Origin of the sequence: Streptomyces sp. NPDC059201 (assembly GCF_042754585.1) — a bacterium.
Classification (GTDB): Bacteria; Actinomycetota; Actinomycetes; order Streptomycetales; family Streptomycetaceae; genus Streptomyces.
The window spans coordinates 1-431030 of sequence record NZ_JBHZBB010000008.1 but is presented as its reverse complement, the minus strand read 5'-3'; the positions used below and the strand labels follow the sequence as shown (position 1 = coordinate 431030).

Here is a 431030-nt window from a genome sequence, read left to right as displayed (position 1 = left end):
GGCCCCCTCCCGCGCGGGAGGGGGCCTCTTGGCGTTGCTCTGCGGGCGTACGGCCCTACTCGTCGTCGTCGTCCTCGTCGTCGAGGCGGGCCAGCCAGGTCGCGAGGCGCTCGACCGGCACCTCGAAGTCGGGGTTGAGATCGACGAAGGTCCGCAGCTGCTCGGCGAGCCACTCGAAGGTGACCTCCTCCTCGCCGCGCCGCTTCTCCAGTTCCTCGATGCCACGGTCGGTGAAGTACATGCGATCCAGGATAGGCCCGCCCGGACAGGCCGGAGGCCCGGCACCCCACCAGGGGTGCCGGGCCTCCGGACGAGCCGCCGAGGTCAGGCGTCGAAGACCTCTTCGACCAGCTGCTGCTGCTCCGCCTGGTGACGCTTGGCCGAGCCGACCGCCGGGGACGAGGAGTGGCGGCGGGAGATCCGGCGCAGGCGCTCGCCCGCCGGGATGTCCGCGCCGACCGCCAGGTCGAGGTGGTCGATCAGGTTGAGCGCGATGAACGGCCACGCACCCTGGTTCGCCGGCTCCTCCTGCGCCCAGATGTACTTCGCCGCGTTCGGGTACTTGGCGATCTCGGCCTGGAGCTCGGCACCCGGCAGCGGGTACAGGCGCTCCAGACGGATGATCGCGGTCTCCGTGTCGCCGCGCTTCTGACGCTCGGCCTCCAGGTCGTAGTAGACCTTGCCGGCGCAGAAGACGACCTTGCGCACGTTGGCCGGGTCGACCGTCGCGTCGCCGATCACCGGGCGGAAGCCGCCGGTGGTGAACTCCTCCACCTTGGACGCCGCGGCCTTCAGACGCAGCATCGACTTCGGGGTGAAGACGATGAGCGGCTTGTGGTGCGGGTTGTGCACCTGCCAGCGCAGGAGGTGGAAGTAGTTCGACGGCAGCGTCGGCATGGCGACCGTCATGTTGTCCTGGGCGCACATCTGGAGGAAGCGCTCCGGGCGGGCGGACGAGTGGTCCGGGCCCTGGCCCTCGTAGCCGTGCGGCAGGAGCAGGGTGACGCCGGAGGTCTGGCCCCACTTCTGCTCGGCCGAGGAGATGAACTCGTCGACGACGGTCTGCGCGCCGTTGACGAAGTCACCGAACTGGGCCTCCCAGACGACCAGGGAGCTGGGACGGGCCAGCGAGTAGCCGTACTCGAAGCCCATCGCCGCGTACTCGCTGAGCAGCGAGTCGTACACGTTGAAGTGGGCCTGGTCCTCGGCCAGGTAGAGCAGCGGGGTGTAGTCCTCGCCGGTCTCCTGGTCGACCAGGACCGCGTGGCGCTGGCCGAAGGTGCCGCGGCGGGTGTCCTGGCCCGACAGGCGGACCGGGGTGCCCTCCATCAGCAGGGAGCCGATGGCGAGGGTCTCGCCGAAGCCCCAGTCGATGGTGCCGTCGTCGATGGAGGCGGCGCGGCGCTGCATCTGCGGCATCAGGCGGGAGTGGACCGTGATCCGCTCCGGCACGTTGACCTGCGACTCGGCGATCCGCTTCACGACCTCCTGGGAGATCGCGGTGATCACCGGGACCGGGAACTCGGCCTGCGGGTCCGGGACGTGCGTCGGCGCCGGCGCGGAGGTGGCCTCGCGGACCTCCGCGAACACCTGCTCCAGCTGGCCCTGGAAGTCCTGGAGCGACTGCTCCGCCTCCTCCAGGGTGATGTCGCCGCGACCGATGAGCGACTCGGTGTACAGCTTGCGCACCGAACGCTTCTTGTCGATCAGGTTGTACATCTGCGGGTTGGTGAACGACGGGTTGTCGCCCTCGTTGTGACCGCGGCGGCGGTAACAGATGAGGTCGATCACGACGTCCTTGTTGAACGTCTGGCGGAACTCGAAGGCGAGCCGCGCGACGCGGACCACGGCCTCCGGGTCGTCGCCGTTCACGTGGAAGATCGGCGCCTCGATCATGCGGGCCACGTCGGTGGCGTACATGGAGGAGCGGGACGACTCGGGAGCCGCCGTGAAGCCGACCTGGTTGTTGATGACGATGTGGACCGTGCCGCCGGTGCGGTAGCCGCGCAGCTGCGACATGTTCAGGGTCTCGGCCACCACGCCCTGGCCCGCGAAGGCCGCGTCGCCGTGGAGGGCCACCGGCAGGACGGTGAAGTCCGTGCCGCCCTTGTTGATGACGTCCTGCTTGGCGCGGACGACACCCTCCAGGACCGGGTCGACCGCCTCCAGGTGGGAGGGGTTGGCGACCAGGGAGACCTTGATCTGCTCGCCGTCGAGACCGGTGAAGGTGCCCTCGGCGCCCAGGTGGTACTTGACGTCGCCGGAGCCGTGCATCGACTTCGGGTCGAGGTTGCCCTCGAACTCGCGGAAGATCTGCGCGTACGACTTGCCCACGATGTTCGCGAGGACGTTCAGGCGGCCGCGGTGGGCCATGCCGATGACGACCTCGTCCAGGCGGGACTCGGCGGCGGAGTCGATGACCGCGTCGAGCAGCGGGATGACGGACTCGCCGCCCTCCAGGGAGAAGCGCTTCTGGCCGACGTACTTCGTCTGGAGGAAGGTCTCGAACGCCTCGGCCGAGTTCAGGCGGCGGAGGATGCGGAGCTGCTCCTCGCGCTCCACGCGCGCGTGGGGACGCTCGACGCGGTCCTGGATCCACTTGCGCTGCTTCGGGTCCTGGATGTGCATGAACTCGATGCCGGTGGTGCGGCAGTACGAGTCGCGGAGCACGCCGAGGATGTCGCGGAGCTTCATCATCGACTTGCCGGCGAAGCCGCCGACCGCGAACTCCCGCTCCAGGTCCCACAGGGTGAGGCCGTGCTCGGTGATGTCCAGGTCGGGGTGCTTGCGCTGCTTGTACTCCAGCGGGTCGGTGTCGGCCATGACGTGGCCGCGGACCCGGTAGGAGTGGATCAGCTCGAAGACGCGGGCGGCCTTGGTGACGTCGTCGTCGTGCGAGGCGTCGATGTCCTTGAGCCAGCGGACCGGCTCGTAGGGGATCCGCAGCGACTTGAAGATGTCGTCGTAGAAGCCCTGCTCGCCGAGGAGGGAGTTGGCGACGACGCGCAGGAACTCGCCGGAGGCGGCGCCCTGGATGACCCGGTGGTCGTAGGTCGACGTCAGGGTCATGACCTTGGAGATGCCGAGCTTGTTCAGGGTGTCCTGGGAGGTGCCCTGGAACTCCGCCGGGTAGTCCATCGAGCCGACGCCCATGATGACGGACTGTCCGGGCATCAGACGCGGCACGGAGTGGACGGTGCCGAGGCCGCCGGGGTTGGTCAGGGAGACCGTGACGCCGGTGAAGTCCTCCATCGTCAGCTTGCCCACGCGGGCGCGCTTGACGATGTCCTCGTACGCCTGCCAGAACTCGAAGAAGTTGAGCGTCTCGGCCTTCTTGATGCCCGCGACGACGAGCTGGCGGTCGCCGTTCGGCTTCACCAGGTCGATGGCGAGACCGAAGTTCACGTGCTCCGGCTTGACCAGGGTCGGCTTGCCGTCCTTCTCCGCGAAGGAGTAGTTCATCGACGGCATGGCCTTGATCGCCTGCACCATGGCGTAGCCGATGAGGTGGGTGAAGGAGATCTTCCCGCCCCGGGCGCGCTTCAGGTGGTTGTTGATGACGATCCGGTTGTCGAAGAGCAGCTTCACCGGGACGGCGCGGACGGACGTGGCCGTCGGCATCTCCAGCGAGGCGTTCATGTTCTTCGCGACGGCGGCGGCCGGGCCGCGGAGCGTGATCAGCTCGGGACCGGCGGGCGCCTCGGCGGCCGGAGCGGCCTTGGCGGGCGCCGGAGTGGCCGGGGCGGCCTTGGCGGGCGCCGGGGCGGCCTGGGCGGGCGCCGGAGCGGCGGCGGCCGGGGCCGGCTTCACGGCGGCCGGAGCGGCCGCGGCGGGCTGCGCCGGGGCCGCGGCGGGGGCCTGAGCCGGAGCGGGCACGGCGGCGGCCGGAGCGGCCGGAGCGGCAGGTGTGGCCTGTGCGGGGCCCGCCTGCTGCGCCGACGGCGCGGCCTTCGTGGTGGCGGCCGGGGCGGACGGGGTCTCCGCCGCACCCGGCTTGTAGTCGGCGAAGAAGTCCCACCAGGCACGATCGACCGAATTCGGGTCCTGGAGGTACTGCTGGTAGATCTCGTCGACGAGCCACTCATTGGCACCGAAGGCGGCTGCGGGGCTCACGCCACGCCCGTCTTGGTCGGCCGGGGAGCTCGGGGTACTGGGGGACTGAGACGACACGGCGGCAACCGCCCTCTTCCGCTTCGCAAGGTGATGGACAGCGGAAATAAAGGCTACGCCTGTCCGGCCGGGACGTGCAGGCCGGGCACTCCAACGTCGCGCAAGTCACACTTGACGGGGTGTTTCGGCGCCGTGAATGGCGGGAAACAAGCGTGGTTCCACACCTGTGAGGGTACGGAAAAGCGCGGGCTACGGCCCTCTTCGGCCGCACCCTGACCACGTCCTGCCACTGATCACGCAGAACGTTCGCTTCCGGTTCGAACCCTACGTCAATCGCGCAGGGGAAGGCTGCCCGGAAGAGTGACCCGGATGCGGCACCCGCGTGAAGATTCGGCCACGCCGATCCCGCCACCGTGCAGATCCACCGCCCAGCGCGCGATCGCCAGACCGAGCCCCGTGCCCCCGTCGCTCCCCGGACGCTGCCGGTCCGGACCCGTACCCCGGTTGAACCGCTCGAAGACCTGGTCGCGCTCCGCCTCCGGGATGCCCGGACCCTCGTCCTCGACCACCAGCTCCAGCGACTCCGGGTACGGGCCGCGCCGGGCCCGTACCGTCACGCGCCCGTGCGGCGGGGAGTGCTTCACCGCGTTGTCGATCAGGTTCGCCATCACCTGGTGCAGCCGCTCCACGTCCGCGTACGCCGTCAGGTCGGACGGCGACACGTCCAGATGCAGATGCACGTCCGTACGCCGGTGCAGACCGGACGTCGACGGCAGACCGCGCTGCGCGGCGGCCAGATTCGCCTCCCGCAGCACCCCGGACAGATAGGGCCACACCTCGAAACGGCGCGCCCGCAGCTGTACGACACCGTTGTCGAGCCGCGACAGGTCGAGCAGCGTCTCCACCAGCCGGCCCAGTCGCTCCGTCTGCTTCAGCGCCGAACGCATCGTCTCCGGATCGGCCTGGGAGACCCCGTCGACCACGTTCTCCAGCACCGCGCGCAGCGCCGCGATCGGCGTCCGCAGCTCGTGCGAGACATTGGCGACCAGCTCCTTGCGGTGCCGGTCCACCGCCTCCAGGTCGTCCGCCATCCGGTTGATCGTCGAGGCCAGGTCGCCCAGCTCGTCGCGCCGGTCCGCGCCCCGCACCCGCCGCGAGAAGTCACCGCGCGAGATCGACCCCGCCACCGTGTTCATCTCGTCCAGCGGCGCCGTCAGCGACTGCGCCACGAACTGCGTGATCAGCAGCGTCGCGATCATCGCGAAGATCGTGATGTACCGGAACTCGGTGGACGTCCGGATCGCCACCAGCGCCAGGCAGGAGGTCAGCAGCACCGCGCCGACGACCAGCGCGCCCAGCTTCGTCTTGATCGAGATCACGATCCGGCGCCGGGTCCGTCCGGTGCGCCGCCCCGGCCGGCTCACGACGCCGGGGTCTCCAGCGCGTACCCGACCCCGTGCACCGTACGGATCCGCTCGGCGCCGATCTTCCGGCGCAGCGCCTTGATGTGGCTGTCCACGGTCCGCGTACCGGAGGCGTCCGCCCAGTCCCACACCTCCGCCAGCAACTGCTCACGGGAGAGCACCGCGCGCGGGGTGCCGGCCAGACAGACCAGCAGGTCGAACTCGGTCGGCGTCAGGTGCACGTCCTCCGCCCGCACCCGGACCCGGCGCTGCGCGTGGTCGATCTCCAGCTCGCCCAGGCGCAGGATCCCGCTGCGCGGGGTCACCGCGGCGAGCGCCGCCCGCTCCACCCGGCGCAGCAGCACGTGCACGCGGGCGGCCAGCTCGCGCATGGAGAAAGGCTTTGTCATGTAGTCGTCGGCGCCGACCCCCAGACCGACCAGCATGTCGGTCTCGTCGTCCCGCGCCGTGAGCATCAGCACCGGCACCGGGCGCTGCGCCTGCACGCGCCGGCAGACCTCCAGCCCGTCGAAACCGGGCAGCATCACGTCGAGGACCATCAGGTCCGGCTGCCACGCCTCCGCGGCGTCCACGGCCGCCGGTCCGTCGGTCGCCGTCTGCACGAGGAAGCCCTCCGCGCGCAGCCGGGCGGAGATCGCCTCCACGATCGTCGGGTCGTCCTCGACGACCAGGACGCGCCGCTGGGCCCCCGGAGTCGCCGCCGCACCGTGGTGAGTGGTGTGTGTCTGCTCCATTGCCCCGCCTCGCGTCGCCGATGTCGGTGCAGCAGCCTAGAGGTACCCGCGCCGTCCCGGCTACGCAGGACGGATGCCGAGGTGGACCACGTCCGGGACGCCCCGGGCAACCGGGACCTCTTCCGTCCGTACCCCGCTGAATCCGGCATTCCGCAATGACTCTTCGAAATCGCCGGACGGCCGCGCCGACCACACGGCGAGCACCCCGCCGGGGTTCAGACGGGCCGCGCAGGACGCCAACCCCCTTGGCCCGTAAAGGGATTCGTTGTCCTCGGTGACCGTCCAGTCCGGGCCGTTGTCGATGTCCAGACAGAGAGCGTCGTACGTGTCGGGGGAGGTCTCCAGATGCGCCACGAGGTCCGTGTGCAGGATCACGGTCCGTTCGTCGGCGAGGGCGCGTCCGGAGAGCGAGGCGAGCGGCCCGCTCCGGTGCCAGTCGATGATCGCCTCCTCGCGCTCGACCACCGCGATCCGCCCCCAGCGGGGGTCGGCTGCGGCGTGCAGGAGCGAGAAGCCGACGCCGAGCCCGCCGATCAGGACGGCGGCGCCGGCCCGCGCCCGCTCGGGCAGCGCCTCCATCGCCGCGTCCACGAGCAGCCGCTCGGAGCGCCCGTCGGAGGTGTCCATCAGGAAGGTCCCGTTGGCGATGATCTCGAAGTCGGTACGGTCCCCGGCATCCCGACGTCTCAGCACGACCTCGCCGTACGGGCCCTCGCGGCGGTCGAGGGTGACGGGGCTGCCGGCGGTGATGCTGGCGGGGCTGTCCATGGGCGGTCACTCCGTGTCTCGTCGTGCGCTACGCGGTGTACCGGCCATCCTCGCGGAGCGGGGACGGCCGGGACAAACACGTTTCGCGGTCAGAGGGTGACGCAGAGGTCCCGCCGCCGGGCGGTCACGCGCGCGGCGCCTCGCGCTCCACGTACCGCTGGACCGCCTTCAGCTCCCGCCGGGCGTCGACCGGACTGCCGTAGGTGCGGTCCCAGGTGATCGGGGCGATGGTGACGTGCCCCTTGGTGAGCAGCCAGGTGGAGTCGGCGTCCCTGCGGTTCTCGACGCACTCGCCCGTGCTCTTGCCGTCCGCGCTCGCGTCGCCCGTGCACAGGCCGAGGGCGATGTCGAAGGTGTCGCCGGAGCCGCGCTGCTCGTACGCGTGGAAGGCGACGGCCCCGTCGCCGACCCGGGTCCAGACCGGGGCCTTCGCCTTCTGGCCGGCGCTCACGTCCGGGTAGTCGACCTTGAGGGCGAAGGCGGAGGTCAGCAGCCCGCGCGCGGTGAGGCCCGCGACGAGGCGGGCACCGAACTCGGCGTGCGCGCGGTAGTTCTCGCGCGGGAAGTACAGCTGGCTCGCATCCCCGGAGGAGGAGAAGGCGATCGCCGGGACGTCCTGGTCGATCGCGGCGACGGCTGCGCCGACGGTGCCGGAGTCGTTGACGTTGGCGGAGACGTTCGGGCCCGAGTTGATGCCGCTGAGGACCAGGTCGGGGGCGCCCCGCCAGCCCACCTTCGCCGCCAGCCCGCCGCGCAGGGCCAGCTTCACGGTGTCCGCCGGGGTCGCGCTGGGCGAGTCGGGCGCGCAGGCGCCCTCGGCGACGCACACGCCGAAGACCGCGCCCTTGGACGGCGCGCCGGCGCAGTCGTTCTCGTAACCGGCGGGCAGGGCGGTACGGCGCTGAGCGGTGAGGGCCCCGCCGTTGGTCACGGCCGTGCCCTTCCCGGACTGCACCTGCCAGGGGGCCATCACCACGACGTCCGCCCCCGCGGCGCACATCGCACGGCGGAGCTCGTACAGCCCGAGCCCGTCGGAGTTGCTCGCCTTCGCGGCTCTCATGGAGTCGTCGTTGGAGATGAGGATCCGCAACCCGGCAAGCGGGCGCGAGTGCTGGGGCTGGTGGTGGGACTGGGGCTGAGGCTGGGGCTTCGCCCGGTCCGCCGCGGGGGTGGTCGCGAAGGCGGTGGCGCCCAGGCCGGCGAGTACGGCTGCTGCTGCGGTCAGCGCGAGGGTACGGCGCATGGCGGTGCGTCCTTTCATGGGCATGACAGGTTGGTGGCGGTGCCGATGTGGTGGATCCGGGGCCCGGCCCCCCACGGGCGGGCCCCGGATCGCGTGCGGGGCCGTCAGGTCCCCGCGGTCTGTGGCTGGATCCGGCAGGTTGGATCCAGAAGGTTGGATCCAGGCTTTCGGGCCTGGGATCCAATGGCTGGTTCTCTCGGGTCAGAGCTCCAGGCCGTGCCCATGCGCGAAGACCGGATCCACCGTGTCGTTCGGCACGTCGGGCCGCGCCGCGCGGACCGCGTCCATCGAGCGCGGGAGTTCGAAGGGGAGGCGGCCTTCCGCGCGGGCGCGGCCGAACGCGACATCGAGGAGGGCGGCGTCGCTCGCGCCGTAGTCGGCGAGGAGGGCGGCGGCTTGGGTGGCGATCTCGGGGAGGACGGCGGGGCGTTCCAGGTTGACGCAGACGACGGTGGGGACTGTGGCCAGCAGGGCGAGGATGCGGCCGAGTTCCGGTTCCTCGAAGGCGAGGGTGCCGGAGTGGAAGAAGGACTCGAAGCGGCCGGGGCGGTCCTCGTAGGGGGTGCGGAGGCGGAGGACGGCGAGGTCGGCCTCTTCCGGGGCGGCGACGACCTCGCCGTACGCCGCCGCGATCTCGGGGTCGACGCCCTCGACGTACAGCCGGGGGCGGCCGGAGAGCGGCAGGGGGCCGCTGGTGAGGACGGTCAGCGAGCGGCGCTGCGCGGCGGCGCCGGCGGCGGTGAAGTCGGTGCGGCCGACGGTCTCGGCGGCCTCGTCGGGGTCGACGTACCGCCGCTCGTCGAAGAGGCCGAGCAGGAACTTCTCGCGCAGCAGGCGGCGTACGGAGGCGTCGACGCGGGCCTCGGGGATCCGGCCGGAGGCCATCAGCTCCACGATCACCTCGGGGCACTGCTCGCCGCCGAACTGGTCCACGCCCGCGTCCAGCGCCTTCGCGGTCCGTTCGGCGACGCTCAGGTGCTCGACGCCCCAGGCGCGGGCCTCGTGCGGCTCGCCGAAGATCACCGAGTCGGTGAGGAGGCCCCAGTCGGCGCAGACGATCCCGCCGAAGCCGAGTTCCTCGCGGAGCAGGCCGGTGATGACGCCCTTGTTGAAGCCGAATCCGACCTCCTCCCAGTCGGTGCCGATCGGCTGTCCGTAGTACGGCATCATCTGCGAGCAGCCGGCGGCGATCGCGGCCCTGAAGGGCTCCAGGTGCAGGTCGCGCAGGCCGCCCGGGTAGACCTGCTCCTTGCCGTGCGGGAAGTGCGGGTCCTCGCCGTCCTTCTGCGGGCCGCCGCCCGGGAAGTGCTTGACCATCGCGGCCACCGAGTCCGGGCCGAGCGTCTCGCCCTGGAGGCCGCGGACGTACGCCTCCACCAGCTCGCCGGTCAGCTTGGCGTCGGAGCCGAAGGTGCCGGACTGGCGGGACCAGCGGGGCTCGGTCGCGAGGTCGATCTGCGGGTGGAGCGCGGTGCGGAAGCCGACGGAGAGGTACTCGCGGCGGACGGTGTCGGCGAAGCGGAAGACCAGCTCCGGATCGCGGACGGCGGCGAGGCCGAGGGCCTCGGGCCAGGCGGAGAAGGCGCCGGAGTTGAAGGAGGCGCCGATGTTGTCGGTGAAGGCGTGGCGCGGGTCGGTGGAGAGGCTGACCGGGATGCCGAGCCGGGTGCCGGCCGCGAGCTCCTGGATCGCGTTGTGCCACTGGGCCATCTCGCGGGCGCCGTGGCTGCCGAGGAGGTTGAAGTGGGTGAGGCCGCGTCCGGCGATGAGTTCCGGGGTGGTGAACCGGGAGAGCGCGGCGTCGGGCTCGGTGACGGGGGTGCCGTCCGGGTTCATCGTCAGGATCGTGTGGAAGAGCTGTCCGGCCTTCTCCTCCGGAGTCATCCGGGCGAGGAGGTCCTCGACGCGCTCGTCCACGGGGCGACCGGCGTCCTGATAGGGGTGCATCGCGTCCGTACCTGACCTTTCGTGACCGAGCGGACGGGTTCACGGGGTCGGCGTACCGCGCTCCCGGGGCCCGTGCGGGGCTCCGCCGGGTGCGGCGCCGCTCTCGACGGGGCTCAGGCTAAGCGCGAAAACCGAGTGGGTACTAGGTTTGTCATATGTGAGCTGGATCACAGGGTGAGGGGGTGGGTTACGCGGCGCGGCTAAGGTGGCCGCATGCCGGAGAAGAAGGTCACCGCGACCGCCAAAAGCGCAGGTCGCGGCAGCTATGCCGTCGGTGACGCCCGCCGTCGGCTGATCCTGGACACCGCCGTCGAGCACTTCGGGAAGTGGGGGTTCCACGCCTCCTCCCTCGCCCGCATCGCCCACGACTGCGGCATCACCCAGGGCGGCCTGCTGCACCACTTCCGCAGCAAGGAGGACCTCCTCCTCTCGGTCCTGGCGCAGAGCGAGGAGCATGACGTCGAGCGCCTCTTCAGCACCGAGCTGGAGTCGTACGCGGCGTTCCTCGACGCGCTGGTCCGGCTGATCGAGGACAACACCCGGCGCCCCGGCATCGTCCGCATGTTCAACGTCCTCGTCGGCGAGTCCGGGAACGTCGGCCACCCCGCCCACGCGTACTTCAAGGAGCGGTACGCGCGCGTGCTCGCCCACAGCGTCGACCGCCTGGAGGACGCCGTCCGGCGCGGCGAACTCCGCCCTGGCCTCGACTGCCAGGGCATCGCCCAGGAGTACCTCGCCGTCATGGACGGCCTCCAGATCCAGTGGGCCCTGGCCCCGGACTCCATGGACATGCCCACCCGCGTACGGGCCTACCTGCAACGCCAGTACGAGTCGATCCGCGCGACGGCGGACTAGCCCGCGCCCGCCGGCCCGCCGTTCACGGGGAGGTCGGGGGGCCGCCCTCGGGGAGGGCGTCGAAGACGCGTTGGAGGGCGGCGGGGCGTTCGCCGTCGTCGGCGATCACGACGCGGTCGTCGTACGTCACGGAGTACTGGAAGCCGTCGGCGACGGGCCGGCCGGACGGCCGGTCGGGCACGCGCGCGTAGGCGGGGTCCGTGAGGGCCGCGCGGAGTTCGGCCAGCGCTTCGGGGGTCATCCGCCCGTCGCGCGGTTCCTTGTTCCGGGACCGGAGGGTCCAGGACCCGTCCTCGCGGACGACGAGCCGGTTGTCCACCCCGGCGAAGCCCCCGCTCACCCCCACCTCCACCAGTACGGCCCCGGCCCGGGGCTCCGTGGTCGCCGTGCCGTGCGTCCCCGTGGCCCCGCCGCCCCGATCCGCCGAACCCGGCACACCGGCCTCGGCGCACCCGCCGACCCCCAGGACCACCGCCACCGCCACGGCCGGCACCGCACCCCACACCCGCCCGCGCCCGCGCGCCACACCACTCTCCATGCCCCCGAGCATGCCCACCCCCAGCCCCCTGCGCAGCCGGAACGCGCCAGGCCGCGCACGGCTCCACGGGTGATCGCTCACAGCGAACACCCCCCGGGGAACATTCACGCGCTCACATGCATTGAGTCGGCATAGCTCAACTTGACTGCCGAAGGGGAGATCATGGCTTCTGAGTCCGAGGTGTCCGTGCCGCTGACGGTGCCTGTGCTGCCGCTCGATGACGAGGTCGTGCTGCCTGGAATGGTGGTGCCGCTGGATCTGTCGGACAACGATGTGCGGGCCGCTGTGGAGGCGGCTCAGGCGGCTGCTCGTGGGGGGAGTGGGAAGCCGCGGGTGTTGTTGGTGCCGCGGGTGGACGGGACGTACGCGGGGATCGGGGTGCTCGGGATCGTCGAGCAGGTCGGGCGGCTGTCGGACGGGGATCCCGGCGCGCTGATCCGGGGTATCGGGCGCGTGCGCATCGGGGCCGGGACGACCGGGCCCGGCGGGGCGCTCTGGGTCGAGGGGAGCGTCGTCGAGGAGACCGTGCCCGATCCGCTGCCCGGCTCCGTGGCCGAGCTGGTCAAGGAGTACAAGGCGCTCGCCACCAGCTGGCTGAAGAAGCGCGGCGCCTGGCAGGTCGTCGACCGCGTCCAGCAGATCGACGGCGTCGGCGCGCTCGCCGACAACTCCGGGTACTCGCCCTTCCTCGGCGTCGAGCAGAAGGTCGCGCTCCTGGAGACCGCCGACCCCGTCGCCCGCCTCAGGCTCGCCACCGCCCAGCTCCGCGAGCACCTCGCCGAGCAGGACGTCGCCGAGACCATCGCCAAGGACGTCCAGGAGGGCGTCGACAAGCAGCAGCGCGAGTTCCTGCTGCGCCGCCAGCTCGAAGCCGTACGCAAGGAGCTGCGCGAGCTCAACGGCGAGAAGGACGGCGAGGAGTCCGACGACTACCGCGCGCGCGTGGAGGCCGCCGACCTGCCCGAGAGCGTCCGCGAGGCCGCGCTCAAGGAGGTCGACAAGCTGGAGCGGTCCAGCGACCAGTCGCCCGAGGGCTCCTGGATCCGGACCTGGCTCGACACCGTCCTCGAACTGCCGTGGAACGAGCGGACCGAGGACCGGTACGACATCCAGGACGCCCGCGCCGTCCTGGACGCCGAGCACGCCGGCCTTGAGGACGTGAAGGAGCGCATCACCGAGTACCTCGCCGTGCGCAAGCGGCGCTCCGAGCGCGGGCTCGGCGTCGTCGGCGGGCGGCGCGGCGGCGCCGTGCTCGCGCTCGTCGGCCCGCCCGGCGTCGGCAAGACCTCAGTCGCCGAGTCCGTCGCCCACGCGATGGGTCGGAAGTTCGTGCGCGTCGCCCTCGGCGGCGTACGCGACGAGGCCGAGATCCGCGGCCACCGGAGGACGTACGTCGGCGCCCTGCCCGGCCGGATCGTGCGGGCGGTCAAGGAGGCCGGGTCCATGAACCCCGTCGTCCTCCTCGACGAGATCGACAAGGTCGGTTCCGACTTCCGCGGCGACCCCGCCGCGGCCCTGCTCGAAGTTCTCGACCCGGCGCAGAACCACACCTTCCGCGACCACTACCTGGAGGTCGAACTCGACCTCTCCGACGTCGTGTTCCTCGCCACCGCCAACGTGCTCGAAGCCATCCCCGAGGCCCTGCTCGACCGCATGGAGCTGGTCCGCCTCGACGGCTACACCGAGGACGAGAAGGTCGTCATCGCCCGCGACCACCTGCTGCCCCGGCAGCTTGAGCGGGCCGGGCTGGAGCCCGGCGAGGTCGTCCTGGAGGAGGCGTCGCTGCGGAAGCTGGCGGGCGAGTACACCCGCGAGGCGGGCGTCCGCACCCTGGAGCGGGCCGTCGCCCGGCTGCTCCGCAAGATCGCGGCCCAGCACGAACTCGGCGACCGCGAGCTGCCGTTCACGATCACGCCCGAGGACCTGCGGGCCCTCATCGGACGCCCGCACCACGTGCCCGAGTCCGCGCAGGACCCGGCCGAGCGGCGTACCGCGGTCCCCGGCGTGGCCACCGGCCTCGCGGTGACCGGCGCGGGCGGCGACGTCCTCTTCGTGGAGGCGTCCCTCGCCGACCCGGAGACCGGCGCCGCCGGGCTGACCCTCACCGGCCAGCTGGGCGACGTGATGAAGGAGTCCGCGCAGATCGCGCTCTCCTTCCTCCGCTCGCACGGCGCGGAGCTGGAGCTGCCCGTCACCGGTCTGAAGGACCGGGGCGTGCACATCCACTTCCCGGCGGGCGCGGTCCCGAAGGACGGCCCGAGCGCGGGCATCACCATGACGACCGCGCTGGCCTCGCTGCTCAGCGGCCGGCTGGTCCGCACCGACGTGGCCATGACCGGCGAGGTCTCCCTCACCGGCCGGGTCCTGCCCATCGGCGGCCTGAAGCAGAAGCTGCTCGCCGCCCACCGGGCCGGCATCACCACCGTCGTCATCCCCAAGCGGAACGAGGCCGACCTGGACGACGTCCCCGCCGAGGTCCTGGAGAAGCTGGAGGTCCACCCGGTGACCGACGTCCGCCAGGTCCTGGAGATCGCCCTGGCCCCGGCGGAGGTCCCGGTCGCCGTGGCGGCCTGAGACCCGACGCCGCGGACACGAGGAGGGGCGCCCCCGGTACGGAGCCGGGGGCGCCCCTCCCGCATGCCTAGAGCGGAGTCGTACGGCGCACGGCGTCGACGATGACCGAGGTCAGGGAGGGGTCGCCGGTGTGGGCGGCCCGTTGGAGGTCCGCGCCGGTGCCGCGGGCCAGGAGCCGCTTGACGCCCGCCTCCGCGCGCTCCCGGTCGCCCGCGTCCTCCAGGGCGGGGCGCACGTGGTCGAGCAGGGCGTACAGCACCTCGCCGGCGGGGAGGGGCCGCCAGCTCCGCGGGTCGAGCAGTTCGCCGCCGAGCCCGTACCGGCTGGCCCGCCAGGCGGCCAGCCGCAGCACGACCGTCGAGACCGGGTCGGGGAGCCGGCCCAGCCGCCACTCCCGCGCCGCAGTCTCCACCAGCGCGCGGCTCAGCACCGCGAGCAGGACCGTGTCCTCCAGGTCCAGGCAGACGTCGCCGACCCGGATCTCCACCGTCGGGTAGCGGCGGGAGAGCCGGGCGTCGAAGTAGACCATGTGGTCGTCGACCAGCACGTCGCTGGCGAGCATCTCGTCCGTGGTCCGCTCGTACGCCTCCACGTCCCCGTACAGCTCGCTCGGGCCGGACATCGGCCAGCGCTGCCACAGCTGGTGGCGCCAGCTCGCGTAACCGGTGTCGACGCCCTGGAAATAGGGGGAGTTGGCGCTGAGCGCGAGGAGTGGCGCCAGCCAGGGCCGTATCCGGTCCAGGACGCCCACGCCCTCCTCGGGCGAGGAGAGGTGGACGTGGACGTGGCAGGCGCAGGCGAACTCCTCGTCGACGAGGTGGGCGTACCGGTCGTGGATCCGCCGGTAGCGGTCGTCGGGGGTGAGCAGCGGACCGAAGTCCACGGGCGCGGTCGCGAGCGCCGCGACCGCCACTCCGGCCTCCTGGGCCGCCGCGGCGGCGGCGAGCCTGGCCCGGCGCAGCTGGTCGGCGAGCTGGGAGGTGGTGGCGCAGGGGGCGGTGCCGATCTCCAGCTGTTCGGAGTACAACTCGGGCTTCGCCGGTTCCGGACCCTCGGTGCGCGGCCCGGCGTCGGCGTGCCAGGCGGCGATCTCGGTGACGGTGCCGGCGAGGGGCTGGGGGAGTCCGGTCTCGGGATCGACCAGGAGGAGCTCCTCCTCCACCCCGAACGTGCGCAGCCCTTCACCGCGGTGGTATTCCCACCGCTGCTGGTTCCGCATGGAGCGCTCTCCTTCACGGGCGGACGGTGTGCGCTGACGGCCGTTCGAACAGAGCTTTCACGAAGGCTGTCCACGAACGTCCCGGCTTCCACCCGTCCCCGCACAGATGGCGTGAAATCGCCCCCCGGACCGGAGTCCGGGGGGCGAGGCGGGCGGGAGGGGAGGGACGGGTTCCCTGGGGGCCGCCGGAGGGGTGAGCGGGGCCCCGCCCCGTCCCTCCTCCTCCCGCCCGGGCCTTCGGCGCCTAGGAGGCGGAGGAGGCGGAGGAGCCGCGGCGGCGGCCGCCCAGGAGCAGGCTGCCCGCGCCGAAGACGGCGAGCGCGCCCGCGCCGGCGAGGGCCAGCGGCAGCGGGGAGTCGGGCGCCTGGGTGGCCTCGGCGGAGAGCGCGGGCGGCTGCTCGTCGCCGCCGTGGCCCGCGTGGCTCACGGTGGACAGCTCGGCGCCGGCGGCCAGTTCGGCCTCGGTGGGTGCCTCGGCCTTCGCGGTGCCGGAGCGGGCGGCCGCAGCGGCCGTGCCGAAGGTGACGTCCGAACAGCTGTAGAACGCCTCGGGGCTGTCGTTGCGCTGCCACACCATGTAGACGAGGTGGCGGCCGGAGCGGGCCGGGAGGTTGCCGGTGAAGGCGTAGTAGCCGTCGGTGGCGGTGCGGGTGGTGTTGTAGACCGCGACCGGGGTGGTGTCGAGGTCGGACCACTTCAGCGGCTGCGTGGGGTCGAAGCCCGCCTTGGTGACGTACATCGTCATCGTGCCGGAGTGGGCGGCGGTGGCGCGGATCTTGAAGTCGAAGGCGCCGGCGGTGACGGCGGTGGCGGGCCAGTCGGTACGCGCCCAGTCCAGGGCCCGGTACTTGGCGCGGTTCGCCGAGCAGAGCTTGCCGTCGGGGATGACGGCTTTGTGGTTGCCGTCGGCGTTGGCGATGTTGACCTCGTTCCAGTCGTAGAGCGGCTGGGTGCCGGAGTCGGCGACGAGGTCCTTGCACACCTGCGAGTCGGGGCTCTCGGGGCCCTCGGCGTAACAGGCGGCGATCCGGCTCACGGGGTTGAAGACGGCTCCGTGGGCGGCGGCGGTGGTGGGGGTGAGGCCGACGAGGGCGGCGGCGGCGGACAGGGCGGCGACGCCGGCGGCGGTACGGCGGGAGGACGGCATGCGGGGGCTCTCTCTCGTGCGTGGGGGAGTACGGAACGAGCAACGCGCGCGGGGCACACGGAAGTTGAATTCCGTGCGACCGGGGTAGAGACTCGCATTGGTCCATACCAATGGGCAAGGGGGTGGGCGGAAAAAGCCCCTGAGCAGGCGATGTCACGCGCAACGGCGGCTCCCTGGTGCCGCCACACCCTGGAAGCCGCCGTTCGATGGAGCCGGTCTGTCGTAGCCGGCGCGTCAGCCGTTGGCGAGCGCCTGCACCCGCGAGAGGTCGCCGTTGAAGCGGTTGTGGTCGCCGACCGTGGGGCCGGACGAGGTGTACTGCCACATCGTGTAGTACGGCCAGCCGGCGGGGAGTTCGCCGACCTCGGCCGCGTACCGCGCGATCCACAGCGGGTTGGTGGCGGCGAAGCCGGAGTAGTTGCCGGTGCACTGCGTCCACCAGCTGGTCGCCGTGTAGATGACGGCGTCCCGGCCGGTGCGGGCCTTGTACCGGTTGAGGAAGTCGCGGATCCAGGTGACCATCCCGGACTGGGTCTTGCCGTAGCAGGTGGCGCCGTACGGGTTCCACTCGATGTCGAGGACGCCGGGGAGGGTGCGGCCGTCCTTGGACCAGCCGCCGCCGTTGTTGACGAAGTAGTCGGCCTGGGCGGCGCCGGTCGTCGTGTCCGGGGTGGCGAAGTGGTACGTGCCCCGGATCATGCCGACGTTGTACGAGCCGTTGTACTGCTGCGTGAAGTACGTGTTCTTGTAGTACGTGCCTTCCGTCGCCTTGACGTAGGCCCACTTGACGCCGCTGTTCCACAGGGTGGACCAGGCGACGTTGCCCTGGTGGCTGGCGACGTCGACGCCCTCCGTCTGGGCGGCGAGCGCGGAGGCGCCGCCGGGGGCGGCCGCGCCCCGGCCGTCGTGCTTGAGGACGCCCATGCCCATGTGGGCGGTGCCGCGCGCGGGGGTGGCGGCGGCGGTGCGGGCGCCGGGGTCGGCGGCGCCGGCCTGGCCGGCGAGGGGGAGGACGAGGGCGGCGGCCGCGAGGCCGGCGAGCAGAGAGGTGGGGACGGATCTGCGCACACGCATGGCGTGACTCCCGAAGGGTCGTGGGGGTGGTGTGGACATGTCAGTCACGTGCTCGTCGGCGACTCTACGCACGTAGACCGGGAGGGTGGAAGAGGGACCGGGTTCCGCCGTTGGTCTACTCCTGCGAAATACTGAAGGAGCTGCGGCGATGCCCGCCGGGGCGGGAAACTTTCAACCGAAGAAACACGCGTGGGAGGTGGGACGTGCGCACAGGCGGTACGCCCGGCAGGAACGACACCGCCCCCGGGGACACCCCGGAGGACGCGACGGGCGTCGCGCCGACAGGAGGCGCCGGCCCCCAGGGCCCCGCGCCCGCTTCGGACGGGCCGGCCCCCGGCGCCGCTTCGGACGAGCCGGCCCCCCTGCCCGACGCCACCCCTTCAGGGAGGGCCCCCGCCGAGCGGGAGTTCCTGGCGCTGGAGCGGGAGTTGGCCGTGTTCCTGCGGCGGGCCCGGGCGCAGTCGGGGGAGATGGCCCGGGAGGTGCACCCGGAGTTGGAGCCCGCCGCCTACGGGCTGTTCGTGCGGCTCGACGACGCCGGGCCGCAGCGGGCCACCGAGCTCTCCGCCTATTTCGGGGTCGGGAAGGCCACGATGAGCCGTCAGTTGCGGGCGCTCGAACAGCTCGGGCTGGTCGCGCGCGATCCCGATCCCGCCGACGGACGCGCCTCCCTCGTCCGGCTGACCGACGAGGGGCGCGACCGGTTCCGGCGCGTCCGGGACGCCCGCCGGGAGCGGTACGTGCGCAAGCTCGCCGACTGGGACCGCGCCGAGGTCGCCGAACTGGCCCGGCTGCTCAACCACTTCAACCAGCGCTCCGAGGGCTGAGCCCGCCGGGCGCGCCCTCAGAGCTCCACGTACACGGCCGTCGCGTCGTCGTGGAGCTTCCCGCGCCGCTCCTCACCCGCCGCCGCTGCCGTCGTCTCCAGGGTCCTGACCCGCTGGAGCAGCCCCGCCGGGCCCTCCTTCGCCAGGACGCCGGCGCACTCCGTCCAGTCGCCGGCGCCGAAGCGCTCCACCCAGCGGCCGGCCCCGTCGGTGAGCGCCGCCAGCGCCCGTACCTCCTCCAGCGGAGTCCTGCCGGTCACCGCCCGCTCCGCCACCGAGGGGTCCGCCGCCGCCGTGAAGAAGCCGCCCTCCCGGTTCCGCAGCCGGTCCGCCGCCTCGTGCGAGCGGAGCGCCTCGCGCGGGATCCGGTCCAGCCGGTCGTCCCGTACCGCCCGGACCGCGCCGTCCGGCGCCCGGAGCAGCAGGACCGAGTCGGAGAGGACGAGGTGGTCGACCGCGGTCGCGTCCCAGCGGGCGAGGACCACCGTCGCCTGCGGCGTACGCACGTGAGAAAGGTCACAGGTGTGCGCGTGGAGCTCCGCGGTGCGCCGGATGGCGAGCGACAGGATCTCGGACAGCGTCAGATCGGCCCGGGAAGCGGACAGTTCGGTCAAAGCGCCACCGAGCCGCGCGGTGAACCACGGCACCGTGTGCACACAACCGACATCGGCCGCGGGTGGCGTGACGCCGTCCAGGAGGACGAGCGTCCCCCCTTCGCCGGAGGCGGGCAGAGCAGCGGCGGCCCAGTCCTCGTTGGGGCGTTCGGGGCTGCCGGGAAGGGTGGCGACTTCACTGCGCATGATGTCCAGTGTGCCCGGCTCGCGCGGGGTCTTCACAACCCCTGCAAAGGGCCGAAAATGGCCTGTACCAACCGGCCATCACCCCTGCGTGGGCCGGAATCGCCGGCTCCGGCGAGCTGCGGGCGGGCATCCTGCCAAAGCCCGCCCCGAAGATCCAGCCGGGCCCCCTGACGGGCCCTCCGCGGCGCCCGCCGGAAGTTGTTCGCCAACTCAGGAGTGTTGTTCACTCGTTCGGGTGGCGGAGCGGCCGATGCCCGTCCCCTGCCGAGAAGCGCTGGAATGGTCGGAAGCCGTACCAGGGGTGGGGGCGGAACCTCGTGACCGGCCGTCACCTCTGCTGTGTGGGCGGACGAGTCAAGAATGCGAGCACCGGTGCAGAAGAAGCGGCCTCGGAGCATGAACGGCGCGCGGAGCCAGACCCCCGGTGAGCCGCCGACCCCCGGCACCGCGCCGACCCCCGGCATCGCGCCGAGCACGGGAAGCACGCCCCCCGCCGGCACCGGCGCGCCCGCGGCGACCCCCGGAGGCCGTAACAAGCGCGTCCGCAACCGCCTCGTCGCCGGTGTCGCCCTCGTCGGCGTCATCGTGGTCGGCGCGGGCACCCCCGCCGTCCTCACCGCCTCCACCGAGCTGAACGAGTCCCGGCGCCTGGTCACCCTCGCCGAGCTCGACCGGCAGGCCGTCACCCTCGCGCACTCCCTCTCCGACGAGCGCGACGAGGTCGTCGCCTTCGTCGCCGCGGGCCGCGAGGAGCAGACCGGCCCCAAGAAGGAGCGGCGGGTGATCACCCCCGCCCGGTCGGCCCGCGTCGACCGCCAGATCGACGAGATCCGCCCCGCCGCCTCCGACGCGCTCCGCCGCGAGCTCGCCGGCGTCGCCTCCGTCCGCCGCGCCGCCGTCACCGGCGAGGGCACCGCCCTGGAGGCCCACAAGGCGTACAGCGACGTCATCGCCACCCTCCAGAAGCTCGCCGACGACCTCGCCGAGCGGACCCCGCCGCGCGCCGCCGACCCCGGCCTCACCGGCACCACCCGGGCCCCCGCCGACCTCGGCCGCGCCGTCGAGCAGGCGTCCGCCACCCGCGGCCTGCTCCTCGCCGCGCTCGCCGTCCCACAGCCCGAGCCCAGCGGCGAGCTCCGCTACGACGAGAACACCGGCACCTACGTCGCCGAGGAGCCCGAGGGCGCCGAGGAGGCCGAGCGCGCCCGCGACCAGCTCAGCGCCGCCGCCCAGCAGGCCCGGGTGCGCGAGCTGGCCGCCCTCGGCGACTTCGACCGGTCCGCGGGCCCCGCCGCCCGCGACTCCCTCGCCGGGACGGTGACGGGCCCCGAGGTCAAGACCGCCGAGCAGGCCCTCGGCCGGCTCACCGACCAGCCCACCCTCTCCGAGGGCGAGACCCGCACCTCCCCGTCCGGCCTGGACTCCGCGCTCTCCGCCCGCATCGAGCAGATGCGCGGCGTCGAGTCCGCCCTCGCCGCCAAGCGGGTCGAGCGGCTCACCGCCCTGCGCGACGACGACGTCACCGCCCTCGAACTGCGCCTCGCCCTCCTCGGCGGCTGCCTGCTGCTCGCCGTCGGCGTCTCGACCTACGTCGCCCGCAGCCTGACCCGCCCGCTCGCCGTCCTCCGCATCGGCGCCGCGCGGCTCGCCGGCGCACCGGACCCGGCCGCCGAGGAAGCCGTCCGCTTCACCGGGCGCAACGACGAGTTCGCCCAGGTCGTCCGCTCCCTCAACACCCTCCACGGACAGCTCGCCGCCCTCGCCGCCCACACCGGCCGGCTCACCGGCGAGCGCGCAGGACTGGTCGCCGCCCAGGAGACCGCCGAGGCCGAGCTCGCCGCCCAGCGGGCCGACCTCCAGGGCCGGATCGCCCTCCTCACCGCCGACTTCGAGCGGCTGCGCAGCACGGTCCACCACACCTTCGTCAACCTCTCGCTGCGCAGCCTCGGCCTCGTCGACCGCCAGCTCGGCGTCATCGAGAAGCTGGAGGAGCGCGAGCAGGACCCGGACCGCCTCGCCACCCTCTTCAAGCTCGACCACATGGCGACCGTCATGCGCCGCCACAGCGAGAACCTGCTGGTCCTCGCCGGCCACGAGCACGTCCACGGCCACACCGGCCCGGTCCCGCTGGTCGACGTGCTGCGCGCCGCCGTCAGCGAGATCGAGCGGTACGAGCGGGTCACCATCCAGTCGCTGCCGCCGCACGCCCAGCTCGCCGGCTTCGCCGCGGACGACCTGAGCCACCTCGTCGCCGAACTCCTGGAGAACGCGACCTCGTTCTCCCCGCCGGACGCCGAGGTCCAGCTCTCCGGCTGGCTCCTGGAGACCGGCGAGATCATGCTCTCCGTCCAGGACTCCGGCATAGGGATCCCCGAGCACCGGCGCGCCGACCTCAACGCGCGCCTCGCCGCCGCCGACCCGGAGGCGTTCGAGGGCGAGGGGCTCGGCATGCGGGTCGTCGCGCTGCTCGCCGCCCGCCACGGCGTCGGCGTCGAGCTGCGCGAGCAGAAGCCGGGCGGGACCGCCGCGGTCGTGGTGCTGCCGCTCCCGCTGCTGCCGACCGCGCCGTCCGCCGCCGTCCCCGATCCGGTACGGGTCGCGGGCACCGGGTCCGTGCCCGTCCTCCACCTCCCCGGCTCCGAGGCCGAGGCCAACTCCAACGCCCTCCCCTCCCGCACCCGCGACCCCCTCGTGGACGCGGCGGAGCGCGCCTTCCGCGCGGCGGAACACCCGACCCCGGCCCCGGCGGCGCCGGTCCCGGCGGAAGCCACGTACGAGCCCGCGGAAGCGGCGTACGAGCCGGCGGAAGCGGCGTACGAGCCGGCGGAGACGGCGTACGAGCCGACCGCAGCCGAATACGAGCCCGTCGCACCCGCCTACGAGCCCGCAGAGGCCGCGTACGAGCCGACCGCAGCCGCGTACGAGCCCACCGAGCCGCCGTACCAGCCCGCCGAGTCCGTCTCCGAGACCACGCTCCAGGTGCGGCTGCCCGACCCGGCGCCCGAGCCGGACAGTCACGAGCGGGCCGCCGAGCCGGTGATCGCGGTCGTGCCGGAGCAGGGCGGGCCGGCCGACGAGGCGCAGGTGCCCGGGCCGCGCCCCGCGCAGTGGGAGCGGGTGACCGACAAGGGCCTGCCCAAGCGGACCCCCCAGGTGGTCCGCGCCCCCGCGGCGCCGACCGCCCCCCGCCGGGGCGCGGTCGACGCCGAGGCACTCCGCCGCCGCCTGGGCGGCTTCCAGCAGGGCGCCGTGGCCGGGCGCCGGGACGTCGAGGCGGAGATGGCGGGGACGGCGGAGATAGCGGCTGAGAGCACCACGCGTACAGAGGAGATGACGGGGGACACAGTCGAGGAGGCACGCAGTTGACCGCCACGGGAACGAGCACGACGAGCACCACCAGCACGTACGGACAGAGCACGGAGGCCCGCAACCTGCAATGGCTGCTGGGCAACCTCGTGGAGGAGGTGCCGGGCGTCCGCTCGGTCGCCGTCGTCTCCTCCGACGGGCTCCTGCTGCTCTCCTCCGACCCCGACGAGCGGCCGGACGACGTCGCCGACGGGCACGCCCGCCCCCGGGGCCCGCGCGGCTCCAGCGCCGACCTGGCCACCATCGTCTCCGGCATCGGCAGCCTCACCATCGGCGCCGCCCGGCTCATGGACGGCGGCGGCGTGAAGCAGACCATGGTCGCCATGGAGGAGGGCAGCGTCTTCGTCATGTCGATCAGCGACGGCTCGCTGCTCGGCGTGCACGCCACCCCCGACTGCGACATGAGCGTCATCGCCTACCACATGGCGCTCTTCGTCGGCCGCGCCGGACACGTCCTCACCCCCGAGGTCCGCAGCGAACTGCGCAAGTCGATGGAGAGCTACCGGTGACCTCGCTGTCCGCCGCCGCCCACCGGCTGCCGGTACGGGGCGAAGGGCGGCGCCCCGCGCGCGTGCGCCCGTACTCGCTGACCGGAGGCCGCACCCGGTTCGGGCACGTGCTGCTCGTCGAGACCTTCGTGGCCGCCCTGGAGGCGCCGCTCGCCCGCAAGGTCCTCACGGACGGCGGCCCCGGCGCCCGCGGGCTCATGCCCGAGATGCGCGCCATCGTCGAGATATGCCGCCGCATGCGGACGGTGGCGGAGATCTCGGCCCTCCTCAAGATGCCGTTGGGTGTCGTCCGGGTGCTGCTCAGCGACCTGGCCGACCAGGGAAAGATCCGTGTGTACGGGACCGGTCACGACACCGGCCAGCCCGACCGCGCGCTCCTCGAAAGGGTGCTGAGTGGACTCCGTCGTCTCTGACGCCACCGCCGTCGACACCGCCGTCGACACCCCCGCCGCCTCCCCGGCGCAGACCGTCCCCACCGCGACGATCCCCGCCCAGCCCGGGCATACGGACGGGGAACCCGATCCCGAGGACGGCGCGCAGGACTGGCAGCTCGACCACTCCCGCGCCCCGATCGCCACGAAGATCGTGGTCGCGGGCGGCTTCGGCGTCGGCAAGACCACCTTCGTCCGCGCGGTCTCGGAGATCACCCCGCTCCAGACCGAGGCGCTGATGACCCGGGCCAGCGAGGAGACCGACGACCTCACCGCCACCCCGGACAAGATCACCACCACCGTGGCGATGGACTTCGGCCGGATCACGCTCGACAACGACCTGGTCCTGTACGTCTTCGGTACGCCGGGACAGCAGCGCTTCTGGTTCATGTGGGACGACCTGGTGCGCGGCGCGATCGGGGCGATCGTGCTCGCCGACACCCGGCGCCTCACCGACTGCTTCCCCGCCCTCGACTACTTCGAGAGCTGCGGTCTGCCGTACGTCGTCGCCGTCAACCACTTCGAGGGCACCGAGCGGTTCGAACCGGAGGACGTCAGGGAGGCCCTGACGATAGCCCCCGAGGTCCCCGTGGTGATCATGGACGCGCGCAAGCGCTACAGCGTCGTCGAGACGCTGCTCGCCATGGTCGAGCACGCGCTCTCCGCCACCCCCGAATAGCTCGCCCGTACAGAACGTTTCGCCAGGAGCACCGCCCATGCGGAAGATACTCATAGTCGGCGCCGGACAGTCCGGCCTCCAGCTCGCCCTCGGCCTCCAGTCCCAGGGGTACGAGGTCACCCTCATGTCGAACCGGACGGCGGACGAGATCCGCTCCGGACGCGTCATGTCCACGCAGTGCATGTTCGACACCGCGCTCCAGCACGAGCGCGACCTCGGCCTGAACTTCTGGGAGTCCCAGGCCCCGAGGATCCAGGGCCTCGGCGTCTCGGTCGCCGGCCCCGACTCCGCCCGCGTCATCGACTGGGTCGGCAGGCTCGACGGGTACGCCCAGTCCATCGACCAGCGTGTGAAGATGGCCGGCTGGATGGAGACCTTCGCCCAGCGCGGCGGACAGCTCGTCATCCACGGCGCGGCCGTCGGCGACCTCGACTTCTTCGCCCGCCGCTACGACCTCGTGCTCGTCGCCGCCGGCAAGGGCGAGCTGGTCTCCATGTTCGGCCGGGACGCCGACCGCTCCCCGCACACCGAGCCGCAGCGCGCGCTCGCCGTCGCGTACGTGCACGGGCTCGGCCCGCGCCCCGAGCACCCCGAGTTCGACGCGGTGCGCTGCAACCTCGTGCCCGGCGTCGGCGAGCTCTTCGTCATGCCGACCCTCACCACCGGCGGCCGCGCCGACATCCTCTTCTGGGAGGGCATACCCGGCGGCCCGCTCGACGTCTTCCAGGGCGTCAAGGACCCCTCCGACCACCTGGCGCTGACGCTGGAGCTCATGGAGAAGTTCACGCCCTGGGAGTACGCGCGCGCCACCAAGGTCGAACTCACCGACGCCGGCGGCACCCTCGCGGGCCGCTACGCGCCGACCGTCCGCAACCCCGTCGGCCACCTCCCCGGCGGCGGCCTCGTCCTCGGCGTCGCGGACGTCGTCGTCGCCAACGACCCGATCACCGGGCAGGGTTCGAACTCCGCCTCCAAGTGCGCCGCCGCGTACCTCGCGGCGATCGTCGAGCACGGCGACCGGCCCTTCGACGAGGCGTGGATGCGCTCCGCCTTCGACCGCTACTGGCGGACGGCCGAGCCCGTCACCAAGTGGACCCACGCGATGCTGGCGCCGCCGCCGGAGCACGTCCTCCAGCTGATCGGCGCGGCGGGCGAGCTCCAGCCGATCGCCGACCGCTTCGCCAACGGCTTCGACGACCCGGCCGACTTCGAGGAGTTCTTCTTCGACCCGGAGAAGGCGTCCGCCTACCTGGCCTCGGTCGCCGGAGCCTGACCGCCGCGGTCGTACCCCTCGTCCGAGCCCTCCCGCGCGTCCTCCGGGAGGACGGGCGGGGTGTACGACTCCAGGGCGGTGCCGCCGGGATCCGGCCGTACGGCCCCGAGCAGCGGGTTCGCCGCGACGGGGGAGACCTTCACCCGGCCGCCGGGGCGCGGCGCCTGCACGACGAGGCCCTCGCCCAGGTAGAGCGCGACATGGGTGGCGCCCGGGAAGTACACCACCAGGTCCCCGGGCCGCAGTTCGTCCAGCGGCACCCGGGGCAGCTCCGCCCACTGCTCCTGGCTGGTGCGCGGGATCGCGCGGCCGGCCGCCGCCCACGCCCGCTGCGTGAGGCCCGAGCAGTCGTAGGTGTCCGGCCCCTCCGCGCCCCACTCGTACGCCTTCCCGAGCTCGCCGACCGCGAAGCGCAGCGCCCGCGCGCCCGCGTCCGAGGGGGTCCGGGTGTGGTCGAGGACGCCGGAGTCGAGGAGTTCGCGCTGGGCGCCCGCGGTCTGGGTCCGCTCCAGTTCGGTGAGGCGCGTGAGCTGTTCGGGGGTGAGCGAGGCGAGCAGCCCCTCGACCTCCGCGAGCTTCTTCCGTACCTCGTCCCGCCGGGTCCGCTGCGTGGCGGCGAGGGTCTTCTGCTTGTCGAGCGCGGTGCGGGAGGCGGCGGCCAGCGCGGCGGCGCGGCGTTCGGCGGCCTGGAGCCGGGGGACGGCGGAGGCCCGGTCGCGGGCCGTCCGGTCCAGCAGACGGCCCGCGTCGAGGGCCGACTGGGGGTCGGGCGCGAAGAGCAGCCGCAGCGGCGAGGCGTAGGAGGTCCGCCCCTGGTACTGCTCCCGGGCCAGCCGCCCCGCCTCGGCCCGCCCGCGCGCCAGCTCCTCCCGGGCGGTCCTCAGATCCGCCGCGACCCGCCGGGTGTCGGCCCCCTGGAGCCGTACCGCCTCCTCGGCGGCGTTGAACCGCTCGGTCGCCTCCCCCGCCTCCCGGTAGAGCGTGCGCAGCCGCGTGAGCAGCGCCGCCACGGAGTCCCCACCGGCAGGGGGCAGCGCGGCGGCGTCGTCGGTACCGGCGTCCGGGGTTACGCCCTCCGGGTCCGCCGCAGCCTGGTCCGCCGCGTCCGAGGCTTCGGCGTCCGGGTCCACCGGGCCCACCGGTTCCGCCGTCGGGTCCGCCCAGGCGATGGGGGCGGATTCGGCGGGCGGGTCCGCCGGGGGTTCGGGCGGGGGCGGCGCGGCCAGTGCCGTGCCGGTCAGGGCCGTCAGGGCGGCCAGGGCTCCCGTACAGACCGTGCGCAGCAGCCTTCGCGACACGTCACCACCACCTCCAGAGCGGGCTCCGGAGGCATCATGGCGCGTCATTTCATCCGATTACCGTACGGAGTAGGGCGCGCCCCTCCGGCTCACTCGTTCGGCCCACCCTCGGGCCGCGCGCTCGGCTTGGACCACGGCCACTTCAGCTCGCGCCGCTCGCGGCCCTCGGGGGCGTACGCGTAGATCCAGCCCTGCTGGATGCGCAGCCGCTTGGAGTGGCCGGCGGGTTCGCGGCGGTACGTGTAGAGCGTCGGGGGCCGGCCGTCGTGGGCCGGCACCGGCACCTCGTACCACTTCGGGGGGTGGCCGGTCGGGCCGAGCAGGATGGGCAGCACCCTCCCGTCGAGAGGGCCGCCGCGGAAGGGGGTGTTCTCGCTTCTCACCCCACCAGTCTCACAGCAGGTGGGCCGCCTCGCCGAGGAGGGGCGCCAGGCGGCGGGCGAGAGCGGCGACGGGCCCGTCGGCGCGCTCCTGGGCGAGCAGCCGCCGGACGACCGCCGCGGTCTCCGGGTCGCTCGCGGAGCTCGCCGCCAGCAGGGCGACGAGGTGGTCGACCAGCCAGTCGCGCAGCTCGCCCGCGTCCGGCCGCTTGTCCTCGTCGAGCCAGATGAGGGAGGCCGCCTCGACGGCCGCGATCCAGGTGCGGACCAGCATCCCGAGCCGCCCGCCCGGCCGCCCGGCGCCGAGGTGCAGGAAGATCTGCTCGGCCGCGGCCCGCCGCACCTCGTCCACGATGGACGTGGTGTTGGAGGTCTCGACGACGCTCCCGCCGCGCAGCAGCGCGCTGAAGCCCGCGTCGTGGCCGTCCACGAAGGCGAGGTAGCGGTCGAGGACCCGGCCGAGCCGCTCGGTGGGCGGCCCGTCCTCGGGCTCCGCGAAGCAGCGGTTCAGGGCGTCGGCGGAGGAGCGCAGGGCGGCCTCGTACAACTGCTGCTTGCCGCCGGGGAAGTAGCGGTAGACCAGCGGCCGCGAGACCCCGGCCGCCTCGGCGACGTCGTCGAGCGAGACGTCCTCGGGGGCCCGGTGCGCGAAGAGCCCCAGCGCGGCCTCCAGGAGCTGGCCGCGCCGCTCCTCGACGCTGAGCCGGCGGTACGCGGGGGAGGCGGCGCTCGTCATGTCCGCAGCGTAACCCCGGTACCGCCGCCTCCGGACCCCCGTCCCGGAGCCGCCGGGCGCGCTCGCGCCGGCGGCCCGCCGCGCGCTCAGGCCAGCAGCCCGGACGAGCGCCAGAGCCGGCGTCCCGGGCCCCGCAGCACGCCGATGTCGTCGAGGAAGTCCGTCAGACGCTTGGCGCCCGCCTGCATGACCTCCCGCCGGTGGCCGCTCGCCCGCACCTCGGTGACCGCCTGCCGCCGGTCCAGGCCCACCGCGTCGTACACCGCGGGGTTGACGAAGCAGGTGGAGAAGACCCGGGCCGCCTCGCCGCAGCTGATCCGGGTGAACTCCCGCTCCCAGCGCGGCGCCGTCACCATCTGGCGGCGCAGCTCCTCGCGGGCGTACCGCACGTGCCGGGCCTCCTCCACCACGTGGATCCGGGTGACCCCGCGGACCAGCGTCTGGACCCGCTCGTCCGGGAAGGTCAGCCGCTGCATCCAGTCGAGGATCTCCTCGCCGAGGAGGGTGGAGGCGAAGGAGCCCGGGGTGGTGGAGACGGTCTTCAGGACGCGGGCGAGGTTGTGGTAGATCCGCGGCACCGGGTAGTCGCCGGTGCCGCTCTTGGTGATCATCCGGGCGAACATCATGGAGTGCCGGCACTCGTCCGCGATCTCGGTGAGCGCGTACCGCACGTGCTGGCTGGTCAGCGACTTGTCGTAGATGTGCCGGACGAGCAGCTGCATGAGGATGATCTCGAACCAGATGCCCAGCGAGGCGAGCGAGGCGGCCTCGTGGCGGGAGAGGTCGATCCGCTGTTCCTCGGACATCTTCCGCCACAGCGGGGTCCCGTAGAGGGAGACCAGCTCCGGCGGCCAGTACCACTTGCCGTCCTCGAAGGGCGCGTCCCAGTCGAGCTCGGTGTCGGGGTCGTACGCGTGCTTGCGGGAGGACTCCAGGAGCCGTCGGGCGAGCAGCTCGCGGTCGCGGAGCGGTCCGAGAGCGTCCCGCAACTGGGTGAAGTCGGGCTCGGTGAAGGGACTCATGGCGGGGACACCTCACTGGCGGCGCACTCGGGTTACCGTCGGTCACTCGCTATCAGACTGCCCGTCAGCAAGCCCGTCAATCCCTCCTGCGCGACTTGTTGACGCTTCGTACAGCAACGTGTGAGCCTGCTGGCGGCGGCAGGACGCCGGTGGCCGGAAGGAGTGGTCGATGTCGACGCACGAGCTCTACGTGAACCCCCCGTCCGGACCCGGCCGGGAGATCCCGGCGACCGGGGACGCCCGCTTCTCCTGGGAGTACGACATGGCCGGCTCCGGCCGTGAGCGGCTCCTCGCCCTCTACCAGAAGGGCAAGGACAAGCAGTGGGACGGCGCCCGGCGCATCGACTGGGACCTGGAGGTCGACCCGTACGACCCGCTCGGCACCCCCGACGAGGCGCTCGCCCTCCACGGCACCCGCCACTGGGCCAAGCTCACCGAGAAGGACAAGGGCGAGCTGCGCCGCCACTACGCCTCCTGGAACTTCAGCCAGTTCCTCCACGGCGAGCAGGGCGCCATGGTCTGCGCCGCCCGGATCGTCGAGTCCGCGCCCGACCTGGACGCCAAGTTCTACTCCGCCACCCAGACCATGGACGAGGCACGGCACGCCGAGATCTACGGCCGCTTCCTCCACGAGAAGATCGGGATGTTGTATCCGATCAACGACAGCCTCCAGTCGCTCCTCGACGACACCCTGCGCGACTCCCGCTGGGACATGCCCTACCTCGGCATGCAGGTGCTCATCGAGGGCCTCGCCCTCGCCGCCTTCGGCATGATCCGCGACACCACCGACAAGCCGCTGCCGAAGCAGATCCTCGCGTACGTCATGCAGGACGAGGCCCGGCACGTGGCCTTCGGCCGGATGGCCCTGCGCGACCACTACCGGCAGCTCACCGACGCCGAACTGCGCGAGCGCGAGGAGTTCGTCATCGAGGGCTGCTACCTGATGCGCGACCGGCTGCGCGGGGTCGAGGTCCTGGAGAACTTCGGCGTCCCGAGGAAGGAGGCGGAGGAGTTCAGCGAGCGGAACGAATTCCTCCACCTCTTCCGCAAACTGCTCTTCAGCCGCATAGTCCCCTGCGTCAAGGACATCGGCCTGTGGGGCGAACGCCTCCAGAAGGCGTACCTGGACATGGGCGTCTTCGACCTCGGCGACTCCAACCTCGACCTCCTCATGACCCAGGACGAGGAGATCGCGGAGCGGCTGGACGCCGAGCGCTTCGCGGCGGAGGAGCGGGAGCGGGTCGCCGAGGTGGCACAGGCGATCGCCGACGGCACGGGGGAGTAGCTCCAGGCCGGGCGTCGGCCCCGGCCCCGGCCCCGGCTCCGGCTCAGTCCAGCGGCGTGACGGTGAAGTGGCGCAGTTCGAGCGGGCCGAGGAGGTAGTCCTCCTCGCCCGGCAGCGTCACGGGCTCGTCGCGCCAGTTCTCCCCGGCGTACGCCACCAGGTCCTCCTCGGACCGCCAGCGGCTCACGTACAGCAGCGAGTGCGGCGGGGCGACGAGCACCTCGTGGCCGACCATGCCGGGGTTGCGGGCCGGGAAGTCCCGTACCGCGGCGACGATCAACTCCCGGAACGCGTCGAAGCGTTCGGGACGGACGCGGGCCTCGCTCACTCGGACGATCACGCCCGGCACCCTCTCACGGCACCGCGCGCGCCGTCACCCCCGCGCGGGGCGCGCCGTCACCCCCGCCGCCGGGCGGCCGCCGGGCGGGCCGACGGGCCGGGGCGGCGTCGCCTTCGGAGCCTCGGACCCCTTCGGAGCCTCGGACCCCTTCGGAGCCCGTCCGCCGCGCGGACCCGGCGCGCCGGACGCGCGGGCCTCCGCCTCCAGCCGCAGCGCCTCCCGCATCACGTCCCGGGCGATCGGCGCCGCGCTGCCGCCCCCGCTGATGTCCGTACGGGCCGCCTCGGCGTCCTCCACGACCACCGCCACCGCGACGGCCGGCCGCGCCGTGTCCTCGGCCTGCGCCCAGGCGATGAACCAGGCGTACGGGGTCCCCTTGTTGCCGAGGCCGTGCTGCGCGGTGCCCGTCTTGCCGCCGACCCGCGCCCCGGGGATCGCCGCGTTCGTGCCCGTCCCGTCCTCCACCGCCTTCACCATCAGCCGCTGGAGCTGGAGGGCGGTCGACGGGCTCATCGCCTGCCGGTAGCTGCGGCGCGGGGTGCGGTCCACCGTCGTCCCGCCGGAGGTCGTCGTCCGGTCCACCAGGTACGGCTGCGCGATCTCCCCGGTGTTGGCGACCGCCGCCGCCACCATCGCCATCTGGAGCGGGGTCGCCGTGGTGTTGAACTGCCCGATCGACGACTGCGCCAGCTGGTCGGGGCTCATGTCGCGGTCGAAGTTGGACTTCGCCACCCAGGACGGCACCCGCAGCGTGGTGTCGTCGAAGCCGAACCGTTCCGCCGCCTCGACCATCCCCTCCAGGCCGACGTCCACGCCCAGCCCGGCCATCACCGTGTTGCAGGACCACTGGAGGGCGTACGCGAGCGAGGCGTCCTCGCAGCCGCGCGCCGCGTTCGGCAGCACCTGCCGGGTGCCGGGCAGCACGAAGGGGTCGGGCGTGTCCGTGGGCGCGTCCACGTCCCGCACCACCCCCGCGTCCAGCGCCGCCGCCGCCGTCACGATCTTGAAGGTGGAGCCGGGCGGATAGGTCTGCCGCAGCGCCCGGTTGAGCATCGGCTGGTTCGGCGAGGTGGTCAGCCGGGTCCAGGCGTCCTTCACGTCCGCGCCGGTGCCGGAGAGCACGCCGGGCTCGTACGAGGGGGAGGAGACCAGCGCCAGGATGCGGCCGCTCGACGGTTCGAGCGCCACGACCGCGCCGCGCTTCCCGTCGAGCCCGCGGTAGGCCGCCTCCTGCATCGGCGCGCGGATCGTCGTCACCACGTCGCCGCCGGGGGAGCGGCTGCGGGTGAGGTCGTTCCACAGTGGCAGCGGCGCCAGCATCGGGTCCTCGCCGGAGAGGACCGAGTCCCCCGCGTGCTCGACCATCGTCGTGCCGTACGTCTGGGAGGCGTAGCCGGTCACCGGCGCGTACAGCGGGCCCCGGCGGTAGGTCCGCTCCCAGCGGAGCTGCTGCCCGCTGTCGCGGGAGCCGGTCACCGGCTTCCCGTCGACGACGATGTCGCCGCGCGGCTCGGACCAGCGGGCGATGGCGCTGCGCCGGTTGGCCGGGTTCGCGTCCAGCGCGTCGGCCTCGACCAGCATCACCCGGGCCGCGTTGACCAGCAGCGCGATCAGCAGGAGGAGGCAGAGCGCGGCGGCCCGCCGGATGTACCGGATCACCGGCCCGCCTCCACCCGCGCGAGTTCGCCGGTCTCCGCGTCCTCCGGTTGCGGCGCCCGCGCCGAGTCGCTGACCCGGACGAGCAGGGCGACGATCACCCAGTTGGTCACCACCGACGAACCGCCCTGCGCCAGGAACGGCATCGCCATGCCCGTCAGCGGGATCAGCCCCATCACCCCGCCCGCGATCACGAAGACCTGGAGGGCCACGATCGAGGCGAGCCCGACGGCGAGCAGCCGTCCGAAGGGGTCCCGCAGGGCGAGCCCCGCCCGGTAGCCGCGCGCCACGAAGAGCGCGTACAGCAGGAAGAGCGCGGTGAGCCCGACGAGCCCCAGCTCCTCGCCGGCCGTCGCCAGGATGAAGTCCGACTTGGCGGCGAAGCCGATGAGGACCGACTGCCCGAGCCCGAGCCCGGTGCCGAGCATCCCGCCGGCGGCGAAGGCGAAGAGCGACTGCGCGAGCTGGCCGGGCCCGTCGCCGGCCCGGATGGAGGCGTACGGATCGAGCCAGTCCTCGACCCGGCTGTGCACGTGCGGCTCGACGGAACCGATGAGGAAGGCCCCGGCGGCGGCGAGCAGCAGCCCGATCGCGATCCAGCCGGTGCGGCCGGTCGCCACGTACAGCATGATCACGAAGAGGCCGAAGAAGAGCAGCGAGGTGCCGAGGTCCCGCTCCAGGACGAGGACGAGGACGCTCAGCAGCCAGATCGCCACGATCGGCCCGAGCACCCGCCAGGTCGGGAACTGGAACCTCCAGATCCGGCGCCCGGCGTACGCGAGCGCGCTGAGGTTGGCGGAGAGGTACGCCGCGAAGAAGACCGCGAGCAGGATCTTCGCGAACTCGCCCGGCTGGAAGGAGAGCCCGCCGAGCCGGATCCAGATCCGGGCCCCGTTCACCGCCGGGAAGAAGATCGGCAGGATCATCAGCCCCAGCGCGGTCGCCACGGAGACGTACGCGTACCCCTGGAGGACGCGGTGGTCGCGCAGCAGGAGCACGACCACGATGAAGAGCGCGACCCCGAGCGTCGACCACACCAGCTGGGGGGCCGCCGCCTGGTCGCGGGGGGTCTCCAGGTCGAGCCGGTAGATCAGCACCAGACCGAGCCCGTTGAGCAGGACGGCGATCGGGAGCAGGAGGGGGTCCGCGTAGGGGGCCCGGAACCGCACGACGAGGTGGGCGAGGAGCGCGAGGAGGCCGAGCCCCGCGCCGTACCGGGCGGCGTCCGGCGGCACGGCCCCGTCGTGGGCGAAGCCCACCTCGGCGTAGCCGCAGACGGAGATCAGGACGGCGCCGAGGAGCAGCACCAGTTCCACCCCGCGCCGCTTCGGGACCCGGACACCGGGCGGCGGCGCGTCCGGGGGCGCGTCCGTGGTCCTGGGTGCGGTCATGGTCGGCAACGTAGCAAGCCGTATGCCGTATGTCCCTTTTGTGTGACGGTGTGCCGTGAGGGTGGTTCATCCCTCCCGGGCGTCGCCGTCGAACCGCACGTACTCCGGCAGCCGCACGCGGGCCTCGGCGCCGCCCTCGGGTCCCTGTCCCTGGGTGAACTCCAGCTCGGCGCCGATCACCTCCGCCTGGCCGACCGCGATGGTCAGGCCCAGGCCGTGCCCCTTGCCGCCGCTCTCGGTGCGGAAGCGCTGCGGGCCCGAGGTGAGCAGGTACGCGGGGTAGCCCGGCCCGTGGTCCCGTACCGTCACCGTCGCCCCGTCCACGGTGACGACCACCGGCGGTCGGCCGTGCCGGTGGGCGTTGGCGACCAGGTTCCCCAGCACCCGTTCGAGCCGCCGCCGGTCCGTCTCGACCGACGCGTCCCGCACGATCCGGACCTCCGTCTCCGTGCCCGAGGCGCGCACCACCCGCCGGACGAGCGGCCCGAGTTCGTGCACCGCCAGGTCGACGGTTTCGTTGCGGGCATCGAGCCGGGAGATCTCCAGGAGGTCCTCGGTCAGCCCCCGCATGGCCACCACCCGGTCCCGTACGAGCTCCGCCGGGCGCCCCTCCGGCAGGAGTTCGGCGGCGGCGGAGAGGCCGGTCAGCGGGGTACGCAGCTCATGGGCCACGTCCGCGGTGAACCGCTGCTCGTTCTGGAGCTTGCGCTGGAGCGAGGAGGCCATCGTGTCCAGCGCCCCGGAGACCGTCGCCACCTCGTCCTGCGGCCGCCGGGGGTCCTTGGTCCTGGGGTCGTCCACGCGCGCGTCCAGGTCCCCCGCGGTGATCCGGCGGGCGACCTGCGCGGTGGCGTGGAGCCGCCGGGTGACGCGGGTGACGGCCACGACGCCGACGGCCAGGGTCGCCGCGATCGCGAGGATCGAGGAGCCGACGATCGACCGGTCCAGGGCGTCGATGGTGCCCGCGCCCAGGCTGTGGTCGACGCGGACGGCGAGGGCGTGCCCGTCCGCCGGGCCCGCCGCCCACATGGTGGGCCGGTCCTCGTGGTCGGCGATCATCGTCCCGCGTTCGCCCCGCGCGGTCAGCCGCCGCAGCTGGTCCGGCAGCCCGTCGGGGTCGAGCCCGGCGAATGGCGGCAGCGGCTCGCCCGCCTCGTACGACCGGGTGACGTCGGCGAGCCGGGACAGCGCCTTCTCCCGGGCGTCGCGCACGGTCTGCGCGGTCACGGAGACGTGCACGAGCGTGCCGAGCAGGGCGGCCAGCGCGCAGCACATCACGGCGATGAAGACCGCCGCCTTCCAGGTGAGCGTCGCGGTCCAGGCGGGCGCGCGGGGCCGGCGAGAGCGGCGCGCGGTCACGAGGTGGGCCCCGTGCGCGGGGAGCCCGTGGGGGAGACGCCCGTCGGAGGGGATTTCGGCGGGGGCGGGAACGGCCGCGGGGACGCCGGGGGAGGGGAGTCCGGCGGAGCGCCCGGTGGCGGCTGTACGGGCACGATCTCGTCGCGCGCCGGAAGCATGCTGTGCTGCCGCTCGTCCCACGACCAGGCGGTGCGGTACTCGTACCCGGGGATGCCCGCCGAGGCGGCCCGCACGACCAGGTCCCGCCCGGCCAGCTCGACGCTGACGACCTGGTCGACGGTGGACATGACCCGGGTGAGCCCGCCCTCCTCGGCGAGGTACACCCGCACGGCGAGCTGCTGCTCGGGCAGCCGGATCCCGACGATCAGCTCGTCCCGGCCGTTCCCCGTGAGGTCCCGGTAGTACGGCGAGAGCACCGGGCACTTCCCGGGCGCGGTGTCGCAGGCGAGCACCGCGCGCGCGGTCCCGTCGTCCATCCCGTCGCCCCCGGTGTACGTGTCGGGATGCGCGGCCACCTCGGCCCGGACCACCGCGACCGGATCCACGGTCCGCACGTCGTGGCCCCGCACGGTGATGCCCGGCACCCGCTCGGTGTCGGTCTCCCCGTAGTCGACCGGCGGATCCGAGGCGGGCGGCAGATCGGGCCACAGGCGTACGGGCCCCACCGCCGCCTCCACCCGCCCGTCGCTCTTGAGCCCGCCCTCGCTCCCGCACCCGGCGAGGAGCGGAAGCGCGCCCAGCGCGAGGGCCGCGGCGAGCCGGACGGTACGGGGTCTCACGCTGCTCCTCGGATGCTGACCGGTTGTGGCGTATTGGTCAGAACAGTAAGCGAAATCCCGTATGGGTTGATTATCTGAATTGCCGTTCAGTGGGTGGGCGGCGCGGCGCGCTCCAGTGGGCGGAACGGCGGGCTCTAGAGAGTTCTCAGCTCCATCCGGGCCAGAGCCGCCCGGCACAGGGTCAGCAGCTTCTCGTCCTGGTGGATGTCGTGGCTGCCGGAGGCGCCCTCGCGGGCGTTGTGCCGGCGGCGCCGGGTCAGCTCGGTCAGGATCGTCAGCTGCGCCTCCGCCGCCGCCGGACCCATCTCCGCGAGACAGCCGGCGATCTCCACGCGCGCGTGCCGGTTCTCCTCCCAGGCGGCGAGCAGCACCGGCAGCGTCCGGTCCGTCTCCCCGGACACCCGCCACAGCGCCGCCGCGCACCGCACCCGCTCCCACAGGTCCCGAGACGTGAGCCCCGGCCGCAGCGCCCGGGCCGCCCCGGCCGCCGCCGGGCCGATCGCGCCCAGCGCCTGGGCCGCCGCGCACCGGTCGGCGCCCGAGGAGCCGGGCCGCAGCCACCGCACCAGGGCCGGCACCACCGCGTCCGCGTCGCCCTCGACCGTCCACAGGGCGCGCGCCGCCGTCGTCGAGACCGTCGCCGTGCCCGCGCCGAGCAGCTCCCGCAGATCCGGTACGGCCTCCAGAGCGGCGGGCCCGAAGGCGCCGAGGGTCCGCGCCGCGGCCTCCCGCACCCACGCGCGCCGGTGCTCCGGCGCGCCCCGCAGCACCCGCAGCACCTCCGGCAGCGCCTGCGCGCCGCGCACCGCCGCCAGCGCGTACAGCAGCGGGGACGCCCGGTCGTACAGGTCCTCGTCCAGCTCCACCGCCGCGAGCCGCCGCCGCAGCAGCGGGGCGAGTCCGGTCGCGGCCGGGCCGAGCCCGTCGACCGCGTACAGCAGCTCGCGCCGCACCTCGCCCGGACCCTCCAGGGCCCGCGCGAGCAGCGGCACGGCGCGGGCGTCACCGCTCCGCGCCAGCGCGAGCAGCGCCCCGTCGTGCCCGGTCCGGCCCGTCAGGTCCCCCAGCCCGCCGGACACCGCCGACGCCCCGCCAGGACCCCCGGCGAGGACGGCCGCCAGCGCGTCGGCCGCCGGGGCGCCCAGCTCGAAGAGGCGCTCCAGGAAGGAGGTCGCGGCGTCCCGGAGCCGGGCGTCGGGATCGGCCAGCTGCGCGCCGACGAGCCGTACGACCTCCTCGTACCGCCCCCGCCAGAGCCGTATCAGCCCTCCGCACAGCCAGATCGCGTCCGAGCGCTGACCGGGGTCGGGGCTGCGCAGCTGCGCCAGGATCAGCGCGATCCGGTCGTCCACCCGGTCGTCCAGCGCCCCGTGCAGGGTCCGCAGCAGCTCCTCCGTCCACGGCGTCCGCCGCCCCGCCACATGCTCTTCGAGCAGCTCGCGCACCTGCCCGACGAGCGTCACCGGCATCCGCGCGGCCCCCGGCTCGCCGCCTCCGTCCTCCGGCTCGGGCCGCGGCGTCGTCCGGATCTCCTCCAGGAGCTCCGTCACCCACCGCACGATGTCCTCCGGGATCCGCCCCGGCGAACAGCGCGCGAGCTGCGCCAGCGCCGCCAGCCGCAGCCCCGGGTCCTGCGCCGCGCGCGCCAGCCAGGCCAGCCAGTCGACGGTCTCCGCGCGCAGCGAGGCGTGCCGGAGCGCGATCCGCCCCACCGCCGCGACCAGCGCCAGCCGCACCTCCGTGTCCGGCTCCACGGTCAGCCGCTCCCGCAGCAGCGTCAGCACGCGCGCGGGGTCCGGGTGCAGCGACGCCAGCGCCACCGGCGCGGCCAGCCGCACCTCGGTGTCGGGGCCGTCGACCAGACCGAGGAAGACGTCGGCCCCGGCGGCGACGGCGGCGGCCGCCATCGCGAAGTTCGCGGCCGGGACGAAGTCGGCGTCGTCCGGGTCCGGCCCGGCCGGCCCGTCGAGGTCGTCGTCCTCGTCGTCCAGCTCGATCCCGCCGATGCTGGTGAGCAGTTCGACGATCCCGCCGCGGTCCTGGACGGCGGGGTCGGCGACGAGCTCCAGGAGGAAGGGGATGCACGCGAGCGTGGAGTCGTACACGTCGCCCTGGTGGTGGACCGCGCCGTACATGCCGTCGAGGGCGGCCTCCCGCTCGGACGGGTCGGCCGAGGCGAGTCCGCGCAGCAGCGCCGGCACGTCGTCCGCGGGGCCGTAAGCGTGCCCCAACGAGGCCCAGTCGACCTCCTCGATCCCCGTCAGCATTGGCCAGGCCACCTTCCCCGTGAGCGCTTACCAGGCAGCAAGTGTGCACCAACGAAAGCCCATCGACCCCGAACCCGCACCACCCACCGCGCCACCACCCCACGTTGCGCTCGGTTTGCGCCATGTACGGGCTGTGGACAGGACGTTGCGCACGGTACGGACGCGACGGGGGGACGCGTACGCGTACGCGCGCGTGGGGGGTTGGGGGGAAGGTGAACACGGCGCGCGCGTGGGCGTGGGCGTGGGCGAACCACGGAACCCGCACGCGCGCGTGGTGGAGAAGGCGGACACGGCACCCGCGCGGGCGGACCACCGAACCCGCACGCGCGCGTGCTGGGGAAGGCGAACACGGCACCCGCACAAGCGTGGACGAGCAGCGTGCCGGCCGCGCGGGCGTGGCCGTGAAACGGCGGGCGGCCCACGCGCGCGGGAGCACGGCGCGGCTACGCGCGCGTGCACGGAGTGCCGCGGCGACCACGCGCGCGCGGCGAGCCGGGACGACTACCCGCACGCGTGCGGGTAATGCCGAACACGGCATTCGCACGCACGCGTGCGCATGGGGGAGGCACGGCACCCGCGCACGCGAGGGGGGTAGCGTGCCGGCCGCGCGCGGGAGCACGGCGCGGCTACACGCGCGTGCACGGGGTACGGCGGCGACCACGTATGCGTGGGGAGCCGGGATGGCCACGCGCGCGTGCAGGTAATGGCGAAACGTCGTTCGCACGTGCGCGTGCGCATGGGGGAGCACGGCGCCCGCGCACGCGTGGGGGAGTAGCGTGCCGGCCGCGCGCGGGAGCGCGGCGCGGCTACGCGGGCGTGCACGGAGTCCGCGGCGACCACGCGTGCGTGGGGAGCCGGGACGACTACGCGCGCGTGCGGGTAAGGGCGCACACGGCATTCGCACGCGTGCGTGCGTGTGGGGGACCTCGGCACCCGCACGCGCGTGGAGAGCAGCGTGCCGGCTGCGCGCGGGAGCACGGCGCGGCTACGCGCGCGTGCACGGAGTGTCGCGGCGCCCACGCGTGCGTGGTGAGCCGGGACGGCCACGCGCGCGTGCGGGAGGGCAGCGCGACCACGTGCGTGGGGAGCCGGGACGGCCTCGCGCGCGGGGAGCTGGGACGATCACGCACGGCACGGGCCACGCGCGCGTGCGGGAGCACGGCAAGGCCACGCGCGTGGGCGGGCACGGCACGGCCGGCGACGGGCGGAAGCTCACACCGCCTCCACCGGACCGAGGCTCACACCGCCTCCACCGGGCCAAGGCTCACACCGCTTCCACCGGACCGAGGCTCACACCGCCTCCACCGGGCGGCGGGTGCCTACACCCCCTCCCCCCGGAACCGGACGAAGGAGGCGGCGCCGTGCCTACCCGCGACCTGGCGCAGTTCCACTCGGGGCGGTCGGGCGATCCGCAGTACCGGGCCGTGTTCGGGGTCGGTGTCCGGGGTCAGGGCGCCGTCCGTCACGGCGACTTGCTCGGCGATCTGGCGGGCCTGGACCGGGGTGAGTCGGGGGGTGGTCGTCAGGGTCGTTCCGTCCGGCAGCCGGACCAGCAGGGTCCGGGGGCGGGCGGCGGGACCGACGAGTCCGATCAGCTCCGCGTCGACGGTCTCGGAGTGCCGGACCTTCCGCCAGGCCCAGGTGGAGCCGGAGCGGTACGCCGAGTCCAGCGCCTTGGCGACGATCCCCTCCACCCCCGCGTCCCGCAGATCGCGGAACCACGCGCGCGCGGTCTCCTCGTCCCGCGTGGCCAGCACCCGCTGGAGCGGAGGGCCCGCCTCGCTCAGGGCCGTACCGAGCAGCTCCCACCGGTCGCGCAGCGGCAGCGCCCGTACGTCACGGCCGGGCACGGCGAGCAGGTCGAAGGCGATGTACGAGACCGGCACCCCGGCCCGCACCCGGTCGGCGTGCGAGCGCAGCAGGTCGGTGAAGCTGAGCCGCCCCTCGCGGTACGCGCACAGCTCGCCGTCCAGCACGATCCCGGGCGGCAGCCGCCCGGCCAGCGCCGCCGCGATGTCCGGGAACTCGGGGGAGAGGTCGCGCCGGGACCGCGACTGGAGCACCACCCGCCCGCCCTCCAGGACGAAGGCGAGCGCGCGGAAGCCGTCGAGCTTGAGGGAGTACTGGAGCTCCCGCGGCGGCGGCGCCTGCGCGGGGATCTCGTCCGCGTTCCGCGGCCGCATGACCTCCACCGGCGGCCCCAGGACGACCCCGGTGCCGGAGCCCGCGCCCCCGCCCGGCCCGCCGCTCACGGCACCTCCCCGGCGCGTCCCGGGTCGAACAGGGGCCCCAGCAGCTCCCCGTACCGCTCCAGACGTGGCGCGATGTCGCCCATCACGAAGGCGAGGTCGGCGGGGTCCGCGCACGCCTCGACCTCCTCCCAGGTGACCGGCGCGGAGACGGCGGGCCGCGCGCGGGCGCGGAGGGTGTAGGGGGTGGCGGTGGTCTTGGCGGCGGCGTTCTGGCTGTGGTCGACGAAGACCTTCCCGGCGCGCAGGGCCTTCGCCATCCGGTGGGTGACGAGCCGCGGCAGCTCCGCCTCCGCCGCGACGGCGAGCCGCTTCGCGTACGCGGAGACCCGCTCGGACGGCGTCGGCGCGACGGGGACCAGCAGATGGAGCCCCTTGGCGCCGGAGGTCTTGGCGAAGGCGTCCAGCCCGTCCTCGGCGAGCCGCTCCCTCAGGTGGAGCGCGACCCGGCAGCACTCGACGACCGTCGCCGGCGGCCCCGGGTCGAGGTCGAGGACGAGCCGGTCGGCGACGGCGGGGGCGGCGGCCGTCCACTGCGGGGTGTGGAACTCCACGACCAGGTTCGACGCCCACACCAGCGACGGCAGGTCCTGGACCATCACCTGCCGGGCCCGCGGGTCCTCGGTGCGCGGCACCGGCGTGGTGGCCACCCAGGCGGGCGTACCGGGCGGCGGATTCTTCGTGAAGAAGAGCTGCCCGCCGGGCCCGTCCGGATACCGCAGGAAGGAGACGGGCCGGTCGCGCAGATGCGGCAGGATCGCGGCCTCGACGGTGGCGTAGTAGTGCAGCAGCTCGCCCTTGGTGGTGCCCGTGGCGGGGTGGATGACCTTGCCGAGGTTACTGAGCGTGATGCGCCGCCCCGCCACCTCTGTGATGGGCGTCATACGATGAGATTCCCACGTTTCCCGCCGAACCGGTACGAAGGGAATGAACCGTGCGATCGATCTGGAACGGCGCCATATCCTTCGGCCTGGTCAGCATCCCGATCAAGCTCGTGAACGCCACCGAGAGCCGGTCCGTCTCCTTCCGGCAGATCCACGTCGAGGACGGCGGCCGGATCCGCTACCGGAAGGTCTGCGAACTGGACGGCGAGGAGGTCGCGCAGGCCGAGATCGGGAAGGCGTACGAGGACGCCGACGGGACCATGATCCCGATCACCGACGAGGACCTGGCCGCGCTGCCGCTGCCCACGGCCAAGACCATCGAGATCGTCGCCTTCGTCCCGGCGGGGGACATCGACCCACTCCAGATGGACGCCGCGTACTACCTCTCGGCCAACGGGGTGCCGGCCGCCAAGCCGTACACCCTCCTCCGCGAGGCCCTCAAGCGCAGCGACAAGGTCGCGGTGGCGAAGTACGCCCTGCGGGGCCGTGAACGCCTGGGCATGCTCCGCGTCGTCGACGACGTCATCGCCATGCACGGTCTGCTCTGGCCCGACGAGATCCGCGCCCCCGAGGGCATGGCCCCCGAGACCCCGGTGACCGTCCGTGACGCCGAACTCGACCTGGCGGACGCCCTGATGGCCACCCTCGGCGAGGTCGACATCGAGACCCTCCACGACGACTACCGCGAGGCGGTCGAGGAGATGATCGCGGCGAAGGCGGCCGGCGGCGAGGGCGTGGCACCCCCGGAGCCCGGCGAGGAGGGCGGCGGCGGCCAGGTGATCGACCTGATGGCGGCCCTGGAGAAGAGCGTCCGCGAGGCGAAGGAGGCCCGCGGCGAGCCCGCGGAGGTCACGGACATCACGAGCCGCCCGCCGAGGAAGTCGACGCCCGCGAAGAAGACGACGGCCGCGAAGAAGGCTCCGGCGGCGAAGAGGACTCCCGCCAAGAAGACTCCGGCAAAGGCGACATCGGAGAAGAAAGCGGCGGCCGCGACAAAGGAGACGACAGCGAAGAAGTCGGCGGCCAAGAAGGCGACTCCGAAGAAGCGCACGGCCTGACCGCCCTGGTGGTCTGCGTCACTGCCCGCGCGGGGGTGCGCGCCGGGGCGACGCGAGCGGCCGGGGGGCATGCTGGTCCGGACCAAGACGGGCAAGGTGGGGGAAGACGCCGCCCGTACCAGCGAAGAGACGTGCCGTCGGCTCCCCACGGCGCGGCGGCCGGGCCGGTGAACGGGGTGTGAAGGGGCGGCGGATGGCGGTCCAACGCCGGGCATCGGCGCGGGGGGCGTAGGTGGCGCTTGGGATATATTCGCCGACCAGCACCAGAGTGGGTGTGCCGGGAGGGGAGAGAGCGTCAAGTGCAGCTCGTAGATGTAGCCCAAAGGACGCCGGCGGCGCCCGCGCCACCCGGCGTACCCGCCTCGGCGGGCGCGCCCAAGCACGGGGGGATGCGGCTGGACATCCAAGGGCTCCGCGCCGTCGCGGTGGGCCTGGTGGTGCTGTCGCACTCGGGCATCAGCCGCCTGGCCGGAGGCTACGTCGGCGTGGACGTGTTCTTCGTCATCTCCGGCTTCCTCATCACCTCGCTGATGCTGCGCGAGGTCGAGTCCACCGGCCGAATATCGCTGGGCCGGTTCTACTCCCGCCGCGCGCTGCGCCTGCTCCCCGCGTCCACCGTGGTGGTCCTCGCGACCCTCGCCGGCGCCTGGCTCTTCCTCGGACCGCTGCGCTTCGTCGAGTACACGAAGGACGCCTTCGCGAGCGCCCTCTACTTCGTGAACCTGCACCTGGCGGACGCCGGTACCCAGTACCTCAACGCCGACGCCCCGCCCTCCCCCTTCCAGCACTTCTGGTCGCTGGCCGTGGAGGAGCAGTTCTACCTGGTGTGGCCGCTGCTGATGCTGCTGGTCGTGCGGCTGACCGCCCGCCGCAGGGCCGTCCTCGCCGTCCTGCTCACGGCGATTTGCGCAGGATCGTTCCTCCTCAACCTGGACTGGATCGAGACCTCTTCCTCCTGGGCGTACTTCGGTTCCCCCGCCCGCGCCTGGGAGCTCGGGATCGGCGCGCTGCTCGCGCTCGCGGCCACCCGGTTCACCCGCCTGCCCGGCCCCGTGGCCGCGCTGCTCGGCTGGGCGGGCCTGGCGGCGATCGCGTACGGCGCGCTGGCCTTCGACGAGGCCACGCCGTTCCCCGGCTGGTACGCCGTGGTGCCGGTCTTCGGCGCCGCCGCCGTGCTGGCGGCGGGCATGAAGGACGGCGGGCCGCGCTACGGCGCCGGCGCGCTGCTGGGCCTGCGGCCCATGGTGTGGATCGGCGGGCTCTCGTACAGCTGGTACCTCTGGCACTGGCCGCTCATGGTGCTCCTGCCGGCGGAGCTCGGCGAGAACCGGATCCTGGTCAAGCTCCTCGCGGCGGTCCTCGCGCTGAACCTGGCCTGGCTGACCCTGAAGTTCGTCGAGGACCCGGTGCGGTTCCACCGCGCCTTCAAGGGCCCCTCGTGGCGCGGTCTGACGCTCGGCCTCGGGCTGACGGCGGGATCGGCGGCCATCGCCCTGGTGGCCGCGCAGATCCCGCTCAAGGTCGCCACCGGCCCCGAAGGCGCCCAGCTGGCGTCGGCGGTCTCCACGGCGGAGCAGCCGGACCGGGCGCTGGCCGAACTGCTGGACGCCGCGCCCAACAAGCTCCCCGCCAACCTCCAGCCGCGGATCGACCAGATCACGGTCACGCCGAACACGCCGTTCGTGGACGGCTGCCACGCCTCGCCCGACACGGTGGCGCTGAAGACGCCCTGTGAGTACGGCGACAAGAACGGCGACCGGCTGGTCGTCCTCTTCGGCGACTCGCACATCACGCAGTGGTTCCCCGCGGTGGACGCGCTCGCCAAGAAGAACCAGTGGCGGCTCGTGTCCCTCACCAAGGCGCACTGCAAGCCGGCGAAGGTCACCACGGTCCACGCCGGCCGCGGCGGCCCGTACAAGCAGTGCGACGAGTGGCGCGCCAAGGCCGTCGAGTACATCGACTCCCTCCAGCCCGACGTGGTGCTCACCTCGTTCGCGGTGCACAACCCGCTCGCCGACAGCAAGCTGGACCCCCGGAAGGAGTGGTCCCGCGGGCTCGTCGAGGGCTACCGGGACCTGGAGAAGAGCGGCGCGCGGGTGGCGGCGCTGACCGACACCCCGTACCTGCCGCAGCACGCCCTCGACTGCGTCATCGCCAACCCGCTGAACCTGCGCGCCTGTGGCCGTACGACCAAGAACGCGGACGCGGCCCCCCTCGTCACCCAGGCCGTCCGCGACGCGGGCAAGAAGACCGGCGTCGAGGTCATCGAGACGCGCCCCTGGCTCTGCTCCTCGAACGGCAACTGCCCCGTGGTGGCCGGCGACACCCTCGTCTACCGGGACCGCCACCACATCTCCGAGGCATTCGCCGTCAAGACGGCCCCGGTCCTGGAACAGACCCTCAAGGCCCGCTTCGGCACCGAACTGGGCCTGGACGACTGACACACCAGTCACGCTGACGAAACGCCCTCGGCCCGGCCTCCCGCCGCCCGAGGGCGTTTCGCCATCCCCGCACGCACCTCTCCCGGCACATACGAGAAAGGACCTGACCAGCGTCTCCGCTGATCAGGTCCTCTTTCCGGAAAGTGCCCCCGGCAGGATTCGAACCTGCGCACACGGCTCCGGAGGCCGTTGCTCTATCCCCTGAGCTACGGGGGCGTTGTCGCGTTTTTCGGCGACGGGTAGAACCCTACCAGTTGTCGTGGGGTGCCTGTGAACAGGTATTTCCGGGGCGTCACCAGGGGGGTGTTCGCTCGCACGGGTCGGAAGTGGGCAAAACCCGGACGCAGCCCCTCGGGGCGGCCTACTCTCGTTCACGTGTCAGGCGTGTCCGGGCGGGTGCTCGTTGTCGACGACAACAAGGTCATCCGGCAGTTGATCAGGGTCAATCTCGAACTTGAGGGGTTCGAGGTCGTGACCGCGGCCGATGGTGCCGAATGTCTGGACGTCGTGCACCGCGTGCGGCCCGACGTCGTCACCCTCGACGTCGTCATGCCGCGGCTCGACGGGATCAAGACCGCCCAGCGCCTCCGCGAGGATCCGCGCACGCGGCACCTGCCCGTGGCGATCATCAGCGCCTGCGGCGAGGGCGAGGCGGCCCCGGCGGCGGACGCGTTCCTCGCCAAGCCCTTCGAGCCCGCGGAGCTCGTACGGGTCGTCCGGCAACTGCTGCACCGGGAACCCCGCCCGCGCCGCCAGGCCGGCGGACCCGACGCGGGAGAGGAGCCGTCCGCAGGCGACAGCACCCAGGACAGACCCCCCGCAGGAACCATCCGCCCCACACGCTGAGCCCCGCCCCGGCTCCCCTGCCCCGGCCGGCACCCCCGCCCTCACCAGGAGATTCCTCGCCCAGGGCCTCCCAGGTGCCCGGATGGCGAAACCGGTTCGCGTTCGGACCCCCCTCCTCCCCTAGGCTGGGACCGTGACCCCCGCGGACCTCTCCCTCACCGTGCAGCACGCCGTGCGCCGTGCGGTCGACGACGGTGCGCTGCGGGTCGACGTCCCCCCGCGCGTGAAGGTCGAGAAGGCCCGGCCCGGAGGGGTGGGGGAGTACGCCAGCAATGTGGCGCTCTCGCTCGCCCGGCCCAGCGGGCGCCCCGCGCTCGACGTCGCCACCGTGCTGAAGGCGCGGCTCGACGGCGCCGCCGGGATCCTCGCCGTGGACATCACCGGGCCCGGGTTCCTGAACTTCACCCTCCGGCCGGAGGGTGACGCGCGGCTCGTGGAGGCCGTACGGGCCGCCGGCCTCGCCTACGGGCGCGGCGACGCCCTCGCAGGGCAGACCGTGCGGTTCGAGCCGCAGGCCGAGGCCCGCGCCGCCGTCGTCGTCGACTGTGTGACCGGGCTGCTGCGCGGACAGGGCGCCGACGCTGGCGTCGGCGCCGGCGGCGAGCGGCCGTACGTCCACCCCGGCGCCGACGAGACCGCCCGGCTCGGCACCGACGCCGCCCGGTGGCGGCTGCTGCGCGCCGCGCCCCACGACCGGCCCCTCGACGGGCCCCCGCTCCTCGTACGGCACGAGCGCAACCCGCTCTTCCGCGTCCAGTACGCCCACTCCCGCGCCCGGCGGCTCCTCGCCAACGGGGCACAGCTCGGTGTCCCACCCGTGTACGAGACCGACGTCGAAGGACAGGACCCGCTGGCCGCGCTGCTCCGCGACCACCCCGACGTCCTGCTCGCCGCCGCCCGCCACCGCGCCCCCGACCGGGTCGCACGGCACCTCGAAGCCGTCGCCGACGCGCTGCTCGGCTTCCAGCACACCGTCCTGCCGCTCGGCGACGAGAAACCCTCGGCCGCCCACCGCTCCCGGCTCGCGCTCGCCGAAGCCGCCGGGACGGTGCTCGCCGGTGGCCTCTCCGTGCTCGGCATCAGCGCACCCGACCGGATCTGAAAGAGCTGACCTGACATGAGCCGTTCCGCCCACCCCGCCGGCCCCCGCCACGCCGACGTGCTGCCCGAGGGCCACTACACCGCTCCGCCCACCGACCTGAACACCCTCGACCCCAAGGTCTGGGCGCGGACCGTGGAGCGCGACGAGCAGGGCGTCGCGACCATCGGCGGACTGCGCGTCACCGACCTCGCCGAGGAGTTCGGGACCCCCGCCTACTTCCTCGACGAGACCGACTTCCGCGCCCGCTGCCGCGCCTGGGCCGAGGCGTTCGGCGCCGACGCCGACGTCTTCTACGCCGGCAAGGCGTTCCTCTCCCGGGCCATCGTCCGCTGGCTGCACGAGGAGGGGCTCAACCTCGACGTCTGCTCCGGCGGCGAGCTCGCCACCGCCCTCTCCGCCGGGATGCCCGCCGAGCGGATCGCCTTCCACGGCAACAACAAGAGCGAGGACGAGATCCGGCGGGCCGTCGAGGCCGGCGTCGGACGGATCGTCCTCGACTCCTTCCAGGAGATCGTCCGCGTCGCCCACGTCGCCCAGTCCCTCGGCAAGCGGCAGCGCGTCCAGATCCGCGTGACCGTCGGCGTCGAGGCCCACACCCACGAGTTCATCGCCACCGCGCACGAGGACCAGAAGTTCGGCATCGCGCTCGCCGGCGGGCAGGCCGCCGAGGCCGTGCGCCGGGCGCTCAAGCTCGACGGCCTGGAGCTCATCGGCATCCACTCGCACATCGGCTCGCAGATCTTCGACATGGCCGGCTTCGAGGTCTCCGCCCGCCGCGTCGTCCAGCTCCTCGCCGAGGTGCGCGACGAGCACGGCGTCGAGCTGCCCGAGATCGACCTCGGCGGCGGCCTCGGCATCGCGTACACCTCCGAGGACGACCCGCGCGAGCCGCACGAGATCGCCAAGGCGCTCGGCGAGATCGTCACCCGCGAGTGCGAGGCCGCCGGGCTCCGCACCCCCCGGATCTCCGTCGAGCCGGGCCGCGCCATCGTCGGCCCCACCGCCTTCACCCTCTACCGGGTCGGCACGATCAAGCCCCTGGAGGGGCTGCGCACGTACGTGAGCGTCGACGGCGGCATGTCGGACAACATCCGCACCGCCCTCTACGACGCCGAGTACAGCGTCGCCGTCGTCTCCCGCGTCAGCGACGCCGAGCCGATGCTCTCCCGCGTCGTCGGCAAGCACTGCGAGAGCGGCGACATCATCGTCCGCGACGCCTTCCTCCCCGCCGACCTGGCCCCCGGCGACCTGCTCGCCGTGCCCGCCACCGGCGCCTACTGCCGCTCCATGGCGAGCAACTACAACCACGCCCTCCGGCCGCCCGTCGTGGCGGTCCGCGACGGCGAAGCAAGGGTCGTCGTCCGGCGCGAGACGGAGGAAGATCTCCTGCGTCTCGACGTCGGCTGATGAAATAGTCGGGTGGTGGAATGAATGTCTCAGGATCCGGACGGAGGGCTGAATCCGCCGTCCGGTGAGTGAGACTTGTCCCCACCCCCCGTGAAAACCGTAGAGATACGAATCAGAAGTACGAGAAACGAGGTCGGATGATGCGTACGCGTCCGCTGAAGGTGGCGCTGCTGGGCTGTGGAGTTGTCGGCTCCGAGGTGGCGCGCATCATGACGACGCACGCCGACGACCTCGCCGCGCGCATCGGCGCGCCGGTCGAGCTCGCCGGCGTCGCCGTCCGCCGGCCCGACAAGGTCCGCGGCGGCATCGACCCCGCTCTGATCACCACCGACGCCACCGCCCTGGTCAAACGCGGTGACATCGACGTCGTCGTCGAGGTGATCGGCGGGATCGAGCCCGCCCGCACCCTCATCACCACCGCCTTCGAGCACGGCGCCTCCGTGGTCTCCGCCAACAAGGCGCTGCTCGCCCAGGACGGCGCGACCCTCTACGCCGCCGCCGAGCAGCACGGGCAGGACCTGTACTACGAGGCCGCCGTCGCCGGCGCCATCCCGCTGATCCGCCCGCTGCGCGAGTCCCTCGCCGGCGACAAGATCAACCGTGTGATGGGCATCGTCAACGGCACCACGAACTTCATCCTCGACAAGATGGACTCGACCGGCGCCGGCTACCAGGAGGCCCTGGACGAGGCCACCGCGCTCGGTTACGCCGAGGCCGACCCCACCGCCGACGTCGAGGGCTTCGACGCCGCCGCCAAGGCCGCCATCCTCGCCGGGATCGCCTTCCACACGCGCGTGCGCCTCGACGACGTCTACCGCGAGGGCATGACCGAGGTCACCGCCGCCGACTTCGCCTCCGCCCGGCAGATGGGCTGCACCATCAAGCTGCTCGCCATCTGCGAGCGGGCCGCCGACGGCGAGTCCGTCACCGCGCGCGTGCACCCGGCGATGATCCCGCTGAACCACCCGCTGGCCTCCGTCCGCGAGGCGTACAACGCGGTCTTCGTCGAGGCGGAGGCCGCCGGGCAGCTCATGTTCTACGGCCCCGGCGCCGGCGGTGCGCCGACCGCCTCGGCCGTTCTCGGCGACGTCGTCGCCGTCTGCCGCAACCGTCTCAACGAGGCGACGGGCCCCGGCGAGTCCGCGTACACCCAGCTGCCCGTGAGCCCCATGGGCGACGTGGTGACGCGGTACCACATCAGTCTCGACGTGGCCGACAAGCCGGGCGTCCTCGCCCAGGTCGCGACGGTCTTCGCCGAGCACGGCGTCTCGATCGACACCGTGCGCCAGCACGGCCGACCGGACGGAGACGGCGAGGCATCCCTCGTCGTCGTCACCCACCGCGCGCCCGACGCCGCCCTCTCCGGGACCGTCGAGGCGCTGCGCAAGCTCGACACCGTGCGCGGTGTCGCCAGCATCATGCGTGTTGAAGGGGAGTAAGGACCCATGACCAACAAGGGCACCCACCAGTGGCGCGGCATCATCGAGGAGTACCGGGACCGCCTTCCGGTCACGGACACGACGCCGGTCGTCACGCTCCGTGAGGGCGGCACGCCGCTCGTCCCCGCTCAGGTCCTCTCCGAGCGCACGGGCTGCGAGGTGCACCTCAAGGTCGAGGGCGCCAACCCCACCGGCTCCTTCAAGGACCGGGGCATGACCATGGCCATCACCAAGGCCAAGGAGGAGGGCGCGCAGGCCGTCATCTGCGCCTCCACCGGCAACACCTCCGCCTCCGCCGCCGCGTACGCGGTGCGCGCCGGGATGGTCTCCGCCGTGCTGGTGCCCCGGGGCAAGATCGCGCTCGGCAAGATGGGCCAGGCCCTCGTGCACGGCGCGAAGATCCTCCAGGTGGACGGCAACTTCGACGACTGCCTGACGCTGGCCCGCTCGCTCTCCGAGAACTACCCGGTGGCGCTGGTCAATTCGGTCAACCCGGTCCGCATCGAGGGCCAGAAGACCGCCGCGTTCGAGATCGTGGACATGCTGGGCGACGCGCCCGACATCCACGTGCTGCCCGTCGGCAACGCCGGCAACATCACGGCCTACTGGAAGGGCTACAGCGAGTACGCCGCCGACTCCATGTCCACCCTCCGGCCGCGCATGTGGGGCTTCCAGGCGTCCGGTTCGGCCCCGCTGGTGCGCGGCGAGGTCGTCAAGGACCCGTCGACCATCGCCACCGCGATCCGCATCGGCAACCCGGCCTCCTGGCAGTACGCGATCGCCGCGCGCGACGAGTCGGGCGGCTTCATCGACGAGGTGACGGACCGTGAGATCCTGCGCGCCTACCGCCTGTTGGCCGCGCAGGAGGGCGTCTTCGTGGAGCCCGCCTCGGCCGCCTCGGTCGCCGGTCTGCTGAAGGCCGCCGAGCAGGGCAAGGTCGACCCGGGCCAGCGGATCGTCTGCACCGTGACCGGCAACGGCCTGAAGGACCCCGACTGGGCCGTCGCCGGCGCCCCGCAGCCGGTCACCGTCCCGGTGGACGCCGCGGCCGCCGCGGAGCGCCTCGGACTGGCCTGATCCCGATGCCCCGGACGGGGGAGCGGATGCTCGGGAACGAGCGGAAACTCCCCCGACGGAGTGAAGCCCCTGGTCGAAACCCGATCAGGAACGTACATAGGCGCACAGGTTGGCGCGCGACACGCATCGTGCGCCTCCCGTGCGCCCTATGTCGCCACAGAACCTTCCTTCGATAGGCTGTACCGAACCCGCCCCGACGCATATGCGTGGTGTCGTTGCCGTTGTCGCCTCCGCGCGGCCGAAGCGGCCGAAACGGTACTCCGGGTTCCCCAGCACTTCTCTTGAACACCCCGTTGCCGCAGTCAAGGAGAGTCATCGAGCGATGGCCGGTCCCGCGTTCCGCGCCGCCGCCGTAAGGGTGCGCGTCCCCGCCACCAGCGCCAACCTCGGCCCGGGCTTCGACGCCTTCGGCCTGTCGCTGGGCCTCTACGACGACGTCGTCGTCCGGGTCGCCGACTCGGGGCTGCACGTCGACATCGCCGGAGAGGGCGCCGAGACGCTCCCGCGCGACGAGAAGCACCTGCTCGTACGCTCCCTGCGCACGGCCTTCGACCTGCTCGGCGGGCAGCCGCGCGGCCTTGAGGTCGTCTGCGCCAACCGCATCCCGCACGGCCGCGGCCTCGGCTCCTCCTCCGCCGCCATCTGCGCCGGCATCGTCGCCGCCCGCGCCGTGACCATAGGCGGGGACGCCAAGCTCGACGAGGCCGCCCTGCTGGAGCTGGCCACCGAGATCGAGGGGCACCCCGACAACGTCGCCGCCTGTCTGCTCGGCGGCTTCACCCTCGCGTGGACCGAGGCCGGCGCCGCGCGGGCGATCAGGATGGACCCCTCGGATTCCATCGTTCCGGTGGTCTTCGTGCCCGGCAAGCCGGTGCTGACCGAGACCGCCCGGGGCCTGCTGCCGCGCACCGTCCCGCACGTGGACGCCGCCGCCAACGCCGGTCGCGCCGCCCTCCTCGTCGAGGCCCTGACCCGCCGCCCCGAGCTGCTGCTCGCGGCCACCGAGGACCGGCTGCACCAGGAGTACCGGGCCCCCGCGATGCCGGAGAGCATCGCCCTCGTGAACCGGCTGCGGGCCGACGGTGTGCCCGCGGTCATCTCCGGCGCGGGCCCCACGGTCCTCGCGCTGGCCGACAACGGGACGGCCGACAAGGTCGCCCTGCTCGCGGGCGAGGGCTGGGCCGCCAACCGGCTCGACCTCGACGCGACCGGAGCGAGCGTGCTGCCGCTGGCGCCCTGAGGGCGCGGCGGCGGACGCCGTACGGGACGCCGGGCAGCGTCCTGAACACGCGATTGCCGGTGAGTGAGAGGGGGAATGTTTGTTGGAGCCGGTAGTGTTAACCTCAAGTCTGCACCCGACCTCTTTGTGGAGCGGTGCGGAGTGTCCCCTCAGGGACCACCCATTCTTCCGGGAGCCTCCCCAACTGCCTGAGCAGCCTGCCTGAGCAGTTTCGAGCACGCTCCGGAACCGGCACGACACCCCTCGCTCATCACATGCGAGGGCCGAGCAGGGGGCGCTCGGGCCGGACCCACAGCACGTTTCTCTCCTCTCGCCGCATCCCGGCGGGACCACCGCCCCGGACACGGTCCCTCAACCAGGACCCTGCCGGACAGCACAACCGGTCGCCGAGCCACAGGGCCGACGTCCGCTCCAGGGAAGGACCCTTCGTGAGCGACACCACCGATCTGATGGGCGTGCCTGCCGACAGCACTGTCGACGCCGCCGCGCCCGCCGCAGGTGCTGCCAGTGGTGGCACCGCACGGCGCCGCCGCTCCGGCACCGGCCTCGAGGGCATGGTCCTGGCCGAGCTGCAGCAGGTCGCGTCCGGCCTCGGCATCAGGGGCACCGCGCGGATGCGTAAGAGCCAGCTGATCGAGGTCATCAAGGAGGCGCAGGCCGGCGGCGGTGCCGCGGCCCCCGCCAAGGCCGAGGCCGCCGCCGAGACCAAGCCGAAGCGCCGCGCCACCTCCAAGGCCCGTACGGGCGAGACCGCCGAGGCCGCCGAGCCGAAGGCGGAGAAGGCCGAGCAGGCCCCCGCCCAGCAGCAGATTGACATCCCGGGCCAGCCGTCGAAGTCGCCCGGCGCCGAGCAGGCCGACGAGCAGCCGGCCGGCGAGCGCCGCCGCCGCCGCGCCACCGCCCCCGCCGGTTCGCCGGAGGGCGCCGAGGGCGCGCAGGCCGTCAAGGCCGAGGCCCGTACCGAGGCCAAGGGCGAGCAGCAGGGCGACAAGGCCGAGGCCGCCGTGGACGGCGCCGAGGGCCGCACCCGCCGTGACCGCCGGGACCGTCGCGACCGCCAGCGCGAGCGCGGCAAGGGCGACGACCAGCAGCAGGGCGGCGGCCAGCGCAAGGACCAGCAGCGCCAGGGCCAGGGTCAGGGCCAGGGCCAGGGCCAGGGTCAGAGCCAGGGTCAGGGTCAGCAGCAGGGCCAGGGTCCGCAGGGCGGCCAGGGTCCGCAGGGCGGTCTCGACGACGACGACTTCGACGGCGGGCGCCGCGGGCGTCGCGGGCGTTACCGCGACCGCCGCGGGCGCCGCGGGCGTGACGAGTTCGCCGCCGGCGAGCCGCAGGTCTCCGACGACGACGTCCTGATCCCCGTCGCGGGCATCCTCGACATCCTCGACAACTACGCGTTCATCCGGACCTCCGGCTACCTGCCCGGTCCGAACGACGTGTACGTCTCCCTCGCCCAGGTCCGCAAGAGCGGTCTGCGCAAGGGCGACCACCTCACCGGCGCGGTCCGCCAGCCGAAGGAGGGCGAGCGCCGCGAGAAGTTCAACGCGCTGGTCCGCCTGGACTCCACCAACGGCATGGCGCCGGACTCCGGCCGCGGCCGCCCCGAGTTCAACAAGCTGACCCCGCTCTACCCCCAGGACCGGCTCCGCCTGGAGTCCGACCCGGGCGTGCTGACCACCCGGATCATCGACCTCGTGTCGCCGATCGGCAAGGGCCAGCGCGGTCTGATCGTGGCCCCGCCGAAGACCGGCAAGACCATGATCATGCAGGCGATCGCCAACGCGATCACCCACAACAACCCCGAGTGCCACCTGATGGTCGTCCTGGTCGACGAGCGTCCGGAAGAGGTCACCGACATGCAGCGGTCGGTGAAGGGCGAGGTCATCTCCTCGACCTTCGACCGCCCGGCCGAGGACCACACCACCGTCGCCGAGCTGGCCATCGAGCGCGCCAAGCGCCTCGTCGAGCTGGGTCACGACGTGGTCGTCCTGCTGGACTCCATCACCCGCCTGGGCCGCGCGTACAACCTCGCGGCGCCCGCCTCCGGCCGCATCCTGTCCGGTGGTGTCGACTCGACCGCGCTCTACCCGCCGAAGCGCTTCTTCGGTGCCGCGCGCAACATCGAGGACGGCGGCTCGCTGACCATCCTGGCCACCGCGCTGGTCGACACCGGCTCGCGCATGGACGAGGTGATCTTCGAGGAGTTCAAGGGCACCGGCAACATGGAGCTCAAGCTCGACCGGAAGCTCGCCGACAAGCGGATCTTCCCGGCCGTCGACGTCGACGCCTCGGGCACCCGCAAGGAGGAGATCCTCCTCGGCAGCGACGAGCTCGCCATCACCTGGAAGCTCCGCCGCGTCCTGCACGCGCTCGACCAGCAGCAGGCGATCGAGCTGCTCCTGGACAAGCTCAAGCAGACGAAGTCGAACGGCGAGTTCCTGCTGCAGATCCAGAAGACGACGCCGGGCGGCAACAACGACTGACGTCGTCGGTGACGCGGGGAGACCCGCGTCACACCCCCGGTGACGGCCCCAGGGCCGTGATCCGTTCGTGACCTGCGCAAACACCGTGCCCACCACTCCCCGAGTGGTGGGCACGGTGCGTTTCCGACCGTCGACCCACCGAAACCTCACAGGTCCGCATGCAACCCTTTTGGGCGCTTCACCGTCACATCAGGTGAACCAGAGGCCCGAGGGAAGACGATGACCGAGCAGAAGAGCAGCGGGCGCGCACGCGGCGCCACCGGACGCCGCCGCAAACCGCCCGCCAAGCGCCGCCGCCGCGTCGGCATAGCCGTGTCCGGCGCCGCCGCCGTGCTCGTGCTGGCCGGCTCCGGACTCGGTTACGTGTTCCTCAAGCTCGACGGCAACCTCCAGGGCGTCGACATCAACGCCCAGCTGGGCACCGACCGCCCCAAGAACGTCGACAACGGCTCGATGGACATCCTCGTCCTCGGCTCCGACTCCCGCTCCGGCGACAACGGCGCCTACGGCAAGGACGAGGGCGGCGCCCGCTCCGACACCGCGATGGTCCTCCACGTCTACGAGGGCCACAAGAAGGCGAGCGTCGTCTCCATCCCGCGCGACACCCTCGTCGACCGCCCCGCCTGCACCGACGGGCAGGGCACCGAGGTCGCCGCCGAGACCCGCGCGATGTTCAACACCGCGTACGAGGTCGGCGGCCCCGCCTGCGCCGTCAAGACCGTCGAGGCCATGTCCGGCATCCGCATGGACCACTACATCGAGGTCGACTTCACCGGCTTCAAGAAGCTCATCGACACCCTCGGCGGCGTCGAGATCACCACCACCCAGGCCATCAAGGACTCCAAGAGCCACCTCGACCTGGAACCCGGCACCCACACCCTCGACGGCGAGCAGTCCCTCGCCCTCGTCCGCACCCGCAAGAGCGTCGGCGACGGCAGCGACCTCGGCCGCATCCAGCTCCAGCAGGCGTTCATGAAGGCGTTCATCGAGCAGATCAAGGACGTCGGCGCGGGGACCAACCCCAAGAAGCTCCTCGACCTCGCCGATGCCGCCACCAAGGCCATCACCCCGGACTCCGAGCTCGACTCCGTCCAGGAGCTCATGGGCTTCGCGCAGGGCCTCACCGGCATCTCCGCCCAGAACGTCCACATGGTGACCCTCCCCGTCCAGTACGACCCCCAGGACCCCAACCGGGTCGTCCCCGTCGAGGCGAAGGCGAAGCAGGTCTGGAAGGCCCTGGAGGGCGACCGGCCGATCCCCGCCGCCGCCACCGAGGACAACGCCACGGGCAAGGCCGACGGCGTCCTGAAGTAGTCACGCCAGGCCGCCACCGGGCCACGGACGGGTCCCGGAACGGGCCCAGAACGGGCCCGGACGGCCCCGGGGAATACCTGCGGCCCCACCCCGGTTTGGGGAGATGCGGCCGGTCCTGGCAGACTGGTACGTCGGCCCCGGTTCACGTCCGCCGCAACCCGCGGCGACGACCCGGCGCCCTCCCGGAACTAGGAGACACCCTTGAAGCGCGAGATCCACCCCGAGTACGTCGAGACCCAGGTCAGCTGCACCTGTGGCGCGTCGTTCACCACCCGCAGCACCCTGACCGAGGGCACCATCCGTGCCGAGGTCTGCTCCGAGTGCCACCCGTTCTACACGGGCAAGCAGAAGATCCTCGACACCGGCGGCCGCGTGGCCCGCTTCGAGGCCCGCTTCGGCAAGGCCGCCGGCTCCGCCAAGAAGTAGCGAGCCCCCGCGCCGGTCATCGGCCGCCCCCGCGCGGGGGCGGCCGGGACCGGCGCTTTGGCGTCCCCGTAGCAACAGACGAAACCAGGAGCCCCCGAATGTTCGAGGCGGTCGAGGAACTGGTCGGCGAGCACGCCGACCTGGAGAAGAAGCTCGCAGACCCGTCGGTCCACGCCGACCAGGCCAACGCGCGCAAGCTGAACAAGCGCTACGCCGAGCTGACCCCGATCGTCGGCACGTACCGCTCCTGGAAGCAGACCGGGGACGACATCGAGACCGCGCGCGAGTTCGCGCACGACGATCCCGACTTCGCGGCCGAGGTCAAGGAGCTGGAGAAGCAGCGCGAGGAGCTCACCGAGAAGCTCCGCCTCCTGCTGGTCCCGCGCGACCCCAGCGACGACAAGGACGTCATCCTGGAGATCAAGGCCGGCGCCGGCGGCGACGAGTCCGCCCTCTTCGCCGGAGACCTGCTCCGCATGTACCTCCGCTACGCCGAGCGCGTCGGCTGGAAGACCGAGATCATCGACGCCACCGAGTCCGAGCTCGGCGGCTACAAGGACGTCCAGGTCGCCGTGAAGACCAAGGGCGGCAACGGCGCCACCGAGCCCGGCCAGGGCGTCTGGGCCCGCCTCAAGTACGAGGGCGGCGTCCACCGCGTGCAGCGCGTGCCCGCCACCGAGTCCGCCGGCCGCATCCACACCTCCGCCGCGGGCGTGCTCGTCACCCCGGAGGCCGAGGAGGTCGACGTCGAGATCCACGCCAACGACCTGCGCATCGACGTCTACCGCTCCTCCGGCCCCGGCGGCCAGTCGGTCAACACCACCGACTCCGCGGTCCGCATCACCCACCTGCCGACCGGCATCGTCGCCTCCTGCCAGAACGAGAAGAGCCAGCTCCAGAACAAGGAGCAGGCCATGCGCATCCTGCGCTCCCGGCTCCTCGCCGCCGCCCAGGAGAAGGCCGAGGCCGAGGCGGCCGACGCCCGCCGCAGCCAGGTCCGCACGGTCGACCGCTCCGAGAAGATCCGCACGTACAACTTCCCGGAGAACCGCCTCTCCGACCACCGCGTCGGCTTCAAGGCGTACAACCTCGACCAGGTCCTCGACGGCGAGCTCGACGCCGTCATCCAGGCATGCGTCGACGCCGACTCGGCGGCCAAGCTCGCCGCGACCTGAGGCGCGTCCGCGCTCCGGCACCCTCTCCAGCCCCACCCCGCACCACGGAGGACCAGCGTGCAGTCACTTTCTGGGGGGCGACCCCCAGGCCCCCGAAGTCTGCTGCTTGCCGAGGTGGCCCAGGCCACCCAGCGGCTGGCCGACGCCGGCGTTCCCTCGCCGCGTTTCGACGCCGAGGAGCTCGCCGCGTTCGTGCACGGCGTCAAGCGGGGGGAGCTGCACAACGTCAAGGACGCCGACTTCGACGCCCGCTACTGGGAGGCCATCGCGCGCCGCGAGGCGCGCGAACCGCTCCAGCACATCACCGGCCGGGCGTTCTTCCGCTACCTGGAGCTCCAGGTCGGCCCCGGCGTCTTCGTGCCCCGCCCGGAGACCGAGTCCGTGGTCGGCTGGGCCATAGACGCCGTCCGCGCGATGGACGTCGTCGAGCCGCTCATCGTCGACCTCTGCACCGGCTCCGGCGCCATCGCCCTCGCGATGGCCCAGGAGGTGCCCCGCTCGCGCGTCCACGCCGTCGAGCTCTCCGACGACGCGCTCGTCTGGACCCGGAAGAACGCCGAGGGCTCCCGCGTCACCGTCCACCAGGGCGACGCGCTCACCGCGCTCCCGGAGCTCAACGGCCAGGTCGACCTCGTCATCTCCAACCCGCCGTACATCCCCCTCACCGAGTGGGAGTACGTCGCCCCCGAGGCCCGCGACCACGACCCCGGGATGGCGCTCTTCTCCGGCGAGGACGGCCTCGACACCATCCGCGGCATCGAGCGCACCGCCCACCGGCTGCTGCGCCCCGGCGGCCTCGTCGTCATCGAGCACGCGGACACCCAGGGCGGCCAGGTGCCGTGGATCTTCAACGAGGAGGCCGGCTGGGCGGACGCCGCCGACCACCCCGACCTGAACAACCGGCCGCGCTTCGCGACCGCCCGCAAGGCGATGCCATGAGCCGGCACCGCACCACCACCGAGGAGGAGCGCGACTGATGGCACGCCGATACGACTGCAACGAGTCGACCGATCGCGCGACCGGCCTGCGCGAAGCCGCGTCGGCCGTCCGCCGCGGCGAACTCGTCGTGCTCCCCACTGACACCGTGTACGGGATCGGCGCCGACGCCTTCTCCAGCGAGGCCGTCGCGGACCTGCTCGCCGCCAAGGGCCGGGGCCGCACCATGCCCACCCCCGTCCTCATCGGCTCCCCCAACACGCTGCACGGCCTCGTCACCGACTTCTCCGAGCACGCATGGGAGCTCGTCGACGCCTTCTGGCCCGGCGCGCTCACCCTGGTCGCCCGCCACCAGCCGTCCCTCCAGTGGGACCTCGGCGACACCCGCGGCACCGTCGCCATCCGCATGCCGCTGCACCCGGTCGCCATCGAGCTGCTCACCGAGGTCGGCCCGATGGCGGTCACCTCGGCCAACACCATCGGGCTCCCCGCGCCGGAGGACTGCGACGCCGCCCAGCAGATGCTCGGCGACGCCGTCTCCGTCTACCTCGACGGCGGTCCCACGCCCGGCATCGTCCCCTCCTCCATCGTCGACGTCACGGGCAAGGTCCCGGTGCTGCTGCGCGAGGGCGCGCTGTCACCGGAGGAGCTCCGCAAGGTCGTACCCGACCTCGAGGTGGCCAGTTGACCGCCCCTGAGGGGCGTGGCATAGCGGGGTACGAGCACGTCGGAACCTTCCGCATCCTCCACGTCAGCACCGGCAACGTCTGCCGCTCGCCCATCACCGAGCGGCTGACCCGCCACGCCCTGGGCGAGCGGCTCGGCGAGGGGCTCGGCCGGGGCCTCATCGTGGAGAGCGCCGGCACCTGGGGCCACGAGGGCGCCCCCATGGAGACCAACGCGGAGCTGGTCCTCGCCGACTTCGGCGCCGACCACAGCGGCTTCGTCGGGCGCGAGCTCCTCGACGAGCACGTCATCCGCGCCGACCTCGTCCTCACCGCGACCCGCGACCACCGCGCGCAGGTCATCTCGATGGGCCACTCGGCCGGACTGCGCACCTTCACCCTGAAGGAGTTCACCCGCCTGGTCCGCGCCATCGACCCCGCCACCCTCCCGGACCCCCGCGACGGCGTGGTCGAACGCGCACGATCCCTGGTCCGCGCCGCCGCCGCTCTACGCGGGTGGCTCCTCGCCCCCTCCGCCGAAGCGGACGAGGTCAACGACCCCTACGGCGCCCCCATCACCGTCTTCCGCTCCATCGGCGAAGAAATCCAAGAGGCCCTGGACCCCGTCGTCACCGCCCTGACGGGCGTCTCCACGCCGCGCTGAGTCAGCGCGGCGTTCCGGGGGGCGCGTGGGGGTGGGCGCGCCTACATTGGTGCTACGTCCCTCCAGGCACGGAGTCAGCCATGTCGGTCAGCGCGCCACCCGAAGAGGTTCTCGACGTCCTGCGGCGGCAGGATCCGGAGATCGCCGACGTGCTGTTGGGGGAGGCGCGGCGGCAGGCCGAGACGCTCCAGTTGATCGCGGCGGAGAACTTCACCTCGCGCGCGGTGCTGGCGACGCTCGGCTCGCAGCTCGCCAACAAGTACGCCGAGGGGTATCCGGGCGCCCGCCACCACGGCGGCTGCGAGTACGCCGACGCCGCCGAGCGCATCGCCGTGGAACGGGCCACCTCGCTCTTCGGAGCCGATCATGCGAACCTCCAGCCCCACTCGGGCTCCTCGGCCGTCCTGGCGGCGTACGCGGCCCTTCTGAGGCCCGGTGACACGGTCCTCGCCATGGGCCTCGACCACGGCGGGCACCTCACGCACGGTTCGCCGGCGAACTTCTCCGGCCGCTGGTTCGACTTCGTCCCGTACGGCGTCGACGCCGAGACCGGCCTCATCGACTACGAGCAGCTCGCCGCCCTCGCCCGCCACCACCGCCCGACGGCGATCGTCTGCGGCTCCATCTCCTACCCCCGCCACCCCGACTACGCGCTCTTCCGGGCCGTCGCCGACGAGGTGGGCGCCTATCTCATCGCCGACGCCGCCCACCCCATCGGGCTCGTCGCCGGCGGCGCGGCGCCGAACCCGGTCCCGTACGCCGACGTCGTCTGCGCGACCACCCACAAGGTGCTGCGCGGCCCGCGCGGCGGGATGGTGCTGTGCACGGCGGAGCTGGCCGAACGGGTCGACCGCGCGGTCTTCCCGTTCACCCAGGGCGGCGCCCAGATGCACACCATCGCGGCGAAGGCCGTCGCCCTGGGGGAGGCGTCCACCCCGGCGTTCACCGCGTACGCCCATCGTGTGGTGGAACACGCGCGCGTGCTCGCCGCCGCGCTCTCCGCCGAGGGCTTCGCGCTGACCACCGGCGGCACCGACACCCACCTCATCACCGCCGACCCCTCGCCGCTGGGCGTCGACGGGCGCACCGCGCGGGCCCGCCTCTCCGCGGCCGGCATGGTCCTGGACACCTGCGCCCTGCCGTACGGGGACGGACGCGGCATCCGGCTCGGCACCGCCGCGGTCACGACGCAGGGGATGGGCGCCCCGGAGATGGCCAGGATCGCCGCGCTGTTCACCGTCGCGCTACGGGACGAACCGGAGGAGACGGCTCGGGTACGGGCCGAGGTACGGGAGCTGACCAGGAGTTTTCCCCCGTATGGCGGGTGAGCCGGAAGGGCCCGCAACCGTTCCGGGACCCCTGGTGTCTCCAACCACATGGACGGCACGGCTAGGGTGTGGGGCTGAGATGGCCAGCGATTCCTGTGGGGACAGCCCGTGCGTGATTACCTGCTGACGCTCTGTGTCACGGCCGCGGTGACCTATCTGCTGACCGGTCCGGTGCGGAAGTTCGCCATCGCGACCGGCGCGATGCCGGAGATCCGCGCGCGTGACGTACACCGAGAACCGACTCCGCGGCTCGGTGGCATCGCCATGTTCTTCGGGCTGTGCGCGGGCCTGCTCGTCGCCGACCACCTCCAGAACCTCAACAGCGTCTTCGAGCAGTCGAACGAGCCGCGGGCGCTGCTCTCCGGCGCCGCGCTGATCTGGCTGATCGGCGTCCTGGACGACAAGTTCGAGCTGGACGCGCTGATCAAGCTGGGCGCCCAGATGATCTCGGCCGGCGTGATGGTCGCGCAGGGTCTGACGATCCTGTGGCTGCCGATCCCCGGCGTCGGCACGGTCGCGCTGACCCAGTGGCAGGGCACCCTGCTGACGGTCGCCCTCGTCGTCCTCACCATCAACGCGGTCAACTTCGTGGACGGTCTCGACGGCCTCGCCGCGGGCATGGTCTGCATCGCCACCGGCGCCTTCTTCCTGTACGCGTACCGCCTCTGGTACGGCTACACGATCGAGGCGGCGGCCCCCGCGACCCTCTTCGCCGCGATCCTCATGGGCATGTGCCTGGGCTTCCTGCCGCACAACATGCACCCGGCGCGGATCTTCATGGGCGACTCGGGCTCGATGCTGATCGGCCTGATCCTGGCCGCCTCCGCCATCTCCATCACCGGCCAGGTGGACCCGGACACCCTGAAGATCTTCGAGGGTTCGACCCGGCAGGCGACCCACGCGGCCCTGCCCGTCTTCATCCCGCTGATCCTGCCGCTGACCATCATCGCGATCCCGATGACCGACCTGGTCCTGGCGATCGTGCGGCGCACCTGGAAGGGCCAGTCGCCCTTCGCCGCCGACCGCGGCCACCTGCACCACCGGCTCCTGGAGATCGGCCACTCGCACAGCCGGGCCGTGCTGATCATGTACTTCTGGTCGGCGCTGATCGCCTTCGGCACGCTCGCGTACTCGGTCCACTCGACGTCCATGTGGATCGTGCTGACCGTCACCGTGCTGAGCGCCATCGGTCTGGTGCTGCTCCTGCTGCCGCGCTTCTCGCCGCGGGCGCCCCGCTGGGCGGAGGCCGTCGTCCCGCCGCGCTACCGGCGCCGCAAGCCGGTCCCCGAACCGGAGCCGGAGCACGAGGCGACGGCGGACGGGGCGGACGAGCGGGTTCCGGTGCCGGCCGGGCTGCACGGCTCGACGGCCATCGGTCACCGTTCGCGCTTCTCCGACCGGCGGAAGGCCGGAACGCCGAGTTGACGCTCCGTCGGCTCTGCACCCACTCGCCGCCGACGAAAGCCCCAGCAAAGCCCAATACCAGACAAGGTGCCCCGCTGTCGCGCGCAATCGCGCGTTGTAACCCTCATGTGTGACAGTTGGCACACCCTGTGGGTAAAGACCTATTCAAATAGTTTGTGATACGGTTCACGAGACCCGGCGACAGTGCCGAAAGACCGTAGTGCGACGGTCTGTTGGCCCCGAGACCCACCTCGGACCGGGCATACGCTCGTCCCTGACGACACCATCGCCCCCTCCATCAAGCGGAGACACCGCCATGCCTTCCACCGACGCACGCCTTCTTCTCTCGGCCGTCGTACCCACTGCCGCCGTCGGCGCCATCGCCACGGTGATCAGCGGCATCGTCGCCGGCGGGAAGGGGGCTATCGGCGCCGTGCTCGGCACCCTGGTCGTGCTCCTCTTCATGGGCATCGGGATGCTGGTGCTACAGCGGACGGCAAAGAAACTTCCGCAGCTGTTCCAGGCCATGGGGCTCTTGCTCTACACGACCCAGCTGCTGGTTCTCTTCGTGTTCCTGGCCTTGCTGAAGGGCACCACGGTGTTCGACTTCAAGGCCTTCGCCTTCACGCTGCTCGCGGCGACCGTGGTGTGGGTCGCGGCTCAGGCCCGTGCCTACATGAAGGCCAAGATCACGTACGTCGAGCCCGAGAAAACGGGTTCGAAGTCGTGAAGGGTAGGGCCGGGATAAAGGCGCGTTCGGCTTCCTGCTATCGTCCGGTGCCAACTGCGGCATTGCGGGCGCGGGCATCCGAAGCGGCGCCTGTCCCAGCGCGAGGCTCGATGCCGAACCGCCGCCCCCTTATCCGTAAGACCACCAGTCCAGTGCCGACCCGCGGCTGTGCGCCGCGCCGACACAACGAGGTTGCCGTACCTATGCGCCACGCTGAAGGAGCCCGCGGTGAGTGCTGACCAGACGCTTGCCTTCGACCCGGATTGCCACATCTTCACCGGATGCGGCTTCCCGGCTCCGGGCCTGCACACGTTCATCTACGAGCCGATCGCGACGTGGGGCGGCTTCGAGCTGACCAAGCCCATGCTGCTCGCGGTCCTGAGCTCCGTCGTGGTGGTCGGTTTCTTCTGGGCGGCCTTCCGCAAGCCGAAGCTGGTCCCCGGCAAGATGCAGATGATCGGCGAGGCCGGGTACGACTTCGTGCGCCGCGGCATCGTCTACGAGATCATCGGCAAGAAGGACGGCGAGAAGTACGTCCCCTTCATGGTCTCCATGTTCTTCCTCGTCTGGATGATGAACCTCTGGTCGATCATCCCGCTGGCCCAGTTCCCGGTCACCTCGCTGATCGCCTTCCCGGCGGCCCTGGCGCTGATCGTGTACGTCGTCTGGGTCTCGCTGACCTTCAAGAAGCACGGCTTCGTCGGCGGCTGGAAGAACATCGTCGGCTGGGACAAGTCCCTCGGCCCGATCCTGCCGCTGGTCGTCGTCCTCGAGTTCTTCTCGAACCTGATCATCCGGCCCTTCACGCACGCGGTCCGACTGTTCGCGAACATGTTCGCCGGTCACCTGCTGATCGTGATGTTCTCGCTGGCCTCCTGGTACCTGCTCAACGGCATCGGCATCGTGTACGCCGGCACGTCCTTCGTGATGGTCCTCGTGATGACCGCCTTCGAGCTCTTCATCCAGGCCGTCCAGGCGTACGTCTTCGTCCTCCTGGCCTGCAGCTACATCCAGGGCGCGCTCTCCGAGCACCACTGAGCCCCCTGACACGGACCAGCTCCACCACCCACCCCGCAGTCTCCGGTGGCCAACCCCCACCGGGTCCTTGAAAGAGAAGGAAGAACCGGCATGTCCGCTCTCCAGACCCTTGCTGCTGTCGAAGGCAACGTCGCCGCCATCGGTTACGGCCTCGCCGCGATCGGCCCCGGCGTCGGCGTCGGCATCATCTTCGGTAACGGCACCCAGGCCCTCGCCCGTCAGCCCGAGGCGGCCGGCCTGATCCGTACCAACCAGATCATGGGTTTCGCCTTCTGTGAGGCGCTCGCCCTCATCGGCATCGTCATGGGCTTCGTCTACTAAGCCTGCTTCTCGACGACAGCCACATTTTCACGGAAGGCACTGATGTGAACGCTCTGCTTCTTGCGGCCGAGGGGGAGCCCATGCCCCCCCTCCTCCCGCATCTTGACGAGCTCGTCATCGGCCTGATCGCCTTCGTCATCGTCTTCGGCTTCCTCGCCAAGAAGCTCCTCCCGAACATCAACAAGGTTCTGGTCGAGCGCCGCGAGGCCATCGAGGGTGGCATCGAGAAGGCCGAGTCGGCCCAGATCGAGGCTCAGAGTGTGCTGGAGCAGTACAAGGCACAGCTTGCCGAGGCCCGCCACGAGGCCGCGCGTCTCCGCCAGGAGGCGACGGAGCAGGGCACCGCGATCATCCAGGAGATGAAGGCGGAGGGTCAGCGCCAGCGCGAGGAGATCATCGCCGCCGGTCACTCGCAGATCGAGGCCGACCGCAAGGCCGCGACCTCCTCGCTGCGCCAGGACGTCGGCAAGCTCGCCACCGACCTGGCCGGCAAGCTGGTCGGCGAGTCCCTCGAGGACACCGCCCGCCAGAGCCGCACGATCGACCGCTTCCTCGACGAGCTCGAGGAGAAGGCTGAGGCCGTCCGATGAACGGAGCGAGCCGTGAGGCACTGGCCGCCGCCCGCGAGTCCCTCGACGCGCTGACCGACAACACCTCGGTCGACGCGGCGAAGCTGGCGGACGAGCTGGCCGCAGTAACCGCCCTGCTCGACCGTGAGGTGTCGCTGCGCCGGGTCCTGACCGATCCCGCGCAGTCGGGTGAGGCCAAGGCCGCGCTCGCGCAGCGACTCCTGAGCGGTCAGGTGGGCGGGGAGACCGTCGATCTGGTCTCCGGCATGGTCCGGTCCCGCTGGTCGCGCTCGCGCGACCTGGTCGACTCGGCCGAGGAGCTGGCGAACACCGCCGACCTCACCGCGGCCCAGAAGGCGGGAGCCCTCGACGACGTCGAGGACGAGCTGTTCCGGTTCGGCCGGATCGTGTCCTCCAGCACCGAGCTCCGCTCGGCGCTGACGGACAAGACCGCCAAGGCCACCGCCAAGGGCGAGCTGCTCCGCAGCCTGCTCGGCGGGAAGGCCCACGCCACCACCGAGCGCCTGGTCGTCCGTCTGGTGACCCAGCCCCGGGGACGTAGCCTGGAAGCGGGACTCGAGTCCCTGTCCAAGCTCGCCGCGGCGCGCCGGGACCGGATGGTCGCCGTCGTCACCTCGGCGGTACCGCTGTCCGACCAGCAGAAGCAGCGCCTCGGCGCCGCGCTGGCGAAGCTGTACGGCCGCCAGATGCACCTGAACCTGGACGTGGACCCCGCGGTCCTCGGCGGGATCTCGGTGCGGGTCGGCGACGAGATCATCGACGGCACGGTCTCCGAGCGCCTCGGCGAGGCGAAGCGGCGGCTGGCCGGCTGACGGCGGCAGCCGCCGACAGCAACACAACACGCATCACAGCGGCCCGGTTGGGCCGTGCAGAGATTGCAGAAGATTCCTGGGGGTCGGCCCCCAGACCCCTTAAGAAACTTCGGGCCCAACAAGGAGAGCAGGGAACCCAGATGGCGGAGCTCACGATCCGGCCGGAGGAGATCCGGGACGCACTGGAGACCTTCGTCCAGTCGTACCAGCCGGACGCGGCCTCGCGCGAGGAGGTCGGCACGGTCAGCCTGGCCGGTGACGGCATCGCGAAGGTCGAGGGTCTTCCCTCGGCCATGGCGAACGAGCTGCTGAAGTTCGAGGACGGCACCCTCGGCCTCGCGCTGAACCTCGAAGAGCGCGAGATCGGCGCGATCGTCCTCGGCGAGTTCAGCGGTATCGAGGAGGGTCAGGCGGTCACCCGTACCGGCGAGGTCCTCTCGGTCGGCGTCGGCGAGGGTTACCTGGGTCGCGTCGTCGACCCGCTCGGCAACCCGATCGACGGTCTCGGCGAGATCGCGACCGAGGGCCGCCGCGCCCTCGAGCTGCAGGCCCCGGGCGTGATGGCCCGTAAGTCGGTGCACGAGCCGATGGAGACCGGCTACAAGGCCGTCGACGCCATGACCCCGGTCGGCCGCGGTCAGCGTCAGCTGATCATCGGCGACCGCCAGACGGGCAAGACCGCCCTGGCCGTCGACACGATCATCAACCAGCGCGACAACTGGCGCTCGGGCGACGTGAACAAGCAGGTCCGCTGCATCTACGTCGCCATCGGCCAGAAGGGCTCCACCATCGCGTCCGTGCGCGGTGCCCTGGAGGAGGCCGGCGCGCTCGAGTACACGACGATCGTCGCGGCCCCGGCGTCCGACCCGGCCGGCTTCAAGTACCTCGCCCCGTACACCGGCTCGGCCATCGGCCAGCACTGGATGTACGAGGGCAAGCACGTCCTCATCATCTTCGACGACCTGTCGAAGCAGGCCGACGCCTACCGCGCCGTGTCGCTGCTGCTGCGCCGCCCGCCGGGCCGTGAGGCGTACCCGGGTGACGTCTTCTACCTGCACTCCCGTCTCCTGGAGCGTTGCGCCAAGCTCTCGGACGAGCTGGGTGCCGGTTCGATGACCGGTCTGCCGATCGTCGAGACGAAGGCGAACGACGTCTCGGCGTTCATCCCGACCAACGTCATCTCCATCACCGACGGCCAGTGCTTCCTGGAGTCCGACCTGTTCAACGCCGGCCAGCGTCCGGCCCTGAACGTCGGTATCTCGGTCTCCCGTGTCGGTGGCTCCGCCCAGCACCCGGCCATGAAGCAGATCGCCGGTCGCCTCCGCGTGGACCTCGCCCAGTTCCGTGAGCTGGAGGCGTTCGCGGCCTTCGGTTCCGACCTGGACGCGGCCTCGAAGGCGCAGCTGGAGCGCGGTCAGCGGATGGTCGAGCTGCTCAAGCAGGCTCAGTACCAGCCGATGCCCACGGAGAACCAGGTCGTCTCGGTCTGGGCCGGCACCACGGGCAAGATGGACGACGTCCCGGTCGCCGACATCCGTCGCTTCGAGGCCGAGCTCCTGGCGTACCTCCGCCAGAACCACTCGGGTCTCATGACCTCCATCCGCGAGGGCAAGAAGATGTCGGACGACACCCTGACGGCCGTCGCCGACGCCATCGCGGAGTTCAAGAAGCAGTTCGAGACGTCTGACGGCAAGCTGCTCGGCGACGACGCCCCGGCCGCCGTCAACGTCTCGAAGTGACGACGGAAGGGACCTGACTCATGGGAGCGCAGCTCCGGGTCTACAAGCGTCGCATCAAATCCGTCACCGCGACGAAGAAGATCACCAAGGCGATGGAGATGATCGCCGCCTCGCGCGTGGTCAAGGCTCAGCGCAAGGTGCAGTCGTCGACCCCGTACGCCACCGAGCTCACCCGCGCGGTGACCGCGGTGGCCACGGGCGCCAACGACAAGCACCCGCTGACCACCGAGGCCGAGAACCCGACCCGTGCCGCGGTTCTGCTCCTCTCGAGCGACCGCGGTCTGGCCGGCGCCTTCAACTCCAACGCCATCAAGGCGGCGGAGCAGCTCATCAAGCGGCTGGAGAGCGAGAGCAAGGAGGTCGACGTCTACGTCGTCGGCCGCCGCGGCATCGCGCACTTCAACTTCCGTGAGCGCAAGCTGGCCGACACGTGGGCCGGCTTCACGGACGAGCCGACGTACGCGGACGCCAAGAAGATCGGCGAGCCGCTGATCGAGGCGATCGAGAAGGCCACGGCCGAGGGTGGTGTGGACGAGCTCCACATCGTCTACACCGAGTTCGTCTCGATGATGACGCAGACGGCGGTCGAGGCCCGGCTGCTGCCCCTCAGCCTCGACGAGGTGGCGAAGGAGGCGGGCGAGCAGGACACGCTCCGTCCGCTGTACGACTTCGAGCCGTCGGCGGAGGACGTCCTGGACGCCCTTCTGCCGCGCTACGTCGAGAGCCGCATCTACAACGCGCTGCTCCAGTCGTCGGCGTCGAAGCACGCCGCGACGCGGCGTGCGATGAAGTCGGCGACCGACAACGCGGGAGACTTGATCAACAACCTCTCCCGACTTGCCAACGCGGCCCGCCAGGCCGAAATCACCCAGGAAATCAGCGAGATCGTCGGTGGCACCGCAGCCCTGGCCGACGCGACCGCGGGGAGTGACAAGTAATGACGACCACTGTTGAGACGGCCGCCGCCACGGGCCGCGTCGCCCGGGTCATCGGCCCGGTCGTCGACGTGGAGTTCCCCGTCGACGCGATGCCGGAGATCTACAACGCCCTGCACGTCCAGGTCGCCGACCCGGCCGAGGAGGGCGCGCTCAAGACGCTGACCCTCGAGGTCGCGCAGCACCTGGGTGACGGCGTCGTCCGCACCATCTCGATGCAGCCCACCGACGGTCTGGTCCGCCAGGCCCCCGTGGTCGACACCGGCGACGGCATCACCGTGCCCGTCGGCGACGTCACCAAGGGCCGCGTGTTCAACACGCTGGGTCAGATCCTGAACGAGCCCGAGGCGGAGTCGGAGGTCGGCGAGCGCTGGTCCATCCACCGCAAGGCCCCGGCGTTCGCGGACCTCGAGTCGAAGACCGAGATGTTCGAGACCGGCCTGAAGGTCGTCGACCTTCTCACCCCGTACGTCAAGGGTGGAAAGATCGGTCTGTTCGGTGGCGCCGGTGTCGGCAAGACCGTTCTGATCCAGGAAATGATCATGCGTGTGGCCAAGCTGCACGAGGGCGTTTCCGTCTTCGCCGGCGTCGGCGAGCGCACCCGTGAGGGCAACGACCTCATCGCGGAGATGGAAGAGTCCGGCGTTCTGGACAAGACCGCGCTGGTCTTCGGCCAGATGGACGAGCCCCCGGGCACCCGTCTCCGTGTGGCCCTCGCCGGTCTGACCATGGCGGAGTACTTCCGCGATGTGCAGAAGCAGGACGTGCTGTTCTTCATCGACAACATCTTCCGCTTCACCCAGGCCGGTTCCGAGGTGTCGACCCTGCTCGGCCGTATGCCCTCCGCGGTGGGTTACCAGCCGAACCTGGCCGACGAGATGGGTCTCCTCCAGGAGCGCATCACCTCGACCCGTGGTCACTCGATCACCTCGATGCAGGCGATCTACGTCCCCGCCGACGACCTCACCGACCCGGCGCCGGCGACCACCTTCGCCCACCTCGACGCGACGACGGTTCTCTCCCGTCCGATCTCCGAGAAGGGCATCTACCCGGCCGTGGACCCGCTGGACTCCACGTCCCGGATCCTGGACCCGCGCTACATCGCGCAGGACCACTACGACGCCGCCATGCGCGTCAAGGGCATCCTGCAGAAGTACAAGGACCTCCAGGACATCATCGCGATCCTCGGTATCGACGAGCTGAGCGAGGAAGACAAGCTCGTCGTGCACCGTGCGCGTCGTGTCGAGCGCTTCCTGTCGCAGAACACCCACGCCGCCAAGCAGTTCACCGGTGTGGACGGTTCGGACGTCCCGCTCGACGAGTCGATCGCCGCGTTCAACGCGATCTGCGACGGAGAGTTCGACCACTTCCCGGAGCAGGCGTTCTTCATGTGTGGTGGTCTTGAGGACCTCAAGAAGAACGCCAAGGAGCTCGGCGTCTCCTGAGCCCCGTGCTCACCCGAGGGGGGCGGGAGCCGTTCCCGCCCTCCTCTCCACGCCCCTTAGAATTGATCCCAACACCCGGCAGCACCGCCGGGTGGTGACCCGAGGAGCCACCCTTGGCTGCTGAGCTGCACGTCGAGCTGGTCGCCGCGGACCGGAGTGTCTGGTCCGGCGAGGCCACCCTGGTCATCGCGCGTACCACCTCCGGCGACATCGGCGTCATGCCCGGTCACCAGCCGCTGCTCGGTGTGCTGGAGTCGGGCCCGGTGACGATCCGCACGAGCGAGGGCGCCACCGTCGTGGCCGCCGTCCACGGCGGTTTCATCTCCTTCGCCGACGACAAGCTGTCGCTGCTGGCGGAGATCGCCGAGCTGGCGGACGAGATCGACGCCCAGCGCGCCGAGCGCGCGCTGGAGCGTGCCAAGTCGGACGAGGACGCCGCCGCCGAGCGGCGCGCCGAGGTCCGGCTGCGCGCGGTAGCGGTCCGCTAGCGGACCCGCGACCGAAGAGTAGTGCCCTCAGCCGCGGCACGGCTGGAATGTTCCAGACCGTGCCGCGGCTGAGGCGATGCAGATGCAGGTTGTATTCGGTTCGGCCGGCGGCGCCGGTCACGGGACGCAGCGAGGAGGTCGGTGGAGATGTTCCTCGCGTTGCTCGTGTGCGGCCTGGTCGTCGCACTGGTGGTGATCGGGCTCTTCGTCTTCGGACTGCGCCGCAGACTGATCCAGCGGGCCGGCGGCACCTTCGACTGTTCGCTGCGCTGGGACGTCCCGGAGGAGCCGGACCTGTCCGGCAAGGGCTGGGTGTACGGGGTCGCCCGCTACAGCGGCGACGAGATCGCCTGGTTCCGGGTCTTCTCGTACGCGCCCCGCCCGCGCCGTTTCCTGGAGCGCTCGGCCATCGTCGCCCTGGAGCGCCGGATGCCGGAGGGCGAGGAGGAGCTGGCGCTGCTCTCGGACTCGGTGATCCAGCCCTGCATGTACAACGGCGTCCGGCTGGAGCTCGCGATGAGCGAGGACGCCCGCACCGGCTTCATGGCCTGGCTGGAGGCGGCGCCGCCCGGGCAGAGGGTCAACGTGGCCTGAGTCTTTTTAGGCGAGAAGCGGGGGACGGTGTGCTGCACCGTCCCCCGCTTCGTCGTACCCGGAGTGCTAGCTCAGGCCGGTGTTGATGGCCGTCACGAGCTCGCCGTTGGTGGTGTCACCGCTGAACTCCCAGAAGAAGGCTCCGCCGAGGCCCTGGTTCTTGGCCCAGCTCATCTTGGAGTTGACGGTGGCGGGGGTGTCGTAGCTCCACCAGTTGGTGCCGCAGTGGGCGTAGGCGGTGCCGGCGATGGTGCCGTTGGCCGGGCAGGAGCTCTTGAGGACCTTGTAGTCCTCGATGCCCTGCTCGTAGGTGCCCTGGGCCGGTCCGGTGGCCGTGCCGCCGGGGGCGGACTGGGTGACGCCGGTCCAGCCGCGTCCGTAGAAGCCGATGCCGAGCAGCAGCTTGTTGGCCGGGACGCCCTTGGCCTTGAACTTGGCGATCGCCTCGGCGGAGTTGAAGCCCGCCTGCGGGATGCCGGCGTACGAGGTCAGCGGGGAGTGCGGGGCCGTCGGGCCCTTCGCCGCCCAGGCGCCGAAGAAGTCGTACGTCATCACGTTCAGCCAGTCGTAGTACGGCGCGGCGCCCGCGTAGTCGGCGGCGTCGATCTTGCCGCCGGCGGAGGCGTCGGCCGTGACGGCCGCGGTGACCAGGTTGTTCGTGCCGAACTTGGCGCGCATGGCCTGCATCATGTTCTTGAAGGACGCGGCGCCGCTGGTGTCACAGGTGAGACCGCAGGCGTTCGGGTACTCCCAGTCCAGGTCGATGCCGTCGAAGACGTCGGCCCAGCGCGGGTCCTCGACCAGGTCGTAGCAGGACTGCGCGAACGCGGCCGGGTTCTGGACGGCCTGGCCGAAGCCGCCGGACCAGGTCCAGCCGCCGAAGGACCAGAGGACCTTGATGTTCGGGTACGCCTTCTTCAGCTTGCGCAGCTGGTTGAAGTTGCCGCGCAGCGGCTGGTCCCAGGTGTCGGCGACGCCGTCGACGGACTGGTCGGCGGTGTACGCCTTGTCGTAGTCGGCGTAGGCGTCACCGATGGTGCACTTGCCGCCCTGCACGTTGCCGAAGGCGTAGTTGATGTGGGTGATCTTGGACGCGGAGCCCGAGGTCACGATGTTCTTCACGTGGTAGTTGCGCCCGTAGACGCCCCAGTTGGTGAAGTAGCCCAGCTTGACGGCCTTCGGCGGCGGCGGGGTGTCGCCACCCGTGGTGCGCACCGGGGTCGGGCCGGCGGCGGGGCCGGTCTGGTCGATGCTGTCGCGGGCGACGACGGTGTAGGTGTAGTCGGTGCCCGCGGTGAGGCCCTGGTCGGTGTAGTTCAGGGCGGTGGTGGTGGTGACCTTGGTGCCGTCGCGCAGGACGTCGTAGTTCTTGACGGCGACGTCGTCCTGGGCCGCGCCCCAGGTGAGCTTCACCGAGGTGTTGGTGATGTCCGAGGCGACCGGGGTGCCGGGTGCCGAGGGCGGGTTGTCACCGGGCGGGGTGGAGCCGTCGCAGGAGGCGCCGTTGATCTTACAGCCGGTGGGGGCGCCGGATCCGGCGCCGTTGTAGCCGAAGGAGACCGAGGCGCCGGGCGCCAGGGTGCCGTTCCAGCCGACGTTCTTGGCGGTCCAGTGGTTGCCGCTGTTGGTGACGGTGGCGTCCCACGCGGAGGTGACCCTGGTGCCGGTGGGGTAGTCCCACTCCAGGGTCCACGAGGTGATGGTGGTGGTGCCGGTGTTCTTGACGGTCCAGTTGGCGCCGAAGCCGCTGCCCCAGTCCTGGGTCTTGGTGTAGGTCGCGGTCGCCGAGGTGGCCGCCTCGGCGGGGGAGGCGAGCCCGACCATGGCGGCGAGCGGGAGGGCCAGAGCGGTGAGGGCCGCGGCGGCCCGTGCTCTGAATCCTCTTCGGCGCGTCGGTGCTTGAGTGCTCAACGGTGCTCCTCAAGTTGCGGACGTTCTGGGTGGGGGTGGTCCGAGAGAGTTGCGCGCGCCCCGCGAGCGTAGGAAGGTCTGGACCAATCGTCAAGAGGTCCAGACCAACGTCGGCGCCGTTTCTCAGACGCCCAACTCCTGCGCCAGTACGGCCGCTTGGACCCGGCTGCGCAGCCCGAGCTTCCCCAGCACCTTGCTGACGTGCGTCTTCACCGTCGCCTCCGCCATGTCGAGACGTACCGCGATCTCCGCGTTCGACAGCCCCGTCCCCAGCGCCGACAGCACCTCGCGCTCGCGCGGCGTCAGGCCGTCGAGGACCGCGGGATCCCTGCGTACCGGCGGGGAGGGGGCAGCGAACTCCGCGATCAGCCGCCGGGTCACCGCCGGCGCGATCAGCCCCTCGCCCCGCGCCACCGTCCGCACCGCCTCGATCAGCTCCCGCGCCTCCGCGTTCTTCAGCAGGAAGCCCGACGCCCCCGCGCGCAGCGCCCCGAAGACGTACTCGTCCAGGTCGAAGGTGGTCAGCACCAGCACGTCCGCCAGCCCCTCCGCCACCACAAGACGGGTCGCCGTCACCCCGTCCATCCGGGGCATCTGCACGTCCATCAGCACCAGGTCCGGCCGCAGCTCCCGGGCCAGCTCCACCGCCCGCTCGCCGTCCTCCGCCTCCCCGACGACCTCGATGTCCGGCGCGCTGCCCAGGATCAGCACCAGCCCGGCCCGTACCGCGCTCTGGTCCTCGGCCACCACCACCCGCACCGTCATGCCCGCTCCTCCTCGCTCGCTCCCACGGGCAGCTCCGCCCGCACCCGCCACACCTTGCCGTCCCCGTCCGCCGTCACCGGACCGGCCTCCAGGGACCCGTCGAGCAGCGCCACCCGCTCCCGCATCCCCACCAGACCCGCCCCCGAGCCCGGCGCGCGCGGCCCCGGCGCCTGCCCGTACGGACTCGTCACCGTCACCCGCAGCGCCCCGTCCTCCCGCGCCAGCGCCACCCGCACCTCGCCCGGCGCCGCGTGCTTCAGCGCGTTCGTCAGCGCCTCCTGCACGATCCGGTACGCGGCCAGCTCCACCGGCGCCGGCAGCCCGGGGCCCTCCCGCCGGGCGTCCTCCAGGACGAAGCGAAGCCCGCTCGCCGCACCGTTCGTCCGCGCCTGCGCCACCAGCGCGTCCAGCCCCGCGAGCGTCGCCGTCGCGGCCGGCTCGGTCTCCGCGCCGCTCTCCCGCAGCAGCCCGATCAGCCGCCGCATCTCCGCGAGCCCCGCCACGCTGTTCTCCCGGATCACGGTCAGCGCCTGCCGGGTGGTGCCGGGGTCGTCCAGCGAGAGCGCGGCCGTCGAGTGGATCGCGATCGCCGAGAGGTGGTTCGCCACCACGTCGTGCAGCTCCCGCGCCATCCGCGCCCGCTCCGCGACCACCGCCTGCGCCCGGTCCATCTCGGCCAGCAGCGCGGTCTGTTCGGCGCGCAGCCGGGCGGCCTCCGCCGCCTCCCGGTGGTTGCGGACGATCGAGCCGGTGACGGCGGGCAGGAAGGAGATGATGCCCGTGATCACGCCGACGAGCAGCGCGATGGCGTTCTGCCACCAGACCAGGAAGGCCACCGTGGTGCCGACGGTGATCAGGGCGGTGACGTACGGGATGCGGCGCGCCTGCGCCGGGGTGCCGTAGACGACCGCCGCGTAGACGACGTCCGTGAACATCAGCACGGTGGCCAGGTTCCCGTTGGTGAACTGGTCGGCGACGATGGCCGCCGTGCCCACGAGCAGGGCGGTCTGCGGCGCGGCGCGGCGCAGCGCCTCCGCCGCGGCCATCGCCGCCAGCGGTACGAGCGCCGCCCAGCGCTGGTCGAAGATCCGGTCGCCCGTCGTGTAGAGCCCGTACGACCAGAGCAGCACGCCGACGGAGAGCCCGGCGAAGGCGATGAGCACGTCGTGGCGGTGCGGGCGGGGGAGGGTCACGTACCCATCCAACACGCCCTTCGGCCCCCGGACCTCGGCGTCGGGGCCGATCCGGGGCCGCCCGCGCCTCCGTCGAACGATGTAGACGCGTTTCCTCTCCGGCGACGACGAACCGGGCGCGCCCGCACGGGAGGCTGGGAGGGACCGTCGGGGGAAGCGAAAGGGGAACCGCCGTGATCGTCACGACGATCGTGATCTGCGAGGTGGGGTTCTGGGTCCTGCTGGCCGCCGGGCTCGGCGCCCGCTACGTGCTGCGCATGCCCAGGCTGGGGATGGGGCTGCTGCTGTGCGAGCCGTTCCTGGAGGTGCTGCTCCTCGTCGTCACCGCGATCGACCTCAAGAACGGCGCCGAGCCCGCCTGGAAGCACGGGCTCGCCGCGATCTACATCGGCTACACCGTCGGTCACGGCCACCGGACCGTGAAGTGGCTCGACGGGCACGCCGCCCACCGCTTCGGCGGCGCCCCGCCGCCCCCGAAGCCGCCCCGCTACGGCATGGGCCGCGCCCGGCACGAGGCGCAGATCTGGCTCGGCTCCGTCGTGGCCGCCTCCGTCACCGCCGCCCTGCTGCTCGCCGCGATCTGGTACGTCGGCGACGCCGGCGACACCTCGAAGCTGAAGGACACGATCGGCGGCGTCTGGCGGATCGTCGGCATCCACGGCCTGATCGTGCTCAGCTACGCCGTCTGGCCGAAGAAGGCCCCCGAGCCCGCCCCGGCGAAGGACACCTCAGCGCTCGCCCCCCGGGACCCAGAGCACGTCCCCGACCTCCCGGTTCGCGACCCGCGCAAGGATGAAGAGCAGGTCTGAGAGGCGGTTGAGGTAGGTGGCCGTGAGGGGGTTCATCGTCTCGGCGTGGACCTCCAGGGCCGACCACGTCGAGCGCTCGGCGCGGCGGACCACCGTGCACGCCTGGTGCAGCAGTGCCGCGCCGGGCGTGCCGCCCGGAAGGATGAAGGAGCGCAGCTTCTCCAGCTCCTCCAGGAAGCGGTCGCAGTCCGCCTCCAGCTTGTCGATGTACGCCTGCTCGACCCGCAGCGGCGGGTACTCGGGGTTCTCCACGACCGGGGTGGCGAGGTCGGCGCCCACGTCGAAGAGGTCGTTCTGGACCCGGGTGAGGACCGCGACGACCTCCTCCTCCAGATGCCCGAGCGCCAGCGCGGTGCCGATGACCGCGTTGGCCTCGTTGGCGTCCGCGTAGGCCGCGATCCGGAGGTCGGTTTTGGCGGTGCGGCTCATGTCGCCCAGGGCCGTCGTGCCCTGGTCGCCGGTGCGGGTGTAGATGCGCGTCAGATTGACCATGCACCCCAGCCTAGTGACGCCCCCGCCCGCCGCACCTGTCGTGAGTGTGACGTCCGTCAAAGACAGCGTGACGCGCATTACTTCGCGGTCACATGGCGCCCCCGGCCCGCTAATCTCCGCCGGAGAGCCAGAAGTGAACAGGTGTTAAGGGGTGGAATTCGTGGCCGGAAAGCTCGCCGTCATCGGGGCCGGACTCATGGGAGCCGGCATCGCTCAGGTCTCGGCCCAGGCCGGCTGGGACGTGGTCCTGCGCGACGTCACCGACGCCGCCCTGACCCGCGGCACCGACGGCATCAGGTCCTCGTACGAGAAGTTCGTCGCGAAGGGCAAGCTGGAGGCCGCCGACGCGGAGGCCGCCCTCGGCCGCATCACCGCCACCACCGACCTCGACGCGGTCGCCGACGCCGACATCGTCGTCGAGGCCGTCTTCGAGAAGATCGAGGTCAAGCACGAGATCTTCCGCGCCCTCGACAAGATCGCCAAGGACGGCGCGGTCCTCGCCTCCAACACCTCCGCCATCCCGATCACCAAGATCGCCGCAGTGACCGAGCGCCCCGAGGCCGTCGTCGGCGTCCACTTCTTCTCGCCCGTCCCGATGATGCAGCTCGTCGAGCTCGTCCGCGGCTACAAGACGAGCGACGAGACCCTCGCGGCCGCCCGCTCCTTCGCCGAGTCCGTCGGCAAGACCTGCATCGTCGTCAACCGCGACGTCGCCGGCTTCGTCACCACCCGGCTGATCTCCGCCCTCGTCGTCGAGGCCGCCAAGCTGTACGAGTCGGGCGTCGCCACCGCCGAGGACATCGATCTCGCGTGCCGGCTGGGCTTCGGCCACGCCATGGGCCCGCTGGCCACCACCGACCTCACCGGCGTCGACATCCTGGTCAACGCCACCGGCAACATCTATGCCGAGACCCAGGACGAGAAGTTCGCGCCGCCGGAGCTGATGCGCCGGATGGTGGACGCGGGTGACATCGGCCGCAAGAGCGGGCAGGGCTTCTACAAGTACTGAGCGCCGCCCGCCACACCACCTCACTCCATGGAGTGAATTCAGGTATCGGTTCGACGACAAGGCGCAACGTATCTGCCGAGGCAGCAGTCAGTTGTTGCGAAGACGGAGCATTTCCCGGGGAGCGACTATGCACATCAGGGGCGACCATGCCGAGCTGGTCGTCGGGGGCCGCCTCGACGTCCGGAGCGCGGCGGACGCCCGTACGGTCCTGCACTCGGCCGTCGACGACGGCGTCGGCGATCTCGTGCTCGACCTGACCGGACTCGACTCCTGGGACGCGACCGGACTCGGCGTGATCATGGGCGCGCACCGGCGGGCCGGCCGGTGCGGCCGCCGGCTCGTCCTGCGCGGGGTGCCGCCGCAGATGCAGCGGCTCCTCGTCGCCACCCGCCTCCACCGCATCCTCGCCATCGAGGGCGGCCTCGCCGCGGAGTCCCTGCCCCGCGTCTGATGAACGGGACGCGGGGCCAGGGTCCGCGGCCGGGGCTCGCGGCCAGGGCTCGCGGCCGGGGGCTCGCGGGCCGCGGCCCCCGGTGAACAGGCCCCCGCAGTGTGTGAAGCCCCCGTGTGAACCAGGCGTCACGCTCAATCCTCACAAGACCGTGACGTCTTGGTCTCCACGGCACCCCGCCTGTTCCCGGGCGTCCGGCGACCGTCTAGGGTTCGGTCGCCCGCACCCGCAGACGGACCCACCCGGCGGGCTCCGCACCACCGCTCTTGGGGGCTTTGACCATGGACCCGATACACCGGGGGCCGGACGAGTCCGGTCACGACGCCGCGGCCGAGGACGCCCGCCCCGCGCAGCCCGCCGCCCTGCCCGAGCGCGCCGCCGCGGCCCCCGTCCGCGCCCGCGTCACCCGGATCGTCTCCGGCGGGCTGCTCCTCACCGTCAACCCCGTCGACGGCAGCGAGATCGAGCCATGCCCGCCCGGCGAGGAGCCCCCGGCCGCCCGCCGCCGCACCCCCGAGGAACGCGCCGAGGCCGGCCGCACCGCCGCCGCGCCCGCGCCGCCCGGCCCCGCCGCCCCCGCACTGCCCCTCCTCGAACGCGACCAGCAGCGCGCCCGCCTCACCGAGACGCTGACCCGAGGCCGCTCCGCCCGCCTCACAGGCCCCGACGGCTCCGGCCGCACGGCCCTCCTCGACGCCGTCGCCGCCGACTGCGCCTCCCTCGCCCCCGACGGCGTCGTCCGCCTCTCCGGCCACCACCGCACCACCGGCGAACTCCTCCACGAGCTCCGCGCCGCCGTCCTGCACGCCCCCCGCCACCGGCCCGACCGCGAGGGCCTGCGGGCCGGCCTCGCCACCGTCGGCGCCGTCGTGGTCGTCGACGACCTGGAGTTCGGCGGCGCCGCCCTCGACGAACTCCTCGCCGCCGCCCCCGAGTGCGCCTTCCTCCTCGCCGCCGCCCCCGGCGCCCCCGCGCCCTCCGCCGAGGCCCAGATCGAGGAGGTCGCCCTCCCGGGCCTCGGCCGCGCCGCCTCCCTCGCCCTCCTGGAGGCCGCCGTCGGCCGCCGCCTCACCGATGAGGAGGCCAACTGGGCCGGCGACCTCTGGTTCGAGTCCGAGGGCCTGCCGCTCCGCTTCGTGCAGGCGGGCGCCCTGCTCCGGCAGCGCGACCGGCTGCGCGTCACCCCCGCCGAGTTCGACGCCTTCGGCGCCCTGGAGGAGGCGTTCGGCCCGACCGGTACGGCGCCGGGAGCGGGCCCCGCCGACGCCGTACCCGGACTCGACCCGTACGAGGACCCCGACGTCGAGCTCCACGAGGTGCCGCTGCCCAGCCTCGGCGAGGGCGCCGCACCCGCCGCGCTGCTCGCCTCCCGGCTCAGCCGCTCCGCCCAGACCACCCTCCGCTTCGCCGTCGCCCTCGGCGGAGAGGTCCCGCACCACGCCCACCTCCCGGCGCTCGTCGGCGACACCCACGCCGACGCCGCCCTCGGCGAGCTCCGCGCCTGCGGCCTCCTCACCCCCGCCGGCACCCGGCACCGGCTCGCCGGCGGCGTCCTCACCCAGCTCCTCGCCCACGGCTACGGCCAGGACGCCCCCGACCGCGTCCACACCGCCGCCCAGCACTACGCCTGGTGGGCCGGCCACCCCTCGGTGGGCCCCGAGCGGGCCGCCGCCGAGTCCGACGCCCTGCTCGCCGCCCTCGGCGGCCTCGTCGCCGTCCTCGCGAGCGGCGACACCGGCGGTGCGCACGACGGTGACACCGGGGCCGTGGCCGAGCGCCGGGCCACCGCCGTCGCCCTCGCCCGGGCCGCCGCCCCCGCCTTCGCCGCCGGCCTCCACTGGGGCGCCTGGGAGCGCGCCCTGCGCGCCGGCCAGGAGGCCGCCCGGCTCGCCGGGGACGTCGCGGAGGAGGCGTACTTCCACCACGAGCTCGGCGTCCTCGCCGTCTGCGCCGGCAACCTCGCCCGCGCCCGCGCGGAGCTGGAGGCGTCGATCGGCCTGCGCGGCGTCCTCGCCGACAAGCGCGGCACGGTCGCCGGCCGCCGGGCGCTCGCCCTCGTCGCCGACCTCACCCGCGAGCAGGAGCCCCCGACGGCCCTGCTGCCGTCCCGTACCGACTCCCCGCCGCGCGGCCTGCCCGTGGCCCTCCCCGTCGCCCCCGCCGCCCTCACGGCCCCCGCCGAGCCGCCGACCGAGGTCCTGCCGCCGGTCCCCGGTCCGACTCTCGCGCCGCCCGGCTTCCCGGTCTTCCCCGACGTCGCCGACGAGGGCCCCACGGTCGTCTCCCGCCGGGCCGCACCCCCGGAGGACCGGCCGCGCCGGAGCCTCAAGGCGGGCATCCTCAACGGCACCCGCCGCAACCTCGCCGCCGTCGGCGCCGGCACGCTCCTCGTCGCCGTCCTCGGCACCGTCGTCACCCTCGGCGCCACCTCCGGCACCGACGACACGCCCACCTCCGGCACCGTCAGCACCGACAGCACCGCCGACCAGGGCGCCGAGGAGCTGCCGGAGACCGACGACGAGGCGCCCGCCGAGGGCGAGTCCGGCGACCCGACCACGACGGGTACGCCGACCACCTCCGGTTCGCCCGGCCCCACCACCTCCGGCGCGACCCCGACGGCGACCGGCACGGACCCGACGACCACCGGCTCCCCGTCCACCACCACGCCCGGCGAACCGGACCCGTCGACGACGAGTGCGCCGGGCGCGACGGACGACACGACGACGCGTCCCGGACGGCCGACGAGCACCGGGCCCACGAAGACCTCCCGGCCCCCGACGGGACCGTCGGGCACCACTCCGCCGTCCTCGACGACCCCGCCCGCCACGCAGTCCACCCCGCCGTCCTCGACGACCCCGCCGGCCACTCCGTCCACCACGCCGGCGACGACCCCGCCGTCCTCCCCGCCGGCGAGCGAAACCGCCACCGGAGAGGCCCCCGGCGCCGGCGCCTCCTCGACCCTCGACGAGGCCCCCACCGCCACGGGGAGCTGAGACCCCGCGAAAAGGGACGGCCCCGGGCGCTCGGTGCGCCCGGGGCCGTCCCCTTCGCCGTGCTTTCCGGCCGTCCGGTTCAGAACAGCCGCAGCTTGTCGTCCTCGATGCCGCGCAGGGCGTTGTAGTCGAGCACCACGCAGTCGATCCCGCGGTCCGTCGCCAGGACCCGCGCCTGCGGCTTGATCTCCTGGGCCGCGAAGATGCCCTTCACCGGGGCGAGGTGCGGGTCACGGTTGAGCAGCTCCAGGTAGCGGGTCAGCTGCTCGACGCCGTCGATCTCGCCGCGCCGCTTGATCTCGACGGCGACCGTGGCGCCGTCCGCGTCCCGGCAGAGGATGTCGACGGGGCCGATGGCCGTCGGGTACTCGCGGCGGACCAGCGTCCAGCCCTCGCCCAGCGTCTCGATGCGGTCGGCCAGCAGCTCCTGGAGGTGGGCCTCGACGCCGTCCTTGATGAGACCCGGGTCCACACCCAGCTCGTGGGACGAGTCGTGGAGGATCTCCTCCATCGTGATGATCAGTTTCTCGCCCGCTTTGTTGATCACGGTCCAGATGCCGGCCTCACCGTCGGCCCCCTCCTTCAGGGTGCACGGCGGCGACATCCAGTTGAGCGGTTTGTACGCCCGGTCGTCCGCGTGGATGGAGACACTGCCGTCGGCCTTGATCAGGATCAGACGGTGTGCGGAGGGCAGATGGGCCGTGAGCCGGCCCGCGTAGTCCACGGAGCAGCGGGCAATGACGAGACGCATGGTCGGCAACGCTACAAGAGGAGCGCCCTTCTACGCGATTCGGGCACCGGCGTGAGCCGAACACCCGTCGGTTATCGGCCTGTTGTGTGCCCAATCGCCTGGTGCGGGCAGGACCGCGCGCTTACCGTGGAAGCTGGAGGTCGTCGTCCGTGCACGCTGCGTGGCGTACGGCGGCCCTCGTCCCTGCCCGCACAGGCCCCGCTCCGCGGGGTCGCGAGAGGAGAACCCATGTCGCTCGACGTCTCACCGGCACTGTTGGAACAGGCCGAGCGAGGCGAGGTCGACGAAGCCGCCTTCGTCGACTGCGTCCGGACCTCCCTGCCCTTCGCGTGGGAGATGATCAGTTCTCTGGTGGCCCAGCTGGAGGTGGAAGGCGGAGAGTTCGCCGACAACCAGACGCCGCCGCCCAATGAGCAGGCACGCGGTCAGCTGCTGCGCGCGCTGGCGAGCGACGCGATCCGCGGTGCGCTCCAGCGCCACTTCGGGGTGCGTCTGGCCTTCCAGAACTGCCACCGGGTGGCGGTCTTCCCGCTGGACCCGGCGGTGGACGAGCGGCTCGCCCGCTTCACCTCGATACGGGGCCAGCTGCTCAACCAGTCGCCGGAACTGCGCGACTGCTGAGGTCCCACCGCTGTCACCGGGACCCGCCGGCACCCGCCGGGACCCGACGGGACCTGAACGCCGCCGCTCCGCGCCGCGGGAGCCGCGATCGGTGCGTGTCGACGCGCACCGGTCGCGGGGACGCCGGGGCGGCGGCGGGTCCCTGTCCTCAGCCCAGCCGGGGGAGGACCTCGGTGCCGAGGCGCCGCAGGTTCTCCTCGGTCCCGGCGAGGTCGCCGGAGCCCTCGGCGAGCAGGGCGAAGCGGGTGATGCCGGTGCGCTCGGCGGTCGCCGCCAGCCGGTCCGCCGCGAGCGCCGGGGTGCCGACCGGGTGCAGCGAGCAGAGCAGCTCGGTGTACGCCACCGGGTCCCGCATCGCGCGGTGCCGGCCGTCCACCGTCACATGCGCGTCCAGGCCCTGCTTCAGCCAGCCCGGCATCGACTTCACCAGGGTCTCGGCCGCCTCCCGGGCGCGGTCCGCGAGCTGCACCACGCCCGCGGACACATGGCCGGCGCCGATCCGGGCGATCTCGTCCGGGTCCCGTCCGGCCTCCCGCGCGCAGCGGGCCCAGGCCGCGACCATCTCCGCCTTGTCCTCGTCGCCGCAGTGCATCCCGAGGAGCATCGGCAGGCCACGCTCGGCCGCGAGCCGCACGCTCTTCGGCGAGGTGCAGGCCACGACCACCTCCGGCGACGGATCGCCGCCGATCAGCTCGCCGGCCCGGGGCACCACCGGCACCTCACGGAAGGAGAATCGTTCGCCCTCGGCACCCACACGGGCCTCGGTGAGCCACCGCAGCAACAGGTCGAGCGCCTCCGGGAAGCCGCGCTCGTACGCCTCCAAACCCGCGCCGAACACCTCAAGGTCCACCCACGGCCCGCCGCGTCCCACCCCGAGGGTGAATCTGCCGCCCGAGGCCACGTGCAGCAGCGCCGCCTGCTCGCCGAGGGCGACCGGGTGGACGGTCGGCAGCACGCTCACCGCCGTCCCCACCCGCAGCCGCCGGGTGCGGCCCAGCAGCAGCGCCGCCAGCGTCACCGCCGACGGGCACACTCCGTACGGTACGAAATGGTGCTCGGCCAGCCAGACCGAGTCCAGGCCCGCCTCCTCGGCCACCTCGGCGGTCCGCACCGCCCGGTGCAGCGCCTCTCCCTGCCCCTGGCCCGGAAACTGAGCCGCCAGAACGAACGTTCCTACGCGCATCGCCTTCTGCCTCCTCGCGGCCGACGCGTTCCTTCCCCTCGTACCGGCAACAACGCCTGACACGTGCCAAAGGCAACGGCCTTGTATGAAGTTCTTGCGATTTTCGGTCCGGGGGCTCGGATCGGGGCCCCGGACACCTGGTCGCGGCCCGTACGCTGGAGGGAACGGTCCGTGTTTCCCGACCCCGTGAGGTGTGCTGTGTCCCCGCGTCACCACCGCTCCCGCCGCGGCGCCAAGCCCGAGGCGCAGGACGACCGCGACGACCGGTACGGCGGCTCGCAGGCCACCGAGACCTGGCAGGGCGAGGAGTGGTACGTCCGCCTCGTCGCCGGCGCCAGCTCCCCGGGCAAGCGCTACCGCTGCCCCGGCTGCGACCAGGAGATCCCCGGCGGCGCCCCGCACGTCGTCGCCTGGCCCGAGTACGGCGGCGTCGACGACCGCCGCCACTGGCACAAGGCGTGCTGGAACGCGAAGGACCGCCGCACCTCCCGGGTGCAGCGGTCCCGCAACGCTCCGAAGTACTGAGACCGGCGGCTCAGACGTCCCGGCGGTTCAGCAGCGCGTACGCGCCGCCCATCACCACGACCGCGACGCCCACCAGCGTGAAGAGGGCCTCCCAGCCCGCCGGGCCGTTCTCGCCGAACGGCGGCCGCTCGCTGTACAGCGCGATCATCTGCGAGGGCACCGAGTAGGTGAACAGCGCCTCCTGGAGCCCCTTCAGCGCCGGCGCGAACATGAACAGCGCCGCCACCAGCGGCAGCAGCAGCACACCGATCATCACCGTGATGGCCCCGGCCGAGTGCCGCACCAGCGCGCCGACGCCCATCGACAGCAGGCCGAGCACCGCGAGGAACCCGGCCGCGCCGACCGTGGCCCGCGCCCACTCCGCGCCCGAAGGCTCCGCCGCGTCCACCATCGCCACCTGCGCGGTCGCCACCACGAACGCGACCACCAGGGTCACCGTGAAGACCAGCAGGAAGAAGACGATCGCCTTCGCCGTCAGCACCCGGGCCCGGCTCGGGCACGCCGTCAGCGTGGTCCGGATCATGCCCGTGCCGTACTCGGACGAGATCGTCAGCACGCCCAGCGTGATCACGCAGATCGACGCCGGCAGCATCCCGAAGAAGCCCAGCGGCAGCGCCGACTCCTCGCCCATGCTGCCGCCCTCGCCGGCGGCGATCGCGGCCACGCCGAGGCCGATCACCAGCATCAGCAGGATCATCGTCCCCAGCGTCCACATCGTCGAGCGCACCGAGCGGATCTTCGTCCACTCCGAGGCGAGCGCGTCGCCGAGGTGCGCCCGGCGGACCGGGATGGGGGAGACGTAGCCGTACGTCTGCTGAGGCGTCGGGGTCGGCGTCGGGGCGGTCATCGGGCGTCCTTGGTGGTGTCGCTCGGCTGCGGGGTGCCCGGCGCGGCCGGGGCCGCGGGGGGCTGCGGGGCGGCGTAGGGGTTCTGTCCGGGCGGCGGAGGCGCGTACCAGCCCTGCTGCGGCACGTCCGCCGGGGCCACCGGCTGCGGCGGCAGGCCGTACCCCGGCTGGCCGGGTCCCGGCGGGGCCTGGAGGTGCGCCAGCTTGTCGTCGCTGGAGCGGTAGTCCACCGCGCCCTGCGTCAGCCGCATGTACGCCTCCTCCAGCGACGCCTGGTGCGGGGACAGCTCCCAGAGCCGTACGTCCGCCTCGTGCGCCAGGTCGCTGATCCTCGGCAGCGGCAGGCCGGTGACGCGCAGCGCCCCGTCCGGCTCGGAGAGGACCTGGCCGCCGGCCTCGGCGAGCACGCCCGACAGCTTGTCCCGCAGTCCGGGCTCGGTGTCCGGGGTGCGGACCCGGGCGAAGTCCGCCGAGTTCGCCGAGATGAACTGCTTCACCGGCATGTCGGCGAGGAGCTGCCCGCGGCCGATCACGATCAGGTGGTCGGCCGTCAGCGCCATCTCGCTCATGAGGTGGCTGGAGACGAAGACCGTGCGGCCCTCGGAGGCCAGCTTCTTCATCAGGTTGCGGACCCAGAGGATGCCCTCGGGGTCGAGGCCGTTGACCGGCTCGTCGAAGAGCAGCACCTGCGGGTCGCCGAGCAGGGCCGCCGCGATGCCGAGCCGCTGGCCCATGCCGAGCGAGAAGCCCTTGGAACGGCGCTTCGCCACGTCCTGGAGACCCACCACGCTCAGCACCTCGTCCACCCGGCGGGCCGGGATGCCGGCCAGCTGGGCCAGCGAGAGGAGGTGGTTGCGGGCGCTGCGGCCGCCGTGCACGGCCTTGGCGTCGAGCAGGGCGCCCACCTGCCGGGGCGCGTTCGGCAGTTGCCGGAAGGGGTGGCCGCCGATCGTCACCTGGCCGGCCGTGGGCGCGTCCAGGCCCAGGATCATGCGCATGGTGGTCGACTTGCCGGAGCCGTTCGGGCCCAGGAAACCGGTGACGACACCCGGCCTCACCTGGAAGGAAAGGTTGTACACGGCCGTCTTGGCGCCGTAGCGCTTCGTCAGGCCGACTGCCTCGATCATTCTCCAGCCCCATCGACAGGTCGGTGGTGTGCGATCGGGGCATGGCGGCGCGTGACCGCGAGGCCCCCGTACGAGTCAGGAGCTTATCCAGCCGTTGACGGTTCCCGCGCCGGAGATACGAGACCGAAGCGAAACCTCCGGGGGAAATCCGGGACGCCCCGGACCCCGCCTCAGGGGGTCCGGGGCGTCCCGGGTCCGCAGAGGACCGGGGTCAGGCGTCCCGCCGCTTCAGCACCAGGTAGCCGCCGAGCAGGGCGGCCGCCACCCACAACAGCATGATCCCGAGCCCGCCCCAGGGCCCGTACGGCGCCTTCTCCGAGCCCAGCGCGTCCGGCACCACCTGCATGATCTTGGAGCCCGCCTGGTCGGGGAAGTACTTGGCGACCTCCTTCGCCTTCGGCACCGCCGACAGGATCTGGGAGATCAGGAAGAAGAACGGCACCAGGATGCCCAGCGACAGCATCGAGGAGCGGAGCATCGCCGCCACGCCCATCGAGAACAGCGCGATCAGCCCCATGTAGAGCCCGCCGCCGACCACCGCCCGCAGCACGTTGTCCGCGCCGATCGTCGTCCGGTGCTCGCCCAGCAGCGCCTGCCCGAGGAAGAACGACAGGAAGCTCGTCACCAGACCGACGATCAGGGCGAGCGCCCCGGCCACCGCCACCTTGGAGAAGAGGAACGTCGCCCGCTGGGGGACGGCCGCGAGCGAGGTGCGGATCATGCCCGAGGAGTACTCGGTCCCCACCACCAGCACGCCGAAGACCACCATCGCCAGCTGCCCCAGCACCATCCCGGAGAAGCTCACGAAGGTCGGGTCGAAGGTCGCCTGCTCCAGGTCGTTGAGGTCGTCGAAACTCGACTTCAGGAGCGCCGAGAGCGCCGCGCCCATCGCCACCGTCACGAACAGCGCGCTCGCCAGGGTCCAGAGCGTCGACGAGACCGTCCGGATCTTCGTCCACTCGGACCGGAGGACCGCGGGTACCGCCGCCATCGTCAGACCCCCTCGCCGCTCGGACCGGCCCCCGGGCCCTGTGCGGGCCCCCAGCCGGAGTTCGCGCCCCACACGGGGCCGGGCGCGGCCGGTTCGCCGCCGTGCACGTCGGTGCCGTGCGCGTGGTACTCCACCGCGCCCGCCGTCATCTGCATGAACGCCTCCTCCAGGGAGGCGCGCTGGGCGCTCAGCTCGTGCAGCGTCAACTGGTTCGCCGCCGCCAGCTCGCCCAGCTTCTCGGTCGTGGCCCCGTCCACCTCCAGGGTTCCGTTTCCGGCCTCGACCACCACGAATCCGTCGGCGTGGAGCACGTCCCGCAGCCGTTCCTGCTGCGGAGAGCGCAGCCGGACGAAACTCCGCGAATTCTGCTGGATGAAATCCGCCATCGACATGTCGGCCAGCAACTTTCCCTGCCCGATGACGATCAGATGGTCTGCCGTCAGCGCCATTTCACTCATGAGATGACTGGAGACGAAGATCGTCCGCCCTTCCGAGGCCAGCGACTTCATCAGATTGCGGATCCAGTGAATTCCCTCAGGGTCCAGACCATTGACGGGTTCGTCGAACATCAGGATCTCCGGATCGCCGAGCAGCGCCGACGCGATCCCGAGCCGCTGCCCCATACCGAGCGAGAAACCCTTCGACTTCTTCCGCGCCACCGCCGTCAGACCCACCAGGTCCAGCACCTCGCCCACCCGGCGCTCCGGGATCCGGTTCGACTGCGCCAGACACAGCAGGTTGTTGTACGCCGACCGGCCCCCGTGCATCGCCTTGGCGTCGAGCAGCGCCCCGATGTACTTCAGCGGCTCGTCCAGCTCGCGGTAGTGCCGGCCGTCGATCCGTACCGTCCCGCTCGTCGGGTTGTCCAGATCGAGCATCATCCGCATCGTGGTCGACTTCCCCGCCCCGTTGGGCCCCAGGAAGCCGGTGATCATGCCCGGCCTGACCTGGAAGGAGAGATGATCGACCGCCGTCTTCGTCCCGTACCGTTTCGTCAGCCCGTCAAGCTCGATCATGCGTACCAAGCTAAAGGCGCGCGAAACCCCCCGCCACCGGAGTGACGGGGGGTCCGGAACGCACGCGCTACCGGCTCGGCCGGGGCTTACCGGGTCTGCTGGGCCGGCACGCCCGCGGAGCGGTCCTCGTCCAGCGGGGAGCCGGCCGCGGCCACCGCGGCACCGGTCAGCGTCGCCAGCATCTCGCGGACGTTGGTCAGCTGCGCGTTGATGGAGTCGCGGCGGTTCGTCAGCGCCGCGAGCTCGCGCTCCGATTCCGAACGGATCCGGTCGGCCTTGGCGTTCGCGTCGGCCACGATGTCCTCGGCCTGGCGCTGCGCGGTCTCCACCGTCTGGCGGGCCCGGCGCTCGGCGTCCGTACGGAGCTTCTCGGCCTCCAGGCGGAGCTGCTCGGCGCGGTGCTCGATCTCGGCGAGGCGCTTCTCGGCCTTGGCCTGACGGGAGGCCAGGTCGCGCTCGGACTGCTCGCGGCGCTTGGCCAGGTTGGTCTCGAAGTCCGCGGCGGCCTGGGCGGCCTTGGCGCGGGTCTCCTCGAAGAGGGCGTCCGCCTCCTCGCGCTTCGACTGCGCGTCCTTCTGCGCCTCGGCACGCAGCGAGTTGGCCTCGCCCTGCGCCTTCTCGACGATCCGGACGCCCTCGTCCTCGGCCTTGGACTTGCGCTCGGCCGCGAACGACTCCGCGTCGTTGCGCACCTGCTGGGCGGCCGACTCGGCCAGCTCGCGGTGCTGCTCGGCGGCGCGGCGGGCCTCCTCGCGCAGGTCCTTCGCCTCCTCCTCGGCGAGACGGAGGATCTTCTCGACACGCGCGCCGAGACCGGCGTACGACGGCTCCGCGTCACTCACCTGCGCCTGGGCGTTCTGCGTCTCGAGGTGGAGCTCCTCGATGCGCTTCTCCAGGGAGGTGATCCGGGCCAGAGCACTGTCTCGGTCGGCGACGAGCTTGGTAATGCGGTCGTCCACCTGACCGCGGTCGTAACCACGCCGCACGAGCTCGAAGCCGAAGGGGGAGGATGTGTCGCTCATGGGGTTCCTGTCGAATGAGACCGGTGAGGTGTTAGAGGGAATCCTAGGGGCCGAAGCGGCGTGTCATCGAGCGTATGCCCGTTTGATCTGGAGAATGTCCAGCCTTTTGAGTGGCTAGCCGTCCTGGGACTTGCCACTCGAACGAGTGGAACCCGAGGAAGCGCCCGCCTTGAGTCCGTCCTTCGTCCCCGCCGACGGAGTCTCGAAAGACTCCAACGCCTCCAGCACGTCCTGGACACGGGAGATCTCGGCATTGATGTCGGTACGACGCCGGGTCAGGACCTCCAGCTCGCGCCGGCCCTCGTCGACCAGCCGCTCCGCCTCGGCCTCCGCCTCCGCCTTGATCCGCTCGGCCTCGGTCACCAGCGAACTCTTCTTCTGCTCGGCCTCCTTGAGGAGCGCCTCGGCCTTCCGGACGGCGGCGATCCGGACCTTGCTCGCCTCCGAACTCGCCTCCGAGACCATCTCCCTGGCCTTCTCCTCGGCCTCGACGCGCTGCTCCTCGGCGGCCTTCACCAGCTTGTCGACGCGCTCGCCGGCCGTCTTCATCTGCTCGGCCGACTCGCGCCGCGCCCGCTCGTGCAGCTCCTCGATCTCGCCCTCGATCCGGCCGCGCAGCTCCTCCGCCCGCTCCCTTATGTCGGTCGCGTCCTTCCGCGCCCCGACCAGGAGCTCGTCCGCGTCGGTCCGCGCCTTCTCCACCAGCGCGTTGCCGTCCACGGTCGCCTCGGCGACGATCCGGTCGGCCTCCTTGCGGGCCGCGCCGACCATCGTGTCCGCCTGCGTCTCCGCCTCGGTGGTGGCGCGCAGCGCCTCCTCCTGGGCCTTGCCGATCAGCTGGTCCGCCTGCTCGGCCGCGTCCGCGCGCTTCTTCGCGCCGGCGTCGCGGGCCTCGTCCAGGGTCCGGTCGGCCTCCGCGCGGGCCTCCGAGCGCATCTGCTCGGCCGCGGCCTCCGCCCGCTCCTCGACCCGCGCCGACTCCGTACGGATCCGCTCGGCGTCCTGACGGGCCGTCTCCAGGTCCGCCGCGCCCTCGGCGCGCAGCCGCTCGGCCTCGCCGGCCGCGTCCGCGAGGGTCCGCTCCGCCTCGGTCCGGGCGTCGGCGGTCACCGACTCGGCCAGCTCGATCGCCTCGTCGGTGATCCGGCCGGACTCCGTGGTCGCCTCGCCCACCAGGGCGTCGGCCTGCTCGGCCGCGTCCTGGCGCCGCTTGTCGGCGGCCTGGCGGGCCTCGTCCAGGATCTGCTCGGCGTCGGCCAGGGCCGCCGTCCGCAGCGCCTGGGCGTGCGCCTCGCCGTCCGTCTTGACCTGCTCCGCCTCGGTCCGCAGCCGGGCCGCGTCCCGCTCGGTCGTCTCCCGCAGCTCGGCCGACTCGGCCGCGATCCGCCCCGCCTCCGAGGTCGCCTCGCCGACCAGACTGTCCGCCTGCTCCGCCGCGTCCTGACGCCGCTTGTCGGCGGCCTTCCGGGCCTCGTCGAGGACCTGCTCGGCCTCGGTCGCGATCCGCCCGGCCTCCGTCGTGGCTTCGCCGATGAGGGTGTCGGCTTGTTCGGCGGCGTCCTGGCGGCGCTTGTCGGCGGCCTGGCGGGCTTCGTCGAGGACGTGCTCGGCTTCGGTGGCGATGCGTTCGGCTTCGGTGGTGGCTTCGCCGATGAGGGTGTCGGCCTGTTCCGCCGCGTCCTGGCGGCGCTTGTCGGCGGCCTGGCGGGCCTCGTCGAGGACCTGTTCGGCCTCGGTGGCGATCCGGCCGGCTTCCGTGTTCGCCTCGCCGACGACGCCCTCGGCCTTCTCGGCCGCCTCCGAACGGATCCGGTTGGCGTCGTTGCGGGCGTCGGCCCGGGTGCGGGACGCGTCCTGCTCGGCCGACGCCAGCGCGTCCGTCGCCTCGGTGCGCACCCGCTGCGCGTACTCGGCGGTGTCCGTACGGAGCTTCTCCGCCTCCGCGATCGCGTCCCCGACCGTCCGCTCGGCCAGCGCCTTCGCCGCCTCGGACTCCTCCTGGGCACGCGCCCGCGTGCGGGTCGCGTCCTCCGAGGCCCGCTCCCGCTCCTCGTACGCGTCGGTGCGGACCCGGTCCGCCTCCTCCTGCGCCTCGGTGCGCGTCCGCTCCGCCGCGTGCTCCGCGGCCGAGCGCAGCCCGGCGATCTCCTCCTCGGCCTGCTCGCGCAGCCCCGCGACCGAGTCGCGGACCTCCTGCGCGGCTCGCGAGGCGGCGCCGACCATCTCGGTCGCCCGCGCGTCCGCCTCCTCGACCAGGCGCTGCGCCTCGGCCTGCGCCTCCTCCACCCGCTTGCGGGCGGCGGCCAGCAGCTCCTCGGACTGCTCGCGGGCGTGCTCCCGCTCGCGGCCGGCCTCGGACCGCGCCGACTCCAGCGTCTCCTCGGCCTCCCGGCGGCGCCGGACGGCCTCCTCCTGCGCGGCGGCCAGCGCCTCGGCGGCCTCGGCGGCGACCCGCTCGGCGGCGGCCGCGGCCTCGGCGCGCACCCGGCCGGCGGTCTCCTGGGCCTCCGACCGCAGCCGCTCGGCCTCGGTCTCCGCCTCGGAGGTGAGCCGCTGCGCGGTGGACTCGGCCTCCGCGCGGGCCGTGGAGGCGTCCGACGCGGCCTCGGTCCGCAGCCGCTCGGCCTCGGTCTCGGCCTGCTCCCGCAGCGTCCGGATCCGCTCGGCGCCCTCGGCCCGCAGCCGCTCGGTCTCCTCGGCGGCCTCGCGCCGGATCCGCTCGCCCTCGGCACGCGCGTCGGTCAGCTCCTGACCGGCCGCGGCCACCTTCGCCTCGGCGTCGGTGTGCAGCCGGGTCAGCTCCTCCGCGGCCTCGGCCCGGCGGGCCTCGGCGGCCCGCTCGGCATCCGCGCGCAGCCCGTCGGCAGCCTTCTCGGCGGCCTCACGTACCGACTCGGCCTGCTCCTCGGACTCGGCCCGCAGCCGCTCGGCCTCGGCGCGGGTCCGCTCCAGGGTCTCCTCGGCCTGGGTCCGGAGCGTCTGGGCGCGCTCCATCGCCTCCGACTTGACCTTCTCGCTCTCCGCGCCCGCGTTGCTGCGCAGCTCGTCGGCGTCGGCCTTCGCCTTGGCCAGCAGCTCCTCGGCGGTCTTCGCCGCCTCCTCGATCTGCTGGACGGCCTCGCGGCGGGCCTCGCCGCGGATCCGCTCGCCCTCGGCGACGGCCTCGGCGCGCAGCTGCTCGGCCTCGCCGCGCAGCCGCCGGGCCTCCTCCTGGAGCTCGACCGTCTTGGCCCGGTACTCCTTGGTGTCGTCCTTCGCCGAACCGAGCAGCTCGTCGGCCTGCTCCTCGGCGCGGGCCCGCAGCCGGTCGGCCTCGGTCTCGGCCTCGCGGCGGACCCGCTCGGCCTCCTCGGACGCCTTGCGGGTGGTCTCGGCGGCCTCCTCGGACGCCTTGCTGAGGACCTCCTCGGCGCTGCGGGCGGCCTTCGCGAGCGCGGCGGCGGAGTCCTCGGCCGCCGAGGTGCGGGCCTTCTCGGTGGCCTCCGCGACCAGCTTCTCGGAGCGGGCGGTCGCCTCGCGCAGCTGCTCCTCGGCCTCGGCCTTGAGCGCCTCCGCCTTCTCGGTGGCCTCGCCGACCAGCCGGGCGATCTCCGACTTGGCGGTACGGGTGCGCTGCTCGTTGACGGAGTCGGCGGAGGCCAGCGTCTTCGCGGCGGCCTCCTTGGCCTCCGCGAGGGCCTTGTCGGCCTCGGCGCGGGCCTGCCGCAGCTTCTCGTCGGCCTCCTGGATCCGCTGCTCGGCGGCGCGGGAGAGCTCGGTGGCCTGGCGGCGGGCCTGGTCGGTCTCGGCGACGGCGGTGGTACGCAGCTGCTCGGCGTGGCCGGTGGCCTCCTGGGCCTGCGTGGAGGCGGCCGTCATCAGCCGCTCGGCGTCCTTGCGGGCGCGCAGCAGAATCGCTTCGGCCTCGGCGCGGGCGGCCTCGGCCTCGGCGCCGACGCGGCGGCCGGTCTCCTCGGAGACGCGGGTGGCCTCGGTGCGGGCGGCGGTGAGCGACTGCTCGGCCTCGGCGCGGGCCTCGTCCATCAGGCGGCGGGCCTGGGACTCGGTGCGGGCGCGCAGCTGCTCGGCCCAGGCCACGTTCTCGTTGACGTGCGCCTCGACGGTCTGGCGGCGCTCGTTCAGCTCCTGGTCGAGCTGCTGGCGGCGCTGGACGGCCTCGTTGTGCAGCTCGGCCTGGAGCCGGGCCTGGTGCTCGGCGTGTTCCTGGAGGATCCGCTGGGTCTGCGCCCGGGCCTCGCGCAGCTCGCGCTCGGCGTCCTGGCGGAGCTGCTCGGCCTGCGCCTGCGCGTTCCGCAGCAGCTGTTCGGCCTGGTAGCCGATGTCCGCGCTGTCGTAGGCGGGACGGGACGCGATGGTGCGCCGCGCCTCGTGGAGCTTGGCACGCAAGACCTCGACCTGGTAACCGAGGTCCTCGGCGTGCTGGACGGCCTTCTCGCGTTCCTTCTTCAGCCGGTCCATCTCGGCTTCGAACCGCGAGAGATGGTCGTCTTCAGCTCGGTGGCTCTCCTGGCGTTCGTAGCCCCGCACTGCGCGGTCCATCCTTCCCCGAGCTCTGCGAGCAGGGGAGACCCCAACCTGGTCGCAACATTCCGACGAGACCGTTCACCCGACAGAACGGCCCCCCGGGGAATCGTGGCAGATCGGACGACCCCGACATCCCGACTACGGCGCCGCGCGAAGCGGCCCCGACCGGCCCCGGCCCGGAGTCGCCCACTCTACCGGGCCGGGAATACGGAGGTCAGTGCTCCGCTGAGGAGTGGTCAGCGGAAGGCCGCGCGGAGGTGACGAGTTCGGTCAGGACGCCGTGGCAGTCCTTGGGGTGGAGGAAGGTGATCCGGGAGCCCATGGAGCCGGTCCGGGGCTCGTCGTAGAGGACCCGGACGCCCTTGCCGCGGATGGCCTCGGCGTCACCGTCGACGTCCGCCGTGCCGAAGGCGATGTGGTGGACGCCCTCGCCGTTCTTGGCCAGCCACTTGCCGACCGCGGAGTCCTCGCGGGTGGGCTCCAGGAGCTGGAGGTAGGAGGCGCCGCCGTCGTCGGTGGCGTTGATCCGGAGCATGGCCTCGCGGACGCCCTGCTCCTCGTTGACCTCGGAGTGGTAGACCTCGAAGCCGTACGTGGCACGGTAGAACTCGACGGTCCTGTCCAGGTCGAAGCAGGCGATCCCGATGTGGTCGATACGCGTCAGCATGGCTCCAGTGCACCGCCGCCGGGATGGTTACGCAACGTGCGCGCCGTCACACCGGCAGGCCGGTGACCTCGCGCCGCACCGCTCAGTACATTGGCGGTAAACCCTCGTTCACTCCTCATCCCAAGGGGCCGTGCCTCATGTCTGGAACGACCGGTACCACCTCAGTGATCGTCGCGGGCGCCCGCACGCCCATGGGTCGCCTGCTCGGCTCGCTCAAGTCCTTCTCCGGCGCCGACCTGGGCGGTTTCGCCATCAAGGCCGCCCTGGACCGGGCCGGGATCGGCGGCGACCAGGTGCAGTACGTGATCATGGGCCAGGTGCTCCAGGCGGGCGCCGGGCAGATCCCCGCCCGCCAGGCCGCCGTCAAGGCCGGCATCCCGATGCACGTCCCCGCCCTCACCATCAACAAGGTCTGTCTGTCGGGCCTGGACGCCATCGCGCTGGCCGACCAGCTGATCCGCGCCGGTGAGTTCGACATCGTGGTCGCCGGCGGCCAGGAGTCGATGACCAACGCCCCGCACCTGCTGCCGAAGTCCCGCGAGGGCTTCAAGTACGGCGCGATCGAGATGCTCGACGCGATGGCGTACGACGGTCTGACCGACGCCTTCGAGTCCATCGCGATGGGCGAGTCGACCGAGAAGCACAACACCCGCCTCGGCATCCAGCGCCCCGAGCAGGACGAGATCGCCGCGCTGTCGCACCAGCGCGCCGCCGCCGCACAGAAGAACGGCATCTTCGAGGCCGAGATCACCCCGATCGAGATCCCGCAGCGCAAGGGCGACCCGGTGATCTTCGCCAAGGACGAGGGCGTCCGCGCCGAGACCACCGTCGAGTCCCTCGGCAAGCTCCGTCCCGCCTTTGCCAAGGACGGCACCATCACCGCCGGCACCTCCTCGCAGATCTCCGACGGCGCCGCCGCCGTCGTCGTGATGAGCAAGGCCAAGGCGGAGGAGCTGGGCCTGGAGTGGATCGCCGAGATCGGCGCCCACGGCAACGTGGCCGGCCCGGACAACTCGCTCCAGTCGCAGCCGTCCAACGCCATCCAGCACGCCCTCAAGAAGGACGGACTGACCGTCGACGACCTCGATCTGATCGAGATCAACGAGGCGTTCGCCGCGGTCGCCGTACAGTCCATGAAGGACCTCGGCGTTTCCCCGGAAAAGGTGAACGTCAACGGCGGCGCCATCGCGCTCGGCCACCCGATCGGCATGTCCGGCGCCCGCGTGGTGCTCCACCTCGCGCTGGAGCTGAAGCGGCGGGGCGGCGGCGTCGGCGCGGCGGCGCTGTGCGGTGGCGGCGGTCAGGGCGACGCCCTGATCATCCGCGTCGCCGGCAAGTAAGCCCCAGCAGGAGCCCGCAGGAGAACCAGGAGAACGCAGCATGGTGGACGTCCCCGAACTGGTCGCCCAGGCACGGGAGGGCCGGCCGCGGGCCGTGGCCCGGCTGATCTCGCTCGTGGAGGGGGCGTCCCCGCAGCTGCGCGAGGTGATGGCGGCGCTGGCCCCGCTCACCGGCAACGCCTACGTGGTGGGCCTGACCGGTTCGCCGGGCGTCGGCAAGTCCACGTCGACCTCGGCGCTGGTGACCGCGTACCGCAGGGCCGGGAAGCGGGTCGGCGTGCTCGCCGTCGACCCGTCCTCGCCGTTCAGCGGCGGCGCGCTCCTCGGCGACCGGGTGCGGATGTCGGAGCACGCCTCCGACCCGGGCGTCTACATCCGCTCGATGGCCACCCGCGGGCACCTGGGCGGGCTCGCCTGGTCCGCCCCGCAGGCCATCCGCGTCCTCGACGCGGCCGGCTGCGACGTGATCCTGGTGGAGACCGTCGGCGTCGGGCAGTCCGAGGTGGAGATCGCCGGGCAGGCCGACACGTCGGTGGTGCTGCTCGCGCCGGGCATGGGCGATGGGATCCAGGCCGCGAAGGCGGGCATCCTGGAGATCGGCGACGTGTACGTGGTCAACAAGGCGGACCGGGACGGCGCCGACGCCACCGCCCGCGAGCTGAACCACATGCTGGGCCTCGGCGAGGCGCGCGGGCCCGGCGACTGGCGGCCGCCGATCGTGAAGACGGTCGCGGCGCGCGGCGAGGGCGTCGACGAGGTCGTGGAGGCCCTGGAGAAGCACCGGGCCTGGATGGAGGAGCACGGGGTCCTGGCGGAGCGCAGGAAGGCCCGGGCGGCCCGCGAGGTGGAGACCATCACCATCACGGCGCTGCGCGAGCGGATCGGCGATCTGCACGGGGACCGGCGGCTCGACGCGCTGGCCGAGCGCATCACGACCGGCGCGCTCGACCCGTACGCAGCCTCCGACGAACTCCTGGCAAGCCTGACCGGCAACTGAGCCTGTCCGGCGACCGGGTTGGCGGTGAGCGTGTCCGGCAACTGAGCCGGCGGCGAGCCTGGCCGGCGACCGGGCCGGCAACTGAGCCTGTCCGACGCCCGGGCGGGCAGTGAGCCTGACCGGCAACCGAGCTGACGACGAGGCTGCCCGGCGACCGGGTCGGCGGCGAGTCTGACCGGCAACTGAGCCGGCGGTGAGCCGCCCGGCGATCGGGCCGGTAGTGACGGGAAAGGGCCTCCCCGCTTGGCGGGGAGGCCCTTTCCCGTACACCGGGCACATCTGTCAGGTCACGGCTTGCCGCGCTTGCCGCGCAGCCGCTCGGCGACCGGCTTCAGCGACTCGTGGAGGTCGCCGAGCGCCTCCGGGGTGATCCGGTCGATGAAGTGGTCGCGGACGGACTCCACGTGGTGCGGGGCGACCTTGCGCATGGTCTCCATGCCCTGGTCGGTGAGGACCGCGTAGAGGCCGCGCCGGTCGGACTCGCAGTTGACCCGCTCGACCAGCCCGGCGTTCTCCATGCGGGTGATCTGGTGCGAGAGGCGGCTCTTGGACTGGAGCGTGGCGGTCGCGAGGTCGCTCATGCGGAGCCGGCGCTCGGCGGACTCCGAGAGGTTGACGAGGATCTCGTAGTCGTTCATCGTCAGACCGAAGGGCTGGAGGTCGCGCTCCAGCTGGTGCGTCAGCATTCTCTGGACGTCGAGGAAGGTGCGCCACGCGCACTGCTCGGCGTCGGTGAGCCAGGGGATGGCCGTCTCGGTGTCCATGAGTGGATTCTACCTAAGAAGTTGAATACTTGACGAAATCTGCGGGGTGACGCTCGGCACCCGCCGGGCCGGCCGCACGCCCCGCGCGGCCGTTCGACGCGTCACGCTCCGCAGACTACCGCTCACAGCCCGAAGCGCCGCTGCAAGTCCCCGAGCTGGCCGGGAAGGCGCGGTACCGCACCCTGCGCCGCCTGGCCGGAACCATGCGATCCGTGCGAGCCGTGCGCCCCGTGCCCGCCCGGGACCCCCGCCTGGGCCGGCGGCCCGCCGATGTCCCGCTCCGCCATCAGCAGCTCCGTCGACTGGAGCAGCACCGTGCCCGCGCCGACGAACTCGAACTGGTGCTCCTCGCCGGAGGAGCCGCCGATGCCGGTCAGGGCCCGTACGCCGCCCATCACGCCCGTCAGGTACCCGTGGTCGTAATGGTGGCAGGGGGAGGGGCAGTCCGCCCAGCCGACCAGCGCCTGCGGGTCCACCCGCAGCGGCGGCTCCATGAAGACCACGGGCCCGTTCGACGCCGCCACGAACTTGCCCGTGCCGATCAGCGTCACGAAGCCCGGCACGATCGACTGCTTCAGCGCCAGCGTCGGCTGGTAGGCCAGCAGGTTCCCGGAGCGGATCGTCAGATTGCCCTGGTCGAGGTCGTACGCGTTCACGTCGAAGGCCCGGTCCGCGAGCAGCATCTTGCCCTGGCCCTCGGCCACCACCCAGTCGCTCGCGTGCAGCGGCGAGTGGAAGGCGGTCCGCACCAGCCGGTCGAGCCGCCCGTGCCCGATGCCGTTGAACTCGATCCGCCCGTAGTAGGCGATCATCTTGCCCTTCTGAAGGAACCACTGGGAGCCCTTGAGCTCCACGCAGAAGGTGTACGCGTTGACGTTGTCGTCCGACGGCAGGGTGTGCGGATCGTGGATGACAGGGGTGCTCACAGCTTCTCCTCCGACGCCTGGACGTACACCGCACCGCTGCCGCTCAGCTCCAGCTGGAACGCCTCGCCGGAGCCTCGGCCCACCATGTCCCGCCAGCCCAGCGCGGTCGAGAGCTTGTTGCGGACGTCGCCGTGGTGGGCCACGTACGCCTGCGGGTCGACGTGGACGGGGCGGCCCGGGGTGATCGGCAGTTCGATGACCCCGCCGTGCGCCATGACCGCGACCGAGCCGTGGCCCTTGAGGGTCGTGGTGAACAGGCCCTGGCCGGTCACCTGGCCGCGGACCAGGCCCATGACCCCGCCCTGCGAGCCCATGAACATCGTGCCCTGCTCCAGGGTGCCGTCGAAGGCGAGCAGCCGGTCCGCCTCCACGTAGAGGGTGTCGCCGGTCAGCGCGATCACCTGGATGTGGTGGCCGCCGTGCCCGAACATCACCGTGCCGTTGCCCTCGACGCTCATCAGCGGCGTCGCCTCGCCGGCCACCCGGCGGCCGATCATCGACATCAGGCCGCCCTGGCCGCCCGCGATGTTCGGCGTGAACGTGACGTCCCCGCGGTACGCGAGCATGGCGCCGCGCTGGCTGTAGAGCCGCTGCCCGGGGATCACCGTCGCCTCGATCATCTTCGAGTTCAGTTCTCGGAACGCCATCACACGTCACCCCCGACGGTGTTCCGCTCACTCGGCTGCACGTACACGAGCCCGTCGCCCTCGAAGCGGATCTGGAACGCCTCGCCGCCGCCCTCGCCGAGCAGGGTGCGGAAGGTCACACCCGACTGGAAGTGCTGCTGGAGGTTGCCCTGGTGGGCGACGTACGCGCCGGGGTCGACCGACAGCGGGTACTGCGGGGTCACCCGGAGCACCGTCGCCGGGCCGTCGGACATGATCGCCGCCTGCCCGGTGCCCTCCACCGTGGTGGTGAAGAGGCCGTTGCCGGACGCGCCGCCGCGCAGACCGGTGAAGGTGGTGCCGGTGCGCAGCCCCGCGTCGGCGCAGAGCAGGTTGCTCGCCTCCACCCACAGCTTCTCGCCGTGCAGGTGGACGAGGTTGATCTCGGAGGCCCGGTCGGCGAACCAGCAGGTCCCCTGGCCCTTGACCTCCATCACCTCCATCTGTTCGCCCGTCAGCCGGCGGGTGACCATGCCGCGCAGGCCCTCCCCGCCGCCGCTCATCTTCTTGAACGCCATCTGCCCGTCGTAGGCGACCATCGAGCCGTTCTTCGCCTTGACGGCGTCGCCGGTCATCGTCACGGCGAGCACCCTGCTGCCCTGGAGTCGGAACGTAGCCACGGGCTGAAGGTAGCGGGGACCCGGATAAAGAGACTGCAAAGTCGGCGTGCACAATGGATTCCGCCCACCCTTGTGCATCCGTTCACAAGATCGTGTCCGGCAGCTCGCACATCGGCTCGAACGAAGGTGACCCCTCCGTGGACCTCAAGACCGCTTCCTCGCTCCACCGCCTCCGGCTCGTCTCCGCGCCCGAGGCCGTCTCGTTCCTGCTCCTGCTGGTCTGCTCGGTGCTCAAGCGGACCACGGACTTCAACGCGGTGCCGGTGATGGGTGCCGTCCACGGTGTGCTCTTCGTCCTCTACGTGCTCTTCTGGCTGGACGCCTGGAACCGCACCAAGTGGAGCTTCGGCACCGCCGCCGTCTACTTCCTCCTCTCGGTCGTGCCCTTCGGCGGCTTCTTCGCCGACCGCAAGCTGAAGCGCGAGGCCGAGGCCGCCGTCATCGCCTCCCGCGCCCGCGCCGAGGCCGGCGAGAGCGCGGTGAAGGCGTGATCGTCGCGTTCTCGGTCACCCCGCTCGGCGTGGGGGAGGAGGTCGGCGCGTACGTCGCCGACGCCGTTCGCGTGGTCCGCGAGTCCGGCCTGCCGAACCGCACCGACGCCATGTTCACGTCCATCGAGGGGGAGTGGGACGAGGTCATGGACGTCGTGAAGCGAGCCGTCGCCGCCGTCGAGGCCCGCGCCCCCCGCGTCTCCGTCGTCCTCAAGGCCGACATCCGCCCCGGCGTCACCGACGGCCTCACCGCCAAGATCGACACAGTCGAACGCCACCTCGCCCCCTGACCCCACCCACCCCGAAGCCCCTGGCCCTTGGCCGGGGGCTTCTTGGTGTGGGGTGGAGGCGTCGCCGCGCGTGCCGTGTGCGGGGCGGATGTTCTCGGCGGACGTCGTCCACTCGACGCCTGACGTGGGCCGGATGTAGGCGACTCGGACGACGCGGCCGTTGTCGTGGATCTCTTGGAGCACGGCGGTCAACTCCCCTTCGCCGCGCGAGGCGACATCGCGGACCAGGGTGTTCAGCAGGGGGTGCTGTTCGTATCCGTCGGTGCCGGCGGCGGTCACGTGTCCGCCGCCTGATCGCGGGTGGCGTCGAGGCGGCGCATGAACCGCTCCCAGCCGTCCGCCGCGCGGAGGCGCAGGGCGCGGCTCGGAGAGCCGGGGTGGGACTCCGCGCGTGTGAGGGGGCGGTGGGGGGTGGGTTTCGGGTGCTGTGGGCCGGGCGTGGACATGGATGGTCACTCCTCTCGGCGCGACGGGCCGCACTCCGCGTGCGCGCTCCGCCGAAACCCAGACTGGACCGGTGGACCGGTCCAGTCAATCGGTCTGTCCCATCGGGTAGTTGTCCGTCCGCTCCCAGACTCCTTCCGCTGTCACCCCTTCTTCGCAGACCAGGGGCCTGTCTGTGACGTCGTAGGCCGTGTGCAGCACCACCGCCACGGCGCACGGTCGTTTCACCCGAAGGTGTTCCGCTTCGGCGCTGGTGGCCAGGCGGACCGTCGTGATGTCCGTGCCCCGTGCGGGGGCGCGACCGGTCGTGCGCCGGATGTAGTGGGTGGTTCCCTCGGCGATCGGTCCCCCTTGGTGGAGGCGAGGGCAGGAATCCGCGACGTCCGGGGGAAACCATGCCGTCGTGTACGAGTGCGGCCTGTCCTCCAGCAGGGTCAATCGCACGCGGTGCAGCGCTCGGGCGCCACTCTCCAGCCCCAGGGCTTCGGCGATGTGGGAGGGCGGGATCAGCATCTCCGGGACACCGAGACGCCTGAACGGCATCCCGCCCTGGACGCGGCTGGTCCCGGCCCCGCGCCCACCGGCCGGCCGGGCCACGGGTGTCTCCACCACGGAGAAGCCGCGCCCCTGATGGGGTGTGACCAGACCGTCGGCGCGCAGTACCTCCATGGCCTTGATCGCGGTGGCCCGCGAGACGCCCCACTGCTCGCACAGATCGCGGCTGGACGGCAGGAGGGAGCCCGGCGGGAACTCGTCGTCCGCGATGCGGCGGCGCAGGCTTTCGGTGATCTGCTCGTACTTCAGGAGAGGCATGTACGTTCCTCGGCGTAGGAGATGACCGGTTGACCGGTCAGGCTAAGGGGGTGTGACCACGCCTGGCCAGCAGTCACAATCGCATCCATGCGCACACCCCCTGTAGCTCCCGAGGTCATCGCTTTCTACAGCGAGACCATCAACGAGTCCGAGCGACTGAGCAGCAGCGCCGACGGAGTGCTGGAGATGGTCCGCACGCGGGAACTGCTGCGGCGCCACCTGCCGCCCGCGCCCGCCCGGATCATCGACATCGGCGGCGGCCCGGGCGTGCACGCCCGATGGCTGATCGAGGACGGGTACGCGGTCGATCTCGTCGATCCCGTGCCGCGCCACGTCGAGGAGGCGGCGGCATCGGGCGTCCGGGCCGAACTCGGCGACGCCCGCGCGCTGGACGCGGCCGACGCCTCGTACGACGTGGGTCTCGTCCTCGGCCCGCTGTACCACCTGCTCGACCGCGAGGACCGGCTTCGCGCGCTGCGCGAGGCGGCCCGGGTCGTCCGCCCGGGCGGCATCGTCGCGGCCGCGGCCATCGGCCGCTACGCCTCGGTCTTCGAGCACGTGGCCACCACCCTGCTCACCGTCGACCGGGTGCGCGAGGCTGTGGCCGACATCCTGGTGACGGGCGTGCACGCCCCCGGCCGCAAGGGCTTCACCAGCTCGTACTTCCACACGGGGGAGGGGCTGGCCGCGGAGATGGGAGAGGCCGGTCTGACGGATTCCGTGGTGTATGGGATCGAAGGACCGGTGTGGTCGGCCCTCAAGGCCACCGAGCAGTACACCAAGGAAAGCCTGATCGACTCGCCCATGTTCCAGGCGGCGCTCACCGCCGCCCGCCTCGCGGAACCGCATCCGGACCTCCTCGCGGCGAGCTCGCACATGCTCGCGGTCGCGCGCGTGTAGCGCCGGGTGGGAGGAGGGGGGTGGGTGGGTGGCTGCGACCGGGGGCTTCTTGGTGTGGGGTGGGGCTTTGAGGGAGTGATCTCTATCGGTTAACGTCCTCCTTGAGCAGTTGCTCAAGACGGGGGACGGCCGTGGGGGACCATGGCGCGTTCCCCTTTTCCGGCCGTTGCCGGTACCGGTGTCTCCGCGGGGGAGCGCCACCGGTGCCGGCGGCGGCCGGAGGTGCGCCGGGGTGGGATCCGTACGCGGGAGGGGCGGGCGTGGGGCGGGAAGCGAAGGCGCCGGGGGTGCGGGACGCCAAGGGGCGGGAGACCCGCGAGAAGCTGCTCGACGGAGCCCTGCGCTCGCTCGTCGAGCACGGGATCGCCGGGACCTCGGCCCGGTCCGTCGCGGCCGCCGCGGGGGTCAACCAGGCCCTCGTCTTCTATCACTTCGGCTCCGTCGACGAGCTGCTCGCCGCCGCCTGCCGGCGCGGCGCCGAACAGCGGGTGGCCCGCCACCGCGACCGGCTCCGGGCCGCCACCAGCCTGAACGAGCTGCTCGCCTTCGGGCGCCTGATGCACGACGAGGAGCGGGACGCCGGGCACGTCGCCGTCCTCGCCCAGCTGCTGGCCGGCGCCCAGTCCCACCCCCGGCTCGCCCCCGCCACCGCCGCCGGGCTCGACCTGTGGATCGAGGAGATCGAGGGGGTGCTCCGGCGGGTCCTCGCCGGCACCCCGCTGGAGGGCTTCACCGACCCGGCCGGGCTGGCCCGGGCCGTCGCCGCCTCCTTCGTCGGGCTCGAACTCTACGAGGGCGTCGACCCCGAGGGCGCCGACGCGGCCCTCACCGCGCTGGAGCAGCTCGGGGCCCTGCTCGCCGCCGTCGAGGAGCTGAACCCGGTGGCGCGGAAGGCGGTCACGTACACGCTGCGTCGATCGGGTGGACGCGGGCGCTAGAACACCCTCACTCGGAGTACTCCAGTCGACACGCCGGACGAAGTCCCTTTTCGTGGGGATATCGACCCGATCGACGACAGCTGGAGGCACCGTGCGGCCGGGAGGCTACGACTACGACACCTACAGCCGACTCGCCGGTCCCCTCACGGAACCGGACACGGCGACCTACGAGGTGCGGTACACGAGTCTGCTCTCGAAGGAGCCGCACCGAATACGAGCCGTCCTCCTCATGGCCCTCGCACCGCTGCTCTCCGCGGTGCTGCTGGCCTACCTGGTCTGGCCCAGCCACTGGACCGTCCGCGAGGGCGACGACTCCTGGCGGGTGCCGTACGACACCGTGATGCTCGTGTCGATCGGCCTCATCTGCCTCTTCATGCTGGTGAACGTCTCCTCGATCGCCCACGCCACCATGGTCGCCCGCGACCCCGTGCCGGTGTACCCCGAGAAGGGCACCCGGGTCGCGTTCCTCACCACCTACGTGCCCGGCAAGGAACCCCTCACCATGGTCCGCGCGACCCTGGAGGCCGCCGTCCGCATGCGGCACGAGGGCACCCTGCACGTGTGGCTCCTCGACGAGGGCGACAGCGACGAGGCCAAGGCCCTCTGCGCCGAACTCGGCGTCCGCCACTTCACCCGCGCCGGCGTCCCCGAGTGGAACCGCGCCAAGGGCCCGCACAAGGCGAAGACCAAGCACGGCAACTACAACGCCTGGCTCGCCATGCACGGCGACGCCTACGACTGCTTCGCCTCGGTCGACACCGACCACGTCCCGCTCCCCAACTTCCTTGAGCGGATGCTTGGTTACTTCCGCGACCCCGACGTCGCCTTCGTCGTCGGCCCGCAGGTCTACGGCAACTACACCGGAGCCGTCACCAAGGCCGCCGAGTCCCAGCAGTTCCTCTTCCACGCCCTCATCCAGCGCGCCGGGAACCGCTACCGCGCCCCCATGTTCGTCGGCACCAACAACGTCGTCCGGATATCCGCCCTCAAGCAGATCGGCGGCCTGTACGACTCCATCACCGAGGACATGGCCACCGGCTTCGAGCTGCACCGCCGCCGGAACCCGGCCACCGGCCGCCGCTGGCGCTCCGTCTACACCCCCGACGTCCTCGCCGTCGGCGAGGGACCGGAGTCCTGGACCGACTTCTTCACCCAGCAGCTCCGCTGGTCCCGCGGCACCTACGAGACGGTCATCAAGCAGTTCTGGAAGGCGCCGTTCTCCATGCCGCCCGGCCGCCTCCTCAACTACACGCTCATGCTCGTCTACTACCCCATGACGGCCGTCAACTGGCTCCTCGGCATCCTCAGTTGCGTCCTCTACCTGTGGCTCGGCGCCTCCGGCACCCAGGTCTCCTCCCAGGTCTGGCTCATGATCTACAGCGATGCCGTCGCCCTCCAGATCGGCCTCTACCTCTGGAACCGCCGCCACAACGTCTCCCCGCACGAGCCCGAAGGCTCCGGCGGCCTCGCCGGCATGGTGATGTCCGCGCTCTCCGCGCCCATCTACCTCAGGTCCCTCGCCTCCGCGCTGCTGCGCACCCGCGGCCGCTTCGTCGTCACCCCCAAGGGCGGCGCCGCCAGCCCCGACCGGCTCCTCACCTTCCGCATCCACCTCTACTGGGCGGCCGTCCTCGTCGCCTCCCTGGTGGCCTCGGTCCACTTCGACCACACCCACGCGGCCATGCGCACCTGGGCGTTCCTCGCCCTCCTCATCGCGCTCGCCCCGGTCACCGTCTGGTCCTGGACCTCCCTGCGCGACCGGCGCGCCCGCGCCGTCCGCGAACGGGCCCGCGCCCGGACCCGCGACCGCCGGCTCGCCATCGCCCGGAAGGGGATCGAGGTGCGCACCGTACCGCCGCTGCCGCAGTTCCCGCCCCTGCCCCCGCACCCGCCCGCGACCACCGCGCCCACGACGACCGGAGGGAACTGATCCATGGCATACCGGCCGTCCAAGAAGTTCAAGAAGACCCTGCTCGGCAGCGGCGCCGTCCTCGTCCTCGCGGCGCTGAACGCCCCCGCCGCCGTCACCTTCGCCTCGGAGAAGTACCACGCCTACAAGATCGCCCAGCCCGGCTACAAGAAGAGGTACGGCTCCTGGGGCGGCGTCTCCGTCCCCGACGGGACGCGGATCAACGCGATCCACGCCGCCCTCCTGCACACCGGCAAGGTGCTGCTGATCGCCGGCTCCGGCAACAACCAGAAGAACTTCGACGCCGGGACCTTCGACACCGTCCTGTGGGACCCGGTGAAGAACACCTTCAAGAAGATCCCCACCCCCGAGGACTTCTTCTGCGCCGGCCACAGCCAACTGCCCGACGGGCGGCTCCTGGTGGCCGGCGGCACCGCCCGCTACGAGGTCCTGGACGGCGGGGTGAAGAAGGCCGGCGGCGGCATGCGGGTCAAGAACGAGAGCCCCGACAAGGCCGTGACGCTGAAGAAGGGCACCGTCTTCCGCTCCCCGTCCGGGGTCGAGTACGTCACCACCACCGACGTCACCGTCCCCAAGGCGAAGCGCGAGTTCGAGATCTCGTACTTCAAGAGCGGCCAGATGAAGCCGTGGAAGACCAAGGTGACCGCGGCGGAGGCGCGGGTCTTCGTCGAGGCCGTCGAGGAGGGCCCGCAGGGCCTCACCACCGAGGCCGCGCAGTACGAGGTCGTCGGACTGAAGGGGAAGGCCGCCGACGACGTCTACGGCCTCGCCCAGAAGCTCACCACCGAGAAGCAGGACTTCCAGGGCATCAAGGCCGCCTACGAGTTCGACCCCAAGGCGGAGAAGTACATCCCGGTCGCCCCCATGAAGGACGCCCGCTGGTACCCCACCCTGGTCGGCCTGGAGGACGGCAAGGTCCTCGCCGTCTCCGGGCTCAACGACGTCGGCGACGTCGTCCCCGGCGACAACGAGATCTACGACCCGAAGACCAAGAAGTGGACCAAGGGCCCCTTCCGCTACTTCCCCACCTACCCCTCCCTCTTCCTCACCAAGGGCGGCAAGCTCCTCTACACCGGCTCCAACGCCGGCTACGGGCCGGCCGAGAAGGGCCGCGCGCCGGGCCTGTGGGACCTGAAGACCAACACCTTCACCCCCCTGCCCGGCCTCACCGACCCCGACCAGCTGGAGACCTCCGCCTCCCTGATCCTGCCGCCCGCGCAGGCCCAGAAGGTCATGGTCCTCGGCGGCGGCGGGGTCGGCGAGTCCCCCAAGTCCACCGCCCGCACCTCCATCATCGACCTCACCACCGACAGCCCGACCTTCCAGGACGGGCCCTCGCTCCCGCAGGGCACCCGCTACCTCAGCAGCGTCCTGCTCCCCGACGACACCGTCTTCACCACCGGCGGCTCCCGCGACTACCGCGGCCGCAGCGGCAGCGACATCCTCAAGGCGCAGTTCTACGACCCCGCCACCAACGCCTTCGCGGCGGCGGCCGACCCCACCGTCGGCCGCAACTACCACTCGGAGGCGCTGCTGCTGCCCGACGGACGGGTCGCCACCTTCGGCTCCGACCCGCTCTTCGACGACAAGGACAACACCAAGCTCGGCACCTTCGAGCAGCGCATCGAGGTCTTCACCCCGCCCTACCTCCACAAGGCCGGCGACGACCGGCCGGCCCTCGGCGAGGGCCCCCGGGAGCTCGACCGGAACGGCCGCGCCACCTTCAAGACCAAGGACGCCGGCCGGATCGCCAAGGCACGGCTGATGCGGCCCAGCGCGGTCACCCACACCACCGACGTCGAACAGCGCTCGGTGGAACTGGGCCTGACGAAGGGCGAGGACGGTCTCACGGTCACCGTGGACGCCCCCGAGGACCGCACCCTCGTCCCGCCCGGCTGGTACATGCTCTTCGTCACCGACGAGGCCGGCATCCCCTCCGAGGCGAAGTGGGTCCAGGTCATGGGGGAGGACCCGAAGGAGAAGACAGGGACTAACGAGAGCGACTGAGCGGGTTCAGGCGTCGGCGCGGCGGGCCAGGCCCAGCGCGTACTCAGGCCACCAGGTCCCCGCGGCCGGGCCGCCCCGGCACTGCCCGTCCGAGTCCCCGGGACGCTTGATCCACAGGTACGCGTCCACCAGCGCGTCCCCGGTCCGGTCCGTCGGCGGCACGCCGAGCGACCGGCCCGGGGGATTGCACCACGCCTCCGCCCCGTCGCCCGGGAGGGGTCCCGCGCCGTTCCGGCTGGTGTCGACCGTGAAGTGCATCCCGCCGAGCAACCCGGACAGGGTCGCCCCGAAGTCCCGTACCGCCGCCGTCGTCTGGAAGTTCGACACATTGAGCGAGAAGCCGTCCGCGCGGGCGATCCCGGCCCGCCGCAGCGGCTCCACCAGCTTCCCCGGATCGTCGATCCACGCCGGGTTCCCCGCGTCCAGGTAGACCCGGGTCCCCGGCTGCCGCTTCAGCCGCTCGATCGCCTCGGCGAGCAGCGCCGACCGCTCCTGGTGGTACTGCCCCGGCGTGCAGCCGTCCACCATGTGCGGCACCGCGTCCGGCTCCAGGACCACCACCGCGGAGGCGTCCCCGATCGCCGAGGCGAAGGAGTCCACCCACGTCCGGTACGCCTGCCCGTCCCGCGCGCCGCCCGCCGAGTACAGGCCGCAGTCGCGGTGCGGGATGTTGTACGCCACGAAGACCGCCGTCCGGTCCTCGGCCGTCGCCCCGCGCACCGCCCGCCGGATCTCCGGCACCGGGTCGTCCCCGGCCGGCCAGTCCGCGACCGGCTGCTCCGAGATCCGCTTCAGCACCCGGGCGTCGTCGGCGCGGCCCTGCGCCTCGTACTGCTTCACCTGCCGGGCCGCGTCGCTCTCCGGGTCCACCCAGAACGGCGAGCCGCCGGTCGGCGCCGGGGCCTCGCCCTTCGTCGCGGCCGGCGGACCGACGGGGGAGGGCGCGGGCTCGTCGGAGGAGCAGCCGCTCGCGGTCAGCAGCAGCGCGCTGAGGAGGGCGAGCGTGGTGGTGGCGGTGGTGCGGCGGGACATCCGGGCCCTCAGGGTCGGCGGCAAGGGGAGTGCGGGCGTGGGTCCGCCCGCAGGGAAATCGGACAGACCGCGCCATCGTGACATGTCGGTCACCCGGCGTCCGGCTGCGACACCGCGATCCCCAGCGGCGTCCGCTCGTACAGCACCTGGTGGCCGTAACGCCGCGAGGTCAGCAGCCCCGCCTCCCGCAGCACCGACAGATGCGCGGAGACCGACGAGGGCGCCCGGCCGAGGAGATGCGCCAGCGCCGTCGTCCCCATCGGCTCGACGAGGGCGCACAGCACGTCCGCCCGCACCGGCCCGAGGAGCCGCGCGAGCGCCTCGGGCGTGCGCTCCCGCGCCTCCGTCCACAGCCCGCCGATCCCGCGCACCGGATACACCACCGTCGGCTGCCACGGCTCCTCGAAGCCGCTCACCACCTCCGGCCAGATGAACACCGACGGCATCAGCACCAGCCCCTGACCGCCCAGCGCCCGCACGTGCTCCCCGCGATAGCCGCGCACCTGGAGGACGGACGCCTCCGGATCCCAGGAGAACGACGGGTGCAGTTCGCCGAGCAGCCGCTCCAGACCGCCCTCCGCCAGCCGCCGCGAGTGGTACGCGACATCCGCTTCGAGCAGCGCCCGCAGCCGGGGCCACTCGGGCGCGACCAGCGCCTCCCAGGCCGCCCGGAGCAGCTCCGCCAGCCGCTCCACCGCCCCCGCAGGATCGGCGAGCAGCCGCCGCCCCTCCGCGCTCTCCGAGGCCCCCGGCGTGCACGCCAGCGCCCGCGCGAGATCCGGCCCGACCAGAGCCGGATCGATCGCCCGTACGGCCGCGAGCTCGTCCTCGAAGGACGCGGCGGGCCCGAGCGGAGGCGGGTACAGGAAGTCCGGCGAGTGCCCCCGCTCCGGCATCAGCAGCTGGAGCGGCGCCAGCTCCAGCTCCCGCGCGGCCCCGGCGATCCGCCGCAGCCACGGCAGGTGGTACCCCTGCTGCCGGGGCCGCGCCAGCACCCGTACCGCCGACTGCGTCTCCCACAACGGCGACACCGCGAACCGGATCCGCAGCGCGTCGGCCTCCCCGAAGAGCAGGTGATACGGCACGGAGCCCCCTGGGCGAGACGGAAGATTCGGCTGGAGCCGAAAGTCTAGAGGCGGCCGCCTCCCGGCCCGCAGGCTGCCGCCATGTCCCTGACCGACACCCCTCCCACCACACCGCTGCCCGACACCCCACCCCCGCCCGGGTACCTCGCCGTCTTCCGCGTCCGTGAGTTCCGGTGGGTGTTCGGGGCGCATCTGCTCTCCCTCCTCGGGCTCGTCGTCAGCGAGATCGCGCTCACCGTCCTCGTCTACGACCTCACCCGCTCCCCGCTCCTCTCCTCCCTCACCTTCGCCCTCGGCTTCCTCCCCTACCTCCTCGGCGGCACCCTCCTCGCCGGGCTCGCCGACCGGCACCCGCCCCGCCGGGTCCTCGTCGTCTGCGACCTGATCTGCGCCGGAGCCGTCGCGCTCATGGTCCTGCCCGCGACCCCCGTCGCCGGACTCCTCGTCCTGCGCTGCGCCGTCGCCGCCGTCGCCCCCGTCTTCCAGGGGACCCGGATGGCGACCCTCGCCGACATCCTCGGCGAGGGCGACCTCTTCGTCCTCGGCCGCTCGCTCCTGCGGATCGTCTCCCAGTCCGCCCTCCTCGCCGGGTTCGGCGTCGGCGGCGTCCTGCTCACCGTCGTCCCCGCCCGCGGCGCCATCGCCCTCACCGCCGGCACCTTCCTCCTCTCCGCCCTGCTGCTGCGCCTCGGCACCGCCCGCCGCCCCGCCCGCGCCGCCGCCGGGCGCGAAGGGCTCGGCGCCACCTGGTCCCTGCTGCGCGACCGCCGGATCCGCGGCCTGATGCTGCTCTTCTGGGTGCCGCCGCTCTTCGTCGTCGTCCCCGAGGCCCTCGCCGCGCCCTACGCCGACGAGCTCGGCGTCTCCACCGCCGCCCTCGGCCTCCTCATGTGCGCGATGCCGGTCGGCACCATCGCCGGCGAACTCCTCGCCGGCGCCGTCCTGCGCCCCGCCACCCGCGTCCGGCTCGTCGCCCCCCTCCTCCTCGCCGGCTTCCTCCCCTTCCTCCTGTACGCGCTCCGCCCCGGCCCCGCCCTCGCGGCGCTCGCCCTCGTGCTGGCCGGCGCCGCCGGCGCGTACACCCTCGGGCTCGACGCCCGGTTCGTCGCCGCCGTCCCCGAGGAGCGCCGGGGGAGGGCCATGACCCTGATGACGGCGGGCATGATGACCGTCCAGGGCCTCGGCATGGCCGGTGCCGGACTCGTCGCGGAGTTCGTCCCGGTCCACCTCGTCGTCGCCGGGGCGGGCCTGCTGGCGACGCTGATCATCGCCGGACTCCTGGCGACCGAAGGGCGAGACGGGGCTGACCGCCATATGACCAGTCGGTAAGGTCGACGCGTGCCGAAGCCGCTCAGTCTCCCGTTCGATCCCATCGCCCGAGCCGACGAACTCTGGCAGAAGCGCTGGGGTCCGGTCCCCTCGATGGCCGCGATCACCTCGATCATGCGCGCCCACCAGATCCTGCTGGCCGAGGTCGACGCGGTGGTCAAGCCGTACGGGCTGACCTTCGCCCGCTACGAGGCGCTGGTGCTGCTCACCTTCTCCAAGGAGGGCGAGCTGACCATGTCGAAGATCGGCGAGCGGCTGATGGTCCACCCCACCTCGGTGACGAACACGGTGGACCGCCTGGTGCGGTCGGGCCTCGTCGCCAAGCGCCCCAACCCCAACGACGGGCGCGGCACCCTCGCCTCCATCACGGAGAAGGGCCGCGAGGTGGTCGAGGCGGCCACCCGCGACCTGATGGAGATGGAGTTCGGCCTCGGCGCGTACGACTCCGAGGAGTGCGCCGAGATCTTCGCCCTCCTCCGCCCCCTCCGGGTCGCGGCACACGACTTCGACGAGGGCTGACCCCAGCGAAGATCGCCCCGGAACGTGCGGTTACGCTCGACGGCATGAAATCCAGCGTGCTGACCCGCTACCGCGTCATGGCGTACGTGACCGCCGTCATGCTGCTCGTGCTCTGCGGCTGCATGGTCGCCAAGTACGGCTTCGACACCGGCGAGGACCTGACCTTCGCGGTCTCCCAGACCCATGGTGTGCTCTACATCATCTACCTCGTCTTCGCCTTCGACCTGGGCTCCAAGGCCCGCTGGTCGTTCGGCAAGATCGTGTGGCTGCTCCTCTCCGGCACGATCCCCTTCGCCGCCTTCTTCGTCGAGCGCAAGGTCGTCGCCGAGGTGAAGCCGCTGGTCAGCGGCGCGCAGCCGGTGCCCGTACGAGCCTGACACCCACCCCCGTACAAGCGTGCGGGGGTTTGTCATCGACATTTACTAGGACGTCCTAGTAAATTCGAAGGCATGGACGCTGACGCGATCGAGGAAGGCCGCCGTCGCTGGCAGGCCCGTTACGACAAGGCCCGCAAGCGCGAGGCGGACTTCACCACGCTCTCCGGGGACCCGGTCGAGCCGGTCTACGGGCCCCGGCCCGGGGACACCTACGAGGGGTTCAAGCGCATCGGCTGGCCGGGCGAGTACCCCTTCACCCGGGGGCTCCACCCCACCGGCTACCGGGGCCGCACCTGGACCATCCGCCAGTTCGCCGGCTTCGGCAACGCCGAGCAGACCAACGAGCGGTACAAGATGATCCTCGCCGCCGGCGGCGGCGGGCTCTCGGTCGCCTTCGACATGCCCACCCTCATGGGCCGCGACTCCGACGACCCCCGCTCCCTCGGCGAGGTCGGCCACTGCGGCGTCGCCATCGACTCCGCCGCCGACATGGAGGTCCTCTTCAAGGACATCCCGCTCGGCGACGTCACCACGTCGATGACGATCTCCGGCCCCGCCGTCCCCGTCTTCTGCATGTACCTCGTCGCCGCCGAGCGCCAGGGCGTCGACCCCGCCGTCCTCAACGGCACGCTCCAGACCGACATCTTCAAGGAGTACATCGCGCAGAAGGAGTGGCTCTTCCCGCCCGAGCCGCACCTGCGCCTCATCGGCGACCTGATGGAGCACTGCGCGGCCGGCATCCCCGCGTACAAGCCGCTCTCCGTCTCCGGCTACCACATCCGCGAGGCCGGGGCGACGGCCGCGCAGGAGCTGGCGTACACCCTCGCCGACGGCTTCGGCTACGTCGAGCTCGGCCTCTCCCGCGGCCTCGACGTGGACGTCTTCGCCCCCGGCCTCTCCTTCTTCTTCGACGCGCACCTCGACTTCTTCGAGGAGATCGCCAAGTTCCGCGCCGCCCGCCGGATCTGGGCCCGCTGGATGAAGGAGGTGTACGGCGCCGAGACCGACAAGGCGCAGTGGCTCCGCTTCCACACCCAGACCGCCGGTGTCTCGCTCACCGCCCAGCAGCCGTACAACAACGTCGTGCGGACCGCGGTCGAGGCCCTCTCCGCCGTCCTCGGCGGCACCAACTCCCTCCACACCAACGCCCTCGACGAGACCCTCGCGCTCCCCAGCGCGCAGGCCGCCGAGATCGCCCTGCGCACCCAGCAGGTGCTGATGGAGGAGACCGGCGTGGCCAACGTCGCCGACCCGCTGGGCGGCTCCTGGTACGTCGAGCAGCTCACCGACCGCATCGAGGCCGACGCCGAGAAGATCTTCGAGCAGATCAAGGAGCGCGGCCTGCGCGCCCACCCGGACGGCAAGCACCCGATCGGGCCGATCACCTCCGGCATCCTGCGCGGCATCGAGGACGGCTGGTTCACCGGCGAGATCGCCGAGTCCGCCTTCCGCTACCAGCAGTCCCTGGAGAAGGGCGAGAAGCGCGTCGTCGGCGTCAACGTCCACCACGGCTCCGTCACCGGCGACCTGGAGATCCTGCGGGTCAGCCACGAGGTCGAGTGGGAGCAGGTCCGGGTCCTCGGCGAGCGCAAGGGCCGCCGCGACGAGGCGAAGGTCCGCGCCTCCCTCGACGCCATGCTGGCGGCCTCCCGGGACGGCTCCAACATGATCCCGCCGATGCTCGACGCCGTCCGCGCCGAGGCCACCCTCGGCGAGATCTGCGACGTGCTCCGCGAGGAGTGGGGCGTGTACGTGGAGCCCGCGGGCTTCTGATCCCCGCTGGGGACATGACGGCTGGGGACATGACGGACTGAGGGCCGGTACGGGGACTCCCGTACCGGCCCTCGGTCGTGTCTCTCCGCGCGGTCAGCCGAGGGCCGCCAGGGCGCCCAGGCCGCCGACCAGGAGGGCCGAGAGGCGGGCGACCCAGGCCGTGTCGACCGGCTCGGCGCTGACCAGGGCGCGGTGCACCACGGCGCCCGCGACGACGTCGAAGATGAGGTCGTCGGTGGCGTCCACGGCCACCGGGTCGCGCTCCGCGGGCAGTTCGCCGCGCTCCTGCGCCCGCCGGCGGCCGTCGAGGACCAGCCGCTTCTGGCGCTCCACGATCGAGGTGCGGATCCGCTCGCGCAGCGGGGCGTCGCGGGTCGACTCGGCGACCACGGCCATCAGCGCCGTCTTGGTCTCGGGGCGCTCCAGGAGGGCCGCGAACTGGAGGACGACGTGCTCGATGTCGGCCTGGAGGGAACCCAGGTCGGGCAGTTCGAGTTCATCGAAGAGGACGGCGACGGCGTCGACGACGAGTTCGTTCTTGTTGGCCCAGCGGCGGTACAGCGTGGTCTTGGCGACTCCGGCCCGGGTGGCGACGTCGCCCATCGTGAGCTTGGACCAGCCCAGCTCCACCAGGGCCGCGCGGGTCGCCTCCAGGATGGCCGCGTCGGCCTCGGTGGAGCGGGGGCGGCCGGTGCGGGTGGTGCGTGAGGTGGGGTGGCCGGACTTGCATGACATGGACGACGACCATACCCGCCGGTAGGTACGGCGCCAGAGGCGCGTGATGTGAGGCAGTTCACGCCGGAGGGCTTCCCTTCGCCCCGGGCCCCGCCCTTACGCTACGACCCGTAGCGAAAGGCAATGAGCGGCCTGAGCGACAACCATGCAGGACGCCGGGTGGGGACCCGGCGAGCGGTGGGCGCCCTCGGCGGAGGGCGCTGTTCAGCCATGGCTTACCGGATCCGCGCGCGGAAGGGGGAGGATGTACTCATGCAGCCCCGAAACATGTCCATGAGCGGCGTCGTCGACCTCGCCGCGGTGAAGGCGGCCGGAGAGGCCAAGGCGAAGGCGGAGCAGGCGCGCGCCGAGGCCGCCCGGCACGGCGGGCCCGCGGCGGTGCCGCCCTCCGCCCTGGTGATCGACGTCGACGAGGCGGGCTTCGAGCGCGATGTGCTCCAGCGTTCCGCCGAGGTCCCGGTCGTCCTCGACTTCTGGGCCGAGTGGTGCGAGCCCTGCAAGCAGCTGGGCCCGCTCCTGGAGCGGCTGGCCGTGGAGTACGACGGCCGCTTCCTGCTCGCGAAGATCGACGTCGACGCCAACCAGATGCTGATGCAGCAGTTCGGCATCCAGGGAATTCCGGCCGTTTTCGCGGTCGTCGCCGGTCAGGCGCTGCCCCTCTTCCAGGGTGCGGTGCCCGAGGCGCAGATCCGCGAGACCCTCGACCAGCTGATCCAGGTCGGCGAGGAGCGCTTCGGCCTCACCGGTCTCGCCGTGGACCGGGACGCGGACGGCTCCGAGCCCGCCGCCCGCCCGGCCGCCGGCCCGTACGACGCCCTCCTGGAGGCGGCCATGTCCGCGCTCGACGCGGGCGACCTGGGCGGTGCGGTCCGGGCGTACCAGAACGTGCTGGCCGACGACCCCGAGCACCCCGAGGCCAAGCTGGGCCTCGCCCAGGCCGAACTGCTCACGCGGGTGCAGGGCATGGACCCGCAGCTGGTGCGGAAGAACGCGGCGGACAACCCGGCGGACGTCACCGCGCAGATCGCCGCCGCCGACCTGGACCTGGTGGGCGGTCATGTGCAGGACGCCTTCGGGCGCCTCGTGGAGACCGTGCGCCGGACCTTCGGCGACGACCGGGACACGGCGCGGCTGAAGCTCCTGGAGCTGTTCGAGGTGATCGGCCCGGAGGACCCGCGGGTGATCGCGGCCCGGCAGGCGCTCGCGCGCGTCCTTTTCTGAGCCCCGAATTCCCGGCCCTGCGCTAAGCGCCTGCTCAGGGCGGGGCAGGGTCCCGGAATGCCTGGCGATTTGGCGACACGGTGACAAGTGGCGGCCGCGCTTTACCAAATCTTGACAAACGCGGCCGCTGTTACTTGCAGTAAATCGAACCCGTGAATCTGTCCGGGTTCACCCTCCTATAAGAGGATTTTCCGCACCAGGTGACTCCACCCTGTGTGCCCGGTCGGCGGCATCGCGCCATGGCGCGGTCACGCATCCGTTACTAGCGAGTAATGAACCCCTTGTGCGGGCGCCGCGAATGGACCACGATCGGCCACGCTCGGTCCGAACCGCACGCCCCGGCCACCGCCTGGGAGCGCGGCGAGGGTCCCCACCGGGCGGGCCGGCGGCCTCAGGCGGCCGGCCGATCGGACAGGGGGGTTCCTGCTCCCACCGGGCAGGACCTGTCCACCGGGCCGTGCGCACGCGCGGCACATGGTTGTCGCTCGGGGGTGATCGCCGGTGAGCCGGACGCGCGTCGCGCCTTCTGCTGCCTCGGCGCTCTCCTTCCCGAGGACGTAGCTCTTCTCCCATCCCAGGCCGGGCCCCGGGCCCTCCTGGAGATGTACGTCCGAGAAGGAGGATTCTCATGAAGTCCCAGGTTCGTGGCGGGACCAGATGGAAGCGGTTCGCCGTCGTCATGGTTCCGAGCGTGGCCGCCACGGCCGCGATCGGTGTCGGCCTGGCCCAGGGCGCGCTCGCCGCGTCGTTCAGCATCTCCGGCCAGGAGTTCAAGGTCCGTGCGGAAAGCCTCGTCGGTGAGGGCTTCGTCCAGTACGGCAGCGTCGCCTCCGGCAAGACGCTGGAGGGCGAGTCGTTCGCCGCTCCGGTCGCCGTTTCGGGCTTCAACAAGGCCTGGATCACCAAGATGTGCCAGTCGGTCGTCACGCCGAAGATCCCGTTCGTCGGTGACGTGACGCTCCAGCTGAACGCGGGCACCCAGGCCGGCAAGCCGGTGTACGCCGAGGGCCTGTACCTCGACGTCTCCTCGCTGAAGGCCGACGCCGAGTTCGAGAACATCGACATCGGCGTCGCGGCGGGCTCCGCCGACAAGAACGCCAAGGGCGAGGTCCTTCCGGGGCGCCCGGGCATCCAGCCCGAGACCAGGGCCAACCTGAACGGCTTCGCGCAGCGCGCCAAGACCGCCAAGCTCAGCAACGTCGAGCAGAAGGCGTGGGCGACCACCGCCGCGACCTTCAAGCTCCCCAACCTGAGCCTGTCCCTGCACCGGGGCACCTCGGCGGAGTGCTTCAAGGACTGATCCGGTCCCTCAGGGTGCGGGCCGTTCCGGCGGCCCGCACTCGCACCGGGGTCCGGCCCCGGTCTCTTCACCTTTTCTCAGCAATACCGCTTCCAGGGAGCTGTTTCCATGAGCGCCGAGACCCTTGCCTCCCGCGAAGTCCCCAAGAAGGAGAACCGGTTCAAGGTCTGGAGGCAGACCCGGCCCTTCTGGGCGGGACTGTTCACCATGATCGGCGGCCTGCCGATCGCCTACCTTCCCTACGGCGACGTGCGGCTCGGCAACGTCACCCTCGCCATGGCCACGACCGCCGGAGCGGGCGCGCTGATCATCGGCGTCCTGCTCGTCACCCTCGGCCTCACGATGTGGTTCCAGCCCATCGTCCGGGTCTTCGCGGGTGTCGCGGCGATCGTCCTGGCGCTGGTGTCCATCCCCGTGTCGAACTTCGGCGGACTGGTCGTCGGCTTCCTCTTCGCCCTCATCGGCGGCGCCCTGTCGGCGTCCTGGGCCCCCGCGCCCGAGATCGAGGAGACCGAGGAGACGCCGGGGACGGCGGAGGCGGAGCACGACGGCGGGCCGGAGGTCTTCGCGGAGACCGGCTCCGAGGCCGAGACCCGGGCCGTCGCGGCGGCCGGGGTGCCCGAGCAGCGCGAGACCGCCGGACCGGCGACCGAGACGACGATCGACGCCAAGGGCGGGAGGAACAGTGCGGGGTGACGAGACCCAGCAGGGCCTCGGCAGGAGCGGGCCGCGCCACGCGGCCCCTCGCAAGACGCTGCTGAACAGGATCCAGGGCCCCGCGGGCAAGGCGATGGCGCTCGCGGCCATGCCGACCGCGGTGTTCGTGGGCATGGGCCTCGCGCCCAGCCCCGCACTGGCCGACGAGAAGGACATCCCCTTCGCGCCCGGCCCCTGTGTGACCCGCTCCGACGAGCCGGTGGCGGAGGAGACGACGGCCACGCCCACGGCGAAGGCCACCGAGACCGCGAAGCCGGAGCCGACGGCTACGGCCACGGTCACGAAGCCGGTGGAGCCGACGGCCACCGCGTCCGCGACGGCGACCCCGTCCGCGACCGCGACCGCCACGCCCACCGCCACGGCGACCCCGGAGCCGACGGCGACGACGTCCGAATCCGCCGCCACCCAGGGCGGGGCGCAGGCTGCGGCACCCGCCGCCGACACCGCCCCGAAGGCCACGCCCACGCCCACGAAGTCGGTCAACCCGCTCGACCCGCTGGGCGTCGGCGACACCCTGAAGGACTTCTTCGACGGGCTCGCCCCGAAGAAGGAGCCCACGGCGACCCCGTCCGCCACCGCGACGACGGCCGCCCCGCAGCAGAAGGCGGCCACGCCGGACGAGACCCCGTCCACCCAGGCACCGGCGCCCGAGGCGACGTCCGAGCCCACGAGCGAGCCGAAGAAGACGGAGGCCAAGGCGACGGAGGAGCTCGCGCCCGCCGCCGCCAAGGCCAAGGCCGCCATCGAGAAGGCCGCGGAGAAGGCCGGCGCGAAGGTCGAGGAGCTCCCCGAGAGCGCCCAGGGCCTGGACGCCAAGAAGGACACGGACATACCCGAGGGCGCCAAGCCGCGCTTCCCGTGCCCCGAACCGGACGCGGAGGCCCTCGCCGCCGCCGACCTGGAGCCCGGCATCCCGCTCCTGCCGGACGACCCGTGGCGCCTCAGCACCTCCCTGCTCACCCTCAAGGGGCTGAAGTACCACGGCATCGTGGAGGTGAAGACCTCCAGCGGGCAGATCAAGAAGGTCCTCAAGTTCACGGCCAAGGACGGCGTGGACATCAAGGACCTGCACCAGACGACCGTCCACTCGGAGGGCCGCACGGCGCACGTCCGCTCGAACAGGGGCTCGACCTCGACGATCCGGAACGGCACGGTGACCATGTACACCGAGTCGATCAAGGGCAACCTCTTCGGGATCATCCCCATCGAGTTCACCCCGAACTCCCCGCCGCCCCTCGACGTGCCGCTCGCCATCTTCTCGAACTGCACGGTCGTCCAGGCCGGCCAGTTCGGCGGCACCCTCAAGATCCCCGGCCTCCGCAACACCATCGAACCCAGCTGACCCGACCTCGGCTGAGCACGACGGCCTCCCTCTCCCCGACCGGGAGGGGAGGCCGTCGTCGTGTCACGCCGTCAGCCGAGCGCCTCGGCGGCGGCGCGCCGGATCCGCTTCGTCCGCCCGGCTTCCGCCAGCCCCGCGCTCGGCGCGCGGCACCCGCTCCAGGACCTCTCCGACGACGGCCGACGCGAGCGCGGCATCGGGCTCCGCCGCGACCGCGGCCAGCAGACTTCTCGACGAGGGTGGTCGGCAACGGCCGGTGGGCCGCACCCCTCATCGGGGTGCGGCCCACCGGCCGTTCTGTCTGTCCGCGGGGGCGCGTCAGTCGCGCTCGCCGCCGCCCAGGTGGTGGACGCGGACCATGTTCGTGGTGCCGGGGACGCCGGGGGGCGAGCCGGCGGTGATGACCATGGTGTCGCCCTCGTTGTGGCGCTGGAGCTTGAGGAGCTCGGCGTCGACGAGGTCGACCATCGCGTCGGTGTTGTCGACGTGCGGGACGACGAAGGACTCGACGCCCCAGCTCAGGGTGAGCTGGTTGCGGGTGTTCTCGTCCGTGGTGAAGGCGAGGATCGGCTGCTGGACCCGGTAGCGGGAGAGGCGGCGGGCCGTGTCACCGGACTGGGTGAAGGCGATCAGCGCCTTGCCGCCGAGGAAGTCGGCGATCTCGCAGGCCGCGCGGGCGACGGAGCCGCCCTGGGTGCGCGGCTTCTTGCCGGGGACCAGGGGCTGGAGGCCCTTGGAGAGCAGCTCCTGCTCGGCCGCGACGACGATCTTCGACATCGTCTTCACGGTCTCGATCGGGTAGGCGCCGACCGAGGACTCGGCGGAGAGCATGACCGCGTCCGCGCCGTCCAGGATCGCGTTGGCGACGTCGCTCGCCTCGGCGCGGGTCGGACGGGAGTTGGTGATCATCGACTCCATCATCTGGGTGGCGACGATGACGGGCTTGGCGTTGCGGCGGCACATCTCGACGAGGCGCTTCTGCACCATCGGGACCCGCTCCAGCGGGTACTCGACGGCGAGGTCGCCACGGGCGACCATGACCGCGTCGAAGGCGGCGACGACGCCTTCCATGTTCTCGACGGCCTGCGGCTTCTCGACCTTGGCGATGACCGGGACCCGGCGGCCCTCCTCGTCCATCACCTTGTGGACGTCCTTGACGTCGTTGGCGTCGCGGACGAAGGAGAGGGCGACCATGTCGCAGCCCATGCGGAGCGCGAAGCGGAGGTCGTCGACGTCCTTCTCCGACAGCGCGGGGACGTTGACGGCCGCGCCGGGCAGGTTGATGCCCTTGTGGTCGGAGATGACACCGCCCTCGATGACCACGGTCTTGACCCGGGGGCCGTCGACCTCGACGACCCGCAGCTCGACGTTGCCGTCGTTGATGAGGACCTGGTCGCCCTTGGAGACGTCGCCGGGCAGACCCTTGTAGGTGGTGCCGCAGATGGACTTGTCGCCGGGGACGTCCTCGGTGGTGATGGTGAACTCGTCACCGCGCACCAGCTCGACCGGGCCCTCGGCGAAGGTCTCCAGGCGGATCTTGGGGCCCTGGAGGTCGGCGAGGACGCCGACGGCGTGCCCGGTGTCCGCGGAGACCTGCCGGACGCGGTCGTACCGCTCCTGGTGTTCTGCCTGGGAGCCGTGGCTGAAGTTGAATCGGGCCACGTTCATACCGGCCTCGATGAGAGCCTTCAGCTGCTCATACGAGTCGACGGCGGGGCCCAGCGTGCAGACGATTTTGGAACGGCGCATGAGGCGGATCCTATCGGTTTGTTTCACTGCGGAATATTCCGGCTGGCGGAAAGTACAAATGGGCGGGGGCCCGCTCAGGCGTTTGTCGTTCGAGTAACTTTTCCGACCGGACTTCCAACCGGACTTCCGACCGGACTTTCACCCGGACTCGCACCCGGCCTTTCACCCGTCAGATCGAAGGTCTGGCGGGCGATCTCCAGCTCCTCGTCGGTCGGTACGACGGCCACCGCGACCCGCGCGTACTCGGGGGAGACGACCCGCGGTTCGTCCGACCGTACGGCGTTGAGGTCGGCGTCCACCGCGAGGCCCAGCTCCTCCAGGCCGGCGATCGCCGCCTCCCGTACCGGCGCCGCGTTCTCGCCCACGCCGGCGGTGAAGACGACGGCGTCCACCCGGCCGAGGACCGCGTAATACGCGCCGATGTATTTCTTCAGGCGGTGGATGTAGATGTCGAAGGCGAGCGCGGCCCGCTCGTCGCCCTCGTCGATCCGGCGCCGGATCTCGCGCATGTCGTTGTCGCCGCAGAGCCCGACCAGGCCGGACTTCTTGTTGAGCAGGACGTCGATCTCGTCGGCGGTCATGCCCGCCACCCGCTTGAGGTGGAAGGTGACGGCCGGGTCGATGTCGCCGGAGCGGGTGCCCATGACCAGGCCCTCCAGCGGGGTCAGGCCCATGGAGGTGTCCACGCAGCGTCCGCCGCGGACCGCCGAGGCGGAGGCGCCGTTGCCGAGGTGGAGCACGATCACGTTCACCTCCTCCGGCTCCTTGCCGAGCAGCTTCGCCGCCGCCCGGGAGACGTACGCGTGCGAGGTGCCGTGGAAGCCGTAGCGGCGGATCCGGTGCGCGTCGGCGGTCTCCACGTCGATCGCGTACCGTGCCGCCGCCTCCGGCATCGTGGTGTGGAAGGCGGTGTCGAAGACGGCGACCTGCGGCAGGTCGGGGCGCATCGCCATGGCCGTACGGATGCCGAGCAGGTTCGCCGGGTTGTGCAGCGGCGCCACCGGCACCAGGCGCTCGATCTCCGCGACGACCTCGTCGTCGATGACGGTCGGCTCGGTGAAGCGCAGCCCGCCGTGCACCACCCGGTGCCCGATCGCGGCCAGCTCGGGGGAGTCGAGCCCGAGGCCGTCGGCCGCCAGCTCCGCGGCGACCGCCTTGAGGGCCGCCGCGTGGTCGGGGATCGGGCCGGTCCGCTCGCGCTTCGCGCCGCCGCCGCCCTGGAGCGGGGTGTGGGCGAGCCGGGAGGTGTCCTCGCCGATCCGTTCCACCAGGCCGAGGGCGAGCCGGCTGCCGTCGCTCATGTCGAGCAGCTGGTACTTCACCGACGAGGAGCCGGAGTTGAGGACGAGGACGCGGCTGGGGGCTCCGGCGGGTACCGGGAGGGGGGTCGTCATGCGGTGGGCTCCTGGGCGTCTGCGGCCCCGGCGGGGACCTGGGACTGGATCGCGGTGATGGCGACCGTGTTGACGATGTCGCTGACGAGGGCGCCGCGCGAGAGGTCGTTGACCGGCTTGCGCAGGCCCTGGAGGACCGGGCCGACGGCGACGGCGCCGGCCGAGCGCTGGACCGCTTTATAGGTGTTGTTCCCCGTGTTGAGGTCGGGGAAGATCAGCACGGTCGCCTGGCCGGCCACCTCGGAGCCGGGCAGCTTGGTCGCCGCCACGGAGGGCTCCACGGCCGCGTCGTACTGGATCGGGCCCTCGATCCGCAGCGCCGGGTGCGCGTCGCGGACCAGCTTGGTCGCCTCGCGCACCTTGTCGACGTCCGCGCCCGAGCCGGAGGTGCCGGTCGAGTACGAGAGCATCGCGATCCGCGGCTCGACGCCGAAGCGGGCGGCGGTGGCCGCCGACTGCACGGCGATGTCCGCGAGCTGCTCGGCGTCCGGGTCCGGGTTGACCGCGCAGTCGCCGTACACGAGCACCTTGTCGGCGAGGCACATGAAGAAGACCGAGGAGACGATCGAGGCGTCCGGCTTGGTCTTGATGATCTCGAAGGCGGGGCGGATGGTCGCGGCGGTGGAGTGGACCGAGCCGGAGACCATGCCGTCGGCCAGGCCCTCCTGCACCATCAGGGTGCCGAAGTAGTTCACGTCGGCGACGACGTCGTACGCCAGCTCCACGGTGACGCCCTTGTGGGCCCGCAGCGCCGCGTACTTCTCGGCGAAGGCGTCCCGCAGCTCGGAGGTCTGCGGGTCGATCAGCTGGGTCCCGCGCAGGTCGACGCTGAGGTCGGCCGCCTTCTTGCGGATCGCCTCGACGTCGCCGAGCAGGGTGAGGTCGCAGACGTCCCGGCGCAGCAGCACGTCGGCGGCGCGCAGCACCCGCTCCTCGCTGCCCTCGGGGAGCACCACCCGGCGCCGGTCGGCGCGCGCCTGCTCAAGCAGCTCGTGCTCGAACATCATGGGGGTGACCCGGCCGCTGGGCGCCACCGAGATCCGCTTGAGCAGGTCGGCGGTGTCCACGTGCCGCTCGAAGAGGCCGAGCGCGGTCTCCGCCTTGCGCGGGGTGGCCGCGTTCAGCTTGCCCTCCAGGGCGAAGAGTTCGGCGGCGGTCGGGAAGCTGTTGCCGGGGACGGAGATCACCGGGGTGCCGGGCGCGAGCCGGGCCGCCAGGGTGAGGATCGCGTCGCTGGGCCGCTCGTCCAGGGTGAGCAGGACGCCGGCGATCGGAGGCGTACCGGCCGAATGGGCGGCGAGCGCGCCGACGACCAGGTCGGCGCGGTCCCCGGGGGTGACGACCAGGCAGCCGGGGGTCAGCGCGTTGAGGAAGTTCGGCAGCATCGCGCCGCCGAAGACGAAGTCCAGGGCGTCGCGGGCCAGCCCGGCGTCGTCGCCGAGGACGACGCTCGCGCCGAGCGCGTGGGTGATCTGGGCGACGGTCGGGGCGGCGAGCGCGGGCTCGTCCGGGAGGACGTAGCAGGGGACGGGGAGGCGGGCGGCGAGCCGCTCGGCGATGACCTCGCGGTCCTCGGCCGTCACCCGGTTGACGACCATCGCGAGGACGTCGCAGCCGAGGCCGTCGTAGGCGCGGAAGGCGTTGCGCGCCTCGGCGCGGACGGACTCGGCCTCCTGGCCCTTGCCGCCGACGACCGGGATGACGGAGGCGCCGAACTCGTTCGCCAGACGGGCGTTGAGCGCCAGCTCGTCGGGGACCTGGGTGCCGGCGAAGTCCGTACCGAGGACGAGGACGACCTCGTAGTCGCGGGCGACCGCGTGGAAGCGGTCGACGAGCCGGGAGAGGAGTTCGTCGGTGCCCTGCTCGGCCTGGAGCGCGGACGCCTCGTGGTAGTCCATGCCGTAGACCGTCGACGGGTCCTGGGTGAGCCGGTAGCGGGTGCGCAGGAGGTCGAAGAGGCGGTCGGGGCCGTCGTGCACCAGTGGACGGAACACCCCCACCCGGTCCACCTGTCGGGTGAGGAGTTCCATGACTCCCAGCTCGACGACCTGGCGGCCGTCCCCGCGGTCGATCCCGGTCACGTACACACTGCGCGTCACGCCGTGGTCTCCTGTCCAGTCCTGCGGAAGGGGCCCGTCCCGTGGAGGGGCCGTCCTGCGCGAGGGCCCGGCCCGTCCTCGGGGCCCGGCCCTCGCCTGCGTCAACCCCCGGTGCTGGAAAGGCACCGATAGGGTGGCATTACCCCCTTGACAATACCTCTGCACCTGGGTAGGCCGCCCGCTGTACGAAGGCCCCTCTCCGGGGGACGAAAGACCCCCGGACGGACCCGTTCCCGGCACGCGCGGAGCGGCGGCGAACGGCCGCGAGGCACCGGTCGTGTGAGAATCGAATCGGCTCAAACTGACCGCGACCGAGCAGGAGACACAGCACGATGCGCATCGGAGTTCTCACCGCAGGCGGCGACTGCCCCGGCCTGAACGCAGTGATCCGGTCGGTCGTGCACCGGGCCGTGACCAACTACGGGGACGAGGTCATCGGCTTCGAGGACGGCTACGCCGGACTCCTCGACGGGCGCTACCGCACCCTCGACCTCAACGCCGTCAGCGGCATCCTCGCCCGCGGCGGCACCATCCTCGGCTCCTCCCGCCTGGAGCGCGACCGCTTCGCCGCGGCCTGCGACAACGCCAAGGAACTCGTCGAGAAGAGCGGCTTCGACGCCCTCATCCCGATCGGCGGCGAGGGCACCCTGACGGCCGCCCGGATGCTGTCCGACGCGGGCGTGCCCGTCGTCGGCGTCCCCAAGACCATCGACAACGACATCTCCTCCACCGACCGCACCTTCGGTTTCGACACCGCCGTCGGCGTCGCCACCGAGGCGATGGACCGGCTGAAGACCACCGCCGAGTCCCACCAGCGGGTCATGGTCGTCGAGGTGATGGGCCGTCACGCCGGCTGGATCGCGCTGGAGTCCGGCATGGCCGGCGGCGCCCACGGCATCTGCCTGCCCGAGCGCCCCTTCCACCCCGCCGACCTGGTCAAGATGGTCGAGGAGCGCTTCGCCCGCGGCAAGAAGTTCGCCGTCATCTGCGTCGCCGAGGGCGCCCACCCCGCCGAGGGCACGATGGACTACGGCAAGGGCGCGATCGACCAGTTCGGCCACGAGCGCTTCCAGGGCATCGGCACCGCCCTCGCCTACGAGCTGGAGCGGCGCCTCGGCAAGGAGGCCCGCCCGGTCATCCTCGGCCACGTCCAGCGCGGCGGCACCCCCACCGCGTACGACCGCGTCCTCGCCACCCGCTTCGGCTGGCACGCGGTCGAGGCCGTGCACCGCGGCGAGTTCGGCAACATGACCGCGCTGCGCGGCACCGACGTGAAGATGGTGCCGCTCGCCGAGGCCGTCACCCGGCTCAAGACGGTCCCGGAGGACCGCATCCGCGAGGCCGAGTCGGTCTTCTGACCGCCGGTACGCACCCCAGGACGGAGGTCCCGCGCGGCGGGACCTCCGTCCTGTCTTTTCCGGGACCTACAGCCCGACCGCCGCCCAGAAGTGCTCGTTGACCGCCTCCAGGTACGCCCGGCCCTCGTCGCCCGTCGCCCCCGAGGCGCCCCAGCTGGACGTCGCCGCCATATGGGCGTGGTACTCCGTGTGCAGCCGCGCCAGCGCCGGCTCCACGATCCGCTTCGGCAGCGGCAGCATCCGTACCGCCGGCTTCACGTACGCCTGCCAGCGGGTCGTCGCCGCGTCCCGCAGCAGCTCCGCGAGCCGCTCGTCACCGCCGGTCGCGGTGATCAGGGCCCGCGGGCCGAGCCCCAGCGCCTCGGCGAGCGCGGCCGTCTGCCGCTCGGTGCCCTTCCAGCCGCCCTCGTCCTCCATCCGGGCGTACGCGGGCGCCGCGACGCCCACCCGCCGGGCCAGCTCCTCCACGGACAGCCCCCGCGCCATCCGGTGCTCCCGCAGCGTGGAGGCGACGGCGATCAGGTCGGCGGGGGAGCACCACAGGACACCGGCGAGGGCGGTCAGCTCCTGCTCGCTCGGCACGAGGGTGCCGCGCTCCCAGGCGGCGACGGTGTCGGGGGTGACGGGGAGGCCGTACTGGGCCCGCAGGCCGTACGCGACATGACCCGGCGCCATGCCGAGCCCCTGGCGCAGGCGGCGCGCGGCCGGGGCGTCGAAGGGGGGAGAGGGACGGTGCACGTCGCCAAGGTAGGCGCCCGGGGCAACGACTGGCTACGGTGCGTTCATCCGAGGCCACGGCCTGTAGGAACATGGGAACCAACCGGTAATCGGCGCGTGACGTCCGGTGAGCGGTACGCGCTCCGTCTCAGCGGCTCCCGCGCCAGCGGTACTGGAGCTCCGGGCGGCCGATCTGTCCGTACTGCGGAGCCCGCGCCGCCCGGTCCTCGGTGACCAGGTGCTCCAGATAGCGGCGGGCGGTGATCCGCGAGATCCCCACCGCCAGGCCCGCCTCGGCCGCCGTCAGCCCGACCGGCGCCTCGCGCAGGGTGCGGGTGACGGCCTCCAGGGTCGGGCCGCTCAGCCCCTTCGGCAGGGTCGCGGGGTGCGGGGCGCGCAGCGCGGCGAGCGCCCGGTCGACCTCGTCCTGCCCGGACGCCTCCCCGGCCGCGCCCCGGAACTCCGCGTACCGCGTCAGCCGGTCCCGGAGCGTGGCGAAGGCGAAGGGCTTGAGCACGTACTGGACGACCCCGAGCGACACCCCCTCGCGCACCACCGCCAGATCGCGCGCCGAGGTCACGGCGATGACGTCCGCCCCGTGCCCGGCGGCCCGCAGCGCCCGCAGCAGCGCCAGCCCGTGCCCGTCCGGCAGATAGAGGTCGAGCAGGATCAGGTCGACCGGCACGCGGTCGAGCTGCCGCACCGCCGCGGCGCGCGAGTGCGCCACCCCCACCACCCGGAACCCCTCCACCCGCCCCGCGTACAACGCGTGCGCGTCGGCGGCGACAGGATCGTCCTCGACCACCAACACCCGAATCTCCTGCACCCCGCTCACCGGGCACCTCCGCCGGCCCGGCGCACGGCACCGTCGTCGGCGCGGGTGGCCGGCTCGGCGTCCGGACCGGCGTCCGGGCCGTGGCACGGCCGGGCCGGGAGCGCGGTGGTCGCACCCGGCCGGTCGTCGGCGTGCCGTGGCCGTGGGGGTACGCCGCTGGTGCCCGGGTCCGCGTCCCGGGGGAGGTGGGCCGGGGCGTCGCCCGGCGTCGGCGCCTGGGGTGTCAGCGGTACCCGGACCGTGAAGCGGGCGCCGCCCTCGGGGGTCTCGGTGACGGTGAGGGTGCCGGAGGCGCGGGTGACGGCCTGGCGGACCAGGGCCAGGCCCAGGCCGCGGCCCGGGCCGCGGGTGGACCAGCCCCGGCCGAGGACCGCGTCCCGGTCGGCGGGGCGGACGCCGGGCCCGCTGTCGTCGACCCGGAGCAGCAGCTCCCCGTCGCCCGCGCGGGCCGCGACGGTGACCGTCACGCGCGCGTGCGGGGTGCCGCCCGCCGCCTCCACCGCGTTGTCCACGAGATTGCCCAGGACCGTGACGAGGTCCCTCGGCGCCAGGGACGGCGGGAGCAGCCCGTCGTCGATCCGGCTGTCCTCGGTGAGCACCAGCTCCACGCCCCGCTCGTTGGCCTGCGCCGCCTTGCCGAGCAGCAGCGCCGCGAGGACCGGCTCGCCGACCGCGTCCACCACCCGGTCCGTGAGCGCCTGCGCCAGCTCCAGCTCGGCCGTCGCGAACTCCACCGCCTCGGCCACGCGCCCGAGTTCGATGAGCGACACCACCGTGTGCAGCCGGTTGGCCGCCTCGTGGGCCTGCGAGCGCAGCGCCTCCGTGAAGCCGCGCTCCGAGTCCAGCTCCCCGGAGAGCGACTGGAGTTCGGTGCGGTCCCGGAGGGTCACCACCGTGCCGCGCCGCTCCCCGCCCACCACCGGGCGGGTGTTGACGACGAGGACCCGGTCGTCGGTCAGGTGCGTCTCGTCCACCCGGGGCTCCGAGGAGAGCAGCGCCCCGGTGAGCCCCGCCGGCAGCCCGAGCTCCGCCGCGGGCCGTCCGATCACCCCCTCGTCCAGGCCCAGCAGTTCGCGCGCCCCGTCGTTGATGAGCGCGATCCTGCGCCGCCCGTCGAGCATGACCAGCCCCTCCCGCACGGCGTGCAGCGCCGCCTCGTGGTAGTCGTGCATCCGGCTCAGCTCGGCGGCGTTCATCCCGTGGGTGTGCCGCCGCAGCCGGGCGTTGATGACGTACGTCCCCGCTCCGCCGAGCGCGAGCGCCGCGCCCGCCATCCCGAGCAGCGCGGCGACCTGCTCCCGTACCTGCGCGCTGATCCGCTCGATGGTGATGCCCGCGCTGACCAGGGCGATCACCCGCCCGTCGGCGAGGACCGGCGTGATCGTCCGCACGGACGGGCCGAGGGTGCCGAGGTGGGTCTCGGAGAAGGTCTCGCCGCGCAGCGCCGGTTCGATGTGGCCGAGGTAGTGCGCGCCGATCCGGTCGGGTTCCGGGTGGGTCCACCGCGTGCCGTCCGGCGCCATGATCACGATGAAGGCCACGTCCGCCCGCCGGCGCAGCTCCTCCGCGTACGGCTGGAGCGCGACGGACGGATCGGCGGCCTGGGCCGCGGCCACCACGGACGGCGACCCGGCGACGGCCGTCGCGGTCGCGGTGGACTGGCGCCGCGCGGTCTCCTCCGCCTGGCCCTGGTCGGTGAGGTACGCGAAGACCGCGCAGCCCGCCACGACCGCGGCCATCAGCACGACCTGCATCGCGAAGAGCTGGCCCGCCAGGCTGCGGGGCCGTGGCCGGGGGAGGGGGCGGAGGAGCGGGAGGCGCATGCGAGCAAGTGTGCACGCCGGGATTTGCTCCGAGGCATTGCGTTCCCGAATCGTGCCCTTCCCCCGAACCGTCCCCAGGCCCCCTGGGGAGGGCCTGTGACGTTTCGGTCGTGAACGAAACGCACGTAACCGTGACCCCGGTCACAGGCTGATGGATAGTCGCGGAGTCCACCGGGACGTGGACACCCATCAGCGCGAGGAGGACCCCGTGGCCGCACGCCGGGACCGTACCCACTATCTGTATCTGGCCGTGATCGGCGCCGTCCTGCTCGGCATCGGCGTCGGTTTCCTCGCCCCGGGCGTGGCCGTCGAGCTGAAGCCGCTGGGCACCGGCTTCGTGAACCTGATCAAGATGATGATCTCGCCGATCATCTTCTGCACGATCGTCCTGGGCGTCGGCTCGGTCCGCAAGGCCGCCAAGGTCGGCGCCGTCGGCGGTCTCGCCCTCGGCTACTTCCTCGTGATGTCGACCGTCGCACTCGCGATCGGCCTCCTCGTCGGCAACCTCCTGGAGCCCGGCTCCGGCCTCCACCTCACCAAGGAGCTGGCCGAGGCCGGAGCCCAGCAGGCGGAGGGCGCGAGCGAGGGCACCGCCGACTTCCTGCTCGGGATCATCCCGACCACGCTCGTCTCCGCCTTCACCGAGGGCGAGGTCCTCCAGACCCTCCTCGTCGCCCTCCTCGCGGGCTTCGCGCTCCAGGCCATGGGTTCGGCGGGCGAGCCGGTGCTGCGCGGCATCGGGCACATCCAGCGGCTGGTCTTCCGCATCCTCTCCATGATCATGTGGGCGGCCCCGGTGGGCGCCTTCGGCGCCATCGCCGCCGTCGTCGGCGCGACCGGGCTCGACGCCCTGAAGTCGCTCGCCGTCATCATGATCGGCTTCTATCTGACCTGCGCGCTCTTCGTCTTCGTCGTCCTCGGCGCGCTGCTCCGGCTGGTCGCCGGGGTCAGCATCTGGGCGCTTCTGAAGTACCTGGGCCGCGAGTTCCTGCTGATCCTGTCGACCTCGTCCTCCGAGTCGGCGCTGCCCCGCCTGATCGCGAAGATGGAGCACCTGGGCGTCTCGAAGCCGGTCGTCGGCATCACCGTCCCCACCGGCTACTCCTTCAACCTCGACGGCACCGCCATCTACCTCACGATGGCCTCGCTCTTCGTCGCCGAGGCGATGGGCGACCCGCTCTCGATCGGCGAGCAGATCTCCCTCCTCGTCTTCATGATCATCGCCTCGAAGGGTGCCGCCGGCGTCACCGGCGCGGGCCTCGCCACCCTCGCGGGCGGCCTCCAGTCGCACCGCCCCGACCTGGTCGACGGCGTCGGCCTCATCGTCGGCATCGACCGCTTCATGAGCGAGGCGCGCGCCCTCACCAACTTCGCGGGCAACGCCGTCGCCACCGTCCTCGTCGGCACCTGGACGAAGGAGATCGACCGGACACGGGTGACCGAGGTCCTGGCGGGGAAGTTCCCCTTCGACGAGAAGACGTTCGTGGACGACCACGCCGGCCACGCTCCGGCGGCCGACGACCCCACCGCCGTGCCGGACCAGCGTGACCAGGGCGAGGAGCGCGCCCGCGCCGGCGTCTGACCGTCGTGAACCTCCTCCCGGGACCCGGGCCTTGAGCCGGATCCGGGCACCGGGAGGATCCCGCTCCGTGCGCGAAAGGCCCTTGACACCGTCAAGGGCCTTCGCGTGAGATGGGGCCACTCACGTCGCGTGTCGGTCCGCGCTCGAAAGCGGAGACATGGAGGCAAGAGGACAGTAGGGACGGCAGTTGCCTCTCGACTTCAACGTCCAGATCATCGAAGAATTCCGCACCAACGCCGGACGCCTCGGCGGCCCCTTCGAGGGATGGGTGCTCCTTCTCCTCACCACCACCGGCGCCAGGTCCGGCGCAGAACACACCACCCCGCTCGGCTTCGTCGAGGACGGCGACCGCCTCCTCGTCGTCGGCTCGGCCGGCGGCTCCGACCGCCACCCGGACTGGTACCGCAACGTCCTGGCCCACCCCACCGTGACCGTCGAGGTGGGCGAGGACCGCTGGCAGGCCACCGCCGTCGCCGCGACCGGCGCCGAGCGGGACGCGCTCTTCGCGAAGGTCGTCGCCGCCGCCCCCGGATACGCCGACTACCAGAAGGCCACCACCCGGGTCCTGCCCGTCGTGGTCCTCCACCGGATCCCGGTCTCCGACTACGCCCCGCCGAACCGGCTCGACGCCCTCGCCGACGAGCTGGTCAAGATCCACGACTGGCTGCGCGGCGAGCTCGCCGCCCTCGCCGACGGCCTCGCGGCGCCGGGCGCGGCCGAACTCACGGTGGAGCTCCGCCGCCACTGCCTCACCTTCTGCGCGGGCCTCGCCCACCACCACGGAGGCGAGGGCGCGGGCCTCTTCCCGTACCTGGCACGGGAGTTCCCCGAGAAGGCGGAGGTCTTCGAGCGGCTGCGGGCCGAGCACGAGACCGTCGCCCGCGCCCTGGAGGAGCTGCGCGGGCTGCTCGCCCGGGTCGACGAGACCGGGCCGGAGGAACTGCGCCCCGAGTTCGACCGGCTGCGGTCGGAGCTGGAGACGCACTTCGCGTACGAGGAGGCGGAGATCGTGCCCCTCCTCAAGGCGGCCGGCTGAGGTTCCGTACCCCGCCGTCTTGCCTTGACGTCGGCGTCAACGCGTACGTTCGTCGTCATGCGCATCGGAGAGCTGGCCGAGCGGGCCGGGACGACCACGCGGACCCTGCGGTACTACGAGTCCCGTGGTCTCCTGCCCGCCCGGCGCACCGAACAGGGGCACCGCACCTACGACGAGAGCGACCTGCGGCTGCTGCGGGAGATCCGGACCCTCCAGGACTTCGGGTTCGAGCTGGAGGAGACCCGGCCGTTCGTCGACTGCCTGCGGGCGGGGCATCCGGCGGGGGACTCCTGTCCCGCGTCGGTCGCGGTCTACCGCCGCAAGCTCGACGAGCTGGACGCGCTGCTCGGCCGCCTCCAGGAGGTACGCGACCAGGTGGCCGTCCAGCTGCTGAGGGCCGAGGCGGACCTGCCCGCGGGCCCGGCCCCGCGGTGCGAGCTCGGCACGGAGACGGCAGCGAGCACGGAGACGACAGCGAGCACGGAGGAGTGACGGAGATGACGGAGATGACGACGAATCCCACGGTGACCGAGACGAGCGACGCGGAGTTCGCGGCGGACGTCCTGGCGGCCGGGCCCCCGGTCCTGGTGCAGTTCACGGCCACCTGGTGCGGCCCCTGCCGCCAGCTGAAGCCGGTGCTCGCCGCGCTCGCGGCGGAGGAGGAGGGACGGCTGCGCGTGGTCGAGATCGACGTCGACCGCAACCCCGAGACCACCGCCCGCTACGGCGTCCTGGCCACCCCCACCCTGATGGTCTTCCAGGGCGGCGAGCCGGTGAAGTCCCTGGTCGGGGCGCGCCCGAAGCGGAAGCTCCGGCAGGAGCTGGAAGACGTCCTGGACTGAGCCGGGGCCCGGATCCCGTGCCAGACTCGGCCCCATGAACCATGATCACGACGAGACGGGGCTGACCGTCGGGGGCCGCGACCCGGACCTGACGAAACTCCTGGACCGGGGCCTCGACGCGTACAACTTCGCGGCCACCCGGACCACCGCCGAGGACCAGGGCGAGCTGTCCGTGCGCGCGGTCGACCCGGCGACGGGCGAGACCGTCGGCGGGCTGACCGCCTGGACCTGGGCCGGACTGCTCGGCATCGACATGCTGTGGGTGCGCGAGGACCACCGCCAGGGCGGCTGGGGGAGCCGGCTGCTGCGCGCGGCCGAGGCGGAGGCCCGCCGGCGCGGCTGCGACCGCGCCGTCGTCTCCTCCTTCACCTTCCAGGCCCCGGACTTCTACCGGCGGCACGGGTACGTGGAGACCGGCCGCACGCTCGGCATCCCGGGCGGCGCGGAGGACGTCCACTTCCACAAGAGCCTCACCCCGGACGCCAAGGCCCTCAGCCCGGACACCTAGAGCCTCACCCCGGGCGCCCCGTAGGGGGAGGGTCGGATCCCTCCCGAGGGGTCCGGCCCTTTCGCGAGGGGTCCGGCCCTCCGTGGTGCTTGACCTTCCCCGGGGTGTTGGCGATACGATACGTCTCGTCTTGTTGAGCCGACGGGAGGAGATCCGCATGACGCGGGAACGGTATGTGGACGTGGAGCCGGGCGTACGGCTCTGGACCGAGGAGTACGGCGACCCCGGCCGGCCCCCGCTGCTCCTGGTCATGGGCGCGCTGGCCTCGGGCCTCGCCTGGCCCGACGGGCTGGTGGCGCTGCTCGCCGAGCGCCACCGGGTGATCCGCTACGACCACCGGGACACCGGCCGCTCCACCTGGGCCTTCGACGAGAAGCCCTACCCGCTCTCCCGGCTCGCCGAGGACGCCGTCGCGGTCCTCGACGCGTACGGGATCGAGCGGGCCCACGTCGTCGGCATGTCCCTCGGCGGACTGCTCACCCAGCTCCTGGTCGCCGACCACCCGGACCGGCTGCTCGGCGCCACGGTCATCGGCACCGCCGCGCTCAGCACCACCCCGTACGTCCGCCCCGACGGCACCCGCGTCCCGGCCGAGGAGCTGCCCGGGCCCGCGAAGCACCTCCTGGAGTTCTGGTCCCGCCCCGAGGAGGACCGCGACCTGGAGGCGGAGCTGGACCACCGGGTCGCGCACTGGCGGGCCCTCGCCGGCGACGCGCTGCCCTTCGACGCGGACTGGTTCCGTGAGCGGGAGCGCGCGATCGTCGCCCACACCGGACACCACACGCCCGGCACCGCGCACGCCCGCGCCGACGCCTCCGGGCTCCTCCGCACCGACGAACTGGCCGCCACCGAGGTCCCCGTCCTGGTGATCGCCGCCCCGGCCGAGCCGGTCGCCCCGCCCCCGCACGCCGAGCACCTCGCCCAGGTGATCCGCGGCGCCCGCCTCGTGGAGATCCCCGGCATGGGCCACGCCCTGCCCCCGCGGGTGCACGCCCCGCTGGCGGAGGCGATCCTCCGCCACACGAAGTCCCAGGGGGCCTGACGGGCGCACAAAAATACCCCGGCTGAATTGACAGTCGGGGTGGTGCGGCGCCTATATTAGTGAATTCCGTGTGCGTAGTCGGACTTTACGTCCGACGAATTCACGGAGCATTTCACTAAAGGCACTGTATCGCGCTGGGAGTCGAATTGTCAACCGAGCCAATTCGGGACGAGCAGAAATTCATCACCTCGCTCTACGCGCGGCTCGACGACCTGAGGGACCGGGCCGAGGCCGCCGTCGGGGACGCGCTCAAGGCCCCCGGGACCGGGAGCGCGCAGTCGCGCCTGGAGCGGGACATCATGGTCGCCGAGCAGTCGGGGCTGCTCGCCGCGTTCAACGCCGGCGAGACCGGGCTCTGCTTCGGGCGGCTCGTCTTCCAGGACGGCCGCGACCACCACATCGGGCGCATCGGGCTGCGCGAGGACGACCCGAAGCGGACCCCGCTCGTCGTCGACTGGCGCGCCGAGATCGCCCGCCCCTTCTACCTCGCCACCGGCCACGAGCCCATGGGCCTCACCCGCCGCCGGCACATCACCACCCAGGGACGCGAGGTCGTCTCGCTCCACGACGAGGTCCTGGACCTCGCCGACCGCAGCCGCTCCGGGCACGAGGGCCGCGACGCCGACGAGGTGCTGCTCGCCGCGCTCGACGCCGCCCGCACCGGCCGGATGCACGACATCGTGCAGACCATCCAGGCCGAGCAGGACGCCATCATCCGCTCCCCGCACGCCGGCGTCCTCGTCGTCGAGGGCGGCCCCGGCACCGGCAAGACCGCCGTCGCCCTGCACCGGGCGGCGTACCTGCTCTACGCCCACCGCGAGCAGCTCGCCAAGCGGGCCGTCCTCATCGTCGGCCCCAACCCGGCCTTCCTCGGCTACATCGGCAACGTGCTGCCCTCGCTCGGCGAGACCGGCGTCCTCCTCGCCACCCCCGGCGAGCTGTACCCGGGCGTTCGCGCCGGCGGTACGGACACCCCGCGCTCCGCCGCCGTGAAGGGCGACGTCCGGATGGCCGCCGCTCTCGCGGAGGCCGTACGCGACCGGCAGCAGGTCCCCGAGCGCGGGGCGCCGCTCGTCGTCCCGCACGAGGACGGCGACCTCGTCCTCGACTGGGACATGGCCCTGGAGGCCCGCCACAAGGCCCGCGAGACCTTCCTCCCGCACAACCTCGCCCGCCCCTACTTCGCCTTCCGGATCCTCGACGCGCTCGCCGCGCAGCTCGCCGACCGGATCGGCGCCGACCCCTACGGCGGCCCGAACTTCCTGGGCCCCGACGACATCGCCCTGCTCGCCAAGGGCGTCGCCGCCAACCCCGACGTGCACGCCGCCATCGACGACCTCTGGCCCGAGCTCACCCCCGAGGAGTTCCTCACCGGCTACCTCGCCGAACCCACCCACCTCCCCGAGGAGGACGCCGCCGCGATCCGCCGCGACGGCGGCGCGTGGACCCCGGGCGACGTACCCCTCCTCGACGAGGCCGCCGAGCTCCTCGGCCACGACGACTCCGCCGCCCGCGCCGCGCAGGAGGCCGAGCGGCAGCGCCAGGTGCAGTACGCGCAGGGCGTCCTCGACGTCTCCTTCGCCTCCCGCACCTACGAGTTCGAGGACAAGGAGGAGCTCGACGAGGACGCCTCCGAGGTGCTGTCCGCGCACGACATCATCGACGCCGAGCGGTTCGCCGAGCGGCAGGAGGAGGCCGACCACCGCACCGCCGCCGAGCGGGCCGCCGCCGACCGCACCTGGGCCTTCGGCCACATCATCGTCGACGAGGCGCAGGAGCTGTCCGCGATGCAGTGGCGCCTCCTGATGCGCCGCAGCCCCACCCGCTCCATGACCCTCGTCGGCGACCCCGCCCAGACCGGCGACCCGGCCGGCGTCGGCGCCTGGGAGCGGATCCTCACCCCGTACGTGGAGGACCGCTGGCAGCACGTGAGGCTCGCGGTCAACTACCGCACGCCCGCCGAGATCATGGCGGTCGCCGCCGCCGTGCGCCGCGCGGACGACCCCTCCTTCGAGCCGCCCGGCTCCGTCCGCTCCACCGGCGTCGAGCCCTGGGACCGGACCGTCGAGGACCCGGTGAAGGAGACCGCCGACGCCGTCGCGGCCGAGCGGGGCGCCGAGGGCCGGCTCGCCGTGATCGCCCCGGCGGAGCTGCTCCCCGCCCTCGTCGAGGCCCTCCCCGACGCCGCGTACGGCCCGAAGCCCGACCTGACGCGCCCGGTGGTCCTCCTCGACCCCCGGCAGGCGAAGGGCCTGGAGTTCGACACCGTCCTCGTCGTCGACCCGGACGGCATCCGGGCCGGCGCCACGCACGGGACGAACGACCTGTACGTGGCGCTGACCCGGGCCACCCAGCGGCTCGGAATCGTCAGACGGGCCTGAACACGGTCACGCGGCGCTGAACACGCTCACGCGGGCCTGAGCCAGACCGTCGCGAGCGGCGGCAGCGTCATCCGGACGCTCGCCGCCCGGCCGTGCCACGGCACCGACTCGGTCTTCACCGGGTCGGTGCCGGTCAGGTCCGAGCCGCCGTACCGCGCCGCGTCCGTGTTCAGCACCTCGCCCCACGCGGCGAAGGAGTCCGGCACGCCGAGCCGGTAGTCGTGCCGGACGACGGGGGAGAAGTTGCAGACGGCGAGGAGCGGCGAGCCGAAGCCGTCGTAGCGCAGGAAGGCGAGGACGTTGTCGTCGGCCGCGTCCCCCACCACCCACTCGAAGCCCTCCGGCGCGGTGTCCCGCTCCCACAGCGAGGGCGTCGCCGTGTAGACCCGGTTCAGGTCCCGCACCAGGTCCTTCACGCCCCGGTGGTCGGCCTCGGCGCCGTACTCCGGGTCGAGCAGCCACCACTCCGGGCCGTGGTCCGCCGACCACTCCGCGCCCTGCGCGAACTCCTGCCCCATGAACAGGAGTTGCTTGCCGGGGTGGGCCCACATGAAGCCGAGGTAGGCGCGGTGGTTGGCGCGCCGCTGCCACCAGTCGCCGGGCATCTTCGACACCAGCGCCCGCTTGCCGTGCACGACCTCGTCGTGCGAGATCGGCAGGATGTAGTTCTCGCTGTACGCGTACACCATCGAGAAGGTCATCTCGTGGTGGTGGTACTTGCGGTGCACGGCCTCCTTCTCCATGTACTGGAGCGAGTCGTGCATCCAGCCCATGTTCCACTTCATGCCGAAGCCGAGCCCGCCGTGACCGCCCGGGCCGACCAGGTCCGTCGCCCGCGTCACCCCGTCCCAGGCCGTCGACTCCTCGGCGAAGGTGACGATGCCGGGGCAGCGGCGGTAGACGGTGGCGTTCATCTCCTGGAGGAAGGCGACCGCGTCCAGGTTCTCCCGGCCGCCGTACTCGTTCGGCAGCCACTCGCCGTACTCGCGTGAGTAGTCGAGGTAGAGCATCGAGGCGACCGCGTCCACGCGCAGGCCGTCGACGTGGAACTCCTGGCACCAGTAGACGGCGTTGGCGACGAGGAAGTTGCGCACCTCCGTGCGGCCGTAGTCGAACTCCAGCGTGCCCCAGTCCGGGTGGTGCGAGCGGCGCGGGTCCGCGTGCTCGTAGAGCGGGCGCCCGTCGAACTCGGCCAGCGCCCAGTCGTCCTTCGGGAAGTGCGCCGGCACCCAGTCCATCAGGACGCCGATCCCGGCCCGGTGCAGCGCGTCCACCAGGAACTTGAAGTCGTCCGGGGTGCCCAGGCGGGCGGTCGGCGCGTAGAAGCCGGTGACCTGGTAGCCCCAGGAGCCGCCGAAGGGGTGCTCGGTGACCGGCATGAACTCCACGTGGGTGAAGCCGAGTTCGCTCACGTACTCGGGCAGCTCGTCGGCCAGTTGGCGGTAGGTCAGCCCCGGGCGCCAGGAGGGCAGGTGGAGCTCGTACACGGAGATCGGCGCCTCGTGCGGCGGGCGGGCGCCGCGCCGGGCCATCCACTCCTGGTCGCTCCAGGCGTAGTGCGACTCGGTGACGATGGAGGCGGTGTCCGGCGGGCACTCTGTGCGGCGGGCCATCGGGTCGGCGCGGACGGTGTGCGAGCCGTCGGGGTGGGTGATGTCGTACTTGTAGACCGCGCCCTCCCCGATGCCGGGGACGAACAGCTCCCACACGCCGGTCGAGCCGAGGGAGCGCATGGGCAGGCCGGTGCCGTCCCAGTGGGTGAAGTCACCGGTGACGCGGACGCCGCGGGCGTTCGGCGCCCAGACGGCGAAGCGGGTGCCGGCCACGCCGCCGTGGGTCATCGCGCGGGAGCCGAGTGCCGTCCACAGCTCCTCGTGCCGGCCCTCGCCGATCAGGTGCAGGTCGAGCTCGCCGAGGGAGGGGAGGTGGCGGTACGGGTCCTGTACGGAGATCTCGCTGCCCTCGTACCGCACGCGGAGCTCGTACGCGGGGACCTTGCGGAGCAGCGGGACGAGCGCGGAGAACAGTCCGTCGCCGTCGTCGAACAGCTCGACCTCGCGGCCCTTCGGCAGGACGGCCGTGACGCCCTGCGCCCAGGGGCGCAGGGCGCGGATGACGAGGCCGCCCTTCACCGGGTGGGCGCCGAGGAGGGCGTGCGGGTCGTGATGCTCTCCGGCCAGCAGCCGCGCGCGGTCGCCGGGGTCGAGGGGGGGCGCCGTGCGGGGCGTCTTGGCGGTCACCGGAAGCCTCCTGAAACGTAGAAAAGGGTACGAACAAGGCAACTCCCCCGCCCCCCACCAGGAAACTCCGCCGAACGGGCCATGTCCCCCATACGGCGCCCCCTGCGGGACCCGGGCCCCCCTGAGGGCCCGCCCCGTGCGGGCCCCGCGCTGTGGGCCCCGCCCCCGCCCGTGTGGGCAGGCGTCCCGCAGGGCGGGACGGGTGGGCACACGGGACGGCGCCCCGTGCCGGGCCAAGGCTTTCCGCGCCCGAACCCGCACCCGAAGGCCGGTGCACAAGTGGTGCGGGTCCAGGCACGGAAGCGGAGGCACCCGCGCAGGGTGCCGTTCCGTTGTGCCCACCCGTTCCGCCCCAGCGGAACGATTGCCCACAACGAAACGGCGGCGGAGCGAGGGGTGGGCACCGCCTCAGCGGGACGGTTGCCCGCAACGGAACGGCGGGGGAGCGGGGGGTGGGCGCCGCCCCAGCGGGACGGGTGTCCGGGGCAGGGCGGCGGCGGAGCGGGGGTCAATGGGGGGTGGATAGGCGGTGGATGGCGGACATGGGGACGGGGAGCCAGTCGGGGCGGTGGCGGGCTTCGTACACGACCTCGTAGACCGCCTTGTCCGTCTCGTAGGCGCGGAGCAGCGCCGGGTCCGTCCGCGGATCCGCGCCCGCGACCTCCGCGTACCCCGTGCAGTACGCCGCCCTGCACCGCGCAGCCCACTCCGCGTTCCAGGGCCGGTGCGTCCGGGCCGCGTAGTCGAAGGAGCGCAGCATGCCGGCGACGTCGCGGACGGTCGGCTGCGGGCGCCGCCGCTCGTCGAGCGGCTTCGCCGGCTCGCCCTCGAAGTCGATGACGGCCCACGCCCCGTCGGACCCCCGCAGCGTCTGCCCGAGGTGCAGGTCGCCGTGGATGCGCTGCACCGCGCCCGCCCCCTCCGCTTCGCCGGCCGCCGCGAAGACGGCCCGGAGCCCGGGGACGAACGGCAGCAGCGCGGGGACCGCCTGCGCGGCGGCGTGCAGCCGCCGGTCCATCGCGGCCGCCAGTCCCTCGGTCTCGGCGCGCTCCAGCCGCTGGGTGGGCAGGGCCTCGGCGAGCGCCAGGTGGACCTCCGCGGTGGCCCGCCCCAGCGCCCGCGCCTCCGCGGCGAACTCCCGCCCCGCCGCCAGCGCGTCGAGCGCGAGCCGCCAGCCGTCCCGGGAGTCGCGGAGGTACGGCTGGAGGACGCCCAGCGTCGCCGCCCCCGACTCGAACCAGGCCACCGGCGCCGGGACGCGGGCGCAGCCGGCCCGGTCGAGCGCGAGCGGCAGTTCGAGGTCGGGGTTGGCGCCGGGACTGACCCGGCGGAAGATCTTCAGGATGTACGAGTCGCCGAACACCAGCGAGGAGTTGGACTGTTCGGCGTCCAGGACCCGCGGCGCGAGCGCCCCCGGCAGCGGCCGGGTCGCGTGGAAGCGGAGCGGCCCGGTGCGGCCGGGGCTGCGCAGCCGCTCGTACAGGAGACCGGCGAGGCGCGGATCGCGCAGTCCCTCGTAGACGGCGCGCCCGGCCAGCGGGCCCTGCCGGACGCGCCCGATGAGCGCGGGGGCGAGACGCGGCGGCAGCTGGGACCGTACGCCGAGCAGGAGTTGGTAGCAGTCGGCGGGTTCGCCGGGCGGCCGGCCCGGCTGTTCGACCCGCAGGAGGAGATGGAGGAGTCCGGGCCCGGCGCCGTCCAGGGGCAGCAGCTCGGTGGCCGCGTCCAGCGTGAATCCGGTGACCCGGCGGCCCTTGCCCGCGAACCAGCGCTGCCGGGGCAGCCATTCGTGGAGCAGGGGTGCGAGGCACGGAAGGAGGGCGTCCGGCGCCCGGGTGGTGGATGCGGTCTCCGGCATGGCATCGCGTCCTTTCCCCGGGGCGCGCAGTTGGCTGTCGTAGGCATTCAAATGCGCAGATTGTCCCGGATGGCGGCTGGGGCTGTCCGGATGTGCGGGACGTGTCGGAAAGGGAAGATCCGTATGGATGGACCCGGATGGGGCTGAATCGTGTGTGGGACACAGTTCCCAGAGTGGGGCGGCGGAAACCGCCCCACCCCGGCGGAGGCCGAAACGGCCGCCCGTCAACTCCGCTTCATGCGGAACCAGTAGAAGCCGTGGCCCGCCAGCGTCAGCAGGTACGGCAGCTCGCCGACCGCCGGGAACTCCACCCCGCCGATCAGCTCGACCGGCCGCATCCCGGCGAAACGCCGCAGGTCCAGCTCGGTCGGCTGGGCGTGCCGCGAGAAGTTGTTCACGCAGAGGACGAGATCGTCACCGTCCTCCCTCAGGAAGGCGAGCACCGCCGCGTTGGAGGACGGGAGTTCGGTGTACGTCCCCGTCCCGAAGGCACGGTTCTGCTTGCGGATCTCGATCATCCGCTTCGTCCAGTGCAGCAGCGAGGACGGCGAGGCCATCCCCGCCTCCACGTTGGTCACCTGGTAGCCGTGGACCGGGTCCATGATGGTCGGCAGGTAGAGCCGCCCCGGGTCGCAGGAGGAGAAGCCCGCGTTCCGGTCCGGGGTCCACTGCATCGGGGTCCGCACCCCGTCCCGGTCGCCGAGCCAGATGTTGTCGCCCATGCCGATCTCGTCGCCGTAGTACAGCACCGGGGAGCCCGGCAGCGAGAAGAGCAGGGCGGTGAACAGCTCCATCTGGTTGCGGTCGTTGTCGAGGAGCGGGGCGAGCCGGCGCCGGATGCCGATGTTGGCCCGCATGCGCGGGTCCTTGGCGTACTCGGCGTACATGTAGTCGCGCTCCTCGTCCGTGACCATCTCGAGCGTGAGCTCGTCGTGGTTGCGGAGGAAGATGCCCCACTGGCAGCCGGAGGGGATCTGCGGGGTCTTCGCCAGGATCTCCGAGACCGGGTACCGGGACTCGCGGCGCACGGCCATGAAGATCCGCGGCATGACCGGGAAGTGGAAGGCCATGTGGCACTCGTCGCCGCCGGAGCGGAAGTCGCCGAAGTAGTCGACGACGTCCTCGGGCCACTGGTTGGCCTCGGCCAGCAGCACCGTGTCCGGGTAGTGGGCGTCGATCTCCTTGCGGACCTGCTTGAGGAAGGTGTGGGTGGCCGGCAGGTTCTCGCAGTTGGTGCCCTCCTGCTGGTACAGGTACGGCACCGCGTCGAGCCGGAAGCCGTCGATGCCCAGGTCCAGCCAGAACTTCAGCGCCGACAGGATCTCCTCCTGGACCGCCGGGTTCTCGTAGTTGAGGTCCGGCTGGTGCGAGAAGAAGCGGTGCCAGTAGTACTGCTTGCGGACCGGGTCGAAGGTCCAGTTGGAGGTCTCGGTGTCGACGAAGATGATCCGGGCGTCGGCGTACTGCTTGTCGTCGTCGGCCCAGACGTAGTAGTCGCCGTACGGTCCTTCCGGGTCGCGCCGCGACTCCTGGAACCACGGGTGCTGGTCGCTGGTGTGGTTCATGACGAAGTCGATGATCACGCGCATCCCGCGCTGGTGCGCCGCGTCCACGAACTCGACGAAGTCGGCGAGGTCGCCGAACTCGGGGAGGACCGAGGTGTAGTCGGCGACGTCGTAGCCGCCGTCGCGCAGCGGGGACTTGAAGAACGGCGGCAGCCACAGGCAGTCCACGCCGAGCCACTGGAGGTAGTCCAGCCGGGACGTGATGCCCTTCAGGTCGCCGACGCCGTCGCCGTTGCTGTCCTGGAAGGACCGGACGAGGACCTCGTAGAAGACCGCCCGCTTGAACCAGTCGGGATCGCGGTCCTTGGCGGGGGTGTCCTCGAAGGTGTCGGGGACGGGATCGTTGACAGTCATGAGGTGGGTGACCCTCCGGTCTGCGGGGACGGTCGCAGGACGAGCACGTGCGCGGGCGTGACGCCCGGTTCCAGGCGCACGTAGGCGTTCCTGCCCCAGTGATAGGTGTCGCCGGTGAGCTCGTCGCGCACCGGCACGGTCTCGTGCCAGCCGAGGCCGAGTACCGGCATGTTCAACGAGACCGTCGCCTCCTGGGTGTGGTGCGGGTCGAGGTTGACGACCACCAGAACGGTGTTCGAACCCGACCTCTTCGAGTAGGCGATCACCCGCGGGTTGTCCGTCTCGTGGAAGGACAGGTTCCGCAGCCGCCGGAGCGCCGGGTGACGGCGCCGGATCCGGTTCAGGGAGGTGATCAGCGGAGTGATCGTCGCGCCCGACCGCTCCAGCGACTCCCAGTCGCGCGGCCGGAGTTGGTACTTCTCCGAGTCCAGGTACTCCTCGCTGCCCTCGCGCAGCGGGGTGTTCTCGCACAGCTCGTACCCGGCGTAGATCCCCCAGGTCGGGGAGAGCGTCGCCGCGAGCACCGCCCGCGCCTCGAAGGCCGGCCGGCCGCCCTCCTGGAGGTAGGCGTGCAGGATGTCCGGGGTGTTCACGAAGAGGTTGGGCCGCATCTGCGCCGCCACGTCCCCGGACAGCTCGGTCAGGTACTCGGTCAGCTCGTCCTTCGTGTTCCGCCAGGTGAAGTACGTGTACGACTGCTGGAAGCCGATCGCGCCGAGCGTCCGCATCATCGCGGGCCGGGTGAACGCCTCCGCCAGGAAGATCACGTCCGGGTCCCGGCCGTTGACCTCCCCGATGACCCGCTCCCAGAACACCACCGGCTTGGTGTGCGGGTTGTCCACCCGGAAGATCCGCACCCCGTGGTCCATCCAGTGGCGCATGACCCGCACGGTCTCCGCCACGATGCCGTCCATGTCGACGTCGAACGCGATGGGGAAGATGTCCTGGTACTTCTTCGGCGGGTTCTCCGCGTAGGCGATCGAGCCGTCCGGGCGGTGGTGGAACCACTCCGGGTGCTTCTCCACCCACGGGTGGTCGGGCGAGCACTGGAGCGCGAAGTCCAGCGCGATCTCCAGGCGCAGTTCACGGGCGCGGGCCACGAAGGCGTCGAAGTCCTCGATGGTGCCCAGGTCCGGGTGGATCGCGTCGTGCCCGCCCTCCGGCGAGCCGATCGCCCACGGCACGCCGACATCGCCCGGAGCCGCCGACAGCGCGTTGTTGGGGCCCTTGCGGTGGGTCTCGCCGATCGGGTGGATCGGCGGCAGGTAGACCACGTCGAAGCCCATCGCCGCGATGGCCGGAAGCCGTTCGGCCGCGGTGCGGAAGTTCCCGGGCACCGTACGGCCCTTGACCTTCCGCACGCCCTCCGAACGCGGGAAGAACTCGTACCAGGAGCCGTACAGGGCGCGCTCCCGCTCCACCCGGAGCGGGAACACCGGGGAGGCGGAGACCAGTTCGCGCAGCGGATGCCGGTCCAGGGCCCCGGTCACCTGCGGGGCGAGCGCGGCGGCCAGCCGCGCGGCGGCGGGCCGGGACTCGTCGCGCAGCGCGTCGGCCGCCGCGAGCACCGCCTCGCGCCCGCCGCCCTTCTTCGGGACGCCCTTGGCGGCCCGCTCGTGCAGCTCCGCGCCCTCGGCCAGGACGAGTTCGGAGTCGATCCCGGCCGGGATCTTGATCTTCGCCGCGTGGCGCCAGGTCGCCAGCGGGTCGCTCCACGCCTCGACGGTGTACGTCCAGAGGCCCTCGGCGTCCGGGGTGACCTCGGCGCCCCAGCGGTCGGAGCCCTCGGCCAGCTCGCGCATCGGGGTCCACGGACCGGTCCGGCCGGTGGGGCCGGTGAGCACGACATTGGCGGCGACCGCGTCGTGGCCCTCGCGGAAGACGGTCGCCGAGATCTCGAAGGTCTCGCCGGCCACCGCCTTCGCGGGGCGCCGGCCGCAGTCGACCAGCGGGCGGACGTCCAGTACGGGAATGCGTCCCATGAGCGGATTCACAGCATCACCTGATGGTTTGCGGGGGTGCGGGTGGTGGTGCGCTCTTTCTAGCCGCGCCGGAGGCCGGGGGGAGGACGGCATCGCCGCGCCCCTCCGCGTTCACTCGGATGGCGGGCCCACAGGGATGAAGACGGGTACGGGGAGGACGGATTCGGGGGGGTACCCGGGGAGCCTTCCCCAGGTTCTCGGGTGGGCAATCCGGCCCTTTGTTAACTACTAGGGCGTAGGGGGTCGGGCAAGGTCGCGCGCAGGACAAGAAACCCGCCGCCCGTAGTGGGGCGAACCGGATACCCCGCCCTTCCTCGCTACGCTGACGCTCCGTCGTCACCGGGTGCGGAAGACGGGAGACGCTGATGGGTTGGGACGCGGGTGCGGGCGCCGGAGGCCGCGGCGCTCGGGCCGTGCTTCACCACGTGCTGGCCGGGCGGTGCCGGCTCGCCGTGCCGGGGGTCCGGGTCCTCGAACTCGCCGCCGGGGACCTCGCGCTGCTGCCGGCCGGCGGACGGCACCGGCTCGCCGCGGGACCCGACGCCTCGGGCACCCCGCCTCCCGCCGGGTCCCCGCCCCCGTCCGGACCTCCCGCCGTCGTGGTCGAGCTCGGCGGGGCTGGGGCCGGGTCCGGGGCCGGGGTCCGGGTGCTGACCGTCCGGAGCGGGTACGGGCAGCGGGGCGTCGTCCCGCTCGTCGCCGCGCTGCCGCGCGCCCTCCGCCTCGAACGGGAACGGGTCGAGGCGGCGCCCCTGCTCCACGACACCCTCGCGCTGCTCGCCGCGCCCGGACGGCGGACCGGGCCCGGCGACGGGCTGCTCGCGCTCCGCGTCCTGGAGACCGCCCTCGCCCTCGCCGTACCGCCCCGGCCGCCGGACGGCCCGTACCCCGACCCCGGCATCGGCCGCGCCCTCGCCGCCATCGAGACCCGCTACGCCGAGCCGTGGACCGTGGTGACCCTGGCCCGCGAGGCCGGGATGTCCCGCTCCGCCTTCACCGCCGCCTTCCGCGAGGCCGTCGGCACGCCCCCGGCCCGCCATCTGACGGCCCGGCGGATACGGGAGGCGGCCCGGCTGCTCGCCGGGACCGGGCTCCCCCAGTCGGCCGTACCCGCCCGCGTCGGCTACCGCAGCCGGGTCGGCTTCCACCTCGCCTTCCGCACCACCTACGGGACGACCCCGGGGGAGTACCGGGCCGCCGCGCCCCGCAGGGCGTGAACCGGGCGCCGGTCCCAGCGCCGGTCCGGGCGGCCGATCTGATGTAATCGTCCCGGCGTCCAGGGGATGCGGCGCCGGGGACGGGGGCGGTCTTGCAAGCGCTGGACGGGTCGGATCCGCGACAGGTGGGGCGGTACCGGATTCTCGCGCGCCTGGGCGCGGGCGGGATGGGCCGGGTCTATCTGGGGCGGTCCACCAGCGGCCGGATGGTCGCCGTCAAGGTGGTGCGCGCCGAACTCGCGGAAGACCCCGAGTTCCAGCGGCGGTTCGTCCGCGAGGTGGACGCCGCCCGGAGGGTCACCGGCTTCTTCACCGCCGCCGTGGTCGACGCCGACCCCCTCGGCTCGCCTCCCTGGCTCGCCACCGCCTACGTCCCCGGGCTGCCCCTGGAGACGGCGGTGCGCACCCACGGGGCGTGGCCCCGGCGCTCGCTGCTCTACCTGGGCGCGGGCCTGGTCGAGGCCCTGGAGGCCATCCACGGCACGGGGCTGATCCATCGTGACCTGAAGCCGTCGAACGTGCTGATCGCCGCCGACGGGCCCCGGGTGATCGACTTCGGCATCTCGCTGATCGCCGAGTCGCACGTCCTGACGCAGGCGGGGATGGTGATCGGCACCCCCGGCTTCATGTCGCCCGAGCAGGTGGCGGGAAGCGCCGTCGGCCCGGCGAGCGACGTGTTCTCGCTGGGCGCGGTGCTGGCCTTCACGGCCACCGGGGTCGGACCGTTCGGGACCGGCTCCGCGCACTCGGTGAACTTCCGCGCCGTGTACGGGGAACCCGACCTGCGCCTGCTGCCGCCCGGGGTGGAGTTCATCGCCCGCTGCCTGGAGAAGGACCCCGCCCGGCGGCCCACCGTGCCGCAGCTGCTGGCGGAGTTCGCGGGACCGCTCGGCGAGGGGAGCGGCCACACCTACGGGGGAGGGCCGGCGAACGAGACCCACTGGCTGCCGGAGGCGGTGGCGACGGCCCTCGGCGACGCGGTGGGAGCCGTCGGTCCGCAGGCCGGTGCCGGTCCCGCGCCGATACCCACCCCCACCCCGACCCCCACCACCCCCGCCACCCCCACCACCCCCGCCTCCGCGCCCGACCCCCGCGTCCCCCTCGCGAAGGGCCCCGCCGTACCGCCCGCGATGCCGGCCACGCCGCCGCCCGCGATGCCGTCGACGCCCCCCGCCGGCAACCCGTACGCCGTCAACCCGTACGCGACCACGCCCCCCGCCCCGTACCCCGCCGGTCCCGGCGCCGGCGGTCCGGCCCGCGCGCCCCGCCGCCCCCGGGGCCGCAAGCTCGTGGCGATCGCCCTCGGCGTCGCCCTGGTGGCGGGAGGCGGCGTCACCGCCGTGATCCTCTCCCAGAAGGACGACCCGTCCGGGAAGCAGGGGAAGGGGCAGCAGGGTCAAGGGCAGCAGGGCCAGGGCCAGGGGAAGGGCCAGGGCTCCCCGCAGACCGGCCGGGGCTTCAACGCCGCCGTCGGCAAGGTGGTCAACCCCTCCGACAAGAAGGGCGGCACCCTCCGCCTGGCGAGCGCGGTGGACGCCGATTCCTGGGATCCGGCCCGCTCCTACTCGGGGTGGGTCTGGAACATCCAGCGGCTCTACACCCGCACGCTGATGACCTACTCCGCCGAACCGGGCCAGAACGGCCTCTCGGTGGTCCCGGACCTGGCCGCGGCGCAGCCCGAGGTGTCCGCGGACGGCCGGACCTACACGTTCCGCCTGAGGCCCGGCCTCACGTTCGAGGACGGCTCGCCGATCACCGCCGCGAACGTCAAGTACGGCATCGAGCGGATCTTCGCCCCGGAGATCGTCGGCGGACCCACGTACCTCGTCGACGCCCTCGACCAGAAGCAGAACTACCCGGGCCCGTACAAGGACACGGGGTCGTCGGGCCTGCGGTCCGTCGAGGCCCCGGACGACCTCACGCTGATCTTCCGGCTGGCCGAGGCCGACTCCCGGTTCCCGTACCTGCTCACCATGGGCGCCACGGCCCCCGTGCCGCGGCAGTTCGACTCCGCGGCCCGTTACGAGAACAGGCCCCTCTCCTCGGGCCCGTACAAGTTCTCCTCGTACCAGCCGGACCGGTCGCTGGTCCTCGTCCGCAACGAGAAGTGGGACCCCGCCACCGACCCGCTCCGCAAGGCCCTGCCGGACCGCGTCGAGCTGAGCATCCTGTCCGACAAGTCCCAGGTGGACGAGCAGCTCCTCGCGGGCACCGCCGACCTGGACGCCTCCCAGGTCGGCCTGGATCAGGCGACCGCCGCCCGGGTGCTGGCGGACCCGAAGCTCAAGGCCGACGTGGACAACCCGTACAGCGGGTACCTCCGGATGGCCGCGATGATCTCCGACACCGCCCCGCTGAACAACGTGAACTGCCGCAAGGCGGTGGTGTACGCGGCCGGCACCAAGGCCCTGCGTCTCGCGCGCGGCGGGGATCCGTTCTCCTCGCCGCAGGGCAGCATGCTGCCCCCGACGGTCCGGGGCGCCGACTCCTACGACCCCTTCGGCCTGACCGGGGGCGAGCCCCGGCGGGAGGAGGCCCGGGAGGCGCTGCGGGCGTGCGGCAAGCCCGGCGGCTTCACGACGAAGATCGCCGTGAACAGCGCGAACCCCAAGGACGTCGACGCGGTCACCGTCCTCCAGAACGACCTGAAGGCCGTCGGCATCACCCTGGACATGGAGCGGTTCGACAACGTCACGGCCTACTTCTCCGCCCTGGCTTCTCCCGGGATCCTGAAGGAGAAGGGGATCGGCATGCTGATGCTGGGGTGGGGGGCCGACTTCCCCACCGGCGCGGGCTTCCTCCAGCCCCTCGCCGACAGCGCCCTGAGCAGGACCGAGGGCAACAGCAACTACGCCCGGGTGAACGACCCCCGGATCGACGAACTGTTCGACCAGGCGTCGGCCGAGACCGACGACGCCGAGGCGACCCGCATCTACCAGGAGATCAACCACCGGGTCACCGACGGGGCCTACTACCTGCCGTTCAGCGCCGAGAAGGTCGTCAACCACCGCAACCCGAGGCTGACCAACGTCTACGTCCACGAGGCGTTCAACCTGGTCGACGTGCAGGCCCTGGGGGTCGGCGAAGCGCCCTGACGGGCCCGGGTCCGCCCCGGACGCGCCCCCTGACGCCCCGTCCGTGCCCCCGGGCGCCCCGCCCGCACCCGGATCCAGGCCCTACGCTCGGTGCGGCACGCCGGACGCACAGCGTGGTGCGTCCGCTCCGTACCGTCACCGGCCTGCGAAGGTGGGACACGTGAAGGCAATCCGTCGATTCACCGTGCGTCCTGTCCTCCCCGACACCCTCCGACCCCTCGCCGGCCTGGCGAGCAACCTGCGCTGGTCCTGGCACGAACCGACCCGCGCCCTCTTCGACTCCCTCGCCCCCGAGGGGCTCGCGGGCGCCGATCCCGTCCGCGTCCTCGGCGCCCTGGAGGCCCCGCGGCTCGCCGCGCTCGCCGCCGACCGCGACTTCCTCGCCCGGCTCGGGGCCGCCGCCGAGGACCTCGACGCCTATCTGCGCGGGCCCCGCTGGTACCAGGAGCGCGGTTCCGGCGACGGCCCCGCCGCCCTCGCCTACTTCTCGCCCGAGTTCGGCGTCGCCGCCGCCCTGCCCCAGTACTCCGGAGGGCTCGGCATCCTCGCCGGCGACCACCTCAAGTCCGCCAGCGACCTCGGCGTCCCCCTGATCGGCGTCGGACTCCTCTACCGCCACGGCTACTTCCGGCAGTCCCTCGGCCGCGACGGCTGGCAGCAGGAGCAGTACCCCGTCCTCGACCCCGGCGAGCTGCCCGTCACCCTCCTCCGCGAGCCCGACGGCGCCCCCGCCCGGATCACCCTCGCCCTCCCCGGCGGGCGCAGCCTCCACGCGCAGCTGTGGATCGCCCAGGTCGGGCGCGTACCGCTGCTCATGCTCGACTCGGACGTCGAGGAGAACGACCCCGGCGAGCGGTCCGTCACCGACCGGCTGTACGGCGGCGGCAGCGAGCACCGGCTCCTCCAGGAGATGCTGCTCGGCATCGGCGGCGTCCGCGCGGTCCGGACGTACACCCGGCTCACCGGCCACCCCGCACCCGAGGTCTTCCACACCAACGAGGGCCACGCCGGCTTCCTCGGCCTCGAACGGATCCGTGAACTCCAGGGCGAGGGGCTGGACTTCGAGGCCGCCCTGGAGACCGTCCGGGCCGGCACCGTCTTCACCACCCACACCCCCGTCCCCGCCGGCATCGACCGCTTCGACCGCGAGCTGGTCGCCCGCCACCTCGGCGACGACGGCGCCCTGCCCGGACTCGACACCGGCCGGATCCTCGCCCTCGGCGACGAGACCCCGCTCGGCGGCGAGGCCCGCCTCTTCAACATGGCCGCCATGGGCCTGCGGCTCGCCCAGCGGGCCAACGGCGTCTCCACCCTCCACGGCGCCGTCAGCCGCGCCATGTTCGCCGGACTCTGGCCCGGCTTCGACGCCGAGGAGGTGCCCATCACCTCCATCACCAACGGCGTCCACGCCCCCACCTGGACCGCGCCCGAGGTCGGCCGCCTCGGCCCCGACCCGAGCGACCGCGAGCTGTGGGAGCTGCGCCGCACCCTGCGCACCCGGCTCGTCGCCGACGTCCGCGACCGGCTGCGCGCCTCCTGGCGGCAGCGCGGCGCCGGCGCCGCCGAACTCGGCTGGACCGACACCGTCCTCGACCCCGAGGTCCTCACCATCGGCTTCGCCCGCCGGGTCCCCTCGTACAAGCGGCTCACGCTGATGCTCCGCGACAAGGACCGGCTGCGCGCCCTGCTGCTCCACCCCGAGCGGCCGGTGCAGCTGGTCGTCGCCGGCAAGGCCCACCCGGCCGACGACGGCGGCAAGAAGCTCGTCCAGGAGCTGGTCCGCTTCGCCGACGACCCCCGGGTCCGGCACCGGATCGTCTTCCTGCCCGACTACGGCATGGAGATGGCCCGCGGCCTCTACCCCGGCTGCGACGTCTGGCTCAACAACCCGCTGCGCCCGCTGGAGGCGTGCGGCACCAGCGGCATGAAGGCGGCGCTCAACGGCTGTCTCAACCTCTCCGTCCTCGACGGCTGGTGGGACGAGTGGTACGAGCCCGAGTTCGGCTGGGCCATCCCGACGGCCGACGGCGCCGCCGCGGCCGACGAGGAGCGCCGCGACGACCTGGAGGCGGCCGCGCTCTACGAGCTGATCGAGCGCCGGGTCGCGCCCCGTTTCTACGACCGCGGCGCCGACGGTGTCCCCGCCGCCTGGACCGCCATGGTCCGCCGCACCCTCTCCGACCTCGGCCCCCGGGTGCTCGCCGACCGGATGGTCAGGGAGTACGTCGAGCGGCTGTACGTCCCCGCCGCCGGGGCCCGCCGGGCGCTGACCCCGGACCGGGCCCGGGAGCTCGCCGCCTGGAAGGCGCGGGTCCGGGCGGCCTGGCCGGGGGTCTCGGTGGACCACGTGGAGATCGGCGACGACCTCGCCGAGGCGGGCGCCGAGCTGGGCGCGACCCCGGTCGTCCGGGTCCGGGTCGCGCTCGGCGGTCTCGCCCCGGACGACGTCGAGGTGCAGGCGGTCACCGGCCGGGTCGGCGCCGACGACACCCTCACCGGCACCCGCACCGTGACGCTCAAGCCGGCCGGCGGACCGGACCTGGAGGGCCGCCAGCCGTACGCGGGCACCCTGGAGCTCGACCGCACCGGCCCCTTCGGCTGCACCGTCCGCGTCCTCCCCGCCCACCCCCTCCTCGCCCACCCCGCCGAGCCGGGCCTCGTCGCCCTCCCGGAGGACCCGGGCGGCGAGGGCGCGGGCGTGCTCCTGCGGTAGCGGCCGCTCCCGGCAGGACCGTGTCGTCGGCCTAGGCTGGAGCGCATGATCAGGGTGCTGCTGGCCGACGACGAGGCGATGATCCGTGCCGGGGTGCGGGCCATCCTCACCACCGACCCGGGGATCGAGGTGGTCGCCGAGGCGGGCGACGGGCAGGAGGCGGTGGAGCTGGCCCGGCTCCACCGGCCCGACGTCGCCCTCCTCGACATCCGGATGCCCCGCCTCGACGGGCTCGCCGCCGCCGACGCGCTCCGCCGGATCCTCCCGGACACGGCCGTCGTCATGCTCACCACCTTCTCCGAGGACGACTACATCGCCCGCGCCCTCGGCGGCGGCGTCGGCGGCTTCCTCCTCAAGTCCGGCGACCCGCGCGAACTGATCGCCGGGGTCCGCGCGGTCGCCGCGGGCGGCGCCGCCCTCTCGCCCACCGTCGCCCGCCGCGTCATCGACACCCTCGGCGGCGAACGGCTCACCCGCGCCGCCGCCGCCCGCGCCCGCCTGGCCCCCCTCACCGGCCGCGAACGCGAGGTCGTCTCCCTGCTCGCCGCCGGCTGCTCCAACCAGGAGATCGCCGCCCGCATGTACGTGGTGGAGGGCACCGTCAAAGCCCACGTCAGCGCGGTCCTCTCCCGCCTGGGCCTGCGCAACCGGGTCCAACTCGCCGTCCTCGCCCACGAGGCGGGCCTCGCGGGCGACGCGCACGGGCCGGAGACGGGGCAGGACGGCGGGCCCGGTGCCTGAGACGTCGGTGGTGCGGCGGCGGGTGTTCGATCTGGCGCTGTGGGCGCTGCTCTCGGTGCCGGTGCTGTTGCGGTCGGATCCGAACGACGGGGGCTCCTGGTTCCAGGTCGCCGCCGGGGTGACCGTGCTCGGGGGGTGCGTCGCCGTCAGCCGGCGGTGGCCGCTGCTGCCGCTGGCCGTGACCGTCGCCGCGAGCCTGCCCGCCTCCCTGGAGCTGTTCACGCCCTCGTACAGCCTCGCGCTCGTCGCGTTCGGCTATCTCGCCGGGCGGCGGCAGGACCACACGCGCGGGTCGCTCTGGCTGTTCGGGGCGGTGGCCGCGGTGGGGCTGCTGCTCACCCGGCTGACCGGGACCTCCCTCGGTCCTTGGTTCACCCTCCTCCTCGCGCTCGCGCTGGCGATCGTGGCGCCCTGGCTGGTCGGCCGGTACGTCCGCCAGTACGACCGGCTGGTGCGCAGCGGCTGGGAGCTGGCCGACCGGATGGAGCGGGAGCACGCGGCCGTCGCCGACCGGGAGCGGCTGCGGGAGCGGTCGCGGATCGCCGGTGACATGCACGACTCCCTCGGCCACGACCTGGCGCTGATCGCGGTGCGGGCGGGCGCCCTGGAGGTCGATCCGGGCCTCGGCGCCGCGCAGCAGCGGGCGGCGGGCGAGCTGCGCAGGGCGGCGGCGGAGGCGACCGAGCGGCTGCGGGACGTCATCGGGGTGCTGCGGGAGGAGGGCGACGGCGCCCCGACCGCCCCGCCGGGCGAGACGGTCGGCGACCTGGTGGACCGGGCGCGGGCCTCGGGCCTGGACGTGACGCTGTCCGGCGCCCCGCCCGCGCTGCCGGGGATGGCGGACCGGGCGCTGCACCGGGTGGTGCAGGAGGGGCTGACGAACGCGGCGAAGCACGCCCCTAGCGCCGCCGTCACGGTCGACGTCCGGGAGTCCGGGCCGCGCGTGACGGTACGGGTGGAGAGCGGGCCGGGCGCCGGGTCGGGGCCGCCCGCCTCCGGGGGCTCCGGCCTGGTCGGCCTGGACGAGCGGGTCCGGCTGGCCGGCGGCACCCTGGCGCACGGCCCGGTGCGCGGCGGCGGTTTCGCGCTGACGGCGGTGCTGCCCCGGCGGGCTCCGGCGGCGGTGCCGGCCGCGCCGACCTCGGCCCGCGAGCTGGACCGGGCCCGCCGCAGGGTCCGCAAGGACCTGGTGCGGGCGATCTGGATCCCGCTGGCGCTGCTGGCCGCGCTCGCGGTGCTGACGGCGGGCGTCGCGGTGTGGTCGCAGTCCCGCTCGTACCTGGAGCCCGACAACTACGCGCGGCTGCTGGTCGGCCAGGCGTACGCGGAGATCGTGGAGGACCTGCCCGACCACGCCCTGGAGACCAGGCCGGCGGGGCTGCCGGCGGAGCCGGGCGGGGTGGACGAGTGCCGGTACTACCGGGCGACGGTGTTCGCGGAACTCCCGGTCTACCGGCTGTGCTTCACGGCGGGCCGGCTGACCGCGAAGGACGAGCTGCGGTGAACGGGCGGATGCCCGGAGGGATGGGTCCCTCCGGGCGTCCGTCGTGGGTGCTTCGGGCTCTCGCCTCCCGGGTTACGGGAAGGTCAGCTTGAAGCCGTTGATGTAGCCGGTGTCGGCGCCGGCCTTGTCCTGGACACGGAGCTTCCAGGCGCCGTTGGCGACCTCGGAGGAGGCGTTCACGGTGTAGGTCTGGACGATGTTGTCGGTGCCGCCGCCGGTGCGGTTGTGGAGGTTGTAGACCGAGCCGTCGGGAGCGACCAGGTCGACGACGAGGTCGCCCTTGTAGGTGTGGACGATGTCCACGCCGACGGAGAGGTTGCTCGGCGCGTTGCCGGTGACGCCGGTGACGTTCACGGTCGAGGTGACCGCGGCGCCGGGGGAGTCCGGGATGGAGACGTCGGCGGTGTTCTCGAAGACCTTGCCGCCGGGGTTGCCGCCACCGGGGCGGGAGCCGACGGCGACGGCGGCCCAGGCGTGCTCGACGGCCGCGACCTCGGGGCTGTTCGCGCCGTAGAGCTCGGTGGCGACGGCGACCGTGCCGGTGCGGGCGCCCGCGTAGTTGGTGGACGCGGTCCACTTGGTGGTGAGCGCCTTGAACCAGATCAGCGACGCCTTGTCACGGCCGATGCCGGTGACGGGCAGGCCGTCGGAGGTCGGCGAGTCGTAGGTGACGCCGTTGATCGTCTTGACGCCGCTGCCCTCGGAGAGCAGGTAGTAGAAGTGGTTGGCCGGGCCCGAGGAGTAGTGGACGTCGACGTTGCCGATGCCGGAGTACCAGTAGTCCTTGGAGGAGCCGTCCTTGCTCGGCTTGTCCATGTACCGCAGCGGGGTGCCGTTGCCGCGGATGTCGATCTTCTCGCCGACGAGGTAGTCGCCCTGGTCCTGGGCGTTGTTGCCGTAGAATTCGACGGCCGCCGCGAAGATGTCCGAGGTGGCCTCGTTGAGGCCGCCGGACTCGCCGCTGTAGACCAGCTTGGCGGTGACCGAGGTCAGGCCGTGGGTCATCTCGTGCGCGGCCACGTCGATGGAGGTCAGCGGCTTGGTGTTGCCCGCGCCGTCGCCGTACGTCATGCAGAAGCAGGAGTCCTGCCAGAAGGCGTTGACGTAGGCGTTGCCGTAGTGGACGCGGGAGTACGCGCCGACGCCGTCGCCGCGGATGCCGCTGCGGCCGTGCACGTTCTTGTAGTAGTCCCAGGTGAGCGCGGCGCCGTAGTGGGCGTCGGCGCCGGCCGTCTCCAGGTTCTGCGGGGTGCCGTCGCCCCAGACGTCGTCCGCGCCGGAGAAGAGGGTGCCGGTGCCGGAGGTGCCCCGGTTGAGGTTGTACGTCTTGTGGTTGCCGCGGCCCGTGTCGGTCAGCGTGTACGAGGGCGCGGTGCCGAGCGTGACCTGGCCGCTGTACTGCGTGTTGCCCGTGCCGGTGTGCACGGCCTGCCACTCGTACAGCTTCGCGCCGGTCTTGGCGTTGGTGACGACGTGCAGCTCGTTCGGGGTGCCGTCGTGCTGGAGGCCGCCGACGACGGTCTCGTACGCGAGGACGGGGGCGCCGCTCTGGCCCATCCAGACGACCTTGCGCGGGGCGCGCTCGCTCTTGGTGGCCTTGGAGCCCTCGGCGGCGGCGAGGCCGACGGCCTGCTTCTCCGCGGCGGCGGGGGCGACGGTGGCCGAGAGGTCGACGTTCTTCAGCTCCGACCGGGAGGACTTGCTGACCCCGGTGGTGGCCCCGGTGCCGGTCGCGGCGACGATCAGGTCGCCGCCGAGGACGGGGAGTCCGGCGTAGGTGCGCTCGTAGCGCGTGTGGGTGGTGCCGTCGCGGTCCTGGACCACGTCGCGGACGACCAGCTTCTCCTGGGCGCCGAGTCCCAGCGCCTTGGCCGTGTCGGCCTTGTCGGCGTCGGCGGCCTTGATCAGCGCGGTGCGCTCGGCGGGGGAGAGGTCGGCGGGGAGCTTGCCGGGGTTGACCTTCCCGGTGGCCTGGGCCGCGGGGGCGGCCGCCCCGGTGATGTCGGCGGAGGCGCTGCCGGCCTGGACGCCGACGGCGAGCATGGCGGCGGCGGCGACGAGCGCGCCGGTCGCGGTGGCACGGCGGCTGGGCGTGGATCTCACGCGAACTCCTTTTGCGAGGGGGGTACCGGACCACTGGGTGGGCGGGCCGGGCGGAGCAAGCAGAGCGGTGACACACGATCGGGTGAGGCGGCGAACACGGTTGCGAGGAACCGGGGGAGAGACTGGCAGCTACCGCCGGTATCTGTCAGGGGCGCGTCAACAACTTGGCCGGAAGTCGTCCGCTGCGCGTACGGCCGTGTTCGTTAACCGGACGTTTCATCGATCATGAGGAGCCGGTCGTCCCACGTTCTCCGTGCGGGAATCCCCCCGTGCCCGGAGATCCGGACGCCGGCCCTCCGCCGCCCGTCCCGCCCCTCGGACACCAGCCGCCTTTACCTACCCGTTGGCCGAAAACCCACGGCGTGAAGCACACGTTCCGCTCGGCGGCGCTTCCCGCCCGCCCGCTCGGCGCCGCATCCGATCTGCCCGCTCGGACGCCCTCCGGCCCCGCCCCCGCCGGCCGTCACCCCGCCAAGGAGTCGCGCCAGGCGCGGTGGAGACCCGCGTAGCGGCCTTCGCCGCCGACGAGTTCGGCGGGGGTGCCGTCCTCGACCACGCGGCCCGCCTCCATCACCAGGACGCGGTCCGCGACCTCGACCGTGGAGAGGCGGTGGGCGATGACCACGGCCGTACGGCCCGCCAGGACCGTGTCCATCGCGTGCTGCACCGCCCGCTCGCCCGGGACGTCCAGGGAGCTCGTCGCCTCGTCCAGGATGAGGACCGCCGGGTCCGCCAGGAGCGCGCGGGCGAAGGCCACCAACTGGCGCTGACCGGCCGAGATACGGCCACCCCGCTTGCGTACGTCCGTGTCGTAGCCGTCCGGGAGACCGGCGATGAACTCGTGCGCGCCGATCGCCTTCGCCGCCTGCTCGATCTCCTCGCGGCTCGCCTCCGGACGCCCGATCGCGATGTTCTCCGCGACCGTCCCGGAGAACAGGAACGCCTCCTGCGTCACCATCACCACCCCACGCCGCAGCTCCGGCGTCGCCAGCTCCCGCAGGTCGACGCCGTCGAGCAGCACCCGGCCCTCCGTCGGGTCGTAGAAGCGGGCCAGCAGCTTCGCCAGCGTCGACTTGCCCGCGCCCGTCGCGCCGACCACGGCCACCGTCTGGCCGGCCGGGATCCGCAGGTCGAAGCGGGGCAGCACCTCGCCGCCCGTCCGGTACGCGAACCGCACCCCGTCGAAGACGACCTCCCGGCCCGGCGCCGCCCCGGCCCGCTCCGGCAGCCCGCGCGGAGCCTCCGCCTCCGGCACGCCCGGCTCCTGCGCCAGCAGGCCCGCGATCTTGGCCAGCGACGCCGCCGCCGACTCGTACGAGTTGAGGAACATCCCCAGCCGGTCGATCGGGTCGTACAGCCGCCGCACGTACAGCACCGCCGCCGCGAGCACACCGAGCTCCAGCGAACCGTCCGCCACCCGGTACGCGCCCCACAGGCACATTCCGGCCACCGCCGTGTTCGCCACCAGCCGCGACCCCACCACATAGCGGGCCATCTCCAGGAGCGCGTCGCCGTTGCTCCGCTCGTGCCGGTGGTTCAGCGCCCCGAACTCCGCCTCGTTCACCCGCTCCCGGCGGAACGCCCGCACCGGCCGGATCCCGTTCATCGTCTCCGCGAACTTCACGATCACCCCGGCGATCGCCGTCGACCGCTCCGCGAAGACCGCGCCCGCCCGCCGCCGGTACATCCGCACCAGCAGGTACAGCGGCCCGAACGAGGCCACCGCCACCGCCCCGATCCCCAGGTCCAGCCAGAGCAGCACCAGCGAGATCGACACGAACGACAGCACCACCCCGATCAGTTCCTGGAGCCCCTCCGACAGCAGCTCCCGCAGCGACTCCACGTCCGTCGTCGACCGCGAGATCAGCCGCCCCGAGGTGTACCGCTCGTGGAAGTCCACGCTCAGCACCTGCGCGTGCCGGAAGATCCGCCCCCGCAGGTCGAGCAGCACGTCCTGGTTGATCCGCGCCGCGCCCCGCACGAACACGTACTGGAGCGCCCCCGCGCCCACCGCGCACAGCAGATAGCCGACCGCCACCGCCACCAGCGGCCCGTGGTCCCCGGCCCGGAAGGCCGGCACCCCCCGGTCGATCGCGTACGCCACGAGCAGCGGGCCCGCCTGGACCGCCGCCTCCTTCAGCAGCAGCACCAGCGCCGCCACCGCCACCCGGAACCGGTGCGCGGCCAGCAGCGAGCGCAGCAGCGCCCCGGTCGCCCCGCGCGGCGCCGGCAGGTCGTCCCGGTCGAACGGATCGCCCGGCCCGGACCCCTCCTCCCCGGCCGCCCGGACGTCCTTCTCCTCCGGCTGCGCGAGCGTGGTCTCCGTCATCGCTGCCCGTCCCCCGTCTCCACGGCCGTCCCGCCCTCGCCCTCGCCCGCGCCCGACATCAGCCAGGCGTACTCGGTACTGCTCCGCAGCAGCTCCTGATGGGTGCCGACCGCCGCGATCCGGCCGCCCGACAGCAGCGCCACCCGGTCGGCCAGCATCACCGTCGACGGCCGGTGCGCCACGACCAGCGCCGTCGTCTCCCTCAGCACCTCGCGCAGGGCCGCCTCCACCCGCGCCTCGGTGTGCACGTCCAGCGCCGACAGGGGATCGTCGAGCACCAGGAAGCGCGGCCGTCCGACGACCGCGCGGGCCAGCGCGAGCCGCTGCCGCTGCCCGCCCGACAGGCTCAGCCCCTGCTCGCCGACCTGCGTCCCGGCCCCCTCGGGCAGCCGCCCGACGAAACCGTCCGCCTGCGCGATCCCGAGCGCCCGGTCCAGCTCCGCCGGTCCCGCCGCCGCGCCCGCGCCCATCAGCACGTTCTCGCCGACGCTCGCCGAGAAGAGGGTCGGCTCCTCGAAGGCCACCGACACCAGCGTCCGCAGCCGCTCCCGCCCCATCAGGGCGATGTCCTCGCCGTCCAGCAGGATCCGCCCGCCGCCCGCCTCGTGCAGCCGGGGCACGAGCGCGGTCAGCGTGGTCTTGCCGGAGCCGGTGGCCCCGACCAGCGCCAGCGTCTCGCCCGGCCGTACGTGCAGGTCGATGCCGTCGAGGACGGGCGGGGCGCCGTCGGGCGCGTCCGGGAAGCGGAAGGACACGCCCTCGAAGCGCAGCCCGTCGGCGGCCCCCTTCCCCGCCGCCGGAGCGACCGGATCCCGCTCCTCCTCCGAGTCCATCACCTCGAAGTACCGTTCCGTCGCCGTCACCGCCTCCTGGCTCATCGCCAGCAGGAAGCCGATCGAGTCCACGGGCCAGCGCAGCGCCAGCGCCGTCGACAGGAAGGCCACCAGGGTGCCCGCCGAGAGCCCGCCGTCCGCGACCCGCACGGTGCCGAGCACCAGCGCCGCCCCGATCGCCAGCTCCGGCAGGATCGTGATCAGCGCCCAGATCATGGCCAGCAGCCGCGCCTTCGACAGCTCCGTGGAGCGCAGCAGCTCCGCGAGCCGGCGGAAGGACTCCGCCTGGCTGCGGTGCCGCCCGAAGCCCTTGACGATCCGGATGCCGAGGACGCTCTCCTCCACCACCGTCGTCAGATCGCCCACCTGGTCCTGAGCCCGCCGAGCCACCACCCCGTACCGCCGCTCGAAGTACGAGCAGAGCACCATCACCGGCACCACCGGCGTCAGCAGCACCAGCCCGAGCGACCAGTCCTGGGCGAGCAGCAGCGCACAGCCCGCCACGATCGTCACCGCGTTGACCAGCAGGAAGGTCAGCGGGAAGGCCAGGAACATCCGGACGATCATGAGGTCGGTGGTGCCGCGCGAGAGCAGCTGCCCCGACGCCCACCGGTCGTGGAAGGCGATCGGCAGCCGCTGGAGCCGGCCGTACAGGTCCTCCCGCATCCGCGCCTCGACCGACGACAGCGGCCGGGCCACCAGCCACCGCCGCAGCCCGAAGAGGACCGCCTCGGTGATCCCGAGCAGCAGCAGATAGAGCGCCCCCAGCCACACTCCGCCGGGGTCCCGGTCCGCGACCGGACCGTCCACCAGCCACTTCAGGACCAGCGGGATCACCAGGGACAGACAGGAGGCGACGATGGCGACGGCGGCGGCGGTGAAGAACCGCGCGCGCACCGGACGGACGTACGGCCAGAGCCGCAGCAGCACCCGCACCGCCGAACGGCGGGCGGGGTGGTCCTCGGGGGTGGCAGGTTTCTCGGGCATCAGGTCCGACCATACGAGTCACCACTGACACGTCTCACCCGATTTTCGGACACCCGGTCCCGGAGACGGCCACCCCTCCCCTCTCATCTCCCGCCCCGCTGTGGCACGTTGGACGCGTCACAGGCCGGATCGGGCCGTCCCCGGGGGGAGTCATGAAGGTCCACCACATCACCACCGCCCACCTGGCGCGGCGCGAACGCTTCGGGCACTGGCACGACATGACGGCCGCCACGCTCATCCCCACCGCCATGAGCAGCGACCACGCCGACGACTTCCACGCCGAGGCGGCCACCGTCGACCTCGGCGCCGCCCAGGTGATGGCCCTCCGCTACCCGCCCCTCATCACCCGCCGCACCCCGCGCCTCATCCGCCGCGCCGACCCCGGCTACCTCATGGTCTCGCTCACCCTCAGCGGCGAGATGGCCCTCTCCCAGGCCGGCCGCCGCCACGTCTACCGGACGGGGGACCTCACCGTGTACGACTCGTCCCACCCCTTCCACGGCGAGACCCGCCTCCCCGGCGCGGCCCGCACCGAACGGCTCGACCACATCGTGGCCCAGTTCCCCCGCGAGCTGCTGCCGCTGCCCGCCCGCGCCGCCGAACGGCTCCTCGCCCTGCCGATGCCCGGCGACTCCGGCTTCGCCGCGCTCCTCTCCGACGTGCTGCGCCGGATCGCCGCCGACCCCGGCGCCTTCCGCCCCGAGGACGGGCCGCGGCTGACCACGGTCCTCCTCGACCTGCTGGCCGGCGCCGGCGAGGCACGCCTCGACGCCGAGGGCGCCGCCTCGCCCGAGAGCCGTCGCCACGCCCTGCGGCTGAGCACCCAGGACTTCGCCCTGCGCCGGCTCGGCGACCCCGGACTCGGCCCCGAGCCGATCGCCGCCGCCCACCACATCTCGGTGCGCTACCTGCACCGCATCTACCAGGACGAGGGCCTCACCGTCGCCGGCTGGATCCGCGCGCAGCGCCTGGCCCGCGCCGCCCGCGACCTGGCCGACCCGGCGCTGCGGGGGATCCCCGTCCACGAGATCGCCGCCCGCTGGGGCTTCCGCCACCCGGCCGCCTTCAGCCGCGCCTTCCGCGCCGCGCACGGCCGCAGCCCCCGCGAGCACCGGGAGTGCGCTCAGCGTCAATGAGCCGTGCGCCCGGGGCCAACGACACCGGCCGCCGGACGGCCCGACACTGTTCGCACGCGCGGGGCCGTCCACGGGGGAGCGGGAGCCGACGTCCCCGCGCGCGGGTGTACCGGGTGGGTCGCGCCCCGGCCCACCAGGGGGAAGCACCCCCCTCCGCCCGGCCACCGCCGTCGCGCCGCGGTGGCCGGGCGGAGCCGCCCGCCACGGCTCCGCCTCACTCCGTCACCCTCAGCAGCACCACCGACCGCGCCCCCACCGGCAGCACCGCCCCGCCCGGGTGGAGCGTGGCCGGGGGCGCGCTCTGGTCGTCGAGGGCGGTGTCCAGGACGCGTTCGTACGTCTGGGCCCAGGGCGCCCCGGGGAGCCGGAAGTCCAGCGGGGCGGGGCCCGCGTGGAGCACGGCGAGGAAGCTGTCGTCGAGGACCTGCTCGCCGCGCTCGTCCCGGCCCGGTATGTCGCGGCCCGACAGGTAGAGGGCGAGCGTGGCGGAGGGGGCGTACCAGTCCCGCTCGGTCATCTCCGTGCCGTCGGGGCCGAACCAGGCGAGGTCCCGCAGCCCGTCCGCGCCCTGCGGCCGGCCGGAGAAGAAGGCGCGGCGGCGCAGCACCGGATGGCGGTGGCGCAGGGCGAGCAGCCGCCTCGTCAGGGCGAGGAGCTGGGCGCGGCCCGGGTCCTCGGGCAGCGACCAGTCGAGCCAGCTGATCTCGTTGTCCTGGCAGTACGCGTTGTTGTTGCCGCCCTGGGTGCGGCCCATCTCGTCGCCCGCGACGAGCATCGGCACACCGGTGGAGAGCAGCAGCGTGGTGAGCAGGTTGCGGAGCTGCCGCAGCCGGAGCGCGCCGGTCTCCGGGTCGTCGGTCTCGCCCTCGGTGCCGCAGTTCCAGGAGCGGTTGTCGTGGGTGCCGTCCCGGTTGCCCTCGCCGTTGGCCTCGTTGTGCTTGCGTTCGTACGTGACGAGGTCGCGCAGGGTGAAGCCGTCGTGGGCGGTGACGAAGTTGACGGAGGCGTACGGCCGCCGGCCGCCCCAGGCGTAGAGGTCGCTGGAGCCGGAGAGCCGGTAGCCGAGGTCGCGGACGTCGGGCAGGGCGCCGCGCCAGAAGTCCCGTACGGCGTCCCGGTAGCGGTCGTTCCACTCGGTCCACAGCGGCGGGAAGGCGCCGACCTGGTAGCCGCCGTTGCCGACGTCCCAGGGTTCGGCGATGAGCTTGACCCGGCGCAGCACGGGGTCCTGGGCGATGACGGCGAGGAACGGGGAGAGCATGTCGACGTCGTGCATCGAGCGGGCGAGGGCCGCCGCCAGGTCGAAGCGGAAGCCGTCGACGCCCATCTCGGTGACCCAGTAGCGCAGGGAGTCGGTGATGAGCCGGAGCACCTGGGGCTGGACGACGTGGAGGGTGTTGCCGCAGCCGGTGTAGTCGGCGTACCGGCGGGCGTCGGACTGGAGCCGGTAGTAGCCGCGGTTGTCGATGCCCTTGAGGGACAGGGTCGGGCCGAGCTCGCCGGCCTCGGCGGTGTGGTTGTAGACGACGTCGAGGATGACCTCGATGCCGGCCGCGTGCAGCGCCCGTACCATCCGCTTGAACTCGCCGACCTGCTGTCCGGCGGTGCCGGAGGAGGAGTAGCCGGCGTGCGGGGCGAAGTAGCCGATCGAGTTGTAGCCCCAGTAGTTGGTGAGGCCGCGGCGCAGCAGGTGGTCCTCGTGGGCGAACTGGTGGACGGGCAGTAGTTCGACGGCCGTCACCCCGAGGCGGACGAGGTGGTCGATGGCGGCCGGGTGGGCGAGCCCCGCGTAGGTGCCCCGCAGGTGCTCGGGGATGCCGGGGTGCCGGGCGGTGAAGCCCTTGACGTGGACCTCGTAGATGACGGAGTCCTGCCAGGGCGTCTTGGGCCTGCGGTCGTCGGACCAGTCGTCGTCGTCCAGGACGACGACGCCCTTGGGGACGTGCGGGGCGGAGTCCCGCTCGTCGCGGACGGTGTCGGCGACGTGCTGCTGGGGCCAGTCCCTGACGTGCCCGTAGACCTCGGGCGGCAGCCGGAAGTCGCCGTCCACGGCGCGCGCGTACGGGTCGAGGAGGAGCTTCGCCGGGTTCCAGCGGGCGCCGGTCCACGGGTCCCAGCGGCCGTGCGCCCGGTAGCCGTACCGCTGCCCGGGTCCGACGCCGGGCACGAAGCCGTGCCAGATCTCGTGGGTGAGCTCGGTCAGCGGCAGCCGGGTCTCGGTGCCGTCCGGCGCGAAGAGGCAGAGCTCCACGGCCTCCGCGCCGCCCGCCCAGAGGGCGAAGTTGGTGCCCCGGGTCCCGTCCGGCCCGGTCCGGCAGCGGGCCCCGAGGGGGGTGGGTGCCCCCGGCCACACCGGGGGCGCGGTCCGTTCCGGGGCATGCTCCGGTACCGCCTGCTGTTCGGCTGCGCTCGACACCGCCCTGGCCTCCCGCGGCTCCGGCGGGGCCCGCGTACCGGGGCCGGGGCGTCCCGGCCCCGGCCCCGCGCGTCCTCCCGCACCCTCGTGTACTCCCGGTCGTCCTTCCTGTTCTGCCCGCAGCGCCGTCCCCCCAACATGGCCCGCACGGACGTTTCCCCTGGAGGGGGGTCGTCGTTGGGCCACGCGTGACACGTGTATGGGAACGGGCCGGGCAACTCCTCGCGGTGGCGGGGCTCCTCGTGGGTCTCGCCGGCTGCACCGGATCGGACGGGGAAGGAGGCGTCGGCCTGGGACTTCCGGGCAAGGCGAGGGCCCCCGGGGACGTGATCCGGGTCAGCCCGGAGGACGGCGCCCGGGCGGTGCCCCCGGAGGGTCCGCTGGAGGTACGGGTGGACAGCGGGCGGCTCGAACGGGTGAGCGTGACCCAGGTGGCGGACGGGCGCCGTTCGGCCGTGCCCGGCGCGATCGGGGCCGACGGGCTGCGCTGGCGGCCCGCCGAGGGCAGCCGGCTCGCGCTCGCCGCGAAGTACAGCGTGGACGCGGTGGCGCTCGACGCGCACGGGCGGCGCTCGGCCCGGCACACCACCTTCACCACGGTCGTGCCGGAGAGCCGGTTCATCGGCTACTTCACTCCGGAGAACCGTTCCACTGTCGGCGCCGGCATGATCGTCTCCTTCGGCTTCAACCGCCCGATCGAGAACCGGGCCGAGGTGGAGCGGGCCATCCGGGTCACCGCCGACCCGCCGGTGGAGATCTCCGGCCACTGGTTCGGCAAGGAGCGGCTGGACTTCCGCCCCGCCGAGTACTGGGCGGCGGGCACGAAGGTGAAGGTCGAGCTCGGTCTGCGGGACGTCGAGGGCGCCCCCGGCGTCTACGGCATCCAGCGCAAGACGGTCGGCTTCACCGTCGGCCGCTCCCAGGTCTCACTGGTCGACGCCGCCGCCCACACCATGGAGGTGCGGCGCGACGGGCGGGTCCTCGCCACCCTGCCGATCACCGCGGGCGCGCCGAAGACCACCACGTACAACGGGAAGATGGTGGTGACCGAGCTGTACGACGTGACCCGGATGAACGGCGCCACGGTCGGCTTCGGCGGCGAGTACGACATCAAGGACGTGCCGCACGCGATGCGGCTGACCGAGTCGGGGACCTTCATCCACGGCAACTACTGGGCCGATCCGGCCACGTTCGGCTCGGCCAACGTCAGCCACGGCTGCGTGGGACTGCGGGACGTGAAGGGCGGCGGCGCCGACACCCCGGGGGGCTGGTTCTTCGACCGGAGCCTGATCGGCGACGTCGTCGAGGTGGTCAACTCGAAGGACCGGAAGGTCGCCCCGGACAACGGTCTGGGCGGCTGGAACCTCGACTGGAAGAGCTGGACGGCGGGTTCCGCGCTCCGCTGACCGGGCCCCCTCGCCCCACCGCTCCTCGGGCCGGGCACCGGGCCGGACGCGCGCGGCCCCCCGCGCGCCTCCGGTACCGCCCCGACTGGGACTGAACGGTGACATTCACGTGGAACTTTCGTGTCTTCCGGTGTGATTATCTAGCGCCGTGCGCGGGACGTGCGTACAGGGGGTGGGGCCCGGCCGGTAGCCGGGTCGTGCGAGGGGAGAAGACCATAGTGAACGGGCAGCCGATATCGGGGAAGTCGGCGCGGCGCAGGGGCGTGCGCCTCGGAGCCCTCGCCACGGGGGCGTTGCTGCTGGTCCTGACCGCCTGCGGCGGCGAGGAGCCGTCCAAGACCGCTCCCGGCCAGGGGGGCGGGCAGGGCACGGGGACCGCGGCGCCCGACAACGCCGCCTCGCAGGCGGTCGTGACGATCCTGCCGAAGGACGGCGCCGACTCGGTCGCCACCAGCGGCGGCCTCAAGGTCACCGCGGCGCAGGGCAAGCTGACCACCGTGACCGTCGCCGACTCCAAGGGGACCGCGGTCGAGGGGAAGATCTCGGCGGACGGGGCCAGCTGGGAGCCGGTGGCCCACCTGTCGGCCGGCACGCAGTACAAGGTCCACGCGATCGCGAAGGACGCCGAGGGCCGCGAGTCGGCGAAGGACACCACCTTCACCACGCTGGTCCCGAAGAACACCTTCATCGGCCACTACACGCCGGAGGCCGACACGACCGTCGGCGTCGGCATGCCGGTCTCCATCAACTTCACCCGGGGCATCACCGACCCCGAGGCCGTGGAGAAGGCCATCAAGGTGACGGCCGAGCCGGCCGTCGAGATCGAGGGCCACTGGTTCGGCAACGACCGCCTCGACTTCCGTCCCGAGGAGTACTGGAAGGCCGGGACCAAGGTCACCGTCGAGCTGAACCTGGACGGCGTCGAGGGCCGCCCGGGCGTCTACGGCAAGCAGAAGAAGTCGTACTCCTTCACCATCGGCCGCCGTCAGGTCTCCACGGTCGACGCCAGCGCCAAGACGATGAAGGTCGAGCGCGACGGGCAGATCATCAAGACCCTGCCGATCACCGCGGGCGCGCCGTCCACGACCACGTACAACGGCCAGATGGTCATCAGCGAGAAGTACAAGGTGACCCGCATGAACGGGGCCACCGTCGGCTTCGGCGGCGAGTACGACATCAAGGACGTGCCGCACGCGATGCGCCTGTCCACCTCCGGCACCTTCGTGCACGGCAACTACTGGGCCCCGAAGAGCACCTTCGGCTCGCAGAACGTCAGCCACGGCTGCGTCGGCCTCTCGGACACCCGGGGCGCGGGCGACAGCTCGACCCCGGCCGCCTGGTTCTACGACCGCTCGCTCATCGGTGACGTCATCATCGTGAAGAACTCCAAGGACAAGCAGATCAAGCCGGAGAACGGCCTGAACGGCTGGAACATGTCCTGGTCGGAGTGGACCGCCTAGGTCTCCCCGGTCTCCTTCGTACGGCGGGCCCGGTGCTGTGAGCAACAGCACCGGGCCCGCCGTCGTTAACGCCGATTAACCTCTTCCCCATGACTGTGAACCTCGAAGTCGCCGACGGCGTCGGCACGATCCGCCTCGACCGTCCCCCGATGAACGCCCTGGACGTCGCCACCCAGGACCGGCTGCGCGAGCTGGCCCGGGAGGCCACCGACCGCGCCGACGTGCGGGCCGTGGTCCTCTACGGCGGCGAGAAGGTCTTCGCGGCCGGCGCGGACATCAAGGAGATGCAGGTCATGGACCACGTGGCCATGGTCGAGCGGTCGCGCGCGCTCCAGGACTCCTTCACCGCCGTCGCCCGCATCCCCAAGCCGGTCGTCGCCGCGATCACCGGGTACGCCCTCGGCGGCGGCTGCGAGCTCGCCCTCTGCGCCGACTACCGGATCGCCGCCGACAACGCGAAGCTGGGCCAGCCCGAGATCCTGCTCGGTCTGATCCCCGGCGCCGGCGGCACCCAGCGGCTCTCCCGCCTGGTCGGCCCCTCCAAGGCCAAGGACCTCATCTTCACCGGCCGGATGGTGAAGGCCGACGAGGCCCTGACCCTCGGCCTGGTCGACCGGGTCGTCCCGGCCGCCGAGGTGTACGAGCAGGCGCACGCCTGGGCCGCGAAGCTCGCCCAGGGCCCGGCGGTGGCGCTGCGCGCCGCCAAGGAGGCGATCGACCAGGGTCTGGAGGCCGACATCGACACCGGCCTCGCCCTCGAACGCACCTGGTTCTCCGCGCTGTTCGCCACCGCCGACCGCGAGACCGGCATGCGCAGCTTCGTCGAAGAGGGCCCGGGCAAGGCCAAGTTCGCCTGACCGCCGCCGAGTACAGCGCACGGGCGCGGCCGATCCGACGGATCGTCATGCCCGATCCGACGGATCGTCACGGCGACGCGCCGTCCCGCGGGGGCCATTCCACCGGAACGGCCCCCGCGGCTCGTCCCCGGCGTCCATGATGGGGGGCATGGCGGGCCTGGAGAGCAGGGAACAACCACGGCAGGGCGGCGTGCCCGCCGCCCGGTGGACGGCGACCCTGGAGGACGAGGAGGCCCTCGCGGCGATGGCCCGGTACGGCAACCCGGCGGAGGTCGACGTGCGCCTGCCGTCGCTGCCGGAGTCGGCCAGGATCGCCCGGCGGATGACCCAGTACGTGGTGCTGCGGCAGTGGGGGCTCGGCCCGACCCTCGCCGAGCACGCGGTCCTGCTCGTCTCCGAACTGGTGGGCAACGCGGTCCGGCACACCGGCGCCCGGGTCTTCGTGCTGCGCGCCCAGCGGCGCCCCGGCCGGGTCCGGATCGAGGTGCGCGACCCCTCGCGCGGACTGCCCTGTCTGATGCCGGTGGGCGAGCTGGACGTCAGCGGCCGGGGCCTCTTCCTCGTGGACAAGCTCTCCGACCGCTGGGGCGCGGACCTCGGGCCGCGCGGCAAGACGACCTGGTTCGAGATGCGCGTCACCGACCGCTGAACGCACGGAAGCCCCCGTACGCCGTGGTGGGGCTGAGGGGGCTTCCGTGTGATGCGCCGTGGACGGGGGGGTGTTATCCACGGCCGCTAGGACGACCTGGCCCGGGTCAATGGGGGTCGTGCCACCGACTATGGCAGACGGCACCCCACACCGCCAAACGCCCTTATCGTTATCAATCTGGACATAACGGCACGTTTTAACAGTGAATCGTTGGTGACGTGCAGCACCCACCTTGAAAACCATGAATGACTATGCGGTTCATCGATTGTTTCCCTCGATCATCCACATAGTGGACAGCTCTCCAGTGGCTCAGAGCGCGGTGAGCAGCGCCTCCGACGCCACCGGCCGGTACCCCGCCGCCTGGAAGGTCCGCACGCTCCGCGCGTTGCCCGGCGACTGCTGCGCCCACACCACGGCGTCCGGCGTCAGATGGCGCGCCGCCACCGCCAGCGCCCGGCCCAGACCCCGGTGCCGCACCTCCTCGTCCACCTCGATCGCCGCCTCCAGACGCCCCGCGACCCCGCGCCCCAGGATCAGCACCCCGCCGTCCGCCGCCCACACCCGTACCTCGTCCCGGTACTTCAGCGCCCGCGCCACCCGCGGGTGCTCCGGGTCCTCGATCTCCCGCAGCTCCACCGGCGGCGGGCCCGGCAGGGCGTCCGCGACCGTCAACAGGTCGACGGTGTTCATCCGCCGGCCGGTCCGCGCCATCAGCCGCACCAGGAAGCCCGGGTTCATGCTCGCCGCGAGCGGATCGCTCCCGGTCGCGGCCAGTTCGGCCCGTACCCACTCCGGATCGACGTCGGCGAAGACCACCGAGTGGGCCGTGAAGGCCAGCACCCCGGCGTCCCTCCCGTCCGGCTGCGGGACCACCGTCGTCCCGCCGTCCATGGCGGGGAACTCCCCGCGCGCCGCCGCCTCCAGGATCCGCCTCACGTCACCGCTCATACCGCCATCATCGGACACCGCCCGGCCAGCTAATCTGACCCCCGTCAGATCAGCACCGAGAAGGGGCGGAAGCAGTGGCGGACATCGAGTCGGCACGCACGGCATTCAACCGGTACGACGTGGACGGGGACGGCTTCATCACCGCCGCGGAGTACAAGAGCGTCATGGCCCAGCTGGGCGACTTCAACGTCACCGAGACGGTGGCCGAGGCCCTCATCAAGCAGCGCGACGACAACGGCGACGGCCGCCTGTCGTGGGACGAGTTCTGGTCCCACCTCAGCAAGGCGTGACCCGGACCTGACCGGTCGCGGGACCGGGACCGGGCGGCGTTCACCCTGAGTTGCCGCCCGTCCCGGGCTCGGTGACGATCGTCCGGTGACGCTTCCCGGACCCCTCGGCACCCCGAGCCGTCTGACCGCCGCGGCCCTCGCCGCCGCCGTCCTCGGCGTCCTCGCCGTCGCCGTCCTCGGCGCCGGCCTGGCCCGGACGGGCACCGGCGAACTGGAGATACCCGCGGCCGGCGCGACCACGGCGCTGCGGATCCTGCTCCTCGCCGGCCTCGCCGTCGCCGCCGGCGAACTCGCGGGCACCCGGCTCGCCGCCCAAGGCCCCCTGCCGCGCTCCCTGGCCGCCCCCGGCGCCCTGCTCGCCGCCGCCGCCTCCGCCGGCCTCCTGCTCCTCCTCGCCGCCGTCAGCGGCCTCAGCCTCCCGGTCGTCTACGGGCTCCGCGAAGGGCGGCTGCTGCTCGTCACCGCCAACGCCTGCCTGCTCGCCGCCGTCTGCGCCGCCTCCCGGCGCCCCGGACTCGCCGCCCTCCCGGTCGCCGCCGCGATCGTCGCCGAGGCCCTGCGCGCCCACCCCGAGACCGCCGGCTTCGGCTTCGGCACCGGACTCACCGTCGTCCACCTCACCGCCGCCTCGCTCTGGACCGGAACCCTGCTGTACGTCCTCCGGGTGCTCAGGCTGCGCGGCGGCGGGCGCGAGGTCTTCCTGCGGTACGCCCGGATGGCCGCCTGCGTCTACGCGGCCCTCGCCGTCACCGGCACCGTCTCCACGCTGCGCCGGCTCCCCCTGGACACCGTGCTCACCACCGCGTACGGCAGGGTCCTGCTGGTGAAGCTCGCCCTCTTCGGCGGCGCCAGCCTGCTGGCCCTGGTGGCCCGCTCCCGGCTGATGTCCGGCATCGACGCCCGGCCCCCGGCCCGGGTGGAACTCGCCGTGCTGGCCGTGATCGTGGCGCTCTCCGCGCTGCTCACGGTCGTGCCGGACCCGCACTGGCTGCGGTTCTGACCGGCCGGGTGGGGCCGGGTCGGGCGGGTCGGTCGGGTCAGGTCAGGTCGGGTCAGTCGCGCGCCACGAGCAGGGCGGTGCCCCACAGTGCCAGGGCCGCGGGAAGGCCCACCGCGGCCCGTACGGTCTCCGCCGACAGCCCGGCGGCCAGCAGGGCGGCGCCGACCACCGCCAGGGCCGTCAGGGCCGCCGCCGCCCAGCCGTACTGCCGCTGGTCGTAGAGCCGGGCCAGCGGGAAGAAGTGCAGGCCGACGACGAGACAGACGCCGACCGGGATCCACTCCTGGTGCCCGGCCGCGTTCGCGCCCGCGATCACGCCGACGATCGCGACCACCTCGGCCGCGTTCACGATCCCGATCCCGCGGTTCCACCGCTCCGGCAGCCGCACCGGCCGGGTCACCTCACCGGCCGTCCCCCGGAAGCCGGCCACCAGCGTCGCGCCCGCCAGCAGGGCCCCGACCACCCCGGCGACCAGGACCCCGGGCCCCGGTAGCCCGGACCCGCCCGCGAGCGCCCACACCACCCCGAAGACGCTGAGCACGACGACCCCGCGGCGGCGCAGGGTGCGGGTGAGGGCGAGACATTCGGCATCCACGGTCATGGTCATGACCGGACCCTACCGACGGGAACCGGCCGGGTCCGGGGTTTCCGGACATCCGTACGAGCATTGGCCTAGACCTATTGCCGGGAGGGGGTGACGCCGATACGTTTCCCCCCGGCTGCGCAGCCGCACCGCACCGCACGGCACTCCCACGCACCACATCGCATCGTTCATTCAGGAGGACATGCCATGTACCGACGCGTCGCAGCCGCCCTCGCCACCGCGGCCACCGCCGGAGCCCTCGCCCTCGGCACGGCCGCCACGGCCGAGGCCGCGGGACCCGGCTTCTACGCCCGCAGCCACCACTCCTCGTACGCCGAGTGCCAGGCCGCCGGCCGGGCCGGCGAGGCGTTCTGGGGCAAGATCTACCTCTGCGAGCCCTTCACCGCCACCCGCCCGGACGTCATCGTCCTCTGGGTCCGCTACTGACCCCTGACCGCTGACCCCTGACGGCCGAACGACGAACGGCCGGACCCGTGGGGGCGGGCCCGGCCGTTCATCACGCACGCACGCGCGCGCGTGCTCAGCACTCGATGATGTTCACCGCGAGGCCGCCGCGGGCGGTCTCCTTGTACTTGACGCTCATGTCGGCGCCCGTCTCCTTCATGGTCTTGATGACCTTGTCGAGGGAGACCAGGTGGCTGCCGTCGCCGCGCATCGACATCTTCGCCGCCGTGACGGCCTTGACCGCCGCCATGCCGTTGCGCTCGATGCAGGGGATCTGGACCAGGCCGCCGACCGGGTCGCAGGTCAGGCCCAGGTTGTGCTCCATGCCGATCTCGGCCGCGTTCTCCACCTGCTCGGGGGAGCCGCCCAGGACCTCGGCCAGCGCGCCCGCCGCCATCGAGCAGGCCGAGCCGACCTCGCCCTGGCAGCCGACCTCGGCGCCGGAGATCGAGGCGTTCTCCTTGAAGAGCATGCCGACCGCGCCGGCCGCCAGCAGGAAGCGCACGATCCCGTCCTCGTCGGCACCCGGGACGAAGTTCATGTAGTAGTGCAGGACCGCCGGGATGATGCCGGCCGCGCCGTTCGTCGGGGCGGTGACCACCCGGCCGCCCGCCGCGTTCTCCTCGTTCACCGCCATCGCGTAGAGAGTGATCCACTCCATCGCGTGCATGGCCGGGTCGCCCTCGGAGCGCAGCTTGCGGGCCAGGGTCGCCGCGCGGCGGCGGACCTTCAGACCGCCGGGCAGGATGCCCTCGCGGGCCATGCCGCGCGAGACGCACGCCTGCATGACCCGCCAGATCTCCAGGAGACCCGCGCGGATCTCCTCCTCGGTGCGCCAGGACCGCTCGTTCTCCAGCATCAGCGAGGAGATCGACAGGCCGGTCTCCTTGGTGAGGCGGAGCAGCTCGTCGCCGGTGCGGAAGGGGTACTTCAGGACGGTGTCGTCCGGGATGATCGGGTTCTCGCCGGCCACCGCGTCCTCGTCCACGACGAAGCCGCCGCCGACGGAGTAGTACGTCTTCTCCAGGACGAGCCCGCCCTCGGCGTCGTACGCGAAGATCGTCATCCCGTTGGCGTGGTACGGGAGCGCCTTGCGGCGGTGCAGGATCAGGTCGTCGTCGAAGGAGAACGGGATCTCGCGCGCGCCGAGCAGGTTGATCCGCCCGCTCGCCTTGATCCGCTCGACCTCGTCGTCCGCCGTCTCGACGTCGACCGTGCGGGGCGAGCTGCCCTCCAGGCCGAGCAGCACCGCCTTCGGGGTGCCGTGCCCGTGGCCGGTCGCGCCGAGGGAGCCGTACAGCTCCGCCCGGACCGAGGCGACGCCGTCGAGCAGCCCCTCGTTCTTCAGCCGGCGGGCGAACATCCGGGCCGCGCGCATCGGGCCCACGGTGTGGGAGCTGGACGGGCCGATGCCGACCGAGAAGAGGTCGAAGACCGAGATGGCCACGGGAGGACTCCTTGTGGGGCTAGACGCCGTTGTCTGCCGGGGTGGAGCAGAAAAGCGTTGAAGACATGGGGCGGGGCACCGCGCTCACTGTCCAGTGTGCGCGGTGCCCCGGTACTTCCGTGAGGGACGGGTCCCCGAACGAAAGCGTACGAAATTACTTCAGGCCGGGGTACAGCGGGTGCTTGTCGGCCAGAGCGGTCACGCGGGCCTTCAGCGACTCGGCCTTGTCCGCGTCGAAGCCGGGCTTCAGCGTCTCGGCGATGATGTCGGCGACCTCGGTGAAGTCCTCGGCCGTGAAGCCGCGGGTGGCGAGGGCCGGCGTGCCGATGCGCAGACCGGAGGTGACCATCGGCGGGCGCGGGTCGTTCGGAACGGCGTTCCGGTTGACCGTGATGCCGACCTCGTGGAGACGGTCCTCGGCCTGCTGGCCGTCGAGCTCGGAGTTACGCAGGTCCACCAGGACCAGGTGCACGTCCGTGCCGCCGGAGAGGACGGAGACGCCGTGGGCCGTGACGTCGTCCTGGACCAGGCGCTCGGCCAGGATCCGGGCGCCGTCCAGGGTGCGCTGCTGGCGCTCCTTGAACTCCTCCGAGGCCGCGATCTTGAAGGAGACGGCCTTGGCCGCGATCACGTGCTCCAGCGGGCCGCCCTGGAAGCCGGGGAAGACCGAGGAGTTCAGCTTCTTGGCGAATTCCTTCTTCGCCAGGATGATGCCGCCGCGCGGGCCGCCGAGCGTCTTGTGCGTGGTGGAGGTCACCACGTCCGCGTACGCGACGGGGTTCGGGTGGAGACCCGCCGCGACCAGTCCGGCGAAGTGGGCCATGTCGACCCACAGGTACGCCTCGACCTCGTCGGCGATCCGGCGGAACTCCGCGAAGTCCAGCTGACGCGGGTACGCCGACCAGCCGGCGATGATCACCTTCGGGCGGTGCTCCTTGGCGAGGCGCTCGACCTCGGCCATGTCGACCAGGCCGGCCTCGTCCACGTGGTACGCGACCACGTTGAACTGCTTGCCCGAGAAGTTCAGGCGCATGCCGTGGGTGAGGTGGCCGCCGTGCGCCAGGTCGAGACCGAGGATCGTGTCGCCCGGCTGGGCGATCGCGAAGAGCGCGGCCTGGTTGGCGGAGGCGCCGGAGTGCGGCTGCACGTTGGCGTACTCGGCGCCGAACAGGTCCTTGATCCGGTCGATCGCGATCTGCTCGGCCACGTCGACGTGCTCGCAGCCGCCGTAGTAGCGGCGGCCCGGGTAGCCCTCGGCGTACTTGTTGGTGAGGACGGAGCCCTGGGCCTCCATGACCGCGACCGGAGCGAAGTTCTCCGACGCGATCATCTCGAGGGTGGACTGCTGGCGGTGGAGCTCGGCGTCGACGGCGGCGGCGACGTCCGGGTCCAGCTCGTGGAGGGGAGTGTTCAGAAGCGACATGAAGCGATCCCTAGGGGGTCTCGGTCAGCCTGCGGTGAAGGCGGTGTACTCGTCGGCGGTGAGCAGGGCGTCCGGCTCGCCCGTGATGCGCACCTTGAACAGCCAGCCGCCCTCGAAGGGGGCGGAGTTCACCAGCGAGGGGTCGTCGACGACGTCCTGGTTGGCCTCGACGATCTCGCCCGTCACCGGGGCGTAGAGGTCGCTGACGGACTTGGTCGACTCCAGCTCGCCACAGGACTCGCCCGCGGTCACGGTCGCGCCGACCTCGGGGAGCTGCACGTAGACGACGTCACCGAGGGCGTTGGCCGCGTGCTCCGTGATGCCGACCGTGGCGACGCCGTCCTCGACGGCCGACAGCCACTCGTGCTCCTTGCTGTAGCGAAGCTGCTGGGGGTTGCTCATGGCCTGATTCTCCTGGATCGGGGGAGTGCGGATGTACGTGGGTCTTGCGGGGTGAGACGTGTCCTGAGACGAATGCGTCACGTCCGGAGCGGGTCCGGAGCGGGCGGACGCCTACTTCTGACGCTTGTAGAACGGCAGCGCCACGACCTTGTACGGCTCGTGGGTACCGCGGATGTCCACCCCTACACCCTCGGTGCCGGGGGCGGCGTGCGCCGCGTCGACGTACGCCATCGCGATCGGCTCGCCGAGCGTCGGGGAGGGGGCGCCGGAGGTGACCTCGCCGACGACCTCGCCGCCGGCGACGACGGCCATGCCGGCGCGCGGGACGCGGCGGCCCTCGGCGATCAGGCCGACCAGCTTGCGCGGCGGGGCGGACTCGGCGCGCTCGGCCGCGGCCTCCAGGGCCTTGCGGCCCACGAAGTCGCCCGGCTTCTCGAACTTCACGACCCGGCCGAGACCGGCGTCGAAGGGGGTGAGGGCGGTGGTCAGCTCGTGCCCGTACAGCGGCATGCCCGCCTCCAGGCGGAGCGTGTCACGGCAGGAGAGGCCGCAGGGGATCAGGCCGACGCCCGCGCCCGCCTCGGTCAGCGCCTTCCAGACGCCTTCGGCGTGCTCCGGCTTCAGGAACAGCTCGAAGCCGTCCTCGCCGGTGTAGCCGGTGCGGGCGATGAGCGCCGGGACGCCGGCGACGGTGCCCGGGAGGCCCGCGTAGTACTTCAGGCCGTCCAGGTCGGCGTCGGTGAGGGACTTCAGGATGCCGGGGGACTCCGGGCCCTGGACGGCGATCAGGGCGTACGCGTCGCGGTCGTCGCGGACCTCGGCGTCGAAGCCGCCGGCGCGGGCCAGCAGGGCGTCCAGGACGATCTGGGCGTTGGAGGCGTTGGCGACGACCATGTACTCGGTCTCGCCCAGGCGGTAGACGATCAGGTCGTCGAGGATCCCGCCGTCCTCCTGGCAGATCATCGTGTACCGGGCGCGCCCGTTGCCCACCGTGGAGATGTTGCCGACGAGGGCGAAGTCGAGCAGGTCGACGGCCTGCGGGCCGGTGACGGTGATCTCGCCCATGTGGGAGAGGTCGAAGAGCCCGGCCCGGGTGCGGACGGCGTTGTGCTCGTCGCGCTCGCTGGTGTAGCGCAGCGGCATGTCCCAGCCGGCGAAGTCGGTCATGGTCGCGCCCAGCGAACGATGCAGGGCATCGAGGGCGGTCAGACGGGGGGTGGTGCTCATGATGGACGTGGCTCCCGGGTCCCGAAGGCGGAAAACATGACAGGCAAGGACGTTCCTCCCCATCTGTCATGGAACCTGAGAGGTTCACCGGGGGCATCCCCGGCTTGCACCTTGGGTGGGGACACGACAGGTGTCCCGCTTTTCAGATCTGCCTCATCCACGCGGTACGGGGCCTGAGAGATTCAAGGGAGGGTCTTGCTCCTTCGGCGCCCGGACGGCCGTGGCCGGTCCGGAACTCTCCCGCGCGGATTCGAGCGGCCGGTATGCGGTTGTAAGGCGCTGCGCGCGCCTGGCGCGCACATCATCGCACGCGGTGTCGGCGCCGCAAATCACTTGTCTCGGATTACCGTTTCTTTACACTTCGTGGGCAAGGGTCTCCGTGAGGTCTCCCGGTACGTCCCCCGGGGACCCGACAGGGGGAGCAGCGATGAGGATCCAGCACACCGGCGTCTTCGCGACCGACGCCGCCATACCCGCGCAGCGGGCCCGCGCCCGGACCCGCAGGCGCGGGCGCGTCGTGCGGGACCTGCGCGAGCGGGGCGGGCGCGGTCCGCGCGCCCTCGCCTTCGCGGCCGGTGACGTCGTGGTCGTGTCCGGGCTGCCCGGCAGCGGCAAGTCGACGCTGCTGCGGCGGGCCGCCGAGGGCCGGGGCATCGACTCGCAGGACGCGCGGGAGCGCTGGGAGGCCCGGATGCCGTCCTTCCTGCCGTACGCGCTCTACCGTCCGCTGGTCCGGATCGCGCACTACGCCGGTCTCCACCGGGCCCTGCGCTCCGGCGCGGGGGTCGTCGTCCACGACTGCGGCACCCAGTCCTGGGTCCGCGGCTGGCTCGCCCGCTCCGCCGCCCGCCGCGGCCGCGCCCTCCACCTCGTCCTCCTGGACGTGGACGCGGACACGGCCATGGACGGCCAGCGCGAGCGGGGCCGAGGCGTCTCCGCGTACGCCTTCGCCCGCCACCGCAGAGCCGTGGCCCGCCTCGTCACGGCGGTGGAATCCGGCCGCCTCCCCCGGGGCTGCGCCTCCGCCACCCTCCTGGACCGCCCCGCCGCGACCACCCTGCGCCGCATCACCTTCCGAGAGACCGCCTGAGGCCCGCGCAGGGCCCGGGAGGCCCCCGCGTCCGGCCTGAGGCTGCCGGGGGCCGCCAGAGGCCCCCGGGGGCTTCCCCGGGGGCCGCAGGTGCGGGTTCTGGTCACGGGTGGGGTGGGGCGGCGTTAGGGTGCTGCGGGGCGGCCGGGAGCAGGGCCGTACGAGACAGGGGACGGAAGCACCGTGGACGTGACGTGGCCGGGCAACGAGCTGGAGGAGGCGCTGGCCGCCGCGCTCGGGGAGCCCGCGGCCGGGGGCCGGCTCATCGAGGTGCTCGGCCGCAGCCCCGTCTGGGTCCCGCTGCCCAACGGCGGCGGCCCCGACAGCCCCGACCTGGACCTCGCCACGATGGAGATCGGCGGCGCCGCGTACGTCCCCGTCTTCAGCTCCCAGGAGCAGTTCCTCGCCTGCGTCGGCGACCACATGTCCTTCACCGTCGCCCCCGCCCGTGACTTCGCCCGCGGCCTGCCCCCGCAGCTCGGCATCGCCGTGAACCCCGGCGGCATTGTCGGCGTCCCGCTGCCCCCGCCCGCCGTCGCCGAGCTCTGCCGGGCCGGCCGCACCGCCCTCGACGGGCCCGCGAGCGGCGGCCGGGTCCGGCTCTTCGAGCCCGACTGGCAGGACGACCCGGTCGACTTCCTCGCCGCCGCCTCCGCCGAGTTCGACGCCACCGGCGTCGTCGCCACCGCCCGCCGTGCCCTCGCCAGCGTCGAGGGCACCGAACCGGCCCTCTTCATCGGCGTCCAGCTCACCGGCTGGGACGGCGTCGACCGCAACGCCCCGCTGGACGCCCTCGGCCGCGCGCTCGGCCGCGTCGAGGTCGCCTGGCCGGTCAACCTGATCCTCCTCGACATGGCCGCCGACCCCGTCGGAGACTGGATGCTGGAGCGGGTGCGCCCCTTCTTCCAGCGCGCCACCGGATGACCCCCGGCCCTGTCTAAGCTGGACCGACCGAGACCGAAGCACCGAGCCGAGCCGTACGAGACAGAGGGGCGGGACCCAGGGTGAGCGCGTCAGGCAGCGCCGCGACCGGACAGGTCGAGCACATGCTGCGCCAGGTGGCGCCCGGACGCTACGACGCGTACGAGGGCCTGCTGCACGCGCTGGCCGACGGCGAGCTGTACATGCTGCTCTGGCAGGGCAGCCAGGGCTCCTCGGACGCCCAGTACGGCAACATGGAGGTCGACGGGCTCGGTTACGCGCCCTGCGTCACCTCCGCCGGCGAACTCGCCGCCTCCGGCTGGCACCGCGCCCACGAGCGCGTCACCGGCCGCGAGATCGCACGCGCCCTCTACCCCGAGCGCTGGGGCGTCTGGCTCAACCCGCACGCCCCCGGCGGCGGCGTCGGCATCCCCTGGGCCGACCTGCGCCGGATCGCCACCGGCCTCGACCGGATGCCCGCCGGTCCGCTCCGGGTCTCCGAACCCGCCCTGGAGATCCCGCAGTTCTACGCCCAGCTCACCCAGAACGCGCACCGGACCCCGGCCGTCCGCTCGCTGCGCCGCGGCTGGGTGCAGCCCGCGCTGGGGACCCCGTACCTGGTCATCGGCCTTGACCTGTACGACGGTTCGGCCGCGGCGGTGGACGAGGTGCGGGCGATGATGCGCCAGTCGATCGGCACCGTGCCCGAGGGACTGCCCGTCTCGACGGTCGCGCTGTCCGACTCGTACGACCCCGTCGCGCTCTGGCTGCGGGCCCACGCCCGGCCCTTCTACGACCGCGACGCGCACGCGGCGCCGTCCCACCATGCGGGATCCCCCCGTCCGGGATACGGCTACCCGCCCGCACAGCACCGCTGAGCCCCGCTTCGTCCCCTTTCCCCGCCCTGGCCGAAATACCTTGCCAGGGCGGGGTTTTGCGTCCGCTTGAGCCCGCTCCCGCCGCCGATGTCCGGCATCGGACCGTTTTGGTGAGTGTCCGGGTCTCAGGTTGGTATCACCGCTATGCGGACTGTTCTCTGCCGCGTCACTCGCCAGTAGCGTTCGGCCGGTCAAGACCACACATGGCGACCCAGGGGTGGACCCATGCGCATACTCAATTCCCGGTCGACCCGGGCTCTGACGGCGGCCCTCACGGTCGGCCTCATCGCCACGGGCTGCGCGAGCGACCGGGACAAGGACGAGAACAAGTCCGGAGCCAAGGACACCTTCGTGTTCGGCGCCCCGGGCGACCCGGCCTCCCTCGACCCGGCCCTCGCGAGCGACGGCGAGACCTTCCGGGTCACCCGCCAGGCGTTCGAGGCGCTCCTGGAGCACGAGCCCGGCGGCAGCCAGCTGGTGGGCGGGCTCGCCGAGAAGTGGTCGAGCAACCCCGAGGGCACCGTCTGGACCTTCAACCTCCGCAAGGGCGTGAAGTTCCACGACGGCGAAGCCTTCAACGCGGCGGCGGTCTGCGCCAATTACGACTACTGGTTCAACTGGAAGGGCACCTACCAGTCGAGCGCGGTCTCGTACTACTGGCAGACCATCATGGGCGGCTTCAAGGCCAACGAGGACAAGGAGACGCCCAAGGCGAACTACAAGTCCTGCACGGCCAAGGACGAGTCCACCGCCGTCATCGAGGTCTTCGAGCCCTCCGCCAACCTGCCCGGCGGCTTCTCCCTGAACGCCCTCGCGATCCACTCGCCCAAGGCGATCCAGGAGTACGGGAAGCAGCAGGCCACCGAGGCCGGGGACGCCATCACGTACCCCAAGTACAGCCAGGAGGCCGGCACGGTCGCCGGCACCGGCCCGTACAAGATCACGAAGTGGAACAAGGGCAACAAGGAAGTCGCCCTGGAGCGCTTCGACGACTACTGGGGCGACAAGGCCAAGGTGAAGAACCTGGTCTTCCGCACGATCGACACCGAGGAGGGCCGCCGCCAGGCGCTCCAGGCCGGTGACATCGACGGATACGACCTCGTCGCGCCCGCCGACATCAAGACCCTTGAGGGCGCGGGCTTCCAGGTCCCGACCCGTGACGTCTTCAACCTGCTCTACCTCGGTATGACGCAGGAGGCCAACCCGGCGCTGAAGAAGCCCGAGGTCCGCCAGGCCATCGCGCACGCCGTCGACCGCGAGAACATCGTCAAGACCCAGCTGCCCGAGGGCGGCAAGGTCGCGACCCAGTTCATGCCCGACACGGTCGCCGGCTACTCGGAGAACGTGAAGAAGTACCCCTTCGACACCGCCAAGGCCAAGCAGCTCCTCGCCGGCGCCGGCGCGAGCAACCTCGCGGTCGACTTCTGCTACCCGACCGAGGTCACCCGCCCGTACATGCCCGCCCCGCAGGACATCTTCGAGCTGGTCAAGGCCGACCTGGAGAAGGCCGGCATCAAGGTCACCCCGAAGCCGAAGAAGTGGAACCCGGACTACGTCGACGCCGTGGAGAAGGGCGGCTGCGCCCTCCACATGCTCGGCTGGACCGGTGACTTCAACGACGGCTACAACTTCATCGGCACCTGGTTCGCCGGGTACGACAAGCAGTGGGGCTTCAAGGACGACAAGGTCTTCAACGCGGTGAAGGCCGGCTCGCTCCAGGGCGACCCGTCCAAGCGCACGGACCTCTACAAGGCCGCCAACGAGGCGATCATGGCGTACCTGCCCGGTCTCCCGCTGACCTCCTCCCCGCCGGCCATCGCGTTCGGCAAGAACGTGGTCCCGCCGAAGGTCTCCCCGCTGACGCAGGAGAACTTCGCCGAGGTCTCCTTCAAGTAACACCCCCGTAAGCGGTCCGCCCGGTCACGCGCTCCTGCCGTGACCGGGCGTCCGCGCATCCACCCTCCACACGCAAGAAAGGGGCACGCGGGGTGTTGCGACTCGTCGTACGACGACTTCTCCAGCTCATACCCACCCTGCTCGGCCTGTCGGTTCTGCTGTTCATCTGGCTGAACCGACTGCCCGGCGGACCCGCCTCAGCGATCCTGGGCGAGCGGGCGACCGAAGCCGATGTGGCGCGCATCAACCGCGCGCTGGGACTCGACCAGCCGATCTACGTCCAGTACGGACGCTTCCTCAAGCGCCTTCTCGACCTCGACCTCGGCACCTCGGTGCAGACCGGCCAGCCCGTCTGGGACGAGTTCGTCCTGCGCTTCCCCGCGACGGTCGAACTCAGCCTCGCGGCCATGTTCATCGCCATCGCCGTGGGCATCCCGCTCGGCTACCTCGCCGCCCGCAAGCGCGGCGGCTGGATCGACGTGGCCTCCGTCTCCGGCTCCCTCGTCGGCATCTGCATCCCGGTCTTCTTCCTGGCGCAGCTGCTCAAGGGCGCCTTCGGTGACATCTTCGGCACCTTCGGCCGCCAGTCCACCGGCATCGACGCCACCAGCGTCACCGGCTTCGCCGTCCTCGACGGCGTGCTCACCGGCGAGTTCGACGCCGCCTGGGACGCGCTGATGCACCTCGTGCTGCCCGGCATCGCCCTGGCCACCATCCCGCTCGCGGTCATCGTCCGCATGACCCGCGCCAGCGTCCTGGAGGTGCTCGGCGAGGACTACATCCGCACCGCCGAGTCCAAGGGCCTGGAGCGCCGGGTCGTCCGCGTCCGCCACATCCTGCGCAACGCGATGCTCCCCGTCGTCACCGCCGTCGGCCTGCTCACCGGCAGCCTGCTCTCCGGCGCGGTGCTCACCGAGTCCGTCTTCACCTTCGGCGGCATCGGCTCCTTCATCCGGACCGCCATCGACGCCCGTGACTACCCGGTGCTGGTCGGCTTCATCATGTTCATCGCCGTGATCTACGTGGTGATCAACATGCTCGTCGACCTCGCGTACAGCGTCATCGACCCGAGGGTGCGGGTGCACTGATGAGTCTGATCACCACCACTTCCAAGATCGACCGGCTCGCCCAGCTCACGGCGAAGACCGAGACCGCCAGCGGCGCCAGCCTCTGGCGCGAGGCGCTGCGCCGGCTGCGCGCCAGCAAGATGGCCATCATCGGCGGCGTGATCATCGCCGGGTTCGTCCTGCTGGCGATCATCGGCCCGTGGATCGCCCCGTACGGCCCCGCCGAGCAGACCTGGCGCGGCGAGGTCTTCTCCAACCGCGGCGAGTTCGTCGGCGCGCGCGCCGGGAACTGGTTCGGCCTCGACCACCTCGGCCGCGACCTGTTCTCCCGGATGCTCGTGGGCGCCCGCCAGACGCTGCTCGTCGGCGTCGTCTCCATGCTCATCGGTCTGCTGATCGGCGCCGTGGTCGGCATCCTGTCGGGCGCCTGCGCGACCCTCGGCGGCAAGGCCGGACGGCGGATCGACGACGCGATCATGCGCGTCACCGACATCCTGCTCGCGCTGCCGTCCCTGCTCCTCGCCGTCTCCGTCGCCGCCGTGCTGGGCCAGTCCCTCACCACCGTGATGATCGCCGTCGGCGTGGTGCAGATCCCGGTCTTCGCCCGTCTGCTGCGCGGCTCGATGCTCGCCCAGGGCAACAGCGACTACGTCCTCGCGGCCCGCTCGCTCGGCATCCGCAAGCGGCGGATCGTCTTCACCCAGATCCTGCCGAACTCGCTGAGCCCGGTGATCGTCCAGGCGACGCTCAGCCTCGCCACCGCCATCATCGAGGCCGCCGCCCTCTCCTACCTCGGACTCGGCAACCCCGACCCCGCGGTGCCGGAGTGGGGCGTCATGCTCTCCGCGGCCCAGCGCTTCTTCGACAACGAGCCGATGATGTCCATGTACCCGGCGGTCGGCATCGTCATCACCGCCCTCGGCTTCACCCTGCTCGGCGAGGCCATGCGCGAAGCCCTCGACCCGAAGCTGCGAGGCTGACCATGCCACTGCTCACCGTGGACGAACTCACCGTCACCTTCGGCGGCCGCGGCCGCAAGGACGTCCGGGCGGTCAACGGCGTCTCCTTCAGCGTCGACCAGGGCCAGGTCGTCGGCCTCGTCGGCGAGTCGGGGTGCGGCAAGTCCGTGACCTCGCTCGCCCTCATGGGGCTGCTGCCCGCCAAGGGCGTCACCCTCGGCGGCCGCGCCGACCTCGACGGCACGGACCTGCTGAAGCTGTCCCCGTCCAAGATGCGCGACCTGCGCGGACGCGACATGGCGATGATCTTCCAGGACCCGCTGTCCTCGCTGAACCCGGTCATCCCCATCGGCGTCCAGGTCACCGAGATCCTCCAGCGCCACCGCGGGCTGAAGGGCGAGGCCGCCCGCAAGGAGGCCGCGCACCTGCTCGACCGGGTCGGCATCCCCGACCCGGACCGGCGCCTCAAGGAGTACCCGCACCAGCTCTCCGGCGGCATGCGGCAGCGCGCGCTCATCGCCATGGCGGTGGCCTGCGCCCCCCGCCTGCTCATCGCCGACGAGCCGACCACCGCGCTCGACGTCACCATCCAGGCTCAGATCCTCGAACTCCTCAAGGAACTGGTCGACCAGGAGGGCACCGCGCTGCTGATGATCACCCACGACCTGGGTGTCGTCGCCGGCCTCTGCGACCAGGTGAACGTCCTCTACGCCGGCAAGGTCGTCGAATCGGCGGGCCGCCGCGAGCTGTTCGCCCACCCGACGCACCCGTACACCCACGGCCTGTTCGGCTCCATCCCCCGGCTCGACGCCCCGCGCGGCGAACCGCTCCACCCGATCCGCGGGTCCATCAACGACCAGATCGCCTGGGCCGACGGCTGCGCCTTCGCCCCCCGCTGCGACCGGTACGAGATGGAGTGCCTCACCGGCACGCCCGAACTGACCGAACCGCGCGCGGCCGGCCACCGCGCCCGCTGCGCGAACCCGGTCCTCGCCACGACGGAGGTACCGGCATGAGCCTGCTCGAACTCGACGGCGTGAAGGTCCACTTCCCCGTCAAGAAGGGCATCCTCTTCGACCGCACGGTCGGCCACGTCTACGCCGTGGACGGCATCTCGCTCAAGGTCGAGGCGGGCCAGACGTACGGCCTGGTCGGCGAGTCGGGCTGCGGCAAGACCACCCTCGGGCGGGCCGTGCTGCGGCTCGTCGACGTCACCGACGGCTCCGTCGTCCTCGACGGCACCGACGTGGCCAAGCTGCCCGAGAAGGAGCTGCGGACCTTCCGCCGCCGCCTCCAGATGGTCTTCCAGGACCCGCTGGGCAGCCTCAACCCGCGCCAGAACATCGAGTCGATCCTCAGCGAGGGCATGGCCGCGCACGGCATCGGCGCGAACCAGGACGAGCGGCGGGAGAGGATCCGGGAGATCCTCGCCAAGGTGGGCCTGCCCGCCAACTCGCTCTCCCGCTACCCGCACGAGTTCTCCGGCGGCCAGCGCCAGCGCATCGGCATCGCCCGCGCGCTGGTCCTCGAACCCGACCTGATCATCTGCGACGAGCCGGTCTCCGCGCTCGACGTCTCCATCCAGGCCCAGGTCATCAACCTGCTCGAAGAGCTCCAGGAGTCGATGGGCCTGACCTACCTGGTCATCGCCCACGACCTCGCCGTCGTCCGGCACATCTCGGACGTCATCGGCGTGATGTACCTCGGCTCCCTGGTCGAGGAGGCGCCGAGCGACACGCTGTACGAGGAGCCGCTGCACCCGTACACCCGGGCGCTCATGTCCGCGGTGCCGGTGCCGGACCCCGAGGTCGAGGAGCGCCGCGAGCGGATCCTCCTCCACGGCGACCTGCCCTCCCCGGCGAACCCGCCGGCCGGCTGCCGCTTCCACACCCGCTGCCCCTGGGCGCAGGACCGCTGCGGCACGGAGCGCCCGGAGCTCACGGACGCGGGCGGCGGGCACAAGGTGGCCTGCCACTTCACCCGCGAGATCCAGGACGGCACGCTCCGCCCGGCGGGCGACACCGACGCGGTCGTGATCCCGGCCCAGGCGGAGGCGCCGGAGGCGGAGGCCGCTTCCGACGGGACCTCTGGGGACTCCTCCGAAGGCACCTCCAAGGACGCCTCCGAGGACGCCTCCGAGGACAAGTAGGACATCCGGAGAGGGCCCGGTCGCCGTGTGGCGGCCGGGCCCTTTCCGAACACACGGCACAATTGGCCGGTGCTCCACGATCTGTTCAGCCCGTCGGTCCAACACACGCTCGACCTCGTCGGCATCTTCGTCTTCGCCATCTCCGGCGCCCTCCTCGCCGTCCGCAAGAACTTCGACGTCTTCGGCATGGCGGTGCTCGCCGAGGTCACCGCGCTCGGCGGCGGTCTCCTGCGCGACCTGATCATCGGGGCCGTACCCCCGGCCGCCTTCACCGACCTCGGCTACTTCCTCATGCCGCTGGTCGCCACCGTGCTCGTCTTCTTCCTCCACCCGGAGGTGGAGCGGACCCAGACCGCGGTGAACGTCTTCGACGCGGCCGGCCTCGGCCTCTTCTGCGTGACCGGGACGACGAAGGCGTACGACTACGGGCTCGGCCTCACCTCCTCGGCGGCGCTCGGCCTCGCCACGGCCGTCGGCGGCGGCGTGCTGCGCGACGTCCTCGCCAACGAGGTGCCCTCGCTGCTCCGCTGGGACCGCGACCTCTACGCGGTGCCCGCGATCGTCGGCTCGGCCATGGTCGTGCTGTTCATCCGCTACGACATCCTGAACGCCTACACCAGCGGCGCCGCCGTGCTCACCGCCTTCCTTCTGCGGCTGCTCGCCATGCGCTACCACTGGCGGGCCCCGCGCGCGTGGAACCGCCGTTCGTCGGCCCGCGAGGAGCCCGAAAAAGCTACCGCTCAGTAGTTTCCTGCGGTACCGTCGGCCGTATGAGCACGAGCACCGAGACGAGCCCCGAGACGAGCATCGAGACGAGCACCGCCGCCGAGACCGCGGCGCTCAGCGAGTTCGACCGGGACACCGCCGTCACCCTCCGCGAGCCCGGTGTGTACGACGCCGACCTCTCGGCCGGCTGGACGATCATCCATGCCGTCAACGGCGGCTACCTCCTCGCCCTCCTCGGCCGCGCGCTCGGCGACCACCTGCCGCACCCCGACCCGTTCACCATCTCGGCGCACTACCTCACGCCGTCGGCGCCGGGCCCCGCGGTCATCAGGACGGAGACCGTCCGCACCGGCCGGACCCTCTCCACCGGCACCGCCTCCCTCTACCAGTACGCCGAGGACGGCACCGAGGTCGAGCGGATCCGCGTCCTCGCCTCCTACGGCGACCTGGGCGCCCTCGCGGACGACGTGCGCACCACCGCCGTACCGCCCGCCTTCGCCCCGATCGACCAGTGCTTCAGCGCCTCCGACGGCCCGGCCCCGCCGATCCCCGGCTCCTCCGCCATCACCGACCGGCTCGACCTGCGCCTCGACCCCGCCTGCGTCGGCTGGGCGATCGGCGCGCCCTCCGGCAAGGGCGAGATGCGCGCCTGGTTCGGCCTCGCCGACGGCCGCGAGCCCGACCCGCTCTCGCTGCTGCTCGCCGTCGACGCCCTGCCGCCGACCTCCTTCGAGCTGGGCCTCAAGGGCTGGACCCCGACCGTGGAGCTCACCACCCACGTCCGCTGCCGCCCCGCCCCCGGCCCGCTGCGGGTCTCCATCACCACCCGCAACCTCGCCGGCGGCTTCCTGGAGGAGGACGCCGAGGTCTGGGACAGCGCCGGACGGCTCGTGGCCCAGTCCCGCCAGCTCGCCCGCGCCCCGCGCGACTGACCCGGTCCGGCCTGCGCTCCACTCCCGCTCCACCCCCCGCTCCACCCCCTGACCCGCCCCCTGGCCCACCCCCGGTATGGCCTGAACGGGGCGGTCGCCGGGGGTCGGGTCCGGCCTCGTCGAGGAAGGCCGCACCCGGGCTCGTAGAATCGACCCACCATGGCTTACCTCGACCACGCCGCGACCACGCCCATGCTTCCCGAGGCGATCGAGGCGATGACCGCCCAGCTCGCCGTCACGGGCAACGCCTCGTCCCTGCACGCCGCGGGGCGCCGCGCCCGGCGGACCGTCGAGGAGGGCCGCGAGACCCTCGCCGCCGCGCTCGGCGCCCGGCCCAGCGAGGTGGTGTTCACCTCCGGCGGCACCGAGGCCGACAACCTCGCGGTGAAGGGCCTGTACTGGTCCCGCCGCGCCGCCGACCCGCGCCGCACCCGCGTCCTCGCCAGCCCCGTCGAGCACCACGCCGTCCTCGACGCCGTCGACTGGCTCGCCACCCACGAGGGCGCCGACGTCGAGTACCTGCCGGTCGACGCGTACGGCCGGGTCCACCCCGAGGCGCTGCGCGAGGCCCTCGCCCGCGACCCGGAGTCCGTCGCCCTCGCCACGGTGATGTGGGCCAACAACGAGATCGGCACCGTCATGCCGGTCCGCGCGCTCGCCGACACCGCCGCCGAGTTCGGCGTCCCGCTGCACGCCGACGCCGTCCAGGCGGTAGGGCAGCTCCCGGTCGACTTCGCCGCCTCCGGCCTCGCCGCCATGACCGTCTCCGGTCACAAGATCGGCGGCCCGTACGGCATCGGCGCCCTGCTCCTCGGCCGCGAGCACACGCCCGTGCCCGTCCTCCACGGCGGCGGACAGGAGCGCCACGTCCGCTCCGGCACCCTCGACGTCCCCGCCGTCGCCGCCTTCGCCACCGCCGCCCGGCTCGCCGCCGACGGGCAGGAGACCTTCGCCCGCGAGGTCGGCGCCCTGCGCGACGCGCTCGTCACCACCGTCCGTACCGCCGTCCCCGACGCGATCCTCGGCGGCGACCCGGACGACCGGCTCCCGGCCAACGCCCACTTCACCTTCCCCGGCTGCGAGGGCGACTCCCTGCTCCTCCTCCTCGACGCCGCCGGCATCGCCTGCTCCACCGGCTCCGCCTGCACCGCGGGCATCGCCCAGCCCAGCCACGTCCTGCTCGCCACCGGCACCGACCCCGACCTGGCCCGCGGCACCCTGCGCTTCTCCCTCGGCCACACCTCCACCGAGGACGACGTGAAGGCCGTCGCCGAGGCCATCGGCCCCGCCGTGGAGCGCGCCAGGACCGCCGGTCTCAGCTGAGCCAGGCGGGTCCGGTCTGGCGGGGCTCACACAGGGCTCACGCGGGGCTTACGCAGGGCTCACCCCGGGGCTCACGCCGGGAGCTTCGTCCGCTCCCGGCGGACCAGCTCCAGATACCGGTCCCAGTCCCAGTGCGGGCCGGGATCGGTGTGGTCGGTGCCCTCGACCTCCGCGTGCTCGACGAGGTGCTCCCGGTCCACCGGTATCCCGTGCCGGGCGCAGATGTCCGCCGTCAGCCGGGCCGACGCCTCGTACATGGCCTTCGTGAAGTCCTGCGGCCGGTCCACGAAGCCCTCGTGCTCGATGCCGATGCTCCGCTCGTTCATCTCCCGGTTCCCGGCGTGGTACGCCACGTCGAGCTCCCGCACCATCTGCGCGACCCGCCCGTCCTTGCCGACCACGTAGTGCGTGGCGGCCTCGTGCAGCGGGTTCCTGAAGACCTTCAGCGCGGTGGAGTAACTGCCCTGCACGACGTGGATCACCACCCGGTCGATCCGGTAGTCGTCCGGCCGGTTCGCCCGCCGCGAGTTCGCCTGGTGCGCCGCCGTCCACGCGGCCGCTCGGTAGTCCAGCTCCCCGTCCACCCGCGGCTTCTCCATCCACGGCAGCCGCCACCAGGCCCGCGCCAGCTCCTCGCGGGCCAGCACCGCCGTGCCGACCACGGCCGCCCCGCCGCCGAGCAGGACGGCACGCCGCCCGACCCCCCGCTTCTTCCCGTTCTCGCTCCCCATGCCCACCAGAACGCTCGGTCCAGGCCAGACGGTTCCCGCCGACCCGTACCCTGGTAGGGCTATGACTCAGACCCCGCCCCAGAGCCCCCGCACCGGTCCCCTCCGGGTCCTCGCCGCCATGTCCGGCGGGGTGGACTCCGCCGTCGCCGCCGCCCGTGCCGTCGAGGCCGGGCACGACGTGACCGGAGTGCACCTCGCGCTCTCCGCGAACCCGCAGTCCTTCCGCACCGGAGCCCGCGGCTGCTGCACCATCGAGGACTCGCGCGACGCGCGCCGGGCCGCCGACGTCATCGGCATCCCCTTCTACGTGTGGGACCTCGCCGAGCGCTTCCGGGCCGACGTCGTCGACGACTTCGTCGCGGAGTACGAGGCCGGCCGTACGCCCAACCCGTGCCTGCGCTGCAACGAGAAGATCAAGTTCGCCGCGCTGCTCGACAAGGCGCTCGCCCTCGGCTTCGACGCGGTCTGCACCGGCCACTACGCCACCGTGGTGCTGAACGGGGACGGCACCCGCGAGCTGCACCGCGCCTCCGACATGGCGAAGGACCAGTCGTACGTGCTCGGCGTCCTGGACGAGCAGCAGCTCGCCCACGCGATGTTCCCGCTCGGCGACACCCTCACCACCAAGGACGAGATCCGGGCCGAGGCCGAGCGGCGCGGCCTCGCCGTCGCCAAGAAGCCCGACAGCCACGACATCTGCTTCATCGCCGACGGCGACACCCAGGGCTTCCTCGCCTCCCGCCTGGGCCGCGCGGAGGGCGACATCGTCGACGAGTCGGGGACGAAGCTGGGCACCCACGAGGGCGCGTACGGCTACACCATCGGCCAGCGCAAGGGCCTGCGCATCGGCCACCCGGCCGCCGACGGCAAGCCCCGCTACGTCCTCGACATCTCGCCCGTGGACAACACGGTCACCGTCGGCCCCGCCGAGTCCCTCGACGTCACCGCCCTCACCGCGATCAAGCCCCGCTGGTGCGGCACCGCCCCCGAGGGCCCCGGCCGCTACACCGCCCAGCTCCGCGCCCACGGCGGCGAGACCGAGGTGAGCGCGACCCTGGAGGACGGCGAGCTGAAGGTCGCCTTCGACGAGCCCGTCAGGGGAGTCGCCCCCGGCCAGGCCATCGTCCTCTACGACGGCACCCGCGTGGTCGGCTCGGCCACCATCGCGACGACGGTACGGCGCACGGCGGCGACCCCCGCGTAGCGGGGGCCGTCCGGCTCACGCGACGTCGGACGACTCCGCCACGAACTCCGCGAGCACCGGCGCCAGCACATGCGGCGCCACCTCGTGGGTCTGCCCCGTGAGGGTCCGGTGCCGGGCCCGGGGCAGCAGCGCAGACAGCTCCCGGGCCGCCCGGCGCACCGGCGCGGGGCTGGCGCCCCCGTCGACCACCAGCACGCGCGCGTGGACCTCGGGAAGGGCCACGAGAGCGTCGTACGCCGGCTCGAAGACCGACACCGCCGCCACCGGCAGCCCCGCCGCCGCGGCCGCGAGCGCCAGCGCGCCGCCCGCCCCGTTGCCGTGCACCGCCGCGCCGGGCCCGGCCGCCGCCAGCACCGCCGCCAGGTCCTCCAGCTCCCGCTCGGGCGCGCGGTCGCGGCCGCGCCCCCGGCGGTCGTACACGAGCACGGGGAAGTCCCGCGCCAGCAGCCGCGCCAGCGGCACCTCCCCGGCCCCCGGCCCCGGCTCCCCGCCCACCAGCACCACCGCGGGCCCGTCCCCGGCCCCGTACCGCCCGTACGCGATCGTCGTCCCGTCCCGCGACACGACCGTCCTCACCTCGTCCATGGCAGGGCAGACCGGCGCCCCCGCCGGAACTCATCGCCGCGCCCCGGGATTTCCCCAAGAATCTTGGAACCCGCAGCTCAGCGAGGTCCGAAAAGCCCCGTGGCCTACGGTGGCGGCATGAACATCTGCGTCTTCCTCTCCGCCGCCGACCTCGACGAGCGCTACACCGCCCCCGCCCGCGAGTTCGCCGGCCTCCTCGGCAAGGCCGGCCACACCCTCGTCTGGGGCGGCTCCGACACCGGCCTGATGAAGGTCGTCGCGGACGGCGTCCAGGAGGCCGGCGGCCGCCTCGTCGGCGTCTCCGTCGACTTCCTCGCCGCCAAGGCCCGCCCGAACGCCGACGAGATGACCATCGCCGGCGACCTCGCCGAGCGGAAGGCCCTCCTCCTCGCCAAGTCCGACGCGATCGTCGTCATGGTCGGCGGCACCGGCACCCTCGACGAGGCCACCGAGATCCTGGAACTGAAGAAGCACGCCAAGCACACCAAGCCCGTCGTCCTCCTCAACACCGCCGGCTTCTACGACGGCCTCAAGACCCAGTTCCAGCGCATGGAGAACGAAGGCTTCCTCCCCCGCCCCCTCACCGACCTCGCCTTCTTCGCCGAGGACGGGCCGACGGCACTGGCGTACCTGGAGTCGCAGCTGAGGGGCTGAGTTCCTGACTCCTCTTCGCGATTGCGTACTCATGGCCGGGCTCCGCTAATGTCGTCGGGCGCACACGACACGCAACGGGGATCGGGGGATCTTGGTGGGCCCAACGCAGCGCTGGCAGGACATCTTCGGGGCGGCCGGAGACGACACCCGGATGAATCTGGCCTCCACGGATCCGGGCTCCGGCCCCTCGGGCACGACCGGCTCGGGCAACCTCAAGCACAGCGACGGCCCCTGGACCAGCGCCTCCGGTACGGCGGGCGCCGTGCGGACCAGCACCGAGACGAGCCGCTCCGCCCTCGGCCCCGGCCACGAGGGTGTGTCGTCCGGAGCCGCCGGCCTCTCCGCGCTCGCCGCGCTCACCGCCGTACGACGCTCCTGGGAGGACCGCCTCGCGTCCGTACGCGACGAATGCGAGGCGCTTCAGGGGACATTGCTCGCGGTCGCGAAGGAAATGGGCGAGACCGACGCGTCGGTGAAAAGCTCCCTCGCCTCCATCGACACCAAGCCCGGCGAGGAGAAGCGATGACCGGCGCCACCCTCACCTGGCAGCAGCTGCGCGACCTGAAGACCTCCGAGCTCACCGAGGCGGGCGACGCCTGGCACCAGGTCTCGAACCGCTCCGACGCCGACCGGACCCGGGTCGACCGGGCCATGTCCGCGAAGCTCCGCGAGACGCAGGAGAGCCAGTCGGCGGAGGCGGCCCTCGGCCGGCTCAAGCGCCTCAGCCGCAACTTCCAGTATCTGCACAGCGAGTGCGGCCTCGTCCGGACGACGCTCAACGGCCTCGCCGCCGACATCGCGGAGCCGCAGATCCAGCTGAAGAACGCCCTTGCCGACGCCGCCGCCCAGGGGCTCACCGTCCACGAGGACGGCTCCGTGAGCTTCCCGGCCGCTCAGGTCACCGACCTGGCCGGAACGGCGAAGGACGCCCCCGGCGGCACCGTCCGGGGCAGCGCCCGGCTCCCCCTCGAAGCACCACCGCTCGGCAGCCCCCAGGGCGGCTTCCCCGGGTTCCTGCCGCTCAACCCGAACCAGGCGAAGGCCCAGGCCGTGGCGGACCGCATCGCGCGCGCCGTGCGGGCCGCCGGCGAGGTCGACGCCCGGTACGCCAGGACCCTCACCGGCCTGAAGGCGGAGAAGGGCCTCGAGGTCACCGAGGCCACCCTGAAGGACGTCCGCCAGGACACCGCCGACGTGCGCGGCACGGCCGGCATGTACCTCGGCGAGGACGTCCCGGCCGACAAGAGCCCCGCCGAGCGCAAGAAGTGGTGGGACGGCCTGACGGACGAGCAGCGCGAGGAGTACCTGGAGGTCGCCCCGGACCTGGTCGGCGGCCTCGACGGCATCCCGGCCACGGCCCGGGACGAGGCCAACCGCACCTACCTGCCGATCCTCATGGACGAGCTGGCCCGGGAGGGCGGCGACGACGCGAAGACGAAGCTGGACGCCCTGCGCGGCATCCAGGAGAAGCTGAACGCGCCGAGCGACCCGCCGATGTTCCTCCTGGGTATCGGCGACGAGGGCAACGGCCGCGCGATCGTCTCGTACGGCAACCCGGACACGTCGAGGAACGTCTCGGCGTACGTACCGGGCCTTGGAACGAAGCTCGACGGGGAGTTCGTCGACGACACGATGAAGCGGGCGCAGGACACGGCCATGGGTGCCCGGCGCCACGACCCGTCCAGTGCCTCCATCATCTGGCTCGGGTACGACGCACCGCAGCACGTGGACGTCATGACGAAGGGCGACGCCCAGCGGGGCGCCCCGGCGTACAACGAGTTCATGGCGGGGCTCTCGGCGACGAACCAGAACGCGGATCCCCATGTGACGGCGATCGGTCACTCGTACGGTTCGCTCACCGTGGGAACGGCCGCCCAGCAGTCCGGCGGCATCCCCGGTGCGGACGACATCATCCTCCTCGGCAGCCCCGGCGTGGACGCGCAGAAAGCCGAGGAGCTCGGGGTCGGCAAGGACCACGTCTTCGTCGGCGCCGCCGACAACGACCCGGTCACCCACCTGCCGAGCAAGGACGAGGCGCGCTGGGCGGCCCGCTGGGCGTCCTGCTGACCCGCGACCTCTTCGACCTCGGCAACGACGACGTGTACTTCGGCAAGGACCCGGCGAGCGAGGCCTTCCACGCCCGTCGCTTCAAGGTCGACGACGGGCCGGCGATGATCCGGGAGGGGGGCGGCTTCGACGCCCACTCCCAGTACTTCACGCCGGAGGTGGATCCCGAGTCGGCCAAGAACATCGCACGGATCGTCGCCGGCCAACCCGACTTGATCACGACGGAGGAGCACCGATGAGGCGAATGGGACGGGCGGTACGGGGCGCCGCCTCCGTCCTCCTGGCGGGCGCGGTGCTCGCGGGATGCGGAACGCCGGACGGCGGAGGAGCGAAGTTGGACATGAACATGCAGGATGCGGCGAACAGCGCGGACGCGATGCTCGACGCGACGCTGAAGGCCGTCGTGCCCGAGGTCCAGTGGGCCCACGACACGACCACGTCCGGGAGCTGCACGGTGACCCGGCGGCGCACCGTGACGACCATCGTCTCAGAGCAGCGGCGCGGCAGCTTCCTGGGCGTGATCGAACGCTTCTGGAAGAAGAGCGGGTACGAGATCACCGGCGTGAACCCCCACAAGGAGGCGCCGGCCATCTTCGCCAGGACGTCCGACGGCTTCATGCTCTCCGTGGAGGTCGCCTACAAGGGCCAGGTGTTCCTCGACGTCACCACCCCGTGCGTCGAGAAGTCCGACGTCGCCGCATCGACCACCGAGCCCAACGGGCCCGCGTACCCCCTCGGCGAGATCCCCACCCCCCACGTCCGCTCCGACTTCTGGTCCGCCACGACGCCCGCCCCCACCCCCTCCTCCTGAGCGCGGGTGGGAGCATGGGCCCATGGCTACTCATGTGATCACCGGGGCCGGTTCCGGCATCGGCGCCGCCGTCGCGCGGCGGTTGCACGCGCGCGGGGACGAGCTCGTGCTGCACGCGCGCGACGCGGGGCGGGCGAAGGAGCTGGCGGCGGAGTTTCCCGGCGCGCGGACGCTCGTGGGGGACCTCGCCGAGCCGGGCAGGATCTCCTGGGCGTTCTCGCACCAGAGCCTGCCCGAGCGGATCGACTCGCTGCTGCACATCGCCGGCGTCGTCGACCTCGGCACCGTGGGGGAGCTGACCCCCAAGGCGTGGCTCCACCAGCTGAACGTCAACCTGATCGCCCCCGCCGAGCTCACCCGGCACTTCCTGCCGCAGCTCCGCCTCACCCAGGGGCACGTCGTCTTCGTGAACTCGGGCGCCGGACTGAACGCGCACGCCGAGTGGAGCGCGTACGCCGCCTCCAAGCACGGCCTGAAGGCCCTCGCGGACTCGCTGCGCCACGAGGAGCACGCCCACGGCGTCCGGGTCACCTCCGTCTACCCCGGGCGCACCGCCAGCCCCATGCAGGCCAAGGTGCACCAGCAGGAGGGCAAGGAGTACGACCCCGCGCGCTGGATCGACCCCGAGTCCGTGGCGACCACCATCGTGATGGCGCTCGACCTGCCGCGCGACGCCGAGGTCAACGACCTGACGGTCCGTCCGGGGCGATGACGATGAACGACAGCGCCCAGTGGGGCCCGGCGACCGGCGTCGGCTCCCTGCCCGGCGGCGACGCCCGCGAGGCCGCCAAGACCGTCACCGGCTCCTTCGAGGACTTCCCCTTCCTCGCCGAACTCCCCGCCCGCGGCCCCGGCGCCGACATGATCGGCCGCACCCTCGGGATGCTCGTCGACCTGTACGCGCACGTGGAGCCCAGCGGCTGGCGGATCAGCGACCGGCCCGGCCGCGACACCCGCCGCGCCCGCTCCTGGCTCGGCGAGGACCTCGACGCCCTGGAGGAGTTCACCCAGGGGTACGAGGGCCCGCTCAAGGTCCAGGCGGTCGGCCCGTGGACCCTCGCCGCCGCCCTCGAACTCCGCGGCGGGGAGGCGGCCCTGGGCGACCTCGGAGCCTGCCGGGACCTCGCCGCCTCCCTCGCCGAGGGCCTGCGTGAACACCTCGCCGACCTCGCCAAGCGCGTGCCCGGCGCCCGGATCGTGCTCCAGCTCGACGAGCCCTCGCTCACCGCCGTCCTCCTCGGCCAGGTCCGCACCGCCAGCGGCTACCGCACCCACCGGGCCGTCGACCGGCAGGTCGTCGAGGCCACCCTGCGGGACGTCATCGCCGCCCACGACGGGCCCGTGACCGTCCACTCCTGCGCCCCCGGCGTGCCCTTCGCCCTGCTCCGCAGGGCCGGTGTCGCCGGCGTCTCGTTCGACTTCGGGCTGCTCACCGAACGTGACGAGGAGCCCCTCGGCGAGGCCGTGGAGGCCGGCACGAAGCTCTTCGCCGGTGTGGTGCCCTCCACCGACACGGCATTGTCCGACCCGGGCGGTAGCGTCATGGGTGTCAGGACGCTGTGGCGCAGGCTGGGGCTGAATCCGGGGACTCTCGCCGAGTCCGTGGTCGTCACCCCCACGTGCGGGCTGGCGGGCGCCTCGCCCGCGTACGCCCGGGCGGCGCTCGCCCACTGCGCCCGGGCGGCGAGATCGCTCGCGGACAACCCAGAGTGACCGGGTTCTGAAGGCACGGGAGGACGGACGAAGGTGGCAGTCGAACAGGGGGCCCTGCCCGGTGAAGAGGCGGTCGTGCCCTCCGAGGCACGCGAGAAGCACGCCGAACTGGCCGAGCAGGTCGAGGAGCACCGCTTCCGGTACTACGTGAAGGACCAGCCGGTCGTCAGCGACGCGGAGTTCGACCAACTCCTGCGCGCCCTGGAGGCGCTGGAGGACGAGTACCCCGAGCTGCGCACGCCCGACTCGCCGACCCAGAAAGTGGCCGGGCAGTACGCGACCGAGTTCACCGCCGTCGAGCACCGCGAGCGCATGCTCTCGCTGGACAACGCCTTCGACGACGAGGAGCTGGCGACCTGGGCCGAGCGCGTCGGCCGGGACGTCGGCACCCCCGACTTCCACTTCCTGTGCGAGCTCAAGGTCGACGGCCTCGCCGTCAACCTCACCTACGAGCACGGCCGGCTCACCCGCGCCGCCACCCGCGGCGACGGGCGCACCGGCGAGGACATCACGCCCAACGTGCGCACGATCACCGACGTCCCCGAGCGCCTCCGGGGCGACCGGATCCCGGAGCTCGTCGAGATCCGGGGCGAGGTCTACTTCCCCATGGAGGGGTTCGAGGCGCTCAACGCCCGCCTGGTCGAGGCCGGCGACAAGCCCTTCGCCAACCCGCGCAACGCGGCGGCCGGCTCGCTGCGCCAGAAGGACCCGAAGGTCACCGCCACCCGCCCGCTCCACATGGTGGTCCACGGCATCGGCGCCCGCGCGGGCTTCGAGATCTCCCGCCTCTCGGAGGCGTACGGGCTGCTGCGCGAGTGGGGCCTGCCCACCTCCGGGCACAACAAGGTGGTCGCCACCCTCCCCGAGGTCCGCGAGTTCATCGCGTACTACGGCGAGAACCGGCACTCCGTCGCCCACGAGATCGACGGCGTCGTCGTCAAGCTCGACGAGATCCCCCTCCAGGGCCGGCTCGGCTCCACCGCGCGCGCCCCGCGCTGGGCCATCGCCTGGAAGTACGCGCCGGAGGAGGTCAACACCAAGCTGGTCGACATCAAGGTCGGCGTCGGCCGCACCGGGCGCGTCACCCCGTACGCGCAGGTGGAGCCCGTCACCGTGGCCGGCTCCGAGGTCGAGTTCGCCACCCTCCACAACCAGGAGGTGGTGAAGGCCAAGGGCGTCCTCATCGGCGACACCGTCGTGCTCCGCAAGGCGGGCGACGTCATCCCCGAGATCCTCGGCCCGGTCGTCGACCTGCGGGACGGCACCGAGCGGGAGTTCGTGATGCCGGCCGAGTGCCCCGAGTGCGGCACGGCGCTGAAGCCGATGAAGGAGGGCGACATCGACCTCCGCTGTCCGAACGCCCGGACCTGCCCGGCCCAGCTCCGCGAGCGCCTCTTCTTCCTCGCCGGCCGCCAGTGCCTGGACATCGAGAGCTTCGGCGCGGTCGCCGCCGCCGCCCTCACCCGCCCCCTGGAGCCCGCCGAGCCGCCCCTCACCGACGAGGGCGACCTCTTCGACCTCACCATCGAGCAACTGCTGCCCATCAAGGCGTACGTGCTCGACGCCGACAGCGGACTGCCCAAGCGGGACCCGAAGACCGGCGAGGAGAAGATCGTCACCGTCTTCGCCAACCAGAAGGGCGAGCCGAAGAAGAACGCGCTCGCCATGCTGGAGAACATCGCGGCGGCGAAGACGCGTCCACTCGCCCGCTTCATCAACGGCCTCTCCATCCGCCACGTCGGCCCCGTCGCCGCCGAGGCGCTCGCCCGCGAGTTCCGCTCCCTGGACCGGATCGAGCAGGCCACCGAGGAGGAGCTGGCCGCGGTCGACGGCGTCGGCGGCATCATCGCCGCCGCCGTGAAGCAGTGGTTCGCCGAGGAGTGGCACCGCGAGATCGTGCGGAAGTGGCGCGCCGCCGGCGTCACCCTGGAGGACGAGGGCGCCGGGGAGGACGAGGGACCGCGCCCCCTGGAGGGACTGACGGTCGTCGTGACCGGCACCCTGGAGCACTTCACCAGGGATGGCGCAAAAGAATCGCTCCAGAGCCGCGGAGCGAAGGTCACCGGTTCCGTTTCGAAGAAGACGAGCTTCGTCGTCGTGGGGGAGAACCCGGGCTCCAAGTACGACAAGGCCATGCAGCTGAAGGTTCCGGTTCTGGACGAGGAAGGCTTCAAGATCCTGCTCGAACAGGGTCCCGAGGCCGCTCGCGAAGCCGCACAGCCGATCGAGGAGTAACCGCCGGTCACCCCTCTCCGGGCCCTGGAAGCTCACCCGTTCGGCGCATACCAGATCGTTACGGGTGGCCAGGTCGCATTCGGGCAAGAGAGGGAGAGCGCTGCCCCTCGGCGCCCTCGGCGGCCTAGTGTGGTGACCGTGCGTCTTGTCCCGCACCGCCGCGCGAGGGTTCTGCGCGGCCGTGCGACCGGACGAACGGCCCCGCGCCCCGCGCCCCGCCCCGAAGCCGGCGGGCGCACCAGCGGTGGCCGGACGCCACCCGGGCCGCCTCGCGGCGGCCCATCGGACAGCGACGGCACCGCCGCCTGTGAGAGGGACGGGAATGGAACCGACCGAGAGTGCCGCCCCGGTGCCACGGCCGCGCGGCCGGGTGCTCCCCGCGGGCTTCACCGGCCTGCCCGCCGCCGTGGTGGGCACCGCCGCCGCCGTGCTCGTCACCGGGCTCCAGCGGGCCCTGACGACCGGCCACCCGCTTTTCCCGAGCGGGGTCGCCGGCTGGTCCCTCGCCCTCCTCACCGGCCTCATCGTCGGCCACCTCGTCGCGCTCGGGCGCGAGCGCTGGTGGGGCGGCACCGGCTCCGGCGCCGCCCTCACCCTCGCCGTTCTCCTCCTGTACGGCTGGGTCCCCGCCGGACTCGTCTCGCTCACCGTCGTCGTCCTCGTCAGCGCCGCCCGCCGGCACCGATGGCGGCAGGGCCTGCTGCACGGCGCGGCCGACATCCTCGGCGTCGGCGCCGCCGCCCTCGTCCTCGCCCTCTTCGGCGACGTCCCCAGCGTCGACGACCCCTGGCACCCGCTCGACTGGGGGATCACCGACGTCCCGGAGATCGTCCTCGCCGCCGGCGCCTACCTCCTCGCGACCCGCCTGCTGCTGTGGTACACCCTCGCCCCGCCCGGCCGGGGCCTGCCCACCGTCGCCCGCACCGCCCTGCTCCGGCAGGGGCTCGTCGCCGTCGCCCTGCTCGGCATCGCCCCGCTGATCTGCGTCGTCGCCGCCGCCTTCCCGGTCCTGCTGCCGCTCTTCGCGATCCCGCTGATCGCCCTCGACTCCACGCTCTGGATCGCCCGCGCCCGCGCCGAGGAACAGCTCCGCGACCCGCTCACCGGCCTCCCCAACCGCCAGTGGCTCCTGGAGCGCACCTGGACCGCGCTGGAGGACGCCGAGGGCGAGCGGGCCCGCGCCGCCCTCGTCCTCATCGACCTCGACCGCTTCCGCTCGGTCAACGACACCCTCGGCCACCTCGCCGGCGACCGGCTCCTCCTCCAGATCGCCGACCGGCTCCGCCTCGCCCTGCCCCGCGGCGCCGAGGCCGCCCGGCTCGGCGGCGACGAGTTCGCCGTCCTGCTGCCCGTCGCCGACTCCACGACCAGCGCCCAGCGGGTCGCCCGCCACCTCGTCGCCGAACTCTCCTCCCCGCTCGACCTCGACGGACTCACCCTCGTCCTGGAGGCCAGCGCCGGCGTCGCCGTCTACCCCGACCACGCGGGCGACGCCGAGGGCCTGCTGCGCCGCGCCGACGTCGCCATGTACCAGGCCAAGCGCGACCGCACCGGCGTCGAGGTGTACGAGTCCAAGCGCGACTCCAACACCCCCGACCGCCTCGGCCTCCTGGGCGACCTGCGCCGCGCCCTGGACGCCGGCGAGGTCGAACTCCACTACCAGCCGAAGGTCCGTTTCGACGGCCAGGTCGCCGGTCTCGAAGCCCTCGTCCGCTGGGTCCATCCGGAGCGAGGAAAGGTTCCCCCGGACGAGTTCATCGCCATCGCCGAGTCCTCCGGCCTGATGCCGCACCTCACCGAGTACGTCCTGGAGACCGCCCTCGCCCAGGTCGCCCGCTGGCGCGCCCAGGGCCTGGAGGTGCCCGTCGCGGTCAACGTCTCGCCGCGCGACGTGCACACCCCCGGCTTCGCCGGCGCCGTCGCCGCCCGCCTGGCCCGCCACGGCGTCCCGGCCGGCTCCCTCCAGCTGGAGATAACGGAACACGTCCTCCTCGAGGACCCCCAGCGCGCCGCCGACACGCTCAACGGCCTCACCGGCCACGGCGTGAAGATGTCCCTGGACGACTTCGGCACCGGCTACTCCTCCCTCGTCCACCTGCGCCGCCTCCCGGTCAGCGAGCTGAAGATCGACCGCTCCTTCGTCGCCCGGCTCGCCGTCGACACCGAGGACGCCGAGATCGTCCGCTGCACCGTCGACCTCGCCCACTCCCTCGGCCTCCTCGTCGTCGCCGAGGGCGTCGAGGACGACGAGACCTGGGAGCGGCTGCGGGACCTGGGCTGCGACGCCGTCCAGGGCTGGCTGGTCTCGGCCGCGATGCCGCCCGCCGAGACGACGGCCTGGCTGCGCGCCCGCGGCGAGCACGGCTGGCGCCGGGCCGTCGAGACGGCCGAGGCGCCCGCGATCGAGCTCGACCCGGCCCCCGGACACGTCGTGCAGTGACCCCGGCGGGCCACCGAGACCCCCGAGAACCCCCTGAGCGGACCCTTCGGGGTCCGCTCAGGGGGTTCTCCGGGGCTGTTCAGGGGCGACCGTTTCACGGGCAGTGGTGCCGTCCCCATAGGATTGGCCCCACATCATCAGACTCACCCCAGAGGATCGCTGCATGCCTGGCATCACGCGCGAGGAGGTCGCACACCTCGCTCGGCTGGCGCGTCTGGAACTCGCCGACGAGGAACTCGACCACTTCGCCGGTCAGCTCGACGACATCATCGGCGCGGTCGCCCGCGTCTCCGAGGTCGCCGAGCAGGACGTACCGCCGACCTCCCACCCGCTGCCGCTGACGAACGTCATGCGCGCGGACGAGGTCCGTCCTTCGCTCACCCCCGCGCAGGCGCTCTCCGGCGCCCCCGCCCAGGAACAGCAGCGTTTCAAGGTGCCGCAGATCCTGGGGGAGGACTGACCATGACGGACATCATCAAGCTCACCGCCGCCGAGATCGCCGCGAGGATCGCCTCGGGCGAGCTCACCGCGGTCGAGGTCACCGAGGCCCACCTGGCCCGTATCGACGCCGTCGACGAGAAGGTCCACGCCTTCCTGCACGTCGACCGCGAGGGCGCGCTCGCGCAGGCCCGCGCCGTCGACGAGAAGCGCGCCCGCGGCGAGAAGCTCGGCCCGCTGGCCGGCGTCCCGCTCGCGCTCAAGGACATCTTCACGACCCGGGGCGTGCCCACCACGGTCGGTTCGAAGATGCTCGAGGGCTGGATCCCGCCGTACGACGCGACCCTGGTCAAGCGGCTCAAGGCCGCCGACGTGGTCATCCTCGGCAAGACCAACATGGACGAGTTCGCCATGGGCTCCTCCACCGAGAACAGCGCCTACGGCCCGACCGGCAACCCCTGGGACCTCACCCGGATCCCCGGCGGCTCCGGCGGCGGCTCGTCGGCCGCCCTCGCGGCGTACCAGGCCCCGCTGGCCATCGGCACGGACACCGGCGGTTCCATCCGCCAGCCCGCCGCCGTCACCGGCACGGTCGGCGTCAAGCCGACCTACGGCGCGGTCTCCCGCTACGGCATGGTGGCCTTCTCCTCCTCCCTCGACCAGGGCGGCCCCTGTGCCCGCACGGTCCTGGACGCGGCCCTGCTGCACGAGGCGATCGCCGGCCACGACCCGCTCGACTCCACCTCCGCCGACCTGCCCGTGCCGCCCGTGGTCGAGGCCGCGCGCAACGGCTCGGTGGCCGGGATGCGCGTCGGCGTCGTCAAGCAGTTCCGCGGCGAGGGCTACCAGGCCGGCGTCATGCAGCGCTTCGACGAGTCCGTCGAGCTGCTGAAGGAGCTCGGCGCCGAGATCGTCGAGCTGGACTGCCCCAGCTTCGACCTGGCCCTTTCGGCGTACTACCTGATCGCGCCGTCCGAGTGCTCGTCCAACCTGGCCCGTTTCGACGGTCTGCGGTACGGCCTCCGGGCCGGCGACGACGGCACCCGGTCCGCCGAGGACGTCACCGCCCTGACCCGCGAGGCCGGCTTCGGCCCCGAGGTGAAGCGCCGCATCATCCTCGGCACCTACGCGCTCAGCTCCGGCTACTACGACGCGTGGTTCGGCTCGGCCCAGAAGGTCCGCACCCTCATCACCCGCGAGTTCGAGAAGGCGTTCGAGCAGGTCGACGTGATCGTCTCCCCGACGACCCCGACCACCGCCTTCCCGATCGGCGAGCGCGCCGACGACCCGATGGCGATGTACCTCGCGGACCTGTGCACCATCCCGACCAACCTGGCCGGAAACGCCGCCATGTCGCTGCCCTGCGGCCTGGCGCCGGAGGACGGTCTCCCGGTCGGGTTGCAGATCATCGCCCCCGCCATGCAGGACGACCGGCTCTACAAGGTCGGTGCCGCCGTCGAGGCCGCCTTCGTGGAAAAGTGGGGCCACCCGCTGCTTGAGGAGGCTCCGTCGCTGTGAGTGCCATGGCAAAGAAGGCCAAGAACTTCAAGAAGTCGAAGACCGGCATCTACGTCTCGCTCGCGACCACCGCGTTCGGTGCCGTCAGCGTCGCCAAGCAGGCCAAGCTGGCCCGTAACGACAACGACGTCCTGCGGCTGATCGACTCCGCCGTGTCCGCCGCCGCCATCGTCACCGGCCTCGCGATCCTGTACCGCGAGCTGAAGCGCCTCGGCGACGACGACGTCCTGCTGGGCTGAAGGGGAAAGTTCCACCGTGACTGTCACTGAACTGCTGTCGTACGAGGCGGCGCTCGCCTCGTTCGACCCCGTCATGGGCCTGGAGGTCCATGTCGAGCTCGGCACGCGGACCAAGATGTTCTGCGGCTGCTCGACCGAGCTGGGCGCCGAGCCCAACGCGCAGACCTGCCCGACCTGTCTCGGCCTGCCCGGCGCGCTGCCGGTGGTCAACGAGATCGGCGTCGAGTCCGCGATCAAGATCGGCCTCGCGCTGCACTGCGAGATCGCCGAGTGGTGCCGCTTCGCCCGGAAGAACTACTTCTATCCGGACATGCCGAAGAACTTCCAGACCTCCCAGTACGACGAGCCCATCGCCTTCAACGGCTACCTGGACGTCCAGCTGGAGGACGGCGAGGTCTTCCGCGTGGAGATCGAGCGCGCCCACATGGAGGAGGACACCGGCAAGTCCACCCACATCGGTGGCGCGACCGGCCGCATCCACGGCGCCTCGCACTCGCTGCTCGACTACAACCGGGCCGGCATCCCGCTGATCGAGATCGTCACCAAGCCGATCGTCGGCGCCGGCGAGCGGGCCCCCGAGGTCGCCAAGGCTTACGTGGCCGAGCTGCGCGAGGTCATCCGGTCCCTGGGCGTCTCCGACGCGCGCATGGACAAGGGCCAGATGCGCTGCGACGTCAACCTGTCGCTGATGCCGAAGGGTTCCGAGACCTTCGGCACCCGCTCGGAGACGAAGAACGTGAACTCGCTCCGCTCGGTCGAGCGGGCGGCGCGCTTCGAGATCCAGCGCCACGCGGCGGTCCTGGAGTCCGGCGGCACGATCGTGCAGGAGACCCGTCACTTCCACGAGGACGACGGCTCCACCACCTCGGGCCGCATCAAGGACAACGCCGAGGACTACCGCTACTTCCCGGAGCCGGACCTCGTCCCGATCGCCCCGGCCCGTGAGTGGGTCGAGGAGCTGCGGAAGGGGCTGCCCGAGCTGCCGCGCGTGCGCCGTACCCGGCTGCGCGAGGAGTGGGGCGTCACCGAGGTCGAGATGCAGGCCATCCTCAACGCGGAGGCGGTCGACCCGATCGTCGCCACGATCGAGGCGGGCGCGGACGCGGCCTCGGCCCGCAAGTGGTGGATGGGCGAGCTGGCCCGCAACGCCAACGAGAAGGGCGTCTCCCTGGAGGAGCTGCCCATCACCCCGGCGGACGTGGCCCGGGTCTCGGCCCTGGTGGCCGGCGGCGACCTCAACGACAAGCTGGCGCGCCAGGTCATCGAGGGCGTCCTCGCCGGCGAGGGCGCTCCGGACGAGGTCGTCGAGAAGCGCGGTCTGAAGGTCGTCTCCGACGACGGCGCGCTCGGCGCGGCCGTCGACGAGGCCATCGCGGGCAACGCGGCCATCGCCGACAAGATCCGCGGCGGCAAGGTCGCGGCGGTCGGCGCCCTGGTCGGCGCGGTCATGAAGGCCACCCGTGGCCAGGCCGACGCGGCGAAGGTCAAGGACCTCATCCTGGAGCGGCTGGGCGTCAGCGAGGGCTGATCCCCCGCTCGTGCACGTACGAGAGCGGCCCCGCACCGGGACTCCGGTGCGGGGCCGCTCTCGTCGCCGCGTACGGGCTACCGCTTGAGCACGGGGGCGGCGATGACCACGAGCGCCTCCTGCGAGAAGGAGCAGGTGTCCTCGACGCGGATCCGCAGACGCAGGGCGCCCTTGACCGAGATGCTCTTGACGACCGGCTTGCCGAGCGACACCGCCTGGGCGAAGGGGGCGGGCTGGTCGTCGACCGAGATGGAGATCCGCGCCTCCTCGGTCGGCGAGTCGTCGTCGATGCCGGCGGTGAACTCCAGCGTCTCCCAGGCCCGGCCGAGGTTGAACTCCATGTACGACTCGTCGGAACACCCGGTCACGAAGGCGGAGCCGTAGTCCCTCGCGTTGAGCGTGGCGGAGGAGGTCACGGTGAACCCGTCGAGCCCGTCGACCGGCGTCAGGCTGGTCAGGTCGGCCTGCTTGCTGTCGGGCACGGAACCGGGATCGAGCGACGGGCTGCCGCTCGCGGGCGGCTCGGTGGTCGCCTCCGCCGTCGGCTCCTCCGTGGTCGGCTCCTCGGAGGGCGTCTCGCTGGGCGCCTCGGTGGTCGGCTCCTCGGTGGGGGCGTCGGTGGTCGCCGAGGCCGAGGCGGTGGTGGGGGAGCCGGCCTGGTTGTTCTTGGCGTCCTTGGCGTCGCGGTCCCCGAGCAGCCGGATCCCGACGACGGCGAGGACGGCGACCAGGAGGACACCGGCGACGGCCCCGATCAGCGGCCCCTTGCGGCGCTTGCGCGGCGCGGGCCGCGGCGACCGCTGGGGCCCGGTCGGCCCGCCACCGTGCCCGCCGTGGCCCCCGTAGCCCGGTCCGCCGTACGTCGGCATCCCGGCGCTCGGCGGTCCGTACGGGCCCTGGCCGGCGTCGTAGCCGAGCGGGGCGGCCGGGATCGGGGTGGGCGCCCCGAAACCGGCCGGGGCGGGGGCAGACGCCTCAACGGGTGCGGGCGCGGGAACCGGCGGCTGCGTCGGCGGGGGCGTAGGCGCGGCGTCCTGGGGCGCGGCGGCCGGCGCCTCGGCGGGCGGCTGCGACGGGGGCGCCACCGGCGGTGCGACCGGCAGCGGAGGCACCACGGCGGGGGCGTCGGCCGGGCGGGGCGGGACCGCGTCCTGCGGACCGGCGGGGCGGGAGGTGGTCGTGGTGGACACCACCCCGTGCCGGACCTCCTTGACCCACGACGACAGCAGCAGCGGCCGCTTGTCCGCGTCGGCCGAGGCGATGGCGAGTACGCGCTTGCGCTGCTCCTCCGGCAGCCCGGCGATCTGTGGCACCGTGGCGAACGCGACCGCGAGCTGCTCGGGCGTGGCCGGCGGGGACTGGCCGCTCAGCAGGAAGTAGGCGATGGCCCCGAAGGCGTACCGGTCGGTGGCCGGGGTCCGCTTGCCCTCGAAGATCTCCGGCGCCGCGTAGCCGGGGGTGAACCACACCTCGGCGGTCTGGTGGTCGGCGGTCAGCTTGGAGAGGCCGAAGTCGACGAGGGTCGCCTGACCGTGCTCGTCGACCATCACGTTGCCCGGCGAGAGGTCGCCGTGGACGACGGTCCGGCCGGACGGCGTGGCCTTGCCGGAGTGCAGCCAGTCGAGGACGTCGGCAAGCTGCTCCAGCGTCCGCATGACCTCGCGCCGCTCGGCCGGGGTGGCCAGGGTCCGCTCGGCGCGCCAGTCGCGCAGGTCGAGGCCGTCGACGTGGTTCATGACGAGGACCAGGGCCCGCCCGGTGAGCGTGCCGGACTCGCCGGGCGCGTGGATGGGCGACCCCTGGAAGTGCTCCCGCACCCCGACGACCCCGGGCCGGCTGACGAACCGCAGCAGCTCCGCCTGCTCGTTCCACTTCCGGCTGACCCGCTCGAAGAACTCGGGCGTGATCGTCGTCTTCGAGTCGAGGACCTTCACGACGACCGGCTCGGTCCCACCCGCGAGCTCGATCTCCGCGAGATACAACACCGCCTCACCACCACGCCCGATGGAGCGGAGCAACCGGTAGCGATCCGGCGCGGAGTCAGGTCCGATGTGGTGTGCCGACTTGCTCAACGTTCCCCCAGGGCACAGTGAATGACAGAAGGTCAGCTTGCCGCTCGGGAGGAGGCGTGGTCAACCGAACGACCCGCCCGCGGACCGAACTGGAACGCGTCCGTTTCCGGAGCGTGGCGCGCGGTCCCGGCGCCTGTGCCGCGACGCGTCCGGGTCGCCCGCCGAGCGCTCGACCCGCCGTGCGGTGGTGCCCCGCCGGCGCCTCCGTGATCTGTGAGTATCGACACGAAACGGGCAAACGATCACGTTTGGCTGCGACAGTGGGCCGCGAGCACCGATCCAGGCAGGGAGCACGTTCTTTGGCAGCCATCGCACGGTGGTTCATCAGGCACCGCCTCGTCGCCGTTCTCCTGTGGGTCCTCGCGCTGGTCGGGGTCGGCGGCGCCGCCCTCTTCGCCGGTAGCGCGTACTCCAATGACTACGAGGTGCCCGGCACCGAGTCGGGGCGGGCCACCGCGCTGCTCGACCGCGGGTTCCAGGGGCTCGGCGGCGACACCGACACCATCGTCTGGCACACCGAGCGCGGCAGCGTCCGCGCCGACGCCGTCCAGGACCGCGTCGCGCCGATGCTGGAGAAGGTCTCCGCGCTCCCCGGCGTCGCCGCGGTCACCTCCCCGTACGGGGACGGCGCCGCGCCCGGTCAGGTCAGCGAGGACGGGCACACCGCGTACGCGACCGTCACCTTCCGCGAGCAGGCCGACGACATCCCCGTCTCCCAGGCGCGGGCGCTCGTCGACACCGCGAAGGCCGCCGGGGCCGAAGGGCTCCAGGTGGAGCTCGGCGGCAGCGCCGTCGCCCTCACCGAGGCGCCCGGCGGGCACATCGCCGAGGCCGTCGGCGTGGCCGTCGCCGCCGTCGTCCTCTTCCTCGCCTTCGGCTCCCTCGCCGCCTCCCTGCTGCCCATCGCCACCGCCCTGGTCAGCGTCGGCATCGCCTACTCCGGGATCGTGCTCCTCGGCCACCTGATGACGGTCGCCGACTTCGCCCCCATGCTCGGCATGCTCATCGGCCTCGGCGTCGGCATCGACTACGCGCTCTTCATCGTCACCCGGCACCGCAAGGGCCTGAAACGCGGCCTGGGCGTCGCCGAGGCCGCCGAGACCGCCGTCGCCACCACCGGCAGGGCCGTCGTCTTCGCCGGCGCGACCGTCTGCATCGCCCTCCTCGGCATGCTCATCCTCCGGCTGAGCTTCCTCAACGGCGTCGCCATCGCCGCCTCCCTCACCGTCGTCCTCACCGTCGCCGCCTCCGTCACCCTGCTGCCCGCGCTGCTCTCCCTCATCGGCATGCGCGCCCTCTCCCGGCGCGAGCGGCGGGCGCTCGCCGAGCACGGCCCGCAGCCCGAGCTGCCCACCGGCTTCGCCGCGCGCTGGTCCGCCTTCGTCGAGCGCCACCCCAAGCTCCTCGGGGGCGTCGCCGCCGTCGTCATGGTCGTCCTCGCGCTGCCCACGCTCTCGCTCCACCTCGGCACCTCCGACCAGGGCAACAACCCGGCCTCCGCCACCACCCGGCAGGCGTACGACCTCCTCGCCGACGGTTTCGGCCCCGGCGTCAACGGCCCCCTCACCCTGGTCGCCGGTCTCGACGGCGCCGACGACCGGGTCGCCCTCGACCAGCTCCCGGACGCGCTCTCCGCCGCCAAGGGCGTCTCCTCGGTCTCCCCGGTCACGTACAACGGCTCCGGCGACACCGCCTTCCTCACCGTCGTCCCCGACTCCTCCCCGCAGTCGAAGGCCACCAGCGAGCTCGTCGACCGGCTCCGCCACGACGTGATCCCGGCCGCCGAGGCCGGCACCTCCCTCGACGTCCACGTCGGCGGCATCACCGCCTCGTACGACGACTTCGCCGAGATCATCGTCGGCAAGCTGCCGCTCTTCGTCGGCGTCGTCGTCGCCCTCGGCTGTCTGCTCCTGCTGCTCGCGTTCCGGTCCATCGGCATCCCGCTCAAGGCCGCCGCCATGAACATCGCCGCCGTCGCCGCAGCCTTCGGCATCGTCGTCGCGATCTTCCAGTGGGGCTGGGGCAGCGAACTCCTCGGCCTCGGCAGCTCCGGCCCGATCGAGCCCTTCCTCCCTGTGATCATGGTCTCGGTCCTCTTCGGCCTCTCCATGGACTACCAGGTCTTCCTGGTCAGCCGGATGTACGAGGAGTGGCTGGAGACCGGCGACAACCGGCGGGCGGTCCGGGTCGGCCTCGCCGAGACCAGCCGCGTGATCAACTCCGCCGCGGTCATCATGATCTCGGTCTTCCTCGCCTTCGTCCTCTCCGGCGACCGGGTCATCGCGATGTTCGGCATCGCCCTCGCCGCCGCCGTCGCCCTCGACGCCTTCGTCCTGCGCACCCTCCTCGTCCCCGCCCTCATGCACATGCTCGGCGGAGCCAACTGGTGGCTGCCCCGGAGCCTCGACCGGATCCTGCCCCGGATCAGCATCGAACCGCCGGAGTCCCGGGTCGCCGCGGACGCCCGTGCGAAGATCCCCGGACAGCGCGTGACCGTACCGACCACGGAGGAACACGAGGATGTTCGCGATATCGCTGGGTGACGACGGCGCCGAGCTCAGGCCGCTGGAGCCCTGGCAGGCGGAGGAGTTCCTCGCCCACATGGACCGCGGCCGCGCCTTCGTCGGCGAGCACATCGGCCTCGCCGACGTCGTCCACGACCTCGACTCCGCCCGCGCCTTCCTCCGCGGCTACGCCGAGAAGACCGCGAACGACGCCGGACGCCTCTACGGCATCTGGGCCGACGGCACCCTCGTCGGCGGCGTCATGTTCCGCACCATGGACGTGGCCGCCGGAAACGCCGAGGTCGGCTGCTGGCTGGAGCCCGCCGCCGCCGGCCGGGGCCTGGTCACCCGCGCCTGCCGGACCCTCATCGACTGGGCCGTCGAGCGGCGCGGGATCCACCGCGTCGAATGGTTCGCCTCCACGAGGAACGCGCCCAGCATCGCCGTCGCCCGCCGCCTCGGCATGACCAGGGAAGGCGTCCTCCGCGAGAACTACACCCACCGCGGCACCCGCACCGACACCGAGATCTGGGCCGTCCTCGCCCCCGAATGGCGCGCCGCGAAACCCGCCTAGGCCCCCGCCCACCCCGTACGCACCACCCCCGGGCGCCCTAAGGCACCCCCGGGCCCTCCCTAAGGCCCCCCGCACCCCGAACATGCGGCACTCGCCCGATGCCCCGGCACCGGCTGGGCGGGGAAGGTAGAGGCATCGCAAGGAGCGATACCGACACCACCGCCCAGGGAGCACCCCATGTTCGCGTACGAACTCCACCGCACCGCCCACGCCGAGCTGGTCCGCGAGGCCGCCGCCCAGCGCCTCGGCCGCGAGGCCGCCCGCGCCGCCAAGGCCGCCCGCCGGGCCGGACGCCAGGAACCGGAGGGGCGGGTGAGCGCCGGCAAGGACCACTACGCCACGGTCGCGTGACCCCCGTATGAACGACCCGCGGGGCGCCTGTGCGATGCTCGGCGCCGTGGAGACCAGGTCCGTCAGTCCCGTCTTCGTCGGCCGCGCCGGCGAACTCACCGCCCTCACCGAGGCGCTCTCCCGCGCGACCGCGGGAGAGCCCCAGGCGCTGCTCGTCGCCGGTGAGGCCGGTGTCGGCAAGACCCGGCTCATCGAGGAGTTCCGCGACGCGGCCTGCGCCACCGGGGCCGTCGTCGCCCTCGGCGGCTGCGTGGAGCTCGGCGCCGACGGACTCCCCTTCGCCCCCTTCTCCGCCGCCCTGCGCACCCTCCGCCGCCGCCTCCCCGACGAGCTGACCGCCGCCGCCGACGGGCACGAGAGCGAGCTCGCCCGCCTCCTCCCCGAACTCGGCGAACCCGGCGGCCCCGACGCCGGGGACGAGGACGCCACCGCCCGCCTCTTCGAGCTCACCGTCCGCCTCCTGGAGCGGCTCGCCGCCGACCGCACCCTCGTCCTCGTCCTCGAGGACCTCCACTGGGCCGACACCTCCACCCGCCACCTCCTCACCTACCTGCTGCGCACCCTGCGCCGCGGCCGGATCGTGGTCGTCGCCACCTACCGCGCCGACGACATCCACCGCCGCCACCCGCTGCGCCCCCTCCTCGCCGAACTCGACCGGATGCGCACCATCCGCCGCATCGAGCTCTCCCGCTTCACCCGCACCGAGGTGCACCGCCAGCTCACCGGCATCCTGGCCGCCGAGCCCGCCCCCGGCCTCGTCGACGAGATCTTCGACCGCTCCGACGGCAACGCCTTCTTCGTCGAGGAACTCGTCGCCTCCCGCTCCTGCGGCGACGGCACCGGCCCGCTCAGCGACTCCCTCCGCGACCTGCTCCTGGTCCGCGTCGAGGCCCTCCCCGAGGACAGCCAGCGCGTCGCCCGGATCGTCGCCGAGGGCGGCTCCACCGTCGAGTACGGCCTCCTCGCCGCCGTCTCCCGCCTCTCCGAGGACGACCTCATCGAGGCCCTGCGCGCCGCCGTCGGCGCCAACATCCTCCTCGCCGTCCCCGACGGCGACGGCTACCGCTTCCGCCACTCCCTCGTCCGCGAGGCCGTCAGCGACGACCTGCTGCCCGGCGAACGCTCCCGCCTCAACCGCCGCTACGCCGAGGCCCTGGAAGCCGACCCCGGCCTGGTCCGCCCCGACGAGCGGGCCACCCGCCTCGCCACGTACTGGTACCACGCCCACGACCCGGCCAAGGCCCTCCCCGCCGTCCTCGACGCCTCCGTCGCCACCCGCAAGCGCCACGCCTACGCCGAACAGCTCCGCCTCCTCGAACGGGCCATGGAACTCTGGGACGAGGCCCCCGCCGACGTCCGCGCCGGACTGCGCCCCATCGACTACGCCGACTCCTACCCGGCCTGCGGCTGCGACCCCGAGACCACCCCGCTGCGCCAGCTCGACCTGCTCGCCGAGGCCGCCGTCGCCGCCCGCCTCTGCGGCGAACGCGAACGCGCCGTCAAGATCGGCAAGATGGCGCTCCGCCTTCTCGACGGCGACGACGAGCACGACCCCCTGCGCGCCGCCTGGTTCTGGACCGAGCAGGGCCGGCTCCAGTCCAACCTCGGCCGCGGCGACGGCTGGGCCGAGATCTCCCGAGCCCAGGAACTCGTCAAGGGCCTGCCGCCCTCCGCCGTCCACGCCACCGTCCTCGCCGGAGCCGCCGGCTGGGGCATGCTCCGCAACCCCGGCCCCGACTCCCTCGCCGCCGCCGAACGCGCCGTCGAGTACGCCCGCCTGGTCGAGGCCGAGGGGACCGAACTCAACGCCCGGCTCACCCTCGGCACCATCATGGTCGCCGCCGGCGACCGCGAGGCCGGTCTCGCCGAGATGCACGCGGTCCGTGAACGGACCACCGCTCTCGGGCAGTTCCACGAGGCGGCACGCGCCCACATCAACATCGTCTCCGCCCTGGAGTCCCTCGGCCGCTCCGCCGAGGCCGTGGCGCTCTCCGACGCCGGCCTCGAACTCACCCGCACCCGCGGCCTGGTCGAGTCCGCCGGCTGGATCCGCGGCAACAAGGCCGAGTCCCTCCACTCCCTCGGCCGCTGGGACGAGGCCCGCGCCGAGGCCGAACGCCTCCTCTCCTCCGCCACCAGCGCCAAGCCCCGCGGCTCCGCCCACCTCCGGCTCGCCCAGATCGCCGTCGCCCGCGGCGAGACCGCCACCGCCGCCCGCCACCTCGACGACGCCCGCGCCGTCTACGGCACCCGCGACCCCATCCCGCAGTACACCCTCCCCCTGACCGGCATCGCCACCGCCGCGGCCGCCGCCGAGGGACGCCTGGCCGACGTCCGCGCCCGCCTCGCGGCCGCCGCCGACGCCGGATTCCCGCCCGGCACCCACCGCTACGGCTGGCCCCTCGTCCTCGCCGCCGTCACCGCCGAGGCCGACAGCCGCGGCCTGCCCGCCGCCGAGGAGGGCCGCGCCGAGGCGCTCGCCGTCATCCGGCGCTGCGTCCGCGCCCTCGCCGCCCCCGCCCCGGTCTGGGCCGCCCACTCGACCCAGGTCGCCGAGGAACTCGCCCGCGCCGAGGGCCGCGAGACCTCCGCCCGCTGGGCCGAGGCCGTCGAGGCGTGGACCCCGCTCGACCAGCCCTACCCGCTGGCCCGCGCCCGCCACCGGCTCGCCGACGTCCTCCTCACCGAGGGCGGCCGGCGCGAGGAGGCCACGGCCCTGCTCCGGCAGGCCCACGCCACCGCCGTCGCCCTCGGCGCCCGCCCGCTCCGCGAGGACGTCGAACTCCTCGCCGCCCGCGCCCGCATCCCCCTCACCGCCGACCCCGCCCCCGGCACCCCGGAGATGGAGCCCGAGGCCGACGCCTTCGGCCTGACCCCCCGCGAACAGGACGTCCTGCGCCTGGTCGCGGCCGGCCGCACCAACCGGCAGATCGCCGAGGAGCTGTTCATCTCACCGAAGACGGCCAGCGTCCACGTCTCCAACATCCTCGCCAAACTCGGCGTCTCCGGCCGAGGCGAAGCCGCCGCCCTGGCCCACCGCCTCCACCTGATCGACACCCCCCGCTGACCCCGGGCCGTCATCTCACGTCGAGCCGCAGGATCCGGTCGTCCCCCGCCTCGGGGGTGCCCCGGGAGTCGGTCTCGCTCGTCACCAGCCACAGCCGCCCGGCCCCGTCCGCGAGGACCGTGCGCAGGCGCCCGTACTCGCCGCTCAGGAACGCCTCCGGCTCGCCGGAGAGCTCCGGGCCCGAGAGCGGGATCCGCCACAGGCGCTCGCCCCGCAGGCCCGCCATCCACACCGCGCCCCGCGCGTAGGCGATGCCGCTCGGCGACGCCTCCGAGGTCGGCCACTGCGCCACCGGGTCCACGAACCCCGCCTTCCCGGCCTTGCCCTCGACCTCCGGCCAGCCGTAGTTCCGCCCCGGCTCGACCAGGTTCAGCTCGTCCCACTCGTTCTGCCCGAACTCGGCCGCCCACAGGCGCCCTTCGGCGTCCCAGGCGATCCCCTGCACGTTCCGGTGCCCGTACGAATAGACCACCGAGCCCTCGAAGGGATTGCCCGGCGCCGGCTTCCCCTCCGGCGTCATCCGCAGGATTTTCCCGCCCAGCGACCCCTTGTCCTGCGCGAGCCCCGTCTCGCCCCTCTCGCCCGTCCCGGCGTACAGCATCCCGTCCGGTCCGAAGGCGATCCGCCCGCCGTTGTGGACCGTGCCCTTGGGGATGCCCGTGAGCACCGGCCGCGGTGCCCCCAGCCGGTCGCCGTCCCCGCCGCCGTACCGCATCCGCACGATCCGGTTGTCCGACTCGGCGGTCAGGTACGCGTACACCCACCCGTCGCGCACGGCCAGGCCCATCAGCCCGCCCTCGCCGCCCGGCACCACGCCCGGCACCTCGCCCAGCGAGGTCTTCGCCCCGGTCCGCCCGTCCACCCGGGTGACCGTCCGCTCGTCCCGCGAGGACACCAGCAGATCGCCGCCCGGCAGCGCGGCGAGCCCCCAGGGCGAGCGCAGCCCCTCGGTGAGCGTCCCCGCCACCGCCACCCGTCCCTCCCCGGCAGGATCCGGAGGCGCGGGCGAGCCCGGCGCGGACGCCCCGGGCGCCGACGAGCCGGGCGGTGGCGAGGTGCCCTGGCCCCCGGTGTCACCGCCCGAGGAACAGCCCGCCGCGAAGACCAGCGCGGCGGCGCACCCCAGGGCTTTCAGAACAACAGGACGGCTCATGATCCGGTCCCTCCGACGGTACGAGCGTTCGAGCGGCATCCCTTCCACTCTTGATACACCGCTCGCCCCGATCACGTTCCCGCCTCCGGCGCCTTTTCTCGATCTCTCTTACCCCGCCCGAGGAAACCGCAGGTCAGAGGCGTGTCAGTCCCAGGACTCGCGCGGCGCGGGCAGCGTCGCGAGCTCCGCCAGGTCGCCGGCCGTGAGCCGCAGCCCGGCCGCTCCGGCGTTCTCCAGCGCCCACCGCTCCCGCTTCGTCCCCGGCACCGGCACCACGTGCCGCCCCTGGGCGAGCACCCACGCCAGCGCCACCTGCGCCGCGGTCACCCCGTCGCCGTGGCGCGCGGCCACCCGCCGCAGCCCGGCCACCAGCGGCTGGTTCGCCGCCATCATCTCGGCGGTGAAGCGCGGGTGCCGGGCCCGCGGGTCGTCCGCCTCGAAGCCGCCGCCGGGCGTCAGCGTCCCGGTCAGGAAACCGCTGCCCAGCGGCATCGCCGCGAGCAGCCCGACGCCGCGCGCCACGCACCAGGGCAGCAGCCGCGCCAGCGCCTCCGGGGCCCACACCGACAGCTCGGCCTGCACCGCCGCCACCGGGAACACCTGCTGCACCCGCGACAACTGACGGATCGTTCCCTCGTACAGATCGCCCGTCCGCGAACGCCGGGTCCGCCGCACCCCGACGGCGCTCAGCCCGAGCGCCCGGACCTTGCCCGCGGCCACCAGCCCCGCCATCGCGCCCCACGTCTCCTCCACCGGGACCTCCGGGTCCGCGCGATGGAGGAGGTACAGGTCGAGGACGTCCGTCTGGAGGCGCCGCAGCGAGGCGTCGCAGGCCCTCCGCACGTACTCCGGGCGCCCGTTGGTGACCACGTGCCCGTCGCCGACGAGCAGCCCGCACTTCGTCGACACGAAGACGTCCGCCCGGCGCTCCTTCAGCACCCGCCCCAGCAGCAGTTCATTGGTGAACGGCCCGTACATGTCGGCGGTGTCGAGCAGGCTCACCCCGGCGTCGAGCGCCGCGTGCACGGCCCGCAGCGAGAGGGATCCCCGCTGTTCCGAGCGGCTGTAGGCCCAGCTCATCGGCATGCAGCCGAGGCCGATGGCCCCCACGTCGAGCGCCGTCGCCCCGATAGTCCTGCGCTCCACGTGCCGCTACCCCTCCTTGTGCCGCCCCCCAAAGTAACCAATGGCGTCCGGGATTCTTCGCATAGCCTCCCGGTCATGACACTCGCACCCACCACCGCTGACGTGTGGCTTCCGATCCCCGCCGACGAGATCGACGGGCTGCCCGACCCGGGCGCGTCGGGACTGAACTACCGTTTCTGGGACGGCGGAGCCGACTTCCCGGCCGATCCCGCCGACTGCGGCTTCTACGTCGTCCCGTACATGAAGGGCTCCGAGATCGCGGTCCGGCCGCTCGCCGCGATGACCTCGGTGCGCGTCGTCCAGACCCTCTCGGCCGGCATCGACCACGTCGTCCCCGGGCTCGGCGCGCTCGGCCCCGGCGTCTCGGTCTGCAACGCCAAGGGCGTCCACGAGGCCAGCACCGCCGAACTCACCCTCGCCCTCGTCCTGGCCTCCCTGCGCGGCATCCCGGGCTTCGTGCGCGGCCAGGACGCCGAGGAGTGGCGGGACGGCTTCTACCCGGCGCTCGCCGACAAGTCCGTCCTGATCGTCGGATACGGATCCATCGGCTCGGCGATCGAGGACCGGCTCGCACCCTTCGAGTGCGCGCGGGTGGCGCGCGTCGCACGCTCCGCGCGCACCACGCCCCGCGGCCCCGTGCACGCCCTGGCCGAGCTGCCCGCCCTGCTCCCCGAGGCCGACGTGGTGATCCTCTCCACTCCGCTCACGCCGGGGACCCGGCACCTGGCCGACGCGGGGTTCCTCGCCCGCATGAAGGACGGGGCGCTGCTCGTCAACGTCGCCCGGGGTCCGGTCGTCGACACGAACGCCCTGCTCAAGGAGGTCGAGAGCGGTCGGATCACGGCGGCGCTCGACGTGACCGACCCGGAACCGCTGCCGTCCGGGCACCCGCTGTGGCACGCTCCCGGTGTGCTGCTCACGCCCCATGTCGGGGGTTCCACTTCGGCGTTCATGCCGAGGGCGAAGCGGCTGATCGCGGGGCAGGTGGGACGGTTCGCGGCGGGGGAGGAGCTCGCGAACGTCCTCCGCACCACCTGAGGCCCGTCCGGCCGTGTGCGCCCCCGTCGCGCGCCGCCCGCAAGCCCCCTGACCGTCACGGAGAGTACTGCGACCCTGTCCCTGAGTGACGGTCCTGGTGTATCGTCCCGGATCGGGGGACTGCGTCGTGTACGGGCTGACGCTGGGGAGCGAAGTGACGGGTCATCAGATTCCGAGGGGGGTGACGGGTGATGCACGGCCGACGGACCGACGGTCCGGCGCGGCGACGCCGCCGCCGGAGCATCTCCCGCGCCTCGCTGCCGGTCTCGCGCGGTCGGTGCCGGACCAGGCCGCGCCGCACCGCGCGGAGTGCCTGGACGGCACAGCGCCGCCCACCGACACCACGGCCCTACCCCGCGCCTCGGAGCCAGGCACCGACCGCGGTACCGCCCGCGGCGCCGAGTCGCCGCGGGCGGCCGGTGCGGTCCCGTCCCGGCGGCCCCGTGTGCCCGTCCCGGAGCCGTACGGCCGCCCCTCAGGCGTGCGCGGCGCGGCTCCCGCACGCCCCGGGGCCGACGCGCCGGCACCTCTTCCCGCTCCCCCCGCTCCCGCTCCCCTCGGTCCGCACGCCTTCGGTGGGGCGGACGGTGAGGGCGGGGGGTTCGGGCACGACGAGGGGCGGGAGGACACGGTGAGCGGCACCGGCGCGACCGCGGTGCTGCGGCGCGGGCCCGCACCGGCAGGCCCCGGCCTCCCCGGACCCGAGCGATCCGCGCCCGGCTCGGACCGGCCGGCCTCCTGGGCCGGCTCGCTCCTCGCGCAGATCGCCCTCGCCCTCGTCTGCGCCGGCTACACCACCGGCGCCGCCCTCGGCTGGGGCTCCCCCCGGCTCGCCCTGTTCATGGGGGACTTCGGCCTGAGCGCCGCCGCCTTCACCGCCGCCGTCTCCTGCTTCCTGCACGCCAGGACCGAGTACGGCGGCACCCGCCCCGCCTGGCTCCTCTTCGCCTTCTCGTCCTTCATGGCCGGCGCGGGGAACGCTGTCTGGGGCTGGTACGAGGTCGTGCTCGGGCAGGAGGTCCCGGAGTCCTCGGTCGCCGACCTGTTCTTCTTACTCTTCGCCCCGCCCGCCATCGTCGGCCTGCTCGTCCTCGCCAAGAAGCCCGTCACCCGGGCGGGGTGGGTCTGCCTCGGGCTCGACGCCTGGCTGATCGCCGGGTCCCTGCTGACCCTCACCTGGAGCCTGGCGCTCGCCCACACCACCCATTTCCAGGCAGAGTCCGTGGCGCAGGCCGCGCTCTCGCTCGCGTACCCCCTGCTCGACATCGTGCTCGTGAGCATGGTCCTCGCGCTCCACTTCCGCCGCTCCCAGGCCAACCGCTCCGCGGTCAACACCGCCATCGCCGCCCTCGCCCTCACCGTGCTCTGCGACGCCCTCTTCACCTCGCCCCTGCTGCGCGCCAACTACGTCTCGGGCCAGCTGCTCGACGCCGGCTGGTTCGCCGGCTCCCTGCTGCTCGCGTACGCCCCCTGGGGCGTCCACCGCCCGCCGGAGGTGGCCACGGCCGGCGGCCCCGGGCTGCCCGGCAGGCCCATCGCCGGCTCGCTCGCCGCCCTCACCCCGTACCTCGCCGCCGCCGTCTGCACCCTCGGCATCCTGTACAACGTGGTCGAGGGCCGCCGGGTCGACCGCGTCGTCGTCCTCACCGGCTGCGGCGTCGTCCTCGCCCTCGTCGTCCGCCAGGGCATCATGCTGATCGACAACATCGCCCTCACCCACGAACTGGCCCAGAAGGAGAACCACTTCAGGTCGCTCGTGCAGGGCTCCAGCGACGTCATCATGATCGCCGCGCCCAGCGGCGTCCTGCGGTACGTCAGTCCCGCCGCCACCGGCGTGTACGGCCGCGACGCCGAGGAGCTGATCGGCTCCGAACTGGCCGCGCTCATCCACCCCGAGGACCTCGGCGCCGTCGTCCACGAGGTGCGCCGCTTCCTCGCCGCCTCGCCCGCCGAGGAGCCCACCACCCGCATCGAGTGCCGCTTCCGCTCCGGCACCGGGGCCTGGCTCAACGTCGAGTCCACCGTCAACCGGCACCAGGGCGGCCTGATCTTCAACAGCCGCGACGTGACCGAACGGGTCCGGCTCCAGGCCCAGTTGCAGCACAACGCCGAGCACGACCCGCTCACCGACCTGCCCAACCGCGCGCTCTTCACCCGCCGCGTCGGACAGGCCCTCGGCGGCCGCCGCTCCTCCGACCTGGGCACCGCCGTGCTCTTCATCGACCTCGACGGCTTCAAGGCGGTCAACGACCGGCTCGGCCACCAGGCCGGGGACGACCTCCTGATCCAGGCCGCCCGCCGCCTCCAGGAGGCCGTACGGGCCGGGGACACCGCCGCCCGGCTCGGCGGCGACGAGTTCGCCGCCCTCATCCTCGGCGACGGCCTGCACGACCGCGCCGCCCGCGAGGCCCAGGTCCAGGAGATCGCCGACCGGCTCCGGCTCACCCTCTCCCGCCCCTACCGCGTCGACGGCGGCAGCGAGGTCCGGGTCGCCGCCTCCATCGGTGTCGCCTTCGCCGAGCCCGGCATCGGCGCCGGCGACCTCCTGCGCAACGCCGACCTCGCCATGTACCGCGCCAAGGCCGGCGGCAAGGACCGCGTCGAGCTGTACGTGCCCCAGATGCAGGCCGAGGTGGTCCGGCGCACCGAGCTCGCCGCGCGGCTGCGCAGCGCGCTCCACGACGGCGAGTTCGCCCTCCTCCACCAGCCGGTGGTGGACCTGGCCACCGGCCGGGTCTCCGGCGTCAGCGCGCAGGCCCGCTGGCGCTCCGCCCAGGGCATCCTCTTCACCCCCGCGGAGTACCTGCGGGTCACCGACGACGGCGAGCGCACCGCCGAGCTGGGCCGCTGGCTCCTGGAGCAGGCCGTCGAGCAGGCCGCCGAGCGGGCCGGCAGCGGCCACCGCACCCCGGTCTCCGTGCGGCTCTCCGCCCGCCGCCTCCTCGACCGCTCGATGCCCCTCGGCTCCGTCGAGGGGCTGCTGGCCCGCCACGGGCTGCCGTCCGGCTCGCTCGTCGTCGAGCTGGCCGACACCGACCACAGGACCCCCCTGGACGAGCTGGAGCAGCGCCTGGTCGCCCTGCGCCGGCTCGGCGTGCGGATCGCCCTCGACGGCTTCGGCAGCGGACACGTCGCCGTCCACGCCCTCAGACGCCTCCCGGTCGACATACTGAAACTGGACAGGGCACTCGTCGAAGGCGTGGTCGAATCCGCCCGGCTCCGGAAGATCACCAGTGGGGTGCTCCGCATCGCCGGCGAGCTGGGCATGCAGACCGTCGCCGACGGCGTGGACGTCCCCGAGCAGGTGCTGGCCCTGCGCGCCATGGGCTGCCGCCACGCACAGGGCATGGCGTTCTCGGGCCCGCTCGACGAGTACCGGCTCCGCCGGGCCCTCGTCCGGGGCGCGTACCCGCTGCCCGGAACCGTCTCCGTACCGGCCGGGACGGGCCGGGAGACACGGCGGAATCCGTCCCCCGATCAGCTCACATGATGAGACGCGCGTCCCACCCACTTGACAGTGGTGTGGCCCGGGAGGGAGGGTCAGTGCCATGCGCACCCGAATTCTCGTACTTGGAAAGCGCGTCGGCTGAAGCCAGGCCCCCGAAGGCCGGCTGAGAACCACCCGACGCGCTCCCCTCGCTTGCCTTCCGGCACGAGGGGTTTTTTGTTGCACTGGTTCTCTCGGAATACGACGCAAACCCTCGTAAAACACCCCGCAAAAAAACCCTCTGCTTCGAGAAGAGATGCTGATGACCGAGCAGGCCACCGGGCACCATCCGCAGCCGCGGCCCCGCAGCGGCGCGACGCCCGCCCCCACCGTCGAGCACGTCACGGGCGCGCAGTCCCTCATCCGCTCTCTCGAAGAGGTGGGTGCGGACACCGTCTTCGGTATCCCGGGCGGCTGCATCCTGCCCGCGTACGACCCGATGATGGACTCCAAGAAGGTCCGCCACGTCCTGGTCCGCCACGAGCAGGGCGCCGGCCACGCGGCCACCGGCTACGCCCAGGCCACCGGCAGGGTCGGCGTCTGCATGGCGACCTCCGGTCCCGGCGCGACCAACCTGGTCACCCCGATCGCCGACGCGCACATGGACTCGGTCCCGCTGGTCGCGATCACCGGGCAGGTCGCCTCCAAGGCGATCGGCACCGACGCCTTCCAGGAGGCGGACATCGTCGGCATCACCATGCCGGTCACCAAGCACAACTTCCTGGTCACCAAGGCCGAGGACATCGCGAAGACCATCGCCGAGGCGTTCCACATCGCCTCCACCGGCCGCCCCGGCCCGGTCCTGGTCGACATCGCCAAGGACGCCCTCCAGGCGAAGACCACCTTCTCCTGGCCGCCGCAGACCGACCTGCCCGGCTACCGCCCGGTGACCAAGCCGCACGCCAAGCAGATCCGGGAGGCGGCGAAGCTCATCGCCGCGGCCAAGCGCCCGGTCCTCTACGTCGGCGGCGGTGTCATCAAGTCGGGTGCGACGGCCGAGCTGAAGATCCTGGCCGAGCTCACCGGCGCCCCGGTCACCACCACCCTGATGGCCCTCGGCGCCTTCCCGGACAGCCACCCGCTGCACGTCGGCATGCCCGGCATGCACGGCTCCGTCACCGCCGTCACCGCGCTCCAGAAGTCCGACCTGATCGTCGCCCTCGGCGCCCGCTTCGACGACCGCGTCACCGGCAAGCTCGACAGCTTCGCCCCGTACGCCAAGATCGTCCACGCGGACATCGACCCGGCCGAGATCGGCAAGAACCGCGCGGCCGACGTCCCGATCGTCGGTGACGCCCGCGAGGTCATCGCCGACCTGGTCCAGGCCGTCCAGGCCGAGCACAGCGAGGGCAACCAGGGCGACTACTCCGCCTGGTGGTCCGACCTGAACCGCTGGCGCGAGACCTACCCGCTCGGCTACGACCTGCCGGAGGACGGCAGCCTCTCCCCGCAGCAGGTCATCCAGCGCATCGGCAAGCTCGCCCCCGAGGGCACGATCTTCACCGCGGGCGTCGGTCAGCACCAGATGTGGGCCGCCCACTTCATCGACTACGAGAAGCCCGCCACCTGGCTGAACTCCGGCGGCCTGGGGACGATGGGTTACGCCGTCCCGGCCGCCATGGGCGCCAAGGCCGGCGCGCCCGACCGCACGGTCTGGGCGATCGACGGCGACGGCTGCTTCCAGATGACCAATCAGGAGCTCACCACCTGTGCCCTGAACAACATCCCGATCAAGGTCGCCATCATCAACAACGGCGCCCTCGGGATGGTCCGCCAGTGGCAGACCCTGTTCTACAACCAGCGCTACTCCAACACCGTCCTGCACTCCGGCCCGGACGACGTCAACCCGGAGGCCAAGGGCACCCGCGTCCCGGACTTCGTGAAGCTGTCCGAGGCCATGGGCTGCGTCGCCCTGCGCTGCGAGTCCCCGGACGACCTCGACAAGGTCATCGCCGAGGCCAACGCCATCAACGACCGTCCGGTCGTCATCGACTTCATCGTCCACGAGGACGCCCAGGTCTGGCCCATGGTCGCCGCCGGCACCTCCAACGACGAGGTCATGGCCGCCCGGGGCGTCCGCCCCGACTTCGGCGACGGCGAAGACGACTGAGCAGCGACGCGTCACAGGGAAGAGGCCCACACACCATGTCCAAGCACACCCTCTCCGTCCTCGTCGAGAACACGCCCGGCATCCTCGCCCGGATCGCCGCCCTGTTCTCCCGTCGCGGATTCAACATCGACTCCCTCGCCGTCGGCGTCACCGAGCACCCCGACATCAGCCGCATCACCATCGTGGTCAACGTCGAGTCGCTGCCCCTGGAGCAGGTCACCAAGCAGCTCAACAAGCTGGTCAACGTCCTGAAGATCGTCGAACTCGAGCCCAGCGCCGCGATCCAGCGCGAGCTCGTCCTGGTGAAGGTCCGCGCCGACAACGAGACCCGCTCCCAGATCGTCGAGATCGTCAAGCTCTTCCGCGCCAAGACCGTCGACGTCTCGCCCGAGGCCGTCACCATCGAGGCCACCGGTTCGAGCGACAAGCTGGACGCCATGCTCAAGATGCTGGAGCAGTTCGGCATCAAGGAGCTCGTCCAGTCGGGCACCATCGCCATAGGGCGTGGCGCCCGGTCCATCACGGACCGGTCCCTGCGGGCACTCGACCGCAGCGCGTGACGCTCCGCACCGTCCACGGGGGCTGACCGCCGGTCCATCCGGCGGTCCGCCTGACGAGACCCCTCAACCTTCCTTCCGCTCCCCGCCGTACGGTGGGACGCAACACCAGCACCTCAAGGAGATTCCCAGTGGCCGAGCTGTTCTACGACGCCGACGCCGACCTCTCGATCATCCAGGGCCGCAAGGTCGCCGTGATCGGTTACGGCAGCCAGGGCCACGCCCACGCGCTGTCGCTCCGCGACTCGGGCGTCGACGTCCGCGTCGGTCTCCACGAGGGCTCGAAGTCCAAGGCCAAGGCCGAGGAGCAGGGCCTGCGCGTGGTCACCCCCGCCGAGGCGGCGGCCGAGGCCGACCTCATCATGATCCTGATCCCGGACCCGATCCAGGCCAAGGTCTACGAGGAGTCCATCGCCCCGAACCTGAAGGACGGCGACGCGCTGTTCTTCGCCCACGGCTTCAACGTCCGCTTCGGCTTCATCAAGCCCCCGGCCGGCGTCGACGTCGCCCTGGTCGCCCCGAAGGGCCCGGGCCACCTGGTCCGCCGCCAGTACGAGGAGGGCCGCGGCGTCCCCGCGATCGCCGCCGTCGAGCAGGACGCCACCGGCAACGCCTTCGCGCTCGCCCTCTCCTACGCCAAGGCGATCGGCGGCACCCGCGCCGGCGTCATCAAGACCACCTTCACCGAGGAGACCGAGACCGACCTCTTCGGCGAGCAGGCCGTTCTCTGCGGTGGCGCGTCCGCGCTCGTCAAGGCCGGTTTCGAGACCCTGGTCGAGGCCGGCTACCAGCCGGAGATCGCGTACTTCGAGTGCCTCCACGAGCTGAAGCTGATCGTGGACCTCATGTACGAGGGCGGCCTGGAGAAGATGCGCTGGTCCGTCTCCGAGACCGCCGAGTGGGGCGACTACATCACCGGCCCGCGCGTCATCACCGCCGACACCAAGGCCGAGATGAAGAAGGTCCTCACGGAGATCCAGGACGGCACCTTCGCCAAGAACTGGATGGACGAGTACCACGGCGGTCTGAAGAAGTACAACGAGTACAAGACCCAGGACGAGCAGCACCTCCTGGAGACCACCGGCAAGGAGCTGCGCAAGCTCATGAGCTGGGTGAACGACGAGGAGGCGTAAGCCCCTCGGGACGGGGCCGGACACTCTGTCCGGCCCCGTCCCGCTTCATTGGACACCCCGTCCAACACGGACGGGTGATCCTTCCAACGAGGCGTACGACGTGCGCCGATGCGGCACTACACTGCTCAACAACATCGCGTCTGGCCCACAGCGTCGTGCGCTTTCACGCGGCAAGCCCCCTCCACCGCCTGCGGCCGTCGGGACGGCCGTCCGCACTGCCTCTGTGAGGACTCACGTGAGCTCGAAACCTGTCGTACTCATCGCTGAAGAGCTGTCGCCCGCCACCGTCGACGCCCTGGGCCCGGACTTCGAGATCCGGCACTGCAACGGCGCCGACCGCGCCGAGCTGATCCCCGCGATCGCCGATGTCGACGCCATCCTCGTCCGCTCGGCCACCAAGGTCGACGCTGAGGCCATCGCCGCCGCGCAGAAGCTGCGGGTCGTCGCCCGCGCCGGCGTCGGCCTGGACAACGTGGACGTCTCCGCCGCCACCAAGGCGGGCGTGATGGTCGTGAACGCCCCGACCTCCAACATCGTCACCGCCGCCGAGCTCGCGTGCGGTCTGCTGGTCGCCACCGCGCGCAACATCCCGCAGGCCAACACCGCGCTCAAGAACGGCGAGTGGAAGCGGAACAAGTACACGGGCGTCGAGCTCAGCGAGAAGACCCTCGGCGTCGTCGGCCTCGGCCGCATCGGCGTCCTGGTCGCCCAGCGGATGTCCGCCTTCGGCATGAAGATCGTCGCGTACGACCCCTACGTGCAGCCCGCCCGCGCCGCCCAGATGGGGGTGAAGCTGCTGGCCCTGGACGAGCTCCTGGAGGTCGCCGACTTCATCACCGTCCACCTGCCGAAGACCCCGGAGACCCTCGGTCTCATCGGTGACGAGGCGCTGCACCGGGTCAAGCCGAGCGTCCGGATCGTCAACGCCGCGCGTGGCGGGATCGTCGACGAGGCCGCGCTGTACTCGGCCCTCAAGGAGGGCCGCGTCGCCGGCGCCGGCCTCGACGTGTACGCGAAGGAGCCCTGCACGGACTCCCCGCTCTTCGAGCTCGACCAGGTCGTCTGCACCCCGCACCTCGGCGCCTCCACCGACGAGGCCCAGGAGAAGGCCGGCATCGCCGTCGCCCGCTCCGTGCGCCTCGCCCTCGCCGGCGAGCTCGTCCCGGACGCGGTCAACGTCCAGGGCGGCGTCATCGCCGAGGACGTCAAGCCGGGTCTGCCGCTCGCCGAGAAGCTCGGCCGGATCTTCACCGCCCTCGCGGGCGAGGTCGCGGCCCGCCTCGACGTCGAGGTGTACGGCGAGATCACCCAGCACGACGTCAAGGTGCTCGAACTCTCCGCGCTCAAGGGCGTGTTCGAGGACGTGGTCGACGAGACCGTGTCGTACGTGAACGCGCCGCTGTTCGCGCAGGAGCGCGGTGTCGAGGTCCGCCTCACCACCAGCTCCGAGTCGCCCGACCACCGCAACATGGTCACCGTGCGCGGCACGCTCTCCAGCGGCGAGGAGGTCTCGGTCTCCGGCACCCTGGCCGGCCCCAAGCACCTCCAGAAGATCGTCGCCGTCGGCGAGTACGACGTGGACCTCGCGCTCGCCGACCACATGGTCGTGCTGCGTTACGAGGACCGTCCCGGCGTCGTCGGCACCGTCGGCCGGATCCTCGGCGAGGCCGGTCTGAACATCGCGGGCATGCAGGTCTCCCGCACGGAGGAGGGCGGCGAGGCGCTCGTCGTGCTCACCGTCGACGACACCGTCCCCGCGGCCGTGATCGCCGAGATCTCCTCGGAGATCGGCGCCACCTCGGCCCGCTCGGTCAACCTGATCTGACCCTTCCCCGGCAGGGTTTCCCGTACCCGGCCGCTGGACACCGTCCCGGACGGCTGCCCAGCGGCCGGGTACGTCGCTGTTACGGGCGCTGCCGAGGGTGCTGTTGCGGCTCTTCGCGGCTCAGAGTCGGGCCGCCTTCAGGGCCATGTGGAGCAGGAGGCGGTCCTCGCCGGTGTCCAGGTCGAGGCCGGTGAGTTGTTCGACTCGGGAGAGGCGGTAGTAGAGGGTCTGGCGGTGGATGCCCAGGGCTGCCGCCGTGCGGCCCGCCTGGCCCGCGTGGTCGAGGAACACCTCGGCCGTGCGGGCCAGTTCCGTGTGCGCGGGGCCCAGGAGCGCGCGGACCGCCGGGTCCGGTTCGGCCGGCGGGAGGGCGGTGAGCAGGCGGTACGGGCCGAGGTCGGACCAGCGGGCGAGCGGGGCGAGCCGGGGCTGGGCGTGCGCGGCGCGGGCCGCGCCGGTCGCCTCGTGCCAGCACCGGTCCAGCTCGCCGAGGCCGCGCCGGGGGGCGGCGATCCCGGCGACGGCCGCCGCGCCCGCCGGTCCGCGGAGCTGTTCGGCGGCGGTCGTGGCGGGGGAGAGGTTGTCGGCGGAGCGGAGCCGCACCAGGAGGGCCAGCGCCCGCTGCGGGGCGGGACCGGGGGCGTAACCCCCGTCGGGCGCCGGTGCGGGTCCCGGGCCGCCGTTCTCGGCGCGGCGCCTCGGCGCGGCGGTTCCGGTGGGGGCCGGGGTGATGGCGGGGCCGTGCCACGGGAGGGTGCAGACGGCGGCCGTGCCGGGGACCGTGCGGGGGGAGGGGGAGTCCTCGCCGGTCCAGGGGGCCAGGCAGATCAGGGCGTGGAGGCCGTCCGCGTCGGGGCCCAGGGCCGTACGGAGGGCGGCGACGGCCATGTCGTACTGCCAGCCGCGCTCCGCCGTCAGGACGGTGCGCAGCTCGCGGGAGAGGTCGGCGCCGGCGCGCTCCTCGTCGGCGAGGAGCTCGCCGATCCGGGCGGCCACCTCCATCGCGGCCGTCAGCCGCTCGTGCGAGGGGCCCGGCTCGGCGTCCAGGAGCCAGACGTAGCCGAGGACGACACCCCGATGGCGTACCGGAAGACAGATCCGGTCCCGGAAGACGCCCGCGTCCGGCGCGGCCGGGATGCGGACGGGGCCGGTGGCCCGGGTGATGCCGAAGCCCTCGAACCAGGCGCGGACCGCCGGGGTCGACCTCCGGGTCAGGATCGAGCGGGTGCGGACCGGGTCCATGGCGCTGTCGTCGTCGCTGTCGTGCGCCCCGAAGGCGATCAGCCCGAAGTCGCGGTTCTCCAGCGTCGCCGGGGCGCCGAGCAGCGCCGAGATCTCGTCCACCAGATCCTGGTAATCGCCCTTCACGGGCCCCATTCTCGCACCCGTCACCCGCTCTTTCAGACAGATGTCTGAGGGCGCGCTCACGGATGCGTGACAGCTGTAGATGGCGCAGGATCGGAGCGATCCATAGGTTTCACGGTGGTTCTCCGTGCTGTTCCCGGTTCGTACCCGTACCGCCGGTAATGGCCCTGTTCTTCCTCGCCCCTTTGGAGGTGCCCCGTGCTGGGTCCCGTGATCCTCGCCGCGTCGCGCAGCGACAAGATGCGCCGTCTCGTGTCGGCCGCGCCCGGGACCAAGCAGGTCGTGGCGCGCTTCATCGCCGGCGAGATCGTGGACGACGTCGTGCCGATCGTCCAGGAGCTGACCGACCGCGGCCTGGAGGTCACCCTCGACGTCGTCGGGGAGGACATCACCACCGTCGAGCAGTCCTACGCCGCCCGTGACGCCTACCTGGAGCTGATCGGCCGCCTCAAGGAGCTGGGCCTCGGCGAGCGCGCCGAGATGTCCGTCAAGCTGTCGATGTTCGGGCAGTCCCTGGAGAACGGCCACGAGCTGGCCCTCGCCAACGTGCGCCCGGTCGTCGCGGCCGCCGCCGAGATCGGCACCACCGTCACCCTGGACGCCGAGGACCACACCACCCTCGACTCGATGTTCGCCATCCACGAGGAGCTGCGGAAGGACCACCCGCAGACCGGCTGTGTCATCCAGGCGTACCTCTTCCGCACCGAGGCCGACGCGCGCCGCCTCGCCGCGAACGGCTCCCGCGTCCGGATCGTGAAGGGCGCCTACAAGGAGCCCGCCGAGGTCGCCATCCAGGACAAGCCCGAGATCGACAAGGCGTACGTCCGGATCATGAAGATCCTGATGGACGGCGAGGGCTACCCGATGATCGGCTCGCACGACCCGCGCCTCATCGCCATCGGCCAGGAGCTGGCCCGCCGCGCCGGGCGCAAGCTGGACGAGTACGAGTTCCAGATGCTGTACGGCATCCGCTCCGAGGAGCAGAACCGCCTCGCCGCCGAGGGCCACCGCATGCGCGTCTACACGGCCTACGGCACCGACTGGTACGGCTACTTCATGCGCCGTCTCGCGGAGAAGCCGGCCAACCTGCTCTTCTTCGTCCGCTCCATCCTGACCAAGGGCTGAGCCCACTACCCCTCTTTGAAGGAGTTCCGAGACTCATGGACGCTGTGACCCAGGTCCCCACTCCCGTCAACGAGCCGGTGCACGGCTACGCCCCCGGTTCGCCCGAGCGCGCCCGGCTGGAGGCCAAGCTCAAGGAGCTGGCCGACAACCCGCGCGAGCTGCCGATGACCATCGGCGGCGTGAAGCGCATGGGCGGCGGCGAGGAGTTCAAGGTCGTCCAGCCGCACAACCACAGGGCCGTCATCGGCACCTTCCGCGGTGCCACCGAGGCCGACGCCCAGGAGGCGATCGACGCGGCCCTGGCCGCCGCCCCGGCCTGGCGCGCGATGTCCTTCGACGACCGCGCCGCGATCATCCTGCGCGCCGCCGAGCTGCTCGCCGGCCCCTGGCGCGAGACGCTGGCCGCGTCCACCATGCTCGGCCAGTCGAAGACCGCCCAGCAGGCCGAGATCGACACCCCGTGCGAGCTCGTCGACTTCTGGCGCTTCAACGTCGCGTACGCCCGCCAGATCCTGGCCGAGCAGCCGCCGGCGAACTCCCCGGGCGTGTGGAACCGACTGGACCACCGCCCGCTGGAGGGCTTCGTCTACGCGATCACGCCGTTCAACTTCACGGCCATCGCGGGCAACCTGCCCACCGCCCCCGCCCTCATGGGCAACGTGGTGGTCTGGAAGCCGTCCCCGACGCAGACCCACTCCGCCGTGCTCCTCATGGAGCTCCTGGAGGAGGCCGGCCTGCCGAAGGGCGTCATCAACCTGGTGACCGGCGACGGCATCGCCGTCTCCGAGGTGGCCCTGAACCACCGCGACCTGGCCGGCATCCACTTCACCGGCTCGACCAAGACCTTCCAGCACCTGTGGAAGACGGTCGGCACCAACATCGAGAAGTACCGCTCCTACCCGCGGATCGTCGGCGAGACCGGCGGCAAGGACTTCGTCGTCGCCCACCCCAGCGCCGACCGCGCGATCCTGAAGACCGCGCTGACCCGTGGCTCCTTCGAGTTCCAGGGCCAGAAGTGCTCCGCGTCCTCGCGCGCCTACGTCCCGGCCTCCATCTGGAACGACGGCTTCAAGGAGGAGTTCGCGGCCGAGGTCGACGGCATCAAGATGGGTGACGTCACCGACCTGTCGAACTTCATCGGTGCCGTCATCGACGACCGCTCGTTCGCGAAGAACAAGGCGGCGATCGACCGTGCGTCCTCCGACCCGAGCTGCACGATCGTCGCCGGCGGCACCTACGACGACTCGGAGGGCTACTTCGTCCGCCCGACCGTCATCGCCTGCACCGACCCGGAGAACGAGGTCTTCAAGGCCGAGTACTTCGGCCCGATCCTCGCCGTCCACGTCTACGAGGACGACCAGTACGACGCCATGCTGGAGCAGATGGAGTCGGTGTCGGACTACGCGCTGACCGGTGCGGTCATCTCCAACGACCGCGCCGCCGCCGCGTACACGATGGAGAAGCTCCGCTTCGCCGCGGGCAACTTCTACATCAACGACAAGTCGACCGGCGCCGTCGTCGGCCAGCAGCCCTTCGGCGGCGGCCGCGCCTCGGGTACGAACGACAAGGCCGGCGCCCCGCAGAACCTGATGCGCTGGACGCTGACCCGCGCCATCAAGGAGACGCTGGTCCCGCCGACCGAGTACGGCTACCCGCACATGGGCTGAGGCCCGCCCGCCGCGTGAGCGGCCCCTGATCACCGCCCCCCTCCCCGGTCCCCCCAGGCCGGGGTCGGGGGCGGTATTCATGTGCGGGCCCGGGGGAGCCGGTGGCAGGGTGGGCGGATGACCGTGAGGACCGCGCCCACCCATTCCCTCGGCGCGGAGCGGCTGACGGCCGCCCGCGCCCTGCTCGACGCCGCCTTCGACGGCGACTTCTCCGCGGAGGACTGGGACCACACCCTCGGCGGCGTCCACGCCTGGATCGAGGACGAGGCGGGGCTCGTCGCGCACGGGGCCGTCGTCCAGCGGCGGGTGCTGCACCGCGGACGCTCGTACCGGATCGGGTACGTCGAAGGGGTCGCCGTCCGGGCCGACGCCCGCCGCCGCGGCCTCGGCGGCGCGGTCATGGACGCCCTGGAGCGGGTCATCGACGCCACCCACGCCTTCGGCGCGCTCTCCGCCTCCGACGAGGGCGCCGCCCTCTACCGGGCGCGCGGCTGGCGGGTCTGGGGCGGGCGGATCGAGGTGCTGGGCCCCGGCGGGGTCGTACGGCTCCCGGAGGAGGAGGGCGGCGTCTTCGTCCGCCCCGCGGGCGCCCTCACCCTTCCGGACCCCGCCGCCCCCCTCGTCGTCGACTGGCGGGACGGCGACGTGCTCTGACGGCGACGGGGCTCTGACGGCGACGTGCTGTGACGCGACGTGCTGTGACGGCGCGGGGGACCGGGGGAGAGCCACTGTCTCAGATAGTAGGAAGTCCGAGTAATTGTGGAGACAGATGCGGGTCGCTGGCCTAGCTTTGTAGAAGCCGAACGTCTCGCTACATCAGCGAATGGCGGTCGAGAGCGCGACGCCCTGTGCAGGCAACCCCTGTGGCGGCGCTCCCCGCCCCTTTCAGGCGCCTTCGATCACTGATCTCCCGATCGCAGCTGATCTCCGCACGTCCGGATCACCACTGATCTCAAGGAGTCGACCCCTCATGGCCGCTCAGACCACCCCCCGCGTCCGCCACTCCGCCGCCCGTCCCAGCGACGAGGCCCGGCAGAACGCCGCCGCCGCCCTCCAGCGCGCCCTCGACCGCCGTGACAACGGCGGCTCCACCGGCCACTGACCAGCCCGACGCCTGTCCGTTCGTCCACATGGTGGACGATGCGTGTCAGACGATGGGACGAAGAGTAGGGTGCCGCCATGTCTCACAGCATCAATCTCGCAGTCATTCCCGGCGACGGCATCGGCCAGGAGGTCGTGGCCCAGGGCCTCAAGGTCCTCGCGGCCGTGCTTCCCCAGGACGTGAAGCTGGAGACCGAGGAGTACGACTTCGGCGCCCGGCGCTACCACGCCACCGGTGAGACCCTCACCGACGCCGACCTGGACTCCCTCAAGAAGCACGACGCCATCCTGCTCGGCGCGATCGGCGACCCCTCGGTGCCGTCCGGCGTCCTGGAGCGCGGCTTCCTGCTGAAGCTGCGCTTCGCCTTCGACCACCACGTGAACCTGCGCCCCTCGAAGCTGCTCCCCGGCGTCTCGACCCCGCTCGCCGGCCAGCCCGCGATCGACTTCGTCGTCGTCCGCGAGGGCACCGAGGGCCCGTACACGGGCAACGGCGGCACCATCCGCAAGGGCACCCCGCACGAGGTCGCCACCGAGGTCTCCGTCAACACCGCCTTCGGTGTCGAGCGCGTGGTCCGGGACGCCTTCGCCCGCGCCCAGGCCCGCCCGCGCAAGAAGCTGACGCTGGTGCACAAGAACAACGTGCTGACCTTCGCCGGCCACCTCTGGACCGACACCTTCAACAAGGTCGCCCAGGAGTTCCCCGAGGTCACCACCGACTACCTGCACGTCGACGCCGCGACGATCTTCCTCGTCACCGACCCGGCCCGCTTCGACGTCATCGTCACCGACAACCTCTTCGGCGACATCATCACCGACCTCGCCGCGGCCGTCTCCGGCGGCATCGGCGTCGCCGCCTCGGGCAACATCAACCCGAGCCGCGACTTCCCGTCCATGTTCGAGCCGGTCCACGGCTCCGCTCCGGACATCGCGGGCCAGGGCAAGGCCGACCCCACGGCCACCGTCCTCTCCGTCGCCCTCCTGCTGCGCCACCTCGGCCACGAGGCCGAGGCCGCCCGGGTCGAGGCGGCCGTCGAGGCCGACCTCACCGAGCGCGGCGACGCCGTCCGCACGACGGACCAGATCGGCGACGCGCTCGCCGCGCGAGTAGCGAGCTGACCCGCGCGCCACTGACACCACACAGCAGCCGCCGGGTCACCCACGCACCCGGCGGCTGTTTCCTGTGCGGTCGCGGGGTGTCACCATCGAACCCTGGACCGCTCACCCGTTTCGTACCCCGGTTCCCACGCGCGATAATCAGACGTGGGCCGCGGCGTGCGGGAAAGCTCGGACGTCCTAGCAGTACTGCGAGGCGGGCGTGGGCGCGGTCCGACACACACAACCGGTGAAGGACTAGCACCCATGACGACCATCGAGCTCAAGCCCTCCTCCAGCCCGCTGTCCGACGCGGAGCGCGCGGCGATCCTGGCGAATCCGGGATTCGGCCGCCACTTCACCGACCACATGGTCACCATCCGCTGGACCGAGGGCCGCGGCTGGCACGACGGCCAGCTCGTGCCGTACGGCCCGCTCTCCCTCGACCCGGCCACCAACGTCCTGCACTACGCGCAGGAGATCTTCGAGGGCCTGAAGGCGTACCGCCGCCCCGACGGCTCGGTCGCCTCCTTCCGCCCCGACGCCAACGCCCGGCGCTTCCAGTCCTCGGCGCACCGCCTCGGCATGCCGGAGCTCCCGGTCGAGACCTTCATCGAGGCGTGCGACGCCCTGGTCCGCCAGGACGAGGCGTGGGTCCCCGCGCACGGCGGCGAGGACTCGCTCTACCTCCGCCCGTTCATGATCGCGACCGAGGTCGGCCTGGGTGTCCGCCCGGCCAACGAGTACCTCTTCGTCGTCATCGCCTCCCCGGCCGGCCCGTACTTCTCCGGCGGCGTCAAGCCCGTCTCCATCTGGGCCTCCGAGGACCGCGTCCGCGCCGTCCCCGGCGGCATGGGCGACGCCAAGACCGGCGGCAACTACGCGGCCTCCCTGCTCGCGCAGGCCGAGGCGGCGGAGAAGGGCTGCGACCAGGTCTGCTACCTCGACGCGGTCGAGCACAAGTGGGTCGAGGAGCTCGGCGGCATGAACCTGTACTTCGTGTACGGCGACAGGATCGTCACGCCGACCCTCACCGGCTCGCTGCTCGCCGGCATCACCCGCGACTCCCTCCTCAAGGTCGCCCGGGACCTCGGCTACACGTCCGAGGAGGCCCGTGTCTCCATCGACCAGTGGCAGGCCGACACCGAGAACGGCACCCTCACCGAGGTCTTCGCCTGCGGCACCGCCGCCGTCATCACCCCCGTCGGCACGGTGAAGTCCGCGCGCGGCGAGTGGCGGCAGTCGGGCGGCGAGCCCGGCGAGGTCACCATGAAGCTGCGCGACGCGCTGCTCGCGATCCAGACCGGCAAGGCCGAGGACACCCACGGCTGGATGCACGAGCTGGGGAAGTGACCCGCTAGCCGGTTCCTCGAAGGCGCCCGGGACGGTCTCCGTCCCGGGCGCTCTTTTCTTGCCCATTTTGAGCGGCGCTCAATGTGACCTCCGCCCGGTCTGTCGGCCGCTGCTTGGAAGCGTTCTGTCCAGCATTTAGAGTGGCACTCAAACAGGAGCTGAACCGTCTCTGCCTCCCCCGAACCGCTAGGACGTACCGCCATGACCTACCGCATGCCCGCCGAGTGGACCCCGCACGAGCGGACCTGGATGGCCTGGCCCAGCCCCAACCCCACCTTCACCGACGAGGAGGAGCTGACCGGGGCGCGCCGGGCGTGGGCCTCCGTCGCCCGCACCGTCCGCCGCTTCGAGCCGGTGACCATGGTGGTCGCGCCCGGCGACGCGGAGGGCGCCCGCGCCCTCCTCGGCGACGACATCGACCTGGTCGAGCGCGAGCTCGACGACGCGTGGATGCGCGACATCGGCCCCACCTTCGTCACCGACGGCACCTCCCTCGCCGCCGTGGACTGGGTGTTCAACGGCTGGGGCGCCCAGGACTGGGCCCGCTGGGAGCACGACTCCAAGATCGCCCGCCATGTCGCGGACGTCGCCGAGGTGCCCGTACTGAACAGCGAGCTGGTCAACGAGGGCGGCGGCATCCACGTCGACGGCGAGGGCACCGTCCTCCTCACCGACACCGTGCAGCTCGGCTCCGGCCGCAACCCCGAGTGGAGCCGCGAGGAGGTCGAGCGGGAGATCCACGCCAAGCTCGGCACCACCAAGGCGATCTGGCTCCCGCACGGCCTCGCCGGCGACTACGGCATGTACGGCACCCAGGGCCACGTCGACATCGTCGCCGCCTTCGCCCGCCCCGGCACCGTCCTCGTCCACAGCCAGCAGGACCCGAACCACCCCGACTACGGCCGCTCCCGGCTGTACGTCGACATCCTCCGCGCCCAGACCGACGCCCAGGGCCGCCCCCTGGAGGTCATCGAGGTCCCCGCCCCCACCGTCCTCAAGGACGAGGAGGGCGACTGGGTCGACTACTCGTACATCAACCACTACCTCTGCAACGGCGCCGTCGTCCTCTGCGCCTTCGACGACCCGCACGACGAGCTCGCCGCCGAGATCTTCCGCCGCCTCTTCCCGGAGCGCGAGGTCGTCCTGGTCGACGCCCGCACGATCTTCGCCGCCGGGGGCGGCATCCACTGCATCACCCAGCAGCAGCCGGCGGTGTAGAACGTACGAGTGAGTCAGAGCAGCAACCCGCCCGCCGCCCCCCGCCGTCGCAACCAGGCCGCGCCGCCGCGGGAGGACGTCTTCGCGGCGGCCATGGACACCGTGGCCGAGCGCGGTCTCGACGGGCTGACCATGGCCGGTCTCGGGCGGCAGGTGGGAATGAGCAGCGGGCACCTCCTCTACTACTTCCGCACCAAGGACGAGCTGCTGCTCCAGACCCTGGAATGGAGCGAGGGCCGGCTCGGCGCCGAGCGGCGGGCCCTGCTCTCACTGCCGGGCAGCGCGCGGGAACGGCTCGAAGGCTTCGTCGACGTGTACGTCCCCGACGGGCCGCGCGACCCGCACTGGACGCTCTGGCTGGAGGTCTGGAACCGGTCCCAGAACGCCGCAGAGGACGCCCGCGCCCGCCAGGCCGCCATCGAGGGGGCCTGGCACCGGGACCTCGTCGCGATCCTCGCCCAGGGCGTCTCGCGCGGCGAGTTCCGGCCCGTCGACCCCGACCGCTTCGCCACCCGGATGCGCGCCCTCCTGGACGGCTACAGCGTGCACGTCGCGGTCGGTCTGCCCGGCACCGGGCGGAGCGAAGTCCTCGCCCAGGTACGGGAGTTCATCGACGAAACCCTGATCCCGCGAACGTAACGCACGTAAGTACTCCCGATCGTTGTGCCCTGCACCCTTGTTGGGCGGCGGGTCCCTCCGGCACGGTTCCGGGCCATGGGACGAGATCACTGGAAGAAGATCTGGGTCGGGTCGGCCGGGAACATGGTCGAGTGGTTCGACTGGTTCGTGTACGCGAGCTTCGCCGTGTACTTCGCGGGAGCCTTCTTCCCCGAGGGCAACGACACCGCCAAACTCATGAACACCGCCGGCATCTTCGCCGTCGGCTTCTTCATGCGCCCGGTCGGCGGCTGGCTCCTCGGCCGGGTCGGCGACCGGAAGGGCCGCAAGGCCGCGCTCACCCTCACCGTCACCCTCATGTCCGCCTCCGCGCTGCTCATCGCCGTCGCCCCCACCTACTCCGTCGCGGGCTACGGCGGCGCCGCCGTCCTCCTCGTCGCCCGCCTCCTCCAGGGCCTCTCCGTCGGCGGCGAGTACGCGGCCAGCGCCACCTACCTCACCGAGGCGTCCGCCCCCGGCCGGCGCGGCCTCGCCTCCAGCTTCCAGTACGTCTCCATGACCGCCGGACAGGTCTTCGGCCTCGGCCTGCTGCTGGTCCTCCAGCACACGATGTCCACCGAGGCGCTGCACGCCTGGGGCTGGCGCGTCCCCTTCGTGATCGGCGCCCTCGGCGCCGCCGTCGTCTTCTACCTGCGCCGGAACATGCTGGAGACCGAGGTGTACGAGGAGACCGCCGACGCCGGTGTCGCCCCCGGCCGGCAGGGCACCCTGCGCGCGCTCTGGGACCACCGCCGCGAGGCGTTCCTCGTCGTCGCCCTCACCATGGGCGGCACGGTGGCCTACTACACGTACACCACGTACCTCACCAAATACCTCTCCAACAGCGCGGGCCTGCCCAAGCAGACCGCCACCCTCGTCTCCTTCTGCGCCCTCATCGTCTTCGCCTGCCTCCAGCCGCTCGCCGGCGCGCTCTCCGACCGGATCGGCCGCCGCCCCCTCCTCATCACCTTCGCCGTCGGCTCCACCCTCCTCACCGTGCCGATCCTGACCATGCTCAAGCGCGCCGACTCCTTCTGGCCCGCCCTCGGCCTCTCCCTCCTCGCACTGCTCGTCGTCACCGGCTACACCTCGATCAATGCCTGCGTGAAGGCCGAACTGTTCCCCACCGGCATCCGCGCCCTCGGCGTCGCCCTGCCGTACGCCATCGCCAACGCGCTCTTCGGCGGCACCGCCGAGTACGTGGCCCTCTGGTTCAAGAACGCCGGGATCGAGTCCGGCTTCGCCTGGTACGTGGCCGGCTGCGCGGCCGTCTCCCTGGTCGTCTACCTGGCCATGCGCGAGACCCGCGACATCGACCTCGCCCGGGTGGGCACCGCCGAGGGGACCGGCGCCGCGCCCGGCCCCGTACCGCCCGCCCGGAAGACCGGTGCCGCCGTGGATTCCGCATCGTGAGATCCGCGTCCTGAACCGCGCGGGCCTGTGGCAGACTGCGGGCGTGCTTGCTACCACGATGATTATCGGCAGCGGCGCGCCGGTCCGCAGTGACCGCTGAACCCCGGGACTCCACCCCCGCGGCAGCGGCCATCGTGCCCCAGACCCGCGCGCAGACCTCTCGCACCCGCGAGGGGTTTTTTCGTTTTCCGGCCCCACCCATGCCGGAGGCGGAGGGCGCGTGAGAATGGGGGCAAGTGGATCCAGACCTTCCGGAGCCACATCCGACAGGAGCCAACACAGTCATGACCACCGAGAACGGCGAGAGCACCCGTCCGGGCGCCGGCCCGGCCGACGACAGCTTCCACGTCTTCGACACGACGCTCCGCGACGGAGCCCAGCGTGAGGGCATCAACCTCACCGTCGCGGACAAGCTGACCATCGCCCGGCACCTCGACGACTTCGGCGTCGGCTTCATCGAAGGCGGCTGGCCCGGCGCCAACCCGCGGGACACCGAGTTCTTCGCCCGCGCCCGCCAGGAGATCAGCTTCAGGAACGCGCAGCTCGTCGCCTTCGGCGCCACCCGCCGGGCCGGCGGCAGCGCCGCCGACGACCCGCAGGTCAGGGCGCTCCTCGACTCCGGCGCCCCGGTGATCACCCTGGTGGCCAAGTCCCACGACCGGCACGTCGAACTGGCCCTGCGCACCACCCTCGACGAGAACCTGGAGATGGTCCGCGACACCGTCTCCTTCCTGACCTCCCAGGGCCGCCGCGTCTTCGTCGACTGCGAGCACTTCTTCGACGGCTACAAGGCGAACCCCGCCTACGCCAAGGCCGTGGTCCGCGCCGCGCACGAGGCCGGCGCCGACGTCGTCATCCTCTGCGACACCAACGGCGGCATGCTCCCCGCCCAGGTCCAGGCCGTCGTCGGCACCGTCATCGCCGACACCGGCGCCCGGCTCGGCATCCACGCCCAGGACGACACCGGCTGCGCCGTCGCCAACACCCTCGCCGCCGTCGACGCGGGCGCCACCCACGTGCAGTGCACCGCCAACGGCTACGGCGAGCGGGTCGGCAACGCCAACCTCTTCCCCGTCGTCGCCGCCCTGGAACTCAAGTACGACAAGCGCGTACTGCCCGAGGGCGCCCTCGCCGAGATGACCCGCATCTCGCACGCCATCGCCGAGGTCGTCAACCTCACGCCCTCCACCCACCAGCCGTACGTGGGCGTCTCCGCCTTCGCCCACAAGGCCGGCCTGCACGCCTCCGCCATCAAGGTCGACCCCGACCTCTACCAGCACATCGACCCCGAGCGGGTCGGCAACACCATGCGGATGCTCGTCTCCGACATGGCCGGCCGCGCCTCCATCGAGCTCAAGGGCAAGGAGCTCGGCGTCGACCTCGGTGACGACCGCGCGCTGGTCGCCCGGGTCGTCGAGCGGGTCAAGGAGCGCGAGCTCCAGGGCTACACCTACGAGGCCGCCGACGCCTCCTTCGAGCTGCTGCTCCGCGCCGAGGCCGAGGGCCGGGCCCGCCGCTACTTCCGCACCGAGTCCTGGCGGGCGATCACCGAGAACCGCCCCGACGGCACCCACGCCAACGAGGCCACCGTCAAGCTCTGGGCCAAGGGCGAGCGGATGCTCGCCACCGCTGAGGGCAACGGCCCGGTCAACGCCCTCGACCGCGCCCTGCGCGTCGCCCTGGAGCGGATCTACCCGCAGCTCGCCAAGTTCGAGCTGGTCGACTACAAGGTCCGCATCCTCGAAGGCCGGCACGGCACCGAGTCCACCACCCGCGTCCTCGTCACCACGAGCGACGGCAACACCGAGTGGGCCACCGTCGGCGTCGGCGAGAACGTGATCGCCGCCTCCTGGCAGGCCATCGAGGACGCCTTCACCTACGGGCTGCTGCGCGCCGGGGTCGACCCCGCGGAGTAAACGATCTCCGCCCGATATGTCTAGTTCTCGCCCATTCGGGTAAGTGCGAACCATGAGGACCAGGGAGATTTCGGTGTGGTCGGCCCTCGCCGGGCTGATCCTCCTGCTGCTTCTGGCCCTGGCACCCGCGGCGGCGGGAGCCAGGGCCGCGGGCGTCTCGGACGCGGCCGCGGCCCTGCGCCAAGGCCCGGTCTACGTCGACCCGGGCGCAGCCGACCAGCTCTCGGCGGGCGAGGCCGCCGCCCTTGCGCAGAAGATCGAGGACGCGGACAAGCCCCTCTTCGTGGCCGTCCTGCCGGAGGGCGCGGAGTACCCGCCGCAGGGGCTCATCGACAACCTGCGCGCCCAGACCGGCATCGCCGGGGTGTACGCGGTGGCGCTCGGCGACGGCTTCGACGCGGGCTCCGATCCCTCCGTGATGCCGCCGACGGCCGTCCAGAACATCGCCGACTCGGTCCGGCAGCCAGGCGCCGACGCCGCCACCGAACTGAACGCCTTCGCCGACCAGGTCCTCCCCGCGATGCGCGGCGCCGCACCCGAGGCATGGCCCGGCGGCGGCTCCGACTCCGGGGTCCCGGTCGCCGGCCTCGTCACCCTCGGCGCGGTGGCCGCCGTCGGCGGCGCGGGCGCCTACGCCGTGGTGCGGAGCAGGCGGAAGAAGAGGGAGGCGGAGGAGCGGGCGGCCGTGGAGAAGCTCCGGGTCGTCGTCGACGAGGACATCACCGCCTTCGGCGAGGAGCTGGAGCGGCTCGACTTCCACCCCGCGGAGGCCGGCGCGAACGAGGCGATGCGCGCCGACTACGAACAGGCCCTCGACTCCTACGACCGCGCGAAGACACGGATGGGCGCGGTGGAGCGCCCGCACGAGGTCCGCGGGGTCACCCAGGCGCTGGAGGACGGGCGCTACTCCCTGGCGGTGCTCGACGCCCGCCGCGGCTCCCGCGCGCTGCCCGAGCGCCGGCCCCCGTGCTTCTTCGACCCGCGCCACGGCCCGTCCATCGAGGACCGCACCTGGACCCCGGCCGGCGGTGCCTCCCGCGAGGTCCCGGTCTGCGCCGCCGACGCGGCCCGCCTGGACGACGGCCAGGACCCGCTCGCCCGTACGGTCGAGACCGACGCCGGTCGCCGCCCCTACTGGGAGGCGGGCCCGGCCTACGGCCCCTGGGCGGGCGGCTACTTCGGCGGCGGGCTGCTGCCCGGCCTGCTCGTGGGCACCATGCTCGGCTCGGCCCTCGCCACCCCCGCGTACGCCTCCGAGTACGGCGGCGGCGACTTTTCGGGCGGCGATTTCTCCTCCGGGGACTTCTCCTCCGGTGACTACGGCGGCGGAGACTTCGGCGGCGGAGGCGGCTTCGACGGCGGCGGAGGCTTCTGACCGCCGTCAGGCCGTGAGAGCGCACCGACCGCCGTCAGACCAGGGGCTTCACCGACATCAGCAGGTGTCGGTGGCGGCCGTCCTCGCCGTCGGCCAGGAGGGCGCGCTGGCCGGGACCCAGCAGGTGGAGGCGTACGTCCTCGGCGGTGAACCGGGACAGGGCGTCCAGCAGATAGCCCGGGTTGAAGGCGACCGTCATCGCCTCGGCGCCGTCGAGGACCGCGGGCAGCCGCTGGGAGGCCACGTCGTCCTCGTACCCCGCGCGCAGCCGGAGCGTCGTCCCCTCGAAGGCCAGCTGGACCGGGCTGTCGCCCTCGGCGACCACCGCGACCCGCCGCACGGCCTCGACCAGCGCGGCCCGGCCGGTGACCGCGACCGCGTGGTCGCCGAGGGCGAACAGCTTGTCGTGGCGGGGGAGCCGGCCGTCGAGCAGCCGGGCGGTGGTGCGCACCCCGGCCCGCTCGAAGCCGATGGAGTGCGCGTCGAGCCCGATCCGGGCCCGGCCGCCGCCCGCGAAGGACCTGGCGGTCTCGGCGAGGCGGCGGGCCGGCACGACCACGTCGGCGGGTCCGGCGGCGGCCGCCCCGAACTCCGGGTACCACTCCAGGGTGCGGACCGCGTACCGGTAGCGGTCGGTGGCGGCCAGCGTCATCAGGGGGCCGTCCAGCGCGAGCCGTATCCCGGTGAGGACCGGCAGCGAGTCGTCCCGCCCGGCCGCCGCCGTGACCTGGCCGACCGCCTCCGCGAAGGCGGCCCCGTCGACCTCTCCGAGGACCGGCGGCAGCGCCGGGGCGGCCGGATAGGAGTCGAGCGGCAGCAGCGAGAGGCCGAAGCGGACCTCGCCGGAGGTGACCGAGAGCCGGGCGCCCTCCACGGCCAGCTCGGTCCGCCCCGGCGGCAGCACCTTGCAGATGTCGAGCAGCCGCCGGCCGAGCACCAGCGCGCGGCCCGGGGCGACGGTCGCGGCCTCGACCTCCACGCGCGCGGACGCCTCGTGGTCGAGCCCGAAGACGCTCAGCCCGCCGTCCTCGCCGGCCTCCAGGAGCAGTCCGCCGAGGACGGGCATGGGGGAGCGGGCGGGCAGCACGCGCGCGGCCCACGCGACGGCTTCGGTCAGCACGGCACTGTCGATGTGGATCTCCATGCCGCCGACGCTAACGGCCGCCTCTGACAACGCTCCTGACCAGCGATGGGAAGACCCTGGAATGCCGAGCGCCCGCCTCCGCCGTGGGGGCGGAGTGCGGGCGCGCTCGTGTCCGGGTTCTACCGGGAAGGGGTCAGGCGGCGTTCTTGATCGCGGAGATGTCGAAGTTCAGCTTCACCTTGTCGCTGACCATGACACCGCCGGTCTCCAGGGCCGCGTTCCAGGTGAGGCCCCACTCGGAGCGCAGGATCTCGGCGGAGCCCTCGAAGCCGACGCGCTCGTTGCCGTAGACGTCCGTCGCGGTGCCGTTGAACTCCAGGTCGATGGAGAGCGGCTTGGTGACGTCCTTGATGGTCAGGTCGCCGGTGATCCGGTACTTGTCGCCGCCCAGCTGCGCCGCCTCGGTGGAGCGGAAGCTCATCAGCGGGAACTGCTCGGCGTCGAAGAAGTCGCCGCTGCGCAGGTGGCCGTCGCGGTCGCCGATGCCGGTGTCGATGGAGGCGATCCTGACGTCGATCGCGGCGGTGGAGGCGCCCGGGTTCGAGCCGTCGAGCTTCAGCGCGCCCTCGTGCTCGCCGAAGGTGCCGCGGACGTTGGTGACCATCGCGTGGCGGACGGTGAAGCCGATGCTGCTGTGCGCCGGGTCGATGGTGTAGTCGCCGGTCAGGGCGGCGAGGGCCGGGTCGACCGGGAGGGTGGCGGTGGTGGTGGCGGACTCGGTGTTCTTGCGGCCGAAGAGACCCATGGCGTGCTCCTTGTCGGGGGTGTTCGTCGAGGTGTTGTTGAACCTTCAACGAGAACGACTGTAACCCCATTCCGTTCAACTTTCAACATCTAGGGAAACCGTTCATCCGGACGGCCCACCCGGACGGCCCCACTCCGACCCCGACGCCCTCTGGCGGACGCGCGTAGAACTACGGCACCATCTCCCTGCGCGACGAGCACCACCTGCACAGCCGTCCCCACCCGTCACGGTCATCCGCAGGAGGCAACCCCCGTGAAACTCCGCTCCGTCCTCACCGCAGTCGCCCTCGTCCTCGGCGCCCTCTTCGCCCCGGGATTCGGCGCCCTCACCTCCGGCGGCGAGGCCCACGCCGTCACCAAGATCAGCCACGCCAGTGCGACCTCCAGGTTCAGCTCCTCCGGCATCACCTGGTCCTCGTCCGGCGGCTGCTCGAACCGCTCCAGCCCCACCTGTACGTCCTTCGAGCAGCTCAACCTCGCCACCGCCCAGGGCGCCCAGACCCTCAAGAGCGCCAGCGGCTGCGCCCTCAACATCACCGGCGGCACCGAGACCGGCCACGCGGGCGGCACCTACTCGCACTGGAACGGCTACAAGCTGGACTTCTCCAAGGGCACCTGCGTCACCAACTACGTGGAGAACACGTTCACCTACATCGGCGTACGCGGGGACGGGGCGCCGCAGTGGCGCTCCGGCGCCGGTAACGTCTACGCCGACGAGGGCAACCACTGGGACGTGACCTTCTACAACTGCGGCGGCTGCTGAACCGCACACCGCCACGGCGCGCGGGTCCCCTCACCTCGGGGGCCCGCGCCCTGTCGTTTGTGGAACCCCTACAAGCAAAGGGGGTTCCCGGCTGTTGACTCGCTCCGGCCGGTCCACGGTTCTGTACGTCCTCGCCAGGAATCGACACGCGAGACTGTACGGAGTCGACGGCGGGGTTTCCTTGGTCGAGTTCGTAGGGTCGGTACATGACCCTTGTCGACGAGATCCCGAGCGAGCCCACCGACGCACGTGGCCGCGTCGCCGAACTGCACGTCCTGCGCGAGCAGGCGTTGGCCGGCCCCAGCGAGCGCGCGACCGAGGCCCAGCACGCGAAGGGCAAGCTGACCGCGCGCGAGCGCATCGAGCTGCTCCTCGACCCGGGTTCCTTCAACGAGGTCGAGCAGCTCCGCCGGCACCGCGCCCAGGGCTTCGGCCTGGAGGCCAGGAAGCCGTACACCGACGGTGTCATCACCGGCTGGGGCACGGTCGAGGGCCGCACGGTCTTCGTCTACGCGCACGACTTCCGGATCTTCGGCGGCGCCCTCGGCGAGGCCCACGCCACCAAGATCCACAAGATCATGGACATGGCCATCGCGGCCGGTGCCCCGCTGGTCTCCCTGAACGACGGCGCCGGAGCCCGTATCCAGGAGGGCGTCTCCGCCCTCGCCGGCTACGGCGGCATCTTCCAGCGCAACACCAAGGCGTCCGGCGTCATCCCGCAGATCAGCGTGATGCTCGGCCCGTGCGCCGGCGGCGCCGCCTACAGCCCCGCCCTCACCGACTTCGTCTTCATGGTCCGCGAGACCTCGCAGATGTTCATCACCGGCCCGGACGTCGTCAAGGCGGTCACCGGCGAGGAGATCAGCCAGAACGGCCTCGGCGGCGCCGACGTGCACGCCGAGACCTCCGGCGTCGCGCACTTCGCGTACGACGACGAGGAGACCTGCATCGCGGAGGTCCGCTACCTCCTGTCGATGCTCCCGCAGAACAACCGCGAGAACCCGCCGACCGTCGCCTCCGAGGACCCGGCCGACCGCCGCTCCGACGTCCTGCTCGACCTCGTGCCCGCCGACGGCAACCGCCCGTACGACATGCACAAGGTCATCGAGGAGCTCGTCGACGACGGCGACTACCTGGAGATCCACGAGCGCTGGGCGCGCAACATCATCTGCGCCCTCGCCCGCCTCGACGGGCAGGTCGTCGGCATCGTCGCCAACCAGCCGCAGTCCCTCGCCGGCGTCCTCGACATCGAGGCGTCCGAGAAGGCCGCCCGCTTCGTGCAGATGTGCGACGCCTTCAACATCCCGATCATCACCCTTCTGGACGTCCCCGGCTTCCTGCCCGGCGTCGACCAGGAGCACGGTGGAATCATCCGCCACGGCGCGAAGCTGCTCTACGCGTACTGCAACGCGACCGTGCCCCGGATCTCCCTGATCCTGCGCAAGGCGTACGGCGGCGCTTACATCGTCATGGACTCCCAGTCCATCGGCGCCGACCTGACGTACGCCTGGCCCACCAACGAAATCGCGGTCATGGGCGCCGAGGGCGCCGCCAACGTGATCTTCCGCAAGCAGATCGCCGAGGCCGAGGACCCGGAGGCCATGCGCACCCGCATGGTCAAGGAGTACAAGGCCGAGCTGATGCACCCGTACTACGCGGCCGAGCGCGGTCTCGTCGATGACGTCATCGACCCCGCCGACACCCGCCAGGTGCTCATCCGGTCCCTCGCGATGCTCCGCACCAAGCACGCCGACCTGCCGTCCCGCAAGCACGGCAACCCGCCTCAGTAAGACTCGCAAAAGGAGTCCACCGAAGTGACCACGCCTGCCACAGCCAACCTTCTCCGCGTCGAGAAGGGCCACGCCGACCCCGAGGAGCTGGCCGCCATCACCGCGGTCCTGCTCGCCCGCGCCGCCGCGCAGCCCGAGCCCGCCGTCGCCGGCCACGGCCGCACCACCGCCGGCTGGCGCCGTCTGGAGCGCGAGAACGGCTTCCGCGCCCCGCACAGCTGGCGCTGACGCCCCGGACGCCCGGGAGACCGGACAGACGGAAAAGGGCCCCCGCTCCTGAGAGGAGCGGGGGCCCTTCCGTGTGGCGGTGCTGCCGACGAGCCCGTCGGGACGGTTACCGCAGGCGGGCCATGAGCGCGTGCTCGACGAGGGTGATGAGCGCGCTCTTGGCGTCCGCGCGGTGGCGGGCGTCGGTCGTGATGATCGGGGTGTCCGGACCGATCTGGAGGGCCTCGCGGACCTCCTCCGGGTTGTAGGGCTGGTTCCCGTCGAAGCCGTTGAGGGCGATGACGAACGGGAGGCCCGAGTTCTCGAAGTAGTCGACCGCGGGGAAGCAGTCGGCGAGACGGCGGGTGTCGACGAGGACGACGGCGCCGATCGCGCCGCGCACCAGGTCGTCCCACATGAACCAGAAGCGGTCCTGACCGGGGGTGCCGAACAGGTACAGGATCAGGTCCTGGTCCAGCGTGATGCGGCCGAAGTCCATGGCGACGGTCGTCGTCGTCTTGTCGCCGGTGTGGGTGAGGTCGTCGATGCCCGCGGACGCGGACGTCATGACGGCCTCGGTACGCAGCGGATTGATCTCCGAGACGGCGCCGACGAACGTGGTCTTGCCCACGCCGAAGCCACCCGCCACCACGATCTTCGCGCTGGTGGTTGAACGGGCCGCGCCGCCGCTAGAGCTTGCGAAGTCCACTGAGCACCCTTTCGAGCAGTGTCACGTCTGGCTGACCGCCGGCGGCCTCGTCGCCGCCGGGCTGGTGAATGGCGACAAGTCCGGCCTCGGCCAGGTCGGCGACGAGGATCCGGGCAACGCCGAGGGGGATGGAGAGGAGCGCCGAGATCTCCGCGACCGACTTGATCTCGAAGCACAGCCGGCAGATCCGCTGGTGCTCGGGCAACTGCCCCTGCAACCGGGACGGATCGGCCGTGGTGCTGACCAGCGCCTCGATGGCGAGCTGGTAGCGCGGCCGGGTCCGGCCGCCGGTCATCGCGTACGGACGCACGAGGGGGTTGTGCCCGCCGCCGGAGCTCGACGAGCCCGCCGCACGCGGGACCACCGGCTGCGCCTGCGGCTGTCCGTAGGACGGGGGGACACCCTGTCTGCTGGGTGCGGAAGGGAAGTTGTAGCGGTTCTGCGCGGTGTCGCCCAGCGGCGCCTGATGCGCGTCGAATCCGTTGTAGGGGTTCGCCCCCGGGGGTGTTCCCACGTCTCCTCCTCCGACTGCCTCGCGGTCCATGTCCCTTGGAGCCGCGTCACCGCACCCTAACGGTGCGGTGACGAGATACGCACTGTGTGTCTGTTAGTTGAGAAGACTTCCCTGGAGCTCCGCCCGCAGGTCCGGGGTGAGGACGGAGCCCGCGCGGTCCACCAGCAGGGCCATCTCGTAGCCCACGAGACCGATGTCGGACTCGGGGTGGGCGAGGACGGCCAGCGAGGAGCCGTCCGAGACCGACATGATGAAGAGGAAGCCGCGCTCCATCTCCACCACGGTCTGGTTGACCGCGCCGCCCTCGAAGATCCGGGACGCGCCCGCGGTCAGCGAGGTCAGCCCGGAGGCCACCGCCGCCAGCTGGTCGGCACGGTCCCGGGGGAATCCCTCGGACATGGCCAGCAGGAGTCCGTCGGCGGAGACCACCACCGTGTGGGACACCCCGGGGGTGTTGTCCACGAAGTTGGTGATCAACCAGTTCAGATTCTGCGCCGCCTGGCTCATCGGGCTCACACTAACGCTCCTGGTTGTAGGTACTACCCGGGCCGAAGCCCGATCCGTTCGTGTCCGACCCCGCGGTACGTCCCTGCTGGACACCGCGGCGCAGGTTGCTCAACCTGCCCCGGACGTCCTCGGGCGCGCGGGAGACCTGGGGGCCGCCCTGCGGGGTCTGCTCCGCGGTGCCCTCGACCAGGTTGGCCTTGGGGACGCGCCGGGGGAGACCGGACGGAGTGACCCCGCCCGCCTTCGGCTCGCGGAGCTTCTTGGCCTGCTCCCAGCGCTCGTCGTTGGCCGAGCGCCAGTCGTCGGAGCCTTCGTTCTGCTGCTGCTCGTCCTGCCCCACCGGCTGGGCGGGCTGGGCCGGCGGCGCGGGCCGCTGCGCCTGGGGCTGCGGGGCGCCGCCGCCGCGGCGCGGCAGACCGGCGTCGGTCAGTCCGCTGCCGGTGCCCGGCGCGGGGCTGGGAGCCGGGGCCGGACGGTCGAAGCCTACGCGCTCGTGGCCCTGTTCGGGAGCGGCCTGGGAAGATTCCGATTCCGGCTGGTAGCCCTGGTCGAAAGCGCCCTGGTAGGAGCTCTGCGCGGGCCACTCGCCCTGGTGGGACTGGGGTTCGAACGCCTGGTCGTACCCGTCCGGGGTCGCGCCCTGGGTGCCGTACGCGGCTTCCGCATACGCCTGCTGCGGGTACGCGTCGGCCTGCTGGCCGTACCCCTCGTAGCCCTGCTGCTGCGGGTAGCCGTAGCCGTCCTGCGGCTGCTGCTCGTAGCCCTGCGCGTACTCCTGGGTCTGACCCTGGTCGTACCCCCGGCCGTACTCCTGACCCTGGACCTGCTGGGCCTGGATCTGCTCGTACGCCTGCGGGTACTCCTGGCCGTAGCCCTGCTCCTGGCCGTACTCGGAGCCGTACACCTGGCCCTGCTCGGACTCGTCGCCGTAGGGCGCGCCGTCCGGGCTCTGCACCTGGGCCTCCAGCGCGGCGCGGCGCTCCTCGCGGATCAGTGAGCGGTTGACCGGGTCCAGCTGCTGGCCCTCGCCCTGCTGCTCGTAGCGCGAGTCGTCGAAGCCGAGCTCGGCCGCGGTCCGCATCGGGGCCACCGCGGGCTCGAAGCCGCCCTGCTGCTGGTGCGGGATGATCTGGGAGACCGTGAAGTCGTCCTGCGCGGGCTGCTCGCCACCGCCACCGTGGGTGATGGCGTCGGGGAGCATGACCAGCGAGGTGGTGCCGGCCTGCTCGCCCGAGGGGCGGAGCTGGACGCGGATGCCGTGCCGGTCGGAGAGCCGGCCGACCACGAAGAGGCCCATGCGCTGGGAGACGGCGGCGTCCACGGTCGGCGGGTTCGCCAGCTTGTGGTTGATGTCCGCGAAGTCCTCGGCGGTGAGGCCGATGCCCTTGTCGTGGATCTCGACCATCACGCGGCCGTCGGGGAGACGGGTCGCGGTGACGCGGACCTTGGTCTGCGGGGAGGAGAACGTGGTGGCGTTCTCCAGCAGCTCGGCGAGCAGGTGCACGAGGTCGGTCACGGCCTGGCCGTGGATGTCGGCGTCCGGCACGCCGGCGATCTCGATGCGCTCGTACTGCTCCACCTCGGAGGAGGCGGCGCGCAGCACGTCGACGAGCGGGACGGGCTGGTCCCAGCGGCGGCCCGGCTCCTCGCCGGCGAGGACGAGGAGGTTCTCGCCGTTGCGGCGCATACGGGTCGCGAGGTGGTCCAGCTTGAAGAGGTTCTCCAGCTGGTCCGGGTCGGCCTCGTTGTTCTCCAGGTCGGTGATGAGGGTCAGCTGGCCCTCGATCAGCGACTGGTTGCGGCGCGAGAGGTTGGTGAAGATCGCGTTGACGTTGCCCCGGAGCATGGCCTGCTCGGCGGCGAGCCGGACGGCCTCGCGGTGGACCTGGTCGAAGGCGCGGGCGACCTCGCCGATCTCGTCCTGCGAGTCGATCGGGATGGGCTGCACCCGGGTGTCGACCCGGCCCGGCTCGGTACGGGAGAGCTGGTCGACCAGCATCGGCAGGCGCTGCTCGGCGATGCCGAAGGCGGCGGTACGCAGCTCGCGCATCGAGCGGCTCATCTGGCGGGCCATCATCCCGGCGAGGATGAAGGCGGCGAGCAGGGCGATGACGACGATGGCGCCGGTGACCCAGGCGTCGGTCTGCGCGTCGGAGGAGATCTCGGTGGCCTCGGCCACGGCCTTGTCGACGAGGTGCTTCTCGACCTCGCTGTAGCCGTCGAACTTGGCGGTGGTCACCGCCAGCCAGCTCTCGGCGTCGATCCCCTTGGACTTGAGGGCCTTCACCGCGTCGCCGTCGTCGGCGCTGCCGATGGCGGTGGCGAGACCGGTGTAGACCGAGCCGTCCTTGCCCTTGGGGAGCTGGACGCCGGCGGCGCGCATCTGCTTCTCGCCCGCGGCGGCCTTGCCGGCCATGACCTTCTTCAGCCGCTCGACGTCCTCGGCGGTGCCACCGGAGTTGTACTCGCCGAGGGCGATCTGCTCCAGGTAGTTGTACGAGTTGAAGGCGACGGACTGCTGCGCGAAGACGGTTTCCTTGGCGCTGGGCCGGACGAGCAGCTGGGTGCCGATGGAGCGCTGGAGCGACGCGGCGCCCTTGGCCAGCTGGACGGCGTAGACGGTACGGCCGTAGCTGGTGATGTTGCCGGTGCCGAGGCCGAGCTCGTTGGAGAGCTCCATGAGGTAGTGCTGGACACCGGTGTACGCGAGCTGCGTGTTCACCGGGTCCTGCGAGGCGGTGTAGGCCACCTTGCGCAGCTCGGCGAGCTTGGGCTCCTCGTTGCGGAACAGCTGGATGCGCCGTTCGAGGCCCTGGCCCGAGGGGAGGTTCTTGACGGCCTCGTCGAAGCGGGCGCGGGCGGCGTCGGTGTTCGCGTACGCCCGGGTGATCTCCTCGCCGGCGCGGTCCTTCCCGGCGAGCAGCGGGGCCGCTGTCAGGTCGCGTTCGTCGAGCAGGGCGGTGGAGTACTCCGAGGCGGCGCGCACGATGAGCGCCGTCTTCTCGGCGTCCTGGGCCTCCTGCCAGGTGTCGATCGACCCCTTGACCTGGAAGCCGCCCATGACGAGGCCGACGAGCACGGGTATGAGGAGGATCGCGTTCAGGCGGGTGGGCACGCGCCAGTTGCGCGGGGACAGCTTGCTGGAGCTGCCCCGGGGGGCGGGCGCGGGCACGGGTGTCACCGGTACGTCCGCGGGCGACACCGCGCTGCGCGACGGCGGGGTGAAGTTGCCCCGCGTCTCCTGCTCCGCGGAGCCATCCATGCTTCGCCTCACTCGACCAACAACCTCTCCGCGTCGGCACCTACGTCGTGCCGGTGTTTCATTCAGGGCCGTACTACTCGGGAGTTCATGAATTGCAGCACGTGAAGGGGGTCGGTTCCAAACAGTGGGACGGGGCCGCTTTCAGTGGTCCACGCCTCACATAAAACGGGCATAAAGAGCGAGCCCCGCCAAAAGGCGGGGCTCATGTGAGCGCAGCGACACGGACCGGATGCGTCGGGTGTCCGAGGCGCCCGAATTCTCTGTCGAAATGTTATGAAGCCCGGGGCCGGCCGTGGCGAAGGCCACAGAAGGACCCCGACCGCCCCGGTGCGGCGGCATATGACAACTGCCTTGGCCGAGAACCTACTTGAGCCGGGCCATGAGGGCGTGCTCGACGAGGGTGATCAGCGCGCTCTTCGCGTCCGCCCGGTGGCGGGCGTCCGTCGTGATGATCGGGGTGTCCGGACCGATCTGGAGAGCCTCGCGCACCTCGTCCGGAGTGTACGGCTGGTGGCCCTCGAAGCCGTTGAGGGCGATGACGAAGGGGAGCCCCGAGTTCTCGAAGTAGTCGACGGCCGGGAAGCAGTCGGCGAGACGGCGGGTGTCGACGAGGACGACGGCGCCGATCGCGCCGCGCACCAGGTCGTCCCACATGAACCAGAAGCGGTCCTGACCCGGGGTGCCGAACAGGTACAGGATCAGATCGGTGTCCAGCGTGATGCGGCCGAAGTCCATCGCCACCGTGGTGGTGGTCTTGCCGCCGGTGTGGGTCAGATCGTCGATCCCGGCGGAGGCCGCCGTCATCACGGCCTCGGTACGCAGCGGATTGATCTCCGAGACGGCGCCGACGAACGTGGTCTTGCCCACGCCGAAGCCACCCGCCACCACGATCTTCGCGCTGGTGGTCGATCTGGCCGCGCCGCCGTTAGAGCTTGCGAAGTCCACTGAGCACCCTTTCGAGCAGTGTCACGTCCGGCGTGCCGCCGGCTTCTCCATTGCCCGGCTGGTGGATGGCCACCATGCCCGCCTCGGCCAGGTCGGCCACGAGGATCCGGGCGACACCGAGCGGCATCGACAGCAGGGCGGACACCTCGGCCACCGACTTGACCTCACGGCACAGGTGGCAGATGCGCTGGTGCTCGGGGAGGAGCGTGGCGAGGTGCGCCGGGTCGGCCGTGGTGCTGACCAGCGCCTCGATGGCGAGCTGGTAGCGCGGCCGGGTCCGGCCGCCGGTCATCGCGTACGGACGGACCAGCGGCTGGTCGCCCTCATGACCGTACGGATCGTCCAGGGACGAACCGCCGTACGGATCGTGAGTGGCGGGGGGCGGGGTCATGAATCCTCCGGGCGTGACAGCAAAGCCTCTGCCGTCTGATGGGGCCGGTGGGGGGCCGGATGGGGCGGCCGGACGATGAACGGTGCCGGGGGCGGTACGTGATGGGGTGCGTACCGCCCCGTCGAGGGGACAGGCGCTGCGGGCGGGTGGGGACCGCTAGTGCAGCAGGCTGCCCTGGAGCTCCGCGCGGAGATCCGGGGTGAGCACGCTGCCGGCCCGGTCGACCAGCAGCGCCATCTCGTAGCCCACGAGGCCGATGTCGCACTCCGGGTGTGCGAGCACGGCGAGCGAGGAGCCGTCGGAGACCGACATGAGGAAGAGGAAGCCGCGCTCCATCTCCACCACGGTCTGTGCCACGGGACCGCCCTCGAAGATCCGGGAGGCACCCGCGGTCAGCGAGGTGAGCCCGGACGCGACCGCCGCCAGCTGGTCGGCACGATCGCGGGGGAATCCTTCGGACATGGCCAGCAGCAGGCCGTCGGCGGAGACCACCACCGTGTGGGACACCCCGGGGGTGTTGTCCACGAAGTTGGTGATCAACCAGTTCAGGTTCTGCGCCGCCTGGCTCATCGCGCTCAACTATCGCTCCTGCTGGTGGTTCGGACCGAGGTGGAAGCTACCCGTGGTCGAGTTGCCCGCCTGCCGGCCCTGCTGGATACCGCGGCGCAGGTTGGTGAGCCGGCCGCGGACGTCGTCGGGTGCACGCGAGACCTGGGGGCCGGCCGTGTGGGCCTGCTCCTGTGCGGTCCCGGGTACGAGGTTGGCCTTCGGCACACGGCGCGGAAGACCGGAGGTGGTGACCCCGCCGGCGGAGGGCTTGCGCGCCCGCTCGGCCTGGCGCACCAGATCGTCGTTGGGCGAGGGCCGCCAGTTGGCCGGCCGCCCGCCGTCGGGCGCCTGGCCGGGGGCCGGGGGCTGCGCCGCCGGAGCGGGCTGCCGCACGACCGGGGTCTGCATGGTCTGGTCGACCTCGGGCCCCCGCTGCTGCTGCGCCGGCTGGGCCGGGGCCTGCTGCTGACCCTGTTCCTGGTGGAACCAGTTGGTCTCCAGCGTGTCGTACAGCGGGGTGCGCCCGTCGCCCGCGCCGGTCGCCGGCGGCAGGGCCTCCGGACGGCGCGGCCGGCCGAGCTGCGGCTGACGCGGCTCGGGGGCGTGGGCCTGCGGTGCGACGTGCTGCGGCGCCTGCGGGAGACCCGGCTGCTGACCCTGGGGGAGACCCTGCTGCGGGAGGCCCTGCTGGGGCGGCGTGCCGAAGTCGTTGCCGGTGCGCTGGCGCGGGGCCGGGGCCTGCGGGGCCCCCGGCTGCTGCTGCGCCTGCGGTACGAAGGGCTGGCTGCCGTACGGAGGACGGTCCTGGAACTGCGGGGCCTGGGGCGCCTGCGGCATCTGGGGCGCCTGGGGCACCTGCGGGGCACCGAAGTCCGGCCGCGGGAACTGGCCCGTGGAGCCGGGACCCTGCGGCGCGTCGTAGTCCGGACGGGCGAACTGCGAGGTGGACGCCGGGTCCTGGTACTGCGGGGCCTGGGGCGCCTGCGGCGCACCGAAGTCGGGGCGCGCGAACTGGCCCGTCGAACCCGGGCCCTGCGGGGCGCCGGGCGCGGCGTACGAACCCGTGGTCTCCGGGTCGTCGTGACCGCGCGGCGCGTCCAGCGGCGTCATGTCCTGCTGCGGGCGGCGTACCGGCGACGGGGCCTGGTCGCTGCCCCAGCTCGCGGCCTGCGGGCGCTGCGGCTGGGGGTTGCCGCCGGGCAGCTCGGCGCGCGGGAAGCCGTTCGGGGCACCCAGCGGGTCCTGCTGCTGCGGGGCCTGCGGGGCGTGCTGGTTCTGCTGGGTGTTCTGCTGCTGGCCGCCCCACACGTCCGTACGGGACGGGATGGCGCTCGCCGCGCCGCCGATGAGACCGGCACCCGGGCCGGGCTGCGGAGGCTGGGGGAGCTGCGGAAGCTGACCGGTCTGTTCCAGCTGGGCGTTGGCCGGCTGGGGCTGCTGGCGCGGGGCCTGGGGAGCCTGCGGCGCGCCGTCCCGGGCGGGCAGCGCGGTACGCGCTCCGCCGGCCGGGCCGACCTGCGGACGCGCGGCGCCGGGACCGGCGCCGAGGCGCCCGGCCGGGGCCGAGGGGCCGCCGAGCCCCGGACGTCCGGCGCCGGGACCGCCGGCACCCGGAGCACCGGGACCGCCGGCCGCGCCGGGGCCGCCGGGGAGACGCCCGCCGGGGGCGTTGCCGCCCTGCGGGGCCGTGCCCGGGGCGCCGGGGCCCTGCTTGAGGGCCGGCTTGCGGCCGCCCTGGGCGACGTCGACCGGCAGCATGACGAGCGCGGTGGTGCCGCCCGAGTCGGACGGGCGCAGCTGGATGCGGATGCCGTGTCGCAGGGACAGGCGGCCGACCACGAAGAGGCCCATGCGGCGGGAGACGGAGACGTCCACGGTGGGGGGCGAGGCGAGCCGCTCGTTGATCGCGGCCAGGTCCTCGGGGGAGAGGCCGATGCCGGTGTCGTGGATCTCGACCAGCACGCGGCCGTCGGGCAGCGCGTGACCGGTGACGCGGACCTTGGTCTGCGGGGAGGAGAACGAGGTGGCGTTCTCCAGCAGCTCGGCGAGGAGGTGCACGAGGTCGTTGACGACGCGGCCGGCGACGTCCGTCGCCGGGACCGCGGCCAGTTCGATGCGCTCGTACTGCTCCACCTCGGAGGCGGCGGCGCGGAGCACGTCGACCAGCGGGACCGGGCGGGTCCAGCGGCGGCCCGGCTCCTCGCCGGCGAGGACGAGGAGGTTCTCGCCGTTCCGGCGCATACGGGTCGCGAGGTGGTCGAGCTTGAAGAGCGAGGAGAGCTGGTCCGGGTCGGCCTCGCGGGACTCCAGCTCGGAGATGAGCGAGAGCTGACGCTGGATGAGGCCCTGGGAGCGGCGCGAGAGGTTGGTGAACATCGCGTTGACGTTGCCCCGGAGGAGGGCCTGCTCGGCGGCGAGGCGGACGGCCTCGCGGTGCACGTCGTCGAAGGCCGTGGCCACCTGGCCGATCTCGTCCCGGGAGTGCACGCCGACGGACTCGACGGAGGTGTCGACGTCCTGCGGGTCGGACTCGGAGAGCTGCTTGACGAGCTCGGGCAGGCGTTCCTGGGCGACCTTGGTCGCGGTGTCCTGGAGCCGGCGCAGCGAGCGGATCATGGAGCGGGCCACGACGAAGGCGCCGACGAGCGAGACGCCGAGGACGAGGAGGATCAGCGCACCGTTGATGATCGCCTCGCGCTGCGCCTCCTGCCGCAGCTCACGGGCGACCGTCTCCATCTCGCCGAGGAGCTGGTTCTCGATGCGGCCCATGGCCGCGATCTTGGTCTCGTACTCGTCGGTGAAGTTGAGGTAACCGCGCTTCTCGCCGCCGGGCATGGTCTGGTCGGCCTTCAGCACGCGCTCGGCGTACTTCTCGGCGTCCACGATGGTGGGGTTGCCGGAGTGGAGCGACTCGGTGAGGTCGGTGGCGTTGCCGCCGGTCGCCTCGTAGACCGCGGTGAAGGACTTGAAGGCGTTGTTCTCGCCGTTGAGCGCGGCCTCGCCGTAGAGGCGGTCACCGGGCTGGATCCGGCCGGCGGTCTTGTCGCTGGCCGGCAGGGCGCCCGCGATGATCGCCTGCTGGATGGAGGCGTACTCCTTGGCGGACGAGAACGCGGCGAGCGCGCGGGTCCGCTTGATCATGTCCGGGTTGCTGGTCGCCTGCGCCATGTCCTGGGACAGGCTGAGCAGCGAGCGGATCAGACGGCTGTACGCCTCGACCGTCACCGACTGCTGGACGTTCTTGCGGTAGGCGGTCGTCCGGATGCTGTGGAGGTCGAGGACCTGCGAGGCGATGGTGCTGACGTTGGAGCGGATGCTCTGGAGCGCCTCGTCGTCCTCGGCGTTCGGGATGGCCCGGGTGGCGTCGAGGAAGGCGTCGTACTGGCGGTCCGTGCGGCGGCGCGGGTTGGAGACCTGGTAGTCGCTGACCGGGCGCCCGTTGGCGAGCGGACCGGCGGACAGGTCGCGCTCGGCCTGGAGGGCCTGCGCGAGCGCGGTCGCCTCACGGGTCAGCTTGGTGAGCAGCTGCATGTGGTCGAGCTGCTGGATGTCCTGGAGCGACTCGCTGATGCGGATGCCGCCGAGGCTGGTGGCCGCGACCACGGGGAGGGTCAGCAGGGCCACGAGGCGGGTGGAGATGCGCCAGTTGCGGAGGGCTATTCGGGGACCGGCCGGGTTCTCGGGAGTGGCGGGCTTGGCGCCCTTCTCACCCTTCTCACCGCGTGCGGTGCCGGCCGCGCCGGACTGCTCGCCGGGCGCGGCGGACGGGCCGGAGCGGCGCGCGGAGCCGTCGCCGGACTCGCCGTTCGGCCGCGCGGCCTTGCCCTGGGCCCTGCCCTGACCGCCCGGGCCGGGCGCCTGCTGGGTGGAGTGCGGGGCCGCGGGACCGCGGTCGGTCCCGGCACGCGGTTCCTGCTCCGACGGAGCCTCCGCACGGCCCTTGCGGGCCTGGGCAGAGCCCGCGCCATCCCTCTTGAAACGTCCCTGCACTAGCGTCGCAACCTCTGGACCAGGCGTCCTTCCGGGTGGAACCGGAGCGGACGGTGTCGGCGTCGTCGGGACGCGTCGGTGCGCCCCAGGTGGTCGTCGGTGACCGGCGCAGATCCCCCTTCCCCGCCACTCGGCCGGCGCTGCGTTGCGCCCCCTGCGTGCCGGCGTCGAACCCGCGGCGGTGCGTGGAATTCCAGCACAGTGCCGGAACTCCAACAAGGGCTGAGGTCTGTACCGCGAGGGGGATGACCAACCGTGCGCACGAGATCACGGGGTGTAGAAGATGATCACGGAGGTTTCGGACTTTTCCTCTCCAATAGCCTGGCGCCCTCGAGTGTCCCAGTCGCGATGATCAGGAGCGGAATGGCGGGTTCAGTGGCGGAATGTCCCTTTCCGTGACCTGACATGCCTGTCCGTAATGAGCGGAATATCCGCCCAGTGGTGAGCAAACTCACACGGGAGTGGATGTCTTGGCCATGCATTCGAAGGGAACACCTTGATTTAGCCTGACGCTTTACACCATTCTCGCGCCCGTACGGGCGCCCGTCCCGGAACAAGGTCTGACAGCGCGATGACTGCACCCACGCCCGCCACCACGGCCAACCCGCGCCGTTCCACCCTCGCCCACCTCGCGGACGCCGACGCCCTCGGTCGCGGCGCCACCCCCGCGTACGGGACGGACCTCCCCGGCGCCACGGCCAACCCGCGCCGCACCGTCCTGATGCAGGCCCCCGCGCCCTACGTGCCGGCCTACCTCTCCGAGGTCTGATCCGCCCGTTCGCCCGCCCGTCACCGGCGATATCCGCCGGTCGGCCGCCCCGCGCCGCGTTAGCCTGGAGCGTCAGACTCCAGCCAGTACCAAGTGAGGGGCGACAGCACTCGTGCGCATCGCCAGATTCTCCATCGACGGCAATGTCGCCTTCGGCGCGGTCGAGGGCGAGGGGACCATCGAGTCCGGCGGCCTCGTCCTCGACATCATCAAGGGCATCCCGTACACCGACTTCGAGCTCAGCGGCACCAAGGTCCCGCTGAGCAAGGTACGGCTCCTGCCGCCGGTGCTCCCCAACAAGGTCGTGGCCATCGGCCGCAACTACGCGGAGCACGCCAAGGAACTCGGCAACGAGGTCCCCGAGGTCCCGGTCGCCTTCTTCAAGCCGACCACCTCCGTCATCGGCCCCGGCGACGCCATCGAGTTCCCCTCCTTCTCCAGCGAGCTGCACCACGAGGCCGAACTCGCCGTGGTGATCGGCCGCATGTGCCGCGAGGTGCCCCGGGAGCGCGTCAAGGACGTGATCTTCGGCTACACCTGCGCCAACGACGTGACCGCCCGCGACGTCCAGCAGCGCGAGGCCCAGTGGGCCCGCGCCAAGGGCTTCGACACGAGCTGCCCGCTGGGCCCCTGGGTGGAGACCGACCTCGACCCGAGCGACCTCGCCGTCCAGGCCACGGTCAACGGCGAACAACGCCAGCTCGGTCGGACGAGCGACATGATCCGCTCCATCGAGGACCTGGTCGTCCACATCACCGAGGCCATGACGCTGCTCCCCGGCGACGTCATCCTCACCGGCACCCCCGCCGGGGTCGGCCCCCTCACCGTCGGCGACGAGGTCGCCGTCACCATCGAAGGCATCGGCACTCTCACCAACAGGGTGATCAAGCGTGGCTAACGCGAACCTCCGCGTCCGTTTCTGTCCGTCCCCGACCGGCAACCCCCATGTGGGCCTGGTCCGCACCGCCCTCTTCAACTGGGCCTTCGCCCGGCACAACCAGGGCACGATGGTCTTCCGCATCGAGGACACCGACGCGGCCCGCGACTCCGAGGAGTCGTACGAGCAGCTGCTCGACTCCCTCAAGTGGCTCGGCCTCGACTGGGACGAGGGCCCCGAGGTCGGCGGCCCGCACGCCCCGTACCGCCAGTCGCAGCGGATGGACATCTATCAGGACGTCGCCGAGAAGCTGCTCGCCGGCGGGTACGCGTACCGCTGCTACTGCAACACCGCCGAGCTGGACGAGCGCCGCGAGGCGGCCCGCGCCGCCGGCCGCCCGTCCGGCTACGACGGCCACTGCCGCGAGCTGTCGGCCGAGCAGGTCGCCGCGTACGAGGCGGAGGGCCGCGAGCCGATCGTCCGCTTCCGGATGCCCGACGAGCCGATCACCTTCACCGACCTGGTCCGCGGCGAGCTCACCTTCACCCCGGAGAACGTGCCGGACTACGGCATCCTCCGGGCCAACGGCGCCCCGCTCTACACCCTGGTCAACCCGGTCGACGACGCCCTGATGGAGATCACCCACGTCCTGCGCGGCGAGGACCTGCTCTCCTCCACCCCCCGCCAGGTCGCCCTCTACAAGGCCCTGATCGAGCTGGGTGTCGCCAAGGAGATCCCCGCCTTCGGCCACCTGCCGTACGTGATGGGCGAGGGCAACAAGAAGCTCTCCAAGCGCGACCCGCAGGCGTCCCTCAACCTCTACCGGGAGCGCGGCTTCCTCCCCGAGGGCCTGCTGAACTACCTGTCGCTGCTCGGCTGGTCCTTCTCCGCCGACCAGGACATCTTCACCATCCCCGAGATGGTGGCGAAGTTCGACATCGCGGACGTCAACGCCAACCCGGCCCGCTTCGACCTCAAGAAGGCCGAGTCCATCAACGCGGACCACATCCGCATGCTGGACGTGAAGACCTTCGCCGAGGCGTGCGAGCCCTGGCTCCAGGCCCCGCACGCCCCCTGGGCCCCCGAGGACTTCGACCGCGCGGCCTGGGAGCGGATCGCCCCGCACGCCCAGACCCGCCTGACCGTGCTCTCCGAGATCACGGCCAACGTCGACTTCCTCTTCCTGCCCGAGCCGGTCCTCGACCAGCCCTCGTGGGACAAGGCCATGAAGGGCGAGCCCGCGGCCCTCCTCACCACCGCCCGCGAGAAGCTGGTGGACGCCGACTGGAACGACCCCGAGTCGCTCAAGAACGCGGTCCTGGCCGCCGGCGAGGCCCACGGCCTCAAGCTCGGCAAGGCCCAGGCCCCCGTCCGCGTCGCCGTCACCGGCCGCACTGTCGGCCTGCCCCTCTTCGAGTCCCTGGAGATCCTGGGCAAGGAGAAGACCCTGGCCCGCATCGACGCGGCCCTCGCGAAGCTCGCCGCGTAGGCGACACCCGCCGTACGCCACGGGGGCGGGGGCCCGGGGCCCGCGCCGGGGGCGCCCCCCCCCGGGGGCCGGCCCCCCCGGGGGGGCCCCGCCCCCCGGGGGGGGCCCGGGCCCCGCCGCCCCCCGCGCCCGCCCGCGCGGGGCCCCCCGGCCCGCCCCGCGGGGCGGCCCCCCCCGCGGGCCCCCCGGGGGGGGGCGCCCGGCCCCCGCCCCGGCCCCCGCCCCCGTCGTCGTACGCACCCCGCTGTCGTACCCGGCCCCTAGGGTCGGCCCATGTCCATGACACCGCCTGACTTCACCCACTGGTTCACCCCGGGAGCCGTCGTACCGACCTTGGAGAAGAGGGACGCCGTCTTCGCCGTGCGGGAGGTGGGGGAGCTGGACCTGCCCACCGGCCGGCTCGTCGCCTGCGACCCGATCGTGCACCTCTGCCAGGACGACGAGCGGCCCGAGCCCTTCACCGCCACGGTCCCGCCCGGCCGCTACCGGGTCCAGACCGCCGAGGTCACCTTCACGTATCCCTACGACCACACCGTGAACGCCGCCGCCCGGCTGGTGATCCGCGACACCCCGGTGGTCCGCTGGGAGCCCGCCCTCGTCCCCGGCGAGCCCGAGGACGACTCCTTCGGGTTCGGGGTGGACGCCGGGGCCGGCTGCTTCCTCGACACCGTCGCCCACCACTCCTTCCCCGGCACCGACGACGACTCGGGTGTCGTGTGGGAGGGGCTGGACGCCGACACCCCCGGACCGACCGCCTTCGTCGCCGAGGGTGAGAACGGCCACACCATCGCCGTCTTCGCCTCCGGCTGGGGCGACGGCCTCTACCCGACCTGGACCGGCCGCGACGCCGACGGCGAGGTCGCCTGCTTCGTCACCGACCTCCACCCCTTCCGCTTCACCCGCACCCCGTGAAGCGCTCCCGGACCCGCCCGCCACCGGCGTACGGTCGGTCCCATGAGCATCCGCGCCGTCCTCTGGGACGTGGACGACACGATCTTCGACTACGCGGCGGCCGACCGCGCCGGCATGCGCGCCCACCTCGCCGCCGAGGGCCTGACCGGCCTGCACGGCTCCGTCGAGGACGCCCTGCTCCACTGGAAGGAGCTCACCGAGCTGCACTGGCGGCGTTACGAGGACAGCCTGGGGGACTGGCAGGACCAGCGCCGGCGGCGGGTCCGCGACTTCCTGGAGCGGCCGTCCCTGACCGACGCCGAGGCCGACGCCTGGTTCGGCCGGTACGTGGCCCACTACGAGGCCGCCTGGGAGCTCTTCCCCGACGCGCTGCCCGTCCTGGACCTGCTCGCCGCCGACTACCGGCAGGCCGTCCTGTCGAACTCCAGCATCCACGCCCAGGAACCCAAGCTGCGCGCCCTCGGTGTCCGCGACCACTTCGAGGCCGTCCTGTGCGCCGCCGAACTGGGCAGCGCCAAGCCCGCCGCCGAGGCGTTCCACGCCGGCTGTACGGCGCTCGGCCTCGCCCCGCACGAGGTGGCGTACGTGGGCGACCGCCCCGACACCGACGCGCTCGGCGCCCAGGAGGCGGGGCTGCACGGCATCTGGCTGGACCGCGCCGACACCGGCGGCCGGCCCGGCCTGCACCGCATCACCGACCTCCACCAGCTCCTCCCGCTGCTCCGCGGGGATACCCGTTTTGGAGCACCGTCCACCTTCGGGTAATGTTCTTCCTGCGCCGAGGGGAGCAAGCCGAAAGGCAAGAACCCGGAAAGCGCAAGCCGAGCAAGATCCCCCTCACGGGGAAGTTGCCCCGGTGGCCTATGGTGTAATTGGCAGCACGACTGATTCTGGTTCAGTTAGTCTTGGTTCGAGTCCAGGTAGGCCAGCTCGCAGAGCTCATCTGCAAACCGTGGATGGCATCCACAAAGCCCCCGTTGTGTAGCGGCCTAGCACGCCGCCCTCTCAAGGCGGTAGCGCCGGTTCGAATCCGGTCGGGGGTACAGATCCTTCCCGCGGGATCACCTGGGTAGCTCCCGGTGAACCCGATGCAGGATCGCTAGGGCCCCCGTTGTGTAGCGGCCTAGCACGCCGCCCTCTCAAGGCGGTAGCGCCGGTTCGAATCCGGTCGGGGGTACCAACTGGTCTTCACCACCAGTGGCCTATGGTGTAATTGGCAGCACGACTGATTCTGGTTCAGTTAGTCTTGGTTCGAGTCCAGGTAGGCCAGCGTAGTAACGTCACGCGACTCCGTCGCATGGCACTTGATCTTGCCCCCGTTGTGTAGCGGCCTAGCACGCCGCCCTCTCAAGGCGGTAGCGCCGGTTCGAATCCGGTCGGGGGTACTCAAGGAGGAAGCCCTTCCCTTCGGGGGAGGGCTTCTTCGCTGTTCCCGGCCGTCGCCCGCACCCGGACACAACTCCGGCCCACCGCTGCGGCGTTGGAGCGGTGGGCCGGGGAACGTACAGATGAACAGAGGAAGATCAGCCGTTGCGGCGCAGGGCCTCGCTGAGACGCGCGGCGGCGTCGATGACCGCCTGGGCGTGCATCCGGCCCGGGTGGCGCGTCAGACGCTCGATCGGACCCGACACCGACACGGCGGCCACCACGCGGTTCGAGGGGCCCCTGACGGGCGCGGAGACGGACGCGACGCCCGGCTCCCGCTCACCGATCGACTGGGCCCAGCCGCGGCGCCGTACGCCCGACAGGGCCGTCGCCGTGAAGCGGGCGCCCTGGAGACCCCGGTGCAGCCGCTCGGGCTCCTCCCAGGCCATCAGGATCTGCGCCGACGAGCCGGCCTTCATGGTCAGCGTGGAGCCCACCGGGACCGTGTCCCGCAGACCGGACAGCCGCTCGGCCGCCGCCACGCAGATCCGCATGTCGCCCTGGCGCCGGTAGAGCTGCGCGCTCTCCCCGGTCACGTCGCGCAGATGCGTCAGCACCGGACCCGCCGTCGCCAGGAGGCGGTCCTCACCGGCCGCCGCCGCCAGCTCCGCCAGCCGCGGACCGAGAATGAAACGGCCCTGCATGTCGCGGGCGACCATCCGGTGGTGTTCCAATGCCACGGCCAGTCGGTGGGCCGTGGGTCGTGCGAGTCCCGTCGCCGCGACCAGTCCTGCGAGGGTGGCCGGACCGGACTCCAGGGCGCTCAGGACAAGGGCTGCCTTGTCGAGAACGCCTACGCCGCTAGAGTTGTCCATGCAACGATATTCGCGTCTCACTCTGTGAAACGCAAGTTCAATTTTCCGAGGAACTTGTCACTCTGGTGAGGCGGCCGCACAACGGACCGCACAACGGTCTCTAGTGGTGCCGGCGCAGCCGCCGGCCGGAGGGAAAGCGATGGGTAGGACACTCGCGGAGAAGGTCTGGGACGACCACGTCGTCCGGCGCGCCGAAGGCGAGCCCGACCTCCTCTTCATCGATCTTCACCTGCTGCACGAGGTGACCAGTCCCCAGGCGTTCGACGGTCTCCGCCAGAACGGCCGCCCGGTGCGGCGCCTCGACCTCACCATCGCCACCGAGGACCACAACACCCCCACCCTCGACATCGACAAGCCGATCGCCGACCCCGTCTCCCGCGCCCAGCTGGAGACCCTGCGCAAGAACTGCGCGGAGTTCGGTGTACGGCTCCACCCGCTCGGCGACGTCGAGCAGGGCGTCGTCCACGTCGTGGGACCCCAGCTGGGCCTCACCCAGCCCGGCATGACCGTGGTCTGCGGCGACTCTCACACCTCCACCCACGGCGCCTTCGGCGGCCTGGCGTTCGGCATCGGCACCAGCCAGGTCGAGCACGTCCTGGCCACCCAGACGCTGCCCATGGCCCGCCCGAAGACCATGGCCATCACCGTGAACGGCGAGCTGCCCGCCGACGTCACCGCCAAGGACCTGATCCTCGCCGTCATCGCGAAGATCGGCACCGGCGGCGGCCAGGGCTACGTCCTGGAGTACCGGGGCTCCGCCATCGAGAAACTCTCGATGGAGGGCCGGATGACCATCTGCAACATGTCCATCGAGGCCGGTGCCCGCGCGGGCATGATCGCCCCCGACCAGACCACCTTCGACTACCTCGAAGGCCGCCCGCACGCCCCCGTGGGCGAGGACTGGGACGCCGCCGTCGCCTACTGGAAGACGCTGCGGACCGACGAGGACGCCGTCTTCGACGCCGAGGTCGTCATCGAGGCCGCCGAGCTGGCCCCGTTCGTCACCTGGGGCACCAACCCCGGCCAGGGCGCCCCGCTTTCGGCGAACGTCCCCGACCCGGCTTCGTACGAAGACCCCTCGGAGCGCCTCGCCGCCGAAAAGGCCCTGGAGTACATGGGGTTGACCGCCGGACAGCCGCTGCGCGACATCAAGGTCGACACCGTCTTCGTAGGCTCCTGCACCAACGGCCGCATCGAGGACCTGCGCAACGCCGCCTCCCTGCTGGAAGGCCGGCAGGTCGCCGACGGCGTCCGCATGCTGGTCGTCCCCGGCTCCGTCCGGGTCGCCCTCCAGGCCGTCGAGGAGGGCCTGGACAAGGTCTTCAAGGCCGCCGGCGCCGAATGGCGGCACGCGGGCTGCTCCATGTGCCTGGGCATGAACCCCGACCAGCTGGCCCCCGGTGAGCGCTCCGCGTCCACCTCCAACCGCAACTTCGAGGGCCGGCAGGGCAAGGGCGGCCGCACCCACCTGGTCTCCCCCCAGGTCGCCGCCGCCACCGCAGTCCTGGGTCACCTGGCCTCCCCGGCCGACCTGTCCGACACCGTCACCACCGCGGGGGTCTGAGGAACCATGGAAGCTTTCACCCACCACACCGGCCGGGCCGTCCCGCTGCGCCGCAGCAACGTCGACACCGACCAGATCATCCCCGCGCACTGGCTGAAGAAGGTCACCCGCGACGGCTTCGAGGACGGGCTCTTCGAGGCGTGGCGCAAGGACTCCGAGTTCGTCCTCAACCGCCCCGAGCGGCAGGGCGCCACGGTCCTGGTGGCCGGCCCCGACTTCGGCACCGGCTCCTCCCGCGAGCACGCCGTCTGGGCGCTCCAGAACTACGGCTTCAAGACGGTCATCTCGGCCCGCTTCGCCGACATCTTCCGCGGCAACTCGCTGAAGAACGGTCTGCTGACCGTGGTCCTGCCCCAGGCGACCGTCGACGCCCTCTGGGAGCTGACCGAGGCCGACCCCACCGCCGAGATCACCGTCGACCTGGAGTCCCGCAAGGTCCTGGCGGCCGGGATCGACGCCGACTTCGAGCTCGACGAGAACGCCCGCTGGCGGCTCCTGAACGGCCTCGACGACATCAGCCTCACCCTTCAGAACGAAGCCGACATCGCGGCCTACGAGGCGGCCAGGCCGTCCTTCAAGCCCCGTACAATTACGGCCTGAGCAGCGCTTTTCCAAGACTGCGCCCCCCACCCTCCGGTGGGGGGCGCAGTCGCTTGTTGAGACCCTGTCGGGCGACAACTCGCCCTAGATGGCACAATCGGTGCATGGAACGCGACAACCAACTCGAGCTCTACGAGGAAGTCGCCGCCCGATTGAAGGAAGCGCACTCCCGAGTGCGCGCACTGCAAGTCCCGGAGGGCGTAAGGATGGCGCTGTCCCGGAAGCTGCTGGTCGTCACGGCCGCGGCGAAGCACGATCTCGCGGACGCGGCAACGCGTCTGGACCGGTTGATGAAGGACCTCGATGAGGGCCGATTCCCTGAAGACGACTGACACCAGGAACTCCGCAACGGCACTTCCGCGTTGCGGCACAAGGGTGATTAGGCCGTTTCGTGTTTGATTTGCGGTATATACATGCCTAACGTGCGAAAACGCTAGAACAGTTTCGTTCCGGCAAAGTCTCCGAAGGGGAAGACGTGAACAAGGCGCAGCTCGTAGAAGCGATTGCCGACAAGTTGGGCGGTCGCCAGCAGGCCGCCGAAGCCGTCGACCACGTGCTCGACGCCATCGTGCGCGCCGTGGTCTCCGGCGACCGGGTCTCGGTGACGGGCTTCGGCTCGTTCGAGAAGGTCGACCGCCCGGCCCGCTACGCCCGCAACCCGCAGACGGGTGAGCGCGTGCGGGTCAAGAAGACCTCCGTTCCGCGCTTCCGCGCGGGTCAGGGCTTCAAGGACCTGGTCAGCGGCTCGAAGAAGCTCCCCAAGGGCGGCGAGGTCTCCGTCAAGAAGGCCCCCAAGGGCAGCCTGACCGGCGGCGCCTCCGCCACCGTGAAGAAGGCCGTCGCCAAGAAGGCCACCACGGCCAAGAAGGCCGCCGCCAAGAAGGCCACGCCGGCCAAGAAGACCACCGCCGCCGCCGCGAAGAAGGCGACCCCGGCGAAGAAGACCACCACCGCGGCCGCGAAGAAGACCTCGGCCGCCACCAAGAAGACGGCGGCGGCCGCCAAGAAGACCACCACCGCCGCCGCCAAGAAGGCCACCACGGCCACCACGGCCAAGAAGGCCGCCGCCAAGAAGACCGCCCCGGCCAAGAAGGCCACGGCGAAGAAGGCGCCCGCCAAGAAGACCACGGCGCGCAAGACCGCCACGGCCAAGAAGGCCGCCGCCAAGAAGTAGGACGGTCACCGCACGTCCGCCGGGCCGGGCTCCCGCACGGGAGCCCGGCCCGCGGCGCGTGCGCGCGGACCCGGCGGTACGGGACCGGGGGAGCGACTCAGAAGGTCTGCAACGTCACCAGGGTGATCCGCAGGCCCGCGCCCGAGGTGCCGGGCTCCGCCTCGATCCGCACGCGCTGCCCCGGCCGGAGCAGCCGCAGCCCGCCCGCGTCGAACGCGTCCGCCCCGAAATCCACCGGGGTGCCGTCGTCGAGCAGCACACTGCCGCTGCGGTTCTCGGGGTCGTACGTGTACGCGGTCGCCTGCATGGACCGCAGCCTATCCGGCCGCCGCCGGCCGCCGGGCCGCCGTCCGCGGGCCGAGCCCCAGGGCCCCCGCCGCCGCCAGATCCTCGCCGGTGTCCACGTCCCGGCGGACGGAATCCACCCCGGCCAGCGTGATTTCCACCGCTCCCGACGACAAATGCCGCAGCCGCGACGGACCCCCGAAAGCCGGTTCCAATTCCACCCCCGGTGCCGCCGAGAGGAATGTCGTACCTATTTCGGCGGCATCCGCGAGAAATGCCCTCGGGAATTGCCGGGCCACCGCCAGGACCCGCGCCAGCTCCACCGGACGCAGCGCCGGAAGATCCGCGTTCAACGCCGCCACGCGCGCGTGCGGCCGCCGCTCCCGCACCGCCCGGGCCCCGTGCGCCAGCGCCGCGTTGAGCCCCGCCGCCGGGGAGTCCGGCACGATGAGGGCCCCCAGCGCCGCCAGCGCCCGGCCCGCCGCCGGATCGTCCGTGACCACCACCACGTCCCGTACCTCCGGGCAGTCCAGCGCCGCCGCCACGGTGTCCTCGGCGAAGGCCAGGGCCAGCCGGGGGCGCAGCAGCTCCCCGGCGGAGGGCGCCAGCCGGCTCTTCGCCAGGGCCAGGGGTTTCAGGGGTACGACCAGGGACCAGCCGTCGTCCGCATCCGTGTTCATCGCCGACCATTCTGTCCCGCCCCGGCGGTACGGCCCCGGCCCCGGGGCGTACGGTGTCCTCGACAGAGCAGGAGCATGGGGCGACACTTGACCCCCTGCCAGCAAGACACCGGAGAAAGGTGCCCCGAGTGCCCCGCCGCAGAATCGGCTTCTGGTACCGCCTCGCGGCGGTCATCGCCAAACCCCCCCTGGTGGTTCTGTTCAAGAGGGACTGGCGCGGCACGGAGCACATCCCGGCCGACGGCGGCTTCATCACCGCGGTCAACCACAACTCCTACCTGGACCCGCTCTCCTACGCGCATTACCAGTACAACACCGGCCGAGTGCCCCGCTTCCTGGCCAAGGCCGGCCTCTTCAAGGCCGGATTCGTCGGCACGATGCTCCGCAACACCGGGCAGATCCCCGTCTACCGCGAGACCACCGACGCCCTGGACGCCTTCCGCGCCGCCGTCGAGGCCATCGAGCGGGGCGAGTGCGTCGCCTTCTACCCCGAGGGCACCCTCACCCGCGACCCCGACATGTGGCCCATGCACGGCAAGACCGGCGCCGCCCGCGTCGCGCTGCTCACCAAGGCGCCCGTCATCCCGGTGGCCCAGTGGGGCGCCAACCTCGCGATGCCGCCGTACGCCAAGACGGACAAGTTCCGGCTCTTCCCGCGCAAGACGCTCATCGTGCAGGCCGGCCCGCCCGTCGACCTCTCCCGCTTCGACGGCCTGGAGCCCACCCCCGAGGTGCTGCGCGAGGCCACCGAGACGATCATGGCGGCCATCACCGCCCTGCTGGCGGAGGTCCGCGGCGAGCAGGCCCCCGCGGAGCCGTACGACCCGCGCCGCGCCCGCCTGGAGCAGCGCCGCAAGGCCGCCGAGGGAGGCGCCAAGTGACCAAGGCCGCCGTCTTCGGCAACGGTTCCTGGGGCACCGCCTTCGCCATGGTGATGGCCGACGCGGGCTGCGAGGTGAGCCTCTGGGGCCGCCGCCCCGCGCTCGCCGAGACCATCAACGCCACCCGTACCAACCCGGACTACCTGCCCGGCATCGAACTCCCCCGGGGCATCACGGCCACCGCGGACGCGGCCGAGGCCGCCGAGGGAGCCGACTTCGCCGTCCTGGTCATCCCCTCCCAGACCCTGCGCGAGAACCTCGCCGCCTGGGCGCCGAAGCTCGGCCCCGACACCGTGCTCGTCTCCCTGATGAAGGGCATCGAACTCGGCACCGCCAAGCGGATGAGCGAGGTCATCACCGAGGTCGCCGACGTCCCCGCCGAGCGCGTGGCCGTCCTCACCGGCCCCAACCTGGCCCGCGAGATCGCCGCCCGGCAGCCCGCCGCCGCCGTCGCCGCCTGCGTCGACGAGTCGGTCGCCCAGCGGCTCCAGGCCGCCTGCATGACCCCGTACTTCCGCCCGTACACCAACACCGACGTCGTCGGCTGCGAGCTCGGCGGCGCGGTGAAGAACGTCATCGGCCTCGCCGTCGGCATCGCCAACGGCATGGGCCTCGGCGACAACTCCAAGGCCACGCTCATCACCCGCGGCCTCGCCGAGACCACCCGCCTCGGCCTCGCCATGGGCGCCGACCCGCTCACCTTCTCCGGCCTCGCGGGCCTCGGCGACCTCGTCGCCACCTGCTCCTCGCCGCTCTCCCGGAACAACACCTTCGGCACCAACCTGGGCCGCGGGATGACCCTCCAGGAGGCCGTCGCGGCCACCAAGCAGACCGCCGAGGGCGTCAAGTCCTGCGAGTCGGTGCTCGATCTGGCCCGCCGGCACGGCGTCGACATGCCCATCACCGAGACCGTCGTCTCCATCGTCCACGACGGCAAGCCGCCGACGGTCGCGCTCAAGGAGCTCATGTCGCGCAGCGCCAAGCCCGAAAGGCGCTGAGCCGAAGACGCTGAGCCAAAGCCGCTGAGCCGGACGCGGGAGGCCGTCAGCGGGGCGCTCAGGAGTTCGGACACCGCAAGGTACGCTCAACGCGATATGAGCGAGAACACCCAGAGCCCCCGCAAGCCGCGCGTGGCCGTCGTCTTCGGCGGACGCAGCTCGGAGCACGCCATCTCCGTCGTCACCGCCGGCGCCGTCCTCAAGGCGATCGACCGGACCAAGTACGACGTGCTTCCCATCGGCATCACCAGGGAGGGGCGCTGGGCGCTGACCGCCGACGCCCCCGAGCGGATGGCGATCGCCGAGCGCTCCCTGCCGGACGTCGCCCAGCTCGCCGAGTCGGAGACCGGCGGCGTGGTCATCCCCGTCGACCCGGCGGACCGCGAGGTCGTCCTCCACGAGCCCGGCAGCCTGCCGCAGGCCCTCGGCCAGGTCGACGTCGTCTTCCCCATGCTCCACGGCCCGTACGGCGAGGACGGCACCCTCCAGGGCCTCCTGGAGCTCTCCGGCATCCCGTACGTCGGCGCGGGCGTCCTCGCCTCCGCGGTCGGCCAGGACAAGGAGTACATGAAGCGGGTCTTCGTCTCCTACGGCCTGCCGGTCGGCCCGTACGAGGTGATCCGGCCGCGCGAGTGGGACCGCAACCCGGCCGAGGCCCGCAAGAAGATCGTCGAGTTCGCCGCCGACCACGGCTGGCCGCTCTTCGTGAAGCCGGCCCGCGGCGGCTCCTCCGTCGGCATCACCAAGGTCGACGACCTCTCCGGCCTCGACGAGGCCGTCGAGGAGGCCCGCCGCTACGACCCGAAGATCATCGTGGAGGCGCTGGTGCGCGGCCGCGAGATCGAGTGCGGCGTCCTGGAGTTCGAGGACGGCCCGCGCGCCAGCGTGCCCGCCGAGATCCCGCCGGTCACCGACCACGACTTCTACGACTTCGAGGCCAAGTACATCGACTCGGCCTCCGGTCTGGTGCCCGCCCCCATCGGCGACGAGGCCACCGCCGAGGTCCAGCGCCTGGCCGTCGCCGCCTACGAGGCGGTCTCCTGCGAGGGCCTGGTCCGCGCCGACTTCTTCCTCACCGAGGACGGCGACTTCGTCATCAACGAGATCAACACCATGCCCGGCTTCACCCCGATCTCCATGTACCCGCGCATGTGGCAGGAGAGCGGCGTGAGCTACCCCGAGCTCGTCGACCGGCTCGTCCAGGCCGCGCTGACCCGCTCCACGGGCCTGCGCTAGCCGACGGCCGGGGCCCTCGCCTCCGGGACCCGGAGGCAAGGGCCTAACGGCACTCCGGCTCCAGGGCGCAGGGCACCGAGCGGTCCACCGGGGCGGCCAGATCGACCAGCGGCGCGATGTCGTGGGCGTACCGCTCGTCCAGGGCGATCTCGACGTACGTCTCGCGGTACACCGAGGTGAAACGGGGTCCGCCGCCCTCCGTCCGCTCCAGCATCCAGCGGACGCGCTCGGCGGAGACGGCCTGCGCCTGCGGATCGCTCATCTTTTCGGGCCGGGGGACCCCGCAGCGCAGTACGATCGCACCGTCACCCCAGCCGGCGGTCAGCTCCGAGTCGGGGGACGGATCGCTCCGCTCCTGCCCCGCCACGGTGTCCGGGAGCTCCTTCGCCAGCGCACGGCAGAGCGCCGCCTCCGCCGCGGGCGGTGACGGCACCGGTACCGACGCCTGGGCGTCGGCGGAGCAGCCGGTGACGGCCAGCAGCAGGACGGCGGCCGAGACGGGCAGGCCGAGAGGCCGGTGGGAAGAAGTCACCGGCCAAGCGTAGACGGGGGCTACAGATGGACGACCGGGCAGGTCAGGGTGCGGGTGATGCCGTCCACCTGCTGGACCTTCGCGACCACCATGCGGCCGAGCTCGTCGACCGTGTCGGCCTGCGCCCGCACGATCACGTCGTACGGTCCGGTCACGTCCTCTGCCTGGATCACCCCCGGGATCTTGGCGATGGTGTCGGCGACGGTCGACGCCTTGCCCACCTCGGTCTGAATCAGGATGTACGCCTGTACCACGGAACCTCCAGGGCGGCCACGAGGATCTTGTGGGAGAAAGAGACGCCACGGTACCGCGTTGCCGGAAGCCGCGGGGAGTCCCGCGCCTACCGGGGCGCCCGGGGTGTGGCGTACACAGGACAGAAGTTGACGGTCAACTTGACGGTACCCAGCACGGTGACGGCCCGCGACCCGCGGCGCGCACGGACGCTCCGCCGACCGCCGGCCGGCACGACGACACGAGGTGAGACGCGGTGAAGGGCACAGTCGGAGAACTGGGCGAGTTCGGGCTCATCAGAGAGCTCACGTCCCGGCTCACCTCCACCCCGGCGGTACGGATCGGGCCCGGCGACGACGCCGCCGTGGTCTCCGCCCCGGACCGGCGCGTGGTGGCCAGCACGGACATCCTGCTCGAAGGACGGCACTTCCGCCGCGACTGGTCGACGGCGTACGACGTCGGCCGCAAGGCCGCCGCGCAGAACCTCGCCGACATCGCCGCCATGGGCGCGGTCCCCACCGCCCTCCTCCTCGGCCTCGTCGTCCCCGCCGAGCTCCCGGTCACCTGGCCCACGGAACTCATGGACGGACTGCGCGACGAATGTCAGGTCGCGGGCGCGGCCGTGGTCGGCGGAGACGTCGTCCGCGGCGACACGATCATGGTCTCCATCACCGCCCTCGGCGACCTCCGCAACGCCGACCCGGTCACCCGGGGCGGCGCCCAGCCCGGCGACGTCGTCGCCTACACCGGCTGGCTCGGCTGGTCCGCCGCCGGCTACGCGGTCCTCTCCCGGGGCTTCCGCTCCCCCCGCGCCTTCGTCGAGGCGCACCGCCGGCCCGAACCGCCCTACCACGCGGGTCCGGCCGCCGCCGGGCTCGGCGCCACCGCCATGTGCGACGTCAGCGACGGCCTCATCGCCGACCTCGGCCACATCGCCGAGGCCAGCAACGTCCGCATCGACCTGCGCTCCGGACTCATCGACATCCCCGGCCAGATGCACGACATCGGCCAGGCCGTCGGCGTCGACCCGCTCCAGTGGGTCCTCACCGGAGGTGAGGACCACGCGATCGTCGCCACCTTCCCGCCGGACGTGAAGCTGCCCGCGCGCTGGAAGGTCATCGGCGAGGTCATCGCCCCCTCCGCGCTGCCCCAGGTGACCGTCGACGGCGCCCCCTGGCACAGCACCGGCGGCTGGGACCACTTCGGGGAGACCGAGTGAGCCCCGCACCGCCGCTCGTCCTGACCGTCGCCGGATCCGACTCCGGCGGCGGCGCGGGCATCCAGGCCGACCTCAAGACCATGCTCGCCCTCGGCGTCCACGGCATGAGCGTCCTCACCGCCGTCACCGCGCAGAACTCGCGGGGCGTGCGGGGCGTCTGGGAGCTTCCCGAGGAGGCGGTCCGCGCCCAGTACCGGGCCGTCGTCGACGACATCGGCGTCCACGCGGTCAAGACCGGCATGCTCGCCACCGCCCCGCTCGTCGAGACCGTCGCCGAACTCCTCGCGGGCACGGACGTGCCCGTGGTCGTGGACCCGGTCGGCGTCTCCAAGCACGGTGACTCGCTGCTCGCGGCCAGCGCCCTGGAGTCCGTACGGAACCGGCTGCTGCCGACCGCGACCGTCGCCACGCCCAACCTGGACGAGGTGACGCAGCTCACCGGCGTGCACGTCGTGTACGAGAGCGACATGAGGAACGCCGCCGAGGGCGTCCTGTCGTACGGGCCGGAGTGGGTCCTGATCAAGGGCGGCCACCTGCCCACCGGCCGCGAGGCGGTGGACCTGCTCACCGACGGCACCGAGGAACACTGGCTGCGCGCCCCCCGTCACGACAACCGGCACACCCATGGCACCGGCTGCACCCTCGCCTCGGCCATCGCGTCCGGGCTCGCCAAGGGCCTCCCGGTCCCGGAGGCCGTACGGGAGGCGAAGGCGTACGTCACCGGGGCGATCGCCGCCGGATTCTCCCTGGGGGAGGGCATCGGGCCCGTCGACCACGCGTGGGAACTGCGCCGCTGAAAGTCCCCGGGCACGGCAAGAGGCCGGTTCACCGAGGTGAACCGGCCTCTCAAGGCAACCGCAGGGGCTGCGCTACGACTGAAACGTCGCGATTAGCGCGAGACCTTGCCGGCCTTGATGCACGAGGTGCAGACGTTGAGCCGCTTCGGCGTCCGACCGACCACGGCACGCACACGCTGGATGTTCGGGTTCCAGCGACGAGACGTACGGCGGTGCGAGTGCGAAATGTTGTTGCCGAAGCCCGGCCCCTTGCCGCAGACGTCGCAGTTGGCAGCCACGGGTCACTCCAAAGACTTCAGATTTACAGTGAGATCCGGCGCACCGGAATCAGGAGTCTGAAGTGGCTTGCCGGGGATGGCCCGGCGAGTGCCGGGCAACCGAAGCAGCATACAACGACTGCCTCGGTGGAACGAAACTACCACGGTCCGGTCCGACCCTCTCCCGGCCCCCCGGGCCAGGGAGACCCCCGTCTACCCTGCGGTGAGCCGCACCGCCCAAGGAGGACCCCCGTTGTCGCGAGCCCCGCAGCCCTTCGACCACGCCGTCCGGAGTGACGAGCGTCTCGTCCTCGACGCCGAGGCGGTCCGGGCCTGGAGCGCGCGGACGGCCGAGGCACTCGGGCGGGAGCGGGCCGCGATCGACGCCATCAACGTCTACCCGGTCGCCGACGGGGACACCGGCACCAACCTGTACCTGACCGCGGACGCCGCCCACCGGGCCGTCGAGGCCGTCTTCACCGCCCCCGGAGCCTCCGGCACCTCCGCCCCCGACACCACCGACGCCGTCCGCGCCATGGCCCACGGAGCGCTCCTCGGCGCCCGCGGCAACTCCGGCACCATCCTGTCCCAGCTGCTGCGCGGCATGGCCGGGGTGCTCGCGGAGGGCGCCGACGGCGACCACCTCGCCCGCGCCCTCGACGACGCGGCCGCCTCCGCCCGCGCGGCCGTCGCCCACCCCGAGGAGGGCACCATCCTCACCGTCGCGGCCGCCGCCGCGGCCTCCTGCGCGACCGGCGGAACCCTCCCGGACGTGGCCAGGAGGGCCTACGACGGGGCCAGGACGGCCCTGGAGGCCACCCCCGGCCAGCTGGCCGTGCTCGGCCGCGCGGGGGTCGTGGACGCCGGTGGGCAGGGCCTGGTGGCCGTCCTCGGCGCGCTGGTGGAGACGGTGACCGGCCGGGCGCCGGAACCGCTGCCGCCGTCCCCGGTGGTACGGGCCCTGCCCGTCGTCCCGGGAGAGCCCTGCGGCCCCGACGACACGGGCCCCGGCTACGAGGTGCTGTACCTCCTGGAGGCCGAGGACGCCGCCGTCGAACTCCTCAGGGCCCGGCTCGACGCCCTCGGCGACTCCCTCGTCGTCGTCGGCGGCGACGGGCTCTGGAACGTCCACGTGCACGTCGACGACGCGGGCGCCGCCGTCGAGGCCGGGATCGAGGCGGGGCGGCCGCACCGGATCCGCGTCACCCACTTCGCGAGCACGGCACACGCGCACGCGCATGTGCCTGTGGCCGCCCCCGCCTCCGCGCCGGGCGGCGGTCACGCGGCCGAAGCCCCCGGAGCGGCCGGAGCGGCCGGAGCACCGGGAACGCCCGCCCACGCGCGCGAGGAACGGGCCCCGCGCGCCGTCGTCGCCGTCCTCCCCGGCGAAGGACTCGCCGTGCTCTGCGCCGAGGCCGGCGCCACCACCGTCCAGGCCAGGCCCGGCGAACCGCCCGCCGGGGACGAACTCCTCGCCGCCGTCCGCCGCGCCCACGCGCGCGAGGTGGTCCTCCTGCCCAACGACACCGACCTGCGCGCGGCCGCCGCGTCCGCCGCCGAACGGGCCCGCGCCGAGGGCATCCGGGTCGCCCTCATCCCCACCCGGGCCGCCGTCCAGGGCATCGCCGCCCTCGCCGTCCACGAACCCGAGCGCAGCTTCGACGAGGACGTCGTCGCCATGACCGCCGCCGCCGGCGCCACCCGCTACGCCGAACTCGCCGTCGCCGAACGCCAGTCCTTCACCAGCGCCGGCGTCTGCCAGGCCGGCGACGTCCTCGGCCTCATCGAGGGCGACGTCGCCGTCATCGGAGAGGACCTCACCGACACCGCCCGCACGGTCCTCGACCGGATGCTCCAGGCCGGCGGCGAACTCGTCACCCTCGTCGTCGCCGACAGCGCCCCGCCCGGCCTCGCCGACACCCTCGAAGCCCACGTCCGGCGCGGCTACCTGGCCGTCGACACCGTCACGTACCACGCGGGCGAAGGCGCCCCGCCGCTCCTCATCGGCGTCGAATAGCCACGCGTGGCCACGCGTGGCGGGGCCGCTCCGGGCGCGTTGTCCACAGGCATCGCCCCGACTGTCGGCGTCGTGGTGTGCAATGGAACACGTGCCCGCGCTCGACGAACCCCTCAAGAAGTCACTCGGCCCCGCCACCGCCAAGGTCATGGCCGAGGCCCTCGACCTGCACACGGTCGGGGACCTCCTCCACCACTACCCCCGGCGGTACGCGGAGCGGGGCGAGCTGACCACGCTCTCCGACCTGCCGCTCGACGAGCACGTCACGGTCGTCGCCCAGGTCGCGGACGCCCGCGTCCACACCTTCAACGGCGCCAAGGGCCGCAGCCAGCGCCTCGAAGTGACCATCACCGACGGGTACGGCCGGCTCCAGCTGGTCTTCTTCGGCAAGGGCGTCCACAAGCCCCACCACGACCTGGTGCCCGGCACGCGCGCGATGTTCTCCGGCAAGGTCTCGCTCTTCAACCGGCGCCTCCAGCTCGCCCACCCCGCCTACGAACTCCTGCGCGGCGACGGCGACGTGGCGGTGGACGCCTGGGCCGGCGCCCTCATCCCGATCTACCCGGCCACCACCAAACTGGAGTCCTGGAAGATCGCCAAGGCCGTCGACGCCGTCCTGCCGAGCGCCGTCGACGCCGTCGACCCGCTCCCGCCCGCCCTCCGCGAGGGCCGCGGCCTCGCCGAACTCCCCGACGCCCTCCGCCTGATCCACCGCCCCCGCACCAAGGCCGACGTCGCCGCCGCCCGCGAACGCCTCAAGTGGGACGAGGCGTTCGTCCTCCAGGTGGCCCTCGCCCGCCGCCGCCACGCCGACACCCAACTCCCCGCCGTCCCCCGCCGCCCCGCCGAGAACGGCATCCTCACCGCCTTCGACGCCACCCTCCCCTTCACCCTCACCGAAGGCCAGCGCAAGGTCTCCAAGGAGATCTTCGACGACCTCGCCACCGACCACCCCATGCACCGCCTCCTCCAGGGCGAGGTCGGCTCGGGCAAGACGTTGGTGGCGCTGCGGGCCATGCTCGCCGTCGTCGATGCCGGGGGGCAGGCCGCGATGCTCGCGCCCACCGAGGTGCTGGCTCAGCAGCATCATCGGTCGGTCACCGAGATGATGGGGGAGCTGGCCGAGGGGGGCATGCTCGGTGGGGCCGAGCGGGCGACCAAGGTGGTGGTGCTCACCGGGTCCATGGGGGCCGCCGGGCGGCGGCAGGCGCTGCTCGACCTGGTGACCGGGGAGGCGGGGATCGTCATCGGGACGCACGCGCTCATCGAGGACAAGGTGCAGTTCCACGACCTGGGGCTTGTCGTCGTCGACGAGCAGCACCGGTTCGGCGTCGAGCAGCGCGACGCGCTGCGGGGCAAGGGGAAGCAGCCTCCGCATCTGCTGGTCATGACCGCCACCCCGATCCCGCGGACCGTCGCCATGACCGTCTTCGGCGACCTGGAGACCTCCGTCCTCGACCAGCTCCCCGCCGGACGCTCCCCGATCGCCAGCCACGTCGTCCCCGCCGCCGACAAGCCGCACTTCCTCACGCGCGCGTGGGAGCGGGTCCGCGAGGAGGTGGAGAACGGCCACCAGGCGTACGTCGTCTGCCCCCGCATCGGCGACGACGTCGACCAGGCGGCCGAGAAGAAGGGCGCCAAGCGGAAGCCCTCCGCCGAGGACGAGGCCGAGAAGCGGCCCCCGCTCGCCGTCCTCGACGTCGCCGAGAAGCTCTCCGCCGGACCCCTCGCCGGGCTCCGCGTCGCCGTCCTGCACGGGCGCATGCACCCCGACGACAAGGACGACGTCATGCGCCGCTTCGCCGCCGGCGAGCTCGACGTCCTCGTCGCCACCACCGTCATCGAGGTCGGGGTCAACGTCCCCAACGCCACCGCCATGGTGATCATGGACGCCGACCGCTTCGGCGTCTCCCAGCTCCACCAGCTCCGCGGCCGCGTCGGCCGAGGCTCCGCCCCCGGCCTCTGCCTCCTCGTCAGCGAGATGCCCGAGGCCGGCCCGGCCCGGCAGCGCCTCGCCGCCGTCGCCGCCACCCTCGACGGCTTCGAGCTCTCCCGCATCGACCTCGAACAGCGCCGCGAGGGCGACGTCCTCGGCCAGGCGCAGTCCGGCGTCCGCTCCTCCCTGCGGGTCCTCGCCGTCATCGAGGACGAGGAGGTCATCGCCGCCGCCCGCGAGGAGGCCACCGCCCTCGTCCTCGCCGACCCCGACCTCGACGCCCACCCGGGACTCCGCACCGCCCTGGACGCCCTGCTGAGCGAGGAGCGGGAGGAGTACCTGGAGAAGGGCTGACCGCGCCCCCGGCCCGTACGGCCATATCCTGGGGCGTACGCACTGGACGACGCAGGACGAGGAAACCGATGACCCGCGTGATCGCCGGCACCGCCGGCGGACGGCGCCTGGCCGTGCCCCCGGGCACCGGCACCCGCCCCACCTCCGACCGGGCGCGCGAGGGCCTCTTCTCCACCTGGGAGGCGCTCCACGGCATCGAGGGCGCCCGGGTCGCCGACCTGTACGCCGGCTCCGGAGCCGTCGGCCTGGAGGCGCTGTCCCGCGGCGCCGTCCACGCCCTCCTCGTCGAGGCCGACGCCCGCGCCTCCCGCACCGTCCGGGAGAACGTGTCGGCGCTCGGCCTGCCCGGCGCCGAGGCCCGGACCGGCAAGGCCGAGCAGATCGTCACCGGACCGGCCCCGGCCGAGCCGTACGACCTGGTCTTCCTCGACCCGCCCTACGCGGTCGCCGACGAGGAACTGCGGGAGATCCTCCTCACACTGCGCTCGGGGGGCTGGCTGAGCGAGGATGCCGTCGTCACCGTGGAGCGCAGCACCCGAGGCGGCTCCTTCGGCTGGCCGGACGGCTTCGAACCACTGCGGTCCCGTCGCTACGGCGAGGGAACGTTTTGGTACGGTCGCGCCGCCTCTACGTGCGAAGACGCACGATGACCGGACCGGAGAGCGAGGGAACCAGGTTGCGCCGCGCCGTCTGTCCGGGGTCGTTCGACCCCATCACCAACGGACATCTCGACATCATCGCCCGCGCCTCCAAGCTGTACGACGTCGTGCACGTCGCGGTGATGATCAATCAGTCCAAGCAGGGCCTGTTCGCGGTCGAGGAGCGGATCGAGCTGATCCGCGAGGTCACCGCCGACTTCGGCAACGTCGAGGTGGAGTCCTTCCACGGCCTGCTCGTCGACTTCTGCAAGCAGCGCGACATCCCCGCCATCGTCAAGGGGCTGCGCGCGGTCAGCGACTTCGACTACGAGCTCCAGATGGCCCAGATGAACATCGGCCTGTCGGGCGTCGAGACGCTGTTCGTGCCCACCAACCCCACGTACAGCTTCCTGTCGTCCTCGCTGGTCAAGGAGGTCGCGGCCTGGGGCGGCGACGTCTCCCACCTGGTGCCCCCCGCGGTCCTCGGCCGGCTGACCGAGCGGCTCCGCGGGAAGTGACGCGCGGCCACCACCGCTGACACTCCGTCACCTGGTGTCGGACGGGCCACGACTGCCCTTACAGTCGTCCCGTCCGTCTCCATCCAGCTGTAGAGAGTGGCGAGCACCCGGTGGACGTGCAGAAGAAGCTCGACGAGATCGTCGCGACCGTACAAGGCGCCCGCTCGATGCCCATGTCGGCCTCCTGTGTGGTCAACCGCGCCGATCTGCTCGCCCTCCTCGACGAGGTGCGGGACGCCCTGCCGAACTCCCTCGCCCAGGCCCAGGAGCTCATCGGCGGACGCGAGCAGATGGTCGAGCACGCGCGCCAGGAGGCCGAGCGGATCATCGAGGCCGCCCACGCCGAGCGCGGCACGATCGTCTCCGACACCCAGATCGCCCGGCTCTCCCAGGAGGAGGCCGACCGGATCCTCTCCGAGGCCCGCCGCGAGGCCGAGGAGGTCAAGGCCGAGGCCGACGAGTACGTCGACTCCAAGCTCGCCAACTTCGAGGTCGTCCTCAACAAGACCATCGGCTCCGTCGACCGGGGCCGCGAGAAGCTCCTCGGCCGCGGCCCGGGCCTGGACGAGCACGGGTACGCCGACGAGGACGCCCCCGAGTACAGCGCGGACCCGCAGACCCTGATCTCCCGCGCCGACGAGTACGTGGACGCCAAGCTCGGCGCCTTCGAGGCGGTCCTCTCCAAGACCCTGGAGGCCGTCGGCCGCGGCCGGCAGAAGCTGCACGGCCGGATCGCCACCGACGCCCTCGGCGAGCACATGGCCGCCCAGGACGGCCTCGGCCACTCCGTGCACACCAGCGACGCCGACTACCTCGCCGGCCTCGCGGAGCTCGCCGACCCGGAGCCGGTCGCCCCCCTGCCGCCCGTGGCCGCCCCCGCCCCGGTCGCCGCGCAGATCCCCGCCCAGCAGGACCCCTACGGCTACCAGCAGCAGCCTCAGCAGGTGGATCCGTACGGCTACCAGCAGCAGGACCCGTACGCGTACCAGCAGCAGCCCCAGCAGGTGGACCCGTACGGCTACCAGCAGCAGGACCCCTACGCGTACCAGCAGCAGCCGCAGGTCCAGCCGCAGCCGGCCGCGCTCGACGAGACCAGCTTCTTCGACACGAGCATGATCGACCTGGAGCAGCTGCGCCGGTACGAGCAGGGCCAGCAGTAGCCGGAAGGGCCGGATTGGGCCCTGGGCGAAGCGTCCAGTATCCTGGCTCTTCGGTCGCGTGTATGTCCGCGATCCATGCTGCCCGCGAACGGCAGCCCCCTGAGACTTGCGACGCGAACGATCCGAAAGCAGGAAGAACCCTGAGCACGCGCCTCGACCACCGCAACCCCCTCGTGTTCGACACACACGAGCTGGGGCGGCGTCCCGGTGCCCTCCAGCGGATCTCCCGCACGGTCGACGCGCCCGCCGACCTCGGCGTCGCCGGGGTCGTCGGAGTGCCCGAGGGCGCTCCGGTGGAGATCGAGCTCCGACTCGAGTCGGTCATGGAAGGGGTGCTTGTCACAGGCACCGCCCGTGCATCGGCCGAGGGGGAGTGCGTAAGGTGTCTGGAGCCCGTCGAGCTGGAGCTCGACGCGGACTTCCAGGAGATGTTCTCGTACCCCGACTCCGACGACCGGGGCCGCGTCAAAGCGGTCGCGGACGACGAGGAGGATGAAGACGAGAGCATGATCCCCCTCGAGGACGGCATGTTCGACCTCGAACCTGTGCTGCGTGACGCCGTGGTGCTCGCTCTGCCGATGCAGCCGGTGTGCCGGGAGGACTGTGCGGGTCTGTGTTCCGAATGCGGAATCAACCTGAACGACCACCCGGACCACCACCACGACGCCACCGACATCCGTTGGGCGGCACTGCAGGAACTCGCCGGTTCACTGGGAGCCGACGAGAAAGACAACATGAGCGACGCCGCTACCGGTGTCGACGAGAAGCAGGAGAAGTAGCCGTGGCTGTTCCGAAGCGGAAGATGTCGCGCAGCAACACGCGCCACCGCCGGTCGCAGTGGAAGGCTGCGGTCCCCACCCTGGTTTCGTGTGAGCGTTGCCAGGAGCCGAAGCTCCAGCACATCGCGTGCCCGAGCTGCGGCACCTACAACAAGCGCCAGGTCCTCGCGGTCTGAGCGGGCTGGTGAGAGGCACGATGTCTGACAACATCAACAGCGCCTCGTCCCACACGCTTCTGGAAGGGCGGCTCGGGTATCACCTCGAGTCCGCCCTTCTGGTGCGTGCGCTGACCCACCGCTCGTACGCGTACGAGAACGGCGGTCTGCCCACCAACGAGCGGCTGGAGTTCCTCGGGGACTCCGTGCTCGGCCTGGTGGTCACCGACACCCTCTACCGCACCCACCCCGATCTGCCCGAAGGCCAGCTGGCCAAGCTTCGGGCCGCGGTGGTCAACTCGCGTGCGCTGGCGGACGTCGGGCGTGGTCTCGACCTGGGCTCCTTCATCCGGCTCGGCCGGGGTGAAGAGGGCACGGGCGGCCGGGACAAGGCATCCATCCTCGCCGACACCCTCGAAGCGGTGATCGGCGCGGTCTATCTCGACCAGGGCCTCGACGCGGCGTCCGAGCTGGTGCACCGGCTCTTCGACCCGCTGATCGAGAAGTCCTCGAACCTCGGTGCCGGCCTGGACTGGAAGACCAGTCTCCAGGAACTCACCGCGGCCGAGGGGCTCGGCGTTCCGGAGTACCTCGTCTCCGAGGAGGGCCCGGACCACGAGAAGACCTTCACTGCTGCCGCCCGCGTCGGTGGTGTCTCGTACGGCACCGGCACCGGCCGCAGCAAGAAGGAGGCGGAGCAGCAGGCCGCCGAGTCCGCGTGGCGCGCGATCCGCGCGGCCGCGGACGAGCGGGCGGCGGCGGCCAAGGCCGCTGCCGACGCCGGTGAGACCGGTGTGCCTGGTGCGACCGGTGAATCCGGTGCTTCCGGTGCTGCCGGTGAGCAGGACGGGAAGGACGGGGCCGCACCGGCCACCGCCTGACCGCTCCCCGCACCGGCCACCGCCCGCATCCTTCAGCGGAAGACCCACCGCCCGCCCCCGCCAGGGGCGGGCGGAGCCGTTTCCGGGCGGGCCCGGCCGGTCCGGCCCCGGGCGGTAGGCTGCGAGGACCACCACCCCGTACCCCCTCCGGAGGAGTCCCGTGCCCGAGCTGCCCGAGGTCGAGGTCGTCCGGCGCGGACTGGAGCGCTGGGTCGCCGGCCGGACCGTGGCCGGCGTCGAGGTGCTCCACCCCCGGGCCGTACGACGTCACCCCGCGGGCGGCGAGGACTTCGCGGCCCGGCTGACGGGACAGCGTTTCGAGCCGGCTCGGCGCCGGGGCAAGTACCTGTGGCTGCCGCTCGCCGGCACCGGCACCTCGGTCCTCGGCCACCTCGGGATGAGCGGGCAGCTCCTGGTGCAGCCGGAGGCCGCTCCGAGCGAGAAGCACCTGCGCATCCGGATCCGCTTCACGCCGTCCGACAGCGACTCCGTCGCGGGTGTCGCCGGTACGGAGCTCCGCTTCGTCGACCAGCGCACCTTCGGCGGGCTCTCGCTCCACGACCAGACCCCGGACGGGCTGCCGGACGTCATCGGGCACATCGCCCGCGACCCGCTGGACCCCGCCTTCGACGACGCCGCCTTCCAGGCCGCGCTCCGGCTGCGGCGGACCACGATCAAGCGGGCGCTCCTCGACCAGTCGCTGATCAGCGGGGTCGGCAACATCTACGCCGACGAGGCGCTGTGGCGGGCGGGGCTGCACTACGACCGGCCGACCGCCACCCTCACCCGCCCGCGCTCGGCCGAGCTCCTCGGCCACGTCCGCGACGTGATGAACGAGGCGCTCGCGGCCGGCGGCACCAGTTTCGACAGCCTCTACGTGAACGTGAACGGCGAGTCCGGCTACTTCGACCGCTCGCTCGATGCGTACGGGCGCGAGGACGAGCCCTGCCGCCGCTGCGGGACGCCGATGCGCCGCCGCGCCTGGATGAACCGTTCCAGCTACTTCTGCCCGCGCTGCCAGCGCCCGCCGCGCGTCAGCCCGTGACGGGGGCGCGCTCGGAGTCGTACGCCTCCCTGGCCGCGACGACCTCCGGCATCCGCCCCTCGACCAGCGCGATCAGGCCGACGAGCCGCTCGGCGACGTCCCGCCCGAGCGGGGTCAGCCGGTAGTCGACGCGGGGCGGATTGACCGGCTGCGCCTCGCGGTGCACCAGCCCGTCGCGCTCCAGCGCGTGCAGCGTCTGCGCGAGCATCTTCTCGCTGACGCCGTCGACCCGCCGCCGCAGTTCGTTGAAGCGGAAGGAGCCCTCGTACAGGGCTCCCAGGGTGAGGCTGCCCCACCGCCCCGTGACGTGCTCCAGCGTCACCCGCGAGGCACACCCCCGCGCGAACACGTCAAAGGCGAGATCGTCGGTCATGGAGCCCACGGTACGCGCGCCGCCCGCTCACCACCAGACCGCGCTTTCGGAAAGTGAGCGTGCCCGCCTAGGGCTCAGCGGCCGAAGTCCTGGGTCCACCAGGGGCCGCCGTCGGCGAAGTGGACGCCGACGCCGAGGGTGGTGAAGTCGCAGTTCAGGATGTTGGCGCGGTGGCCGTCGCTGTTCATCCAGGAGACCACCACGGAGGTCGCGTCGACCTGGCCGCGGGCGATGTTCTCGGCGCCGAGGTTGGCGATGCCGGCGGCCTGGGCGCGGGTCCAGGGGGTGGCGCCGTCGGGGTCGGTGTGGTCGAAGAAGTTCCGTGCGGCCATGTCGGCGCTCAGGGCGCCGGCGAGCTGGGCGAGGCTGTCCGAGGGCTGGAGCGGGGAGCAGCCCACCTTGCCGCGCTCGACGTTCACCAGGCGCAGCACCCCGGCCTCGGCCGCGTCCGCGCGGTCGGCGGTGGAGCCCGCGGCCGTCGTCTCCTCGTCCGGTTCCTGAGTGGTGGGCGCGGGCGCCGGGGCGGCGGCCTTGGTGGTGGCCGGGGCCTTCGACGGCTTGGGCTTCGGCGTGGGTATCAGCTTCGGCTTCGGCTTGGCCGTGGTGGTGGTGGGCGCCGGGGCCTGGGTGCGCGTCTTCGACGGCGTGGGGGAGGGGGTCGCGCTCTTCGTGGGGGTGGGCGTGGGCTTCGGGGAGGCCGAGGCGGAGGCCGTCGACTTCTTCGGGGCCGGCGCGCTCCTGCCCGTGGCGGCCGACTTCTCCGCCGGGGTGCGGGTCGCCCCGGCGCCCTGGGTGGTCAGCTCCGGGGTCTGGCGGGTCTCGGCGGTGGTCGGACGGCTGCTGCCCACGCTGCCGGTGGTGAGGGTCTCCCCGCCGGGGAGGAGGCCCGAGGCGACCGCGACGGCGCCGACGGCGACCGCCGCCGAGGCCCCGAGCAGTCCGTTGCGGACGGGGTGGCGGCGCTTGCGGCGCGTACCCCCGTGACCGCGGTCGGTGCCGGTCGCGTAGTCTGCCCCGGCGGGCGCGGCGCCGGAGCGACGGTGGCGTCCCATCTGCCTGCCTCCTGAGCTGGCTCTGTGCTGGATCCCGACGGGATCGTGCTGGATCTTTGCGGCCTTTGCTTTCGGTATGGATCTCCGCAGAGCGTGACGCTGCGTACTGGCGACCGAGAGACGTGCACCCGTGTGGGTGAGGCGCATTCCGACGGACTGTACGCCATGGCAAGCCGCCGCGACGTGCTGTTCGGGCAATCCGCCCGCTAGCGTGCAGCCATGAGTGACGACGTACGGATGACCGCCTGGGTGCGCGGACGGGTACAGGGAGTGGGCTTCCGCTGGTTCACCAGGGCAAACGCTCTGGAGATCGGCGAGCTCACCGGCTTCGCCCTGAACCTCGACGACGGCCGGGTCCAGGTGGTGGCCGAGGGCCCGAGTGACAATTGCCACCGCCTTCTCGACTGGCTGCGGACCGGGGACACGCCCGGCCGCGTGGACGGTGTCACCGAGATATGGGGCACGATCCGCGGCGGCTACGACGGCTTCGCGATCCGCTGACCCCGCCCCCCGAGCCCTCCGCCGGCCCTCCCTCCGGACGCCCTCCACAGGCACCGGGAGGAGGGCCGGTCCGGGCCGGGTTTCGGGCGGGTGAACAGGAGAAGAGCCTGGTGGTTGCCAAGATTCGACACTCGTGCAAGGCTTCCCGGGTAAGGATGATCGTCAACGCCCCGGGGCAACGGGTCGAGAGGCGCCGCCGCGTACGAAGCGGCCGCGAACTCCCCGTGTGCCACGCCGATCGGGGCGTGATCGTGTTGACCGTCAAACTTTTTGGTGAGACTCTGGAAGCCCCGCGCACCTTAGCTGTGTGGCAGTAGAACACCGGCACGACTCAGGTACTGCCGAGCACCGCGGGTGCGAATCCATCCCTCACGACCCACACCGCAATCGGTCGGTCACTCAGTGTGGAGGACCACTCATCATGGCAAAGGCGCTTCTCGGTTACGTCGGCGGCTCCGACCCGCGACTCCTCGCCGAGATGCGACGGCTCCAGCAGCGCGTCCAGGATCTGGAATCCGAGCTCGTACGGATCCAGACCGAGAACGACGCGCTCGCCGCTGCCGCCGCTCACCAGGGCGAGTCGCTGCTCGACCGCATCGACCTCGACGTACCCCAGGCGGAGCCTGCGCTCACCTGACACCCAGCCCCGAAGGGCTCAGGTGGGAACAGCTGAATAGGCAAGGGGCGCTTCGGCGTCCCTTCTTTTCTTGCCCCCCGCGTCTCCCCCTCGTCACACCCCTTCCTCACCCGAGGTCTGCCCTGCGCGATCACGGGCGAAACGCGACACCCCGGGTAGAGTCCCGGGGGTGCACCTCAAGGCCCTGACGCTCCGCGGATTCAAGTCGTTCGCCTCCGCCACCACGCTGAGGTTCGAACCCGGAATCACCTGCGTCGTCGGCCCCAACGGCTCCGGGAAGTCCAACGTCGTCGACGCGCTCTCCTGGGTCATGGGCGAACAGGGCGCCAAGTCGCTGCGCGGCGGCAAGATGGAGGACGTCATCTTCGCCGGCACCACCGGGCGGCCCCCGCTCGGCCGCGCCGAGGTCTCGCTCACCATCGACAACTCCGACGGCGCCCTGCCCATCGACTACGCCGAGGTGACGATCACCCGGATCATGTTCCGGGGCGGCAGCAGCGAGTACCAGATCAACGGCGACACCTGCCGGCTCCTCGACATCCAGGACCTCCTCTCCGACTCCGGCATCGGCCGCGAGATGCACGTCATCGTCGGCCAGGGACAGCTCGACTCCGTCCTGCACGCCGACCCGATGGGCCGCCGCGCCTTCATCGAGGAGGCCGCGGGCGTCCTCAAGCACCGCAAGCGCAAGGAGAAGGCGCTGCGGAAGCTCGACGCGATGCAGGCCAACCTCGCGCGCGTGCAGGACCTCACCGACGAACTGCGCCGCCAGCTCAAACCGCTCGGCCGGCAGGCCGCCGTCGCCCGCCGCGCCGTCGTCATCCAGGCCGACCTGCGCGACGCCCGCCTCCGCCTCCTCGCCGACGACCTCGTCCGCCACCAGCGCGCCCTGCACGCCGAACTCGCCGACGAGGCCGCCCTCCTCGCCCGCAAGGAGGCCACCGAGGAGGAGCTGCGCGCCGCGCTCGCCCGCGAGGCCGCGCTGGAGGCCGAGGTCCGCGCCCTCGCCCCGCGCCTGGAGCGCGCCCAGCAGAGCTGGTACGCCCTCTCCCAGCTCGCCGAACGCGTCCGCGGCACCGTCTCCCTCGCCGACGCGCGCGTGAAGAGCGCCACCGACGCCCCCGCCGAGGAGCGGCGCGGCCGCGACCCCGAGGACCTGGAGCGCGAGGCCGCCCGCGTCCGCGAACAGGAGGCCGAGCTGGAGGCCGCCCTGGAGGCCGCCGAACGGGCCCTGGAGGACACCGTCGACCACCGGGCCGAACTGGAACGGGCCCTCGCCGCCGAGGAGCGGCGCCTCAAGGACGCCGCCCGCGCCCTCGCCGACCGCCGAGAGGGCCTCGCCCGGCTGCACGGCCAGGTCAACGCCGCCCGCTCGCGCGCCGCCTCCGCCCAGGCCGAGATCGACCGGCTCACCGACGCCCGCGACGACGCCGCCGACCGGGCCGTCGCCGCACAGGAGGAGTACGAGCAGCTCAAGGCGGAGGTCGACGACCTCGACGCCGCCGACACCGCGCACGGCGAGCGGTACGAGGAGGCCCGCCGCGCCCTCGCCGACGCGGAGACCGCGCTGGGCGCCGCCCGCGAGGAGGCCGCCACCGCCGAGAGCCGCCGCGCCGCCACCCGCGCCCGGCACGACACCCTCGCGCTCGGGCTCCGCCGCAAGGACGGCACCGGCGCCCTGCTCACCGCCGGACTCGCCGGGATCCTCGGCCCGGCCGCCGAACTCCTCACCGTCACCCCCGGGTACGAGGTCCCCGTCGCCGCCGCGCTCGGCGCCGCCGCCGACGCCCTGGCCGCCGACGGACCCGCCGCCGCCGTGGAAGCCCTCCGCCTCCTCCGCAAACAGGACGCGGGCCGGGCCACCCTGATCCTCACGACGGAGGCCCCCGCCCCGGAGCCCCACCCCACCGAACCGGCCCTCCCCGCGGGCGCCGTGCTCGCCGCCGGGCTGGTCCGGGGGCCCGACGGGCTCGTCGGGGCGGTACGGCGGCTGCTCGACGGGGTCGTCGTGGTCGGGGGGCTCGACGAGGCGCTGGAGCTGGTGCGGACCCGGCCCGGACTCGTCGCCGTCACCGCCGAGGGCGATCTGCTCGGCGCGCATCACGCGCAGGGCGGCTCCGCCGGTGCGCCCAGCCTCCTCGAAGTGCAGGCGCAGGTCGACGAGGCCGCCGCCGAGCTGGCCGAACTGGCCGTCCGGTGCGAGCGGTCGGCGCTGGCCAAGGAGGAGACCGGCGAGCGCCGCCGGGCCGCCGCCGCGCGCGTCGAGGAGCTCGACGCCCTGAGGCGTACCGCCGAGAAGGAGAAGGCGTCCGTCGCCCAGGCCCTCGGACGGCTGGCCGGCCAGGCCAGGGGAGCGGCGGGCGAGGCCGAACGGACCGCCGCCGCCGTCGCCCGCGCCCAGGAGGCCCTGGAACGCGCGCGTGCCGAGGCCGAGGAGCTGGCCGAGCGGCTGCTCGTCGCCGAGGAGGCCCCGGCCGAGGAGGAGCCCGATACCTCCGTCCGCGACCGGCTCGCCATCGACGGCTCCAACGCCCGCCAGACCGAGATGGAGGCCCGCCTCCAGGTTCGCACCCACGAGGAGCGGGTCAAGGGCCTGGCCGGCCGGGCCGACTCCCTCGACCGGGCCGCCCGCGCCGAACGGGACGCACGCGCGCGTGCCGAGCAGCGCCGGGCCCGGCTCCGCCACGAGGCCCGGGTCGCGAGCGCGGTCGCCGCCGGAGCCCGTACCCTCCTCGCCCACATCGAGGTCTCGCTGGAGCGGGCCGAGCGCGAGCGCGCCGCGGCGGCCGCCGCCCGCGCCGACCGCGAGCAGGGCCTCGGCGCCGCCCGCGCCCGGGGCCGCGACCTCAAGGCCGAGCTCGACAAGCTCACCGACTCCGTCCACCGCGGCGAGGTCCTGGGCGCCGAGAAGCGGCTGCGGATCGAGCAGCTGGAGGCCAAGGCCCTGGAGGAGTTCGGGGTCGAGACGGGCGCGCTCACCGCCGAGTACGGCCCCGACCAGCCCGTGCCGCCGTCGCCGCCCGCCGAGGGCGAGACGCTGCCCGAGGACCCGGACGACCCCCGCAACCAGCCCCGCCCGTTCATCCGTTCGGAGCAGGAGAAGCGGCTGAAAGCGGCCGAGCGTGCCTTCCAGCAGCTCGGCAAGGTCAACCCGCTGGCCCTGGAGGAGTTCGCCGCCCTGGAGGACCGGCACCGCTTCCTCTCCGAGCAGCTGGAGGACCTGAAGAAGACCCGCGCCGATCTGCTTCAGGTCGTGAAGGAGGTCGACCAGCGGGTCGAGCAGGTCTTCACGGAGGCGTACCGGGACACCGCCCGCGAGTTCGAGGGAGTCTTCTCCCGGCTCTTCCCTGGCGGCGAGGGCCGGCTGGTGCTCACCGACCCCGACAACATGCTCACCACCGGCGTCGAGGTGGAGGCCCGGCCGCCGGGCAAGAAGGTCAAGCGGCTCTCGCTGCTCTCCGGCGGCGAGCGCTCGCTGACCGCCGTGGCGCTCCTGGTCTCGATCTTCAAGGCCCGGCCGAGCCCCTTCTACGTCATGGACGAGGTCGAGGCGGCGCTCGACGACACCAACCTCCAGCGCCTGATCCGGATCATGCGGGAGCTCCAGGAGTCCTCGCAGCTCATCGTGATCACCCACCAGAAGCGGACGATGGAGGTCGCGGACGCGCTGTACGGGGTGTCGATGCAGGGCGACGGTGTCTCGAAGGTGATCAGCCAGCGGCTCCGCTGAGCCGCGCTGACGCCATCACTTCTTCAAGCTGTGAACATCAACGGGTTTCAGACTGATTAAAAGTCATATGACATCGCCTCTTGACTTCAAAACTTGAACGCATAGTCTCTGCAACGTTGCTTTTACCTTCACGTGGTGGGCGGCGTGAAGGTGTGCGCCACTGGAAGCCATTGGAAGGGTTGTTCCCCCCACCGAGGAGTCCATGTGACCGACACCGCACAGGCCCCCACGCCGCCGCCTTCCGAAGGCAGGGCGGCGCACCCGGACCACCTCGGCCACGTCATCTTCATCACCGCCTCCGCCGCCATGGGCGGATTCCTCTTCGGCTACGACAGCTCCGTCATCAACGGCGCCGTCGAGGCCATCCGCGACCGCTACGACATCGGCTCCGCGACCCTCGCCCAGGTCATCGCCATCGCCCTGATCGGCTGCGCCATCGGCGCCGCGACCGCCGGCCGGATCGCCGACCGCATCGGCCGCATCCGCTGCATGCAGATCTCCGCGACCCTCTTCACCATCAGCGCCATCGGCTCCGCCCTGCCCTTCGCCCTCTGGGACCTGGCCTTCTGGCGGATCGTCGGCGGCTTCGCCATCGGCATGGCCTCCGTCATCGGCCCCGCCTACATCGCCGAGGTCGCCCCTGCCGCCTACCGCGGCCGCCTCGGCTCCTTCCAGCAGGCGGCCATCGTCATCGGCATCGCCATCTCCCAGCTCGTCAACTACGGCATCCTCCAGATCGCCGACGGCGACCAGCGCGGCGAGATCGGCGGCCTGGAGGCATGGCAGTGGATGCTCGGCGTGATGGTCGTCCCCGCCCTCCTCTACGGACTGCTCTCCTTCGCCATCCCCGAGTCCCCCCGCTTCCTCATCTCCGTGGGCAGGACCGAGCGCGCCAAGGAGGTGCTCGCCGAGGTCGAGGGCAAGGGCGTCGACCTCGACCACCGGGTCGCCGAGATCGAGAACGCCATGCGCAGCGAGCACAAGTCCACCTTCAAGGACCTGCTCGTCGCCGGCGGCCGCTTCCGCCTCCTGCCCATCGTCTGGGTCGGCATCGGGCTCTCCGTCTTCCAGCAGCTCGTCGGCATCAACGTCGCCTTCTACTACTCCTCGACGCTCTGGCAGTCCGTCGGCATCGACCCGTCGAGCTCGTTCTTCTACTCGTTCACCACATCGATCATCAACATCATCGGCACCGTGATCGCGATGGTCCTGGTCGACCGCGTCGGCCGCAAGCCGCTCGCCCTCGTCGGTTCCGTCGGCATGGCGATCGCCCTCGCCTTCGAGGCATGGGCCTTCTCCGCCGACCTCGTCGACGGCAAGCTCCCCGAGACCCAGGGCGTCGTCGCCCTCGTCGCCGCCCACGTCTTCGTGCTCTTCTTCGCCCTCTCCTGGGGCGTGGTCGTCTGGGTCTTCCTCGGCGAGATGTTCCCCAACCGGATCCGCGCCGCCGCCCTCGGCGTCGCCGCCTCCGCCCAGTGGATCGCCAACTGGGCCATCACCGCCAGCTTCCCGTCCCTGTCGGACTGGAACCTCTCCGGCACCTACGTCATCTACACGGTCTTCGCCGTGCTCTCGATCCCCTTCGTGCTCAAGTACGTCAAGGAGACCAAGGGCAAGGCGTTGGAGGAGATGGGCTAACTCCCCGCTGCCCCTCTCCTCACGAACGCTGCCCCGGCCCGAGGCTCACGCCCCGAGCCGGGGCAGCACCTCGTCGCAGAACAGCCGCACGCTCCGCCACCCCTCCTCCACCGGCATCCCGCCGCACAGCGGATGCAGCACCAGGCTCTCCAGACCGAGCCCCGCGCACTCCTCCGGCGTCACCACCCGGTACACCCCCTCCGCCCGCAGCTCCGCCACGCTCGTCGCCGCCGACCGCACCGCCGAGCGGATGTCCTTCGACTGCCAGGAGGCGTACATCCGCGCCTCGTGCAGGAAGTGCTCCCCGTACTCCGCCCACGTCCGGTCCGGATCCTCCGCCACGTGCAGCAGCGGAGTCTCCCGCCCCGGCATCATCGTCCAGCCCTCGGTGCCGTACTCCGCGCACCTCTCCCGGTAGTACGCCTCCAGCTCCGGCAGGTGCGCCGACGGGAAGAACGGCAGCCCCAGCCGGGCCGCCCGCCGCGCCGCGGCCTTCGACGAGCCCCCGACCAGCAGCAGCGGACGCGGCCGGGTGAAGGGCCGCGGGGTGACCCGTACCGTACGGCCCCAGTACGTGAACGGCTCGCCGGTCCAGGCGGCGAGCAGGGTCTCCAGGAGTTCGTCCTGGAGCCTCCCGCGCCGCCCCCAGTCGACCCCGCGCTCCTCGTACTCCTCCGGGCGGTAGCCGATCCCCGCCACCGTCACCAGCCGGCCCCGGCTCAGCAGGTCGAGCACCGCGATCTCCTCCGCCAGCCGCAGCGGATCGTGCAGCGGGCCGATGATCGCGGAGACCGTGACCGCGATCCGGCGGGTGGCGCCGAAGACCGCGCCCGCGAAGACGAAGGGGGAGGGGAGCCAGTTGTTCTCCACCCCGTGGTGCTCCTCGGTCTGGACGGTGTCCACCCCGTGCTCGTCGGCGTAGGCCGCCATCTCCAGGGCGGCGCGGTACCGCTCCGCCAGCGACTCGGGGGTGGCGCGCGGGTCGACCAGGTTGAAACGTACGACGCTGAAGGCCATCGGGTCCCCTCCGCGGGTGGGCTGCCGGCGAGGGGCGACCATAGCTGACGTGTCGTCAGATGAGAACGGCCGGGTGGCCCGGGAACCGCGACCCACGCTGCGTACGTACTGCGTCACCGGGCGGGTCGTGGCCGATACTGGATGACGTTATGGAACTCATCCTTGCTGTAGTCATCGCTCTGGTCGTCGCGGTCGCCGTGACCAGCGGGCTCGTGATCAGCGGTCGCAAGAAGAAGCAGCTGCCGCCGGCCGAACCGCCGTCCACCACGCCGACCATCACCGCTCCGCCCGCCGAGCCGCACGTCGGCGACGAGGCGGAGACACCGCGGGAAGAACCACGCCGCACCGTCGAGGAGGTCGGCCTCCCGACCGCCGAGGAGGCGGTCGAGACCCCCGCCGCCATCGAGGACCCGGTCGTCGCCGAGGCGCCCCCGGCGCCCGAGATCGAGGTCCCCGAGCCCACCGCCGGACGCCTCGTCCGCCTCCGGGCCCGTCTCGCCCGCTCCCAGAACTCGCTGGGCAAGGGCCTGCTGACCCTGCTCTCCCGCGAGCACCTCGACGAGGACACCTGGGAGGAGATCGAGGAGACCCTCCTCACCGCCGACGTCGGCGTCGCCCCCACCCAGGAACTGGTCGAGCGGCTCCGCGAGCGCGTCAAGGTGCTCGGCACCCGCACCCCCGAGGAACTGCGCGCCCTGCTCCGCGAGGAGCTCATCGCCCTCCTCGGCGACTTCGACCGCACCGTCCACACCGAGAGCCCCCAGGACGTCCCCGGCGTCGTCATGGTCGTCGGCGTCAACGGCACCGGCAAGACCACCACCACCGGCAAGCTCGCCCGCGTCCTGGTCGCCGACGGCAAGTCCGTCGTCCTCGGCGCCGCCGACACCTTCCGCGCCGCCGCCGCCGACCAGCTCCAGACCTGGGGCGACCGCGTCGGCGCCCGCACCGTCCGCGGCCCCGAGGGCGGCGACCCCGCCTCGATCGCGTACGACGCCGTCAAGGAGGGCATCGCCGAGAAGGCCGACGTCGTCCTCGTCGACACCGCCGGCCGCCTCCACACCAAGACCGGCCTCATGGACGAGCTCGGCAAGGTCAAGCGCGTCGTCGAGAAGCACGGCCCGCTCGACGAGATCCTCCTCGTCCTCGACGCGACCACCGGCCAGAACGGCCTCATCCAGGCCCGCGTCTTCGCCGAGGTCGTCGACATCACCGGCATCGTCCTGACCAAGCTCGACGGCACCGCCAAGGGCGGCATCGTCGTCGCCGTCCAGCGCGAGCTCGGCGTCCCCGTCAAGCTCGTCGGCCTCGGCGAGGGCCCGGACGACCTGGCCCCCTTCGAGCCCGCCGCCTTCGTCGACGCCCTCATCGGCGACTGACCCAGCGACCGACCCCGCGACGGCCACGCGAAAGGGCCCCCGCTCCGTCACAGGAGCGGGGGCCCGCGCCGTACGACCGGGCGGACTAGGCGTGCGTCCGATGGCACATGTACGCCAGCGTGCCGAGCAGCAGCCGGGCCTGCGGCGGCGCCCCCGCCGTGTCCAGCGTCGGCGGTCGCAGCCAGCGCACCGGACCCAGCCCGCCCAGGTTCGACGGGGGAGCGGTGATGTGGCCGCCCGGCCCCAGACAGTGCAGGTCCAGCTCCGCGTCGTCCCAGCCCATCCGGTACAGCAGCCGCGGCAGCTCGGCCGCCGCGCCCGGCGCCACGAAGAACTGCGCCCGGCCGGTCGGCGTCGCGCACACCGGCCCCAGCGGCAGCCCCATCCGCTCCATCCGGACCAGCGCCCGCCGGCCCGCCGCCTCCGCCACCTCGATCACGTCGAAGGCGCGGCCCACCGGCAGCAGCAGCGCCGCCCCGGGATACTCCGACCACGCCTTCGTCGCGTCGTCGAGCCCCGCGCCCGCCGGAACCGGCGGCGCGAAGGAGAGGGGATGCGCGCCCGGGGCCGTACAGGCCCGGTCGCCGCAGGAGCACTGGCCGGAGACGGCCCGCGCGCCGGGCTGGACGTCCCAGCCCCACAGTCCGGTGTACTCGGCCACCGCGGTGCACTCGGTCGTGCGTGCGCGGCGCCGTGAGCCGGACCGCATCTCACGGATGCCGCCGATCGTGAAGCCCATGCCCCCTCCAACGGGTAGGACGCGCCGGTGGTTACGACCCGGAACCCACCTGTCACGTACGGTCACGTCTCGTCCGCGATCCGTCGCCCAGCGTGGCGCACGGTCGCGAACGGGGTGGTGCGCACGGTGGCGCGCGCCTCTTCGCGCTTCCGTACGCCGACTCCGGTTCGTCGCATGTCAAGTGAATCGTGTGGAGCGCCCGGCGAGTTCATTCGAAGGGGTGGCGAATGGTGGCGTTTCTTGTCACGCCCTCACCGCAGGGGTGATCGTAGGATTACTTTCGGTACCCGAAGCCCGGAGGGGCGTGCGCGGGTGGGTATGCCGGAGGCAACCAGGTTTCCCGTTCGAAGGAGTCGGAACACCGAGCGGGGAGCCGCGGGACGCGGCATTCTGATAGGGGTTCGCACGACAGGCAATCAGGTGGATGGGGGCGTTCCAGTGGGCGGCAACGGCACAGACGGTACGACTGCCGGCAAGCGCCCCAACGAGCGGCTCGGCTCGTGGTTCGTGCGCAGCGGCTGGTCCAAGGGCGAACTCGCCCGCCAGGTCAACCGCAGGGCCCGCCAGATGGGCGCGCACCACATCTCCACCGACACCTCCCGGGTGCGCCGCTGGCTCGACGGCGAACAACCCCGCGAACCCATCCCGAGAATCCTCTCCGAACTGTTCTCCGAGCGCTTCGGCTCCGTCGTCGCCATCGAGGACCTCGGACTGCGCACCGCGCACCAGACACCCTCCGTCTCCGGAGTCGACCTGCCCTGGGCCGGACCGCAGACCGTCTCCCTGCTCAGCGAGTTCTCCCGCAGCGACCTGATGCTCGCCCGGCGCGGCTTCCTCGGCTCCTCCCTCCAGCTCGCCGCCGGCCCCTCCCTCATCGAGCCCATGCAGCGCTGGCTGGTGCCCACCCCCACCGGCGAACCCGCCCCCGCCGACCCGGCGGCCGACGCCCGCCGCCCCCGCAGGCTCTCCGAGATCGAGCTCGACCTCCTCGAATCCACCACCGCCATGTTCCGCAAGTGGGACGCCCAGTGCGGCGGCGGACTGCGCCGCAAGGCCGTCGTCGGCCAGCTCCACGAGGTCACCGACCTCCTCCAGGAGAACCAGCCGGCCGCCACCGCCAAGCGCCTCTTCACCGTCGCCGCCGAACTGGCCGAACTCGCCGGGTGGATGAGCTACGACGTGGGCCTCCAGCCCACCGCCCAGAAGTACTTCGTCCTCGCCCTGCACGCCGCCAAGGAGGCGGGCGACAAGCCGCTCGGCTCGTACATCCTCTCCTCCATGAGCCGGCAGATGATCCACCTCGGCCGCCCCGACGACGCCCTCGAACTCATCCACCTGGCCCAGTACGGCAGTCGCGACTGCGCCACCCCCCGCACCCAGGCCATGCTGTATGCGATGGAGGCCCGCGCCTACGCCAACATGGGCCAGCCCTCCAAGTGCAAGCGGGCCGTGCGGATGGCCGAGGACACCTTCGCCGACGCCACCTTCGAGGGCGGGCCCGACCCCGACTGGATCCGCTTCTTCACCGAGGCCGAGCTCAACGGCGAGAACTCGCACTCCTACCGCGACCTCGCCTACGTCGCCGGGCGCTCCCCGACGTACGCCTCGATGGCCGAACCCGTCATGGAGCGGGCCGTCGAACTCTTCGGGAAGGACACCGACCACCAGCGGTCGTACGCCCTCAACCTCATCGGCATGGCCACCGTCCACCTGCTCAAGCGCGAACCCGAACAGTCCGTGGTCCTCGCCGAGAAGGCCCTCGGAGTCGCCCGCTCCATCCGCTCCGAGCGGGTCAACAACCGGCTTCGCAAGACCGTCGACACCGCCGCCCGCGACTTCGGCGACGTCGCCGAGGTGGTCGACCTCACCGACCGGCTCACCCTGCTCCTGCCCGAGTCCGCCGAGGCCGTCTGACCCGCCCCGCCGGCTCCCGCGAGCCCCACGACCCCGGCCGCGCCGGACGTCCCGTACTGCCCGACTCGGCTCCCCCGCCGCACAGGACACACGGACGCCGGCGCGGCCGGCCCGCGTCCTGGCCCCTTGCGCCCCACCCGGCCCACCCGGTCCGGCCGGGAGAGTACGCCCGTTACCTCCCCGTGACCCGTGCGTTCACGGTCACGTAACACACCCCCGCCCTTCGTCACTGCCCCGAAACATCGAGCGGCATCGTCGGAAACCGCGCTGCGCGAATCTCTGGCCCATAACCGGCCACCCCTCAGGCCGCCGCTCACCGCCGGCCCCGCCCCGCACAGGCCGCATCCGACGACGAGGAGACGCCGATGGCACCAGCCATCACGACCCTGGCAGCAGACGCCCCCGAGCTGTCCGCCGCCAACACCGGGTTCATGCTCATCTGCACCGCCCTGGTCATGCTGATGACCCCGGCCCTCGCCTTCTTCTACGGAGGCATGGTCCGCGTCAAGTCCACCCTCAACATGCTGATGATGAGCTTCATCAGCCTCGGGATCGTCACGATCCTGTGGGTGCTCTACGGCTTCAGCGTCGCCTTCGGCACCGACACCGGCGGCATCGTCGGCTGGTCCTCCGACTACCTCGGCCTCAGCGGCATCGGCGTCACCGAACTCTGGGACGGCTACACCATCCCGGTGTACGTCTTCGCCGTCTTCCAGCTCATGTTCGCCATCCTCACCCCGGCCCTCATCAGCGGCGCCCTCGCCGACCGGGTCAAGTTCACCGCCTGGGCCCTCTTCATCGCCCTGTGGGTCACGGTCGTCTACTTCCCCGTCGCCCACTGGGTCTGGGGCTCCGGCGGCTGGCTCTTCGAGATGGGCGTCATCGACTTCGCCGGCGGCACCGCGGTCCACATCAACGCCGGCGCCGCGGCCCTCGGCGTCATCCTCGTCATCGGCAAGCGCGTCGGCTTCAAGAAGGACCCGATGCGCCCGCACAGCCTCCCGCTCGTCATGCTCGGCGCCGGTCTCCTCTGGTTCGGCTGGTTCGGCTTCAACGCCGGTTCCTGGCTCGGCAACGACGACGGCGTCGGCGCCGTGATGTTCGTCAACACGCAGGTCGCCACCGGCGCCGCCATGCTCGCCTGGCTCTTCTACGAGAAGATCCGGCACGGCGCCTTCACGACCCTCGGCGCCGCCTCCGGCGCCGTCGCCGGCCTCGTCGCCATCACCCCCGCCGGCGGCTCCTGCTCCCCGCTCGGCGCCATCGCCATCGGCGCCATCGCCGGTCTCGTCTGCGCCATGGCCGTCGGCCTCAAGTACAAGTTCGGCTACGACGACTCCCTCGACGTCATCGGCGTCCACCTCGTCGGCGGTGTCATCGGCTCCCTCCTCGTCGGCTTCTTCGCCACCGGCGGCGTCCAGTCCGACGCCAAGGGCCTCTTCTACGGCGGCGGCCTGGAGCAGCTCGGCAAGCAGGCCGTCGGCGTCTTCGCCGTCCTCGCCTACTCTCTGATCGCCTCCGCGATCCTCGCCCTGATCATCGACAAGACCATGGGCATGAGGGTCCCCGAGGACGACGAGGTCTCCGGCATCGACCAGGTCGAGCACGCCGAGACCGCCTACGACTTCAGCGGAGCCGGCGGCGGCGCCTCCGGGCGCAGCACCGCCGTCGCCGCGCCGGTAGTCACGGAGAACAAGAAGGTGGACGCATGAAGCTCATCACCGCGGTCGTGAAGCCGCACCGGCTCGACGAGATCAAGGAGGCCCTCCAGGCCTTCGGGGTCCACGGCCTCACCGTCACCGAGGCCAGCGGATACGGACGCCAGCGCGGCCACACCGAGGTCTACCGCGGAGCCGAGTACACCGTCGACCTCGTCCCCAAGATCCGCATCGAGGTCCTGGTCGAGGACGACGACGCCGAACAGCTCATCGACGTCGTCGTGAAGGCCGCCCGCACCGGCAAGATCGGTGACGGAAAGGTGTGGAGCGTCCCGGTCGAGACCGCCGTCCGCGTCCGCACCGGCGAGCGCGGGCCCGACGCCCTCTAGCAGCACGGCCCGACGGACCCACCGGTCCGCCGGGCCGTTTCCGCAGCCCCGTCCGCAGAGAAGGAGCCGCCGGTGACCACCCACGAACCGCAGGACGCGCCCGAACGGCGGGATGTGCCCGAATGGCGGGATGTGCCCGAACGGCGGGACGCGACGGAAGCGCGGGGCGTGCCCGAAGCGTGGGGCGCGACGGAAGCGCGGGATGCGACCGGGGAGCAGGCCGCGCCCGTACCGCGGGACGCGACTGGGGAGCAGGCCGCGTCCGAAGCGCAGGGCGCGACCGAGGGGCAGGTCGGCGGGTCCTACGCGGCGGCGCGGGTGCGGCTTCTTCGGGAGAAGGCGGGGGCGGGGCCGGAGCGGCGCGGGGGTCTCGCCCGGCTCACCGACGGGTGGCTGGCCGGCCTCTTCGCCGCCGCCTCGCCGCCCCCGGGCACCGCGCTCGTCGCCGTCGGCGGCTACGGGCGCGCCGAGCTGTCCCCGCGCAGCGACCTCGACCTCCTCCTGCTCCACGACGGCAGCGCGCCCAAGGAGGCCGTCGCCGCCCTCGCCGACCGCCTCTGGTACCCCGTCTGGGACCTCGGGCTCGCCCTCGACCACTCGGTCCGCACCCCCGCCCAGGCCCGAGCCACCGCCGCCGAGGACCTCAAGGTCCAGCTCGGCCTCCTCGACGCCCGCCCGGTCGCCGGCGACACCGCCCTCGCCGCCGCCCTGCGCTCCACCGTCCTCGCCGACTGGCGCAACCAGGCCGTCCGCCGCCTCCCCGAACTCGCCGAACTCTGCCGCGACCGCGCCGAACGCGCCGGCGAACTCCGCTTCCTCCTCGAACCCGACCTCAAGGAGGCCCGCGGCGGCCTCCGCGACGCCCAGGCCCTGCGCGCCGTCGCCGCCTCCTGGCTCGCCGACGCCCCCCGCGACGGCCTCGACACCGCCCGCCGCCGCCTCCTCGACGCCCGCGACGCCCTCCACCTCGCCACCGGCCGCGCCACCGACCGCCTCGCCCTCCAGGAACAGGACGCCGTCGCCAAGGAACTCGGCCTCCTCGACGCCGACACCCTGCTCCGCGAGGTGTACGAGGCCGCCGGCATCGTCACGTACGCCTCCGACGTCACCTGGCGTGAGGTCGGCCGCGTCCTCAAGGCCCGCTCCGCCCGCCCCCGGCTCCGTACCCTCCTCGGCGGCCGCGCCGGCGACCGGAAACAGGCCGTGGAACGCACCCCGCTCGCCGAGGGCGTCGTCGAGATGGACGGCGAGGCCGTCCTCGCCCTCTCCGCGCGCCCGGAACGCGACGTCGCCCTCCCGCTGCGCGCCGCCGCCGCGGCCGCCCAGCACGGGCTGCCGCTCTCCCCGCACGCCGTACGGCACCTGGCCGCCACCGCCAAGCCGCTGCCCGTGCCCTGGCCCGCCGAGGCCCGCGAGGCCCTCGTCACCCTCCTCGGCGCCGGCGCCGACGCCGTGCCCGTCTGGGAGGCACTGGAGGCCGAGGGGATCGTCACCCGCCTCCTGCCCGACTGGGAACGCGTCCGCCACCGCCCCCAGCGCAACCCCGTCCACACCTGGACCGTCGACCGCCACCTCGTCGAGACCGCCGTCCGCGCCGCCTCCCTCACCCGCCGCGTCGGCCGCCCCGACCTCCTCCTCGTCGCCGCCCTCCTCCACGACATCGGCAAGGGCTGGCCCGGCGACCACTCCGCCGCCGGCGAGACCATCGCCCGCGACCTCGCCGCCCGCATCGGCTTCGACCGCACCGACACCGCCACCATCGCCACCGTCGTCCGCCACCACCTCCTCCTCGTCGACACCGCCACCCGCCGCGACCTCGACGACCCCGCCACCGTCCAGTCCGTCGCCACCGCCGTCGGCACCGTCGGCACCCTCGAACTCCTCCACGCCCTCACCGAGGCCGACGCCCTCGCCACCGGGCCCGCCGCCTGGTCCGCCTGGCGCGCCTCCCTCGTCGCCGACCTCGTCAAACGCGTCACCGGCGTCCTCGCAGGTGAGCCCCTGCCCGACCCCGAGGCCGCCGCGCCCAGCGCCGAACAGGAACGCCTCGCCATCGAGGCCCTGCGCACCGGCGAACCCGTCCTCGCCCTCCACACCGAGGGCGAACAGCCCCTCGACCCCGACGAACCCGAACCCGTCGGCGTCGAACTCGTCATCGCCCTGCCCGACCAGCCCGGCGTGCTGCCCGCCGTCGCCGGCGTCCTCGCCCTCCACCGGCTCACCGTCCGCGCCGCCGAGCTCCGCGCCGTGGACCTCCCCGCCGAACTGGACTCGGGCCCCGGCTCCGTCCTCGTCCTCGACTGGCGCGTCGCCGCCGAGTACGGCTCCCTGCCCCAGGGCCACCGGCTCCGCGCCGACCTGCTGCGCGCCCTCGACGGCTCCCTCGACATCCCCGCCCGCCTCGCCGAGCGCGAGGCCGCCTACCCGCGCCGCCGCGGCGTCCAGGCCCCGCCGCCCCGCGTCACCGTCGCCCCCGCCGACTCCCGCCTCGCCACCGTCCTGGAGGTCCGCGCCCAGGACGCCCCAGGCCTGCTCCACCGCATCGGCCGCGCCCTGGAGGGAGCGGCGGTACGCGTCCGCAGCGCCCACGTCTCCACCCTCGGCGCCAACGCCGTCGACACCCTCTACATCACCCGCCCCGACGGCACCCTCCTCCCGGACGAGGAGGCCATCGACCTGGCGAGGGCACTGGAGCGGGCGCTGGGGTGAAGGGGTGACCCGGGGGTGGGGTGTGTCGTTGAGCACGGCGTGCTCCCCGCCGGGGCGGGGATGGCCCACTCCGCGGCAATGGCTGTCTGTCCGGGGCAGCGTGCTCCCCACTCCCATAGGGATTCCGCCCTCGCCCGTCTTCTTCGACCGGCGAGGGCGGCTCCGTCCCAGGGCCGGATACCCTGGGTGGCGACCATCCGCCCCGACCCGAGGATCGCGACCACCGTGTTCGATACGCTTTCCGACCGCCTCAGCGCGACTTTCAAGTCCCTCCGGGGCAAAGGCCGCCTCTCCGAGCAGGACATCGACAGCGCGGCCCGGGAAATCCGTATCGCCCTCCTCGAGGCCGACGTCGCCCTGCCGGTCGTCCGCGCGTTCATCAAGAACGTCAAGGAGCGGGCCCTCGGCGCCGAGGTCTCCAAGGCGCTGAACCCCAGCCAGCAGGTCATCAAGATCGTCAATGACGAGCTGATCTCGATCCTCGGCGGCGAGACCCGTCGGCTGCGGTTCGCCAAGTCCGGGCCCACCGTGATCATGCTCGCCGGTCTCCAGGGTGCCGGTAAGACCACCCTCGCCGGAAAGCTCGGCCTCTGGCTGAAGGGGCAGGGCCACACGCCGCTGCTCGTCGCCTGCGACCTCCAGCGCCCCAACGCCGTCAACCAGCTCTCGGTCGTCGCCGACCGCGCCGGCGTCGCCTTCTACGGCCCCCAGCCCGGCAACGGCGTCGGCGACCCGGTCCAGGTCGCCAAGGACTCGATCGAGTACGCGCGCTCCAAGGTCTTCGACGTCGTCGTCGTCGACACCGCCGGCCGCCTCGGCATCGACCAGGAGCTGATGCAGCAGGCCGCGGACATCCGCGACGCCGTCTCGCCCGACGAGATCCTCTTCGTCGTCGACGCCATGATCGGTCAGGACGCGGTCAACACCGCCGAGGCATTCCGCGACGGCGTCGGCTTCGACGGCGTCGTGCTCTCCAAGCTCGACGGCGACGCCCGAGGCGGTGCCGCGCTCTCCATCGCGCACGTCACCGGCAAGCAGATCATGTTCGCCTCCAACGGCGAGAAGCTGGACGAGTTCGACGCGTTCCACCCGGACCGCATGGCGTCCCGCATCCTCGGCATGGGCGACATGCTGTCGCTCATCGAGAAGGCCCAGCAGACCTTCGACGAGGAAGAGGCCGCCAAGATGGCCTCGAAGCTCGCGTCGAAGAAGGGCCAGGACTTCACCCTGGACGACTTCCTCGCCCAGATGGAGCAGGTCCGCAAGATGGGCTCCATCAGCAAGCTCCTCGGCATGCTGCCCGGCATGGGCCAGATGAAGGAGCAGATCGCCAACATCGACGAGCGGGACGTCGACCGTACCGCCGCCATCATCAAGTCGATGACCCCGGCCGAGCGCCACGACCCGACCATCATCAACGGCTCCCGCCGCGCCCGTATCGCCAAGGGCTCCGGCGTCGAGGTCAGCGCCGTCAAGGGCCTGGTCGAGCGGTTCTTCGAGGCCCGCAAGATGATGTCCCGCATGGCCCAGGGCGGCGGCATGCCCGGCATGCCCGGCATCCCGGGCATGGGCGGCGGCCCCGGCCGCCAGAAGAAGCAGATCAAGCAGGCCAAGGGCAAGCGCAAGAGCGGCAACCCGATGAAGCGGAAGGCCGACGAGCAGGCCGCCCAGCAGAAGCGGGAGCAGGCCCAGCAGGGCGGCGCCTTCGGTCTGCCGGGCGCCGGCCAGGGCCCGCAGGACTTCGAGCTGCCGGACGAGTTCAAGAAGTTCATGGGCTGACACCCGACCCCCGCCGACACGAGGGGCCCGGGCCGGTTTCGTCTCACCGAAACCGCCCCGGGCCCCTTTTCGCCCACCCGGCCCATCCGGAATGCCGCGTTCGTCCCGCTCTTCGATACTGGGGCCACTGCCGCCCCGAGGAGAGCCCAGTGGCCAACCCCGTACCCCCGCGCGACCGGACCGACCAGCCCTGGCGCTCGGAAGGGGCCCCGCCGCCCCCGTCGCCGAAGAAGCGGATGCCGGGGGGCTGGGGCAGCCTCATCCTCACCGCCCTCGTCGTCTACCTGCTCGCCAACATCGTCCTGTCGTTCTTCAACGAGGGCGACGGCCCGACCATCTCGTACACCGAGTTCGACAAGCAGGTCGCCGCCGGCAACGTCACCAAGATCTACTCCAAGGGCGACGCCATCCAGGGCCAGCTCAAGGAGAAACAGCCCGTGCCCGACGGCAAGGGCGACTACACCAAGTTCCAGACCCAGCGGCCCGCCTTCGCCGACGACGACCTGTGGGCGCAGCTCACCAAACAAAAGGTCACCGTCACCGCCGAGCCCGTGGTGCAGGAACGGTCCTTCCTCGCCAACCTCCTCATCTCCCTCGCCCCGATGCTGCTCCTCGTCGTCCTCTGGGTCTTCATCGCCCGCCGGATGAGCGCCGGCATGGGCGGGGCCGGCGGCATGCTCGGCCGCAAGCAGCCGCCGAAACCCGTCGAGGTGGAGGGCGGCAAGCGGACCACCTTCGCCGACGTCGCCGGCATCGACGAGGTCGAGGGCGAACTCAACGACGTCGTCGACTTCCTGAAGAACCCGCAGGCGTACCGCGAGATGGGCGCCAAGATGCCCCGCGGCGTCCTCCTCGCCGGCCCGCCCGGCACCGGCAAGACGCTCCTCGCGCGCGCCGTCGCCGGCGAGGCCGGAGTGCCGTTCTTCTCCGCCTCCGCCTCCGAGTTCATCGAGATGATCGTCGGCGTCGGCGCCTCCCGCGTCCGCGAGCTCTTCGCCGAGGCCCGCAAGGTCGCCCCCGCGATCATCTTCATCGACGAGATCGACACCATCGGGCGCGCCCGCGGCGGCGGCTCCGGCATGGGCGGCCACGACGAACGCGAGCAGACCCTCAACCAGATCCTCACCGAGATGGACGGCTTCACCGGCTCCGAGGGCGTCATCGTGCTCGCCGCCACCAACCGCGCCGACGTCCTCGACCCCGCCCTCACCCGCCCCGGCCGCTTCGACCGGATCGTCCACGTCAACCCGCCCGACCGGGGCGGCCGCGAGGCCATCCTCAAGATCCACACCCGGCAGATCCCGCTCGCCAAGGACGTCGACCTGGAACAGGTCGCCCGCACCACCCCCGGCATGACCGGCGCCGAACTCGCCAACCTCGCCAACGAGGCCGCCCTCCTCGCCGTCAAGCGCGAACAGCGGGCCGTCACCCAGTCCGACCTCTCCGACGCCCTGGAGAAGGTCCAGCTCGGCGCCGAACGCCCCCTCGTCATGCCCGAGGAGGAACGGCGCCGCACCGCGTACCACGAGAGCGGCCACGCCCTCCTCGGCATGCTCCAGCCCGGCGCCGACCCCGTCCGCAAGATCACCATCGTGCCCCGCGGCCGCGCCCTCGGCGTCACCCTCTCCACCCCCGACGCCGACAAGTACGCCTACACCGAGGAGTACCTGCGCGGCCGGATCATCGGCGCCCTCGGCGGCATGGCGGCCGAGCGGGTCGTCTTCGGCGTCATCACCACCGGCGCCGAGAGCGACCTCGAACAGGTCACCAACATCGCCCGCGGCATGGTCGGCCGCTGGGGCATGAGCGAGACCGTCGGCCGCCTCACCGCCATCCCCAGCGACGCCCAGCAGGCGTACGGGCTCTCCGCCGCCCCCGCGACCCTCGACGCCGTCGACGCCGAGATGCGCCGCATCGTCGACGAGTGCTACGAGGACGCCGTACGCCTCCTCCGCGACCACCGCGACAAACTGGACGCCCTCAGCGCCGCCCTCCTAGCCAACGAAACCCTGGAAGAGGACGCCGCCTACCGCGCAGCAGGCATCACCCGCCAATCCCCGAACACCCCCGACCCGGGGGTCGCCCCCAAACCGGAAACGCGGGCTTGAGTCGCGACTCGGAGACGTCGGCCTGAGCCGCGACCGGAGACCCCGCCTGGGCCGCGACCCGGATACGCCGGTCCGGGCCTGGCCCGGAGACGCCCGCCTGAGCCGCTACCCCGAGCCGGCCTGGGCCCCCGGCCCGGAGACGTCCGCCTGGGCCCCGTCTTGGAGGCGCCGCCCGGGCCCCGACCTGGAGGCGCGGGCCTGGGCCCCGCCCCGGAGTTGCCCGCCCGAGCCTCGGCTCGGAGGTGCCGGCCTGGGCCGGGACCCGGAGGTGCGAGCCTCCACCCGGAGACGTGCGCCTGAGCCGCAACCCAGAGGCGCCGGCCTGTGCCCCGCCTTGGAGGCACCGGCCCGAGCCCCGGCCCGGAGGCACCGGCCCGAGCCCCGACCTGGAGGCGCCCGCCTGAGCCCTCGCCTGGCGGCGCCCGCCTGGGCCCCGCTCCCCGAGACCGCCCGCCCGAGCCCCACCCCCCCCTGACCCCCGCCCGGCCTACGGCACGCGGGCGACCACGTACCGGAAGACGCTTGGCATCCATACCGTGCTGTCGGGGCGGCGGTACGGGGTTACTGCCTCCTCGATCTCCTTTTCCACCTGGGAGGGGTCGGTGGCGCTTACCGCCGCGTCGAAGACGCCCGTGGACAGCAGGCCGCGTACCGCGCTCGCCTCGTCCGCGTAGCCGAAGGGGCAGGCGACGCGCCCCGCGCCGACCGGCCTCAGCCCGGCCCGGACGGCGAGGGCGCCCAGGTCGGTACGGGGGGAGGGGCGCCGGTCGGCCAGCCGGTCCGCGAGCCGCAGCAGCGGCTCCGTCGCGCACCCCTCCGCCGGCCCCCAGCCCGCCAGCACGACCGCAGTGCCCGGTTGGGCCGCCCGGGTGAGGTCGGCCGGCCCGAAGGAGGTGCGGTCCGCCGCGTGGAAGGCGGTGACCACGTCGTACGGGCCGTCCCCCGGCACGTCCGAGGTGACCGTCACGGCGCCGGGAAGCCGGGTCCTCGCCAGCTCCACGCGCGCGTGGTCCCCCTCCGCCCCGGAGGCCGAGGCACCCCGGGCCGCGGCCATCAGCAGGGCGAGGCCGGTGCCGCAGTCCAGGCCCAGCAGGCGCGTGCCGGGACCCACGCCGAGACGTTCGTAGACCGCCTCGTAGAGCGGGACGAGCATCCGTTCCTGGATCTCGGCCCAGTCACGCGCGGGGTGGTGCGGGACGAGCGTAGGTGTCATGGATCAGGCCCCAATCCGTGCCGGACGACAGCCCCCCGTAGTCAGGGAACTGCGCATCGCGTCCGGCGTCCAGTGCTCGCACCGGACGACTCGGGACGAGTTCGGGCCAGGACCGCGCGAGCCCCCGCCGGCGGGGGAGGGGGGCGGTACCCGAACTCGGGCACCCGCCCGGTAGTGTCCCGTCCCACACCGCTCCGGCGCGCGTGACCTGCCCGCGCGCCGGGGCGTATGCGCCGCTGTGCACCAGCTCCGGACGCCTGGGTACCGACTGACGGGTACGTGCAAAATATTTGAGTTGCCCCGGAATGGAACCCGGAAGCGATCCGGCTCGTTGTACCCGACGTGAGCACGACACCACCTGTCCTCGCCGCAGAGCTGGCGCAGGCGTGGGCCGACATTCAGCGGCACCACCCCGAGCTGCCGGACCTCGCCGCGCCCGAGTCCCTGATCGGAGAGTCCTCGTCCGCCTGCGGCGCCGAGCTCTCCTTCGAGCGACTGCTCCACGAGGCAGTCCACGGCATCGCCGCCGCCCGGGGTGTCCGCGACACCTCCCGCGCCGGCCGCTACCACAACCGCAGATTCCTCGCGATCGCCGAGGAGATGGGCCTCGACCATCCCGAGGAGCCGCACGCCAGCAGCGGCTTCTCCCTGGTCACGCTCAACCCCGAGGCGAAGCGGCGCTACCGGCCCACCATCGAGCGGCTCCAGCGCGCCCTCAAGGCCCACACCGTCGCCACGGCCGCCGACACCAAGCGCTCCTTCCGCGGACCTGCCGCCCGGCACGGCTCCTCCGGCGGCGGCGTCCGCGTCAAGGCCGTCTGCGACTGCGGGCGCAACGTGCGCGTGGTCCCCTCGGTGCTCGCGCAGGCCCCCATCGTGTGCGGCGGCTGCGGCAAACCCTTCCGGATCCCGGAGACGGTGGGCGCCGCCGGCTGACCTGGCGGCGTGTGGCACAATGGTCAGCTGTACTCGACAGTCGCACAGGACCCCTCTCTCCTCCGGCTGACGCGTCCATCGGGCACCCGAGTACCGCAACCCCACGTGGCATCTCAAGTGCCCAACCACGTCAAGACCAGGAGACACCACTCCAGTGGCAGTCAAGATCAAGCTCAAGCGCCTCGGCAAGATTCGCCAGCCGCACTACCGCATCGTCGTCGCCGACTCGCGCACCCGCCGTGACGGCCGCGCGATCGAGGAGATCGGCCTCTACCACCCGACGTACAACCCGTCGCGTATCGAGGTCGACTCCGAGCGCGCGCAGTACTGGCTCTCCGTCGGCGCCCAGCCGACCGAGCCCGTCCTCGCCATCCTCAAGCTCACCGGCGACTGGCAGAAGCACAAGGGCCTCCCCGCCCCGGAGAAGGCCCTGCTCTCCCCGGTGACGAAGGAAGAGAAGCGCGCTTCCTTCGACGAGTTCGCCAAGGCCCTCGAGGGCTCTGAGGACAAGGGCGAGGCCATCACCCCGAAGGCCAAGAAGGCGAAGGCGGACGAGGCCGAGGCCGAGTCCACCACCGAGGCCTGATCATGCTCGAGGAGGCTCTCGAGCACCTCGTGAAGGGCATCGTCGACAACCCCGACGACGTGCAGGTCGCCTCGCGCAACCTGCGCCGCGGCCGCGTACTCGAGGTCCGGGTCCACCCCGACGACCTCGGCAAGGTGATCGGCCGCAACGGCCGCACCGCGCGCGCGCTGCGTACCGTCGTGGGCGCCATCGGCGGCCGTGGCATCCGCGTCGACCTCGTCGACGTGGACCAGGTCCGCTGAAAGTTTGACACCGGCACGGGCCGGGGAGGGCAGACCGCCCACCCCGGCCCGTTGCCGTACGACAGGAAGAGTTCACCAGTGCAGTTGGTAGTCGCGCGGATCGGCCGCGCCCACGGGATCAAGGGCGACGTCACCGTGGAGGTGCGCACCGACGAGCCCGAACTGCGGCTCGGCCCCGGCGCCGTCCTGCTCACCGACCCGGCCTCCGCCGGTCCGCTGACCATCGAGTCCGGCAAGGTGCACAGCGGCCGGCTGCTGCTGCGCTTCGAGGGCGTCCGCGACCGCAACGCCGCCGAAGCCCTCCGCAACACCCTCCTCATCGCCGAGATCGACCCCGAGGAACTCCCCGAGGAGGAGGACGAGTACTACGACCACCAGCTCGTCGACCTCGACGTGGTCCTCGCCGACGGCACCGAGATCGGCGTGATCACCGAGATCTCCCACCTGCCCTCGCAGGACCTCTTCATCGTGGAGCGCCCCGACGGCACCGAGCTGATGATCCCGTTCGTGGAGCAGATCGTCACCGAGATCGACCTGGAGAACCAGCGGGCCGTCATCGACCCGCCGCCCGGCCTCATCGACGACCGCGCCGAGATCGCCTCCGCCCGCGACGCCGAAGAGGCCGAGGAGACGGACGCGAAGCGCGACACCGAAGAGGACGACCAGGCATGAGGCTCGACGTCGTCACGATCTTCCCCGAGTACCTCGAACCGCTGAACGTCTCCCTCGTCGGCAAGGCACGCGCGCGTGGCCGGCTCGACGTCCACGTCCACGACCTGCGGCAGTGGACGTACGACCGGCACAACACCGTCGACGACACCCCCTACGGCGGCGGCCCCGGCATGGTCATGAAGACCGAGCCCTGGGGCGAGGCCCTCGACCAGACCCTCGCCGACGGCTACGAGGCGGGCGCCCACAGCCCCGTCATCGTCGTCCCCACCCCCAGCGGCCGCCCCTTCACCCAGGAACTCGCCGTCGAGCTCTCCGAGCGGCCCTGGCTGATCTTCACCCCCGCCCGCTACGAGGGCATCGACCGGCGCGTCATGGACGAGTACGCGACCCGCATGCCGGTCATCGAGGTCTCCATCGGCGACTACGTGCTCGCCGGCGGCGAAGCCGCCGTCCTGGTGATCACCGAGGCCGTCGCCCGCCTCCTCCCCGGCGTCCTCGGCAACGCCGAGTCCCACCGCGACGACTCCTTCGCCCCCGGCGCCATGGCCAACCTCCTCGAAGGCCCCGTCTACACCAAGCCCCCCGAGTGGCGCGGCCACGCGATCCCCGACGTGCTGGTCAGCGGCCACCACGGCAAGATCGCCCGCTGGCGCCGCGACGAGGCGTTCCGCCGCACCGCCGCCAACCGGCCCGACCTCATCGAGCGCTGCGACCCCGCCGCCTTCGACAAGAAGGACCGCGAGACCCTCTCGATCCTGGGCTGGGCCCCCGAGCCCGGCGGCCGATTTTGGCGCAGGGTCGAGGGCGTGGAAGAATAGGCGACTGCCGTACGTCCGGCGCGCGCCCCTGCCACAGGGGGAGCCGCCCGCCATCGACCGCACGGCGCTCTCATCGTTCGTACCTCACCGTTGATGACCTGTGGCATCAGCGAGGAAAGAGACCTCCATGGCCTCCCTGCTCGACCAGGTGAACGCGGCTTCCCTCCGCTCCGACCTGCCCGCCTTCCGTCCCGGCGACACCGTGAACGTCCACGTGCGCGTCATCGAGGGCAACCGCTCCCGTATCCAGCAGTTCAAGGGCGTCGTCATCCGCCGCCAGGGCTCCGGCGTCTCCGAGACCTTCACCGTCCGCAAGGTCTCGTTCTCCGTCGGCGTCGAGCGCACCTTCCCGGTGAACAGCCCGATCTTCGAGAAGATCGAGCTCGTCACCCGCGGTGACGTCCGTCGCGCGAAGCTCTACTACCTCCGTGAGCTGCGCGGCAAGGCCGCGAAGATCAAGGAGAAGCGCGACAACTGAGCTCCGGCTCACCGCTCGCGCGAAGCTTCACGCTCCACGTACAGGCGGGCCGGATAGGCTCACCCCCCGATGGACACCGAAGCACAGCACACGGAGCGCGACCCCTCCTCCCCGGCGGATCCCCAACCGGATCCCGCCACGGACGACGGGTCGCGCTCCGTGCGCGTTTCCGGCCCCTCCTGGCGCAGGACGGGCCTCATCGGCGGGGCCAGCGTGGTCTTCCTGCTGCTCGTCAGCCACTTCGTCGCGCAGCCGTTCCTGATCCCCAGCCGTTCCATGGAGCCCACCCTCCAGGTCGGGGACCGGATCCTCGTCAACAAACTGGCGTACCGTTTCAGCAACGAGCCGCGCCGCGGTGACGTCGTCGTCTTCGACGGCACCGGATCGTTCGTCCAGGAGGAGCCGGCGGGCAATCCCGTCACCGGCCTGCTGCACGACGCGGCCGCCGCCCTCGGGCTCGCGGCCCCCGACGAGACCGACTTCGTGAAGCGGGTCGTCGGCGTCGGCGGCGACCGGGTCGTCTGCTGCGACGCCAAGGGCCGGATCACCGTCAACGGAACCCGCGTCGAGGAGCCGTACCTCACCCTCGGCGACAAGCCCTCCGACGTGCCCTTCGACATCGTCGTACCCCCCGGCACCCTCTGGGTCATGGGCGACCATCGCAGCCAGTCCAGCGACTCCCGCGACCACCTCGGCAGCCCCGGCGGCGGCATGGTCCCCGTCGACAAGGTCGTCGGCCGCGCCGACTGGATCGTCTGGCCCTTCGCCCGCTGGACCACCGTGACCGAGACCGACGCGTACGACTCCGTACCGGCGCCGCCCGCCTCCGGACACCAGGTCGGGCCGCGGGGGAGCGGACATGGGTAGCCGCGGCCGCCGGGCGGGCGCTGAGCCGGGGGGCGGGACGCAGGCACCGCCCGGCAGGGCCGAACGCCGCAGGCTGGCCCGGAAGGTCAAGCGGCGCCGGCAGCGCTCGGCGATCCGCGAGATCCCCATCCTCGTCGGCGTCGCCGTCCTGATCGCCCTCGTCCTCAAGACCTTCCTGGTCCAGGCGTTCGTCATCCCCTCCGGTTCGATGGAGCAGACGATCAAGATCCACGACCGGGTGGTCGTCGACAAGCTCACCCCGTGGTTCGGCTCCAAGCCCCAGCGCGGGGACGTCGTGGTCTTCAAGGACCCCGGCAACTGGCTCCACCAGCAGCCCGCCCCCGCAGCCGAGGACCCCATCGGCATCAAGCAGATCAAGCAGGCGCTGACCTTCATCGGCCTGATGCCCTCCGCCGACGAGCGGGACCTCATCAAGCGAGTGATCGCGGTCGGCGGCGACACCGTCCGCTGCTGCGGCGAGGACGGGCGGATCACCGTCAACGGCGTGCCGCTGGACGAGCCGTACCTCAACCCCGGCGACAAGCCCTCCACGATCCCCTTCGACGTGAAGGTCCCCGAGGGCCGGATCTTCGTCCTCGGCGACCACCGCTCCGACTCCGCCGACTCCCGCTACCACCTGGACGAGCCCGGCCGGGGCACCGTCGCCGAGGAGCAGGTCGTGGGCCGCGCGGTGGCCATCGCCTGGCCGCTCGGCCACTGGCGCGGTCTGGAGGAGCGGGAGACCTTCGCCGCCGTACCGGACGGGCGTACGACCTCCGAGACCGCGCTCGGTATGTCGCATAGTGTGTCCTCGCGGAACGTGAACGGAATGCCCTGGCCGCCGACCCCTGCGGAACTCCTGCTCGTTATGGGAGTGGCGGGCCTGTCCCTGTTCCGGGGCGGGCAGTTGCACGGAGTGAGGAGTGGATGTGGGGGAAGTGGCCGTCGGCGCACGTTCCGGACACGACGGGCCCGAGGACAGGGCCGACGGGGCCAGAGGTGAGAACGTGACGGAAGACAACACCAGCGGCGACGGGACGGCATCGTCCGGCGACGAGCCGGGACGGACCGACGGGACCGGTGGGACCGGCGGGACGGGTGACGCCGGCGGGACGGGCGAGGCGGGTGAGGCCGGCGACTCCGGCGCGCGCCCGAGCAAGCAGCGGTCCTTCTGGAAGGAACTGCCCCTCCTCATCGGCATCGCGCTGATCCTCGCCCTGCTCATCAAGACCTTCCTGGTGCAGGCGTTCTCGATTCCTTCGGAATCGATGATGAACACCCTCAAGAAGGGCGACCGCGTCCTCGTCGACAAGCTGACCCCCTGGTTCGGCTCCGAGCCCGAGCGCGGCGAGGTCGTCGTCTTCCACGACCCGGGCGGCTGGCTGGAGACCGCGGAGACCCCCAAGCCCAACGCGGTCCAGAAGTTCCTCAGCTTCATCGGCCTCATGCCGTCCGCCGAGGAGAAGGACCTCATCAAGCGGGTCATCGCCGTCGGCGGCGACACCATCTCCTGCAAGGAGGGCGGCAAGGTCGTCCTCAACGGCAAGGAGCTCGACGAGACCGCCTACCTCTACCCCGGCTCCGTCCCCTGCCAGGACTCCTTCGGCCCGATCAAGGTCCCCCAGGACCGCATCTGGGTCATGGGCGACAACCGGCAGAACTCGCTCGACTCCCGCTTCCACCAGGAGCTCCCCGGCGGCGGCACGATCGCCAACGACCAGGTCGTCGGCCGCGCCGTCGTCGTCGCCTGGCCCGTCACCCGCTGGGCCACCCTGCCGGTCCCGGACGTCTTCGACCAGCCCGGCCTGAACCCGGCAGCGGCGGCAGCGGCGGCCGCCCCCGCCGCGGCCCTGCCCGCGGCCGCAGGCTTCGCCGGAGCGCTCCCGCTGGTGCTCTGGCGCCGCAAGAAGCGGGCCGCACGGCATACCGCCGAGTAGCTTCCCGCGGGTAGGGTGCCGTCCCAGATCGTCGACAGACCTCTGGGGTACGCATGAGCGGAACGACCAAGAACCGTGACGGCCGCGGCCGGCTCGGCAGCACGCTGTCGGGGCTGGCCGTGGCCGTCGGCTGTCTGCTCTTCCTCGGCGGCTTCGCCGGGGGAGCCCTGCTCTACCAGCCGTACACCGTGCCCACCGGCTCCATGGCCCCCACCCTCGACATCGGCTCCAAGGTCCTTGCCGAGCGCGTCGACGGCGACGAGGTGCGGCGCGGCGACGTCGTCGTCTTCAAGGACCCGCTGTGGGGCAACTCGCCCATGGTCAAGCGGGTCGTCGCCGTCGGCGGCGACACCGTCGCCTGCTGCGGCGACGACGGCCGCCTCACCGTCAACGGCACCCCCGTCGAGGAACCGTATCTGCGGCCCGGACCGGGCGGCACCACCCGCGCCTCCGGCGAGGACTTCACCGCCACCGTCCCCGAGGACAGCCTCTTCCTCCTCGGCGACGACCGCAGCGCCTCCCTCGACTCCCGCACCCACCTGGAGGACGCCGCCCAGGGCTCGGTGCCCCGCTCCACCGTCGTCGCCCGCGTCGACTCCGTCATCTGGCCCCTCACCGGCGGCACCGTGGAACGACCGGCCGCCTTCGCCGCCCTGCCCGGCGGCGTCTCCACCCCCGGCCCCGTCACCCTCCTCCTCACCGCCATCGCCGCCGGCACCGTCCTCATCCTCGGCGGCGCCGCCTACGGCCCGCTCGCCCAACGCCTGGGAGGGCGGAAGAAGCCCGCGGGGGAGAAGGTGAAGGCATGACGGACGGTACGAGCTCCGCTCCCGCCGGCGCGGACAGCGATACGGGCTCGGTTCCCGCAGGTGCGGGGTGCGGTACGGGCTCGGCCACTGGGGGCGCGGGCACGGATTCCGGGGGCGCGGGTGCGGGCTCGGGCGCGGGCGCGGGCGCGGGCGCGGGCTCGGCCGCTTCGGGCGCGGGCGTGGCGGCGGCGGCCGTCGAGGTCCGGCAGGTCGCCCGGGTCATCCTGCTCGACCCCGACGACCGCCTCCTCCTCATGCACGGCCACGAACCCGACGACCCCACCGACACCTGGTGGTTCACCCCCGGCGGCGGACTGGAGGGCGACGAGACCCGCGCCCAGGCCGCACTCCGCGAACTCGCCGAGGAGACCGGCCTCACCGACGTCGAACTCGGCCCCGTCCTCTGGCAGCGCCACTGCTCCTTCCCCTTCGCCGGCCGCCAATGGCACCAGGACGAGTGGTACTACCTCGCCCGCACCCGCCACACCGGCCCCGTACCCGGCCCCCAAGCCCTCACCGAACTGGAGACCCGCAGCCTCTCCGGCCTGAGATGGTGGACCTCCGCCGAACTGTCGGCGGCCCATGAGACCGTGTACCCCATCAGGCTCGCCGAGCTGCTCCGCACGCTGCTCGACGAGGGACCCCCGAGCACGCCCGTCGTCCTCGCCCCCGAAATCGTTCAGGGGGCACCCGCGACTGGCGCACAATAGGGGGACGCACGGCTGAAGGGGAACATGCCATGAGCGCCGAGGACCTCGAGAAGTACGAGACCGAGATGGAGCTGAAGCTCTACCGGGAGTACCGCGACGTCGTCGGGCTGTTCAAATACGTGATCGAGACCGAGCGGCGCTTCTACCTCACCAACGACTACGAGATGCAGGTGCACTCGGTCCAGGGCGAGGTCTTCTTCGAGGTCAGCATGGCCGACGCCTGGGTCTGGGACATGTACCGGCCGGCCAGGTTCGTCAAGCAGGTCCGCGTCCTCACCTTCAAGGACGTCAACATCGAGGAGCTCAACAAGAGCGACCTCGAACTGCCCGGCAGCTGACCCCGCTCCTCTCACCCGTGTGAGTGAGGCGGATCCCCGCGACCGCCCACTCGTCCACAGCCCCGCACACGCCCGACACCACCTCCGTCACAGTCAGTGACGGAGGTGGTGCTCATGAACGCGACCCGAGCACTCGGACGGTACGGAGAAGAGCTGGCAGCCCGCCGGCTCACCCTCACCGGCCTGCACATCCTCGCCCGCAACTGGCGCTGCGGCCGCGAAGGAGAGATCGACATCGTCGCCCTGCACGGCGACACCCTCGTCATCTGCGAGGTCAAGACCCGACGCATCGGCCGCTTCCAACACCCCATGGCCGCCGTCACACCTGACAAAGCCGCACGGCTCCGACACCTCGCCCACTGCTGGCTCGACCGAACCGGCACCCCACCACCCGCCGGCGGCGTCCGCATCGACCTCATCGGCATCGTCCTGCCCCGACGCGGCGCCCCCGTCGTCACCCACGCCCAGGGGGTGGCCTGAGATGGCCTTCGCCCGCACCTGCTCCGTCGCCCTCGTCGGCGTCGAAGGCGTCGTCGTCGAAGTCCAGGCCGACCTCGAACCCGGCGTCGCCGCCTTCACCCTTGTCGGCCTCCCCGACAAGAGCCTCAGCGAGAGCCGCGACCGCGTCCGCGCCTCCGTCGTCAACTCCGGCGCCGAATGGCCCCAGAAGAAACTCACCGTCGGACTCAGCCCCGCGTCCGTCCCCAAGAGCGGCAGCGGCTTCGACCTCGCCGTAGCCGCCGCCGTCCTCGGCGCGGCCGAACGCATCGACCCCCGCTCCATCGCCGACCTCGTCCTCATCGGCGAACTCGGCCTCGACGGACGCGTCCGACCCGTCCGCGGCATCCTCCCCGCCGTCCTCGCCGCCGCCGACGCCGGCTACCACCAGGTCGTCGTCCCCGAACAGACCGCAGGCGAGGCATCCCTCGTCCCCGGCGTCTCCGTCCTCGGCATCCGCACCCTCCGCCAGCTCATCGCCGTCCTCGCCGGCGAACCCGTCCCCGACGAAGACCCCACCGAACACGGCCGACCCGACGCCATGCTCGCCGGACTCCTCGTCCCCGGCGCCGGCATCGGCACCGGACTCGCCCCCGACCCCGGCGAAGGCCCCGACCTCGCCGACGTCGCCGGCCAGCACACCGCCCGCCGCGCCCTCGAGGTCGCCGCCGCCGGCGGCCACCACCTGCTCCTCACCGGACCACCCGGCGCCGGCAAGACCATGCTCGCCGAACGACTCCCCGGCATCCTCCCGCCCCTCACCCGACAGGAATCCCTCGAAGTCACCGCCGTCCACTCCGTCGCCGGCATCCTCCCGCCCGGCGAACCCCTCGTCCGCCGCGCCCCCTACTGCGCACCCCACCACTCCGCCACCATGCAGTCCCTCGTCGGCGGCGGAAACGGCATCCCCCGACCCGGCGCCGTCTCCCTCGCCCACCGAGGCGTCCTTTTCCTGGACGAAGCGCCCGAATTCTCCACCAAATCCCTCGACGCCCTCCGCCAGCCCCTCGAATCCGGGCACGTCGTCATCGCCCGCACCGCCGGCGTCGTCCGGCTCCCCGCCCGCTTCCTCCTCGCCCTCGCCGCCAACCCCTGCCCCTGTGGCCGCCACACCCTCCACGGCGCCGGCTGCGAATGCCCGCCCTCCGCCGTCCGCCGCTACCAGGCCCGCCTCTCCGGCCCCCTCCTCGACCGCGTCGACCTCCGCGTCGAAGCCGAACCCGTCACCCGCGCCGACCTCCTCGGCGGCGGAGGCCGAGGCGAACCCACCACCACCGTCGCCGACCGCGTCCGCGAAGCCCGCGCCCGCACCACCGCCCGCCTCACCGGCACCCCCTGGACCCTCAACAGCGAGATCCCGGGCCACGAACTCCGCACCCGCTACCTCGCCGCCCCCGGAGCCCTCGCCCACGCCGAACGCGACATCGAACGAGGACTCCTCACCGCCCGCGGCCTCGACCGCGTCCTCCGCGTCGCCTGGACCATCGCCGACCTCGCCGGACACGACCGCCCCGGCCACGACGACATCGCCCACGCCCTCGAACTCCGCACCGGCATCACCCGAGGTGTCCCCCTCCCCACCGGAGACCGCCCATGACCCCCCACCCGCCCGACGCCGAACGACTCGCCCGCGCCGCCCTCACCCGCATCGTCGAACCCGGCGACGAACAAGCCGGCCACGCCCTGCGCACCCACGGAGCCACCGGACTCCTCACCCACCTCCGCGACCCCCGCCACCCCCCACTCCCCGGCACCGGCGCCCGCCGCCTCGCCGGCTGGCGCCACCGCGCCCGCACCACCACCCCCGAAGCCGACCTCGACCACATCACCCGACTCGGCGGCCGCTTCCTCATCCCCGGCGACCCCGACTGGCCCACCCAACTCGACGACCTCGGCGACGCCCGCCCCCTCGGCCTCTGGACCCGAGGCCCCGCCTCCCTCCGCACCTGGGCCCTGCGCTCCGTCGCCCTCGTCGGCGCCCGCGCCTGCACCCCGTACGGCGCCCACACCGCCGCCGACCTCGCCACCGGACTCAGCCGCCACGGCTGGATCGTCGTCTCCGGCGCCGCCTACGGCATCGACGGCGCCGCCCACCGCGGCGCCCTCGCCGCCGGCGGAGCCACCGCCGCCGTCCTCGCCAGCGGCGTCGACACCCCCTACCCCCGCGGCCACACCGAACTCCTCGACCGCATCGCCCACCAGGGCCTCCTCATCGGCGAACTCCCACCCGGCAGCCACCCCACCCCCAGCCGCTTCATCCTCCGCAACCGCGTCATCGCCGCCCTCACCCGCGGCACCGTCGTCGTCGAAGCCCAGCACCGCAGCGGCTCCCTCGTCACCGCCCGCGCCGCCACCCGCCTCGGCCGCCACACCATGGGCGTCCCCGGCCCCGTCACCAGCGCCCTCTCCGCCGGAGTCCACGAACTCCTCCGCGGCGGCGCCACCCTCGTCACCGACGCCGACGAGATCGTCGAACTCGTCGGCGCCATCGGCGACCTCGCCCCCGCCCGACGCGGCCCCGTCCTGCCCCGCGACCTCCTCGCCTCCGCCACCGCCCAGGTCCTCGAAGCCCTCCCCGCCCACCCACCCGCCCCCACCACCGAGATCGCCCGCCGCGCCGGAACCACCCCCGACGACGCACTCGCCCGGCTGTACGAACTCCACGCCCTCGGTCACGCCGAGCGGGACGGCGACGGATGGAGGTTGACGAACACCGGCAAGCCGGGATCGAACGCGCGGCGAGGCGGTCCTTGACCTGGCGCATTCGGGTGAAAAGGTGAAGCCGATGAACAACCGAGTTCTCTCGGCCGCACCCGCGGGGCCGACGCGCGACACCGCCCCCGTTCGAAGACCCGGCCGACCACGCACACCCGGACCGGCGCCATCCGCCCCCGTTCGCTCACCGCGACACCGCACTCACGCTACGCTCACCAGGATTCCCCACAGGACGACCGAACCGACACACCCGACAGCAGAACGGCTCAAGGCAACGCATGCCCCAGCACACCTCCGGGTCTGACCGCGCTGCGGTGCCCCCAGCAGCCCGGGGCACCGTGCGGCCGGCCGCGCCGACCTCGCTCGACGAGCTGTGGCGCTCGTACAAGTCCACCGGCGACGAGCGGCTGCGGGAGCAGCTGATCCTGCACTACTCGCCCCTCGTCAAGTACGTCGCCGGACGCGTCAGCGTCGGCCTGCCGTCCAACGTCGAACAGGCGGACTTCGTCTCCTCCGGGGTCTTCGGCCTCATCGACGCCATCGAGAAGTTCGACGTCGAGCGCGCCATCAAGTTCGAGACCTACGCCATCACCCGCATCCGCGGCGCGATGATCGACGAACTGCGCGCCCTCGACTGGATCCCCCGCTCCGTGCGCCAGAAGGCCCGCAACGTCGAGCGCGCCTACGCCACCCTCGAAGCCCAGCTCCGCCGCACCCCCAGCGAGAGCGAGGTCGCCGCCGAACTCGGCATCCAGCTGGTAGAACTGCACGCCGTCTTCAGCCAGTTGTCCCTGGCCAACGTCGTCGCCCTCGAAGAGCTGCTGCACGTCGGCGGAGAGGGCGGCGACCGCCTCTCCCTCATGGACACCCTGGAGGACACGGCCGCCGACAACCCCGTCGAGGTCGCCGAGGACCGCGAACTCCGCCGACTCCTCGCCCGCGCCATCAACACCCTCCCCGAGCGCGAGAAGACCGTCGTCACGCTCTACTACTACGAGGGCCTCACCCTCGCCGAGATCGGCAACGTCCTCGGGGTCACCGAGAGCCGCGTCAGCCAGATCCACACCAAATCCGTCCTTCAGCTCCGCGCCAAGCTCGCCGATGTAGGGCGCTGACCCCGCCCCACCGGTCGTACAGTGGAGCCGTGCCCAGGATTCGAGCGGCCTCCGTGGCCGAGCACCGGACCATGCAGCGCGGCGCCCTGCTGGACGCCGCGCGTTCCCTGCTGTCCGAGGGCGGGACGGAGGCGCTGACCTTCCCCGCACTCGCCGAGCGCACCGGCCTCGCCCGCTCCTCGGTCTACGAGTACTTCCGCTCCCGCGCCGCCGTCGTCGAGGAACTCTGCGCGGTCGACTTCCCCGTCTGGGCCGCCGAGGTCGAGACCGCCATGGCCGGCGCCGACACCCCCGAGGACAAGGTCGCCGCCTACGTCCGCAAGCAGCTCGACCTCGTCGGCGACCGCCGCCACCGCGCCGTCGTCGCCATCTCCGCAGGCGAGCTCGACGACGGCGCCCGCGAGAAGATCCGCGCCGCCCACGGCGGCCTCGTCGCCATGGTCGTCGAAGCCCTCGCCGCCCTCGGCGTACCCGAACCCCGCCTCGGCGCCATGCTCCTCCAGGGCGTCGTCGACGCCGCCGTCCGCCGCATCGAACTCGGCGCCGCCGAACACCCCGACCGCATCGCCGAAGCCGCCGTCACGATGGCCCTCCACGGCGTCACCGGCCCCACCACCTGAACCAGGGGCCCCCTCCCCCCCCCGCCCCCACCCCCTCCCTCCCCGCCCCTCGCCCCACCCCAGCCCAGCCCAGCCCCTTCCCCCTCCCCTCCCGCTCACCTCACCAGCGGCAGCAGCCGTGACGGTCCCCTCCTCAGCAGCAGCAGCGGGTCGAGGTAGTGGTCGCCTCGGAGGAGGCCCCAGTGGAGGCAGGTGCGGGGGCAGTGGGTGTTGGGGGTGACGCGGGCTAGGGGGTCTCCTGGGCGGATGTGGTCGCCTGTGCGGGCGAGGGGGGTGACGGGGGTGAAGGTGGTGCGGAGTGGGGGTGTGCCGGTGTTCGGGAGGGTGAGGGTCACGGTGCCGCGGCCGGCTACCTGGCCGGCGAAGGTGACGGTGCCGGCGGTGGGGGCGTGGACGGTGGTGCCTTCGGGGGTGGCGAGGTCGATGCCGCGGTGGCCGGGGGCGTAGGGGCCTGCCGGGGGGTGCCAGGGGCGGAGGATGTCGGGGGCGGGTGGTCCTACGGGCCACCAGAGGGTGAGGGCGAGGACGAGTGTCGTCGTGTTCATGGGATGAGCGTGCCCGGTGGGTACCGTCGGTGACGGGGGTGGCGGGTTTCTGTGGATAAGGGGCGGGCTGTGGACAGTGCCGTCACCCGGCGCTCCCGGGGTCCCGTACACTTCCTATGGCGACCCGGGTCACCGGGTCGACTTCGCACGCCCCGCCACTCGGCTCCTGGAGCACGGTGGCAGCGCCTTTCGGTCCTTCGTGGCACGGCGCGCCGGGGCGTCAGGAACACAACCGAGAAACCCAAGGAGATGGCCATGGCCGTCGTCACGATGCGGGAGCTGCTGGAGAGCGGCGTCCACTTCGGTCACCAGACCCGTCGCTGGAACCCGAAGATGAAGCGCTTCATCTTCACCGAGCGCAACGGCATCTACATCATCGACCTGCTCCAGTCGCTGTCGTACATCGACCGCGCCTTCGAGTTCGTCAAGGAGACCGTCGCGCACGGTGGCTCCGTGATGTTCGTCGGTACGAAGAAGCAGGCCCAGGAGGCCATCGCCGAGCAGGCGACGCGTGTCGGCATGCCCTACGTGAACCAGCGCTGGCTGGGCGGCATGCTCACCAACTTCTCGACCGTCTACAAGCGTCTGCAGCGCCTCAAGGAGCTTGAGCAGATCGACTTCGAGGACGTCGCGGCGTCGGGTCTCACCAAGAAGGAGCTCCTGGTCCTCTCGCGCGAGAAGGCCAAGCTGGAGAAGACCCTCGGTGGTATCCGCGAGATGCAGAAGGTGCCGAGCGCCGTCTGGATCGTCGACACCAAGAAGGAGCACATCGCCGTCGGCGAGGCTCGCAAGCTCAACATCCCGGTCGTCGCGATCCTCGACACCAACTGCGACCCCGACGAGGTCGACTACAAGATCCCGGGCAACGACGACGCGATCCGCTCCGTCACCCTGCTCACCCGCGTGATCGCCGACGCCGTCGCCGAGGGCCTCATCGCCCGTTCCGGTGCCGCGACCGGTGACTCGAAGCCGGGCGAGAAGGCCGCCGGCGAGCCGCTCGCCGAGTGGGAGCGCGACCTGCTCGAGGGCGAGAAGAAGGACGAGGCCGCCGAGGTCCAGTCCTCCGCCGAGACCGAGAAGGCCGCCGAGGCCGAGGCCGAGGTCGAGACCCCGGCCGAGGCCGCTGCCGAGGCTGTCGCCGAGGCCGAGGCCGAGGCTCCGGCCGAGCAGGCCTGACCCTTCCGCACTCCGGAACACCACGGAGGTGACGGCGGGGGCCCATGAAGCCCCCGCCGTCCCGCCGTAGATCTTCGTAGATCTTTCTGACTTCGAGAGAGAAACAGACTCATGGCGAACTACACCGCCGCTGACGTCAAGAAGCTCCGTGAGCTCACCGGCGCCGGCATGATGGACTGCAAGAAGGCCCTCGAAGAGGCCGACGGCGACGTCGACAAGGCCGTCGAGGCCCTGCGCATCAAGGGCCAGAAGGGTGTCGCCAAGCGCGAGGGCCGCTCCGCCGAGAACGGCGCCGTGGTCTCCCTCATCGCCGGCGACAACACCTCCGGCGTCCTCGTCGAGCTGAAGTGCGAGACGGACTTCGTCGCCAAGGGTGACAAGTTCCTCGCCGTCGCCAACGCGCTCGCCGCACACGTCGCCGCCACCAAGCCGGCCGACATCGCGGCGCTGCTCGCCTCCGAGATCGAGGCCGGCAAGACCGTGCAGGCGTTCGTGGACGAGGCCAATGCCAACCTCGGCGAGAAGATCGTCCTGGACCGCTTCGCGGCCTACGCGGACGGCTACGTCTCCGCGTACATGCACCGCACCATGCCGGACCTCCCGCCGCAGATCGGTGTCCTCGTCGAGCTCGACAAGGAGAACGCCGAGGTCGCCAAGGGTGTCGCGCAGCACATCGCCGCCTTCGCGCCGAAGTACCTCACCCGTGAGGACGTCCCGGCCGAGGTCGTCGAGTCCGAGCGTCGCATCGCCGAGGAGACCACCCGCGCCGAGGGCAAGCCCGAGGCCGCGATCGCCAAGATCGTCGAGGGTCGCGTCAACGGCTTCTTCAAGGACGCCACGCTGCTCGGTCAGCCGTACGCCCTGGACAACAAGAAGTCGGTCCAGCAGGTCCTCAACGAGGCCGGTGTCACCCTGAAGCGCTTCACCCGCATCAAGGTCGGCATCTGAGTCCGTCCGCACACGCGACGGACACCGGACCCGGGTAGGGTCTGAGACAGTCGTCCCGCCCCGCGCGGGACGACCGCAGATGTGACGAGGAGGCCATTGCCGTACGGGAAACCCACGAGGACCCAGGGCAATGGCCTTCTTCGTATGTGCACGAGGAGATCTCCATGAATCAGGGCGCCGTACAGGGCGACGACGACAACAGCGGCAAGAAGCTCGGCCGCTACATGCTGAAGCTGTCCGGGGAAGCCTTCTCCGGCGGTACCGGTCTCGGTGTCGACCCCGACGTCGTGCACGCCATCGCGCGTGAGATCGCGGCCGTCGTCCGAGACGGCGCTCAGATCGCGATCGTGATCGGCGGCGGCAACTTCTTCCGTGGCGCCGAGCTCCAGCAGCGCGGCATGGACCGGGCCCGGTCCGACTACATGGGCATGCTCGGCACCGTGATGAACTGCCTCGCCCTCCAGGACTTCCTGGAGAAGGAGGGCATCGACTCGCGCGTCCAGACCGCCATCACCATGGGCCAGGTCGCCGAGCCGTACATCCCGCTGCGCGCCGTGCGCCACCTGGAGAAGGGCCGCGTGGTCATCTTCGGCGCCGGCATGGGCATGCCGTACTTCTCGACGGACACCACCGCCGCCCAGCGCGCGCTGGAGATCGACGCCGAGGCCCTCCTCATGGGCAAGAACGGCGTGGACGGCGTCTACGACTCCGACCCGAAGACCAACCCCGGCGCGGTCAAGTTCGACGCGCTGGAGTACGGCGAGGTCATCTCGCGCGACCTCAAGGTCGCCGACGCCACCGCCATCACGCTGTGCCGCGACAACAAGCTCCCGATCCTCGTCTTCGAACTGCTCGCCGAGGGCAATATCGCGCGCGCCGTGACGGGTGAGAAGATCGGCACGCTCGTGAGCGACCAGGGCACCCGGGCCTGAGCCACACCCGAACCGGGAACCGCCCCGCACGGGGCTGGACGACAGCCCTGCCGGTCGTACACCGTGCAGGACACAACGCGACGACACGCAGGAGCATGTGGTGATCGAAGAGACCCTCCTCGAGGCCGAGGAGAAGATGGAGAAGGCCGTCGTGGTCGCCAAGGAGGACTTCGCCGCGATCCGCACCGGCCGTGCGCACCCGGCGATGTTCAACAAGATCGTGGCCGACTACTACGGCGCCATCACGCCCATCAACCAGCTGGCCTCGTTCTCGGTGCCGGAGCCGCGCATGGCCGTGGTGACCCCGTTCGACAAGAGCGCGCTGCGCAACATCGAGCAGGCCATCCGCGACTCGGACCTCGGCGTCAACCCGAGCAACGACGGCAACATCATCCGGGTGGTGTTCCCCGAGCTGACCGAGGAGCGCCGCAAGGAGTACATCAAGGTCGCCAAGGGCAAGGCCGAGGACTCCAAGATCTCGATCCGCTCCGTGCGCCGCAAGGCCAAGGAGACCATCGACAAGCTCGTCAAGGACGGCGAGGTCGGTGAGGACGAGGGCCGGCGCGCGGAGAAGGAGCTCGACGACACCACCGCGAAGTACGTCGCGCAGGTGGACGAGCTGCTGAAGCACAAGGAAGCCGAGCTCCTCGAGGTCTGATGAACGACTCATCCTGGGGGGCGCCGGCGGCCGGTTCAGGTCTCGGCGGACCCGACCAGGGGCCTGCCCCGGCGGGTCCCGCCCACGATCGGCACCGGGCGGCGCAGACTCGCCCCATGCCCATCGTGCCCGACGTTCCCGCCGGCGGATTCCAGGACGGACACGGACGGGGGGCCGCTCACCAGAGCGGTCCCCTGTTCCGTGACGAGCAGCCGCACGAGCACCCGCAGGAGCCCATGCCCAGCCCCGCCTCGCCTCCTCCGCCGGCCCCGGCCCCCGCGCCGCGGCAGAAGAAGAGCGCGGGCCGGGACCTGGGCGCGGCGATAGGGGTCGGAGTCGGTCTCGGGGCAGTGATCATCGTGTCGCTGTTCATCTGGCCGCCGGCCTTCGTCGGCGTCATAGCGGTGGCCGTGGTCGTCGGTCTGTGGGAGCTGACCTCGCGGCTCCAGGAGCGCAAGGGCATCAAGGCGCCGCTGGTGCCGCTCGCGGTCGGCGGCGCGGCGATGGTCGTCGCCGGATACGTACGGGGCCCCGAGGGCGCCTGGGTCGCGATGGCCCTGACGGCGCTCGCGGTGCTCGTCTGGCGGATGACGGAACCCCCCGAGGGGTATCTGAAGGACGTCACGGCGGGCGTCTTCGCCGCGTTCTACGTGCCGTTCCTGGCGACCTTCGTGGCGCTGCTGCTGACCGCGGACGACGGGCCGTGGCGGGTGCTCACGTTCCTGCTGCTCACGGTGGTCAGCGACACCGGGGCGTACGCGGTGGGCTGGCGGTTCGGCAAGCACAAGCTGGCGCCGCGGATCAGCCCCGGCAAGACCCGCGAGGGACTGTTCGGCGCGGTGGCCTTCGCGATGGCGGCCGGCGCGCTGTGCATGCAGTTCCTGATCGACGACGGCACCTGGTGGCAGGGTCTGATCCTCGGCCTGGCGGTGGCGGCGAGCGCGACGCTCGGCGACCTCGGCGAGTCGATGATCAAGCGGGACCTTGGCATCAAGGACATGGGGACGCTGCTCCCCGGCCACGGCGGCATCATGGACCGGCTGGACTCGCTGCTGCCGACGGCGCCGGTGGTGTGGCTGCTGCTCGCGCTGTTCGTCGGCACGGGCTGAGCGTTCACCCGCCGGGGATCGTCGTCGGAACGGGTTGACGGACAGCGGGTACTCTGGAAGGGCTCGGGGCGTGTGTCCCGGGCCCTTTCGTCGTCCTCGCCGCCGCGGGGACGGTCCAGTGAGGTCGCCCCGGCACCGCCGTGCCGTGCTCCCCGCCATCGCGGGACGTCCGACCTCGTGCCTGTTTGAGGAGAGACGCCGCCGTGGCTCGTCCGGCCCCCGGAGAACTCACTTTCGTCGCCCCCCGCGGAGCCAAGAAGCCGCCGCGGCACCTCGCCGACCTCTCGCCCGCCGAGCGGAAGGAGGCCGTCGCCGCGATCGGCGAGAAGCCCTTCCGCGCGAAGCAGCTGTCGACGCACTACTTCTCGCGGTACGCGCACGACCCCGCCGCGTGGACCGACATCCCGGCCGCCTCGCGGGAGAAGCTGGCCGGGGAGCTGCTGCCCGACCTGATGTCGGTGGTGCGGCACATCTCGTGCGACGACGACACCACCCGTAAGACGCTGTGGCGGCTGCACGACGGCACGCTCGTCGAGTCGGTGCTCATGCGCTACCCGGACCGGGTGACGATGTGCATCTCCTCGCAGGCCGGCTGCGGCATGAACTGCCCGTTCTGCGCGACCGGGCAGGCCGGTCTCGACCGGAACCTGTCGACCGCCGAGATCGTGCACCAGATCGTCGACGGCATGCGCGCGCTGCGCGACGGCGAGGTGCCGGGCGGTCCGGCGCGGCTGTCGAACATCGTCTTCATGGGGATGGGCGAGCCGCTCGCCAACTACAAGCGGGTCGTCGGCGCCATCCGGCGGCTGACCGACCCCGAGCCGGACGGTCTGGGCATCTCCCAGCGCGGGATCACCGTGTCCACGGTGGGTCTGGTGCCGGCGATGCTGCGCTTCGCCGACGAGGGCTTCAAGTGCCGGCTCGCGGTGTCGCTGCACGCGCCGGACGACGAGCTGCGGGACACGCTGGTGCCGGTGAACACGCGCTGGAAGGTGCGGGAGGTGCTGGACGCGGCGTGGGAGTACGCGGAGAAGTCCGGGCGCCGGATCTCCATCGAGTACGCCCTCATCCGGGACATCAACGACCAGGCGTGGCGCGGTGACCTGCTCGGCAAGCTGCTCAAGGGCAAGCGGGTGCACGTCAACCTGATCCCGCTGAACCCGACGCCGGGCTCGAAGTGGACGGCGTCCCGGCCGGAGGACGAGAAGGCGTTCGTCGACGCGATCGCCCGGCACGGTGTGCCGGTGACCGTCCGTGACACCCGGGGTCAGGAGATCGACGGTGCCTGTGGACAGCTCGCGGCCTCCGAGCGCTGACCTTGTACCCTGAGCTCGAACACACCTGCATATTCCGACAGGGGAGCGCCACAGCGCTGAGAGTGCGGTAACCGTAGACCGCAGACCCTCTGAACCTCGCCCAGGTCATTCTGGGTAGGGAGTTCGGTCGTAACTCGAGCTGTTGCGCCCTGCCCGCGTCCGGTCTCCGGTCGCGGGCGGGGCCGCGTCTCTTCCTGGTCCCACCCAGGAGGACAACACATGAACACCAAGAAGGCCGCCGCCGTCGCGCTGGCCGCGGCGCTCGGCATCACGAGCCTCGCCGCCTGCTCCACCGAGGACGTCCGCGACGCCGCGGGGAAGTCCGGTGCGCCGGTGCCGAAGACCGTGACCCTCGTGAGCCACGACTCGTTCAACGCCTCCAAGGAGGTGCTGGCGGAGTTCACGAAGCAGACCGGTTTCACCGTGAAGGTGCTGAAGGCCGGTGACGCGGGCGAGGCCGTCAACAAGGAGATCCTGACCAAGGGCTCCCCGCAGGGCGACGTCTTCTTCGGCGTCGACAACACGCTGCTCTCCCGCGCCGTGGAGAACGGCATCTTCGTGCCGTACGAGGCGAAGGGCCTGGACCGGATCCCGGACACCTTCAAGCTCGACAAGCGGGTGACGCCGGTCGACACCGGTGACATCTGCGTCAACTACGACAAGAAGTTCTTCGCGGACAGGAAGCTGGCGCCGCCGCAGACCTTCGACGACCTGGCGAAGCCGCAGTACAAGGACATGCTGGTGGTGGAGAACCCCGAGCGGTCCTCCCCGGGCCTCGGTTTCCTGCTCGGCACGGTCGCGAAGTACGGCGACGACGGCTGGCAGGACTACTGGAAGAAGCTGAAGGCGAACGGCGTGAAGACCGTCGACAGCTGGGAGCTCGCCTACAACCAGGAGTTCTCCGGCTCGGCCGGCGGCAAGGAGGCCAAGGGCGACCGCCCGCTGGTCGTCTCCTACGCCTCCAGCCCGCCGGTCGAGGTGCTGTACGCGGAGCCGCAGCCGAAGGAGGCGCCCACCGGGGTGTCCGCCGGCACCTGCTTCCGGCAGATCGAGTTCGCGGGGCTGCTGAACGGGGCGAAGAACCCCGAGGGCGGCAAGGCGCTGATCGACTTCCTGATCTCGAAGAAGTTCCAGGACGATATGCCGCTCCAGATGTTCGTCAACCCGGTGGCGAAGGACGCGACCCTGCCGGAGCTGTTCACCCAGCACGGTGTGGTCGTGGAGCAGCCGGAGACGATGGCTCCGGAGAAGATCGCCGAGAAGCGTGAGGCGTGGATCCAGCAGTGGTCGTCGCTCCTCAAGTGAGGCGTGACCGCCGGGGGAGCGCGGCGCGGCTGGGGCTGATGGCCCTGCCCGTCGCGTTCTTCGCGGTGTTCTTCGCCTGGCCCGTCGTGTCGATCGTCGAGCGCGGGCTGCGGCCCGCCGGCGCCTGGGACCTGGGCGTGATCGGGGCGACGCTGGGCCGGTCCGACATCCTCGACGTGCTCGGCTTCACCGTGTGGCAGGCGGCCGCCTCCACGGGGCTGACGCTGCTGGTGGCGCTGCCGGGGGCGTATGTCTTCGCCCGCTTCGCGTTCCCCGGGAAGGGGGTGCTGCGGGCGGTCGTGACCGTGCCGTTCGTGCTGCCGACGGTGCTGGTGGGGACGGCGTTCCTGGCGCTGGTGGGGCGGGGCGGGTTCACCGACGCGCTGTGGGGGCTGCGGCTCGACACGACGGTGTGGGCGATCCTCCTCGCGCACGTCTTCTTCAACTACGCGGTCGTCGTCCGGACGGTCGGCGGGCTGTGGGCGCAGCTCGATCCGCGGCAGGAGGAGGCGGCGCGGGTGCTGGGCGCGTCGCGGTGGCGGGCGTGGCGGACGGTGACGCTGCCCGCGCTGGTGCCGGCGGTGTCGGCGGCGGCGCTGATGGTCTTCCTCTTCACCTTCACGTCCTTCGGTGTCGTGCAGATCCTCGGCGGGGACGCGTACACGACGCTGGAGGCGGAGATCTACCGGCAGACGGCGCGGCTGCTCGATCTGCGGACGGCGGCGGTGCTGACGCTGGTGCAGTTCGTGGCGGTGGGGGCGATCCTCGCCGTGCACGCGCGGACGGTGCGGCGGCGGGAGACGGCGCTGCGGCTGGTGGCGCCGGAGCTGACCGCGCGGCGGCCGCGCGGCTTCGGGCAGTGGGCGCTGCTCGCCGGGGTGCTGGTGTCGGTGGCGGTGCTGATCCTGCTGCCGCTCGGGGTGCTGGCGGAGCGTTCCTTCGCGACGCCGGAGGGGTACGGGCTGCGCTACTACCGGGCGCTGGGGTCGCTGGACGAGGCGGGGACGTTCCTGGTGCCGCCGCTGGAGGCGGTGGGGAACTCGCTGCGGTACGCGGTGGCGGCGACGGCGATCGCGGTGGTGGTCGGCGGGCTGGCGGCGGCGGCGCTGACGCGGCGGGCGGGGCGGCTCGTGCGGGGGTTCGACGCGCTGCTGATGCTGCCGCTCGGGGTGTCGGCGGTGACGGTGGGTTTTGGTTTTCTGATCACGCTGGACGAGCCGCCGTTCGATCTGCGGGCCAGCTGGATCCTCGTACCGCTCGCGCAGGCGTTGGTCGGTGTGCCCTTCGTGGTACGGACGATGCTGCCGGTGCTGCGGGCGGTGGACGAGCGGCTGCGGGAGGCGGCGGCGGTGCTCGGGGCGTCGCCGTGGCGGGCGTGGCGTGAGGTGGACCTGCCGCTGGTGCGGCGGGCGCTGCTGATCGCCGCCGGGTTCGCCTTCGCGGTGTCGCTCGGCGAGTTCGGCGCGACGGTGTTCATCGCGCGGCCCGACAATCCGACGCTGCCGGTCGCGGTGGCGCGGCTGCTCGGCCGGCCGGGCGAGCTCAACTACGGGCAGGCGATGGCCCTGTCGACGATTCTGATGGTGGTGTGCGCGGTGTCCCTGCTGCTGCTTGAACGGCTGCGCACCGACCGGACCACCGGGGAGTTCTGATGCTGACCCTTGAGGGAGCGACGGTACGGTTCGGAGCTCGGGCGGTCCTGGACGCGGTGGACCTGGAGGTGGCCGAGCACGAGATCGTGTGCGTGCTGGGGCCGAGCGGGTCCGGGAAGTCGACGCTGCTGCGGGCGGTCGCCGGGCTCCAGGCGCTGGACGAGGGCCGGGTGCTGCTGGCCGGCGCCGACCAGGCGGGGGTGCCGGTGCACCGGCGCGGGGTGGGCCTGATGTTCCAGGACCACCAGCTCTTCCCGCAGAAGGACGTCGCCGGGAACGTGGCCTTCGGGCCGCGGATGCACGGTATGCCGAAGGACGAGCGGGTGGCGCGGGTCGAGGAGCTGCTCGACCTGGTCGGGCTGCCGGGCGCGGGCCGGCGGCCGGTCGCCGTGCTGTCCGGCGGTGAGCAGCAGCGGGTGGCGCTGGCCCGGGCGCTGGCGCCCCGGCCCCGCCTGCTGATGTTGGACGAGCCGCTGGGGCAGCTGGACCGGGGGCTGCGGGAGCGGCTGGTGGTGGAGCTGCGGCAGTTGTTCGGGCGGCTCGGCACGACGGTCCTCGCGGTCACCCACGACCAGGGGGAGGCGTTCGCCCTCGCGGACCGGGTGGTGGTCATGCGGGACGGCCGCATCGTGCGCTCGGGCACCCCGGTGGAGGTGTGGCAGCGCCCCGGCTCGGAGTTCGTGGCCCGCTTCCTCGGCTTCGAGAACGTCGTCCCGGCCACGGTGTCAGGGACGCTGGCGGAGACGCCCTGGGGCCGTATCCCGGTCCCGGAGGGCTCCCCCCAGGGAGAACGCACCCTCCTGGTCCGCCCGGCAGGCGTCCAGGTCACGGCCACGGGCAAGGCCCTCCCCTGCCGGGTGGAGTCCCGTACCTTCCGGGGCCACCACGTCTCGGTCCTCCTCCGCCCCCCGTCCGGCCCCCCGCTGGAGGCGGAGCTCCCGCTGCGGGAGGTCCCGGAGGAGGGCGCTGAGGTGGCGGTGACGTTCCGCCCGGAGGACGTGGTGGTGCTGGACGGGGAGGGTCGGAGCGGGTCGTAGCGGGGGCGTACCGCTAAGGGGCACCCAGGCGTTCGAGGGCTGCCGGGGCTTCGTCGATGGTGTCGACGAGGGTGGTGCGGGTGGCCATGGGGCGGTCCTCGGCGAGGGATCGCAGGAGGGGCCAGGCGGGGAGGTGGGTGGTCCAGTGGGCGCGGTCCACCAGGACCATGGGGGTGGCCAGGGTGCCGTAGTAGTTCGGGGTGGCGTGGGCGAAGATCTCCTGGACGGTGCCGGCGGCGCCGGGGAGGAAGACGACGCCGGAGGTGGAGCGGGCCAGGAGGCCGTCTTCGCGGAGGGCGTTGGCGAAGTACTTGGCGATGCGGCCGGCGAAGGCGTTGGGGGGTTCGTGGCCGTAGAACCAGGTGGGGATGCCGGTCGAGTCGCCGCCTCCCGGTAGCAGCGCCCGTACGGCGAAGGCGGCGCGGGCCCAGTCCGTCACCGAGGGGGTGAAGGAGGGGGCCTTCGCCAGGAGGGCCAGGGCTTCCGGGAGGGCCGCGTCGTCGAAGGGGGCCAGGTAGGCGCCCAGGTTGGCCGCCTCCATGGCGCCCGGGCCGCCGCCGGTGGTGACCGTGTAGCCGGCGCGGGCCAGGGTGCGGCCCAGGCGGGCGGCGCCCGCGTAGGCGTCGGTGCCGCGGGCCATCGCGTGGCCGCCCATGACGCCGACGACCCGCCGGCCGGCGAGGTGTTCGTCGAGGGCGTCGCCGACGGCGTCGTCGTGGATCGAGCGGAGCATGGAGGAGAAGACGTCGCCGTCGACGCGGGTGGCGCCGAACCAGGCGTAGGAGCGGGCGTCGGGGGTCGCCTCGTATCCGCCGGGCCCGGTGACGCCCTCGTACAGCTCTTCGGGGGTGCAGAGGGCGTTGCGGTACGGGTCGAAGGGGAGGTCGGGGACGGGCGGGAAGACCAGCGCGCCGTCGGCCCGCACCTTGGCCGCCGCCTCCGGCTCCATCGGGCAGCCGAGGAAGACGGTGCCGGCGGTGGAGCCGGTGAGCAGGGCGAAGGTGCGGTCGGTGAGGTCGACGGACTGGACCCGGTGCCCGGCGAGGCCGCCGGGCCGGGCGAGCGACGCGTCGAACTCGTCCAGGGTGTGGATCTCGCGGACGCGTCCCTGCGGGCGCGGCGGTGGTGGGGGCGTCGTCGCCATGGGCCCACGATAGGCGGGCCCTGGCGACGCGGCCTCCCGCTTTTCCGGCCCCGCTTTTCCGGCCCCGCTTTTCCGGCCCCGGTCTTCCGGGGCGGGACGGGTGGTCAGGCGGTGAGGGGGAGGGCGGCGAGTTCGCCGATGAGCCAGGTGAGGGGGAGGAAGACGGCGAGGAGGGCTCCGGCGCGGAGCAGGGCCGCGGTGCGCAGGACGGTCGGCGGGGCGCCGAGCCGGGCCAGGGCCTCGGTGGTGTGGGCGCGGCACTGGCGGGACTCCAGGGCGGCGGTGAGCAGGGTCGCCAGGGTGCAGGCCATGACGACGCCGGCGCCGAGGCCGGTGAGCGGTCCGAAGGCGGTGCCGCCGTCCTGGGCCGCGTACACGGTGGCGGCGGCGAGGGTGCCGGAGAGGACCGCGCAGACGACGCCGAGGGGGCGGCCGATGCGGCCGGCCTCGTCCATGAGGACGCGGCCGGCGAGGAGCCGGACGGCGCCGGGCCGGGCGGTCTGGAGGAGCCGTCCGGCCAGGTGGGTGAGGCCGGGGCCGGCGAGCGCGAGTCCGCCGGCGGTGAGGATCCAGCCGGCGAGGACGCCGGCGGGGGAGCCGTCGAAGCGGCCGGGCAGGGCGACGCCGTCGCCGCCGCCGCGCCCCGCGTACGTCTCCACGGCGAGGCCGACGGCGATGAGCGCGACGCCCCACGGCAGGCCGTTCGGGACGGGCCGGGCGGCGCCCTCGGGGGCGGGGGTGCCGGTGCGGGGGCGCAGGGCGAGGCCGGCGGCGGTGGCGCCGGCGACGGGCACGATCGCGAGGAGGGTGAGGGCGGCGGCCAGCGGCAGTGGCTGGTCGGCGGCGAGGAGTCCGGCGGCGGCCCCGTCGAAGGGGAGGCCGGTGATGTCGCCGCGCAGGTGCAGGTAGACGAGGAGGGCGACCATCGAGCCCAGCGTGCAGGCGACGGCCGTGGAGGTGGCGGCGATGGCGGTGAGCCGGGCCGGGCCGAGGCCGATCGAGGAGAGCCCGGGGCGGGGCCGGGTGGCCGGGTCGGTGCGGGCGACGGCGACGGCGAACTGGACGGTGGCGGCGATCGGCAGCGCGCACCAGAGGAGCCGCAGCGCGGAGGCGGCGGCGTGCTCGGGGTGGCCGACGGCGTAGCCGAGGGTGCACAGCAGCAGGAAGCCCACGCCGGCGGCGGCCGCGGCGACGAGGAGCCGCCGCAGCTGGACGAGCGGGTGGGAGCCGCGGACTAGACGGAGAGCGAGCACGCGGCGACGCCCTCCGCCCCCGTGGCGGGCGGCACGCTGCCGGCCCGGCGTCCGTCGAGGAGGGTGACCGTGCGGTCGGCGAGCGCCGCGACCTCGCCGTCGTGGGTGGCGAGGAGCACGGTGATGCCGTGCGAGCGGGCGGCGGCGGTGAGGGTGCGGAGCACCTGCGCGCCGTCGGCCCGGTGCAGGGCGGCGGTGGGTTCGTCGGCGAAGAGGACGGAGGGGGCGGCGGCGAGCGCGCGGGCGATGGCGACGCGCTGGCGCTGCGAGTGGGTGAGGCCGTGCGGGCGGACGGCGGCGCAGGCGCCGATGTCGAGCCGGTCGAGCCACTCGCGGGCGGCGGTCCGCGCGGCCCGGTGGGGGATCCCGCGCAGCAGCAGCGGCAGGGCGGTGTTCTCCCAGGCGGTGAGTTCGGGGACGAGTCCGGGCTCGGGGCCGATCCAGCCGAAGCGTTCGCGGCGGAGCCGTTCGCGTCCGGCGCGGGGCAGGGTGTGGACGGGGGAGCTGTTGAACCAGACCTCGCCCTTCTGGGCGGGGAGCTCGCCGGAGAGGCAGCGCAGGAGGGTGGTCTTGCCGCTGCCGCGGGGGCCGGTCACGGCGAGGATCTCGCCTTCGCGGACGCCGACGGAGACGCCGCTGAGGGCCTCCGTGCCGCCGAGGGAGCAGTGCAGGGAACGCGCCCAGAGCACGTCGTTGTCCGGTGGGGCCATCGCGTACACCTCGATGTCGGATCCGATACTTGCGTTCCCCCGTCCGGGGGAACGAGGGTCGGGCCTGTCGGTCACTGGGCACCGTAAGTATTCGGATCCGTTTGTACGGACAGCACGCGGCCCGGGCCGCCGCCATCCACTCGGATGGCGGCATGCCCGGGCCGCGGGGGTCACGCCGTGAGGGCGGCGTGAGGGCGGGAACCTCGGGGGATGGTTCCCGTGGGACTCAGAGCTTGGTCCACGCCTCGGTCAGCACCGACCGCAGGATGCCCTCGATCTCGTCGAAGGTGCCCTGGTCGGCGATGAGCGGCGGGGCCAGCTGGATGACCGGGTCGCCGCGGTCGTCGGCACGGCAGTACAGGCCGTTGTCGAAGAGCGCCTTGGACAGGAAGCCGTACAGGACGCGCTCGGTCTCCTCGTCCGTGAAGGACTCCTTGGTGACCTTGTCCTTGACGAGCTCGATGCCGTAGAAGAAGCCGTTGCCGCGGACGTCGCCGACGATCGGGAGGTCGTGCAGCTTCTTCAGGGTGTCGAAGAAGTTGCCCTCCTGGTCGAGGACGTGCTGGTTCAGGCCCTCCTTGTCGAAGATGTCCAGGTTGGCGATCGCGACCGCCGAGGACACCGGGTGGCCACCGAAGGTGTAGCCGTGGAGGAAGGTGTTGTCGCCCTTGTAGAACGGCTCCGCGATGCGGTCCGAGACGATGCAGGCGCCGATCGGGGAGTAGCCCGAGGTCATGCCCTTGGCGCAGGTGATCATGTCCGGCACGTAGCCGAACTTGTCACAGGCGAACATCGTGCCGAGGCGGCCGAAGGCGCAGATCGTCTCGTCGGAGACGAGGAGCACGTCGTACTGGTCGCAGATCTCGCGGACGCGCTGGAAGTAGCCGGGCGGCGGCGGGAAGCAGCCACCGGCGTTCTGCACCGGCTCCAGGAAGACGGCCGCGACGGTGTCGGGGCCCTCGAAGAGGATCTGCTGCTCGATCTGGTCGGCGGCCCAGCGGCCGAACGCCTCGGGGTCGTCGCCGTGGATCGGGGCGCGGTAGATGTTGGTGTTCGGCACCTTGTGCGCGCCGGGGACCAGCGGCTCGAAGGGGGCCTTCAGGGCCGGCAGGCCGGTGATGGACAGGGCGCCCTGCGGGGTGCCGTGGTAGGCGACCGCACGCGAGATGACCTTGTACTTGGTGTGCTTGCCCTGGAGCTTGAAGTACTGCTTGGCGAGCTTCCACGCGGTCTCGACGGCCTCGCCGCCACCGGTGGTGAAGAAGACCTTGTTGAGGTCGCCCGGGGCGTAGTCGGCGAGGCGCTCGGCGAGCTCGACGGCCTTGGGGTGCGCGTACGACCACACGGGGAAGAACGCGAGCTCCTGGGCCTGCTTGTACGCGACCTCGGCCAGCTCCTGGCGGCCGTGTCCGGCGTTGACCACGAAGAGGCCGGCGAGGCCGTCGAGGTAGCGCTTGCCCTTGTCGTCGAAGATGTACGTGCCCTCACCGCGGACGATGGTGGGGACGGGGCTGTTCTCGTACGACGACATGCGGGTGAAGTGCATCCACAGGTGGTCGTAGGCAGTCTTGGAGAGGTCCTGGGTCACGGTTATCGGGTTCCCCACATATAGGTCTGCTTCTTGAGCTTCAGGTAAACGAAGCTCTCGGTGGAGCGCACGCCGGGGAGCGTGCGGATCCGCTTGTTGATCACTTCCAGAAGGTGGTCGTCGTCCTCGCAGACGATCTCCACCATCAGGTCGAACGAGCCCGCGGTCATCACCACGTACTCGCACTCGGGCATGTCGGTCAGCGCTTCGGCGACCGGATCCAGGTCACCCTCGACGTGGATGCCGACCATCGCCTGCCGCCTCAGGCCCACGGTGAGCGGGTCGGTGACGGCGACGATCTGCATGACGCCCTGGTCGAGGAGCTTCTGGACGCGCTGCCGCACGGCCGCTTCGGAGAGGCCGACGGCCTTGCCGATGGCGGCGTAGGGACGGCGGCCGTCCTCCTGGAGCTGCTCGATGATCGCCAGGGAGACGGCATCGATCGTCGGGGACGAACCGGTTCCGGTTCTGGAGTCTGCGCTTCGACTGGCCACGTCCTCACTGTGCACCGAGATGCGCCGTCGCGCAACCCCAGAGCGATGTAATTCGTTGTCTGAGGGCTCTGATGTCACTGAATCCGAAGTGGAGAGGGGTCGGGGCTGTTGAAAGCGTCAGCCGAGCAAGTAGGCTGAGGTGTCTCGCCCATCGGGACGCCCGCACAAGGCCGTGCGGAACAGAACGTGACAGGAGGGGTGGCAAGTGACCACCGAGCTGCGCCGGCTGCGTAACTACATCGACGGAGAGTTCCGCGACGCGGCCGACGGCCGCACGATCGAGGTGATCAACCCGGCCACCGGCGAGGTGTACGCGACCTCCCCGCTCTCCGGCCAGGCCGACGTCGACGCCGCCATGGAGGCCGCCGCGGCCGCCTTCCCCGCCTGGCGCGACACCACGCCGTCCGAGCGCCAGAAGGTGCTCCTCAAGATCGCCGACGCCTTCGAGGAGCGCGCCGACGACCTCATCGCCGCCGAGGTCCTGAACACCGGCAAGCCGACCGCCCTCGTCGCGAGCGAGGAGGTTCCGCCGATGGTGGACCAGATCCGCTTCTTCGCCGGCGCCGCCCGTCTGCTCGAGGGCCGCTCGGCCGGCGAGTACATGGAGGGCATGACCTCGATCATCCGCCGCGAGCCGGTCGGCGTCTGCGCCCAGGTCGCGCCGTGGAACTACCCGATGATGATGGCCGTGTGGAAGTTCGCCCCGGCGCTCGCCGCGGGCAACACGGTCGTCCTCAAGCCCTCGGACACCACCCCCGCCTCCACGGTCCTGATGGCCGAGATCATCGGCTCGATCGTCCCCAAGGGCGTCTTCAACGTCATCTGCGGCGACCGCGAGACCGGCCGCGCCATGGTCGAGCACCCCACCCCGGCGATGGCCTCCATCACCGGCTCCGTCCGGGCCGGCATGCAGGTCGCCGAGTCGGCGGCCAAGGACGTCAAGCGCGTCCACCTGGAGCTGGGTGGCAAGGCCCCGGTCGTGGTCTTCGAGGACACCGACATCGAGGCGGCCGTCGGCGACATCTCCGTCGCGGGCTTCTTCAACGCCGGCCAGGACTGTACGGCCGCCACCCGCGTGCTCGTCCACGAGTCCATCCACGACGAGTTCGTCGCCGCGCTCGCCAAGGCCGCCGCCGAGACGAAGACCGGTCAGCCGGACGACGAGGACGTGCTCTACGGCCCGCTCAACAACGCCAACCAGCTGAAGCAGGTCTCCGGCTTCATCGACCGCCTCCCGGCCCACGCCAAGGTCGAGTCCGGCGGTCACCGCGTCGGCGACAAGGGCTACTTCTACGCCCCGACCGTCGTCTCCGGCCTGAAGCAGGACGACGAGATCATCCAGAACGAGGTCTTCGGCCCGGTCATCACCGTCCAGTCCTTCACGGACGAGGCCCAGGCCCTGGAGTTCGCCAACGGCGTCGAGTTCGCCCTGGCCTCCTCCGTCTGGACCAAGGACCACCAGCGCGCCATGCGCATGTCCAAGTCGCTCGACTTCGGCTGCGTCTGGATCAACACCCACATCCCGCTGGTCGCCGAGATGCCGCACGGCGGCTTCAAGAAGTCCGGCTACGGCAAGGACCTCTCCGCGTACGGCTTCGAGGACTACACGCGCATCAAGCACGTGATGACCTCGCTGGGCTGAACCGCCCGGTAGTCCCGGAGCCCTCGTGGTTCCGGTACGGCCCCGGCACCCGTCGATCGGATGATCGACAAGGTGTCGGGGCCGTGCCGTGCCGCTCGACGGACCGTCCATTGCGGCGGCCGGGAGCCGGGCGGGATGCTTCGCGGGTGAGAGCGACAGCAAGGAACACCATGCCCCGCCGGTCCGTCCTGCGGGGTCTCGGCGCCGCCGGAGCCACCGGCCTCCTCGCCGCCTGCGGCGTGAAGCCCGCCTACGTCGCCGAGAGCGAGCGCGCCGGCCGGGACCTGTCCGGCCGCGAGCGCAACGTCACGTTCGCGAACTGGCCGCTCTACATCGACACCGACGACGAGGACCCGCAGAAGCGGCCCAGCCTCGACGCCTTCCGGAAGCGGACCGGGATCTCCGTCCACTACACGGAGGAGATCAACGACAACGACGAGTTCTTCGGCAAGATAGGCCCGGCCCTGATGAACGGCCAGGCCACCGACCGCGACCTCATCGTCGTCAGCGACTGGATGGCCGCCCGCTTCGTCCGTCTCGGCTGGGTCCAGAAGATGGACCGCGCCGCCCAGACCAACGTCGCCGAGCACCTCGACCCCCAGCTGCGCCGCCCCGCCTTCGACCCCGGCCGGCTCCACTCCGTGCCCTGGCAGTCCGGCATCACCGGCATCGCCTACAACCGGCGCCGGCTCGGCCGCGAGCTGCGCTCCACCCGCCAGCTGTGGGACGCCGACCTGCGCGGCAAGGTCACCCTCCTCTCCGGCCTCGACGAGTCCATCTCCCTGCTCATGCAGGGCAACGGCGCCGACGTCACGCGCTGGACCGAGGACGACTTCCACGCCGTCTGCGACCAGATCGAGAAGCTCGTCCGCACGAAGCACATCCGCCGTTTCACCGGCAACGACTACATCAAGGACCTCGCCGGCGGGGACGTGCTGGCCTGCCAGGCGTACTCCGGCGACGTCATCCAGCTCCAGGCCGACAACCCCGACATCGAGTTCGTCGTGCCCGAGGAGGGCGGCGAGCTGTGGGCGGAGTCGCTGATGATCCCCAACCTCGCGCGCCACAAGACCAACGCCGAGAAGCTCGTCGACTACTACTACGAGCCCGAGGTCGCCGCCGAACTCGCCGCCTGGGTCAACTACGTCTGCCCGGTCCCGGCCGCCCAGGCCGTGCTCGCCGACTCCGGCGACGAGGAACTCGCCGCGCTCGCCGAGGACCCGCTCATCTTCCCCGACAAGGACATGCGGAGCCGGCTCTCCATCGCCCGCGACATCACCTCCGGCGAGCGCCGGGCCATGGCCAAGCGGTGGAACGGGATCGTCGGCCTCTGAGACGGCCCGGCCACCCCGGAGACGTACCACCCCCCGTTTTTGAACGCGTTCAGGGCGGGCGTACGCTGGGCCCATGAGCGACACGAACGGGCCGAGAGCCCTTCTCGCGCGCATCCGCGCCTGGCTGATCTTCTTCGTCGTCTGTCTCGTCCTGAGCGGGGCCACCGCCTTCCCGCTCGTCACCGAACTCCGCTGGCTCGACTCCTCATTGACCGGCTGGGCCGCGCCCGTCGCCGACGCCCTGCCCGGTCTCGCCGAGTGGATCCACAAGGTGGCGGGCGGGGTCGAGGCGGCCGGCGCCGACGCGCCGTACCTCCTCTACGGCACCGACTGGCTGGCCTTCGCCCACCTCGTCATCGCCGTCGCCTTCTACGGGCCCTACCGCGACCCGGTCCGCAACATCTGGGTCGTCGAGTTCGGCATGATCGCCTGCGTCGGCATCGTTCCCCTCGCCCTGATCTGCGGGCCGATCCGCGACATCCCCTTCTGGTGGTCGGTCATCGACATGTCCTTCGGGGTCTTCGGCATCCTGCCGCTGCTCCACGTGCGCCGCATGATCAAGCGCGTCGAAGCGGCCGGTGGGGTCACCGCGACGGCAGGCCGTATGTCGCCAGCATGAGTTCCAGGGCCGTGGGGTTCATGGACTGGCCCTTGGCGTCGGTGGAGTTGACGCTGTAGACCAGGGTCCGCTCGCCGTGGCGGGTCGAGGAGATGGCCGCGTTGTAGCCCCAGCGGCCGCCGGTCTTGCCCCACACCTCGCGCCCGCCGAGCCGCTTCATCGACAGGCCCGACGAGTACGCGGCCGGGTCGCCGGAGCCGAAGTCGGTGACCTTCGGGAGGGTGAACATCTCCTCCAGGAGCGGGCCGCGGACCACCCGGCCCGCGAACAGGGCCCGGGTGAACCGCTCCAGGTCCGCCGTGGTCGAGATCAGGTCGCCGGCCGCCCAGCCGTCCGTCACCCCCCAGACCGAGACGTCCCGCAGCCCGGTCGTGCCGTCGTCCAGCCGCATCGTCTGATAGCCGTGGTTGTACGGGCCCCGGATCCCCGGGTCCTCGCCGGGGAAGTACGTGTCCCGGAGCCCGAGCGGGCGCAGGATCCGCCGCTCCACCTGCTCCTCGTACGCGTCCCCGGTCACCCGCTCCACGAGCAGGCCCGCGATCGTGTAGCCGATGTTGAGGTAGTGCTGGCGGGTGCCGGGGCGGAACTCGCGCGGCTTCGCGGTCGCCGAGCGGACCAGCTCCTCCGGCTCGTGGACGGCGAAGCGGTTCTCGTACCACTCCTCCACCGTCGTCCCGGGGAAGTCCGCCGCCGGGATGCCGTGCGTGTGGTTCAGCAACTGGCGGACGGTCACCCTCGCGTACCGGCCGGGGATCAGCTCCGGCAGGTACGAGCGGGCCGTGCGGTCCAGGTCGATCCGGCCCTCGGCGGCGAGCTGGAGGACGGTCGCCGCCGTGAAGACCTTCGTCACCGAACCGGCCCGGAAGCGGCCCGCCGGGTCCGCCGGCGCCCCCGACTCCAGGTCGCGCACGCCCGCGCTGCCCCGCCAGACACCCTCGGTGCCGCCCACCCGGACCAGCGCCGCCGTCGCGTCGGCGCGCGGCAGGCCGGCGATCACCGCCGACAGGTCCGGGACGGCCGGCGCGGTCGCCGCGGCAGCCGGTGCCGGTGCCGCGAAGGCGGGGGAGACGGTGGCGGGGACCGCCGCGACGCCCAGCACCAGGGCGGCGGCGAGCAGAGTGCGGGTGGACTTCCCCGTGGACTTCCGCATGGACTTCCTCATGGTCAACTCCGGTGACTTGAGCCGTTGTTCTCGATGGCTCCATCCTGCTCACCTGCCGTGATCCACGGATCGCCCGCACCGGTGGTCCTCGCCGGTCAGTCCCTCGTCCGCGCGGGGGAGGATCCGGTGCCCGGGAGTCCCCCGGGCGGGGGAGGGCCCGGCGCGACCAGGCCCGTCTCGTACGCGCAGATCACCGCCTGGATCCGGTCCCGCAGCCCCAGCTTCGCCAGCACGTTCCCCACATGGGTCTTCACCGTGTGCTCGCTGACCACCAGCTCCGCCGCGATCTCCGCGTTCGACAGGCCCCGCGCGAGCAGCAGCAGCGTCTCCCGCTCCCGGCCCGTCAGCACCTCAAGGCGGGGGTCGGGGCCCACCGCCCGGCGCGGGCCGCCCGCCGTGTACTGCTCCACGAGCCGGCGGGCCACCGAGGGCGCGAGGAGCGAGTCGCCCGCCGCCACCACCCGCACCGCGTGCACCAGGTCGTCCCGGCGCACGTCCTTGAGGAGGAAGCCGCTCGCGCCCGCGTGCAGCGCCTCGTACACGTACGCGTCCGAGTCGAAGGTCGTCAGGATCACCGTCCGGCAGGCGCTCTCCGCGCCGATCGTCCGGCACGCCTCGATGCCGTCCATCCGGGGCATCCGGATGTCGAGCAGCGCCACGTCGGGCCGGAGGCGGCGCACCGCCTCCACCGCCGCCGCCCCGTCGGCGACCTCCGCGACGACCTCGATGTCGTCCTGGACGTCGAGGATCAGGGCGAAGCCGCTGCGGACCAGCTCCTGGTCGTCGGCCACCACCACACGGATCGTCACGGTCCCACCTCCGCGGGGGAGGGTACGGGCAGTTCCGCCCGCACCTCGAATCCGGTGCCGCCCGGCCCCGCGCCCACGGTCGCCGCGCCGCCGTGCGCCGCTGCCCGCTCCCGTATCCCGGCCAGACCGTGGCCCGCCGTCCTGCCCGCCGCCGGGAGGGGCGAGGGGCGCGGGCCACGGCCGTCGTCGGTGACCAGGACGGTGAGCCGGGCGCCGGACCGGTCGATCCGGACGGTGGCGGTACGGGCCCGGGCGTGCCGGACGGTGTTGGTGAGGGCCTCCTGCGCGATCCGGTACACGGTCGCCGCGAGCGGCGCGGGCAGCCCCGCCACCGCGCCGGAGGTCTCGTACCGCACGTCGAGACCGCCGGCCCGCACCCGGTCGAGCAGCGCGGGCAGCTCGTCCAGGCCCGGCTGCGGCGCCCGGCCGTCCCCGGCGTCCTCGTCGCGCAACAGGCCCAGCATCCGCCGCAGTTGGTCCATCGCGTCCCGTCCGGTCGCGGAGATCGCGTCGAACGCGGCCTCCGCCCGCTCCGGCGCCCTGCGCACCGCCACCGGACCGGCCTCCGCCTGCACGATCATCAGGCTCACCGCGTGCGACAGGATGTCGTGCATCTCCCGGGCGATCCGGGCCCGTTCGCGGGCCGCCGCCCGCTCCGCCTCGACCAGGTGCGCCCGCTGCCGGGCGTCGGTGAGCCGCCCGAAGACGTAGGCCGCGCCGAACACGAAGAGGGAGAAGGTGAGTTCGCGGACCGAGCGGGTGTTGAGCCATACCGACACCGGCACCGCGACCAGCAGCAGCCCCGCCGTCACCGCCCGCTGCCAGGCCGGCGCGAGCACCGCGATCGTGTGGACGCACACCAGCCCCTGGTACGGCAGCGGCTGCCCGGGTCCCTCCATCGTCAGCTGGTACAGCGCGCTCGCGGCGAGCACCGCGAGCAGCACCGCCATCGGCGCCCGCCGCCGCCACACCAGCGGCAGCACGGTCAGCGTCGTCAGCCCGTACGCCGCCCAGGTCGCCGGCTCCAGCTCCGGCGCGCGCGGCACGACGAAGGGCATCGTCACCGCCGCCTGCACGAGCAGCGCGAGCCCCGCGTCCACGGCCCCCGGATGCGCCGCGCCCCACTCCCGGGCTGCCCCACCCCCCGTATCCGCATTACGGCTTGCGGCCCACCGCGCCGAACTGCGCCACCGCGGCGGCCTCCGGCGCGCCCCACCGGGAGCAGGAGACGATGCCGGGTTCGAGGAGCTCCAGGCCGTCGAAGAAGGAGGTGAACTCCTCGCGGGTGCGGGCGGTGATCGGCGGGGTGGCGTTCTCGTTCCAGAACGCCATCGCCGCCTTGTTGCCCTCGCCGCCGAGCTCCGGCTCCAGCGTCGGGTGGGTGAGGACGAGGTGGCTGCCGGACGGCACGGCGTCCATGAGCGTCCGCACGATCGACCGGGCCTTTCCGGTGTCGAGGACGAAGTTGAGGATGCCGAGCATCAGCACCGCCACCGGCCGGTCCAGGTCGAGCACCTCGCCGGCCGCCGCCAGGATCCGCTCCGGGTCGTGGGCGTCGGCGTCGACGTACTCGGTGACGCCCTCGGGGGCGCTGGTGAGGAGCGCGCGGGCGTGGGTGAGGACGATCGGGTCGTTGTCGACGTAGACGATCCGGGCGTCCGGCGCGATCCGCTGCGCGACCTCGTGGGTGTTGTCGGCGGTCGGCAGTCCGGTGCCGATGTCGAGGAACTGGCGGATCCCGGCCCCGTCGGCGAGCCGGGTGACCGCGCGGCCGAGGAACGCCCGGTCCGCGCGGGCGACGTCGCCGATGCTCGGGTGGAAGGAGGTGACCTGGTCGCCGACGGCCCGGTCGACCGGGTAGTTGTCCTTGCCGCCCAGCCAGTAGTTCCACACCCGGGCGTTGTGGGCGATGTCGGTCCGGATCCGGTCGTTCATCAGGGGGCCTTTCGCAGGACGTCGGCGAGGGTGTCGACCCGGTTGGTGGTGATCGAGTCGACCCCGTTCGCGATCAGCCTACGCATGCTCCTGCGGGTGTCGGGCGTCCAGGCCGAGACGAGCAGCCCGTCCCGGTGCACGCGCTCGGTGAGCGCCCGACTGGTCAGTCCCCAGCGGTAGTTGAGCCACTTCGGGCGGACGGCGTCGAGCAGCACGGGCCGGGGCGGTGCGAGCGAGGTCCAGGTGAGGGCGATCTCCGCGTGCGGGTCGGCGGCCCGGACCTGGAGCATGGCGACGGCGCCGGCGCAGTAGTAGACCCGCTCGCCGGCGCCGGCCTCGCGGACGGCGCCGACGATCCGGCGGACCGAGTCCTCGTTCCCGCCGGGCAGGTCGAGCATCAGCCGGTGCGCCCCGGCGGCCAGGAGCGCGTCGCGGAGCGTCGGCACCCCGTCGTACGTCAGCTCGCGCAGTTGCGCGTGGCTGAGCGCGGCGAGCGGCCGGTCGTGGCCCCAGAGCCGCTTCAGGGTGTCGTCGTGGAGCAGGACGGGCACCCCGTCCTTCGTGAGCCGGACGTCGACCTCGACCGCGTCCGCGCCCCGCTCGAAGGCGGAACCGATCGAGGGGAGGGTGTTCTCGCGGGCGCGGTAGGGGTCGCCGCGGTGGCCTACGACAGTGACAGATCGCATGGGCCCATTCTCGGGGGCCTCAACGCGCCAGCCAGTTCTCCGTGTACGTGTCGATCTCGGCGGTCAGCCGGTCCTTGCCGGCCGGGTCGAGGAAGGACGCCTCGACGGCGTTCTTCGCGAGGCCCGCGACACCGCGCTCGTCGAGGCCGAGGAGGCGGGCGGCGACGGCGTACTCGTTGTTCAGGTCGGTGCCGAACATCGGCGGGTCGTCGCTGTTGACGGTGACCAGGACCCCGGCGTCCACCATCTGCCGGATCGGGTGCTCGTCGAGGGTGGCCACGGCGCGGGTCGCGATGTTGGAGGTCGGGCAGACCTCCAGGGCGATCCGGTGCTCCGCGAGGTACGCGAGGAGCCCGGGGTCCTGGACGGAGCTGGTGCCGTGGCCGATCCGCTCGGCGCCCAGGTCGCGGATGGCGTCCCAGACGGTCTCCGGGCCGGTGGTCTCGCCGGCGTGCGGGACCGAGCGGAGCCCGGCCGCGCGGGCCCGGTCGAAGTACGGCTTGAACTGCGGGCGCGGCACCCCGATCTCGGGGCCGCCGAGGCCGAAGGAGACGAGGCCCTCGGGGCGGATGCCGTCGGTGACGGCGAGCCGCGCGGTCTCCTCGGCGGCCTCCAGGCCGGCCTCGCCGGGGATGTCGAAGCACCAGCGCAGCACGGTGCCGAACTCGGCCTCCGCCGCCTTGCGGGCGTCCTCGATCGCCGCCATGAACGCCCGCTCCTCGATGCCGCGGCGGGTGGAGGAGTACGGGGTGATGGTTAGCTCGGCGTAGCGGATGTTCTGCCGGGCCATGTCGCGGGCGACCTCGAAGGTCAGCAGCCGGACGTCCTCGGGGGTGCGCACGAGGTCCACGACGGAGAGGTACACGTCGATGAAGTGCGCGAAGTCGGTGAAGGTGAAGTAGTCGGCGAGCGCCTCCGGGTCCGTGGGGACCTTGGAGTCCGGATGCCGGGCGGCCAGCTCGGAGACGATCCGGGGGGAGGCGGAGCCCACGTGGTGGACGTGCAGCTCGGCCTTGGGCAGGCCCGCGATGAAGGGGTGGAGATCGGTCATCGGGTCATCGTAGGCCGGGCGGGGGCGGCCGGCCGGGACGCCGTAGCATGACGGGACCACGGAGGGAGCCCCGATTGTCCAGGAACGCAGAGCAGGACCCGCAGGACCGGGACGCGGCCGACCCGTGGGCCCCGCGGCGGCGGGCGGACGAGGCCGTGGACCTGGGCAAGCGGCCCGCGGCGGACCGTCCGGTGCACGACCAGCCGACGGTCACCTCCCTGCCGACCGGGGACCTGGCCGCCGGTGAGCTGCCGCCGCCCCCGGTCGCCCCCGGCGGCCCGTCCTCGTACGGCGCCCCCGCGCCCGTGGGCGGCTACGGGTACCCGGCCGCCGGCCCGTCCTCGTACGGCTATCCGCCGGCGTCGGGCCCCGGCGCGTACGGCTATCCGCCGGCGTCGGGCCCCGGCGCGTACGGCTATCCGCCGGCCCACCCCTCGCCGTACGGGCGGACAGCCGGCCAGTACAACGGCATGGGCACGGCGGGCATGGTGCTGGGGATCATCGGTACCTGCCTCTTCTGGTTCTACGGCCTCCCGTCGATCGTCCTCGGTGTCCTCGCCCTGATCTTCGGTCTCCTCGGGCGCAAGCGCGTCCAGCGGGGCGAGGCGGGCAACGGCGGGGCCGCCACCGCGGGCATCGTGCTCGGCGTCGTCTCCACCGTCCTCGGCGCGGCGGTCCTCGCCTTCGTCGTCTGGCTCTTCCTGCGGATCGACGAGTACGAGGAGAGCGAGGGCGGCGGGACGACCTCAGCGGTCCTCGTCGTCGACGCCCGCCGCTGACCCGGCGCCGGTACGCAGCCGCTCCCGCGCCTCCATCAGCGCGAAGCCCAGCAGGTTGAGCCCGCGCCAGCGGGCCGGGTCGTGGGCGCCGGGGTCACCGGCGGCGAGGCCGATGCCCCAGACGCGGTCCAGCGGGCTCGCCTCCACCAGGACCCGGGTGCCGGTCCCGAGCAGATAGCTCCGCAGCCCCTCGTCGGAGGCGAACTTGTGGACGCTGCCGGCCACCACGATCCCCAGGCGCTCCCGCGCCCACACGGTCTCGTCGAAGCCGCGGACCATCCGGCCCGCGTTCTTCGCCTCCGCCGGGGTGCGGGCGGCGAGCGCCGTCCGCTCCGCCTCGGCGTCGCCGAAGAGGCGCGCCTTCTCCGCCATCATCCAGTGCTCCGCCGTGGCGTACCGCACCCCGTCGCTTTCGAAGGGTGACGGCCACCATTGGCTCAGACAGCTCGCCGTGAGCCGTCCGTCCGGGGCCGGACGGTGGCCCCAGAAGTGCAGCCACTTCACCTTCTCACCCCTGCTGACCTGCTGTGTCAGCTCCTCGACGGTCTTCATGCACGCGAGTCTGGCATTAGCGACCGACATTCCGTACGAAGATTTTCCTGCCGCCTCGACACTTGGTCGACCGATTCCGTCGAGTAACCAAAAGGCAACAACGGAATCACTTGTTCGAGTCGTATCCCTCTGTCAGGATCGGCACTCAATTCGAGCTGGGACAACGGAGAGCGTCATGGGCAACCGCTTCCAGGTGACGGACCGCTTCGCGGACGGCGCGCAGTACATCGGCGGACGGCTCCGCCCCGGAACCTCGGGACAGACGCACAGCGTCGTCGACCCCGCCACCGGCGAGAGCGTGTACACCTACGCGCTCGCCTCCACCGCGGACGTCGACGCGGCCGTGGCCGCCGCCAAGGCGGCCTTCCCCGGATGGGCCGGCGCCACCCCCGGTGAGCGCTCCGACGCCCTCCACCGCTTCGCCGCGGTCCTCGCCGAGTGGGCGGAGGACTTCGCGCGGGTCGAGTCCCTCCAGTGCGGCAAGCCGATCCGGCTCACCACCGAGTTCGACGTGCCGGGCACGATCGACAACACCGCCTTCTTCGCCGGCGCGGCCCGCCACCTCCAGGGCCAGTCCGCCGCCGAGTACTCCGGCGACCACACCTCGTACATCCGGCGCGAGCCGCTCGGCGTGGTCGGCTCGATCGCGCCCTGGAACTACCCGCTCCAGATGGCCGCCTGGAAGATCCTCCCGGCGATCGCCGCGGGCAACACGATCGTCCTGAAGCCGGCCGAGCTGACCCCGCTCACCTCCCTGATGTTCGCGCAGGCGGCGAAGGAGGCGGGCATCCCCGACGGCGTGATCAACGTGGTCACCGGCTCCGGCCGGGTGGCGGGCGAGCACCTGGTCGGCCACCCCGACGTCGTCATGACGTCCTTCACCGGCTCCACCCCGGTCGGCAAGCGGGTCGCCGAGGTCGCCACCGCCACCGTCAAGCGGCTCCACCTGGAGCTGGGCGGCAAGGCCCCCTTCGTCGTCTTCGACGACGCCGACCTGGAGGCGGCGGCCCACGGCGCCGTGGCCGCCTCCCTCATCAACAGCGGCCAGGACTGCACCGCCGCCACCCGCGCCTACGTCCAGCGCCCGCTCTTCGACGCCTTCGTCGCCCGGGTCGCGGAGCTGATGGAGACCGTCCGGCTCGGCGACCCCTTCGACCCGTCCACCGACCTCGGCCCGCTGGTCTCGTACGTCCACCGCGACCGGGTCGCCGGCTTCGTCGAGCGCGCCCGCGGCTACGCGACCGTCGTCACCGGAGGCGAAGCCCCTGGTGGAGAGCTCAAGAACGGCGCATACTACCGTCCCACCCTGATCACCGGCGCGGCGCAGGACAGCGAGGTCGTGCAGTCGGAGATCTTCGGCCCGGTCCTGGTGGCCCTGCCCTTCGACACCGACGACGAGGGCATCCGGCTCGCCAACGACACCCCGTACGGCCTCGCCGCCTCCGCCTGGAGCCGCGACGTCTACCGGGCGAACCGGGCCACCCGGGAGATCCAGGCCGGCTGCGTCTGGGTCAACGACCACATCCCGATCATCAGCGAGATGCCGCACGGCGGGTCCAAGGCGTCCGGCTACGGAAAGGACATGTCCGCCTACTCCTTCGAGGAGTACACGCAGGTCAAGCACGTGATGTTCGACAACACCGCGGTGGCGGCCAAGGACTGGCACCGCACGATCTTCGGGGACCGATAGTCGTCAGCCGCCCGACCAGCGGCGCAACCATCCCGAAAGGGCACAGCGCATGGAGCAGTACGAGCCCGACCGCCTGTCCGCCGCGCAGCTCGCGGCGATCCGGCGGAGCATGACGAGCGGCCGTGGTGCCCTCGGCCGCCGTTCGCTGCTGCGGGCCGGCGGCGTGGGCGCGCTGGCGGTCGGCGGCCTGGCCGGCCTGACCGCCTGCGGCATCCCGCCGGCCAAGCGGGAGGGCCAGGGCCCCGCGTCCACCGACGTGTCGGCCAAGGAGAAGACGCTCAACTTCTCCAACTGGACCGAGTACATGGACGTCAGCGAGGACGAGAAGTCCCGCCCGACCCTGGCGGAGTTCACCAGGCGCACCGGGATCAAGGTCAAGTACACCGAGGACATCAACGACAACGTCGAGTTCTTCGGCAAGATCAAGCCGCAGCTCGCGGCCGGCCAGGACACCGGCCGCGACCTGATCTGCGTCACCGACTGGCTCGCCGCCCGCATCATCCGGCTCGGCTGGGCGCAGAAGCTCGACCCCGCGAACCTGCCCAACGCCTACGCGAACCTCTCCGCGCAGTTCCGCCGCCCCGACTGGGACCCGGGCCGCTCCTACTCGTACCCCTGGACCGGCATCTCCACCGTCATCGCCTACAACACCAAGGCGACCGGCGGGAAGAAGGTCGACTCGGTCAGCCAGCTCCTCGACGACCCCGCCCTCAAGGGCCGGGTCGGCTTCCTCACCGAGATGCGCGACACCGTCGGCATGACCCTGCTCGACCTGGGCAAGGACCCGGGGAAGTTCACCGACGCCGACTACGACGCGGCGATCGGACGCCTCCAGAAGGCCGTCGACAAGAAGCAGATCCGCCGCTTCACCGGCAACGACTACACCTCCGACCTGGACAAGGGCGACCTCGCCGCCTGTCTCGCCTGGGCCGGCGACGTCATCCAGCTCCAGGCGGACAACCCGGACATCCAGTACGCCATCCCGAACGCCGGGTACATCACCTCCACGGACAACCTGCTCGTCCCGGCGCAGGCCGGTCACAAGACCAACGCCGAGAAGCTCATCGACTACTACTACGAGCTTCCCGTGGCCGCCCAGCTCGCCGCGTACATCAACTACGTCTGCCCCGTCGACGGGGTCAAGGACGAGCTGGCCAAGATCGATCCCGAGCTGGCCGCCAACACGCTGATCCTCCCGGACAAGGCCATGGCCAGGAAGTCCCGCGCCTTCCGCTCGCTGACCAGCGAGGAAGAGACGGCGTACGAGGAGAAGTTCGCGAAGCTCATCGGCGCCTGAGCCGTCGTCCATCCAACACGTAGATCCGGGACCGCAACCCATGACTGACAAGACCACCGGCGGCGACGTCCGACTCACCGGGATCAGCAAGACCTACGGCTCCTTCACCGCCGTCCACCCGCTCGACCTCACCGTCCCGCAGGGCTCCTTCTTCGCCCTGCTCGGCGCCTCGGGCTGCGGCAAGACCACCACCCTGCGCATGATCGCCGGCCTGGAGGACCCCTCCACCGGCACGATCTTCCTCGGCGACCGGGACGTCACCGACCTCCCGCCCTACAAGCGGCCGGTCAACACCGTCTTCCAGTCCTACGCGCTCTTCCCGCACATGGACATCTCCGAGAACATCGCCTTCGGCCTGCGCCGCCGCGGCATCAAGTCGGTGAAGAAGCAGGTCGACGACATGCTGGAGCTCGTCCAGCTCGGCGACAAGGCCCGGCACAAGCCGCACCAGCTCTCCGGCGGCCAGCAGCAGCGCGTCGCCGTCGCCCGCGCGCTCATCAACCACCCGCAGGTGCTCCTCCTCGACGAGCCGCTCGGCGCCCTCGACCTCAAGCTGCGCCGCCAGATGCAGCTGGAGCTCAAGCGGATCCAGACCGAGGTCGGCATCACCTTCGTGCACGTCACCCACGACCAGGAGGAGGCCATGACCATGGCCGACCAGGTCGCGGTCATGAACGGCGGCCGGGTCGAGCAGCTCGGTGCCCCCGGCGACCTGTACGAGAACCCGCGCACCACCTTCGTCGCCAACTTCCTCGGCACCTCCAACCTCATCGAGGCGGAGGTCGTCGAGACCGGTTCGGACGTGGTCGTCACCGCGGGCGGCGGCAAGCTCAAGGTGCCCGGCGACCGCTGTACCGACGCCGTCCGCCAGGGCGGCAAGCTCCTGGTCGGCGTCCGCCCCGAGAAGATCTCGCTCACGCACGCCGACGACGCCGGCTCGATCGCGGACGGGCGCAACCAGGTCACCGGCCGGATCGTGGACTCCTCCTTCATCGGCGTCTCCACCCAGTACGTGGTGAACTCGCCGGCCGGCGCGGAGCTCCAGGTCTACGAGCAGAACATCGAGCGCGACGCGCGGCTCCGCCCCGGCGCCGAGGTGATCCTGCACTGGAACCCGGCCCACACGTTCGGGCTGGATGCCGCCCAGGACATCGACGCGGGCGTGGAGACGGTGGAGGACGCCTCGTGAGCACCACCCTGACCAAGGAGGCCCCCGGACCGGTCGACGAACCGGTGCTGCGCAAGCCTCCCACCCGCAAGCGGCTCGTCCCCTACTGGCTGCTGCTGCCCGGCATCCTCTGGCTGATCGTCTTCTTCGCCCTGCCGCTCGTCTACCAGGCGTCGACCTCGGTGCAGACGGGCTCCCTCGAAGAGGGCTTCCAGGTCACCTGGCACTTCCGGACGTACGTCGACGCCTTCACCGAGTACTGGCCGCAGCTGCTGCGCTCCCTGGCGTACGCGGGCACCGCGACGCTGCTCTGCCTGCTGCTCGGCTACCCGCTCGCGTACCTCATCGCCTTCAAGGCGGGCCGCTGGCGCAACCTGCTCCTCGTCCTCGTGATCGCGCCCTTCTTCACCAGCTTCCTCATCCGGACGCTGGCGTGGAAGACGATCCTGGCCGACGACAGCCTCGTGGTCGACGTGCTCAACGCGCTGCACGTCCTCGACGTGACCAGCTGGCTCGGCTGGACCGAGGGCGAGCGGGTGCTGGCCACGCCGATGGCGGTCGTCTGCGGCCTCACGTACAACTTCCTGCCGTTCATGATCCTGCCGCTCTACACCTCGCTGGAGCGGATCGACGGCCGGCTGCACGAGGCGGCGAAGGACCTCTACGCCTCCCCGGCGACCACCTTCCGCAAGGTGACCTTCCCGCTGTCGATGCCCGGCGTCGTCTCCGGCACCCTGCTCACCTTCATCCCGGCGAGCGGCGACTACGTCAACGCCGAACTGCTCGGCTCCACCGACACCAAGATGATCGGCAACGTCATCCAGTCGCAGTTCCTCCGCGTCCTGGACTACCCGACGGCCGCCGCCCTGTCCTTCATCCTCATGGCGATCGTGCTCCTCATGGTCACCGTCTACATCCGCAAGGCGGGAACGGAGGACCTCGTCTGATGACCTGGCTGCGCAAGAACGTCGTCGTCATCGCGGGCCTGCTGACGCTCGCGTACATGATCCTGCCGAACGTCGTGGTCATGGTGTTCTCGTTCAACAAGCCGAACGGGCGCTTCAACTACTCGTGGCAGCAGTTCTCCCTCGACGCCTGGAAGGACCCCTGCGGCGTCGCCGACATGTGCGAGTCGCTCACGCTCTCGCTCCAGCTCGCCGCCTGGGCCACGGTCGGCGCCGTCGTCCTCGGCACGATGATCGCCTTCGCCCTGGTCCGCTACCGCTTCCGGGCGCGCGGCGCGATCAACTCGCTGATCTTCCTGCCGATGGCGATGCCCGAGGTCGTGATGGCCGCCTCGTTGCTCACCCTCTTCCTCAACATGGGGATCGAGCTGGGCTTCTGGACGGTCCTCATCGCCCACATCATGTTCTGCCTGTCGTTCGTCGTGACGGCGGTCAAGGCCCGGGTCATGTCCATGGACCCGCGCCTGGAGGAGGCGGCGCGCGACCTCTACGCGGGGCCCGCGCAGACCTTCCTGCGGGTCACGCTGCCGATCGCCGCGCCCGGCATCGCGGCCGGCGCCCTGCTCGCCTTCGCACTCTCGTTCGACGACTTCATCATCACCAACTTCAACGCGGGCTCCACCGTGACCTTCCCCATGTTCGTCTGGGGCTCGGCACAGCGCGGTACCCCCGTTCAGATCAACGTGATCGGCTCCGCGATGTTCGTCCTCGCGGTACTGATCGTCGTAGCCGGGCAAATCATTACGAACCGGCGCAAGAAAACAGCAACAGCCTGAGCGTAGGAAGCTCTCAGGCACCGAAGGAGTTGGAAACCATGGCCCCAGTCGCCATGCGTCTCGCTGCACAATCTCTCTCCGACGCCCAGCCCGTCCCCTTCTGGCTGGAAGACCCCGGCAAGCCCGGCGCCCTGCCCGCCCTCACCGGCACCGAGAAGTGCGACCTCCTCGTCGTCGGCGGCGGCTACAGCGGACTGTGGACCGCGCTCCTCGCCAAGGAGCGCGACCCCTCCCAGGACGTCGTGCTGATCGAAGGCCACGAGGTGGGCTGGGCCGCCTCGGGCCGCAACGGCGGCTTCTGCGCCGCCTCCCTCACCCACGGCTTCGGCAACGGCCTCTCCCGCTGGCCGGGCGAGCTGCCGCAGCTCGAACGGCTCGGCGCGGCCAACCTCGACTCCATCGAGGAGGCCGTCACCCGCTACGCGCTGGACTGCGAGTTCGAGCGCACCGGCGAGATCGACGTGGCCACCGAGGCGTACCAGGTCGACGAGCTCCACGAGTGGTACGAGGAGGCCGACCGGCTCGGCCTCGCCGACGGCCTCACCCTCCTCGACCAGGACGCCGTCCGGGCCGAGGTGAACTCGCCGACCTTCCGCGGCGGCCTGTGGGACCGCGACGGCGTCGCCATGCTCCACCCGGCGAAGCTCGCCTGGGGCCTCAAGCGCGCCTGCCTCGACCTCGGCGTGCGGATCTTCGAGAACACCCCGGGCCTCGACTTGGTGTCGGCCGGCGCGGGCATGGCCGTCCGCACCCCGTACGGCCGGGTCGCCGCCCGCCGGGTCGCCCTCGGCACCAACGTCTTCCCGTCGCTGGTCAAGCGGCTGCGCCCGTACACCGTCCCGGTCTACGACTACGCGCTGGTCACCGAGCCGCTCACCGACGAGCAGCTCGCCTCCATCGGCTGGAAGAACCGGCAGGGTCTCGGCGACTCCGCCAACCAGTTCCACTACTTCCGCATCACCGCCGACCACCGCATCCTCTGGGGCGGCTACGACGCCATCTACCGCTTCGGCGGCAAGGTGCAGGCGGAGATGGACCACCGCCCGGAGACGTACCTCAAGCTGGCCGAGCACTTCTTCACCTGCTTCCCGCAGCTGGAGGGGCTCCGTTTCAGCCACGCCTGGGGCGGCGCGATCGACACCTGCTCGCGCTTCTCGGCCTTCTTCGGCACCGCCCACCAGGGCAAGGTGGCGTACGCGGCGGGCTACACCGGCCTCGGCGTCGGCGCCACCCGCTTCGGCGCCGACGTGATGCTCGACCTGCTCGCGGGGGAGCGCACCGAGCGCACGGAGCTGTCCATGGTCCGCTCCAAGCCGCTGCCCTTCCCGCCGGAGCCGATCGCCTGGGCCGGCATCGGGATCACCAAGTGGTCGCTGGCCCGCGCGGACGCCAACGGCGGCCGGCGGAACCTGTGGCTGAAGACGATGGACAAGCTGGGCCTCGGCTTCGACAGCTGAGGCCGCCTCCCGAGGTGTGATTCAGATCACAACCGATGGGTAGGGAAACCCGCGTAACAGCGGGGAACCATCGCGCTCTCTCCGTGTGGACGCGCACCTCCGCGCGTCCTCACGGAGAGGAGTTCGCACGATGACATCTACGGGGGCCCCGGGCGTCAAGGCCGCGGTGGAATGGCTGGCCGCGGTCGCGCCGGATCCCGACGCCTGCCGCTGGGAGTGGGAGCGCAACCCGCACGGGGTCGCCCTGCTGCCCGCCGGCCGGCGCTGGGACGTGCTGATCCTGCCGGGCGGGCTCGGCCACCCCACCCTCGACGTCCTGACCCGCCTGGTCGACCGGCCAGGACCCGTCCTCGCCGACTTCGGCGACGCCCGCGTCGGCTTCTTCGTCCCGCCCGGCACCGCCGCCCGCTGGCTCGGCACCGGAGTGCGCGGCGCCGGCCCCGGCACCTGGATCGTCGTCCCGTATCCGGGCCGGTCGACCGGGGGAGTGCGCTGGCTCGTCGTCCCCGACGGGCGGGGCACGCTCACCGACGCCTCGCTGCTCGAACTGGCCATGCACGAGGCCGCGGGCGGACTCGCCCGCGAGGAGCCACGAGGGGGGAGCGCCTCCTGAAACCGCCCCCCGCGCGTCCCCCCTCCCAAGTCCCGCCCCGTACAGAGGTCTTGACCACTCGATTGGTCTGGACCATGCTGTGGCGCGCTCCACTCCGATCCCCCACCCCCGGAGGCAGTCGTGGACCGCACCAGACCTCTCACCCTGCTCCTGGCGGGCGCCCTCGCCATGGGCGGGCTCGCCGCACTCTCACCGGCCGCCCAGGCCGCCGACTCCGAACTCGCGCGCAACGGCGGCTTCGAGGCCGGCCTGGACGGCTGGAACTGCACGGCGGGCAGCGGCGCCGTCGTCGCCTCGCCCGTGCACGGCGGCACCCAGGCGCTCCAGGCCACCCCGGCCGGCAGCGACAACGCCAAGTGCTCCCAGACCATCACCGTGAAGCCCAACTCCGCGTACACGCTCAGCGGCTGGGTCCGCGGCAGCTACGTCTACCTGGGCGTCACCGGCACCGGCACCACCGACGGCTACGGCTGGACCCAGTCGGCCCCGGACTGGCAGAAACTCAGCAAGTCCTTCACCACCGGCGCGAACACCACCTCGGTCACCGTCTACACCCACGGCTGGTACGGCACCCCCGCCTACCAGGCCGACGACCTCTCGCTCTACGGCCCCGGCGGCGACCCCGTCCAGATCCCCGCCACCCCCACGGGCCTGGCCGCCGGCAGCCCGACCTCCACCTCGGTGCCGCTCACCTGGCCCGCGGTCGCGGGAGCCACCTCGTACAAGGTCTACCGCGGCACGAGCCTCGTCGCGACGGTCACCGGCACCTCGTACACCGCCACCGGCCTCACCCCGAACACCCCGTACTCCTTCCAGGTCTCCGCCGCCAACAGCGCGGGCGAGTCCGCGAAGTCCACGGCCGTCACCGCCACCACGACCTCCGGCGGCGGCGGAGGCACCGAACTGCCCGCCCGCGCCCTCGTCGGCTACCTCCACGCCAGCTTCGCCAACGGCTCCGGCTACACCCGCATGGCCGACGTGCCGGACTCCTGGGACGTCATCAACCTCGCCTTCGGCGAGCCGACCTCGGTGACCTCCGGCGACATCCGCTTCAAGCTCTGCCCGGTCGCCGAGTGCCCGACCGTCGAGTCGGAGGCGGACTTCAAGGCCGCCATCAAGGCCAAGCAGGCCGCCGGCAAGAAGGTCCTCATCTCCATCGGCGGCCAGAACGGGCAGGTCCAGCTCGGCACCACCGCCGCCCGCGACGCCTTCGTCTCGTCCGTCTCGAAGATCATCGACGAGTACGGCCTCGACGGCCTCGACATCGACTTCGAGGGCCACTCGCTCTCGCTCCAGACCGGCGACACCGACTTCCGGAACCCGACCAGCCCGGTCATCGTCAACCTCATCCAGGCGATCAAGACCCTCAAGGCCAAGTACGGCGCGAAGTTCGTCCTGACGATGGCCCCCGAGACCTTCTTCGTCCAGCTCGGCTACCAGTTCTACGGCTCCGGCCCCTGGGGCGGCCAGGACCCGCGCGCCGGCGCCTACCTGCCGGTCATCCACGCCCTGCGCGACGACCTCACCCTGCTGCACGTCCAGGACTACAACTCCGGCCCCATCATGGGCCTGGACAACCAGTACCACTCCATGGGCGGCGCCGACTTCCACATCGCCATGACCGACATGCTGCTCACCGGCTTCCCGGTCGCCGGCAACACCGAGCGCGTCTTCCCGGGCCTGCGCCCCGACCAGGTCGCCATCGGCCTCCCCGCCTCCACCCAGGCGGGCAACGGCCACACCAGCCCGGCCGAGGTCGACAAGGCCCTGGACTGCCTCACCAAGAAGACCAACTGCGGCACCTACCAGACCCACGGCACCTGGTCGTCCCTGCGCGGCCTGATGACCTGGTCGATCAACTGGGACCGCTTCAACCAGTGGGAGTTCAGCCGGAACTTCGACGCCTATAACTGGAGCTGACCCCCAGGATCAGGAAGCCCAGGCAGAGACTGGCCAGCACATCCAGCGGCCAGTGGTAGCCCCGCAGGACCAGACCCGTCCCCGTCACCGCCGTCAGCACGGCGGCGACGGGGACGAGTCGCCTCGACACCAGGTACGCGGCACCGAAATAGGCCACCATCGCCGTGGCCGTATGACCGGACGGGTAGTAGCCCTGGGCCCAGGGTTCGAGCGGACCGGGGCGGGCCGTCCACTCCTTCAGGGGGACGACGAGCAGCGGTACGGCGGCCATGGCGAGGCCCGCGAAGAGGGCGTCGCGGCGCCGGCCGCGCCACACCGCGTACGCCATCGCGGCGGCGAGCACGGGAAGGGCCACGGTCAGATTGCCGAGGTCGGAGGCGAGTTCGCTCAGCCGCCGGGGGACGGTGTCCACCAGAGAGCGGGACACCCGCTCGTCGAGCCTGGCCAAGGGGCCGTGGACGAGCACCTGCCAGGTCACGACGGCGAGGGCGACGAGCGCCGAGAAGAGAGCCGGCCGCCCTGGAACAGGGGGGGTGGTTCCGGGGCGGCCGAGGGGATCGGGCTGCCGCGCGCCCCGGGGGGTGTGGGGCGGGCGGCCATCCGATCGGTGAGGAGTCCCGGAGCACGAGGCTCCGGCGGTGTGCGCGTCGGCACGGTGCGGGCGGGGCTGGGGAGGCTCCGCCCTGGGTGTTTCTCTCATCTGGGGACGACCGTACGGCACGAAGCGGGGGACCGACAGCGGGAAACGCGTCCCGCCATCGGCCCCCCACAGAGTCTTCACTCTTTGCGCCGAAGCGACCGGCGGCGGCTCGTCAGAGCGCGGCCAGCGCCGACTCGATGACGTCCAGACCCTCGTTGAGCAGGTCCTCGCCGATGACCAGCGGCGGGAGGAAGCGCAGCACGTTGCCGTAGGTGCCGCAGGTGAGGACGAGGACGCCCTCGTTGTGGCAGTACTTGGCGAGCGCGGCGGCGGCCTCGGCGGCCGGCTCCTTCGTCACCGGGTCCTTCACGAGCTCGATGGCGATCATGGCGCCGCGGCCGCGGATGTCGCCGATGAGCGGGAACTTCTCCTGCATCGCGGTGAGGCGGCCCTTCATGACCTCCTCGATGCGCTTGGCCTTCCCGTTGAGGTCCAGCTCCTTCATCGTCTCGATGGCGCCGAGCGCACCGGCGCAGGCCACCGGGTTGCCGCCGTAGGTGCCGCCCAGACCGCCGCCGTGGACGGAGTCCATGATCTCGGCGCGGCCGGTGACGGCGGCGAGCGGCAGACCGCCCGCGATGCCCTTGGCGGTGGTGATGAGGTCCGGGACGATGCCCTCGTCCTCACAGGCGAACCACTGGCCGGTGCGGCAGAAGCCGGCCTGGATCTCGTCCGCGACGAAGACGATGCCGTTGTCGTTGGCGAACTTCACGATCGCCGGGAGGAAGCCCTTGGCCGGCTCGATGAAGCCGCCCTCGCCGAGGACCGGCTCGATGACGATCGCGGCGACGTTGTCGGCGCCGATCTGCTTGACGATGTTGTCGATCGCCTGGGCGGCGGCCTCCGGGCCGGCGTTCTCGGCGCCGGTGGGCCAGCGGTAGCCGTAGGCGACCGGCACGCGGTAGACCTCGGGGGCGAACGGGCCGAAGCCCTGCTTGTACGGCATGTTCTTCGCCGTCATGCCCATGGTGAGGTTCGTCCGGCCGTGGTAGCCGTGGTCGAAGACGACGACGGCCTGGCGCTTGGTGTACGAACGCGCGATCTTGACGGCGTTCTCGACGGCCTCGGCGCCGGAGTTGAAGAGCGCGGACTTCTTGGCGTGGTCGCCCGGGGTCAGCTCGGCCAGCGCCTCGCAGACCTCCACGTAGCCCTCGTACGGGGTCACCATGAAACAGGTGTGGGTGAAGTCCTGGAGCTGCGCGGCGGCGCGGCGCACGACGGCCTCGGCGGAGGCGCCCACGGACGTCACGGCGATGCCGGAGCCGAAGTCGATCAGGCGGTTGCCGTCGACGTCCTCGATGATCCCGCCGCCCGCGCGCTTCGTGAACACGGGCAGCGTGGAGCCCACGCCCCCGGCGACCGTCTCCAGCCGGCGAGCCTGAAGCTCCTGCGACTTCGGACCGGGAATGGCGGTGACGACGCGCCGCTCCTGCGGGACAGCGTTCATGCGGGGCTCCTGGGGTGTTCTGGACGCTCTTGCGGGTTTCCTCCGCAGGCTAGGCGGGGCCGCGTGCCCGGCGCATGCTACGGATGGGAGTGATCCCGGTGTGTCCTTGTCCGGATCGGCCATACGCGCCGTTGTCCGGGACGACTCCGTGCCATCGCCCTGATCCGGGGCATGATCCGTGACCGAGGCTCTAGATTGGGCCCCGACGACAGCGCCGCGGAGTCGAAGGGCCAGGGGGCAGGGGACATGGAGTTCGAGGGCACACACGGCTCGCGGAGCACGCACGACGGGCGTCCGCACGCCGGGATCCCCCGCCCGGCCGGAGCGCCCGCCGGAGTCCCGCCGATGCCCGGAACCAGGCCGCCCTCCGCACCCCCGAAGCCGGCCTCCGCACCCGCCGCAGGGCGGGGAGGCGGCACGCTCGCCGACTGGCTGCGCGCGCCCCGCCCCGAGGCCGCCCCCGGCGTCTGGCGGTACGGACACGTGCCCCGCCCCGACCGCGAGCCGGACGAGACCCCCCTGCGGACCGTGCTCGCCGGCGCGACGATCTCCCTCCTCGTCGCCGTCCTGCTCTGGTCGCTGCTCCGCAACGGCTACATCCCCTACTGGAGCGTGCCGATCCGGCTCTTCACCCCCGGCGACTGGTGGCGCCCGCTCGGCGGAGCGCCCGCCCCCGGCACCGGAGGCCCCATCGCCCTGGCCGTCTACCGCTTCGTCCTCTTCGCCGCCATCTTCGGCGGGATCGGCCGCTTCGGCCGCTGGCCGTACGCCTGGAACCGGCTCGTCCGGGAGCGCGGCCGCCCGGCCCAGCTCCTCCTCGCCGCCCTCGCGGGCCTCCTCACCGTCGCCCTCGTCCGCGGCGACTGGCTGCCGCTGCGCCCCCTCGTCCTCTCGATGCTGCCGTACGACCTGACGGGGCCCGACGCGGTCTTCGCCAACCTGGAGATGGAGGACACGGCCACGCTGCTCCTCACGCTCGCCACCGCCCTCCCCTTCGTCTGGCTCGGCCTGCGCCGCCCGACCCCGCCGGCGGGAGCCGCCGCGGCCCCCGGGCCCCCCACCCCCGGCACCGCCGACCTGGCCGACTGGCCCGGGCTGAGGGCCGCGGGGCTCACCGAGGCGGCCGACCGGCTCGCCGCCGAGGCCGCCTCCGGCGCCATGAACGACGTCGACCACGCCCGGATCAGCACCGCCTGGGAATCGGCCGGCCACACCCCCGACCGGCAGGCGGCCTTCGTCGGCGAGGTCCACGCGCGAGGCGCCGCCGCCTTCCTGCACCCCTCCGGCGCCCGCGCCCTGGCCGGCCGGACGGGCACGCACGACCTCGCCCTCCGGCAGGTACGCCTCGGCACCGTCACGGACACCTCCCGCAACCCGTACGCGCGCCGCACCACCGGCCTCGCCCTCGACCCCGAGGTGCTCGGCACCGGCATGCTCGTCGTCGGCCCCTCGGGCAGCGGCAAGACGACCCGGGTCGTCCGTCCCCTCGTCGAGTCCCTGTGCCTCCAGGCGCTCGCCGGACAGGCCGCCGTCGTCGTGGTCGGCTCCGACTCCGCGCCCCTCGGCCCGGACGAGGCGTTCGACGTCGTCATCCGGGTCGGCGACCCCGCGTCACCGCACGACCTCGACCTCTACGGCGGCACCTCCGACCCGGACAGGGCGGCCGCGCTGCTCGCCGACGTCCTGGCGGCCGAGACCACCGACACCCGCCGGGCCACCACCACGCTCGCCCAGCTCCTCGGCCCCTTCCACGCCGTCCACCACCGCTTCCCCTCGGTCCCCGAGCTCCGCGAACTCCTCGACGGCGACGCCACGCGCCTCCAGGCCCTGCGCGCCTCGCTCGAACGGACCGGCCACGCCTCCCTCGTCCGCGAACTCGACGCCCGCGCACGCCAGCAGGGCGCCGACGGGGACCCGGCCACCCGCCTCGCCGACCGGGTCGCCCTCCTCGACCGACCCGCCTTCGCCCACTTCTTCGACACCTCCGGGGCGAGCACGCCGTTCACCATGCGCGCCCTGGAGCACCCCGTGCGCGTCCGGATCGACCTGCCGGAGGCCGGCCACGCCGAAGCCTCCAGGCTCCTCACCCGGCTCGTGCTCGCCCAGTTCCTCGGCCGGGCCGTCGGCCGGACCGACCGCTCCCGCTTCGCCTGCCTCGTGCTCGACGACGCCGCGCACACCCTGACCGCCGAGACCGTGCGGGGCCTCCAGCGGCTGCGCTCCGCCCACGCCGGGGTCGTCCTCGGGCTCCGTACCGTCGAGGACGTCCCCGAGCACCTGCGCACCCCGTTGTTCGGGGCGGTCGGCTGCCGGTTCGCCCTCGCCGGGGTCACCACCTGGGACGGCAAGCGGTTCGCGGAGACCTGGGGCACCGAATGGGTCGAGACCCGGGACGTCACCAGCCGGACCGTCCGCTCCGACGAACCCCTCACCCGGGTGGCGCACGCCGTGCGCAAACTCGTCACCGGCAGGGCCGTCACCAGCGACGCCGTGACCGTCCGCGAGGTCGAGCGGGAGCGCTGGTCCGCCTCCGACCTGGCGCACGGCGTGCCGCCCGGCCACGCGGTCCTCTCCCTCACCCACGTGCGGGGTGAACACACGCCGCCGCTCCTGGTCGACCTGCGCAGCTGAGAGCGACCCTCCGGCCGCCCTGGCACAATCGGGTGGGCCGCCCTCCCCAGCGGCGTTCTTCCGTTGCCGGGCGCGGGTGTCGCGTGTTCGGCCCCCGCTCAAAGGTCCGCCGGTTTCCGATGCCGCCCACCCTCGCCTCGCTCGTCCAGCACTCCTCCCTCCGGCTCGTGGTCCGGGCCGGGGAGGACCGTCTCGACACGCCCGTCCGGTGGGCGCACGTCAGTGAGCTGGCCGATCCCGTGCCGTACATGGAGGGCGGGGAGCTGCTGCTGACCACCGCCCTGACCCTCGACGCCGAGGACGCCGAGGCGATGCGCCGGTACGTGCGGCGGCTGCTCGGGGCGGGGGTCGTCGGGCTCGGGTTCGCCGTCGGGGTGAACTACGACGAGATCCCCGGCGCCCTCCTCGAAGCCGCCCGGGCCGAGCACCTGCCGCTGCTCGAAGTGCCGCGCCGCACCCCCTTCCTCGCCATCAGCAAGGCCGTCTCCGCCGCCATCGCCGCCGACCAGTACCGCGCCGTCACCGCCGGTTTCGAGGCCCAGCGCGAGCTCACCCGGGCCGCCCTCGCCGAGGGGCCCGACGCGGTCGTCGCCCGGCTCGCCGCCCACGTCGACGGCTGGGCCGCGCTCTACGACGCCTCCGGCTCCGTCGTCGCCGTCTCGCCGGAGTGGGCGGCCCGCCGCGCCGCCCGGCTCACCCCCGACGTCGAGCGGCTCCGCGAGCGGCCCGCCCCCGCCAGCGCGGTCGTCGGCGGCACCGACGACCGGGTCGAGCTCCAGTCGCTCGGGACCGGACGCCGGGTCCGCGGCGCCCTCGCCGTCGGCACCGCCGCGCCCCTCGGCACCGCCGAGCGGTACGCCGTCCACTCCGCGATCGCCCTCCTCACCCTCACCACCGAACGCTCCCGCTCCCTCCAGGCCGCCGAACACCGGCTCGGCGCCGCCGTCCTGCGCATGATGCTCGCCGGTCAGCCGGAGCACGCCCGCGCCGTCGCCGGGGACGTGTACGGCGGTCTGCTCGACGCGCCCTTCCGGCTGCTGGTCGCCGAGCCCGCCGGAGCCGGGGCAACGCCTGGGGCCGGGGGCCGTGAGACCGCTGCCGCTTCCGCCGAGCTTCCGCTGCCCGTCCTCGCCGAGGCCCTGGAGGCCGCCGCCGCCCGCGCCGGTGAGGCCGTGCTCACCGTCCCCGAGGGCGACGACCGGCTCATCGTCCTCGCCGGCGACGGCGGCGCGGTCGTCTCCGCCTGCGCCGGGTACGCCGAGCGCGAGGCCGACGACGCCGGCGTGGTCGTCGGGCTCTCCGCGGCCGCCGGGCCGGTCACCGCGGCAGCCGCGTACAAGCAGGCCGAGCAGGCCCTCTCGGTGGCCCGCCGCCGGGGCCGCGCCCTCGTCGAGCACGAGGACCTGGCGGCCGGTTCCGTCCTGCCGCTCCTCGCCGACGAGGCCGTACGGGCCTTCGCCGACGGCATGCTCCGGGCGCTGCGCGACCACGACGCCACCGGGCGCGGCGACCTCGTCGCCAGCCTGCGCGCCTGGCTCTCCCGGCACGGGCAGTGGGACGCCGCCGCGGCCGACCTCGGGGTCCACCGGCACACCCTGCGCTACCGGATGCGGCGCGTCGAGGAGATCCTCGGGCGCTCGCTCGACGACCCGGACGTCCGCATGGAGCTGTGGCTGGCCCTCAAGACCACGGGCGAGGGCGAGAAGTAGCTCCGGCGGCGCCGATCCTGCCCGTCTCCGGGCAGGATCGGCGTCTCCCTGCCCGGAGACGGGCAGAATTCCTGGTCGGATGCGTACGGAATCCCTAATCTCCTGCTCATGACAAGCCCCGCCGCCGAGCCGAAGAGCACCCCCGTCGAGCCGAAGCGGCTCCAGATACCCACCCCCGCGCCCACCCTCACTCCCGCCGCCCCGGCCGCCCGCCGCATCACCGGTGCCGTCTGGGCCGCCCTCGGCATCGTCTACGTCGTCTGGGGCTCCACCTACCTCGGCATCCGGATCGTCGTCGAGACCGTCCCGCCCTTCCTCGCCTCCGGCGCCCGCTTCATCGTCGCCGGACTGCTCCTCGCCGCGCTCGTGGCCTGGCGCCACGGCCCCGCCGCCCTCAAGGTCGACCGGCGTCGGCTCGGCTCCGCCGCCCTCGTCGGCCTCCTCCTCATCCTCGGCGGCAACGGCCTCGTCAACCTCGCCGAGACCACCATCCCCTCCGGCCTCGCCGCCCTCCTCGTCGCCGCCGTCCCCGTCTGGGTCGTCGTGCTGCGCACCGCCGCCGGCGAGCGCCCCGGGCTCGGCGCGTACGGCGGCGTGCTGATCGGCCTCGCCGGTCTCGCCGTCCTCACCCTCCCCGGGCTCAGCGGCGACGTCGGCATCGGCGGCGTGCTGCTCGTCCTGCTCGCCGCCCTGCTCTGGTCGCTCGGCACCGTCTCCTCCGCCCGCCTCCCGCTGCCCGCCAACCCGTTCACCGCGAGCGTGTACGAGATGCTGGCCGGCGGTCTCGGCGGCATCGCCGTCGGCCTCCTCCGCGGCGAGCACCACGGCTTCGACCCCGCCGCGGTCTCCACCGGCTCCTGGGTGGCCCTCGGCTACCTGGTCGTCTTCGGCTCGCTGATCGCCTTCACCGCGTACGCCTGGCTGCTCCAGTCCGCCCCGGTCTCGCTCGCCGCCACCTACGCGTACGTCAACCCGGTCGTCGCCGTCCTGCTCGGCGCGCTCATCCTCGGCGAGGCCCTGACCTGGCCGATCCTCCTCGGCGGCGCGATCGTCGTGGCGGCCGTCTGCCTGATCGTCACCACCGAGCGCAGGGGCTGACGGCGAAGATCGTCCCGGGCGCGATACGGGCCCACTCCGGGGCCCTACGCTGATCCCTCGTATCGATCGGTCGTGAGCATGGCGACAGGGGTGGGGGATCCGGATGGCGACAGGGGCGAAGCCCGGCAGACCGGCGGGGAAGCCCGCGAAGGGCACAGGCGCCAAGGGCTCCAAGGGCACAGGCACCAAGGGCACCAAGGGCTCTAATAGCACCGGCGGCAACCGCGACGCGGCGTCCGAGTCCTCGCTCCGCCGCCTCCGCTACACCGTCGTCGGCGGTGTCCTCCTCGCCCTCCTCGCCGGCTGCGGCGCCATCACCGCGGGCGTCCTCGCGGGCGAGGGCTACCTCCCCGGCGACTCGATGCGCGAGGTCTGGAACACCCCGTCCGAGGCCACCGACTCGGTCTCCGGCAACGCCGCCTGGGCCGTCGGCGACACGCTCGTCCGCAGCCGCGCCGACGGCGTCACCGGCTTCGACGCCCGCACCGGCGGGCAGCGCTGGCGGTACGAGCCGGCCGCGGGCGACGCGATCTGCGCCACCGGCGCCACCACCGACGACGGCGTCGCCCTGATCGCCCAGGGCACGCCCACCGTCCCCGTCGGTGACCAGGAGGGCAAGGGCTGCGCCGACGTCGTCGCGCTCGACCTCACCACCGGCCGTGAGCTCTGGCGCACCACCAGGACCGCCGCCGACGGCGAGGTCAGCGCCGAGCGGGACCTGGTCGCCGTCGGCGGCGGTCTCGCCGTCCTGCGCGACGAGGACGACGACTGGCGGTACGAGTCGACGCTCGGCGACCCCGGCAGGCTCAGCCCCGACCGCGCCCTGCGCGCCTTCGACCTGCGGACCGGCAAGCCCAGGTGGTCGGCGCGGATGCCGAAGGGCTGCGTGCCGTACGGGGTCGCCGCGGCCGAGCGCCGGGTCGCGGCGCTGCTCGTCTGCGACCGCCGGGACGTGCGGCTCGCCGTCCTCGACCCCGCGGACGGGCGGGTGCGCGGCGTCTCGCCCCTCGACGAGCGGCGGGTCGTCGACCCCCTGACCCACACGCCGGCCTTCGTCTCCGCCGATCCGCTCGTGGTGAGCACGATGAGTCTCGACGAGTCCGGCGCCACGACGTTCCTCTCCTTCGACGGGGAGGCCCGCCCCCAGGGCCGTATCGCGTCCGGCGTCGTCAACGGCCGGCTCAACGACCCGGCCACGGAACCGGCGCTGACGCGCGTCGCCTACGGACGCCTCTACACCCTCGCGGACGAGGCGGACTACGACGACGTCCTCACCGCCTTCGACCTGCGCAGCGGACAGCGGCTCTGGCGGATGGAGGTGGACGACCTCGACGACGTCATCGGCCTGCGGGTGGCGGGCGGCAGGGTTGCCGCGCTGATGGACCTCTACGGGGCGTCGGGCGAGGACGGGCTCTTCGTCTTCGACGCCGACACCGGCGAGGTGCGCGACCAGCGCACCTTCCCCGACTCGGTGGGCCGGTCGTCCGGCGAGATCAAGGACGTCCTCGGGTACGGGGACCGGCTGATCGCCGTCCGCTGGGGCGACGGCTACCCGCGCCCCCTCACCGCGTACGAGGAGCGCTGACCCGGCGAAGCCCACAACCCGGCGCAGCGCCGACCCGGCTCTTCGGCCGAAGCGGACAGGCCGGGGCCGCCACCACTCCATCACGGACAAACGTCACGCGCCGGTCCCGGCCCTAACGTGTCTGGAGAGCAACCGCCCGCACGGGGCAACCGCTCACACCCGAAACGGAAAGGGCCGGGACACGCAATGACGACCACCCACGCCTTCTGGGTCGCCGGCCGCGAGGCCACCGGCGACACCACCTTCGACGTCACGAACTCGTACGACGGACGTCTGGTCGGCAAGGTCGCCGTGCCCACCGAGGCCCAGGTCGAGGAGGCCGTCGCGGCCGCCCACGCGGTCGTCGACGAGTTCGCCGCCACCCCGGCGCACGTCCGCGCCGCCGCCCTCGACCACGTGTCGAAGCGGCTCGCCGAGCGCACCGAGGAGATCGCCCAGGTCATCTCCGCCGAGAACGGCAAGCCCATCAAGTGGGCCCGCGGCGAGGTCGGCCGTGCCGTCTCCGTCTTCCGTTTCGCCGCCGAGGAGGCCCGCCGCTGGAACGCCGGCGAGGCCCAGCGCCTGGACACCGAGGCCGGCGGCGCGGGCCGCCTCGCCCTCACCCGCCGCGTACCCAAGGGCGTCGTCCTCGGCATCGCGCCCTTCAACTTCCCGCTGAACCTCAGCGCCCACAAGGTCGCCCCGGCCATCGCCGTCGGCGCCCCGATCATCCTCAAGCCGGCCCCGGCCACCCCGATCTCCTCCCTCATCCTGGGCGAGATCCTGGCCGAGACCGACCTGCCGGCCGGCTCCTGGTCGATCCTCACCGTGCCGAACGACCGCATGCCCGCCCTGGTCCAGGACGAGCGCCTCCCGGTCATCTCCTTCACCGGCTCGGACACCGTCGGCTACGCCATCCAGCAGTCCGTGCCGCACAAGCACTGCACCCTGGAGCTGGGCGGCAACGCCGCCGCCGTCGTCCTCCCCGACTGGTCCTCCGAGGCCGACCTGGACTGGGCCGCGAGCCGCATCGCGACCTTCTCCAACTACCAGGGCGGCCAGTCCTGCATCTCCGTGCAGCGCGTGATCGCCGACGCCTCGGTCTACGACCGCCTGGTGCCGAAGATCGTCGCCGCCGTCGAGGCGCAGGTCACCGGCGACCCGGCGGACGACGCCACCGACGTCGGCCCGCTCGTCGACGAGGCCGCCGCGAAGCGCGTCGAGTCCTGGGTGGACGAGGCCGTCGCGGCCGGCGCCACCCTCCTCGCGGGCGGCAAGCGCGAGGGCGCCACCTACGCCCCGACCGTCCTCACCGAGCTCCCGGCCGGCGTCACCCTGGCCCGCTCCGAGGTCTTCGGCCCGGTCCTGACGATCGCCAAGGTCGACGGCGAGGCCGAGGCGTTCGCCGCGGTCAACGACTCGGACTTCGGCCTCCAGGCCGGCATCTTCACCCGTGACCTCCAGACCGCCTTCCGCGCCCACCGCGCCCTGGAGGTCGGCGGCGTGATCGTCGGCGACGTCCCCTCGTACCGCGCCGACCAGATGCCGTACGGCGGCGCCAAGCGCTCCGGCGTCGGCCGCGAGGGCGTCGCGTACGCCATGGACGACTACACCTACGAGCGCGTCCTCGTCCTCACGGGCCTCGCCCTGTAGGACACGCGCCACGAGACCAGGCGGTCCGAGCCCACTGTGCGGGGGCTCGGACCGCCTTTCGTACGTCTCCGGCCCCCTTCCGGCCCGCTGAAGTCCCGCCTGCCTGCCCCCGCCCGCCCCCACCCGCCCCCGTCCGTCCACGGACCGGAACGGGCCGACGGGCGGTCCGTCCGGCGCGGCAGGATGACGCGCGTGACCGTCATCGACATCCCCGGTTCCAAGTCCGTCACCGCCCGCGCGCTCTTCCTCGCGGCCGCCGCGGAGGGCACCACGACCCTCCTGCGTCCGCTCGTCTCCGACGACACCGAGGGCTTCGCGGAAGGGCTCCGCGCCCTGGGCTACTCCGTACGCCAGGAGCCCGGCGCCTGGCACATCGAGGGCCGCCCCGCCGGCCCCGGCACCGCCGAGGCCGACGTGTACTGCCGCGACGGCGCCACCACCGCCCGCTTCCTGCCCGCCCTCGTCGCCGCCGGCCACGGCACCTTCCGCTTCGACGCCTCGGAGCAGATGCGCCGCCGCCCCCTCGGCCCGCTCACCACCGCCCTGCGCGAGCTCGGCGTGGACCTGCGGCACGGGGAGAAGGACGGCCACCACCCGCTCGCCGTGCACGCCGACGGCGTCAGGGGCGGCGCGCTCACCCTCGACGCCGGCCAGTCCTCCCAGTACCTGACGGCCCTGCTGATGCTGGGCCCGCTCACCGCCGAGGGCCTCGACATCACGGTCACCGACCTGGTCTCGGAGCCGTACGTCGAGATCACCCTCGCGATGATGCGGTCCTTCGGCGCGGAGGTCACCCGGGAGGGCCGTACCTACCGGGTCGCCCCCACCGGCTACCGCGCCCGGACGTACGCGATCGAGCCCGACGCCTCCACGGCGAGCTACTTCTTCGCCGCGGCCGCCCTCCAGCCCGGCGGCGCGGTCACCGTCCCCGGCCTCGGCACCGGCGCCCTCCAGGGCGACCTCGCCTTCGTGGAGGTGCTGCGCCGCATGGGCGCCGAGGTCGAGGTCACCGCGGAGTCCACCACCGTCCGCTCCACCGGCACGCTGCGCGGACTCACGGTCAACATGCGGGACATCTCGGACACCATGCCGACCCTCGCCGCGATCGCCCCCTTCGCGGACGGGCCCGTCCTCATCGAGGACGTCGCCAACACCCGGGTCAAGGAGTGCGACCGGCTCGACGCCTGCGCCGACAACCTCCGCCGCCTCGGCATCACCGTCACCACCGGCCACGACTGGATCCAGATCGAGCCCGGGACCCCCGCCGGACCCGTCGAGATCACCACCCACCGCGACCACCGCATCGTCATGTCCTTCGCGGTCGCGGCCCTGCGCACCCCCGGCATCACCTTCGACGACCCCGGCTGCGTGAAGAAGACCTTCCCCGACTTCCACCGCGTGTTCGGCGGATTCGGCGCGTTCACCCGGACCCCGTGAAGAGCGCACAGCGTTTGGGGCAAGAATGGGGGGCATGAGCGACCGCCCCTCTCCTCTCGCCGACCCGCACATCGCCTTCGACGCCGCCGAAGGGCGCCGGGACATCGTCGTCCTCGGCTCGACGGGATCCATCGGCACCCAGGCCATCGACCTGGTGCTGCGCCACCCCGACCGCTTCCGGGTCACGGCCCTGGCCGCCTCCGGCGGCCGGGTCGCGCTCCTCGCCGAGCAGGCGCACCGGCTCGGGGTCGCCGCGGTCGCCGTCGCGCGCGAGGAGGCCGCCGGAGAACTGCGTACGGCCCTGAGGGCGCTGTACGGCTCCGAGCCGCTGCCCGAGATCCTGGCCGGCCCCGACGCCGCGACCCAGCTCGCCGCCTCCCCGTGCCACACCGTGCTCAACGGCATCACCGGCTCCATCGGTCTCGCGCCGACCCTCGCCGCCCTGGAGGCGGGCCGCACGCTGGCCCTCGCCAACAAGGAGTCGCTGATCGTCGGCGGCCCGCTGGTGAAGGCCCTCGCGAAGCCCGGCCAGATCATCCCGGTCGACTCCGAGCACGCGGCGCTCTTCCAGGCGCTCGCCGCCGGCACCCGCGCCGACGTCCGCAAGCTGGTCGTCACGGCCTCCGGCGGCCCCTTCCGCGGCCGTACGCGCGCGGAGCTGGAGCACGTGAGCCGCGAGGACGCGCTCGCCCACCCCACGTGGGCGATGGGCCCGGTGATCACGGTGAACAGCGCCACGCTGGTCAACAAGGGCCTGGAGGTCATCGAGGCGCACCTCCTCTACGACATCCCGTTCGACCGCATCGAGGTCGTCGTCCACCCCCAGTCCTACGTGCACTCCATGGTCGAGTTCACCGACGGCTCCACCCTCGCCCAGGCCACCCCGCCGGACATGCGCGGCCCGATCGCGATCGGCATCGGCTGGCCCGAGCGGGTCCCGGACGCGGCCCCCGCCTTCGACTGGTCGACCGCCTCCACCTGGGAGTTCTTCCCGCTCGACGACGAGGCGTTCCCGTCGGTGAACCTGGCCCGGCACGTCGGCGAGCTGGGCGGCACCGCCCCCGCCGTCTTCAACGCCGCCAACGAGGAGTGCGTGGAGGCGTTCCTCGCCGGGCGGCTCCCGTTCAACGGCATCATGGACACCGTCACGGCGGTCGTCACCGAACACGGTCGGCCCACCCGGGGAACCTCCCTGACGGTGCCGGACGTCCTGGAAGCGGAGACCTGGGCCCGTGCCCGGGCCCGAGAGCTCGCAGCGAAGGCAACCGCGGAGGCGCGCGCATGACGGAAGTGCTCCTGACAGTCCTGGGCGTGGTGCTCTTCGCCCTGGGTCTGCTCGTCTCCATCGCCTGGCACGAGCTGGGCCACCTCTCCACGGCCAAGCTCTTCGGCATCCGCGTGCCGCAGTACATGGTCGGCTTCGGCCCCACGCTCTGGTCGAAGAAGCGCGGCGACACCGAGTACGGCATCAAGGCCATCCCGGCCGGCGGCTACATCCGCATGATCGGCATGTTCCCGCCCGGCGCGGACGGCAAGATCGAGGCCCGCTCCACCTCGCCCTGGCGCACCATGATCGAGGACGCCCGCGAGGCGTCGTACGAGGAGCTCCAGCCCGGCGACGAGTCCCGGCTCTTCTACACGCGCAAGCCGTGGAAGCGCGTGATCGTCATGTTCGCCGGCCCGTTCATGAACCTGGTCCTCGCGCTCGGCCTGTTCTACGGCTCCCTGATGACCCTCGGCATCGAGGGCCAGACCACCAAGGTCGCCGGCGTCCAGAAGTGCGTCATCGAGCAGAGCGCGAACCGCGACGTCTGCGCCGCGGGCGACCCGGCCTCCCCGGCGCACAAGGCGGGGCTGCGGGACGGCGACACGATCGTCGCCTTCAACGGCACCCCGGTCTCCGACTGGGACACCCTCTCGGACCACATCCGGAAGACCATCGGCCCCGCCACCGTCACCGTCGAGCGGGACGGGCAGCGCCTCGACCTGCACCCGATGCTCGTCGCCAACGAGGTCCTGAAGAAGGACGAGAACGGGCAGGTCGCCCGCCCGCTCGCCTACGAGAAGGCCGGCTACCTCGGCTTCGCGTCGAAGACCGAGGTCGCGCCGCTGACCTTCGTCGAGACCACCGACCGCATGGGCGAGCTCATGCAGAACGGCGTCGAATCGGTCGTCACCCTCCCCGGGAAGATCCCCGGCCTGTGGGACGCCACCTTCGGCGACGGCGAGCGGGCCGAGGACTCCCCGGTCGGCGTCGTCGGCGCCGCCCGCATCACCGGCGAGCTCATGAACCTGGACCTCCCGCCGGAGCGCATCCTGGTCATGTTCATGAACCTGCTGGTGTACTTCAACGTCTCGCTGTTCCTGTTCAACATGCTCCCGCTGCTGCCGCTCGACGGCGGCCACATCGCGGGCGCCCTGTGGGAGTCCGTCCGCCGTCACACGGCCCGGCTCTTCCGGCGCCCCGACCCCGGCCCCTTCGACGTGGCCAAGCTGATGCCCGCCGCCTACGTGGTCGCCGGCGTCTTCGTCTGCTTCACCCTGCTCGTCCTCGCCGCCGACATCGTCAACCCGGTGAAGCTGACGTAGCTCCCAGGGAGGCCGTACACCGCCGTGTCCGGCCTCCCGCCCCAGGGGCGGTAACCTCGGAAGCCTGAGCCCGCCGACGCACGACCTTGAGGTTGCACACACTCATGACCGCGATTTCTCTCGGTATCCCCACCGTCCCGACCCGGCTCGCCGAGCGCCGCAAGAGCCGGCAGATCCAGGTCGGCAGCGTGGCCGTCGGCGGTGACGCACCCGTCTCGGTGCAGTCGATGACGACGACCCGCACGTCCGACATCGGCGCCACGCTCCAGCAGATCGCCGAGCTCACCGCCTCCGGCTGCCAGATCGTCCGGGTGGCCTGCCCCACCCAGGACGACGCCGACGCGCTCGCCACGATCGCCCGCAAGTCGCAGATCCCGGTGATCGCCGACATCCACTTCCAGCCGAAGTACGTCTTCGCCGCGATCGACGCCGGCTGCGCCGCCGTCCGCGTCAACCCGGGCAACATCAAGCAGTTCGACGACAAGGTCAAGGAGATCGCCAAGGCGGCCGGTGACGCGCGCGTCCCGATCCGCATCGGCGTCAACGCCGGCTCGCTCGACGCCCGCCTGCTCAAGAAGTACGGCAAGGCGACCCCCGAGGCGCTCGTCGAGTCCGCCCTGTGGGAGGCGTCCCTCTTCGAGGAGCACGGCTTCCAGGACATCAAGATCTCGGTCAAGCACAACGACCCGGTCGTGATGGTCGAGGCGTACCGTCAGCTCGCCGCCCAGTGCGACTACCCGCTGCACCTCGGCGTCACCGAGGCGGGCCCAGCCTTCCAGGGCACCATCAAGTCGGCCGTCGCCTTCGGCGCGCTGCTGTCCCAGGGCATCGGCGACACCATCCGCGTCTCGCTCTCCGCCCCGCCGGCCGAGGAGATCAAGGTCGGCATCCAGATCCTGGAGTCGCTCAACCTCCGCCAGCGCCGCCTGGAGATCGTCTCCTGCCCGTCCTGCGGCCGCGCCCAGGTCGACGTCTACAAGCTCGCCGAGGAGGTCACCGCCGGCCTCGACGGCATGACCGTCCCGCTGCGCGTCGCCGTCATGGGCTGCGTCGTCAACGGCCCCGGCGAGGCCCGCGAGGCCGACCTCGGCGTCGCCTCCGGCAACGGCAAGGGCCAGATCTTCGTCAAGGGCGAGGTCATCAAGACCGTCCCCGAGTCGAAGATCGTCGAGACCCTCATCGAGGAAGCCCTCAAGATCGCCGAGCAGATGGAGAAGGACGGCGTCATGAGCGGCGAGCCCACCGTCGCCATCGCCGGCTGAGCACTCCCCGTGTGTTCCGGAACCCCGTCGCCCCTCCCGGGGGCGGCGGGGTTCCGCCATGCCCGGGGGTCCTTCCCAGGTCATGGGGGTAAGGTGCCAGGACCAGCGGAACCGCACGGTGAGGCCCCCTCGTGTTGACACAGACCACCACCCGGGTCCTCGAACCCGCCGACCTCGGAGCCGCCCTCGCCGTCCTGGAGAGCGCCCCCGTCGAGAACGCCTTCGTGACCGCCCGCGTCCGCGTCGCCGGGCTCGACCCGTGGCGCCTGGGCGGCGAGATGTGGGGCTGGTACACCGAGGGCCGGCTCACCTCGCTCTGCTACTCCGGCGCCAATCTCGTCCCCATCTGCGCCACCCCCGAGGCCGTCCGCGCCTTCGCCGACCGGGCCCGCCGGATCGGCCGCCGCTGCTCCTCGATCGTCGGCCCGGCCGGACCCACCGCCGAGCTCTGGCGCCTCCTCGAACCCGCCTGGGGCCCCGCCCGCGACGTCCGCGCCCACCAGCCCCTCATGGTCACCGAGGAGCCCTCCGCCACCGTCGCCCCCGACCCCCTCGTCCGCCGGGTCCGCAAGGACGAGATGGACGCGATCATGCCCGCCTGCATCGCCATGTTCACCGAGGAGGTCGGCGTCTCCCCGATGGCCGGCGACGGCGGACTGCTCTACCAGGCCCGGGTCGCCGAACTCGTCGGCGCCGGCCGCTCCTTCGCCCGCATCGACGACGGCAAGGTCGTCTTCAAGGCCGAGATCGGCGCCGCCACCCGCCAGGCGTGCCAGATCCAGGGCGTCTGGGTCGCCCCCGAACACCGCGGCAAGGGCCTCTCCGAGACCGGCATGGCCGCCGTCCTCCAGTACGCCCTCGCCGACGTCGCCCCCGTCGTCAGCCTGTACGTCAACGACTACAACCTCCCCGCCCGCGCCGCGTACCGCCGTGTCGGCTTCCGCGAGACCGGCGCCTTCATGAGCGTCCTGTTCTGAACCGGCGGGCACTTGTAGGGTGCGCCGCATGGACGACGCACAGGCCGTGATCGGACCGGTCAACCTCGCCGCCCGGGTGGACGAGGCCCTCGACGTGCAGGCGGTCGCCTTCGGCCTCGACGCCGAGGAGGTCGCCGTACGCCGCCACATCGTGCTGCGCCACCTGATGAACCCCGGCGCCCGCGCCTTCGGCGCCACCACCCCCGACGGGCGGCTCGTCGGCTTCGTGTACGGGATGCCCAACGACCGCGGCCACTGGTGGTCCACGGTGGTGGAGCCGTACCTCCGCGCCACCGGCACCGCCGACTGGCTCGACGCCTCCTTCGTCATCACCGAGCTCCACGTCCACCCCGCCCACCAGGGCCTCGGCCTCGGCCGCGGACTGATCACCACCATCACCGACACCGCCGACGAGAAGCGCTCGATCCTCTCGGCCATCGACACGGAGTCCCCGGCCCGCGGCCTCTACCGCTCCCTCGGCTACACCGACCTCGCCCGCCAGGTCCACTTCCCGAGCGCCGCCCGCCCCTACGCCGTCATGGGCGCCCCCCTGCCGCTGCCGCGCCGGAACTGATTTCTCGCGGGCGGGGCCGCCCGGATAACCTCGGGGCCATCACCTTCAGTCCCGGCAGGAGTACGAGAACCATGGCCAACGCACCGGTCCAGCGCATGTCCCAGTTGATGGCGAAGACGCTGCGCGACGACCCGGCCGACGCCGAGGTCCTCTCCCACAAGCTCCTCGTCCGCGCCGGCTACGTCCGCCGCACCGCCGCCGGCATCTGGAGCTGGCTGCCCCTGGGCAAGAAGGTCCTCTCCAACGTCGAGCGGATCGTCCGCGAGGAGATGGACGCCATCGGCGGCCAGGAGGTCACCCTCCCCGCGCTGCTGCCCCGCGAGCCGTACGAGGCCACCGGCCGCTGGGACGAGTACGGCGCCGAGCTCTTCCGCCTCCAGGACCGCAAGGGCGGCGACTACCTCCTCGGCCCCACCCACGAGGAGATCTTCACCCTCCTGGTGAAGGACCAGTGCTCGTCCTACAAGGACCTGCCGGTCATCCTGTACCAGATCCAGACCAAGTTCCGTGACGAGGCCCGCCCCCGCGCCGGCATCCTGCGCGGCCGCGAGTTCCTCATGAAGGACTCCTACTCCTTCGACACCGAGGACGAGGGCCTGGCCCGGTCGTACGCCGTGCACCGCCAGGCGTACCAGCGGATCTTCGAGCGCCTCGGCCTCGACTACCGCATCTGCGCCGCCACCGCCGGCGCCATGGGCGGCTCCAAGTCCGAGGAGTTCCTCGCCCCGGCCGAGGCCGGCGAGGACACCTTCGCCGACTGCCCGAACTGCGAGTTCGCCGCCAACACCGAGGCGGTCTACCAGGCGGTCAAGGCCGTCGACGGCTCGGCGGTCCCGGCCCTGGAGCCCGTCCCGACCCCCGACACCCCCACCATCGAGACGCTCGCCGCACACCTCGGCGTCCCCGCCTCCGCCACCCTCAAGAACCTCCTGGTGAAGGTCGACGGCGAGATCGTCGCCGTCGGCGTCCCCGGCGACCGCGAGGTCGACATGGACAAGGTCGAGGCCCACTTCGCCCCCGCCGCCGTCGAGCTGGTGACGGAGTCCGACTTCGCCGGCCGCCCCGACCTCGTCCGCGGCTACGTCGGCCCCCAGGGCCTGGAGAAGGTGCGCTACATCGCCGACCCGCGCATCGCCCCCGGCACCGCGTGGATCACCGGCGCCAACGAGGAGGGCACGCACGCGAAGAACGTCGTCGCGGGCCGTGACTTCGAGGTCGAGGAGTACGTCGACGTCGTCGTCGTCCAGGAGGGCGACCCGTGCCCCGTGTGCGGCACCGGCCTCAAGCTGGACCGCGCCATCGAGATCGGCCACATCTTCCAGCTCGGCCGCAAGTACGCGGACGCGCTCAAGCTCGACGTCCTCGGCCAGAACGGCAAGCCGGTCCGCGTGACCATGGGCTCCTACGGCGTCGGCGTCTCGCGCGCCGTCGCGGCGCTCGCCGAGCAGACCGCCGACGACAAGGGCCTGTGCTGGCCGGCCGAGGTCGCGCCCGCCGACGTCCACGTCGTCGCCGCGGGCAAGGCGCTCCAGACCGAGCTGGCCCTGGAGGTCTCCGAGAAGCTGTCCGCCGCCGGGCTCCGCGTCCTCGTCGACGACCGCGCCGGCGTCTCCCCGGGCGTCAAGTTCACCGACGCGGAGCTCATCGGCGTCCCCAAGATCCTCGTGGCCGGCCGCCGCGCGGCGGAGGGCGTCGTCGAGCTCAAGGACCGCCGCACCGGCGAGCGCGAGGAGCTCACCGTCGAGGAGGCCCTCGCCGCGCTCACCGCGTAGCCGACACGTAACGACGCCGTCCCGCGCACCCGCGCGGGACGGCGTCGCCGTCTCCGCCGTCAGGCCGCCGGGTCGACCGAGGGGCCCGTGAGGTCCTCAACGGGCGGCAGCGGGGCCGGAGGTGGCGGGGGAGGGGCCTGCTGGGCTGCCGCCGGCGGCGTGGCCCGCTCCAGGAAGCGGAGGAGTTCCACCGGGATCGGCAGGACCAGCGTCGAGTTCTTCTCGGCGGCGACGGCCATCACCGTCTGGAGCAGCCGGAGCTGGAGGGCCGCAGGCGCCTCCGCCATCTGGTGCGCCGCCTCCGTCAGCTTCTTCGACGCCTGAAGCTCCGCGTCCGCGTTGATCAGCCGCGCGCGCCGCTCCCGGTCCGCCTCCGCCTGCCGGGCCATCGAGCGCTTCATCGTCTCCGGCAGCGACACGTCCTTGATCTCGACCCGGTCGATCTGCACGCCCCACCCGATCGCGGGGGAGTCCAGCATCAGCTCCAGGCCCTGGTTGAGCTTCTCGCGGTTGGACAGCAGGTCGTCGAGGTCGCTCTTGCCGATGATCGACCGCAGCGAGGTCTGCGCCATCTGCGAGACCGCGAACCGGTAGTCCTCGACCCGCACCAGCGCCTCCGCCGCGTCCACCACACGGAAGTAGACGACCGCGTCGACCCGCACCGTCACGTTGTCCCGGGTGATGCCCTCCTGGGCGGGCACCGGCATCGTGACGATCTGCATGTTCACCTTGTGGAGCCGGTCGACGGCCGGAAGGATCATCGTGAAGCCGGGCGCGCGCACCTCGCCGCGGAGCCGGCCGAAGCGGAAGACGACGCCCCGCTCGTACTGCTTCACCACGCGCGCCGCCGCGCTGACGTACGCCAGGGCGGCCACACCCGCTCCCGCGACCGCCAGCAGGATGTCTTCGATCATCACGGCCCCCTCGGAAAGGGATACAAAAAGGGTATTCCCCCCTTAAGAGGGCCGTGAACTAAGAGGCCGTGAACCAAGAGGGCCGTGAACTCACAGCCAGCTCGCGAACTCCAGCAGCCACTCGGCCTCCTGCCGCCGCCCGCCGGTCAGCGCCCGCGTGCCGGACTCGACGGTCCGGAAGAGCGTCCAGCCGCGCAGCCGCTCCCGGTCGACGTCGAGCGAGTCGGCCAGCCGGTTGACCCGCCGCCGGGCCGCCGGGGCGCCCGCCGAGGAGGCCACCAGGTCCTCGACCCGCTCCCTGACCAGCCGCGCGAGGTCGTAGGCGCGCTCGCCGACCACCGGATCGGGGCCGACGGCCAGCCAGGGCACCCGGTCGCCGCCGAGGACCTTGCCCTGCCGGAAGTCCCCGTGCAGCAGCAGCTCCTCCGCGGACCCGGCCAGCAGCTCCTCGCGGGCGGCCAGCGCGGCGGCCGCGAGACCCCCGGTGGCGTCGTCGGCGCGGTAGCGCTCCATCGCCTCCGCCTGGCGCGCGGTGCGGCCCGCCACGGTGTCGAAGCCGTGCCCGGCCGGCGGGTCCACCCACAGCTTCCGTACGGTCCCGGCCGCCTCCAGGAGCGCCTTGGCCTCCGGCAGCGAGCGGAGGGACACCTCCGGGTGCAGCCGTTCGAGGACGAGGGAGCCCTCCGGGGCCTCGGCGCGGAGCTGGACCGCGCCCCAGCCGTTCCAGTGCGCGAGCGCGTCCCGCTCCAGCTCCGGACGGGTGAACGGCGGCGCGATCTTCAGCGCGGCGGGCTCGCCCTCGGCGTCCCGGACCAGCAGCAGCAGACTGTCGCGCCCGCCGGGGGCCACCACCCGCTCGACGGTCAGGCCCGCCTCCTCCGGCACCCGCTCGGCGAGGCCGGGGAGCCGCCCGAGCCAGCCGTCCGCGGCGGCGTCGCCGTACCTCTCGTGGAGGGCCGTGACCAGTCGCCGGGGCGCTTCGAAACCCATGCGTGCCTTGTTCCTTCTGCTGGGGCGGGGTGGTCAGAGCTGGTGGGGGCCGGACTCACACCCGCTCGGCGAGCCCAGGAAAGGTTACGTCGCTGCCGCGCCACCGCACCGCGCGGACCGCGGCCTCCCGCAGCGAGGCGGCGGCCTCCCGGCGCAGCGCCCCGTCTCCGGCCCGCACCAGGTCGGAGTAGACCCCGGCCACCCGGTCCTCCAGGACGGCCGCGAGCCGCACCGCGCCCGCCGGGTCGGCCACCCGGAACGGCAGCTCGTACGCGGCGGCCGCGGCGACCGGCGTGCCGCCGAGGTCGCGGACGGTGCGGCGCAGCGCGTCCCGGCGGGCCCGGTGCGCCTCGTAGGCGGCGGTCGCCTCGGCCCGGCGCTCCTCGGCGACCCGGCCGCCGACGACCCCGTAGCCGTACACGGCGGCGTGCTCGGCGGCGAGGGCGGCCTGCGCCGCCTGGAGGGCGCTCATGCGCGGGCTCCTTCGGTGAGGAGGTAGGCGTGGGCGGCTCCGGCGGCGGCCACGGAGGCGAGCAGCCGGGCGTACTCGGGCGGCGCCGCGAGCAGCTCGGCGGTGTGCGCGTCGGAAGCGGCCCGCGCGTCGGCGGCGAGCTCCCGCAGCGCGGCCTTCGGGTCGGCGGGCACGGCCCGCCCGGCGGAGCCCGTACCGGGGGAGGCCGCGGCAGGGGTCGTGGTGCCGGGGGCCGGGCGGTCGGCCTCGCCGAGGGCGCGCACATGGGCGGCGGCCGAGGTCCGGAGGGGGTCCACGCGCGCGTGGAGCGCGGGATGGGCGGCCAGGGTGGCGTCGTAGCGTGCGAGCAGGGTCCGTGAGGCGGTCACCGCGCGGCGGCGGAGGGCCGCCTCGGCGCGGGCCACCCGTTCGGCCTCGCGGGCCGCCGCCTCCTCGGCGGCGCTCGGGCGGCGCGGGCCCCCGTCGCCGGAGGTGCAACCGGTCACGGCCGTCGCGGCGGCCGAGGCCCCCGCGACGAGCAGGGCGCGTCTGCCCGTCGTCGTCACGCTCTCTCCCTCAGCATTCCGGACCCCTCCCGGCCGCCCGTCGAAGATCACCGCAGGCGAGCGTACCCGCGGGGGCCCCGGCGGTGGACGGCAACACCCTCCCGGACCGGATACCCTTGATCCGACACGCAGCGACAAGCAGCGACGAGCGACGTACCCACAACAGCACACGCGGCCGAGGAGTCACCCGGATGAGCACCACCCAGAGCGACAGGCTGCGCGGACTCATTGAGCCGCTCGTCCACGCGGAGAACCTGGATCTGGAGGAGATCGAGGTGTCCCGGGCCGGCCGCCGCGGACTGCTGAGGATCGTCGTCGACTCGGACGAGGGCGTCGAGCTGGACACCTGTGCCGAGCTGAGCCGCGCGATCTCCGCCAAGCTGGACGAGAGCGACGCCATGGGCGACGGCGAGTACGTCCTGGAGGTCAGCTCCCCGGGTGCCGACCGTCCGCTCTCCGAGCACCGCCACTACGTACGGGCCACCGGCCGGCTGGTGAAGCTCCAGCTCGCCGAGGGCGGGGACCTGGTCACCCGCATCCTGGCCGTGGACGAGGACGGCATCGACACCGAGGTCCCGGGCCTGAAGGGCCGCAAGGCCACGGCCCGCCGCGTGGAGTTCGCCGAGATCGCCAAGGCGCGTGTCGAGATCGAGTTCAACCGCAAGGACAAGAAGGAAGAGGAGGCGTAGCCGTGGACATCGACGTGAAGCTCCTGAAGGGCTTGGCACAGGAGAAGGAAATCTCCTTCGAGATGCTGGTCGAGGCGATCGAGTCGGCCCTCCTCATCGCGTACCACCGCACCCCGTCCGCCCGCCGCCACGCGCGCGTGGAGCTGGACCGGCACACCGGGCACGTGACGGTGTGGGCCGAGGAGGACCCGGCCGACCTGGAGGAGGGGCAGGAGCCCAAGGAGTTCGACGACACCCCGTCGGACTTCGGCCGCATCGCGGCGAGCACCGCCCGTCAGGTCATCCAGCAGCGGCTGCGCGACGCCGAGAACGACGTGACCTTCGGCGAGTACGCGCGCCGCGAGGGCGATGTCGTCGCCGGCGTGGTGCAGCAGGGCAAGGACCCGAAGAACGTCCTCGTCAAGCTGGACGACAAGCTGGAGGCCATCCTTCCGGTGCAGGAGCAGGTGCCGGGCGAGGACTACACGCACGGTCTGCGGCTGCGCACGTACGTGGTCCGGGTGGCCAAGGGTGTCCGCGGTCCGTCCGTCACCCTTTCGCGCACCCACCCCAATCTGGTGAAGAAGCTCTTCGCGCTGGAGGTGCCCGAGATCGCCGACGGTTCCGTCGAGATCTCCGCCATCGCGCGTGAGGCGGGTCACCGCACCAAGATCGCGGTCCGTTCCACCCGTTCGGGCCTGAACGCCAAGGGCGCCTGCATCGGCCCCATGGGCAGCCGGGTCCGGAACGTGATGGCCGAGCTGCTCGGCGAGAAGATCGACATCGTCGACTGGTCGGACGACCCGGCCGAGATGGTGGCGAACGCGCTCTCCCCGGCGCGGGTCTCCAAGGTCGAGGTCGTCGACGCCGCCGCCCGGTCCGCCCGGGTGACGGTCCCCGACTACCAGCTCTCCCTGGCCATCGGCAAGGAGGGGCAGAACGCCCGTCTGGCCGCGCGGCTCACCGGCTGGCGCATCGACATCCGGCCGGACACCGAGGTCCAGGGCGAGGAGGGCTGAGCGGCTCCGCCGCAAGCCCGAGATCGTTTTTGGCCAACAGCTGTTCGATTTTTGCCCCGAACGGGTGAGGTCGGTACGGGGAGGTAGACTTAATCGTGTCTGGCCGGACGCATGCCCGCGCGTGCCCTGAGCGAACCTGTGTGGGATGCCGGGAGCGAGCGGCCAAGAGCGATCTGCTGCGGATCGTGGTGATCAAGGACGAGTGCGTCCCCGATCATCGCGGTACGCTGCCCGGCCGGGGTGCGTACGTGCACCCCGCCTTGCACTGTCTCGACCTGGCGGTCCGCAGACGGGCGTTCCCGAGGACCTTCAAGGTCCCGGGACCGCTCGACACCGCGGTGCTGCGGGAACACGTCGAGCAGGCCGCGCAGGCGGCGCCGCAGTGAAAAGGAAGTACGGCACGGAACACCGTGCGGTCAGGTACCTCGCGAGTCGGAAGTAGGTCGAGATTGCGATGAGCACTCGATGAGTACGCGATGAGTACGCCCATGAAGTAGCGACGGTCCGGCGGTAACCGGACCTATAAAGGAGCGATGTGGCTAAGGTCCGGGTATACGAACTCGCCAAGGAGTTCGGAGTAGAGAGCAAGGTCGTCATGGCCAAGCTCCAGGAACTCGGTGAATTCGTCCGTTCGGCGTCCTCGACGATCGAGGCGCCGGTCGTGCGCAAGTTGACTGACGCTTTGCAGGGTCCCGGCGGTTCCGCCGGCAAGACCGCTGCCAAGCCCGGCGCGCCCCGCAAGGCGGCGCCCGCCCCCAAGCCGGCCGCACCGGCGCCTTCGGCGCCCGCTGCCGCGCGTCCCGCCGCCCCGAAGCCTGGCGCGCCCACCCCGGCGCCCAAGCCCGCGGCGGCCGAGAAGCCCTCGACGCCGGCCGCCTCCGGCCCGCGTCCGACCCCGGGTCCGAAGCCCGCGGCTCCCGCGCCCAAGCCGGCGCCCGCCGCCCCGGCTCCGACCAACCCGGAGTTCACCGCGCCTCCGGCGGCCCCGGCCGCCAACCAGCGCCCCGGTGGTGCCGCCCCCGGCCAGCGTCCGGCGGGTGCCCGTCCGGGCCAGGCCGCGCCGCGCCCGGGTCAGCAGGCGCCCCGTCCCGGCCAGCAGGCCCCGCGTCCGGGCGCCCCGCGTCCGGCCGGCCCGCGTCCGGGCAACAACCCCTTCACGTCCGGCGGCTCCACCGGCATGGCGCGTCCGCAGACGCCCCGTCCCGGTGGCGGTGCCCCGCGTCCCGGCGGCCCCGGTGCCGTTCCGGGCGCCCCGCGTCCGCAGGGCGGCCCCGGCGGCGCCCCGCGCCCGCAGGGTCAGGGCGGCGGCCGTCCCACCCCCGGTGGGATGCCGCGTCCGCAGGCGCCCCGTCCGGGCGGTGCTCCCGGCGGTAACCGTCCGAACCCGGGCATGATGCCGCAGCGTCCCGCTGCCGGCCCGCGTCCCGGTCCCGGCGGCGGTGGCCGTGGTCCCGGTGGCCCCGGCGGTCGTCCGGGTGGTCCCGGCGGTGGCGGCGGCGGTCGTCCCGGCTTCGCCGGTCGTCCGGCCGGTCCCGGCGGTGGCGGCGGCGGCTTCGCCGGTCGTCCCGGCGGTCCCGGTGGTGGCGGCGGCGGTCGTCCGGGTGGTCCCGGTGGTGGCGGCGGCTTCGGCGGTCGTCCCGGCGGCTTCGGCGGCCGTCCCGGCGGCCCCGGTGGCCGTGGTGGCACGCAGGGCGCCTTCGGTCGTCCCGGCGGTCCCGCGCGTCGCGGTCGCAAGTCGAAGCGTCAGAGGCGCCAGGAGTACGAGGCCATGCAGGCCCCGTCCGTGGGCGGTGTGATGCTGCCTCGCGGCAACGGCGACACCATTCGCCTGTCGCGCGGTGCGTCCCTCACCGACTTCGCCGAGAAGATCGGCGCCAACCCGGCGTCGCTCGTCGCGGTGATGATGAACCTCGGCGAGATGGTCACGGCGACGCAGTCCGTCTCCGACGACACGCTGACGATGCTCGGCGAGGAGATGAACTACACCGTTCAGATCGTCTCGCCGGAGGAGGAGGACCGCGAGCTCCTCGAGTCCTTCGACATCGAGTTCGGCGAGGACGAGGGCGGCGAAGAGGCCCTGGTCTCCCGTCCGCCGGTCGTGACCGTCATGGGTCACGTCGACCACGGAAAGACCCGACTCCTCGACGCGATCCGCAAGACCAACGTGGTCGCGGGCGAGGCCGGTGGCATCACCCAGCACATCGGTGCCTACCAGGTCGGTACCGAGGTCAACGGCGAAGAGCGTCGCATCACCTTCATCGACACCCCGGGTCACGAGGCGTTCACCGCCATGCGTGCCCGTGGTGCGAAGTCGACCGACATCGCGATCCTCGTGGTCGCGGCCAACGACGGCGTCATGCCGCAGACGATCGAGGCGCTCAACCACGCCAAGGCCGCCGGCGTCCCGATCGTCGTCGCGGTCAACAAGATCGACGTCGAGGGCGCGGACCCGGTCAAGGTCCGCGGTCAGCTGACCGAGTTCGGTCTGGTCGCCGAGGAGTACGGCGGCGACACGATGTTCGTCGACATCTCCGCCAAGCAGGGTCTGCACATCGACTCCCTGCTGGAGGCCGTGATCCTCACGGCGGACGCCTCGCTCGACCTGCGGGCCAACCCGAACCAGGACGCGCAGGGCATCGCCATCGAGTCGCACCTCGACCGCGGTCGCGGCGCCGTCTCGACGGTCCTGGTCCAGCGCGGAACGCTGCGCATCGGCGACACCGTGGTGGTCGGCGACGCGTACGGCCGCGTCCGGGCGATGCTCGACGACAAGGGCAACAACGTCGAGGAGGCGGCCCCGTCGACTCCCGTCCTGGTGCTCGGTCTCACCAACGTGCCGGGTGCCGGCGACAACCTCCTGGTGGTCGACGAGGACCGTACGGCCCGCCAGATCGCCGAGAAGCGCGCCGCGCGTGAGCGCAACGCCGCCTTCGCCAAGCGCGTCCGCCGGGTGTCCCTCGAGGACCTCGACAAGGTGCTCAAGGCCGGTCTCGTCCAGGAACTCAACCTCATCATCAAGGGCGACGCGTCCGGTGCGGTCGAGGCCCTCGAAGCCTCGCTGCTCCAGCTCGACGTCGGCGAAGAGGTCGACATCCGCGTCCTGCACCGCGGTGTGGGTGCGGTCACCGAGTCGGACATCGACCTGGCCATGGGCTCCGACGCCATCGTCATCGGCTACAACGTCCGTGCGGCCGGCCGTGCCGCGCAGATGGCGGAGCGCGAGGGCGTCGACGTCCGGTACTACTCGGTCATCTACCAGGCGATCGAGGAGATCGAGGCGGCGCTCAAGGGCCTCCTCAAGCCGGAGTACGAAGAGGTCGAGCTCGGCACGGCGGAGATCCGCGAGGTCTTCCGCTCGTCCAAGCTGGGCAACATCGCCGGTGTCCTCATCCGCTCGGGCGAGGTCAAGCGCAACACCAAGGCGCGTCTGGTCCGCGACGGCAAGGTCATCGCCGAGGACCTCACGATCCACGGTCTGCGCCGCTTCAAGGACGACGTCACCGAGATCCGCGAGGGCTTCGAGGGTGGTATCAACCTCGGAAACTTCAACGACATCAAGATCGACGACGTCATCGCCACGTACGAGATGCGCGAGAAGCCGCGCTCGTAACACACGGTGAGGTGCCGGGGCCGGTCGGCGGAGGTTATTCCGTCGATCGGCCCCGGCCGTTCCGTGTACGGTTTCGGTGTCCCCGCCCCATGGCCGGCGGGGCCACCGACCCCGAACCGGCGGGACATCCGGACACACATGTATGTGGGGACTCTGTCCTTCGACCTGCTCCTCGGCGACGTCCACTCGCTCAAGGAGAAACGCTCCCTCGTGAAGCCGATCGTCGCCGAGCTCCAGCGGAAGTTCGCCGTGAGCGTGGCGGAGGTGAGCGGCCAGAACCTCCACCGGCGGGCCGAGATCGGCGTCGCGATGGTGTCCGGTGACCTCGGACACCTCGACGGCGTCCTGGACCGCTGCGAGCGGCTGGTCGCCGCCCGGCCCGAGGTGGAGCTGCTGTCGGTGCGCCGCAGGCTCCACACTGATGAAGACTGATTGCAAGGCAAAGAAGGAGACGGACCAGTGGCCGACAACGCGCGGGCGAAGAAGCTGGCGGACCTCATCCGGGAGGTGGTCGCCGAGAAGTTGCAGCGCGGCATCAAGGACCCGCGCCTGGGTACGCACGTGACCATCACGGACACCCGCGTCACCGGTGACCTGCGGGAGGCCACGGTCTTCTACACGGTCTACGGCGACGAGGAGGAGCGGGCGAGCGCCGCCGCCGGCCTGGAGAGCGCCAAGGGCATCCTCCGCTCGGCCGTGGGCCGCGCGGCCGGGACCAAGTTCACCCCGACCCTGGCCTTCGTGGCCGACGCCCTCCCGGAGAACGCCAAGACCATCGAGAACCTCCTCGACAAGGCGCGGGCCTCGGACGCCCAGGTGCGGGAGGCGTCCTCGGGCGCCGCCTTCGCGGGCGAAGCCGACCCCTACAAGAAGCCGGGCGAGGACGAAGCCGCCGAATGAGCAACGCAACCCCGACGCCCGACGGCCTTGTCATCGTGGACAAGCCGTCGGGCTTCACCTCGCACGACGTCGTGGCCAAGATGCGCGGGATCGCCAGGACCCGCCGCGTCGGCCACGCCGGCACGCTCGACCCCATGGCCACGGGCGTCCTCGTCCTCGGCGTGGAGCGGGCCACCAAGCTCCTCGGTCACCTCGCGCTGACCGAGAAGGAGTACCTGGGCACCATCCGCCTGGGCCAGACCACGATCACCGACGACGCCGAGGGCGAGATCACGGCGTCGGTCGACGCGTCGAAGGTCACCCGCGAGCGGATCGACGCGGGGGTCGCGGAGCTGACCGGCGCCATCATGCAGGTGCCGTCGAAGGTCTCCGCGATCAAGATCGACGGAAAGCGGTCCTACGCGCGCGTGCGCGGCGGCGAGGAGTTCGAGATCCCGGCCCGTCCGGTGACCGTCTCCTCCTTCCGGGTGTACGACGTGCGCGAGGCGACGGCCGAGGACGGTACGCCCGTCGTCGACCTGGTCGTCTCGGTGGTCTGCTCCTCCGGTACGTACATCCGGGCGCTGGCCCGGGACCTCGGCGCCGGACTCGGCGTCGGCGGGCACCTCACCGCGCTCCGGCGCACCCGGGTCGGCCCGTACAAGCTGGACAGCGCCCGCACCCTCGACCAGCTCCAGGAGGAGCTGACCGTGATGCCGGTGGCCGAGGCCGCGGCGGCGGCGTTCCCGCGCTGGGACGTCGACGAGAAGCGGGCCCGGCTGCTGCTCAACGGGGTGCGCCTGGAGATGCCGGCCTACCCCCAGGGGGCGGTCGCGGTCTTCGGTCCGGAGGGGAAGCTGATCGCCCTGGTGGAGGACCAGCGGGGCAAGGCGAAGAGCCTGGCGGTCTTCGGCTGATGCTTGAGGCCGGTTCTCGAGTCCGAGTCTCCTGACGGAGGGCTTCGAGGCTGATTCTCCTGACGGAGGGGCGGGTGCGCGGGGCGCGCCCGCCCTTTCGCGTTTCTTCACCCCATCGGGGAAGCGCTCGGAGTGAAACGGGGGAGTGCGAGGGGGCGCCTTGGCCGATCGGCGCCCTCCGGTGACCGGCGCCGACCTACCCTCCACACCATGGGACCCGGGGACCTCGCGACGCTGGTGCGGATCTGCGACCTGGCGGGCCGGCCGCGCGGCACCGGGTTCCTCGCCGATCACGAGGGCACCCTCGTCACCAGCCACGAGGCCGTCGACGGGCTGACGCGCGTCGTGCTGCACGCGCCCGGCGAGCGGACCTGGCTCGCCGAGGCCGACGCCGTCACGCCCCTCCCCGAGCAGGGGCTCGCCCTGATCCGCACCGAGGGCCTCGGCGTGGATCCGCTGCCGCTCGCCACCCGCGCGACCGTCGAGCCCGGCACCTACGTCCGGATCGCCGCGCACGGCTGGCGCGAGGCGCGCGTCCTCGGACCCGCCGCCGTCACGTACACCGCCACCGACCGCTTCCACGTCCTCCCCGACGCCCTCGAACTCGCCATCGGCACCCAGGGCGCCGAGGCGCTGCGGCTCGGCGGCCCGGCCGCGGGCGGGCCCGTCCTCGACAGCGTCACCGGCACCGTCCTCGGTGTCGTCGGCACCGCCCTCCAGGGCGACCCGCGCGCCGCCGGGCACGCCGTCCCGCTCCGCCCGGACGGCCCCCTCCGCGAACTCCTGCGCCGCAACGCCGCGACGATCCCCGCGTACGGCCCCGACCTCAACCTCGCGGCCGTCCTCGAACTCACCGCCCCCACGGCCCTCCCCGCCGGCGATCCGTCGCCCTGGCCCGCGCCCGTCGCCCGCCCGGCCGCCCTCGGGACCCTGACCCGCTTCGCCGCCGGGCCGGTGCCCGCGCTGCCCGTCCTCGCCGTCGTCGGCGAACCCGGGAGCGGGCGCACCACGCTGCTCGGCGCGGTCTGCGAGGCGCGGGTGCGGGGGGCCGCGCCCGCGCCGGCCGTACGGCTGCGGGGCGCCGACCTGCGGGAGGGCGACGGGTCGGTCGCCGAGGCCGTCGAGCGGGTCCTGCACCGGGCCGCGCGGATCGCCGCCGCCTCCGGGGCCGAGGGCGACCCCGTCACCGCCGAGCGGGCCGCCGCCCTCGCCAGGGAGGCCGGGCGGCCCCTCCTCGTCGTCCTCGACGGCCCCGAGGAGATGCCGCCGCTCCTCGCCCACCGGCTCCCCGCCTGGACCGCCGCCACCGAGCGCTGGCTGCGCGCCCACGGCGTCCGCCTCGCCCTCGCCTGCCGCCCCGAGTACGCCGAGCAGGCGGCGGCCCTGTGGAGCGCCCCGCCCGCCGTGCTGCCGCTCGGCGACCTCACGGAGGCCGAGGCCGGGGCCGTACGCCAGGGGTACGGGCTCGGGGCCGAGGACCTGGCGGCCGCGGACGCCCGGCACCCGCTCGCCCTGCGGCTGCTCGCCGAGGTGCGGGCCGCGCTCCCCGGCGAGGTCCCGGGCCGCCCCGACCGGGCCGAGATCTTCACCGCCCACCTGGACCTGATGTGCCTGCGGATCGCGGTCCGGATCGCCGCGGGCACCCGCCCCGTCCCCGGCGGCTCCGCCGTCCGCCGGCTCGCCGCGCGCGTCACCGGCCAGGTCCACGAGGCCGCCCGCCGCTGCCTGGGCCCCGGCCACGGCCTCCTCGACCGCCCCTCCTTCGAAACCCTCTTCCCCTGGCACGAAGGCTGGGCCCCCGCCGTCCTCACCGAGGGCCTCCTGGTCCCCGCCGGCCCCGGCTACCGCTTCGCCCACGAAGGACTCTCCGACTGGCTCCAAGCAGCCCACCTCGACCTCGACACCGCCCTCGCCACCCTGGTCCACGGCCGCGAGGCCGAGGAGACCCAGGAGCCGGACCCGGAGCCGCTACCGGAGCCGGCCCCGGCCCGGCCGCGCGGGCGGCGCCGGCGGGCGGCCGACGGCGGTGGGGCCGCGGACCCGGACCCGGACCGCCCGGACCCGTATCCGGGGTCGGCCCCGACCCCGGCCAGGGAATCGGCCCCGCCGCGCGGGCGGCGTCGGCGGGTGGGCGATGGGGGCCGGGGCGGGGACCCGGAGCCGGTCCCCGGGGCCGCTTATCCGTCCGTGCCTCGGTATCGGGTGGGGACGGTGGTGCAGGCGTTGTTGCTGGTGCATCGGGAGGGTGGGGCTGCTGCTCTGGGGGCGCGGCTGAGTGGGCTTGTCGACTTTCTGGGGGGTGCTGGGGCGCGGACGGGCGGGGAGGCCGTTTGGTGGGGGAGTGCGCTGCTGGGGCGTGCTCTTGGTGGGGTCGGGGATCTGCGGCCTTATCTGGCCGTGTTGCGGCAGCTCGCCGACCGGGTGGGGGAAGGGGACGACGCGGCGGGCGGGCTTGGTGCCTTCGGGCCCGCCTGGTGGCGGGAGGTGGTCGTCGGGGAGGACGAGCGGGTCGACCTGCTGCGGCGGGTGGTCACCGGGGACGCCGGGCACCTTGAGAGCGTCGGAGCGTTGCTGGTCGCCGAGCCTCGGGCGATCCAGCCGCTGCTCTGCCGGTGGTTCACGGACGGGCGCGTCCTGTCCTGGCGGCCGTACGCCACCGTCGGCGCGGTCGCCCAGGAGCTTCTGCACACCCACCGGGGGCTCGCCGTGGACGACCTCTGCGAGGCCCTGGTCGGCACCGCGCACCCGCTCGCCGAGGGGCTGCTCGGGGCGCTCGTCGACGACGAGCCGGCCGCGCTGTGCCGGGCCGTGGACCGGTGGGCGCACGACGACCTCCGGCCGGAACGGCGGCTGGCCGCCGCGACGTACGGCAGTCTCCTGGCCGCGCGCGGCCGGGCCGGTCAGGACCGGGAACTGCTGCGGTACGCGGCGGGCGCGCTGCTCGCCCGGCCCGGGGACCGGCGGCTGCACGGGGCCGCGCTCGGCATCCTCGTCCGCGACCCGCAGGTCCGGGGGCGCCATCTGACGCGCGCCCTCGCCGACCCGCGGGTGCCGGCCGAGGCGCTCGTGGGGGCGCTGGCCGACGACCCCGGGGCCGTCCTCGACGCCTTCCGGGCGCGGCTGGACGAGGGCCGGGACCCGGGCGGCGTGCTGCGGGCCCTCGCCGCTGTCGACGCGCCCGCCCTCACCCGCCGGATCGCCACCCTCGTCCGGGAGTACGTGACCCGCCACCCCGAGGGCGCCGGGCACGCCGCCGCCTATGCCGACCTGCGGTTCGAGGAGGGGCCGACCGCGCGCGCCGTGCTCTTCCCGCTCGTCGTCGGGCTGATCCACGGCCGCCCCGCCACCGTCCGGCGCGCCCTCGCGCCCGTCCTCGCCGCCCCCGGCACCGGCGCCTCCCGCCATCTGCGGGCCGAACTCCTCGACGTCCTCCTCGACCACGAGAGGTACGCGACCGGGCCCGGCGACCCGGCCGTGGCGGACGCGCTGCTCACCGCCGCCGCCGAGGGCGCGGCCCGCCGCTCGCTCCCGCGCAACCGCGCGCTGCTCGCCCGTACCACCGCCCTCTACGCCCGCGTCCCGGGCGGCGCGGCCCATCGGGACCGGCTGCTCGCCGGGCTCGCCGCCGACCACCCGGCCTTCGCCGCGCTGCTCGCGGGGGCCGTGCCCGCGCCGCGCCCGCCCGGCACTGCCCATGCCGATGCGGACCGACGGGCGTGGGCATGGCAGTCTTAGACCTGCGTAATGGGCGCACAGGGCGAACAGGCGGACGAGGAGCGGTCACAGTGCAGCGCTGGCGTGGCTTGGAGGACATCCCCCAGGACTGGGGGCGCAGCGTCGTCACCATCGGCTCCTACGACGGTGTGCACCGCGGGCACCAGCTGATCATCGGGCGGGCCGTCGAGCGCGCCCGCGAGCTCGGCGTCCCCGCCGTCGTGGTCACCTTCGACCCGCACCCCTCCGAGGTGGTGCGCCCCGGCAGCCACCCGCCGCTGCTCGCCCCGCACCACCGGCGCGCCGAGCTGATGGCGGAACTGGGCGTGGACGCCGTCCTCGTGCTGCCGTTCACCGCCGACTTCTCGCAGCTCTCGCCTGCCGACTTCATCGTCAAGGTGCTCGTCGACAAGCTGCACGCGCGGGCCGTCATCGAGGGCCCCAACTTCCGCTTCGGCCACCGCGCCGCGGGCAACGTCGCGTTCCTGACCGAACTGGGCGCCACCTACGACTACGAGGTCGAGGTGATCGACCTGTACGTGAGCGGCGCCGCCGGCGGCGGACAGCCCTTCTCCTCCACCCTCACCCGCCGGCTGGTCGCCGAGGGCGACATGACCGGCGCCGCCGAGATCCTCGGCCGCCCCCACCGCGTCGAGGGCATCGTCGTGCGCGGCGCGCAGCGCGGCCGCGAGATGGGCTTCCCCACGGCCAACGTGGAGACCCTGCCGCACACCGCGATCCCCGCCGACGGCGTCTACGCCGGCTGGCTGACCGCGGACGGCGAGCGGATGCCGGCGGCGATCTCCGTCGGCACCAACCCGCAGTTCGACGGCACGGAGCGGACGGTGGAGGCGTACGCGATCGACCGCGAGGGCCTCGACCTGTACGGGCTCCACGTCACCGTCGACTTCCTCGCCTACGTGCGCGGCATGCTCAAGTTCGACACCCTCGACGACCTGCTGGTGGCGATGGCCGCCGACGTCGAGAAGTGCCGGGCGCTGACGGCCGAGTACGACGGCGCGGAGGCGTGAGCGCCACCGTCGCCGTCGCCCTCACCAGGTGACGTACAGCTCCTTCGGGCCCCGGATGAGGCCCTTGGACTGGAAGGGCACGTCCTCGGGGCGGCCCGCGAGCCGCAGGTCCGGGTAGCGGGCCAGCAGCGTGGAGAGCATCACCTCGGACTCCATCCGGGTCAGCATCGCGCCCATGCAGTGGTGCGGCCCGTGCCCGAAGGAGAGGTGCCCGGTGCCGGTCCGGTCGAAGTCGAGGACCTCCGGGTCGGGGAAGACCTCCGGGTCCCGGTTGGCCGACAGGTAGGAGGCGTACACCGCCTCGCCCGCCCGGATCACCACCCCGCCGATCTCGACGTCCTCGGTCGCGATCCGCGGCAGCCCGACGCCGTTGCGGTGCGGGATCCACCGCAGCAGCTCGTCCACCGCCTGCGGCAGCAGCTCCGGCTCCGCCCGCAGCCTGGCCAGCAGGTCCGGGCGGGTGAGCAGCACGTACACCATGTTGGCGCTGTTGTTGCGCACCGCGTGGGCGCCGCTGATCAGGATCGCCATGGCGAGCGAGACCGCCTCGTCCGCGCCGATCCGGCCCGCCGCCAGCGACTCGGCCAGCTCCCCGGCCAGGTCGTCCTGCGGCTGGGCCATGCGGCGGTCGAGCAGCCGGGTGATGTACCCGTGGATCTGCGCCTTCGCCGCGCGGCTGCTCTCCGGGCCGGGGCCCGAGGAGAGGATCAGGTCCGGCCAGGAGGCCAGCTCGGCCCGGTCCTCGTCGGGGATGCCGAGCAGGTCGCAGACGACCGTCATCGGCAGCGGCCCGTGCAGGTGCCGCATCAGGTCGGCGGGCCTGCCCGCCGCCTCCATGCCGTCCAGGAGCCGGTCGCAGGCCGCCTGGGCGAGGGGCTGGAGGCGCCTGCTGCCCCGGCCGGTGAAGGTCTTGGTCACCGCCTTGCGCAGCTGGGTGTGGTACGGCGGATCGGCGTAGTTCAGGGCCGCCTTCGAGGCCACCATGTGGCCGGTCATCTTGGTGACCTGGCGGTCGAGCAGGGCCGTCCGGCTGAACCGGGGATCGGAGGTGACGGCCCGCACGTCGGCGTACCGGGTGACCAGCCACGCCTCGTTCTCGGCGGCGAACGGCAGGCTGATCCGGGAGACCGGCTCCTTCGCCAGCAGCTCGGACAGGAGCGGGTCGAAGTCGAGGGCGGGCAGGTCGTCCACGGCCCAGGTGCGGGCCGGGCGGGAGGCGGCGGGGCAGCCGGCGGGGGCGGATCCGGGCGCCGGCGAACCGGTCGCCGCGGATCCGGACGCCGGTGGCCCGGACGTCAGCGGTTCGGAGGTCATGCGGTGGCTCTTCCCGGCGGCGGGCGGACACGACACGCCGGAGGGCGTACAGCCCCTCGTACGGACGACCCCGCATTCACCCTCCGTGACGAGGCGGGCACGCCCGCGGTTGCGGGCTCGGTGCCGCGGGGTGAGTGTGGGCGGCAGTCCGCACGATCGAGAAGAAGGAGCGAGTGCCGTGGTGACCTTGTGCAAACCCGCGGTGGCCGTGCCGGAGCACGTGATCACGATGGAGGAGACGCTCGACCTCGCCCGTGCGCGCCACGCCGACCATCCCCAACTCCCCCTGGCGCTGCGGCTGATCGGCAACACGGGTGTCGACAAGCGGCACATCGTGCAGCCCATCGGGAAGACCCTGGAGCACCCCGGCTTCCAGGAACGCAACGAGCTGTACGAGGCCGAGGCGAAGGCCCGGGTGCCCGCCGTCGTCGAGGAGGCCCTCGGCAACGCGGGGCTGCGCCCGGCGGACATCGACATGATCGTCTACGTGTCCTGCACGGGCTTCATGATGCCCTCGCTCACCGCGTGGATGATCAACAAGATGGGCTTCCCCAGCCACACCCGGCAGGTGCCCATCGCCCAGCTCGGCTGCGCCGCGGGCGGTGCCGCGATCAACCGGGCGCACGACTTCTGCACCGCCTACCCGGACGCCAACGTCCTCATCGTGGCCTGCGAGTTCTGCTCGCTCTGCTACCAGCCCACCGACCTCGGCGTCGGCTCGCTGCTCTCCAACGGCCTCTTCGGCGACGCCGTCGCCGCCGCGGTGGTCCGGGGCCGGGGCGGCACGGGCATCGCCCTGGAGCGCAACAACTCGCACCTGGTGCCCGACACCGAGGACTGGATCGCCTACAGCGTCCGCGAGACCGGCTTCCACTTCCTGCTCGACAAGCGGGTGCCCAAGACGATGGAGCCGCTGGCCCCCGCGCTCCGCGAGATCGCCGGCGCGCACGGCTGGGACGCCGGGAACCTCGACTTCTACATCATCCACGCCGGGGGGCCGAGGATCCTCGACGACCTCAGCCTGTACCTCGAAGTCCCGCCGGAAGCCTTCCGGTTCAGCCGGGCGACGCTCACGGAGTACGGCAACATCGCCAGCGCCGTCGTCCTCGACGCGGTCCGGCGGCTCTTCGAGGAGGGCGGGCAGCCGGAGGGCGCCCGCGGCATCCTCGCCGGCTTCGGCCCCGGCATCACGGCCGAGATGTGCCTCGGGCGGTGGACCACCGCCGCCCACCCGGCGGAACCCCCGCTGGGCGCCCGCCGGATCGTCGGCTACTCGCCCCGCTTCCAGCACGCCCGCAGCAGAAGCTGACGGCGGCGGCGCGGCCCGGTAGGCCCCGTACCGCCCTTCCGCCGCGCGGCCCGGCGGCGCCTTCCGTACGGCGGAGCCCGTACCGGCTTCGCCGCCGCTCGGCCCGGTCACGGCTTTCCCGCCCGGTAGGCCCGTACCGCCCCTTCCGCCGCGCGGCCCCGGCAGCGCCTTCCGTACGGCGGAGCCCGTACCGGCTTCGCCGCCGCGCGGTCCGGTCCCGGCTTTCCCGCCCGGGCGGCCCCTCGTACCCGTACCGCTTTTCCCGCTGTACGGGCCCGGCCCGCACAGCACGCCCGTCTCGTCTTCCCCCGCCCGGCGCAGTCCGGGCGGGGGCCTTCCCGCACCCGCCAAGGAGAGTCGTATGCCCCCCACACCGCCCTCCCGCCGCCGTCGTCTTCGCGGCCCCGCGGCGCTCGCCGCGCTGCTCGCCGGAGCGGCCGCCACCTCGTTCGCCGGAGCGCCCGCGCAGGCCGCGGCGCCCGGCGGCGCCCGGGTGCCGATGCACCAGTGCTGGGTCAACGGGGTGTCCGCCCCGCCCGGCGACACGGTCAGCGGCACCTCCGAGGACGACCACATCTTCTGTGACAGCGACATCCAGAACGTCACCGTCTGGGGCGGCGACGGCAACGACATGATCGAGGTCCGCGGCCTCGTCATCGACTCCGCCATCATGGGCGGCGACGGCAGGGACGTCATCCGCGCCAAGCACCTGGTGCCGCAGAACGCGACCAGCATGGTCCGCGGCAACAGCGGCCCCGACATCATCAAGGTCGCCACCGTGCGCGGTGAGGGCGCCGAGCGCGGAGCGGTCGTCCACGGCGACGAGGGCGACGACCAGATCACCACCGGTTCGGTCTCCGGTGCGCCCGGGAACTTCAACCGGGGCGGCGGGATCGTGACCGGCAACGACGGCGCCGACACCATCAAGGTGGGCATCATCGACTTCTCGGGCCGGGTCCTCGGCGGCAGCGAGAACGACAAGATCGAGGCGGCGGGCCTCGGCCCCGAGTCCGGCGGACTCATCCAGTCGGGCCCCGGCGACGACACGATCAGCGGACCGGGCGGCGCGGTCCTCACCGTCGGTCCGCACTGGGGCATGGTCGACGCGGGCGTCGGCAAGGACACCTGCACCGTGAAGTCGGTCTCGACCCGTACCTCGATCGCCGCCTGCGAGATCATGCCGAAGGCCGCGCCGGGGAAGCCGTCGGGCCCGCCCCCGTCCGGCGCGAAGCCGGCCCAGGGCGCGGCCAAGCGGGCCTAGGCCCCTCCCGGCCTAGCCCCCTCCCGGCCTAGCCCCCTCCCGGCCCAGGCCCTGCTAAGCGGCCCAGGCCCTGCTAAGCGGCCCAGGCCCCGCTAAGAGGGCCAGGCCGCTCCCGGGCCAGGCCGCTCCCGGGCCAGGCCGCTCCCGGGCCAGGCCCCGCGAAGCCGGCCCAGGCCCCTCCCGGCCTCGGCCCTCCCGGCCCAGGCCCTCCGTACCACCGCCCGGCGACCCCCACCCCCCCCGGGGTCGCCGGGCGGTGCCATGCCCGCTCATGGCGGGTCAGTCGGCGTCGGGCCTCGTTGCCCAGTGGCAGGCCACGCCGCGTTCGCCGCCTCCTGCGCGCAGGACCGGGAGGGGTTCGGTGCGGCAGCGGGTGGCCACGGAGGCCGCCTCGCCCGAGGCCAGTACGTGGCAGCGGGCGTGGAAGCGGCAGCCGGGCGGGATCCGGGCCGGATCCGGCGGCTCGCCCGCCAGGACCACCGGCGCCGTCTCCGACTCCGGAAGCACCGACAGCAGCGCCCGGGTGTACGGATGGCGGGGCGCGGTCAGCACCGACTCGACCGGGCCCGTCTCCACCACCCGGCCCAGGTACATGACCGCGACCCGGTCCGCGATGTTCCAGGCCAGTCCCAGGTCGTGCGTGACCACCAGGGCGGAGAGCCCGAGTTCGTCGCGTAGCCGGAGCAGCAGGGCCAGGATCTCGCCGCGTACCGACGCGTCCAGGGAGGCCACCGGCTCGTCCGCGACGATGAGTTCGGGTTGCAGGACGAGCGCTCCGGCGATCACCACCCGCTGGCGCTGCCCGCCGGACAGCTCGTGCGGGTAGCGCAGGAAGAACCGTTCGGGCGGCCGCAGCCCGGCCCGGGCGAGGGCCCCGGCGACCGCCGCCCGTTCGGCGTCCCCGTCGCGGTGGACCCCGTGGATCCGCAGCCCCTCGGCGACCGCCTCGTACACGGTGTGCCGGGGGTTGAGCGAGCCGCTCGGGTCCTGGAGGACGAGCTGGGCGCGCCGGCGGTACGCCTTGAGCGCCCTGGAGGAGTACGCGAGGGGTTCCCCGGCGAAGGAGACCGTGCCGGCCCCGGGTTTCACCAGGCCGAGCAGCGTCCGGGCCAGCGTGGTCTTGCCGCAGCCGGACTCGCCGACCAGGGCCACGATCTCGCCCGGCCCGATCTCCAGGTCCACCCCGTCGACGGCCCGGGCGGGCGGCGCGCCCCGCCGGCCCGGGAAGGTGACGTGCACGCCGCTGGCGGTCAGCAAGGTCATCCGTTCTCCCTCCCCACACGCACGCAGGCGGCCCGGCGTCCCGCGCCCGCCACCCGCAGTTCCTGGTCCTCCTCGGCGCACTCCGCCTCCGCCACCGGGCAGCGGGGGTGGAAGGAGCAGCCGGACGGCAGCGCCGCCGGGTCCGGCGGGTCGCCGGGCAGGCCGCGCGGCGCCCGCCGCGAGGCCGGGTCCCCGATCCGGGGGAACGCCGAGGACAGCGCCCGCCCGTAGGGGTGGGCGGCCGCCCGGTACACCTCGCGGGCCGGGCCCTCCTCGACGATCCGGCCCGCGTACATGACGGCGAGCCGGTCGCAGGTGTCGGCGAGGACCGCCAGGTCGTGGCTGATCATCATCAGTCCGATGGACTCCTCGGCGACCAGTCCCTCGATCAGCCGCAGGATCTGCGCCTGGATCATCACGTCGAGCGCGGTGGTCGGCTCGTCGGCGACGATCAGGCGCGGCTCGCAGGCGAGCGCCATCGCGATCATCACGCGCTGCCGCTGTCCGCCGGAGAGCTCGTGCGGATAGCCGGCCGCCCGGGAGGCCGGGAGGCCGACCTGTTCGAGGAGGGCGGCGACCCGCTTGCGGGCCTCGGCGGGGGTGGCCCGCCTGTGCACGAGGAGCGGTTCGGCGACCTGGTCGCCGATCCGGCGCACCGCGTTCAGCGAGTGCATCGCGCCCTGGAAGACGATCGAGGCGCCCGCCCAGCGGACCGCCCGCAGCCGCCCCCACTTCATGGTGAGGACGTCCTCGCCGTCGAGGAGGATCTCCCCGTCGAGCCGGGCGGTCGTGGGCAGCAGCCGCAGCAGCGCGAGCGCCAGCGTCGACTTCCCGCAGCCGGACTCGCCGGCCACGCCCAGCTTCGACCCGGCCTCCAGGGTGAGGTCGACCCCGCGCACGGCGGGCACCGCGTCGGCCCCGGAGCCGTACGTGACCCTCAGGTCCCTGATCTCCAGGAGGCTCAACGCCCCACCCCCAGCCTCGGGTTGAGCACGGACTCGACGGCCCGGCCGCAGAGCGTGAAGGCGAGCGCGACCAGCGCGATCGCGATCCCGGGCGGGGCCAGGTACCACCAGTGCCCGGAGGAGACCGCGCCCGCCTCGCGGGCGTCCTGGAGCATGCCGCCCCAGGAGACCACGGTCGGGTCGCCGAGCCCCAGGAAGGCCAGGGTGGCCTCGGTGAGGATCGCGGTGGAGATGCCGAGCGTGGTCTGCGCGAGGACCAGCGGCATCACGTTCGGCAGCACGTGCCGGGCCATGACGTGCCCGTGGCCGCCGCCGAGCGCGGTCGCCCGCTCGATGTACGGGCGGGACTCGACGGCGATCGTCTGCGCCCGCACCAGCCGGGCGGTCGTCGGCCAGGAGGTGACGCCGATGGCGAGCACCACCGTCCACATCGACCGGGACATGACCGTCGCCAGCACGATCGCGAGGACCAGCGCCGGCATCACCAGGAACCAGTCGGTGATGCGCATGACGACCGTGGAGAGCCAGCCGCCGTAGTGGCCCGCGAGGATGCCCACGAGGGTGCCGATCGCGACCGACAGCGCCGCCGCGAGCAGCCCCACGAGCAGCGAGATCCGGGCTCCCCAGATCAGCAGCCCGAGCAGCGAGCGCCCGAACTGGTCGGTGCCGAGCGGGAATTGGGCGCTCGGCGCCTCCAGGGCCGTACCGGACGCGTTCGTCACCGACTGCACGTCGGCGCCGACGGTCAGCGGGGCGGTGAGCGCGAGCAGCGCGATCAGGGCCAGTCCGGCGAGCCCGTAGAGGCCCGCCCGGTGGTTCCGGTACGCCTTCCAGAAGCGCGCCGCGGAGCCCTTGCGGCGCTCCCATGCGAGAGAGGTCATCGGCCCACCCGGGGGTCGAGCAGCGGATAGAGCAGGTCGGCGAGGAGGTTCATCAGGATCATCGCTCCGGCGAAGACGACGAACAGGCCCTGGACGAGCGGGAGATCGGGCACGCTGAGCGCCTGGTAGAAGAGCCCGCCGAGCCCCGGCCAGGAGAAGACGGTCTCCACCAGGATCGAACCGGCCGCCACATGGCCCAGGTTGATGAAGACCATGGTGACGGTCGGCAGCAGCGCGTTGGGCACCGCGTGCCGGCGCCGCACGTCGTCGTCCTTGAGCCCCTTGGCCCGCGCGGTGGTCAGGTAGTCGCCGCCCATCTCGTCGAGGAGCGAGGACCGCATCACCAGGAGCGTCTGCGCGTAGCCGACCGCGACCAGCGTCAGCACGGGCAGCACGAGGTGGTGGGCGACGTCGAGGACGTACGCGAAACCGGTCTCGCCGGTCCCCGACTCCATGCCGCCGGTCGGGAAGAGCCCGGGGACCGGGCCCATGCCCACCGAGAAGACGATGATGAGCAGCAGTCCGAGCCAGAACGACGGCACCGACCACAGGGTGAGCGCGACGCCGGTGTTCACCCGGTCGCCGAGACCGCCGTGCCGCCACGCCGAGCGGGTGCCGAGCCACAGCCCGAGCGCCGAGTAGAGCACCACGGCGACCCCGGTGAGCAGCAGCGTCGCGGGCAGCTTCGCCGCGATCAGCTCGCCGACCGGGGCGCGGAACTGGAAGGAGGTGCCGAGGTCGCCGGTGAGCGCCTTGGCGCAGTAGTCGGTGAACTGCTGCCACAGGGGCAGGTCGAGGCCGAACTGGCGGCGCAGGGTCGCCAGTTGCTCGGCCGAGGTGGGGATGCCGTGGGTCATCGCCTTGACCGGGTCGCCGGGGATGATCCGGAAGAGGAAGAAGCTGGTGACCAGGACGGCGAAGAGGGAGACGAGCGCGCCGCCCAGCTTCCCCGCCGCGTGGCGGAGATAGCCGGGACCGACGCCGGTGCGGGGTGCGCCGTCCGTGGCGCGGGCCTCCTCGGCCCGCGCCACGCCGGCGGGGGTGCTTGCCGTCGTCATCGCTACTCGCGGTCGTCGGCGGTGGCGCGCCGGCGCATCCGGAAGAGGACGAGTCCGCCGGCGACGACGACCACGGCCGCCCCGACGCCGATCAGGATCCCGGTCGAGGAGGAGCCGGAGTCGTCCCCGGAGCCGGACGCGGAGGCGGCCGGCACGGCCGACCACCAGCTCCAGTAGCCGTCCTGCCCCCACAGGTTGCCCGCGGCCTCGGGCATGGTGGTGATCGACGCGATCTGGTCGGTGCGGTACGCCTCCAGGGCGTTGGGGTAGGCCATGATGTTCATGTACCCCGTGTCGTACAGCCGGGACTGCATCCGCTTGACCAGGTCCGCCCGCTTGGCGGTGTCGTACTCCACCGCCTGCTGCGCGTAGAGGGAGTCGAACTCCTTGTCGCAGATGAAGTTGTCGGTGGCCCCGGTGTCCTTCGGGGTGGCCGGGAGGGTGCCGCAGGTGTGGATGGACAGCACGTAGTCCGGGTCGGGGTTGACCGACCAGCCGTCGAAGGCGAGGTCGTAGTCGCCCTTGACCCACGGGTCGGAGACGCTGTCCATGCACTCGACGGTCAGGCCGATGCCGAGCTCGCCCCACCACTCCTGGAGGTACTTGCCGACCGCCTTGTCGTTGGGGTCGGTGGCGTGACAGAGGATCCGGAAGACGAGCGGCTTGCCGTCCTTGCCGAGGCGCTTGCCGTCGCCGTTCTTCCGGTATCCGGCGTCGTCGAGGGCCTTCGCGGCGGCGGCCGGGTCGTAGGACCGCTTCTGCGCGCCCTCCGGCTTCCAGAAGTACGAGCCGAAGCGCGGCGGGATGTACCCCTCGCCCTCCACGGCGTGGCCCTGGAAGACCTTGTCGACGAGGGTGGCGCGGTCGACCGAGAGGAAGAGCGCCTTGCGGACGGCCGGGTCGAGGAGCGCCGGGTGCCCGTTGCCGAAGGTCTTGCCGTCCTGCGCGCGGGCGCCGGGGTTGGTGGCGAGCGCGTAGAAGCGGCGCCCGGGGGCGTCGTTGACCTTGATGTCCTTCTGCGTCTTCAGCGCCGCAGCCTGGGCGGGCGTCAGATTGGGGACGAAGGACACCTCGCCCTTCTGGAGGGCGGCGACGGCCGCGTCCCCGTCCTTGTAGTACTTGAAGACCAGCTCGTCGAACTTGGGGGCGCCCCGCCAGAACGTCTTGTTCGGCTTGAGCTTGAGGTACTGGTCGACCTTGAAGTCCGTGATGACGAACGGGCCGTTGCCGACGATCGGGAACTGCTGGTCGTTGTTGAACTTCGAGAAGTCGCCGACCTTCTCCCACACGTGCTTCGGCACGATCGGCACGTCCAGCGCGGTCATCGTCGCCTGCGGCTTCTTCAGCCGGATGACGAGCGTCTTCGCGTCGGGGGCGGTGACCTCGGCGAAGTTGGCCGTGAAGCTGCCGTTGGCGGTGGCCGCGTTCGGGTCGGTCATCATCTTGTTGAAGGTCCAGGCCGCGTCCTCGGCCGTGGCCGGCTTCCCGTCGGACCACTTCGAGTCCTCGCGGATCTTGTACGTCCACGTCAGCTTGTCCGCCGAGGAGGACCACTCCGTCGCGAAGGCGGGGACGGTCCTGGCGTCCTTCGCGTCGTAGTTGGTGAGGTACTCGTACGCCAGCCGGTGGATGCTGGTCGAGGTGAGCTTCTGGGCCAGGAACGGGCTCAGCGAGTCGATGCTCTGCGAGACGGCCACCGTGAGCGTCGTACCGCCGGACTTGTCGTCCTCGGCGGCGGCGGTGGTGGCGGGGAGGGCCGCGAGCGAGGCGGTGGTGAGACCGGCGGCGAGCAGCAGACGTGCGGTCCGGTGCGACCGGCGGGACCGGTAGGGCCCGTGGGGCCGGTGGGACCGGCCGGAGCGTGGGCGGGAGGGGAGCTTCGTGACCATGACCATGGGACGTGACCTCGCGTCGGGGGATCTGTCGTGGAGTCGTGGATCTTGGGCTGACGTCGGGTGAAGCGAAGATGTATCAGCGGTGGTCTGCCGTCGTCAACGATGACTCAAACCCCGTGTGGGCTGCGGGAATGCCAAGAGGCTCCGTACCGGTGAACCGGTACGGAGCCTCATTGGTCTACTCCTGTGACGCCCTACTGCTGAGGGGCTGGCGGTGCCTGCGGAGGAGCCTGCGGCGGCGCCTGCGGAGGCAGCGGCTGTCCGAACGGCTGTCCCGCCGCGGGCTGCTGCCCGTACGGCTGACCGGGCTGGCCCGGCTGGCCCTGCTGGCTGGAACTCGCCGCCGGCGGGTAGGGCTGCTGCCCGTACGGCTGTCCGGGATATCCGACTTGCCCGGTAACCGGCTCCCCCGGCTGCGCCGGGTACGGCTGGCCGGGCTGGGGCGGGTACGGCTGGCCGGGGACCGGCGGCTGACCCGGCTGTGGGTACGGCTGTGCCTGTGCCTGTGCCTGCGGCGGGTACGGCTGACCCGGCGCCGGCTGACCGGGCGCGTACTGCCCCGGCATCGGCTGCGCGCCGTACGGCTGCCCCGGCGCGGGCGGAGCACCGTACGGCTGGCCGGGGGAGGGCTGACCGGGAGCCGGGTGGCCGGGCATGGGCTGGCCCTGCATCGGCTGACCGGGCTGGCCCGGCTGGCCCGGCATGGGCTGGCCGGGGGAGTACTGGCCCGGCATCGGGGGCGCCATGTGCGGGGGCAGGCCGCCCTGGCCGTCGCCGGTCCACAGGCCCTGCGCCTGCTGCGCCCGCGCGAAGTCCTCGGCGACCATCGCCGAGAGCTCGAAGTACGCCTCCCGGGTCTTGGGTCGCATCATGTCGAGGTCGACCTCGGCGCCGGCCGCCAGGTGCTCGTCGAAGGGCACCACGATCACCCCGCGGCAGCGGGTGCGGAAGTGCTGCACGATGTCCTCGACCTTGATCATCTTGCCGGTCTCGCGGACCCCGGAGATGACCGTGATCGAGCGCTGCACCAGATCCGCGTAGCCGTGCGCGGAGAGCCAGTCCAGCGTCGTCGAGGCGCTGGAGGCGCCGTCCACGGAGGGCGTGGAGATGATGATCAGCTGGTCGGCGAGGTCGAGCACCCCGCGCATGGCGCTGTAGAGCAGACCCGTGCCGGAGTCGGTGAGGATGACCGGGTACTGCTTGCCGAGGACGTCGATCGCCCGCCGGTAGTCCTCGTCGTTGAAGGTCGTCGAGACGGCCGGGTCCACGTCGTTGGCGATGATCTCCAGGCCGGACGGCGCCTGCGAGGTGAACCGGCGGATGTCCATGTACGAGTTGAGGTACGGGATCGCCTGCACCAGGTCGCGGATGGTCGCCCCGGTCTCGCGCCGCACCCGGCGGCCGAGCGTGCCGGCGTCCGGGTTGGCGTCGATCGCCAGGATCTTGTCCTGCCGCTCGGTGGCGAGGGTCGCGCCGAGCGCGGTGGTCGTCGTGGTCTTGCCGACGCCGCCCTTGAGCGAGATGACCGCGATCCGGTAGCAGGACAGGACGGGGGTGCGGATCAGCTCCAGCTTCCGCTGCCGCTCCGCCTCCTCCTTCTTGGCGCCGAGCTTGAAGCGGGAGGCCGCGCCGCTGGGGTTGCGGCTCGACTTCGGCTTCTGCTTGTTGTTGCGTAGGAGACGGTCGGAGGAGAGCTCGACGGCCGCCGTGTACCCGAGCGGAGCGCCCGGCACGGACCGCTCGCGCTGGTCGTGCGTGACCGACTGCGGCCACGCAGCCCCGGTCCGCGGGTCGACGGCACCCGGCGGGTACCCGTACCCGTCAGGACCCTGCGGAGGAACCCCACCGGGCGCACCGGGTGCACCGGCTCCCTGCGGGTAGCCGTATCCGTCCTGCGGCTGCGGCGGGAGACCGGCCGGCTGTGGGTGGCCCGGGGCGCCGGGCACGGGCGGCTGGGGCTGCGGCTGACCCGGGTGCGGGTAGCCGTAACCGGCCTGCGCGGCGGCCGGCGGCTGCGGGTAGCCGTAGCCGGGGGACGGGGCGGGGGCAGGGACCGGTGTCTGCGGGGGGAGGCCGGGAGCGCCGGGGCCCTGGGGGTACCCGTACCCGCCCTGCGGCGGTACGGCTCCGGGGGCGGCGGCCACCGGCTGCCCGGGCCACTGCGGCGCGGCGCCCGGGGCCTGCTGGGCCTGCTGGGCCTCGGGGGAGGCGGGCGGGAAGTTCGGCGGCAGCGGCGGCAGCGCGCCTCCTGCCGCGGGCGCGCCGGGGTAGGCCGCCGGCGGGACGCCGGGTGCGGCGGCCGCGTCGGCGGGGGCGCCCTCGGCGGGCAGCGGGGCGGCGGGGAGAGGGGTGGGGGCTTCGGCGGCAGGCGCCTCGACGTCGGCCTCTCCGGCCTCCGCCTCTGCCTCCACCTCAACCTCAACCTCCACGTCCGACTCCGCCTGGACGGCGGTGTCCGTCTCGGAGTCGGAGTCGGTGTCGGAGTCGGTGTCGATGTCCGTGGCGTCCGCGACCTCGGCTTCGGCCTCGACCGCGTCCATGACCTCGGTCACGTCCTGCTCGTCGGACGGCTCCGCGTCGGTGTCGGCGTCCGTCGCGGCCTCCGCCTCGAGGGCGGGCTCGGCCGCGGCGGGGACCGGGGGGACGTCGGCGCGGACCAGGCCCGCGGCCTCCGGGGACCCCGGGAGCGGCTCGGCGGCCGGGTCGGGCACCGGCTGCGCCGCCGGGTCGGGCCGCAGCGAGGAGGGGTTGAAGCGCATGGTGGCGCCGCTGTCCAGGTCACCGCCGCCGAAGGGCGCCGGAGGAGCCGGGGCGGGGACGGGTGCGGGCGCGGGTGCCGGGTACGCGGGCGGCACGGCAGGCGTGCCGGGAGCGCCGGCCTCGGAGCCGTACGCACCGTACGCGGGAGCCTGCTGACCGGGGATCTGGCCGGGGATCTGGCCGGGCGCGGGCGCGGGCGCCGGGTAGCCGGGCGGCGGCGTGCCGGGGGCGCCGGCCTCGGGGGCGTACGCCCCGTACGGGCCGGGCGCGGGCGGCGGCGGGGTGTGCGTCCAGCCGGGCTGCTGGAAGCCGCCCGGGGGCATCCCGGGGACCGGGACCGGCGCGCCCGTCGGAGGCGGGGGAGTGGCACCGACGCCGCCCGGACCGCCCGGCGCGTTCTGCGTGTACCAGGCCGGCGGGGTGTAGTCGATGGTGAACTCACCCGTCATCTCGGCGGGATCCGCGTCGGACTCGTCGGCGGGCACGTTCCAGCCCCCGCGGATGTCGTCGCGATCGCCGTTCACTTTGCCTCCTGGTGTGGTCGAGCACCCTTGTGCCGTCGTGCGTCGGGGCCACCGTTCACTGCCGGTCGGGCCGGCTCTCCCCTCGGACCCGGCGACCGTTCCGAGGGATACCGCGCCGCGCCCCCACCCACCCTAAACGCCCGCAACGCCGCCGCGGCAGGCCCGTCCTCTCCCGGAGGCCGTCCCTCCGGCCGGGAGCGCGGCCAGGGTGACGCCGGTGCGGCGGAGCGTGAGGAAACGCCCGGGACGAACCCGTACGAGACGGATCGTCGCGGTGGAATCCGTACCACCTCGCCCACCCCCGTCCGCCCGTGCCGGTTCCGTACCGCCTCGTCCACCCCTTGCCCGAACGGGTGACGCGACGAACCGGCGGCCGCGCACCCGATTCCGGGCACCCGACCGCCGGTTCGCACCGGGCCCCGCCACAGACGCGTGGGACCCGCCTCGTTCAGCGCAGGTCGAACTCGCCGTCCCGCGCGCCGAGCACGAACGCCGTCCACTCCGCCTCCGTGTACCGCAGCACCGTGCCGTGGTCCAGCGAGGAACGCATGGCGACGGCACCGCCCGGCAGGTGGGCGATCTCGACGCGCTCCTCGTCGGGGCTCGTGCCGGGGGCGCCGATCCACTCGACGTCCGAGATGTCGAGGGCGTACAACTCGTCCTTCTCCTGCGCGCTCCCCATGGGAGTTCCTTTCGCTCACGGCCTGTCGGCGGACCATGTGTCCCGTGGCGCCGGGCCGTTGGGTCCCGCCCCGTGCCACCTGGAGAAATACTAGGGAAACCGGCCCACGCGCGTGTGCCGCTTCGGACGATCGCCGAGGACGACCTCCGGGTGTCCCTCTGCCGGTCCCTCCGTCAGTCCATGCGGCGGGCCGTGCCCAGCAGGCCCGACTCCGCGTCCGTGGCGTTGGTGATGACCCAGTGGCGCTCGGCGCCGGCGCACCACAGCGTCACGCCGTCCGCGAGCGTCGGCAGCGCGTCGACCTCGGTCTGCGTCAGGCCCAGGATGCGCCCGGTCTGCTGGGCCTCCTGCGGCGAGACCCGCTGGATGCCGACGAGCGTGGCCGCGCGCATCAGGCGCGGGGCGACCGGGCTGAGGTACGGCAGCAGGGTCAGCACGGACTGCCACGGCGAGGAGACGACCCGACCGCGCGGCGGCCGCATGCCGCAGTCCCGCACCACGACGACCGGGCTGCCGACGGTCGCGCCCAACGGCGGGACCCGGCCCACCTCGTGGAGCGTGATGCACTCCAGACCCGCGCCCGCCGCCTGCGCCAGCCCCACCCACGCGTGCGGACGGCCGGTCTCCACGACGACCCGGGAGCCGGTCGCGGCGGCGCGCAGCGCCAGCACCTGCGCCGTCCACAGACCGCCGATCAGGAGGACGTCGTACGGCGTCGAGCGGTGGAAGCCCACCAACTGCGAACGGCCCTCGGAGTCCTCGCCGATCACCACGCCGTCGTCGCCCACCGGCAGGGAGAGCGCGCCGAGTTCGGCCGACGGGATGGTGTGCCCCGCGTGCCGCGGCCCGATCAGACCGCGCAGCCCCTTCACCGCTCCACCACGTCCCCTCATCGCGCCCCTCCGAGCGGCATCGTCGCCAGCACGCCCGGCAGCTGCTCGCGGTCGAGACGCAGCAGCCCCACCTTCGCGGTGCGCGCGGCCTGTTCGAGCGTCCGCCGCACCCGGACCAGTTCGTTGTCGGAGCCGCCGGTGACCCGGACGTGGCCGCCGACCTCCATCGCGCCCTGACGCGTCCCGCGCCGGACGGTGAGGCTGAAGGTCGTGGCGTACGCGGGCACCGAGGTCAGCAGCGAGACCAGCCGCGGCAGCGGAGCCGCGCCCCGCCCGAGCTCGGGCCAGCGCCCGACCGCGTACGTGGTGTGCCAGCGGTCGTCGCACCGCCAGACCCGGGACGTCTCGGCCGTCCGCCGCTGCGGCGCGGCGTCGGCGCGACCCGCGCGCGCGGCCGCGTGCGGGCTGGTGCAGGCGGCCGTCGCGATGGTCGAGTTGACTTCTTCCTGGTCCAGGACGACCGCCTGGAAACCCGCGCCGGTGATCCGGCTCGCCAGGTGGTCCGCGATCCGGACCAGGCACCGCTGCGCGCCCTCCAGACCGCCGCCGCGCGCGGCGACCGCCTCCTTGCAGCGCTCGGGGTCCAGCTTCACCGCCACCCAGGTCAGCCGCAGCGCGGGCGCCCCGGTCCGCTCCTGGAGCGGGGTGTACGAGAGCCGGGCCACCGACTGCTGGGGGAGGTGCGGGGCCGGGGCCGGACGCACCTGCTGCACCAGCTGGACCGACTCCACCACGATGTCGTCGACCTCCAGGGCGTCGCCCAGCAGGGTCAGCGGGAAGGCGCGGGCGCCGAAGACCGGCCGCAGCGCCGAACCGCTCGCCTCGACGCGCAGCACGGCGGTCAGGAAGGAGCCGTCGCCCAGCATGCCGACGGTGCGGTGGTTCCGGTCCACGTACGGCTGCGCGCCGAAGCCGCGCACGCTCTCGGTGACCGGGGCCAGGGACGGATCCGCGTCCGGCCCCGAGGGCGCGGTGTCGCGGCGGCGGGACCGCAGCGCGAGCGCGGTGCCCATCCAGTCCTGCACGGCCTGGCCTCGGCGCCGTATCACCGCGAGGAGCACCAGGACACCGGCCGCGACACAGGTCGGGACGAGCCAGAGCCCGCCCAGGACGAAGCCGACGGCCACCAGGGCCAGCGCCGCCTCCACCAGCACCAGCTGGCGGGCGTGGACGGGGCCGATCCGGCCGGTGCGCGACAGCGGCCGGAGCGTCGTCGTCGCGGGGACGGCCTGCGCCGGCCCCGGCGCCGCGGCGCCCCGGCCCGGTTCACCGCGCCCGTTGCTGCGTTGCCGTCGGGAAGATTGAGGCGCTCGGCCGCTGGTCCGCCGCCCGTCGCGCGCACGCGTCGCCGTACCCATCGCCGCGTTGCCCCCTCGTGTCCGTAATAGCCGAATTCCCTTGGGCGTTGACCGGGCGATCACCCTACCTGAGCGGTGAGACACGGGTGCCGCCAGGCATAGTAGGGGGCGGCGGGACGGCGGACGGGCCCGCCGAGTGTGGCAACCTGGTCGGCCGGCGGGGAGAGGGACGACACATCCGATGGCATCACGACGCGACGAACTGAACGCCTACACCTTCGCGAAGCGGAGATTGGTCGCGCAGTTCGTGCAGCCCAACTCGACGGGCTCCGAGGAAGGCGCGCCGCGCCCGCTGCGCGCGGTGGTGCCCGGAGCCATCGTCGGCGTGGTGGTCCTGGCGGTCTTCGGCGCCTGGGGCATGTTCAAACCTGTCGCCCCCAAGGACTGGGACAAGCCCGGCCAGAACGTGATCATCGCCGACAAGTCGACCACCCGCTATGTGGTCCTCAAGACCGGCGAGAAGCTCCAGCTCCACCCGGTCCTCAACATGTCGTCGGCGAAGCTCCTCCTCGACCCCGACAAGGAGAAGATCATCACGGTCTCCGAGTCGGTGCTCGACAGCGGCAAGATCCCGCACGGCGCCACCCTCGGCATCCCCTACGCCCCCGACCGCCTCCCCGCCGAGAAGGAGGCGGGCGCCGCCAAGCGCTGGGCCGTCTGCGAACGCCCCGGCGAGGGCGGCCGCGCGATCCAGAAGGCCGCCTTCGTCCTCGCCGCGCGCGAGGAGGCGAAGACGGACGGCTCCGAGCGGCTGACCGGCGGCCAACTCCTGTACGTCGAGGGCCCGGCCCCGGACCGCACCCGCTACGTGGTCGACGCGGAGGGGACCGCGTACCCCGTCGAGAAGGACGAACTGCTGCTGCGCCAGCTCGTCGGGCAGGGCCGCGCCGCCCAGCGCGTCTCGGAGACGTGGCTGAACACCCTGCACAAGGGCGACACGATCTCCTTCCCGAAGATCCCGGGCGAGCCGGGCGCCGCCTCCGCCGCCGACGGCCTGGCACCCGAGTTCGCCAAGGTCGGCATGGTGCTCTCCGCGACCGACGGCACCAGGCAGCAGATGTACGTGGTGCTCCAGGACCGGGTCGCCCCCGTCTCGGACCTCACCGCCAAGCTGCTCCTCAACAGCCGTCAGCTCGTCTCCCTCGGCCAGGCCGGCCAGCCCAGCAAGCAGAGCGGCGGCGCCTTCCTGTCACCGGGAGCCCCCTTCGGCGGGGACAAGAAGTGGCCGACGGCCGCCCCCGTACCCGTCAACGAGGCGAGCACCGCCGAAGGCAGCCGCAACACCGTCTGCAACGTGCTCCGCGCGGTCGACGAGGAGAACGGTGCCACCACCCTGAGCACCTGGGCGGGCAAGGACTTCCCCGCCGCCCTGCCGACCGGCTCCAGCAGCGCGTACGTCACCCCCGGATCGGGCCAGCTCTTCCGGCAGTTCAAGGGCTCCACGACCTCCAGCGGCTTCCTCTTCCTCGTCACCGACACCGGCCTGCGCTACGCGATGCAGTCCAACGGCGACACCACCACCGACGACTCCGGCATCGGCTCCTCCGGCTCGGAGGAGGAGAAGCAGGCCCGGCAGGCGGAGGCCCAGCAGGCCCAGAACCGCCTCGGCTACAAGAACGTCGAGCCGCTGCCCATCCCCGCCGAGTGGTCCACCTTCCTGCCCACCGGCCCCCGCCTCTCCACGGGCGGCGCGCGACAGCCGCAGGGCTCATGAGGACGCCCACGCGCCGCTCGGGGCGCCCCCTGCTCGTCCTGGCCGCGACGACGCTCTGCGCCCTCGGTCTCCCGCTCTCCACCGCGGCGGCCGAGGACGGCGGTCAGTGCAACTACCCGAGCAAGATGTACGAGGGCCGGCCCTGGTCGCTCCAGCGCGTGCTGCTGGACCAACTGTGGGCCCAGTCCACCGGCAAGGGTGTCCGCGTCGCCGTCATCGACACCGGCGTCGACGTGCGGAACCCGCAGCTGGCCAAGGCCGTCGACGCCAGAAGCGGGATCAACCTGATCCCGAAGAGCGCCAAGGACGCCAACGGCTACAAGCTGAAGCGGGGCAAGGAGAACGGCACCACCGACACCGTCGGCCACGGCACCAAGGTGGCCGGCATCATCGCCGCCCGCCCCGTCAAGGGCACCGGATTCGTCGGACTCGCGCCGGACGCCACGATCATCCCCATCCAGCAGAACGACGCCGACGGCAACGGCACCGCGGAGACCCTCGCCACGGCGATCCGCCACGCCATCGCCAAGAAGGCGCACGTGATCAACATCTCCCAGGACACGGCGAACGCGGTCAAGCCCACCCCGCTCCTGGAGCAGGCGGTCCAGGCCGCCCTGGACAAGGAGATCGTCGTCATCGCCTCGGCGGGCAACGACGGCCTGGGCGGCAACGTCAAGGCCACCTACCCGGCCTCGTACCAGGGCGTCCTCGCCGTCGCCGCGTCGGACCGCAACAACGAACGCGCCCAGTTCTCCCAGTCCGGCGACTTCGTCGGCGTGGCGGCACCGGGCGTCGACATGGTCTCCACGGTCCCCGGCGGCGGCCACTGCGCCGACAACGGCACCAGCTTCTCCGCGCCGTACGTCGCCGGCCTCGCCGCCCTGATCAAGAGCGAGCACATGGGCTGGACCCAGGAGCAGATCGTCGCCCAGATCCAGCAGACCGCGGAACGCTCGGTCGCCGGGCACGACCGTCTCGTCGGCTGGGGCGTCGTCGACCCGGTCAGGGCCCTCACCGAGGACGACAAGCCCATCGAGAAGCCCGTGGCCCACGAGGGCCTGACCCGGGCCGAGGCCCCGACCCCGGCCGCCCTCCACCTTGGCGAGACCCCCGAACAGCGCGCCGGCCGCCTGGCCACCTACGTCGTCGTCAGCGGCGGAGTGCTGGTCGCGGCGATCGCGGGCTCGTCGGTCGCCCTGCGGGACCACCGGCGGAGACGGGCCGCGATCACGGGCCGGTGATCATTGCAGACGCACACGGCTGATAGCGTCGAACATGACAAACGAACTGTAGAAGTCTCGTGACAAACAAGAGACTTGGGCCTGTCAGTCGCAATCACTAGAGTGGTACGCGCGTGATCGGTGGATGGCGAGTCGCCACGATCGCAATGCAGGACAGCAGGAGCAAACGGGGAGGATTGGCTCGTGTTCGAGGTAACGGGTGACGGGGGCGGGAGCGACGGTGGCGAGTGACCTTGAGCTCGGCGTCGGCGAGCTGAGGAAGTTCCGTGACAAGGTCGACGGGGTCATCTCGGACCTGGAGGCGGGCGCGGGCGGAGCCTCGACGCTGGGGCAGAACCGCGTGACGCGCGCCTCGCTCGGCACCGGAATGGCCTTCGCCGAGGCGGACGGCTTCTTCTCGGAGTACGAGCGGGTCCACGCCTCGCTCGTGGCCCTGTCGAAGTCCCTCAGCGGCCAGATCGAACTCCTCCAGATCGGCGTCCACGCCGCAGACGTCGGCTACGGCAACGTGGAGGACGACCAGCGGCGGCGGTTCCACGAGATCCGCGCGCGCCTGAGCGAGGAGCGCGCCGAGGCCATCCAGGCCGAGGACCAGAAGCGGAGCAAGGACCCGGCGCAGCCCGGGGATCCGCGCAGGGACACCGACAGGTCCACGGAAGGGATCGGGTGACGACCGATGAGCGATGAGAAGAATCCGAACCCGAGTGCGCCCGCGCCCTCGAACCTGACGCCGCAGGAACAGGCGCAGGCGAAGGACACGGAGCAGATCAACGCCCAGCACCAGACCACGGACTTCCTGGAGAAGCTGGACGACATCAAGCTGCCCTTCCCCTTCGGCGGAGGCTTCCGCCTGATGCCCAAGGGGAGCGTCTACGGCGAGACGTCCTTCGAGGGCGCCCGGCTCAACGACATGCTCGACCTCCTCGAAAGCTCCAACCCCTCCGACCTGGAGCAGGCCGGCGAGGCCCTGGAGAACGCCACGAAGTCCCTCAACGCGGCCGCCAAGGAGCTGAACAGCTTCGTCTCCGGCGTCCAGTGGAAGGGCGACGCGGCCGTCGAGTTCCAGCGCTACGGCTCCGAGGTCGTGACCTACGCCTGGGACATCGGCAAGGTCGCCAACGCGGTCGGCTCCCAGATGAAGGTCGCCAGCACCGGCCTGACCTCCGTCCGCAACGCCAAGCCGCCGCGCGACAGCCGCCTCGTCCAGAAGAAGCCCACGGACTTCACCGAGGTCGAGAAGGTCGAGAAGAACGAGGACTACCAGAAGGCCGTAGCGGCGGAGAAGGACCGCCAGGAGGCCATCAACCAGATGAACCGCCTGGCGTCCTTCTACGCGGTCTCGCAGAGCACCCTTCAGGGCCAGGAGATGCCGAAGCCGCCGGAGGCTTACAAGGCGGCGGTGCCGCTGCCGTCGGGGCTGGTTGACGGAGGCAGGGGGTCCGGTGACTCGGGTTCCGCTTCATCGTCCCGCGACGGCCTGTCGAGGGAGTCGTCCGGGCCCATCAGCTCCACCGAGGACCGCACCACCCAGACGCAGCCCCGCACGGGTGATCAGCTCGACGGCTCCGACCCGATCCGGGAGAAGCCCTCGGACGGCACGAAGGTCCAGATCGACACGGTCAAGACGCCCCCGCCGCCCACGCTGACGAACACCCCGCCCACCCCGACGGCGCCCACCAACACCGCGCCTCCGACCAGCCCCGGCATGCCTCCGCCGCTGACGCTCGGCACCCCGCCGCGTACCGGCGGGCCCAAGATCACCGGGAACCCGGGCGGGCCGCGTACCGCGACTGGCCGAACCGGTCTGGGCCGTACCGGTCCGACGAGCTCGCCCGCCGTCGGCCGCAGCGGCGGACCGAACACCTCCCCGACGATGGGGCGCTCGGGCAACCCGACGGGCTCTCCGGCGACGGGCCGTACCAACGGCCCCATGGGTCGGGCCGGCGGCCCGCCGTCCAACGCCCAGTCCGCGCAGGCGGGGCGCGCCACCCCGCAGACCGGTCGCGCCGGCGGCGCGGGTCAGCCGGTCACCGGGCGGGGAAGCCAGCCGGCCACGGGCCGCGCGAACCAGCCGGTCACCGGCCGTGCAGGCGGCAGGTCCAACCCCATCATGGGCGGCACGCCGCAGCGCACCACCGGCGGGACCACCGGATCCCGGATCCCGAGGGGCACCGTCGTCGGCAGCGAGGGCGCGGCCGCGGGCCGTACGGCTGGGGCACGCCCCAGCCAGTCCGGCGTGGTCGGTGCCAACAACGCCAAGGCGACGCCGCGTCCTGCCGGACGTGGCACCCCCAGCTCCAACGGAGTGGTCGGGACACCCCGTGGCATGGGCGGCCGTGGCACCCAGCGTCCGGGCCGTGAGGAGCAGGAGAGTGAAGGCTCTTCGCGCCCCGACTATCTGACGGAAGACGAAGAGACCTGGAACAACCGTCGGCGCGGCGCCGTGCCGCCGGTGATCGACTAACCACGCGGAAGGCTCGGAAGTCAGGATGACGGCAGGAATGATCGAGGGCGGCAGGCTTCGCCGAGCGCTGCTCGGCACCACGGCGACCGTGGTGCTGGCGACGGCGCTCGTCGGGGTCGCTCCGACGGCAGTCGCTGCCGACGCGCGGTCGCAGCAGTGGTACCTGGATGCCATGAAGGCCGAGGAGATCTGGAAGAAGGCGACCGGCAAGGGCATCACGGTTGCCGTCATCGACAGTGGAGTCGACCCGGACAGGCCCTCCCTCAAGGGCAAGGTGCTCAAGGGCTGGGACGCGGCCGAGGCCAAGGGCGATGAGACGGACGACTACGACGGTCACGGAACGACCATCGCCGAACTCATCGTCGGATCCGGAGCGCAGGGCGGACTTCGGGGACTGGCCCCGGACGCCAAGGTGATTCCCTACCGGGTGAGCAACACCGAGCTGCAGAACGAGCAGACCGTCAACGCCTTCGACATGTCAGAGGCGATCAAGGCCGCCGCAGACAGCCCGGCACAGATCATCAACATCTCCATGGCCAGTGACTACTACAGCGAAGAGGGCCGGGCAGCGATCCAGTACGCCCTGCAAAAGGGCAAGCTGGTCTTCGCGGGTGCGGGCAACAACGCGGCCAAGGGCAACAAGGAGCAGTATCCAGCGAGTTATCCCGAGACCATCGCCGTCGCGGCGACCGATCGGGACGGCTCGGTGGCCGACTACTCGCAGCATGGCGAAGCCATCGACATTGCAGCCCCGGGAACCGACATCCCCGTCTACTGCGACAAGAGCCTGACGAAGTACTGCCCCAGCTACGGCACCAGTTTCTCCACCGCCATCGCCTCCGCCTCCGCCGCCGTGATCTGGTCCGCGCACCCCGACTGGACCGGAAACCAGGTGCTCCGCGTCATGTTCGACTCGGCCGCGCGAGGGGACGGCTGGGAGCCGGGTACGGTCAGCAACTACCTCGGCCACGGCATCGTCCGCCCCAACGCCAACATCTCGCGCAACGAAGGCAACCCGGGCGACGCGAACATCAGCCCCCTGACCAACAAGCCCACGGGCGGATCCGCAGCCGGCAGCGCGACCCCGTCGGCCACGGCCCCCTCGGCCACCGCGTCCTCCGGCACGCCGACCGCCGCCCCCTCCGCAACAGCTTCGACACAAGCCCCCGACGGCAAGCAGACGTCGGGCACGCCTGTGGCAGGCTCCAACGAGACCTCCGCGAGCGACACGAGCGACAGCGGCGGCGGCAGCAACACAGGGATCATCATCGGCGCCGTGGCGGCCGTGATCGTCCTCGCGGGCGTGGGTGTCGTCATCGCACGCCGCCGACGTACCGCCTGACAACACCCCACACCTCACTGCGCCCGCGCCAATTGCGGGCGCAGGCTCAACAGAGAACCCGAGAAAGGGAGAGCGACACATGTCGGTCTTGAAGGTTGGCGATCAGAGTCTCAAGGATTTCCAGGACGAGCTCACCCGCAAGTTCGATGACGTGAAGGGCCAGCTGTCCGCCCTCCAGGGCGTCATCGACAGCCTCGAAGGCCGCTGGAAGGGCATCGGTGCCGGCGCCTTCGACGCCAAGCAGACCGAGATCAACCAGGGCATGGTGCGGATCGCCAAGCTGATGCTCAACTTCCAGGAGGCCATCCAGGTCACCCGGACCACCTCCAGCAACACCGACGACGAGGTCGAGGCGGCCCTGCGCGGCGTCGACGTCACCGCGGGCTTCTCCGGCGACGCCGGCGCCGAGAAGGCGGCCCGTTCGGGCATTTCCGGCCTCTGACCTCCGCGTCGGAGCCACCGCACCACCCCACCTGAACGACACCATCGACAACCGGAGGGAACATGGCCGCCAACGACGGCGTCATGCTCGTCACGTACGCCTCGCTCGACGACGCGGCGAACCAGATCGACGCGCAGGCGAAGCGCCTGGACGAGGCCCTTGAGGCCATCCAGACGAAGATCCGCTCGGTCTCCAGCACCTGGGAGGGTGAGGCGAAGACCGCGGCCGACGGCGCTCACGCGAAGTGGGACCAGGAGACGCGCGCGATCCACAACGCCCTTCAGGGCATCTCCAAGGCCGTCCGCCAGGCCGCCCCGGCCTACCAGGCCGGCGACAAGCGGGCCGCGGGCTTCTTCTAAACAGAACCCGCAATACGGCAAACAGGGTGGGCGTGCACGGGAGGCGCCCACCCTGTCGTGCGTTCCCACCCCGCCCACCTCAAGGCGACGAGGCCACGGCGTCCGCTACCTCTGCTCGCACTCGGACGAAGCCGACAACGCCTTCGCGTAGCCGAGGAGCAGGTTCTTCACGGCGGCCGCGTCGGACCTTCCCTCGTTGGAGACCATGACCTTGGCGAAGAGTTCCGCGGTGCCCTTGCGATGCTTGACGACCGGCTCGCAGGCCACGCGGATGACACCACCCCTGTCCGCGTAGACGTACCGGCCGTCCTCGCTCTCGTACGTGTCGTGCTTCACGTACGGGTTCTCACGCGCGATCTTGCCCGGGGAGGTTCCGATCTCCCGCCACTCCCAGTCGACGCCGAGATCGGTGGTGCCATCCACCACGACGTCGCAGCTCAGCGCACCCTTCATGTCCGGGTAGCGGCGCTTCACCTCCAGCTTGTCCCCGCCTGCGGGCAGCAGAGGAGAGAGCAGCTCTGCGGGGACCTGCGTACCGCAGAGCGAGTCCGGCACTTCGAAGGCCCGCTTCTCCTCCTTCGCCTGGGAGCATCCGGACGCCAGGAGGACGAGCGCGAGGGTGGCCGCAGCCTTTGCGTACTTCATCATGTGCTTTCTGCCTGGTGGTGGAGGGAGAGCGGGGGAGAGGAGATCAGCCGGGCTGGATCTCGGTCTCCAGGTCGTCGGCCATGTGGCGGGCGTTGTCCGAGGCGTCGGAGTACCCGTTGTCGGTTCCCATGCGGGCCCAGTCCGTGACCTGCTCCGCGTAGGGCACGTTGTGGGCCTTCGCCGCCTGCTCCGCCGCGAACTGGCTCATGTCGATGTTCTTCTCCTTGCTGTGCTCCCAGACGTCCGCCGCCTTGAGGCCGGACTCCTTGAGGACGTCCGTCTCGGACTGCTGGAAGATGTGCTCCAGCACCATGGAGCTGACCGTGCTGGAGACACCGCTGGCTATGGCACCGCCGATCGGGGTGGCGACGAAGCTGACACCGACGCCGATGCCCGTGCTGATCGCGCCGGACCAGGCGTTCTTCTGCTGGGCGACGGAGTCCGCGAAGTCCTTGGCCTCCTTGGCCGCCGGGCCCACGATCGCTTCCTGCTGGCCCACGGCCAGCGTGCCGCCGATCTCGGCCGAGCGGCGCGAGATCTCCTCGATCGTGTCCTGCGGCGACTGCGGGTAGCGCTGGTCCTCGGGCGTGTTCGGGTTCAGGTGGTAGTCCATGAGGCTGCCCATGTACGCCGCCTGGCCGACCTCGACCGCGGCGTTGGCCTTCGGGTCCTGTCCGAGGGTGACCAGGAGGCGGGTGACGTCCTTGTGGTCCAGGTCCGCCGGCGTACCGCCGATGGGGTACAGCTTGTCGACGTTGCCGCGGCTGTCGTCCGACATGGCCCGGTTGACGTCCGGAAGGTACTCGGACGTGATCTGTCCGATGCTGTCCGACATGTAGCTGTACTTGGTCAGCCGCCCCGGATCGTCGGAGACCGACGCGACGATCTTCTGCATGAGCTCCGCCTGGTCCTTGTTGTGCGGCGGGGTCTCCTCCGTGGGCATCTCGCCGGCCGGGTGACCGGTCGTGGCCGCCTCCAGGGCCATCGCGAGGTTGTTGCGGCCCTCGGTGCTGTCCTTGCCCTTGTCGGTGATCTCCTGCGGCCAGTCGCGCTCCTCGAAGAGGTAGTCGAAGTTGGAGAGCTCCCGCTTCTCCTTCTTGCCGTCCTCCTCCTTGAACTCGTGGTCCTCGTCCTTCGTGACGAAGTCCGCGTTGAAGAAGTCCGTGGCCGCGTCGGGGCTGTTCGACAGGGCCGCGAGGAAGCCGGTCATGGGGTCGTTGCCGGAGTCGGTGCCCGTGTGGTTCAGGTTCGGGTCCATGCCCATGCGCTGCCACATCATGGAGACGTGCTGCCCGTTGCGGGTGTATTTCTTCTCGGCGTCGATCAGCTTCGTGCCGTAGTCCTTGAGGAACTGGTCGTCGTAGTTGCCCCAGCGCATCAGGTTGCTCATCACCTGGAAGCCCTGGGACACGTTGTTCTTCCCGACCGTCTGGTCGCCCAGGTTCACCATGTCGTACTTCCAGCGCGACATCTCGGCCGAGTCCGCCTGCGTGGCGGCGGCGAGGGTGAGGCTCAGGTTCTTCTGGAGCTCGCCGAACTGCTTGTGCCGGTCGTGGTTCAGCTCGGGGTGCTCGTAGGGCTGGCTGATGCCCGACCAGAAGTCGAGCGTCCCCTTGGGCCCGAGCGTGGTGGCGAAGTGCTCGGCGAAGATCGGGTCGTTGGCGTACTTCTTCAGACCGGCGTTGAGCGCGTCGAAGTCGGCCGTCGTCAGGTCCTTGGGCGCCTTCTTCGCGAGCTCCGCCAGCTTCTCGGCCTCCTTCACCGCGTTGACCGCCGAGTCGCGGTCCCCGTACTTCGCGTCCGAGAAGCCGTGGTCCGTGAGGTCGACGAGCGCCTTCAGCGCCGTGGAGGCGCTGTTGTCGATCTCGGTGGCCGTGTTGAGGATGCCCTGGAGCTCCTTCGCGAGCCCGTCGACGTCGGCCTGGCCGCCCGGGGCCTTCTTGTCGGGGTTCTCACTGACCGTGAATCCTCCGCCATTCACGGTGACGGTGAGGTTCTTCCCCCGACCGCGTTCTATCGCGTCCTTGAGCAGGCGCTGCTGCGCCTTCAGGTCGTCCCGGGTGTCCTGCATGATGTTCCGGATCGACGTCGCCTGGGTGACCGCGTCACCGAACTCGCCGGCGGTCTTGCCCACGAACTCGCGCGAGATCACCGCGTTGTCGCCGGCCCAGTCCGCCGTGAGGGCCTTCTTGTGCAATCCGTCGTTGGCGTCCTTCTTCAAGGCTTCCAGTTTGCTCAGCATGCTCGTCCAGTCGCCGACCGTGTCGTCGAGCAGCTTGAAATTCGCCGAATGAAGAGCTTCGAAGTCCATCAGCTATTCCCCGTCCTCAGTCCTTCTTAGCCTTCGGATCCGGCTTGTAGATCTCGTTGGGCTTGCCGGTCTTCGCCCAGTCCTCGTCGAAACCGGAGTCGAGGGTCTGGATACTGCTCACGTGCCGCTCGATGAATATCTCGTCACCGGCGTGCGCGTTCTGCGTGAAGTCCATGTGGTTGGAGATCAGCGCGCAGGCGTCCATCACCGAACCCAGCTGCTTGTCCCACCGCAGCGAGACGTGCGACAGCGCCCCGCCGAACGCGAACCCCTGCCCGCTGAGGTCGGACGCCGCCGAGTCCGTGGACGTGACACGCGCCTCCTTCCACAGCCGGTTGTACAGCTTGAACGCCTCGTTCCCGATGGCGGCCAGATCCTGCTGGTCCACCTTCAGAAACCCGCCCGACGCACTACCGGCGTTCGGCCGGTCCTCCTCCGGCAACCCGTTCAACTGCATCTTCGCCGAGTCCCTCTCGGCCGCCGAAGACTTCAACTGATCCCATTCGTCCCATCCCATGAACGCCACCTCTCCTTACGTTGTGACCTAATTGGACCCGACCCGAGGAAGCTCCTCAGCAAACTCCCGAGCCTCCCGACACTCCCCGACGTGATAAGCATGCCGGGCGAGCTGATAGGCGAAGTCGACCAGAATCTGCCGCAATTCGTCACCCTGAGCGCGGGTCTCCCCGAGGGTCCGAGCCTCCACGGTGAGCGAGTGCGCCGTGTCACGATCGCCGACGTGCCGCGGCGTCGTGCACGGGACATAGACGGGCGCCCTGGCGGGATTCGACTGCACGCGCACGTGGACGCCATTCACCGACAGCGAGCCGGGCTCTTCCCCTCCAGCTGAGGAACGCCGTTCCCGCCAGCTCTCAACCGTGGCGACGCCGGATTCCGCCTCGCCCGAAATGAGCGACTCATCCGTCCGCACGTAACACCAGAACGTGAAAGTGCCCAGCGCCGACGACGTCGTGAGCTTCCCGCTTTCCTCGGCCTTCCGAGCGGAAGGCAGCGCCCGGGCGACAAGCTCACGGTCGACGGCACCCGCACACGGCTTCTCGGGCAGCCGGTCGACTCCCCTGGTGAAGATCTCCAGATATCCGAAGACCGCGCAAACGGCGATGACGCCCGCGATTCCCGCGACACGCAGCCGCTTCTTCGGAGTCTCCGGCATCCACATCGACCCCCGCTCTTCCCCCGCCATGCCGTGGTTCCTCTCCCCGTGTCACCTGCCCTGTTCGACCCGCAAGGGGCACGAGCGGCAGGCTCGTGCCCCGAGCGGTGAGCGGCATCGGCTACGCCGCTACGCCGCTACGCCTCCGGCATCCGGCCCGTCTGGACCAGCGGGTTGCCGCGCTGGCGGGAGACGAAGATGCCTCGGCCGGCCGGCATGGGGCGCATGCGGACGCCGCCGAGGACGTCGCCTTCCTGGGGGTCGCCGGAGAGGAGGACGCCCTGGGCGCCGAGTTCCATCATGCGCTGCATGAAGGACTCGTACGCCGAGCGGCTGGCGCCCGCCGCGCTGCGGGCGATGATGAAGCGGACGCCCACGTCCCGCGCGAACGGCAGCAGTTCCGTCAGCTTGGACAGCGGGTTGCCGCTCGACGTGGAGACCAGGTCGTAGTCGTCGACGACCACGAACAGGTTCGGCCCCGACCACCAGCTGCGGTCGCGCAGCTGCTGCGCCGTGACGTCGGCCGACGGCGAGCGGCGGCGCATCAGGTCGGCGAGCGCGTCCACGTGGTGCTCCATGTTGTTGGACATGGGCACGTACTCGGCCAGGTGCGTCGCCGGCGTCACGTCCAGCAGCGCGCGCCGGTTGTCGATCACGAAGAACTTCGCCGAGGCCCCGTCGTACCGCTCCGTGACCTGCTTGATCATCAGCCGCAGCAGGTTCGACTTGCCCGACTCGCTCTCGCCGAAGACGAGGAAGAACGGGTCGCGGTCGAAGTCGACGAAGACCGGCTCCAGGTTGTTCTCGTCGATGGCGAACGCGACACCGCGCCCCGGCTCCGCGTACCCCGCCGGCAGCGTGTGCGCGTCGAGCTCGCGCGGCAGCAGCCGCACCTCGGGCGCGCCCGGCGCCGTCCAGTGCCGCGTGACCTCCTGCGTCATCGCGGCCGTCGCCTCGGCGAGGTCGCTGTCGGAGCTGATCCCGTCGATGCGCGGGACGGCCGCCATGAAGTGCAGCTTCTCCGGCGTCAGGCCGCGGCCCGGGACCCCGGTCGGCACGTTCGCGGCGATCTTGCGGTCCAGCTCGGAGTCCATCGTGTCGCCCAGCCGCAGCTCCAGCCGGTTCATCAGATGGTCCTTGAGGTTGGCGCGGACCTCCATGGAACGCGAGGCCGTGATGACCACGTGGATGCCGTAGCCGAGACCGCGGGCCGCGATGTCGACGACCGCCGGTTCGAGCCCCTCGTACTCGGTACGGAAGTTGCCCCAGCCGTCGATCACCAGGAAGACGTCGCCCCACGGCTGGTCGGCCACCGAGATGTCGCCCCGGGCCCGCAGCCTGCGGAAGGTCTGGATGGAGTCGACCCCCGCGCTGCGGAAGTACTCCTCGCGCCGCGACAGGATGCCGTACACCTCCGCCACCGTGCGCCGCACCCGCTCGGGGTCCAGTCGGGACGCGACACCGCCGACGTGCGGCAGCCCCGAGACCGAGGCCATGCCGCCGCCACCGAAGTCCAGCCCGTAGAACTGCACCTCGTGCGGGGTGTGCGTCAGCGCGAAGGCCGAGATCAGCGTCCGCAGCAGCGTCGACTTGCCGGACTGCGGACCGCCGATGATCTGCATGTGACCCGCGGCGCCGGAGAAGTCCCGGTAGAGCGTGTCACGACGCTGCTCGTACGGCTTGTCCACCACGCCCAGCGGTACGACGAGCCGGCCGGCCGCCTCGTAACCGGGCTGCGTCAGCCCCCGGCCCTCCACGCCCGCGAGCCCCGGCAGCACCGAGTCGAGCGCCGGCGGGTTGTCCAGCGGCGGCAGCCACACCTGGTGCGCCTCGACGCCGCGCCCCTCCAGCCGGCGCACGATCACGTCGAGCACCGAGTCGGCCAGCGCGTCGTCCTCCGCCGGCCGGGCCTCCGGGATCCGCGCCTGCGCCTCCGGCTCCAGGTAGCGCACCGGCACCGGCGCCGCGGTGAAGGGCACCGGCCGCCGGTCCACCGGCAGCGGCCCGCCCGCCGTCACGGTGTGCTGGTTGGTGCGGTAGGTGCCGGAGACGTACGCCGCCTTGAACCGCACCATCTCGTCGGTGCCGTACTTGAGGTAGCCCGAGCCCGGCACGTTCGGCAGCGAGTAGGCGTCGGGCACGCCGATCGCCGCCCGGGACTCGGCCGCGGAGAAGGTCCGCAGACCGATCCGGTAGGAGAGGTACGTCTCCAGGCCGCGCAGCCGGCCCTCCTCCAGGCGCTGCGAGGCCAGCAGCAGGTGGACGCCGAGCGAACGCCCGATACGCCCGATCTGCACGAACATCTCGATGAAGTCCGGCATCGCCGTCAGCAGCTCGCTGAACTCGTCGATGACGAGGACGAGCGAGGGGATCGGCTGGAGCGGGGCGCCGGCCGCGCGCGCCTTCTCGTAGTCGTGGATGTTCGCGTAGTTGCCCGCGTCGCGCAGCATCTCCTGGCGCCGGTTGAGCTCACCGCGGATGGAGTCGCCCATGCGGTCCACCAGCGTGAGGTCGTCCGCCAGGTTGGTGATCACCGCGGCCACGTGCGGCATCTGCGACATGCCCGCGAAGGTCGCACCGCCCTTGAAGTCCGCGAGGACGAAGTTCAGCGTCTCCGAGGAGTGCGTCACCGCCAGGCCCAGGACCAGCGTGCGCAGCAGCTCCGACTTTCCGGAACCGGTCGCGCCCACGCACAGCCCGTGCGGGCCCATGCCCTCCTGCGCCGCCTCCTTGAGGTCCAGCATGACCGGGACGCCGTCCTCGCCCACGCCGATCGGCACCCGCAGCCGCTCCGACCGGGACCGGGGCCGCCAGGTGCGGCTCACGTCGATCGAGGCCGCGTCGCCGAGGTTCAGCAGGTCGGTGAAGTCCAGGTTGGCGAGCAGCGGCTCGTCGTCGTCCGACCCGCCCGCCACCCGCAGCGGCGCGAGCTGCCGGGCCAGCGCCTCCGCGGCGTCCAGGCTCAGCTCGTCGGGGCTGCCGTCGTACACGTGCCCGTGCCCCGACTCCAGCCGCAGCGCCCCGCCCTCCACGACCACCGACAGGTCGCCGCGGACGCCGGCGCCCCGGCCCTGCACGACCTCGATGATCGTCACGCCCTGGATGCCCTCCGGCGAGGCCAGCGCGGAGGTCTGCGGGATCGACTGCCCGTCCAGCACCACGACCAGGTGCGGGTGGTCGAGCAGCGGGTGGTTGGGGCCCTGGAAGCGGGGGCGGCCGTCCAGCCGCCCGGCGACCAGGTCCTCCAGCTCCCGCGCGTCCGTGGTGATCAGCCGCCGGCTGCCCGCGCCGTCACCGGGACCGGACGCCTGGACGTGCGGCAGCCACTTCGCCCACTCCCAGTCGGAGGCCGCCGCGTCACCGGTGGCGACGACGATCACGAGGTCCTCGGGGGAGTGCAGCGCCGCCAGCGAGCCCACCATGGCGCGGGTCGTCGACCGGGCCGCCTCCGGCTCCCCGCTCACGGTGAGGTGGTAGAAGGCGCGCAGCGAGACGGCCATGGGCAGGCCGTCCAGCGTGCTGTGCGCGGTGAGGAACTGCTGCATCGCGCCGGCGGTCAGCGGTTCGAGCTCGTCCACGGGCGCCGTCTCGGGCGCGATCAGCGGCGTCGCCAGTTGCTGGCTGCCCAGCCCGACGCGGACCTGACCGAAATCGCCGTCCCCGAGACGCCGCTCCCAGATCCGGCTGCCCTCGGCGACCAGCGCCCACAGCTGCTCGGGCGACGGGTGCAGGTAGAACTGCGCGTCCCGCTGCCGGTGCGCCGTCCTCAGCACGGTGCGCCGGGTCTGCGTCAGGTACTTCAGGTAGTCCCGCCGCATGTCCGCGAGCTGCCCCTGCGTCCCGCGCCGGTAGCGGACCAGCATCGCGATGGCCATGGCCACCGTCGACGCGATCATCACCATGCCCATGATCCGCATGATCGGGTTCGGCGTCATGAAGAAGAACACCACGGAACCGCCCATGCCGAGCATCGGCAGGAGCTGCATCAGGGCGCCCTCCTGCTGCCCGCGGGGCAGCTCCGGCGGAGGTTGCAACTGCACCTGCTCGTCAGGCACTTCGGACGGCAGGGCCCGCGGTGGGCGCTTGACGACGATCTGGCTCACAGCTCACCAATTTCCGTTGCCGGACGGAAAGTTCCTCCAGACGCCCCCGTGGCGACAGGATCCATCCGCGGGGAGGGATCCTACTTTGGTGCGGGGTCACGGGTGGGCGGTAGGGTGGCCCGAAATCTTTGCGTGGCCATGAACTATCGCAAAAATCGGGTCATTCGGAGCGCAATATCCGCGGCCCGCGGGCCCCCGCACGAGGCCCGCGGTCCACGGCGTCCGACCCGCGGTCCACGGACCGCACGCGCACGACCCGCGGCCCGCAGCGCACGACCGCGGTCCACGACCGCCGGCCCGGACCCGGGCCGCCGGCCCGGACCCGCCGGACAGGATCACCACGAGGGGAAGCAGCAGGTGAGTATGACGGCCCCAGCCACGGCCGGCGGAGCCGGCCAGTCGGCTCCCACCACCGTGTTCCACGGCGGCACCGGCTTCTGCCGGATCACCGTCGTCGCGCCCGACGGCCGCGTCGACGTCGCACTGCCCGAGGACGTCGCGCTCGCCGACCTCTACCCGGAGCTGCTCCGCCTCTCCGGCCAGACCCCGGCCCCCGGCGCCCCGGTCGGCTACCACCTGGTACGCCGCGACGGCACCGTCCTCGACGGCAGCCGCTCCCTGGCCGCCCAGCGCATCCTCGACGGCGAGCTGCTGTCCCTGCGCCCCTTCGCCGAGTCGCTGCCCCCGGCCGTCTTCGACGACGTCTCCGACGCGGTCGCCTCCGCCGTCTCCAAGGACCGCACCCTGTGGTCCGACGCCCTGATGCGCGGCGCCGGCCTCCTCGGCGGCTCGGTCCTCCTCGTCCTGCTCGCCTTCGTCCTGTGGACGGCCGAGCCCCGCCACGACATGCACGGCCTGCCCGGCATCCTGGCCGCCGTCACCGCCGTCCTGCTCCTCGCGCTCGCCGCCGTCCGCGCCCGCGTCTACGACGACCGCGGCTCCGCCGTCGCGCTCGGCACCGGCGCGATGGCGAACGCCGCCGTCGCCGGCTCCGGACTGCTCGCCCTCGCCGACGGCCAGGGCATCGGCAAGCTCCAGTTCCTGCTCGCCTGCACCGCGGTCCTCGTCTGCGCCGTGATCCTCACGATCGTCTCCCCCGGCGGGGACGGCCCCTTCGTCGCCTTCGTCTTCGCCTCGGCCGTCGGCATGCTGGTCGGCTTCGCCGCCATCCTGACCGACCTCACCCCGGCCGAGACCGCCGCGGTCTGCGCCCCCTTCGCCGTCGGCGCGCTCGCCTTCCTGCCGGGCCTCTCCACCCGCTTCGCCCGCCTCCCCATCGGCTTCGAACCGCCCCGGACCACCGTCGGCGGATACGGCTCCGAGGCCGAGCCCCAGGGGCCGGTCGACGCCGCCCGGATCGCCGCCCAGGCCCGCCGCGGCCACGAGCTGCTCGTCGGCCTCGTCGGCGGCTGCGCCCTCGTCGCCGTCGGCTCCGCCGCCGTCCTCGGCTTCTCCGACACCGTCTGGGGCCAGCTGCTGGCCCTCGCCACCGGCGTCGCCATGCTGATGCGCGCCCACCTGTTCCGCTACACCGCGCAGGTCGGCTGCGCCCTCGCGGCCGGCCTCGGCTCCCTGGTCCTGCTGGGCCTCGGCCTCGCCCTGAACCCGCCCGTGGAGCTCCTCCTGGAGGCCCTCAAGGGCGACGGCGGCGGCCTCGACATCCGTACGGTGTGGCTCTCCGCGGCCATCGCCGGCGTCGCCGCGCTCCTCACGGCCATCGGACTGATCGTGCCGCGCAAGGGCGTGACCCCCTTCTGGGGCCGTTTCCTGGAGATCGCCGAGACGTTCGTGCTGCTCACGCTGCTGCCGCTCTGCCTCGCGGTCTTCGACGTCTACCACTCCATCCGGGCGCTGACCTCCTGAGCCGCCTGGTACGCTGTGTGACGGCCGTTTGTGTGCGCGCTCCCGGAAGCAGGCGAGATCCCGCCTCGGGGAGCAGCGCTCATCGGACCTCCGCTCCCGAGTCATGGAAGCTCCCCTGAGATGTAGACCAGGGGCACTCGCGGGCACGAAACCTGAGGAGAACCGCGTGGCTCTCGACGCCGCCGTCAAGAAGCAGATCATGACCGAGTTCGGCACCAAGGAGGGCGACACCGGCTCCCCCGAGGTCCAGGTCGCCATGCTTTCCCGCCGCATCTCGGACCTGACCGAGCACCTCAAGACCCACAAGCACGACCACCACTCCCGTCGTGGTCTGCTGATCCTGGTCGGTCAGCGCCGCCGCCTGCTGCAGTACCTGGCCAAGAAGGACATCCAGCGCTTCCGTACGCTGGTCGACCGCCTCGGCATCCGCCGCGGTGCGGCCGGCGGCGCCAAGTAAGACGCCGTGGAGGGAGCGGTTCCCACTTTCAGGGGGCCGCTCCCTTTGCTGTACGTGCGCGAAGTACCGACCGGCACTTACTCTGGTCGCAGAACGCCACAACCCGCGCGAGAAGCAGCCGGCACGCCGCCGGTCCTCGGTAGTGGCCCCCGGACCTCATCCCGGGTGCTTCGATCGAAGACCGGCCCGCCACATCAGTGCTTCTCCCGCACCCGTCCCGCGCCACACGGGCGCACGGACCAAAGACGAACGTAGGAGAAACCCATAGTGGAGAACGAGACCCACTACGCCGAGGCCGTCATCGACAACGGCTCCTTCGGTACCCGCACGATCCGTTTCGAGACGGGCCGTCTCGCCCGCCAGGCCGCCGGCTCCGCCGTCGCCTACCTCGACGACGACACCATGGTGCTCTCGGCGACCACCGCCTCCAAGCGCCCCAAGGACCAGCTCGACTTCTTCCCCCTCACGGTGGACGTCGAGGAGCGGATGTACGCGGCCGGCAAGATCCCCGGCTCCTTCTTCCGCCGCGAGGGCCGCCCCTCCGAGGACGCGATCCTCACCTGCCGCCTGATCGACCGCCCGCTGCGCCCGTCCTTCAAGAAGGGCCTGCGCAACGAGATCCAGGTCGTCGCCACGATCATGGCGCTCAACCCCGACCACCTGTACGACGTCGTCGCGATCAACGCCGCGTCCGCGTCCACCCAGCTGGCCGGCCTGCCCTTCTCCGGCCCGATCGGCGGCGTCCGCGTCGCGCTGATCAAGGGCCAGTGGGTCGCCTTCCCGACGCACACCGAGCTTGAGGACGCCGTCTTCGACATGGTCGTCGCGGGCCGCGTCCTGGAGGACGGCGACGTCGCGATCATGATGGTCGAGGCCGAGGCCACCGAGAAGACCATCACCCTCGTGCAGGGCGGCGCCGAGGCGCCGACCGAGGAGATCGTCGCCGCGGGCCTCGACGCCGCGAAGCCGTTCATCAAGGTCCTCTGCAAGGCCCAGTCGGACCTCGCCGCCAAGGCCGCCAAGCCCGAGGGCGAGTTCCCGATCTTCCTGGACTACCAGGACGACGTGTACGCCGCGCTCTCCGACGCCGTCCGCGGCGAGCTGGCCCAGGCGCTCACCATCGCCGGCAAGCAGGACCGCGAGGCCGAGCTCGACCGCGTCAAGGAGATCGCCGCCGAGAAGCTCCTCCCGGCCTTCGAGGGCCGCGAGAAGGAGATCTCCGCCGCGTACCGCTCCCTGACCAAGGCCCTGGTCCGCGAGCGCGTCATCAAGGACAAGGTCCGCATCGACGGCCGCGGCGTCACGGACATCCGTACGCTGGCCGCCGAGGTCGAGGCCATCCCGCGCGTGCACGGCTCCGCCCTGTTCGAGCGTGGCGAGACCCAGATCCTGGGCGTCACCACCCTCAACATGCTCCGCATGGAGCAGCAGCTGGACACCCTCTCCCCGGTGACCCGCAAGCGCTACATGCACAACTACAACTTCCCGCCGTACTCCGTCGGCGAGACCGGCCGCGTCGGTTCGCCGAAGCGCCGCGAGATCGGCCACGGCGCGCTCGCCGAGCGCGCGATCGTGCCGGTCCTCCCGACCCGCGAGGAGTTCCCCTACGCGATCCGCCAGGTGTCCGAGGCCCTCGGCTCCAACGGTTCGACGTCGATGGGCTCGGTCTGCGCCTCCACCATGTCGCTGCTGAACGCCGGTGTGCCGCTCAAGGCCCCCGTCGCCGGCATCGCCATGGGTCTGATCTCCCAGGAGATCAACGGCGAGACGCACTACGTCGCCCTCACCGACATCCTCGGTGCGGAGGACGCCTTCGGCGACATGGACTTCAAGGTCGCCGGTACGAAGGAGTTCGTCACCGCCCTCCAGCTCGACACCAAGCTGGACGGCATCCCGGCCTCCGTCCTGGCCGCGGCCCTCAAGCAGGCCCGTGACGCCCGCCTCCACATCCTCGACGTGATGATGGAAGCGATCGACACCCCGGACGAGATGTCCCCCAACGCCCCGCGGATCATCACCGTCAAGATCCCCGTGGACAAGATCGGCGAGGTCATCGGCCCCAAGGGCAAGATGATCAACCAGATCCAGGAGGACACCGGCGCCGAGATCACGATCGAGGACGACGGCACCATCTACATCGGTGCCGCCGACGGCCCGGCCGCCGAGGCCGCCCGCGCCACGATCAACGGCATCGCCAACCCGACCATGCCGGAGGTCGGCGAGCGCTACCTGGGCACGGTCGTCAAGACCACCACCTTCGGTGCCTTCGTCTCCCTGCTCCCGGGCAAGGACGGCCTGCTGCACATCTCGCAGATCCGCAAGCTCGCCGGTGGCAAGCGCGTGGAGAACGTCGAGGACGTGCTCGCGATCGGCTCCAAGGTCCAGGTCGAGATCGCCGAGATCGACCAGCGCGGCAAGCTCTCCCTGATCCCCGTGATCGAGGGCGAGGACGAGAAGAAGGACGACGCCTCCTCGTGACGTCCCGTAGTCCCGCGACGACGGCCCGCCCCTCCTCCGAGGGGCGGGCCGTCGCCCGTACCCAAACGCTTCTCCCGGGCAAGGACGGCATCGGCACCGTCCGCCGCACGACGCTCCCCGGCGGCCTCCGCATCGTCACCGAGACCCTTCCCTCGGTGCGCTCCGCGACCTTCGGCATCTGGGCCCACGTCGGCTCCCGCGACGAGACCCCCACGCTCAACGGCGCCACCCACTACCTGGAGCACCTCCTCTTCAAGGGCACCGCCCAGCGGTCCGCCCTCGACATCTCCTCCGCGATCGACGCGGTCGGCGGCGAGATGAACGCCTTCACGGCGAAGGAGTACACCTGCTACTACGCCCGGGTCCTCGACACCGACCTGCCGCTGGCGATCGACGTCGTCTGCGACATGCTCACTGGCTCGCTGATCCTCGACGAGGACGTGGACGCCGAGCGCGGCGTCATCCTCGAAGAGATCGCGATGACCGAGGACGACCCCGGCGACGTCGTGCACGACCTGTTCGCGCAGACCATGTTCGGCGACACCCCGCTGGGCCGCCCGGTCCTCGGCACCGTCGACACGATCAACGCGCTCACCCGCGGCCAGATCGCCCGCTTCTACAAGAAGCACTACGACCCGACCCACCTGGTCGTGGCCGCCGCGGGCAACGTGGACCACGCCACGGTGGTGCGCCAGGTCCGCCGCGCGTTCGAGCGGGCCGGCGCCCTCACCCGTACGGGCGCGGCCCCGATCGCCCCGCGCGACGGCCGGAAGACCCTCCGCACGGCCGGCAAGGTCGAGCTGCTGGGCCGGAAGACCGAGCAGGCGCACGTCGTCCTCGGCATGCCCGGTCTGGCCCGCACCGACGACCGCCGCTGGGCGCTCGGCGTGCTGAACACCGCCCTCGGCGGCGGCATGTCCTCCCGCCTCTTCCAGGAGGTCCGGGAGAAGCGCGGCCTGGCCTACAGCGTGTACTCGTACACCTCGGGCTTCGCCGACTGCGGCCTGTTCGGCGTCTACGCGGGCTGCCGCCCCAGCCAGGTCCACGACGTGCTGAGGATCTGCCGGGACGAGCTCGACAAGGTCGCCTCCGAGGGCCTCACCGACGAGGAGATCGCCCGCGCGGTCGGCCAGCTCTCCGGCTCCACGGTCCTCGGCCTGGAGGACACCGGCGCGATCATGAACCGCATCGGCAAGAGCGAGCTGTGCTGGGGCACCCAGATGTCGGTCGACGACATGCTGGCCCGGATCGCGGCGGTCACCCCGGACGAGGTCCGGGAGGTCGCCCGTGACGTGCTGACCCAGCGGCCCTCGCTCTCGGTGATAGGCCCGCTCAAGGACAAGCAGGCGGACCGCCTCCACCAGGCCGTCTCCTGACCTCCACCCCCTTAAGGAAGAAGTGCGATGAGCAAGCTGCGCGTGGCGGTCCTCGGTGCCCGGGGCCGGATCGGCTCCGAGGCCGTCAGGGCCGTCGAGGCCGCCGAGGACATGGAGCTGGTCGCGGCCCTGGGCCGCGGCGACAAGCTGGAGACCCTCACCGAGGCGGGTGCCCAGGTCGTCGTCGAGCTGACCACCCCCGACTCGGTCATGGCCAACCTCGAGTACTGCGTGGGCCACGGCATCCACGCCGTCGTCGGCACCACCGGCTGGACCGAGGAGCGCCTCGCGCGGCTGGACGGCTGGCTCGCCGCCTCCCCGGAGACCGGCGTGCTCATTGCGCCGAACTTCTCCATCGGCGCGGTCCTCACCATGAAGTTCGCGCAGATCGCGGCGCCGTACTTCGAGTCGGTCGAGGTCGTCGAGCTGCACCACCCGCACAAGGTGGACGCCCCCTCGGGCACCGCCACCCGCACCGCCCAGCTGATCGCCAAGGCCCGCGCCGAGGCCGGCCTGGGCGCCCAGCCGGACAGCACCCGCACCGGGGTCGAGGGGGCGCGCGGCGCCGACATCGACGGCGTCCGGGTGCACGCGATCCGCCTGTCGGGCCTGCTGGCCCACCAGGAGGTGCTGCTCGGCGGCGAGGGCGAGACGCTCACCGTCCGCCACGACTCGCTGCACCACTCCAGCTTCATGCCGGGCGTGCTGCTCGGTGCCCGCCGCGTGGTGGGCACCCCGGGCCTCACGTTCGGCCTGGAGCACTTCCTGGACCTGGGCTGAGGGTCATGGGCGGCAAGATCACGTACGTCTTCCTCGCCACCGTCCTCGTGCTGGTCTTCGGGGTGGTGGCGATGGAGGGCGTCCTGCTCCTCCTGACCGGCGAGCCGGCGGCCATGGGCATGGGCGCGGTCGCGTTCCTGCTGCCCTGCGTCGGCGCCTGGTTCCTGTGGAAGAACACCAGCTTCGCGCGGCGGGCCAACCGGCTGGCCGCGGAGCTGGAGGCCGAGGGCGGACTGCCCGTGGACGAGCTGAAGCGCAGCCAGGGCGGCCGGATCGACCGCGACTCGGCGGACGAGGTCTTCGCCCGGCGCAGGGCCGAGACGGAGGAGACCCCGGAGGACTGGCGCTGCTGGTTCCGTCTGGCGGTCGCCTATCACGACGCCCGCGACACCCCGCGGGCCCGCAAGGCGATGCAGCGGGCCATCGCCCTCCACGAGGGCCGGACGGTCAGCGCCTGACGCCGTACTCGGCGTGCCACGCCTCGACGGTGTCGGCGGCCCGGTCGAACGCCTCGATCCGGGAGAGGAAGTCCGCGCTGTGGTCGGTGAGCAGCACCAGCTGCTCGCCGGCCGTCCGGTCGAGGAGCAGGGCCTGTCCCTGGACCGTCCGCGGGAAGTTCAGCCAGCGCACCGGCTGCTGCGCGGTGCGGACCGCGGACACCTTCGACCAGGGGGTGGTGCCGGTGACGAGGAAGCCGACGCGGCGCACCCCGGCGCGGCTCACCCAGATGCCCATGCGCAGCAGGCGCAGCGCGGCCAGGATGATCAGTACGGCGAAGCCGAAGGTGACGAGCGCTCCGCCGACGGCACCCGCGGCGGCGATGATCACCGCGGCGAGCAGCACGAACGAGGCGAGCAGCAGCGCGAGCGCCGCCGCGCCGACCCGGTAGGGCCCCGGACGGTACGGACGGCGCCACTGGTCGTGGTCGTCGAACGGGAGCGCGACGGCATCGCTGGTGTCGAAGGCATGGTCGGCCGTCAGGAAGGGCAGGGGCACGGCGGTTCCTCACTCACAAGCACGCTCGAAGGGGCGGTGCCCGGTGAGGCTACCTCAGCGGTTGTCGGAGGCTTCGGACTGCTGCTGGTGCCCGGGCGAGTTCGTGCTGTCGAGCGACGGCATCCCGAGGACCAGGGAGCCGACGAGCCCGGCGGCGACGGTCAGGCCGAGCAGCGTGCGCCCGACGATCTGCCCGGGGCTGAGCCGTTCCCGAGGCGGGGGAGTGACGTTACTGCGGAACTCGTCGGCCTCCGACACGAACGCGAACGGTACGGCCTCTGTCCGCCTGAACATGGGTGTCACTCTCCTCGGTGGTGGTCGTGCGCCTCACCAGTACAGACGAGCGAACCGAGGGTTTGGTGCCGTTTTTCACCTAAGCAGCCGAATCTCCTCCTTCAGACGGAGGCCGCTACTGTGTTGCGTACGCAATGGATGACTGGAAGGTACTCCTGGTGACCGACACCCCCACCGAGCCGGCGAAGATCGACCTTCGGAGCGACGTCACCGTCGAACTGGTCAAGAGCGCCGCGACCGACTCCGACGTCCTGTGGGCGGCCCGGGTCTCGACGGCGGGGGAGCAGTCCCTCGAAGAGCTCCAGAAGGACCCGGAGCGCTCCAAGGGCCTGATCAACTACCTGATGCGGGACCGCCACGGCAGCCCCTTCGAGCACAACTCGATGACCTTCTTCATCAGCGCCCCGATCTTCGTCTTCCGCGAGTTCATGCGACACCGGGTCGGCTGGTCGTACAACGAGGAGTCGGGCCGCTACAGGGAGCTGGAGCCGGTCTTCTACGTCCCGGACACCTCCCGCAAGCTGGTCCAGGAGGGCCGCCCCGGCAAGTACGTCTTCGTCGAGGGCAGCCAGGAGCAGCACGACCTGGTCGGCCGCTCCATGGAGGAGTCGTACCGCCAGGCGTACGCCACCTACCAGGAGATGCTGGCCGCCGGCGTCGCCCGCGAGGTCGCCCGCGCCGTCCTCCCGGTCGGCCTCTACTCCTCGATGTACGCCACCTGCAACGCGCGCTCGCTGATGCACTTCCTCGGCCTGCGCACCCAGCACGAGCTGGCGACGGTCCCGTCCTTCCCGCAGCGGGAGATCGAGATGGTCGGCGAGAGGATGGAGGAGCACTGGGCCCGGCTGATGCCGCTGACCCACGCGGCCTTCAACAAGAACGGACGCGTCGCGCCGTAGGGCACAGATGTTCGTCCACTCCTGCGAAGTGTCCGTATTGCGACGTTTCGTGAAGTTCATCTAGGCTGATCAAACGGACCCGGCACTGCTTGAACCCCCGAGCAGGCAGTGCCGGGCTCCTCTTCTCACGTCCCCCGAGGGGACACCCGGCGCTGAGCAGCGAGTAGCGTGTTACCCATGGCTCCGATCTCCACTCCGCAGACCCCCTTCGGGCGGGTCCTCACCGCCATGGTCACGCCCTTCACGGCGGACGGCGCACTCGACCTCGACGGCGCCCGGCGACTCGCCACCCACCTGGTGGACGCAGGCAACGACGGCCTCGTCGTCAACGGCACCACCGGCGAGTCCCCCACCACCAGCGACGCGGAGAAATCGGAGCTCGTACGCGCCGTACTGGAGGCGGTCGGAGACCGCGCCCACGTCATCGCCGGCATCGGCACCAACGACACCCACCACTCGATCGAGCTGGCCCGCACCGCCGAGCGTGACGGCGCCCACGGCCTCCTCGCCGTCACGCCGTACTACAACAAGCCCTCACAGGAGGGCCTGTACCGGCACTTCACGGCCATCGCCGACTCCACCGGCCTCCCGGTGATGCTGTACGACATCCCCGGCCGCTCCGGCGTCCCGATCGACACCGAGACCACCGTCCGGCTCGCCGAGCACCCCCGGATCGTCGCCAACAAGGACGCCAAGGGCGACCTCGGCCGCGCCAGCTGGGCCATCGCCCGCTCCGGCCTCGCCTGGTACTCCGGCGACGACATGCTCAACCTGCCGCTGCTCTCCGTCGGAGCCGTCGGCTTCGTCTCCGTCGTGGGCCACGTCGTCACCCCGGACCTCCGTGCCCTCCTCGACGCCCACCTCGCGGGCGACTTCGAGAAGGCCACCGAGATCCACCAGAAGCTGCTCCCGGTCTACACCGGCATGTTCCGCACCCAGGGCGTCATGACCACCAAGGCCGCGCTCGCCCTCCAGGGCCTCCCGGCCGGTCCGCTGCGCCTCCCGCTCGTCGAGCTCTCCGCCCAGGAGACCGACCAGCTCAAGGTCGACCTCGCCGCCGGCGGGGTAGATCTCTGACACCAGACTTCACAACTGAATACGGCGACAACAGAAAACCGACAACAGCAAGTGCACGATTGTCACGCGCGCCACGTGCCGACCGGTACGTGGCGCGTGTGGTGAGGAGAGACTTTTGAGCCATCCGCATCCCGAACTCGGCGCCCCGCCGAAGCTCCCCCAGGGCGCCCTGCGCGTCACCCCGCTCGGCGGCCTGGGCGAGATCGGCCGCAACATGACGGTCTTCGAGTACGACGGCAAGCTGCTGATCGTCGACTGCGGCGTCCTCTTCCCCGAGGAGGAGCAGCCGGGCGTCGACCTGATCCTGCCCGACTTCACCACCATCCGGGACCGCATCGACGATGTCGTCGGCATCGTCCTGACCCACGGCCACGAGGACCACATCGGTGGCGTGCCGTACCTGCTGCGCCTGCGGCAGGACATCCCCCTCATCGGCTCCAAGCTGACGCTCGCCCTGATCGAGGCGAAGCTCCAGGAGCACCGCATCCGCCCGTACACCCTTGAAGTGGCCGAGGGCCACCGCGAGCGGCTCGGCGCCTTCGACTGCGAGTTCATCGCGGTCAACCACTCCATCCCGGACGCCCTGGCGGTCGCGATCCGCACCCCCGCGGGCATGGTCGTTCACACCGGCGACTTCAAGATGGACCAGCTGCCGCTGGACAACCGCCTCACGGACCTGCACGCCTTCGCCCGGCTGAGCGAGGAGGGCATCGACCTCCTGCTCACCGACTCGACGAACGCCGAGGTCCCGGGCTTCACGGCGCACGAGCGGGACATCTCGAACGTCCTGCGGAACGTCTTCGCGAACGCCCAGAAGCGGATCATCGTGGCGAGCTTCGCCAGCCACGTCCACCGCATCCAGCAGATCCTCGACGCCGCCCACGAGTACGGCCGCAGGGTCGCCTTCGTCGGCCGCTCGATGGTCCGCAACATGGGCATCGCCCGCGACCTCGGCTACCTGAAGGTCCCGGCCGGTCTCGTCGTGGACGTGAAGACGCTGGACGACCTGCCGGACGACGAGGTCGTGCTGGTCTGCACGGGTTCCCAGGGCGAGCCGATGGCGGCCCTGTCCCGCATGGCCAACCGCGACCACCAGATCCGGATCGTCCCCGGCGACACGGTCATCCTGGCCTCGTCCCTCATCCCGGGCAACGAGAACGCGGTCTACCGCGTGATCAACGGCCTGACCCGCTGGGGCGCCAACGTCGTCCACAAGGGCAACGCCAAGGTCCACGTCTCGGGCCACGCCTCGGCCGGCGAGCTGCTGTACTTCTACAACATCTGCAAGCCGAAGAACCTCATGCCGGTCCACGGCGAGTGGCGCCACCTGCGCGCCAACGCCGAGCTCGGCGCGATGACGGGCATCCCGAAGGACCACATCGTCATCGCCGAGGACGGCGTCGTCGTCGACCTGGTCGACGGCCGCGCCCGCATCACCGGCAAGGTCCAGGCGGGATACGTGTACGTGGACGGCCTCTCGGTCGGCGACGTCACCGAGTCCTCCCTGAAGGACCGCCGGATCCTCGGCGAGGAGGGCATCATCTCGGTCTTCCTGGTGGTGGACTCCACCACCGGCAAGATCACCGGCGGCCCGCACGTCCACGCGCGCGGCTCCGGCATCGAGGACTCCGCCTTCGACGCGGTGCTCCCGAAGATCGAGCAGGCGCTGAACAAGTCCGCCCAGGACGGCGTCGTCGAGCCCCACCAGCTCCAGCAGCTGATCCGCCGCATCGTCGGCAAGTGGGTCTCCGACACCTACCGCCGCCGGCCGATGATCCTCCCGGTCGTCGTCGAGGTCTGAGCCCGAAGGGCCTGACCAGCACGGCTACGGAGCGGGGCGCCTCGATTTGCATCGGGGCGCCCCGCTCCAGTACGTTTACGGCTCCACCAGAACGGGAAGCTCCGGCGCCGCAGTGCGCCCGGACGGCGGACCGGGAGGTGGGAAATCCGACTCAGATCATCTGATAAAGTCGGAAAGCGCCGGAAGGCCCCGAGGAAAACAAACTCAGGACCGGAAAGCACCGAGGAAATCGGGTCGGAAAGATCTGATAGAGTCGGAAACGAAGAAAGCGCAGGAAGCGCCCGGAGGGCCTGGAAACAGGAACGAAGGAAGCGTCCGCACCTTGAGAA

General features: G+C 72.4%; 365 protein-coding genes, 6 tRNA genes, 2 pseudogenes and 2 riboswitches. Of the genes and pseudogenes, 243 read left to right on the top strand and 130 right to left on the bottom strand.

The features are described from left to right. Positions 1-55 precede the first annotated feature (55 nt). From ACFXMG_RS26325 to ACFXMG_RS26295, 7 genes are all read right to left on the bottom strand, one after another. Positions 56-241, bottom strand: a complete 186-nt coding sequence (locus ACFXMG_RS26325) for a DUF6104 family protein (RefSeq protein ID WP_053640526.1) — start codon at positions 239-241, stop codon at positions 56-58. 83 nt (positions 242-324) lie between these two features. Then, positions 325-4170 carry a multifunctional oxoglutarate decarboxylase/oxoglutarate dehydrogenase thiamine pyrophosphate-binding subunit/dihydrolipoyllysine-residue succinyltransferase subunit gene (locus ACFXMG_RS26320; protein ID WP_383819104.1) on the bottom strand — a complete coding sequence of 1282 codons (3846 nt, stop codon included), beginning with the start codon at positions 4168-4170 and terminating at the stop codon, positions 325-327. Between the two features lie 269 nt (positions 4171-4439). Beyond that, positions 4440-5534 (bottom strand): ATP-binding protein, encoded by a 1095-nt coding sequence (locus ACFXMG_RS26315; RefSeq protein WP_383819102.1) that lies wholly within the window; start codon positions 5532-5534, stop codon positions 4440-4442. Next, entirely contained in the window at positions 5531-6268 is a 738-nt protein-coding gene (locus ACFXMG_RS26310; RefSeq protein WP_383819101.1) for a response regulator transcription factor, read from the bottom strand. Before ACFXMG_RS26310 ends, ACFXMG_RS26315 begins: the two co-directional genes overlap by 4 nt. A 60-nt stretch (positions 6269-6328) precedes the next feature. After that, complete coding sequence (locus tag ACFXMG_RS26305; protein WP_383819100.1) at positions 6329-7036, bottom strand: spermidine synthase; 708 nt, start codon at positions 7034-7036, stop codon at positions 6329-6331. Between the two features lie 124 nt (positions 7037-7160). Beyond that, positions 7161-8279 (bottom strand): 5'/3'-nucleotidase SurE, encoded by a 1119-nt coding sequence (surE, locus tag ACFXMG_RS26300; protein WP_383819099.1) that lies wholly within the window; start codon positions 8277-8279, stop codon positions 7161-7163. Positions 8280-8480: 201 nt separating this feature from the next. Continuing rightward, positions 8481-10226 carry a glycoside hydrolase family 3 protein gene (locus ACFXMG_RS26295; RefSeq protein WP_383819097.1) on the bottom strand — a complete coding sequence of 582 codons (1746 nt, stop codon included), beginning with the start codon at positions 10224-10226 and terminating at the stop codon, positions 8481-8483. A 213-nt stretch (positions 10227-10439) separates the two neighbouring features. Here ACFXMG_RS26295 and ACFXMG_RS26290 point away from each other — a divergent pair, with 213 nt between their 5' ends. Then, on the top strand, positions 10440-11081 hold the full coding sequence (locus tag ACFXMG_RS26290; protein WP_383819095.1) for a TetR/AcrR family transcriptional regulator: 642 nt from the start codon (positions 10440-10442) through the stop codon (positions 11079-11081). 22 nt (positions 11082-11103) lie between these two features. Here the strand turns inward: ACFXMG_RS26290 and ACFXMG_RS26285 are convergent, their stop codons facing one another. Continuing rightward, the gene (locus ACFXMG_RS26285) at positions 11104-11619 is read right to left on the bottom strand and encodes a hypothetical protein (RefSeq protein WP_383819093.1); all 516 of its coding nucleotides are present in this window, start codon (positions 11617-11619) and stop codon (positions 11104-11106) included. 162 nt (positions 11620-11781) lie between these two features. Between ACFXMG_RS26285 and lon the strand changes: the two genes are divergently transcribed. Next, the gene (gene lon / locus ACFXMG_RS26280) at positions 11782-14193 is read left to right on the top strand and encodes an endopeptidase La (protein WP_383819091.1); all 2412 of its coding nucleotides are present in this window, start codon (positions 11782-11784) and stop codon (positions 14191-14193) included. Between the two features lie 67 nt (positions 14194-14260). Here lon and ACFXMG_RS26275 read toward each other — a convergent pair whose 3' ends face one another. From ACFXMG_RS26275 to ACFXMG_RS26265, 3 genes are all read right to left on the bottom strand, one after another. Then, positions 14261-15412, bottom strand: coding sequence for a glutamate--cysteine ligase (locus ACFXMG_RS26275; protein WP_383819089.1), 1152 nt, complete (start codon positions 15410-15412; stop codon positions 14261-14263). Between the two features lie 244 nt (positions 15413-15656). Then, positions 15657-16559 (bottom strand): lytic polysaccharide monooxygenase, encoded by a 903-nt coding sequence (locus ACFXMG_RS26270; protein WP_383819087.1) that lies wholly within the window; start codon positions 16557-16559, stop codon positions 15657-15659. A 234-nt stretch (positions 16560-16793) separates the two neighbouring features. Continuing rightward, entirely contained in the window at positions 16794-17633 is an 840-nt protein-coding gene (locus ACFXMG_RS26265) for a lysozyme (protein ID WP_383819085.1), read from the bottom strand. A gap of 362 nt (positions 17634-17995) precedes the next feature. On the opposite strand from ACFXMG_RS26265, the gene ACFXMG_RS26260 reads away from it, so the two are divergent. After that, positions 17996-18460, top strand: coding sequence for a MarR family winged helix-turn-helix transcriptional regulator (locus ACFXMG_RS26260; RefSeq protein WP_383819111.1), 465 nt, complete (start codon positions 17996-17998; stop codon positions 18458-18460). Positions 18461-18477: 17 nt separating this feature from the next. On the opposite strand, the gene ACFXMG_RS26255 is transcribed toward ACFXMG_RS26260, so the two are convergent. After that, positions 18478-19260, bottom strand: a complete 783-nt coding sequence (locus ACFXMG_RS26255) for a hypothetical protein (RefSeq protein WP_383819083.1) — start codon at positions 19258-19260, stop codon at positions 18478-18480. A 372-nt stretch (positions 19261-19632) separates the two neighbouring features. Here ACFXMG_RS26255 and ACFXMG_RS26250 point away from each other — a divergent pair, with 372 nt between their 5' ends. From ACFXMG_RS26250 to ACFXMG_RS26230, 5 genes are all read left to right on the top strand, one after another. Then, positions 19633-22626, top strand: coding sequence for a nitrate- and nitrite sensing domain-containing protein (locus ACFXMG_RS26250; protein WP_383819109.1), 2994 nt, complete (start codon positions 19633-19635; stop codon positions 22624-22626). Next, entirely contained in the window at positions 22623-23135 is a 513-nt protein-coding gene (locus ACFXMG_RS26245) for a roadblock/LC7 domain-containing protein (RefSeq protein WP_383819082.1), read from the top strand. The genes ACFXMG_RS26250 and ACFXMG_RS26245 overlap by 4 nt, the downstream gene beginning before the upstream one ends. Beyond that, positions 23132-23548: a DUF742 domain-containing protein gene (locus ACFXMG_RS26240; RefSeq protein ID WP_383819081.1), complete on the top strand. Its 417-nt coding sequence runs from the start codon at positions 23132-23134 to the stop codon at positions 23546-23548. The genes ACFXMG_RS26245 and ACFXMG_RS26240 overlap by 4 nt, the downstream gene beginning before the upstream one ends. Positions 23549-23618: 70 nt before the next feature. Beyond that, positions 23619-24245, top strand: a complete 627-nt coding sequence (locus ACFXMG_RS26235; RefSeq protein WP_383819108.1) for an ATP/GTP-binding protein — start codon at positions 23619-23621, stop codon at positions 24243-24245. Positions 24246-24282: 37 nt separating this feature from the next. Then, positions 24283-25518, top strand: coding sequence for a styrene monooxygenase/indole monooxygenase family protein (locus ACFXMG_RS26230; RefSeq protein WP_383819080.1), 1236 nt, complete (start codon positions 24283-24285; stop codon positions 25516-25518). On the opposite strand, the gene ACFXMG_RS26225 is transcribed toward ACFXMG_RS26230, so the two are convergent. The 4 genes from ACFXMG_RS26225 to ACFXMG_RS26210 all read right to left on the bottom strand — a co-directional run bounded on the left by ACFXMG_RS26225 (position 25491) and on the right by ACFXMG_RS26210 (position 28954). Beyond that, positions 25491-26816 (bottom strand): C40 family peptidase, encoded by a 1326-nt coding sequence (locus ACFXMG_RS26225; RefSeq protein ID WP_383819078.1) that lies wholly within the window; start codon positions 26814-26816, stop codon positions 25491-25493. The genes ACFXMG_RS26230 and ACFXMG_RS26225 overlap by 28 nt on opposite strands. Positions 26817-26905: 89 nt before the next feature. After that, positions 26906-27199: a hypothetical protein gene (locus tag ACFXMG_RS26220; RefSeq protein ID WP_383819077.1), complete on the bottom strand. Its 294-nt coding sequence runs from the start codon at positions 27197-27199 to the stop codon at positions 26906-26908. 10 nt (positions 27200-27209) lie between these two features. Next, complete coding sequence (locus ACFXMG_RS26215) at positions 27210-27932, bottom strand: TetR/AcrR family transcriptional regulator (protein WP_383819075.1); 723 nt, start codon at positions 27930-27932, stop codon at positions 27210-27212. An 86-nt stretch (positions 27933-28018) separates the two neighbouring features. Next, positions 28019-28954, bottom strand: coding sequence for a diiron oxygenase (locus ACFXMG_RS26210; RefSeq protein ID WP_383819073.1), 936 nt, complete (start codon positions 28952-28954; stop codon positions 28019-28021). Between the two features lie 169 nt (positions 28955-29123). On the opposite strand from ACFXMG_RS26210, the gene ACFXMG_RS26205 reads away from it, so the two are divergent. Continuing rightward, on the top strand, positions 29124-30239 hold the full coding sequence (locus ACFXMG_RS26205) for a ferritin-like domain-containing protein (protein ID WP_383819071.1): 1116 nt from the start codon (positions 29124-29126) through the stop codon (positions 30237-30239). Between the two features lie 43 nt (positions 30240-30282). Here the strand turns inward: ACFXMG_RS26205 and ACFXMG_RS26200 are convergent, their stop codons facing one another. The 8 genes from ACFXMG_RS26200 to ligD all read right to left on the bottom strand — a co-directional run bounded on the left by ACFXMG_RS26200 (position 30283) and on the right by ligD (position 41164). After that, positions 30283-30579 (bottom strand): antibiotic biosynthesis monooxygenase family protein, encoded by a 297-nt coding sequence (locus tag ACFXMG_RS26200; protein WP_383819070.1) that lies wholly within the window; start codon positions 30577-30579, stop codon positions 30283-30285. Positions 30580-30612: 33 nt separating this feature from the next. Beyond that, on the bottom strand, positions 30613-32238 hold the full coding sequence (locus ACFXMG_RS26195) for a penicillin-binding transpeptidase domain-containing protein (protein ID WP_383819068.1): 1626 nt from the start codon (positions 32236-32238) through the stop codon (positions 30613-30615). After that, complete coding sequence (locus tag ACFXMG_RS26190) at positions 32235-33626, bottom strand: FtsW/RodA/SpoVE family cell cycle protein (RefSeq protein ID WP_383819067.1); 1392 nt, start codon at positions 33624-33626, stop codon at positions 32235-32237. Before ACFXMG_RS26190 ends, ACFXMG_RS26195 begins: the two co-directional genes overlap by 4 nt. A 66-nt stretch (positions 33627-33692) precedes the next feature. Then, positions 33693-34985 carry an ATP-binding protein gene (locus ACFXMG_RS26185; protein ID WP_383819065.1) on the bottom strand — a complete coding sequence of 431 codons (1293 nt, stop codon included), beginning with the start codon at positions 34983-34985 and terminating at the stop codon, positions 33693-33695. Continuing rightward, a complete protein-coding gene (locus ACFXMG_RS26180; protein WP_383819063.1) occupies positions 34982-35764 on the bottom strand; it encodes a hypothetical protein in 783 nt (260 codons plus the stop codon). Before ACFXMG_RS26180 ends, ACFXMG_RS26185 begins: the two co-directional genes overlap by 4 nt. A 134-nt stretch (positions 35765-35898) precedes the next feature. Beyond that, the gene (locus ACFXMG_RS26175) at positions 35899-38031 is read right to left on the bottom strand and encodes a HEAT repeat domain-containing protein (RefSeq protein ID WP_383819062.1); all 2133 of its coding nucleotides are present in this window, start codon (positions 38029-38031) and stop codon (positions 35899-35901) included. A gap of 1319 nt (positions 38032-39350) precedes the next feature. Then, positions 39351-40283 (bottom strand): DNA ligase, encoded by a 933-nt coding sequence (locus ACFXMG_RS26170; RefSeq protein ID WP_383819060.1) that lies wholly within the window; start codon positions 40281-40283, stop codon positions 39351-39353. Then, entirely contained in the window at positions 40280-41164 is an 885-nt protein-coding gene (ligD, locus tag ACFXMG_RS26165) for a non-homologous end-joining DNA ligase (protein ID WP_383819059.1), read from the bottom strand. The genes ACFXMG_RS26170 and ligD overlap by 4 nt, the downstream gene beginning before the upstream one ends. A 50-nt stretch (positions 41165-41214) precedes the next feature. Between ligD and ACFXMG_RS26160 the strand changes: the two genes are divergently transcribed. Together ACFXMG_RS26160 and ACFXMG_RS26155 are read left to right on the top strand one after the other, a co-directional pair. Then, positions 41215-42222: a Ku protein gene (locus ACFXMG_RS26160; RefSeq protein WP_383819058.1), complete on the top strand. Its 1008-nt coding sequence runs from the start codon at positions 41215-41217 to the stop codon at positions 42220-42222. A 389-nt stretch (positions 42223-42611) separates the two neighbouring features. Continuing rightward, the gene (locus ACFXMG_RS26155) at positions 42612-44663 is read left to right on the top strand and encodes an acyltransferase family protein (RefSeq protein ID WP_383819057.1); all 2052 of its coding nucleotides are present in this window, start codon (positions 42612-42614) and stop codon (positions 44661-44663) included. Positions 44664-44807: 144 nt separating this feature from the next. Here ACFXMG_RS26155 and ACFXMG_RS26150 read toward each other — a convergent pair. After that, positions 44808-44879: transfer RNA gene (locus ACFXMG_RS26150), tRNA-Arg, on the bottom strand. A gap of 159 nt (positions 44880-45038) precedes the next feature. Here ACFXMG_RS26150 and ACFXMG_RS26145 point away from each other — a divergent pair. From ACFXMG_RS26145 to ACFXMG_RS26025, 25 genes are all read left to right on the top strand, one after another. Continuing rightward, a complete protein-coding gene (locus ACFXMG_RS26145; RefSeq protein WP_383819056.1) occupies positions 45039-45509 on the top strand; it encodes a response regulator in 471 nt (156 codons plus the stop codon). Positions 45510-45642: 133 nt separating this feature from the next. Next, positions 45643-46611, top strand: coding sequence for an ArgS-related anticodon-binding protein NrtL (gene nrtL, locus ACFXMG_RS26140; RefSeq protein WP_383819054.1), 969 nt, complete (start codon positions 45643-45645; stop codon positions 46609-46611). A gap of 15 nt (positions 46612-46626) precedes the next feature. Then, the gene (gene lysA / locus ACFXMG_RS26135) at positions 46627-48018 is read left to right on the top strand and encodes a diaminopimelate decarboxylase (RefSeq protein WP_383819053.1); all 1392 of its coding nucleotides are present in this window, start codon (positions 46627-46629) and stop codon (positions 48016-48018) included. A 137-nt stretch (positions 48019-48155) separates the two neighbouring features. Further along, positions 48156-49457: a homoserine dehydrogenase gene (locus ACFXMG_RS26130; protein WP_383819052.1), complete on the top strand. Its 1302-nt coding sequence runs from the start codon at positions 48156-48158 to the stop codon at positions 49455-49457. 6 nt (positions 49458-49463) lie between these two features. Beyond that, entirely contained in the window at positions 49464-50534 is a 1071-nt protein-coding gene (gene thrC / locus ACFXMG_RS26125) for a threonine synthase (protein WP_383819050.1), read from the top strand. Positions 50535-50856: 322 nt separating this feature from the next. After that, positions 50857-51774, top strand: coding sequence for a homoserine kinase (thrB, locus tag ACFXMG_RS26120; RefSeq protein WP_383819049.1), 918 nt, complete (start codon positions 50857-50859; stop codon positions 51772-51774). 428 nt (positions 51775-52202) lie between these two features. Next, on the top strand, positions 52203-54254 hold the full coding sequence (gene rho / locus ACFXMG_RS26115; RefSeq protein WP_383819047.1) for a transcription termination factor Rho: 2052 nt from the start codon (positions 52203-52205) through the stop codon (positions 54252-54254). Positions 54255-54473: 219 nt separating this feature from the next. Next, entirely contained in the window at positions 54474-55568 is a 1095-nt protein-coding gene (locus ACFXMG_RS26110; RefSeq protein ID WP_383819045.1) for an LCP family protein, read from the top strand. Positions 55569-55769: 201 nt separating this feature from the next. Then, positions 55770-55994, top strand: coding sequence for a 50S ribosomal protein L31 (gene rpmE / locus ACFXMG_RS26105; RefSeq protein ID WP_030761597.1), 225 nt, complete (start codon positions 55770-55772; stop codon positions 55992-55994). Positions 55995-56092: 98 nt separating this feature from the next. Next, positions 56093-57169, top strand: coding sequence for a peptide chain release factor 1 (prfA, locus tag ACFXMG_RS26100; protein ID WP_384120089.1), 1077 nt, complete (start codon positions 56093-56095; stop codon positions 57167-57169). A 57-nt stretch (positions 57170-57226) separates the two neighbouring features. Continuing rightward, positions 57227-58108, top strand: a complete 882-nt coding sequence (gene prmC / locus ACFXMG_RS26095) for a peptide chain release factor N(5)-glutamine methyltransferase (RefSeq protein WP_383819043.1) — start codon at positions 57227-57229, stop codon at positions 58106-58108. Between the two features lie 37 nt (positions 58109-58145). Continuing rightward, complete coding sequence (locus tag ACFXMG_RS26090; RefSeq protein ID WP_383819042.1) at positions 58146-58793, top strand: L-threonylcarbamoyladenylate synthase; 648 nt, start codon at positions 58146-58148, stop codon at positions 58791-58793. Next, positions 58790-59434, top strand: coding sequence for a protein-tyrosine-phosphatase (locus ACFXMG_RS26085; protein WP_383819040.1), 645 nt, complete (start codon positions 58790-58792; stop codon positions 59432-59434). The genes ACFXMG_RS26090 and ACFXMG_RS26085 overlap by 4 nt, the downstream gene beginning before the upstream one ends. Positions 59435-59514: 80 nt before the next feature. Further along, positions 59515-60762 (top strand): serine hydroxymethyltransferase, encoded by a 1248-nt coding sequence (gene glyA, locus ACFXMG_RS26080; RefSeq protein WP_383819039.1) that lies wholly within the window; start codon positions 59515-59517, stop codon positions 60760-60762. Between the two features lie 108 nt (positions 60763-60870). Beyond that, the gene (locus tag ACFXMG_RS26075) at positions 60871-62187 is read left to right on the top strand and encodes an MraY family glycosyltransferase (protein ID WP_383819038.1); all 1317 of its coding nucleotides are present in this window, start codon (positions 60871-60873) and stop codon (positions 62185-62187) included. Between the two features lie 295 nt (positions 62188-62482). Further along, on the top strand, positions 62483-62896 hold the full coding sequence (locus tag ACFXMG_RS26070; RefSeq protein ID WP_383819036.1) for a hypothetical protein: 414 nt from the start codon (positions 62483-62485) through the stop codon (positions 62894-62896). Positions 62897-63124: 228 nt separating this feature from the next. After that, the gene (atpB, locus tag ACFXMG_RS26065) at positions 63125-63934 is read left to right on the top strand and encodes a F0F1 ATP synthase subunit A (protein ID WP_383819034.1); all 810 of its coding nucleotides are present in this window, start codon (positions 63125-63127) and stop codon (positions 63932-63934) included. Positions 63935-64024: 90 nt separating this feature from the next. Then, on the top strand, positions 64025-64255 hold the full coding sequence (gene atpE / locus ACFXMG_RS26060) for an ATP synthase F0 subunit C (protein ID WP_006346597.1): 231 nt from the start codon (positions 64025-64027) through the stop codon (positions 64253-64255). A 44-nt stretch (positions 64256-64299) separates the two neighbouring features. After that, positions 64300-64845 carry a F0F1 ATP synthase subunit B gene (locus tag ACFXMG_RS26055; protein ID WP_383819032.1) on the top strand — a complete coding sequence of 182 codons (546 nt, stop codon included), beginning with the start codon at positions 64300-64302 and terminating at the stop codon, positions 64843-64845. Then, positions 64842-65657 carry a F0F1 ATP synthase subunit delta gene (locus tag ACFXMG_RS26050; protein ID WP_383819030.1) on the top strand — a complete coding sequence of 272 codons (816 nt, stop codon included), beginning with the start codon at positions 64842-64844 and terminating at the stop codon, positions 65655-65657. Before ACFXMG_RS26055 ends, ACFXMG_RS26050 begins: the two co-directional genes overlap by 4 nt. A 140-nt stretch (positions 65658-65797) precedes the next feature. Beyond that, positions 65798-67396, top strand: coding sequence for a F0F1 ATP synthase subunit alpha (atpA, locus tag ACFXMG_RS26045; protein ID WP_383819029.1), 1599 nt, complete (start codon positions 65798-65800; stop codon positions 67394-67396). Between the two features lie 20 nt (positions 67397-67416). After that, entirely contained in the window at positions 67417-68334 is a 918-nt protein-coding gene (locus ACFXMG_RS26040; protein ID WP_383819028.1) for a F0F1 ATP synthase subunit gamma, read from the top strand. Then, the gene (gene atpD / locus ACFXMG_RS26035; protein WP_189847952.1) at positions 68334-69776 is read left to right on the top strand and encodes a F0F1 ATP synthase subunit beta; all 1443 of its coding nucleotides are present in this window, start codon (positions 68334-68336) and stop codon (positions 69774-69776) included. The genes ACFXMG_RS26040 and atpD overlap by 1 nt, the downstream gene beginning before the upstream one ends. A gap of 113 nt (positions 69777-69889) precedes the next feature. After that, a complete protein-coding gene (locus tag ACFXMG_RS26030; protein WP_031006240.1) occupies positions 69890-70264 on the top strand; it encodes a F0F1 ATP synthase subunit epsilon in 375 nt (124 codons plus the stop codon). A gap of 147 nt (positions 70265-70411) precedes the next feature. Next, the gene (locus tag ACFXMG_RS26025) at positions 70412-70858 is read left to right on the top strand and encodes a DUF2550 domain-containing protein (RefSeq protein ID WP_150233122.1); all 447 of its coding nucleotides are present in this window, start codon (positions 70412-70414) and stop codon (positions 70856-70858) included. A 66-nt stretch (positions 70859-70924) separates the two neighbouring features. Here the strand turns inward: ACFXMG_RS26025 and ACFXMG_RS26020 are convergent, their stop codons facing one another. The 3 genes from ACFXMG_RS26020 to ACFXMG_RS26010 form a co-directional block, all read right to left on the bottom strand. Continuing rightward, positions 70925-72682, bottom strand: a complete 1758-nt coding sequence (locus ACFXMG_RS26020; RefSeq protein WP_383819106.1) for a glycosyl hydrolase family 18 protein — start codon at positions 72680-72682, stop codon at positions 70925-70927. Positions 72683-72892: 210 nt separating this feature from the next. Continuing rightward, positions 72893-73534: a response regulator gene (locus ACFXMG_RS26015; RefSeq protein WP_383819027.1), complete on the bottom strand. Its 642-nt coding sequence runs from the start codon at positions 73532-73534 to the stop codon at positions 72893-72895. Further along, entirely contained in the window at positions 73531-74727 is a 1197-nt protein-coding gene (locus ACFXMG_RS26010; protein WP_383819025.1) for a sensor histidine kinase, read from the bottom strand. Before ACFXMG_RS26010 ends, ACFXMG_RS26015 begins: the two co-directional genes overlap by 4 nt. A gap of 173 nt (positions 74728-74900) precedes the next feature. Here ACFXMG_RS26010 and ACFXMG_RS26005 point away from each other — a divergent pair, with 173 nt between their 5' ends. Further along, the gene (locus ACFXMG_RS26005) at positions 74901-75536 is read left to right on the top strand and encodes a hypothetical protein (RefSeq protein WP_383819023.1); all 636 of its coding nucleotides are present in this window, start codon (positions 74901-74903) and stop codon (positions 75534-75536) included. On the opposite strand, the gene ACFXMG_RS26000 is transcribed toward ACFXMG_RS26005, so the two are convergent. Beyond that, positions 75456-76028 carry a cob(I)yrinic acid a,c-diamide adenosyltransferase gene (locus tag ACFXMG_RS26000; protein ID WP_383819021.1) on the bottom strand — a complete coding sequence of 191 codons (573 nt, stop codon included), beginning with the start codon at positions 76026-76028 and terminating at the stop codon, positions 75456-75458. The two genes, ACFXMG_RS26005 and ACFXMG_RS26000, sit on opposite strands and share 81 nt — an antisense overlap. Before the next feature lie 160 nt (positions 76029-76188). Between ACFXMG_RS26000 and ACFXMG_RS25995 the strand changes: the two genes are divergently transcribed. From ACFXMG_RS25995 to ACFXMG_RS25985, 3 genes are all read left to right on the top strand, one after another. Beyond that, a complete protein-coding gene (locus ACFXMG_RS25995; RefSeq protein WP_383819019.1) occupies positions 76189-77037 on the top strand; it encodes a 3-hydroxyacyl-CoA dehydrogenase family protein in 849 nt (282 codons plus the stop codon). 127 nt (positions 77038-77164) lie between these two features. Then, complete coding sequence (locus ACFXMG_RS25990) at positions 77165-77488, top strand: STAS domain-containing protein (protein ID WP_019889522.1); 324 nt, start codon at positions 77165-77167, stop codon at positions 77486-77488. 281 nt (positions 77489-77769) lie between these two features. After that, the gene (locus tag ACFXMG_RS25985) at positions 77770-80481 is read left to right on the top strand and encodes an ATP-binding protein (RefSeq protein WP_383819017.1); all 2712 of its coding nucleotides are present in this window, start codon (positions 77770-77772) and stop codon (positions 80479-80481) included. Positions 80482-80560: 79 nt separating this feature from the next. Here the strand turns inward: ACFXMG_RS25985 and nucS are convergent, their stop codons facing one another. Next, positions 80561-81232, bottom strand: coding sequence for an endonuclease NucS (gene nucS / locus ACFXMG_RS25980; protein WP_383819016.1), 672 nt, complete (start codon positions 81230-81232; stop codon positions 80561-80563). 228 nt (positions 81233-81460) lie between these two features. Between nucS and ACFXMG_RS25975 the strand changes: the two genes are divergently transcribed. Next, on the top strand, positions 81461-81853 hold the full coding sequence (locus tag ACFXMG_RS25975; protein WP_031006219.1) for an SCO5389 family protein: 393 nt from the start codon (positions 81461-81463) through the stop codon (positions 81851-81853). 148 nt (positions 81854-82001) lie between these two features. Here the strand turns inward: ACFXMG_RS25975 and ACFXMG_RS25970 are convergent, their stop codons facing one another. Next, entirely contained in the window at positions 82002-83036 is a 1035-nt protein-coding gene (locus ACFXMG_RS25970; protein WP_383819014.1) for an LLM class flavin-dependent oxidoreductase, read from the bottom strand. 198 nt (positions 83037-83234) lie between these two features. Here ACFXMG_RS25970 and ACFXMG_RS25965 point away from each other — a divergent pair, with 198 nt between their 5' ends. Further along, positions 83235-83561, top strand: coding sequence for an ATP/GTP-binding protein (locus ACFXMG_RS25965; protein ID WP_383819013.1), 327 nt, complete (start codon positions 83235-83237; stop codon positions 83559-83561). A gap of 10 nt (positions 83562-83571) precedes the next feature. Here the strand turns inward: ACFXMG_RS25965 and ACFXMG_RS25960 are convergent, their stop codons facing one another. From ACFXMG_RS25960 to mce, 7 genes are all read right to left on the bottom strand, one after another. Continuing rightward, positions 83572-84408, bottom strand: a complete 837-nt coding sequence (locus ACFXMG_RS25960; RefSeq protein WP_383819012.1) for an ABC transporter permease — start codon at positions 84406-84408, stop codon at positions 83572-83574. Further along, a complete protein-coding gene (locus ACFXMG_RS25955) occupies positions 84405-85535 on the bottom strand; it encodes an ABC transporter ATP-binding protein (RefSeq protein ID WP_383819011.1) in 1131 nt (376 codons plus the stop codon). The genes ACFXMG_RS25960 and ACFXMG_RS25955 overlap by 4 nt, the downstream gene beginning before the upstream one ends. Before the next feature lie 211 nt (positions 85536-85746). Then, positions 85747-86526, bottom strand: a complete 780-nt coding sequence (locus tag ACFXMG_RS25950; RefSeq protein ID WP_383828420.1) for an ABC transporter permease subunit — start codon at positions 86524-86526, stop codon at positions 85747-85749. A 2-nt stretch (positions 86527-86528) separates the two neighbouring features. Continuing rightward, positions 86529-87542: an ABC transporter ATP-binding protein gene (locus ACFXMG_RS25945; protein ID WP_383828422.1), complete on the bottom strand. Its 1014-nt coding sequence runs from the start codon at positions 87540-87542 to the stop codon at positions 86529-86531. An 86-nt stretch (positions 87543-87628) separates the two neighbouring features. Beyond that, complete coding sequence (locus ACFXMG_RS25940) at positions 87629-88564, bottom strand: cellulose-binding protein (RefSeq protein WP_362180021.1); 936 nt, start codon at positions 88562-88564, stop codon at positions 87629-87631. Positions 88565-88678: 114 nt separating this feature from the next. Then, positions 88679-93091, bottom strand: coding sequence for a polarized growth protein Scy (gene scy, locus ACFXMG_RS25935; protein WP_384119941.1), 4413 nt, complete (start codon positions 93089-93091; stop codon positions 88679-88681). 211 nt (positions 93092-93302) lie between these two features. Next, positions 93303-93755 (bottom strand): methylmalonyl-CoA epimerase, encoded by a 453-nt coding sequence (gene mce / locus ACFXMG_RS25930; RefSeq protein ID WP_376600603.1) that lies wholly within the window; start codon positions 93753-93755, stop codon positions 93303-93305. A 137-nt stretch (positions 93756-93892) separates the two neighbouring features. On the opposite strand from mce, the gene ACFXMG_RS25925 reads away from it, so the two are divergent. Next, the gene (locus tag ACFXMG_RS25925; protein ID WP_383828425.1) at positions 93893-95095 is read left to right on the top strand and encodes an acetyl-CoA C-acetyltransferase; all 1203 of its coding nucleotides are present in this window, start codon (positions 93893-93895) and stop codon (positions 95093-95095) included. A gap of 40 nt (positions 95096-95135) precedes the next feature. Further along, entirely contained in the window at positions 95136-96092 is a 957-nt protein-coding gene (meaB, locus tag ACFXMG_RS25920) for a methylmalonyl Co-A mutase-associated GTPase MeaB (protein ID WP_383828427.1), read from the top strand. A gap of 287 nt (positions 96093-96379) precedes the next feature. Here meaB and ACFXMG_RS25915 read toward each other — a convergent pair whose 3' ends face one another. The 4 genes from ACFXMG_RS25915 to ACFXMG_RS25900 form a co-directional block, all read right to left on the bottom strand. Beyond that, positions 96380-96856, bottom strand: a complete 477-nt coding sequence (locus tag ACFXMG_RS25915) for a MarR family winged helix-turn-helix transcriptional regulator (RefSeq protein WP_383828429.1) — start codon at positions 96854-96856, stop codon at positions 96380-96382. Between the two features lie 122 nt (positions 96857-96978). Further along, positions 96979-97782 (bottom strand): AIM24 family protein, encoded by an 804-nt coding sequence (locus tag ACFXMG_RS25910; protein WP_383828431.1) that lies wholly within the window; start codon positions 97780-97782, stop codon positions 96979-96981. After that, complete coding sequence (locus tag ACFXMG_RS25905) at positions 97779-98429, bottom strand: AIM24 family protein (protein ID WP_383828433.1); 651 nt, start codon at positions 98427-98429, stop codon at positions 97779-97781. Before ACFXMG_RS25905 ends, ACFXMG_RS25910 begins: the two co-directional genes overlap by 4 nt. Continuing rightward, positions 98429-99067: an AIM24 family protein gene (locus ACFXMG_RS25900; RefSeq protein WP_383828435.1), complete on the bottom strand. Its 639-nt coding sequence runs from the start codon at positions 99065-99067 to the stop codon at positions 98429-98431. The genes ACFXMG_RS25905 and ACFXMG_RS25900 overlap by 1 nt, the downstream gene beginning before the upstream one ends. 137 nt (positions 99068-99204) lie before the next feature. Here ACFXMG_RS25900 and ACFXMG_RS25895 point away from each other — a divergent pair, with 137 nt between their 5' ends. Together ACFXMG_RS25895 and ACFXMG_RS25890 are read left to right on the top strand one after the other, a co-directional pair. Then, on the top strand, positions 99205-99558 hold the full coding sequence (locus ACFXMG_RS25895) for a DUF3817 domain-containing protein (RefSeq protein ID WP_383828437.1): 354 nt from the start codon (positions 99205-99207) through the stop codon (positions 99556-99558). Beyond that, positions 99555-99848, top strand: coding sequence for an MTH1187 family thiamine-binding protein (locus ACFXMG_RS25890; protein WP_383828439.1), 294 nt, complete (start codon positions 99555-99557; stop codon positions 99846-99848). The genes ACFXMG_RS25895 and ACFXMG_RS25890 overlap by 4 nt, the downstream gene beginning before the upstream one ends. A gap of 275 nt (positions 99849-100123) precedes the next feature. Here the strand turns inward: ACFXMG_RS25890 and ACFXMG_RS25885 are convergent, their stop codons facing one another. Together ACFXMG_RS25885 and ACFXMG_RS25880 are read right to left on the bottom strand one after the other, a co-directional pair. Beyond that, entirely contained in the window at positions 100124-100294 is a 171-nt protein-coding gene (locus tag ACFXMG_RS25885; RefSeq protein WP_383828441.1) for a hypothetical protein, read from the bottom strand. An 85-nt stretch (positions 100295-100379) separates the two neighbouring features. Further along, positions 100380-101105, bottom strand: a complete 726-nt coding sequence (locus tag ACFXMG_RS25880; RefSeq protein WP_383828443.1) for a GntR family transcriptional regulator — start codon at positions 101103-101105, stop codon at positions 100380-100382. Between the two features lie 87 nt (positions 101106-101192). Here ACFXMG_RS25880 and ACFXMG_RS25875 point away from each other — a divergent pair, with 87 nt between their 5' ends. The 4 genes from ACFXMG_RS25875 (at position 101193) to ACFXMG_RS25860 (ending at position 106880) form a co-directional block, all read left to right on the top strand. Further along, positions 101193-102005 carry a class I SAM-dependent methyltransferase gene (locus ACFXMG_RS25875; protein WP_383828445.1) on the top strand — a complete coding sequence of 271 codons (813 nt, stop codon included), beginning with the start codon at positions 101193-101195 and terminating at the stop codon, positions 102003-102005. Positions 102006-102265: 260 nt separating this feature from the next. After that, entirely contained in the window at positions 102266-102943 is a 678-nt protein-coding gene (locus tag ACFXMG_RS25870; RefSeq protein ID WP_383828447.1) for a TetR/AcrR family transcriptional regulator, read from the top strand. 91 nt (positions 102944-103034) lie between these two features. Continuing rightward, positions 103035-104873, top strand: coding sequence for a glycosyltransferase family 2 protein (locus tag ACFXMG_RS25865; protein WP_383828449.1), 1839 nt, complete (start codon positions 103035-103037; stop codon positions 104871-104873). 3 nt (positions 104874-104876) lie between these two features. After that, a complete protein-coding gene (locus tag ACFXMG_RS25860; protein ID WP_383828451.1) occupies positions 104877-106880 on the top strand; it encodes a galactose oxidase-like domain-containing protein in 2004 nt (667 codons plus the stop codon). 6 nt (positions 106881-106886) lie between these two features. Here the strand turns inward: ACFXMG_RS25860 and ACFXMG_RS25855 are convergent, their stop codons facing one another. Next, positions 106887-107912 carry a glycoside hydrolase family 6 protein gene (locus ACFXMG_RS25855; RefSeq protein ID WP_383828453.1) on the bottom strand — a complete coding sequence of 342 codons (1026 nt, stop codon included), beginning with the start codon at positions 107910-107912 and terminating at the stop codon, positions 106887-106889. An 89-nt stretch (positions 107913-108001) separates the two neighbouring features. Continuing rightward, positions 108002-108997, bottom strand: coding sequence for a DUF5937 family protein (locus ACFXMG_RS25850; RefSeq protein WP_383828455.1), 996 nt, complete (start codon positions 108995-108997; stop codon positions 108002-108004). A gap of 81 nt (positions 108998-109078) precedes the next feature. Between ACFXMG_RS25850 and ACFXMG_RS25845 the strand changes: the two genes are divergently transcribed. The 4 genes from ACFXMG_RS25845 to ACFXMG_RS25830 all read left to right on the top strand — a co-directional run bounded on the left by ACFXMG_RS25845 (position 109079) and on the right by ACFXMG_RS25830 (position 112995). Further along, entirely contained in the window at positions 109079-110326 is a 1248-nt protein-coding gene (locus ACFXMG_RS25845; RefSeq protein ID WP_383828457.1) for an MFS transporter, read from the top strand. 9 nt (positions 110327-110335) lie between these two features. Beyond that, the gene (locus ACFXMG_RS25840; RefSeq protein WP_383828459.1) at positions 110336-110845 is read left to right on the top strand and encodes a MarR family winged helix-turn-helix transcriptional regulator; all 510 of its coding nucleotides are present in this window, start codon (positions 110336-110338) and stop codon (positions 110843-110845) included. A 44-nt stretch (positions 110846-110889) separates the two neighbouring features. After that, the gene (locus tag ACFXMG_RS25835) at positions 110890-111222 is read left to right on the top strand and encodes a DUF3817 domain-containing protein (protein WP_383828461.1); all 333 of its coding nucleotides are present in this window, start codon (positions 110890-110892) and stop codon (positions 111220-111222) included. A gap of 72 nt (positions 111223-111294) precedes the next feature. Then, positions 111295-112995: a methylmalonyl-CoA mutase gene (locus ACFXMG_RS25830; protein WP_383828463.1), complete on the top strand. Its 1701-nt coding sequence runs from the start codon at positions 111295-111297 to the stop codon at positions 112993-112995. Between the two features lie 93 nt (positions 112996-113088). On the opposite strand, the gene ACFXMG_RS25825 is transcribed toward ACFXMG_RS25830, so the two are convergent. Continuing rightward, a complete protein-coding gene (locus ACFXMG_RS25825; protein WP_383828465.1) occupies positions 113089-113730 on the bottom strand; it encodes a TetR/AcrR family transcriptional regulator in 642 nt (213 codons plus the stop codon). Positions 113731-113982: 252 nt separating this feature from the next. Between ACFXMG_RS25825 and ACFXMG_RS25820 the strand changes: the two genes are divergently transcribed. The 4 genes from ACFXMG_RS25820 (at position 113983) to ACFXMG_RS25805 (ending at position 118310) form a co-directional block, all read left to right on the top strand. Further along, positions 113983-114951: a tetratricopeptide repeat protein gene (locus ACFXMG_RS25820; RefSeq protein ID WP_383828467.1), complete on the top strand. Its 969-nt coding sequence runs from the start codon at positions 113983-113985 to the stop codon at positions 114949-114951. 628 nt (positions 114952-115579) lie between these two features. Beyond that, positions 115580-116251, top strand: a complete 672-nt coding sequence (locus ACFXMG_RS25815; protein ID WP_383828469.1) for a DUF6230 family protein — start codon at positions 115580-115582, stop codon at positions 116249-116251. 108 nt (positions 116252-116359) lie between these two features. Next, positions 116360-116947 carry a DUF6114 domain-containing protein gene (locus ACFXMG_RS25810; protein ID WP_383828471.1) on the top strand — a complete coding sequence of 196 codons (588 nt, stop codon included), beginning with the start codon at positions 116360-116362 and terminating at the stop codon, positions 116945-116947. Further along, complete coding sequence (locus ACFXMG_RS25805; protein ID WP_383828473.1) at positions 116937-118310, top strand: hypothetical protein; 1374 nt, start codon at positions 116937-116939, stop codon at positions 118308-118310. Before ACFXMG_RS25810 ends, ACFXMG_RS25805 begins: the two co-directional genes overlap by 11 nt. A gap of 318 nt (positions 118311-118628) precedes the next feature. On the opposite strand, the gene pyk is transcribed toward ACFXMG_RS25805, so the two are convergent. The 3 genes from pyk to pta form a co-directional block, all read right to left on the bottom strand. Continuing rightward, positions 118629-120059, bottom strand: coding sequence for a pyruvate kinase (gene pyk, locus ACFXMG_RS25800; protein WP_383826690.1), 1431 nt, complete (start codon positions 120057-120059; stop codon positions 118629-118631). Positions 120060-120133: 74 nt separating this feature from the next. After that, a complete protein-coding gene (locus tag ACFXMG_RS25795) occupies positions 120134-121453 on the bottom strand; it encodes an acetate kinase (RefSeq protein ID WP_383826692.1) in 1320 nt (439 codons plus the stop codon). Beyond that, on the bottom strand, positions 121450-123552 hold the full coding sequence (gene pta, locus ACFXMG_RS25790; RefSeq protein WP_383826695.1) for a phosphate acetyltransferase: 2103 nt from the start codon (positions 123550-123552) through the stop codon (positions 121450-121452). The genes ACFXMG_RS25795 and pta overlap by 4 nt, the downstream gene beginning before the upstream one ends. 332 nt (positions 123553-123884) lie before the next feature. On the opposite strand from pta, the gene ACFXMG_RS25785 reads away from it, so the two are divergent. Continuing rightward, entirely contained in the window at positions 123885-124910 is a 1026-nt protein-coding gene (locus ACFXMG_RS25785; protein ID WP_383826698.1) for a 6-phosphofructokinase, read from the top strand. 66 nt (positions 124911-124976) lie between these two features. Here ACFXMG_RS25785 and ACFXMG_RS25780 read toward each other — a convergent pair whose 3' ends face one another. From ACFXMG_RS25780 to ACFXMG_RS25770, 3 genes are all read right to left on the bottom strand, one after another. Beyond that, positions 124977-125648, bottom strand: coding sequence for a helix-turn-helix domain-containing protein (locus tag ACFXMG_RS25780; RefSeq protein ID WP_383826701.1), 672 nt, complete (start codon positions 125646-125648; stop codon positions 124977-124979). A 127-nt stretch (positions 125649-125775) separates the two neighbouring features. Beyond that, complete coding sequence (locus tag ACFXMG_RS25775) at positions 125776-126453, bottom strand: response regulator (protein WP_383826776.1); 678 nt, start codon at positions 126451-126453, stop codon at positions 125776-125778. A gap of 5 nt (positions 126454-126458) precedes the next feature. Next, complete coding sequence (locus ACFXMG_RS25770; RefSeq protein WP_383826704.1) at positions 126459-128285, bottom strand: ATP-binding protein; 1827 nt, start codon at positions 128283-128285, stop codon at positions 126459-126461. Between the two features lie 151 nt (positions 128286-128436). Here ACFXMG_RS25770 and ACFXMG_RS25765 point away from each other — a divergent pair, with 151 nt between their 5' ends. From ACFXMG_RS25765 to ACFXMG_RS25735, 7 genes are all read left to right on the top strand, one after another. Continuing rightward, complete coding sequence (locus tag ACFXMG_RS25765) at positions 128437-129867, top strand: cation:dicarboxylate symporter family transporter (RefSeq protein ID WP_383826707.1); 1431 nt, start codon at positions 128437-128439, stop codon at positions 129865-129867. A 187-nt stretch (positions 129868-130054) separates the two neighbouring features. Next, positions 130055-130903, top strand: a complete 849-nt coding sequence (locus tag ACFXMG_RS25760) for a nitroreductase/quinone reductase family protein (RefSeq protein WP_383826710.1) — start codon at positions 130055-130057, stop codon at positions 130901-130903. Positions 130904-130960: 57 nt separating this feature from the next. Beyond that, positions 130961-131395: a MerR family transcriptional regulator gene (locus ACFXMG_RS25755; protein WP_383826713.1), complete on the top strand. Its 435-nt coding sequence runs from the start codon at positions 130961-130963 to the stop codon at positions 131393-131395. Between the two features lie 14 nt (positions 131396-131409). Beyond that, positions 131410-131745 carry a thioredoxin family protein gene (locus ACFXMG_RS25750; protein ID WP_383826716.1) on the top strand — a complete coding sequence of 112 codons (336 nt, stop codon included), beginning with the start codon at positions 131410-131412 and terminating at the stop codon, positions 131743-131745. 34 nt (positions 131746-131779) lie between these two features. Next, complete coding sequence (locus tag ACFXMG_RS25745) at positions 131780-132253, top strand: GNAT family N-acetyltransferase (RefSeq protein ID WP_383826719.1); 474 nt, start codon at positions 131780-131782, stop codon at positions 132251-132253. A 157-nt stretch (positions 132254-132410) separates the two neighbouring features. Then, positions 132411-133295, top strand: a complete 885-nt coding sequence (locus tag ACFXMG_RS25740; protein ID WP_383826722.1) for an alpha/beta fold hydrolase — start codon at positions 132411-132413, stop codon at positions 133293-133295. Between the two features lie 146 nt (positions 133296-133441). Further along, entirely contained in the window at positions 133442-135676 is a 2235-nt protein-coding gene (locus ACFXMG_RS25735) for a HelD family protein (protein ID WP_383826725.1), read from the top strand. A 26-nt stretch (positions 135677-135702) separates the two neighbouring features. Here ACFXMG_RS25735 and glgB read toward each other — a convergent pair whose 3' ends face one another. From glgB to ACFXMG_RS25715, 4 genes are all read right to left on the bottom strand, one after another. Beyond that, complete coding sequence (glgB, locus tag ACFXMG_RS25730) at positions 135703-137916, bottom strand: 1,4-alpha-glucan branching enzyme (RefSeq protein WP_383826728.1); 2214 nt, start codon at positions 137914-137916, stop codon at positions 135703-135705. A 508-nt stretch (positions 137917-138424) separates the two neighbouring features. Continuing rightward, on the bottom strand, positions 138425-139774 hold the full coding sequence (locus tag ACFXMG_RS25725) for a maltokinase (protein ID WP_383826731.1): 1350 nt from the start codon (positions 139772-139774) through the stop codon (positions 138425-138427). A gap of 224 nt (positions 139775-139998) precedes the next feature. Then, positions 139999-141693: a maltose alpha-D-glucosyltransferase gene (gene treS / locus ACFXMG_RS25720; protein ID WP_383826734.1), complete on the bottom strand. Its 1695-nt coding sequence runs from the start codon at positions 141691-141693 to the stop codon at positions 139999-140001. Continuing rightward, positions 141690-143675, bottom strand: a complete 1986-nt coding sequence (locus tag ACFXMG_RS25715; RefSeq protein ID WP_383826737.1) for an alpha-1,4-glucan--maltose-1-phosphate maltosyltransferase — start codon at positions 143673-143675, stop codon at positions 141690-141692. The genes treS and ACFXMG_RS25715 overlap by 4 nt, the downstream gene beginning before the upstream one ends. Positions 143676-144040: 365 nt before the next feature. On the opposite strand from ACFXMG_RS25715, the gene ACFXMG_RS25710 reads away from it, so the two are divergent. The 5 genes from ACFXMG_RS25710 to ACFXMG_RS25690 all read left to right on the top strand — a co-directional run bounded on the left by ACFXMG_RS25710 (position 144041) and on the right by ACFXMG_RS25690 (position 152945). Continuing rightward, positions 144041-144892 carry an AraC family transcriptional regulator gene (locus tag ACFXMG_RS25710; protein WP_383826740.1) on the top strand — a complete coding sequence of 284 codons (852 nt, stop codon included), beginning with the start codon at positions 144041-144043 and terminating at the stop codon, positions 144890-144892. A 125-nt stretch (positions 144893-145017) separates the two neighbouring features. Continuing rightward, positions 145018-147987, top strand: coding sequence for an ABC transporter substrate-binding protein (locus tag ACFXMG_RS25705; protein ID WP_383826742.1), 2970 nt, complete (start codon positions 145018-145020; stop codon positions 147985-147987). Positions 147988-148147: 160 nt separating this feature from the next. After that, positions 148148-150700 (top strand): alpha-glucan family phosphorylase, encoded by a 2553-nt coding sequence (gene glgP, locus ACFXMG_RS25700; protein ID WP_383826745.1) that lies wholly within the window; start codon positions 148148-148150, stop codon positions 150698-150700. A 45-nt stretch (positions 150701-150745) separates the two neighbouring features. Beyond that, positions 150746-151441, top strand: coding sequence for a response regulator transcription factor (locus tag ACFXMG_RS25695; protein WP_383826748.1), 696 nt, complete (start codon positions 150746-150748; stop codon positions 151439-151441). Beyond that, a complete protein-coding gene (locus ACFXMG_RS25690; protein WP_383826751.1) occupies positions 151434-152945 on the top strand; it encodes a sensor histidine kinase in 1512 nt (503 codons plus the stop codon). The genes ACFXMG_RS25695 and ACFXMG_RS25690 overlap by 8 nt, the downstream gene beginning before the upstream one ends. Positions 152946-153017: 72 nt before the next feature. Here ACFXMG_RS25690 and ACFXMG_RS25685 read toward each other — a convergent pair whose 3' ends face one another. From ACFXMG_RS25685 to ACFXMG_RS25675, 3 genes are all read right to left on the bottom strand, one after another. Continuing rightward, the gene (locus tag ACFXMG_RS25685) at positions 153018-155048 is read right to left on the bottom strand and encodes a M4 family metallopeptidase (RefSeq protein WP_383826755.1); all 2031 of its coding nucleotides are present in this window, start codon (positions 155046-155048) and stop codon (positions 153018-153020) included. 463 nt (positions 155049-155511) lie between these two features. Continuing rightward, positions 155512-157377, bottom strand: a complete 1866-nt coding sequence (locus tag ACFXMG_RS25680) for an ABC transporter ATP-binding protein (protein WP_383826758.1) — start codon at positions 157375-157377, stop codon at positions 155512-155514. Then, entirely contained in the window at positions 157374-159197 is a 1824-nt protein-coding gene (locus ACFXMG_RS25675) for an ABC transporter ATP-binding protein (RefSeq protein ID WP_383826761.1), read from the bottom strand. The genes ACFXMG_RS25680 and ACFXMG_RS25675 overlap by 4 nt, the downstream gene beginning before the upstream one ends. 152 nt (positions 159198-159349) lie before the next feature. Here ACFXMG_RS25675 and ACFXMG_RS25670 point away from each other — a divergent pair, with 152 nt between their 5' ends. Continuing rightward, positions 159350-160333: a helix-turn-helix domain-containing protein gene (locus ACFXMG_RS25670; protein WP_383826764.1), complete on the top strand. Its 984-nt coding sequence runs from the start codon at positions 159350-159352 to the stop codon at positions 160331-160333. Positions 160334-160547: 214 nt separating this feature from the next. Here the strand turns inward: ACFXMG_RS25670 and glgX are convergent, their stop codons facing one another. Next, positions 160548-162749 (bottom strand): glycogen debranching protein GlgX, encoded by a 2202-nt coding sequence (gene glgX / locus ACFXMG_RS25665; RefSeq protein WP_383826767.1) that lies wholly within the window; start codon positions 162747-162749, stop codon positions 160548-160550. A gap of 188 nt (positions 162750-162937) precedes the next feature. On the opposite strand from glgX, the gene ACFXMG_RS25660 reads away from it, so the two are divergent. From ACFXMG_RS25660 to ACFXMG_RS25645, 4 genes are all read left to right on the top strand, one after another. Beyond that, on the top strand, positions 162938-164155 hold the full coding sequence (locus tag ACFXMG_RS25660; RefSeq protein WP_383826770.1) for an Ig-like domain-containing protein: 1218 nt from the start codon (positions 162938-162940) through the stop codon (positions 164153-164155). Between the two features lie 218 nt (positions 164156-164373). Further along, complete coding sequence (locus ACFXMG_RS25655; protein ID WP_383826773.1) at positions 164374-165615, top strand: Ig-like domain-containing protein; 1242 nt, start codon at positions 164374-164376, stop codon at positions 165613-165615. An 89-nt stretch (positions 165616-165704) separates the two neighbouring features. Continuing rightward, entirely contained in the window at positions 165705-166472 is a 768-nt protein-coding gene (locus ACFXMG_RS25650) for an enoyl-CoA hydratase/isomerase family protein (protein WP_383828141.1), read from the top strand. A 148-nt stretch (positions 166473-166620) separates the two neighbouring features. Then, complete coding sequence (locus ACFXMG_RS25645) at positions 166621-167121, top strand: ATP-binding protein (RefSeq protein ID WP_383828139.1); 501 nt, start codon at positions 166621-166623, stop codon at positions 167119-167121. Positions 167122-167430: 309 nt separating this feature from the next. Here the strand turns inward: ACFXMG_RS25645 and ACFXMG_RS25640 are convergent, their stop codons facing one another. Next, on the bottom strand, positions 167431-168069 hold the full coding sequence (locus ACFXMG_RS25640; protein ID WP_383828137.1) for a GNAT family N-acetyltransferase: 639 nt from the start codon (positions 168067-168069) through the stop codon (positions 167431-167433). A gap of 74 nt (positions 168070-168143) precedes the next feature. On the opposite strand from ACFXMG_RS25640, the gene ACFXMG_RS25635 reads away from it, so the two are divergent. After that, positions 168144-168359 (top strand): EF-hand domain-containing protein, encoded by a 216-nt coding sequence (locus tag ACFXMG_RS25635; protein WP_015036303.1) that lies wholly within the window; start codon positions 168144-168146, stop codon positions 168357-168359. An 85-nt stretch (positions 168360-168444) separates the two neighbouring features. Beyond that, the gene (locus tag ACFXMG_RS25630) at positions 168445-169359 is read left to right on the top strand and encodes a CopD family protein (protein ID WP_383828135.1); all 915 of its coding nucleotides are present in this window, start codon (positions 168445-168447) and stop codon (positions 169357-169359) included. Between the two features lie 52 nt (positions 169360-169411). Here ACFXMG_RS25630 and ACFXMG_RS25625 read toward each other — a convergent pair whose 3' ends face one another. Beyond that, complete coding sequence (locus ACFXMG_RS25625) at positions 169412-169966, bottom strand: hypothetical protein (RefSeq protein WP_383828133.1); 555 nt, start codon at positions 169964-169966, stop codon at positions 169412-169414. A gap of 183 nt (positions 169967-170149) precedes the next feature. Between ACFXMG_RS25625 and ACFXMG_RS25620 the strand changes: the two genes are divergently transcribed. Beyond that, on the top strand, positions 170150-170389 hold the full coding sequence (locus ACFXMG_RS25620; RefSeq protein WP_383828131.1) for a hypothetical protein: 240 nt from the start codon (positions 170150-170152) through the stop codon (positions 170387-170389). 94 nt (positions 170390-170483) lie between these two features. Here the strand turns inward: ACFXMG_RS25620 and ACFXMG_RS25615 are convergent, their stop codons facing one another. The 4 genes from ACFXMG_RS25615 to gcvT form a co-directional block, all read right to left on the bottom strand. Further along, positions 170484-171854, bottom strand: coding sequence for an L-serine ammonia-lyase (locus tag ACFXMG_RS25615; RefSeq protein WP_383828129.1), 1371 nt, complete (start codon positions 171852-171854; stop codon positions 170484-170486). 154 nt (positions 171855-172008) lie between these two features. After that, positions 172009-173277, bottom strand: a complete 1269-nt coding sequence (gene glyA / locus ACFXMG_RS25610) for a serine hydroxymethyltransferase (protein WP_383828127.1) — start codon at positions 173275-173277, stop codon at positions 172009-172011. Between the two features lie 24 nt (positions 173278-173301). Beyond that, positions 173302-173679 carry a glycine cleavage system protein GcvH gene (gene gcvH / locus ACFXMG_RS25605; protein ID WP_383828125.1) on the bottom strand — a complete coding sequence of 126 codons (378 nt, stop codon included), beginning with the start codon at positions 173677-173679 and terminating at the stop codon, positions 173302-173304. A gap of 111 nt (positions 173680-173790) precedes the next feature. After that, a complete protein-coding gene (gene gcvT, locus ACFXMG_RS25600) occupies positions 173791-174906 on the bottom strand; it encodes a glycine cleavage system aminomethyltransferase GcvT (protein ID WP_383828123.1) in 1116 nt (371 codons plus the stop codon). 152 nt (positions 174907-175058) lie between these two features. Further along, positions 175059-175159, bottom strand: a riboswitch (glycine riboswitch). 174 nt (positions 175160-175333) lie between these two features. Here gcvT and ACFXMG_RS25595 point away from each other — a divergent pair. The 11 genes from ACFXMG_RS25595 to ACFXMG_RS25545 all read left to right on the top strand — a co-directional run bounded on the left by ACFXMG_RS25595 (position 175334) and on the right by ACFXMG_RS25545 (position 186847). Next, a complete protein-coding gene (locus tag ACFXMG_RS25595) occupies positions 175334-175996 on the top strand; it encodes an AAA family ATPase (RefSeq protein WP_383828121.1) in 663 nt (220 codons plus the stop codon). A gap of 183 nt (positions 175997-176179) precedes the next feature. Next, positions 176180-176920 carry an enhanced serine sensitivity protein SseB gene (locus ACFXMG_RS25590; RefSeq protein WP_383828119.1) on the top strand — a complete coding sequence of 247 codons (741 nt, stop codon included), beginning with the start codon at positions 176180-176182 and terminating at the stop codon, positions 176918-176920. Between the two features lie 80 nt (positions 176921-177000). After that, positions 177001-177795, top strand: coding sequence for an enhanced serine sensitivity protein SseB C-terminal domain-containing protein (locus ACFXMG_RS25585; RefSeq protein ID WP_383828117.1), 795 nt, complete (start codon positions 177001-177003; stop codon positions 177793-177795). A gap of 225 nt (positions 177796-178020) precedes the next feature. Beyond that, a complete protein-coding gene (locus ACFXMG_RS25580) occupies positions 178021-179691 on the top strand; it encodes an ABC transporter substrate-binding protein (RefSeq protein ID WP_383828115.1) in 1671 nt (556 codons plus the stop codon). 92 nt (positions 179692-179783) lie between these two features. After that, a complete protein-coding gene (locus ACFXMG_RS25575) occupies positions 179784-180779 on the top strand; it encodes an ABC transporter permease (protein WP_383828113.1) in 996 nt (331 codons plus the stop codon). Then, positions 180779-181738 (top strand): ABC transporter permease, encoded by a 960-nt coding sequence (locus ACFXMG_RS25570; protein ID WP_383828111.1) that lies wholly within the window; start codon positions 180779-180781, stop codon positions 181736-181738. Before ACFXMG_RS25575 ends, ACFXMG_RS25570 begins: the two co-directional genes overlap by 1 nt. Positions 181739-181740: 2 nt before the next feature. Further along, positions 181741-182733, top strand: a complete 993-nt coding sequence (locus ACFXMG_RS25565) for an ABC transporter ATP-binding protein (protein ID WP_383828109.1) — start codon at positions 181741-181743, stop codon at positions 182731-182733. Then, positions 182730-183866: an ABC transporter ATP-binding protein gene (locus ACFXMG_RS25560; RefSeq protein WP_383828107.1), complete on the top strand. Its 1137-nt coding sequence runs from the start codon at positions 182730-182732 to the stop codon at positions 183864-183866. The genes ACFXMG_RS25565 and ACFXMG_RS25560 overlap by 4 nt, the downstream gene beginning before the upstream one ends. A gap of 69 nt (positions 183867-183935) precedes the next feature. Next, entirely contained in the window at positions 183936-184613 is a 678-nt protein-coding gene (locus ACFXMG_RS25555) for a trimeric intracellular cation channel family protein (protein WP_383828105.1), read from the top strand. Between the two features lie 23 nt (positions 184614-184636). Next, on the top strand, positions 184637-185524 hold the full coding sequence (locus ACFXMG_RS25550) for a thioesterase family protein (protein WP_383828103.1): 888 nt from the start codon (positions 184637-184639) through the stop codon (positions 185522-185524). 159 nt (positions 185525-185683) lie between these two features. Continuing rightward, on the top strand, positions 185684-186847 hold the full coding sequence (locus ACFXMG_RS25545; RefSeq protein WP_383828101.1) for a cysteine desulfurase family protein: 1164 nt from the start codon (positions 185684-185686) through the stop codon (positions 186845-186847). 71 nt (positions 186848-186918) lie between these two features. Here the strand turns inward: ACFXMG_RS25545 and ACFXMG_RS25540 are convergent, their stop codons facing one another. Further along, positions 186919-187578, bottom strand: a complete 660-nt coding sequence (locus tag ACFXMG_RS25540; RefSeq protein WP_383828099.1) for an N-acetylmuramoyl-L-alanine amidase — start codon at positions 187576-187578, stop codon at positions 186919-186921. 61 nt (positions 187579-187639) lie between these two features. On the opposite strand from ACFXMG_RS25540, the gene mnmA reads away from it, so the two are divergent. After that, positions 187640-188782, top strand: a complete 1143-nt coding sequence (gene mnmA, locus ACFXMG_RS25535) for a tRNA 2-thiouridine(34) synthase MnmA (protein ID WP_383828097.1) — start codon at positions 187640-187642, stop codon at positions 188780-188782. Positions 188783-188797: 15 nt separating this feature from the next. Here mnmA and ACFXMG_RS25530 read toward each other — a convergent pair whose 3' ends face one another. Continuing rightward, entirely contained in the window at positions 188798-189367 is a 570-nt protein-coding gene (locus ACFXMG_RS25530; RefSeq protein ID WP_383828095.1) for an alpha/beta fold hydrolase, read from the bottom strand. 117 nt (positions 189368-189484) lie between these two features. Between ACFXMG_RS25530 and ACFXMG_RS25525 the strand changes: the two genes are divergently transcribed. From ACFXMG_RS25525 to gatB, 12 genes and pseudogenes are all read left to right on the top strand, one after another. Then, positions 189485-190021: a TIGR00730 family Rossman fold protein gene (locus ACFXMG_RS25525; RefSeq protein ID WP_383828093.1), complete on the top strand. Its 537-nt coding sequence runs from the start codon at positions 189485-189487 to the stop codon at positions 190019-190021. 94 nt (positions 190022-190115) lie between these two features. After that, positions 190116-190547: a hypothetical protein gene (locus ACFXMG_RS25520; RefSeq protein ID WP_383828146.1), complete on the top strand. Its 432-nt coding sequence runs from the start codon at positions 190116-190118 to the stop codon at positions 190545-190547. After that, positions 190544-192327, top strand: a pseudogene (locus ACFXMG_RS25515) (alpha/beta hydrolase). Before ACFXMG_RS25520 ends, ACFXMG_RS25515 begins: the two are co-directional and overlap by 4 nt. A 101-nt stretch (positions 192328-192428) precedes the next feature. Continuing rightward, positions 192429-192899, top strand: coding sequence for a hypothetical protein (locus tag ACFXMG_RS25510; protein ID WP_383828091.1), 471 nt, complete (start codon positions 192429-192431; stop codon positions 192897-192899). A 22-nt stretch (positions 192900-192921) separates the two neighbouring features. Continuing rightward, the gene (locus tag ACFXMG_RS25505) at positions 192922-193611 is read left to right on the top strand and encodes an SDR family oxidoreductase (protein ID WP_383828089.1); all 690 of its coding nucleotides are present in this window, start codon (positions 192922-192924) and stop codon (positions 193609-193611) included. Positions 193612-193613: 2 nt separating this feature from the next. After that, complete coding sequence (locus ACFXMG_RS25500; protein ID WP_383828145.1) at positions 193614-194612, top strand: methionine synthase; 999 nt, start codon at positions 193614-193616, stop codon at positions 194610-194612. A 33-nt stretch (positions 194613-194645) separates the two neighbouring features. After that, entirely contained in the window at positions 194646-196847 is a 2202-nt protein-coding gene (gene ligA / locus ACFXMG_RS25495; RefSeq protein ID WP_383828087.1) for an NAD-dependent DNA ligase LigA, read from the top strand. Positions 196848-197091: 244 nt separating this feature from the next. Then, positions 197092-199287: a putative bifunctional diguanylate cyclase/phosphodiesterase gene (locus tag ACFXMG_RS25490; RefSeq protein ID WP_383828143.1), complete on the top strand. Its 2196-nt coding sequence runs from the start codon at positions 197092-197094 to the stop codon at positions 199285-199287. Between the two features lie 163 nt (positions 199288-199450). Further along, positions 199451-199747, top strand: a complete 297-nt coding sequence (gene gatC / locus ACFXMG_RS25485) for an Asp-tRNA(Asn)/Glu-tRNA(Gln) amidotransferase subunit GatC (protein ID WP_030492502.1) — start codon at positions 199451-199453, stop codon at positions 199745-199747. Between the two features lie 2 nt (positions 199748-199749). After that, complete coding sequence (gatA, locus tag ACFXMG_RS25480; protein ID WP_383828085.1) at positions 199750-201243, top strand: Asp-tRNA(Asn)/Glu-tRNA(Gln) amidotransferase subunit GatA; 1494 nt, start codon at positions 199750-199752, stop codon at positions 201241-201243. A gap of 5 nt (positions 201244-201248) precedes the next feature. Beyond that, positions 201249-201482, top strand: a complete 234-nt coding sequence (locus tag ACFXMG_RS25475; protein ID WP_360310704.1) for a hypothetical protein — start codon at positions 201249-201251, stop codon at positions 201480-201482. Between the two features lie 16 nt (positions 201483-201498). Continuing rightward, positions 201499-203010: an Asp-tRNA(Asn)/Glu-tRNA(Gln) amidotransferase subunit GatB gene (gatB, locus tag ACFXMG_RS25470; RefSeq protein WP_383828083.1), complete on the top strand. Its 1512-nt coding sequence runs from the start codon at positions 201499-201501 to the stop codon at positions 203008-203010. A 77-nt stretch (positions 203011-203087) separates the two neighbouring features. Here gatB and ACFXMG_RS25465 read toward each other — a convergent pair whose 3' ends face one another. Beyond that, positions 203088-205028: a protein kinase gene (locus ACFXMG_RS25465; RefSeq protein ID WP_384338837.1), complete on the bottom strand. Its 1941-nt coding sequence runs from the start codon at positions 205026-205028 to the stop codon at positions 203088-203090. 353 nt (positions 205029-205381) lie between these two features. Between ACFXMG_RS25465 and ACFXMG_RS25460 the strand changes: the two genes are divergently transcribed. The 4 genes from ACFXMG_RS25460 (at position 205382) to ACFXMG_RS25445 (ending at position 211578) form a co-directional block, all read left to right on the top strand. Beyond that, positions 205382-207625, top strand: a complete 2244-nt coding sequence (locus tag ACFXMG_RS25460; protein ID WP_383824017.1) for an MMPL family transporter — start codon at positions 205382-205384, stop codon at positions 207623-207625. Then, complete coding sequence (locus ACFXMG_RS25455) at positions 207603-208160, top strand: GNAT family N-acetyltransferase (RefSeq protein ID WP_383824020.1); 558 nt, start codon at positions 207603-207605, stop codon at positions 208158-208160. Before ACFXMG_RS25460 ends, ACFXMG_RS25455 begins: the two co-directional genes overlap by 23 nt. Positions 208161-208337: 177 nt before the next feature. After that, on the top strand, positions 208338-208511 hold the full coding sequence (locus ACFXMG_RS25450) for a hypothetical protein (RefSeq protein ID WP_383824022.1): 174 nt from the start codon (positions 208338-208340) through the stop codon (positions 208509-208511). 34 nt (positions 208512-208545) lie between these two features. Then, positions 208546-211578, top strand: a complete 3033-nt coding sequence (locus ACFXMG_RS25445; RefSeq protein ID WP_383824120.1) for an AAA family ATPase — start codon at positions 208546-208548, stop codon at positions 211576-211578. Between the two features lie 10 nt (positions 211579-211588). Here the strand turns inward: ACFXMG_RS25445 and ACFXMG_RS25440 are convergent, their stop codons facing one another. Next, positions 211589-212731, bottom strand: coding sequence for a PQQ-dependent sugar dehydrogenase (locus tag ACFXMG_RS25440; RefSeq protein ID WP_383824025.1), 1143 nt, complete (start codon positions 212729-212731; stop codon positions 211589-211591). A gap of 144 nt (positions 212732-212875) precedes the next feature. After that, positions 212876-213877, bottom strand: coding sequence for an aldo/keto reductase (locus ACFXMG_RS25435; RefSeq protein ID WP_383824028.1), 1002 nt, complete (start codon positions 213875-213877; stop codon positions 212876-212878). Between the two features lie 75 nt (positions 213878-213952). Here ACFXMG_RS25435 and ACFXMG_RS25430 point away from each other — a divergent pair, with 75 nt between their 5' ends. From ACFXMG_RS25430 to serA, 6 genes and pseudogenes are all read left to right on the top strand, one after another. Next, entirely contained in the window at positions 213953-214915 is a 963-nt protein-coding gene (locus ACFXMG_RS25430; RefSeq protein ID WP_383824031.1) for a 2-hydroxyacid dehydrogenase, read from the top strand. 763 nt (positions 214916-215678) lie between these two features. Then, positions 215679-218430 (top strand): annotated as a pseudogene (locus ACFXMG_RS25425) (putative bifunctional diguanylate cyclase/phosphodiesterase). A gap of 228 nt (positions 218431-218658) precedes the next feature. Then, positions 218659-220512 carry an acetolactate synthase large subunit gene (locus ACFXMG_RS25420; protein WP_383824034.1) on the top strand — a complete coding sequence of 618 codons (1854 nt, stop codon included), beginning with the start codon at positions 218659-218661 and terminating at the stop codon, positions 220510-220512. A gap of 35 nt (positions 220513-220547) precedes the next feature. Next, complete coding sequence (gene ilvN / locus ACFXMG_RS25415; protein WP_043219928.1) at positions 220548-221072, top strand: acetolactate synthase small subunit; 525 nt, start codon at positions 220548-220550, stop codon at positions 221070-221072. 128 nt (positions 221073-221200) lie between these two features. Continuing rightward, positions 221201-222202, top strand: a complete 1002-nt coding sequence (ilvC, locus tag ACFXMG_RS25410; protein ID WP_360317357.1) for a ketol-acid reductoisomerase — start codon at positions 221201-221203, stop codon at positions 222200-222202. 235 nt (positions 222203-222437) lie between these two features. Next, a complete protein-coding gene (serA, locus tag ACFXMG_RS25405) occupies positions 222438-224027 on the top strand; it encodes a phosphoglycerate dehydrogenase (protein ID WP_383824038.1) in 1590 nt (529 codons plus the stop codon). A gap of 120 nt (positions 224028-224147) precedes the next feature. On the opposite strand, the gene ACFXMG_RS25400 is transcribed toward serA, so the two are convergent. After that, positions 224148-225395, bottom strand: a complete 1248-nt coding sequence (locus ACFXMG_RS25400) for a PucR family transcriptional regulator (protein WP_383824041.1) — start codon at positions 225393-225395, stop codon at positions 224148-224150. Positions 225396-225590: 195 nt separating this feature from the next. Between ACFXMG_RS25400 and ACFXMG_RS25395 the strand changes: the two genes are divergently transcribed. The 11 genes from ACFXMG_RS25395 (at position 225591) to ACFXMG_RS25345 (ending at position 238312) form a co-directional block, all read left to right on the top strand. Then, positions 225591-226517: a proline dehydrogenase family protein gene (locus ACFXMG_RS25395; protein ID WP_383824044.1), complete on the top strand. Its 927-nt coding sequence runs from the start codon at positions 225591-225593 to the stop codon at positions 226515-226517. A gap of 35 nt (positions 226518-226552) precedes the next feature. Beyond that, the gene (gene pruA / locus ACFXMG_RS25390) at positions 226553-228184 is read left to right on the top strand and encodes an L-glutamate gamma-semialdehyde dehydrogenase (protein WP_383824047.1); all 1632 of its coding nucleotides are present in this window, start codon (positions 226553-226555) and stop codon (positions 228182-228184) included. Positions 228185-228301: 117 nt separating this feature from the next. Next, a complete protein-coding gene (locus ACFXMG_RS25385; protein ID WP_383824050.1) occupies positions 228302-228838 on the top strand; it encodes a GNAT family N-acetyltransferase in 537 nt (178 codons plus the stop codon). 316 nt (positions 228839-229154) lie between these two features. After that, complete coding sequence (locus ACFXMG_RS25380) at positions 229155-229286, top strand: hypothetical protein (protein ID WP_351108786.1); 132 nt, start codon at positions 229155-229157, stop codon at positions 229284-229286. Between the two features lie 77 nt (positions 229287-229363). Then, complete coding sequence (locus ACFXMG_RS25375) at positions 229364-230404, top strand: 3-isopropylmalate dehydrogenase (RefSeq protein WP_383824053.1); 1041 nt, start codon at positions 229364-229366, stop codon at positions 230402-230404. A 243-nt stretch (positions 230405-230647) separates the two neighbouring features. Next, positions 230648-231733, top strand: a complete 1086-nt coding sequence (locus ACFXMG_RS25370) for a branched-chain amino acid aminotransferase (protein ID WP_383824056.1) — start codon at positions 230648-230650, stop codon at positions 231731-231733. A gap of 201 nt (positions 231734-231934) precedes the next feature. Further along, positions 231935-232951 carry an agmatine/peptidylarginine deiminase gene (locus ACFXMG_RS25365; protein ID WP_383824059.1) on the top strand — a complete coding sequence of 339 codons (1017 nt, stop codon included), beginning with the start codon at positions 231935-231937 and terminating at the stop codon, positions 232949-232951. A 93-nt stretch (positions 232952-233044) separates the two neighbouring features. Then, positions 233045-233590 (top strand): TetR/AcrR family transcriptional regulator, encoded by a 546-nt coding sequence (locus ACFXMG_RS25360; RefSeq protein ID WP_383824122.1) that lies wholly within the window; start codon positions 233045-233047, stop codon positions 233588-233590. 75 nt (positions 233591-233665) lie between these two features. Next, positions 233666-235021 carry an MFS transporter gene (locus ACFXMG_RS25355; RefSeq protein WP_383824062.1) on the top strand — a complete coding sequence of 452 codons (1356 nt, stop codon included), beginning with the start codon at positions 233666-233668 and terminating at the stop codon, positions 235019-235021. A gap of 284 nt (positions 235022-235305) precedes the next feature. Further along, positions 235306-236937 carry a citramalate synthase gene (gene cimA, locus ACFXMG_RS25350; protein ID WP_383824064.1) on the top strand — a complete coding sequence of 544 codons (1632 nt, stop codon included), beginning with the start codon at positions 235306-235308 and terminating at the stop codon, positions 236935-236937. 52 nt (positions 236938-236989) lie between these two features. Next, positions 236990-238312: a hypothetical protein gene (locus tag ACFXMG_RS25345; protein WP_383824067.1), complete on the top strand. Its 1323-nt coding sequence runs from the start codon at positions 236990-236992 to the stop codon at positions 238310-238312. Between the two features lie 34 nt (positions 238313-238346). On the opposite strand, the gene dnaN is transcribed toward ACFXMG_RS25345, so the two are convergent. Further along, positions 238347-239456, bottom strand: a complete 1110-nt coding sequence (dnaN, locus tag ACFXMG_RS25340) for a DNA polymerase III subunit beta (protein ID WP_383824070.1) — start codon at positions 239454-239456, stop codon at positions 238347-238349. A gap of 133 nt (positions 239457-239589) precedes the next feature. Next, positions 239590-240201 (bottom strand): YceI family protein, encoded by a 612-nt coding sequence (locus ACFXMG_RS25335; RefSeq protein WP_383824072.1) that lies wholly within the window; start codon positions 240199-240201, stop codon positions 239590-239592. A 252-nt stretch (positions 240202-240453) separates the two neighbouring features. Between ACFXMG_RS25335 and ACFXMG_RS25330 the strand changes: the two genes are divergently transcribed. The 3 genes from ACFXMG_RS25330 (at position 240454) to ACFXMG_RS25320 (ending at position 242981) form a co-directional block, all read left to right on the top strand. Continuing rightward, a complete protein-coding gene (locus ACFXMG_RS25330; RefSeq protein ID WP_383824075.1) occupies positions 240454-240963 on the top strand; it encodes a hypothetical protein in 510 nt (169 codons plus the stop codon). 206 nt (positions 240964-241169) lie between these two features. Further along, positions 241170-242753, top strand: coding sequence for an acyl-CoA carboxylase subunit beta (locus ACFXMG_RS25325; protein ID WP_383824078.1), 1584 nt, complete (start codon positions 241170-241172; stop codon positions 242751-242753). A 24-nt stretch (positions 242754-242777) separates the two neighbouring features. Next, entirely contained in the window at positions 242778-242981 is a 204-nt protein-coding gene (locus ACFXMG_RS25320; RefSeq protein WP_383824081.1) for an acyl-CoA carboxylase subunit epsilon, read from the top strand. Positions 242982-243087: 106 nt separating this feature from the next. Here the strand turns inward: ACFXMG_RS25320 and ACFXMG_RS25315 are convergent, their stop codons facing one another. From ACFXMG_RS25315 to ACFXMG_RS25280, 8 genes are all read right to left on the bottom strand, one after another. After that, complete coding sequence (locus ACFXMG_RS25315; protein ID WP_226651380.1) at positions 243088-243669, bottom strand: ATP/GTP-binding protein; 582 nt, start codon at positions 243667-243669, stop codon at positions 243088-243090. Continuing rightward, positions 243650-244183 carry a DUF742 domain-containing protein gene (locus ACFXMG_RS25310; protein WP_383824083.1) on the bottom strand — a complete coding sequence of 178 codons (534 nt, stop codon included), beginning with the start codon at positions 244181-244183 and terminating at the stop codon, positions 243650-243652. Before ACFXMG_RS25310 ends, ACFXMG_RS25315 begins: the two co-directional genes overlap by 20 nt. 93 nt (positions 244184-244276) lie before the next feature. Next, complete coding sequence (locus tag ACFXMG_RS25305; RefSeq protein ID WP_030496939.1) at positions 244277-244690, bottom strand: roadblock/LC7 domain-containing protein; 414 nt, start codon at positions 244688-244690, stop codon at positions 244277-244279. Between the two features lie 10 nt (positions 244691-244700). Then, positions 244701-247964 carry a nitrate- and nitrite sensing domain-containing protein gene (locus tag ACFXMG_RS25300; RefSeq protein WP_383824086.1) on the bottom strand — a complete coding sequence of 1088 codons (3264 nt, stop codon included), beginning with the start codon at positions 247962-247964 and terminating at the stop codon, positions 244701-244703. Between the two features lie 351 nt (positions 247965-248315). Then, positions 248316-248897 carry an ATP/GTP-binding protein gene (locus ACFXMG_RS25295; protein WP_383824088.1) on the bottom strand — a complete coding sequence of 194 codons (582 nt, stop codon included), beginning with the start codon at positions 248895-248897 and terminating at the stop codon, positions 248316-248318. Then, entirely contained in the window at positions 248878-249288 is a 411-nt protein-coding gene (locus ACFXMG_RS25290) for a DUF742 domain-containing protein (protein WP_030496941.1), read from the bottom strand. The genes ACFXMG_RS25295 and ACFXMG_RS25290 overlap by 20 nt, the downstream gene beginning before the upstream one ends. Before the next feature lie 156 nt (positions 249289-249444). Beyond that, entirely contained in the window at positions 249445-249858 is a 414-nt protein-coding gene (locus ACFXMG_RS25285; protein WP_030496942.1) for a roadblock/LC7 domain-containing protein, read from the bottom strand. Positions 249859-249867: 9 nt separating this feature from the next. Then, a complete protein-coding gene (locus ACFXMG_RS25280; protein WP_383824091.1) occupies positions 249868-253827 on the bottom strand; it encodes a nitrate- and nitrite sensing domain-containing protein in 3960 nt (1319 codons plus the stop codon). Between the two features lie 571 nt (positions 253828-254398). On the opposite strand from ACFXMG_RS25280, the gene ACFXMG_RS25275 reads away from it, so the two are divergent. The 10 genes from ACFXMG_RS25275 to ACFXMG_RS25230 all read left to right on the top strand — a co-directional run bounded on the left by ACFXMG_RS25275 (position 254399) and on the right by ACFXMG_RS25230 (position 259259). Further along, positions 254399-254596 (top strand): hypothetical protein, encoded by a 198-nt coding sequence (locus ACFXMG_RS25275; protein ID WP_383824094.1) that lies wholly within the window; start codon positions 254399-254401, stop codon positions 254594-254596. A gap of 112 nt (positions 254597-254708) precedes the next feature. Then, positions 254709-255494, top strand: coding sequence for a fumarylacetoacetate hydrolase family protein (locus tag ACFXMG_RS25270; RefSeq protein WP_383824097.1), 786 nt, complete (start codon positions 254709-254711; stop codon positions 255492-255494). Continuing rightward, entirely contained in the window at positions 255487-256962 is a 1476-nt protein-coding gene (gene gltX / locus ACFXMG_RS25265; RefSeq protein ID WP_383824100.1) for a glutamate--tRNA ligase, read from the top strand. Before ACFXMG_RS25270 ends, gltX begins: the two co-directional genes overlap by 8 nt. Before the next feature lie 273 nt (positions 256963-257235). Further along, positions 257236-257874: a DUF4241 domain-containing protein gene (locus ACFXMG_RS25260; protein WP_383824103.1), complete on the top strand. Its 639-nt coding sequence runs from the start codon at positions 257236-257238 to the stop codon at positions 257872-257874. A 42-nt stretch (positions 257875-257916) separates the two neighbouring features. After that, positions 257917-258639 carry an HAD family hydrolase gene (locus ACFXMG_RS25255; protein WP_383824106.1) on the top strand — a complete coding sequence of 241 codons (723 nt, stop codon included), beginning with the start codon at positions 257917-257919 and terminating at the stop codon, positions 258637-258639. A gap of 92 nt (positions 258640-258731) precedes the next feature. After that, positions 258732-258803 (top strand) — tRNA-Gln (locus ACFXMG_RS25250). A gap of 41 nt (positions 258804-258844) precedes the next feature. Beyond that, positions 258845-258917: transfer RNA gene (locus ACFXMG_RS25245), tRNA-Glu, on the top strand. Between the two features lie 61 nt (positions 258918-258978). After that, positions 258979-259054, top strand: a tRNA-Glu gene (locus ACFXMG_RS25240). Positions 259055-259072: 18 nt separating this feature from the next. After that, a tRNA-Gln gene (locus ACFXMG_RS25235) sits at positions 259073-259144 on the top strand. 42 nt (positions 259145-259186) lie between these two features. Beyond that, a tRNA-Glu gene (locus ACFXMG_RS25230) sits at positions 259187-259259 on the top strand. Positions 259260-259397: 138 nt separating this feature from the next. Here the strand turns inward: ACFXMG_RS25230 and ndgR are convergent. Further along, a complete protein-coding gene (gene ndgR / locus ACFXMG_RS25225; RefSeq protein WP_005311436.1) occupies positions 259398-260114 on the bottom strand; it encodes an IclR family transcriptional regulator NdgR in 717 nt (238 codons plus the stop codon). A 139-nt stretch (positions 260115-260253) separates the two neighbouring features. Here ndgR and leuC point away from each other — a divergent pair, with 139 nt between their 5' ends. The 4 genes from leuC (at position 260254) to ACFXMG_RS25205 (ending at position 263452) form a co-directional block, all read left to right on the top strand. Next, complete coding sequence (gene leuC / locus ACFXMG_RS25220) at positions 260254-261678, top strand: 3-isopropylmalate dehydratase large subunit (RefSeq protein WP_383824108.1); 1425 nt, start codon at positions 260254-260256, stop codon at positions 261676-261678. Positions 261679-261684: 6 nt separating this feature from the next. Further along, positions 261685-262278: a 3-isopropylmalate dehydratase small subunit gene (gene leuD / locus ACFXMG_RS25215; RefSeq protein ID WP_383824111.1), complete on the top strand. Its 594-nt coding sequence runs from the start codon at positions 261685-261687 to the stop codon at positions 262276-262278. Between the two features lie 104 nt (positions 262279-262382). Beyond that, the gene (locus ACFXMG_RS25210; RefSeq protein ID WP_383824114.1) at positions 262383-262610 is read left to right on the top strand and encodes a hypothetical protein; all 228 of its coding nucleotides are present in this window, start codon (positions 262383-262385) and stop codon (positions 262608-262610) included. A 143-nt stretch (positions 262611-262753) separates the two neighbouring features. Next, positions 262754-263452 (top strand): HU family DNA-binding protein, encoded by a 699-nt coding sequence (locus ACFXMG_RS25205; protein ID WP_384119652.1) that lies wholly within the window; start codon positions 262754-262756, stop codon positions 263450-263452. 97 nt (positions 263453-263549) lie between these two features. On the opposite strand, the gene ACFXMG_RS25200 is transcribed toward ACFXMG_RS25205, so the two are convergent. Next, positions 263550-263759: a hypothetical protein gene (locus ACFXMG_RS25200; protein ID WP_383822791.1), complete on the bottom strand. Its 210-nt coding sequence runs from the start codon at positions 263757-263759 to the stop codon at positions 263550-263552. Between the two features lie 10 nt (positions 263760-263769). Then, on the bottom strand, positions 263770-264417 hold the full coding sequence (gene cofC, locus ACFXMG_RS25195) for a 2-phospho-L-lactate guanylyltransferase (RefSeq protein WP_383822793.1): 648 nt from the start codon (positions 264415-264417) through the stop codon (positions 263770-263772). A 128-nt stretch (positions 264418-264545) separates the two neighbouring features. Between cofC and ACFXMG_RS25190 the strand changes: the two genes are divergently transcribed. The 3 genes from ACFXMG_RS25190 (at position 264546) to ACFXMG_RS25180 (ending at position 267532) form a co-directional block, all read left to right on the top strand. Next, positions 264546-265298 (top strand): lysophospholipid acyltransferase family protein, encoded by a 753-nt coding sequence (locus ACFXMG_RS25190; RefSeq protein ID WP_383822796.1) that lies wholly within the window; start codon positions 264546-264548, stop codon positions 265296-265298. Beyond that, complete coding sequence (locus ACFXMG_RS25185; RefSeq protein WP_383822799.1) at positions 265295-266296, top strand: NAD(P)H-dependent glycerol-3-phosphate dehydrogenase; 1002 nt, start codon at positions 265295-265297, stop codon at positions 266294-266296. The genes ACFXMG_RS25190 and ACFXMG_RS25185 overlap by 4 nt, the downstream gene beginning before the upstream one ends. 96 nt (positions 266297-266392) lie before the next feature. Further along, entirely contained in the window at positions 266393-267532 is a 1140-nt protein-coding gene (locus ACFXMG_RS25180; protein ID WP_383822801.1) for a D-alanine--D-alanine ligase family protein, read from the top strand. 43 nt (positions 267533-267575) lie between these two features. On the opposite strand, the gene ACFXMG_RS25175 is transcribed toward ACFXMG_RS25180, so the two are convergent. Further along, positions 267576-268064, bottom strand: a complete 489-nt coding sequence (locus ACFXMG_RS25175) for a DUF3515 domain-containing protein (protein ID WP_383822803.1) — start codon at positions 268062-268064, stop codon at positions 267576-267578. A gap of 20 nt (positions 268065-268084) precedes the next feature. Further along, positions 268085-268318: an Lrp/AsnC family transcriptional regulator gene (locus tag ACFXMG_RS25170; protein ID WP_030496958.1), complete on the bottom strand. Its 234-nt coding sequence runs from the start codon at positions 268316-268318 to the stop codon at positions 268085-268087. A gap of 233 nt (positions 268319-268551) precedes the next feature. Between ACFXMG_RS25170 and ACFXMG_RS25165 the strand changes: the two genes are divergently transcribed. Both ACFXMG_RS25165 and thiD read left to right on the top strand, forming a co-directional pair. Further along, positions 268552-269514 (top strand): thiamine-phosphate kinase, encoded by a 963-nt coding sequence (locus ACFXMG_RS25165; protein WP_360601787.1) that lies wholly within the window; start codon positions 268552-268554, stop codon positions 269512-269514. Continuing rightward, positions 269511-270311 (top strand): bifunctional hydroxymethylpyrimidine kinase/phosphomethylpyrimidine kinase, encoded by an 801-nt coding sequence (gene thiD, locus ACFXMG_RS25160; RefSeq protein ID WP_383822807.1) that lies wholly within the window; start codon positions 269511-269513, stop codon positions 270309-270311. Before ACFXMG_RS25165 ends, thiD begins: the two co-directional genes overlap by 4 nt. Before the next feature lie 92 nt (positions 270312-270403). On the opposite strand, the gene rpmB is transcribed toward thiD, so the two are convergent. Then, a complete protein-coding gene (rpmB, locus tag ACFXMG_RS25155; RefSeq protein WP_003957616.1) occupies positions 270404-270589 on the bottom strand; it encodes a 50S ribosomal protein L28 in 186 nt (61 codons plus the stop codon). A 232-nt stretch (positions 270590-270821) separates the two neighbouring features. Between rpmB and ACFXMG_RS25150 the strand changes: the two genes are divergently transcribed. From ACFXMG_RS25150 to mutM, 9 genes are all read left to right on the top strand, one after another. Further along, the gene (locus tag ACFXMG_RS25150; protein ID WP_383822811.1) at positions 270822-272585 is read left to right on the top strand and encodes a DAK2 domain-containing protein; all 1764 of its coding nucleotides are present in this window, start codon (positions 270822-270824) and stop codon (positions 272583-272585) included. 82 nt (positions 272586-272667) lie between these two features. Beyond that, positions 272668-274875 carry an ATP-dependent DNA helicase RecG gene (recG, locus tag ACFXMG_RS25145; RefSeq protein ID WP_383822813.1) on the top strand — a complete coding sequence of 736 codons (2208 nt, stop codon included), beginning with the start codon at positions 272668-272670 and terminating at the stop codon, positions 274873-274875. A gap of 68 nt (positions 274876-274943) precedes the next feature. Further along, complete coding sequence (gene rsmD, locus ACFXMG_RS25140; RefSeq protein WP_383822816.1) at positions 274944-275525, top strand: 16S rRNA (guanine(966)-N(2))-methyltransferase RsmD; 582 nt, start codon at positions 274944-274946, stop codon at positions 275523-275525. A gap of 26 nt (positions 275526-275551) precedes the next feature. Further along, entirely contained in the window at positions 275552-276031 is a 480-nt protein-coding gene (gene coaD / locus ACFXMG_RS25135) for a pantetheine-phosphate adenylyltransferase (RefSeq protein ID WP_383822935.1), read from the top strand. A 110-nt stretch (positions 276032-276141) separates the two neighbouring features. Continuing rightward, positions 276142-277191 (top strand): ATP synthase F0 subunit B, encoded by a 1050-nt coding sequence (locus ACFXMG_RS25130; protein ID WP_383822819.1) that lies wholly within the window; start codon positions 276142-276144, stop codon positions 277189-277191. 62 nt (positions 277192-277253) lie between these two features. Continuing rightward, a complete protein-coding gene (locus tag ACFXMG_RS25125; RefSeq protein WP_383822822.1) occupies positions 277254-277970 on the top strand; it encodes a YceD family protein in 717 nt (238 codons plus the stop codon). Between the two features lie 2 nt (positions 277971-277972). Then, positions 277973-278146: a 50S ribosomal protein L32 gene (gene rpmF, locus ACFXMG_RS25120; RefSeq protein ID WP_043229344.1), complete on the top strand. Its 174-nt coding sequence runs from the start codon at positions 277973-277975 to the stop codon at positions 278144-278146. A gap of 20 nt (positions 278147-278166) precedes the next feature. Beyond that, positions 278167-279006: a ribonuclease III gene (gene rnc / locus ACFXMG_RS25115; protein ID WP_383822825.1), complete on the top strand. Its 840-nt coding sequence runs from the start codon at positions 278167-278169 to the stop codon at positions 279004-279006. A gap of 160 nt (positions 279007-279166) precedes the next feature. Beyond that, complete coding sequence (gene mutM / locus ACFXMG_RS25110; protein ID WP_383822828.1) at positions 279167-280051, top strand: bifunctional DNA-formamidopyrimidine glycosylase/DNA-(apurinic or apyrimidinic site) lyase; 885 nt, start codon at positions 279167-279169, stop codon at positions 280049-280051. Here mutM and ACFXMG_RS25105 read toward each other — a convergent pair. Both ACFXMG_RS25105 and ACFXMG_RS25100 read right to left on the bottom strand, forming a co-directional pair. Next, on the bottom strand, positions 280041-280424 hold the full coding sequence (locus tag ACFXMG_RS25105) for a winged helix-turn-helix transcriptional regulator (protein WP_383822831.1): 384 nt from the start codon (positions 280422-280424) through the stop codon (positions 280041-280043). The genes mutM and ACFXMG_RS25105 overlap by 11 nt on opposite strands. Positions 280425-280498: 74 nt before the next feature. Then, the gene (locus ACFXMG_RS25100; protein ID WP_383822834.1) at positions 280499-281476 is read right to left on the bottom strand and encodes a CAP domain-containing protein; all 978 of its coding nucleotides are present in this window, start codon (positions 281474-281476) and stop codon (positions 280499-280501) included. 219 nt (positions 281477-281695) lie between these two features. Between ACFXMG_RS25100 and ACFXMG_RS25095 the strand changes: the two genes are divergently transcribed. From ACFXMG_RS25095 to ACFXMG_RS25080, 4 genes are all read left to right on the top strand, one after another. Continuing rightward, positions 281696-281977, top strand: a complete 282-nt coding sequence (locus ACFXMG_RS25095) for an acylphosphatase (protein ID WP_383822836.1) — start codon at positions 281696-281698, stop codon at positions 281975-281977. A 421-nt stretch (positions 281978-282398) separates the two neighbouring features. Then, positions 282399-282614, top strand: a complete 216-nt coding sequence (locus ACFXMG_RS25090) for a hypothetical protein (protein ID WP_043229353.1) — start codon at positions 282399-282401, stop codon at positions 282612-282614. 169 nt (positions 282615-282783) lie between these two features. Beyond that, complete coding sequence (gene smc / locus ACFXMG_RS25085; RefSeq protein WP_383822841.1) at positions 282784-286344, top strand: chromosome segregation protein SMC; 3561 nt, start codon at positions 282784-282786, stop codon at positions 286342-286344. A 204-nt stretch (positions 286345-286548) separates the two neighbouring features. Then, on the top strand, positions 286549-287982 hold the full coding sequence (locus tag ACFXMG_RS25080; protein WP_383822844.1) for a sugar porter family MFS transporter: 1434 nt from the start codon (positions 286549-286551) through the stop codon (positions 287980-287982). A 45-nt stretch (positions 287983-288027) separates the two neighbouring features. Here ACFXMG_RS25080 and ACFXMG_RS25075 read toward each other — a convergent pair whose 3' ends face one another. After that, positions 288028-288999, bottom strand: coding sequence for an LLM class flavin-dependent oxidoreductase (locus tag ACFXMG_RS25075; RefSeq protein WP_383822847.1), 972 nt, complete (start codon positions 288997-288999; stop codon positions 288028-288030). A 149-nt stretch (positions 289000-289148) separates the two neighbouring features. Here ACFXMG_RS25075 and ftsY point away from each other — a divergent pair, with 149 nt between their 5' ends. After that, a complete protein-coding gene (ftsY, locus tag ACFXMG_RS25070) occupies positions 289149-290375 on the top strand; it encodes a signal recognition particle-docking protein FtsY (protein ID WP_383822850.1) in 1227 nt (408 codons plus the stop codon). 85 nt (positions 290376-290460) lie between these two features. Here ftsY and ACFXMG_RS25065 read toward each other — a convergent pair whose 3' ends face one another. Continuing rightward, a complete protein-coding gene (locus ACFXMG_RS25065; RefSeq protein ID WP_383822854.1) occupies positions 290461-291114 on the bottom strand; it encodes a bifunctional DNA primase/polymerase in 654 nt (217 codons plus the stop codon). A 438-nt stretch (positions 291115-291552) separates the two neighbouring features. Between ACFXMG_RS25065 and ACFXMG_RS25060 the strand changes: the two genes are divergently transcribed. From ACFXMG_RS25060 to ftsH, 6 genes are all read left to right on the top strand, one after another. Beyond that, complete coding sequence (locus ACFXMG_RS25060; RefSeq protein WP_383822857.1) at positions 291553-293028, top strand: hypothetical protein; 1476 nt, start codon at positions 291553-291555, stop codon at positions 293026-293028. Between the two features lie 365 nt (positions 293029-293393). After that, positions 293394-294740 carry an ammonium transporter gene (locus tag ACFXMG_RS25055; protein ID WP_383822859.1) on the top strand — a complete coding sequence of 449 codons (1347 nt, stop codon included), beginning with the start codon at positions 293394-293396 and terminating at the stop codon, positions 294738-294740. Beyond that, positions 294737-295075: a P-II family nitrogen regulator gene (locus tag ACFXMG_RS25050; protein WP_004924863.1), complete on the top strand. Its 339-nt coding sequence runs from the start codon at positions 294737-294739 to the stop codon at positions 295073-295075. Before ACFXMG_RS25055 ends, ACFXMG_RS25050 begins: the two co-directional genes overlap by 4 nt. Before the next feature lie 72 nt (positions 295076-295147). Then, positions 295148-297784, top strand: a complete 2637-nt coding sequence (locus ACFXMG_RS25045; protein ID WP_383822863.1) for a [protein-PII] uridylyltransferase — start codon at positions 295148-295150, stop codon at positions 297782-297784. Positions 297785-298009: 225 nt separating this feature from the next. After that, the gene (ffh, locus tag ACFXMG_RS25040; RefSeq protein WP_383822865.1) at positions 298010-299563 is read left to right on the top strand and encodes a signal recognition particle protein; all 1554 of its coding nucleotides are present in this window, start codon (positions 298010-298012) and stop codon (positions 299561-299563) included. 149 nt (positions 299564-299712) lie between these two features. Next, on the top strand, positions 299713-301671 hold the full coding sequence (gene ftsH / locus ACFXMG_RS25035) for an ATP-dependent zinc metalloprotease FtsH (protein WP_383822868.1): 1959 nt from the start codon (positions 299713-299715) through the stop codon (positions 301669-301671). A 487-nt stretch (positions 301672-302158) separates the two neighbouring features. On the opposite strand, the gene ACFXMG_RS25030 is transcribed toward ftsH, so the two are convergent. Then, positions 302159-302884: a methyltransferase type 11 gene (locus tag ACFXMG_RS25030; RefSeq protein WP_383822871.1), complete on the bottom strand. Its 726-nt coding sequence runs from the start codon at positions 302882-302884 to the stop codon at positions 302159-302161. A gap of 342 nt (positions 302885-303226) precedes the next feature. On the opposite strand from ACFXMG_RS25030, the gene ACFXMG_RS25025 reads away from it, so the two are divergent. From ACFXMG_RS25025 to ACFXMG_RS24945, 17 genes are all read left to right on the top strand, one after another. Beyond that, positions 303227-303820, top strand: coding sequence for a hypothetical protein (locus ACFXMG_RS25025; protein WP_031013958.1), 594 nt, complete (start codon positions 303227-303229; stop codon positions 303818-303820). Positions 303821-303974: 154 nt separating this feature from the next. Then, positions 303975-304406, top strand: a complete 432-nt coding sequence (rpsP, locus tag ACFXMG_RS25020; protein ID WP_383822874.1) for a 30S ribosomal protein S16 — start codon at positions 303975-303977, stop codon at positions 304404-304406. Between the two features lie 2 nt (positions 304407-304408). Beyond that, complete coding sequence (locus ACFXMG_RS25015) at positions 304409-304648, top strand: RNA-binding protein (protein ID WP_005311361.1); 240 nt, start codon at positions 304409-304411, stop codon at positions 304646-304648. Between the two features lie 78 nt (positions 304649-304726). Continuing rightward, entirely contained in the window at positions 304727-305320 is a 594-nt protein-coding gene (rimM, locus tag ACFXMG_RS25010) for a ribosome maturation factor RimM (RefSeq protein ID WP_383822876.1), read from the top strand. Then, positions 305317-306138 carry a tRNA (guanosine(37)-N1)-methyltransferase TrmD gene (gene trmD / locus ACFXMG_RS25005; RefSeq protein ID WP_383822878.1) on the top strand — a complete coding sequence of 274 codons (822 nt, stop codon included), beginning with the start codon at positions 305317-305319 and terminating at the stop codon, positions 306136-306138. The genes rimM and trmD overlap by 4 nt, the downstream gene beginning before the upstream one ends. Positions 306139-306265: 127 nt before the next feature. Further along, positions 306266-306616, top strand: a complete 351-nt coding sequence (gene rplS / locus ACFXMG_RS25000; RefSeq protein ID WP_030496989.1) for a 50S ribosomal protein L19 — start codon at positions 306266-306268, stop codon at positions 306614-306616. Positions 306617-306685: 69 nt separating this feature from the next. Beyond that, complete coding sequence (gene lepB, locus ACFXMG_RS24995; protein ID WP_383822881.1) at positions 306686-307483, top strand: signal peptidase I; 798 nt, start codon at positions 306686-306688, stop codon at positions 307481-307483. Next, positions 307476-308486: a signal peptidase I gene (gene lepB, locus ACFXMG_RS24990; RefSeq protein ID WP_383822884.1), complete on the top strand. Its 1011-nt coding sequence runs from the start codon at positions 307476-307478 to the stop codon at positions 308484-308486. The genes lepB (ACFXMG_RS24995) and lepB (ACFXMG_RS24990) overlap by 8 nt, the downstream gene beginning before the upstream one ends. Next, positions 308422-309420 (top strand): signal peptidase I, encoded by a 999-nt coding sequence (gene lepB / locus ACFXMG_RS24985; protein WP_383822938.1) that lies wholly within the window; start codon positions 308422-308424, stop codon positions 309418-309420. Before lepB (ACFXMG_RS24990) ends, lepB (ACFXMG_RS24985) begins: the two co-directional genes overlap by 65 nt. Before the next feature lie 53 nt (positions 309421-309473). Then, a complete protein-coding gene (gene lepB, locus ACFXMG_RS24980; protein ID WP_383822887.1) occupies positions 309474-310229 on the top strand; it encodes a signal peptidase I in 756 nt (251 codons plus the stop codon). 179 nt (positions 310230-310408) lie between these two features. Next, positions 310409-310939 carry an NUDIX hydrolase gene (locus tag ACFXMG_RS24975; RefSeq protein WP_383822941.1) on the top strand — a complete coding sequence of 177 codons (531 nt, stop codon included), beginning with the start codon at positions 310409-310411 and terminating at the stop codon, positions 310937-310939. 29 nt (positions 310940-310968) lie between these two features. Further along, a complete protein-coding gene (locus ACFXMG_RS24970) occupies positions 310969-311277 on the top strand; it encodes a DUF2469 domain-containing protein (protein ID WP_005311352.1) in 309 nt (102 codons plus the stop codon). A 114-nt stretch (positions 311278-311391) separates the two neighbouring features. Continuing rightward, entirely contained in the window at positions 311392-311757 is a 366-nt protein-coding gene (locus tag ACFXMG_RS24965) for a YraN family protein (RefSeq protein ID WP_383822889.1), read from the top strand. 1 nt (position 311758) lies between these two features. Then, the gene (locus tag ACFXMG_RS24960) at positions 311759-313372 is read left to right on the top strand and encodes a YifB family Mg chelatase-like AAA ATPase (protein ID WP_383822891.1); all 1614 of its coding nucleotides are present in this window, start codon (positions 311759-311761) and stop codon (positions 313370-313372) included. Next, on the top strand, positions 313369-314529 hold the full coding sequence (dprA, locus tag ACFXMG_RS24955) for a DNA-processing protein DprA (RefSeq protein WP_383822894.1): 1161 nt from the start codon (positions 313369-313371) through the stop codon (positions 314527-314529). Before ACFXMG_RS24960 ends, dprA begins: the two co-directional genes overlap by 4 nt. Positions 314530-314768: 239 nt before the next feature. After that, entirely contained in the window at positions 314769-315605 is an 837-nt protein-coding gene (gene whiG, locus ACFXMG_RS24950; RefSeq protein ID WP_383822897.1) for an RNA polymerase sigma factor WhiG, read from the top strand. A 71-nt stretch (positions 315606-315676) separates the two neighbouring features. After that, positions 315677-316225 (top strand): TetR/AcrR family transcriptional regulator, encoded by a 549-nt coding sequence (locus ACFXMG_RS24945; RefSeq protein WP_383822944.1) that lies wholly within the window; start codon positions 315677-315679, stop codon positions 316223-316225. A 95-nt stretch (positions 316226-316320) separates the two neighbouring features. Here the strand turns inward: ACFXMG_RS24945 and ACFXMG_RS24940 are convergent, their stop codons facing one another. Next, a complete protein-coding gene (locus ACFXMG_RS24940) occupies positions 316321-316770 on the bottom strand; it encodes a M23 family metallopeptidase (protein ID WP_383822901.1) in 450 nt (149 codons plus the stop codon). Positions 316771-317025: 255 nt separating this feature from the next. Between ACFXMG_RS24940 and rpsB the strand changes: the two genes are divergently transcribed. The 9 genes from rpsB to ACFXMG_RS24895 all read left to right on the top strand — a co-directional run bounded on the left by rpsB (position 317026) and on the right by ACFXMG_RS24895 (position 326903). After that, positions 317026-317946 carry a 30S ribosomal protein S2 gene (gene rpsB / locus ACFXMG_RS24935; protein WP_383822905.1) on the top strand — a complete coding sequence of 307 codons (921 nt, stop codon included), beginning with the start codon at positions 317026-317028 and terminating at the stop codon, positions 317944-317946. A gap of 111 nt (positions 317947-318057) precedes the next feature. After that, a complete protein-coding gene (gene tsf, locus ACFXMG_RS24930; protein ID WP_383822908.1) occupies positions 318058-318894 on the top strand; it encodes a translation elongation factor Ts in 837 nt (278 codons plus the stop codon). A 164-nt stretch (positions 318895-319058) separates the two neighbouring features. Continuing rightward, on the top strand, positions 319059-319826 hold the full coding sequence (gene pyrH / locus ACFXMG_RS24925) for a UMP kinase (protein ID WP_383822910.1): 768 nt from the start codon (positions 319059-319061) through the stop codon (positions 319824-319826). Positions 319827-319926: 100 nt separating this feature from the next. Then, positions 319927-320484, top strand: coding sequence for a ribosome recycling factor (frr, locus tag ACFXMG_RS24920; protein WP_383822912.1), 558 nt, complete (start codon positions 319927-319929; stop codon positions 320482-320484). Then, on the top strand, positions 320484-321593 hold the full coding sequence (locus ACFXMG_RS24915) for a phosphatidate cytidylyltransferase (protein WP_383822915.1): 1110 nt from the start codon (positions 320484-320486) through the stop codon (positions 321591-321593). Before frr ends, ACFXMG_RS24915 begins: the two co-directional genes overlap by 1 nt. Before the next feature lie 203 nt (positions 321594-321796). Next, positions 321797-322909, top strand: a complete 1113-nt coding sequence (rlmN, locus tag ACFXMG_RS24910; protein WP_383822917.1) for a 23S rRNA (adenine(2503)-C(2))-methyltransferase RlmN — start codon at positions 321797-321799, stop codon at positions 322907-322909. 29 nt (positions 322910-322938) lie between these two features. Then, positions 322939-323048, top strand: a riboswitch (TPP riboswitch). An 80-nt stretch (positions 323049-323128) separates the two neighbouring features. Beyond that, positions 323129-324214 (top strand): thiamine ABC transporter substrate binding subunit, encoded by a 1086-nt coding sequence (locus ACFXMG_RS24905; protein ID WP_383822920.1) that lies wholly within the window; start codon positions 323129-323131, stop codon positions 324212-324214. A gap of 38 nt (positions 324215-324252) precedes the next feature. Then, positions 324253-325866: an ABC transporter permease gene (locus ACFXMG_RS24900; protein WP_383822947.1), complete on the top strand. Its 1614-nt coding sequence runs from the start codon at positions 324253-324255 to the stop codon at positions 325864-325866. Beyond that, positions 325866-326903, top strand: a complete 1038-nt coding sequence (locus ACFXMG_RS24895; protein ID WP_383822922.1) for an ABC transporter ATP-binding protein — start codon at positions 325866-325868, stop codon at positions 326901-326903. The genes ACFXMG_RS24900 and ACFXMG_RS24895 overlap by 1 nt, the downstream gene beginning before the upstream one ends. Positions 326904-326916: 13 nt before the next feature. On the opposite strand, the gene ACFXMG_RS24890 is transcribed toward ACFXMG_RS24895, so the two are convergent. From ACFXMG_RS24890 to ACFXMG_RS24870, 5 genes are all read right to left on the bottom strand, one after another. After that, positions 326917-328047 carry an LOG family protein gene (locus ACFXMG_RS24890; protein ID WP_383822925.1) on the bottom strand — a complete coding sequence of 377 codons (1131 nt, stop codon included), beginning with the start codon at positions 328045-328047 and terminating at the stop codon, positions 326917-326919. A gap of 104 nt (positions 328048-328151) precedes the next feature. Then, the gene (locus ACFXMG_RS24885) at positions 328152-329300 is read right to left on the bottom strand and encodes a hypothetical protein (RefSeq protein WP_383822928.1); all 1149 of its coding nucleotides are present in this window, start codon (positions 329298-329300) and stop codon (positions 328152-328154) included. Further along, positions 329282-330010, bottom strand: a complete 729-nt coding sequence (locus tag ACFXMG_RS24880) for an ABC transporter ATP-binding protein (protein ID WP_383822932.1) — start codon at positions 330008-330010, stop codon at positions 329282-329284. The genes ACFXMG_RS24885 and ACFXMG_RS24880 overlap by 19 nt, the downstream gene beginning before the upstream one ends. Before the next feature lie 226 nt (positions 330011-330236). After that, the gene (locus tag ACFXMG_RS24875; protein WP_383827631.1) at positions 330237-331616 is read right to left on the bottom strand and encodes an aspartate aminotransferase family protein; all 1380 of its coding nucleotides are present in this window, start codon (positions 331614-331616) and stop codon (positions 330237-330239) included. Beyond that, a complete protein-coding gene (locus ACFXMG_RS24870; protein WP_030758710.1) occupies positions 331601-332092 on the bottom strand; it encodes an Lrp/AsnC family transcriptional regulator in 492 nt (163 codons plus the stop codon). The genes ACFXMG_RS24875 and ACFXMG_RS24870 overlap by 16 nt, the downstream gene beginning before the upstream one ends. Positions 332093-332297: 205 nt before the next feature. On the opposite strand from ACFXMG_RS24870, the gene ACFXMG_RS24865 reads away from it, so the two are divergent. From ACFXMG_RS24865 to ACFXMG_RS24855, 3 genes are all read left to right on the top strand, one after another. Further along, positions 332298-333734: a gamma-aminobutyraldehyde dehydrogenase gene (locus ACFXMG_RS24865; protein WP_383827633.1), complete on the top strand. Its 1437-nt coding sequence runs from the start codon at positions 332298-332300 to the stop codon at positions 333732-333734. 170 nt (positions 333735-333904) lie between these two features. After that, positions 333905-335068, top strand: coding sequence for a spermidine/putrescine ABC transporter substrate-binding protein (locus tag ACFXMG_RS24860; protein ID WP_383827635.1), 1164 nt, complete (start codon positions 333905-333907; stop codon positions 335066-335068). A 73-nt stretch (positions 335069-335141) separates the two neighbouring features. Then, complete coding sequence (locus ACFXMG_RS24855; RefSeq protein ID WP_383827637.1) at positions 335142-335687, top strand: hypothetical protein; 546 nt, start codon at positions 335142-335144, stop codon at positions 335685-335687. Here ACFXMG_RS24855 and ACFXMG_RS24850 read toward each other — a convergent pair. The 6 genes from ACFXMG_RS24850 to ACFXMG_RS24825 form a co-directional block, all read right to left on the bottom strand. Next, positions 335653-336837 (bottom strand): serine hydrolase domain-containing protein, encoded by a 1185-nt coding sequence (locus ACFXMG_RS24850; protein WP_383827639.1) that lies wholly within the window; start codon positions 336835-336837, stop codon positions 335653-335655. The genes ACFXMG_RS24855 and ACFXMG_RS24850 overlap by 35 nt on opposite strands. A 107-nt stretch (positions 336838-336944) precedes the next feature. Continuing rightward, a complete protein-coding gene (locus ACFXMG_RS24845; protein ID WP_383827641.1) occupies positions 336945-337658 on the bottom strand; it encodes a response regulator in 714 nt (237 codons plus the stop codon). Further along, positions 337655-338716, bottom strand: coding sequence for a sensor histidine kinase (locus ACFXMG_RS24840; RefSeq protein ID WP_383827695.1), 1062 nt, complete (start codon positions 338714-338716; stop codon positions 337655-337657). The genes ACFXMG_RS24845 and ACFXMG_RS24840 overlap by 4 nt, the downstream gene beginning before the upstream one ends. 97 nt (positions 338717-338813) lie before the next feature. After that, entirely contained in the window at positions 338814-339593 is a 780-nt protein-coding gene (locus ACFXMG_RS24835; RefSeq protein ID WP_383827643.1) for an SAM-dependent methyltransferase, read from the bottom strand. Then, a complete protein-coding gene (locus ACFXMG_RS24830) occupies positions 339593-340279 on the bottom strand; it encodes a glycerophosphodiester phosphodiesterase (RefSeq protein ID WP_383827645.1) in 687 nt (228 codons plus the stop codon). The genes ACFXMG_RS24835 and ACFXMG_RS24830 overlap by 1 nt, the downstream gene beginning before the upstream one ends. Positions 340280-340298: 19 nt before the next feature. Continuing rightward, positions 340299-341330 carry an adenosine deaminase gene (locus ACFXMG_RS24825; RefSeq protein WP_383827647.1) on the bottom strand — a complete coding sequence of 344 codons (1032 nt, stop codon included), beginning with the start codon at positions 341328-341330 and terminating at the stop codon, positions 340299-340301. Positions 341331-341404: 74 nt separating this feature from the next. Between ACFXMG_RS24825 and ACFXMG_RS24820 the strand changes: the two genes are divergently transcribed. Continuing rightward, the gene (locus ACFXMG_RS24820) at positions 341405-342109 is read left to right on the top strand and encodes a DUF4190 domain-containing protein (RefSeq protein WP_383827649.1); all 705 of its coding nucleotides are present in this window, start codon (positions 341405-341407) and stop codon (positions 342107-342109) included. On the opposite strand, the gene ACFXMG_RS24815 is transcribed toward ACFXMG_RS24820, so the two are convergent. Next, positions 342077-342661, bottom strand: a complete 585-nt coding sequence (locus ACFXMG_RS24815; protein WP_383827651.1) for an NADAR family protein — start codon at positions 342659-342661, stop codon at positions 342077-342079. The two genes, ACFXMG_RS24820 and ACFXMG_RS24815, sit on opposite strands and share 33 nt — an antisense overlap. Before the next feature lie 175 nt (positions 342662-342836). On the opposite strand from ACFXMG_RS24815, the gene ACFXMG_RS24810 reads away from it, so the two are divergent. From ACFXMG_RS24810 to ACFXMG_RS24775, 8 genes are all read left to right on the top strand, one after another. Beyond that, on the top strand, positions 342837-344351 hold the full coding sequence (locus ACFXMG_RS24810) for a gamma-aminobutyraldehyde dehydrogenase (RefSeq protein ID WP_383827653.1): 1515 nt from the start codon (positions 342837-342839) through the stop codon (positions 344349-344351). Between the two features lie 49 nt (positions 344352-344400). Then, positions 344401-345648, top strand: a complete 1248-nt coding sequence (locus ACFXMG_RS24805; protein WP_383827655.1) for a PotD/PotF family extracellular solute-binding protein — start codon at positions 344401-344403, stop codon at positions 345646-345648. Positions 345649-345688: 40 nt separating this feature from the next. Further along, complete coding sequence (locus tag ACFXMG_RS24800; RefSeq protein ID WP_383827657.1) at positions 345689-346837, top strand: ABC transporter ATP-binding protein; 1149 nt, start codon at positions 345689-345691, stop codon at positions 346835-346837. Then, positions 346834-347763 carry an ABC transporter permease gene (locus ACFXMG_RS24795; RefSeq protein ID WP_383827659.1) on the top strand — a complete coding sequence of 310 codons (930 nt, stop codon included), beginning with the start codon at positions 346834-346836 and terminating at the stop codon, positions 347761-347763. The genes ACFXMG_RS24800 and ACFXMG_RS24795 overlap by 4 nt, the downstream gene beginning before the upstream one ends. Continuing rightward, positions 347763-348557, top strand: coding sequence for an ABC transporter permease (locus tag ACFXMG_RS24790; protein ID WP_383827661.1), 795 nt, complete (start codon positions 347763-347765; stop codon positions 348555-348557). The genes ACFXMG_RS24795 and ACFXMG_RS24790 overlap by 1 nt, the downstream gene beginning before the upstream one ends. A 38-nt stretch (positions 348558-348595) precedes the next feature. Further along, the gene (locus ACFXMG_RS24785; protein WP_383827663.1) at positions 348596-350014 is read left to right on the top strand and encodes an NAD(P)/FAD-dependent oxidoreductase; all 1419 of its coding nucleotides are present in this window, start codon (positions 348596-348598) and stop codon (positions 350012-350014) included. Between the two features lie 130 nt (positions 350015-350144). Then, positions 350145-350627: a hypothetical protein gene (locus ACFXMG_RS24780; protein WP_383827665.1), complete on the top strand. Its 483-nt coding sequence runs from the start codon at positions 350145-350147 to the stop codon at positions 350625-350627. A 168-nt stretch (positions 350628-350795) separates the two neighbouring features. After that, complete coding sequence (locus tag ACFXMG_RS24775) at positions 350796-352547, top strand: chitinase (RefSeq protein WP_383827697.1); 1752 nt, start codon at positions 350796-350798, stop codon at positions 352545-352547. Here the strand turns inward: ACFXMG_RS24775 and ACFXMG_RS24770 are convergent. After that, positions 352513-353247: a phosphatase PAP2 family protein gene (locus tag ACFXMG_RS24770; RefSeq protein WP_383827667.1), complete on the bottom strand. Its 735-nt coding sequence runs from the start codon at positions 353245-353247 to the stop codon at positions 352513-352515. The genes ACFXMG_RS24775 and ACFXMG_RS24770 overlap by 35 nt on opposite strands. 112 nt (positions 353248-353359) lie before the next feature. Continuing rightward, positions 353360-354694 (bottom strand): 4-aminobutyrate--2-oxoglutarate transaminase, encoded by a 1335-nt coding sequence (gabT, locus tag ACFXMG_RS24765; protein WP_383827669.1) that lies wholly within the window; start codon positions 354692-354694, stop codon positions 353360-353362. A 246-nt stretch (positions 354695-354940) separates the two neighbouring features. Here gabT and ACFXMG_RS24760 point away from each other — a divergent pair, with 246 nt between their 5' ends. From ACFXMG_RS24760 to ACFXMG_RS24705, 12 genes are all read left to right on the top strand, one after another. Beyond that, the gene (locus tag ACFXMG_RS24760; protein ID WP_383827671.1) at positions 354941-357325 is read left to right on the top strand and encodes an ATP/GTP-binding protein; all 2385 of its coding nucleotides are present in this window, start codon (positions 354941-354943) and stop codon (positions 357323-357325) included. A gap of 119 nt (positions 357326-357444) precedes the next feature. Continuing rightward, positions 357445-359034, top strand: a complete 1590-nt coding sequence (locus tag ACFXMG_RS24755) for a PucR family transcriptional regulator (RefSeq protein WP_383827673.1) — start codon at positions 357445-357447, stop codon at positions 359032-359034. A 108-nt stretch (positions 359035-359142) separates the two neighbouring features. Then, positions 359143-360132, top strand: coding sequence for an EamA family transporter (locus ACFXMG_RS24750; protein WP_383827675.1), 990 nt, complete (start codon positions 359143-359145; stop codon positions 360130-360132). Positions 360133-360235: 103 nt separating this feature from the next. Beyond that, positions 360236-361717 carry a PQQ-binding-like beta-propeller repeat protein gene (locus tag ACFXMG_RS24745; RefSeq protein WP_383827677.1) on the top strand — a complete coding sequence of 494 codons (1482 nt, stop codon included), beginning with the start codon at positions 360236-360238 and terminating at the stop codon, positions 361715-361717. Positions 361718-361903: 186 nt separating this feature from the next. Continuing rightward, a complete protein-coding gene (locus tag ACFXMG_RS24740; RefSeq protein ID WP_383827679.1) occupies positions 361904-363349 on the top strand; it encodes an aldehyde dehydrogenase family protein in 1446 nt (481 codons plus the stop codon). Positions 363350-363541: 192 nt separating this feature from the next. Beyond that, positions 363542-364786, top strand: a complete 1245-nt coding sequence (aroA, locus tag ACFXMG_RS24735; RefSeq protein ID WP_383827681.1) for a 3-phosphoshikimate 1-carboxyvinyltransferase — start codon at positions 363542-363544, stop codon at positions 364784-364786. A 34-nt stretch (positions 364787-364820) separates the two neighbouring features. Continuing rightward, the gene (gene dxr, locus ACFXMG_RS24730) at positions 364821-366071 is read left to right on the top strand and encodes a 1-deoxy-D-xylulose-5-phosphate reductoisomerase (RefSeq protein WP_383827683.1); all 1251 of its coding nucleotides are present in this window, start codon (positions 364821-364823) and stop codon (positions 366069-366071) included. Next, positions 366068-367375, top strand: coding sequence for a M50 family metallopeptidase (locus tag ACFXMG_RS24725; protein ID WP_383827685.1), 1308 nt, complete (start codon positions 366068-366070; stop codon positions 367373-367375). Before dxr ends, ACFXMG_RS24725 begins: the two co-directional genes overlap by 4 nt. 104 nt (positions 367376-367479) lie before the next feature. After that, positions 367480-368637: a flavodoxin-dependent (E)-4-hydroxy-3-methylbut-2-enyl-diphosphate synthase gene (ispG, locus tag ACFXMG_RS24720; protein WP_383827687.1), complete on the top strand. Its 1158-nt coding sequence runs from the start codon at positions 367480-367482 to the stop codon at positions 368635-368637. Positions 368638-368768: 131 nt separating this feature from the next. Further along, on the top strand, positions 368769-369614 hold the full coding sequence (locus ACFXMG_RS24715) for a GNAT family N-acetyltransferase (protein ID WP_383827689.1): 846 nt from the start codon (positions 368769-368771) through the stop codon (positions 369612-369614). Positions 369615-369642: 28 nt separating this feature from the next. Next, complete coding sequence (locus tag ACFXMG_RS24710) at positions 369643-370188, top strand: GNAT family N-acetyltransferase (RefSeq protein ID WP_383827691.1); 546 nt, start codon at positions 369643-369645, stop codon at positions 370186-370188. A 71-nt stretch (positions 370189-370259) separates the two neighbouring features. Next, a complete protein-coding gene (locus tag ACFXMG_RS24705; RefSeq protein WP_383827693.1) occupies positions 370260-371960 on the top strand; it encodes a proline--tRNA ligase in 1701 nt (566 codons plus the stop codon). Between the two features lie 59 nt (positions 371961-372019). Here ACFXMG_RS24705 and ACFXMG_RS24700 read toward each other — a convergent pair whose 3' ends face one another. The 4 genes from ACFXMG_RS24700 to ACFXMG_RS24685 all read right to left on the bottom strand — a co-directional run bounded on the left by ACFXMG_RS24700 (position 372020) and on the right by ACFXMG_RS24685 (position 374881). Beyond that, positions 372020-372874 carry a slipin family protein gene (locus ACFXMG_RS24700; RefSeq protein ID WP_384119646.1) on the bottom strand — a complete coding sequence of 285 codons (855 nt, stop codon included), beginning with the start codon at positions 372872-372874 and terminating at the stop codon, positions 372020-372022. A gap of 90 nt (positions 372875-372964) precedes the next feature. Next, positions 372965-373864, bottom strand: a complete 900-nt coding sequence (locus ACFXMG_RS24695; protein ID WP_383830886.1) for an aminoglycoside phosphotransferase family protein — start codon at positions 373862-373864, stop codon at positions 372965-372967. Between the two features lie 55 nt (positions 373865-373919). Continuing rightward, a complete protein-coding gene (locus tag ACFXMG_RS24690; protein WP_383830889.1) occupies positions 373920-374336 on the bottom strand; it encodes a ferritin-like domain-containing protein in 417 nt (138 codons plus the stop codon). Then, positions 374333-374881, bottom strand: coding sequence for a hypothetical protein (locus ACFXMG_RS24685; protein WP_383830892.1), 549 nt, complete (start codon positions 374879-374881; stop codon positions 374333-374335). The genes ACFXMG_RS24690 and ACFXMG_RS24685 overlap by 4 nt, the downstream gene beginning before the upstream one ends. A 191-nt stretch (positions 374882-375072) precedes the next feature. On the opposite strand from ACFXMG_RS24685, the gene rimP reads away from it, so the two are divergent. The 9 genes from rimP to ACFXMG_RS24640 all read left to right on the top strand — a co-directional run bounded on the left by rimP (position 375073) and on the right by ACFXMG_RS24640 (position 386719). Further along, on the top strand, positions 375073-375570 hold the full coding sequence (rimP, locus tag ACFXMG_RS24680) for a ribosome maturation factor RimP (protein WP_383830895.1): 498 nt from the start codon (positions 375073-375075) through the stop codon (positions 375568-375570). Between the two features lie 2 nt (positions 375571-375572). Continuing rightward, on the top strand, positions 375573-376568 hold the full coding sequence (nusA, locus tag ACFXMG_RS24675; protein WP_360601628.1) for a transcription termination factor NusA: 996 nt from the start codon (positions 375573-375575) through the stop codon (positions 376566-376568). A gap of 95 nt (positions 376569-376663) precedes the next feature. Continuing rightward, positions 376664-376954 carry a YlxR family protein gene (locus ACFXMG_RS24670; RefSeq protein ID WP_383830899.1) on the top strand — a complete coding sequence of 97 codons (291 nt, stop codon included), beginning with the start codon at positions 376664-376666 and terminating at the stop codon, positions 376952-376954. A 149-nt stretch (positions 376955-377103) separates the two neighbouring features. Then, the gene (gene infB / locus ACFXMG_RS24665; protein WP_384119644.1) at positions 377104-380178 is read left to right on the top strand and encodes a translation initiation factor IF-2; all 3075 of its coding nucleotides are present in this window, start codon (positions 377104-377106) and stop codon (positions 380176-380178) included. A 138-nt stretch (positions 380179-380316) separates the two neighbouring features. Next, positions 380317-380610, top strand: a complete 294-nt coding sequence (locus ACFXMG_RS24660) for a DUF503 domain-containing protein (RefSeq protein WP_383827570.1) — start codon at positions 380317-380319, stop codon at positions 380608-380610. 27 nt (positions 380611-380637) lie between these two features. After that, entirely contained in the window at positions 380638-381078 is a 441-nt protein-coding gene (rbfA, locus tag ACFXMG_RS24655) for a 30S ribosome-binding factor RbfA (RefSeq protein ID WP_383827572.1), read from the top strand. After that, positions 381075-381974, top strand: coding sequence for a tRNA pseudouridine(55) synthase TruB (gene truB, locus ACFXMG_RS24650; protein WP_383827574.1), 900 nt, complete (start codon positions 381075-381077; stop codon positions 381972-381974). Before rbfA ends, truB begins: the two co-directional genes overlap by 4 nt. Before the next feature lie 210 nt (positions 381975-382184). Further along, positions 382185-385709: a trypsin-like peptidase domain-containing protein gene (locus tag ACFXMG_RS24645; protein ID WP_383827576.1), complete on the top strand. Its 3525-nt coding sequence runs from the start codon at positions 382185-382187 to the stop codon at positions 385707-385709. A 50-nt stretch (positions 385710-385759) separates the two neighbouring features. After that, a complete protein-coding gene (locus ACFXMG_RS24640) occupies positions 385760-386719 on the top strand; it encodes a bifunctional riboflavin kinase/FAD synthetase (protein ID WP_383827578.1) in 960 nt (319 codons plus the stop codon). A 21-nt stretch (positions 386720-386740) separates the two neighbouring features. Here ACFXMG_RS24640 and ACFXMG_RS24635 read toward each other — a convergent pair whose 3' ends face one another. Next, the gene (locus ACFXMG_RS24635; protein ID WP_383827580.1) at positions 386741-388033 is read right to left on the bottom strand and encodes a cytochrome P450; all 1293 of its coding nucleotides are present in this window, start codon (positions 388031-388033) and stop codon (positions 386741-386743) included. Between ACFXMG_RS24635 and ACFXMG_RS24630 the strand changes: the two genes are divergently transcribed. Together ACFXMG_RS24630 and ACFXMG_RS24625 are read left to right on the top strand one after the other, a co-directional pair. After that, the gene (locus tag ACFXMG_RS24630) at positions 388032-389342 is read left to right on the top strand and encodes a type III polyketide synthase (protein ID WP_383827582.1); all 1311 of its coding nucleotides are present in this window, start codon (positions 388032-388034) and stop codon (positions 389340-389342) included. The genes ACFXMG_RS24635 and ACFXMG_RS24630 overlap by 2 nt on opposite strands. A 361-nt stretch (positions 389343-389703) precedes the next feature. After that, positions 389704-390603, top strand: a complete 900-nt coding sequence (locus ACFXMG_RS24625) for a hypothetical protein (protein WP_383827584.1) — start codon at positions 389704-389706, stop codon at positions 390601-390603. A 279-nt stretch (positions 390604-390882) separates the two neighbouring features. On the opposite strand, the gene ACFXMG_RS24620 is transcribed toward ACFXMG_RS24625, so the two are convergent. From ACFXMG_RS24620 to eccE, 9 genes are all read right to left on the bottom strand, one after another. Next, positions 390883-391866: an ABC transporter ATP-binding protein gene (locus tag ACFXMG_RS24620; protein WP_383827586.1), complete on the bottom strand. Its 984-nt coding sequence runs from the start codon at positions 391864-391866 to the stop codon at positions 390883-390885. Further along, positions 391863-392831, bottom strand: a complete 969-nt coding sequence (locus ACFXMG_RS24615; RefSeq protein ID WP_383827588.1) for an ABC transporter ATP-binding protein — start codon at positions 392829-392831, stop codon at positions 391863-391865. The genes ACFXMG_RS24620 and ACFXMG_RS24615 overlap by 4 nt, the downstream gene beginning before the upstream one ends. After that, positions 392828-393712 (bottom strand): ABC transporter permease, encoded by an 885-nt coding sequence (locus tag ACFXMG_RS24610; protein ID WP_383827590.1) that lies wholly within the window; start codon positions 393710-393712, stop codon positions 392828-392830. The genes ACFXMG_RS24615 and ACFXMG_RS24610 overlap by 4 nt, the downstream gene beginning before the upstream one ends. Continuing rightward, complete coding sequence (locus ACFXMG_RS24605) at positions 393709-394770, bottom strand: ABC transporter permease (RefSeq protein ID WP_384338905.1); 1062 nt, start codon at positions 394768-394770, stop codon at positions 393709-393711. The genes ACFXMG_RS24610 and ACFXMG_RS24605 overlap by 4 nt, the downstream gene beginning before the upstream one ends. Positions 394771-394772: 2 nt before the next feature. After that, positions 394773-396659, bottom strand: coding sequence for an ABC transporter substrate-binding protein (locus tag ACFXMG_RS24600; RefSeq protein ID WP_383827629.1), 1887 nt, complete (start codon positions 396657-396659; stop codon positions 394773-394775). 200 nt (positions 396660-396859) lie between these two features. Then, positions 396860-399949: an SCO5717 family growth-regulating ATPase gene (locus tag ACFXMG_RS24595; protein WP_383827594.1), complete on the bottom strand. Its 3090-nt coding sequence runs from the start codon at positions 399947-399949 to the stop codon at positions 396860-396862. A 448-nt stretch (positions 399950-400397) separates the two neighbouring features. Next, positions 400398-400631: a DUF397 domain-containing protein gene (locus tag ACFXMG_RS24590; protein ID WP_031014159.1), complete on the bottom strand. Its 234-nt coding sequence runs from the start codon at positions 400629-400631 to the stop codon at positions 400398-400400. A 173-nt stretch (positions 400632-400804) separates the two neighbouring features. Next, entirely contained in the window at positions 400805-401524 is a 720-nt protein-coding gene (locus tag ACFXMG_RS24585; protein ID WP_383827597.1) for a hypothetical protein, read from the bottom strand. Then, complete coding sequence (gene eccE / locus ACFXMG_RS24580; RefSeq protein ID WP_383827599.1) at positions 401521-402882, bottom strand: type VII secretion protein EccE; 1362 nt, start codon at positions 402880-402882, stop codon at positions 401521-401523. The genes ACFXMG_RS24585 and eccE overlap by 4 nt, the downstream gene beginning before the upstream one ends. 181 nt (positions 402883-403063) lie before the next feature. Here eccE and eccB point away from each other — a divergent pair, with 181 nt between their 5' ends. The 7 genes from eccB (at position 403064) to ACFXMG_RS24545 (ending at position 410444) form a co-directional block, all read left to right on the top strand. Beyond that, positions 403064-404596 carry a type VII secretion protein EccB gene (gene eccB / locus ACFXMG_RS24575; protein WP_383827601.1) on the top strand — a complete coding sequence of 511 codons (1533 nt, stop codon included), beginning with the start codon at positions 403064-403066 and terminating at the stop codon, positions 404594-404596. Then, complete coding sequence (mycP, locus tag ACFXMG_RS24570) at positions 404593-405837, top strand: type VII secretion-associated serine protease mycosin (RefSeq protein ID WP_383827603.1); 1245 nt, start codon at positions 404593-404595, stop codon at positions 405835-405837. Before eccB ends, mycP begins: the two co-directional genes overlap by 4 nt. A 220-nt stretch (positions 405838-406057) precedes the next feature. Then, complete coding sequence (locus ACFXMG_RS24565) at positions 406058-406507, top strand: hypothetical protein (RefSeq protein ID WP_383827605.1); 450 nt, start codon at positions 406058-406060, stop codon at positions 406505-406507. A 6-nt stretch (positions 406508-406513) separates the two neighbouring features. Next, a complete protein-coding gene (locus ACFXMG_RS24560; RefSeq protein WP_383827607.1) occupies positions 406514-408301 on the top strand; it encodes a hypothetical protein in 1788 nt (595 codons plus the stop codon). Between the two features lie 25 nt (positions 408302-408326). After that, positions 408327-409643: a S8 family serine peptidase gene (locus tag ACFXMG_RS24555; protein ID WP_384119641.1), complete on the top strand. Its 1317-nt coding sequence runs from the start codon at positions 408327-408329 to the stop codon at positions 409641-409643. Positions 409644-409722: 79 nt separating this feature from the next. Continuing rightward, complete coding sequence (locus ACFXMG_RS24550) at positions 409723-410085, top strand: WXG100 family type VII secretion target (RefSeq protein WP_383827611.1); 363 nt, start codon at positions 409723-409725, stop codon at positions 410083-410085. 62 nt (positions 410086-410147) lie between these two features. Beyond that, positions 410148-410444 carry a WXG100 family type VII secretion target gene (locus ACFXMG_RS24545; protein ID WP_383827613.1) on the top strand — a complete coding sequence of 99 codons (297 nt, stop codon included), beginning with the start codon at positions 410148-410150 and terminating at the stop codon, positions 410442-410444. A gap of 105 nt (positions 410445-410549) precedes the next feature. Here the strand turns inward: ACFXMG_RS24545 and ACFXMG_RS24540 are convergent, their stop codons facing one another. From ACFXMG_RS24540 to eccCa, 5 genes are all read right to left on the bottom strand, one after another. Continuing rightward, positions 410550-411092, bottom strand: coding sequence for a hypothetical protein (locus ACFXMG_RS24540; protein WP_383827615.1), 543 nt, complete (start codon positions 411090-411092; stop codon positions 410550-410552). Positions 411093-411135: 43 nt separating this feature from the next. Further along, complete coding sequence (locus ACFXMG_RS24535; RefSeq protein ID WP_383827617.1) at positions 411136-413403, bottom strand: hypothetical protein; 2268 nt, start codon at positions 413401-413403, stop codon at positions 411136-411138. A gap of 16 nt (positions 413404-413419) precedes the next feature. Continuing rightward, positions 413420-413920 (bottom strand): hypothetical protein, encoded by a 501-nt coding sequence (locus ACFXMG_RS24530; protein WP_383827619.1) that lies wholly within the window; start codon positions 413918-413920, stop codon positions 413420-413422. A gap of 27 nt (positions 413921-413947) precedes the next feature. Next, positions 413948-414607, bottom strand: coding sequence for a hypothetical protein (locus tag ACFXMG_RS24525; protein ID WP_383827621.1), 660 nt, complete (start codon positions 414605-414607; stop codon positions 413948-413950). A gap of 107 nt (positions 414608-414714) precedes the next feature. After that, positions 414715-418680, bottom strand: a complete 3966-nt coding sequence (gene eccCa / locus ACFXMG_RS24520; protein ID WP_383827624.1) for a type VII secretion protein EccCa — start codon at positions 418678-418680, stop codon at positions 414715-414717. Between the two features lie 363 nt (positions 418681-419043). On the opposite strand from eccCa, the gene eccD reads away from it, so the two are divergent. The 6 genes from eccD to ACFXMG_RS24490 all read left to right on the top strand — a co-directional run bounded on the left by eccD (position 419044) and on the right by ACFXMG_RS24490 (position 426092). Then, positions 419044-420543 carry a type VII secretion integral membrane protein EccD gene (eccD, locus tag ACFXMG_RS24515; protein WP_383827626.1) on the top strand — a complete coding sequence of 500 codons (1500 nt, stop codon included), beginning with the start codon at positions 419044-419046 and terminating at the stop codon, positions 420541-420543. A gap of 166 nt (positions 420544-420709) precedes the next feature. Next, positions 420710-421000, top strand: a complete 291-nt coding sequence (rpsO, locus tag ACFXMG_RS24510) for a 30S ribosomal protein S15 (protein WP_043230508.1) — start codon at positions 420710-420712, stop codon at positions 420998-421000. 267 nt (positions 421001-421267) lie between these two features. Further along, a complete protein-coding gene (locus tag ACFXMG_RS24505) occupies positions 421268-423478 on the top strand; it encodes a polyribonucleotide nucleotidyltransferase (protein ID WP_384119638.1) in 2211 nt (736 codons plus the stop codon). Beyond that, positions 423475-424854 carry a M16 family metallopeptidase gene (locus ACFXMG_RS24500; protein WP_383830687.1) on the top strand — a complete coding sequence of 460 codons (1380 nt, stop codon included), beginning with the start codon at positions 423475-423477 and terminating at the stop codon, positions 424852-424854. The genes ACFXMG_RS24505 and ACFXMG_RS24500 overlap by 4 nt, the downstream gene beginning before the upstream one ends. Before the next feature lie 27 nt (positions 424855-424881). After that, positions 424882-425634 carry a 4-hydroxy-tetrahydrodipicolinate reductase gene (dapB, locus tag ACFXMG_RS24495; protein WP_383830684.1) on the top strand — a complete coding sequence of 251 codons (753 nt, stop codon included), beginning with the start codon at positions 424882-424884 and terminating at the stop codon, positions 425632-425634. 5 nt (positions 425635-425639) lie between these two features. Beyond that, positions 425640-426092, top strand: coding sequence for a hypothetical protein (locus tag ACFXMG_RS24490; RefSeq protein ID WP_383830681.1), 453 nt, complete (start codon positions 425640-425642; stop codon positions 426090-426092). Here ACFXMG_RS24490 and ACFXMG_RS24485 read toward each other — a convergent pair. Next, entirely contained in the window at positions 426082-426630 is a 549-nt protein-coding gene (locus tag ACFXMG_RS24485; RefSeq protein ID WP_383830678.1) for a hypothetical protein, read from the bottom strand. The genes ACFXMG_RS24490 and ACFXMG_RS24485 overlap by 11 nt on opposite strands. A gap of 54 nt (positions 426631-426684) precedes the next feature. Further along, positions 426685-426924, bottom strand: a complete 240-nt coding sequence (locus tag ACFXMG_RS24480; RefSeq protein ID WP_383830675.1) for a hypothetical protein — start codon at positions 426922-426924, stop codon at positions 426685-426687. A gap of 158 nt (positions 426925-427082) precedes the next feature. Here ACFXMG_RS24480 and thyX point away from each other — a divergent pair, with 158 nt between their 5' ends. From thyX to ACFXMG_RS24465, 3 genes are all read left to right on the top strand, one after another. Next, the gene (gene thyX, locus ACFXMG_RS24475; RefSeq protein ID WP_383830672.1) at positions 427083-427823 is read left to right on the top strand and encodes an FAD-dependent thymidylate synthase; all 741 of its coding nucleotides are present in this window, start codon (positions 427083-427085) and stop codon (positions 427821-427823) included. Positions 427824-428000: 177 nt separating this feature from the next. After that, the gene (dapA, locus tag ACFXMG_RS24470; RefSeq protein WP_383830669.1) at positions 428001-428900 is read left to right on the top strand and encodes a 4-hydroxy-tetrahydrodipicolinate synthase; all 900 of its coding nucleotides are present in this window, start codon (positions 428001-428003) and stop codon (positions 428898-428900) included. 115 nt (positions 428901-429015) lie between these two features. After that, a complete protein-coding gene (locus ACFXMG_RS24465) occupies positions 429016-430701 on the top strand; it encodes a ribonuclease J (protein ID WP_383830666.1) in 1686 nt (561 codons plus the stop codon). Positions 430702-431030 lie beyond the last annotated feature (329 nt).

Coding starts and splice junctions, on each gene's coding strand:
- ACFXMG_RS26325 (WP_053640526.1), bottom strand. CDS start 241: ATGTACTTCACCGACCGTGGCATCGAGGAACTGGAGAAGCGGCGCGGC.
- ACFXMG_RS26310 (WP_383819101.1), bottom strand. CDS start 6,268: ATGGAGCAGACACACACCACTCACCACGGTGCGGCGGCGACTCCGGGG.
- ACFXMG_RS26305 (WP_383819100.1), bottom strand. CDS start 7,036: ATGGACAGCCCCGCCAGCATCACCGCCGGCAGCCCCGTCACCCTCGAC.
- surE (WP_383819099.1), bottom strand. CDS start 8,279: ATGCGCCGTACCCTCGCGCTGACCGCAGCAGCAGCCGTACTCGCCGGC.
- ACFXMG_RS26295 (WP_383819097.1), bottom strand. CDS start 10,226: ATGCACCCCTATCAGGACGCCGGTCGCCCCGTGGACGAGCGCGTCGAG.
- ACFXMG_RS26290 (WP_383819095.1), top strand. CDS start 10,440: ATGCCGGAGAAGAAGGTCACCGCGACCGCCAAAAGCGCAGGTCGCGGC.
- ACFXMG_RS26285 (WP_383819093.1), bottom strand. CDS start 11,619: ATGGAGAGTGGTGTGGCGCGCGGGCGCGGGCGGGTGTGGGGTGCGGTG.
- lon (WP_383819091.1), top strand. CDS start 11,782: ATGGCTTCTGAGTCCGAGGTGTCCGTGCCGCTGACGGTGCCTGTGCTG.
- ACFXMG_RS26275 (WP_383819089.1), bottom strand. CDS start 15,412: ATGCGGAACCAGCAGCGGTGGGAATACCACCGCGGTGAAGGGCTGCGC.
- ACFXMG_RS26270 (WP_383819087.1), bottom strand. CDS start 16,559: ATGCCGTCCTCCCGCCGTACCGCCGCCGGCGTCGCCGCCCTGTCCGCC.
- ACFXMG_RS26265 (WP_383819085.1), bottom strand. CDS start 17,633: ATGCGTGTGCGCAGATCCGTCCCCACCTCTCTGCTCGCCGGCCTCGCG.
- ACFXMG_RS26255 (WP_383819083.1), bottom strand. CDS start 19,260: ATGCGCAGTGAAGTCGCCACCCTTCCCGGCAGCCCCGAACGCCCCAAC.
- ACFXMG_RS26230 (WP_383819080.1), top strand. CDS start 24,283: ATGCGGAAGATACTCATAGTCGGCGCCGGACAGTCCGGCCTCCAGCTC.
- ACFXMG_RS26215 (WP_383819075.1), bottom strand. CDS start 27,932: ATGACGAGCGCCGCCTCCCCCGCGTACCGCCGGCTCAGCGTCGAGGAG.
- ACFXMG_RS26210 (WP_383819073.1), bottom strand. CDS start 28,954: ATGAGTCCCTTCACCGAGCCCGACTTCACCCAGTTGCGGGACGCTCTC.
- ACFXMG_RS26205 (WP_383819071.1), top strand. CDS start 29,124: ATGTCGACGCACGAGCTCTACGTGAACCCCCCGTCCGGACCCGGCCGG.
- ACFXMG_RS26190 (WP_383819067.1), bottom strand. CDS start 33,626: ATGACCGCACCCAGGACCACGGACGCGCCCCCGGACGCGCCGCCGCCC.
- ACFXMG_RS26175 (WP_383819062.1), bottom strand. CDS start 38,031: ATGCTGACGGGGATCGAGGAGGTCGACTGGGCCTCGTTGGGGCACGCT.
- ligD (WP_383819059.1), bottom strand. CDS start 41,164: ATGACGCCCATCACAGAGGTGGCGGGGCGGCGCATCACGCTCAGTAAC.
- ACFXMG_RS26155 (WP_383819057.1), top strand. CDS start 42,612: ATGCGGCTGGACATCCAAGGGCTCCGCGCCGTCGCGGTGGGCCTGGTG.
- lysA (WP_383819053.1), top strand. CDS start 46,627: ATGAGCCGTTCCGCCCACCCCGCCGGCCCCCGCCACGCCGACGTGCTG.
- ACFXMG_RS26130 (WP_383819052.1), top strand. CDS start 48,156: ATGATGCGTACGCGTCCGCTGAAGGTGGCGCTGCTGGGCTGTGGAGTT.
- thrC (WP_383819050.1), top strand. CDS start 49,464: ATGACCAACAAGGGCACCCACCAGTGGCGCGGCATCATCGAGGAGTAC.
- thrB (WP_383819049.1), top strand. CDS start 50,857: ATGGCCGGTCCCGCGTTCCGCGCCGCCGCCGTAAGGGTGCGCGTCCCC.
- ACFXMG_RS26110 (WP_383819045.1), top strand. CDS start 54,474: ATGACCGAGCAGAAGAGCAGCGGGCGCGCACGCGGCGCCACCGGACGC.
- prfA (WP_384120089.1), top strand. CDS start 56,093: ATGTTCGAGGCGGTCGAGGAACTGGTCGGCGAGCACGCCGACCTGGAG.
- ACFXMG_RS26090 (WP_383819042.1), top strand. CDS start 58,146: ATGGCACGCCGATACGACTGCAACGAGTCGACCGATCGCGCGACCGGC.
- glyA (WP_383819039.1), top strand. CDS start 59,515: ATGTCGGTCAGCGCGCCACCCGAAGAGGTTCTCGACGTCCTGCGGCGG.
- ACFXMG_RS26070 (WP_383819036.1), top strand. CDS start 62,483: ATGCCTTCCACCGACGCACGCCTTCTTCTCTCGGCCGTCGTACCCACT.
- atpE (WP_006346597.1), top strand. CDS start 64,025: ATGTCCGCTCTCCAGACCCTTGCTGCTGTCGAAGGCAACGTCGCCGCC.
- ACFXMG_RS26050 (WP_383819030.1), top strand. CDS start 64,842: ATGAACGGAGCGAGCCGTGAGGCACTGGCCGCCGCCCGCGAGTCCCTC.
- atpA (WP_383819029.1), top strand. CDS start 65,798: ATGGCGGAGCTCACGATCCGGCCGGAGGAGATCCGGGACGCACTGGAG.
- ACFXMG_RS26040 (WP_383819028.1), top strand. CDS start 67,417: ATGGGAGCGCAGCTCCGGGTCTACAAGCGTCGCATCAAATCCGTCACC.
- atpD (WP_189847952.1), top strand. CDS start 68,334: ATGACGACCACTGTTGAGACGGCCGCCGCCACGGGCCGCGTCGCCCGG.
- ACFXMG_RS26025 (WP_150233122.1), top strand. CDS start 70,412: ATGTTCCTCGCGTTGCTCGTGTGCGGCCTGGTCGTCGCACTGGTGGTG.
- ACFXMG_RS26020 (WP_383819106.1), bottom strand. CDS start 72,682: ATGGTCGGGCTCGCCTCCCCCGCCGAGGCGGCCACCTCGGCGACCGCG.
- ACFXMG_RS26015 (WP_383819027.1), bottom strand. CDS start 73,534: ATGACGGTGCGGGTGGTGGTGGCCGAGGACCAGAGCGCGGTACGGGCC.
- ACFXMG_RS26000 (WP_383819021.1), bottom strand. CDS start 76,028: ATGGTCAATCTGACGCGCATCTACACCCGCACCGGCGACCAGGGCACG.
- ACFXMG_RS25990 (WP_019889522.1), top strand. CDS start 77,165: ATGCACATCAGGGGCGACCATGCCGAGCTGGTCGTCGGGGGCCGCCTC.
- ACFXMG_RS25985 (WP_383819017.1), top strand. CDS start 77,770: ATGGACCCGATACACCGGGGGCCGGACGAGTCCGGTCACGACGCCGCG.
- nucS (WP_383819016.1), bottom strand. CDS start 81,232: ATGCGTCTCGTCATTGCCCGCTGCTCCGTGGACTACGCGGGCCGGCTC.
- ACFXMG_RS25975 (WP_031006219.1), top strand. CDS start 81,461: ATGTCGCTCGACGTCTCACCGGCACTGTTGGAACAGGCCGAGCGAGGC.
- ACFXMG_RS25970 (WP_383819014.1), bottom strand. CDS start 83,036: ATGCGCGTAGGAACGTTCGTTCTGGCGGCTCAGTTTCCGGGCCAGGGG.
- ACFXMG_RS25960 (WP_383819012.1), bottom strand. CDS start 84,408: ATGACCGCCCCGACGCCGACCCCGACGCCTCAGCAGACGTACGGCTAC.
- ACFXMG_RS25955 (WP_383819011.1), bottom strand. CDS start 85,535: ATGATCGAGGCAGTCGGCCTGACGAAGCGCTACGGCGCCAAGACGGCC.
- ACFXMG_RS25950 (WP_383828420.1), bottom strand. CDS start 86,526: ATGGCGGCGGTACCCGCGGTCCTCCGGTCCGAGTGGACGAAGATCCGG.
- ACFXMG_RS25945 (WP_383828422.1), bottom strand. CDS start 87,542: ATGATCGAGCTTGACGGGCTGACGAAACGGTACGGGACGAAGACGGCG.
- ACFXMG_RS25940 (WP_362180021.1), bottom strand. CDS start 88,564: ATGAGCGACACATCCTCCCCCTTCGGCTTCGAGCTCGTGCGGCGTGGT.
- mce (WP_376600603.1), bottom strand. CDS start 93,755: ATGCTGACGCGTATCGACCACATCGGGATCGCCTGCTTCGACCTGGAC.
- ACFXMG_RS25925 (WP_383828425.1), top strand. CDS start 93,893: ATGTCTGGAACGACCGGTACCACCTCAGTGATCGTCGCGGGCGCCCGC.
- meaB (WP_383828427.1), top strand. CDS start 95,136: ATGGTGGACGTCCCCGAACTGGTCGCCCAGGCACGGGAGGGCCGGCCG.
- ACFXMG_RS25915 (WP_383828429.1), bottom strand. CDS start 96,856: ATGGACACCGAGACGGCCATCCCCTGGCTCACCGACGCCGAGCAGTGC.
- ACFXMG_RS25905 (WP_383828433.1), bottom strand. CDS start 98,429: ATGGCGTTCCGAGAACTGAACTCGAAGATGATCGAGGCGACGGTGATC.
- ACFXMG_RS25885 (WP_383828441.1), bottom strand. CDS start 100,294: ATGTCCACGCCCGGCCCACAGCACCCGAAACCCACCCCCCACCGCCCC.
- ACFXMG_RS25880 (WP_383828443.1), bottom strand. CDS start 101,105: ATGCCTCTCCTGAAGTACGAGCAGATCACCGAAAGCCTGCGCCGCCGC.
- ACFXMG_RS25875 (WP_383828445.1), top strand. CDS start 101,193: ATGCGCACACCCCCTGTAGCTCCCGAGGTCATCGCTTTCTACAGCGAG.
- ACFXMG_RS25860 (WP_383828451.1), top strand. CDS start 104,877: ATGGCATACCGGCCGTCCAAGAAGTTCAAGAAGACCCTGCTCGGCAGC.
- ACFXMG_RS25855 (WP_383828453.1), bottom strand. CDS start 107,912: ATGTCCCGCCGCACCACCGCCACCACCACGCTCGCCCTCCTCAGCGCG.
- ACFXMG_RS25845 (WP_383828457.1), top strand. CDS start 109,079: ATGTCCCTGACCGACACCCCTCCCACCACACCGCTGCCCGACACCCCA.
- ACFXMG_RS25835 (WP_383828461.1), top strand. CDS start 110,890: ATGAAATCCAGCGTGCTGACCCGCTACCGCGTCATGGCGTACGTGACC.
- ACFXMG_RS25830 (WP_383828463.1), top strand. CDS start 111,295: ATGGACGCTGACGCGATCGAGGAAGGCCGCCGTCGCTGGCAGGCCCGT.
- ACFXMG_RS25825 (WP_383828465.1), bottom strand. CDS start 113,730: ATGTCATGCAAGTCCGGCCACCCCACCTCACGCACCACCCGCACCGGC.
- ACFXMG_RS25820 (WP_383828467.1), top strand. CDS start 113,983: ATGCAGCCCCGAAACATGTCCATGAGCGGCGTCGTCGACCTCGCCGCG.
- ACFXMG_RS25815 (WP_383828469.1), top strand. CDS start 115,580: ATGAAGTCCCAGGTTCGTGGCGGGACCAGATGGAAGCGGTTCGCCGTC.
- ACFXMG_RS25810 (WP_383828471.1), top strand. CDS start 116,360: ATGAGCGCCGAGACCCTTGCCTCCCGCGAAGTCCCCAAGAAGGAGAAC.
- pyk (WP_383826690.1), bottom strand. CDS start 120,059: ATGCGCCGTTCCAAAATCGTCTGCACGCTGGGCCCCGCCGTCGACTCG.
- ACFXMG_RS25795 (WP_383826692.1), bottom strand. CDS start 121,453: ATGACGACCCCCCTCCCGGTACCCGCCGGAGCCCCCAGCCGCGTCCTC.
- ACFXMG_RS25785 (WP_383826698.1), top strand. CDS start 123,885: ATGCGCATCGGAGTTCTCACCGCAGGCGGCGACTGCCCCGGCCTGAAC.
- ACFXMG_RS25770 (WP_383826704.1), bottom strand. CDS start 128,285: ATGCGCCTCCCGCTCCTCCGCCCCCTCCCCCGGCCACGGCCCCGCAGC.
- ACFXMG_RS25765 (WP_383826707.1), top strand. CDS start 128,437: ATGGATAGTCGCGGAGTCCACCGGGACGTGGACACCCATCAGCGCGAG.
- ACFXMG_RS25755 (WP_383826713.1), top strand. CDS start 130,961: ATGCGCATCGGAGAGCTGGCCGAGCGGGCCGGGACGACCACGCGGACC.
- ACFXMG_RS25750 (WP_383826716.1), top strand. CDS start 131,410: ATGACGACGAATCCCACGGTGACCGAGACGAGCGACGCGGAGTTCGCG.
- ACFXMG_RS25745 (WP_383826719.1), top strand. CDS start 131,780: ATGAACCATGATCACGACGAGACGGGGCTGACCGTCGGGGGCCGCGAC.
- ACFXMG_RS25740 (WP_383826722.1), top strand. CDS start 132,411: ATGACGCGGGAACGGTATGTGGACGTGGAGCCGGGCGTACGGCTCTGG.
- ACFXMG_RS25725 (WP_383826731.1), bottom strand. CDS start 139,774: ATGCCGGAGACCGCATCCACCACCCGGGCGCCGGACGCCCTCCTTCCG.
- treS (WP_383826734.1), bottom strand. CDS start 141,693: ATGACTGTCAACGATCCCGTCCCCGACACCTTCGAGGACACCCCCGCC.
- ACFXMG_RS25715 (WP_383826737.1), bottom strand. CDS start 143,675: ATGGGACGCATTCCCGTACTGGACGTCCGCCCGCTGGTCGACTGCGGC.
- ACFXMG_RS25710 (WP_383826740.1), top strand. CDS start 144,041: ATGGGTTGGGACGCGGGTGCGGGCGCCGGAGGCCGCGGCGCTCGGGCC.
- ACFXMG_RS25695 (WP_383826748.1), top strand. CDS start 150,746: ATGATCAGGGTGCTGCTGGCCGACGACGAGGCGATGATCCGTGCCGGG.
- ACFXMG_RS25680 (WP_383826758.1), bottom strand. CDS start 157,377: ATGACGGAGACCACGCTCGCGCAGCCGGAGGAGAAGGACGTCCGGGCG.
- ACFXMG_RS25675 (WP_383826761.1), bottom strand. CDS start 159,197: ATGCCCGAGAAACCTGCCACCCCCGAGGACCACCCCGCCCGCCGTTCG.
- ACFXMG_RS25670 (WP_383826764.1), top strand. CDS start 159,350: ATGAAGGTCCACCACATCACCACCGCCCACCTGGCGCGGCGCGAACGC.
- ACFXMG_RS25650 (WP_383828141.1), top strand. CDS start 165,705: ATGACTGTGAACCTCGAAGTCGCCGACGGCGTCGGCACGATCCGCCTC.
- ACFXMG_RS25645 (WP_383828139.1), top strand. CDS start 166,621: ATGGCGGGCCTGGAGAGCAGGGAACAACCACGGCAGGGCGGCGTGCCC.
- ACFXMG_RS25640 (WP_383828137.1), bottom strand. CDS start 168,069: ATGAGCGGTGACGTGAGGCGGATCCTGGAGGCGGCGGCGCGCGGGGAG.
- ACFXMG_RS25625 (WP_383828133.1), bottom strand. CDS start 169,966: ATGACCATGACCGTGGATGCCGAATGTCTCGCCCTCACCCGCACCCTG.
- ACFXMG_RS25620 (WP_383828131.1), top strand. CDS start 170,150: ATGTACCGACGCGTCGCAGCCGCCCTCGCCACCGCGGCCACCGCCGGA.
- glyA (WP_383828127.1), bottom strand. CDS start 173,277: ATGTCGCTTCTGAACACTCCCCTCCACGAGCTGGACCCGGACGTCGCC.
- gcvH (WP_383828125.1), bottom strand. CDS start 173,679: ATGAGCAACCCCCAGCAGCTTCGCTACAGCAAGGAGCACGAGTGGCTG.
- gcvT (WP_383828123.1), bottom strand. CDS start 174,906: ATGAGCACCACCCCCCGTCTGACCGCCCTCGATGCCCTGCATCGTTCG.
- ACFXMG_RS25595 (WP_383828121.1), top strand. CDS start 175,334: ATGAGGATCCAGCACACCGGCGTCTTCGCGACCGACGCCGCCATACCC.
- ACFXMG_RS25580 (WP_383828115.1), top strand. CDS start 178,021: ATGCGCATACTCAATTCCCGGTCGACCCGGGCTCTGACGGCGGCCCTC.
- ACFXMG_RS25570 (WP_383828111.1), top strand. CDS start 180,779: ATGAGTCTGATCACCACCACTTCCAAGATCGACCGGCTCGCCCAGCTC.
- ACFXMG_RS25565 (WP_383828109.1), top strand. CDS start 181,741: ATGCCACTGCTCACCGTGGACGAACTCACCGTCACCTTCGGCGGCCGC.
- ACFXMG_RS25560 (WP_383828107.1), top strand. CDS start 182,730: ATGAGCCTGCTCGAACTCGACGGCGTGAAGGTCCACTTCCCCGTCAAG.
- ACFXMG_RS25550 (WP_383828103.1), top strand. CDS start 184,637: ATGAGCACGAGCACCGAGACGAGCCCCGAGACGAGCATCGAGACGAGC.
- ACFXMG_RS25545 (WP_383828101.1), top strand. CDS start 185,684: ATGGCTTACCTCGACCACGCCGCGACCACGCCCATGCTTCCCGAGGCG.
- ACFXMG_RS25540 (WP_383828099.1), bottom strand. CDS start 187,578: ATGGGGAGCGAGAACGGGAAGAAGCGGGGGGTCGGGCGGCGTGCCGTC.
- mnmA (WP_383828097.1), top strand. CDS start 187,640: ATGACTCAGACCCCGCCCCAGAGCCCCCGCACCGGTCCCCTCCGGGTC.
- ACFXMG_RS25530 (WP_383828095.1), bottom strand. CDS start 189,367: ATGGACGAGGTGAGGACGGTCGTGTCGCGGGACGGGACGACGATCGCG.
- ACFXMG_RS25525 (WP_383828093.1), top strand. CDS start 189,485: ATGAACATCTGCGTCTTCCTCTCCGCCGCCGACCTCGACGAGCGCTAC.
- ACFXMG_RS25510 (WP_383828091.1), top strand. CDS start 192,429: ATGAACATGCAGGATGCGGCGAACAGCGCGGACGCGATGCTCGACGCG.
- ACFXMG_RS25505 (WP_383828089.1), top strand. CDS start 192,922: ATGGCTACTCATGTGATCACCGGGGCCGGTTCCGGCATCGGCGCCGCC.
- ACFXMG_RS25500 (WP_383828145.1), top strand. CDS start 193,614: ATGAACGACAGCGCCCAGTGGGGCCCGGCGACCGGCGTCGGCTCCCTG.
- gatC (WP_030492502.1), top strand. CDS start 199,451: ATGCCTGGCATCACGCGCGAGGAGGTCGCACACCTCGCTCGGCTGGCG.
- gatA (WP_383828085.1), top strand. CDS start 199,750: ATGACGGACATCATCAAGCTCACCGCCGCCGAGATCGCCGCGAGGATC.
- ACFXMG_RS25475 (WP_360310704.1), top strand. CDS start 201,249: ATGGCAAAGAAGGCCAAGAACTTCAAGAAGTCGAAGACCGGCATCTAC.
- ACFXMG_RS25455 (WP_383824020.1), top strand. CDS start 207,603: ATGTTCGCGATATCGCTGGGTGACGACGGCGCCGAGCTCAGGCCGCTG.
- ACFXMG_RS25450 (WP_383824022.1), top strand. CDS start 208,338: ATGTTCGCGTACGAACTCCACCGCACCGCCCACGCCGAGCTGGTCCGC.
- ACFXMG_RS25445 (WP_383824120.1), top strand. CDS start 208,546: ATGCTCGGCGCCGTGGAGACCAGGTCCGTCAGTCCCGTCTTCGTCGGC.
- ACFXMG_RS25440 (WP_383824025.1), bottom strand. CDS start 212,731: ATGAGCCGTCCTGTTGTTCTGAAAGCCCTGGGGTGCGCCGCCGCGCTG.
- ACFXMG_RS25430 (WP_383824031.1), top strand. CDS start 213,953: ATGACACTCGCACCCACCACCGCTGACGTGTGGCTTCCGATCCCCGCC.
- ACFXMG_RS25420 (WP_383824034.1), top strand. CDS start 218,659: ATGCTGATGACCGAGCAGGCCACCGGGCACCATCCGCAGCCGCGGCCC.
- ilvN (WP_043219928.1), top strand. CDS start 220,548: ATGTCCAAGCACACCCTCTCCGTCCTCGTCGAGAACACGCCCGGCATC.
- pruA (WP_383824047.1), top strand. CDS start 226,553: ATGGACGCTGTGACCCAGGTCCCCACTCCCGTCAACGAGCCGGTGCAC.
- ACFXMG_RS25385 (WP_383824050.1), top strand. CDS start 228,302: ATGACCGTGAGGACCGCGCCCACCCATTCCCTCGGCGCGGAGCGGCTG.
- ACFXMG_RS25380 (WP_351108786.1), top strand. CDS start 229,155: ATGGCCGCTCAGACCACCCCCCGCGTCCGCCACTCCGCCGCCCGTCCC.
- ACFXMG_RS25375 (WP_383824053.1), top strand. CDS start 229,364: ATGTCTCACAGCATCAATCTCGCAGTCATTCCCGGCGACGGCATCGGC.
- ACFXMG_RS25370 (WP_383824056.1), top strand. CDS start 230,648: ATGACGACCATCGAGCTCAAGCCCTCCTCCAGCCCGCTGTCCGACGCG.
- ACFXMG_RS25365 (WP_383824059.1), top strand. CDS start 231,935: ATGACCTACCGCATGCCCGCCGAGTGGACCCCGCACGAGCGGACCTGG.
- ACFXMG_RS25360 (WP_383824122.1), top strand. CDS start 233,045: ATGGACACCGTGGCCGAGCGCGGTCTCGACGGGCTGACCATGGCCGGT.
- ACFXMG_RS25355 (WP_383824062.1), top strand. CDS start 233,666: ATGGGACGAGATCACTGGAAGAAGATCTGGGTCGGGTCGGCCGGGAAC.
- cimA (WP_383824064.1), top strand. CDS start 235,306: ATGACCACCGAGAACGGCGAGAGCACCCGTCCGGGCGCCGGCCCGGCC.
- ACFXMG_RS25345 (WP_383824067.1), top strand. CDS start 236,990: ATGAGGACCAGGGAGATTTCGGTGTGGTCGGCCCTCGCCGGGCTGATC.
- dnaN (WP_383824070.1), bottom strand. CDS start 239,456: ATGGAGATCCACATCGACAGTGCCGTGCTGACCGAAGCCGTCGCGTGG.
- ACFXMG_RS25335 (WP_383824072.1), bottom strand. CDS start 240,201: ATGGGTCTCTTCGGCCGCAAGAACACCGAGTCCGCCACCACCACCGCC.
- ACFXMG_RS25325 (WP_383824078.1), top strand. CDS start 241,170: ATGACCCTTGTCGACGAGATCCCGAGCGAGCCCACCGACGCACGTGGC.
- ACFXMG_RS25305 (WP_030496939.1), bottom strand. CDS start 244,690: ATGAGCCAGGCGGCGCAGAATCTGAACTGGTTGATCACCAACTTCGTG.
- ACFXMG_RS25290 (WP_030496941.1), bottom strand. CDS start 249,288: ATGACCCCGCCCCCCGCCACTCACGATCCGTACGGCGGTTCGTCCCTG.
- ACFXMG_RS25285 (WP_030496942.1), bottom strand. CDS start 249,858: ATGAGCCAGGCGGCGCAGAACCTGAACTGGTTGATCACCAACTTCGTG.
- ACFXMG_RS25275 (WP_383824094.1), top strand. CDS start 254,399: ATGACTGCACCCACGCCCGCCACCACGGCCAACCCGCGCCGTTCCACC.
- ACFXMG_RS25260 (WP_383824103.1), top strand. CDS start 257,236: ATGTCCATGACACCGCCTGACTTCACCCACTGGTTCACCCCGGGAGCC.
- ACFXMG_RS25255 (WP_383824106.1), top strand. CDS start 257,917: ATGAGCATCCGCGCCGTCCTCTGGGACGTGGACGACACGATCTTCGAC.
- ndgR (WP_005311436.1), bottom strand. CDS start 260,114: ATGGACAACTCTAGCGGCGTAGGCGTTCTCGACAAGGCAGCCCTTGTC.
- leuC (WP_383824108.1), top strand. CDS start 260,254: ATGGGTAGGACACTCGCGGAGAAGGTCTGGGACGACCACGTCGTCCGG.
- leuD (WP_383824111.1), top strand. CDS start 261,685: ATGGAAGCTTTCACCCACCACACCGGCCGGGCCGTCCCGCTGCGCCGC.
- ACFXMG_RS25210 (WP_383824114.1), top strand. CDS start 262,383: ATGGAACGCGACAACCAACTCGAGCTCTACGAGGAAGTCGCCGCCCGA.
- ACFXMG_RS25200 (WP_383822791.1), bottom strand. CDS start 263,759: ATGCAGGCGACCGCGTACACGTACGACCCCGAGAACCGCAGCGGCAGT.
- cofC (WP_383822793.1), bottom strand. CDS start 264,417: ATGAACACGGATGCGGACGACGGCTGGTCCCTGGTCGTACCCCTGAAA.
- ACFXMG_RS25180 (WP_383822801.1), top strand. CDS start 266,393: ATGAGCGAGAACACCCAGAGCCCCCGCAAGCCGCGCGTGGCCGTCGTC.
- recG (WP_383822813.1), top strand. CDS start 272,668: ATGGAACACGTGCCCGCGCTCGACGAACCCCTCAAGAAGTCACTCGGC.
- rsmD (WP_383822816.1), top strand. CDS start 274,944: ATGACCCGCGTGATCGCCGGCACCGCCGGCGGACGGCGCCTGGCCGTG.
- ACFXMG_RS25125 (WP_383822822.1), top strand. CDS start 277,254: ATGTCCGCGATCCATGCTGCCCGCGAACGGCAGCCCCCTGAGACTTGC.
- rnc (WP_383822825.1), top strand. CDS start 278,167: ATGTCTGACAACATCAACAGCGCCTCGTCCCACACGCTTCTGGAAGGG.
- ACFXMG_RS25105 (WP_383822831.1), bottom strand. CDS start 280,424: ATGACCGACGATCTCGCCTTTGACGTGTTCGCGCGGGGGTGTGCCTCG.
- ACFXMG_RS25100 (WP_383822834.1), bottom strand. CDS start 281,476: ATGGGACGCCACCGTCGCTCCGGCGCCGCGCCCGCCGGGGCAGACTAC.
- ACFXMG_RS25095 (WP_383822836.1), top strand. CDS start 281,696: ATGAGTGACGACGTACGGATGACCGCCTGGGTGCGCGGACGGGTACAG.
- ACFXMG_RS25090 (WP_043229353.1), top strand. CDS start 282,399: ATGGCAAAGGCGCTTCTCGGTTACGTCGGCGGCTCCGACCCGCGACTC.
- ACFXMG_RS25075 (WP_383822847.1), bottom strand. CDS start 288,999: ATGGCCTTCAGCGTCGTACGTTTCAACCTGGTCGACCCGCGCGCCACC.
- ftsY (WP_383822850.1), top strand. CDS start 289,149: ATGGAACTCATCCTTGCTGTAGTCATCGCTCTGGTCGTCGCGGTCGCC.
- ACFXMG_RS25065 (WP_383822854.1), bottom strand. CDS start 291,114: ATGGGCTTCACGATCGGCGGCATCCGTGAGATGCGGTCCGGCTCACGG.
- ACFXMG_RS25055 (WP_383822859.1), top strand. CDS start 293,394: ATGGCACCAGCCATCACGACCCTGGCAGCAGACGCCCCCGAGCTGTCC.
- ACFXMG_RS25050 (WP_004924863.1), top strand. CDS start 294,737: ATGAAGCTCATCACCGCGGTCGTGAAGCCGCACCGGCTCGACGAGATC.
- ACFXMG_RS25030 (WP_383822871.1), bottom strand. CDS start 302,884: ATGACACCTACGCTCGTCCCGCACCACCCCGCGCGTGACTGGGCCGAG.
- ACFXMG_RS25015 (WP_005311361.1), top strand. CDS start 304,409: ATGCTCGAGGAGGCTCTCGAGCACCTCGTGAAGGGCATCGTCGACAAC.
- trmD (WP_383822878.1), top strand. CDS start 305,317: ATGAGGCTCGACGTCGTCACGATCTTCCCCGAGTACCTCGAACCGCTG.
- rplS (WP_030496989.1), top strand. CDS start 306,266: ATGGCCTCCCTGCTCGACCAGGTGAACGCGGCTTCCCTCCGCTCCGAC.
- lepB (WP_383822881.1), top strand. CDS start 306,686: ATGGACACCGAAGCACAGCACACGGAGCGCGACCCCTCCTCCCCGGCG.
- lepB (WP_383822884.1), top strand. CDS start 307,476: ATGGGTAGCCGCGGCCGCCGGGCGGGCGCTGAGCCGGGGGGCGGGACG.
- lepB (WP_383822887.1), top strand. CDS start 309,474: ATGAGCGGAACGACCAAGAACCGTGACGGCCGCGGCCGGCTCGGCAGC.
- ACFXMG_RS24970 (WP_005311352.1), top strand. CDS start 310,969: ATGAGCGCCGAGGACCTCGAGAAGTACGAGACCGAGATGGAGCTGAAG.
- ACFXMG_RS24965 (WP_383822889.1), top strand. CDS start 311,392: ATGAACGCGACCCGAGCACTCGGACGGTACGGAGAAGAGCTGGCAGCC.
- ACFXMG_RS24960 (WP_383822891.1), top strand. CDS start 311,759: ATGGCCTTCGCCCGCACCTGCTCCGTCGCCCTCGTCGGCGTCGAAGGC.
- dprA (WP_383822894.1), top strand. CDS start 313,369: ATGACCCCCCACCCGCCCGACGCCGAACGACTCGCCCGCGCCGCCCTC.
- whiG (WP_383822897.1), top strand. CDS start 314,769: ATGCCCCAGCACACCTCCGGGTCTGACCGCGCTGCGGTGCCCCCAGCA.
- ACFXMG_RS24945 (WP_383822944.1), top strand. CDS start 315,677: ATGCAGCGCGGCGCCCTGCTGGACGCCGCGCGTTCCCTGCTGTCCGAG.
- ACFXMG_RS24940 (WP_383822901.1), bottom strand. CDS start 316,770: ATGAACACGACGACACTCGTCCTCGCCCTCACCCTCTGGTGGCCCGTA.
- rpsB (WP_383822905.1), top strand. CDS start 317,026: ATGGCCGTCGTCACGATGCGGGAGCTGCTGGAGAGCGGCGTCCACTTC.
- tsf (WP_383822908.1), top strand. CDS start 318,058: ATGGCGAACTACACCGCCGCTGACGTCAAGAAGCTCCGTGAGCTCACC.
- pyrH (WP_383822910.1), top strand. CDS start 319,059: ATGAATCAGGGCGCCGTACAGGGCGACGACGACAACAGCGGCAAGAAG.
- ACFXMG_RS24915 (WP_383822915.1), top strand. CDS start 320,484: ATGAACGACTCATCCTGGGGGGCGCCGGCGGCCGGTTCAGGTCTCGGC.
- ACFXMG_RS24905 (WP_383822920.1), top strand. CDS start 323,129: ATGAACACCAAGAAGGCCGCCGCCGTCGCGCTGGCCGCGGCGCTCGGC.
- ACFXMG_RS24900 (WP_383822947.1), top strand. CDS start 324,253: ATGGCCCTGCCCGTCGCGTTCTTCGCGGTGTTCTTCGCCTGGCCCGTC.
- ACFXMG_RS24895 (WP_383822922.1), top strand. CDS start 325,866: ATGCTGACCCTTGAGGGAGCGACGGTACGGTTCGGAGCTCGGGCGGTC.
- ACFXMG_RS24890 (WP_383822925.1), bottom strand. CDS start 328,047: ATGGCGACGACGCCCCCACCACCGCCGCGCCCGCAGGGACGCGTCCGC.
- ACFXMG_RS24880 (WP_383822932.1), bottom strand. CDS start 330,010: ATGGCCCCACCGGACAACGACGTGCTCTGGGCGCGTTCCCTGCACTGC.
- ACFXMG_RS24860 (WP_383827635.1), top strand. CDS start 333,905: ATGCCCCGCCGGTCCGTCCTGCGGGGTCTCGGCGCCGCCGGAGCCACC.
- ACFXMG_RS24855 (WP_383827637.1), top strand. CDS start 335,142: ATGAGCGACACGAACGGGCCGAGAGCCCTTCTCGCGCGCATCCGCGCC.
- ACFXMG_RS24850 (WP_383827639.1), bottom strand. CDS start 336,837: ATGCGGAAGTCCACGGGGAAGTCCACCCGCACTCTGCTCGCCGCCGCC.
- ACFXMG_RS24840 (WP_383827695.1), bottom strand. CDS start 338,716: ATGCCCTTCGTCGTGCCGCGCGCGCCGGAGCTGGAGCCGGCGACCTGG.
- ACFXMG_RS24835 (WP_383827643.1), bottom strand. CDS start 339,593: ATGAACGACCGGATCCGGACCGACATCGCCCACAACGCCCGGGTGTGG.
- ACFXMG_RS24830 (WP_383827645.1), bottom strand. CDS start 340,279: ATGCGATCTGTCACTGTCGTAGGCCACCGCGGCGACCCCTACCGCGCC.
- ACFXMG_RS24825 (WP_383827647.1), bottom strand. CDS start 341,330: ATGACCGATCTCCACCCCTTCATCGCGGGCCTGCCCAAGGCCGAGCTG.
- ACFXMG_RS24815 (WP_383827651.1), bottom strand. CDS start 342,661: ATGAAGACCGTCGAGGAGCTGACACAGCAGGTCAGCAGGGGTGAGAAG.
- ACFXMG_RS24810 (WP_383827653.1), top strand. CDS start 342,837: ATGGGCAACCGCTTCCAGGTGACGGACCGCTTCGCGGACGGCGCGCAG.
- ACFXMG_RS24805 (WP_383827655.1), top strand. CDS start 344,401: ATGGAGCAGTACGAGCCCGACCGCCTGTCCGCCGCGCAGCTCGCGGCG.
- ACFXMG_RS24800 (WP_383827657.1), top strand. CDS start 345,689: ATGACTGACAAGACCACCGGCGGCGACGTCCGACTCACCGGGATCAGC.
- ACFXMG_RS24790 (WP_383827661.1), top strand. CDS start 347,763: ATGACCTGGCTGCGCAAGAACGTCGTCGTCATCGCGGGCCTGCTGACG.
- ACFXMG_RS24785 (WP_383827663.1), top strand. CDS start 348,596: ATGGCCCCAGTCGCCATGCGTCTCGCTGCACAATCTCTCTCCGACGCC.
- ACFXMG_RS24780 (WP_383827665.1), top strand. CDS start 350,145: ATGACATCTACGGGGGCCCCGGGCGTCAAGGCCGCGGTGGAATGGCTG.
- ACFXMG_RS24775 (WP_383827697.1), top strand. CDS start 350,796: ATGGGCGGGCTCGCCGCACTCTCACCGGCCGCCCAGGCCGCCGACTCC.
- ACFXMG_RS24770 (WP_383827667.1), bottom strand. CDS start 353,247: ATGAGAGAAACACCCAGGGCGGAGCCTCCCCAGCCCCGCCCGCACCGT.
- gabT (WP_383827669.1), bottom strand. CDS start 354,694: ATGAACGCTGTCCCGCAGGAGCGGCGCGTCGTCACCGCCATTCCCGGT.
- ACFXMG_RS24760 (WP_383827671.1), top strand. CDS start 354,941: ATGGAGTTCGAGGGCACACACGGCTCGCGGAGCACGCACGACGGGCGT.
- ACFXMG_RS24755 (WP_383827673.1), top strand. CDS start 357,445: ATGCCGCCCACCCTCGCCTCGCTCGTCCAGCACTCCTCCCTCCGGCTC.
- ACFXMG_RS24750 (WP_383827675.1), top strand. CDS start 359,143: ATGACAAGCCCCGCCGCCGAGCCGAAGAGCACCCCCGTCGAGCCGAAG.
- ACFXMG_RS24745 (WP_383827677.1), top strand. CDS start 360,236: ATGGCGACAGGGGCGAAGCCCGGCAGACCGGCGGGGAAGCCCGCGAAG.
- ACFXMG_RS24740 (WP_383827679.1), top strand. CDS start 361,904: ATGACGACCACCCACGCCTTCTGGGTCGCCGGCCGCGAGGCCACCGGC.
- dxr (WP_383827683.1), top strand. CDS start 364,821: ATGAGCGACCGCCCCTCTCCTCTCGCCGACCCGCACATCGCCTTCGAC.
- ACFXMG_RS24725 (WP_383827685.1), top strand. CDS start 366,068: ATGACGGAAGTGCTCCTGACAGTCCTGGGCGTGGTGCTCTTCGCCCTG.
- ispG (WP_383827687.1), top strand. CDS start 367,480: ATGACCGCGATTTCTCTCGGTATCCCCACCGTCCCGACCCGGCTCGCC.
- ACFXMG_RS24710 (WP_383827691.1), top strand. CDS start 369,643: ATGGACGACGCACAGGCCGTGATCGGACCGGTCAACCTCGCCGCCCGG.
- ACFXMG_RS24705 (WP_383827693.1), top strand. CDS start 370,260: ATGGCCAACGCACCGGTCCAGCGCATGTCCCAGTTGATGGCGAAGACG.
- ACFXMG_RS24700 (WP_384119646.1), bottom strand. CDS start 372,874: ATGATCGAAGACATCCTGCTGGCGGTCGCGGGAGCGGGTGTGGCCGCC.
- ACFXMG_RS24695 (WP_383830886.1), bottom strand. CDS start 373,864: ATGGGTTTCGAAGCGCCCCGGCGACTGGTCACGGCCCTCCACGAGAGG.
- ACFXMG_RS24690 (WP_383830889.1), bottom strand. CDS start 374,336: ATGAGCGCCCTCCAGGCGGCGCAGGCCGCCCTCGCCGCCGAGCACGCC.
- rimP (WP_383830895.1), top strand. CDS start 375,073: ATGAGCACCACCCAGAGCGACAGGCTGCGCGGACTCATTGAGCCGCTC.
- ACFXMG_RS24660 (WP_383827570.1), top strand. CDS start 380,317: ATGTATGTGGGGACTCTGTCCTTCGACCTGCTCCTCGGCGACGTCCAC.
- truB (WP_383827574.1), top strand. CDS start 381,075: ATGAGCAACGCAACCCCGACGCCCGACGGCCTTGTCATCGTGGACAAG.
- ACFXMG_RS24645 (WP_383827576.1), top strand. CDS start 382,185: ATGGGACCCGGGGACCTCGCGACGCTGGTGCGGATCTGCGACCTGGCG.
- ACFXMG_RS24630 (WP_383827582.1), top strand. CDS start 388,032: ATGCGGTGGCTCTTCCCGGCGGCGGGCGGACACGACACGCCGGAGGGC.
- ACFXMG_RS24635 (WP_383827580.1), bottom strand. CDS start 388,033: ATGACCTCCGAACCGCTGACGTCCGGGCCACCGGCGTCCGGATCCGCG.
- ACFXMG_RS24625 (WP_383827584.1), top strand. CDS start 389,704: ATGCCCCCCACACCGCCCTCCCGCCGCCGTCGTCTTCGCGGCCCCGCG.
- ACFXMG_RS24620 (WP_383827586.1), bottom strand. CDS start 391,866: ATGACCTTGCTGACCGCCAGCGGCGTGCACGTCACCTTCCCGGGCCGG.
- ACFXMG_RS24610 (WP_383827590.1), bottom strand. CDS start 393,712: ATGACCTCTCTCGCATGGGAGCGCCGCAAGGGCTCCGCGGCGCGCTTC.
- ACFXMG_RS24605 (WP_384338905.1), bottom strand. CDS start 394,770: ATGACGACGGCAAGCACCCCCGCCGGCGTGGCGCGGGCCGAGGAGGCC.
- ACFXMG_RS24600 (WP_383827629.1), bottom strand. CDS start 396,659: ATGGTCACGAAGCTCCCCTCCCGCCCACGCTCCGGCCGGTCCCACCGG.
- ACFXMG_RS24590 (WP_031014159.1), bottom strand. CDS start 400,631: ATGGGGAGCGCGCAGGAGAAGGACGAGTTGTACGCCCTCGACATCTCG.
- ACFXMG_RS24585 (WP_383827597.1), bottom strand. CDS start 401,524: ATGAGGGGACGTGGTGGAGCGGTGAAGGGGCTGCGCGGTCTGATCGGG.
- eccE (WP_383827599.1), bottom strand. CDS start 402,882: ATGGGTACGGCGACGCGTGCGCGCGACGGGCGGCGGACCAGCGGCCGA.
- eccB (WP_383827601.1), top strand. CDS start 403,064: ATGGCATCACGACGCGACGAACTGAACGCCTACACCTTCGCGAAGCGG.
- mycP (WP_383827603.1), top strand. CDS start 404,593: ATGAGGACGCCCACGCGCCGCTCGGGGCGCCCCCTGCTCGTCCTGGCC.
- ACFXMG_RS24560 (WP_383827607.1), top strand. CDS start 406,514: ATGAGCGATGAGAAGAATCCGAACCCGAGTGCGCCCGCGCCCTCGAAC.
- ACFXMG_RS24555 (WP_384119641.1), top strand. CDS start 408,327: ATGACGGCAGGAATGATCGAGGGCGGCAGGCTTCGCCGAGCGCTGCTC.
- ACFXMG_RS24550 (WP_383827611.1), top strand. CDS start 409,723: ATGTCGGTCTTGAAGGTTGGCGATCAGAGTCTCAAGGATTTCCAGGAC.
- ACFXMG_RS24545 (WP_383827613.1), top strand. CDS start 410,148: ATGGCCGCCAACGACGGCGTCATGCTCGTCACGTACGCCTCGCTCGAC.
- ACFXMG_RS24540 (WP_383827615.1), bottom strand. CDS start 411,092: ATGATGAAGTACGCAAAGGCTGCGGCCACCCTCGCGCTCGTCCTCCTG.
- ACFXMG_RS24535 (WP_383827617.1), bottom strand. CDS start 413,403: ATGGACTTCGAAGCTCTTCATTCGGCGAATTTCAAGCTGCTCGACGAC.
- ACFXMG_RS24530 (WP_383827619.1), bottom strand. CDS start 413,920: ATGGGATGGGACGAATGGGATCAGTTGAAGTCTTCGGCGGCCGAGAGG.
- ACFXMG_RS24525 (WP_383827621.1), bottom strand. CDS start 414,607: ATGGCGGGGGAAGAGCGGGGGTCGATGTGGATGCCGGAGACTCCGAAG.
- eccD (WP_383827626.1), top strand. CDS start 419,044: ATGACGGCCCCAGCCACGGCCGGCGGAGCCGGCCAGTCGGCTCCCACC.
- dapB (WP_383830684.1), top strand. CDS start 424,882: ATGAGCAAGCTGCGCGTGGCGGTCCTCGGTGCCCGGGGCCGGATCGGC.
- ACFXMG_RS24490 (WP_383830681.1), top strand. CDS start 425,640: ATGGGCGGCAAGATCACGTACGTCTTCCTCGCCACCGTCCTCGTGCTG.
- ACFXMG_RS24480 (WP_383830675.1), bottom strand. CDS start 426,924: ATGTTCAGGCGGACAGAGGCCGTACCGTTCGCGTTCGTGTCGGAGGCC.
- dapA (WP_383830669.1), top strand. CDS start 428,001: ATGGCTCCGATCTCCACTCCGCAGACCCCCTTCGGGCGGGTCCTCACC.